Source organism: Blastococcus brunescens, from assembly GCF_035320885.1.
Lineage (GTDB): Bacteria > Actinomycetota > Actinomycetes > Mycobacteriales > Geodermatophilaceae > Blastococcus_B > Blastococcus_B brunescens.
This window is the reverse complement of sequence record NZ_CP141261.1, coordinates 107,834-546,457: the sequence shown is the minus strand read 5'-3', so window position 1 is coordinate 546,457 and position 438,624 is coordinate 107,834. Positions and strand designations below refer to the sequence as shown.

495 protein-coding genes, 7 tRNA genes, 111 pseudogenes and 2 riboswitches (2 of these 615 only partly in view) are annotated in these 438,624 nt (G+C 73.4%); of the genes and pseudogenes, 275 read left to right on the top strand and 338 right to left on the bottom strand.

Going from position 1 to position 438,624, the window contains the following annotated elements; genetic code table 11:
* Positions 1-779, top strand: partial view of a zinc ribbon domain-containing protein gene (locus U6N30_RS03885; protein ID WP_324276213.1) — the 3' portion only. The gene continues 724 nt to the left of window position 1, outside the view; 779 of the gene's 1,503 nt are visible here — the last part of the coding sequence; its start codon lies off the left edge, out of view; it ends in the stop codon at positions 777-779.
* Positions 780-959: 180 nt separating this feature from the next.
* Positions 960-1,328, top strand: a complete 369-nt coding sequence (locus U6N30_RS03880; protein WP_324276212.1) for a PaaI family thioesterase — start codon at positions 960-962, stop codon at positions 1,326-1,328.
* Between the two features lie 16 nt (positions 1,329-1,344).
* Here the strand turns inward: U6N30_RS03880 and U6N30_RS03875 are convergent, their stop codons facing one another.
* Together U6N30_RS03875 and U6N30_RS03870 are read right to left on the bottom strand one after the other, a co-directional pair.
* Positions 1,345-3,282: a putative bifunctional diguanylate cyclase/phosphodiesterase gene (locus U6N30_RS03875; RefSeq protein ID WP_324276211.1), complete on the bottom strand. Its 1,938-nt coding sequence runs from the start codon at positions 3,280-3,282 to the stop codon at positions 1,345-1,347.
* Positions 3,279-3,464, bottom strand: coding sequence for a hypothetical protein (locus tag U6N30_RS03870; protein ID WP_324276210.1), 186 nt, complete (start codon positions 3,462-3,464; stop codon positions 3,279-3,281). Before U6N30_RS03870 ends, U6N30_RS03875 begins: the two co-directional genes overlap by 4 nt.
* Positions 3,465-3,854: 390 nt before the next feature.
* On the opposite strand from U6N30_RS03870, the gene U6N30_RS03865 reads away from it, so the two are divergent.
* Positions 3,855-4,157 carry a hypothetical protein gene (locus U6N30_RS03865; RefSeq protein ID WP_324276209.1) on the top strand — a complete coding sequence of 101 codons (303 nt, stop codon included), beginning with the start codon at positions 3,855-3,857 and terminating at the stop codon, positions 4,155-4,157.
* Between the two features lies 1 nt (position 4,158).
* A complete protein-coding gene (locus U6N30_RS03860; protein ID WP_324276208.1) occupies positions 4,159-4,584 on the top strand; it encodes an MmcQ/YjbR family DNA-binding protein in 426 nt (141 codons plus the stop codon).
* On the opposite strand, the pseudogene U6N30_RS03855 reads toward U6N30_RS03860, so the two are convergent.
* Positions 4,559-5,409 (bottom strand): annotated as a pseudogene (locus tag U6N30_RS03855) (DUF1028 domain-containing protein). The gene U6N30_RS03860 and the pseudogene U6N30_RS03855 overlap by 26 nt on opposite strands.
* Before the next feature lie 241 nt (positions 5,410-5,650).
* On the opposite strand from U6N30_RS03855, the gene U6N30_RS03850 reads away from it, so the two are divergent.
* Entirely contained in the window at positions 5,651-6,469 is an 819-nt protein-coding gene (locus tag U6N30_RS03850; protein WP_324276207.1) for a helix-turn-helix domain-containing protein, read from the top strand.
* 3 nt (positions 6,470-6,472) lie between these two features.
* Here the strand turns inward: U6N30_RS03850 and U6N30_RS03845 are convergent, their stop codons facing one another.
* The 5 genes and pseudogenes from U6N30_RS03845 to U6N30_RS03825 form a co-directional block, all read right to left on the bottom strand.
* Positions 6,473-7,501, bottom strand: coding sequence for an LLM class flavin-dependent oxidoreductase (locus U6N30_RS03845; protein ID WP_324276206.1), 1,029 nt, complete (start codon positions 7,499-7,501; stop codon positions 6,473-6,475).
* A gap of 66 nt (positions 7,502-7,567) precedes the next feature.
* Positions 7,568-8,614, bottom strand: a complete 1,047-nt coding sequence (locus U6N30_RS03840; RefSeq protein ID WP_324276205.1) for a ribonucleotide-diphosphate reductase subunit beta — start codon at positions 8,612-8,614, stop codon at positions 7,568-7,570.
* Positions 8,611-10,595 (bottom strand): annotated as a pseudogene (locus U6N30_RS03835) (ribonucleoside-diphosphate reductase subunit alpha). Before U6N30_RS03835 ends, U6N30_RS03840 begins: the two are co-directional and overlap by 4 nt.
* Positions 10,596-10,618: 23 nt before the next feature.
* Complete coding sequence (locus U6N30_RS03830) at positions 10,619-11,020, bottom strand: ATP cone domain-containing protein (RefSeq protein WP_324276204.1); 402 nt, start codon at positions 11,018-11,020, stop codon at positions 10,619-10,621.
* Between the two features lie 115 nt (positions 11,021-11,135).
* A riboswitch (cobalamin riboswitch) is annotated at positions 11,136-11,354 on the bottom strand.
* Positions 11,355-11,411: 57 nt separating this feature from the next.
* Positions 11,412-12,032 (bottom strand): LURP-one-related family protein, encoded by a 621-nt coding sequence (locus U6N30_RS03825; RefSeq protein ID WP_324276203.1) that lies wholly within the window; start codon positions 12,030-12,032, stop codon positions 11,412-11,414.
* A gap of 567 nt (positions 12,033-12,599) precedes the next feature.
* Between U6N30_RS03825 and U6N30_RS03820 the strand changes: the two genes are divergently transcribed.
* The 7 genes and pseudogenes from U6N30_RS03820 to U6N30_RS03785 all read left to right on the top strand — a co-directional run bounded on the left by U6N30_RS03820 (position 12,600) and on the right by U6N30_RS03785 (position 18,465).
* Positions 12,600-13,313 carry a hypothetical protein gene (locus U6N30_RS03820; protein WP_324276202.1) on the top strand — a complete coding sequence of 238 codons (714 nt, stop codon included), beginning with the start codon at positions 12,600-12,602 and terminating at the stop codon, positions 13,311-13,313.
* Positions 13,314-13,327: 14 nt separating this feature from the next.
* Positions 13,328-14,301: pseudogene (locus tag U6N30_RS33185) on the top strand (FAD-binding protein).
* Positions 14,298-15,236: an FAD-binding protein gene (locus tag U6N30_RS03805; RefSeq protein WP_324276199.1), complete on the top strand. Its 939-nt coding sequence runs from the start codon at positions 14,298-14,300 to the stop codon at positions 15,234-15,236. The pseudogene U6N30_RS33185 and the gene U6N30_RS03805 overlap by 4 nt, the downstream one beginning before the upstream one ends.
* Positions 15,233-15,988 (top strand): succinate dehydrogenase/fumarate reductase iron-sulfur subunit, encoded by a 756-nt coding sequence (locus U6N30_RS03800; protein ID WP_324276198.1) that lies wholly within the window; start codon positions 15,233-15,235, stop codon positions 15,986-15,988. Before U6N30_RS03805 ends, U6N30_RS03800 begins: the two co-directional genes overlap by 4 nt.
* A gap of 51 nt (positions 15,989-16,039) precedes the next feature.
* Positions 16,040-16,882 carry an MFS transporter gene (locus tag U6N30_RS03795; protein WP_324276197.1) on the top strand — a complete coding sequence of 281 codons (843 nt, stop codon included), beginning with the start codon at positions 16,040-16,042 and terminating at the stop codon, positions 16,880-16,882.
* Positions 16,883-16,896: 14 nt separating this feature from the next.
* A complete protein-coding gene (locus U6N30_RS03790) occupies positions 16,897-17,235 on the top strand; it encodes an MFS transporter (protein ID WP_324276196.1) in 339 nt (112 codons plus the stop codon).
* A gap of 18 nt (positions 17,236-17,253) precedes the next feature.
* On the top strand, positions 17,254-18,465 hold the full coding sequence (locus U6N30_RS03785) for an IS110 family RNA-guided transposase (protein ID WP_324276018.1): 1,212 nt from the start codon (positions 17,254-17,256) through the stop codon (positions 18,463-18,465).
* Positions 18,466-18,923: 458 nt separating this feature from the next.
* Here the strand turns inward: U6N30_RS03785 and U6N30_RS03780 are convergent, their stop codons facing one another.
* From U6N30_RS03780 to U6N30_RS03760, 5 genes and pseudogenes are all read right to left on the bottom strand, one after another.
* Positions 18,924-19,148: a hypothetical protein gene (locus tag U6N30_RS03780; RefSeq protein WP_324278649.1), complete on the bottom strand. Its 225-nt coding sequence runs from the start codon at positions 19,146-19,148 to the stop codon at positions 18,924-18,926.
* 44 nt (positions 19,149-19,192) lie between these two features.
* A complete protein-coding gene (locus tag U6N30_RS03775) occupies positions 19,193-19,555 on the bottom strand; it encodes a maleylpyruvate isomerase mycothiol-dependent enzyme family protein (RefSeq protein ID WP_324278648.1) in 363 nt (120 codons plus the stop codon).
* Between the two features lie 59 nt (positions 19,556-19,614).
* Positions 19,615-19,899: pseudogene (locus U6N30_RS03770) on the bottom strand (maleylpyruvate isomerase N-terminal domain-containing protein); the annotation flags it as partial.
* A gap of 40 nt (positions 19,900-19,939) precedes the next feature.
* The gene (locus U6N30_RS03765) at positions 19,940-20,182 is read right to left on the bottom strand and encodes a PspC domain-containing protein (protein ID WP_324276195.1); all 243 of its coding nucleotides are present in this window, start codon (positions 20,180-20,182) and stop codon (positions 19,940-19,942) included.
* A gap of 259 nt (positions 20,183-20,441) precedes the next feature.
* Complete coding sequence (locus U6N30_RS03760) at positions 20,442-20,894, bottom strand: nuclear transport factor 2 family protein (RefSeq protein ID WP_324276194.1); 453 nt, start codon at positions 20,892-20,894, stop codon at positions 20,442-20,444.
* Positions 20,895-21,067: 173 nt separating this feature from the next.
* On the opposite strand from U6N30_RS03760, the gene U6N30_RS03755 reads away from it, so the two are divergent.
* The 14 genes and pseudogenes from U6N30_RS03755 (at position 21,068) to U6N30_RS03690 (ending at position 28,673) form a co-directional block, all read left to right on the top strand.
* Entirely contained in the window at positions 21,068-21,304 is a 237-nt protein-coding gene (locus U6N30_RS03755) for a hypothetical protein (RefSeq protein ID WP_324276193.1), read from the top strand.
* A 160-nt stretch (positions 21,305-21,464) separates the two neighbouring features.
* Positions 21,465-21,635, top strand: a pseudogene (locus U6N30_RS03750) (ATP-binding cassette domain-containing protein); the annotation flags it as partial.
* An 83-nt stretch (positions 21,636-21,718) separates the two neighbouring features.
* Positions 21,719-21,907, top strand: a complete 189-nt coding sequence (locus U6N30_RS03745; RefSeq protein WP_324276192.1) for a P-loop NTPase family protein — start codon at positions 21,719-21,721, stop codon at positions 21,905-21,907.
* Positions 21,892-22,407 (top strand): ATP-binding cassette domain-containing protein, encoded by a 516-nt coding sequence (locus U6N30_RS03740; RefSeq protein WP_324276191.1) that lies wholly within the window; start codon positions 21,892-21,894, stop codon positions 22,405-22,407. Before U6N30_RS03745 ends, U6N30_RS03740 begins: the two co-directional genes overlap by 16 nt.
* Entirely contained in the window at positions 22,397-23,302 is a 906-nt protein-coding gene (locus U6N30_RS03735) for an ABC transporter permease (RefSeq protein WP_324276190.1), read from the top strand. Before U6N30_RS03740 ends, U6N30_RS03735 begins: the two co-directional genes overlap by 11 nt.
* Positions 23,299-23,439 carry a hypothetical protein gene (locus U6N30_RS03730; protein WP_324276189.1) on the top strand — a complete coding sequence of 47 codons (141 nt, stop codon included), beginning with the start codon at positions 23,299-23,301 and terminating at the stop codon, positions 23,437-23,439. The genes U6N30_RS03735 and U6N30_RS03730 overlap by 4 nt, the downstream gene beginning before the upstream one ends.
* Positions 23,436-24,056 carry an ABC transporter ATP-binding protein gene (locus U6N30_RS03725; RefSeq protein WP_324276188.1) on the top strand — a complete coding sequence of 207 codons (621 nt, stop codon included), beginning with the start codon at positions 23,436-23,438 and terminating at the stop codon, positions 24,054-24,056. Before U6N30_RS03730 ends, U6N30_RS03725 begins: the two co-directional genes overlap by 4 nt.
* A gap of 5 nt (positions 24,057-24,061) precedes the next feature.
* Positions 24,062-24,241 carry a hypothetical protein gene (locus U6N30_RS03720; protein WP_324276187.1) on the top strand — a complete coding sequence of 60 codons (180 nt, stop codon included), beginning with the start codon at positions 24,062-24,064 and terminating at the stop codon, positions 24,239-24,241.
* The gene (locus U6N30_RS03715; protein ID WP_324276186.1) at positions 24,238-24,795 is read left to right on the top strand and encodes an ABC transporter permease; all 558 of its coding nucleotides are present in this window, start codon (positions 24,238-24,240) and stop codon (positions 24,793-24,795) included. Before U6N30_RS03720 ends, U6N30_RS03715 begins: the two co-directional genes overlap by 4 nt.
* On the top strand, positions 24,756-25,010 hold the full coding sequence (locus U6N30_RS03710) for a hypothetical protein (RefSeq protein WP_324276185.1): 255 nt from the start codon (positions 24,756-24,758) through the stop codon (positions 25,008-25,010). Before U6N30_RS03715 ends, U6N30_RS03710 begins: the two co-directional genes overlap by 40 nt.
* Positions 25,011-25,213: 203 nt before the next feature.
* The gene (locus tag U6N30_RS03705) at positions 25,214-25,900 is read left to right on the top strand and encodes a hypothetical protein (RefSeq protein WP_324276184.1); all 687 of its coding nucleotides are present in this window, start codon (positions 25,214-25,216) and stop codon (positions 25,898-25,900) included.
* Positions 25,901-25,962: 62 nt separating this feature from the next.
* Complete coding sequence (locus tag U6N30_RS03700) at positions 25,963-26,586, top strand: carboxymuconolactone decarboxylase family protein (RefSeq protein ID WP_324276183.1); 624 nt, start codon at positions 25,963-25,965, stop codon at positions 26,584-26,586.
* Positions 26,583-27,452 (top strand): RNA polymerase sigma-70 factor, encoded by an 870-nt coding sequence (locus tag U6N30_RS03695; protein ID WP_324276182.1) that lies wholly within the window; start codon positions 26,583-26,585, stop codon positions 27,450-27,452. Before U6N30_RS03700 ends, U6N30_RS03695 begins: the two co-directional genes overlap by 4 nt.
* A 141-nt stretch (positions 27,453-27,593) precedes the next feature.
* Positions 27,594-28,673 (top strand): NAD(P)/FAD-dependent oxidoreductase, encoded by a 1,080-nt coding sequence (locus tag U6N30_RS03690; protein ID WP_324276181.1) that lies wholly within the window; start codon positions 27,594-27,596, stop codon positions 28,671-28,673.
* A gap of 20 nt (positions 28,674-28,693) precedes the next feature.
* On the opposite strand, the gene U6N30_RS03685 is transcribed toward U6N30_RS03690, so the two are convergent.
* The 3 genes and pseudogenes from U6N30_RS03685 to U6N30_RS03675 form a co-directional block, all read right to left on the bottom strand.
* A complete protein-coding gene (locus tag U6N30_RS03685) occupies positions 28,694-29,449 on the bottom strand; it encodes a DUF8189 domain-containing protein (RefSeq protein ID WP_324276180.1) in 756 nt (251 codons plus the stop codon).
* Positions 29,389-29,991, bottom strand: a pseudogene (locus U6N30_RS03680) (hypothetical protein); the annotation flags it as partial. The pseudogene U6N30_RS03680 and the gene U6N30_RS03685, both read right to left, overlap by 61 nt.
* 73 nt (positions 29,992-30,064) lie before the next feature.
* Positions 30,065-30,736 carry a hypothetical protein gene (locus tag U6N30_RS03675; RefSeq protein ID WP_324276179.1) on the bottom strand — a complete coding sequence of 224 codons (672 nt, stop codon included), beginning with the start codon at positions 30,734-30,736 and terminating at the stop codon, positions 30,065-30,067.
* 294 nt (positions 30,737-31,030) lie between these two features.
* Between U6N30_RS03675 and U6N30_RS03670 the strand changes: the two genes are divergently transcribed.
* Positions 31,031-31,291: a hypothetical protein gene (locus tag U6N30_RS03670; protein WP_324276178.1), complete on the top strand. Its 261-nt coding sequence runs from the start codon at positions 31,031-31,033 to the stop codon at positions 31,289-31,291.
* Complete coding sequence (locus U6N30_RS03665; RefSeq protein ID WP_324276177.1) at positions 31,282-31,530, top strand: Ldh family oxidoreductase; 249 nt, start codon at positions 31,282-31,284, stop codon at positions 31,528-31,530. Before U6N30_RS03670 ends, U6N30_RS03665 begins: the two co-directional genes overlap by 10 nt.
* A 166-nt stretch (positions 31,531-31,696) precedes the next feature.
* Here the strand turns inward: U6N30_RS03665 and U6N30_RS03660 are convergent, their stop codons facing one another.
* Positions 31,697-33,079 carry an ATP-binding protein gene (locus U6N30_RS03660; RefSeq protein WP_324276176.1) on the bottom strand — a complete coding sequence of 461 codons (1,383 nt, stop codon included), beginning with the start codon at positions 33,077-33,079 and terminating at the stop codon, positions 31,697-31,699.
* 466 nt (positions 33,080-33,545) lie between these two features.
* Between U6N30_RS03660 and U6N30_RS03655 the strand changes: the two genes are divergently transcribed.
* Both U6N30_RS03655 and U6N30_RS03650 read left to right on the top strand, forming a co-directional pair.
* Entirely contained in the window at positions 33,546-33,806 is a 261-nt protein-coding gene (locus U6N30_RS03655) for a hypothetical protein (RefSeq protein WP_324276175.1), read from the top strand.
* A complete protein-coding gene (locus tag U6N30_RS03650; protein WP_324276174.1) occupies positions 33,803-34,024 on the top strand; it encodes a type II toxin-antitoxin system VapC family toxin in 222 nt (73 codons plus the stop codon). Before U6N30_RS03655 ends, U6N30_RS03650 begins: the two co-directional genes overlap by 4 nt.
* 722 nt (positions 34,025-34,746) lie before the next feature.
* On the opposite strand, the gene ychF is transcribed toward U6N30_RS03650, so the two are convergent.
* Positions 34,747-35,820: a redox-regulated ATPase YchF gene (gene ychF, locus U6N30_RS03645; protein WP_324276173.1), complete on the bottom strand. Its 1,074-nt coding sequence runs from the start codon at positions 35,818-35,820 to the stop codon at positions 34,747-34,749.
* A 120-nt stretch (positions 35,821-35,940) separates the two neighbouring features.
* Here ychF and U6N30_RS03640 point away from each other — a divergent pair, with 120 nt between their 5' ends.
* A complete protein-coding gene (locus tag U6N30_RS03640; protein ID WP_324276172.1) occupies positions 35,941-36,393 on the top strand; it encodes a hypothetical protein in 453 nt (150 codons plus the stop codon).
* 42 nt (positions 36,394-36,435) lie between these two features.
* Here the strand turns inward: U6N30_RS03640 and U6N30_RS03635 are convergent, their stop codons facing one another.
* The 13 genes and pseudogenes from U6N30_RS03635 to U6N30_RS03575 all read right to left on the bottom strand — a co-directional run bounded on the left by U6N30_RS03635 (position 36,436) and on the right by U6N30_RS03575 (position 44,367).
* Positions 36,436-37,071, bottom strand: coding sequence for a response regulator transcription factor (locus tag U6N30_RS03635; RefSeq protein ID WP_324276171.1), 636 nt, complete (start codon positions 37,069-37,071; stop codon positions 36,436-36,438).
* Positions 37,068-37,223, bottom strand: coding sequence for an ATP-binding protein (locus U6N30_RS03630; RefSeq protein WP_324276170.1), 156 nt, complete (start codon positions 37,221-37,223; stop codon positions 37,068-37,070). Before U6N30_RS03630 ends, U6N30_RS03635 begins: the two co-directional genes overlap by 4 nt.
* Before the next feature lie 314 nt (positions 37,224-37,537).
* A pseudogene (locus tag U6N30_RS03625) lies at positions 37,538-37,687 on the bottom strand (histidine kinase dimerization/phosphoacceptor domain-containing protein); the annotation flags it as partial.
* Between the two features lie 185 nt (positions 37,688-37,872).
* Positions 37,873-38,319, bottom strand: coding sequence for a hypothetical protein (locus tag U6N30_RS03620; protein WP_324276169.1), 447 nt, complete (start codon positions 38,317-38,319; stop codon positions 37,873-37,875).
* The gene (locus tag U6N30_RS03615; RefSeq protein WP_324278151.1) at positions 38,316-39,071 is read right to left on the bottom strand and encodes an ABC transporter permease; all 756 of its coding nucleotides are present in this window, start codon (positions 39,069-39,071) and stop codon (positions 38,316-38,318) included. The genes U6N30_RS03620 and U6N30_RS03615 overlap by 4 nt, the downstream gene beginning before the upstream one ends.
* A complete protein-coding gene (locus U6N30_RS03610; RefSeq protein WP_422678021.1) occupies positions 38,956-39,561 on the bottom strand; it encodes an ATP-binding cassette domain-containing protein in 606 nt (201 codons plus the stop codon). Before U6N30_RS03610 ends, U6N30_RS03615 begins: the two co-directional genes overlap by 116 nt.
* Positions 39,525-40,088: an ABC transporter ATP-binding protein gene (locus U6N30_RS03605; RefSeq protein WP_324276168.1), complete on the bottom strand. Its 564-nt coding sequence runs from the start codon at positions 40,086-40,088 to the stop codon at positions 39,525-39,527. Before U6N30_RS03605 ends, U6N30_RS03610 begins: the two co-directional genes overlap by 37 nt.
* 150 nt (positions 40,089-40,238) lie before the next feature.
* The gene (locus U6N30_RS03600; protein ID WP_324276167.1) at positions 40,239-40,748 is read right to left on the bottom strand and encodes an ATP-binding cassette domain-containing protein; all 510 of its coding nucleotides are present in this window, start codon (positions 40,746-40,748) and stop codon (positions 40,239-40,241) included.
* Positions 40,697-41,263 carry a hypothetical protein gene (locus U6N30_RS03595; RefSeq protein ID WP_324276166.1) on the bottom strand — a complete coding sequence of 189 codons (567 nt, stop codon included), beginning with the start codon at positions 41,261-41,263 and terminating at the stop codon, positions 40,697-40,699. The genes U6N30_RS03600 and U6N30_RS03595 overlap by 52 nt, the downstream gene beginning before the upstream one ends.
* Positions 41,264-41,338: 75 nt before the next feature.
* On the bottom strand, positions 41,339-42,511 hold the full coding sequence (locus U6N30_RS03590) for an excinuclease ABC subunit UvrA (RefSeq protein ID WP_324276165.1): 1,173 nt from the start codon (positions 42,509-42,511) through the stop codon (positions 41,339-41,341).
* A gap of 68 nt (positions 42,512-42,579) precedes the next feature.
* Positions 42,580-43,407: an ABC transporter permease gene (locus U6N30_RS03585; protein WP_324276164.1), complete on the bottom strand. Its 828-nt coding sequence runs from the start codon at positions 43,405-43,407 to the stop codon at positions 42,580-42,582.
* Positions 43,408-43,444: 37 nt separating this feature from the next.
* A complete protein-coding gene (locus tag U6N30_RS03580) occupies positions 43,445-43,825 on the bottom strand; it encodes an energy-coupling factor ABC transporter ATP-binding protein (RefSeq protein WP_324276163.1) in 381 nt (126 codons plus the stop codon).
* Positions 43,798-44,367 (bottom strand): ABC transporter ATP-binding protein, encoded by a 570-nt coding sequence (locus U6N30_RS03575; RefSeq protein ID WP_324276162.1) that lies wholly within the window; start codon positions 44,365-44,367, stop codon positions 43,798-43,800. Before U6N30_RS03575 ends, U6N30_RS03580 begins: the two co-directional genes overlap by 28 nt.
* Positions 44,368-44,469: 102 nt before the next feature.
* Here U6N30_RS03575 and U6N30_RS03570 point away from each other — a divergent pair, with 102 nt between their 5' ends.
* The 8 genes and pseudogenes from U6N30_RS03570 to U6N30_RS33180 all read left to right on the top strand — a co-directional run.
* The gene (locus tag U6N30_RS03570) at positions 44,470-45,243 is read left to right on the top strand and encodes a TetR/AcrR family transcriptional regulator (protein ID WP_324276161.1); all 774 of its coding nucleotides are present in this window, start codon (positions 44,470-44,472) and stop codon (positions 45,241-45,243) included.
* Positions 45,244-45,308: 65 nt separating this feature from the next.
* Complete coding sequence (locus U6N30_RS03565) at positions 45,309-45,707, top strand: hypothetical protein (RefSeq protein ID WP_324276160.1); 399 nt, start codon at positions 45,309-45,311, stop codon at positions 45,705-45,707.
* A 94-nt stretch (positions 45,708-45,801) separates the two neighbouring features.
* Positions 45,802-46,398 (top strand): bifunctional transcriptional activator/DNA repair enzyme AdaA, encoded by a 597-nt coding sequence (locus tag U6N30_RS03560; RefSeq protein ID WP_324276159.1) that lies wholly within the window; start codon positions 45,802-45,804, stop codon positions 46,396-46,398.
* 41 nt (positions 46,399-46,439) lie between these two features.
* Positions 46,440-46,502: pseudogene (locus U6N30_RS03555) on the top strand (hypothetical protein); the annotation flags it as partial.
* Positions 46,484-46,918: an AlkA N-terminal domain-containing protein gene (locus U6N30_RS03550; protein WP_324276158.1), complete on the top strand. Its 435-nt coding sequence runs from the start codon at positions 46,484-46,486 to the stop codon at positions 46,916-46,918. The pseudogene U6N30_RS03555 and the gene U6N30_RS03550, both read left to right, overlap by 19 nt.
* On the top strand, positions 46,861-47,286 hold the full coding sequence (locus U6N30_RS03545; RefSeq protein ID WP_324276157.1) for a DNA-3-methyladenine glycosylase family protein: 426 nt from the start codon (positions 46,861-46,863) through the stop codon (positions 47,284-47,286). The genes U6N30_RS03550 and U6N30_RS03545 overlap by 58 nt, the downstream gene beginning before the upstream one ends.
* Positions 47,286-47,705, top strand: a pseudogene (locus U6N30_RS03540) (MGMT family protein); the annotation flags it as partial. The gene U6N30_RS03545 and the pseudogene U6N30_RS03540, both read left to right, overlap by 1 nt.
* Positions 47,706-47,944: 239 nt before the next feature.
* A pseudogene (locus U6N30_RS33180) lies at positions 47,945-48,849 on the top strand (DNA recombination protein RmuC); the annotation flags it as partial.
* A 2-nt stretch (positions 48,850-48,851) separates the two neighbouring features.
* On the opposite strand, the gene U6N30_RS03525 reads toward U6N30_RS33180, so the two are convergent.
* Positions 48,852-50,009: a 4-hydroxy-3-methylbut-2-enyl diphosphate reductase gene (locus tag U6N30_RS03525; protein ID WP_324276155.1), complete on the bottom strand. Its 1,158-nt coding sequence runs from the start codon at positions 50,007-50,009 to the stop codon at positions 48,852-48,854.
* Between the two features lie 127 nt (positions 50,010-50,136).
* Between U6N30_RS03525 and U6N30_RS03520 the strand changes: the two genes are divergently transcribed.
* The 3 genes from U6N30_RS03520 to xseA all read left to right on the top strand — a co-directional run bounded on the left by U6N30_RS03520 (position 50,137) and on the right by xseA (position 53,591).
* The gene (locus tag U6N30_RS03520; RefSeq protein ID WP_324276154.1) at positions 50,137-50,388 is read left to right on the top strand and encodes a hypothetical protein; all 252 of its coding nucleotides are present in this window, start codon (positions 50,137-50,139) and stop codon (positions 50,386-50,388) included.
* Positions 50,385-51,344 carry a hypothetical protein gene (locus U6N30_RS03515; RefSeq protein WP_324276153.1) on the top strand — a complete coding sequence of 320 codons (960 nt, stop codon included), beginning with the start codon at positions 50,385-50,387 and terminating at the stop codon, positions 51,342-51,344. Before U6N30_RS03520 ends, U6N30_RS03515 begins: the two co-directional genes overlap by 4 nt.
* 189 nt (positions 51,345-51,533) lie before the next feature.
* Positions 51,534-53,591, top strand: a complete 2,058-nt coding sequence (xseA, locus tag U6N30_RS03510) for an exodeoxyribonuclease VII large subunit (protein ID WP_324276152.1) — start codon at positions 51,534-51,536, stop codon at positions 53,589-53,591.
* On the opposite strand, the gene U6N30_RS03505 is transcribed toward xseA, so the two are convergent.
* Both U6N30_RS03505 and U6N30_RS03500 read right to left on the bottom strand, forming a co-directional pair.
* A complete protein-coding gene (locus U6N30_RS03505; protein ID WP_324276151.1) occupies positions 53,512-53,967 on the bottom strand; it encodes a DUF4245 family protein in 456 nt (151 codons plus the stop codon). The genes xseA and U6N30_RS03505 overlap by 80 nt on opposite strands.
* A pseudogene (locus tag U6N30_RS03500) lies at positions 53,919-54,032 on the bottom strand (DUF4245 domain-containing protein); the annotation flags it as partial. The gene U6N30_RS03505 and the pseudogene U6N30_RS03500, both read right to left, overlap by 49 nt.
* Before the next feature lie 63 nt (positions 54,033-54,095).
* On the opposite strand from U6N30_RS03500, the pseudogene glpX reads away from it, so the two are divergent.
* Positions 54,096-55,171, top strand: a pseudogene (glpX, locus tag U6N30_RS33175) (class II fructose-bisphosphatase); the annotation flags it as partial.
* Between the two features lie 314 nt (positions 55,172-55,485).
* Here glpX and U6N30_RS03485 read toward each other — a convergent pair.
* The 3 genes from U6N30_RS03485 to U6N30_RS03475 form a co-directional block, all read right to left on the bottom strand.
* Entirely contained in the window at positions 55,486-55,875 is a 390-nt protein-coding gene (locus U6N30_RS03485) for a DUF1707 domain-containing protein (protein WP_324278149.1), read from the bottom strand.
* Positions 55,800-55,979, bottom strand: a complete 180-nt coding sequence (locus U6N30_RS03480; protein WP_324278647.1) for a DUF1707 domain-containing protein — start codon at positions 55,977-55,979, stop codon at positions 55,800-55,802. Before U6N30_RS03480 ends, U6N30_RS03485 begins: the two co-directional genes overlap by 76 nt.
* Before the next feature lie 95 nt (positions 55,980-56,074).
* Positions 56,075-56,887 (bottom strand): hypothetical protein, encoded by an 813-nt coding sequence (locus U6N30_RS03475; protein ID WP_324276150.1) that lies wholly within the window; start codon positions 56,885-56,887, stop codon positions 56,075-56,077.
* A gap of 252 nt (positions 56,888-57,139) precedes the next feature.
* Here U6N30_RS03475 and U6N30_RS03470 point away from each other — a divergent pair, with 252 nt between their 5' ends.
* From U6N30_RS03470 to U6N30_RS03455, 4 genes are all read left to right on the top strand, one after another.
* A complete protein-coding gene (locus U6N30_RS03470) occupies positions 57,140-57,283 on the top strand; it encodes a hypothetical protein (RefSeq protein ID WP_324276149.1) in 144 nt (47 codons plus the stop codon).
* The gene (locus U6N30_RS03465; RefSeq protein ID WP_324276148.1) at positions 57,280-58,326 is read left to right on the top strand and encodes a class II fumarate hydratase; all 1,047 of its coding nucleotides are present in this window, start codon (positions 57,280-57,282) and stop codon (positions 58,324-58,326) included. The genes U6N30_RS03470 and U6N30_RS03465 overlap by 4 nt, the downstream gene beginning before the upstream one ends.
* Complete coding sequence (locus U6N30_RS03460) at positions 58,323-58,481, top strand: hypothetical protein (protein ID WP_324276147.1); 159 nt, start codon at positions 58,323-58,325, stop codon at positions 58,479-58,481. Before U6N30_RS03465 ends, U6N30_RS03460 begins: the two co-directional genes overlap by 4 nt.
* A 426-nt stretch (positions 58,482-58,907) precedes the next feature.
* Positions 58,908-60,008: a DegT/DnrJ/EryC1/StrS family aminotransferase gene (locus tag U6N30_RS03455; RefSeq protein WP_324276146.1), complete on the top strand. Its 1,101-nt coding sequence runs from the start codon at positions 58,908-58,910 to the stop codon at positions 60,006-60,008.
* Between the two features lie 67 nt (positions 60,009-60,075).
* On the opposite strand, the gene U6N30_RS03450 is transcribed toward U6N30_RS03455, so the two are convergent.
* Together U6N30_RS03450 and U6N30_RS03445 are read right to left on the bottom strand one after the other, a co-directional pair.
* Entirely contained in the window at positions 60,076-60,303 is a 228-nt protein-coding gene (locus U6N30_RS03450; protein WP_324276145.1) for an LbetaH domain-containing protein, read from the bottom strand.
* On the bottom strand, positions 60,300-60,716 hold the full coding sequence (locus U6N30_RS03445; protein ID WP_324276144.1) for a PglD-related sugar-binding protein: 417 nt from the start codon (positions 60,714-60,716) through the stop codon (positions 60,300-60,302). Before U6N30_RS03445 ends, U6N30_RS03450 begins: the two co-directional genes overlap by 4 nt.
* Before the next feature lie 158 nt (positions 60,717-60,874).
* Between U6N30_RS03445 and U6N30_RS03440 the strand changes: the two genes are divergently transcribed.
* The 10 genes and pseudogenes from U6N30_RS03440 (at position 60,875) to U6N30_RS03395 (ending at position 68,990) form a co-directional block, all read left to right on the top strand.
* A complete protein-coding gene (locus tag U6N30_RS03440; RefSeq protein ID WP_324276143.1) occupies positions 60,875-61,807 on the top strand; it encodes a glycosyltransferase family 2 protein in 933 nt (310 codons plus the stop codon).
* A gap of 20 nt (positions 61,808-61,827) precedes the next feature.
* Positions 61,828-62,703 (top strand): glycosyltransferase family protein, encoded by an 876-nt coding sequence (locus U6N30_RS03435; RefSeq protein WP_324276142.1) that lies wholly within the window; start codon positions 61,828-61,830, stop codon positions 62,701-62,703.
* The gene (locus U6N30_RS03430) at positions 62,700-63,425 is read left to right on the top strand and encodes a glycosyltransferase family 2 protein (RefSeq protein WP_324276141.1); all 726 of its coding nucleotides are present in this window, start codon (positions 62,700-62,702) and stop codon (positions 63,423-63,425) included. The genes U6N30_RS03435 and U6N30_RS03430 overlap by 4 nt, the downstream gene beginning before the upstream one ends.
* Positions 63,426-63,735: 310 nt before the next feature.
* On the top strand, positions 63,736-64,044 hold the full coding sequence (locus U6N30_RS03425; RefSeq protein WP_324276140.1) for a hypothetical protein: 309 nt from the start codon (positions 63,736-63,738) through the stop codon (positions 64,042-64,044).
* Positions 63,993-64,499 (top strand): hypothetical protein, encoded by a 507-nt coding sequence (locus tag U6N30_RS03420; RefSeq protein WP_324276139.1) that lies wholly within the window; start codon positions 63,993-63,995, stop codon positions 64,497-64,499. Before U6N30_RS03425 ends, U6N30_RS03420 begins: the two co-directional genes overlap by 52 nt.
* Entirely contained in the window at positions 64,421-65,110 is a 690-nt protein-coding gene (locus tag U6N30_RS03415; protein WP_324276138.1) for an FkbM family methyltransferase, read from the top strand. The genes U6N30_RS03420 and U6N30_RS03415 overlap by 79 nt, the downstream gene beginning before the upstream one ends.
* 96 nt (positions 65,111-65,206) lie before the next feature.
* The gene (locus U6N30_RS03410) at positions 65,207-66,496 is read left to right on the top strand and encodes a citrate synthase (RefSeq protein ID WP_422678020.1); all 1,290 of its coding nucleotides are present in this window, start codon (positions 65,207-65,209) and stop codon (positions 66,494-66,496) included.
* Positions 66,497-66,637: 141 nt separating this feature from the next.
* Positions 66,638-66,832, top strand: a complete 195-nt coding sequence (locus U6N30_RS03405; protein WP_324276137.1) for a hypothetical protein — start codon at positions 66,638-66,640, stop codon at positions 66,830-66,832.
* Positions 66,820-68,424 (top strand): annotated as a pseudogene (locus tag U6N30_RS03400) (C40 family peptidase); the annotation flags it as partial. The gene U6N30_RS03405 and the pseudogene U6N30_RS03400, both read left to right, overlap by 13 nt.
* A 215-nt stretch (positions 68,425-68,639) precedes the next feature.
* Positions 68,640-68,990 carry a M15 family metallopeptidase gene (locus U6N30_RS03395; RefSeq protein ID WP_324276136.1) on the top strand — a complete coding sequence of 117 codons (351 nt, stop codon included), beginning with the start codon at positions 68,640-68,642 and terminating at the stop codon, positions 68,988-68,990.
* 46 nt (positions 68,991-69,036) lie between these two features.
* On the opposite strand, the gene U6N30_RS03390 is transcribed toward U6N30_RS03395, so the two are convergent.
* From U6N30_RS03390 to U6N30_RS03335, 12 genes and pseudogenes are all read right to left on the bottom strand, one after another.
* Entirely contained in the window at positions 69,037-69,798 is a 762-nt protein-coding gene (locus U6N30_RS03390) for a hypothetical protein (RefSeq protein ID WP_324276135.1), read from the bottom strand.
* A complete protein-coding gene (locus U6N30_RS03385) occupies positions 69,795-70,142 on the bottom strand; it encodes a hypothetical protein (RefSeq protein ID WP_324276134.1) in 348 nt (115 codons plus the stop codon). Before U6N30_RS03385 ends, U6N30_RS03390 begins: the two co-directional genes overlap by 4 nt.
* Before the next feature lie 279 nt (positions 70,143-70,421).
* Positions 70,422-70,667 (bottom strand): hypothetical protein, encoded by a 246-nt coding sequence (locus tag U6N30_RS03380; RefSeq protein ID WP_324276133.1) that lies wholly within the window; start codon positions 70,665-70,667, stop codon positions 70,422-70,424.
* A complete protein-coding gene (locus U6N30_RS03375; RefSeq protein WP_324276132.1) occupies positions 70,664-71,419 on the bottom strand; it encodes a hypothetical protein in 756 nt (251 codons plus the stop codon). Before U6N30_RS03375 ends, U6N30_RS03380 begins: the two co-directional genes overlap by 4 nt.
* Before the next feature lie 153 nt (positions 71,420-71,572).
* Positions 71,573-72,475 carry a sigma-70 family RNA polymerase sigma factor gene (locus U6N30_RS03370; RefSeq protein ID WP_324276131.1) on the bottom strand — a complete coding sequence of 301 codons (903 nt, stop codon included), beginning with the start codon at positions 72,473-72,475 and terminating at the stop codon, positions 71,573-71,575.
* Between the two features lie 291 nt (positions 72,476-72,766).
* Positions 72,767-73,258 (bottom strand): hypothetical protein, encoded by a 492-nt coding sequence (locus U6N30_RS03365; protein WP_324276130.1) that lies wholly within the window; start codon positions 73,256-73,258, stop codon positions 72,767-72,769.
* Positions 73,259-73,458: 200 nt separating this feature from the next.
* Positions 73,459-73,731 (bottom strand): carbon storage regulator CsrA, encoded by a 273-nt coding sequence (gene csrA / locus U6N30_RS03360; protein ID WP_324276129.1) that lies wholly within the window; start codon positions 73,729-73,731, stop codon positions 73,459-73,461.
* 96 nt (positions 73,732-73,827) lie between these two features.
* Positions 73,828-74,298 (bottom strand): flagellar assembly protein FliW, encoded by a 471-nt coding sequence (fliW, locus tag U6N30_RS03355; protein ID WP_324276128.1) that lies wholly within the window; start codon positions 74,296-74,298, stop codon positions 73,828-73,830.
* Between the two features lie 43 nt (positions 74,299-74,341).
* On the bottom strand, positions 74,342-75,235 hold the full coding sequence (flgL, locus tag U6N30_RS03350) for a flagellar hook-associated protein FlgL (RefSeq protein WP_324276127.1): 894 nt from the start codon (positions 75,233-75,235) through the stop codon (positions 74,342-74,344).
* A 5-nt stretch (positions 75,236-75,240) separates the two neighbouring features.
* Entirely contained in the window at positions 75,241-76,302 is a 1,062-nt protein-coding gene (gene flgK, locus U6N30_RS03345) for a flagellar hook-associated protein FlgK (RefSeq protein WP_324276126.1), read from the bottom strand.
* Positions 76,303-76,595: 293 nt separating this feature from the next.
* Positions 76,596-76,661, bottom strand: a pseudogene (locus tag U6N30_RS03340) (hypothetical protein); the annotation flags it as partial.
* A 73-nt stretch (positions 76,662-76,734) separates the two neighbouring features.
* On the bottom strand, positions 76,735-77,223 hold the full coding sequence (locus U6N30_RS03335) for a flagellar protein FlgN (RefSeq protein WP_324276125.1): 489 nt from the start codon (positions 77,221-77,223) through the stop codon (positions 76,735-76,737).
* A gap of 562 nt (positions 77,224-77,785) precedes the next feature.
* Here U6N30_RS03335 and U6N30_RS03325 point away from each other — a divergent pair.
* The 9 genes and pseudogenes from U6N30_RS03325 (at position 77,786) to fliE (ending at position 84,859) form a co-directional block, all read left to right on the top strand.
* Positions 77,786-78,493, top strand: a complete 708-nt coding sequence (locus U6N30_RS03325; RefSeq protein WP_324276124.1) for a sigma-70 family RNA polymerase sigma factor — start codon at positions 77,786-77,788, stop codon at positions 78,491-78,493.
* Positions 78,438-79,754, top strand: coding sequence for a flagellin N-terminal helical domain-containing protein (locus U6N30_RS03320; RefSeq protein WP_324276123.1), 1,317 nt, complete (start codon positions 78,438-78,440; stop codon positions 79,752-79,754). The genes U6N30_RS03325 and U6N30_RS03320 overlap by 56 nt, the downstream gene beginning before the upstream one ends.
* A gap of 137 nt (positions 79,755-79,891) precedes the next feature.
* Positions 79,892-81,294, top strand: a pseudogene (fliD, locus tag U6N30_RS03315) (flagellar filament capping protein FliD).
* Between the two features lie 61 nt (positions 81,295-81,355).
* Positions 81,356-81,613 (top strand): annotated as a pseudogene (locus U6N30_RS03310) (flagellar protein FliS); the annotation flags it as partial.
* Between the two features lie 124 nt (positions 81,614-81,737).
* Positions 81,738-82,169, top strand: a complete 432-nt coding sequence (locus U6N30_RS03305; protein ID WP_324276122.1) for a hypothetical protein — start codon at positions 81,738-81,740, stop codon at positions 82,167-82,169.
* Positions 82,170-82,319: 150 nt separating this feature from the next.
* Entirely contained in the window at positions 82,320-83,414 is a 1,095-nt protein-coding gene (locus U6N30_RS03300; protein WP_324276121.1) for a glycosyltransferase family protein, read from the top strand.
* 257 nt (positions 83,415-83,671) lie between these two features.
* Positions 83,672-84,145 (top strand): flagellar basal body rod protein FlgB, encoded by a 474-nt coding sequence (gene flgB / locus U6N30_RS03295; RefSeq protein ID WP_324276120.1) that lies wholly within the window; start codon positions 83,672-83,674, stop codon positions 84,143-84,145.
* Entirely contained in the window at positions 84,145-84,549 is a 405-nt protein-coding gene (gene flgC, locus U6N30_RS03290; protein ID WP_324276119.1) for a flagellar basal body rod protein FlgC, read from the top strand. The genes flgB and flgC overlap by 1 nt, the downstream gene beginning before the upstream one ends.
* Positions 84,550-84,655: 106 nt before the next feature.
* Positions 84,656-84,859 (top strand): flagellar hook-basal body complex protein FliE, encoded by a 204-nt coding sequence (fliE, locus tag U6N30_RS03285; protein ID WP_324276118.1) that lies wholly within the window; start codon positions 84,656-84,658, stop codon positions 84,857-84,859.
* Here the strand turns inward: fliE and U6N30_RS03280 are convergent.
* A complete protein-coding gene (locus tag U6N30_RS03280; RefSeq protein WP_324278646.1) occupies positions 84,840-85,037 on the bottom strand; it encodes a hypothetical protein in 198 nt (65 codons plus the stop codon). The genes fliE and U6N30_RS03280 overlap by 20 nt on opposite strands.
* Here U6N30_RS03280 and fliF point away from each other — a divergent pair.
* The 18 genes and pseudogenes from fliF to U6N30_RS03185 all read left to right on the top strand — a co-directional run.
* A pseudogene (fliF, locus tag U6N30_RS03270) lies at positions 84,946-86,387 on the top strand (flagellar basal-body MS-ring/collar protein FliF). The gene U6N30_RS03280 and the pseudogene fliF sit on opposite strands and share 92 nt — an antisense overlap.
* A gap of 58 nt (positions 86,388-86,445) precedes the next feature.
* Positions 86,446-86,631, top strand: coding sequence for a hypothetical protein (locus tag U6N30_RS03265; protein ID WP_324276117.1), 186 nt, complete (start codon positions 86,446-86,448; stop codon positions 86,629-86,631).
* On the top strand, positions 86,568-87,524 hold the full coding sequence (gene fliG, locus U6N30_RS03260; protein ID WP_324276116.1) for a flagellar motor switch protein FliG: 957 nt from the start codon (positions 86,568-86,570) through the stop codon (positions 87,522-87,524). The genes U6N30_RS03265 and fliG overlap by 64 nt, the downstream gene beginning before the upstream one ends.
* A 76-nt stretch (positions 87,525-87,600) precedes the next feature.
* Positions 87,601-88,356, top strand: a complete 756-nt coding sequence (locus U6N30_RS03255; RefSeq protein WP_324276115.1) for a FliH/SctL family protein — start codon at positions 87,601-87,603, stop codon at positions 88,354-88,356.
* A 28-nt stretch (positions 88,357-88,384) separates the two neighbouring features.
* Positions 88,385-88,789: a hypothetical protein gene (locus U6N30_RS03250; protein ID WP_324276114.1), complete on the top strand. Its 405-nt coding sequence runs from the start codon at positions 88,385-88,387 to the stop codon at positions 88,787-88,789.
* Positions 88,774-89,363: pseudogene (locus tag U6N30_RS03245) on the top strand (EscN/YscN/HrcN family type III secretion system ATPase); the annotation flags it as partial. The gene U6N30_RS03250 and the pseudogene U6N30_RS03245, both read left to right, overlap by 16 nt.
* 93 nt (positions 89,364-89,456) lie before the next feature.
* Positions 89,457-89,675, top strand: coding sequence for a hypothetical protein (locus U6N30_RS03240; RefSeq protein ID WP_422678084.1), 219 nt, complete (start codon positions 89,457-89,459; stop codon positions 89,673-89,675).
* Positions 89,676-89,699: 24 nt separating this feature from the next.
* On the top strand, positions 89,700-89,894 hold the full coding sequence (locus tag U6N30_RS03235) for a hypothetical protein (protein ID WP_324276111.1): 195 nt from the start codon (positions 89,700-89,702) through the stop codon (positions 89,892-89,894).
* Positions 89,891-90,208, top strand: coding sequence for a flagellar FliJ family protein (locus tag U6N30_RS03230; RefSeq protein ID WP_324276110.1), 318 nt, complete (start codon positions 89,891-89,893; stop codon positions 90,206-90,208). Before U6N30_RS03235 ends, U6N30_RS03230 begins: the two co-directional genes overlap by 4 nt.
* Positions 90,135-90,644 (top strand): annotated as a pseudogene (locus U6N30_RS03225) (C40 family peptidase); the annotation flags it as partial. The gene U6N30_RS03230 and the pseudogene U6N30_RS03225, both read left to right, overlap by 74 nt.
* Positions 90,645-90,747: 103 nt before the next feature.
* Positions 90,748-91,137, top strand: coding sequence for a lytic transglycosylase domain-containing protein (locus tag U6N30_RS03220; RefSeq protein WP_324276109.1), 390 nt, complete (start codon positions 90,748-90,750; stop codon positions 91,135-91,137).
* Positions 91,138-92,274: 1,137 nt separating this feature from the next.
* Positions 92,275-92,829, top strand: coding sequence for a flagellar hook-length control protein FliK (locus U6N30_RS03215; protein ID WP_324276108.1), 555 nt, complete (start codon positions 92,275-92,277; stop codon positions 92,827-92,829).
* A gap of 19 nt (positions 92,830-92,848) precedes the next feature.
* On the top strand, positions 92,849-93,274 hold the full coding sequence (locus tag U6N30_RS03210) for a flagellar hook assembly protein FlgD (RefSeq protein WP_324276107.1): 426 nt from the start codon (positions 92,849-92,851) through the stop codon (positions 93,272-93,274).
* A 65-nt stretch (positions 93,275-93,339) separates the two neighbouring features.
* Positions 93,340-94,239: a flagellar hook-basal body complex protein gene (locus tag U6N30_RS03205; protein ID WP_324276106.1), complete on the top strand. Its 900-nt coding sequence runs from the start codon at positions 93,340-93,342 to the stop codon at positions 94,237-94,239.
* Complete coding sequence (locus U6N30_RS03200) at positions 94,140-94,571, top strand: flagellar hook-basal body complex protein (RefSeq protein WP_324278146.1); 432 nt, start codon at positions 94,140-94,142, stop codon at positions 94,569-94,571. Before U6N30_RS03205 ends, U6N30_RS03200 begins: the two co-directional genes overlap by 100 nt.
* Positions 94,572-94,774: 203 nt before the next feature.
* Positions 94,775-95,056 (top strand): flagellar FlbD family protein, encoded by a 282-nt coding sequence (locus U6N30_RS03195; RefSeq protein WP_324276105.1) that lies wholly within the window; start codon positions 94,775-94,777, stop codon positions 95,054-95,056.
* 3 nt (positions 95,057-95,059) lie between these two features.
* Positions 95,060-95,830: a flagellar motor protein gene (locus tag U6N30_RS03190; RefSeq protein WP_324276104.1), complete on the top strand. Its 771-nt coding sequence runs from the start codon at positions 95,060-95,062 to the stop codon at positions 95,828-95,830.
* Positions 95,827-96,012, top strand: a pseudogene (locus tag U6N30_RS03185) (flagellar motor protein MotB); the annotation flags it as partial. The gene U6N30_RS03190 and the pseudogene U6N30_RS03185, both read left to right, overlap by 4 nt.
* 22 nt (positions 96,013-96,034) lie before the next feature.
* Here the strand turns inward: U6N30_RS03185 and U6N30_RS03180 are convergent.
* Positions 96,035-96,319: a hypothetical protein gene (locus U6N30_RS03180; RefSeq protein WP_324276103.1), complete on the bottom strand. Its 285-nt coding sequence runs from the start codon at positions 96,317-96,319 to the stop codon at positions 96,035-96,037.
* 3 nt (positions 96,320-96,322) lie between these two features.
* Between U6N30_RS03180 and U6N30_RS03175 the strand changes: the two are divergent.
* The 11 genes and pseudogenes from U6N30_RS03175 to U6N30_RS33170 all read left to right on the top strand — a co-directional run.
* A pseudogene (locus U6N30_RS03175) lies at positions 96,323-96,481 on the top strand (OmpA/MotB family protein); the annotation flags it as partial.
* Between the two features lie 65 nt (positions 96,482-96,546).
* Positions 96,547-96,738, top strand: coding sequence for a hypothetical protein (locus U6N30_RS03170; RefSeq protein WP_324278645.1), 192 nt, complete (start codon positions 96,547-96,549; stop codon positions 96,736-96,738).
* Positions 96,739-96,805: 67 nt separating this feature from the next.
* The gene (locus U6N30_RS03165; RefSeq protein WP_324278145.1) at positions 96,806-97,201 is read left to right on the top strand and encodes a flagellar basal body-associated FliL family protein; all 396 of its coding nucleotides are present in this window, start codon (positions 96,806-96,808) and stop codon (positions 97,199-97,201) included.
* A gap of 109 nt (positions 97,202-97,310) precedes the next feature.
* Positions 97,311-99,143, top strand: coding sequence for a flagellar motor switch protein FliN (gene fliN, locus U6N30_RS03160; RefSeq protein ID WP_324276102.1), 1,833 nt, complete (start codon positions 97,311-97,313; stop codon positions 99,141-99,143).
* Positions 99,140-99,574, top strand: coding sequence for a FliO/MopB family protein (locus U6N30_RS03155; RefSeq protein ID WP_324276101.1), 435 nt, complete (start codon positions 99,140-99,142; stop codon positions 99,572-99,574). The genes fliN and U6N30_RS03155 overlap by 4 nt, the downstream gene beginning before the upstream one ends.
* Positions 99,575-99,636: 62 nt before the next feature.
* The gene (gene fliP / locus U6N30_RS03150; RefSeq protein WP_324276100.1) at positions 99,637-100,425 is read left to right on the top strand and encodes a flagellar type III secretion system pore protein FliP; all 789 of its coding nucleotides are present in this window, start codon (positions 99,637-99,639) and stop codon (positions 100,423-100,425) included.
* A complete protein-coding gene (gene fliQ / locus U6N30_RS03145; protein WP_324276099.1) occupies positions 100,422-100,697 on the top strand; it encodes a flagellar biosynthesis protein FliQ in 276 nt (91 codons plus the stop codon). Before fliP ends, fliQ begins: the two co-directional genes overlap by 4 nt.
* A gap of 7 nt (positions 100,698-100,704) precedes the next feature.
* Positions 100,705-101,475, top strand: a complete 771-nt coding sequence (gene fliR / locus U6N30_RS03140; protein WP_324276098.1) for a flagellar biosynthetic protein FliR — start codon at positions 100,705-100,707, stop codon at positions 101,473-101,475.
* Between the two features lie 3 nt (positions 101,476-101,478).
* Positions 101,479-101,745 (top strand): EscU/YscU/HrcU family type III secretion system export apparatus switch protein, encoded by a 267-nt coding sequence (locus U6N30_RS03135; RefSeq protein ID WP_324276097.1) that lies wholly within the window; start codon positions 101,479-101,481, stop codon positions 101,743-101,745.
* Positions 101,742-102,620, top strand: coding sequence for an EscU/YscU/HrcU family type III secretion system export apparatus switch protein (locus U6N30_RS03130; protein WP_324276096.1), 879 nt, complete (start codon positions 101,742-101,744; stop codon positions 102,618-102,620). The genes U6N30_RS03135 and U6N30_RS03130 overlap by 4 nt, the downstream gene beginning before the upstream one ends.
* 231 nt (positions 102,621-102,851) lie before the next feature.
* A pseudogene (locus tag U6N30_RS33170) lies at positions 102,852-104,734 on the top strand (flagellar biosynthesis protein FlhA).
* A 227-nt stretch (positions 104,735-104,961) separates the two neighbouring features.
* Here U6N30_RS33170 and U6N30_RS03105 read toward each other — a convergent pair.
* Positions 104,962-105,255 (bottom strand): hypothetical protein, encoded by a 294-nt coding sequence (locus U6N30_RS03105; RefSeq protein ID WP_324276095.1) that lies wholly within the window; start codon positions 105,253-105,255, stop codon positions 104,962-104,964.
* A 1,137-nt stretch (positions 105,256-106,392) separates the two neighbouring features.
* Positions 106,393-106,866, bottom strand: coding sequence for a hypothetical protein (locus U6N30_RS03100; protein ID WP_324276094.1), 474 nt, complete (start codon positions 106,864-106,866; stop codon positions 106,393-106,395).
* A gap of 323 nt (positions 106,867-107,189) precedes the next feature.
* Here U6N30_RS03100 and U6N30_RS03095 point away from each other — a divergent pair, with 323 nt between their 5' ends.
* The 3 genes from U6N30_RS03095 to U6N30_RS03085 all read left to right on the top strand — a co-directional run bounded on the left by U6N30_RS03095 (position 107,190) and on the right by U6N30_RS03085 (position 109,313).
* On the top strand, positions 107,190-107,852 hold the full coding sequence (locus U6N30_RS03095) for a hypothetical protein (protein WP_324276093.1): 663 nt from the start codon (positions 107,190-107,192) through the stop codon (positions 107,850-107,852).
* Positions 107,849-108,103: a hypothetical protein gene (locus U6N30_RS03090; RefSeq protein ID WP_324276092.1), complete on the top strand. Its 255-nt coding sequence runs from the start codon at positions 107,849-107,851 to the stop codon at positions 108,101-108,103. Before U6N30_RS03095 ends, U6N30_RS03090 begins: the two co-directional genes overlap by 4 nt.
* Before the next feature lie 157 nt (positions 108,104-108,260).
* The gene (locus U6N30_RS03085; RefSeq protein ID WP_324276091.1) at positions 108,261-109,313 is read left to right on the top strand and encodes a type IV toxin-antitoxin system AbiEi family antitoxin domain-containing protein; all 1,053 of its coding nucleotides are present in this window, start codon (positions 108,261-108,263) and stop codon (positions 109,311-109,313) included.
* Between the two features lie 39 nt (positions 109,314-109,352).
* Here U6N30_RS03085 and U6N30_RS03080 read toward each other — a convergent pair whose 3' ends face one another.
* From U6N30_RS03080 to U6N30_RS03050, 7 genes and pseudogenes are all read right to left on the bottom strand, one after another.
* On the bottom strand, positions 109,353-109,541 hold the full coding sequence (locus U6N30_RS03080; protein ID WP_324276090.1) for a PhoH family protein: 189 nt from the start codon (positions 109,539-109,541) through the stop codon (positions 109,353-109,355).
* Positions 109,538-110,044, bottom strand: a complete 507-nt coding sequence (locus U6N30_RS03075) for a PhoH family protein (protein ID WP_324276089.1) — start codon at positions 110,042-110,044, stop codon at positions 109,538-109,540. Before U6N30_RS03075 ends, U6N30_RS03080 begins: the two co-directional genes overlap by 4 nt.
* Positions 109,966-110,166: a hypothetical protein gene (locus U6N30_RS03070; protein ID WP_324276088.1), complete on the bottom strand. Its 201-nt coding sequence runs from the start codon at positions 110,164-110,166 to the stop codon at positions 109,966-109,968. The genes U6N30_RS03075 and U6N30_RS03070 overlap by 79 nt, the downstream gene beginning before the upstream one ends.
* On the bottom strand, positions 110,136-110,573 hold the full coding sequence (locus U6N30_RS03065) for a PIN domain-containing protein (protein WP_324276087.1): 438 nt from the start codon (positions 110,571-110,573) through the stop codon (positions 110,136-110,138). Before U6N30_RS03065 ends, U6N30_RS03070 begins: the two co-directional genes overlap by 31 nt.
* A gap of 316 nt (positions 110,574-110,889) precedes the next feature.
* Positions 110,890-111,159, bottom strand: coding sequence for a hypothetical protein (locus U6N30_RS03060; protein ID WP_324276086.1), 270 nt, complete (start codon positions 111,157-111,159; stop codon positions 110,890-110,892).
* A gap of 3 nt (positions 111,160-111,162) precedes the next feature.
* Complete coding sequence (locus U6N30_RS03055; RefSeq protein WP_324276085.1) at positions 111,163-112,344, bottom strand: DUF2268 domain-containing putative Zn-dependent protease; 1,182 nt, start codon at positions 112,342-112,344, stop codon at positions 111,163-111,165.
* 81 nt (positions 112,345-112,425) lie between these two features.
* Positions 112,426-113,099, bottom strand: a pseudogene (locus U6N30_RS03050) (isoprenyl transferase).
* Between the two features lie 236 nt (positions 113,100-113,335).
* Between U6N30_RS03050 and trhA the strand changes: the two are divergent.
* The gene (gene trhA / locus U6N30_RS03045; protein ID WP_324276084.1) at positions 113,336-114,148 is read left to right on the top strand and encodes a PAQR family membrane homeostasis protein TrhA; all 813 of its coding nucleotides are present in this window, start codon (positions 113,336-113,338) and stop codon (positions 114,146-114,148) included.
* A gap of 238 nt (positions 114,149-114,386) precedes the next feature.
* Here trhA and U6N30_RS03040 read toward each other — a convergent pair whose 3' ends face one another.
* From U6N30_RS03040 to U6N30_RS03020, 5 genes and pseudogenes are all read right to left on the bottom strand, one after another.
* Positions 114,387-115,121 (bottom strand): geranylgeranyl reductase family protein, encoded by a 735-nt coding sequence (locus U6N30_RS03040; protein WP_324278644.1) that lies wholly within the window; start codon positions 115,119-115,121, stop codon positions 114,387-114,389.
* 65 nt (positions 115,122-115,186) lie between these two features.
* Positions 115,187-115,327, bottom strand: a pseudogene (locus U6N30_RS03035) (FAD-linked oxidoreductase); the annotation flags it as partial.
* A gap of 229 nt (positions 115,328-115,556) precedes the next feature.
* Positions 115,557-115,634 (bottom strand): annotated as a pseudogene (locus U6N30_RS03030) (hypothetical protein); the annotation flags it as partial.
* 344 nt (positions 115,635-115,978) lie between these two features.
* Positions 115,979-116,428: pseudogene (locus U6N30_RS03025) on the bottom strand (maleylpyruvate isomerase N-terminal domain-containing protein); the annotation flags it as partial.
* A gap of 18 nt (positions 116,429-116,446) precedes the next feature.
* Positions 116,447-116,746, bottom strand: coding sequence for a hypothetical protein (locus U6N30_RS03020; protein ID WP_324276083.1), 300 nt, complete (start codon positions 116,744-116,746; stop codon positions 116,447-116,449).
* Positions 116,747-117,532: 786 nt separating this feature from the next.
* On the opposite strand from U6N30_RS03020, the gene U6N30_RS03015 reads away from it, so the two are divergent.
* Both U6N30_RS03015 and U6N30_RS33165 read left to right on the top strand, forming a co-directional pair.
* On the top strand, positions 117,533-117,994 hold the full coding sequence (locus U6N30_RS03015) for an AMIN-like domain-containing (lipo)protein (protein WP_324276082.1): 462 nt from the start codon (positions 117,533-117,535) through the stop codon (positions 117,992-117,994).
* Between the two features lie 280 nt (positions 117,995-118,274).
* Positions 118,275-118,741: pseudogene (locus tag U6N30_RS33165) on the top strand (AMIN-like domain-containing (lipo)protein).
* A 38-nt stretch (positions 118,742-118,779) separates the two neighbouring features.
* Here the strand turns inward: U6N30_RS33165 and U6N30_RS03005 are convergent.
* On the bottom strand, positions 118,780-119,106 hold the full coding sequence (locus U6N30_RS03005; RefSeq protein ID WP_324276080.1) for a hypothetical protein: 327 nt from the start codon (positions 119,104-119,106) through the stop codon (positions 118,780-118,782).
* Entirely contained in the window at positions 119,103-119,990 is an 888-nt protein-coding gene (gene mca, locus U6N30_RS03000; RefSeq protein WP_324276079.1) for a mycothiol conjugate amidase Mca, read from the bottom strand. The genes U6N30_RS03005 and mca overlap by 4 nt, the downstream gene beginning before the upstream one ends.
* 252 nt (positions 119,991-120,242) lie before the next feature.
* Here mca and greA point away from each other — a divergent pair.
* Positions 120,243-120,728, top strand: a pseudogene (gene greA, locus U6N30_RS02995) (transcription elongation factor GreA); the annotation flags it as partial.
* A gap of 25 nt (positions 120,729-120,753) precedes the next feature.
* The gene (locus tag U6N30_RS02990) at positions 120,754-121,077 is read left to right on the top strand and encodes an RNHCP domain-containing protein (protein ID WP_254920469.1); all 324 of its coding nucleotides are present in this window, start codon (positions 120,754-120,756) and stop codon (positions 121,075-121,077) included.
* Positions 121,078-121,184: 107 nt separating this feature from the next.
* Here the strand turns inward: U6N30_RS02990 and U6N30_RS02985 are convergent, their stop codons facing one another.
* From U6N30_RS02985 to U6N30_RS02975, 3 genes and pseudogenes are all read right to left on the bottom strand, one after another.
* The gene (locus U6N30_RS02985; RefSeq protein WP_324278143.1) at positions 121,185-121,550 is read right to left on the bottom strand and encodes a M3 family metallopeptidase; all 366 of its coding nucleotides are present in this window, start codon (positions 121,548-121,550) and stop codon (positions 121,185-121,187) included.
* Between the two features lie 137 nt (positions 121,551-121,687).
* Positions 121,688-123,277: pseudogene (locus tag U6N30_RS02980) on the bottom strand (M3 family metallopeptidase); the annotation flags it as partial.
* Positions 123,278-123,525: 248 nt separating this feature from the next.
* Positions 123,526-124,332: an ABC transporter permease gene (locus U6N30_RS02975; protein WP_324276078.1), complete on the bottom strand. Its 807-nt coding sequence runs from the start codon at positions 124,330-124,332 to the stop codon at positions 123,526-123,528.
* Between the two features lie 64 nt (positions 124,333-124,396).
* Here U6N30_RS02975 and U6N30_RS02970 point away from each other — a divergent pair, with 64 nt between their 5' ends.
* Positions 124,397-124,576 carry a hypothetical protein gene (locus U6N30_RS02970; protein WP_324276077.1) on the top strand — a complete coding sequence of 60 codons (180 nt, stop codon included), beginning with the start codon at positions 124,397-124,399 and terminating at the stop codon, positions 124,574-124,576.
* A gap of 4 nt (positions 124,577-124,580) precedes the next feature.
* Here the strand turns inward: U6N30_RS02970 and U6N30_RS02965 are convergent, their stop codons facing one another.
* The 3 genes and pseudogenes from U6N30_RS02965 to U6N30_RS02955 form a co-directional block, all read right to left on the bottom strand.
* The gene (locus tag U6N30_RS02965; RefSeq protein ID WP_324276076.1) at positions 124,581-125,258 is read right to left on the bottom strand and encodes an ATP-binding cassette domain-containing protein; all 678 of its coding nucleotides are present in this window, start codon (positions 125,256-125,258) and stop codon (positions 124,581-124,583) included.
* A 192-nt stretch (positions 125,259-125,450) separates the two neighbouring features.
* Positions 125,451-125,702: an ACT domain-containing protein gene (locus U6N30_RS02960; protein ID WP_324278142.1), complete on the bottom strand. Its 252-nt coding sequence runs from the start codon at positions 125,700-125,702 to the stop codon at positions 125,451-125,453.
* 105 nt (positions 125,703-125,807) lie between these two features.
* A pseudogene (locus U6N30_RS02955) lies at positions 125,808-126,871 on the bottom strand (threonine ammonia-lyase); the annotation flags it as partial.
* Between the two features lie 132 nt (positions 126,872-127,003).
* Here U6N30_RS02955 and U6N30_RS02950 point away from each other — a divergent pair.
* From U6N30_RS02950 to U6N30_RS02930, 5 genes are read left to right on the top strand one after another with little or no spacing between them, the layout of a single operon-like run.
* On the top strand, positions 127,004-128,317 hold the full coding sequence (locus tag U6N30_RS02950; protein ID WP_324276075.1) for a sigma 54-interacting transcriptional regulator: 1,314 nt from the start codon (positions 127,004-127,006) through the stop codon (positions 128,315-128,317).
* Between the two features lies 1 nt (position 128,318).
* The gene (locus U6N30_RS02945; protein WP_324276074.1) at positions 128,319-129,083 is read left to right on the top strand and encodes a hypothetical protein; all 765 of its coding nucleotides are present in this window, start codon (positions 128,319-128,321) and stop codon (positions 129,081-129,083) included.
* On the top strand, positions 129,083-130,303 hold the full coding sequence (locus U6N30_RS02940; RefSeq protein ID WP_324276073.1) for a vWA domain-containing protein: 1,221 nt from the start codon (positions 129,083-129,085) through the stop codon (positions 130,301-130,303). The genes U6N30_RS02945 and U6N30_RS02940 overlap by 1 nt, the downstream gene beginning before the upstream one ends.
* A 6-nt stretch (positions 130,304-130,309) precedes the next feature.
* Positions 130,310-130,906 carry an AbrB family transcriptional regulator gene (locus U6N30_RS02935; RefSeq protein WP_324276072.1) on the top strand — a complete coding sequence of 199 codons (597 nt, stop codon included), beginning with the start codon at positions 130,310-130,312 and terminating at the stop codon, positions 130,904-130,906.
* The gene (locus U6N30_RS02930; protein WP_324276071.1) at positions 130,903-131,409 is read left to right on the top strand and encodes an AbrB family transcriptional regulator; all 507 of its coding nucleotides are present in this window, start codon (positions 130,903-130,905) and stop codon (positions 131,407-131,409) included. The genes U6N30_RS02935 and U6N30_RS02930 overlap by 4 nt, the downstream gene beginning before the upstream one ends.
* Positions 131,410-131,458: 49 nt before the next feature.
* Here the strand turns inward: U6N30_RS02930 and U6N30_RS02925 are convergent, their stop codons facing one another.
* Positions 131,459-132,640, bottom strand: a complete 1,182-nt coding sequence (locus tag U6N30_RS02925; protein WP_324276070.1) for a DUF2252 domain-containing protein — start codon at positions 132,638-132,640, stop codon at positions 131,459-131,461.
* Positions 132,641-133,150: 510 nt separating this feature from the next.
* Here U6N30_RS02925 and U6N30_RS02920 point away from each other — a divergent pair.
* Together U6N30_RS02920 and U6N30_RS02915 are read left to right on the top strand one after the other, a co-directional pair.
* Positions 133,151-133,963 (top strand): SGNH/GDSL hydrolase family protein, encoded by an 813-nt coding sequence (locus U6N30_RS02920; protein WP_324276069.1) that lies wholly within the window; start codon positions 133,151-133,153, stop codon positions 133,961-133,963.
* Positions 133,964-134,084: 121 nt separating this feature from the next.
* Positions 134,085-135,305 (top strand): acetyl-CoA C-acetyltransferase, encoded by a 1,221-nt coding sequence (locus tag U6N30_RS02915; protein ID WP_324276068.1) that lies wholly within the window; start codon positions 134,085-134,087, stop codon positions 135,303-135,305.
* Between the two features lie 151 nt (positions 135,306-135,456).
* Here the strand turns inward: U6N30_RS02915 and U6N30_RS02910 are convergent, their stop codons facing one another.
* Together U6N30_RS02910 and U6N30_RS02905 are read right to left on the bottom strand one after the other, a co-directional pair.
* Complete coding sequence (locus U6N30_RS02910) at positions 135,457-136,269, bottom strand: Bax inhibitor-1/YccA family protein (protein WP_324276067.1); 813 nt, start codon at positions 136,267-136,269, stop codon at positions 135,457-135,459.
* 154 nt (positions 136,270-136,423) lie between these two features.
* Positions 136,424-136,497, bottom strand: a tRNA-Leu gene (locus U6N30_RS02905).
* A gap of 164 nt (positions 136,498-136,661) precedes the next feature.
* Here U6N30_RS02905 and U6N30_RS02900 point away from each other — a divergent pair.
* Positions 136,662-137,477, top strand: coding sequence for an alpha/beta hydrolase (locus U6N30_RS02900; protein WP_324276066.1), 816 nt, complete (start codon positions 136,662-136,664; stop codon positions 137,475-137,477).
* Positions 137,478-137,481: 4 nt separating this feature from the next.
* Here U6N30_RS02900 and U6N30_RS02895 read toward each other — a convergent pair whose 3' ends face one another.
* The 21 genes and pseudogenes from U6N30_RS02895 to U6N30_RS02800 all read right to left on the bottom strand — a co-directional run bounded on the left by U6N30_RS02895 (position 137,482) and on the right by U6N30_RS02800 (position 158,004).
* Complete coding sequence (locus U6N30_RS02895; protein ID WP_324276065.1) at positions 137,482-138,108, bottom strand: NAD(P)/FAD-dependent oxidoreductase; 627 nt, start codon at positions 138,106-138,108, stop codon at positions 137,482-137,484.
* A 59-nt stretch (positions 138,109-138,167) separates the two neighbouring features.
* A pseudogene (locus U6N30_RS33160) lies at positions 138,168-138,380 on the bottom strand (NAD(P)/FAD-dependent oxidoreductase); the annotation flags it as partial.
* Between the two features lie 143 nt (positions 138,381-138,523).
* Positions 138,524-138,874, bottom strand: a pseudogene (locus tag U6N30_RS33155) (FAD-dependent oxidoreductase); the annotation flags it as partial.
* A gap of 43 nt (positions 138,875-138,917) precedes the next feature.
* Entirely contained in the window at positions 138,918-139,691 is a 774-nt protein-coding gene (locus tag U6N30_RS02885) for a uracil-DNA glycosylase (protein ID WP_324276063.1), read from the bottom strand.
* A gap of 47 nt (positions 139,692-139,738) precedes the next feature.
* Entirely contained in the window at positions 139,739-140,713 is a 975-nt protein-coding gene (locus tag U6N30_RS02880) for a Ppx/GppA phosphatase family protein (RefSeq protein ID WP_324276062.1), read from the bottom strand.
* Between the two features lie 118 nt (positions 140,714-140,831).
* A pseudogene (locus U6N30_RS02875) lies at positions 140,832-141,101 on the bottom strand (DUF501 domain-containing protein); the annotation flags it as partial.
* Positions 141,041-141,211 carry a hypothetical protein gene (locus tag U6N30_RS02870; RefSeq protein ID WP_324276061.1) on the bottom strand — a complete coding sequence of 57 codons (171 nt, stop codon included), beginning with the start codon at positions 141,209-141,211 and terminating at the stop codon, positions 141,041-141,043. The gene U6N30_RS02870 and the pseudogene U6N30_RS02875, both read right to left, overlap by 61 nt.
* Before the next feature lie 86 nt (positions 141,212-141,297).
* The gene (locus U6N30_RS02865) at positions 141,298-141,519 is read right to left on the bottom strand and encodes a hypothetical protein (protein WP_324276060.1); all 222 of its coding nucleotides are present in this window, start codon (positions 141,517-141,519) and stop codon (positions 141,298-141,300) included.
* 374 nt (positions 141,520-141,893) lie between these two features.
* A complete protein-coding gene (gene eno / locus U6N30_RS02860; protein WP_324276059.1) occupies positions 141,894-143,171 on the bottom strand; it encodes a phosphopyruvate hydratase in 1,278 nt (425 codons plus the stop codon).
* A 632-nt stretch (positions 143,172-143,803) separates the two neighbouring features.
* Positions 143,804-144,838: an HNH endonuclease signature motif containing protein gene (locus U6N30_RS02855; protein WP_324276058.1), complete on the bottom strand. Its 1,035-nt coding sequence runs from the start codon at positions 144,836-144,838 to the stop codon at positions 143,804-143,806.
* 1,018 nt (positions 144,839-145,856) lie between these two features.
* Positions 145,857-147,563 (bottom strand): MazG nucleotide pyrophosphohydrolase domain-containing protein, encoded by a 1,707-nt coding sequence (locus tag U6N30_RS02850; protein ID WP_324276057.1) that lies wholly within the window; start codon positions 147,561-147,563, stop codon positions 145,857-145,859.
* Between the two features lie 338 nt (positions 147,564-147,901).
* Positions 147,902-148,261, bottom strand: coding sequence for a TRCF domain-containing protein (locus U6N30_RS02845; RefSeq protein WP_324278141.1), 360 nt, complete (start codon positions 148,259-148,261; stop codon positions 147,902-147,904).
* Between the two features lie 407 nt (positions 148,262-148,668).
* Positions 148,669-149,190 (bottom strand): annotated as a pseudogene (locus tag U6N30_RS02840) (helicase-related protein); the annotation flags it as partial.
* Positions 149,103-149,855, bottom strand: coding sequence for a DEAD/DEAH box helicase (locus tag U6N30_RS32950; RefSeq protein ID WP_340371373.1), 753 nt, complete (start codon positions 149,853-149,855; stop codon positions 149,103-149,105). The pseudogene U6N30_RS02840 and the gene U6N30_RS32950, both read right to left, overlap by 88 nt.
* Positions 149,856-150,794: 939 nt before the next feature.
* Positions 150,795-151,357 (bottom strand): annotated as a pseudogene (locus U6N30_RS32945) (transcription-repair coupling factor); the annotation flags it as partial.
* A gap of 159 nt (positions 151,358-151,516) precedes the next feature.
* A complete protein-coding gene (locus U6N30_RS02825) occupies positions 151,517-152,206 on the bottom strand; it encodes a DUF4352 domain-containing protein (protein ID WP_324276056.1) in 690 nt (229 codons plus the stop codon).
* Positions 152,203-152,481, bottom strand: coding sequence for a hypothetical protein (locus U6N30_RS02820; protein WP_324276055.1), 279 nt, complete (start codon positions 152,479-152,481; stop codon positions 152,203-152,205). The genes U6N30_RS02825 and U6N30_RS02820 overlap by 4 nt, the downstream gene beginning before the upstream one ends.
* Positions 152,463-153,752 carry a PKD domain-containing protein gene (locus tag U6N30_RS02815; protein WP_324276054.1) on the bottom strand — a complete coding sequence of 430 codons (1,290 nt, stop codon included), beginning with the start codon at positions 153,750-153,752 and terminating at the stop codon, positions 152,463-152,465. The genes U6N30_RS02820 and U6N30_RS02815 overlap by 19 nt, the downstream gene beginning before the upstream one ends.
* On the bottom strand, positions 153,677-156,559 hold the full coding sequence (locus U6N30_RS02810) for a PKD domain-containing protein (protein ID WP_324276053.1): 2,883 nt from the start codon (positions 156,557-156,559) through the stop codon (positions 153,677-153,679). Before U6N30_RS02810 ends, U6N30_RS02815 begins: the two co-directional genes overlap by 76 nt.
* Positions 156,514-157,215, bottom strand: coding sequence for a hypothetical protein (locus U6N30_RS02805; protein WP_324276052.1), 702 nt, complete (start codon positions 157,213-157,215; stop codon positions 156,514-156,516). The genes U6N30_RS02810 and U6N30_RS02805 overlap by 46 nt, the downstream gene beginning before the upstream one ends.
* Before the next feature lie 441 nt (positions 157,216-157,656).
* Positions 157,657-158,004: an FAD synthase family protein gene (locus U6N30_RS02800; protein ID WP_324276051.1), complete on the bottom strand. Its 348-nt coding sequence runs from the start codon at positions 158,002-158,004 to the stop codon at positions 157,657-157,659.
* A gap of 342 nt (positions 158,005-158,346) precedes the next feature.
* Here U6N30_RS02800 and U6N30_RS02795 point away from each other — a divergent pair, with 342 nt between their 5' ends.
* Positions 158,347-159,927, top strand: coding sequence for a YveK family protein (locus U6N30_RS02795; RefSeq protein ID WP_324276050.1), 1,581 nt, complete (start codon positions 158,347-158,349; stop codon positions 159,925-159,927).
* Positions 159,928-160,445: 518 nt separating this feature from the next.
* Here U6N30_RS02795 and U6N30_RS02790 read toward each other — a convergent pair.
* The 27 genes and pseudogenes from U6N30_RS02790 to U6N30_RS02665 all read right to left on the bottom strand — a co-directional run bounded on the left by U6N30_RS02790 (position 160,446) and on the right by U6N30_RS02665 (position 178,117).
* Entirely contained in the window at positions 160,446-160,967 is a 522-nt protein-coding gene (locus U6N30_RS02790) for a hypothetical protein (protein ID WP_324276049.1), read from the bottom strand.
* Between the two features lie 255 nt (positions 160,968-161,222).
* Entirely contained in the window at positions 161,223-161,636 is a 414-nt protein-coding gene (locus tag U6N30_RS02785) for a hypothetical protein (protein WP_324276048.1), read from the bottom strand.
* Positions 161,570-162,373 (bottom strand): hypothetical protein, encoded by an 804-nt coding sequence (locus tag U6N30_RS02780; RefSeq protein WP_324276047.1) that lies wholly within the window; start codon positions 162,371-162,373, stop codon positions 161,570-161,572. The genes U6N30_RS02785 and U6N30_RS02780 overlap by 67 nt, the downstream gene beginning before the upstream one ends.
* 77 nt (positions 162,374-162,450) lie before the next feature.
* Entirely contained in the window at positions 162,451-163,089 is a 639-nt protein-coding gene (locus U6N30_RS02775; protein ID WP_324276046.1) for a hypothetical protein, read from the bottom strand.
* Complete coding sequence (locus tag U6N30_RS02770; protein WP_324278139.1) at positions 163,059-163,280, bottom strand: PKD domain-containing protein; 222 nt, start codon at positions 163,278-163,280, stop codon at positions 163,059-163,061. Before U6N30_RS02770 ends, U6N30_RS02775 begins: the two co-directional genes overlap by 31 nt.
* A 55-nt stretch (positions 163,281-163,335) precedes the next feature.
* A complete protein-coding gene (locus tag U6N30_RS02765; RefSeq protein ID WP_324276045.1) occupies positions 163,336-164,226 on the bottom strand; it encodes a PKD domain-containing protein in 891 nt (296 codons plus the stop codon).
* Positions 164,223-165,368: a LamG-like jellyroll fold domain-containing protein gene (locus U6N30_RS02760; RefSeq protein ID WP_324276044.1), complete on the bottom strand. Its 1,146-nt coding sequence runs from the start codon at positions 165,366-165,368 to the stop codon at positions 164,223-164,225. The genes U6N30_RS02765 and U6N30_RS02760 overlap by 4 nt, the downstream gene beginning before the upstream one ends.
* Positions 165,317-165,712, bottom strand: coding sequence for a hypothetical protein (locus U6N30_RS02755; protein ID WP_324276043.1), 396 nt, complete (start codon positions 165,710-165,712; stop codon positions 165,317-165,319). Before U6N30_RS02755 ends, U6N30_RS02760 begins: the two co-directional genes overlap by 52 nt.
* Positions 165,713-165,726: 14 nt before the next feature.
* Positions 165,727-166,431 (bottom strand): hypothetical protein, encoded by a 705-nt coding sequence (locus U6N30_RS02750; protein ID WP_324276042.1) that lies wholly within the window; start codon positions 166,429-166,431, stop codon positions 165,727-165,729.
* 14 nt (positions 166,432-166,445) lie between these two features.
* The gene (locus U6N30_RS02745) at positions 166,446-166,982 is read right to left on the bottom strand and encodes a hypothetical protein (RefSeq protein ID WP_324276041.1); all 537 of its coding nucleotides are present in this window, start codon (positions 166,980-166,982) and stop codon (positions 166,446-166,448) included.
* Positions 166,983-167,205: 223 nt separating this feature from the next.
* Positions 167,206-167,934, bottom strand: a complete 729-nt coding sequence (locus tag U6N30_RS02740; RefSeq protein ID WP_324276040.1) for a polysaccharide deacetylase family protein — start codon at positions 167,932-167,934, stop codon at positions 167,206-167,208.
* A 226-nt stretch (positions 167,935-168,160) separates the two neighbouring features.
* Positions 168,161-168,457, bottom strand: a pseudogene (locus U6N30_RS33150) (glycosyltransferase family 4 protein); the annotation flags it as partial.
* The gene (locus tag U6N30_RS02735) at positions 168,442-168,678 is read right to left on the bottom strand and encodes a hypothetical protein (protein WP_324276039.1); all 237 of its coding nucleotides are present in this window, start codon (positions 168,676-168,678) and stop codon (positions 168,442-168,444) included. The pseudogene U6N30_RS33150 and the gene U6N30_RS02735, both read right to left, overlap by 16 nt.
* 11 nt (positions 168,679-168,689) lie before the next feature.
* Positions 168,690-169,196, bottom strand: coding sequence for a hypothetical protein (locus tag U6N30_RS02730; protein ID WP_324276038.1), 507 nt, complete (start codon positions 169,194-169,196; stop codon positions 168,690-168,692).
* 6 nt (positions 169,197-169,202) lie between these two features.
* Positions 169,203-169,391 carry a hypothetical protein gene (locus U6N30_RS02725; RefSeq protein ID WP_324276037.1) on the bottom strand — a complete coding sequence of 63 codons (189 nt, stop codon included), beginning with the start codon at positions 169,389-169,391 and terminating at the stop codon, positions 169,203-169,205.
* A gap of 72 nt (positions 169,392-169,463) precedes the next feature.
* The gene (locus tag U6N30_RS02720; protein WP_324276036.1) at positions 169,464-169,910 is read right to left on the bottom strand and encodes a hypothetical protein; all 447 of its coding nucleotides are present in this window, start codon (positions 169,908-169,910) and stop codon (positions 169,464-169,466) included.
* Positions 169,907-170,671: a CDP-alcohol phosphatidyltransferase family protein gene (locus U6N30_RS02715; protein WP_324276035.1), complete on the bottom strand. Its 765-nt coding sequence runs from the start codon at positions 170,669-170,671 to the stop codon at positions 169,907-169,909. The genes U6N30_RS02720 and U6N30_RS02715 overlap by 4 nt, the downstream gene beginning before the upstream one ends.
* Positions 170,668-171,738 carry a DUF1972 domain-containing protein gene (locus U6N30_RS02710; RefSeq protein WP_324276034.1) on the bottom strand — a complete coding sequence of 357 codons (1,071 nt, stop codon included), beginning with the start codon at positions 171,736-171,738 and terminating at the stop codon, positions 170,668-170,670. Before U6N30_RS02710 ends, U6N30_RS02715 begins: the two co-directional genes overlap by 4 nt.
* 317 nt (positions 171,739-172,055) lie before the next feature.
* The gene (locus tag U6N30_RS02705) at positions 172,056-172,646 is read right to left on the bottom strand and encodes an exopolysaccharide biosynthesis polyprenyl glycosylphosphotransferase (protein ID WP_324276033.1); all 591 of its coding nucleotides are present in this window, start codon (positions 172,644-172,646) and stop codon (positions 172,056-172,058) included.
* A 29-nt stretch (positions 172,647-172,675) separates the two neighbouring features.
* Positions 172,676-173,323 carry a nucleoside-diphosphate sugar epimerase/dehydratase gene (locus U6N30_RS02700; protein WP_324276032.1) on the bottom strand — a complete coding sequence of 216 codons (648 nt, stop codon included), beginning with the start codon at positions 173,321-173,323 and terminating at the stop codon, positions 172,676-172,678.
* Positions 173,324-173,721: 398 nt separating this feature from the next.
* The gene (gene pth, locus U6N30_RS02695) at positions 173,722-174,411 is read right to left on the bottom strand and encodes an aminoacyl-tRNA hydrolase (RefSeq protein ID WP_324278138.1); all 690 of its coding nucleotides are present in this window, start codon (positions 174,409-174,411) and stop codon (positions 173,722-173,724) included.
* 8 nt (positions 174,412-174,419) lie between these two features.
* The gene (locus tag U6N30_RS02690; RefSeq protein WP_324276031.1) at positions 174,420-175,136 is read right to left on the bottom strand and encodes a 50S ribosomal protein L25/general stress protein Ctc; all 717 of its coding nucleotides are present in this window, start codon (positions 175,134-175,136) and stop codon (positions 174,420-174,422) included.
* Between the two features lie 377 nt (positions 175,137-175,513).
* Positions 175,514-176,457: pseudogene (locus U6N30_RS02685) on the bottom strand (ribose-phosphate diphosphokinase).
* Entirely contained in the window at positions 176,354-177,016 is a 663-nt protein-coding gene (locus U6N30_RS02680) for a DapH/DapD/GlmU-related protein (protein ID WP_324276030.1), read from the bottom strand. The pseudogene U6N30_RS02685 and the gene U6N30_RS02680 overlap by 104 nt, the downstream one beginning before the upstream one ends.
* Complete coding sequence (locus tag U6N30_RS02675) at positions 177,013-177,240, bottom strand: hypothetical protein (RefSeq protein ID WP_324276029.1); 228 nt, start codon at positions 177,238-177,240, stop codon at positions 177,013-177,015. Before U6N30_RS02675 ends, U6N30_RS02680 begins: the two co-directional genes overlap by 4 nt.
* The gene (locus U6N30_RS02670; RefSeq protein ID WP_324276028.1) at positions 177,225-178,013 is read right to left on the bottom strand and encodes an NTP transferase domain-containing protein; all 789 of its coding nucleotides are present in this window, start codon (positions 178,011-178,013) and stop codon (positions 177,225-177,227) included. Before U6N30_RS02670 ends, U6N30_RS02675 begins: the two co-directional genes overlap by 16 nt.
* A gap of 31 nt (positions 178,014-178,044) precedes the next feature.
* Positions 178,045-178,117 (bottom strand) — tRNA-Gln (locus tag U6N30_RS02665).
* A 204-nt stretch (positions 178,118-178,321) separates the two neighbouring features.
* Here U6N30_RS02665 and U6N30_RS02660 point away from each other — a divergent pair.
* From U6N30_RS02660 to U6N30_RS02640, 5 genes and pseudogenes are all read left to right on the top strand, one after another.
* Positions 178,322-178,903 carry an acyl-CoA desaturase gene (locus U6N30_RS02660; RefSeq protein WP_324276027.1) on the top strand — a complete coding sequence of 194 codons (582 nt, stop codon included), beginning with the start codon at positions 178,322-178,324 and terminating at the stop codon, positions 178,901-178,903.
* Positions 178,900-179,112 carry a hypothetical protein gene (locus U6N30_RS02655; protein ID WP_324276026.1) on the top strand — a complete coding sequence of 71 codons (213 nt, stop codon included), beginning with the start codon at positions 178,900-178,902 and terminating at the stop codon, positions 179,110-179,112. Before U6N30_RS02660 ends, U6N30_RS02655 begins: the two co-directional genes overlap by 4 nt.
* Before the next feature lie 58 nt (positions 179,113-179,170).
* A complete protein-coding gene (locus U6N30_RS02650) occupies positions 179,171-179,332 on the top strand; it encodes a hypothetical protein (protein ID WP_324276025.1) in 162 nt (53 codons plus the stop codon).
* Positions 179,333-179,369: 37 nt separating this feature from the next.
* Positions 179,370-179,519 (top strand): annotated as a pseudogene (locus U6N30_RS02645) (TetR family transcriptional regulator); the annotation flags it as partial.
* Positions 179,520-179,872: 353 nt separating this feature from the next.
* The gene (locus U6N30_RS02640; RefSeq protein ID WP_324276024.1) at positions 179,873-180,019 is read left to right on the top strand and encodes a hypothetical protein; all 147 of its coding nucleotides are present in this window, start codon (positions 179,873-179,875) and stop codon (positions 180,017-180,019) included.
* A 63-nt stretch (positions 180,020-180,082) separates the two neighbouring features.
* Here the strand turns inward: U6N30_RS02640 and U6N30_RS02635 are convergent, their stop codons facing one another.
* The 6 genes and pseudogenes from U6N30_RS02635 to metG form a co-directional block, all read right to left on the bottom strand.
* Positions 180,083-180,805: a 4-(cytidine 5'-diphospho)-2-C-methyl-D-erythritol kinase gene (locus U6N30_RS02635; protein ID WP_324276023.1), complete on the bottom strand. Its 723-nt coding sequence runs from the start codon at positions 180,803-180,805 to the stop codon at positions 180,083-180,085.
* Between the two features lie 196 nt (positions 180,806-181,001).
* Complete coding sequence (gene rsmA, locus U6N30_RS02630; protein ID WP_324276022.1) at positions 181,002-181,823, bottom strand: 16S rRNA (adenine(1518)-N(6)/adenine(1519)-N(6))-dimethyltransferase RsmA; 822 nt, start codon at positions 181,821-181,823, stop codon at positions 181,002-181,004.
* Between the two features lie 55 nt (positions 181,824-181,878).
* Positions 181,879-182,961 carry a ubiquitin-like domain-containing protein gene (locus U6N30_RS02625; protein WP_324276021.1) on the bottom strand — a complete coding sequence of 361 codons (1,083 nt, stop codon included), beginning with the start codon at positions 182,959-182,961 and terminating at the stop codon, positions 181,879-181,881.
* 318 nt (positions 182,962-183,279) lie between these two features.
* Positions 183,280-184,125 carry a hypothetical protein gene (locus tag U6N30_RS02620; protein ID WP_324276020.1) on the bottom strand — a complete coding sequence of 282 codons (846 nt, stop codon included), beginning with the start codon at positions 184,123-184,125 and terminating at the stop codon, positions 183,280-183,282.
* 172 nt (positions 184,126-184,297) lie between these two features.
* Positions 184,298-185,192, bottom strand: a pseudogene (locus U6N30_RS02615) (TatD family hydrolase).
* 73 nt (positions 185,193-185,265) lie between these two features.
* Positions 185,266-187,071 carry a methionine--tRNA ligase gene (metG, locus tag U6N30_RS02610; RefSeq protein ID WP_324276019.1) on the bottom strand — a complete coding sequence of 602 codons (1,806 nt, stop codon included), beginning with the start codon at positions 187,069-187,071 and terminating at the stop codon, positions 185,266-185,268.
* Between the two features lie 46 nt (positions 187,072-187,117).
* Here metG and U6N30_RS02605 point away from each other — a divergent pair, with 46 nt between their 5' ends.
* On the top strand, positions 187,118-188,329 hold the full coding sequence (locus U6N30_RS02605) for an IS110 family RNA-guided transposase (protein WP_324276018.1): 1,212 nt from the start codon (positions 187,118-187,120) through the stop codon (positions 188,327-188,329).
* A 465-nt stretch (positions 188,330-188,794) separates the two neighbouring features.
* On the opposite strand, the gene U6N30_RS02600 is transcribed toward U6N30_RS02605, so the two are convergent.
* The gene (locus U6N30_RS02600; protein WP_324276017.1) at positions 188,795-189,229 is read right to left on the bottom strand and encodes a hypothetical protein; all 435 of its coding nucleotides are present in this window, start codon (positions 189,227-189,229) and stop codon (positions 188,795-188,797) included.
* Between the two features lie 45 nt (positions 189,230-189,274).
* On the opposite strand from U6N30_RS02600, the gene U6N30_RS02595 reads away from it, so the two are divergent.
* The 3 genes from U6N30_RS02595 to U6N30_RS02585 all read left to right on the top strand — a co-directional run bounded on the left by U6N30_RS02595 (position 189,275) and on the right by U6N30_RS02585 (position 191,803).
* Positions 189,275-189,496, top strand: a complete 222-nt coding sequence (locus U6N30_RS02595) for a hypothetical protein (RefSeq protein ID WP_324276016.1) — start codon at positions 189,275-189,277, stop codon at positions 189,494-189,496.
* A gap of 249 nt (positions 189,497-189,745) precedes the next feature.
* Positions 189,746-190,714: a magnesium/cobalt transporter CorA gene (gene corA, locus U6N30_RS02590; RefSeq protein ID WP_324276015.1), complete on the top strand. Its 969-nt coding sequence runs from the start codon at positions 189,746-189,748 to the stop codon at positions 190,712-190,714.
* 180 nt (positions 190,715-190,894) lie between these two features.
* Complete coding sequence (locus U6N30_RS02585; RefSeq protein ID WP_324276014.1) at positions 190,895-191,803, top strand: DUF559 domain-containing protein; 909 nt, start codon at positions 190,895-190,897, stop codon at positions 191,801-191,803.
* Positions 191,804-191,864: 61 nt separating this feature from the next.
* Here U6N30_RS02585 and rsmI read toward each other — a convergent pair whose 3' ends face one another.
* Positions 191,865-192,659, bottom strand: a complete 795-nt coding sequence (gene rsmI, locus U6N30_RS02580; protein WP_324276013.1) for a 16S rRNA (cytidine(1402)-2'-O)-methyltransferase — start codon at positions 192,657-192,659, stop codon at positions 191,865-191,867.
* Between the two features lie 191 nt (positions 192,660-192,850).
* On the opposite strand from rsmI, the gene U6N30_RS02575 reads away from it, so the two are divergent.
* Both U6N30_RS02575 and U6N30_RS33145 read left to right on the top strand, forming a co-directional pair.
* The gene (locus U6N30_RS02575) at positions 192,851-194,272 is read left to right on the top strand and encodes a dolichyl-phosphate-mannose--protein mannosyltransferase (RefSeq protein ID WP_324276012.1); all 1,422 of its coding nucleotides are present in this window, start codon (positions 192,851-192,853) and stop codon (positions 194,270-194,272) included.
* A gap of 49 nt (positions 194,273-194,321) precedes the next feature.
* A pseudogene (locus U6N30_RS33145) lies at positions 194,322-195,109 on the top strand (enoyl-CoA hydratase/isomerase family protein).
* Positions 195,110-195,111: 2 nt separating this feature from the next.
* On the opposite strand, the gene U6N30_RS02560 reads toward U6N30_RS33145, so the two are convergent.
* From U6N30_RS02560 to U6N30_RS02535, 6 genes are all read right to left on the bottom strand, one after another.
* A complete protein-coding gene (locus U6N30_RS02560; RefSeq protein WP_324276010.1) occupies positions 195,112-195,345 on the bottom strand; it encodes a hypothetical protein in 234 nt (77 codons plus the stop codon).
* A 121-nt stretch (positions 195,346-195,466) separates the two neighbouring features.
* Positions 195,467-195,539, bottom strand: a tRNA-Ala gene (locus U6N30_RS02555).
* 13 nt (positions 195,540-195,552) lie between these two features.
* Positions 195,553-196,299, bottom strand: coding sequence for a hypothetical protein (locus U6N30_RS02550; protein ID WP_324276009.1), 747 nt, complete (start codon positions 196,297-196,299; stop codon positions 195,553-195,555).
* A 166-nt stretch (positions 196,300-196,465) separates the two neighbouring features.
* Entirely contained in the window at positions 196,466-197,032 is a 567-nt protein-coding gene (locus U6N30_RS02545) for a GNAT family N-acetyltransferase (RefSeq protein ID WP_324276008.1), read from the bottom strand.
* Positions 197,033-197,084: 52 nt separating this feature from the next.
* The gene (gene glp / locus U6N30_RS02540; RefSeq protein ID WP_324276007.1) at positions 197,085-199,157 is read right to left on the bottom strand and encodes a molybdotransferase-like divisome protein Glp; all 2,073 of its coding nucleotides are present in this window, start codon (positions 199,155-199,157) and stop codon (positions 197,085-197,087) included.
* Positions 199,094-199,510, bottom strand: a complete 417-nt coding sequence (locus tag U6N30_RS02535; protein ID WP_324276006.1) for a sugar phosphate nucleotidyltransferase — start codon at positions 199,508-199,510, stop codon at positions 199,094-199,096. The genes glp and U6N30_RS02535 overlap by 64 nt, the downstream gene beginning before the upstream one ends.
* 117 nt (positions 199,511-199,627) lie before the next feature.
* Between U6N30_RS02535 and U6N30_RS02530 the strand changes: the two genes are divergently transcribed.
* The 4 genes and pseudogenes from U6N30_RS02530 (at position 199,628) to U6N30_RS02510 (ending at position 205,281) form a co-directional block, all read left to right on the top strand.
* The gene (locus U6N30_RS02530) at positions 199,628-200,965 is read left to right on the top strand and encodes an SLC13 family permease (protein ID WP_324276005.1); all 1,338 of its coding nucleotides are present in this window, start codon (positions 199,628-199,630) and stop codon (positions 200,963-200,965) included.
* 16 nt (positions 200,966-200,981) lie between these two features.
* Positions 200,982-202,181 carry a CaiB/BaiF CoA transferase family protein gene (locus tag U6N30_RS02525; RefSeq protein WP_324276004.1) on the top strand — a complete coding sequence of 400 codons (1,200 nt, stop codon included), beginning with the start codon at positions 200,982-200,984 and terminating at the stop codon, positions 202,179-202,181.
* A pseudogene (locus U6N30_RS02515) lies at positions 202,178-203,706 on the top strand (carboxyl transferase domain-containing protein). The gene U6N30_RS02525 and the pseudogene U6N30_RS02515 overlap by 4 nt, the downstream one beginning before the upstream one ends.
* Positions 203,707-204,009: 303 nt before the next feature.
* The gene (locus tag U6N30_RS02510; RefSeq protein ID WP_324276002.1) at positions 204,010-205,281 is read left to right on the top strand and encodes an IS110 family RNA-guided transposase; all 1,272 of its coding nucleotides are present in this window, start codon (positions 204,010-204,012) and stop codon (positions 205,279-205,281) included.
* Positions 205,282-205,438: 157 nt separating this feature from the next.
* Here the strand turns inward: U6N30_RS02510 and U6N30_RS02505 are convergent, their stop codons facing one another.
* Both U6N30_RS02505 and U6N30_RS02500 read right to left on the bottom strand, forming a co-directional pair.
* Positions 205,439-205,933 carry a MarR family winged helix-turn-helix transcriptional regulator gene (locus tag U6N30_RS02505; protein WP_324276001.1) on the bottom strand — a complete coding sequence of 165 codons (495 nt, stop codon included), beginning with the start codon at positions 205,931-205,933 and terminating at the stop codon, positions 205,439-205,441.
* A 20-nt stretch (positions 205,934-205,953) separates the two neighbouring features.
* Complete coding sequence (locus U6N30_RS02500) at positions 205,954-206,121, bottom strand: hypothetical protein (protein WP_324276000.1); 168 nt, start codon at positions 206,119-206,121, stop codon at positions 205,954-205,956.
* A gap of 483 nt (positions 206,122-206,604) precedes the next feature.
* Between U6N30_RS02500 and U6N30_RS02495 the strand changes: the two genes are divergently transcribed.
* From U6N30_RS02495 to U6N30_RS33140, 4 genes are all read left to right on the top strand, one after another.
* The gene (locus U6N30_RS02495) at positions 206,605-206,946 is read left to right on the top strand and encodes an FmdB family zinc ribbon protein (RefSeq protein ID WP_324275999.1); all 342 of its coding nucleotides are present in this window, start codon (positions 206,605-206,607) and stop codon (positions 206,944-206,946) included.
* Between the two features lie 88 nt (positions 206,947-207,034).
* Positions 207,035-207,706, top strand: a complete 672-nt coding sequence (gene cpaB, locus U6N30_RS02490) for a Flp pilus assembly protein CpaB (protein ID WP_324275998.1) — start codon at positions 207,035-207,037, stop codon at positions 207,704-207,706.
* 4 nt (positions 207,707-207,710) lie between these two features.
* Positions 207,711-207,926, top strand: coding sequence for a large conductance mechanosensitive channel protein MscL (locus U6N30_RS02485; protein WP_324275997.1), 216 nt, complete (start codon positions 207,711-207,713; stop codon positions 207,924-207,926).
* Complete coding sequence (locus tag U6N30_RS33140) at positions 207,923-208,147, top strand: MscL family protein (protein WP_422678018.1); 225 nt, start codon at positions 207,923-207,925, stop codon at positions 208,145-208,147. Before U6N30_RS02485 ends, U6N30_RS33140 begins: the two co-directional genes overlap by 4 nt.
* 253 nt (positions 208,148-208,400) lie before the next feature.
* On the opposite strand, the pseudogene U6N30_RS33135 reads toward U6N30_RS33140, so the two are convergent.
* Positions 208,401-208,667: pseudogene (locus tag U6N30_RS33135) on the bottom strand (YbaK/EbsC family protein); the annotation flags it as partial.
* A gap of 365 nt (positions 208,668-209,032) precedes the next feature.
* On the opposite strand from U6N30_RS33135, the pseudogene U6N30_RS02475 reads away from it, so the two are divergent.
* From U6N30_RS02475 to U6N30_RS02465, 3 genes and pseudogenes are all read left to right on the top strand, one after another.
* Positions 209,033-209,224 (top strand): annotated as a pseudogene (locus U6N30_RS02475) (VOC family protein); the annotation flags it as partial.
* Positions 209,225-209,303: 79 nt separating this feature from the next.
* Positions 209,304-209,720, top strand: a complete 417-nt coding sequence (locus U6N30_RS02470; protein ID WP_324275995.1) for a PaaI family thioesterase — start codon at positions 209,304-209,306, stop codon at positions 209,718-209,720.
* Between the two features lie 225 nt (positions 209,721-209,945).
* Positions 209,946-210,068 (top strand): annotated as a pseudogene (locus U6N30_RS02465) (phosphotransferase); the annotation flags it as partial.
* Between the two features lie 198 nt (positions 210,069-210,266).
* Here U6N30_RS02465 and U6N30_RS02460 read toward each other — a convergent pair.
* The 5 genes from U6N30_RS02460 to U6N30_RS02440 are packed head-to-tail and all read right to left on the bottom strand — an operon-like array spanning position 210,267 to position 212,388.
* The gene (locus U6N30_RS02460) at positions 210,267-211,184 is read right to left on the bottom strand and encodes an MSMEG_6728 family protein (RefSeq protein ID WP_324275994.1); all 918 of its coding nucleotides are present in this window, start codon (positions 211,182-211,184) and stop codon (positions 210,267-210,269) included.
* A gap of 46 nt (positions 211,185-211,230) precedes the next feature.
* Positions 211,231-211,536: a biopolymer transporter Tol gene (locus tag U6N30_RS02455; RefSeq protein ID WP_324275993.1), complete on the bottom strand. Its 306-nt coding sequence runs from the start codon at positions 211,534-211,536 to the stop codon at positions 211,231-211,233.
* Positions 211,533-211,715, bottom strand: coding sequence for a hypothetical protein (locus U6N30_RS02450; protein ID WP_324275992.1), 183 nt, complete (start codon positions 211,713-211,715; stop codon positions 211,533-211,535). The genes U6N30_RS02455 and U6N30_RS02450 overlap by 4 nt, the downstream gene beginning before the upstream one ends.
* Positions 211,697-212,071, bottom strand: a complete 375-nt coding sequence (locus U6N30_RS02445) for a Sir2 family NAD-dependent protein deacetylase (protein WP_324275991.1) — start codon at positions 212,069-212,071, stop codon at positions 211,697-211,699. Before U6N30_RS02445 ends, U6N30_RS02450 begins: the two co-directional genes overlap by 19 nt.
* Positions 211,978-212,388, bottom strand: coding sequence for a Sir2 family NAD-dependent protein deacetylase (locus U6N30_RS02440; protein ID WP_324275990.1), 411 nt, complete (start codon positions 212,386-212,388; stop codon positions 211,978-211,980). The genes U6N30_RS02445 and U6N30_RS02440 overlap by 94 nt, the downstream gene beginning before the upstream one ends.
* Before the next feature lie 158 nt (positions 212,389-212,546).
* Between U6N30_RS02440 and U6N30_RS02435 the strand changes: the two genes are divergently transcribed.
* Positions 212,547-213,947: an FAD-binding oxidoreductase gene (locus U6N30_RS02435; protein ID WP_324275989.1), complete on the top strand. Its 1,401-nt coding sequence runs from the start codon at positions 212,547-212,549 to the stop codon at positions 213,945-213,947.
* A 39-nt stretch (positions 213,948-213,986) separates the two neighbouring features.
* Here the strand turns inward: U6N30_RS02435 and U6N30_RS02430 are convergent, their stop codons facing one another.
* The 3 genes from U6N30_RS02430 to U6N30_RS02420 form a co-directional block, all read right to left on the bottom strand.
* The gene (locus U6N30_RS02430; protein ID WP_324275988.1) at positions 213,987-214,433 is read right to left on the bottom strand and encodes an SRPBCC family protein; all 447 of its coding nucleotides are present in this window, start codon (positions 214,431-214,433) and stop codon (positions 213,987-213,989) included.
* A 43-nt stretch (positions 214,434-214,476) separates the two neighbouring features.
* Positions 214,477-215,265, bottom strand: a complete 789-nt coding sequence (locus U6N30_RS02425; protein ID WP_324275987.1) for a hypothetical protein — start codon at positions 215,263-215,265, stop codon at positions 214,477-214,479.
* A 94-nt stretch (positions 215,266-215,359) separates the two neighbouring features.
* Positions 215,360-215,432 (bottom strand) — tRNA-Arg (locus U6N30_RS02420).
* 181 nt (positions 215,433-215,613) lie between these two features.
* Between U6N30_RS02420 and U6N30_RS02415 the strand changes: the two genes are divergently transcribed.
* The 6 genes and pseudogenes from U6N30_RS02415 (at position 215,614) to U6N30_RS02385 (ending at position 219,072) form a co-directional block, all read left to right on the top strand.
* Positions 215,614-215,934 carry a GNAT family N-acetyltransferase gene (locus U6N30_RS02415; protein ID WP_324275986.1) on the top strand — a complete coding sequence of 107 codons (321 nt, stop codon included), beginning with the start codon at positions 215,614-215,616 and terminating at the stop codon, positions 215,932-215,934.
* A gap of 36 nt (positions 215,935-215,970) precedes the next feature.
* Positions 215,971-216,105 (top strand): annotated as a pseudogene (locus tag U6N30_RS02410) (deoxyribodipyrimidine photo-lyase); the annotation flags it as partial.
* A pseudogene (locus U6N30_RS02405) lies at positions 216,099-217,339 on the top strand (cryptochrome/photolyase family protein). The pseudogenes U6N30_RS02410 and U6N30_RS02405, both read left to right, overlap by 7 nt.
* Before the next feature lie 39 nt (positions 217,340-217,378).
* Positions 217,379-217,735 (top strand): DNA-formamidopyrimidine glycosylase family protein, encoded by a 357-nt coding sequence (locus tag U6N30_RS02395; protein WP_324275984.1) that lies wholly within the window; start codon positions 217,379-217,381, stop codon positions 217,733-217,735.
* Entirely contained in the window at positions 217,647-218,186 is a 540-nt protein-coding gene (locus U6N30_RS02390) for a zinc finger domain-containing protein (protein WP_324278136.1), read from the top strand. Before U6N30_RS02395 ends, U6N30_RS02390 begins: the two co-directional genes overlap by 89 nt.
* A gap of 118 nt (positions 218,187-218,304) precedes the next feature.
* Complete coding sequence (locus U6N30_RS02385) at positions 218,305-219,072, top strand: glycoside hydrolase family 25 domain-containing protein (RefSeq protein ID WP_324275983.1); 768 nt, start codon at positions 218,305-218,307, stop codon at positions 219,070-219,072.
* A 3-nt stretch (positions 219,073-219,075) separates the two neighbouring features.
* Here U6N30_RS02385 and U6N30_RS02380 read toward each other — a convergent pair whose 3' ends face one another.
* Positions 219,076-219,384, bottom strand: a complete 309-nt coding sequence (locus U6N30_RS02380) for a putative quinol monooxygenase (RefSeq protein WP_324275982.1) — start codon at positions 219,382-219,384, stop codon at positions 219,076-219,078.
* A gap of 70 nt (positions 219,385-219,454) precedes the next feature.
* On the opposite strand from U6N30_RS02380, the gene U6N30_RS02375 reads away from it, so the two are divergent.
* Positions 219,455-220,870 carry an FAD-dependent oxidoreductase gene (locus U6N30_RS02375; protein ID WP_324275981.1) on the top strand — a complete coding sequence of 472 codons (1,416 nt, stop codon included), beginning with the start codon at positions 219,455-219,457 and terminating at the stop codon, positions 220,868-220,870.
* 30 nt (positions 220,871-220,900) lie between these two features.
* Here U6N30_RS02375 and ppc read toward each other — a convergent pair.
* From ppc to U6N30_RS02335, 8 genes and pseudogenes are all read right to left on the bottom strand, one after another.
* A pseudogene (gene ppc / locus U6N30_RS02370) lies at positions 220,901-223,091 on the bottom strand (phosphoenolpyruvate carboxylase).
* Between the two features lie 104 nt (positions 223,092-223,195).
* Positions 223,196-223,579: pseudogene (locus U6N30_RS02365) on the bottom strand (phosphoenolpyruvate carboxylase); the annotation flags it as partial.
* 266 nt (positions 223,580-223,845) lie between these two features.
* Positions 223,846-224,307 (bottom strand): hypothetical protein, encoded by a 462-nt coding sequence (locus U6N30_RS02360; RefSeq protein WP_324275980.1) that lies wholly within the window; start codon positions 224,305-224,307, stop codon positions 223,846-223,848.
* A gap of 472 nt (positions 224,308-224,779) precedes the next feature.
* Positions 224,780-225,760: a TIGR03557 family F420-dependent LLM class oxidoreductase gene (locus U6N30_RS02355; RefSeq protein ID WP_324275979.1), complete on the bottom strand. Its 981-nt coding sequence runs from the start codon at positions 225,758-225,760 to the stop codon at positions 224,780-224,782.
* A 28-nt stretch (positions 225,761-225,788) separates the two neighbouring features.
* Positions 225,789-226,358: an ABC transporter permease gene (locus U6N30_RS02350; RefSeq protein ID WP_324275978.1), complete on the bottom strand. Its 570-nt coding sequence runs from the start codon at positions 226,356-226,358 to the stop codon at positions 225,789-225,791.
* Entirely contained in the window at positions 226,334-226,501 is a 168-nt protein-coding gene (locus U6N30_RS02345; RefSeq protein ID WP_324275977.1) for a hypothetical protein, read from the bottom strand. Before U6N30_RS02345 ends, U6N30_RS02350 begins: the two co-directional genes overlap by 25 nt.
* The gene (locus tag U6N30_RS02340; protein WP_324275976.1) at positions 226,498-226,986 is read right to left on the bottom strand and encodes an ABC transporter permease family protein; all 489 of its coding nucleotides are present in this window, start codon (positions 226,984-226,986) and stop codon (positions 226,498-226,500) included. The genes U6N30_RS02345 and U6N30_RS02340 overlap by 4 nt, the downstream gene beginning before the upstream one ends.
* Positions 226,983-227,897, bottom strand: coding sequence for an ABC transporter ATP-binding protein (locus tag U6N30_RS02335; protein ID WP_324275975.1), 915 nt, complete (start codon positions 227,895-227,897; stop codon positions 226,983-226,985). The genes U6N30_RS02340 and U6N30_RS02335 overlap by 4 nt, the downstream gene beginning before the upstream one ends.
* Before the next feature lie 88 nt (positions 227,898-227,985).
* Between U6N30_RS02335 and U6N30_RS02330 the strand changes: the two genes are divergently transcribed.
* Positions 227,986-228,681, top strand: a complete 696-nt coding sequence (locus U6N30_RS02330; protein ID WP_324275974.1) for a UdgX family uracil-DNA binding protein — start codon at positions 227,986-227,988, stop codon at positions 228,679-228,681.
* Between the two features lie 71 nt (positions 228,682-228,752).
* On the opposite strand, the gene U6N30_RS02325 is transcribed toward U6N30_RS02330, so the two are convergent.
* The 3 genes from U6N30_RS02325 to U6N30_RS02315 all read right to left on the bottom strand — a co-directional run bounded on the left by U6N30_RS02325 (position 228,753) and on the right by U6N30_RS02315 (position 230,839).
* On the bottom strand, positions 228,753-229,310 hold the full coding sequence (locus U6N30_RS02325) for an MFS transporter (protein WP_324278135.1): 558 nt from the start codon (positions 229,308-229,310) through the stop codon (positions 228,753-228,755).
* Positions 229,310-230,062, bottom strand: coding sequence for an MFS transporter (locus U6N30_RS02320; RefSeq protein ID WP_324275973.1), 753 nt, complete (start codon positions 230,060-230,062; stop codon positions 229,310-229,312). The genes U6N30_RS02325 and U6N30_RS02320 overlap by 1 nt, the downstream gene beginning before the upstream one ends.
* Positions 230,063-230,194: 132 nt before the next feature.
* Complete coding sequence (locus U6N30_RS02315; RefSeq protein ID WP_324275972.1) at positions 230,195-230,839, bottom strand: pyridoxine/pyridoxamine 5'-phosphate oxidase; 645 nt, start codon at positions 230,837-230,839, stop codon at positions 230,195-230,197.
* Between the two features lie 6 nt (positions 230,840-230,845).
* Here U6N30_RS02315 and U6N30_RS33130 point away from each other — a divergent pair.
* From U6N30_RS33130 to U6N30_RS02275, 7 genes and pseudogenes are all read left to right on the top strand, one after another.
* A pseudogene (locus tag U6N30_RS33130) lies at positions 230,846-232,134 on the top strand (citrate synthase 2).
* A gap of 116 nt (positions 232,135-232,250) precedes the next feature.
* Entirely contained in the window at positions 232,251-233,366 is a 1,116-nt protein-coding gene (gene serC / locus U6N30_RS02300; RefSeq protein ID WP_324275969.1) for a phosphoserine transaminase, read from the top strand.
* Positions 233,367-233,495: 129 nt separating this feature from the next.
* A complete protein-coding gene (locus tag U6N30_RS02295) occupies positions 233,496-234,515 on the top strand; it encodes a hypothetical protein (RefSeq protein ID WP_324275968.1) in 1,020 nt (339 codons plus the stop codon).
* Positions 234,431-235,099 (top strand): annotated as a pseudogene (locus tag U6N30_RS02290) (sensor histidine kinase); the annotation flags it as partial. The gene U6N30_RS02295 and the pseudogene U6N30_RS02290, both read left to right, overlap by 85 nt.
* 233 nt (positions 235,100-235,332) lie before the next feature.
* The gene (locus U6N30_RS02285) at positions 235,333-235,527 is read left to right on the top strand and encodes a response regulator (RefSeq protein WP_324275967.1); all 195 of its coding nucleotides are present in this window, start codon (positions 235,333-235,335) and stop codon (positions 235,525-235,527) included.
* Between the two features lie 2 nt (positions 235,528-235,529).
* Positions 235,530-235,580 (top strand): annotated as a pseudogene (locus tag U6N30_RS02280) (hypothetical protein); the annotation flags it as partial.
* Positions 235,581-235,833: 253 nt separating this feature from the next.
* The gene (locus U6N30_RS02275; RefSeq protein WP_324275966.1) at positions 235,834-236,217 is read left to right on the top strand and encodes an ATP-binding protein; all 384 of its coding nucleotides are present in this window, start codon (positions 235,834-235,836) and stop codon (positions 236,215-236,217) included.
* A gap of 86 nt (positions 236,218-236,303) precedes the next feature.
* Here the strand turns inward: U6N30_RS02275 and U6N30_RS02270 are convergent, their stop codons facing one another.
* The 4 genes and pseudogenes from U6N30_RS02270 to U6N30_RS02255 all read right to left on the bottom strand — a co-directional run bounded on the left by U6N30_RS02270 (position 236,304) and on the right by U6N30_RS02255 (position 239,213).
* Positions 236,304-236,699, bottom strand: a complete 396-nt coding sequence (locus tag U6N30_RS02270) for a type II toxin-antitoxin system VapC family toxin (protein WP_324275965.1) — start codon at positions 236,697-236,699, stop codon at positions 236,304-236,306.
* A 1-nt stretch (position 236,700) separates the two neighbouring features.
* Positions 236,701-236,949, bottom strand: a complete 249-nt coding sequence (locus tag U6N30_RS02265) for a type II toxin-antitoxin system Phd/YefM family antitoxin (protein ID WP_324275964.1) — start codon at positions 236,947-236,949, stop codon at positions 236,701-236,703.
* 72 nt (positions 236,950-237,021) lie between these two features.
* Positions 237,022-238,258: pseudogene (locus U6N30_RS02260) on the bottom strand (circularly permuted type 2 ATP-grasp protein).
* A gap of 244 nt (positions 238,259-238,502) precedes the next feature.
* A complete protein-coding gene (locus tag U6N30_RS02255; protein ID WP_324278134.1) occupies positions 238,503-239,213 on the bottom strand; it encodes an alpha/beta hydrolase family protein in 711 nt (236 codons plus the stop codon).
* A 32-nt stretch (positions 239,214-239,245) separates the two neighbouring features.
* Between U6N30_RS02255 and U6N30_RS02250 the strand changes: the two genes are divergently transcribed.
* Positions 239,246-239,542, top strand: a complete 297-nt coding sequence (locus U6N30_RS02250; RefSeq protein ID WP_324275963.1) for a hypothetical protein — start codon at positions 239,246-239,248, stop codon at positions 239,540-239,542.
* A gap of 199 nt (positions 239,543-239,741) precedes the next feature.
* On the opposite strand, the gene U6N30_RS02245 is transcribed toward U6N30_RS02250, so the two are convergent.
* Positions 239,742-240,398: a TolB family protein gene (locus tag U6N30_RS02245; protein WP_324275962.1), complete on the bottom strand. Its 657-nt coding sequence runs from the start codon at positions 240,396-240,398 to the stop codon at positions 239,742-239,744.
* 252 nt (positions 240,399-240,650) lie between these two features.
* On the opposite strand from U6N30_RS02245, the gene sepH reads away from it, so the two are divergent.
* Both sepH and U6N30_RS02235 read left to right on the top strand, forming a co-directional pair.
* Positions 240,651-241,589 (top strand): septation protein SepH, encoded by a 939-nt coding sequence (gene sepH / locus U6N30_RS02240; RefSeq protein ID WP_324275961.1) that lies wholly within the window; start codon positions 240,651-240,653, stop codon positions 241,587-241,589.
* A gap of 70 nt (positions 241,590-241,659) precedes the next feature.
* Positions 241,660-242,133 carry a YflT domain-containing protein gene (locus tag U6N30_RS02235; protein WP_324275960.1) on the top strand — a complete coding sequence of 158 codons (474 nt, stop codon included), beginning with the start codon at positions 241,660-241,662 and terminating at the stop codon, positions 242,131-242,133.
* 39 nt (positions 242,134-242,172) lie between these two features.
* Here U6N30_RS02235 and U6N30_RS02230 read toward each other — a convergent pair whose 3' ends face one another.
* Positions 242,173-242,847: a TrmH family RNA methyltransferase gene (locus U6N30_RS02230; RefSeq protein WP_324275959.1), complete on the bottom strand. Its 675-nt coding sequence runs from the start codon at positions 242,845-242,847 to the stop codon at positions 242,173-242,175.
* Between the two features lie 110 nt (positions 242,848-242,957).
* On the opposite strand from U6N30_RS02230, the pseudogene U6N30_RS02225 reads away from it, so the two are divergent.
* The 6 genes and pseudogenes from U6N30_RS02225 to U6N30_RS02200 all read left to right on the top strand — a co-directional run.
* Positions 242,958-244,273, top strand: a pseudogene (locus U6N30_RS02225) (diguanylate cyclase domain-containing protein); the annotation flags it as partial.
* Positions 244,271-245,161, top strand: a complete 891-nt coding sequence (locus tag U6N30_RS02220; protein WP_422678083.1) for a putative bifunctional diguanylate cyclase/phosphodiesterase — start codon at positions 244,271-244,273, stop codon at positions 245,159-245,161. The pseudogene U6N30_RS02225 and the gene U6N30_RS02220, both read left to right, overlap by 3 nt.
* An 88-nt stretch (positions 245,162-245,249) precedes the next feature.
* A complete protein-coding gene (locus U6N30_RS02215) occupies positions 245,250-245,960 on the top strand; it encodes an ABC transporter ATP-binding protein (protein ID WP_324275957.1) in 711 nt (236 codons plus the stop codon).
* Between the two features lie 85 nt (positions 245,961-246,045).
* A complete protein-coding gene (locus U6N30_RS02210) occupies positions 246,046-246,444 on the top strand; it encodes an ABC transporter permease (RefSeq protein WP_324275956.1) in 399 nt (132 codons plus the stop codon).
* Positions 246,432-246,629: pseudogene (locus U6N30_RS02205) on the top strand (ABC transporter permease); the annotation flags it as partial. The gene U6N30_RS02210 and the pseudogene U6N30_RS02205, both read left to right, overlap by 13 nt.
* A gap of 121 nt (positions 246,630-246,750) precedes the next feature.
* Positions 246,751-247,452 carry a TetR/AcrR family transcriptional regulator gene (locus U6N30_RS02200; RefSeq protein ID WP_324275955.1) on the top strand — a complete coding sequence of 234 codons (702 nt, stop codon included), beginning with the start codon at positions 246,751-246,753 and terminating at the stop codon, positions 247,450-247,452.
* Between the two features lie 4 nt (positions 247,453-247,456).
* Here U6N30_RS02200 and U6N30_RS02195 read toward each other — a convergent pair whose 3' ends face one another.
* The 5 genes from U6N30_RS02195 to U6N30_RS02175 all read right to left on the bottom strand — a co-directional run bounded on the left by U6N30_RS02195 (position 247,457) and on the right by U6N30_RS02175 (position 249,121).
* Complete coding sequence (locus U6N30_RS02195; RefSeq protein ID WP_324275954.1) at positions 247,457-247,852, bottom strand: hypothetical protein; 396 nt, start codon at positions 247,850-247,852, stop codon at positions 247,457-247,459.
* Positions 247,831-248,010 (bottom strand): hypothetical protein, encoded by a 180-nt coding sequence (locus tag U6N30_RS02190; RefSeq protein ID WP_324275953.1) that lies wholly within the window; start codon positions 248,008-248,010, stop codon positions 247,831-247,833. Before U6N30_RS02190 ends, U6N30_RS02195 begins: the two co-directional genes overlap by 22 nt.
* A complete protein-coding gene (locus tag U6N30_RS02185) occupies positions 248,007-248,330 on the bottom strand; it encodes an alpha/beta fold hydrolase (RefSeq protein ID WP_324275952.1) in 324 nt (107 codons plus the stop codon). The genes U6N30_RS02190 and U6N30_RS02185 overlap by 4 nt, the downstream gene beginning before the upstream one ends.
* A gap of 43 nt (positions 248,331-248,373) precedes the next feature.
* Complete coding sequence (locus tag U6N30_RS02180; RefSeq protein WP_324275951.1) at positions 248,374-248,823, bottom strand: thioesterase family protein; 450 nt, start codon at positions 248,821-248,823, stop codon at positions 248,374-248,376.
* Between the two features lie 88 nt (positions 248,824-248,911).
* Positions 248,912-249,121, bottom strand: coding sequence for an acyl-CoA thioesterase domain-containing protein (locus U6N30_RS02175; RefSeq protein WP_324275950.1), 210 nt, complete (start codon positions 249,119-249,121; stop codon positions 248,912-248,914).
* 114 nt (positions 249,122-249,235) lie between these two features.
* Here U6N30_RS02175 and U6N30_RS33125 point away from each other — a divergent pair.
* Together U6N30_RS33125 and U6N30_RS02160 are read left to right on the top strand one after the other, a co-directional pair.
* Positions 249,236-250,056, top strand: a pseudogene (locus U6N30_RS33125) (aldo/keto reductase).
* Positions 249,948-250,202: an aldo/keto reductase gene (locus tag U6N30_RS02160; RefSeq protein WP_422678017.1), complete on the top strand. Its 255-nt coding sequence runs from the start codon at positions 249,948-249,950 to the stop codon at positions 250,200-250,202. Before U6N30_RS33125 ends, U6N30_RS02160 begins: the two are co-directional and overlap by 109 nt.
* A gap of 70 nt (positions 250,203-250,272) precedes the next feature.
* Here the strand turns inward: U6N30_RS02160 and thpR are convergent, their stop codons facing one another.
* From thpR to U6N30_RS02120, 8 genes and pseudogenes are all read right to left on the bottom strand, one after another.
* Complete coding sequence (gene thpR, locus U6N30_RS02155; protein WP_324278132.1) at positions 250,273-250,698, bottom strand: RNA 2',3'-cyclic phosphodiesterase; 426 nt, start codon at positions 250,696-250,698, stop codon at positions 250,273-250,275.
* A 138-nt stretch (positions 250,699-250,836) separates the two neighbouring features.
* A complete protein-coding gene (locus tag U6N30_RS02150) occupies positions 250,837-251,010 on the bottom strand; it encodes a hypothetical protein (RefSeq protein ID WP_324275947.1) in 174 nt (57 codons plus the stop codon).
* A 254-nt stretch (positions 251,011-251,264) separates the two neighbouring features.
* A complete protein-coding gene (locus tag U6N30_RS02145) occupies positions 251,265-251,549 on the bottom strand; it encodes a hypothetical protein (protein WP_324275946.1) in 285 nt (94 codons plus the stop codon).
* Positions 251,519-252,355 carry an MFS transporter gene (locus U6N30_RS02140; RefSeq protein WP_324275945.1) on the bottom strand — a complete coding sequence of 279 codons (837 nt, stop codon included), beginning with the start codon at positions 252,353-252,355 and terminating at the stop codon, positions 251,519-251,521. The genes U6N30_RS02145 and U6N30_RS02140 overlap by 31 nt, the downstream gene beginning before the upstream one ends.
* Entirely contained in the window at positions 252,355-252,654 is a 300-nt protein-coding gene (locus tag U6N30_RS02135; protein WP_324275944.1) for a hypothetical protein, read from the bottom strand. Before U6N30_RS02135 ends, U6N30_RS02140 begins: the two co-directional genes overlap by 1 nt.
* Positions 252,651-253,085, bottom strand: a complete 435-nt coding sequence (locus U6N30_RS02130; RefSeq protein WP_324275943.1) for a MarR family winged helix-turn-helix transcriptional regulator — start codon at positions 253,083-253,085, stop codon at positions 252,651-252,653. Before U6N30_RS02130 ends, U6N30_RS02135 begins: the two co-directional genes overlap by 4 nt.
* Before the next feature lie 39 nt (positions 253,086-253,124).
* Positions 253,125-253,574: a solute carrier family 23 protein gene (locus U6N30_RS02125; protein ID WP_324278131.1), complete on the bottom strand. Its 450-nt coding sequence runs from the start codon at positions 253,572-253,574 to the stop codon at positions 253,125-253,127.
* Between the two features lie 128 nt (positions 253,575-253,702).
* Positions 253,703-254,464 (bottom strand): annotated as a pseudogene (locus tag U6N30_RS02120) (solute carrier family 23 protein); the annotation flags it as partial.
* 394 nt (positions 254,465-254,858) lie between these two features.
* On the opposite strand from U6N30_RS02120, the gene U6N30_RS02115 reads away from it, so the two are divergent.
* Complete coding sequence (locus tag U6N30_RS02115; protein ID WP_324275942.1) at positions 254,859-255,038, top strand: DUF2530 domain-containing protein; 180 nt, start codon at positions 254,859-254,861, stop codon at positions 255,036-255,038.
* A gap of 68 nt (positions 255,039-255,106) precedes the next feature.
* Here U6N30_RS02115 and U6N30_RS02110 read toward each other — a convergent pair whose 3' ends face one another.
* Entirely contained in the window at positions 255,107-255,907 is an 801-nt protein-coding gene (locus U6N30_RS02110) for a DUF3027 domain-containing protein (protein ID WP_324275941.1), read from the bottom strand.
* A gap of 72 nt (positions 255,908-255,979) precedes the next feature.
* On the opposite strand from U6N30_RS02110, the gene U6N30_RS02105 reads away from it, so the two are divergent.
* The gene (locus U6N30_RS02105; protein ID WP_324275940.1) at positions 255,980-257,485 is read left to right on the top strand and encodes an MFS transporter; all 1,506 of its coding nucleotides are present in this window, start codon (positions 255,980-255,982) and stop codon (positions 257,483-257,485) included.
* Positions 257,486-257,699: 214 nt separating this feature from the next.
* The gene (locus U6N30_RS02100; RefSeq protein ID WP_324275939.1) at positions 257,700-258,242 is read left to right on the top strand and encodes a hypothetical protein; all 543 of its coding nucleotides are present in this window, start codon (positions 257,700-257,702) and stop codon (positions 258,240-258,242) included.
* Here the strand turns inward: U6N30_RS02100 and U6N30_RS02095 are convergent.
* Positions 258,242-258,370: pseudogene (locus tag U6N30_RS02095) on the bottom strand (cold-shock protein); the annotation flags it as partial. The gene U6N30_RS02100 and the pseudogene U6N30_RS02095 overlap by 1 nt on opposite strands.
* Before the next feature lie 204 nt (positions 258,371-258,574).
* Here U6N30_RS02095 and U6N30_RS02090 point away from each other — a divergent pair.
* From U6N30_RS02090 to U6N30_RS02075, 4 genes and pseudogenes are all read left to right on the top strand, one after another.
* Positions 258,575-258,877, top strand: a pseudogene (locus U6N30_RS02090) (YidH family protein); the annotation flags it as partial.
* Positions 258,878-258,923: 46 nt separating this feature from the next.
* On the top strand, positions 258,924-259,202 hold the full coding sequence (locus U6N30_RS02085) for a hypothetical protein (protein WP_324275938.1): 279 nt from the start codon (positions 258,924-258,926) through the stop codon (positions 259,200-259,202).
* A 19-nt stretch (positions 259,203-259,221) separates the two neighbouring features.
* Positions 259,222-259,986 carry an endonuclease/exonuclease/phosphatase family protein gene (locus U6N30_RS02080; RefSeq protein WP_324275937.1) on the top strand — a complete coding sequence of 255 codons (765 nt, stop codon included), beginning with the start codon at positions 259,222-259,224 and terminating at the stop codon, positions 259,984-259,986.
* A gap of 50 nt (positions 259,987-260,036) precedes the next feature.
* Positions 260,037-260,357, top strand: a complete 321-nt coding sequence (locus tag U6N30_RS02075; RefSeq protein WP_324275936.1) for a hypothetical protein — start codon at positions 260,037-260,039, stop codon at positions 260,355-260,357.
* Positions 260,358-260,381: 24 nt separating this feature from the next.
* Here the strand turns inward: U6N30_RS02075 and U6N30_RS02070 are convergent, their stop codons facing one another.
* From U6N30_RS02070 to U6N30_RS02055, 4 genes are all read right to left on the bottom strand, one after another.
* Positions 260,382-260,855, bottom strand: a complete 474-nt coding sequence (locus U6N30_RS02070) for an AMP-binding enzyme (RefSeq protein ID WP_324278130.1) — start codon at positions 260,853-260,855, stop codon at positions 260,382-260,384.
* Entirely contained in the window at positions 260,855-261,937 is a 1,083-nt protein-coding gene (locus tag U6N30_RS02065; RefSeq protein ID WP_324275935.1) for an AMP-binding protein, read from the bottom strand. The genes U6N30_RS02070 and U6N30_RS02065 overlap by 1 nt, the downstream gene beginning before the upstream one ends.
* 154 nt (positions 261,938-262,091) lie before the next feature.
* On the bottom strand, positions 262,092-262,337 hold the full coding sequence (locus tag U6N30_RS02060; RefSeq protein WP_324275934.1) for a hypothetical protein: 246 nt from the start codon (positions 262,335-262,337) through the stop codon (positions 262,092-262,094).
* A gap of 104 nt (positions 262,338-262,441) precedes the next feature.
* Positions 262,442-262,963, bottom strand: a complete 522-nt coding sequence (locus U6N30_RS02055) for a hypothetical protein (RefSeq protein WP_324275933.1) — start codon at positions 262,961-262,963, stop codon at positions 262,442-262,444.
* 42 nt (positions 262,964-263,005) lie between these two features.
* Here U6N30_RS02055 and U6N30_RS02050 point away from each other — a divergent pair, with 42 nt between their 5' ends.
* The 8 genes from U6N30_RS02050 to U6N30_RS02015 all read left to right on the top strand — a co-directional run bounded on the left by U6N30_RS02050 (position 263,006) and on the right by U6N30_RS02015 (position 269,134).
* Positions 263,006-263,650, top strand: a complete 645-nt coding sequence (locus U6N30_RS02050; RefSeq protein WP_324275932.1) for a hypothetical protein — start codon at positions 263,006-263,008, stop codon at positions 263,648-263,650.
* Positions 263,610-264,104 (top strand): hypothetical protein, encoded by a 495-nt coding sequence (locus U6N30_RS02045; protein WP_324275931.1) that lies wholly within the window; start codon positions 263,610-263,612, stop codon positions 264,102-264,104. Before U6N30_RS02050 ends, U6N30_RS02045 begins: the two co-directional genes overlap by 41 nt.
* The gene (locus U6N30_RS02040; protein ID WP_324275930.1) at positions 264,005-264,325 is read left to right on the top strand and encodes a hypothetical protein; all 321 of its coding nucleotides are present in this window, start codon (positions 264,005-264,007) and stop codon (positions 264,323-264,325) included. The genes U6N30_RS02045 and U6N30_RS02040 overlap by 100 nt, the downstream gene beginning before the upstream one ends.
* Positions 264,253-265,032: a helicase-associated domain-containing protein gene (locus U6N30_RS02035; protein ID WP_324275929.1), complete on the top strand. Its 780-nt coding sequence runs from the start codon at positions 264,253-264,255 to the stop codon at positions 265,030-265,032. The genes U6N30_RS02040 and U6N30_RS02035 overlap by 73 nt, the downstream gene beginning before the upstream one ends.
* Complete coding sequence (locus U6N30_RS02030; RefSeq protein WP_324275928.1) at positions 265,029-265,271, top strand: WYL domain-containing protein; 243 nt, start codon at positions 265,029-265,031, stop codon at positions 265,269-265,271. The genes U6N30_RS02035 and U6N30_RS02030 overlap by 4 nt, the downstream gene beginning before the upstream one ends.
* Before the next feature lie 183 nt (positions 265,272-265,454).
* On the top strand, positions 265,455-266,456 hold the full coding sequence (locus U6N30_RS02025; protein WP_324275927.1) for a helicase-associated domain-containing protein: 1,002 nt from the start codon (positions 265,455-265,457) through the stop codon (positions 266,454-266,456).
* On the top strand, positions 266,423-267,013 hold the full coding sequence (locus tag U6N30_RS02020; protein WP_324275926.1) for a helicase-related protein: 591 nt from the start codon (positions 266,423-266,425) through the stop codon (positions 267,011-267,013). Before U6N30_RS02025 ends, U6N30_RS02020 begins: the two co-directional genes overlap by 34 nt.
* Positions 267,014-267,343: 330 nt before the next feature.
* On the top strand, positions 267,344-269,134 hold the full coding sequence (locus tag U6N30_RS02015) for a DEAD/DEAH box helicase (RefSeq protein ID WP_324275925.1): 1,791 nt from the start codon (positions 267,344-267,346) through the stop codon (positions 269,132-269,134).
* A 116-nt stretch (positions 269,135-269,250) separates the two neighbouring features.
* On the opposite strand, the gene U6N30_RS02010 is transcribed toward U6N30_RS02015, so the two are convergent.
* From U6N30_RS02010 to U6N30_RS01995, 4 genes are all read right to left on the bottom strand, one after another.
* On the bottom strand, positions 269,251-270,396 hold the full coding sequence (locus U6N30_RS02010; RefSeq protein WP_324275924.1) for a helix-turn-helix transcriptional regulator: 1,146 nt from the start codon (positions 270,394-270,396) through the stop codon (positions 269,251-269,253).
* Positions 270,339-270,611 carry a hypothetical protein gene (locus U6N30_RS02005; RefSeq protein WP_324275923.1) on the bottom strand — a complete coding sequence of 91 codons (273 nt, stop codon included), beginning with the start codon at positions 270,609-270,611 and terminating at the stop codon, positions 270,339-270,341. Before U6N30_RS02005 ends, U6N30_RS02010 begins: the two co-directional genes overlap by 58 nt.
* Positions 270,608-272,233 carry an ATP-binding protein gene (locus U6N30_RS02000; protein ID WP_324275922.1) on the bottom strand — a complete coding sequence of 542 codons (1,626 nt, stop codon included), beginning with the start codon at positions 272,231-272,233 and terminating at the stop codon, positions 270,608-270,610. Before U6N30_RS02000 ends, U6N30_RS02005 begins: the two co-directional genes overlap by 4 nt.
* Before the next feature lie 62 nt (positions 272,234-272,295).
* Positions 272,296-272,427, bottom strand: coding sequence for a hypothetical protein (locus U6N30_RS01995; RefSeq protein ID WP_324275921.1), 132 nt, complete (start codon positions 272,425-272,427; stop codon positions 272,296-272,298).
* 244 nt (positions 272,428-272,671) lie between these two features.
* On the opposite strand from U6N30_RS01995, the gene U6N30_RS01990 reads away from it, so the two are divergent.
* Positions 272,672-272,920, top strand: coding sequence for a DUF6458 family protein (locus tag U6N30_RS01990; RefSeq protein WP_324275920.1), 249 nt, complete (start codon positions 272,672-272,674; stop codon positions 272,918-272,920).
* A gap of 315 nt (positions 272,921-273,235) precedes the next feature.
* Here U6N30_RS01990 and U6N30_RS01985 read toward each other — a convergent pair whose 3' ends face one another.
* On the bottom strand, positions 273,236-273,997 hold the full coding sequence (locus tag U6N30_RS01985; RefSeq protein ID WP_324275919.1) for a phospholipid scramblase-related protein: 762 nt from the start codon (positions 273,995-273,997) through the stop codon (positions 273,236-273,238).
* Positions 273,998-274,070: 73 nt separating this feature from the next.
* On the opposite strand from U6N30_RS01985, the gene U6N30_RS01980 reads away from it, so the two are divergent.
* The 3 genes from U6N30_RS01980 to U6N30_RS01970 are packed head-to-tail and all read left to right on the top strand — an operon-like array spanning position 274,071 to position 275,978.
* The gene (locus tag U6N30_RS01980; protein ID WP_324275918.1) at positions 274,071-274,499 is read left to right on the top strand and encodes a hypothetical protein; all 429 of its coding nucleotides are present in this window, start codon (positions 274,071-274,073) and stop codon (positions 274,497-274,499) included.
* Complete coding sequence (locus tag U6N30_RS01975) at positions 274,496-275,353, top strand: M20/M25/M40 family metallo-hydrolase (protein ID WP_324275917.1); 858 nt, start codon at positions 274,496-274,498, stop codon at positions 275,351-275,353. Before U6N30_RS01980 ends, U6N30_RS01975 begins: the two co-directional genes overlap by 4 nt.
* A 22-nt stretch (positions 275,354-275,375) precedes the next feature.
* Positions 275,376-275,978, top strand: coding sequence for an HD domain-containing protein (locus U6N30_RS01970; protein WP_324275916.1), 603 nt, complete (start codon positions 275,376-275,378; stop codon positions 275,976-275,978).
* On the opposite strand, the gene U6N30_RS01965 is transcribed toward U6N30_RS01970, so the two are convergent.
* Positions 275,953-276,192 carry a DUF4031 domain-containing protein gene (locus U6N30_RS01965; RefSeq protein WP_324275915.1) on the bottom strand — a complete coding sequence of 80 codons (240 nt, stop codon included), beginning with the start codon at positions 276,190-276,192 and terminating at the stop codon, positions 275,953-275,955. The two genes, U6N30_RS01970 and U6N30_RS01965, sit on opposite strands and share 26 nt — an antisense overlap.
* 124 nt (positions 276,193-276,316) lie before the next feature.
* Between U6N30_RS01965 and U6N30_RS01960 the strand changes: the two genes are divergently transcribed.
* The 3 genes and pseudogenes from U6N30_RS01960 to U6N30_RS33115 all read left to right on the top strand — a co-directional run bounded on the left by U6N30_RS01960 (position 276,317) and on the right by U6N30_RS33115 (position 277,669).
* Positions 276,317-276,679, top strand: coding sequence for a bleomycin resistance protein (locus tag U6N30_RS01960; RefSeq protein ID WP_324278129.1), 363 nt, complete (start codon positions 276,317-276,319; stop codon positions 276,677-276,679).
* Between the two features lie 88 nt (positions 276,680-276,767).
* Positions 276,768-276,980 (top strand): annotated as a pseudogene (locus U6N30_RS33120) (Gfo/Idh/MocA family protein); the annotation flags it as partial.
* Positions 276,981-277,045: 65 nt separating this feature from the next.
* Complete coding sequence (locus U6N30_RS33115) at positions 277,046-277,669, top strand: Gfo/Idh/MocA family protein (protein ID WP_422678016.1); 624 nt, start codon at positions 277,046-277,048, stop codon at positions 277,667-277,669.
* A gap of 159 nt (positions 277,670-277,828) precedes the next feature.
* On the opposite strand, the pseudogene U6N30_RS01945 reads toward U6N30_RS33115, so the two are convergent.
* Both U6N30_RS01945 and U6N30_RS01940 read right to left on the bottom strand, forming a co-directional pair.
* Positions 277,829-277,930: pseudogene (locus U6N30_RS01945) on the bottom strand (DUF72 domain-containing protein); the annotation flags it as partial.
* A 92-nt stretch (positions 277,931-278,022) separates the two neighbouring features.
* Positions 278,023-278,495 (bottom strand): annotated as a pseudogene (locus tag U6N30_RS01940) (DUF72 domain-containing protein); the annotation flags it as partial.
* Here U6N30_RS01940 and U6N30_RS01935 point away from each other — a divergent pair.
* Positions 278,494-278,877, top strand: a complete 384-nt coding sequence (locus U6N30_RS01935) for a VOC family protein (protein ID WP_324275912.1) — start codon at positions 278,494-278,496, stop codon at positions 278,875-278,877. The pseudogene U6N30_RS01940 and the gene U6N30_RS01935 sit on opposite strands and share 2 nt — an antisense overlap.
* A gap of 166 nt (positions 278,878-279,043) precedes the next feature.
* On the opposite strand, the gene groL is transcribed toward U6N30_RS01935, so the two are convergent.
* The 3 genes from groL to thrC all read right to left on the bottom strand — a co-directional run bounded on the left by groL (position 279,044) and on the right by thrC (position 282,750).
* Positions 279,044-280,678: a chaperonin GroEL gene (gene groL / locus U6N30_RS01930; RefSeq protein ID WP_324275911.1), complete on the bottom strand. Its 1,635-nt coding sequence runs from the start codon at positions 280,676-280,678 to the stop codon at positions 279,044-279,046.
* A 384-nt stretch (positions 280,679-281,062) separates the two neighbouring features.
* Entirely contained in the window at positions 281,063-281,263 is a 201-nt protein-coding gene (locus U6N30_RS01925; protein WP_179706813.1) for a cold-shock protein, read from the bottom strand.
* 218 nt (positions 281,264-281,481) lie between these two features.
* Positions 281,482-282,750 carry a threonine synthase gene (gene thrC, locus U6N30_RS01920; protein WP_324275910.1) on the bottom strand — a complete coding sequence of 423 codons (1,269 nt, stop codon included), beginning with the start codon at positions 282,748-282,750 and terminating at the stop codon, positions 281,482-281,484.
* Between the two features lie 12 nt (positions 282,751-282,762).
* Positions 282,763-282,889, bottom strand: a riboswitch (SAM riboswitch).
* Positions 282,890-282,949: 60 nt separating this feature from the next.
* On the opposite strand from thrC, the gene U6N30_RS01915 reads away from it, so the two are divergent.
* Positions 282,950-283,681: an HAD family hydrolase gene (locus U6N30_RS01915; protein ID WP_324275909.1), complete on the top strand. Its 732-nt coding sequence runs from the start codon at positions 282,950-282,952 to the stop codon at positions 283,679-283,681.
* A 210-nt stretch (positions 283,682-283,891) separates the two neighbouring features.
* On the opposite strand, the gene U6N30_RS01910 is transcribed toward U6N30_RS01915, so the two are convergent.
* The 10 genes and pseudogenes from U6N30_RS01910 to U6N30_RS01860 form a co-directional block, all read right to left on the bottom strand.
* Positions 283,892-284,845: an ABC transporter permease gene (locus U6N30_RS01910; protein WP_324275908.1), complete on the bottom strand. Its 954-nt coding sequence runs from the start codon at positions 284,843-284,845 to the stop codon at positions 283,892-283,894.
* Positions 284,846-284,855: 10 nt separating this feature from the next.
* On the bottom strand, positions 284,856-285,530 hold the full coding sequence (locus tag U6N30_RS01905; RefSeq protein ID WP_422678082.1) for an ABC transporter ATP-binding protein: 675 nt from the start codon (positions 285,528-285,530) through the stop codon (positions 284,856-284,858).
* Positions 285,531-285,625: 95 nt separating this feature from the next.
* Positions 285,626-286,228 (bottom strand): annotated as a pseudogene (locus U6N30_RS01900) (CocE/NonD family hydrolase C-terminal non-catalytic domain-containing protein); the annotation flags it as partial.
* A 110-nt stretch (positions 286,229-286,338) separates the two neighbouring features.
* Positions 286,339-287,073 (bottom strand): hypothetical protein, encoded by a 735-nt coding sequence (locus U6N30_RS01895; protein ID WP_324275907.1) that lies wholly within the window; start codon positions 287,071-287,073, stop codon positions 286,339-286,341.
* A gap of 110 nt (positions 287,074-287,183) precedes the next feature.
* Positions 287,184-287,584 (bottom strand): annotated as a pseudogene (locus U6N30_RS01890) (alpha/beta hydrolase); the annotation flags it as partial.
* A gap of 248 nt (positions 287,585-287,832) precedes the next feature.
* Positions 287,833-289,092, bottom strand: coding sequence for a LytR C-terminal domain-containing protein (locus U6N30_RS01885; protein WP_324275906.1), 1,260 nt, complete (start codon positions 289,090-289,092; stop codon positions 287,833-287,835).
* Positions 289,093-289,284: 192 nt separating this feature from the next.
* Positions 289,285-289,608: a DUF3263 domain-containing protein gene (locus U6N30_RS01880; RefSeq protein WP_324275905.1), complete on the bottom strand. Its 324-nt coding sequence runs from the start codon at positions 289,606-289,608 to the stop codon at positions 289,285-289,287.
* Positions 289,609-289,736: 128 nt separating this feature from the next.
* The gene (gene rarD / locus U6N30_RS33110) at positions 289,737-290,630 is read right to left on the bottom strand and encodes an EamA family transporter RarD (protein ID WP_422678015.1); all 894 of its coding nucleotides are present in this window, start codon (positions 290,628-290,630) and stop codon (positions 289,737-289,739) included.
* A 90-nt stretch (positions 290,631-290,720) separates the two neighbouring features.
* Positions 290,721-290,939, bottom strand: a complete 219-nt coding sequence (locus U6N30_RS01865) for a CBS domain-containing protein (RefSeq protein ID WP_324275904.1) — start codon at positions 290,937-290,939, stop codon at positions 290,721-290,723.
* Complete coding sequence (locus tag U6N30_RS01860; protein WP_324275903.1) at positions 290,927-291,151, bottom strand: CBS domain-containing protein; 225 nt, start codon at positions 291,149-291,151, stop codon at positions 290,927-290,929. The genes U6N30_RS01865 and U6N30_RS01860 overlap by 13 nt, the downstream gene beginning before the upstream one ends.
* On the opposite strand from U6N30_RS01860, the pseudogene U6N30_RS01855 reads away from it, so the two are divergent.
* Positions 291,048-291,512, top strand: a pseudogene (locus tag U6N30_RS01855) (DUF5313 family protein); the annotation flags it as partial. The gene U6N30_RS01860 and the pseudogene U6N30_RS01855 sit on opposite strands and share 104 nt — an antisense overlap.
* Before the next feature lie 228 nt (positions 291,513-291,740).
* On the opposite strand, the gene U6N30_RS01850 reads toward U6N30_RS01855, so the two are convergent.
* Positions 291,741-291,947: a dodecin gene (locus tag U6N30_RS01850; RefSeq protein WP_324275902.1), complete on the bottom strand. Its 207-nt coding sequence runs from the start codon at positions 291,945-291,947 to the stop codon at positions 291,741-291,743.
* A gap of 168 nt (positions 291,948-292,115) precedes the next feature.
* On the opposite strand from U6N30_RS01850, the pseudogene U6N30_RS33105 reads away from it, so the two are divergent.
* The 3 genes and pseudogenes from U6N30_RS33105 to U6N30_RS01840 form a co-directional block, all read left to right on the top strand.
* Positions 292,116-292,361, top strand: a pseudogene (locus U6N30_RS33105) (hypothetical protein); the annotation flags it as partial.
* Between the two features lie 20 nt (positions 292,362-292,381).
* A complete protein-coding gene (locus tag U6N30_RS01845; RefSeq protein ID WP_324275901.1) occupies positions 292,382-292,516 on the top strand; it encodes a hypothetical protein in 135 nt (44 codons plus the stop codon).
* Between the two features lie 35 nt (positions 292,517-292,551).
* A complete protein-coding gene (locus U6N30_RS01840; protein ID WP_324275900.1) occupies positions 292,552-292,722 on the top strand; it encodes a sigma-70 RNA polymerase sigma factor region 4 domain-containing protein in 171 nt (56 codons plus the stop codon).
* A gap of 3 nt (positions 292,723-292,725) precedes the next feature.
* Here U6N30_RS01840 and U6N30_RS01835 read toward each other — a convergent pair whose 3' ends face one another.
* The 7 genes and pseudogenes from U6N30_RS01835 to U6N30_RS01805 all read right to left on the bottom strand — a co-directional run bounded on the left by U6N30_RS01835 (position 292,726) and on the right by U6N30_RS01805 (position 296,687).
* Positions 292,726-292,923 (bottom strand): hypothetical protein, encoded by a 198-nt coding sequence (locus U6N30_RS01835; protein ID WP_324275899.1) that lies wholly within the window; start codon positions 292,921-292,923, stop codon positions 292,726-292,728.
* A gap of 28 nt (positions 292,924-292,951) precedes the next feature.
* Positions 292,952-293,464, bottom strand: coding sequence for a helix-turn-helix transcriptional regulator (locus U6N30_RS01830; RefSeq protein WP_324278126.1), 513 nt, complete (start codon positions 293,462-293,464; stop codon positions 292,952-292,954).
* A gap of 496 nt (positions 293,465-293,960) precedes the next feature.
* Positions 293,961-294,128 (bottom strand): hypothetical protein, encoded by a 168-nt coding sequence (locus U6N30_RS01825; RefSeq protein WP_324275898.1) that lies wholly within the window; start codon positions 294,126-294,128, stop codon positions 293,961-293,963.
* A 1,021-nt stretch (positions 294,129-295,149) separates the two neighbouring features.
* Positions 295,150-295,695 (bottom strand): annotated as a pseudogene (locus U6N30_RS01820) (AAA family ATPase); the annotation flags it as partial.
* Positions 295,696-295,804: 109 nt separating this feature from the next.
* Positions 295,805-295,880 (bottom strand) — tRNA-Thr (locus U6N30_RS01815).
* Between the two features lie 86 nt (positions 295,881-295,966).
* Positions 295,967-296,293, bottom strand: coding sequence for a hypothetical protein (locus U6N30_RS01810; protein WP_324275897.1), 327 nt, complete (start codon positions 296,291-296,293; stop codon positions 295,967-295,969).
* 139 nt (positions 296,294-296,432) lie between these two features.
* Positions 296,433-296,687 (bottom strand): hypothetical protein, encoded by a 255-nt coding sequence (locus U6N30_RS01805; RefSeq protein ID WP_324275896.1) that lies wholly within the window; start codon positions 296,685-296,687, stop codon positions 296,433-296,435.
* 227 nt (positions 296,688-296,914) lie between these two features.
* On the opposite strand from U6N30_RS01805, the gene U6N30_RS01800 reads away from it, so the two are divergent.
* The 6 genes and pseudogenes from U6N30_RS01800 (at position 296,915) to U6N30_RS01775 (ending at position 300,830) form a co-directional block, all read left to right on the top strand.
* Positions 296,915-297,748, top strand: coding sequence for a universal stress protein (locus U6N30_RS01800; protein WP_324275895.1), 834 nt, complete (start codon positions 296,915-296,917; stop codon positions 297,746-297,748).
* Between the two features lie 57 nt (positions 297,749-297,805).
* Complete coding sequence (locus U6N30_RS01795; RefSeq protein ID WP_324275894.1) at positions 297,806-298,051, top strand: hypothetical protein; 246 nt, start codon at positions 297,806-297,808, stop codon at positions 298,049-298,051.
* 67 nt (positions 298,052-298,118) lie between these two features.
* The gene (locus U6N30_RS01790; RefSeq protein ID WP_324275893.1) at positions 298,119-298,805 is read left to right on the top strand and encodes a hypothetical protein; all 687 of its coding nucleotides are present in this window, start codon (positions 298,119-298,121) and stop codon (positions 298,803-298,805) included.
* Positions 298,706-299,470: a S1C family serine protease gene (locus tag U6N30_RS01785; protein ID WP_324275892.1), complete on the top strand. Its 765-nt coding sequence runs from the start codon at positions 298,706-298,708 to the stop codon at positions 299,468-299,470. The genes U6N30_RS01790 and U6N30_RS01785 overlap by 100 nt, the downstream gene beginning before the upstream one ends.
* 155 nt (positions 299,471-299,625) lie before the next feature.
* A pseudogene (locus tag U6N30_RS01780) lies at positions 299,626-300,147 on the top strand (DUF445 family protein); the annotation flags it as partial.
* A 98-nt stretch (positions 300,148-300,245) separates the two neighbouring features.
* On the top strand, positions 300,246-300,830 hold the full coding sequence (locus U6N30_RS01775; RefSeq protein ID WP_324275891.1) for a DUF445 domain-containing protein: 585 nt from the start codon (positions 300,246-300,248) through the stop codon (positions 300,828-300,830).
* 87 nt (positions 300,831-300,917) lie between these two features.
* Here the strand turns inward: U6N30_RS01775 and rlmB are convergent, their stop codons facing one another.
* The 7 genes from rlmB to U6N30_RS01740 form a co-directional block, all read right to left on the bottom strand.
* On the bottom strand, positions 300,918-301,478 hold the full coding sequence (gene rlmB / locus U6N30_RS01770) for a 23S rRNA (guanosine(2251)-2'-O)-methyltransferase RlmB (protein WP_324275890.1): 561 nt from the start codon (positions 301,476-301,478) through the stop codon (positions 300,918-300,920).
* A complete protein-coding gene (locus U6N30_RS01765; protein WP_324275889.1) occupies positions 301,367-301,897 on the bottom strand; it encodes a hypothetical protein in 531 nt (176 codons plus the stop codon). Before U6N30_RS01765 ends, rlmB begins: the two co-directional genes overlap by 112 nt.
* Positions 301,879-302,037 carry a CysS/YqeB C-terminal domain-containing protein gene (locus U6N30_RS01760; protein WP_324275888.1) on the bottom strand — a complete coding sequence of 53 codons (159 nt, stop codon included), beginning with the start codon at positions 302,035-302,037 and terminating at the stop codon, positions 301,879-301,881. Before U6N30_RS01760 ends, U6N30_RS01765 begins: the two co-directional genes overlap by 19 nt.
* Positions 302,034-303,278: a cysteine--tRNA ligase gene (gene cysS, locus U6N30_RS01755; protein WP_324275887.1), complete on the bottom strand. Its 1,245-nt coding sequence runs from the start codon at positions 303,276-303,278 to the stop codon at positions 302,034-302,036. The genes U6N30_RS01760 and cysS overlap by 4 nt, the downstream gene beginning before the upstream one ends.
* Positions 303,275-303,808 carry a 2-C-methyl-D-erythritol 2,4-cyclodiphosphate synthase gene (gene ispF / locus U6N30_RS01750; RefSeq protein ID WP_324275886.1) on the bottom strand — a complete coding sequence of 178 codons (534 nt, stop codon included), beginning with the start codon at positions 303,806-303,808 and terminating at the stop codon, positions 303,275-303,277. The genes cysS and ispF overlap by 4 nt, the downstream gene beginning before the upstream one ends.
* A complete protein-coding gene (ispD, locus tag U6N30_RS01745; RefSeq protein ID WP_324275885.1) occupies positions 303,805-304,410 on the bottom strand; it encodes a 2-C-methyl-D-erythritol 4-phosphate cytidylyltransferase in 606 nt (201 codons plus the stop codon). Before ispD ends, ispF begins: the two co-directional genes overlap by 4 nt.
* A gap of 120 nt (positions 304,411-304,530) precedes the next feature.
* Positions 304,531-305,013, bottom strand: a complete 483-nt coding sequence (locus U6N30_RS01740; RefSeq protein WP_092195384.1) for a CarD family transcriptional regulator — start codon at positions 305,011-305,013, stop codon at positions 304,531-304,533.
* 121 nt (positions 305,014-305,134) lie between these two features.
* Between U6N30_RS01740 and U6N30_RS01735 the strand changes: the two genes are divergently transcribed.
* Together U6N30_RS01735 and U6N30_RS01730 are read left to right on the top strand one after the other, a co-directional pair.
* Positions 305,135-305,536 carry a UbiA prenyltransferase family protein gene (locus tag U6N30_RS01735; RefSeq protein WP_324275884.1) on the top strand — a complete coding sequence of 134 codons (402 nt, stop codon included), beginning with the start codon at positions 305,135-305,137 and terminating at the stop codon, positions 305,534-305,536.
* Entirely contained in the window at positions 305,452-305,991 is a 540-nt protein-coding gene (locus tag U6N30_RS01730) for a UbiA family prenyltransferase (RefSeq protein WP_324275883.1), read from the top strand. Before U6N30_RS01735 ends, U6N30_RS01730 begins: the two co-directional genes overlap by 85 nt.
* A gap of 136 nt (positions 305,992-306,127) precedes the next feature.
* Here the strand turns inward: U6N30_RS01730 and U6N30_RS01725 are convergent, their stop codons facing one another.
* Positions 306,128-306,373 carry a hypothetical protein gene (locus tag U6N30_RS01725; RefSeq protein ID WP_324275882.1) on the bottom strand — a complete coding sequence of 82 codons (246 nt, stop codon included), beginning with the start codon at positions 306,371-306,373 and terminating at the stop codon, positions 306,128-306,130.
* Between the two features lie 716 nt (positions 306,374-307,089).
* The gene (locus U6N30_RS01720; RefSeq protein WP_324275881.1) at positions 307,090-307,680 is read right to left on the bottom strand and encodes an RNA polymerase sigma factor; all 591 of its coding nucleotides are present in this window, start codon (positions 307,678-307,680) and stop codon (positions 307,090-307,092) included.
* Between the two features lie 324 nt (positions 307,681-308,004).
* Here U6N30_RS01720 and U6N30_RS01715 point away from each other — a divergent pair, with 324 nt between their 5' ends.
* The 4 genes from U6N30_RS01715 (at position 308,005) to disA (ending at position 311,188) form a co-directional block, all read left to right on the top strand.
* Positions 308,005-308,475, top strand: a complete 471-nt coding sequence (locus U6N30_RS01715) for a copper chaperone PCu(A)C (protein WP_324275880.1) — start codon at positions 308,005-308,007, stop codon at positions 308,473-308,475.
* Between the two features lie 81 nt (positions 308,476-308,556).
* On the top strand, positions 308,557-309,540 hold the full coding sequence (locus tag U6N30_RS01710; RefSeq protein ID WP_324275879.1) for a DUF7125 family protein: 984 nt from the start codon (positions 308,557-308,559) through the stop codon (positions 309,538-309,540).
* A complete protein-coding gene (locus U6N30_RS01705; RefSeq protein WP_324275878.1) occupies positions 309,537-309,875 on the top strand; it encodes a magnesium chelatase domain-containing protein in 339 nt (112 codons plus the stop codon). The genes U6N30_RS01710 and U6N30_RS01705 overlap by 4 nt, the downstream gene beginning before the upstream one ends.
* A 164-nt stretch (positions 309,876-310,039) precedes the next feature.
* Positions 310,040-311,188, top strand: a complete 1,149-nt coding sequence (gene disA / locus U6N30_RS01700; protein WP_324275877.1) for a DNA integrity scanning diadenylate cyclase DisA — start codon at positions 310,040-310,042, stop codon at positions 311,186-311,188.
* Here disA and U6N30_RS01695 read toward each other — a convergent pair.
* The gene (locus tag U6N30_RS01695) at positions 311,125-311,796 is read right to left on the bottom strand and encodes a MucR family transcriptional regulator (RefSeq protein WP_324275876.1); all 672 of its coding nucleotides are present in this window, start codon (positions 311,794-311,796) and stop codon (positions 311,125-311,127) included. The genes disA and U6N30_RS01695 overlap by 64 nt on opposite strands.
* Positions 311,797-312,172: 376 nt before the next feature.
* Between U6N30_RS01695 and U6N30_RS01690 the strand changes: the two are divergent.
* Both U6N30_RS01690 and U6N30_RS01685 read left to right on the top strand, forming a co-directional pair.
* Positions 312,173-312,226, top strand: a pseudogene (locus U6N30_RS01690) (hypothetical protein); the annotation flags it as partial.
* Between the two features lie 329 nt (positions 312,227-312,555).
* Complete coding sequence (locus U6N30_RS01685) at positions 312,556-312,756, top strand: hypothetical protein (RefSeq protein ID WP_324278643.1); 201 nt, start codon at positions 312,556-312,558, stop codon at positions 312,754-312,756.
* A 164-nt stretch (positions 312,757-312,920) separates the two neighbouring features.
* Here U6N30_RS01685 and U6N30_RS01680 read toward each other — a convergent pair.
* The 8 genes and pseudogenes from U6N30_RS01680 to U6N30_RS32940 form a co-directional block, all read right to left on the bottom strand.
* Positions 312,921-315,457, bottom strand: a pseudogene (locus tag U6N30_RS01680) (ATP-dependent Clp protease ATP-binding subunit).
* A 485-nt stretch (positions 315,458-315,942) separates the two neighbouring features.
* Positions 315,943-316,287, bottom strand: coding sequence for a histone-like nucleoid-structuring protein Lsr2 (locus U6N30_RS01675; RefSeq protein WP_324275875.1), 345 nt, complete (start codon positions 316,285-316,287; stop codon positions 315,943-315,945).
* A 156-nt stretch (positions 316,288-316,443) separates the two neighbouring features.
* Positions 316,444-316,869, bottom strand: coding sequence for an amino acid--tRNA ligase-related protein (locus U6N30_RS01670; RefSeq protein ID WP_324275874.1), 426 nt, complete (start codon positions 316,867-316,869; stop codon positions 316,444-316,446).
* Positions 316,763-317,968, bottom strand: coding sequence for a lysine--tRNA ligase (locus tag U6N30_RS01665; RefSeq protein WP_324275873.1), 1,206 nt, complete (start codon positions 317,966-317,968; stop codon positions 316,763-316,765). Before U6N30_RS01665 ends, U6N30_RS01670 begins: the two co-directional genes overlap by 107 nt.
* 44 nt (positions 317,969-318,012) lie before the next feature.
* Positions 318,013-318,798, bottom strand: coding sequence for a type III pantothenate kinase (locus U6N30_RS01660; protein ID WP_324275872.1), 786 nt, complete (start codon positions 318,796-318,798; stop codon positions 318,013-318,015).
* A gap of 25 nt (positions 318,799-318,823) precedes the next feature.
* Positions 318,824-319,237 carry an aspartate 1-decarboxylase gene (gene panD / locus U6N30_RS01655; protein WP_324275871.1) on the bottom strand — a complete coding sequence of 138 codons (414 nt, stop codon included), beginning with the start codon at positions 319,235-319,237 and terminating at the stop codon, positions 318,824-318,826.
* A gap of 8 nt (positions 319,238-319,245) precedes the next feature.
* Positions 319,246-319,746, bottom strand: a complete 501-nt coding sequence (locus U6N30_RS01650; protein ID WP_324275870.1) for a pantoate--beta-alanine ligase — start codon at positions 319,744-319,746, stop codon at positions 319,246-319,248.
* A gap of 80 nt (positions 319,747-319,826) precedes the next feature.
* Positions 319,827-321,023 (bottom strand): annotated as a pseudogene (locus tag U6N30_RS32940) (Rossmann-like and DUF2520 domain-containing protein); the annotation flags it as partial.
* Between the two features lie 319 nt (positions 321,024-321,342).
* Here U6N30_RS32940 and U6N30_RS33100 point away from each other — a divergent pair.
* Positions 321,343-322,082 (top strand): annotated as a pseudogene (locus tag U6N30_RS33100) (SDR family oxidoreductase).
* On the opposite strand, the gene U6N30_RS01620 reads toward U6N30_RS33100, so the two are convergent.
* Complete coding sequence (locus tag U6N30_RS01620) at positions 322,001-323,653, bottom strand: DUF6779 domain-containing protein (RefSeq protein WP_324275867.1); 1,653 nt, start codon at positions 323,651-323,653, stop codon at positions 322,001-322,003. The pseudogene U6N30_RS33100 and the gene U6N30_RS01620 overlap by 82 nt on opposite strands.
* 74 nt (positions 323,654-323,727) lie before the next feature.
* On the opposite strand from U6N30_RS01620, the pseudogene U6N30_RS33095 reads away from it, so the two are divergent.
* Positions 323,728-324,138, top strand: a pseudogene (locus tag U6N30_RS33095) (hypothetical protein); the annotation flags it as partial.
* An 89-nt stretch (positions 324,139-324,227) separates the two neighbouring features.
* A pseudogene (locus tag U6N30_RS33090) lies at positions 324,228-324,284 on the top strand (hypothetical protein); the annotation flags it as partial.
* A 170-nt stretch (positions 324,285-324,454) separates the two neighbouring features.
* Here the strand turns inward: U6N30_RS33090 and U6N30_RS01610 are convergent.
* The 6 genes and pseudogenes from U6N30_RS01610 to U6N30_RS01585 form a co-directional block, all read right to left on the bottom strand.
* A complete protein-coding gene (locus tag U6N30_RS01610) occupies positions 324,455-324,769 on the bottom strand; it encodes a glycine betaine ABC transporter substrate-binding protein (protein WP_324275866.1) in 315 nt (104 codons plus the stop codon).
* A 151-nt stretch (positions 324,770-324,920) separates the two neighbouring features.
* Positions 324,921-325,238, bottom strand: a pseudogene (locus U6N30_RS01605) (glycine betaine ABC transporter substrate-binding protein); the annotation flags it as partial.
* A gap of 351 nt (positions 325,239-325,589) precedes the next feature.
* Positions 325,590-325,997, bottom strand: a complete 408-nt coding sequence (locus U6N30_RS01600; protein WP_324278123.1) for an ABC transporter permease subunit — start codon at positions 325,995-325,997, stop codon at positions 325,590-325,592.
* A complete protein-coding gene (locus U6N30_RS01595) occupies positions 325,988-326,374 on the bottom strand; it encodes a hypothetical protein (RefSeq protein ID WP_324278642.1) in 387 nt (128 codons plus the stop codon). Before U6N30_RS01595 ends, U6N30_RS01600 begins: the two co-directional genes overlap by 10 nt.
* 88 nt (positions 326,375-326,462) lie before the next feature.
* Positions 326,463-326,738 (bottom strand): annotated as a pseudogene (locus U6N30_RS01590) (ABC transporter permease); the annotation flags it as partial.
* Positions 326,735-327,067: a hypothetical protein gene (locus tag U6N30_RS01585; RefSeq protein ID WP_324275865.1), complete on the bottom strand. Its 333-nt coding sequence runs from the start codon at positions 327,065-327,067 to the stop codon at positions 326,735-326,737. The pseudogene U6N30_RS01590 and the gene U6N30_RS01585, both read right to left, overlap by 4 nt.
* Before the next feature lie 121 nt (positions 327,068-327,188).
* On the opposite strand from U6N30_RS01585, the gene U6N30_RS01580 reads away from it, so the two are divergent.
* Positions 327,189-328,280 carry an ABC transporter ATP-binding protein gene (locus U6N30_RS01580; RefSeq protein ID WP_324275864.1) on the top strand — a complete coding sequence of 364 codons (1,092 nt, stop codon included), beginning with the start codon at positions 327,189-327,191 and terminating at the stop codon, positions 328,278-328,280.
* Here U6N30_RS01580 and U6N30_RS01575 read toward each other — a convergent pair.
* From U6N30_RS01575 to U6N30_RS33075, 14 genes and pseudogenes are all read right to left on the bottom strand, one after another.
* A pseudogene (locus U6N30_RS01575) lies at positions 328,277-328,791 on the bottom strand (DUF3180 domain-containing protein). The gene U6N30_RS01580 and the pseudogene U6N30_RS01575 sit on opposite strands and share 4 nt — an antisense overlap.
* The gene (locus U6N30_RS01570) at positions 328,788-328,910 is read right to left on the bottom strand and encodes a hypothetical protein (RefSeq protein WP_324275863.1); all 123 of its coding nucleotides are present in this window, start codon (positions 328,908-328,910) and stop codon (positions 328,788-328,790) included. Before U6N30_RS01570 ends, U6N30_RS01575 begins: the two are co-directional and overlap by 4 nt.
* Entirely contained in the window at positions 328,898-329,044 is a 147-nt protein-coding gene (locus U6N30_RS01565; RefSeq protein WP_324275862.1) for a hypothetical protein, read from the bottom strand. Before U6N30_RS01565 ends, U6N30_RS01570 begins: the two co-directional genes overlap by 13 nt.
* Positions 329,045-329,078: 34 nt before the next feature.
* Positions 329,079-329,234: pseudogene (locus U6N30_RS01560) on the bottom strand (2-amino-4-hydroxy-6-hydroxymethyldihydropteridine diphosphokinase); the annotation flags it as partial.
* A 49-nt stretch (positions 329,235-329,283) separates the two neighbouring features.
* On the bottom strand, positions 329,284-329,769 hold the full coding sequence (folB, locus tag U6N30_RS01555) for a dihydroneopterin aldolase (RefSeq protein WP_422678081.1): 486 nt from the start codon (positions 329,767-329,769) through the stop codon (positions 329,284-329,286).
* 36 nt (positions 329,770-329,805) lie between these two features.
* A pseudogene (gene folP / locus U6N30_RS01550) lies at positions 329,806-330,467 on the bottom strand (dihydropteroate synthase); the annotation flags it as partial.
* 43 nt (positions 330,468-330,510) lie between these two features.
* Positions 330,511-330,753 (bottom strand): GTP cyclohydrolase I, encoded by a 243-nt coding sequence (locus U6N30_RS35245; RefSeq protein ID WP_479690571.1) that lies wholly within the window; start codon positions 330,751-330,753, stop codon positions 330,511-330,513.
* On the bottom strand, positions 330,711-332,012 hold the full coding sequence (locus U6N30_RS35240; RefSeq protein WP_479690610.1) for a GTP cyclohydrolase I: 1,302 nt from the start codon (positions 332,010-332,012) through the stop codon (positions 330,711-330,713). The genes U6N30_RS35245 and U6N30_RS35240 overlap by 43 nt, the downstream gene beginning before the upstream one ends.
* Positions 331,955-333,106, bottom strand: coding sequence for an ATP-dependent metallopeptidase FtsH/Yme1/Tma family protein (locus tag U6N30_RS35235; protein ID WP_324275861.1), 1,152 nt, complete (start codon positions 333,104-333,106; stop codon positions 331,955-331,957). The genes U6N30_RS35240 and U6N30_RS35235 overlap by 58 nt, the downstream gene beginning before the upstream one ends.
* 444 nt (positions 333,107-333,550) lie before the next feature.
* Positions 333,551-334,135: a hypoxanthine phosphoribosyltransferase gene (hpt, locus tag U6N30_RS01530; RefSeq protein WP_479690570.1), complete on the bottom strand. Its 585-nt coding sequence runs from the start codon at positions 334,133-334,135 to the stop codon at positions 333,551-333,553.
* Positions 334,132-335,124, bottom strand: a complete 993-nt coding sequence (tilS, locus tag U6N30_RS01525; protein ID WP_422678013.1) for a tRNA lysidine(34) synthetase TilS — start codon at positions 335,122-335,124, stop codon at positions 334,132-334,134. The genes hpt and tilS overlap by 4 nt, the downstream gene beginning before the upstream one ends.
* Before the next feature lie 37 nt (positions 335,125-335,161).
* Positions 335,162-336,181: pseudogene (locus tag U6N30_RS33080) on the bottom strand (zinc-dependent metalloprotease).
* A 109-nt stretch (positions 336,182-336,290) separates the two neighbouring features.
* A complete protein-coding gene (locus tag U6N30_RS01510; protein WP_324278120.1) occupies positions 336,291-336,542 on the bottom strand; it encodes a D-alanyl-D-alanine carboxypeptidase in 252 nt (83 codons plus the stop codon).
* 86 nt (positions 336,543-336,628) lie between these two features.
* Positions 336,629-337,464, bottom strand: a pseudogene (locus tag U6N30_RS33075) (D-alanyl-D-alanine carboxypeptidase); the annotation flags it as partial.
* Positions 337,465-337,754: 290 nt separating this feature from the next.
* Between U6N30_RS33075 and U6N30_RS01495 the strand changes: the two are divergent.
* The gene (locus U6N30_RS01495; RefSeq protein WP_324275856.1) at positions 337,755-338,255 is read left to right on the top strand and encodes an inorganic diphosphatase; all 501 of its coding nucleotides are present in this window, start codon (positions 337,755-337,757) and stop codon (positions 338,253-338,255) included.
* Between the two features lie 172 nt (positions 338,256-338,427).
* The gene (locus U6N30_RS01490) at positions 338,428-338,802 is read left to right on the top strand and encodes a VOC family protein (RefSeq protein WP_324275855.1); all 375 of its coding nucleotides are present in this window, start codon (positions 338,428-338,430) and stop codon (positions 338,800-338,802) included.
* A gap of 60 nt (positions 338,803-338,862) precedes the next feature.
* Here U6N30_RS01490 and U6N30_RS01485 read toward each other — a convergent pair.
* The 6 genes and pseudogenes from U6N30_RS01485 to U6N30_RS01460 form a co-directional block, all read right to left on the bottom strand.
* Positions 338,863-338,935, bottom strand: a tRNA-Thr gene (locus tag U6N30_RS01485).
* 57 nt (positions 338,936-338,992) lie between these two features.
* The gene (locus U6N30_RS01480) at positions 338,993-339,349 is read right to left on the bottom strand and encodes a hypothetical protein (protein WP_324275854.1); all 357 of its coding nucleotides are present in this window, start codon (positions 339,347-339,349) and stop codon (positions 338,993-338,995) included.
* A 148-nt stretch (positions 339,350-339,497) separates the two neighbouring features.
* Positions 339,498-340,175 (bottom strand): AAA family ATPase, encoded by a 678-nt coding sequence (locus U6N30_RS01475; protein WP_324275853.1) that lies wholly within the window; start codon positions 340,173-340,175, stop codon positions 339,498-339,500.
* Between the two features lie 226 nt (positions 340,176-340,401).
* Positions 340,402-340,875 (bottom strand): annotated as a pseudogene (gene tmk / locus U6N30_RS01470) (dTMP kinase); the annotation flags it as partial.
* 203 nt (positions 340,876-341,078) lie between these two features.
* Positions 341,079-341,543, bottom strand: a pseudogene (locus U6N30_RS01465) (MFS transporter); the annotation flags it as partial.
* Positions 341,492-342,373 carry an MFS transporter gene (locus tag U6N30_RS01460; protein WP_324275852.1) on the bottom strand — a complete coding sequence of 294 codons (882 nt, stop codon included), beginning with the start codon at positions 342,371-342,373 and terminating at the stop codon, positions 341,492-341,494. The pseudogene U6N30_RS01465 and the gene U6N30_RS01460, both read right to left, overlap by 52 nt.
* Before the next feature lie 292 nt (positions 342,374-342,665).
* Between U6N30_RS01460 and U6N30_RS01455 the strand changes: the two are divergent.
* A pseudogene (locus U6N30_RS01455) lies at positions 342,666-343,058 on the top strand (class I SAM-dependent methyltransferase); the annotation flags it as partial.
* A gap of 193 nt (positions 343,059-343,251) precedes the next feature.
* Positions 343,252-343,455 (top strand): class I SAM-dependent methyltransferase, encoded by a 204-nt coding sequence (locus tag U6N30_RS01450; RefSeq protein WP_324275851.1) that lies wholly within the window; start codon positions 343,252-343,254, stop codon positions 343,453-343,455.
* A 44-nt stretch (positions 343,456-343,499) separates the two neighbouring features.
* Here U6N30_RS01450 and U6N30_RS01445 read toward each other — a convergent pair whose 3' ends face one another.
* The 5 genes and pseudogenes from U6N30_RS01445 to U6N30_RS01425 form a co-directional block, all read right to left on the bottom strand.
* A complete protein-coding gene (locus U6N30_RS01445) occupies positions 343,500-343,973 on the bottom strand; it encodes a topoisomerase C-terminal repeat-containing protein (protein ID WP_324275850.1) in 474 nt (157 codons plus the stop codon).
* Positions 343,864-344,100: pseudogene (locus U6N30_RS01440) on the bottom strand (topoisomerase C-terminal repeat-containing protein); the annotation flags it as partial. The gene U6N30_RS01445 and the pseudogene U6N30_RS01440, both read right to left, overlap by 110 nt.
* The gene (gene topA / locus U6N30_RS01435) at positions 344,097-346,226 is read right to left on the bottom strand and encodes a type I DNA topoisomerase (RefSeq protein ID WP_324275849.1); all 2,130 of its coding nucleotides are present in this window, start codon (positions 346,224-346,226) and stop codon (positions 344,097-344,099) included. The gene topA and the pseudogene U6N30_RS01440, both read right to left, overlap by 4 nt.
* Positions 346,227-346,565: 339 nt before the next feature.
* Positions 346,566-348,287 carry an alpha/beta hydrolase gene (locus U6N30_RS01430; protein ID WP_324275848.1) on the bottom strand — a complete coding sequence of 574 codons (1,722 nt, stop codon included), beginning with the start codon at positions 348,285-348,287 and terminating at the stop codon, positions 346,566-346,568.
* A gap of 211 nt (positions 348,288-348,498) precedes the next feature.
* A pseudogene (locus U6N30_RS01425) lies at positions 348,499-350,761 on the bottom strand (sodium-translocating pyrophosphatase).
* A 443-nt stretch (positions 350,762-351,204) separates the two neighbouring features.
* On the opposite strand from U6N30_RS01425, the pseudogene U6N30_RS01420 reads away from it, so the two are divergent.
* The 3 genes and pseudogenes from U6N30_RS01420 to U6N30_RS01410 all read left to right on the top strand — a co-directional run.
* Positions 351,205-351,663, top strand: a pseudogene (locus U6N30_RS01420) (DEAD/DEAH box helicase); the annotation flags it as partial.
* Between the two features lie 241 nt (positions 351,664-351,904).
* The gene (locus U6N30_RS01415; RefSeq protein WP_324275847.1) at positions 351,905-352,396 is read left to right on the top strand and encodes a helicase-related protein; all 492 of its coding nucleotides are present in this window, start codon (positions 351,905-351,907) and stop codon (positions 352,394-352,396) included.
* Positions 352,397-352,720: 324 nt separating this feature from the next.
* A pseudogene (locus tag U6N30_RS01410) lies at positions 352,721-353,176 on the top strand (Zn-binding domain-containing protein); the annotation flags it as partial.
* 425 nt (positions 353,177-353,601) lie between these two features.
* Here U6N30_RS01410 and U6N30_RS01405 read toward each other — a convergent pair.
* The 9 genes and pseudogenes from U6N30_RS01405 to U6N30_RS01365 form a co-directional block, all read right to left on the bottom strand.
* On the bottom strand, positions 353,602-353,799 hold the full coding sequence (locus tag U6N30_RS01405; RefSeq protein WP_324275846.1) for a pilus assembly protein TadG-related protein: 198 nt from the start codon (positions 353,797-353,799) through the stop codon (positions 353,602-353,604).
* A gap of 37 nt (positions 353,800-353,836) precedes the next feature.
* A pseudogene (locus tag U6N30_RS01400) lies at positions 353,837-354,171 on the bottom strand (TadE family type IV pilus minor pilin).
* Positions 354,172-354,216: 45 nt separating this feature from the next.
* Positions 354,217-354,480, bottom strand: a complete 264-nt coding sequence (locus U6N30_RS01395) for a DUF4244 domain-containing protein (RefSeq protein ID WP_324278119.1) — start codon at positions 354,478-354,480, stop codon at positions 354,217-354,219.
* A gap of 148 nt (positions 354,481-354,628) precedes the next feature.
* A complete protein-coding gene (locus tag U6N30_RS01390; protein ID WP_324278641.1) occupies positions 354,629-354,886 on the bottom strand; it encodes a hypothetical protein in 258 nt (85 codons plus the stop codon).
* Positions 354,880-354,999, bottom strand: a pseudogene (locus tag U6N30_RS01385) (type II secretion system F family protein); the annotation flags it as partial. The pseudogene U6N30_RS01385 and the gene U6N30_RS01390, both read right to left, overlap by 7 nt.
* 345 nt (positions 355,000-355,344) lie before the next feature.
* Positions 355,345-356,022, bottom strand: coding sequence for a type II secretion system F family protein (locus U6N30_RS01380; RefSeq protein ID WP_324275845.1), 678 nt, complete (start codon positions 356,020-356,022; stop codon positions 355,345-355,347).
* 138 nt (positions 356,023-356,160) lie between these two features.
* Positions 356,161-357,282, bottom strand: coding sequence for an ATPase, T2SS/T4P/T4SS family (locus U6N30_RS01375; protein WP_324275844.1), 1,122 nt, complete (start codon positions 357,280-357,282; stop codon positions 356,161-356,163).
* Positions 357,279-357,893, bottom strand: coding sequence for a CpaE-like family protein (locus U6N30_RS01370; protein WP_324275843.1), 615 nt, complete (start codon positions 357,891-357,893; stop codon positions 357,279-357,281). The genes U6N30_RS01375 and U6N30_RS01370 overlap by 4 nt, the downstream gene beginning before the upstream one ends.
* Complete coding sequence (locus U6N30_RS01365; protein WP_324275842.1) at positions 357,890-358,360, bottom strand: CpaE-like family protein; 471 nt, start codon at positions 358,358-358,360, stop codon at positions 357,890-357,892. The genes U6N30_RS01370 and U6N30_RS01365 overlap by 4 nt, the downstream gene beginning before the upstream one ends.
* A 43-nt stretch (positions 358,361-358,403) precedes the next feature.
* Here U6N30_RS01365 and U6N30_RS01360 point away from each other — a divergent pair, with 43 nt between their 5' ends.
* A complete protein-coding gene (locus U6N30_RS01360; protein ID WP_324275841.1) occupies positions 358,404-359,291 on the top strand; it encodes an HAD family hydrolase in 888 nt (295 codons plus the stop codon).
* 80 nt (positions 359,292-359,371) lie between these two features.
* Positions 359,372-359,662, top strand: a complete 291-nt coding sequence (locus tag U6N30_RS01355) for a hypothetical protein (RefSeq protein WP_324275840.1) — start codon at positions 359,372-359,374, stop codon at positions 359,660-359,662.
* A gap of 31 nt (positions 359,663-359,693) precedes the next feature.
* On the opposite strand, the pseudogene U6N30_RS01350 reads toward U6N30_RS01355, so the two are convergent.
* Both U6N30_RS01350 and U6N30_RS01345 read right to left on the bottom strand, forming a co-directional pair.
* Positions 359,694-360,661, bottom strand: a pseudogene (locus U6N30_RS01350) (aldo/keto reductase).
* A gap of 36 nt (positions 360,662-360,697) precedes the next feature.
* On the bottom strand, positions 360,698-361,255 hold the full coding sequence (locus U6N30_RS01345; protein ID WP_324275839.1) for a Fic family protein: 558 nt from the start codon (positions 361,253-361,255) through the stop codon (positions 360,698-360,700).
* Positions 361,256-361,547: 292 nt separating this feature from the next.
* Between U6N30_RS01345 and U6N30_RS01340 the strand changes: the two genes are divergently transcribed.
* From U6N30_RS01340 to U6N30_RS33065, 4 genes and pseudogenes are all read left to right on the top strand, one after another.
* Positions 361,548-362,099, top strand: a complete 552-nt coding sequence (locus U6N30_RS01340) for a histidine phosphatase family protein (RefSeq protein ID WP_324275838.1) — start codon at positions 361,548-361,550, stop codon at positions 362,097-362,099.
* 191 nt (positions 362,100-362,290) lie between these two features.
* Positions 362,291-362,863, top strand: coding sequence for an adenosylcobinamide-GDP ribazoletransferase (locus U6N30_RS01335; protein ID WP_324275837.1), 573 nt, complete (start codon positions 362,291-362,293; stop codon positions 362,861-362,863).
* Positions 362,864-363,258: 395 nt separating this feature from the next.
* Positions 363,259-363,594: pseudogene (locus tag U6N30_RS33070) on the top strand (universal stress protein); the annotation flags it as partial.
* A gap of 106 nt (positions 363,595-363,700) precedes the next feature.
* Positions 363,701-365,204 (top strand): annotated as a pseudogene (locus U6N30_RS33065) (alanine/glycine:cation symporter family protein).
* A gap of 34 nt (positions 365,205-365,238) precedes the next feature.
* Here the strand turns inward: U6N30_RS33065 and U6N30_RS01310 are convergent.
* Positions 365,239-365,616 carry a tetratricopeptide repeat protein gene (locus tag U6N30_RS01310; RefSeq protein WP_324275833.1) on the bottom strand — a complete coding sequence of 126 codons (378 nt, stop codon included), beginning with the start codon at positions 365,614-365,616 and terminating at the stop codon, positions 365,239-365,241.
* 101 nt (positions 365,617-365,717) lie between these two features.
* Between U6N30_RS01310 and U6N30_RS01305 the strand changes: the two genes are divergently transcribed.
* Together U6N30_RS01305 and U6N30_RS01300 are read left to right on the top strand one after the other, a co-directional pair.
* Positions 365,718-365,936 (top strand): hypothetical protein, encoded by a 219-nt coding sequence (locus U6N30_RS01305; protein WP_324275832.1) that lies wholly within the window; start codon positions 365,718-365,720, stop codon positions 365,934-365,936.
* Positions 365,897-366,076, top strand: a pseudogene (locus U6N30_RS01300) (DUF4383 domain-containing protein); the annotation flags it as partial. The gene U6N30_RS01305 and the pseudogene U6N30_RS01300, both read left to right, overlap by 40 nt.
* Positions 366,077-366,888: 812 nt before the next feature.
* Here the strand turns inward: U6N30_RS01300 and U6N30_RS35230 are convergent.
* Together U6N30_RS35230 and U6N30_RS01290 are read right to left on the bottom strand one after the other, a co-directional pair.
* Positions 366,889-367,350, bottom strand: a pseudogene (locus U6N30_RS35230) (sugar phosphate nucleotidyltransferase); the annotation flags it as partial.
* A complete protein-coding gene (locus U6N30_RS01290) occupies positions 367,350-367,607 on the bottom strand; it encodes a sugar phosphate nucleotidyltransferase (protein ID WP_324275830.1) in 258 nt (85 codons plus the stop codon). The pseudogene U6N30_RS35230 and the gene U6N30_RS01290, both read right to left, overlap by 1 nt.
* A gap of 92 nt (positions 367,608-367,699) precedes the next feature.
* Here U6N30_RS01290 and U6N30_RS01285 point away from each other — a divergent pair, with 92 nt between their 5' ends.
* From U6N30_RS01285 to U6N30_RS01275, 3 genes and pseudogenes are all read left to right on the top strand, one after another.
* Entirely contained in the window at positions 367,700-367,843 is a 144-nt protein-coding gene (locus tag U6N30_RS01285; protein ID WP_324278640.1) for a hypothetical protein, read from the top strand.
* Positions 367,804-368,520 (top strand): annotated as a pseudogene (locus tag U6N30_RS01280) (MFS transporter); the annotation flags it as partial. The gene U6N30_RS01285 and the pseudogene U6N30_RS01280, both read left to right, overlap by 40 nt.
* 56 nt (positions 368,521-368,576) lie before the next feature.
* Positions 368,577-368,957, top strand: a complete 381-nt coding sequence (locus U6N30_RS01275; protein ID WP_324278639.1) for a hypothetical protein — start codon at positions 368,577-368,579, stop codon at positions 368,955-368,957.
* On the opposite strand, the gene U6N30_RS01270 is transcribed toward U6N30_RS01275, so the two are convergent.
* The 3 genes and pseudogenes from U6N30_RS01270 to def all read right to left on the bottom strand — a co-directional run bounded on the left by U6N30_RS01270 (position 368,942) and on the right by def (position 370,486).
* Positions 368,942-369,562, bottom strand: coding sequence for a flavodoxin family protein (locus tag U6N30_RS01270; RefSeq protein ID WP_324275829.1), 621 nt, complete (start codon positions 369,560-369,562; stop codon positions 368,942-368,944). The two genes, U6N30_RS01275 and U6N30_RS01270, sit on opposite strands and share 16 nt — an antisense overlap.
* A gap of 209 nt (positions 369,563-369,771) precedes the next feature.
* Positions 369,772-369,855: pseudogene (locus U6N30_RS33060) on the bottom strand (FBP domain-containing protein); the annotation flags it as partial.
* 74 nt (positions 369,856-369,929) lie between these two features.
* A pseudogene (gene def / locus U6N30_RS01265) lies at positions 369,930-370,486 on the bottom strand (peptide deformylase).
* A gap of 52 nt (positions 370,487-370,538) precedes the next feature.
* On the opposite strand from def, the gene U6N30_RS01260 reads away from it, so the two are divergent.
* The 6 genes and pseudogenes from U6N30_RS01260 (at position 370,539) to U6N30_RS01240 (ending at position 374,875) form a co-directional block, all read left to right on the top strand.
* On the top strand, positions 370,539-371,477 hold the full coding sequence (locus U6N30_RS01260) for a cobalamin biosynthesis protein (RefSeq protein WP_324275828.1): 939 nt from the start codon (positions 370,539-370,541) through the stop codon (positions 371,475-371,477).
* 245 nt (positions 371,478-371,722) lie between these two features.
* Positions 371,723-371,977, top strand: a pseudogene (locus U6N30_RS33055) (winged helix-turn-helix domain-containing protein); the annotation flags it as partial.
* A gap of 38 nt (positions 371,978-372,015) precedes the next feature.
* Positions 372,016-372,507 (top strand): annotated as a pseudogene (locus U6N30_RS33050) (aminotransferase class I/II-fold pyridoxal phosphate-dependent enzyme); the annotation flags it as partial.
* Between the two features lie 23 nt (positions 372,508-372,530).
* Positions 372,531-373,217, top strand: a complete 687-nt coding sequence (locus U6N30_RS01250; protein ID WP_324275826.1) for an aminotransferase class I/II-fold pyridoxal phosphate-dependent enzyme — start codon at positions 372,531-372,533, stop codon at positions 373,215-373,217.
* Positions 373,218-373,373: 156 nt separating this feature from the next.
* Entirely contained in the window at positions 373,374-374,123 is a 750-nt protein-coding gene (locus U6N30_RS01245; protein ID WP_324275825.1) for an ANTAR domain-containing protein, read from the top strand.
* A gap of 107 nt (positions 374,124-374,230) precedes the next feature.
* The gene (locus U6N30_RS01240; RefSeq protein WP_324275824.1) at positions 374,231-374,875 is read left to right on the top strand and encodes a lysophospholipid acyltransferase family protein; all 645 of its coding nucleotides are present in this window, start codon (positions 374,231-374,233) and stop codon (positions 374,873-374,875) included.
* Positions 374,876-374,885: 10 nt separating this feature from the next.
* Here U6N30_RS01240 and U6N30_RS01235 read toward each other — a convergent pair whose 3' ends face one another.
* Positions 374,886-375,284: an acyl-CoA thioesterase gene (locus U6N30_RS01235; protein WP_324275823.1), complete on the bottom strand. Its 399-nt coding sequence runs from the start codon at positions 375,282-375,284 to the stop codon at positions 374,886-374,888.
* Between the two features lie 40 nt (positions 375,285-375,324).
* Here U6N30_RS01235 and U6N30_RS01230 point away from each other — a divergent pair, with 40 nt between their 5' ends.
* From U6N30_RS01230 to U6N30_RS01220, 3 genes are read left to right on the top strand one after another with little or no spacing between them, the layout of a single operon-like run.
* Entirely contained in the window at positions 375,325-375,588 is a 264-nt protein-coding gene (locus U6N30_RS01230) for a hypothetical protein (RefSeq protein ID WP_324275822.1), read from the top strand.
* Positions 375,480-375,923 carry a pyridoxamine 5'-phosphate oxidase family protein gene (locus tag U6N30_RS01225; RefSeq protein ID WP_324278118.1) on the top strand — a complete coding sequence of 148 codons (444 nt, stop codon included), beginning with the start codon at positions 375,480-375,482 and terminating at the stop codon, positions 375,921-375,923. The genes U6N30_RS01230 and U6N30_RS01225 overlap by 109 nt, the downstream gene beginning before the upstream one ends.
* Before the next feature lie 33 nt (positions 375,924-375,956).
* Positions 375,957-376,382, top strand: coding sequence for a VOC family protein (locus U6N30_RS01220; protein WP_324275821.1), 426 nt, complete (start codon positions 375,957-375,959; stop codon positions 376,380-376,382).
* A 62-nt stretch (positions 376,383-376,444) separates the two neighbouring features.
* On the opposite strand, the gene U6N30_RS01215 is transcribed toward U6N30_RS01220, so the two are convergent.
* Positions 376,445-376,642, bottom strand: a complete 198-nt coding sequence (locus U6N30_RS01215; protein WP_324275820.1) for a hypothetical protein — start codon at positions 376,640-376,642, stop codon at positions 376,445-376,447.
* Positions 376,643-376,791: 149 nt separating this feature from the next.
* Between U6N30_RS01215 and U6N30_RS01210 the strand changes: the two are divergent.
* Positions 376,792-377,172: pseudogene (locus U6N30_RS01210) on the top strand (type II toxin-antitoxin system PemK/MazF family toxin); the annotation flags it as partial.
* Between the two features lie 138 nt (positions 377,173-377,310).
* On the opposite strand, the gene U6N30_RS01205 reads toward U6N30_RS01210, so the two are convergent.
* From U6N30_RS01205 to U6N30_RS01180, 6 genes are all read right to left on the bottom strand, one after another.
* The gene (locus tag U6N30_RS01205; protein ID WP_324278117.1) at positions 377,311-378,021 is read right to left on the bottom strand and encodes a maleylpyruvate isomerase family mycothiol-dependent enzyme; all 711 of its coding nucleotides are present in this window, start codon (positions 378,019-378,021) and stop codon (positions 377,311-377,313) included.
* 66 nt (positions 378,022-378,087) lie between these two features.
* Positions 378,088-378,738, bottom strand: a complete 651-nt coding sequence (locus U6N30_RS01200; protein ID WP_324275819.1) for a TetR/AcrR family transcriptional regulator — start codon at positions 378,736-378,738, stop codon at positions 378,088-378,090.
* Between the two features lie 68 nt (positions 378,739-378,806).
* Entirely contained in the window at positions 378,807-378,941 is a 135-nt protein-coding gene (locus tag U6N30_RS01195; protein WP_324275818.1) for a hypothetical protein, read from the bottom strand.
* Complete coding sequence (locus tag U6N30_RS01190) at positions 378,938-379,111, bottom strand: hypothetical protein (RefSeq protein WP_324275817.1); 174 nt, start codon at positions 379,109-379,111, stop codon at positions 378,938-378,940. Before U6N30_RS01190 ends, U6N30_RS01195 begins: the two co-directional genes overlap by 4 nt.
* Before the next feature lie 34 nt (positions 379,112-379,145).
* Positions 379,146-380,204 (bottom strand): AbrB family transcriptional regulator, encoded by a 1,059-nt coding sequence (locus U6N30_RS01185; protein ID WP_324275816.1) that lies wholly within the window; start codon positions 380,202-380,204, stop codon positions 379,146-379,148.
* Between the two features lie 18 nt (positions 380,205-380,222).
* Positions 380,223-380,462: a transcriptional regulator gene (locus tag U6N30_RS01180; RefSeq protein ID WP_324275815.1), complete on the bottom strand. Its 240-nt coding sequence runs from the start codon at positions 380,460-380,462 to the stop codon at positions 380,223-380,225.
* Between the two features lie 104 nt (positions 380,463-380,566).
* Between U6N30_RS01180 and cobT the strand changes: the two genes are divergently transcribed.
* The 6 genes and pseudogenes from cobT (at position 380,567) to U6N30_RS01150 (ending at position 385,090) form a co-directional block, all read left to right on the top strand.
* On the top strand, positions 380,567-381,658 hold the full coding sequence (gene cobT, locus U6N30_RS01175) for a nicotinate-nucleotide--dimethylbenzimidazole phosphoribosyltransferase (RefSeq protein WP_324278116.1): 1,092 nt from the start codon (positions 380,567-380,569) through the stop codon (positions 381,656-381,658).
* 33 nt (positions 381,659-381,691) lie between these two features.
* Positions 381,692-381,811, top strand: a pseudogene (locus U6N30_RS01170) (NAD(P)-dependent oxidoreductase); the annotation flags it as partial.
* A gap of 52 nt (positions 381,812-381,863) precedes the next feature.
* The gene (gene cobA, locus U6N30_RS01165) at positions 381,864-382,826 is read left to right on the top strand and encodes a uroporphyrinogen-III C-methyltransferase (protein WP_324275814.1); all 963 of its coding nucleotides are present in this window, start codon (positions 381,864-381,866) and stop codon (positions 382,824-382,826) included.
* Between the two features lie 188 nt (positions 382,827-383,014).
* A complete protein-coding gene (locus U6N30_RS01160; RefSeq protein ID WP_324278115.1) occupies positions 383,015-383,953 on the top strand; it encodes an ABC transporter ATP-binding protein in 939 nt (312 codons plus the stop codon).
* Positions 383,950-384,804, top strand: coding sequence for an ABC transporter permease (locus U6N30_RS01155; protein WP_324275813.1), 855 nt, complete (start codon positions 383,950-383,952; stop codon positions 384,802-384,804). Before U6N30_RS01160 ends, U6N30_RS01155 begins: the two co-directional genes overlap by 4 nt.
* 61 nt (positions 384,805-384,865) lie before the next feature.
* Positions 384,866-385,090: a helix-turn-helix transcriptional regulator gene (locus U6N30_RS01150; protein WP_324275812.1), complete on the top strand. Its 225-nt coding sequence runs from the start codon at positions 384,866-384,868 to the stop codon at positions 385,088-385,090.
* A gap of 123 nt (positions 385,091-385,213) precedes the next feature.
* Here the strand turns inward: U6N30_RS01150 and ygiD are convergent, their stop codons facing one another.
* Positions 385,214-386,065, bottom strand: a complete 852-nt coding sequence (ygiD, locus tag U6N30_RS01145; protein WP_324275811.1) for a 4,5-DOPA-extradiol-dioxygenase — start codon at positions 386,063-386,065, stop codon at positions 385,214-385,216.
* 84 nt (positions 386,066-386,149) lie between these two features.
* The gene (locus U6N30_RS01140; protein WP_324275810.1) at positions 386,150-386,791 is read right to left on the bottom strand and encodes a (2Fe-2S)-binding protein; all 642 of its coding nucleotides are present in this window, start codon (positions 386,789-386,791) and stop codon (positions 386,150-386,152) included.
* A 185-nt stretch (positions 386,792-386,976) separates the two neighbouring features.
* On the opposite strand from U6N30_RS01140, the gene acs reads away from it, so the two are divergent.
* The 5 genes and pseudogenes from acs to U6N30_RS01115 all read left to right on the top strand — a co-directional run bounded on the left by acs (position 386,977) and on the right by U6N30_RS01115 (position 390,749).
* Positions 386,977-389,001: an acetate--CoA ligase gene (acs, locus tag U6N30_RS01135; protein WP_324275809.1), complete on the top strand. Its 2,025-nt coding sequence runs from the start codon at positions 386,977-386,979 to the stop codon at positions 388,999-389,001.
* A 315-nt stretch (positions 389,002-389,316) separates the two neighbouring features.
* The gene (locus tag U6N30_RS01130; protein ID WP_324275808.1) at positions 389,317-389,817 is read left to right on the top strand and encodes a phage holin family protein; all 501 of its coding nucleotides are present in this window, start codon (positions 389,317-389,319) and stop codon (positions 389,815-389,817) included.
* A 7-nt stretch (positions 389,818-389,824) separates the two neighbouring features.
* The gene (locus tag U6N30_RS01125) at positions 389,825-390,004 is read left to right on the top strand and encodes an alpha/beta fold hydrolase (protein ID WP_324275807.1); all 180 of its coding nucleotides are present in this window, start codon (positions 389,825-389,827) and stop codon (positions 390,002-390,004) included.
* Positions 390,001-390,414, top strand: a pseudogene (locus U6N30_RS01120) (alpha/beta fold hydrolase); the annotation flags it as partial. The gene U6N30_RS01125 and the pseudogene U6N30_RS01120, both read left to right, overlap by 4 nt.
* A 20-nt stretch (positions 390,415-390,434) precedes the next feature.
* On the top strand, positions 390,435-390,749 hold the full coding sequence (locus U6N30_RS01115; RefSeq protein WP_324275806.1) for an alpha/beta fold hydrolase: 315 nt from the start codon (positions 390,435-390,437) through the stop codon (positions 390,747-390,749).
* A gap of 92 nt (positions 390,750-390,841) precedes the next feature.
* Here the strand turns inward: U6N30_RS01115 and U6N30_RS01110 are convergent, their stop codons facing one another.
* From U6N30_RS01110 to nth, 6 genes are all read right to left on the bottom strand, one after another.
* Positions 390,842-392,023 (bottom strand): MarP family serine protease, encoded by a 1,182-nt coding sequence (locus U6N30_RS01110; RefSeq protein WP_324275805.1) that lies wholly within the window; start codon positions 392,021-392,023, stop codon positions 390,842-390,844.
* Between the two features lie 83 nt (positions 392,024-392,106).
* A complete protein-coding gene (locus tag U6N30_RS01105) occupies positions 392,107-392,433 on the bottom strand; it encodes a hypothetical protein (protein ID WP_324275804.1) in 327 nt (108 codons plus the stop codon).
* A gap of 56 nt (positions 392,434-392,489) precedes the next feature.
* Complete coding sequence (locus U6N30_RS01100) at positions 392,490-393,260, bottom strand: NUDIX hydrolase (protein ID WP_324275803.1); 771 nt, start codon at positions 393,258-393,260, stop codon at positions 392,490-392,492.
* 73 nt (positions 393,261-393,333) lie between these two features.
* The gene (locus U6N30_RS01095) at positions 393,334-393,477 is read right to left on the bottom strand and encodes a hypothetical protein (RefSeq protein WP_324275802.1); all 144 of its coding nucleotides are present in this window, start codon (positions 393,475-393,477) and stop codon (positions 393,334-393,336) included.
* The gene (locus U6N30_RS01090) at positions 393,474-393,911 is read right to left on the bottom strand and encodes a TlpA family protein disulfide reductase (protein ID WP_324275801.1); all 438 of its coding nucleotides are present in this window, start codon (positions 393,909-393,911) and stop codon (positions 393,474-393,476) included. Before U6N30_RS01090 ends, U6N30_RS01095 begins: the two co-directional genes overlap by 4 nt.
* The gene (gene nth / locus U6N30_RS01085) at positions 393,911-394,723 is read right to left on the bottom strand and encodes an endonuclease III (protein ID WP_324275800.1); all 813 of its coding nucleotides are present in this window, start codon (positions 394,721-394,723) and stop codon (positions 393,911-393,913) included. The genes U6N30_RS01090 and nth overlap by 1 nt, the downstream gene beginning before the upstream one ends.
* Before the next feature lie 113 nt (positions 394,724-394,836).
* Between nth and U6N30_RS01080 the strand changes: the two genes are divergently transcribed.
* Both U6N30_RS01080 and U6N30_RS01075 read left to right on the top strand, forming a co-directional pair.
* On the top strand, positions 394,837-395,076 hold the full coding sequence (locus U6N30_RS01080) for a hypothetical protein (protein WP_324275799.1): 240 nt from the start codon (positions 394,837-394,839) through the stop codon (positions 395,074-395,076).
* A 181-nt stretch (positions 395,077-395,257) separates the two neighbouring features.
* Entirely contained in the window at positions 395,258-395,932 is a 675-nt protein-coding gene (locus U6N30_RS01075; protein ID WP_324275798.1) for a Crp/Fnr family transcriptional regulator, read from the top strand.
* A 65-nt stretch (positions 395,933-395,997) separates the two neighbouring features.
* Here U6N30_RS01075 and U6N30_RS01070 read toward each other — a convergent pair whose 3' ends face one another.
* The 4 genes from U6N30_RS01070 to U6N30_RS01055 form a co-directional block, all read right to left on the bottom strand.
* The gene (locus U6N30_RS01070) at positions 395,998-396,186 is read right to left on the bottom strand and encodes a hypothetical protein (protein WP_324275797.1); all 189 of its coding nucleotides are present in this window, start codon (positions 396,184-396,186) and stop codon (positions 395,998-396,000) included.
* Positions 396,187-396,230: 44 nt separating this feature from the next.
* Entirely contained in the window at positions 396,231-396,569 is a 339-nt protein-coding gene (locus U6N30_RS01065; protein ID WP_324275796.1) for an NUDIX hydrolase, read from the bottom strand.
* A gap of 214 nt (positions 396,570-396,783) precedes the next feature.
* Positions 396,784-397,038 (bottom strand): RidA family protein, encoded by a 255-nt coding sequence (locus U6N30_RS33045; RefSeq protein WP_422678012.1) that lies wholly within the window; start codon positions 397,036-397,038, stop codon positions 396,784-396,786.
* A 196-nt stretch (positions 397,039-397,234) separates the two neighbouring features.
* Entirely contained in the window at positions 397,235-397,405 is a 171-nt protein-coding gene (locus U6N30_RS01055) for a Sp36 family protein (RefSeq protein WP_324275795.1), read from the bottom strand.
* Between the two features lie 62 nt (positions 397,406-397,467).
* Here U6N30_RS01055 and bagA point away from each other — a divergent pair, with 62 nt between their 5' ends.
* From bagA to U6N30_RS01025, 5 genes and pseudogenes are all read left to right on the top strand, one after another.
* A complete protein-coding gene (gene bagA / locus U6N30_RS01050; RefSeq protein ID WP_324275794.1) occupies positions 397,468-398,439 on the top strand; it encodes an ATPase BagA in 972 nt (323 codons plus the stop codon).
* Positions 398,436-399,341, top strand: coding sequence for an ArsA family ATPase (locus tag U6N30_RS01045; RefSeq protein ID WP_324275793.1), 906 nt, complete (start codon positions 398,436-398,438; stop codon positions 399,339-399,341). Before bagA ends, U6N30_RS01045 begins: the two co-directional genes overlap by 4 nt.
* On the top strand, positions 399,317-399,679 hold the full coding sequence (locus U6N30_RS01040) for an ArsA family ATPase (protein ID WP_324275792.1): 363 nt from the start codon (positions 399,317-399,319) through the stop codon (positions 399,677-399,679). The genes U6N30_RS01045 and U6N30_RS01040 overlap by 25 nt, the downstream gene beginning before the upstream one ends.
* Before the next feature lie 41 nt (positions 399,680-399,720).
* A pseudogene (locus U6N30_RS33040) lies at positions 399,721-401,096 on the top strand (transglycosylase domain-containing protein); the annotation flags it as partial.
* Entirely contained in the window at positions 401,009-402,025 is a 1,017-nt protein-coding gene (locus tag U6N30_RS01025; protein ID WP_324278114.1) for a penicillin-binding transpeptidase domain-containing protein, read from the top strand. The pseudogene U6N30_RS33040 and the gene U6N30_RS01025, both read left to right, overlap by 88 nt.
* On the opposite strand, the gene U6N30_RS01020 is transcribed toward U6N30_RS01025, so the two are convergent.
* Positions 401,943-402,395 carry a GatB/YqeY domain-containing protein gene (locus U6N30_RS01020; protein ID WP_324275790.1) on the bottom strand — a complete coding sequence of 151 codons (453 nt, stop codon included), beginning with the start codon at positions 402,393-402,395 and terminating at the stop codon, positions 401,943-401,945. The genes U6N30_RS01025 and U6N30_RS01020 overlap by 83 nt on opposite strands.
* 53 nt (positions 402,396-402,448) lie before the next feature.
* Here U6N30_RS01020 and U6N30_RS01015 point away from each other — a divergent pair, with 53 nt between their 5' ends.
* The 5 genes and pseudogenes from U6N30_RS01015 (at position 402,449) to U6N30_RS00995 (ending at position 405,392) form a co-directional block, all read left to right on the top strand.
* A complete protein-coding gene (locus U6N30_RS01015) occupies positions 402,449-403,354 on the top strand; it encodes a metallophosphoesterase (RefSeq protein WP_324275789.1) in 906 nt (301 codons plus the stop codon).
* A 75-nt stretch (positions 403,355-403,429) separates the two neighbouring features.
* Positions 403,430-403,506 (top strand) — tRNA-Pro (locus tag U6N30_RS01010).
* A gap of 80 nt (positions 403,507-403,586) precedes the next feature.
* Entirely contained in the window at positions 403,587-404,570 is a 984-nt protein-coding gene (locus U6N30_RS01005) for a TolB-like translocation protein (protein WP_324275788.1), read from the top strand.
* Positions 404,531-404,818: a hypothetical protein gene (locus U6N30_RS01000; RefSeq protein ID WP_324275787.1), complete on the top strand. Its 288-nt coding sequence runs from the start codon at positions 404,531-404,533 to the stop codon at positions 404,816-404,818. Before U6N30_RS01005 ends, U6N30_RS01000 begins: the two co-directional genes overlap by 40 nt.
* Positions 404,728-405,392 (top strand): annotated as a pseudogene (locus U6N30_RS00995) (prolyl oligopeptidase family serine peptidase). Before U6N30_RS01000 ends, U6N30_RS00995 begins: the two are co-directional and overlap by 91 nt.
* Positions 405,393-405,464: 72 nt before the next feature.
* Here U6N30_RS00995 and U6N30_RS00990 read toward each other — a convergent pair.
* Positions 405,465-406,520: an aspartate-semialdehyde dehydrogenase gene (locus U6N30_RS00990; RefSeq protein WP_324275786.1), complete on the bottom strand. Its 1,056-nt coding sequence runs from the start codon at positions 406,518-406,520 to the stop codon at positions 405,465-405,467.
* Positions 406,517-407,782 (bottom strand): aspartate kinase, encoded by a 1,266-nt coding sequence (locus tag U6N30_RS00985; RefSeq protein WP_324275785.1) that lies wholly within the window; start codon positions 407,780-407,782, stop codon positions 406,517-406,519. The genes U6N30_RS00990 and U6N30_RS00985 overlap by 4 nt, the downstream gene beginning before the upstream one ends.
* 74 nt (positions 407,783-407,856) lie before the next feature.
* On the opposite strand from U6N30_RS00985, the gene U6N30_RS00980 reads away from it, so the two are divergent.
* Both U6N30_RS00980 and U6N30_RS00975 read left to right on the top strand, forming a co-directional pair.
* Entirely contained in the window at positions 407,857-408,279 is a 423-nt protein-coding gene (locus U6N30_RS00980) for a hypothetical protein (protein ID WP_324275784.1), read from the top strand.
* A gap of 600 nt (positions 408,280-408,879) precedes the next feature.
* Positions 408,880-409,449, top strand: a complete 570-nt coding sequence (locus U6N30_RS00975) for a phospholipase D-like domain-containing protein (protein WP_324275783.1) — start codon at positions 408,880-408,882, stop codon at positions 409,447-409,449.
* A 12-nt stretch (positions 409,450-409,461) separates the two neighbouring features.
* On the opposite strand, the gene U6N30_RS00970 is transcribed toward U6N30_RS00975, so the two are convergent.
* Positions 409,462-409,968 (bottom strand): hypothetical protein, encoded by a 507-nt coding sequence (locus U6N30_RS00970; RefSeq protein WP_324275782.1) that lies wholly within the window; start codon positions 409,966-409,968, stop codon positions 409,462-409,464.
* A gap of 199 nt (positions 409,969-410,167) precedes the next feature.
* On the opposite strand from U6N30_RS00970, the pseudogene U6N30_RS33035 reads away from it, so the two are divergent.
* From U6N30_RS33035 to U6N30_RS00945, 6 genes and pseudogenes are all read left to right on the top strand, one after another.
* Positions 410,168-410,350, top strand: a pseudogene (locus U6N30_RS33035) (helix-turn-helix domain-containing protein); the annotation flags it as partial.
* Between the two features lie 191 nt (positions 410,351-410,541).
* The gene (locus U6N30_RS00965; protein WP_324275781.1) at positions 410,542-410,799 is read left to right on the top strand and encodes a hypothetical protein; all 258 of its coding nucleotides are present in this window, start codon (positions 410,542-410,544) and stop codon (positions 410,797-410,799) included.
* Between the two features lie 376 nt (positions 410,800-411,175).
* A pseudogene (locus U6N30_RS00960) lies at positions 411,176-411,475 on the top strand (2-isopropylmalate synthase); the annotation flags it as partial.
* Between the two features lie 116 nt (positions 411,476-411,591).
* Positions 411,592-412,725, top strand: a complete 1,134-nt coding sequence (locus tag U6N30_RS00955) for a 2-isopropylmalate synthase (protein WP_324275780.1) — start codon at positions 411,592-411,594, stop codon at positions 412,723-412,725.
* 52 nt (positions 412,726-412,777) lie between these two features.
* Positions 412,778-413,164 carry an RNA polymerase sigma factor gene (locus U6N30_RS00950; protein ID WP_324275779.1) on the top strand — a complete coding sequence of 129 codons (387 nt, stop codon included), beginning with the start codon at positions 412,778-412,780 and terminating at the stop codon, positions 413,162-413,164.
* A gap of 83 nt (positions 413,165-413,247) precedes the next feature.
* Positions 413,248-414,186, top strand: a complete 939-nt coding sequence (locus tag U6N30_RS00945; RefSeq protein WP_324275778.1) for a VOC family protein — start codon at positions 413,248-413,250, stop codon at positions 414,184-414,186.
* On the opposite strand, the gene mnhG is transcribed toward U6N30_RS00945, so the two are convergent.
* The 13 genes and pseudogenes from mnhG to U6N30_RS00880 all read right to left on the bottom strand — a co-directional run bounded on the left by mnhG (position 414,183) and on the right by U6N30_RS00880 (position 421,278).
* Positions 414,183-414,638 (bottom strand): monovalent cation/H(+) antiporter subunit G, encoded by a 456-nt coding sequence (gene mnhG, locus U6N30_RS00940; protein WP_324275777.1) that lies wholly within the window; start codon positions 414,636-414,638, stop codon positions 414,183-414,185. The two genes, U6N30_RS00945 and mnhG, sit on opposite strands and share 4 nt — an antisense overlap.
* Entirely contained in the window at positions 414,635-414,976 is a 342-nt protein-coding gene (locus U6N30_RS00935; RefSeq protein WP_324275776.1) for a monovalent cation/H+ antiporter complex subunit F, read from the bottom strand. The genes mnhG and U6N30_RS00935 overlap by 4 nt, the downstream gene beginning before the upstream one ends.
* Positions 414,973-415,566, bottom strand: coding sequence for a Na+/H+ antiporter subunit E (locus U6N30_RS00930; protein ID WP_324275775.1), 594 nt, complete (start codon positions 415,564-415,566; stop codon positions 414,973-414,975). Before U6N30_RS00930 ends, U6N30_RS00935 begins: the two co-directional genes overlap by 4 nt.
* Entirely contained in the window at positions 415,556-415,798 is a 243-nt protein-coding gene (locus U6N30_RS00925) for a hypothetical protein (protein ID WP_324275774.1), read from the bottom strand. The genes U6N30_RS00930 and U6N30_RS00925 overlap by 11 nt, the downstream gene beginning before the upstream one ends.
* Positions 415,774-417,114 carry a Na+/H+ antiporter subunit D gene (locus U6N30_RS00920; protein ID WP_324275773.1) on the bottom strand — a complete coding sequence of 447 codons (1,341 nt, stop codon included), beginning with the start codon at positions 417,112-417,114 and terminating at the stop codon, positions 415,774-415,776. The genes U6N30_RS00925 and U6N30_RS00920 overlap by 25 nt, the downstream gene beginning before the upstream one ends.
* Positions 417,069-417,314, bottom strand: a complete 246-nt coding sequence (locus U6N30_RS00915; RefSeq protein ID WP_324275772.1) for a hypothetical protein — start codon at positions 417,312-417,314, stop codon at positions 417,069-417,071. Before U6N30_RS00915 ends, U6N30_RS00920 begins: the two co-directional genes overlap by 46 nt.
* Positions 417,311-417,838, bottom strand: a complete 528-nt coding sequence (locus U6N30_RS00910) for a Na(+)/H(+) antiporter subunit C (protein WP_324275771.1) — start codon at positions 417,836-417,838, stop codon at positions 417,311-417,313. The genes U6N30_RS00915 and U6N30_RS00910 overlap by 4 nt, the downstream gene beginning before the upstream one ends.
* Positions 417,835-418,098: an MnhB domain-containing protein gene (locus U6N30_RS00905; protein ID WP_324275770.1), complete on the bottom strand. Its 264-nt coding sequence runs from the start codon at positions 418,096-418,098 to the stop codon at positions 417,835-417,837. Before U6N30_RS00905 ends, U6N30_RS00910 begins: the two co-directional genes overlap by 4 nt.
* Positions 417,981-418,952, bottom strand: a complete 972-nt coding sequence (gene mbhE, locus U6N30_RS00900) for a hydrogen gas-evolving membrane-bound hydrogenase subunit E (RefSeq protein WP_324275769.1) — start codon at positions 418,950-418,952, stop codon at positions 417,981-417,983. The genes U6N30_RS00905 and mbhE overlap by 118 nt, the downstream gene beginning before the upstream one ends.
* Positions 418,889-419,344 (bottom strand): hypothetical protein, encoded by a 456-nt coding sequence (locus U6N30_RS00895; RefSeq protein ID WP_324278638.1) that lies wholly within the window; start codon positions 419,342-419,344, stop codon positions 418,889-418,891. The genes mbhE and U6N30_RS00895 overlap by 64 nt, the downstream gene beginning before the upstream one ends.
* A gap of 209 nt (positions 419,345-419,553) precedes the next feature.
* A pseudogene (locus U6N30_RS00890) lies at positions 419,554-420,063 on the bottom strand (proton-conducting transporter transmembrane domain-containing protein); the annotation flags it as partial.
* Between the two features lie 44 nt (positions 420,064-420,107).
* Positions 420,108-420,716, bottom strand: a complete 609-nt coding sequence (locus tag U6N30_RS00885; RefSeq protein WP_324275768.1) for a proton-conducting transporter transmembrane domain-containing protein — start codon at positions 420,714-420,716, stop codon at positions 420,108-420,110.
* Between the two features lie 82 nt (positions 420,717-420,798).
* Positions 420,799-421,278 carry a response regulator transcription factor gene (locus U6N30_RS00880; RefSeq protein WP_324275767.1) on the bottom strand — a complete coding sequence of 160 codons (480 nt, stop codon included), beginning with the start codon at positions 421,276-421,278 and terminating at the stop codon, positions 420,799-420,801.
* Positions 421,279-421,450: 172 nt separating this feature from the next.
* Between U6N30_RS00880 and U6N30_RS00875 the strand changes: the two genes are divergently transcribed.
* Positions 421,451-421,993 carry a hypothetical protein gene (locus U6N30_RS00875; RefSeq protein WP_324275766.1) on the top strand — a complete coding sequence of 181 codons (543 nt, stop codon included), beginning with the start codon at positions 421,451-421,453 and terminating at the stop codon, positions 421,991-421,993.
* Here U6N30_RS00875 and U6N30_RS00870 read toward each other — a convergent pair.
* From U6N30_RS00870 to U6N30_RS00855, 4 genes and pseudogenes are all read right to left on the bottom strand, one after another.
* Positions 421,959-423,899, bottom strand: a complete 1,941-nt coding sequence (locus tag U6N30_RS00870; protein ID WP_324275765.1) for an ABC-F family ATP-binding cassette domain-containing protein — start codon at positions 423,897-423,899, stop codon at positions 421,959-421,961. The genes U6N30_RS00875 and U6N30_RS00870 overlap by 35 nt on opposite strands.
* A gap of 25 nt (positions 423,900-423,924) precedes the next feature.
* Positions 423,925-424,818, bottom strand: coding sequence for a transglutaminase family protein (locus U6N30_RS00865; protein WP_324275764.1), 894 nt, complete (start codon positions 424,816-424,818; stop codon positions 423,925-423,927).
* Positions 424,815-425,765, bottom strand: coding sequence for an alpha-E domain-containing protein (locus tag U6N30_RS00860; RefSeq protein WP_324275763.1), 951 nt, complete (start codon positions 425,763-425,765; stop codon positions 424,815-424,817). Before U6N30_RS00860 ends, U6N30_RS00865 begins: the two co-directional genes overlap by 4 nt.
* A 135-nt stretch (positions 425,766-425,900) precedes the next feature.
* Positions 425,901-427,143: pseudogene (locus U6N30_RS00855) on the bottom strand (circularly permuted type 2 ATP-grasp protein).
* Between U6N30_RS00855 and U6N30_RS35225 the strand changes: the two are divergent.
* Positions 427,027-427,266, top strand: coding sequence for a hypothetical protein (locus tag U6N30_RS35225; RefSeq protein WP_324278637.1), 240 nt, complete (start codon positions 427,027-427,029; stop codon positions 427,264-427,266). The pseudogene U6N30_RS00855 and the gene U6N30_RS35225 sit on opposite strands and share 117 nt — an antisense overlap.
* On the opposite strand, the gene U6N30_RS35220 is transcribed toward U6N30_RS35225, so the two are convergent.
* The 3 genes from U6N30_RS35220 to U6N30_RS00835 form a co-directional block, all read right to left on the bottom strand.
* Positions 427,248-427,424 (bottom strand): hypothetical protein, encoded by a 177-nt coding sequence (locus U6N30_RS35220; RefSeq protein WP_324275762.1) that lies wholly within the window; start codon positions 427,422-427,424, stop codon positions 427,248-427,250. The genes U6N30_RS35225 and U6N30_RS35220 overlap by 19 nt on opposite strands.
* 10 nt (positions 427,425-427,434) lie before the next feature.
* The gene (locus U6N30_RS00840) at positions 427,435-428,007 is read right to left on the bottom strand and encodes a class I SAM-dependent methyltransferase (protein ID WP_324275761.1); all 573 of its coding nucleotides are present in this window, start codon (positions 428,005-428,007) and stop codon (positions 427,435-427,437) included.
* A 248-nt stretch (positions 428,008-428,255) separates the two neighbouring features.
* Positions 428,256-429,263 (bottom strand): methylenetetrahydrofolate reductase, encoded by a 1,008-nt coding sequence (locus U6N30_RS00835; RefSeq protein WP_324275760.1) that lies wholly within the window; start codon positions 429,261-429,263, stop codon positions 428,256-428,258.
* 121 nt (positions 429,264-429,384) lie between these two features.
* On the opposite strand from U6N30_RS00835, the pseudogene U6N30_RS33030 reads away from it, so the two are divergent.
* The 4 genes and pseudogenes from U6N30_RS33030 to U6N30_RS00820 form a co-directional block, all read left to right on the top strand.
* Positions 429,385-429,765, top strand: a pseudogene (locus tag U6N30_RS33030) (pirin family protein); the annotation flags it as partial.
* 254 nt (positions 429,766-430,019) lie between these two features.
* Positions 430,020-430,202 (top strand): hypothetical protein, encoded by a 183-nt coding sequence (locus U6N30_RS33025; RefSeq protein ID WP_422678079.1) that lies wholly within the window; start codon positions 430,020-430,022, stop codon positions 430,200-430,202.
* On the top strand, positions 430,199-430,411 hold the full coding sequence (locus tag U6N30_RS00825) for a pirin-like C-terminal cupin domain-containing protein (protein WP_324275758.1): 213 nt from the start codon (positions 430,199-430,201) through the stop codon (positions 430,409-430,411). The genes U6N30_RS33025 and U6N30_RS00825 overlap by 4 nt, the downstream gene beginning before the upstream one ends.
* 177 nt (positions 430,412-430,588) lie before the next feature.
* A pseudogene (locus U6N30_RS00820) lies at positions 430,589-431,707 on the top strand (TIGR03618 family F420-dependent PPOX class oxidoreductase); the annotation flags it as partial.
* A 197-nt stretch (positions 431,708-431,904) separates the two neighbouring features.
* Here U6N30_RS00820 and U6N30_RS00815 read toward each other — a convergent pair.
* The 3 genes from U6N30_RS00815 to U6N30_RS00805 all read right to left on the bottom strand — a co-directional run bounded on the left by U6N30_RS00815 (position 431,905) and on the right by U6N30_RS00805 (position 434,799).
* Positions 431,905-432,618: a VOC family protein gene (locus U6N30_RS00815; RefSeq protein WP_324275757.1), complete on the bottom strand. Its 714-nt coding sequence runs from the start codon at positions 432,616-432,618 to the stop codon at positions 431,905-431,907.
* Between the two features lie 139 nt (positions 432,619-432,757).
* Positions 432,758-434,209: a hypothetical protein gene (locus tag U6N30_RS00810; protein ID WP_324275756.1), complete on the bottom strand. Its 1,452-nt coding sequence runs from the start codon at positions 434,207-434,209 to the stop codon at positions 432,758-432,760.
* The gene (locus U6N30_RS00805) at positions 434,206-434,799 is read right to left on the bottom strand and encodes a TPM domain-containing protein (protein ID WP_324275755.1); all 594 of its coding nucleotides are present in this window, start codon (positions 434,797-434,799) and stop codon (positions 434,206-434,208) included. Before U6N30_RS00805 ends, U6N30_RS00810 begins: the two co-directional genes overlap by 4 nt.
* Before the next feature lie 112 nt (positions 434,800-434,911).
* Here U6N30_RS00805 and U6N30_RS00800 point away from each other — a divergent pair.
* Both U6N30_RS00800 and U6N30_RS00795 read left to right on the top strand, forming a co-directional pair.
* Positions 434,912-435,106 (top strand): annotated as a pseudogene (locus tag U6N30_RS00800) (Rieske (2Fe-2S) protein); the annotation flags it as partial.
* Complete coding sequence (locus U6N30_RS00795; protein WP_324275754.1) at positions 435,103-435,282, top strand: hypothetical protein; 180 nt, start codon at positions 435,103-435,105, stop codon at positions 435,280-435,282. The pseudogene U6N30_RS00800 and the gene U6N30_RS00795, both read left to right, overlap by 4 nt.
* 76 nt (positions 435,283-435,358) lie before the next feature.
* On the opposite strand, the gene U6N30_RS00790 is transcribed toward U6N30_RS00795, so the two are convergent.
* The 7 genes from U6N30_RS00790 to U6N30_RS00760 all read right to left on the bottom strand — a co-directional run.
* Entirely contained in the window at positions 435,359-436,396 is a 1,038-nt protein-coding gene (locus U6N30_RS00790; protein ID WP_324275753.1) for an ABC transporter ATP-binding protein, read from the bottom strand.
* Positions 436,397-436,511: 115 nt separating this feature from the next.
* Positions 436,512-437,264 carry an ABC transporter ATP-binding protein gene (locus U6N30_RS00785; protein ID WP_324275752.1) on the bottom strand — a complete coding sequence of 251 codons (753 nt, stop codon included), beginning with the start codon at positions 437,262-437,264 and terminating at the stop codon, positions 436,512-436,514.
* Positions 437,228-437,392 (bottom strand): hypothetical protein, encoded by a 165-nt coding sequence (locus tag U6N30_RS00780; RefSeq protein WP_324275751.1) that lies wholly within the window; start codon positions 437,390-437,392, stop codon positions 437,228-437,230. The genes U6N30_RS00785 and U6N30_RS00780 overlap by 37 nt, the downstream gene beginning before the upstream one ends.
* On the bottom strand, positions 437,389-437,565 hold the full coding sequence (locus tag U6N30_RS00775; RefSeq protein ID WP_324275750.1) for a hypothetical protein: 177 nt from the start codon (positions 437,563-437,565) through the stop codon (positions 437,389-437,391). The genes U6N30_RS00780 and U6N30_RS00775 overlap by 4 nt, the downstream gene beginning before the upstream one ends.
* A gap of 7 nt (positions 437,566-437,572) precedes the next feature.
* Complete coding sequence (locus tag U6N30_RS00770; RefSeq protein ID WP_324275749.1) at positions 437,573-438,172, bottom strand: ABC transporter permease; 600 nt, start codon at positions 438,170-438,172, stop codon at positions 437,573-437,575.
* A gap of 23 nt (positions 438,173-438,195) precedes the next feature.
* Positions 438,196-438,504, bottom strand: a complete 309-nt coding sequence (locus U6N30_RS00765; RefSeq protein WP_324275748.1) for a hypothetical protein — start codon at positions 438,502-438,504, stop codon at positions 438,196-438,198.
* A 39-nt stretch (positions 438,505-438,543) separates the two neighbouring features.
* Positions 438,544-438,624, bottom strand: the final stretch of a protein-coding gene (locus tag U6N30_RS00760) for an ABC transporter permease (RefSeq protein ID WP_324275747.1). 924 nt of this gene lie beyond the right edge of the window; the window shows 81 of its 1,005 coding nt (coding positions 925-1,005); its start codon lies off the right edge, out of view — the gene reads right to left on this strand; its stop codon occupies positions 438,544-438,546.

The following is a 438,624-nucleotide window of genomic DNA, read 5'->3' as shown; positions in this document are numbered from 1 at the left end:
CTCGCCCAGGCGCGGCACGAGGCCGCGACGACGGTGGTGGCCTGGGCGGTGCATCACCGGGTCGGCACCCTGGTCGTCGGCGACCCCGCGGCGTACTCGCGCGGGATGCCGGGCGGCGGCAGAACAAGGCCGTCCGCGACTGGGCCGTCGGCGACCTGATCCGCACCCTGGCCGACAAGGCCGAGCGAGCCGGAATCGCCGTCGAGCTGGTCGACGAACGCGGCACCTCCTCCACCTGCCCCGCCTGTTCCGCCCGGGTGGCCAAGCCGCGCGGGCGGGTCTTCAGCTGCCGGTCCTGCCGGTTCACCGGACACCGAGATCTGGTCGGTGCCGCCAACATCGCCGCCCGCGCCACCGCCCACCCGGGCAGCGGCGCGGCCGGCGGATCCGTGACCGGCGGCCCGATGCCGTCGGTGACCACGCACCGTCGAGCCGGCCGGCACCTACCCGGTGCCGGCCGGTCCCGGCGTGATCCGCGCCGCGGACTGATCAGCCGGCCCCCGGCCGGCCGACACCCACCCACCCGGCGGGCCGCCACGACGGATCCACCTGGCCCGCCGTGGCCCGCCCCGCAACCGATACCGGTTCCGGGAAGTCGCTCGCCGGCACCCGCCGCGAGGATCAGGCACCGCTCCACGGGGCGAACCATGCCTGACACGGCACTAGCAGCAGGACCCCGGGCCTCGTGCCGGGCACGCCTCCGACGGGCGGTGATCCCTCGGGGTTCCCGCCCGTTCAGCGTGCGGTCGGCGGCTTCCCTTGTTGGGTTCAGTATGTGAACCTAGACCCATGACTGCTGAGCTGACGACCGAGACCGCACCCGCCACCTGGGGCGAGCCCCGCACGCGGGAGATCACCTGGCACGACCCGATGATCACCGCCGCCGGCGCCCTCGAGCGCTCGGGGCTGGAGACCATGCAGGCCATCCGGGACGGCGTCCTGCCCCCTCCCCCATCGCCATGCTCGTGCAGATGGGCATCACGGCGATCGAGGCAGGCCGGGTCGAGTTCACCTGCACGCTCGACGAGTCGGTCTACAACCCGATCGGCGTCGTCCACGGCGGGCTCGTCTGCACGATGCTCGACACGGTCGCAGGGTGCGCCGTGCACACCACCCTGCCCGCCGGGGTGGGGTACACCTCGATCGAGCTGAAGGTGAGCTACCTGCGTGCGGTGCACGCGAGCAGCGGTCCGCTCACCGCCATCGGGCGGGTGGTGAAGCCCGGGCGGCGGGTGGCGTTCGCCGAGGGCGAGGTGCTCGACGCCGCCGGCCGGACCGTGGCCACGGCGTCCAGTTCGCTGCTCGTCTTCCCCGTCCCGTCGACCTGAGGGGCGGCGTGGCTGATCAGCTCGGGAACGGCACCTCGGACGGCTTCCGGTCCTGCAGCCACGACCACAGCTGGTCCGCAGGGAGCGGGCGGCTGAGGTGGTATCCCTGCACGATGTCGCAGCCCAGGGTGGCCAGCGCGTCCACCGTGGCCTGGTCCTCCGCACCCTCGGCGACGAGGGTGAGGTCGAGGGCATGGGCCAGCTGCAGCGTCGAGGTCACGATGGAGGCGGCGCGGGAGCTCCCGGTCATGGCGCCGACGAACACCCGGTCCAGCTTCAACTCGGTGACGGGCAGCGCGGCGAGGTAGGCCAGGCTGGAGTAGCCGGTGCCGTAGTCGTCGATGGAGACGCCGACACCCGTCTCCCGCAGCCGGGACAGCACCCGGACGGCGCGCTCCCGGTCCTCCATGAGGATGCTCTCGGTGACCTCGAGGACCAGCGCGGCGGCGGGCAACCCGTGCCGGTGCAGGGCTCCGGCCACCTCGTCCGGGAACTCCTCGTCGACCAGGTTGGACGGGCTGACGTTCACCGAGACGGTCAGGAGGGAGCCGTCGTCGGCCCACGCCCGGCATTGCGCGAGCGCCATGTCGACGACCGCGGTGGTGAGCCGGCTCATCAGCCCGGCCGACTCGGCCAGGTCGATGAACGCGTCCGGGAAGAGCAGCCCCCGGGTGGGGTGCTGCCAGCGCACGAGCGCCTCGACGCCGTCCACCTCGCCCGTCGCCAGCGCCAGCTTGGGCTGGTAGTGCAGGAGGAGCTGGCCGCCGGTGATGCCGGCGCGCAACTGCTCGACGGCTTCCAGGCGGTGCCGGCCCGAACCGTCGCGGGCGTCGTCGTAGACGGCGACACCACTGCGCCCGGCCTTCGCCGAGTACATGGCCAGGTCGGCGAGCTGCAGGAGCTCCTCCGCGGTGGTCGAGTGCTCGGGCCCGACGGCCACACCGACGCTGGCGTCGATCGTCAGGCTCATCCCACCGATGCGGAACGGCTGCTGCAGCTGGGCGCGCAGCCGGGTGGCCATGGTCACCGCGTCCGCGCCGTCGAGGTCCGCGCACAGGACGACGAACTCGTCGCCGCCCAGCCGGGCCAGGAAGTCCTCGGTGCGCAGCTCGCGGTGCAGCCGCGGCCCGACCTGACGGAGCAGCGCGTCGCCCACGGCGTGACCGAGGGAGTCGTTGATCTCCTTGAACCGGTCGAGATCGAGGACCAGGACGGTCACGGCCGCGCCGGCGGCGAGCCGCTCGTCGGCCGCCTCCAGCGCCTCGAAGACCGACCGCCGGTTCGGCAACCCGGTCAGCTCGTCGGTGCGGGCCTGGCGCCGGCTGTCGGCCAGGGCCCGCACGTCGCGGAAGGTGAACCCGGTGCGGGCGAGGGCTGCGAGCACCGCGGCGAGCGCGAGCCCGCCGGCCACCGGATCGCCGTCGCCCAGGTAGCCCCAGAAGAGCAGCCCCACCGCGGCCAGCGTGCATCCGGCCGGGACGAGGAGCGCCATCCGCCCCTCCACCCGGCTGGTCATGCCGCCGCGCGTCGGCTGGCAGGCGGCCAGGCCGAGGCAGACGAAGGCGCCGCTCCAGGCGACGTCGAGCGGGCCGCCGACGGTGTAGATGCCGTGGACGACCTGGTAGGCGTAGACGGTGTCGGTGACGACGAACAGGGCGACGCCCCCGGCCAGCCACCACCAGCCGGCCCCGGCGCCGCGCCCGATGACGACGAGCGCGCCGGAGAGCAGGCCGAGCAGGAACAGGTCGGCGACCGGGTAGGCGACGCTCGCGACCACCACGGCCACGCTCCCGTCGGCCGCGCGGACCAGGGCGCCGAGGGCGAGGACGGCGGCGAACGCCGCAGCGGTCAGACCCGTGATCAGGCAATCGAGCCAGGTGGTGGCGGTGAGCCGTCGCACGCGGCTGCGGAGCATCAGCAGGAGCGCGGCGAACGCCAGCGGGTAGAAGCTCATGTAGCCCAGGTCGGACCACGAGGGCCGGGGGCGACCGGCAGGAAGCGGTAGTAGAGCTCGAACGCCAGCGCGCCGGCGAAGTAGGAGCCGACGGCGCCGGCGAGCAGCCACCACGCGACGCGGTCCTCTCCCCCACCGAAGCCCCGGACGACGAGCATGGCGACGAGGCCGACGAAGAACACCAGTTTGCCGGAGGACGCCAGCAGCGCCCCGATACCGGTCGCTCCCAGGGCGCCGGCCGCGAGAGCCGCGGCCCACGTCCCCCGAAGACGACGGCCAGGACGCGCACGATCCGCAGCGGGCGGTCGACGGCGCGCGCCCGGGCATCCCTGCCCTGGGCGTCGACGGGTCGGTTCCTGCGCATGGGGGTCCATCGGCCGATCCGGGCCGGTCCTGCAGCACCCGGGGCGGGTGAATTCCCGCGCCCCCTAGGTCGGGGGAGCAACCCCCTGTGCCGCCGGCCGCCGTCCGTACCGTGCTCCCCGTGGCGACCTGGGACGACGTGTCGCGGGTGCCTGGCCCTGCCCGGGACCAGGGAGGCCGTCTCGGCCGGCGGCCGCCGGCACCGGCAGGTGCGCGGGAAGACGTTCCTGCGGGAACGCCCCTGCACCGCAAGGACCTCGACGAGCTCGGCGGACGGGCTCCTCCGGGCCGGTGCTCGTGGCCTCGGTACCGACGAAGGCGCCGAGGCGGCCCTGCTGGCGGCCGAGCCGGAGGTCCACGTCTCGACGTCGCACGTCGACGGCTGGCCGGCGGTGCTGTGCCGGCTCGACCGGCTGGACGAGGAGGCGCTGACCGAGCTCGTGGAGGAGGCATGGGCGGCCCACGCTCCCCGGGGGCTGGTGGCCGGGCACGTCCCGCGCGCACACTCCTGACATGGCCGACTGGGACGACGTGGCCCGCACCTGCCTCGCGCTGCCCGAGACCTCGGAGGGCACCACGCGCGGCTGGCGCCAGTGGCAGGTGCGGACCAAGGGCTTCGTCTGGGAGCGCCCGCTGGGCACGAAGGACGCCGCCGAACTGGGCGACGCAGCACCGACCGGACCGGTCGTGGCCGCCTACGTCCCCGACGACGGGGCGAAGGCGGCCCTGCTGGCCGCCGAGCCGGAGGTCTACTTCACGACGTCGCACTTCGACGGCTATCCGATCGTGCTGTGCCGCCTCGACGAGCTCGACCAGCAGTCGCTCACCGAGCTGGCGGCCGAGGCGTGGGCCTGCCGGGCACCGCGCCGGCTGGTGGCCGAGCACCCGTCCCCCGCTGATCGGACGGCGGCGGTCAGACAGGGACGATCCGGGCGATGACGTCGGCCGGCATGAGCCCGGCCTTGCCGAACCGCCGGGCCGCCTCCAGGAACTGCGGCGCCGTGGCGGCCAGCTCGCCCAGCATCTCGCGCGCGGCGTCCTCGCGGCCGGCCAGCGCGGCGACCACGGCCCGCCACATGAGCTGGTCGGGTTCGGTCGCCGGGTCCATCGGACGCAGCAGTTCGAGCTCGCGGTCGGCGGTGACCGGGTCCCCGTCGATCGCCTGCTGGAACGCCCGGACCACGTCCTGGTACCGGGCGCGGGTCACCAGGAGGTCCGCGAGCGCGGCCACCGGGTCGGCCGAGTCGTCCACCCGCAGGTCCACCACCGTGTCGTGCCAGGGGCGCCCGGTCGTCGTCGCCCGGATCACCATGATCGCGGCCGACCGCCGTCCCCGGAAGTCGCCACCGGCCTCCTCCGCGGCCTGCAGGGCGCTGAGCAAGCGCTGCGGGAGGGGCCGGCCGAGTTCTCGAAGCGCTCGACCATCGACTCCCAGACCACGGGCGAGGTGGCCATGTTGGCCAGCGCCACGCAGGTGTCCCCCACCAGGTGCCCTGCGGATTCGACGCAGCTGGACCCGGTGTAGGCCGCCAGGTCGCCGTTGACGCCGAGGACGGCGACCTGGCGGCGCTCCGGCTGGGGGTCGACGCTGCTCAGCGCGGTCAGCACCTCCTGCGCGGTGAACCCGCCCTGCAGGAGATCCAGGCCGACCGACCCGTACATCGGCTCGGCCATCGACTGGGTGGCGATGACGCCGTGGCCGGGCAGCGCGAACGGCACGCTGTTGCCGACCGCGAAGGCCTGCGACTGGGTGGCGACCCCCATCTCACCGGTGTCGGGGTCTCGGGCGACGATCGAGTAGGTCACCGGCGGGGGCTACCCCGGGCCGTCGGCGGCTACACCCGCGGGTGCGTGCGGGAGGCGCGGACCGGGCTCACGGGTCCGCGCCTCCCCCGTTCCTGTCTAGGCGGGCGCGAGTTGTCCCGAACCGGCCCGGGTTCCGGGACAATCAAGTCCGGACAACGGGGGCGGCCGCAGGACAGCGGCCAGGACGGCAGGAGGACCGGTGGGGCGACCGCAACGACCCATCCCGGACGACGACCACTCGCCCGAGGCGGAGTTCGCCCGGGCGCTGCGCCGGCTGCGAACGGAGGCAGGGAGCCCGACCTACGCACAGCTGCAGCGGCGCACCGGTTACAGCGACACGACCTTGTCCGCCGCGGCGAGCGGGCGCGGCCGGCCGTCGCGCGACGTGGTCCAGGCCCTGGTCGTGGCGCTGGGTGGGGACGCGGCCGAGTGGGACGCCCGGTGGCTCGCGCTGCCGGCACCCGACGCGGGTCACCTCCCGTCGTCGTCGGGAGCAGCTCCCGCGCCCGACGTCGTCCCGGGCGGCGGCGCCGCGTCCCCGCGGAGGCGCCGGACGGCGGTCCTCGCGGGGGCCGTCGCCCTGCTGGCCGTCGCCCTCGCGGGAACCGGCTTCCGGATGGCCGACGACGAAGGATCCGCGGCGGAGCCGCCACCGGCCTCCTCCGCCGTCACGGTGACCGTCCAGAACCAGGTGACGGCGGGGCCGGCGGCGATGCGGGAGGACAGCCCGGCCTACCTGTCCTCGAGGCCGGAGAACAGCTGCCGGGCACGGGGCTGCATGGCGCCCGGGGACGCCACCTTCGACACCGGGGACACCCTGGCAGTCGTCTGCCAGGTCACGGGCGAACGCACCACCAACGGCAACGACGGCGACCCCGCCGACGACCACAACCCGGAGCTGTTCACCTCGACGCGCTGGTACGGGTCACTGCTCCCGGACGACAGCCTGGGATACCTCGCCGAGACCTGGATCAGCCCGGCCGACCGCGGCGGGCTCGGCCTGCCGCGCTGCGGGTGACGGTCAGACCCGGACGTCCTCCAGCGCCTCCGCGAGGAGGGTGACCGACCGGAGCCGCGCCTCCGTCGTCGGCGCCTGGTGGGCGACGATCAGCTCGTCGGCGTCGGCGGTCCTCAGGAAGCCGTCGAGGTGGTCCCCCACCTCGGCGCGGGTGCCGACGGCGGTGTGGGTGAGCATCGAGTTCACGTGCGTGCCCGCGCCCTGCGCCAGCAGCTCGTCGGCCTGCTCGTCGCTGAGCTTCTGCCCGCGACCGAAGAGCCCGATGGCGAGGTTCCGCTTCACCGCTGCCAGGTTCGTCCGGGCCGCCTCGACGGTGTCGGCAGCGACCACGTTGACGCCCGCGATGACGTGGGGCTCGGCCAGCTGCGCCGAAGGCGTGAACTCCCGCCGGTAGGCCTCGACGGCGGGCGCCAGCATCTGCGGCGCGAAGTGCGAGGCGAAGGCGTAGGGCAGGCCCAGCGCGGCGGCGAGGGTCGCGCCGAACATGGAGGAGCCGAGGACGTACAGCGGGACGTTCGTGCCCTTTCCGGGGATCGCGTCGACGCCGGGCACGCGGGTCTCGCCGGCGAGGTAGGCCTGCAGCTCCAGCACGTCCTGCGGGAACCGGTCGGCGGAGTTCGGGTTCCGGCGCAGCGCGTACATCGTGTTCTGGTCCGACCCCGGTGCTCGGCCCAGACCGAGGTCGATCCGCCCCGGGTACATCGCCTCGAGCGTGCCGAACTGCTCGGCGATGGTGAGCGGCGCGTGATTGGGCAGCATCACCCCGCCGGCACCGAGCCGGATCGTCCTCGTGTGGGCGCCGACGTGGGAGATCAGCACGCTGGTCGCCGACGACGCGATCGAGGGCATGTTGTGGTGCTCGGCGTACCAGACCCGCCGGTAGCCGTGCTCCTCCGCGCGCTGGGCGAGGGCGACGCTGGCGGCGATGCTGCTGCCGGCGGTCTCACCGCGGGCGATGGGGGCCAGGTCGAGGATGGACACCGGGATGCGCATGGAGAAGCCCTTCACGTTGGTTGCCCGGTGCAACGCCATGGGGGCGGCGCGGCTTCCCGAGGGTCCGGGACGGCGACGCCGCCGTCCCGGACCTCCGGACTGGACCTAGAACTCCTCGTCGTCGAACGAGACCTGTCCGCTGACGCCCAGCTGGTAGGCCGAGACCCGGCGTTCGAAGAAGTTGGACAGCTCCTGCACGTCCTGCAGCTCCATGAAGGCGAACGGATTGGCCGAGCCGTACCGCGCCGGGATCCCCAGCAGCTCCAGCCTGCGGTCGGCGACGTGCTCCAGGTAGGCCCGCATGTCGGGCAGGCTCATCCCGGGCACGCCGCCACCGAGCAGGTCCTCGGCGAACTGGACCTCGCACTCGACGGCCTCGGCGAGCATCTCGCTGACCTGGGCCTCGAGGTCGTCGTCCCAGAGATCGGGCTCCTCCCGCCGCACGGTGTCGACGACGTCCAAGGCGAACGCCATGTGCATCGACTCGTCCCGGAACACCCAGTTGGTACCACTGGCCAGGCCGTTGAGCAGACCGCGCGAGCGGAGGAAGTAGACGTAGGCGAAGGCGCCGTAGAAGAACAGCCCCTCGATGCAGGCGGCGAAGCAGATGAGGTTGAGCAGGAACGCCCGCCGGTCCTCGCGGGTGCGCAGCTCCTCGACATCGCCGAGGGAGTCGATCCAGCGGAAGCAGAAGTCGGCCTTCCGCTTGATCGACGGGATGCTCTCGACCGCGGCGAACGCCTCGTGCCGCTCGGCCTCGTCGGGCACGTACGTGTCGAGCAGGGTCAGGTAGAACTGGACGTGCACCGCCTCCTCGAACAGCTGGCGGGAGAGGTACAGCCGGCCCTCGGGTGAGTTGACGTGCTGGTAGAGGTTCAGCACGAGGTTGTTGGCCACGATGGTGTCGCCGGTGGCGAAGAAGGCCACCAGCCGGCTGACCAGGTGCCGTTCGGCCGGGGTCATCCGGCGCAGGTCGGCGAGGTCGGAGTGCAGGTCGACCTCCTCCACGGTCCAGGTGTTCTTGATGGCGTCGCGGAAGCGGTCGTAGAAGTGCGGGTAGCGCATCGGCCGGAGCGTGAGCTCCATCCCGGGGTCGAGCAGCATGGGGGTCTCCGGGGAGTCGGTGGGAGTCGTGGACGCGGGCCCGGTCACTGGCAGGCCTCGCAGCTCTCCGGGTTCTCCAGCGAGCAGGCGACGGCGTCCTCGACGGGAGCCGCCGTCCGCACGCCGACGGTGGCCTGCTGGATGCGCGTCGCCGGCCGCGAGCGCAGGTAGTAGGTGCTCTTCAGGCGGCTTGCCCAGGCGTAGCGGTACATCGACGACAACTTGCCGATCGTCGGGTTGGCCAGGAACAGGTTCAGCGACTGGCTCTGGTCCACATACGGAGCACGCGCGGCGGCCAGGTCGATGAGCGCCTTCTGCGGCAGCTCCCACGCGGTGCGGAACAGCCGGCGGGTCTCCTCGGGCAGCCCGGGGATCCCCTGGACCGACCCCTCGGCACGCTTCAGCGCCTGCCGCGTCTCGTCGTCCCACCGGCCGAGCCGCTTGAGCTCGGCCACCAGCGCCCCGTTCACCTGGAGGAACTCACCCGACAGCGTCTCCCGCTTGAACAGGTTCGACACCTGCGGCTCGATGCACTCGTAGCAGCCGGCGATGGAGGCGATCGTCGCCGTCGGCGCGATGGCCACCAGCAGCGAGTTCCGCAGCCCGTGCTCGGCCACCGCGGCGCGCAGGCTCGCCCACCGCTCGGTCTGGGTCGGCTGGACGCCCCAGAGGTCGGGCTGCAGCGCGCCGTCGGCCGCCCGGGTCTGGCTGAACGCCGGGTGGGCGCCGAGCCTGGCGGCGAGAGCGGCGGAGGTCTCCAGCGCGGTCAGGTAGATCTCCTCCGAGATCCGGGTGGAGAGCTCGAGGGCCTCGGGGCCGTCGAACGGCAGCCCGAGGGCGAAGAAGACGTCCTGCAGCCCCATCAGCCCGAGCCCGACCGGGCGCCACCGCGGGTTGCTCGCCGCGGCCTGCTGGCTCGGGTAGTAGTTGATGTCGATCACCCGGTCGAGGAAGTCCACGGCGGTGCGGACGGTGCCCCGCAGCCGCTCCCAGTCCAGGCCCTCGGCCCGCCCGTCGGGTGCGACGAGCAGGTGCCGGGCGAGGTTGACCGAACCGAGGTTGCAGACGGCGGTCTCGCTGTCGCTGGACACCTCGATGATCTCGGTGCACAGGTTCGACAGGTGGACGACGGTGCCCGGCCGCGCGGTCTGGTTGCAGGTGCGGTTGGCGGCGTCCTTGAACGTCATCCAGCCGTTCCCGGTCTGGGCGAGGGTGCGCATCATCCGGCCGTACAGCTCGCGGGCCGGCACCTGGCGGACGATCCGCCCGGCCGCCTCCGCGGCGCGGTAGGCGGCGTCGAACTCCTCGCCCCACAGGTCGGGGAGCTCCGGCACCTCGTCGGGGTCGATCAGCGACCACGGCTCGTCGGCCTCGACGCGGCGCATGAACTCGTCGGGGATCCAGTTGGCCAGATTGAGGTCGTGGGTGCGGCGGGCGTCCTCCCCGGTGTTGTCCCGCAGTTCCAGGAACTCCTCGATGTCCGGGTGCCACGGCTCGAGGTAGACGCAGGCCGCACCCTTGCGCCGTCCGCCCTGGTTCACCGCCGCGACGGACGCGTTCAACGTCCGCAGCCACGGCACGATCCCGTTCGACTGCCCGTTGGTGCCGCGGATCAGCGCCCCCGGGAGCGCACCCGTGACCAGGCGATGCCGATCCCGCCGGCGTACTTCGACAGCGCCGCCACCTGCGCGTAGCGCTCGTAGATCGACCCGAGCTCGTCGCGCGGGGAGTCGACGAGGTAGCAGGAGCTCATCTGGGTGTGCCGGGTCCCGGAGTTGAACAGGGTCGGCGAGCTGGGCAGGTAGGCCAGCGAGCTCATCAGCCGGTAGAAGCCGACGGCCTCGGCCGGTGTCCGCGCGAGCCCGCAGGCCACGCGCAGCAGCCAGTACTGCGGCGTCTCGATCACCAGGCGGGTGGTCGGGTGCCGGAGGAGATACCGGTCGGCCACGGTGCGCAGCCCGAAGTACTCGAAGCGGCGGTCGGCGTCGGGGTCGATCGCGTCGTCGAGCTTGCGGGCGTGCCGGGCCACGAACTGCGCCGTCGCGTCGCCGATCAGCCCTGCCTCGTGGCCGAGCGCGATGCTCTGGCTGAACGAGGCGATGCCCTGGCCGGTGACCTCCTTGCGGACGAAATTCGCCAGCAGGCGGCCGGCGAGCCGGGAGTACTCGGGCTCCTCCCCGTCATCTCGGCTGCCGTCTGGATGGAGAGCCGGTCGAGCTCGGCGCTGGTGGCCCCGTCGTAGAGGCCGCTGATGGTGCGGGTGGCCACCCTCAGCGGGTCCACCCAGGTGAGGTCGTCGCACCAGCGGGCGACGGCGCGGACGATCTTGTTCACGTCGACCGGCTCGAGGTCGCCGCTGCGCTTGCGGACGTGCATCGTGCTGCGGGCCGGGGGCGTCGGCGGCGGTGGTTGGCTCGCCGCCACCGCCGTGGTGGGCTGCTCGGTCAGGGTCATCTGCTCGCTCCTCGGAGGCCAGATCCGAGTCCGGGCGAGGAGGAGCCGCCAGCCCCGGCCGTGCCGGAGCTGTCCGACGGACCCGATCCCCGAGGTCCCGGACGACCGCGCACGGGCGTGCGCGGTGCGGCTGGCAGGTCTTCGGACTCACGGGCGCGCCGACCTGCCGGTCGGCTCCTACTGGCCGTCGCTTCCCAGGTGCTCGCGCACCCAGTGCTCCTGACGGCGGTCGTTCCCATTCACCGCTGCGGGACAGTCCCGGATTTCCACCGGGTTCCCTCTTGCCCCGAACCGCTCGTGCAGAGCGCTCCGGACCAGCTGCGCGACCACCATATGTGGAGGTTCCGACAGAACCGGGGCACTACATGTTCCGGCGGCGTGTCGGGGTGGGTCAGCGGCTCTGCAGCGCGTCCAGGGCCACCGCCATCGCCGCTGCGACGCGGAAGTCCAGCCGCGGATCCGGCACGGTGACGGTGTAGTGGTCACGCAGGGCGACCCGCTTCTCGCTGCTCATCACCAGGGCACCGGTCGCGGTGTCGGTGAAGTCGAAGTGGAAGAGGAACGGCACCGGGATGTTGTTCAGGAACGGGATGAAGTTCCACACCCGGCGGAGCACGGCGATGAACTGGTTGCGCTCCTGCCCGACCGCCTCGAGGCCGGGGGCGGAGAGCTTCCAGGTGGAGCGCAGCAGGCTGGCGCCGAACTGCTTGCTGAAGTAGCCGATCGACCGGCCGTACTCGTCGAGGACGTCGTGCTCGGCACCGACGTCCAGCCGCTGCCGGGCCTTGAAGGAGAACACCCGTCGGCTCCTGGACTCGTCGGCGAAGAAGACGACCTCCTCGCGGAGCTTCATCCGCTTCTGCTCGGCGAGGGCCATCAGCTGCCCGTCGCCGCCGTCGGGCGTGGCCGCGCGGAGCTCGTACCGGTTCACCATCATGGTGACCCGCTGCTTGACGAAGAACGTCGGCACGATCATGGGGGCCGGCGGCTGGGATTCCGAGGGCACGGTCACGGGTGATGCTCCTGGTGGGCTCGGGATGCGGACGGGCTCATCCTGGCAGTGGTGACACCGCGGGCGGCGTGGAACGACTGCCGCGGACGGTCTGGTGCAGACGCTGCACGAGCCGCTCGAGCGGGCTGAGCGCCTCTCCGCACGCCGGGGAGCTCAGGGCACGATGTCCCACAGCACCGGGACCATCCGGGAATCCCCGGGGCCCGACCCGGTCTCCCCGTCCCGGGGTGGCCGGCGCCGGCGTCCCCGTCGACCTGCGACCACCGGCGACGGTCTCTTCCCGGCGCGCCGCACCGACGCGCCGCCAAACACCTTTCCCGCACCCGACGTCCGTGATCCACTGCGCTCCACCCGCCGTCGGGCTCAGCAGCGAAGCTGGAGGCAGGAATGCCGTTCGGGCAGCACGTGGCCGTCATCCGCGCGACCGGCGCCGACCCGCATCTCCTGGCGTCGTGACCACCACGGCCCCCGGGGGACGGGAGCGGTCACCCCGGGCCGGGGGACGGCGGGCCGGCCCCGCGCCGCGCCGCGATCGCGGAACGGACGCTGCGCACCGACCGCTGGTGGGTGCAGCCGCTGGTCACCGTCGTCGTGCTCGTGCTGTTCATCGCGTACTCGACGTTCAGGGCCTTCCAGAACGCGCACTACTACGCCTCGCCCTACATCTCGCCGTTCTACTCGCCCTGCATCACCACCCGGTGCGAGGGCGACAGCTTCCCGGAGTTCTTCACCGGCCCGTCGTGGATCTCCCCGGCGCTCTACATCCTGGTGCTGCCGCTGGGCATCCGGCTCACCTGCTACTACTACCGGAAGGCCTACTACCGCTCGTTCTGGCTCTCCCCGCCGGCGTGCGCGGTCGCCGAGCCGCACCGCCGGTACACCGGCGAGACGCGCCTCCCGCTGCTCGGGCAGAACATCCACCGGTACTTCCTGTACGCGGCGCTTCTGTTCAACGTCATCCTCTTCTACGAGGCCTTCCGCGGCTTCCGGGACGAGACCGGCGAGTGGGGGCACATGGGCCTCGGCACGCTGATCCTGCTGGCCAACGCCGTCCTGCTGTTCATGTACTCGATCTCCTGCCACTCCTGCCGCCACATCGTCGGAGGGCGGCTGAACCATTTCTCCAGGCACCCGCTGCGGTACAAGGCGTGGACCTGGGTCTCGAAGCAGAACGCCCGGCACATGCAGTACGCCTGGATCTCGCTCTTCGGCGTCGCCTTCGCCGACTTCTACGTCTTCCTGCTGGCCACCGGCACGATCACCGATCTCCGCTTCTTCTGAATGGGGCCTCATCGATGGAGCTCGAGCGGCACGAGTACGACGTCGTCGTCGTCGGGGCGGGAGGTGCAGGCCTGCGGGCCGCCATCGAAGCCCACGAGAACGGCGCGCGCACGGCCGTGGTGTGCAAGTCACTGCTCGGCAAGGCGCACACGGTCATGGCGGAGGGCGGGATCGCGGCGGCGATGGCCAACATGTGGCCCGAGGACAACTGGCGGGTGCACTTCCGGGACACCATGCGCGGCGGCAAGATGCTCAACCACTGGCGGATGGCGCAGCTGCACGCCCAGGAGGCGCCCGACCGCGTCCGCGAGCTCGAGGACTGGGGCGCCCTCTTCGACCGCACCCCCGACGGGCTGATCAGCCAGCGCGACTTCGGCGGGCACCGGTACGCCCGCCTCGCCCACGTCGGCGACCGCACCGGGCTCGAGCTGATCCGGACGCTCCAGCAGCGCACCGTGGCCCTCGGCATCGACGTCTACATGGAGTGCACGGTCACCCGGCTGCTCACCGGACCGGCCGGGGACGGCGGCGAGCAGGAGATCACCGGCGCGTTCGGCTACAGGCGCGAGTCCGGGCGCTTCGTCGCCTGGCGGGCCCCTCCGTGGTGCTCGCCACGGGCGGGATCGGCAAGTCCTACAAGGTGACGTCGAACTCCTGGGAGTACACCGGCGACGGGCACTCGCTGGCGCTGCAGGCCGGCGCGACGCTGGTCAACATGGAGTTCGTCCAGTTCCACCCGACCGGCATGGTCTGGCCGCCGTCGGTGCGCGGGATCCTGGTGACCGAGAGCGTGCGCGGCGACGGCGGGATCCTGAAGAACTCCGCCGGCAACCGCTTCATGTTCGACTACATCCCGGACTTCTTCCGCAAGGAGACCGCGGAGACCGAGGACGAGGCCGACCGCTGGTACGACGACAAGAAGAACAACCGGCGCCCACCGGAGCTCCTCCCCGCGACGAGGTCGCCCGCGCCATCAACAGCGAGGTGAAGGCCGGACGCGGTACCCCGCACGGCGGCGTCTACCTCGACATCGCCTCGCGCCGGTCGGCGGAGTACATCCGCAAGCGGCTGCCGTCGATGTACCACCAGTTCCGCGAGCTGGCCGAGGTCGACATCACGGCCGAGGCGATGGAGGTCGGGCCCACCTGCCACTACGTGATGGGCGGCGTGGAGGTCGACCCCGACACCGAGGCCGCCCGCGTCCCCGGGCTGTTCGCGGCCGGCGAGGTGGCCGGCGGCATGCACGGGTCCAATCGGCTCGGTGGCAACTCGCTGTCGGACCTGCTGGTCTTCGGCCGGCGCGCGGGGCTGGCCGCGGCCGAGCACGCGCTCACGCGGATCGGCCGGGTCGAGCTCCCCGACGAGGCGCTGGCCGACGCCGCCCGCGCCGCGCTCGCGCCGTTCGACCACGAGGGCGGCGAGAACCCCTACACCGTGCAGCACGATCTGCAGCAGACGATGCACGACCTGGTCGGGATCATCCGGACGGCGCCGGAGATGGAGCAGGCGCTCGAGCGGATCGCGGCGCTCAAGGAGCGGGTGGCGAACCTGTCGGTCGAGGGCCACCGCCAGTACAACCCCGGCTGGCACCTGGCGCTCGACCTGCCGCACATGCTGGTCGTCAGCGAGTGCATCGCCCGGGCCGCGCTGGAGCGGGAGGAGAGCCGCGGCGGGCACACCCGCGACGACTTCCCCGCGACCGACGACGAGTGGTCGCGGACCAACCTGATCTGCTCGCGAGCCCCCGACGGGAGCGTGGCGCTGACCCGCCAACCCCTCCCCGGATGCCGGCCGAGCTCGCCGAGGTCTTCGAGTCGTGAACGAGCTTGCGAGTTCAGAGGAGCAGAGCGGCGACGCGAACGACGAGCGCCAGCGAGGAGGAAGCGTGAGCGAGCTCGCGAGCTCAGGAGGGGCAGAGCGTGACGTACGACGCGACCTTCCGGGTCTGGCGCGGGGACGCCGAGGGCGGGGACCTGCAGACGTTCACGGTGGAGGTGAACGAGGGCGAGGTGGTGCTCGACGTGATCCACCGGCTCCAGTCGACCCAGGCCGGCGACCTCGCCGTCCGGTGGAACTGCAAGGCCGGCAAGTGCGGCTCGTGCAGCGCGGAGATCAACGGGCGCCCGCGGCTGATGTGCATGACGCGGATGAGCACGTTCGGCGAGGACGAGACGGTGACCGTGACACCGCTGCGCGCCTTCCCCGTGATCCGCGACCTCGTCACGGACGTCTCCTTCAACTACGAGCAGGCCGCACGGATCCCGGCGCTCGCGCCGAGGCCGCGCGAGGAGGACGGCAACCACCGGATGCAGCAGATCGACGTCGAGCGCTCGCAGGAGTTCCGCAAGTGCATCGAGTGCTGGCTCTGCCAGGACACCTGCCACGTCCTCCGCGACCACGAGGGCAACAAGGCGGCGTTCTCCGGGCCACGCTTCATGATCCGACTGGCCGAGCTGGACATGCACCCGCTGGACACGCTGGACCGCCACGACGCCGCCCAGGACGACTTCGGGCTCGGCTACTGCAACATCACCAAGTGCTGCAGCGAGGTGTGCCCCGAAGGCATCCACCTCACCGACAACGGCATCATCCCACTGAAGGAGCGGGTGGTGGACCGCAAGTTCGACCCGCTCACCTGGCTCGGCTCGAAGATCGGCCGGCGCCCGAAAGACTGAACGCCGGCCCGTGCGAGGATCCGTCCTCGTGCGGCTTCTCGGGCGGGGGACATGCCCCGCGAGGTCGGGGTGCTGGCCGTCATCGCGTTCGTGGTGGCCCTCGGCTTCGGCATCGTGGCGCCGGCCATCCCCATCTTCGCCCGCAATTTCGGGGTGGGGACGACGGCTGTCGGGCTGGCCGTCAGCGCGTTCGCCTTCTTCCGGTTCGTCTCCGCCTTCAGCGGCGGCACCATGGTCGAGCGGTTCGGTGAGCGGGTGGTGCTCACCACCGGTCTGGTGATCGTCGCCGTCACCACGGGCCTCGCCGGTCTCGCCGGCTCCTTCCCGGTGTTCCTCGCGCTGCGGGCCGCGGGCGGCGTGGGTAGCGCCATGTTCACCGTGGCGGCGCTCTCCCTGCTGCTCCGCGTGGCCCCGCCGACGCATCGGGGCCGGGCCGCGGCGACCTGGCAGGGCGGGTTCATCCTGGGCGGCATCGCCGGGCCGGCGGCGGGCGGGCTGCTGGCCACGCTGTCACCCCGGCTGCCGTTCTTCCTCTACGCCGGCTTCCTCCTCGTCGCCGGAGCGGTCGGCCTCCTGCTGCTCCGGACGGCCCCGTCGGCCACCGATCCGGGCGAGACCCCGGTGCAGTCGGGCCCCGATCTGGACGCCGGGCCGGTGTCGTTGCGCACAGCGCTGCGGTCGCGGGTCTACATCGCGGCGCTGATCGCCAACCTCGGTGTGGGCTGGGTGCTGTTCGGCGTCCGCAACTCCCTCGTGCCGCTGTACGTGACCGAGGAACTCGGTCGCACGGTCGCCTGGGCCGGCGCGGGGCTGCTGGCCGGGTCCCTCGCCCAGGCGGTCGCGCTGCTCGGGTCCGGCCGGCTGGTGGACGGCTGGGGGCGGCGCCCTCGCTGATCCTCGGCTCCGCGGTGGCGACGGGATCCATGCTGATCCTCGTGCTCCCGCCGGCGATCGGGGCGTTCCTCTTCTCCATGGCGCTGTTCGGGCTGGGCGCGTCGCTGCTCGCCAGCGCCCCGGCCGCGCTGGTCGCCGACGTCAGCCCCGCGAGGGGCGGTCGCGTGGTCGCGGTGTTCCAGATGTCGGCCGACCTCGGCGCCATCGCCGGTCCGTTGATCGCCGGCTGGCTCACCGACGTGGCGTCCTTCCAGGTCGCGTTCGCCGTCAGCGCCGCCGTACTGGGTGCGAGCCTGCTGAGCGCGCTGGCGATGCGGCCGGACAAGCGCGCCGCGACGCGACCGACGGCCTGACCACCGCGGTCAGACCGTATGACCCGACGGTTCCGTGAGGAGCGGTTGCGGGTCGGGGCCCCACTCACACAGATTCGTGGGTTGCCGGACAGAGAGCCCCTGCCCGGCCTATCCGACATGTGTGGGGAGGCCCCGATGGGTGCAGAGCGTACGAGCGTTGGGCTGGATGTGCATGCACGATCGGTTTCCGCGGCGGCGATTGACGGTGTCACCGGCGAGTTGATCAAGCAGCGGCTGGTGCCTGATCCGCGCGTGGTCCTAGATTGGGTGCACGATCTGCCGGCGCCGGCGGCGGTGACCTACGAGGCCGGGCCGACCGGCTTCGGGCTGGCCCGGGCACTGGCAGCTGCCGGGATCCGCTGCGAGGTGGCCGCGCCGTCGAAGATCAACCGCCCGCCCGGGGATCGGATCAAGACCGACGCCCGGGACGCGGTGCTGCTGGCCAGGCTGCTGCGCCTGGACGACATCGTCGCCGTCCGGGTGCCCACCGTGGCCCAGGAATCGGCCCGGGATCTGGTTCGGGCCCGCGAGGACGCCCGCGGTGACCTGATGAGGGTGCGGCATCGGCTCTCCAAGCTGCTACTGCGGCACGGCCACGTCTACTCCGGCGGCGCGGCCTGGACCGGCAAGCACGAGCAGTGGCTACGGCAGATCCGCTTCGACGGGCCGGGGCGGGCGGGCACCCAGGCCGCCTACGCCGCCGACCTGGAAGCACTGACGCTGACGGTGGCCCGCCGTGATCGGCTGGACGAGCAGATCACCGCGCTGGCCGCCGACAGCGAGTTCACCCCGGTGACCTGGCGGTTGTGCTGCCTGCGCGGCATCTCCACCCTGACCGGCTTCTCCCTGGCCGTGGAGATCGGCGACTGGTCGCGGTTCACCGGCGCCAGCATCGGCGCCTACCTCGGCCTGATCCCCTCCGAACATTCCTCGGGCAACTCCCGACGCCAGGGCGCGATCACCAAGACCGGCAACAGCCACGTCCGACGGCTGCTGGTCGAAGCCGCCTGGCACCACCAGCCCGCCTACCGGATCGGGCCGACCATGCGCGCCCGCTGGGACCAGGCAACTCCGGCTGCCCGGGTTCGCGGGCACGCCGGCAATCAGCGTCTGCACGATCGCTGGGTCCAGCTGAGCAGCCGCAATAAGAAGCACACCGTGGCCTGCGTCGCGATTGCCCGCGAACTGGCCGGCTGGTGCTGGTCGCTGGCCACTCTTCCCGACGCCTGACCGGCTCGCTCCCGCCCGGGCCACCCTGCTGGCGCCGTCCTCGCCGTGGTCAAGGCCATGCCCTCCGGGTGGCCTCCGGCCAGCCTTGACCCCGGCTGCGGGCGACACCGAACAGCAACCCGGGGCGCGAGCAAGCCGAGGGAGCCGCCACCCCATCACAGACCTGGCTCGAGCACCGGGCAGCAACGGAAGCAGCGCGAGGGGCCCGACCGGCGGAAGGACTGTGAGCCACCACGTCGACCCGACACAGGCACGACGTCGTGACGCTCGACCTCAGACACGCCGAGGCGCCCCAGCCGAACGCCGTACTGCGGTATCCAACCCGCGCATATCAGTCTCGACCGCGCGTCGCACGACACGCCAACTCCGTCGATGCCTCGCACGAGCCAGCACAGAAGAGGCGCCGCCAGAGCAGCCAGCCCTGGCGGCGCCTCGACCTGCCACTTGACAGACCGACCTCACATATCAGTCCTCGTCCGCCGCTGCCCTGCGTTCCGCCCCGGTCTCCCCGCGTAGCCGCCGTCCTGACCGGATGACCGGCCGACGAACGTCCCGGACTCGCCGGTCCCCGTGGTGGCTCCGGCGTCCGGCTGGTCGCTCTTCTCGCCGCCGGTGGCCCGCGACAGCGCCTGGGCGTCGTCCCGGTCGACGTCGTCCTCGCCCGGGCGGGGGTCGGTGCTCATGGCACGAGTGTCGCGGAGATCCCCGCGTTCGAGGAGGCGTCCGGCTACCGCGCCGGCACGAATCGACCCGAACCCGGCCCGTGCAGCCTCCCGGCCGGGACCCTGCGGCCGCAGACGAGCAGGAGCAGGTCCTGGGCCCGGCCGTGGACGGGTGCTCCGCTGCCGTAGGACCAGTCGATGTCCTCGGCGTGCAACTGCACCCCGTCCAGGTCGACGCCGAAGAACGCGACCTGCTTGGGGCGGAGGCCGCCGAGCACCATGCCGATCCGTTCCGGAGAGACGCCGTCCTCGCGCCCCAGGGGCGTGGACACGTCGAGGCCGTGGATGACGTCGTGCGACAGCGCGCCGAGGGGACCACCACCGGGCGGGGACCACGGGTGCCCGACGTTGTCGCGCAGCGACTCCACAGCTGCGCGCTGGAGAACTGGCGGGCGTCGATGCGGGCGCGGCGGTCGGCCATCCGGTCGAAGCTGCCGCGCGCCTTGCCCAGTTCCCAGACGACCCTCGGGAGTGAGTAGCGGAAGGGCATCGTGACGTGCGCCAGCACCTCCCGCACCCGCCAGCCGGCGCACAGGCTGGGGCTGCCCCACTCCTCCTCGGTGAGCGAGGCGTACAGCTCCACCTGCGCGCGCCGCTCGGCCACCACCGCGGCGCGGATGTCGGTCTCCGTCACGTCGTCCTCCTCGGGCGCCTCGACGGGCGCTGCGCACGGGCTTCCCGACGAAGGACTCTGCGACCACCGGTTGGTCATCGGTCCCGCTCCTGGTTCTCGGGTCGGCCGGTTGCGACGGTCAGCCGGCCGGAGGCGTCGTCCGGGCGCCGGAGAGCCGGGCGTGGAGACGGCCGACCAGGTGCTCGAGCGGGCTCGGCTGCTCACCGGGGGCCAGCGGTCCGGACGGCATCAGGACCCAGAGCAGCAGGTAGATGGCGATGCCGGCACCGCCGGCGAGCGTGAGTCCGACGAACCCGACCCGCCACAGCACGGGGTCGATGCCGCTGTACTCGGCGAGGCCGCCGGAGACGCCGCCGATCATGCGGTCGGTGCCGCTGCGGCGCAGCTGCGGTCGGACGGGGGTGGCTGCTCCCCGGCGGGCTGGGCGGGAGACGGGGTGGGCGGTACGGCGTTGGTCATGGCGCAAGCCTGCCGACCGGGCCGGGCCGCCGACCATCAGGTGACCCCGGATCCGACCCTGGTTCCCGGGTCAGGGTGTGAGCCCGTCGTCAGACAGCCGTGCTCTCATCTCCTCATGCCTCAGGCCGATCTCACCGAGGGACATCACGTCGAGCGGCACCTCACCGCAGCGGCAGCGGGGTCGTGTCGCCGTCCTCCCGGGGGCCGTGGATCGCGCGGTCGGCGGCCTCGATCCGCACGTCGTTGATGCTTGCCTCGCGCCGCCGCATCAGCCCGTCGGCGGAGAACTCCCAGTTCTCGTTGCCGTAGGAGCGCCACGTCCGGCCCTCGGTGTCGTGCCACTCGTACTGGAAGCGCACGGCGATGCGGTCGTCGGTGAACGCCCACAGCTCCTTGCGCAGCGCGTAGTCCAGTTCCCGCTCCCACTTGCGGGTCAGGAACGCGACCACGTCGTCGCGGCCTCGCAGGAACTCGTCCCGGTTCCGCCAGACGGTGTCCTCCGTGTAGGCCTGGGCGACCCGGACGGGATCGCGGGTGTTCCAGCCGTCCTCGGCCGCCTGCACCTTCTGCCGTGCGGTCTCGACGGTGAACGGCGGGAGCGGCGGTCGCGACACGGGGCCTCCTGGAGGGGCGGACCGACCATCGGGCGCCCGACCCCACCCTGCCCGGACGACAGGGACCGCGCAGCGCCGGCTTGTGGGAGGGATGGTGCCGAACTCCACATCCGACGGCCGAGTCTTCAAGGAGTCGTCACCTGCTGGACACCCCCGATGTCCATGCTGTCGACATGACGGCAAGCCTCTTCGTGACCGCCCTGAGCGTCGGGCCCTTCGGACGCGACATCCGCCCGGAGGACTGCGGCTCGGCCCGCGTGGGGAACGTGGTGCACGCCGTCGCCAAACCGGTGGTCGACGGGCTCGAGGCCTCGGTCTGCGGGCTGCTCGTCCGGGCCGCCGCGGCCGAGGACTGGCCGGCCACGCCCGACGTCGACCGGTGCGAGGAGTGCGCCCGCATCGCCGGGTGACCCTGGTCGGCCCGCCTCCCGGGCGGCACCCTGCCCTCCCCTGGAGGGGACCCGGACATCACGCCCTGGTACGACGACACGCGACCGCCGCGGCCCTAGCCTCGCTCCGGACAGCAGGACGACGAACGGCCGAGCCCAGGGAGATCCGTTGAGCGACCAGGTGGCGCCGCCGACGGGCGGATCCCTGATCACGACCGAGGGCCTGACGAAGCGGTTCGGAACCGTCACCGCCGTGGACGGTCTCAGCGTCGACGTCTCGCCGGGCGTCGTCGGCCTGGTCGGCGCGAACGGCGCGGGCAAGTCGACGCTGCTGAAGATGTTCCTGGGCCTGCTGACCCCTCGTCGGGCCGCGCGAGCGTCCTGGGTCTCGACGTCACGACCGACGGGGAGCGCATCCGCGAGCGGGTCGGCTACATGCCCGAGCACGACTGCCTCCCGCCGGACATGTCGGCGACCGAGTTCGTCGTGCAGATGGCCCGGCTGTCCGGGTTGCCTCGGACGGCGGCGCGGGAACGGACCGCCGACACGCTGCGGCACGTCGGCCTGTACGAGGAGCGGTACCGCCCCATGGGGGCTACTCCACCGGGATGCGCCAGCGGGTGAAGCTGGCGCAGGCCCTGGCCCACGACCCGAGGCTCGTGCTGCTGGACGAGCCGACCAACGGCCTGGACCCGGCCGGGCGGGACGAGATGCTCGGGCTCATCCGCCGCATCGGCACCGAGTTCGGCATCTCGGTGCTCGTCACCTCGCACCTGCTGGGCGAGCTGGAGCGCGTGTGCGACTCCGTCGTCGTCATCGACGGCGGACGGCTGCTGCGGTCGTCCTCGACGGCCGACATGACCGCCGTCAGCTCGGTGGTCGTGGTCGAGGTGGACGCCGCGGAGGACGACCTCGCCGTCCGGTTGCGCGCGGCCGGGCTGACCGTGGGCCGGGTGGGCCGGCTGCTCGAGGTCGAACTGCACGACGACGGCACGTACGACCTCGTCCGCGACGGGGCCGCCGACCTCGGGATCGGACTGGTGCGGATGGAGCGACGCCGGCACCGGATGGCCGAGCTGTTCGCCACCCGCACCGACGAGGAGGGCGATCTCCGTGTCGGTTGAGGGAGCCGCCGGGGGCCGCCCGGAGCACGGGGTCATCCACGACATCGGCTACCGGCACTACGACGGGCCGCGGCTGGGCCGCAGCTACGTCCAGCGTTCCCTCTTCGCCGAGAGCCTCAAGGGGTCCTACGGGCTCGGCCGGGCCGCGCGCACCAAGGTCATGCCGATGCTGCTGCTCGCCGCCATGTGCGTGCCCACGCTGATCATCGTCGTGGTCGCCTCGGTGACCGGAGGTGCCGAGCTGCCCGTGGGCTACACCGCCTACCTGACCCAGCTGCAGGTGGTGATCGCGGTCTACGTCGCCGCCCAGGCACCCGCGAGCGTGTCCCGCGACCTGCGCTTCGGCATAGTGCCGCTGTACTTCTCACGCCCGATGCGGCGGGTCGACTACGTGCGGGCGAAGTACGCCGCCTCGGCGACGGCGGTGTTCGTGCTGCTGGCCGCGCCGCTGACCATCCTGTTCGCCGGCGCGCTGCTCGCCGAGATGCCGCTGGGCGAGCACCTGCCCGACTACCTCCGCTCGCTGGTGGGTGCCGCGCTGCTGGCCGTGGTGCTCGCCGGCATCGGGCTGGTGATCGCCGCGTTCACCCCGCGCAGAGGTCTCGGGATCGCGGCCATCGTCTCGGTCCTGCTCGTGCTCGCCGGCGTCCAGACCGCGGCGCAGGCCATCGCCGTCGAGGAGGGCGCGGGCACCGTGGCCGGTTACCTCGGGCTACTGTCCCCCTTCTCCCTGGTGGACGGCGTCTCGACGGAGCTGTTCGGCACCGACACGGTGCTGTGGGCGGGCCCGCCGGGCACCGTCGGGACGGCGGTCTTCGTCGCCGTCACCGTGCTGCTCGTGGCCGCCTGCTACGGCCTCCTGCTCCGTCGCTACCGGCGGGTGACCGGCTCATGAGCACGCTGGAGATCAGCCAGGTGTCGCGCTGGTTCGCCAACGTGGTCGCGGTCAACGACGTCACGATGACGATCGGCCCGGGGTCACCGGGCTGCTCGGCCCCAACGGTGCCGGCAAGTCGACCCTCATCCACATGATGGGCGGCCTGCTGCCTCCGTCGACCGGTTCGGTGACGCTGGACGGCGAGGTCATCTGGCGCAACGAGCAGATCTACCGCCGCATCGGCCTGGTCCCCGAGCGGGAGGCCATGTACGACGTCGTCACCGGGTGGGAGTTCGTGCTCGCCAACGCCCGGCTGCACCGGCTGCCCGATCCGGAGGCCGCGGCGCACCGGGCGCTGGAGACGGTGGAGATGACGGGCGCGCAGGGCCGCGGCATCGCCACGTACTCCAAGGGCATGAAGCAGCGGATCAAGATGGCCACCGCCCTGGTGCACGACCCGCCGGTGCTCCTGCTCGACGAGCCGTTCAACGGCATGGACCCCCGGCAGCGGCTGCAGCTGATGGACCTCCTCGTGGAGATGGGCCGGCGGGGGCGGACGGTGCTGTTCAGCTCGCACATCCTCGAGGAGGTCGAGCAGATCGCCACCAACATCCAGGTGATGGTGGCGGGGCGGCACGCGGCGTCCGGGGACTTCCGGGAGATCCGGCGGCTCATGACCGAGCGGCCACACCAGTACACGATCCGGTCGGACGACGACCGGGCCCTGGCGGCGGCGATCATGGCGGAGGGAGCGTGTCCGGGGTGCGGTTGACGTCCATGGAACGCGGCACCGGGACGCACGACGGGTCCGGCGCGCTGCACGTCCAGGCCACGGACTTCGCGGCGTTCGTCCGGACCCTGCCGTCGCTAGCGCGGCGGAACGGGATCCGGCTCTACGAGGTGAGCCCGGCGGACGAGTCGCTGGAGAGCGTGTTCAGCTACCTGGTGTCGCGATGAACGGGGTCACGGGCAGCGGGGTCACGGGCAGCGGGGTCACGGGGAGCGGGGTGATCGCCCGGCTGACCGCCCGGAGCCTGCTCGGCCGCCGGCGGGCGCTGCTCCTGCTCCTCCTGCCGGCCGTGCTGCTCGCGTTCTCCGCCCTGGCCCGGGCGCTGGCCGGGTCGGACGAGCAGTTGGTCGTCTCGCTGCTCGGCGGGTTCGCGCTGGGCACGCTGGTGCCCCTGCTCGGGTTGATCGCCGGCACGGGCGCGATCGGACCGGAGATCGACGACGGCTCGATCGTCTACCTGCTGACCAAGCCGCTGAACCGGCATTCGATCGTGGTCACCAAGTTCGCCGTCGCGGTCGCCGTCTTGACGGCGCTGGGGGCGCTGCCGACCTTCCTCGCGGGACTGGTGCTGACCGGCACCACCAGCGACCTCGCCGTCGCCTACGCCGTCGGTGCGGGGTGGCGGGCATCGCGTACTGCGCGCTGTTCCTGCTGCTGGCGGTCGTCACCCGCAACGCCGTCGTGGTCGGGCTGCTGTACGCCCTGGTCTGGGAGGCGCTGATCGGGCAGTTCGTGCCCGGCGCGCAAGCGCTCAGCATCCAGCAGTGGTCCCTGGCGATCACCGAGCGGATCATCGGAGCGCCGGCGGAGCAGCTCGGCGCGACGTCGGCGGTCGGCCTCGGGGCCGCGGTGGCCCTGCTGCTGATCGTCACCGTCGGCGCCACCTGGTACGCCGGCCGGCGGCTGCGCACCATCCGGCTGACCAGCGAGATGTAGCGCGCCGGGCCGGGTGACGACCGCCGCCGGGTCCGCTCGGGGCAGCCCCTCCCCCACCGCCGGCGCATGACGGCTTCGTGGATCTGCACGTGCGCCGGCGTCCTCGTCCGTGGCGCCCCTCTAGCCTCGGAGGGATGCCCCCACGCCGGACGGACGCAGCCGCGGGGCAGCAGATCAGGCCGGCGGACGAGCCGTGGCGGGCGGTGACGGCCCGGGCGACGCTCATGCTGGCCATCGCCCTGTCGGTCGTCGACGTCCTGCTCATCATCGGCAACCTCGTCCACCTCCGGGTGAACGGGCCCCGGGAACCGGTCCACCAGGTGTTCTCGTCGTCGGTGTGGAACGGGTACCTGGACAACTCGTTCCCCGAGATGTTCGGCTTCGCGCAGCTCGTCGGCGCGGTCGTCGCGCTGGGCTTCGTCTGGAGCGACCGTCGCGCCGGCGTCTACCTGGCCTGGATGGTCGTCCTCCTCGTGGTGCTGGCCGACGACCTGCTGCAGCTGCACGAGCGAGGCGGAGCCACCCTGGTCGGCTCGCTGGATCTCCCCGCCATCGCGGGACTGCGCGCCCAGGATCTCGGCGAACTGGCCGTGTGGGCGTCCTTCGCGGTGGCGCTGGCTCCCGCGCTCCTCGTCACCCACGTCCGCGCATCGCCGGTGGACCGCCGGAACTCCTGGATCGTGTCGGGCGGCATCGCCGTGCTCGCCGTCGCCGGTGTCGTCGTCGACCTGCTGGACATCGCGCTGGTGCCCCTCGTACCAGCGGTGGTCTCGACGGGCGTGACCGTGCTCGAGACCACCGGCGAACTGGTGGCCACGACCGTGCTCGCGGTCTCCGCGTTCGCCATGGCGATGCGCTCGGCGGTCCCGGCACGTCCGCCCGCCGCCTGATGCGTGCCCCCGGGTGGTGGAGCCGACGGGGATGTCACACGGGATCGGCGGCCGGTGTCTCCATGTCGACGGTTCGACACCTTTGGAGGAGACATGACGAGCAGCACCCGAGTTCCCCGACCGAGATCACCGGCCTCTACGGGGCCCTGCTGAAGACGATGAGCCGCAAGATGCTGGGCCAGGTGCCGGACGCCGCCGGGGTGATGTGGCACTACCCGACCCTGCTCAAGGACATGATGAGGTTCGGCCGCAGGAGCGAGTCGTGGAACCGGCTGGACCCGAACCTGGCGACGTTGGCGACCATGGCCTCGGCCGCCACGGTCGGCTGCAGCTTCTGCCTGGACCTGCACTACTTCATGTCCCACGACCGCGGGCTCGACGAGGCCAAGGCGCGGGAGGTGCCGCGGTGGCGGCAGTCGACGGCGTTCACCCCGCTGGAGCGGCGGGTCATGGAGTACGCCGAGGCGATGTGCCAGACCCCGCTGACCGTGACCGACGAGATGTCGGCCGCCCTGCTCGATGCCCTGGGGGCACCCGCGCTGCTGGAGCTGACTGCCAGGATCGGCGCGATGAACCTGACCGCCCGGTCCAACGTCGCGCTCGGCATCCGCTCCCAGGAGTTCGCGGCGTCCTGCGGCCTGCCGCCGCTGGCGACCGCCACGGCCGACGGCGTCGCCTCGGCATGACCGACGACCCCTTCACGGCCCACCGCGGCCTGCTGTTCACCGTCGCCTACGAGATGCTCGGCTCGGCCGCCGACGCCGACGACGTGGTGCAGGAGACCTGGCTGCGGTGGGCCGAGGTGGACCGGGCGGCCGTGCGGGAGCCGCGGGCCTACCTGGTGCGGATCGTCACCCGCCAGGCGCTCAACCGGCTTCGTACCGTGTCCCGCCGTCGTGAGGACTACGTCGGTGAGTGGCTGCCCGAGCCGTTGCTCACCAGCCCGGACGTCGCCGAGGACGTGGAGCTCGCGGAGAGCGTCTCGATCGCCATGCTCACCGTGCTGGAGACGCTGGGGCCCACCGAGCGCGCGGTCCTGGTGCTGCACGAGGTGTTCGACGTGCCCTACGACGAGATCGCCGAGGCGGTGGGCAAGTCGTCCGCGGCGGTCCGGCAGATCGCGCACCGGGCGCGCGAGCACGTGGCCGCTCGACGCCCGCGGACGGCGGTGAGCCGCAGCGAGCAGCATGAGGTCGTGGACCGGTTCCTGGCCGCGGTCACCGGAGGCGACGTCCAGGGGCTGCTGGACGTGCTCGCCCCCGACGTCGTCGTGGTGGCCGACAGCGGCGGGCTGGCGCCGGCCGCCCGGCGCCCGGTGACGGGCCGGGAGCGGGTGGCCAACGCGCTCGCCCGGTTCGCAGAGTTCGCACCCCACGTCCAGATCACCACGCCGCTGATCAACGGCGCCGTCGCCGCCCGGATCGACGCGGGAGGCGAGTTCGAGACGGCGATCACCTTCGTCGTCGAGGACGGCCGGATCAGCCGCATGTACGCCATGCGGAACCCGCACAAACTCGGCAGGCTCGACACCGTGGCCGAGCTGCGGCGGTGACCGAGGTCCGCGGCCTTGAGTCGGGAGCGACGTGGAACGCAGCGAGATCCTTCTCATCGGTGGCGGCAACGCCGGCATCTCCCTCGGCGCGCGATTGATCCGCGACGGCTCCCGGGACGTGACGATCGTGGCCCCCAACCGGTGCACCGGTACAAGCCGCTGCTCAACTACGTCGGTGCCGGGGAGGCCACGATGGCCGACCTGGAGCGCCCGATGGCCGACGTCGTCCCCGACGGGTGCACCTGGGTACGGGACAGCGTCGAGGCGGTCGACCCCGCGACCATGACGGTGCGCACGCGCGGCGGACGGACGCTGTCCTGCGCGACGCTCGTCGTCTGCCCCGGGCTCGTGGAGGACTGGGAGGCGACGCCGGGACTGCTGCAGGCGTACGCCGACGGGTGGGCTGCCTCGACCTACGTGCCGGGCAGCGCGCCGCAGGTGTGGCCGCGGCTGTCGTCCCTGCGAGCTGGGTCGGTCGTGTTCACCGTGCCGCCGGAGCCGGCGTCGTGCGCGCCCACGGCGCTCAAGCCGCTCCTGATGGCGTGCGACTCCTGGCAGCGCTCCGGTGTCCTCGGGGATCTCCACGTCCGACTCGTCCTGCCGGGTGCGACCGCGACCGGCCTGTCGGAGGCCGACGAGGTCCTCGAGCGCACCTTCGCCGACTACGGCGTCGAGGTGCTGCGCGAGGCACGCATCGAGCGCGTGGACTGGGATCTGCACGCCCTGACGGTCGCGTCGCCCAGCGGCCGCCGCGTGCTCGAGGACGTCGCCTTCGCGCACGCCGTGCCGCACTACCGGGCTCCGGGCTGGATCGCCGACGCGGGCCTGGCCGCCGGCGGGACCGGGGTCTGGTCGACATCGACCCGCAGACGCTGCGCTCGCGCCGGTACGAGTCCATCTGGGCGATCGGCGACGCGGCCGACGCCGCCACCCGCCCGTCCGGCGGAGCGCTGCGCAAGCAGGTCGACGTCCTGGCCCGGAACATCCACGCCGCCGCGCGCGGAGGGAGCTGAAGCGCTACGACGGCTACACGGTCATGCCGATCACCGTGAGCCGCCGGAAGCTGATGCTCAACGAGGTCGACCGCGACGGCCGGCCGAGCCCGTCGGTGCCCTTTCTCGACCCCTTCACGCCCCGCCGCTGGCAGTGGTTCTTCGACCGCTACGGGCTGCCGCAGATCTACTGGCGCCGGATCCTCCGCGGCAAGGTGTGATCGGCTGATCTCCGGGAGCGGCCTCCGCTCACGCCACCACGCCGCCGATCTTTCGCCACGTCCCGCCGGTGCCGGTGAAGACGTTCACCCAGAGGGCGTTGTCCGTCCCGCGGGCGAAGGTCCAGGTCGTCGACGGCCCGAATTCCACGAGCCCAAGCGCGGAGGTGACGGCGCCGCCGAGCGGGACCAGCCGGCCGTCGGCCCAGCGCTGACGGACGCCGGAGCCCGTGGCGTACCCGACGGCCCGGATGTCACGGGCCCACCAGGCCGTCGCGCTCGTCGCAGGCGCCACGGTGGTCGCCTCGCCCAGCGCGCCCCATGCGCTGGTGGGCACGCCGGTCGCCGCCGCGACCTGCTGGCTCCACACGCCCCCGTCGGTGCCGACGACGAGCATGCGGTAGGTGTCCGCGCCCACGACGTCCACGGCGGGCGCCGAGACGCTGAGACCACCGGCCGATCGCCACTGCTGCCAGCCGCCGCCGTCCCAGGTCCGCGACCAGATCGCGCCGTCCGCCCCACGACCCGACACGATCAGCCGCCCCGAGGTGCTGCTCGCCGCCGCCGGGGAGCTGGTCAGCACGCCCCCGAGGCTCTGCCAGGGCGCGAACCCGGTGGGCCGGCCCGACCCGTCGACGGTGGTCACGGTGTGCCACAGCGCCCGGTCGGCGCCGACCACGAACAGGTCGATCCGGCTGCCGTTCCCCGTCACCGCGGCCGGCGCCTTCAGCATCCGGCCCGGGATGCGCTGGAAGGGGCCGAACGCCGTTCCCTGGGCCGTCGACACCCAGGGGCGCCGTCGGTGCCGCGCACGAAGACGAGCACGCCCGCGTCGGTGCGGACGGCGGACACCCCGACCGGTGCGAGGTCGTCGCGCAGCGGGTCCAGGACCGGCCGCACCGTGAACCAGTCCGAGCGCAGTCCGAGGGAGCCCCGGAAGGCCGCACCGGTGACCACCACCGATCCCGACTCGCCCACCACCCGCACGCTGAGGACGCGCCCACCGTCGGCACCCAGGCCGTTCCGGCTCAGGACGGTGACCGCCGTCAGCGTCCCGACACCGAAGGCCGCGGAGATCGTCGTCCTGGGCACTGCCGTGACCCAGTCGTGGTGCGGCGAGGCGACGTCGCCGTCGTCGCGGACCGCCGGGAAGGTCCCGCCCGCGGTCCAGCCGCCGCTGGACGAGTGGAACTCGGCGCGGGCCGGCGCGCCCCGCAGCGTCAGCACGTCGCCCGAGGTCTCCTGGACGGCGCGTGTGGTGCGGGCGTCCTCCACGGAGGCCCCGCCGAGGGCGGCGCCCTCGTACACCTGGCACGTCGTGGTGTCGCACGTCTTCGCGTAGGGGTGCGGTTCTCCGACTGCGCGTAGGACCGGGCGGCCACGGCCTGCGCCCGCAGCGCGTTCATGCCCGCACCCCCGGCTGCGTCCCCCAGGAAGCGGGCATCTCCCGCGGCAGGACCCCGCGCAGGTAGTCGTCCATTGCCAGGACGTTGACGGTGTGCAGCACGCCGTCCCAGACCACGGTGAGGGCTCCGCGGTAACCCCGCGCCTGGGGACCGCACAGGGTCAGGAGCTGGCCGTACGTGGCGGGCGGACCCGCGGTCGCGACGGTCGGTGTCGTGATCCGGGACGAGCCGGTGACCGCCCCGGTGCAGCCGGACAGCGTGGTCAGCTGCCAGCTGCCGTCGGCGTTGCGTCCGATCCGCGCGGCCGAGCCCGCGGGCAGCTGCCGGCCGTCCACGACGAAGGTCTGGCCAGAGGTGACCGTCGGGGCGGTGCCGTCCAGCCAGGTGAGCACGACCGAGATCTGCGGGTCGCCGATGTCGGACGGCGTCGTGCCGCCGTAGTAGTGACCCAGGATCTCCTGGTGCGACCAGCCGCTGCGGGTGGCGTAGCCGTAGGCGCCCCACTGCGACAGCCCCCGGCCGTGCCCGAAACCGTGGCCGATCAGCGTGATGTCCGGCGACGGGGCGGCCTGCGCCACGCCTCCGGTGACCCCGGCGAGGCCACTGAGCAGCAGTGTCAGGATCCCGACCAGAGCGGCGGGCGTTCTCCCGGCGGCGGACGTGAGCATGTCGGCACCTCGAGACAGGGAAGCAGGCGCAGCGGTGGTGTTCCCGAGGATGGACGTTCGCCGTCGTCGCCGCGACGTGCGAAGGTCCCGTCAACCGGTGGCCGCCGTCCTGTGGCGGGCGGGACGTCGCGGCGCGGGCGTGCTCGAGCGGTGAAGCAGAGCGACGAGCCATGCCGGAAGGCATCGACCGCCTTCCTGCAGTGGGGGACCGTCCCCGGCCATCGGACCAGGCCCGCCCGACGCGCGCCCGGCCGTTCTAGCGCGGGTCTCATCAACCGGAAGACTGTCTCTCCGGTGTGCGTGGTCCTGTGGATCGCCGTTCTGACGGGCCCGCAGGCGGCAGCCGCACCGAAGCCACCGGGAGCGGAACAGCAGCTGATCGCGCAGCAGAACCGGGAGCTCGATCCGCAGGCCAACGACGTCGACCCCGTGACCGGGCAGAGCCGCTGCACTCCCCTGCCCCCGCTCCCCCATCACGGCCATGACCGCACCGGCGCAGCGACCGCGAGCGACCCTGATGAGCACGACGACATCGGCCACTTCCCATGGCGGTGAACCCGGCCTTCTTCCGCGAGGACGACGGCTTCGACGACGACCTGGGCGCGATCGTCGATCACATGCACGAGGCACCCCCGACAGATCCCGACCTGCCCGTCCTGGTGCCCGGCGATCCGGAAGCCGCCAGCCGCAGCGAGCGGGCGGACCGAGGGATCCCGTTGCCCGAGCCCCTTCTCACACGCCTCCGCGAGGTCTGCGAGCTGTGTGGAGCACCCTTCCTGCTCACATCCGCGTGAGCTCACGAGAAGTTCGCAGGTCACCCAGACCGACGCGACAAGCACGGATCAGGCGAAGCAGCGGAGCGGACGGAGGACCGGCGCACACCGACCGGTACGCCATCGACCGACGGGACACGGTGCGAGTTGTCCGGCGACCGCGGGTCGCGCGCCGCGGCCGGGACAGTCAAGGGCGGTAGCGCCGACCGGGGCGTCCAGGGTGCGCCACCCACCCGGCACCGACCGGGGCCGGCTGTGGGCTGCCGACGGGCAGTGTGGCCGGGTCGACGCCGACACCGAGCAGGGTTCGGGTCACCGACTGGGTGGAGTCGAGCAGGTCATCCAGGGCGCGGAACAAGTGCTGGCGGGTGACCGCGGTGAGCGGGTGGTGATCGTGCAGGGCCTCGAGGACGGCACGGCGCAACAGCTCCTTGAGGAATGACGCGGTGACTCCGTCGCTACGCTCGACCGCCGCGTCGCGGTCGGCCTCGGTCAGCTGCAGCGGAACGCCGCGGCCGTAGAGCTCCAGCAGCCGCTGACGAGCGTCGGCGTCAGGCAGCCCGATCTCGACGGCGACATCGACCCGGCCGGGGCGGGCCGCGAGGGCGGGTTCGAGCAGATCGGCCCGATTGGTGGTGAGCACGAACAGCAGATCGGCGTCCGGGGCGGCGCCGTCCATCGCGTCGAGCAGGTCGAACAGCACCGGGCTGCCTCCGGGGCCGAACGAGCGGTCGGCAGCGACCAGGTCGACATCCTCCAGCACGACGACGGCCGGCTGCAGGTCGCGGGCCAGCTCGGTGACCGATCCGACCGCGGCCAGCGAGCGGCCGGTCAGCAGCAGCCGCGTGTAGCCGGTCATCTGGCCGAGCAGGTATCGGGCGGTGTGCGTCTTGCCCGTCCCCGGCGGGCCGAACAGCAGCAAGCCCCGCTTGAGGTGCTGCCCGGCGGCCGTCAGCGCAGCCCGGTGGGCCGCCACGCCGAGGGCGTGCCGCTCGATCCGGTCCAGCACCGGCTCGGGCAGCACCACCTGCTCACGGCTGGTGGCGGGCCGGTCCAGGAAGGTCAGGCTGACCGCGCCCATCGGCGTGATCCCCACTTCCAGCAGCTGGCCACGGTAGACGTTGAGCCGGCGGCGCAGTCGGTCCAGCTCGCCGAGCACCGACTGGGCCTGCCCCACCGGCAGCCCGGCGACCTCGACGGTCAGCTCCTGCTGGTGCTCACTCGGCCCCTGCACCAGCAGCACGTAGCGGCCCGCTGCGTCGGTGACCAGCAACAGCGCCAGCCGCAAGCAGGCCAGCGTCGACCCCGGCCCGTCGGGCAGGTCCACCACCCCGGGCGCGGACAGCCGCAGCGGCGGCAATCCCTCGCCGCTGACCAGCTGCTGCAGCATGATCCCGCCGTAGTGCGGCGGCAGCGCGACCCCGCGCACCTCCACCTGCCGCCCCTTCTCGGCGGACCAGGCGTTCAGCGCGCTCTGCAGGTTCACCTGCTCGAACGGCGGCAGGTGCCGGGTGACCACCGATTCGGCTGTACCCGCCTCACCCAGCACTCCCTGCACCAGGGCCGCCACCTCGTTGCGCGAACCCCCTCGGGGGCATGCACCCACTCCAGCAGCGAGCGGAACGCCGCCGCGAGCTGCCGCGCCTCGGCGTCCGACGCCCCGCCCGAAGCATCCACCGTCACACGACCACCCACCCGACTCGACGACCCGCGATCCCGCGTCGACGCAGCGTAGCCAGGCGCGACCCCCGATCACTGCGATTCGAACCGGGGAACCGGCCGGCTAACGGCATTGGGGTTGTCCGAAAGGGAATCCCAAGCGGGACTGCCGGAGTGCGACGGCTGGCCACTCCCTGACAGCTCCCCATGACCGCTTCCTGACCGGCTGGGGTGGGTCGGGGAAGGGTGGGCCGACGGCCCAACCCGGAGGGCCGCGCAGCGCCCTTCCGGCGATCAACACAGCCGGCATACTCACGCGGAGGGAGCGGCTCCAGCGATCAAGGCTTGTCGTCCGAGAATCCCGATACTCTGTGATCATGAGTTCCGTCGATGGCTGGGACCTGACGGTCCCCGAGGATGCAGCCGAGCTGCTCGCCGAGCTGCGCCGTCACGGCGTGCGGCCGGGCCAGCGCCTGCATGTGGTGCGCGCGGACGAAGAGCCGGAGCAACCAAGCGGCGAAGACGCTGCCCGGCCCACCCGTGCCAAGCTCGCCTTCATCGGCTCAGTGCACGGTGGTCCCACAGACCTGTCCACCCGAACTGACGAGTACCTGCCGCGAGGCTTCGGCCGCGAGTGATCCTCCTCGACACGAACGTCCTCGTCGCCGCTGACCGGACCGCAGACACGAACCACGACGTCGCGGCGCGGCTGCTCGAGACCCTCGACGAGCCGCTGCTGGTTCCACCCACCGTGCTGGCGGAGGTCTGTTACCTGCTCACGAGTGGGGTGGACCCGGCGTCGAGATCCGGTTCCTCCGCGACATCCGGCCCGGCGGGCTGCAACTGGCGGAGCTGACCAGTGCCGACGTCGCGCGCATGGCCGACCTGGTTGAGCGGTACGCGGACCGCCGTCTCGGCGGGACCGACGCCTCGCTCGTCGCCATCGCCGAGCGCCTGCGCATCGATCGGATCGCCACCTTCGACCGGCGCCCTTTCACGTCGTCCGCCCCGCCCACGTCGCGGCGTTCACGCTGCTTCCCCAGATCACCTCAAGCTGACCGGATGCCCGCCGGGCCGGGCGGGGCGCGCGGTCGAACTCCGCGGACGGCGTCGGGGCACGGGCTCGGCGCCGTGTCAGGCCCTCGGACTACGTTCGGCCGCGTCGGTTTCCGGTGAGGTCCATCGGGATTGAAGGGTGGAGCCATGGCGAGCATCCAGGACCGATGGCGTCGCAGGGACCCGGCCACCGGCCGCCTGGTGCCCACGGAGCTGGACGGCAAGGGGCTGCGCTACCGCCCGTAGTTCCGGGATCCGTCGGGCCGCCAGATCATGAAGGGGTTCGCACTCGAGCGCACTTCTACGCCTCCGGCCTGATCACGGCCGGCTGCGACGTCGTCACCGTGCAGCGGGCCCTCGGGCACGCCTCCGCCACCACGACGCTGAACACGTACAGCCACCTGTGGCCGAGCGCCGAGGACCGCACCCGGGCCGCCGCGCAGGCCTTGCTCGCAGATTCTTGTGGACTGAGTGTGAATTGCGAGGGATCGGCAAGCCGTTGACCTGCGGTTTTAGCCCGATCTACACGTTGAAGCGGAACTCCACGACGTCGCCGTCCTGCATGACGTACTCCTTGCCCTCCATGCGGACCCAGCCCTTGGACTTGGCCTCGGCCATGGAGCCGGCCTCGACCAGCTGGTCGAAGGAGACGATCTCGGCCTTGATGAAGCCGCGCTGGAAGTCGGTGTGGATGACACCGGCGGCCTGGGGCGCGGTGGCGCCGACCGGGATGGTCCAGGCGCGCGACTCCTTGGGTCCTGCGGTCAGGTAGGTCTGCAGCCCGAGGGTCCGGAAGCCCACCGAGGCCAGCTGGTCGAGGCCGGGCTCGCTCTGACCGATCGACTCGAGCAGCTCCGCGGCCTCGTCGGCGGGCAGTTCGACGAGCTCGGACTCGGTCTGCGCGTCCAGGAAGATCGCCTCGGCCGGGGCGACCAGCCCCCGGAGCTCGTCGAGCATCTCGGCGTTCGCCAGCTCGTCGGCGTCGACGTTGAAGACGTAGAGGAACGGCTTGGTGGTCATCAGGCCGAGCTCGCGCAGCGGCTCCGGGTCGATGCCGGCGGCGAAGAGTGTCCTGCCCTCGTTCAGGATCTTCTGCGCGTCGACGGCAGCGGCGTGCAGGGCGCCGCGCTCCTTGTCCTTGCGCATCTCCTTCTCCAGTCGCGGGATCGCCTTCTCCAGCGTCTGCAGATCGGCCAGGAGCAGCTCGGTGTTGATCGTCTCGATGTCGTCGGCCGGGCTCACCTTGCCGTCGACGTGCACGACGTCTGGGTCGGTGAACACGCGGATCACCTGGCAGATGGCGTCGCTCTCGCGGATGTTGGCGAGGAACTTGTTGCCCAGGCCGGCGCCCTCGGACGCGCCCCGGACGATGCCGGCGATGTCCACGAACGACACCGTCGCCGGGATGATCTTCTGCGAGCCGAAGATCTCCGCGAGCTTCGCCAGCCGCGGGTCGGGCACGCCCACCACGCCGACGTTGGGCTCGATCGTCGCGAACGGGTAGTTCGCCGCGAGGACGTCGTTCTTGGTCAGGGCATTGAAGAGGGTCGACTTGCCGACGTTGGGCAGGCCGACGATCCCGATGGTGAGACTCACGGGGAACCAGCGTACGGGTGCGAGGTGCGGGCGATCGCCCACGCGGACGGCGACGGGGTCCGGAGCGTCTCCCGGGGTCCCGCTGTTGTCGTCGCCGGAGCCATACGCCAAGGTCAGCGCATGATCGGCCGCATCGCCAGCATCGTCGCCGCTCTCATCCTCGTGGGTTGGCTGTACTGGCTCACCGCCCGCGTCCAGGTGCTGCTCACCCATGCCGAGGCCGCACTGGACCGCGCCGACCGGACCCTCGCCGCTGCCGTGGCCCTGGTCGGCGCAGCCCCGGTGACGCCCCCAGCCGCAGCTGTTCCCCTCGCCGCCGGTCCTCCCCGGCGGGCGGCCCGCCCACCGTGCCGGCCGGCATGGCTCTCGAAGCGCAGAAGCGGGTCCTCGTGGAGCGCGACTTCCCCGTGCACGGCGCACCGCGGCGGTTCACCTTCACGGCGTCGGGCGACGACAGCACCTGAGCTCCACGACCTACAGCGGAGCGGGAAGGACGATCTCGCTGCCGTCGGGACGCCAGGTGCGCCATCGGCCGTCGGGTCGTCGTTCCACCGGAAGCCGTGGTGGTTCTGACCAGGCCTTGACACCCGCCCACGAGTTCGTTGCCAGTGGAGGTCACGAGCCCGGCGACGGCAGCAGCCCCCGCTCCACCGCGACCATCACCGCGCGGGTGCGGTCGTCGACGCCGAGCTTGGCGAACACCCGCAGCAGGTGGGTCTTCACCGTCGCCTCCCCGATGAACAGCTCCCGCCCGATGTCGGCATTGGTCAGCCCGCGCGCCACCCCGGCGAGCACCTCCAGCTCCCGGGCCGTCGGCGCCTCCACCGCGGGCGCACGCATCCGCGACACCAACCGCGCCGCGACCGGCGGCGCCAGCACCGTCTCGCCACGGGCAGCCGCGCGCACGGCGTCGGCGAGCTGGGGCAGCGGGGTGTCCTTGAGCAGGTAGCCGGTCGCGCCGGCCTCGACGGCCCGCACGATGTCGGCGTCGGTGTCGTAGGTGGTCAGCACCAGCACCCGGACGGCGGGGTGCGCCGCCGCGAGACGCTCGGTCGCCGTCACGCCGTCCATGCGCGGCATGCGCAGGTCCATCAGGACGACGTCCGGCGCGTGCTCGGCCACGAGCGCGAGCGCCTCCAGCCCGTCACCCGCCTCCCCGACGACGTCGATGTCTGGCTGCGCCGCCAGCCACCCGACGACGCCGCCGCGCACCACCGGGTGGTCGTCGACGACGACGACGCGGATGGTCATCGGGCCGGCACCCGCACCGTCACGCGAGTTCCCTCCCCGGGCGCCGAGACGACGTCCACCGCACCGCCGACCTCCTCGGCCCGGTCGCGCAGCCCGGCGAGCCCCACCCCGGAGGCGGCCGCCGGGTCGAAGCCGACCCCGTCGTCCTCCACGTGCACCGACACCTGCGCCGACTCCCCGACCCGACCCGGCCGACCCGCAGCACCACCGCCGTCGCGGAAGCGTGCCGGCGCACGTTCGCCAGCGCCTCCTGCGCGCCGCGCAGCAGCACGATCTCCTCGCTGCGGCTCAGCTCCGCACCACCCTGGCCGAGGGCCGACGTGTCCAGCCGGGTGGCCAGTCCCGTCTCGCGGCCGAACCGCTCGACCAGCCGGTCGAGGGCCTCGACCAGCGTGGCCGAATCGAGCGCCACCGGCGCGAACGCGGCCACCATCGCCCGGGCCTCGGCGAGGTTCTCCCGCGCCACCTCCTCGATCAGCGCCAGGCGCTCGGCGACGCCCACGGTCCCCGGCGGAAGCCCCGCCGCGGCGGTCTGCGCCAGGACGACGATGCTCGTGTAGCCCTGCGCCAGGGTGTCGTGCACCTCGCGGGCCAGCCGCTCCCGCTCGGCGGCCATGCCCTGGGCACGGTTCAGCTCGGCGAGCTCGGCCCGGGTGCGCTCCAGCTCGGCGATGAGGGCGGCCCGTTCGGCGCTCTGGCGCAGGACATGGCTGATCCACAGCCCGAGCGCCAGGCTGAACACCAGGCTGATGACGGACTCGCGCAGGACCTCGAGCGAGGACCGTCCGGCTCCCGCATCGGTCAGCGGGCCGATCGCGCTGGCGACCGCGAGCAGCACCGTCCAGAACACTCCGGTCCGCGTCCCCTGGACGACGAACCACACCTGCGGATAGGCGAGGAAGAGCAGGAACAGCAGCCCGGGGCGAGCCCGCCGATCAGACCGAAGGAGACGACCACCACGACGAGGTGGACGAGCGCCCGCCAGCGGTGCCCGCCGTTGAGTGCCGGACCGCCGGCGAACGCGTAGGACAGCGCCAGCGCCCCGAGGACGGCCAGCACCGGACCGCGCTCGCCGACGTCCACCACCTCCGCGGACAGCACGCTGACCACGGCCAGCGCCCACAGCGCCGCCGAGATGACGTGCATCCCGACGACGGTGGTCCGCCACCTCCGCTCGGACAGCGGCTCGCCGCCGTCGTCCTCCGCGGGAGGGACGACGGCGGCGGCCAGCCGGTGCCGGAAGCTCACCCGTCGGCCCGGCGCCAGCGGAACGTTCGCACGCACACCACGGCACCGATGATCACCCATGCGGCAAGCACCAGGGCCGTCCTGCCGTGCTCCCACCCGCCGGCGATCTCGAACGCGGCCGCCTCCTCGGGCAGGAACGCCGACCGCATGCCCTGCGTCAGCCACTTCAGCGGGAAGAGGGCCGCCGCCTGCTGCATCCAGCTGGGCAGCTCCGTGAAGCCGAAGAAGACGCCGGAGAAGAACTGCAGCACGATCGCGAACGCGGAGATGCCGGTGGTGACCGACGCCGCGCTGCCCCGCAGCGCCGACACCGCGACGCCCAGGACGGTGCCGGCCAGCGCGCCCAGGACTGCCACCCACCCGAAGGTCAGCCAGTGCTGCAGGTCGGCCGGCATCGGGACGTCGTAGGCGTAGTGGGCCAGCGGCAGCAGCAGCGCCAGCTGCGCCGCCGTGGTGACCAGCACCTGCCCGGCCTTGCCCGCGAAGTAGGCGACCGGCGGTGTGCCCAGCAGCTGCAACCGTTCCAGCTGGCCGCTCTCCCGCTCGGTGGCGATCGAGGTCCCGATCGCCTGGAAGCTGGTCAACATGATGCCGGTCGCCGCGATCCCGGCCAGGAAGTAGTGCGTGAACGGGACGTCACCGGGCCGCTCGTCGCCACCCAGGACCGCCGCGAAGATGACCAGCATGATCACCGGGTAGGCGAAGGAGAACACCACCTGCTGGCGCTCCCGGAAGAACAGCCGCAGCTCCAGGCCCACTCGGCGGACGGCGATGCGCGCGGCCGACGGCGGAGCGGGGCGGGGCGCCGGCGTGGCCGGGGCGGGCGGAGGCAGGACGGCGGTCATCGGACGTCTCCCTCGGGAGCGGTGGGAACGGGGGAACGGTGGACGCGACGCCGACGAGCGAGAGGTAGACGTCCTCCAGGCTCGGGCGGGTGACGGTGAGTCCCGGGACGTCCCCGGGACGGGCGAGCAGGTCGCGCAGGACGGCGGCGGGCGACTCGGTGCGCACCTCGCGCGCCACGCCGTGCTCGGTCCAGCGGACCGTGGCCAGCCGCCGCAGCTCCGCGCCGAGCTCGTCGGGTGGGGCCACCTCGACCAGCCGGCCATCGGCGACGACACCGACCCGGTCGGCCAGCTCGGCCGCCTCGTCGAGGTAGTGGGTGGTCAGCAGCACGGTCGCCCCGTCGGCGCGCAGGCCGCGGATCAGCTCCCAGAACTGCCGGCGCGCGACCGGGTCCATGCCGGTCGTCGGCTCGTCGAGGAAGACGAGCTCCGGCCGGCCCTGGACGCCCAGTGCGACCGCGAGGCGGCGACGCTGCCCCCGGAGAGCCGGGAGACCCGCGTGCCGGCCTTGTCCTCCAGCCCGACGGCGGCGATCAGTTCCGTCGTCGGCCGAGGGGTCGCGTGGTAGCCGGAGAAGTGCTCGAGCATCTCGCGCACGCTGATCTCCTGCGCGGCGCCCTCGCCCTGGCTGACGACCCCGATGCGCGCCCGCCAGACGCGTCCGGCCCGGGCCGGGTCGACGCCGAGGACGCGCACCTCGCCGCCGTCCCGCTTCCGGACGCCCTCCAGGATCTCGATCGTCGTGGTCTTGCCGGCGCCGTTCGGCCCGAGCAGGGCGAACACCTCGCCGCGCGCGACGTCGAGGTCGAGGCCGTCGACGACGGCCCGGTCCCCGTACCGCTTGACCAGGCCGCGCATCCGCACGGCCGGTTCCTCCTGTGTCGCCGTCGCCTGCGTGCGGGGCGCGGCCTGTGTCGTGGTCATGGCACGACCCTGCTGCCGACGGGGTGCCGCGCGGGACCGTCGAACCGCTGGTCCGCCGTCCACCGGTCGGTGGACGGCGGACCTCAGCGGGTCAGGGCACGGCGGCCGCACCACGGACGGCGGCGAGCCGATCGGATGGTCGCCGACGCGTCAGACCACTGCCGTCTCCGCCGTCCGCACGTGGGCCCGCAAGTGCTGCGCGGTCAGCGTGTCGGCGCCCAGCAGGTCGCCCGGCGTCCCCTGGAAGACGATCCGGCCACCGTCGTGGCCCGCGCCCGGCCCCAGGTCGATCACCCAGTCGGCCCGGGCGATGACGTCGAGGTCGTGCTCGACCACGACCACGGTCCGGCCACCGTCGACGAGCCGGTGCAGCAGCCCGATCAACCGGTCGACGTCGTCCATGTGCAGGCCCGTCGTCGGCTCGTCCAGGACGTAGACCGAGCTGTCCCCCGTCATCTCGACCGCCAGCTTCAACCGCTGGCGCTCCCCACCCGACAGCGTCGACAGCGGCTGCCCGAGGGTGATGTAGGGCAGGCCGACGTCCACGAGCGCGGCCAGCACCGGCTGCAGCGGCTTCTCCGTCAGGAACCCGCGCGCCTCGTCGACGGTCAGCTCCAGGACCTCGCTGATGTCCTTGCCGCGCAGCCGGTAGCCGAGCACCTCCTCGGTGAACCGCTTCCCTCGCACGTCTCGCAGACGCTGACGGCGGTGTCGAGGTAGGCGAGCTCGGTGTAGATCAGCCCGAGGCCCTTGCACTCGGGGCAGGCACCCTCGGAGTTTGCGCTGAACAGCGCCGGCTTGACCCCGTTCTCCTTCGCGAAGGACTTGCGGATGGTGTCCAGCACCCCGGTCCACGTGGCCGTGTTCGAACGGGTCGAGCCGCGGGTGAGCTTCTGGTCGACGACGACGACGTCCGGGTGCTGCTGCGGCAGCACGCCCAGGACGAGGGACGACTTCCCGGAGCCGGCCACCCCGGTGACCACCGTGAGCACCCCGGCGGGCACGTCGACGGTCACGTCCTGCAGGTTGTGCAGCGTCGCGTGGTCGATCCGCAGCGCCCCCGTGGCCGACCGCGGGGCCGGGTTCGCCTCGTGCACCCGGTCGAGGTGCCGGCCGGTGAGCGTCCCGGACGCGCGCAGCCCGTCGACCGACCCTCGTAGACGACGTGCCCCCATGCGTGCCCGCGCCCGGGCCCATGTCGATCACGTGGTCGGCGACCGCCACCACTTCCGGCTCGTGCTCGACGACGATCACCGTGTTGCCCTTGTCGCGCAGCCGGAGCAGCAGCTCGTTGAGCCGCTGGACGTCGTGGGCGTGCAGCCCGACGGTCGGCTCGTCGAACACGTAGGTGATGTCGGTGAGGCTCGAGCCGAGGTGGCGCACCATGCGGACGCGCTGGGACTCCCTCCCGACAGTGTCGACGTCGACCGGTCGAGGGAGAGGTATCCCAGCCCGATGCGCACCAGGTCACCCAGCAGTGCCGCCAGACCGTCGAGCAGCCGCTTCAGCGGCACCGACTCGATCCGCTGGACGAACGCGAGCAGCTCGTCGACCTGCATCGCCGCGCAGTCGGCGATGGAGACGCCGTCGATGCGGCAGTTCCGCGCCGGCTCGCTCAGCCGCGTGCCGCCGCACGCCGGGCACGGGCCGGACGTCGTGATCCGCTCGATCGCCTTCCTGATGTGCGGCTGGAGGTCGGCCAGCTCCTTGCTGAGGTAGGAGCGCTGGAAGCTGGTGATGATGCCGCGGTAGGTGAGGTTCATCTTCCCGTACTTGAGCTTGACCTCCTCGCCGTGGAGCAGCCGCTGCCACTCCTCGTCGGTGTAGTCGCGCAGCTTCTTGGCCGTGTCGAAGAAGCCCGAGTGGGCGTAGATCGTCCAGGGCCACGAGTCGACCGCGTGACCGGGGAAACGGATCGGGTCCTCGTCGAGGCTGCGGTCGCGGTCGAGCAGGGCGTCGACGTCGATGCTGCTGGACCGCCCCAGCCCCTCGCACTCCGGGCACATGCCCTTCGGGTCGTTGAACCCCAGTGCCGACGCGGGATGCACCGCGGGTTCGCCGAGCCGCGAGTACAGGATCCGCAGCAGGGACGCGGCGTCGGTCGCCGTCCCGACCGTGGAGCGGGCGTTGCTGCCCATCCGCGCCTGGTCGACGACGATCGCCGCGGAGAGGTCGTCCACCGAGTCGACGTCGGGCCGGCCGTAGTGCGGCAGGAACGACTGCACGAACGCCGAGTACGTCTCGTTGATCAGCCGCTGCGACTCCGCCGCCACCGTGTCGAACACCAGCGACGACTTGCCCGAGCCCGACACCCCGGTGACCACCGTGAGCTGCCGCTTCGGGATGTCCAGCGACACGTCGCGCAGGTTGTTCTCCCGGGCGCCACGCACCTCGATCGCGCCGTACAGGGCTGACCCGTCCACGTGCATCTCCCTCTCTCGCTCTCCACCGCCACCATGGACGACGGGTACGACACCAGGAACTGAGCGGCTCATCGGGACAACCCCTGGAACCGTCCGACGCTGAGCACCGCGAAGACCGCCGTGAGCACGACCGGCCAGACGACGGCGAGCGGCATCGCGTGCTCCGTCGCCCAGCCGCCGCCGGCGCCGACCGGGGCCCCGAACAGCTCGCGGACGGCGGTCACCGTGCCGGCGACCGGGTTCCACTCGGCGATGGTGGCCAGCCACCCGGGCATCGACGACGCCGCGACGAAGGCGTTGGACAGGAAGGCGAACGGCCACACCAGGATCTGCACGGCCACGACCATCGAGGGGTCCCGGGCCAGCAGGCCGAGGTAGATCCCCATCCAGAGGAACGCCAGCCGCAGCAGGAGCAGCAGACCGACGGCCGCCAGCGCGGGGACCAGGCCGTCGGGGCGCCAGCCGATCGCGAGTGCAGCGACCACGAGCACCACCAGGCCGACGACGGAGGACAGCATGTCGGCGAGGCACCGTCCGGCGACCACCGCCGACGGCGCCATCGGCAGCGAGCGGAACCGGTCGGTGATGCCGCGCGCGGTGTCGGTGACGACGGCGGTCATGGTCGCCTCGACGCCGAAGACCATGGCCAGCGCGAGCATCCCGGGCACCAGGAAGTCGCGGTAGTCGCCCCCGCCCGGCACGACCATGCCGCCGCCCAGCAGGTAGGTGAACATCAGCAGCAGGAGGACCGGGAACAGCGCGCCGACGAGGACAGCGGCCGGCTGACGGCGCCAGTGCGCGACGTCCCGGGCGGCCACGGCGACGGCGTCGGCCACCGACCACCGCAGCCGCTCCAGCCCCGTCGGCTCCGCCGGCGTTGCGTGCAGGGTGGTCATGCCGTCACCTCCGTGCGCTCGTCGTCCCGTCCGGTGATCAACAGGTAGGCCTCGTCCAGCGTGGTCGGGCGCAGGACGACGTCGTCGACGGCGATCCCGGCCTCGTCCAGCGCGCGGACGACCGTGCCCACGACGCCGTGCCGCCGGGCGACCGGCACGACCACCCGCTCCCCGTGCCGAGCGGCGCGGTCGGCGGTGCCCCACCCGCGACCCGTTCGGCCAGCCGGGCCGCCTCCCGGGCGCGTCCGGGGTCGGAGACGACCATCTCCAGCCGGTCCCCACCGATCGCCGCCGTGAGCTCGGAGGGCGTCCCGCGGGCCACGACCCGTCCGTCGTCCAGGACGCACACGTCGTCGGCCAGCTCCTCGGCCTCCTCCAGGTACTGGGTGGTCAGCAGCACCGAGGTACCGCCGGCCACCAGCGCCCGGACGGCCGCCCAGACGTCGCGCCGTCCGGCCGGGTCCAGGCCGGTCGTCGGCTCGTCGAGGAACAGCACCTCCGGCGCCAGGACGAGGCCGGCGGCGATGTCCAGCCGGCGGCGCATCCCCCGGAGAACTGGCGGACCGGCTCGTCCCCCACGTCGGCCAACCCGACCTGCTCCAGGAGTTCCTCGGCGCGCAGCCCGGCGTCCCGCCGGCACAGGTGGTGCAGCCGGCCGAAGAGCACCAGGTTCTGCCGCGCCGCGAGGACGTCGTCGACGGCGGGCTGCTGCCCGATCAGGCCGATCCGCCGACGCACGGCCCGCGGGTGCCGGACGACGTCGATCCCGGCCACCTCCACCCGCCCGGCGTCCGGGCGCACGAGCGTGGTCATGATCCGCACCGCGGTGGTCTTGCCCGCACCGTTGGGACCCAGGAGCGCGCAGACCGTCCCACTCCCGACGTCGAGGTCGACGCCGTCCAGCACCACCGTCTCCCCATACCTCTTGGTGAGTCCTCCCAGTGAGATCGCGCTGGTCACGGGCTACCTCCGTACGCTGTACGACGTTGAACGAGACGACAACGTACGCCGTACGGAGTTATTCCGCCAGCGGCTCGAGAGGCATGCGGGAGAGTGAGGGACATGGCCACGGAGTTCACGGGGACCGGCGACCCGGCGCGCAGCATGGCCCTGCTCTGGCGCACGGCCGGGGACGGCGGCTCGAAGCCGGGTCCGAGGTCGGCGCTGGATGTCGACCGCATCGTCGCGGCGGCGGTCCGGCTCGCCGACGCGGAGGGGCTCGCCGCGTTATCGATGCGCCGCGTCGCCGCCGAGCTCGGGGTGGCGGCGATGACCCTGTACACCCACGTGCCGGGCAAGGGTGAGCTCGTCGACCTCATGCTCGACTCGGTCCTCGGCGAGCTCTACCCGGACGAGGACGTGGTGGCGTCGGGGGCCTGGCGCACCCGGCTCAGGACCCTCGCCCGGGCCAACTGGGACTTCTTCCTCCGGCACCCCTGGGCGCTGCACCTGTCGTCCGGACGTCCCCCGCTCGGCCCGGGCGTCATGCGCAAGTACGAGCTGGAACTCCGGGCCGTGGACGGACTCGGCCTCTCCGAGATCCAGATGGACCTGCTCGTGACGCTGGTCAACGGGTTCGTGCGGGGCACCGTCGGCGGGGTACAGGAGAAGGTCGACGCCGAGCGGGTGACCGGCATCAGCGAGGAGCAGTGGTGGGCGGCGACCGAGCCCTACGTCGCCCAGGTGTTCGACGCCCAGCGGTACCCGACCGCCGCCCGGGTGGGACCGGTCGCCGGTGAGGAGCTCGGCGCCTACGACCCGGACCGGTCCTTCGAGTTCGGGCTCGACCGACTGCTGGACGGCATCGGGGTTCTCATCCTCGACGCCTCGCGCTGAGCCTGATCGAGGCCCCGCGCCGGGACCCGTTGAGGAGGAGGCGCCCGCCGCCTAGCTTTCGGCGGATGACACCTCTGCGAATCGCCACCACCTGCGCCGTCGGCGCCGTCGTCGCGTGGGGGCTCAAGGCGGTCGCCATCGCCGTCGCGGGAGGCCTCGATCGGAGCCCCTCGAGGGACCGCTGTTCTTCCTCGGCCTGGCGCTGTTGCTCGCCGCCTTCGTCTGCGGGGGCTGGCGGCGACGGTCGGCCGGAGCACCCCGGTCCGGGTGGGCGGCGTCCTCGCGGGGTCCTCGTCGGCCTCGCGGTGTCCTTCCTGGTCGAGACCGGCGTGGGAGCGCTCGTCCCCGAGTCGTCGGGATGGGTCGGAGAGGAGGCCGGCCTGTGGGCGACCAGCACGCTCACCGCCGTGGCGTTCGGCTCCTGGTACGCGCGCAACCGACGCTCGGGGGTGCGCAGCGGCTGAGTGCCGCGTCGCCCGTCGCCGAGGGTGAGGGTGGTCGGCGGCGACGTCCGAAAACCGCCAGAGGACGTCGTCCGACGCTGGCATGCTCATCGGCGTGACCCCGCCACTGGACGCCGAGCGCTGCTACCGCGCCGTCGCCGGCCGCGACGCCCGGTTCGACGGCTGGTTCTTCACGGCAGTGCACACGACCGGCATCTACTGCCGCCCGTCGTGCCCCGCCCGCACTCCCCTGGCGCGCAACGTCACCTTCTTCACCACCGCGGCGGCCGCCGAGGGCGGCGGCTTCCGCGCCTGCCGTCGCTGCCGTCCCGACGCCGTCCCGGGGTCGCCGGAGTGGGACGTCCGGGCCGACGTCGTCGCGCGGGCCATGCGGCTGATCGCCGACGGCGAGGTCGAGCGCTCCGGAGTTCCGGGACTGTCCGCCCGGCTGGGCTACTCCGAGCGCCAGCTGCACCGCCTGCTCGTCGGTGAGCTCGGCGTCGGGCCGCTGGCGCTCGCCCGCGCCCAGCGCGCCCGGACGGCCCGGGTGCTGATCGAGACCACCGACCTGCCGATGGCCGACGTCGCTTTCGCCGCCGGGTTCGCGAGCATCCGGCAGTTCAACGACACCGTGCGCGAGGTGTTCGCCGGCACCCCACGGAGCTGCGCCGCACGCGACGGGCCGGCGACGGCGGGGCGCCCGGGTGGCTGACCCTCCGGCTGGCCGCCCGCGCGCCCTACGAGGCGGCCGAGGTGCTGCTCTTCCTCGGCGCCCACGCCGTCCCCGGCCTCGAGGAGTGGGACGGCACGACGTTCTCCCGCGTCCTCGACCTGCCGCACGGGCCGGCGATCGTGCGGCTCTCCCCACCTCCGACGGCGGTGCGGGCGTCACCGCCCGGCTGCGGCTGGCGGAGCTGCGCGACCTCGGTGCGGCCGTCAGCCGCTGCCGCCGGATGCTCGACCTGGACGCCGACCCGGCCGCCGTCGACGACGTCCTGGGCGCCGACCCCGCCCTCGCTCCGCTGGTCGCCGCCGCTCCGGGACGACGGGTGCCCGCCTCCCCGGACGCCGACGAGCTGGCGATCCGCGCCGTCCTCGGCCAGCAGGTCTCGGTGGCCGGGGCACGCACGCTCACCGCCCGGCTGCTGACTGCGGGCATCCCCTGGCCGAGCCGGTGGGCACCCTCACCCACGCCTTCCCTCGCGCCGCTGCGCTCGCCGGCGCCGACCTGAGCGCCGTCGGGCTCACCGGGGCCCGGCGGCGCACCGTCTCCTCGCTGGCCGCGACCCTCGCGTCCGGCGACATCGCCCTCGACCCGGGTGCCGACCGCGAGGAGGCCGGGCGGGCGCTGCTCGCCGTCCCGGGCATCGGGCCCTGGACCGCGGCCCTGGTCGGGCTGCGCGGCCTGGCCGACCCCGACGTCTGGCTGCCCGGCGACCTGGCGCTGCGGAGGTCGCTGGCGGCCCTCGGCAGCTCCGACGCCGACGCGGCGACGCGCTGGCGACCGTGGCGCTCCTACGCCGTCCTGCACCTGTGGGCGCTGGCCGTGCCCTCCCTCTTCACCCGAGCCCCTGCACCCACCCTCCCGAGGAGCGCCTGATGTCCCTCCCCACCCTCGCCCGGCACGCCACCGTCGCCACTCCGCCGGGCCCGTTCACCGTCGTCGTCGACACTGGACCCGACGGGCGGGACGTCGTTCTCGCCAGCGGCTGGACCGCCGACATCGCCGACCTCCTCCCGGTCGTGCACCGCTCGCTGCGCCCCGCCGGCAGCGAGATCGTCGACCGGCTGCCGGTCCTCGACGAGGTGGAGAAGTTCTTCGCCGGCGACCTCACCGCCATCGACGGCGTCGCCGTCCGCCAGCGATCGGGTCCGTTCCTGACCGAGGCGTGGGAGGTGCTCCGCACGGTGCCGGCGGGACGCCCCGACACCTACGCCGCCTTCGCCGCCCGCTGCGGCCGGCCCGCCGCCGTCCGGGCCGCGGCCAACGCCTGCGCCCGCAACGCGACCGCGCTGTTCGTGCCCTGCCACCGCGTCCTCGGTTCCGACGGCGGGCTCGGTGGCTTCCGCTGGGGACGCCGGTCAAGCGGTGGCTGCTGGACCACGAGGCGGAGCACGCGCCGGTGGCCGCCTGAGCGACACGCCCCCAGGCATAGGTACCTATACCTGCGTTCCAGCGCCCAGGACGCATGTATAGGTACCTATGCCGATGACCTGGCGGAGCGGATGTGTCGGTGGCGTGCGGCACCCTGCGACACATGGACGCCGCTTCCCTGCTCGCCGGTCTCCTCCTGGGCGCGCTGCTGGCCACCGCCGTCACCCTCGGCGTGGTCACGATGCTGTCCCGGCGCCGCCCGGACGGCGCCGGTCTCGAACCGGTGCACGAGTCCCTCGATCACCTGCACCGGCTGCTTGCCGGCATCGAGCGCGACCGCGCCACGGCGCACGGCGAGCTCCGCGAGCAGATGGGCACCGTCGGCCAGGCCTCCGCGCAGCTCAAGCACGAGACGGCGGCCCTGGTCACCGCGCTGCGGACGCCGCACGTGCGCGGCCGCTGGGGGAGGTCCAGCTGCGCCGCGTCGTGGAGGTGGCCGGGCTGGTCGAGCACTGCGACTTCGTCGAACAGCCGGGCGGCACGAACGACCAGGGCGCCGGAGTGCGGCCCGACCTGATCGTCACCCTCGCCGACGGCCGGCAGGTGATCGTCGACGCCAAGGTGCCGTTCACCGGGTACATCGAGGCGGTGCAGGCCACCGACCAGGGCGTGCGCGACCAGCGCGTCGCGATGCACGCACGTCAGCTGCGCGCCCACATCGACCAGCTGGCCGCCCGCCGCTACCCGACGGCCTTCCGGCCGGCCGCCCCGTTCACGGTGCTCTTCGTGCCGTCCGACGGCTTCCTCATGACGGCGCTGGAGGGCGAGCCGGGGCTGCTCGAGCACGGGTTCTCCCGCGACGTCGTGCTGGCCACCCCCAGCACGCTGCTGGCGCTGCTGCGCACGGTCGCGTACTCGTGGCGGCAGGAGCGGCTGGCCCGCGACGCCGATCAGGTGCTGGAGGTGGGCCGGCGGCTGCACGCCCGGCTGGGCACCCTGTCCGGCCACCTCACCCGCCTCGGCTCCGCCCTCGGCGCGACGATGACGCGCTTCAACGAGACGGTCGGCTCCTACGAGCGGTCGGTGCTCACGGCCGCCCGCCGGTTCGACGACCTGGGCATCGCCGAGACCCCCGTGCCGACGCCCGAGCCGCTGGAGGCCACCATCCGCACCCTGCGGCCGGCCGAGCCGGCCCTCGCCGACGACGACGCCGAGCGGAACGGGACCACCGGCTGAGGGTCGAGCGGTGAGAGGTCAGTCCCCGCGGTGGCCTGCGCGGCCTTCTCGGCGCGACGCAGCTCGTGCGGCAGTGCGAACACCAGTCGCTCCTCGGCGGCCTTCACCGTCTCGACGTCGGCGTACCCGCGTTCGGCCAGCCAGTCCAGGACCTCGCTCACCAGGATCTCGGGCACCGACGCGCCACTGGTGACCCCCACGGTGGCCACGCCCTCGAGCCAGGCCGGGTCGATCTCGGAGGCGAAGTCGACCAGGTGCGAGTCGCGGGCGCCGGCCTCCAGCGCCACCTCGACCAGCCGCACCGAGTTGGACGAGTTCGTGGAGCCGACCACCAGCACCAGGTCGCAGTCGACGGCCATCTGCTTCACGGCCTGCTGACGGTTCTGCGTCGCGTAGCAGATGTCGTCGCTGGGCGGGGACTGGAGGCCGGGGAACCGGTTCTTCAGCTGGTCCACCGTCGCCAGCGTCTCGTCGACCGACAGCGTCGTCTGGGACAGCCAGACGACCTTCTCCGGGTCCCGCACCTGGACGTTGGCCACGTCCTCGGGGCCGTCGACGAGCTGGACGTGGGCCGGCGCCTCACCGGCAGTGCCCTCGACCTCCTCGTGTCCGCGGTGACCGATCAGCAGGATGTCGAAGTCGTCGCGCGCGAAGCGCTTCGCCTCCTGGTGCACCTTCGTCACCAGCGGGCAGGTCGCGTCGATGGTGCGCAGCTGCCGGTCGGCCGCCTCCTCGTGCACCGCCGGGGACACCCCGTGCGCGCTGAAGACCACGACCGAGCCCTCGGGCACCTCGTCGGTCTCCTCGACGAAGACCGCTCCGCGCCGCTCCAGCGTCGCCACCACGTGCTTGTTGTGGACGATCTGCTTGCGGACGTAGACCGGGGCACCGTGGATCTCGAGGGCCCGCTCGACGGCCACGACCGCCCGATCGACGCCGGCGCAGTAGCCCCGGGGATCGGCCAGGAGGACGCGTCCGCGCTGATCAGCCATATGCCCACTGTAGGCGCGCAGGCGTGGACGCTCCGCCTCCAGCGGGTGGGACCGCTCACGGCCACGCCCCCGGGTGGATCTGCCCACATCTGGTGTCGTACCGCGGGTTGTGGGGCACGCTGTGCCCATGGCTCGAGAGATACCTGAGGTCGTCCGCGCTGCCGCGGGTCTGGCCGCCACCGTCCTGGACGAGGCGCGCAAGCTGCCGGAGACGCTGCCCGGCCTGCCGGTGCGGGTCATCGGCCTGGCGATGCAGCACGCGATGAAGGTGCAGCAGCAGTACGCCGAGCTCGTCGCTCGCGGCGACGAGCTGTTCACCGGGCTGCGGGGGAGAACGAGCCCGGGCTCGCGACCTTCGACGACGACGTCGAGCCGGTGAGCGTCACCCAGCCGTCCAACGGCTACCGCGAATCCGCGTTCGACCGCGCAGCCGACACCTTCGCCGCCGACGAGACGCTCTCCGCCGACGAGGTCGCCACGCTGCCCGCGGACCCGCAGGCCGACGCCGTCACCGCCGTCGTCGACGAGCTCGCCGACCAGGTCGAGACGGGCCAGCAGTCGATCGAGGAGCTCGTCGACGAGGCTCCGGCCATCGAGGAGATCCTCGACGAGATCGCCATCGACGAACTGGTCGACCAGGCGCCGGACCTCGACGAGACCGCCCCGGGCACCCCCGCGCTCTCCGTGGTCGAGGACGAACCCGCCACCGAGGACGCCCCCGCCACCGAGGACGCTCCCCCACCGAGGACGCTGCGGCCCTCGGGAGCGCCCTGCTGGAGTCCGACGACTCCCCGCGGCCACCTCCTCCGCGGCAGAAGAGTCGGCCGACGTGAGCACCACGGTCGACGTGATCACCCCGGACGGCGAGGTCGCCGCCGTCGAGGCGTCGGTCACCGACGAGGGCATCGCCGCCCCGGAGGCACCCGCCGCAGGAGAGCCCGCCCCGGAGGCCCCCGCTGCGCCGTCGGCCAAGCCCCGCAAGCCCGCCAAGTCGGCCCGGGCAAGGGTGGGAAGGCGAAGAAGGCGACCAAGGCGACGGACACCGCCGCCACGAACACCAACGCCGGGCCGACGACGACCGACGAGAGCGTCCCGGACGTGGCCGTGGGCGACACCGAGCCCGTGGGCGACACCGGGGCCGGCACCGCCGTGGAGAGCGCCGCCGTGGAGAGCGCGGCGGTCGACACGGTCGGGGGACGTCCGCCGCGCCGACCGACGACCCGCAGGAGGGCGGTGAGCTGTCCGGATCGCAGGCCGCCGGAGCGGCGCCGATCGACGGCTACGACAGCTTCTCCGTCGCCCAGCTGCGCGGGCGTCTGCGCGGCTACGCGCTGAGCACGGTGCAGGACCTCCTCGCCTACGAGGAGGCGACGCGGGCCCGCGAGCAGTACGTTCGGCTGCTGCGCAACCGCCTGGAGAAGCTCGAGCAGCAGGCCGTCGAGTCCAGCCCCTGGCACCGCGCGGCGTGTGAACGCCTGAGGGTGGGGGCGGCAGTCCGTCGCCCCCACCTGGCACGCTCGGGCCGTGACCGCACCCTCCTCCCCCGAGGCGCCCTGGCCGGTGCGCACGGTCGCACGCAAGATCGCCGACTGGATCGGCCGTCTCGGAGAGGTCTGGGTCGAGGGCCAGGTGGCGCAGCTGTCCCGGCGCGGAGGGGCGGCCACGGTCTTCCTCACCCTGCGCGATCCGGCCGCCGATCTGTCGATCCCGGTCACCTGCCACCGCGACGTGGCCGAGCGCCTCGGCCTGGAGCTGACCGAGGGTGCCCGCGTCATCGTCCGGGCGCGTCCTGACTACTACGTCGCCCGAGGATCCTTCTCCCTGCGGGCCACCGAGATCCGCGCCGTGGGCCTCGGCGAGCTGCTGGCGCGCATCGAGCGCATCCGCCGGCTGCTGGCCGCCGAGGGCCTCTTCGACGCCGCCCGCAAACGGCCGCTCCCCTTCGCGCCGGCCGTCGTCGGCGTCATCACCGGTCGGGACAGCGCCGCCGAGCGCGACGTCCTCGTGACCGCCCGCCGGCGCTGGCCGGCGATCCGCTTCGCGATGGTCAACTGCGCCGTCCAGGGTCCACAGGCGGCGCAGAACGTCATCGACGGGCTGCGCCGGCTCGACGCCGACCCGGCGGTCGAGGTCATCGTCATCGCCCGTGGCGGCGGTTCGGTGGAGGACCTCCTGCCCTTCTCCGACGAGGGGCTGGTGCGCGCCATCGCGGCCACCCGCACCCCCGTCGTCACCGCCGTCGGCCACGAGACCGACACGACGCTGGTCGACCACGTCGCCGACGTCCGCGCCGCCACACCCACCGACGCCGCGCATCGCGTCGTGCCGGAGATCGGTGAGCAGCGGCGGCTCGTCGACGGCTTGCGCGCCCGGGCCCGGCAGCTGCTCACCGGTCGCGTCGAGCAGCAGGAACGCTGGCTCGAGTCGATGCGGACCCGGCCGGTGCTGGCCTCGCCCGACCGGCTGCTGCACGGTCGGGAGGAGGACGTCGTCTCGCTCCGCACCCGCGCACGCCGGAGCCTGGTGCACCGGGTGGAGGAGCCGAGCGCGACCTCGAGCACGCCCGGGCCCGGGTGGCCGCCCTGTCGCCGGCGGCCACCTCGACCGCGGCTACGCCGTGCTCCAGAAGACCGACGGGACCCTGGTGCGCGACCCGGCGGAGGTGATCGCCGAGGAGCGGCTGCGCGTGCGCGTCGCCGGCGGCCGGCTGACCGTGCGGGTCGACTCCGGCACCGACGACCGCACCGACGAGGATGGGCAGTGATGAGCAGCGCCGAGAACGCAGCGACCAGCAGCGAGGCGGCCGAGCCGACGACGACCTACGAGCAGGCCCGCGAGGAGCTCGCCGACGTCGTCCGCCGGCTCGAGGCCGGCGGCCTGACGCTGGAGGATTCCTTGGCGCTCTGGGAGCGCGGCGAGGAGCTGGCGACGCTGTGCCGGCACTGGCTGGACCGGGCCAGGAGCGCCTGGCGGCGGCCGCGCCGACGGACGAGCCCGACCGGCCCTGACCGTCGCCGCCGGACCTCAGGCCGCCCGGACCAGGTCGCCGTCTGCGCTGACCACGAGGCCCGCGGCGGCCATCGCCGCGATCATCCGGTCGGCGCGACGCCGCAGGATCCCCGACATCCGCAGGTCGTCCGGCCGGTGGTCGGTGGCGTCGTGGGCCAGCGGGTCACCCGGACCGTCGTAGAGGCAGCGGGCGAGGGCGTCGCGCACGTCCGGCGACACGAGCGGGCGCGGTGGCGGCACAGGCACCCGCGTCGGCACCCGCGTCACCATTCCGCAGGCACACGAACCGCCGGTGGACGGGGGCCGGTGGTCACCGCCGGGGCAGTGGGCACGAGGGGGCATCGGTGCTCCTTCGAGGCGGGCGAGGGAACTCGCGTGGCTGGTGGTGCGGAAGCGTCCCGGACACCACCGCGAGTCGACACGCGGCGCACCCGAGAGATACCAGCTCGTGATGTACGACACAGGATCGTCATGAGCCGACCTCACCGGGTGGTCAGCCGCGGTAGGGCGCCACCGACTCCGCCACCGTCTGCAGCTCCTCGTCGGACGCCGAGCCACTCACCAGGACGGTGACGCCGTCGGCCTCCCGCCACAGCGCCGTCTCGCCGTCCACGGTCGTCGAACGGGTCCAGGTCCGGCCGTCCAGGTCGACCGTCCCGTCGTCGTCGGCGCCGTCGAGCGCCGCGGCCAGAGGATCGGCGGCGCGGTCGTCGCTCACGACGAAACCGGCGAACTCCTCCTCCGGGGTCAGGTAGCCGATCTCGAGGGTGACCGGATCCCCTCCCCTGCGTTGCCGGCGTCGGTGCGGGCGCTGGTCGGGCGGAAGTCCGCGTCCAGACCGGCCGGGACCTGCACCTCGTAGCCGGCCCGCGCCGAGGCGAGCTGGATCGTGGACGACGGGTCGACGGTGCGCACCCCGACGTCCGGGCTCGCGCGGAACGCCTGCCACCCCACGATGAGCAGGCAGATCACCACCAGCGGCAGCAGCGACCGGACCATGTTGGCCGCACTCATCCGGTTCGCCCGCTCGACGGCCGGCGACACCGGCGGTGCCGTCGCCCCTGCAGGGTCGGGTGCATGGTCGCTCGTCGGGCCGGCTCCGGTCATGCACCTAGGATCGCAGGCAAGTCCGCCCGCCTCGCCGCCCATGTCCCCGTCCCGGGCCCCGCCCTGAGCTCGCGAAGGGTGGGAAAGGACGGGGTCCCTCTCCAGGAGGTCCCCGTGTCGCTGCCCGTCCCCGAAGGCCCCGTCCCGACGAGCCGCGGCTTCAGCACCGACCGGCCCGCGCCCGACCGGAACCTCGCGCTCGAACTCGTCCGGGTCACCGAGGCCGCTGCCATGGCCGCCGGCCGGTGGGTGGGCCGCGGTGACAAGAACGGCGGAGACGGCGCCGCCGTGGACGCCATGCGCGCCCTCATCGGCACGGTGAGCATGAAGGGCGTCGTCGTGATCGGCGAGGGCGAGAAGGACGAGGCGCCGATGCTCTACAACGGCGAGCAGGTCGGTGACGGCCAGGGACCGGAGTGCGACGTCGCCGTCGACCCGATCGACGGCACCACCCTGATGGCCAAGGGCATGCCCAACGCCATCGCCGTCATGGCCGTGGCCGACCGCGGGGCGATGTACGACCCGTCGGCGGTCTTCTACATGCAGAAGCTGGCGACCGGCCCCGCCGCGGCCGACGTCGTCGACATCACCGCCCCGGTCGCCGAGAACATCCGCCGCATCGCGAAGGCGAAGAAGACCTCGCGCGCCGACGTCACGGTGTGCATCCTCGACCGCCCGCGCCACGAGCAGCTCGTCCACGAGGTCCGCGAGGCCGGCGCCCGCATCACGTTCATCACCGACGGCGACGTCGCCGGCGCCATCGCGGCCGCCCGCGAGGGCACCGGCGTGGACCTGCTGCTCGGTATCGGGGGACGCCGGAGGGGATCATCGCGGCCTGCGCGCTCAAGTGCATGGGCGGTTCGCTGCAGGGCAGGCTCTGGCCGAAGGACGACGACGAGCGGCAGAAGGCCATCGACGCCGGCCACGACCTCGACCGGGTGCTGCACATCGACGACCTCGTCCGTGGCGACGTGTTCTTCGTCGCCACCGGGATCACCGACGGCGAGCTGCTCCGTGGTGTCCGCTACAGCTCCGGCGGCTGCACCACGCAGTCGCTGGTGATGCGGTCGAGGTCGGGGACGATCCGCTCGATCGACAGCCTGCACTCGCTGGAGAAGCTGCGGGCCTACTCCGCCGTGCCCTTCGACCGCGACGACCAGCCGGAGTAGCCGCTCACAGCGGTGGCGGCGGGAAGGGCGGCGGCGCCCCGTCAGGGGAGGCCGCGGAGGCAGCTGCCTGCGCTGGGCCAGCTTCTCCATGAGGGCACCCCAGCGGCTGGGCGAGTCGCCGGGCGCCAGGCTGCGCAGCCGGAGGTCACCGAAGGTGGCCTTGGCATGGACGACGACCAGCGGCGTGCCCTTCAGACGCGGAACCGGCGCCAGGTCGACCTTGCGGTCCCCGAAGATCGTCCGGCCGTGCAGCTCGGCGTCCACCCCTCGGCCACGATGACGTCGATGTCCCCGAACATGGTGGCGAGCGTCAGATCGATCCGGTCGGCGTCGGTGCGCAGGCCGCGCAGGTCGATCCGGATGTCGCCGAACACCGTGCCCACCCGTCGCGGCGGCGACGTCGCGACGGTCAGCGTGACGTCGCCGAAGACGCTCGACACCTCCTCCGCGGCGCGCTGACCGACGATCTGGACCGGCGGCGGCCTGTCGGCCGGCAGGTCGGCAATCAGCTCGTCGAGCTCGACGCGGGTGAGCACCGCGTAGGCGGACTCCGCGCGCTGGCCGAACTCGTCGAGGTCCAGACGCCCTCGGCGAGGGCGGCCTGCAGCCGCGAGACCACCGCCTCCCGATCGGCGTCGGAGGCCCGGACGGCCGGCGGTCGCTCGCGGTTCTCGTCGTCGGTCACGGTGCCCGACGCTAGCCGACCGCCGGTGCCCCTGAGGCCGCCGAACGCGCGGGCGGCCCGGCACCTCGAGGTGCCGGGCCGCTCGTCGGTGGAGGTCAGTCGCCCGGGAAGGCCACCGTGCACAGCACGTCGGTGTCCAGCGGTTGCCGGCCGGCGCACGTGTCGCCGTACGCCTCGTAGGCCGAGTCGAAGTCCGACTGCAGGAACAGGTCGTCGCAGGCGGCCATGTCACCGTCGTAGCAGTCCTGGGCGAACGCATCGAGGAGCGGGTCGTCCCCGAGGCCGTCCGGCGTCACGGTCGCCGGCGGGATCTCGGCGGCGGGTTCGGACTCCGTGGGGGTGGGAGCGCTGGGCGAGCTCGACGAGCTGCTGCGCTCGGACGTCGAGGTCCTCGCCTCGCTGCTGCTCTCGCTCGACGCGGAGGTCGGGGCGGCGACCGGGGAGTCGTTCCCACCGTCGCCCAGCAGCAGCCAGAGGGCGACCCCGGCGGCCGCCAGGACGACGACCGCACCCACCACCAGGGCGATGAGCGTGTTCCGGTTCTTCGGCGGCGGCTGCCCACCGGGCGGCGCCCACTGCTGGCCCGGCTGACCGTAGGGCGGCTGCTGGCCATAGGGAGGCTGCCCGTACGGGGGCTGACCGTAGGGCTGCTGCCCATACCCGGGCTGCTGGCCGTAGGGCGGCTGCCCCGGCTGCTGGCCGTAGGGCGGCTGCCCCGGCTGCTGGCCGTAGGGGCTGGCCGTAGGCCGGCTGGCCGAACTGCTGGGTCTGGTCGCGCTGGCCCCCGCCCGGGGCGTCGAACTGCCGGGTGGGTTCGTCGTCGCTCCCCGGCGGGTTCCATCCCGGCCGGCCGGGCTCCTCACCCCGGGCTCGTTGCCGCCCTGCGGCGGATACGGCGGCTGAGACATGGGAGCACTCCTCGGAAGAGACACGGCAGTCGGCGGTGCGGATGCTAGGGGCCATCGCACCGACCTCCACATCCGCGGCAGCGGCGAGTTCCCGATCCCCGGACCGCGGACCGGGACCCCGCCCGCTGCGGCGGGTGTCTAGGGTCCCTCCCGGAGCACAGTCCCCATCCACACCACCCGGGAGCGCAGCGTGGCCCTCAGAACGATGCCGCCGAGCAGGACGGCGCGGACTTCCGCATCGAGCACGACTCCATGGGAGAGGTCCGCGTGCCGGCGTGGGCGAAGTGGCGCGCACAGACACAGCGCGCCGTCGAGAACTTCCCGATCTCCGGCACCCCGATCGAGCGCGAGCTCATCGGCGCCCTGGCTGCCATCAAGGGGCGGCCGCCACGGTGAACGCCGACCTGGGGGTCCTCGACGGCGAGATCGCCGAAGCCGTCACCGCCGCCGCTGCGCGGGTGGCCACGGGCGAGTTCGACGAGCACTTCCCGATCGACGTCTTCCAGACCGGATCCGGGACGTCGAGCAACATGAACACCAACGAGGTCATCGCCACCCTCGCCACCGAGGCGCTCGGCTCGCCGGTGCACCCGAACGACCACGTCAACGCCTCGCAGTCGTCCAACGACGTGTTCCCGTCGGCGATCCACGTCGCGGCCACGGGCGCGATCGTGCGCGACCTCATCCCGGCCCTGCAGCACCTCGAGCTGTCGCTGTCGCGCAAGGCCGACGAGTTCGCCGAGGTCGTGAAGAGCGGCCGTACCCACCTCATGGACGCCACGCCGGTCACCCTCGGCCAGGAGTTCGGTGGGTACGCGGCGGCGATCCGCTACGGCGTCGAGCGGCTGCGCGCCTCGCTGCCGCGCGTCGGCGAGCTGCCCCTGGGCGGCACGGCCGTCGGCACCGGCATCAACACCCCGCCCGGGTTCGCCGCCGCCATCATCGAGCGGCTGGCCGGCCAGCTGGACCTGCCGCTGACCGAGGCCCGCGACCACTTCGAGGCGCAGAGCTCCCGCGACGGCCTCGTCGAGGCCTCCGGGCAGCTGCGCACCATCGCGGTCGGCCTGGTGAAGATCGCCAACGACCTGCGCTGGATGGGCTCGGGCCCGCGGACCGGCCTCGGCGAGATCTTCCTGCCCGACCTCCAGCCGGGCAGCTCGATCATGCCGGGCAAGGTGAACCCGGTGATCCCGGAGGCGACCATCCAGGTCGCCGCCCAGGTGATCGGCAACGACGCGGCCGTCGCGTTCGCCGGCACGACCGGGAGCTTCGAGCTCAACGTGACGCTGCCCCTGATGGCCCGCAACGTGCTGGAGTCGATCCGGCTGCTGTCCAACGTGAGCCGGCTGCTGGCCGACCGCTGCGTCGACGGCATCACCGCGAACGTCGAGCGCTGCCGCGAGCTGGCCGAGTCCTCCCCTCGATCGTCACGCCGTTGAACAAGTACATCGGCTACGAAGAGGCCGCGATCGTTGCCAAGCAGTCGCTCAAGGAGCAGAAGACGATCCGTCAGGTCGTGGTGGAGCGCGGGTACGTCGAGCAGGGAAGCTCACCGAGGAGCAGCTGGACGCAGCCCTCGACGTCCTCTCGATGACCCACCCCTGAGGGACGGACCGCCCTTCCTCGTCCCGCCTCCGCGCCGTCCCGGCACCCGCGAACCCGGGTGCCGGGACGCGGTCTGCCGACGGCATGGTCCCGGCGGCCGGTCGATCTGCCGATGACAGGAGCAGTCGCCGGACCGGCGCACTGAGCCTGACCGAGGAGCATCCGGTGGAACTGCCCGCGACCGGGCTGCAGTCCCTGCAGTCCCATCGGTCAGCTGCCGAGACGGCTCCGGCGCCGGCTGCGGCCCCCACGTGTGGGAGCTGATCCGCTTCCAGGCGCCCTCCCTGCCGCCGCTGGGCGCCGTCGCGCCGTACTTCGCGGAGTCGGAGCGGAGCCGGTGGTTCTCCAACGGCGGGCCGTGCGCCTCCCGACTCGAGCGAGCCTGTGCCGACCGCCTGGGCCTCGACCACCCGGGGTGGCCGTCAACAACGCGACCTCCGGCCTGCTGGTGGCACTGCGCGCCTGCCTGGGCGCACCGGCCGGGAACCGCCGCCTCGTCGCCCTGCCGTCGTTCACGTTCGTCGCCAGCGTCAACGCGATCATCTGGGCGGGGTTCGAGCCGGTGTTCGTGGACATCGATCCCGAGGACTGGCAGATCGCGGAGTCCTCGCTCGAGCAGCTGGGACGGCTCCGCAGGTCGCTGGCCGGCGTCCTCCTCTGCTCCACCTTCGGCACGGCTCCGAGCGCGGCCCGGCGCGCATCGCTCGCCGCGGCCACCCGCGCGCTCGGCGTGCCCGTCGTGGTCGACTCCGCGGCCGGATTCGGTGCCGTCGACGAGGCGGGCCGGCAGCTCGGCGATCAGGGCGACGCCGAGGTCTTCAGCTTCCACGCGACCAAGCCCTTCGCGATCGGGGAAGGCGGCCTGGTGACCTCCCGGTCCGCCGCCGTGCTCGACCGGGTCGCGCGGCTGATCAACTTCGGCTTCGACCGGGACCGCGCGGTCACCGAGGTGGGGATCAACGGCAAGCTGCCCGAGCTGTCCGCAGCCGTGGGGCTGGCCGTGCTCGACCGGTTCGACGACGTGCTGACGCGGCGCCGCGCCGCTGCCGGGTGGCTCCGGAGCGAGCTCGAGCACGCCGGCGTCGCGTTCCAGGCCGGGGCGACCGGCTCCACGTTCCAGTTCGTGCCGGTGGCGCTGCCCACGGCCGCGGCGCGCACCCGGCTGCTCCAGGAGGCCGACGACACCCGCATCGAGGTCCGCGCGTACTTCGACCCGCCGATGCACCAGGTGCCGGCGTTCGCGTCCGTCCCGTGCTCGGGGAGCCTGCCGGTCACCGCGTCGCTGTCCCAGCGCATCGTCGGCCTGCCGATGGCCGACGACATCAGCGCGAGCTCTCTGGAGCGGATCCGGGACCTGGTCCTCCGCGTCGTCGCGGCGGCGCCGCACCGTCCGTGGTCCGTGCGCGGACCGGTCTCCTCACCGGCCGTTCCGGTCGGCATCCCCTCCCCACGGGAGGTGGTCGGCGGGAGCGCGACGGAGAGGCCCCGCGCCGTACCTCTGACGGCCTCCCCGTGACCGTTCCCCGCCCGGTCCAGTGAGCCCCGCGGCACTGGTCGTGGCCGGGCTCGACGCGGGACGGGGCTCAGCGCGGGGCGAGCGGACGGGCGGGGTTGCCCACGACCGTCGTCCCCCGGGGACGTCGTGGACCACCACCGCCCCCGCCCACCACGGCCCCGCGGCCGATCCGGCGGTCGGGGAGCACGACGGCGCCGATGCCGAGAACGGCGTCGTCGTCGACCACCACCCCGCCTGCCAGGAGCACCCCGGGGCCCAGGGTGACCCGGTCGCCGAGCCGGGCGTCGTGGCTCACCGAGCAGCCCGTGTTGAGGTGGCAGTGGTGGCCCACGGAGACGGCCGTGCTGATGTGGCACCGGGGAAGACCACCAGACCCGGCGCCTCCCGGACGACGTCCGGGACGGTGCTCAGCGGGCTCACCACCCGCGCCGGCTCCAGGCCGCGGGCCTCCGCGAGCGTCGCGAACCGTCGTCGCAGCGCCGGGTCGCCGACGGCCGGAAGGTAGTGGCCGGCGTCCGCAGGCAGGGCGTCGACGAACTCGTAGCCCCGGTCCCGGACGAGCGCCGCCGCCGCCGCGGTGGTCGACCCCGGCTCGGCGAAGACGGTCGTCCGCTCCCGCCCCGCCCGGTCGGAGAGGGACTCCAGGACGTCGAGGACCTCACGCGCGTGCCCACCCGCGCCCATCACGACCAGCCGTCGCACTGCCACCGCATGCTCCTCGGAGGTCGCCCGCCCCGCGCGAGGGACCGGGACCATCCTGGCCGATCCAGGCCCGGGTGCCCGCACCCCACGCCCGACCGGCGCCCCTCCCTCCTCCGACCCGACGCGAAAGGCGTGTGCCGCACATGTCAGCTCCCCGAGTAAGCGTGCTGCTGGTCACCAGTGACTCGGACGTGCAGCTCGCGAGCGCACTCGCGTCGATCGAGAGCCAGGCGCTCGAGGCGACGGTCGAGGTGGTCGTGGTCGACCGCGCCCCGGACGACGGGACACCGGCGGTCGTCGAGGCGTGGTCCCGGCGCGTGGGCGTCGAGGCCCGCGTGCTTCCCCGCGAGGTGGACCTCGCCCCAGGGCTGGAGCTCCACCGCGGGCTCGACGCGTGCCGCGGCCGCTACGTCGCCCTGCTCGACGGCGGCGACGAGTGGCTGTCGGTGGACAAGCTGCAGCGGCAGGTCCAGATGCTGGACGGGCACCCGGGCCTGTCCATGGCCGCCACCCGGACCCTCGTCGTCGACGACGCCACCGGCGGGTCACGGACCGTTCCGGCCATCGAGGCCGAGCTCCCCGAGGGCGGTGCCACCGCCGCGCACCTGGCGGACGGTCGCTGGCCGGCGACGGCGAGCTGCGTCGTCTACCGGTCCGAGACGCTCCACCGGCTCGACCCGGGCATCTTCGAGACGGCGGCCTGCCGTCAGCTGCTCGACCTCGCGATGACCGGGTACGGCCCCGTCGGGCTGGTGCCGGACGTCGCCACGCTGCACCGGGTCCGCTCCGGCCGTCCAGGACCCGATCAGGGCGGATCGCCCGTGGACGCCCGCTCGCTCCTGCCGGAGCACGGTCACCTGCTCGCGCCGGACGTCCTCCGGCAGCTGGGAGCCGGCACCGACCTCTCCGGGATCACCCCGGCGCCGACTCGCCTGGCACCTCCGTTGCGGCGTGGGACGCCGCGCCGGCGGGCCGTCCCGACGAGGCGGCAGAGGACGACGCAGCACCCGCGGCACGCCGGGGAGTCGTCGTCCTCGACGACTACTTCCCCACCAAGGGGACCGGCTTCCGGATCGCGGAGTTCGACTGGCTGCTGAGGCAGGGCGTCGTCGACGAGGTGATGACGACGGTGCCGGACCTCCGGTCCCTCGTCGCCGAGTACGCGAGCCTGCACCCCGAGACGCACCGGCAGATCTCGCCGTACGACGCCCGCCGGTTCGGGGAGTTCGAGTGCGCGTCGGTGATGTTCCTCAACAACGCCGCGCACTTCGTGGCGGACATGGAGCGCGACGGACTGCCGTTCGTGCTGACGCTGTACCCGGGTGGTGGATTGAACCTGGGCACGCCCCGCACGGAGCGGATGCTGACGCGGGTCCTCGCCTCTCCGCAGCTCAGGCACGTGATCACGACCCAGCCGGTGGTGACCGAGCTCGTCACCACGAGAACCGGAGGATCCGTCCCGGTCACCGAGATCCTGGGCGTGACCGTCGACCCCGGCTACCTCAGGCCCGGTCCGGGGCTGCGCACGAACTACTTCGGCAGCGGCAAGCCGGTCCTCGACGTGTGCTTCGTCGCGTTCCGCTACACCGCCGACGGCTCGGACAAGGGGTGGCCGGTCTTCCTGCAGACCCTGCGCCTGCTCACCGACGCGGGTCTGCCCGTCCAGGGGCACGTCGTCGGCGGGTTCGGGCCGGCCGACGTCGGCGCGGAGGACTCCGACCTGCCGCTGACCTTCGCGACCACGCTGAGCACGCCCGAGTTGCGCGCCTTCTACGAGGGCATGGACGTCATCGTCTCCCCGACGACGCCGGGGCGTCTCGCCCCCGGCGCCTTCGACGGCTTCCCCACCGGCTCCTGCGTCGAGGCGGCCCTCTGCGGCGTCGCCCTCGTGGCCACCGACCCGCTGGGGCAGAACCGGGTCTTCACCGACGGCCGCGACATCCACATGCCCCCGCGGACGCCGCCGAGGTCGCCCAGCGGATCCTGGACATGACGGCCGAGCCCGGCGGCCTCCGCCGGGTCGCGCAGGAAGGACTCCGCACGACACGGCGCGCCTACGGTGTCGATGCCCAGCTGTGGACGCGGCGCCGGATCCTGGAGGCCACCCGGGCTGCCGGGCGGGACCACGCGGTCCACGTCCGGACCGATCCCCTCGTGAGCATCCTCGTCCCCACCTACAACGGCGAGCGCTTCCTGCGGGCGGCGTTGCGGTCCGCGCTCGGGCAGAGCTACCGCAACATCGAGGTGCTCGTCGGTGACGACGGGTCGACCGACCGGACCCCGGAGATCCTCGCGGCGGTGGCAGCCGAGGACCCCAGGGTCCGGGTGCTCCGGTTCGACCCCAACATCGGCGCGCTGGAGAACCCGCGCCGGCTGCTGGCCGAGGCCCGCGGTGAGTACGTGAAGTACCTCATGCACGACGACGTGCTCGGCACCGAATGCGTGCGGGAGCTGGTCCGCGGCATGGAGCAGCACCCCGAGGCGACGATGGCCTTCTCCCACCGGGTGCTGATCGACGAGCAGGGCAAGGCGGTCCCGAACCACAACTTCGTGAAGGTGGACTCCCGGCCGGGGCTGATCGACGGTCGCACCCTCGGCAATCACGTCCTGGTCAACTGCTCCAACGTCATCGGGGAGCCCACCACCGTCCTGTTCCGCCGCGACGACGTCTCCCCGACGACCTCTGGACCGTCGACGGCCGCCCCGTCGACGTGAGCAACGACGTCCAGCTCTGGCTGTACCTGCTCGCCATGGGCCCGGCCTACTACACCCCCTGGCCCTGAGCCGGTTCCGCTCCCACGACGGGCAGAACTCGCACAACCCGCGCTACGTCGGCCGCGCGGAGCGCGACTGGTCGCGGCTGATCGACTGGGGCGCCCGGCACGGGTACCTGGCCGGTGAGGGGCAGGAACGGCGCGCTCACACCCGCGCCCTGGTCCTGGCGGCCGACCGGCTGCACAAGCTCATCGACACGCCGGACTACGGGGCCACGCTCGAGGCGGCCTTCCTGTCCACGGCGGCGCTGGTGGAGCTGCTCCGTCCGACGCCGGACACCCGCTCGGTCGGCCTGCCCGAGCGGGCGCACAGCCCTGCCGTCCGCGACCGGCTCGCCCAGGAACTGGACGTCTGGACCCGCGAGTACCCCGTCGCGCTCGCCGCCCCCGCCCTCGTCCCTGCCGAGGTCGATGCCACGGTGCAGGCCTTCCGCGACCTCCTCGCCGACGGGGTGTCCCCCGCGCCATGGTGGCCGTACCAGCCGCAGACCTGGACCGCGCCGTCCCCATGCTGGAGGCCGCCCTGGCCGGCGGACCCGACATCGACCTGGAGCTCGTGACCGCCGAGGACCCGGCGATGCTGCTGCCCGGGCCCTGGCTCGCCGTCGCTCCCCGGAACCGGTGGTGGCACGACGGACGCGCCCTGGCGACCTGGACGTTCGACGTCCCGGGCGGGGAGGACGCGGACCGGCCGGCGGTCACCCGTCTCCGTCTCCAGGACTGCCGCGCGGTGCTCGCCGGCGTGCAGGAACAGGTCGGGGACCACAGCGCCACCTGGGACGCGCTCGTGGAGGCCGAGTTCCAGCGGTCCGGTCGCCGCACCGACCTGGTCTCCCGGGTCGACGCCCACTTCGTCCGGGACTTCGAGCGCCGACGGACCGACGTCCGGCCGGACCGGCCGTACTTCACCGGCACCCTGGCCGGGGGCTCCGGTACATGGGCGACGCCCGGGACTGGCCGTCGGCCCTCCACGCCGTCGATCCGGGGTGCAACAGCACCCTCATCGATGCACTGAGGAGCGAGCTGTCGCAGCGACCCGGCGACTACGTCGACGTGGGCACCAACATCGGCGTGGTCGCGGCGACCATGGCCGCACACCTGGCGCCGACCGGTCACGTCTTCGCCTTCGAGCCCTCACCGGAGACGATGCGGCTGGCCGCGTCGACCATCGCGCTCAACGAGGCGGAGAACGTGACCCTCTTCAACGCCGCGGCCAGCGACGCCGACGGTTCCCTCGTCTTCCACGCGACGCCGGGCAACAGCGCCATCGCCTCCGCTCGACGGCACGCCTTCGGCCTGCTCAACGAGTGGCAGCAGGTCACCGTCCCGACGGTCCGGTTGGACACGCTGCACGCGGACGGCGAACTCGACGGCGTCTCACTGGTGAAGATCGACGTCGAGGGCCTCGAGCTGAGCGTGCTGCGAGGCGCCCTGGAGTTCATCGCCGCGGTCCGACCCACGGTCGTCTACGAGTACACGCCGCTCGCCGCCGGCGACCACGGCTGGACGCAGGAGGACTCGATCGCCCTGCTCGGTCGGGCCGGGGAGTTCGAGTTCACCGCGCTCGCCGAGGACGACGGTCAGGTGCTGCCCTTCCCCTCCCCGACGGGTATCTCGGCCAGGTGAACGTGTTCGCCCGCCCCGTCCCGCCCGCCTGACCGGCCCGGAGGAACCGCCGGGTCACTGGGCACCACGGGCCACGGCGCAGTAGCGTCCGAAGGCGTGACCGAGACAGACGTAGCCCTGCGCTACCCCGGTGGAGAACTGCCCCTGCCCGTCGTCAAGGCGAGCGAGGGGTCCGACGGATACGACACGAGCAAGCTCCTGTCGACGACCGGCAAGGTCGCCCTCGACATCGGCTTCGTGAACACGGCCTCCTGCACCTCCGAGATCACCTACATCGACGGCGACGCCGGGATCCTGCGCTACCGCGGCTACCCGATCGACCAGCTCGCGGAGCACTCGAGCTTCCTCGAGGTCACCTACCTGCTGATCTACGGAGAGCTGCCCACCGCCGACCAGCTCGGCGAGTTCGACCAGCGGATCCGCCGGCACACCCTGCTGCACGAGGACCTGAAGATGTTCTTCAACGGGTTCCCGCGCGACGCCCACCCGATGCCGGTGCTCTCCTCGGCGGTCAGCGCGCTGTCGACCTTCTACCAGGACTCGCTCGACCCCTTCGACGAGGAGCAGGTCGAGATCTCCACCTTGCGGCTCCTGGCGAAGCTGCCGACGATCGCGGCCTACGCGTACAAGAAGTCGGTCGGGCAGCCGTTCCTCTACCCCGACAACTCCTGCGGCCTGGTCGAGAACTTCCTGCGGATGACGTTCGGGTTCCCCGCCGAGCCCTACGAGCAGGATCCCGACCTGGTCAAGGCGCTCGACATGCTGTTCATCCTGCACGCCGACCACGAGCAGAACTGCTCGACGTCGACCGTGCGCCTGGTCGGCAGCTCGCACGCCAACCTGTTCGCGTCGGTCTCCGCGGGCATCAACGCGCTGTTCGGTCCCCTGCACGGGGGCGCCAACCAGTCGGTGCTGGAGATGCTCGAGTCGATCAAGGCAGACGGCGGGAACATCCCGCGCTTCGTCGAGCGGGTGAAGAACAAGGAGCCGGGCGTCAAGCTCATGGGCTTCGGCCACCGGGTCTACAAGAACTACGACCCGCGCGCGGCCATCGTGAAATCCACCGCCGACACCGTGCTCGACAAGCTGGGCGGCAACAACGAGCTGCTCGACCTGGCCCGCCAGCTCGAGGAGATCGCGCTGGAGGACGACTTCTTCGTCCAGCGCAAGCTCTACCCGAACGTCGACTTCTACACCGGTCTCATCTACCGGGCCATGGGCTTCCCGACGCGCATGTTCACCGTGCTGTTCGCCATCGGCCGACTGCCGGGCTGGATCGCGCAGTGGCGGGAGATGATCGCCGACCCGGCCACCAAGATCGGTCGTCCGCGCCAGCTCTACACCGGCGCGACCGAGCGGGACTTCGTCCCCCTGGACCGGCGCTGAGCCGACCGCCGTCCCTCGGCTGCAGCGGGCCGGGCAGCACTCCCACCAGGGAGGCTGTCCGGCCCGATCCCTGTCCGAGGTCCCCGCCCCTACGGTGGGAGCGCCGCTGCAGGGCGCCGCCACCACCCGAGGAGGACCGTCATGACCGAGCCGCCGTCCGGCGACGACGTCCTCGTCGTGCCCCCGATCCCGCTCGCCAGCGGCAGCATGCTGGAGCCGGAGGACGGCGGCCCGCCGGTGCGCATCACCACCGTGGAGGTCGTCGTCTCCACCGAGGACGGCGGTCAGCTGCGCATCCCGCTGAGCCACCGCCACGGCGCCTGGTGGGCGCCCTGACCTCTCCCCGCGCGGGTCACGAGCACCCTCCCGGCGGAAGGTTCACCCTCACCCGGAGGGGTGAGAAGCCCTCACCCCCGTTCAGCGACTCCCTCGGCACGTCGATACGAGGTCAGAACGCCTCGGCTGCACCTGCAGCCGGAGCAGGCCACGGAACGACGAGACCGCCGGGGGACGCTGCAGTGCCTGCATCGCGCACGTCCCCCGTCCCGGCACATCGGCCCGACCGGTCCTCAGCGCCCGCGAGGCGCAGGCGCTCCGCGAGGCCCTGGCCCTGCGATCGGCCCTCGCGGCCGGGCAGTCCCTCACCCCTGCCCAGACCACCGCCCTCCGCACCGCGACCGCCGCTGCCCTGCGCACGGCGCCCGGCACGTCGCGGCCCGCCGCGCGCCCCTCGGGCCGCCGGCCGACCACGAAGGGCCGACCCCCGCCCGTCGAACGCCGGCCGGTCGCACGACCCGCCGCACACCGGAGGGCGCCGCGACGCGGACCGGGACGTCGTGGTCGACCCGTCTCCGGGTGGTCGCCCTCAGCACCCTGCTGCTGCCCGCGGTGGCCGCCCTCGTGCTGCCCGGCACCGACGGACCCTCCGGCGGCGGCACGGCGGACACCACCGCGCTCGCGCTCGCCGCGCAGGGCTCGCTGCTCGAGGACGCGGGGCGGTACCGCCAGCTGGAGCAGGAGGTCGCCCAGCGCCGGACCGAGCTGCAGCAGGCCCGCGCCGCCGAGGAGGCGGCCCTGCTCCACCTGCAGGCCCAGCAGGAGACCGTCGGCGCAACAGCGGCGGCGCTCTACCGCGCCACCCCACGGGAGCGCTATCCCCTCCTCGGCCTCGACGTGCACGACGCCGACGCCACCTCCGGGGCCCTCCTCGGGGTGGCCGTGGCCGACGCCGCCGACCTCGCCCTCACCGGCGACATCGTCCGCGCCCAGCGCAGCACCGTGTCCCTCACCGCCGCCCGTGGCCAGGTGGCGCACGCCGAGGCCGAGGTCCAGGCGGCCGCAGCGCGCGCCGACGTCGTCCTCGCCGCGGTGCGGTCCCGGGTGGACGAGCTGACCCCCGAGGTCACCTCCGCGTTGGCCGGCCTGGGCGCGGCCCAGCCGGCCGGACCGCAGCAGGAGCGAGACCAGCGGGCCATGCAGCGCTGGCAGGGGTACCTCGCCCAGCTCGGCGCGGCCGGCATCGTGCCGCCGGCGGCCGCCGAGATCGCCGACCTGGAGGACCTGCCCGCGGGCTTCTCCCCGCGCTCGACGCGGCCGGGCAGCCGGTTCCCGGTGTGGTCTGGGCGATCGTCGGCAGCAGCCCGTTCACCGTGCTGCCCGCCGAGACCGTCGCCGCCGTCAGCAACGCGCTGTCGCAGCTGGGCAAGCCGTTCATCCCCGGCCGGACCGGCCCCGACGGGTACGACTGCGGTGGCTTCACCGCAGCGTCCTGGCTGCTCGCCGGCTACGCCGTCCCGGCGACCCCGCAGGACCAGTGGTCCTCCGGTGCGCCCGTCCCCCTGGCCGACGTCCAGATCGGTGACCTCGTCCACGCCCCTGGTGGGCAGGACGTCGGCATCTACCTCGGCGAGGGCGAGGTGCTCGGCGCCTCGGCCGCCACCTACCGGGTGTCGGTCCGGTCGCTGGCGGCCGGTTCCTCGGCCACCCGCGTGACCCTGCCCGGGCCGGCTGCCGCCAACGCGCCGCTGCCCATCGCCGAGGCCGATGCCTGTGGCGCCGCCCTCCCCCGGCGGACCAGCGCACGGCAGCCTGGGGCGGCTACAGCAACGGCCGGATCCCTGGCGACGCCCTGTGCCGCCTCGGTGTGTACCGGCACGCCCTGCGCTGCGACGCCGCGGCGTCCTACGGTCAGCTCGACGCCGCCTACACGGCCGAGTTCGGGACGCCGCTGTGCATCACCGACTCCTACCGTCCGTTCGCCGCGCAGGTCTCGGCCTTCGCCCGGAAGCCGAAGCTCGCCGCGGTGCCCGGCACCTCCAACCACGGGTGGGCCCTGGCGGTCGACCTCTGCGGCGGGATCAACGTCAGCGGATCGGTGCAGTGGGCCTGGATGACGGCCAACGCCGCCCGCTTCGGGTTCGTCCAGCCGGACTGGGCCGCTCCCGGCGGGGAGAAGCCGGAACCGTGGCACTGGGAGTACGGCTACATCAGCTGACCCTCACCGCACGGTGGCTCGCGGGGAGCCTGTGGACGGGGCCGTCCTACAGCCAGGGCAGGTCGGCCAGGTGCGTCCACGGCACGGTGACGCTGGCCTCCGTCGTCTCGCCCGCCAAGCGGGCAGCGATGGACGGGCCGGCGCAGGCGACCGGCCGCCGCGGTGTGACGACCACGTGCATGTCCGGCATCGACAGACCCGCCGCGGTGATCCGCCCGAGCATCCGCTCCGGCGCGACGAGGGCCGCGGTGGCGAGCACCGGCACCTCCGGGTGCGACCAGAGCGCGACCGGCCCCTCCACGCGCAGGTCGAGCGGCACGTCGTGCGCCCGGCCCGTGGCCGAGGACCGGGCCCGGTGCACCGTGGGAGCGCCCGCCGACCGCGACGGCGTCCACGGCAGGGCCAGGCCACCCCGGCGGACGACGACCCGCCAACCGATCGCGGTCTCGCTGCGGTCGGCCCAGTCGAGAACCGCGACCCCCGTCGCCATCGCTGCGGCGTCGGTGACGGGACGGTGCGCCACCCAGGTGGCCAGGGCCGCGGCCATGCCCTCCGGGGTCGGAGGCACCCCGGCCCGGGTCATGTCGTCGGCGAGCTCGACGAGCTGGGTGCGGACGGTCCGCTCGTCCTCCTCCAGGACGACGAGCGAGCCGGCGCCGGGGCGCTGGACGAGGTCGAGCCGCAGTGCGGCGGTGGACAGGGTCGGCAGCACCGTGTCGGCCACGTCGCGCAGGTCGTCCACGCCGATGCGGACCGGCCGCAACCGCTGCAACAGACCGGACGCGCCACCGAAGCGGGAGTCGATCACGACGATGCGCTCCCGCCGAGGATGTCGCGCACGGATCCGGGGAGCTCGGTCAGGTCCAGGAGGCTGGCCAGCTCGGCCGCGCTGAGCCGGACGGGCAGCACGTCGGGGTCCCAGCCGGTGGCCAGGCGCACCCGTGCCGCCGAGGCCGGCCAGACCGCGTCGCGCGCGGCGGCGACGTGCAGCTCGGTGAGGACGTCCTCGAGATGGACGACGGCGACGGGGTGCACCGGGCGCCGGCTCAGTGCCTGCCGCACCGCCGTCGCCAGCTGGGAGCGCTGCGTGGCGGCCAGCCAGTACGGGACCAGCACCGCGGGGCCGGAGGTCCCGGCGGGGAGCGCGCTCACGCGGGCCGCCCGATTGCGAGGCGTCGCCGCTGCGGCCGCCCGACGGCGCACGGCGGCGTGCCGGCGCAGGTCGGGGGCGGGGCGTCACGTGGTGGATATCGGCAGCGCCACGCCCCGATGGACCCCTTCCCGGCGGGATTTCCCGGACCACGCCAGAACTGTCCCCGTAACCCCACCACCACTTGATGATCAGGGTCCCTGATCGTTCTGGGTCCTCCCCGCAGTCGACCGCGAGGGAGGACCCAGGACGACGAGGGAGGACGGCGACGCCGGCCAGGATCACGCCGCGTTCGATGCGCCACCCGGCTCATCGGTGCGCAGGGCCCGGAAGCGCCGTGGGCCCACAAAGGGAGCTGCCAACAGCCCGCCGACGCGCGACGCCATCGCGGGCCACGGCGGACCGAGGTCCTCGTGCACGACGCGGACGACGCGTACCCCGACCGCACGCATCCGGTCCTCCCGGCGCTTCTCCTTCCACAGGACCTCACCAGGCGAGGATGCGTACCGGGGATCGGTGTACTTCACCTGCCCGTCGAACTCGAGGGCGACGGCGGCGTCCTCGTACCAGGCATCTGCGCGTCCGATGAGTCCTGCCGCGTCATGGATCTCGACCTGCAACTCAGGCCGCGGGAGTCCGGATGCGAGCAGGGCGAGACGTCCCCGCGTCTCCAGGGAGACTCCGCGCGTCCGTCGGAGAGGGCCAGTGCCCGAGCCGCGACGGCGATGCCGACCCGGTGACTGCCGCCGAGCACGGCCCGGACCAGCTCGTCTCGCGTGGTCTTGCGCTTCTGCAGCGCCGCGTCCATGGCGACGACGGCGTCGGTCAGCGACCACTCGCGAGCACAGTCCACCAGCGTGCGGGGCACCGTCGTCGCGCCGAAGGCCAGCCACGGCTGGATCTCGTCCGGGACCATCGCCGCCTGGGCCACCCGGTACCCGCGTCCTCGACGCCAGTCGTCGACAGCCGTGACGCGCACCTCCGACGACTGCCGCCACGGGAGGACCAGCTCGTGGAACCGCGCGGCCGAGGCGTGGCTCAGCACGGGTCCGGCACCGAGGCTCAGCAGCACCGCCACGCAGTCGATCAGGTGCCGCTCGCGATCATCCGCCGTCACCAGCCGTTCGGTGCCGATGTAGACGCCTTTCCGGAGCCGGGACCACCGCCGGGTGCGGAGCTCGACGCGGATGTCCTCCACCCGGTAGCCGACCCGCAACGCCTCCTGGCTGGTGAACAAGCCGAGACGACCGGCGGCGACAGCGCTGAGCTCGGGATGCACGCGGGAAGTCTCGCCGTCGGCACAGCGGTGTGGCGCGGCTCCCTGCCAGCTGTGGACAACCGGCGTCCTACCTCACCGTTCTGGGTCCTCCCCGCGGTCGACCGTGAGGGGGACCCAGAACGATCAGGAGACCTGATCATCCTGGGGGAGGGGTCAGTCGGCGAGCTCGGCCAGGCGGGTCTTCATGGCCTGCTCCACGCGGTCGGCGTAGACGTTCATGTTCCGCACCGAGGTGTTCAGGTCCTGGGAGAGCTGCGTCTTGGTCTGACCGCCCCAGGTGGTGAGGTACCAGGTGGCCCAGCCGAGCACGTTCGGCTGGCCGGCCCGCTGGTCACGCCGGGCCTCCGGGTCGGGGGCGCAGGCCGCGGTCAGGGCGTGCGAGAGCAGCGTCTGCTCCGCCTCCCCCATGATCTCGTCGGGCGCCTCCGAGGAGTCCGGCAGCAGGATCTCGGTGGCGTCGGGGCCGCCGTCCAGCGACTGCAGGTTGCGCAGCCCGTTGAGGGTCGCCACGGTCTGGGAGTTGCGGCGCAGCGTCGCCACGCTCTGGCCCATGTAGGCAGCCAGCTCCTTCTCGCTGGGTCGGCGCTGGTGCTCGGCGATGAAGGCCGCGATCGCCTTCTGCTGCTTGTGCTCGGTGTCGGCCGCCGTCCGCCCGTGGGCGTTGCGGCCCAGGTCGTGCACCCACTTGGACAGCTGGGTCGCGAGGAAGGCCCCGAACGGCACGCCCTTGGTCTCGTCGTACTGGGCCACGGCCTTGAGCACCCACTCGTAGACCTGCTGGCCGAGGTCGTCCGGGTCGGGCAGGTGCAACCGGATGGTGCTCATGTTCCGCTGCAGACGCTTGAGGCTGACCGGCCCGTAGTGCCGGCAGAGGTCGGCGAGGAAGGCGGGCGGGAGGTCGCGCGGGGCACGGCGCCGCACGTCGGTCTCGGCCCGCAGGCCGATGGTCGTCGACCCGTGCCGGGCGGCCCAGGCGCGGATCCAGTCGGCGAGCACCGCGGCGGAGCCGCACGCCCCGTCGACGCGGTAGAGGCCGTCGCCCTGGTCGTAGGTCACGGTGACGCCGTCGGGGAGCTCGCTGCGGAACTCGGCCAGGGGAGCTCGTGGTCGACGCGGAAGTGCACGCGGTCGCGGGGGTGATCGGCGCGAGGAGCCAGCCCTCCGCCTCGGGGATGCCGCCGAAGACGAGCGGCTCGCGGACGCGGTTGCGGGTGTCGGTGCCCGCGGACCCGGCGGACGTCGGCAGGGCGGTCGGCATGGGGGACATGGCGTTCGAGGTCACCGGGGCTCCTGTACTGCGGGGAAGAACGGGTCACGGGGAAGGTGACCCGGAAGTACCGGGGGCCGTCAGGCCGGAATGCGCTCGCTCGGCCCGGGCATGCGGGGCGAGGGAACCGGGGACGCCGTCGTCGAGGGCATCTCCTCGAGCACGTCGGCGGTCGGGACGCCGGCCGCGGCCTTCTCGAGCAGCGTCGCCGCGGCGGCCCGCTCGGCGCCGCTGGGCTCGGCGGTGTAGACGGGCATGTGGTCGTACAGCGAGGCGAAGATGGCGCTGACGAAGGCATAGGCCGCCTGGGCCTGGGGCGAGAACTTCGCCACGGAGGCCCGAGGACCGAGGTCCACGCCAACGGTCACCCGGACGACGCGGTCGTCCTTGCTGAGACCGGTGACCTCGAAGGAGACCTCGTCGTGCTCGGCGGCCAGGGCCGCGAGGGCGGCCAGGCACTTCCGGGTCGCGCCGCGGCGCGGGCGCAACTGGACGTGCACGACCACCGACTCCGGCTCGCCCTGCTCGTCGGCCTGGTGCAGGCCCTGTGCGTTGACTGCATTGCGTTGCATTCTGATCGCCCCCTGTCACTTGCTTGAGGGAAATCTGCCCTATGCCTTCGACAACCGAGGGCACAACACTCGCCGTGTCATACGCAGTTATGAGCCATTACTTCGGCAGAAGTTGCCCGTGTCGTGCACCGAGCGCCACGACCGGTCGACACATAGGCACAGATTGCCGAAACGCAGCGACCCGTTGCCGTCCAGATCTGTCAGGCGGAGTCGTCAGTCCGCTCGGTGGCCGCCTCGGAGACGGCCGCGGACGGTGCGAACGCGGCCAGCGCGCCGAGACTGTCGGCCGTCACCTGCGCCGCGAGCAGGTTCGCCTCGGCGATCTGCCGGTAGACCTCCTCGCGGTGGATCGCGACCTCGCGGGGAGCCTTGAAACCGAGTCGGACCGTGCCGCCCCGGACCTCGACGACGTGGACCTCGATGTCGTCACCGATGCGGATCGTCTCGCCGACGCTGCGGGTGAGTGTGAGCACAGGTACCCCTCCATGGGTGTTGTGTGGTGGCCGTCCTTGGCGGTGCCCGCAGCAGCGGGCGGTGCGGCTGCACCATCGCACAGCCGCACGGAACAGTTATCGGCGCAGGGGCGCCCTGATGGGATGCGAGCCGTCCAGCAGGACGACCTGGCGCGCCCGGTGGGTGGCCGGGTTCACCACCACGGGGGCGCGGAGGTTGGCCGTCGCCGCCGCGACGTCGCCGTCCGGCACCGTCACCAGGCAGTACAGGCTGGCGTCGGCCACGTCACCGAGCCCGAGCTCGTCGCACGCGGCCTCCGGCGGCCTCGGGCTGTAGTCGGGGAAGAACGCTCCCGCCGGCACCGCGAGGAACCGCGGACCGTCCGGAGCGACCGACTGCAGCCAGAAGAGCCGGCCGCCGTCCTCGGCGGGCACCAGGACGTAGTCCCGGTGGCCGGGGAACCCGGGCAACGGTTCGGCCAGGGACAGCCCCTGCACCTGCAGCGGTGCAGGACCGGGAACCCTGTGCTGCACCGGCGCGGGGGCACACGCGGGCGCGGACAGGGTGGCGATCGAGGGCGGCGTCATGCGGGCAGCCTCCTGGGCCGACGGGACGGATGACGGGGATCCATCAGCGCAGGTAGTCCAGGAGCGTCGGCGAGATGGCCTTCGCCGTCGCCGCGAGAGCTGCCTCGTAGCCGACCTGCTGCATCTGGAGCCGCATGATCGTCTCCGGCAGGTCCACGTTCTCGGTCTCGCCCAACCGGATGGTGAGCGAGAGCGAGCGGTCGAAGGTCAGCTGCTCCGCCCGATCGACACGGGACGCGCGCGAGCCGATGTCCGCCACCGCCGTGGACATGCGCTTCATGGCGACGTCGAGGTCGGCGAGGTCGGTCTCGAGCGCCGCCGTCGCGGTCGGATCGGTCGAGGTCAGGTTCGTGGCGATCCGTTCGACGATCGCGAAGAGGTTGCTCGCGTCCGGCCCGAACGCCTCACGGCCGGTCAGGTCGACCCGGACCGACTCGCTCTCCGACAGCCGCCGGGTGATGGGCGGACCCTCCTGGCCGGCCCACGAGCCGTCGGCGTCGTACGCCTTGGCGCCGGTCGTGACGCCACCGAACAGCGGACGACCTTGCACCTGCGTGTTGGCCAGGGCCAGCAGCCCCTCGCGCAGCGACACCACCTCGGTGGACAGCGCCTTCTGGCTGGCCTCCGACACCGCACCGGTGTTCAGGCCCTGGACGGTGAGGTCGCGGACGCGACGGCTGGTGTCGAGCATCTCCCGCAGGGTGGAGTCGCCCTGTTCCAGCCAGCCCTTGGCGTCGCTGATGTTGCGCGCCTGCTGTGCGACGGCGGCCTGCTCGGCGCGGGTCTGCATCGCCTTGTTCGTGCCGGTCGGCGAGTCCGACGGCGCACTGATCTTCTTGCCGGAGGTGAGCTGCTGCTGCAGCTTGCCGACGGCGTCGAGGTTGCGGTTGAGCCCCTGGAGACTGGTGAGCGCGACAGCGCGCTGGGTGATGCGCATTCAGCTCACCGCCCCACGAGGCCGGTGCGGTTGATCAGCGTGTCGAGCGTCTGGTCGATCGCGGTGATCATCCGGCTCGCCGCGGAGTAGGCGTGCTGGAAGGACAGCATGTTGGTCATCTCCTCGTCGATGTTCACACCGGCCACCGACTCCCGGGCAGCGTCGACCTGGGTCGAGATGACGGCCTGGATGTCCTGGTTGCGGATCGCCACGGCCGTCTGCACGCCGAGCTCCACGATCATCTTCCGGTAGCTCGCGTCGGTGCCGGTCGGCTGCTGCCGCAGCTGCGAGAGCTTGTCGGCGTTGCCTGCGTCCAGGGACGGCTCCGGCGCCAACGGCGGATCGGTGCCGATCGACGATGCCGCGATCGCCCTCGGGTCGCTGATGGCGACCGTGATGTTCGCGGCGGTGATCGGTCCGCCGTCCATCGACTCGAGCACGGCGCCGCCGCGGACACCGTTGCGGTCGAAACCGTCGGCGTGCGCGGCGTTGAGCGTGGCCGCCAGTCCGCCGGCCAGCGCATCGAGCTGGTCGCGGACGCCCGGGATGATCGTCGTGAGCGCGCTCAGCTGGCCGCCGGCGGTGCCGCCCGCGACCACCGTGTAGTTCCCGGCCTCGGTGACGATGCGGGGCTTGTCCGTGGCGGTGATCAGATCGGGGTCGGTCGGCCCGGCGACGGCGAGGCGGCTGGCGCTGCTCCCGGAGACCAGCGACATGCCGCCGACGACGACGTCGACAGTGCCGTACTGGCCGGGCCGCACCGTGGCGCCGATCTGGTCGGCGAGCTTCATGACCAGCACGTCGCGCTTGTCCGACAGGTCGTTGGCCGGCAGGCCCGCCTGCTTGGCCACCCGGATGGCCTTGTTGAGCTCCGCGACGGTCCCGGCGGCGGCGTTCACGTCCTTGACCAGGACGTCGAGGTTGTCCCGGGTCTGGTCCCACTGGCCCTCGAGGGAGGCGTTGCTGAACTGGATGCCGCCGACGAGCGTCTCCATCCGCTGGATGACCTGCGCACGGGCCGCGTCGGTGTCGGGCTGGTTGGCCACGTCCTCCCAGCCGTCCCACATCTCGCTGAGCAGGCTCTGGATGCCGGTCTCCCCGGCTCGCGGAAGGCTGTCTGCACCTGCTCGAGCGTGTCCGCCTCCACGAGCAGCCGGGCGCTGTTGGCGTGCTCGGTGTGCCCGCGGCCCTCCAGGAAGGCGTCCCGGATCCGCTGGACGTCGTCAGCGCTCACGCCGGCGCCGATCCCCGGGCTGGTCGAGTAGAACGCGGGGACGACGCTGCCGCCGATGGCCTGCAGGTCGACCCGCTGGCGGGAGTACCCCTCGGTGTTGACGTTGGCGATGTTCTGGCCGGTGACGTCGAGCGCGCGCCGCTGCGCCCAGAGCGCCGTCGTCGCCGCGTTCAGCGAGCTGAAGGTGCTCACTTGGACTCCTCGCCGGCGCTCGTCGTCTGCGCTCGCACAGCTCCGATGCCCATGTGTGAACTCGCGAGCTCGTTCACAGAGCACCGTCCAGGGTGACCGCACGGTGCGGGCCGCCGTCGGTGCTGCGACCGGTGGACCCGTAGGTCCCCGCCGTCGGCGTCTTCACGTTCAGCAGGGCGTCACCGATGGCCGACAGCCCACCCTCGATCAGCTCGCGGTTGGCGTCGGAGAGGCTGCGCAGATCGGTCACGAGCACCAGCAGCGCCTCGTGGTGCTTGGCGAAGAGGTCGTTCCACGGCGCGGGGGCGGCGTCGGCGACCTGGCGCAGCGACGGGTTGGCGCCGAGGCCCAGCGACACCGCGATGGCCTCGGTGGCAGCGGCCCGCTCGACCTCGAGGGTGCGCAGCTGGTCGAGGACGACCTCGATCTCGTGGGCGATGCGCGCCAGCCAGCGCGTCTTGCCGGTGAGGATCAGGTACTGCTTCTCCTCGGCCTTGAACAGCAGCAGGTCCAGGAGCTCCTGCTCCCGCCACAGCAACGTCGACAGGTGCTGGTAGTCCACGTGTCCACCGCCCTTCCGTCGTCTCGCTCGTCGTGTTCCGGGGGACCTCGCGACCGGGTCGTGCCTGGTCCCGGCGGGATTCCTCGTCGAGTGGCCATCGGCACCCCGCGGTGGGGCCTCAAGCCGAAGCGCCAAGTCGGCCCTCAAGTTCGGAAGCTTTTCTGCCGAGGGCGGTGCCGGGTGCGCCACCGGCAGCCGAGAAGAAGGACGTGAGCGCAGCCCGTGCCTTGGCGACCGAACGTCCGTCGCACCAGCGTCCCGCAGGGGACCGCCCGCGGCCCCTGCATGAGCGGTCGCACCCGGATCGACCACAGCCGGGACTCATCCCGCACCCCCGTCGGGCCCGCTCGCAGGCCGAGATCGACGCCCTCGTGACCGAGCACCTCCCGCTCGCCTCGTTCGCGGTGAACGCGGTCGCGGCACGCATCTCCCTGCCCGGGCACGTCAGCCGCGAAGACCTCCTCTCCTGCGCCCACGTGGCACTGGTCGAGGTGGCCAAGCGCTTCGACCCGGGCGCCGGGGCCTCCTTCGCCACCTACGCTCTCACCCGCCTCCAGGGGCGGTGCTGGACGAGTTGCGGTCGGGCGACTGGGCCAGCCGCTCCGTCCGCGCGGCAGCCAGGCGCAGCGACGCCGCGGCCGATGCCCTCACCATCTCCCTGGGGCGGCCCCCGACGCGCGAAGAACTCGCGGCCAGCCTCGGCGTGCCGCGCAGCGAGCTCGACAACCTCCAGGTGGACGTGCACCGGGCGGTCATGGTGAGCATCGACGCCGAATCCGGGGCGGACGGCACGTCGCTCGACCTGCCCGACACCGGCGAGTCACCTGAGCGCGCCGTCCTGCGCACCGAGCGCGCCCGCTACCTGCACGAGGCCATCCGGGCCCTGCCCGACCGGCTGGACGAGGTCGTGGAACGAAATTTCTTCGGTGACGAATCACTGACGGACATCGCGGAGGACCTCGGCGTCACCCTGTCGCGGGTCTCGCAGATGCGCGCCCGCGCCCTGACGCTCCTGCACGCCGCGATGAGCGAGGTCTGGGAGGGCACGACCGTGCCGGCGGACGGTGGCGTCCGGGCGAGGAACCAGCAGCGCAGCTACATCGAGCGGGTCGCCGGCCGCTCCCCATGCCGAGCCCGTCCCCCGGCAGCGCCCGAACTGGCAGCTCCCCGGCCGCGGGGTGACCGCCCAACCCGCATGAGGGAGCCACGACCGGGTGACGGGGAAAAAGAACGCCGGTTCGCCTCAAGTCACAGCGGCCCCACGCCGTAATCAGCAGTGCGACACCAGCACGGCCCGCAGCACGGATGCAGCGGGAATCCCAGTAAGACCCCTTCCAAGGAGGAACACAATGGGTCTCGTCGTCAACACCAACATCGCGGCACTCAACTCGTACCGCAACCTGTCCGTCACCGACGGCCAGATGAACAAGAGCCTGGAGAAGCTCTCCTCCGGGTTCCGCATCAACCGTGCCGCCGACGACGCGGCCGGTCTGGCCATCTCTGAGGGCCTGCGCTCGCAGATCGGTGGCCTCAAGGTCGCCGTCCGCAACACCCAGGACGGCATCTCGGTCGTGCAGACCGCTGAAGGTGCGCTCACCGAGACGCACAGCATCCTCCAGCGCATGCGCGACCTGTCGGTCCAGGCCTCCAACTCCGGTGGCCTGAACGACGAGGCCAAGGGCAACATCCAGTCGGAGGTCACCCAGCTCAAGTCCGAGCTGGACCGGATCGCCAACACCACCACCTTCAACGGCAAGAAGCTGCTCGACGGCAGCTTCACCGCCAACTTCCAGGTGGGCGCCAACGCCGGCGAGACCATCTCGGTCAGCGTCGGCACGTCCATGGGCGTGCAGGGTCTCGGTATCGAGGGCGTCGACGTGTCGGCCGCCAGCGGCACCGGCTCCCGGACCGCCGGCGCGGCGACCGCTGCGGCGGCCTCCACCGCCTCGGTCGCCACGGTCGACCCGATCACGGCGACCACCGCGTACACCGCGGCGGAGTTCGAGCAGCTCAACGGCACCGTCTCCTACAACGGCAAGAGCCTGGACCTCGGTTCGGTCTCCTACGCCACCGGTGACGACGCCACCGCCCGGCTCGGCAAGGTGCAGGCCGCGCTGGACGGCACGTTCGGCAGCGGTGCGGTCACCGCCGCCAACGGCAACACGGGGCTGACCTTCACCGGTACGGCTCCGGGCGCCACCCCGACGGCCCAGGAGCTGGCCGACGCGACGGTGACCTTCACCGTCGCCTCGGGTGCATCCGACGCCATCGGCAAGATCAACGACGCCATCAAGAAGGTGTCGACCACCCGCGCCGATCTGGGTGCCATCCAGAACCGGTTCGACCACACCATCAACAACCTCAACGTCGCGGTCGAGAACCTGACCGCTTCGGAGAGCCGCATCCGCGACGCCGACATGGCGCAGGAGATGGTCCAGTTCACCCGGAACCAGATCCTGTCCCAGGCCGGCACCGCGATGCTCGCGCAGGCCAACCAGGCCTCGCAGGGTGTCCTGTCGCTGCTCCGCTGATCCAGCTGAGCAACCAGGCATCTGAGAAGCACGGCGCCTGACAGCTAGACGACGCAGGACCCCGGGTGAGGGGAGGCCCTCGGGCCTCCCCCTCACTCGCACCCGGACGCACCCGACCACTCCCAGGAGGACACCAGATGACGATGAGCCTGAGCACCGGCCTCATCTCCGGGATGGACACGGGCAGTCTGGTCTCCCAGCTGGTCGCGGCGGAGGCCGCTCCGCAGTCCGCGCTCAAGACGCGACTGAAGACCGCCGAGCTCGCCGCGTCGGCCTATCGCACGGTCAACACCACCTTCCTCGCGGTCCGCGCAGCCGCTGAGACAGCCGTCAAGCCCGACGCCTGGACGCCGGTCAAGGCCACGAGCTCCTCCGGAGCCGTCTCGGTCACGGCCAGCGGCGGCGCCGTCCCCGGTTCGCTCACCTTCACGGTGCTCAGCACCGCCTCGGCGCACTCCGTGCTCGAGAAGAACGCCGTCTGGACCTCCGCCTCGGCGGCCTACGGCGCCTCCAGCATCACGGTCAACGACACGAACGGCACGGCCAAGACGCCGGCCATCACGCTGACCGACACCGACTCCGACGGCACGGTCTCGCTCACCGAGGCAGCGGCCGCCATCAACGCGAGCACCCACGGGCTGAGCGCCGCCGTCATCCAGGTGGGCACCGGCGAGTTCGCCCTGCAGGTCACCAGCAAGACGACCGGCATCGACAGCAGGTTCTCGATCGCCGGCAGCGGGACGGTCACCAACCCGACGCTGGGCGCGGATGCCCGCATCAAGATCGGTGACACCGCTCAGGCGTTCGAGGTCTCCTCCGCCACCAACACCTTCACCGCCGTCATGCCGGGTGCGACCTTCACGGTCAACAAGGTCGACGCCGCCACGCCCGTCACGCTCACGGTGGCCCCCGACCCGGACGCCGTGGCCAGCAAGATGCAGACGCTGGTGGACGCCGTCAACGCCTCCTCAACGAGGTCCGGCGGGCGACGAACAACTCGAAGGGCAGCACCGCGACGCTCAAGGGCGACTTCTCGGTGAGCCAGCTGTCCGGACAGCTGACCAACGCGCTCTCGTCGGCGGTCGCCGGTGCCGGCACGCCTCCGACGACCGACCTCTCGCCCGCGACGATCGGCTTCGAGCTGAGCAAGGACGGCAAGAACGTCGTCTTCAACCGGGAGAAGTTCCTCACCGCCCTGAAGGGCGACCCCGGACTGGCCCAGCGGATGGTGGCCGGGCGCGCGGCGGGCACCGACGCCGACGGGAACGCCGTGCCCGCGGTCACCGGATTCGCGCAGCGGCTGCTGGACGTGGCCGACTCCGCCTCCGACAGCGCGACGGGCTCCCTCGTCAAGCTGGCAGAGGGCAAGGAGTCCACCCTCAAAGGGATCCAGGAACGCATCGACGCCTGGGACCTGCGGCTGGCCAAGCGCAAGGAAACGCTCACCCGTCAGTTCACCGCCATGGAGACCGCGCTCAGCTCGCTGCGCAACCAGTCCACCTGGCTGGCCGGTCAGATCAACTCGCTGCCGTCCGGCTGATCCCGGTCCTGATCCTCGGTCCAGGCCCACGCACACCTCCCCTCGCTCCAGGAGTTCCCCGATGAGTGCCGCTTCCCTCCGCGCCCGATACCTCGGTGACGCCGTCGCGACGAGCTCGCCGCAGCAGATCCTGGTGATGCTGTACGACCGGCTCGCCCTGGACCTCGAGCGGGCCCAGAAGGCAGCCGCCGCCGGCGACCGCGAGGCCGCCAGCGAGCAGCTCCACCACGCGCAGTCCATCGTCATCGAGCTGCTGTCCAGCCTCCAGGTGGACGCCTGGGAAGGCGGGCCGCGGTTGGCCGCGCTGTACAGCTGGCTGATCGGCGAGCTCGTGCAGGCCAACGTCAAGCTGGACACCAACCGCATCCGTCCTGCCGTCAGGTGGTCGAGCCCCTGCGGGATGCCTGGCGGCAGGCGGCGGTCACGCTGGCCGGCACTCCGGCATGAGCGCGGTCCGCCCGGTGAGTGGCTCGGCCACCGCGGGCTTCGGTGCGACTCCCTTCGCGCCGCCGCAGTCCCGGAACCCGAGGTCGCGGAGCGGCGACGAGAAGGACCGCCGCCCGCGCAACTGGCACGAGGCCCTCGTCGAGCTCGAGGGCGAGGTGCTCGCCGCCGAGGAGACCATGGCCCGGGGCCGTGCCGAGGAGATCGCCGCCTGGGGCAGGCGCTCCACCGACTGGGTGCCGCCCACCGGCCTGGGCCCGGTGCCCGACGACCTGCGCGAGCGGGCGATGCACCTCCTGCAGCACCAGCTCGCCGTCGCCGAGGCGCTCGTCGAGCGCATCACGCAGTCGCAGAAGCAGCGCGACGTCGCGGCCCGGATGTCCTACGGCTCCTCCCGGCCGGTCGCCTCCTTCATCGACCGCGCCCTCTGAACCCTGCGGCGCCCGGGAAGCGCCCCGCGCAGCTGCCGTCCCGGCGCCCGTCCGTCGACACGTCCGGTCGGTGGACTGCCGATGACAGAAGCGACACCGCCACCCGGCGGCCGGCCCAGCGCCGGGTTTCTGGCACCGAAAGGCACCTCCATGCGCGTTCTCCTCGCCCGCTCCGAGTACGTCGGCTCGTCCTACTACCGCGTCGACGAGCCGGCCCGCGCGGTCGCCGAGGCGGACCGGGGCGCCGACGTGACCGTGCGGACGGGTCTGGCCACCATCATGCGCCGGGGAACCGACGACACCGAGGCGCAGGTCGTCGAGGTGGATGCCGAGGGCGCCGACGTGGTCGTCCTCCAGCTGCCCAAGACGACCGCGATGCTCCAGATCCTCCGCCTTCTCCAGGCTCAGGGAGTCGCCGTCGTCGTGGAGATCGACGACCTGCTCACCGGTGTGCCGTTCGGTCACATGGCCCACGGCAGCCTCGTCCGCAGCGGTCACGGCGACGTCGCGCGCCAGTGCGCCCGGGAGGCCGATCTCGTCACGGTCACCACACCGGCGTTGCTGGACGAGTACGCGCGGCACGGCCGGGGCGTCGTCGTGCCCAACGCGATCCCCCGGCGGATCGCCGAGCTGCCCCCGGCCTACGAGCGGGACCCGGAGGTCGTGACCATCGGCTGGACCGGCAACGTGCTCGGCCATCCATACGACCTGCAGGAGATGGGCTCCGGGCTCCAGCAGGCGCTGGACCGGACGCGGTCGAGGAGCCGGCTGCTCGTCATCGGGCAGAAGTGGGACCTCCGCGAGCGGCTCGGCCTCAGCACCGACCCCGACGAGCACTCCTGGCTCGACTCCGTGGACACCTACGCCGCCCGGGTGGGCGAGCTCCTCGACGTCGGCATCGCTCCCCTGCGGCTGGACAGGTTCAACGCCTGCAAGAGCTGGCTCAAGCCGCTGGAGTACTCGGCGAGAGGTGTGTACTGCGTCCGCGCCCGCAGCGCGGAGTACGAGCGACTCGGCCTGGGTGTGCCGGCACGGGCACCGAAGGACTGGGCGAAGTGGATCGCCGCCGGCGTCCAGGACGCCGACCGGCGCCGCGAGGTCGCGGCCGCCGCTCATCAGGAGGTGCTGGCCCGGCACCTGACCGAGCACACCGTCGAGCGATGGGTGGCCGCCTGGCGGACAGCCCTCGACAACAGCGCGCGGCGGTCGGGCGCCGGCCGCCGCGACGCCGTCCGCGCGTCCTAGACCGACGGGCTCCCCGCCCGCGCCGCCGCACCCCCGCCCCGCCGTCGTCCACCGATGGCGGGGCGTTCGGCTGTTGTGGGATGTCGCGGTGGATCGCGCCCGTGCGGCCGGCCCACGCACGGATGGTGCCAACTCCCTGCCCCAGTCGACGCGGGACACGGCCAGGTCACCGCTGATCACACGGGTCACCCGGACCCCGTCCGAACCGCCCCTCATCCGTCGCGCCGCGACGGTCAGTGCCCGAGGGGCGGGTGCCGATGAAGGATCTGCACGGACAGCACCACTTCGCCACGGATCGGCGGACCCCGCACTCGCTCGCGAGTGCCCTTCCGCGTACCCCGGAGGTCGAACGTGTCCTGCTGCACCCGTCGGCGACCCGCCCCATGATCGGCGAGATCACGCCCGCCGCGCTGCACGCCAGCCTCTCCGGGCTGGCCCAGCGCCAGCGGGTCACGGCCGACAACATCGCGAACATCAACACCCCCGGGTACCTCGCCGGCCGCGTCGACTTCGAGTCCTCGCTGCGCGGTGCGCTGCGCAACGGCGAGACGCCGGAGATCACCGGCGGCTCCGTCGCCCGGTCGCTGGAACCGACGAACACCAACGGCAACAACGTCAACCTCGATGCGGAGACCCTCATCGCCACCGAGACCGGGCTGCGCTACCAGCTGGCCCTGAACGCCCTCGACGGCAAGTACAACAGCCTCCGCACCGCCCTCAGGACGCAGTGATGGCCATCTTCGACACGCTCGGGATCTCCGGATCCGGCCTCATGACCCACCGCAAGTGGCTCGACGCCGTCTCGGACAACATCGCGAACATCAACACCGTCACACGCACGAACGAGGACGCCTTCCAGGAACGCCTCGTCGTGGCGCAGGCGGTCGACTACGGCTCCGGGGAGGGCGGCGTCCGCGTCGCGCGGGCGGAGTTCGGTGACCCCGAGGGCCGTCTGGTCTACGAGCCGAACCACCCGCTCGCCGACGAGGAGGGCTACGTCAAGTACCCCGACATCGACCTCGGCGGGCAGATGACCCAGATGATGATGGCGCAGCGCGGCTACCAGGCGAACCTGGCGATCGTCGAGCGGGCCACCAACATGTACCAGGCTGCCCTGCAGCTCGGGAAGGGCTGACCGTGAGCATGCCCATCAGCGGGATCGTGCCGGTCGGCATCGGCGCGGTCGGCGGCGTCACCGAGGCCGGCCCCAGGCCGCCGCGGGCGCCGACGGCTTCGCCTCGGTGCTCGCCTCGACGTTCGACAAGCTGCAGAGCACGCAGAACGCCGCGGACACCCTCGGCGCCCAGGCCGCCACCGGCGACCTCAAGGACGTGCACGACTACATCATCGCCAGGACCGAGGCGTCCCTGGCCACCGAGATGGTCGTGACCTTCAAGAACAAGGCCGTTGAGGCCTTCAACGAGATCATGAGGATGCCGGTCTGATGAATGCGGCACTCGCCGGGACGATGGAGCGCGCCCGCTCCACGTTCTCCACGATCAGCCTGGGGCAGAAGGTCGTCATCGGCCTCCTGCTCGTCGGGCTGCTTCTCGGCGGGTTCTTCTTCTTCCGCTGGATCACCGCCCCCACGCAGGCCCCGCTCTTCTCCAACCTGGCCTCCACGGACGCCTCGGCGATCGTCGACGAGCTCAACGCGGCCGGTGTCGCCTACGAGCTCACCGACGGCGGCCAGACGATCATGGTGGCCAAGGACGCGGTCTACGACCTGCGCCTGCAGATGAGCGGCCAGGGCTGCCCGCCGGCCAGGACACCGGCTACGCCCTCCTGGACGAGCAGGGCATCACCACCAGCGAGTTCCAGCAGCAGGTCACCTACCAGCGGGCGCTGGAGGGCGAGCTGTCCAAGACTCTCGAGTCCCTGGACGGCGTCCGCTCGGCCGTCGTCCACGTGGCGCTGCCCGAGGACGAGGTCTTCGTCACCGAGGAGGCCAAGCCCACCGCGTCGGTCCTCCTGGACCTCGCCCCGGGCACCGCGCTGTCGGGCGAGCAGATCCAGGCGGTCACGAACCTCGTCTCCTCCAGCGTCCAGGACATGGAGCCCGACCAGGTCACCGTCGCCGACTCCACCGGTCAGGTGCTCTCCGCGGCCGGTGAGGGTATGACCGCCGCCGCCGGCGACGCCCGCTCCCAGGTCGAGCAGGAGTACCAGAACCGGCTGGCCGCCAACGCCCAGCAGATCCTCGACCGGGTCGTCGGCCCCGGCCGCGCCGTCGTGTCGGTCCGCGCGGACGTCGACCTCTCCCAGCGGGACACCACCTCGAAGACCTACACCTACGACGAGGGCACGCCACCGATCTCGGAGAGCAACACCACCGAGGAGTACACCGGTGGCGGCACCCCGGTCGGCGGCGTCCTCGGCCCGGAGAACATGCCGGACGCCGCGGCGAACGCCGGTGGCGGCGAGTCGGCCTACAACAAGGAGTCGACGACGAGCAACAACGCCGTCGGCGAGACCACGGAGGTCATCCAGGGCGCGCCCGGCGGCCTGAACCGGCTGACCGTGTCGGTCGTCATGGACGACGCGATCGCCGGCAACCTGAACCAGCAGCAGATCCGCGACCTGGTCGGCAACGCGGTGGGGCTGGACGAGGCCCGCGGCGACGACATCACTGTCGCCTCGCTGCCCTTCGACACCACCGCGGCCGACGCTGCTGCGGCCGAGATGGAGGCCGCCCGCGAGGCCGAGGCCGGCGAGCAGATGTGGTCGATGATCCGCACCGGTGGCATCGCCGCCGGCATCGCGCTCGTCGTCCTCATCGTCTGGCTCCGCTCGCGCCGCCGCGGCGACGGCGAGGAGGACTACGAGCCCCTCGAGCTCAGCGACGACATGCTCGCCGAGCTGGACCGGCTGCGCGTCGCGAGCAGCCGCGAAGAGGTGCAGATCGACAACCGCCAGATGGAGCTCGAGGCCGCCGAACGGCAGAAGGTGCGGGGGAGATCTCGGCCATGGTGAGCGAGAAGCCGGACGAGGTCGCGGCCATGCTGCGCGGCTGGCTGACGGAGAACAAGGCATGACGCTGGCAGGTATGGAGCAGCTGGTCGGGCTCGGTGGTGGCAACCTGCCCGCCGTCGCGGCCGCTCCCCGCGTCCCGAGCTCCCCGGCCTGCGCAAGGCCGCGGTCTTCCTCGCCCAGATGTCCAAGGAGGAGGCCGGCGTCCTGCTGTCCAAGCTGCGGCCGCGAGAGGTCGAGTCACTGACCCGCGAGCTCATGCGCCTGGGCTCGGTGGAGTCCGAGGACGTCGACGGCGTCATGAACGAGTTCCACAGCCTCATGACCGCCCAGCACTTCATCGGCCGCGGCGGCGTCGACTTCGCCCGCGAGATCCTGGCCGCCGGCCTGGGCGAGGACAAGGCCGAGGGCATCCTGAGCCGGCTCAACGTCGTGTACACCGAGGTCCCCTTCGCCTCGCTGCGCAACGCCGACGTGCGACAGCTCGTCACGTTCCTCAAGGACGAGCACGCGCAGATCATCGCGCTCGTGCTGGCCCACCTCACCGCCGCGCAGTCGGCCGAGGTGCTTTCCGGCTTCGCGCCCGAACAGCAGGCCGAGGTGGCGCACCGCATCGCGACGATGGACCGGACGTCGCCGGAGATGGTGCGGCTCGTCGAGGAGGAGCTGGGCCGCCGGATGGGCTCGCTGCTCGCGCACCAGGACATGACCACCGTGGGCGGCGTCGAGACCCTCGTCGAGATCATCAACCGCTCGCCGCGGCCGACCGAGCGCTCCATCCTCGAATGGCTGGACACCACCGACCCCGAGCTGGCCGAGCAGGTCCGCTCGCAGATGTTCGTCTTCGAGGACATCGTCACCATCGACGACCGGTCACTGCAGCAGGTGCTCCGCGAGGTCGAGGCCAACGACCTCGCCACGGCTCTGAAGGGCGTGCGCCCCGACGTGCGGGACAAGATCCAGCGCAACCTCTCCGAGCGCGCCTCCGAGAACCTCGCCGAGGAGATCGAGCTGCTCGGGCCGGTGCGCACGCGCACGGTCGAGGAGGCGCAGGCCAAGGTCGTCGCGATCATCCGCACGCTCGAGGAGCAGGGCGTCCTGACGCTGACCCGTGGACAGGATGATGAGTTCGTTGCGTGATGACAGGGGCGGGAGCATCGCAGCGAGGAACGAGCGAGGAGCGGACCGGCCCGCGGAGTCTCGCCGATGACCGCGCGTGAGGGCGTCCTGCTGCGCGGCACCAGCGCGCAGCGGGCTACCCCTACCGGGACGCACCACGGCGGGACCCCCACCACCAGTCGACGGCGGTCCAGCGTCCGGAGCAGACCGTGGAGCGGAGATCGACCATCCGGCGCGCGGCCGACCTCCCCGTCGTCGACGGCGGCGGGACGTCGTTCCGGCTCGGCGACGTCTACGCCGAGGAGCTGGCCCGGCTGCGGCAGCACGCGCACGCGGAGGGCTTCACGGCCGGGCACGCCGAGGGCATGGCGGCCGCGGCGGAGGTGGTCGCCGAGACCGAGCGCGCCGCCGCCGCGCGGCTGGCCGACGTGCAGGCGCGGTGGGAGCGGCGCATGGCGTCGGCCACCGCCGCGCTGGCCGCGGCCGTCACGCGCTTCGAGGAGGCGTCCGTGCCGGCCGCCGACGAGATCCGCGAGACCGTGATCGGCACGGTGCTCACGCTGGTGGAGGACCTGCTGGGGCGCGAGCTGGCCCTGGCCGACTCCCCGTCCTGGACGCCGTCCGCCGCGCGCTCGCGCTCTGCCCGGCGGATGCACCGGCGGTCGTGCGGGTGCATCCCGACGACCTCGGGGAGATCCCGGCCGAGGCCCTCGCCGAGCTCCCGGACACGGTGCGGGTCGTCGCCGACCCGGCCATCGAGCGTGCCGGCGCGGTCGCCGAGACCGGCCCGCGGCGGATCGACGCCCAGCTCGGCGCGGCTCTCGAGCGGGTCCAGGCGGTGCTGACGGCGTGACCCCACCTGCCACCCCTTCCCGGCGAGCGTGCTGACCCGGGCCCGGACGGCCGCCCGGCCGCAGGTGACCGGCTCGGTCACCGGCGCCATGGGCCTCACCCTGAGCGTCGACGGCATCCGCGCCGCCGTCGGGGACCTCGTCGAGGTCGACCCCGGTCCGCGGCCCCTGCTGGCCGAGGTGGTCGCCGTCGGGCGCGACCGGCTGACCTGCATGCCCCTGGGCAACCTGTCCGGCGTGCACGCCGGCGCCCCTGTGCGCGCCACCGGGATGCCGCTGCAGGTGCCGGTCGGCGAGGCACTGCTGGGCCGGGTGCTCGACGGACTCGGCCGTCCCGTGGACGGCGGGCCCCGCTGGGTTCGCGCGTCTCCTTCGTCGACCTGTCGAGCGAGACACCGCACGCGCTCAGCCGGAGCCGCGTGCAGGAGCCGCTGACCTTCGGCGTCCGCGCGCTCGACACCCTCGTGCCCTGCGGCAAGGGGCAGCGCTTGGGCATCTTCGCCGGTTCCGGCGTCGGCAAGTCCAGCCTGCTGGCCCAGATCACCCGTGGGACCGACGCCGACGTCCGCGTCATCGGCCTCATCGGCGAGCGGGGCCGCGAGGTCCGCGAGTTCCTCGAGGAGAACCTCGGCGCCGAGGGGATGGCGCGCACGGTCGTCGTCGTCGCCACCTCCGACGAGCCGCCGCTGGTCCGCCTGAAGGCGGCCTTCGTCGCCACCCGCATCGCCGAGGCGTTCCGCGACGAGGGCCGCGACGTCCTGCTGCTCATGGACTCCATCACCAGGACGGCGATGGCCCAGCGCGAGGTGGGCCTGTCCGCCGGGGAGCCACCGGCCACCCGCGGCTACCCGCCGAGCGTCTTCGCGATGATGCCGCAGCTGCTGGAGAAGGCCGGGACCGGCGTCACCGGGTCGATCACCGGTCTGTACACGGTGCTGGTCGAGGGGACGACCACAACGAGCCGATCGCGGACACCGCCCGCTCGATCCTCGACGGGCACATCGTGCTGACCCGCACGCTCGCCACCGTCGGGCACTTCCCCGCGATCGACGTGCTGGAGTCCATCTCCCGGGTCGCCACCGCCGTCGTGCCCCCGCACCTGATGGCCGACGCCCGGGAGATCCGCCGGCTGATGGGTGCCCTGCGCGACGTCAAGGAGCTCGTCGAGATCGGCGCCTACCAGGCCGGCAGCGACCCGCTCGTCGACCGCGCCCGGGCGCTCGCGCCCACGATCGAGGCGTTCCTCCAGCAACCCATGGGCGAGTCGACGCCGGCCGAGGAGGCCTGGGGCTGGCTGCAGCGGATCGTGAGGTCGGCGTGACGCCCCCGCGCGCGGAGGTAGGGCGTGAAGCGCGCGCACTTCCGGCTGCAGCCGGTCCTCGAGCTGCGCCGGACCGAGGAACGTGCCGCCGCCGCGGCCGCGGCAGAGGCGGCGACCGCGGCGGCGGACGCCGACCGCCGGGCCACCGACTACGAGACGACGCTGGCGTCCGCGGTGCTCCCCGGTCGCTGCCGGCCGGTCAGTTCCTGGCCGCGATGACGATGCTGCGGACCGCGGCCACCGACGCCTCGGACGCGCGCGCACTGGCCACCGCGACGGCCGAGCAGGCCCAGCTCGTCCGGGGCCGGTGGACCGAGGCCGCCCAGCGCACCAAGGGCCTCGAACGGCTCCGGGAACGGCACCTTGCCGCGCTCCGCCACGCGGAGGACGCCGCCGAGGAACGGGCCGTCGACGACCTCGTCACCGGCCGGGCGGGCCGGATCGCCGCCCGGCCTGCCGATGACAGTGCCGAGGACGGTGCCGACGAGCCGGCCGGGGGACACGAGATCAGGGAGGTGCCGTGGACGGGGTGACCCAGGTGCAGGCCCGGATCAGCGAGATCCAGACCCGGTTCGTCCAGCGCACGCCGTCGACGACGGGCAACTGGGCGAGCGCCGCCGCCGCCGCCGGACTCACCGGGACGAGCGGTTCGACGTTCTCCGGCGCAGGGGCGACCGCCACCGAGGGGCGGCGGTCGCCGAGGCCGAGAAGTACCTCGGCGTCCCCTACCTCTGGGGCGGGACCGACCCCACGAAGGGTCTGGACTGCTCGGGCTTCACGCAACTGGTCTTCACGAACCTCGGTGTCGAGCTGCCCCGCACCTCCTCGCAGCAGGCCACCAGCGGCCGGCCGGTGGCCTCGCTGGCCGAGGCCCGCCCCGGCGACCTCGTCTTCTTCGACAACTCCTCCAGCCGGGCCGGCATCGACCACGTGGGCCTCTACATCGGCAACGGGAAGATGATCGCGGCTCCCCAGGCCGGCGAGGTCGTCAAGGTGCAGGACGTCGGCAACCCGACGGTGATCCGGCGCGTGCTCCCCGCGCAGACGCCGGCGCTGCCGACCGTGGCCGCCGGTGGCGCGCTCGCCGGGGTGCCCTACGCCGACCTGTTCACCCGCGCCGGCGCCCGGCACGGGTGGATCCTCGCTGCTCGCGGCGGTCGCGTCGCAGGAGTCCGGCTTCAACGCCTCCGCGGTCTCGTCGGCCGGCGCGCAGGGCCTCATGCAGTTCATGCCCGCGACGGCCAAGGGGCTCGGCGTCAACGCCCTCGACCCGACGTCGGCGATCGACGGCGCCGCCCGCTACCTCAGCAGCCTGACCAAGCAGTTCGGCACGACGCCGCTGGCCCTGGCCGCCTACAACGCCGGACCGGGGACGGTGTCCCGCCACGGCGGCATCCCGCCCTACCCCGAGACCCAGAACTACGTGCGTGCCGTGATGACGAAGGCGGAAACCTACCGATGACGACCCCTGGGGCCCTCCCCGTCCACCCGTCCGCGAGCGCGGCCCGGACGCGACCGACCGGCGCGGCCGACCAGCGCGGCTCCTCGGGCGGGGCACCGTTCGCCTCCGCGCTCGGGACCGCGCTGGCCGACCGAGCACCGGTCGGCCGGGAGAGGTCCGCCGAGCGTCGCAGCACCCCCGACGCCCGGACCGCCGACGCCGGCGCGCGGGCTGCCGCCGCGGACGCGCGTTCCGCCGCAGCCGACGCGCGGGCTGCCGCGGCCGATGCCCGGGCAGCCGAGCGCACCGACCGCTCCGCCGTCCGCACGGCGGATCGGGTCGCGCACCGGACCGCGCCCAGCACGCCGCGGGGCACGGACCCGTCGGCCGACGCCACGCACGCCACGGACGTCACGGTCGCCGAGACCGCACCCGGGACCGACGCCGACGCCGCCGCGGTGGCACCCACCGAGGTCCCGGCCGTCACCGGCGGCCCCGTCGAGCCCGACGTGGCGCCCGTGGATCTGCCGGCCCTCTGGGCCATGTCGCTCGGCGGCCCGCTCGCGACGGCCGTGCCGACCGTCCCCGCCGACGCGGCGGCCGACGGCCCCGTGCCGGTGGCTGTCACGACCCCGGCTCCGGGTGCCGCCGTCGTGCCCGCGACGACGGCACCCGGAGCAGCAGCAGAGGACGCGCCGGTGGTCCCGGCCGCCACGGCGGTGCCCGCCGCCGTGCCGGCTGCACCCACGTCGGCGGCCGGCGGTGTCCCCGTCGGTGTCCCCGTCGTGGCCGCGCCGACGCCGACCGGCACCGTGCCGCCGGTACCGGCCGGTGCCGTCCCGCCGGCCGCCGTGCCCGCCGGGCCCGCCGTGCCGACGACTCCGGACCCGGCGAGTCCCGCGGTACCCGGCGTCCTCGCCGCTGCTCCGGGGACCGCCGCCCCGCGGACACGACACCGACGGTCCCGGTCGTCGTGGCCCCCGCCCCGACCGGAGCCACCTCGTCGGCCGTGGCCGGCGACACGGTCCCGGCCGTCGCCGTCCCCGTCACCGGAGCCTCCGTCCCGACCGGCGCGGGCGGCTCGACGTCGTCGGGTGCCGGGCACCCCGGCAGCGGCTCCGGCCAGCCGGGCACCCCTCCGGGGACGGCGTCCCGGACGTGTCCCCGGTCGGCCTGGGGACGGCGTCCGCGCCGGCTGCGGTCCCGGCGACCGCGGCTCCCTCCGCGACCGGTACGGCGGCGACCCAGCCCGTCGGCTCCCAGGTCGCCCACCAGGTCGCCGTGCTGGGCCGGGGACCGGACGGCAGCCACACCATGACCCTCGTCCTCAACCCGGAGAACCTCGGCCCCGTCGAGGTCTCGGTGACCCTGAGCAAGGGCACCGTCGATCTCACCCTGCGCGGTGCCCACGAGCTCGGCCGGGCGGCGCTGCTGGACGGCCTCACCGATCTGCGACGGGACCTGGAGGCCGCGGGGCTCAACCCCGCGAAGCTGGAGGTCGATCGCGAGACCGGCGGCTCGTGGCTGTCGCGCCACGCGCAGCAGCAGGCCGAGCAGCAGGCGTCCGGCCAGCAGAACGGTCAGCGAGGTGAGCAGCAGGGCCGCGGCGAGGACCGGTCACGACCCTGGGGCCCGGCTGCCGATAGAGCAGTCAGCGGACCGACCCCGGCTTCCCAGCGATCCACGTCGTCCGGCGTGGACCTGCGCGTCTGAGCGAAGGAGTGACCGACCGATGACCACCCCAGGCGTGACCGGGACGACGGGGACCTACTACACCCCGGCCGCCTCCACGGTCGACCGTCCCGACCAGCTGGGCAAGGACGTCTTCATGAAGCTCCTGGTGGCCCAGATGCGCTACCAGGACCCGGGCAACCCGGTTGACAGCAGCCAGATGATGTCGCAGACGGCGACCTTCAGCCAGGTCGAGAAGCTGGAGCAGCTGGTCAACCAGAACGCCTCGATGCTCGTGCTCCAGGAGTCCGCGACGGCCGGTGCGCTGGTCGGGCGGACCGCCACCTACACCGACACGACCGGCGCGTCGAAGACCGGGCTCGTCACGTCGGTCCGGCTCGCCAGCAAGGAGAGCGAGGCCGTCGCCGTCATCGGCGGGGTGTCCGTCCCGGTCGGCCGGCTCACCGAGATCGCCGTCACCACGTGACGTCCTGACCCGCTCCGCTCTTCCGCCGTCCCCCTCCCTGAGGAGAACCTCCCGTGCTTCGTTCCATGTTCTCGGCCATCTCCGGCCTCCGCGCGCACCAGACCAAGATGGACGTCACCGGCAACAACATCGCCAACGTCAACACCGTCGGCTTCAAGGGCTCGCAGACCGTCTTCCAGGACACCCTGTCGCAGGTGATCCGCGCCGGCGGCGCCCCGGCAGCCGACCGCGGGGGCACAAACCCCGCGCAGGTGGGTCTGGGCGTCAAGGTCGCGGCGATCACCACGAACTGGACCCAGGGCGCGACCCAGTCCACCGGCCGGTCGACCGACTTCATGATCGAGGGCGACGGGTTCTTCGTGACCCGCGGCACCGGTGGCGAGCAGCTGTTCACCCGGGCCGGGTCCCTCGACTTCGACGCCTCCGGGAAGCTGGTCACCCCCGACGGCGCGGTCCTGCAGGGCTGGATGGCCGACGAGGACGGCCTCGTCAACCCCAACGGCCCGGTCGGTGACCTGTCGGTGCCCTACGGCCAGCTGGTGAACCCGGTCGCCAGCACCGGCGGCGTGGTCGACGGCAACCTGCCGTCGGACGCCGAGATCGGGGCGACGGTGCAGACCGGCATCACCATGTACGACAGCCAGGGCGTCGCCCAGAAGGTCTTCTACAACTTCCAGAAGACCGCCGCGAACACCTGGGACTTCACGGTGACGGACTCGGCGACCCCGCCGACCGAGCTGCTGCCCGCGGTGTCCGTGTCCTTCGACGCCGCCGGCGTGCTCGTGCCCCCGCCGCCGGCTCGACCACCTTCAACCCCGGCACCGACTTCGCCCCGGCGTTCCCCAGCTGGACCAACGACGTCGCGATCGACATCTCCACGCTCACCCAGTACGGCGGGTCGAACACCCTGGGCGCCCCCACGCAGGACGGTTACGCCCTGGGGTCGCTGCAGTCCTTCCAGCTAGGTGCCGACGGCACGATCATGGGCGTCTACTCCAACGAGCTTCGCCAGCCCATCGGCCGCCTCGCCCTGGCCTCGTTCAACAACCCCGGCGGGCTGGAGAAGGCCGGCAACAGCTCCTTCCGTGTCGGCGTCAACTCCGGCGTCGCGCAGATCGGCACCGCCGGTGTCGGCGGCCGCGGCGCCCTGATGTCCGGTGCCCTCGAGATGTCGAACGTCGACCTCGCCGAGGAGTTCACCGGTCTCATCGTCGCCCAGCGCGGATTCCAGGCCAACAGCCGCGTGATCACCAGCTCCGACGAGATCCTGCAGGACCTCGTCAACCTCAAGCGCTAGATCCAGCACGTGAACCAGGATGGCCCGGTCACTCCTCGGGGGTGGCCGGGCCGTCGACCTTCCGCGGCATCCCGGGGCTCCGCCGCCGTGCGCACCGCGCGTTCGGCTCAAGGAAAGGCCCAGCTCAGCCGATGAGAAGAGTGCTGCTGGGCGCCCCTTCCGCGCCTCGTCCGACCCACCCCACCGAGCAAGAGGACCGACCCGTGATCCGTGTGACGCGCCTGAACGGTGAGCAGTTCGCGCTCAACCCCGACCTGATCGAGCGGGTCGAGGCACACCCGGACACGGTCGCCTTCCTGGTCGACGGCACCAAGTACGTGGTGAAGGAGTCCGTCGACGAGATGCTCGCCGAGATCCGCGAGTACCGCGCCGGGATCCTCGCCACCTCCTACGAGATGGACCGCGGCGAGTACCGGGCCCTCCAGCGCCAGAGCGTGACGAGCGATTCCTCGGTCGTACCGTTCCCGAGCCGAGAGGAGCGCTGATCCGTGGATCCGGCCACCCTGATCGGGTTCGTCGTCTCGCTCGTCGCCCTGCTCGCCTTCATGGTGATGGAGGGCGCCGACCCGATGTCGCTGCTCTTCCTGCCGGCGATCATCCTCGTCATCCTCGCCACGTTCGGTGCGGCGATGGCCAGCCAGACCATGGACGACCTCAAGAAGCTGCCCGCCTGGTTCAAGATGGGTGCGATGCCGGCCAAGGTGCCGCGGGCCGGTGCGCAGATCCAGACGCTGGTCAGCCTCGCGGAGAAGGCCCGCAAGGAGGGGCTCCTCGCGCTCGAGGCCCAGGTCAAGGGCATCGACGACCCCTTCCTGCGGCGCGGGTTGCAGATGGGCATCGACGGCACCGACCCGGAGGAGCTGCGACAGGTCCTGGAAGGCGAGATCGCGGCGAAGAAGGCCGAGGACAAGGTCGCCGCCAAGTTCTTCAACACGATGGGCGGCTACGCCCCGACCATCGGCATCGTGGGCTGCATCGTCGGCCTGATCAACGTCATGGGCAACCTCAGCGACCCGGCGGCGCTGGGCCCGATGATCGCCGCGGCGTTCGTCGCCACGCTCTGGGGCGTCATGGCCGCCAACTTCTGGTTCCTGCCGATGGGCTCCAAGATCATGCGCGTCAGCGAACTCCAGGCCGCGCAGATGGAGCTCCTGGTCGAGGGCATCACCGAGATCCAGGCGGGCACCAGCCCGCGCGCGGTCCGCCAGAAGCTCAGCTCGCTCGTCCCGCCGAGCGAAGTCGAGCGGGAAGCGGCATGAGTTCGGCGCCGCACTCCGGCCGCCGTCGCGCCAAGAAGCACGAGGAGGAGGAGCACGAGAACCACGAGCGGTGGATGGTGTCCTACGCGGACATGATGACGCTGCTCCTGGTGCTGTTCATCGTGCTGTACGCCATGAGCCAGGTGGACAAGGCGAAGTTCGCCGCCCTGGCCAGCGGTCTGTCCGAGAGCTTCGGCGGACCCATCACGGCCCTCCCGGGCCGACGCCCGAGAGCTCGGTGCTCGACGGGCTGCCGGGCGCGATCGACATCGCCTCGGCCATCCCCCGGACCCCACCGTCCAGCAGGCCCAGGTCGACGCGGCCGCCGCCGCGGCCGCCGCCGAGCGGGCCAAGCGGGTCGCCGCCGAGGCCGCCCGGGCCTACGACGACCTGGCTGCAGCACGGGACAAGATCGCCGCCGCGCTCGCCGCCGCCGGGTACGCCGACGCGGCGCGCTTCGAGATCGACGAGCGGGGCCTGGTCGTCCACATCGTGGCGGACGCGGTGCTCTTCGACGCCGAGGAGGCCGTCCTGCGACCCGAGGGCCGGCAGATCCTGGACGCGGCGGCCCCGGCCCTGGTCGAGCTGCCGAACGTGCTGCGCGTCGAGGGCCACGCCAACCACCTCCCGGTCACCGCCGGTGGGCAGTGGCCGTCCAACTGGGAGCTCTCCGGCTACCGGGCCAGCACGGTGCTGCGCCACCTGGCCGCGGGGGCGTGCCCGAGCCCCGCATGTCGGCGACGGGCTACTCCTCCATGCGCCCGCTGGTGCCGGAGTCCGACCCGACCGCCCTGTCGGTCAACCGTCGCGTCGACCTCGTCGTCCTGTCCACCGCTTCGGCAGAGGCCAACGCGCTGCTGCCGGGCATCGATGCAAGTCAGGCCACCCAGCAGGAGGCAACACCATGAGCAAGGACAAGAGCGGCGAGACCGACGAGGCCGCGGCCCCCGGGGGAAGAAGAAGCTGCTCCTCATCGTGGGCGTCCTCTTCGTCGCGGCGGCCGGGGCGGCGTACTTCTTCCTCTTCGCCGGCTCCGGTGAGGCCGAGGCAGCGGCACCGGAGCACGGCGGCTACACCGCGCTGGAGCCGGTGGCGGTGAACCTCGCCGGCGGCGGCTATCTCAAGATCGGGGTCACCCTCGACTACACCGCGGCGGCCGCCGGTGGCGGCCACGGCGGCGGTGGCGTCGACGGCGCCAAGGCCTACGACCAGATCATCTCCTCCTTCTCCCAGGCGGCCCCCGCCGACGTGGTGGGCGCCCGCGATGCGCTGAAGGCGGCGCTGGAGCAGAAGATTATCGAGGCCTACACCGACGAGCACGGCGTCCAGATGGTGATGGGCATCTACTACACCGAGTACGTCACCCAGTAACGAGCTCCGCCGCACCGCACGACCTCGCTCCGGCCGGCCGCCTGGCCGGCCGGAGCGACGTCACGTGACGGGCACGCCACGCACCAGCCGTCACACCGCTCACAAGGCCGTGAGCGACCGGTTCCCGCCGGTCAGGGTCACCTCCCATTCCGCCGATGAGGTGGAACGTGACGTCACCCGAGACCGGACCGGCCCCCAGCGAGGCCGCTCCCCAGTCCCCGGAGGAGTCACCGGCCGAGGCGGCCACGCAGGACCGCCCCGCCACTCCTCCCCCGCCGCCGCGCCTCCGACCAGCGGGCCCACCGCCCGCAGCCGACGCGGCGAGCCGCGGACCTATGACTTCCGCCGGCCGACGAAGCTCTCCCGCGAGCACGTCCGCGTCCTGCAGATCGCGCAGGAGGCCTTCGCCCGCCAGGCGACCACGATCCTCACCACGTTCCTCCGCGCCGGTGCCCGCCTGGAGCTCGTCGGGATCGAGCAGTTCTCCTACGACGACTACCTGGCGACCCTGCCCAACCCGGTCTTCATCACCACGTTCACGCTCGAGCCGCTGAACGGCAAGGGCCTGCTCGCCTACCCCTTGGACATGGCGATGGCGATCGTGGACCACATGCTGGGCGGCTCCGGCCGGGCCGAGCAGCCCAACCGGCCGATGACGGCGATGGAGTCCTCCATCACCAACCACCTGCTCGGCCGGCTGCTCGACGAGTTCGCCGCCTCGTTCGCCTCGATCACCGAGATCCAGCCGGCCATGCGCGGGTTCGAGTACAACCCTCAGCTCGCGCAGGCGGCGTCGGGCTCCGACACCGTCATGGTCGCCAGCTTCTCCATGGCCGTGGGTGCCCGGGAAGGCGAGGCCACGCTGGTGCTGCCCTTCTCCTCCTTCGCCCAGGCGCTGAACAACGCGGCCTCCCCGCAGCTGTCGGAGACCGCGCTGGCCAAGCGCAAGCGGGCCGCCGAGGCGCTGACCGCCCGCCTCAACCTCGTGCCGGTCGACGTCAGCGTGCGGTTCGCGCCGCTCACCGTCTCGTCGGCCGACCTGCTCTCCCTCGCGGTCGGTGACGTCCTGCTCCTGCGCCACCCCCGGACGCACCGCTCGAGGTCACCACCAACGACGTCACGTTCGCCTACGCGATCGCCAGCAACCACCGGCGCCGACTGGCCGCCGCCATCGTCCCGACCCCGTACGCCGCCGCGAAGGACACCGCATGAGCACCGACACCTCCCAGGACTCCCAGACCGTCTCCGCGGTGGTCACGGCGGCCGCCCGCGCCGCCGCCGCCCTGGTGCCGGCCACGGTGGAGCTCGTCCCCGGCGCCCCCGTCAGCGACCCGGACAGCGTCCCGCTGCCCCCGGGCGCCGCGTCGGCGGTCTCGGCCGGCCTGTCCGGCGAGGTCAGCGGCGACATCGTCCTGATCGTCTCCGCCGAGGTCGTCGAGGCGCTCAACAACTCCCCGGTCGGCCGGATGGACGTCGCCGCCGCGCTCCGGCCCGCCCTCGAGGCGGCCGCGGCCACCTCGGCCGGGTCCGCATCGCCTCCGAGCGGGTCGAGGAGCCGGTGGCCGCGCTCGACGGCATGCGGGACAAGGGCATGTTCGTCGCCGTGCCCCTCATGGCCGGCACCGAGCACCAGGCCACCTTCGCGCTCCAGGTGACGCTGCCGACCACGAGCCCCCAGCGCGGCAGCCTCGATCTGCTCCGGCACGTGGCGATGGAGGTGACCGTCGAGATCGGCCGCACCCGGATGACGGTCCAGGAACTGCTCTCCCTGCACCCCGGCGAGGTGGTCGAGCTCGACCGCGCCGCCAGCGCGCCCGCCGACCTGCTCGTGAACGGCACCCTCATCGCCCGCGGCGAGGTCGTCGTCGTGGACGAGGACTTCGGCCTGCGGATCAGCGAGATCGTCACCGACGCGGCCGCCCAGGAACTGGGTGTCGCATGACGTGGATGATCATCCGGCTGATCCTCTCGCTGGCCTTCATCGCGGCGGTGCTGTTCTATGCCACCCGGATCGCGAAAAAGCGCGGTCTCGGCCAGGGCAACGGCCTGATCGAGGTCATCGCCCGCCAGCGCATGGGGCGGACGAGCACGGTCAACGTCGTCCGCATCGGTGACGTCGTCCTGGTCGTGGGGGCCACGGAGGAGCAGGTCACCCTGCTCGCCGAAGTGGACTCCGAGACGGTGGACGCCGCCCTGCGCGAACGCCGGGTGCCGGTGGCCGTGGGGGCCACCCGTGCCGACGCCGCCACGGGCGAGACCCATGCGCTCGCCGCCCGCGCCACCACCCCGGCGCTGGCCGGCTCCGTGTTCGACCGCAACGGCTGGGGCACGGTCGTCAACCAGCTGCGCGAGCGCACGGTCCGCAAGTCATGACCTCGTCGGTGCGCCCGCTCCAGGCACCCGGGGGTCCGTCGACGCGTCGTCGGGCAGCCCTCGTGCTGCTGCTCTCGGTGCTGTGCACGGTGGCGGCACTGCTGCTCGCCGGCCCCGCCTCCGCCGCCCCGACCGACCCGGTCGCGCCGACGGCGCCGGTCGCGCCGGTGGTGCCCGGTGACGGGAACGTGGACATCTCGATCGGCGACGGCTCACCGAGCAGCTCGATCACGCTCATCCTGGCCATCACGGTGCTGTCCGTCGCGCCGTCGGTGCTGCTCCTGGCCACGTCGTTCACCAAGATCATCGTCGTCCTGGGGCTCACCCGGAACGCCCTCGGTCTGCCGTCCTCGCCGCCCAACCAGGTGCTGACCGGCATCGCGCTGTTCCTGACCCTGTTCGTGATGGGCCCGGTGTTCTCCGACATCAACGAGGTCGCCCTGCAGCCCTACATGGACGGCACGATGACGGTCGCGGCGGCGTACGACGCAGGCGTCGTCCCGCTGCGGGAGTTCCTGCTGGGCAACACCCGCGAGGACGAGCTGAAGCTGATGATCGGGCTCTCGGGCGAGGAGGCCCCTGCCACACCGCAGGAGGTCAGCATGACCACGCTCATCCCGGCCTTCGTGCTCTCGGAGCTGAAGAGCGCGTTCATCATCGGGCTGGTCGTCTTCATCCCGTTCCTGGTGCTGGACATGCTGGTCAGCGCCTCGCTCATGGCGATGGGCATGATGATGGTGCCGCCCACCATCGTGTCGCTGCCCTTCAAGCTGTTGCTCTTCGTCGTCGTCGACGGATGGGCGCTGATCACCACCGCGCTGGTGGGTTCCTACGGGGGTGGGGGCGGATGAGCGACGCCGATGTCACGCAGATCGCCGCGCAGACGATGATGGTCGCGGCCAAGGTGGCGGCCCCGATCCTGCTGACCGCGCTCCTGGTCGGCTTCCTGATCTCGCTGTTCCAGGCGGCCACCCAGATCCAGGAGCAGACCCTCTCCTTCGTGCCCAAGATCATCTCCGTCGCGATCGCGCTGCTGGTGACCGGCAACTGGGTGCTCGCCGAGCTGGTCAGCTTCACCCAGAGCCTGTTCGCCCAGCTGCCGGCGCTGCTCGACCGGACCTGAGGCCGCGATGGACCTCTCGGTCCCGGCAGTCACGCTGGCGGCACTCCTCCTGGGCACGGCGCGGGCCACCGGCTTCGTGCTGCTCGCCCCGCCGTTCAACTCCCGGACCGTCCCGGGACCGGCCAAGGCCGCCTTCGCCCTCGCGCTCTCCCTGCTGCTCTCCACGCAGATCGCCCCGACCCTCCCCGAGCCGACCGCCGGGTTCCTCGTGGTCGCCGCGGTCACGGAGGTGATCATCGGGGCGGCGCTGGGCTTCGTCGTCCAGGTGCTGTTCCAGGCCGTCCAGATGGCCGGTGACCTCATCGACGTGACCGGTGGCTTCTCGCTGCAGCCGGCCTACGACCCGCTGTCGATGACGCAGAACTCGTCGGTCGGCCGGCTGCACTACCTGCTGGCGATCACGCTGCTGTTCACCAGCGGTGGCCACCTGCTGATCGTGAAGGGGTTCGCCACGTCCTACGTCGGTCTGCCCGTGGGCGGCGACGTGCCGACCGATCAGATCGCCGCGGTCCTGGTGACCGCCTTCTCGATGATGTTCCTGGCCGCGCTGCAGATCGCCGGGCCCATGGTGGCGGTGCTGCTGCTCGCCGACGTCGCGCTGGCCCTCCTCAGCCGCGCCGCGCCGGCGCTGAACATCTTCGCGTTCGGCTTCCCGCTGAAGATCCTCCTGACCCTGACGATGCTGGGGCTGACCTTCCCGCTGCTGCCCCCGCGCTGGACGGTCTGCTCGAGCAGGCCACACGCGCCATGGTCTCCTCCGGAGCGGATGAGGAGGTGACTCGTGGCTAAGGACGGTCCCGGTGGGGAGAAGACCGAGAAGCCCACTCCCCAGCGCCTGAAGAAGGCGCGCAAGGAAGGGCAGATCCCACGCACCCAGGAGCTGGGCACGTGGCTGGGCGTGGCGACCGCGAGCGTCCTGCTGCCCATGCTCGTGGGCAACGGTTTCGAGGCGGCGCAGCAGCTGTTCGTGCAGATCGGTTCGGTGGCCAGCGACCCCGGCCGGAGAAGATCTCGATCCTCCTGGGCGAGGCGCTCACGGTCTTCATGACCACGCTGCTGCCCATGGCCCTGGGCATGATGGTCGTCGGCACCGTGGCGGCGGCGTCCCAGGGCGGCGTCACCTTCGCGACCAAGTCGATGAAGCCGACGCTGAAGAAGTTCAACCCGTTCCCCGGCATCAAGAGGATGTTCGGCACCCAGGGCATCTGGGAGGCGGTCAAGGCACTGATCAAGACCTCCGCCCTCGCCACGGTCGTGATCATCACCAGCGACCGCGCGCAGGCACTGGTCTCCTCGGCCGGGGCGCTCCCGCTGTCTGCCGTGGCCGCCACGTTCACCGACTCGGCGATCCTCATGTTCCGCGTCGTCGCCGTCACCGGCCTGGTCATCGCGGTCGCCGACTACGTCGTCGTCCGCAAGAAGATGATGAAGCAGCTCAAGATGAGCCAGTACGAGATCAAGCAGGAGTACAAGCAGGCCGAGGGCGACCCGTACATGAAGGCACACCGCAAGGGAGTCGCCCTCGCCATGTCCCGCAACCGGATGATGAGCGAGGTCGCCGACGCCGACGTCCTGCTGGTCAACCCCACGCACGTCGCCGTCGCGCTGAAGTACGACCCGGCCAAGGGCGCGCCGCGCGTGGTCGCCAAGGGCGCCGGCGAGATCGCCGCGAAGCTGCGCGCCCTCGCCGAGGAGAACCGGGTGCCCATGGTGCAGGACATCCCGCTGGCCCGGGCACTGCACGCGTCGTGCGAGCTGGGCCAGGAGGTGCCCGCGCAGTTGTTCACCGCCGTCGCGCGGGTGCTCGCCTTCGTCATGCACCTGGGCGCTCGCGGCGTGACGGGCGGCTTCCACCGGCCCGGCTTCGAGGCGCCGGACACCTCGGACCTGCCCAAGGCCGGCCGCCGCCGGGTCGCCGCCTGAGAAACACCCTGATGATCAGGAGACCTGATCACCATGGGTCCCCCTCGCGGTCGACGGCGTGGGAGGACCCTGAACGGTGAGGTAGGACGGCGACCGCGCGCCGGTACCGCTGCCGCCGGGGCCTGCCGATGAGAAGGACGTGAGCCCGCGTCTGTCCTGCGTCCCCGGAGCGGGCGAGTGAAGGGCCTGGGCAAGGTCGCCGTGCCCGTGGGCGTCGTCGCGATCGTCCTCATGCTGGTCGTGCCGCTGCCGGCCGCCGCCATGGACCTGCTGATCGGGCTGAACCTCGCGGTCTCGTTGCTCATCCTGCTGGTCGCGATGCAGATCCGGAAGCCGCTGGACTTCGCGATCTTCCCCTCGCTGCTGCTCATCGCGACGCTGTTCCGGCTGGCCCTGAACGTCTCGTCGACCCGGCTGGTGCTCACCGACGGCTACGCCGGCAAGGGATCGAGGCCTTCGGCCACATCGTCATCGGTGGTTCGCTGGTCGTCGGTCTGGTGATCTTCGTGATCCTGACCGTCGTCCAGTTCGTGGTCATCACCAACGGCGCCGGCCGCGTCGCCGAGGTCGGCGCCCGCTTCACCCTCGACGCCATGCCCGGCAAGCAGATGGCCATCGACGCCGACCTCAACGCCGGCCTCATCAACGAGGTGCAGGCACGCAGGCGCCGGCACGAGGTCACCGCCGAGGCCGACTTCTACGGCTCGATGGACGGTGCGTCGAAATTCGTCAAGGGCGACGCCATCGCCGGCATCATCGTGACGCTGGTGAACCTCATCGGCGGCTTCGCCATCGGCGTCATGCAGAAGGGCATGACCCCGGCGAGGCCGGCACCACCTACTCGCTGCTGACCGTCGGCGACGGCCTGGTGTCGATGCTCCCCGCCCTGCTGATGTCGACCGCGACCGGCATCATCGTGACCCGGTCGGCCACCGAGGGCGACATGGGCACCGACCTGGTCGCCCAGCTCGGCCGGTTCAAGCAGCCCGTCCGCATCGCCGGCGGTGCCGCCCTCGCGCTGTGCCTGATCCCCGGGCTGCCCAAGCTGCCGTTCCTCATCGTCGGGGCCGGCTTCCTCATCGCCGCGTCCCGGATGACGGAGACGCCGGAGGTCGACGAGGACGCGGAGGCCGCCGCTGCTGCCGCCGCCGAGAACGAGCCCGCGCCGGACTCCCCGGAAGCGATCGCCGAGAAGATGCGGGTCGACCCGCTGGAGCTCGAGGTGGCCTTCGACCTGGTCGACCTCGTCGACCCTCGCGCGGCGGTGACCTCCTCGACCGGGTCAAGGCGCTGCGTCGCAAGGTGGCGATGGACACCGGCCTGGTCATCCCGCTGGTACGCACCCGCGACAACCTGGACCTGCCCGGCTCGCAGTACGTCATCTGGCTCAACGGCGTGCCCGCGGCGAAGGGCATCTCCCCGCCGGGACGATCCTCGCCATCGGCGACAACCTCGACGGCATCCCCGGCAAGAACACGCGCGAGCCGGTCTTCGGCCTGGCCGCCAAGTGGGTCCCGGTGGAACTGCAGCGACAGGCGGAGATGGCCGGCGCGACCGTCGTCGACCGTTCCTCGGTCATCACGACCCACCTCGCCGAGGTCGTGCGGCAGAACGCCGCCGACCTGCTCGGCCGCGAGGACGTCCGCCTCCTGGTCGAGATGGTGCGCCGCACGCACCCCGTCGTCGTGGAGGAACTGACCCCGTCCCTGCTCACCCTGGGAGAGGTGCAACGCGTGTTGCACGCGTTGCTCGCCGAGGGTGTGTCGATCCGGGACCTGGTCCGCATCTTCGAGGCACTCTCTGTACGTGCAAAGTCGTCCACCGAACTCGACCCTCTCGTCGAGGCGGCCCGGGCGGCACTCGGCGCGGCGATCAGCCACCCGTACGTGACGCCCGACGAGCGCCTGCACGTGCTCACCCTGGACCCCGGCTTCGAGCAGCGCCTGCTCGAGTCGATCCGGCAGAGCGACGCCGGCCTGGTGCTGGCGCTCGACGCCGCGGGCATCGACGCCCTGGTCAACGGCTGCAGCGGGGTGCTCGAGGAAGCCGAGCGCTCCGGCCTTTCCCCGTCCTGGTGTGCTCGCCCCAGGTCCGCGCGGCCCTCGCGCGCCTGATGCGCCAGGTCCTGCCCCGGCTTCCGGTGATCTCCTACGCCGAGGTCTCCCGGACAGCGCAGATCGAGTCGCTGGGAGTTGTGAGCGGTGCCGTTGCGATCCGTTGAGGCCGCCTCGCGCGACGACGCGATCGCCGCCGCGCGCGAGCAGTTCGGGCCACATGCCCGCGTCGTCGGTGTGCGCCGCGTCCGCTCCGGCGGCGTGCTCGGCTTCTTCGCGACCGAGCGCTACGTCGCAGAGGTGGCCGAGGCCGCTCCCGAGTCCGCCGTCCGCCCCGCCGTCCCGGCCCGCGGACGGGACGACGACGCCGCGCCCGCCGACTTCTCCTCCCCGCTGGCCTCGGCCGCACCCGCCCGGGCGCGCGCGGCCGTTCCCGCCCGGAACGGCGCGGCGGCCTGGGCCGACGCCGCCCGGTCGACCGACGACGTCCCTGAGGCCGTGCGGGTGGCCGCGGCTGCCGCCCGCGCCGCACGGACGACCGCACCGGCCCGGTCGACGACGGCGGCACCGGCCGGCCGCACCGCAGCTCCGGCGTGGACGGCACCGCAGGCTCCCAGCGTCCCCGCCCGGCCCGCGGACGACGTGCGGGTCAGCGAGCTCGCCGGCCTGCTCGCCGCGCAGCAGTCCGAGTCCGCCGCCCCGACCTACTCCCGGGCTGCCTTCCCGCGCGCCTCTTTCCCGCGCGCGGGAACCGTCGCCCGTCCCGCGGACGCCTTCCCCGACGTGGAGGAGGCGCCGGTCCGCGGTGGAGGCCAGAAGGTCATCCCGGCCGCGACCCCGGCCGCGCCCTCCCCTTCACGGCCGCGCTCGCGCGGATGGTCGCCGGGGACCAGGACGTGCGACAGGCGGTCCAGGACGCCCTGTCCCAGCCTCCGGGGAGCGTCCACGCGACGATGCCGAGCCCTGGCCGGTGCGCCCCGATCCGGTTCGACCAGCAGAGACATCGGTGCCGCCCGTGGCGCGCCAGGAGGAGGAAACGGTGGGAGATCAGGTCATCGCACCGCCCTCCACGACGGACCGGCCGGTCGAGGTGCCCACCTGGGCCGCCACGCCCGAGGTGACCGCCGCGTCGGTGTCCCCGCGCGAGGAGGCCATCGCCGACCTGCTGCGGGGAGCACTGGCCCAGGGCCACTCGGACGAGGCGCTGGCCGGAATCCTGCGCAAGGTGCTCGCGGGCGCGTCCCCCAGTCCGCCCTCGTCGAGCCGGCCGCACCCGTGGAGCCGGTGTTCGCTGTGCCGTCCCTGCCCACGCCGGCCGCCGGGGCGCCGGTCGGCGCTCCCGTCCTCGACCTGCCGATGCGCGACGAGACCGTGCTCGTCCAGCCGACCGTTGCGGAGCCGGCTCCGCCCGTCGTGCCCGCCGCGTCGGCCCCTGTGGCGCCGGTGTGCGAGAGCGCCGCCGTCCAGGCTCCGGCGTTCGAGGCCCCGGCGATCGAGGCCCCGGCGATCGAGGCCCCGGCGATCGAGGCCCCGGCGATCGAGGCCCCGGCGATCGAGGCCCCGGCGATCGAGGCCCCGGCGATCGAGGCCCCGGCGTTCGAGGCCCCGGCGTTCGCAGGCCCCGAGGTCGAGATGCCTGCGGCCGAGAGCTCCGTGGTCGAGAACTGCGCCGTCGAGGCTCCGGTCACCGAGGGCCCGCCCGTCCTCGCGACCGCGACTCACGTCTCCTCGTCCGCCGGCTCCATGTGGGGCATGCCGGCGTCGACCTCCCTGTGGGGCGACGTCGTCCCCGTGGCGACCAGCGGCACGACCATCGACGCCCCCATCTGGGCCGAGGTGGCCACGCACGAGCCCACCGCCGGGGCGCTGTTCCCCTCGGCGGCGGAGCCGACCGAGCCGACCGCCGAAGCGACCGTGCGCGAGCCGCTCGCCGCGGGGGCGGCCGAGCCGATCGAGGAGGACGCCGCCGTCCCGGAGCTCGAGGAGGCCCTGGACGGGGCGGCCGAGGCAGCCGAGGAGGTCGAGGAGGTCGAGCTGGCGCCCGTGCTGGCCCGGACCGCGAGCGACCCCGCCCCCATGATGTCGCTCGACGCGACCACCGTCATGCCACCGCTGTCGCTGCTGCCCCCGCTGCCGTCGTCGCGCGGCCGTGGTCGCGGACGCCCGCCGGTGCCGCCGGCGGCTCCGCGCACGGGTCCCTCCTCGTCGGCTCCGGCTCCGTCCGCACCGGCGACGGAGTCCACCGACGCCCCGACCTCCGACGACGCGGCCATGCCGGCCCGGCCCCCGGTCGTCGAGACCGTCCTGGACCGACCGGTGACCCGCTCCCTCGCGACCGTGACCCGGCTCCCCGTGGCACCGCTGATGGCCGGACCCGAGATGCCCGAACTGGCCGACGAGGTCGACGAGCACGAGGGGTCGAGGGGGTCGAGGGCCCGGGCCTCTTCGCCCCCTGACCGCTCCGCCCGCCGCCGAGCCGGTCGAGTCCCTGTTCGCCAGGCCGTCCTCGGACGACGTGGCCGACCGGCTCCAGCGGATGGGCCTCCCCGCCACGCTCCTCGGCGCCACCTTCGACGCGGACGTCGCCGACCGGGGCACCTACGCCGCGCTCACGAGGAGCCTCGCCCGGCACCTCCCCGCGGCACCGGAGCTGCCCCGTGGTGCGGGCGAGACGGTGTTCGTCGTCGGCCCCGGCGCCGACGCCCTGCGTGCCGCCCGCTCGCTCGCGGCGACCCTGCACCTGGACCCCGACTGCGTGCAGTGGGCGACGCGCGGAGACCTGGCCGGCCTCGCCCCGCGGGCCAGCCGCATCACCTCGGTCGACGCCGCCATCGATCGCCGCCAGGACTCCCTCGCGTCCGGCACGGTCACCATCGTCGCGGTGGACGCTCCGCTGCGCACCGACGCGTACTGGATGGCCCAGATGGCCAGCGTCTGGGCGCCCGTCGCGGTCTGGGCCGTCGTCGAGGCCACCCGCAAGCCCGAGGACCTCGAGCAGTGGATCGACGAGCTGCCCCGGGTGGACGCGCTGATCGTGCAGGACGTCGACCTCAGCGCCGACCCGGCCGCTGTCCTCCGCCGGCTCGACGCGCCCGTGGCCCTCCTCGACGGTGTCCGCGCCACTCCGCACCGCTGGGCCTCGCTGCTCTGCGAGCGGCTGGAGCGCACGACGACATGAACCCGTTGCGCTGGGACGTCCTCCTCGTCGGGTTCGTACTGGCCCTGCCCGTCCTCGCGCTCGGGCTCCGGGGAGACCTGTCGACCGAGGAGATGATGACGCGGGTTCTCTGGTGCCTCGGTGCGGGCTGGGTCGTCGTCGGTGTGCTGCGCTTCGCGACCACTCCGCCGCCGGCCGCGAAGACGTCGAAGACCGCGGCGCACCCGGCATCGGAGCCGCACGGGACCGGGGACGCCTTCCCCGCCGCCTGATCGTTCGAGCGCTTTTCGGCAGTTGCGGTGTTCCTGCCGCGATCGCGGTGGTGCCCGACCGCAAGGGTGGGGAACGACCGCATGAGCCTGCGATCGGTTGTCCACAGAATGGCCGACCCACTTCCAGACGGCGCTGCGATCACCTCACGCTCGGGGCGTGATCTCCGAGGAGCCCGCACAGCCCGTCTTCCTGCGTCGTGCAGACGCGCTGCTGGACGGCATCTCCGACGCTGAGCTCGCCCGCGCGGTGCGGCGCAGTGAACTGGTCCGGATCCAGCGGGGCACGTACGCGGAGACCCCGGCAACGACTTCGGACGACGCAGCCGTTCGCCATGCCCTGGTGGTCGCCGCCACGGTCGCCGGTCTCCGGGTCCCCGGCGTGGTGAGTCATGCGTCCGCTGCAGTCCTGCACAGGCTGCCCCTCTGCCGGGTGCCGCTCGGCCGCGTGCACGTCCTGCGACCGCCGCCGGCCGGCGGGAGCGGCAGCGCCCGCGTGCACCTGCATGTGGCCCGGGTGCCCGACGACCACGTCATCCTGGTGGACGGCCTCCTCGCGACGGACGTGACGAGGACGGTCGTCGACGTCGCCCGGACCGTCCCGTTCGAGTCCGCCGTCGTGTTGGCGGACCGGGCGGTGAGAACGGGCGGCACGTCCCGGGAGCGGCTGAGCCGATGCCTGGAGCGGATGGGCGCCGTTCCGGGCTCGCGGCAGGCCGCCCGCGTCATCGCATTCGCCGACCCGCTGAGCGAGAGCGTCGGGGAGAGTCGCAGCCGCGTCCTACTGCATCGGCTGGGTCTACCGGCGCCAGACCTGCAGGTCCGGGAGTTGCGCCGGGACAGTTCGGTCTTCGGTGGCTGCGACTTCGGCTGGGAGGACGACCGGACGCTGGCCGAATTCGACGGGCGGATCACATACGGGCGCCTGCTGAAGCCTGGGCAGGATGCCGGCGACGCCGTGTTCGAGGAGAAGCGCCGCGAGGACGAGCTGCGTGATCACCGTTGGGAGGTCGCCCGGTGGACATGGCAGGACATCGACCGGCCACGCGTGGTGGAGGGAGAGTCCGTCGAGCGTTCGCTCGCGGTCGCCGGTGACCGCAACTCTTGCGGTCTTCCCTTCACAGTCGCGGTGATGCAGCACCGCAGGAGCAGCAGGAAGACCGCAAGAGCGACGCGGGGAGTCAGCGCGGGAGGTCCTCCAGCATCTCGGTGACCAGCGCGGCGATCGGCGAGCGCTCGGACCGGGTCAGGGTCACGTGCGCGAACAGGGGTGGCCCTTGAGCTTGTCGATGACCGCGGTGATGCCGTCGTGCCGGCCGACACGGAGGTTGTCCCGCTGGGCGACGTCGTGGGTGAGCACCACCCGTGAGCCGGCACCGAGTCGCGACAGCACGGTGAGCAGCACCCCGCGCTCCAGGGACTGCGCCTCGTCGACGATCACGAACGAGTCGTGCAGGGAGCGCCCCGGATGTGGGTGAGCGGCAGCACCTCGATGAGACCGCGGGAGTCGATCTCGTCGATCACCGCCGGGGACACCAGGGCGCCGAGCGTGTCGTAGACCGCCTGGGCCCAGGGCGACATCTTCTCGTTCTCGCCGCCGGGCAGGTAGCCGAGCTCCTGCCCGCCCACGGCGTACAGCGGCCGGAAGATGACGACCTTCTTGTGCGCGCGCCGCTCCATCACCGACTCGAGGCCGGCGCACAGGGCGAGGGCCGACTTGCCGGTCCCGGCCCGGCCGCCGAGGGACACGATGCCGATCTCGGGGTCCAGCAGCAGGTCGAGCGCGATGCGCTGCTCCGCCGACCGTCCGTGCAGCCCGAACGCCTCGCGGTCGCCGCGCACCAGCCGCACCTGCTTGTCCGGCATCACCCGGCCGAGCGCGGAGCCGCGGGAGGACAGCAGCACCAGGCCGGTGTGCGGCGGCATCTCGGCGGCGGCGGGCACGAAGGTCTCCCCGCCTCGTAGAGCTCGTCGAGCTCGGCGTCCTCGAGGGACACCTCGGCCATGCCGGTCCAGCCCGCGTCGACGGCGTCCATCACGCGGTACTCGTCGGTGTCCAGGCCCACGGCCGCGGCCTTGACCCGGAGCGGGACGTCCTTGGTGATGAGGCAGACGTCGCGCCCTCGGACCGCAGGTTCAGCGCGACCACCATGATCCGGCTGTCGTTGCTGTCGTTGCGGAAACCGGCCGGCAGCGCCGACGGGTCGCTGTGGTTGAGCTCGACGTGCAGCGTGCCGCCGTGTTCGCCGATGGGGACCGGCGCGTCGAGCCGCCCGTGCGCGACACGGAGGTCGTCGAGCATGCGCAGCGCCTGCCGGGCGAACCAGCCGAGCTCCGGGTGGTTGCGCTTGTCCTCCAGCTCCCCGATCACGACGAGCGGGAGCACCACGTCGGAGTCGCCGAAGCGCATCAGCGCGCCCGGGTCGGACAGCAGGACGGAGGTGTCGAGGACGTACGTACGGCGAGTGGTCACGGTTCGACTCCCGTGGGGCGCGGGCACGCCCCTGACTCGTTGGTGGCCGGGCCCCGGCGCAGAGGCCGGGTGCCGGCCCCCTGGTCGACGAACTCGTCAGCACCAACCGGGCCTCCCGTGGACGGCGAGAGCAGCTCGTCGTCCACTGCGGACGGTATGCCCCGCCACCGACAGTCGCGCTGAACCAGGCCCCACCGAAACGCAACGTTCACCCGATGGAGGAACAACCACCTCTGTCGTCCCACCCGTGCTGGTGAGGTCCGTCAGCGCGATCCGTCCCGGGACGGGCGGCCCCGACCACCACCGGGGAGCTGGTTCAGTACCGCCCGTCGCGGTGGGGAGGGCGCAGCGCCGGGCGCTCGACCGTGTCGGTCCGGGTGGACGGCGGGACGGGGTCCCAGGAGTCCGGTGGTCGGGAGCCCCGCGGCCGGACCGCGACCAGCGCCCACACCACGGGGACGAGCAGCACCGGCCACTGGAGGGAGAGGTCACCGAGCCACAGGAGACCCCCGAGGAGGAACCCGCCCAGCCAGGCCGCGGTCCAGAGCCCGAGCGTCCGGGCCTCCCGCGGGTCGTGACGGGCCATGCCTCACGCCACCCTGAGCTCGTCGAGCACGGCACGGGGCGTCAGCGGCTCGTCGAGCAGGCGGAGGAAGCGGTCGGCCACCGACTGCTCCTCGGGCCGGGCCGCCAGCCACCGGGACAGCAGGTCGTAGCCCTCCACGTACGTGCAGATGTAGGCCCGCCACAACGGGTCGGTCAGGAACCGGATCTGCTGGGCGGCCCGCTCGGCGCTCACCAGCGACCAGCGCTGCAGGTACGCACTCACCTCGCCCGCGTCGGCGCCCCGGTCGTGCAGCAGGACGGCGGCGTCCTGGCGCACGCGGCTCAGCGGCGCGGCGGCGGCGGCGATGCGCTCGGCGAGATGCCCGTCGAAGCGCAGTCCCAGGTCACCGAGGATCTCCGCCGACCACGGACCCCACCCCTCCCCGACGGACGCCTGGACGCCGAGGTCGGCCAGCCCCTCGGCCATCAGGCACTCGGGGGTGTTCACGAGGAAGACGGTGTGCTCGGTCCGGTCGGCGCGCCCCACCAGGCCCTGCTCCTTGCGGCAGTGCTCGGTGTGGTGCCCGGGATAGGACTCGTGCGCCACCAGGTGCGGCAACTGGGAGAGCCGGTGCGGGAGGTCGGCGTTGATGGCCACCCGGGAGCGGAAGCCGCCCTCGTAGTAGTTGAACCCCGACCACGGCTTGTCGGTGACCACCTCGTACCGGACGGTCTCGACCTCCGGCAGGCCGTACCGGCCCCTGACCCGGTCCCGCAGCGCGCTCGACAGCGCATGCACCGCCGCCTCGAGCCGGGCCGACGGGCACTCCTCGCGGCGGCGGTGCGCCGCGTACCGCTCGGCCAGCGGACCGCTGCCCGGCAGGAGGGTGTCCAGCTCCGCGTGCGCCGCGGAGTACACCGCGGGGTCCCCGAGGACGACGTCGACCTGGAAGTACGCCATCACCTCGTCGACGAACCCCACCGGCTCACCGCTCATCTTCCTCGCAGTGCACTCCAGGCCGGTCAGCTGACCACGCAGGTAGTCGGCGCGGTCTCCCGGCAGGGCGGCGGAGTCGAGCTCGCGGAGCAGGGTCCGCGCCTGGTCCCGCAGGCCGGACGGCGTGGGCGCCGGCTCGTCGGCGACCTTGGCGCGCACCGCCGGGTTGCCGGTGTAGGCGTCCACGAAGCCGGGCTCCAGCCGGTCGAACCGCAGGCCCAGCCGCACGTACTCGAGGGGAGGTCGAGAGGGAGGGCCGACATGACCGCAGTTTCGCAGCCACGCCTGCCAGCCGTGGAACCGGCAGGGTCAGCTGCCGAAGCGCCGGTGCCGTGCGGAGTAGTCGCGGAGCGCACGGAGGAAGTCCACCCGTCGGAAGTCGGGCCAGTACACGTCGGTGAAGTGGAACTCGGTGTTCGCCGTCTGCCAGAGGAGGAACCCGGACAGCCGCTGCTCACCGCTGGTGCGGATGACCAGGTCGGGGTCGGGCTGGCCGCGGGTGTAGAGGTGCTCGGCGATGTGCTCGACCTCGAGCGCCTGCACCAGTTCCTCCAGCGACGTGCCGCGCTCGGCGTGCTCGGCCAGCAGCGAGCGCACGGCGTCGGCGATCTCCTGACGCCCCCGTAGCCGACGGCCAGGTTCACCGTTGCTCCGGACCGGTCGCAGGTGTCCTCCTCGGCCTGCTTGAGCACGGCGACCGTCTCCGGCGGCAGCACCTCGGGCGCTCCCATCGAACGCACCTGCCACGGCCGGCCGGGGCGGGAGAGGTCGACGGCGACGTCCTCGATGATCTGCAGCAGCGCGTGCAGCTCGGACTGCGGCCGGTTGAGGTTGTCGGTCGAGAGCATGAAGAGCGTGACCACGGAGACGCCGGCGTCGTCGCACCAGCCGAGGAGATCGACGATCTTGTCCGCTCCGCGGCGGTGGCCGTGGGCGACGTCCTCGAGGCCGATCGCCCGCGCCCAGCGCCGGTTGCCGTCCATGATCACGCCGACGTGCCGGGGGACGTCGGCGCCCTCGAGCGCGCGGGCCAGACGTCGTTCGTAGACCGCGACGATCGTGTCGCGAACCTTCTGGCGCGCCCCCACGCGGTCACCCTAGGCCTCTCGGGGACGGCGGGCCGGGCAAGCGCCAGGGGCACGCCGGGCGCCTCGAACGCCCAGCGAAGTCACAGGCCGCTCAGGATGACGACCAACCTACGGGTCCGTAACCTCGGGTCATGAGTTCCGCTCCCGACGATCACGACAACGTCCGGGTGCAGGCCGACGGCGCCGAGCTCGAGGCGCCCCGCGGACAGGCCATCGCCGCCGTCCTGGAGGAAGGCGAGCAGGTCGAGCAGGCCTGGACGGCGACCGACTTCGCCGACAGCGACTGGGAGCACCCCGACACCCGCCCGCGCATGCGCGGCTGGCTGCACCTGTTCGCGTTCTTCGGCGCGATCGTCGCCGGTGCCGTGCTCATCCCGCTGGCCTCGGTGCTCGGCGCCCGGTCCGGGTTCTCCGTCGCGGTCTACTGCCTCACGATCTGCGGGCTGTTCGGGATCAGCGCGCTCTACCACCGCCGCCGCTGGTCACCGCGCGGCTGGAAGGTGATGAAGCGGCTCGACCACTCGATGATCTTCCTCTTCATCGCCGGCACCTACACCCCGTTCGCCCTGCTCGCCATCGACCAGCCGACCGGCTTCTGGGTCCTCGTCGGCGTCTGGGCCGGAGCCCTGGCCGGCGTCACGCTCAAGCTGTCCTGGCCGACCGCACCCCGCTGGGTGGGCGTACCGCTCTACATCGGACTCGGCTGGGTGGCCGTGTTCGTGCTCACCGACATCCTCCAGTTCGCCGGCGTCGCCGCCATGGTCCTGCTGGCGGTGGGCGGGCTGCTCTACACCGTCGGCGGCGTCGCCTACGCGATCAAGAAGCCCAACCCGTGGCCGGGCACCTTCGGGTACCACGAGGTGTTCCACGCGATGACCATCGTGGCCGCGATCTGCCACTACATCGCCGTGTACTTCGCGATGTACAACAGTCCATTTCTCTGACGTCCTCCGGACGTCACCGCGGCCATGACATGGCGGTCCTCCGGACCGCACCGCGGCCAGGTGCCGTTCTCCGGTGGCGCTGAGCCGCTTCCCGTCCGGGCTCGGGAGACCCTCCGGGCCCCCGCTCCCCGGACCCGCGGCCCTGCCGCGGGTTCCCTCCTCGGCTCACGCCCCGTCCGCGCTCGGAGGACCCTCCGGGCCCTCGCTCCCGCGGACCGCGGCTTCGCCGCGCCGGTTGTCAGCTGAAAGGTGGCCGGTCGTCGACCTTGACCGATAGTCGGCCCGCTTGCCTCCAGGCTCGGGCGACGAGGTCGCGGTCGGCCTCGGTGACCAGGTTTCCCATGACCCGCAGTGCCACCGTCATCAGCGCCTGCGACCGCATGCCGACCGGACCGGCGGCCGGGAGGAAACGGGCAACGGTGAGCAGACCGGCCAGGCGCCGGGCGATGGAGAACGCCTCGCCGTAGTGGCGGCGCAGGGTGGCGGGCCAGGCCGTCGTCCAGTCGTCCTCGGTCAGCATCCCGGCGATGGTGCGGCCGGTCTCCAAGCCGTAGTCGATGCCCTCGCCGTTGAGCGGGTTCACGCAGCCGGCGGCGTCGCCGATCAGCGCCCAGTTCCGCCCGGCGACCCCCGACACGGCGCCGCCCATCGGCAGCAGGGCGGAGGCGACGTCGCGCACCGGCCCGTCGAGCTGCCACTCCTCGCGCCGCGCCTCGGCGTAGAACTCGAGCAGCGACTTCAGCTGCACCCCGGCCGGCCGTCGAGCGGTCGCCAGCGTGCCGACACCGAGGTTGACCTCGCCGGCCGCCGCCCCGAGCGGGAACACCCATCCGTAGCCCGAGAGCAGCTCGCCCTGGTCCCCGCGCAGCTCCAGGTGCGAGGAGATCCACTCGTCGTCGCTGCGCCCCGACCGCACGTAGCTGCGGGCGGCCACGCCGTAGGCGGTGTCGCGGTGCCATTCCCGGCCCAGCACCCGGCCCAAGGGGACCGGACGCCGTCCGCCACGACCAGCCGCCGGCAGCCGACGGTGACGCGGCTGTCGTCCTCCAGCTCGAACACCACACCGCTCACCCGGTCACCGTCGCGCTCGACGTCGACCGCGCGCGCCCCGTCCAGCGCCGTGGCGCCCGAGTCGAGGGCAACCTGGCGGATCCGGGCGTCGAGCTCGGTGCGCGGCACCGCGCTGCCGTGGTCGGGGAAGTCCCTCCCGGCCAGGGCAGCTCCCACTGCCGACCGAATCCCGCCGCCCGGAGGCCCCGGTTGCGTGCGTGCCCGCGCACCCAGTCGCCCAGACCCAGCCGGTCCAGCTCTGCGATGGCCCGGGGGTCAGCCCGTCGCCGCAGGTCTTGTCCCGAGGGAAGACCGCCGCATCGGCGAGGACGACGTCGCGCCCCGCCCGGGCCGCCCAGGCGGCTGCCGCGGCGCCAGCGGGTCCTGCGCCGACGACGAGGACGTCGGTGGCGGCAGGGACGGCATCGACGGGCACGGGGTCCAGTGTCCCTGGCCGGGAGCAGTGGGGGCCCGAAGGGTCGCCGACGAGCGTCCGCGCGGGCTCCGGGCACGTCGGGACGACGCGTGGACCCGGCGCGATCGGCGAGGACCGCCGCGCCTTCCCTCAGCCGAAGAGGGGAACGCCTGCGCGTCCTCCCCCAGCTCGGCCCGGTCCGCGTCCGCCAGCGGCTCCCGGCCGGTACCGCGGCGGGCGGCGGTGGCGTCGTCCCAGCCCGCCGGCAGGGGGCGGCCGAGGAGACCCTCCAGGACCCGGCGCACCTCGGCGAGCGGCCCGGTGCCCGGCCCCGGCCGCTCGAGCTGGGCCACCAGGTCGAGCTGGTGGACGGCGGCCTCGACGGTCAGCGTGGAGAGCAGGTCGGCGACCGTCAGGACGTGCCCCTGGGTGGCCACCAGGTCCCCCGCGCCGACCCGGCCGGCCGCGACGAGGACCGCGGCCGTCGTCTCGACGTAGCTCTCGGCCAGGTCCACGAAGGCGGGGCCGGCGGTCGCCGCCACACGGGTCCGCCGCAGGTCCTCCTCGTCGCCCGGCGCAGGTGGTCGCCACCCGCGCCAGTACGCCACCCGGTCGGTGTCGGCCGGCCGGGTGGCCGGGCTGCACAGCGCGACCACCGCCCGCCGGGCGTTGCCCAGCAGGTGGTGGCCGAGATCGACCGCCGTCCAGCCGCGGCAGCCGGTCGGCGTCCACTCCTCACCCGCTGCCGCGATGTCGCGCAGCACCGCGGACAGGTCTCCGTACGCGGTGCGCAGCAGGTCGATCGGCTCGGGCACGGAGGAGAGACTCGCAGATCAGCCGACCTGCGGCCCCCTGCCGCGGACCTCCTCCACCGAGGCCATGGCCTCGCGCAGCTCCGTCAGCCATTCCTCGGTGTGCTGACCGACCAGCCGCACCGCCCACACGAGTGCCTCGGAACGGGACCGCGCCACGCCGGCGTCGACCAGCGTGTCCAGGACGAGGCGCTCACGCTGGCGCAGCCGGGTCATCACCGGCATCGACAGGTTGGTGAAGACCTCCCGCGCGTCCCCGCAGGACGCACCCCAGGCGACCGAGCGGCCGTACCGCTCCTGCGCCGCGTCGGCGATCGCCATGCGCTGGTGACGGGTCTCCTCCCGGAACCGGGCGATCCGCCCGGCACGGGCCGCGGCGGCGTCCCCTCACCCGCCTCCGGCTGCGCCAGCCTGCCGACGACGGTGATCTCGTCCCGGTCGATGGTGAGCTCCACCGGCCCGGTGAACCAGTCGTCGGGCAGGCGGCCGGCGAACCAGCCGGCGACCTCGGCCCGGTCGACGGGCGGCGGGGAGTCCGCCCCCGACCACCCGGGCCACGTCCGCGACCCCGGCGGAAACCGGGCCCGAACGGAGCATCGGCGAAACGGTGAGCGTGCATGGCGACCTCCAGCGGTCCGGTTGATTACACGCTTACACACTACGACCGCGCAGCCGTGGTCGGACAGGGCCGGCGTTGCGCTGAGAGCGATACACCGCTCGACCACCGGCGCCCCTGACGTCGGAGGCCGCGCGACCCGTCGCGGCAGGCTCCTCCGGGCGGTCGGCGCCACCTCCGGTGACCGTCGGTGGCGCTGCGGGACAGTGCGGTGAACCTGCCATCGAAGAGGCCCTCTGCCGACCCCGATCGGCACAGAAATCGCCAACCGACACGCCGAGATTCGGAGATGCTGGACATGTCAGCGGTCTGGTGGTAACCGGCGTGTCGGCGGATTCTCGTCCTCGACGCCACTCCGGCGTCACCTCGCCAGGAGGCACCGCCATGAACCGAAAGCCCGCCCGTCTCCTCGTTCTCGCCGTCACCGCCGCGACCGCCGTCGGGGTCGCCACCATCCCCGCCTCGGCCGCAGATCCCTACTGCGGCATCGAGTGGGGCTCCTCGCGAAGGTCGCCGACGGGCCGGACACCGAGATGGTCAACGATGTCCGCGCCGGCCGGCACGCCTGCTTCGATCGCCTGGTCGTCGATCTCGGCGGCCAGGACACCACCTTCGGGTCCTACGACGTCCGCTACGTGCCCCTCGTCTCCGAGGACGGCTCGGGCCGTGCGGTTCCTGTCCGCGGTGCGGCGGACCTGCAGATCGTGGTGCGCGCGCCGGCCTACGACCCGCGCGGAGCCGCCACCTTCACACCGGCCGACCGCCGGGAGGTCGTGGACGTGGCCGGGTGGACCACGTTCCGGCAGGTGGCGTGGGCGGGGAGCTACGAGGGGCACACGACCCTCGCCCTCGGCGTCCGCGCGCGGCTGCCGTTCCGCGTCTTCGCCCTGGCCGGCACGCCGGCGTCCGACCACGGCCCGCGACTGGTCATCGACGTCGCACACCGCTGGTAGCCACGCCTCCTCCCGCCCGCCGTCCCCGATCACCCGGGGACGGCGGGCGGCTGCACGCCCGTGCCGTGACGAGCGCGTGACGATCCCGCGACCTCCGCGGGAGGGGCGGCTGCCCGGGGTACCGGTGGGACATCGGACATCCAGCCCACGGAGGCGATCATGAACCGACAGCACTCCCGGCTCCTCCCCTGCTCGCCGGGGCCGTCCTCGCCACCGGGGTGCTGGCCGGGCCGGCCCAGGCCTCCCCACGCGGCACGGTGACCAACCGTTCTGCGGGCAGGTGTGGGGGTCGCTCCCCGAGGCGCGCGAGCTGACGACGTCCACGGCCGTCGTCACCGACGTCCGTGCCGGCCGCCACGTCTGCTTCGACCGGCTGGTCGTCGACCTCGGCGGGACGGCGGACAGCGACCTCTCCTACGACGTCCGCTACGTCGCCGGACTGGCGGCACAGGGGTCCGGCGACGAGATCCGCTGCGCGGCGGCGCCACTCTGCAGATCGTCGTCGGTGCACCCGCGCACGACGACCGGTACCGACCGACGTATCTGCCGGACGACGCCGACGAGCTCGTCGACGTGGCGCCCTACGAGACCTTCCGGCAGGTGGCCTGGGCCGGTTCCTTCGAGGGGCAGTCCAGCCTGGGCATCGGGACGCGGGCGCGACTGCCGTTCCGCGTGTTCACGCTCGTCGGGGACCCGGGCAGCGACCAGGCGGTCCGCCTGGTCGTCGACGTCGGGCATCTCTGGTGACGTGCCGCCGGCTCGTCACCGGCCCCGCGAGGGTCGCGTCAGCCGCGCGGACCGGTCCCGTCCGGGCGGTCGTCGCGCGGGCCCTCGATGGCCCGCGGCTGCTTGCGCAACGAGTCCAGCACCTCCTGCCCGGGGTCCGGCCGGAAGAGCTCCTCCGGGGTGTCGGGCACCTGCGTGCCGCGCTCGGCGGGGTCGAAGCTCGCCGGGATCCGCTTGAGGTGCTTGCTCATCGACCGGACCAGCAGGAAGACGGCGATCAGCAGGACGACGGTGAGCAGCAGGCCCAGTGGGCCCGACTTCCCGACGTCCTCCGGCGCCTGCTCGGCCAGCACCTGCCCGGCCGAGACGAGGACGAGTCCGGTCATCGCACACCCACCTCACTGCGGATCCCGGTGAACAGGTCTCCTTCGGGCACGGGGACGTCGACCAGCGTGCGGGCCAGCTCGTAGTCCTCGGTCGGCCACACCTGCTGCTGCGTCTCCGGAGGGCAGGCGAACCAGCGCCCCTCCGGGTCGATCTGGGTGGCATGGGCGATGAGGGCGGCGTCGCGGACCGGGAAGTACTCCGCGCACGGGACACGGGTGGTGACCCGGTGGGAGATGTCGTGCGCGGGGTCCCAGTTGGCCAGCCACTCGGTGTAGGGCGACTCGACGCCGGTGGCGAGGATGGCCTCGTGCAGCGCCTTCGTCCGCGGCAGGGTGAAACTCATGTGGTAGTAGAGCTTGCTCGGCTGCCAGGGCTCGCCGAGCTCGGGGTAGCGGTCGGGGTCGCCTGCGGCGTCGAACGCGTGCACGGAGATCTCGTGTGTCTTGATGTGGTCGGGGTGCGGGTAGCCACCGCGCTCGTCGTAGGTGGTGATGACCTGCGGCTTGAACCGGCGGATCAGGGCCACCAGCGGAGCGGCGGCCTCCTCCACGGGGACGAGCGCGAAACAACCGTCCGGGAGCGGGGGCAGCGGGTCGCCCTCCGGGAGGCCGGAGTCGACGAAACCGAGGAACTCCTGCTCGACGCCGAGGATCTCGCGGGCCCGCGCCATCTCCTCCACCCGGATCTGCGGGAGCCGCTCCCACACCTCCGGGCGGTCCATCGCCGGGTTCAGCACGGAGCCGCGTTCACCACCGGTGCAGGTCGCCACCAGGACGCGCGCGCCCTCGGCCACGTACTTCGCCATGGTGGCGGCGCCCTTGCTCGACTCGTCGTCCGGATGGGCGTGCACCGCGAGCAGGCGCAACTGGTCGGGTTCGTTCACGCCCCCATTGTCACCCGCCCGACCGCCCGACCGGTGCCCCGAGGTGGCACCTCGCCGGAGAAGGGCCTGGTCGGTGCACCCGGTCGGGGGATGATGTGTCACAGCTCACCAGTCGATCCGATACGGTTCCGCATCTCCGGCTCCGATCCGCGGCGTCGTCTGCGGCGGTGGACCCGGTGTTAGCTTGGAGGATCGACGCAGCGACCGCCGCCAGCCCGGGGGCGGTCACCCGAGTCTCAGGAGTACCCCTACGTGTCCACCCCCACCGACGAGCAGGACCAGGGCGTCTGGCTGACGCAGGAGGCCCACGACCGGCTCAAGGCCGAGCTCGACCAATTGGTGGCCGGCCGGCCCGCGATGTCCGCGGAGATCAACGCCCGCCGCGAGGAGGGCGACCTGAAGGAGAACGGCGGCTACCACGCGGCGAAGGACGAGCAGGGCAAGCAGGAGGCCCGCATCCGGCAGCTGACCGATCTGCTGCGCAAGGCACGCGTCGGGGATGCCCCGAAGACGGCGACGAACGCGGCCCTGGGCACCGTCATCACCATCAAGTTCGCCGACGACGACGACACCGAGAAGTTCCTGCTCGGCTCCCGCGAGATCGCCGGCACGACGGACCTCACCGTCTACTCGCCGGAGTCCGCGCTCGGCTCGGCGATCATGGGCGCCGCACCCGGCACCACGGTGACCTACCAGGCGCCCAACGGCCGCGACATCAGCGTCGAGGTCGTCTCCGTCGAGCCGTTCACCCCTGAGTCCCGCGGTGGGGGCGCGCTCCCGTCAGGCGGAGAACACCGGCTTCGCGTGCGTGCACTGCACCGCACCCGTGCCGGCCAACACCGACGGCCACTACCGGAACCACTGCCCGTTCTGCCTGTGGTCGCTGCACGTCGACGAGCTCCCGGGAGACCGGGCGAGCGAGTGCCGCCAACCCATGGAGCCGATCGGGCTGGTGGAGAAGTCGGGCAAGGGCTGGCAGGTGGTGCACCGCTGCACGGCGTGCGGCCACCGCCAGCCCAACCGCCTCGTGCGCGACGGCGAGAGCCCCGATGATCTCGACCTGGTGCTGTCGCTCCCCTGGTTGTGAGTCGATGACACTGCGGTCCTCCGGACCGCACCGCGGCCAGGTGCCGTCCCGCTGCGCCGATGAGCCGTTGCGTCGTTCCTCGCGGAGACCCTCCGGGCCTCCACTCGTCACGACAAGGCAGTGGTCAGACCACGCCTCATGAGCAGCGGTCGGGGGTCGGCGTCGCGACCGCGGACGGCGCGGAACGCCGCGAGCGGGTCGACCGAGCCACCGACGGCGAGCAGCTTCGAGCGGAATGCCTCGCCGTTCTCCCGGCGCAGGCCGCCGTTCTCCTTGAACCACTCCACGGTGTCGGCGTCGAGGACCTCCGACCAGATGTAGGAGTAGTAGCCGGCCGCGTAGCCCCCGGCGAAGACGTGCTGGAAGTACGTCGTCCGGTACCGCGGCGGCACGAGCGCGGACGAGACGCCGGCAGCGGCCAGCGCCTGCTGCTCGAACGCGATCGGGTCACCGATCTCGGTCTCCGGGGTGATCCGGTGCCAGGCCTGGTCGAGCAGCGTCGCGCCGAGGTACTCGAGGGTCGCGAAGCCCTCCCCCAGAGCTGGGCAGCGTCGATCGCGTCGACGGTGGCCCGGGGCAGGGGCTCACCGGTCTGCACGTGCCGGGCGTAGTTCCCGAGGATCTCCGGCCAGAGCGCCCACATCTCGTTGACCTGGCTGGGGAACTCGACGAAGTCCCGAGGGACCGCCGTGCCGGAGAAGCGTGGGTAGGTGACCGCGGAGCTGAGTCCGTGCAGGGCGTGGCCGAACTCGTGGAAGAGGGTGTTGACCTCGTCGAGGGTGAGCAGCGTCGGCTGACCGTCGGGCGCCCGCGACACGTTCAGGTTGTTGACCACCACCGGCGAGGTCCCGAGCAGCCGCGACTGCCGGACGAACGAGCTCATCCACGCGCCGCCGCGCTTGCCTTCCCGGGCGAAGAAGTCGCCGAGGTAGAGCCCGACGGCGGCGCCGTCGGCGTCGGTCACCTCCCACACGCGGACGTCGGGGTGGTAGCCGACGAGGTCGGAGCGGGCCGCGAACCGGTAGCCGTAGAGCAGCTCGGCCGCGTGGAAGACGCCGTCGACGAGCACCCGGTCCAGCTCGAAGTACGGGCGCAGCGCCGCGGTGTCGACGGCGTAGCGCTCGGCGCGCACCTGCTCGCTGTAGAACGCCCAGTCCCAGGCCTCGAGCGCGACGCCGTCCCGCTCGGCCGCCTCCCGCAGCACCACCGCCTCGGCATCGGCGTTGGCCACGGATGCAGGCACCATCGTGGCGAGCATCGCGTCGACCGCCGCGGTGGTGCGGGCGGTCGAGTCGGCGAGCACCAGATCGGCGTGGGTGTCGAACCCGAGCAGCCGGGCCCGGTCGGCACGCAGGGCAGCGATCCGGAGGGCCACCGGCCGGTTGTCGTGCTCCCCGTCGACGCACGGCCCAGCGATGCTGCGAACACCCGGCGCCGCAGCTCCCGGTTCCGCAGCTTGGACAGGAGCGGCTGACCGGTCGGCAGCAGGAGCGCCAGCACGTAGCCGTCCAGACCACGATCCGCGGCCGCCGCCGCGGCGCCGGCGATCTCCTCGTCCGACAGCCCGTCCAGTTCGGTCCGGTCGCTCACCCGGACGGCGGCCGCCTCGGTGGCCAGCTGGAGGTTCTGGCCGAACGCGGTGGAGAGGGTGGACAGCTCCTGGTTCAGCTGGGTGAGCCGGGCCCGGCCGGCCTGGTCGAGCTGCGCACCCGCGAGGACGAGGTCGAGGTGGTAGCGCTCCACCAGCCGGACGGCCTCGGCGTCGAGCCCGCTGTCGTGCCTGGCGGCGTGCACGGCGTCGACGCGGGCGAACAGCGCCGGGTCCAGCCGGATGGCGTCGTCGTGCGCGGCCTCCAGGGGCGCGATCTCCCGCTCGATCTCCCGCAGCCGCGGCGTCGACACCGACGACGTCAGGTTGCCGAACACGTTCCACGCGCGGGTCAGCAGCGCACCCGACCGTTCCAGCGCCACGACCGTGTTGTCGAACGTGGGTTCCTCGTCCGAAGCGACGATCGCGGCGACCTCCGCCCGCTGCTCGGCCATCCCGGCCAGGAGCGCCTCCCGGCAGTGCTCGGCGGAGATGTCGGCGAAGGGCGGCAGCCGGAACGGCAGCTCCGACACGGTCAGCAGGGGTTGTCGGCGGACACGGGGGTGGTGGACAGGGGGTGGTGGACAGGGCGGCACTGCCTTGGGCGCTCATCGCCGCCCATCCTGCACCGTGGCCGGGGATCAGCCCCGCCCGGTGGCCGCCTGAGCCGGCGCTCCAGAGCCCGTGCCGCGCGCGGGAGCAGCGTCCCCATGACGGCGCCCAGTCCCCGCCCGGCGACGGTCATCGGGCCGGTGCCGTCCAACGCCACCGTCCACGCGGGCACGGTGCCGCCGTCGTCCTGGAGCAGGCGGCGGCCGGGCGGGAACCGGCGGGACGGACCGCCGGTTCCCGCCCGACGGTCAGCGACCGGCCGTCCGGCGGTAGGTGCGCACCGCGAGCGGCACGAAGACGGCCAGGAACAGCGCCACCCAGATGAACACGTAGAGCACCGGGTTCTGCAGCGCCCAGCCCTCCGGCTCCGGCGCACCCGGCACGACGTTGCCGAACAGCTCCCGGGCACCCTGGACCACCGCGGACACCGGGTTCCACTGCGCGAACGTCTTGAGGACGGTCGGGAAGTTGTCGATCGGCACGAACGTGTTCGCGATGAAGGTGATCGGGAAGATCACGATGAAGCTGGCGTTGTTGACGACCTCCGGGGTCCGGACGAGCAGTCCGACGAAGGCCATCACCCACGACATCGCGTAGGCGAAGGTCAGCAGCAGGAGCACGCCGAGGATCGCCTCGCCGATGGAGGTGTGGATCCGCCACCCGACCACGAAGCCGGTGATCATCATGACGGCGATGGTCAGGACGTTCAGCAGCAGATCGGCGACGGTGCGCCCGATCAGCACCGCGGACCTGGCCATGGGCAGTGAGCGGAAGCGGTCGATGAGGCCCTTCTGCAGGTCCTCGGCCAGGCTCGCGCCGGTGATCGTGCTGCCGAAGATCACCGTCTGGGCGAAGATGCCCGGCAGCAGGAACTCGGCGTAGTCGAGGCCGTCGGGGATGGGGATCGCGCTGCCGAAGACGTAGCGGAACAGCAGCACGAACATGATCGGCGACAGCGTCGCGAAGACGATCAGGTCGGGGACGCGCTTGACCTTGATCAGGTTGCGGCGGGTGATGGTCAGGCTGTCGGAGACAGCCATCGTCAGCGCGGTCATCGGGCTCCCCTCCGGCAGGCACCGGCTCGGCCTGGGTGTCGTCGGTCGGGGCGTCCTCGGCGGCATGCCCGGTCAGGGTGAGGAACACGTCGTCGAGGTCGGGACGGCGCAGCCCCACGTCGAGCACCTCGATCCCGGTGCCCTCCAGCAGGCGCAGAGCCTCGGCGAGCACCTCGGTGCCGCCGCGGACCGGCAGGCTCAGCCGCCGGGTCTGCTCGTCGGTGCGGGCGTCCTCGAAGGCTAGGGGCTCAGCCGCTGCGCGACGTCGGGCAGGTCCACCGCCCGGGCGAGGGTGAACTCCAGCCGCTGGCCACCGACCTGCGCCTTGAGGTCGTCCCCGTCCCTCGGGCGATGACCCGGCCGCGGTCGATGACGACCATGCGGTCGGCCAGCCGGTCGGCCTCCTCCAGGTACTGGGTGGTCAGCAGGATCGTCGTCCCGCCGTCGGCGAGCTCCGCGATGAACTCCCACATCGCCAGCCGGCTGCGCGGGTCCAGCCCGGTCGTCGGCTCGTCGAGGAACAGCACGCGAGGGCGGTTGATCAGCGAGGCCGCGATGTCGAGCCGGCGGCGCATGCCGCCGGAGTAGGTCTTGGCCGGCCGGTGCGCGGCGTCCACCAGGTCGAACCGCTCCAGGAGCTCGTCCGCCCGCGCACGGGCCTCCGCCTTGGGCAGGTGGTACAGCCGGCCGACCATCTCCAGGTTCTCGAAGCCGGTCAGGTACTCGTCCACGGCGGCGTACTGGCCGGTGAGACCGATCGACGCCCGCACGTCGTCCGCGTCGCGCACGACGTCGAGCCCCATCACCTCCGCGCGCCCCTCGTCGGCGAGGAGCAACGTGGTGAGGATCCGCACCACCGTCGTCTTCCCCGCGCCGTTCGGGCCGAGGAGCCCGAGCACCGAGCCCTCGGTCACGGTCAGGTCCACTCCGTCGAGGGCGGTGGTGGCGCCGTAGCGCTTGACCAGCCCTCGACCACGATCGCGTCGGTCATGGAGCCCACGCTAGGGCGGGACGGTGACAGTTCCCGACCGCGTTTCGCGGTCGGCGGACAGGCAGGGTCGAGTTCACGGACATCAGGACCCTGCCGGCCGCGCGAAGTCATCGGTCGCCGGCGGACGTCACTCCCGGGTGACCGCGTACCCGGCCTGCGTCAGCGAGGCGACGACGTCGGTCGCATGGTCGGGGCCGCGGGTCTCCAGGACGACGAACACCTCGACCTCGCCGATGTCGAGCCGGGTGGCGGTCCGTTCGTGCTCGACCTCGAGTACGTTGGCGCCGACGGCGGCGAGGGCCGCCAGCACCCCGGCCAGCGACCCCGGCCGATCGGGCACCCGCAGCCGCAGCGAGAGGTAGCGCCCGGCCGCGGCCATGCCGTGCTGCACCACCTTGAGCAGCAGGACCGGGTCCATGTTGCCGCCGGAGACGACGGCGACGACCGGCGGCGCGAACGCCTCGGGGTCGGCGAGGACCGCGGCCACGGCCGCGACGCCGGCCGGCTCGACGACGAGCTTGGCCCGCTCCAGGCAGAACAGCAGCGCCCGGGACAGGTCCTCCTCGGTCACGGTCCGGACCTCGTCGACCAGCCCCTGGACGTGGGCGAGCGTGAGGTCGGTCGGCGACGCGACAGCGATGCCGTCGGCCATGGTGGCCATGGCCGGCAGCGGCAGCGGCCGCCCTCGGCCAGCGACCCTGGGAACGCCGCGGCTCCTTCGGCCTGCACGGCGACCACCCGGACGTCGGGACGGCGCGACTTCACCGCTGCCGCCACGCCCGAGACCAGTCCCCCGCCCCCGGTGCAGACGATGACGGTGGCCACGTCGGGGCACTGGTCGAGGACCTCCAGGCCCACGGTGCCCTGGCCTGCGAGCACGTCGACGTGGTCGAACGGGTGGATCAGGACCGCGCCCGTGCGCTCGGCGTGCTCGGCGGCGGCGGCGAGCGCCTCGGTCAGCGTCGGTCCGCCCAGCCGGATCTCCGCGCCGTAGGCCCGGGTCGCGGCCACTTTCGGCAGCGGCGCGGTCTCGGGCATGAAGACCGTGGCCGAGCACCCGAGCAGGCGGGCGGCCAGCGCGACGCCCTGGGCGTGGTTGCCTGCGCTGGCGGCGACCACGCCGCGGGCGCGCTCGGCGTCGGTGAGCCGGGAGATCCGCGTGTAGGCGCCGCGGATCTTGAACGATCCCGTCCGCTGCAGGTTCTCGCACTTGAGCCACACCGGTCCTCCGACGCGGTCGGCCAGCCCGCGGGAGTGCCAGAGCGGGGTGTGCCGGACGACGTCGGCGAGCAGCGCGGCGGCGGACTCGATGTCCGCGCCGCTGACCAGGGGTACGTCGGAGGTGGCCACGCGGCGATCATCGCAGGCGGGAGCAGCCGTACGGCGCCGAACCACGGCTGTCGCGCCGAGTGGACCCTGGAGGGGTTCGCCCAGGTGCGACGCAACGGCTCGGCGGGAAAGGGGACGGAAATTGGTCGCGGTGTCGTCCGGAGGACGACAGATCACATAGTCGTCGTACCGTGGTCGAGGTGACGGAACCGGCCACATCAGCCCCCTTCCCCCGCCCCCACGACGCTCGGCGAGCTCCGCGGGACCGGCGCCCGTTTTCGCCCCGTCAAGGCCGAACTGCGGGCGAACCTGCTCGCCCGGCTGGGTGCCGGGCAGCCCAGCCTCCCCGGCATGGTCGGGTTCGAGGACACCGTGCTCCCCGAGGTCGAGCGCGCCCTCATCGCCGGCCACGACCTCGTCCTGCTCGGCGAGCGCGGGCAGGGCAAGACCCGCCTGATCCGCACCCTCGTCGGGCTGCTCGACGAGTGGACGCCCGTCCTCGTCGGCAGCGAGCTCAACGAGCACCCGCTGCACCCGATCTCGGTGTGGGCGCACCGGCAGATCGCCGAGCACGGCGACGACACCCCGGTGGGCTGGCTGCACCGCAGCGAGCGCTTCGGCGAGAAGCTGGCGACCCCCGACACCAGCGTCGGTGACCTGATCGGCGACGTCGACCCGATCAAGGTGGCCGAGGGCCGCACCCTGGGTGACCCCGAGACGGTGCACTACGGCCTGGTGCCGCGCACCAACCGGGGCATCTTCAGCGTCAACGAGCTGCCCGACCTGGCCGAGCGCATCCAGGTCGCGCTGCTCAACGTGCTGGAGGAGCGCGACATCCAGATCCGCGGCTACCGCGTCCGGCTGCCGCTGGACCTGCTGCTGGTCGCCAGCGCCAACCCCGAGGACTACACCAACCGGGGCCGGATCATCACCCCGCTCAAGGACCGGTTCGGCGCCGAGGTGCGCACCCACTACCCGATCGAGCTCGCCGACGAGATCCGGTTGCTGCACCAGGAGGCGCAGACCAGCTGGATGGGTCGCGCCGGGGGCAACGGCACCCTCGACGCCCCGATCGTCCCGGAGCACCTGGTCGAGATCGTCGCCCGGTTCACCCGCCTCGTCCGCGAGTCCAGCCACGTCGACCAGCGCTCCGGCGTCAGCGCCCGCTTCGCCATCGCGGGGCTGGAGACCCTCACCGCCTCCGCCGTCCGGCGGGCCGCGATCGCCGGTGAGACCCGGCCGGTCGCGCGGGTGGTCGACCTGCCCAGCGTCGTCCCGGCGAGCCGGGGCAAGGTCGAGTTCGCCGACGCCGGCTCCGATCCCGACGACGAGCGGGAGCTGGAGGTGCTGGAGCACCTGCTGCGGCAGGCCACCGCGCAGACCTTCCGCGCCCGGTGCGCGGGGCTGGACCTGACCGGGCTGCAGGAGCACTTCACCGGCGGGGAGACCGTCGAGTCGGGCGAACTCGTACCCGCACCGGCGCTGCTCGGCCAGCTGGGCACCATCCCGAGGCTGGCCGAGCTGCTGGGCCGACTGGGGGTGCCGGAGGGCGAGCAGTCGGCGGAGCAGGCCGCGGCCGCGGTCGAGTTCGCGCTCGAAGGGCTCTACCTCACCCGCCGGCTGGCCAAGGACACCGACGGCACCCGCACGGTCTACGGGGCCTGAGATGCCACGCCGGCCCGGGAAGGGCTACCGGTACGGCAAGTGGCACGGCGGGCCCGACCCGCTGGCCCCGCCCTACGACCTGGGCAACGCCGTCGACGAGATCGGTGACTCGGTGCTGGGCGGCAGCGGCGTGCGCGAGGCGCTGCGCGAGCTGCTGCGGCGCGGCACCGAGGGCCGGCGCGGCCTGGACGAGCTCCGCCGCTCGGTGCGCGAGCGGCTGCGCAAGGCCCGCACAGCCGGGCGGATGGACGGCACGCTGGAAGAGGTCCGCGAGCTGCTCGACCGCGCCCTGGACGCCGAGAAGCGCGAGCTGTTCCCCGACCCCGACGACGGGGCGCGCCTGGCCGAGGCCGAGCTCGACGCCCTGCCGGAGGACACCGCGGGCGCCGTGCGCGCGCTCAAGGAGTACCCGTGGCGCTCGGCGGAGGCCCGCCAGGCCTACGAGCAGATCCAGGACCTGCTCCGCCGCGAGGTGCTCGACAGCTCCTTCGCCTCGATGAAGCAGGCGCTGGAGAACGCCACCGAGCAGGACATGCAGGCGGTCAAGGACATGGTCGCCGACCTGTCGCAGCTCATCGACGCGCACAACCGCGGCGAGGACACCGACGAGCGCTTCGCCGACTTCATGGCCAAGCACGGCCAGTTCTTCCCCGACGACCCGCAGTCGATCGAGGAGCTCGTCGACTCCCTGGCCCGGCGGGCAGCGGCGCAGGAACGGATGATGGCCGGCCTCTCCCCGAGCAGCGGGCCGAGCTGTCGGACCTGATGGCCCAGACGATGTCCGACATGGGGCTGGCCAGTGAGATGTCGCACCTGCAGGACGCCCTCCGGCAGGCCCGCCCGGACCTCCCGTGGGGCCAGCGCGGCCAGGTCCCCGACGGCGAGCAGTCCCTCGGCATGGGCGACGCGACCAGCGCGGTCGCCGAGCTCGCCGACCTCGAGGCCCTGTCGAGCCAGCTCTCGCAGGGCTACGCCGGTGCGTCGCTGGCCGACATCGACGAGGAACTGCTCGAGCGCGCCCTCGGCCGGCCGGCGGTCGACGACCTCGCGGCCCTGCGGCAGCTCGAGCGCGAGCTCGAACGACAGGGCTTCCTCAACCGGTCCGACGGCAAGCTCGAGCTCTCGCCCAAGGCAGTGCGCCGGCTGGGCGCCACCGCCCTGCGCCGGGTGTTCGCCACGCTCGACGCCACCGGCCGCGGGGAGCACGACGTCGCCGACGCCGGAGCCGCCGGGGAGCTCACCGGCAGCTCACGGGAGTGGCGGTTCGGCGACGAGCAGCCGCTGGACGTCGTCCGCACGGTGAAGAACGCCGTTCTGCGGACGGCGGGCAGCCCGCGCAGCGACGGGCAGAAGAGGGTGCAGATCGCCGTCGAGGACTTCGAGGTGGTCGAGACCGAACGGCGCACCGGCGCGGCGGTCGCCCTGCTGGTCGACCTCTCCTACTCGATGGCGCTGCGCGGCACCTGGGGCGCGGCGAAGTCGACGGCGATGGCACTGCACTCGCTGGTGACCACCCGGTTCCCGCAGGACGCGATCCAGATCATCGGGTTCAGCTCCACCGCCCAGGTGCTGCGGCCCGAGACCCTCGCCGAGCTGTCCGTGGACACCCTGCAGGGCACCAACCTGCAGCACGGCCTGATGCTCGCCCGCCGGTTCCTCGCCCACCACCGGGACGCCGAGCCGGTGGTCCTCGTCGTCACCGACGGCGAGCCCACGGCCCATCTGGAGGACGACGGGACGCCGTTCTTCTGCTGGCCGCCGATGCCGGAGACCATCGCCCGCACGGTCGCCGAGATGGAGCGGGTGGCCCGCACCGGGGCCACCGTGAACGTGTTCGCCCTGGACCCCGACCCCGGCCTGATCCACTTCGTGCACGACCTCACCCAGCGCGCCGGTGGCCGGGTGTTCCAGCCCGACGCCGAGCGGCTCGGCGAGTACGTGGTGGCCGACTACCTCCGCACCCGCCGGGGTCGTCGGGCCCGCTGAGGGAACGTGCCGAGATCGCGTGGATCTCGACACGTCGCGACACCTGAGCGGCCGAGATCACGACCGTGCCCCCATATACGGTATAGGCCTTCCTCAGAAGCGGGGGCCTCCGTGCTGATGCTCGCGACGCTGGCGGCGGCCGTCGCAGGCGGTCTGCTCGCGCGGCGCCTGAGACTTCCCGGTGGCCTGCTGGTCGGCTCCGCGATCGGCGCCGCGGCCGTGACGCTGGCGTCGGAAAGCCGGCTACCCGTGCCGGCCGCGATGAACATCGCGATCCCGATCGCGGTCGGAACGCTGACCGGGTTGCTGCTGACGCGCAAGGCGGTACGCGAGCTCCGTTCCGTACTGCTGATGGCGGTGTGCTCGGGCGTGGCCATCATTGCGCTCGGGCTCGGTGTCGCCGCGGCACTCGAAGCGATCGGGTGGGCGCCACCCGCGGTCGCCCTCGCCACGTCGCCGGGGGCGCTCAGCGTGCTCGTCGGGACAGCGATCGAAGTGCAGACCGGCAGCATGGAGGTGGCGATGTTCCACATGGTCCGGCTGATGCTCGTCGTCCTGCTGTCGCCGCTGCTGGTGGCCCTCCTACGTCACCCCGACCCGTGAGGCGTCGCGCGCACGCCGCCGGACAGTTCCTCGCCCTCCTCGGGGCCGGCGCCGGCGCGGGGATGGTCGCCGGCGCGGCAGGCATACCGGGTGGGTTGATCTTCGGTTCGGTCGTCGGCGCGGCCGCTGCCGGTCTCGTCACCGGGTGGGAGATCACCGTCCCACCGTGGCTGGCCAACCTGGTGCTCATCTGTGTGGGTGCGCAGATCGGGATGCGCGTCACGCGGGACACCGTGCACCTGCTCGGCGGACAGCTGCTGCCTGCGACTGCGGCGGCGTTGGTTCTCATCGCGGGCGGTCTCGGCATCACCTGGATCCTGCGTCGCACCGGCCGCAGCCCCCGGGGTGACGTGCTGGCGACGTCGCCCGGCGCCCTCGAGGTGCTGATCGCCCTCGCGGTCGAGCGGAACTACGGGGCGGGGCAGGTGGCCGTGTTCCACCTCGTGCGCGTCCTGCTGGTGGTCGCGTCGGTACCTCTCCTGCTGTACCTGTTCCCGCCCTGATCAGGACGATGGCCGTCCGTCGGCCGGCCTGGCCGCCACGTCGGCATGGTCATCCACGTGCCGCGTCCGTCGGCAGCAACTGCTCGCTCGAGCTGATGCCGGGGATCTCGCCGGCGCGGAAGGCATCGACGAACAGCCGGAAGTCGTCCTGGGTCCGCCGCGCGTAGGAGTGCGCGAACTCGACGAGATCGTCGACGAACTCCTGCCGGCGCCCGGCCAGCATCGCCACGATCGCCTCTTCCGTCTGGAACGGCACCAGCGTGTGGTCGCTGTCGGCGTCGCCCACGCAGTGCAGCTTCGCGGTCGCCCGGCCGAGCTGCTCCAGGACCGGCCGGATGTCGGCGGGCTCGGTGAGGTCGTCCCACTCGAGGTCGAGCTCGTAGGGCGACAGCTCCGCGACGACGAATCCGGTTCCCCGGATGTCGGTGTAGCCGAGGAACTGGGAGGCGTGCGACTGCAGGGCCCGCCGGCTCACCGCCGTCCGGTGGCCCTCGTGCTCGAAGTACCCACGGATCTCCGGATCGTCGACGATCCGGCTGGGTGCGGGCACGTTGCCCTGCTTCACCGACAGGACGACGTCGTTCTCCAGCGCCTGGTCGTAGCCCTCCAGCAGCACGTTGTAGGCGGGGAGCCCGGCGCTGCCGATGCCGAAGCCGCCGGTGCCGATGACGTCCTTGACGTCGTAGGCCACCTCCCGCCGCCACGGACGCGGGGGCAGCGTCGCCTTGTACCGCTCCAGCGCCGCGAGGACCTCCTCCCGCTCGGCGTCGTCCAGCCGGCGGTTGCGTGGCGACTCGGCGAACTGGCGTTCGTAGTCCTCCACCTTGGTCATCCGCTGGAGCAGGCCCAGCCGGGTGCGGGTGGCCGTCCGGCGGATCAGCTCGTGCACCGCGCCGTGGGTGTTGTCGGCCAGCAGGGCGTACTCGCGGTCGGCGTCCGAGCGGGTGAAGGCCTCCACCTGGTCCAGCCACGCGTTCAGGTAGACGGCGAGCAGGTCGCCGATCACCTCGTCGGAGAACGCCTTCCGCCAGGCCATCAGCGCGAAGCTGGCCGCGAAGCGGCGCAGGTCCCAGCTGACGTGGCCCAGGTAGGCCTCGTCGAAGTCGTTGACGTCGAACACGATCCGGCCGTTGGCGTCCATGTAGGTGCCGAAGTTCTCCGCGTGCAGGTCGCCGTGGATCCACACGCGGGACGTCTGCTCGTCACACCAGCGGTCCTCGCTGGTCGCCATGTCGGCGTAGAACAGGCAGGCACTCCCCGGTAGAACGCGAAGGGATCAGCGGCCATCTTGCGGAACTTGGTGCGGAACGCGCTCGCGTCGGCAGCCATGAGGTCGGCGAACGCCTCGACCAGGACGTCGACGATCAGCTGACGGCGATCCTCCGGGTTTGTGGAATGGGTCACACCTGCGGGTGATAGGGCCACAGGAAGCACGGTAGAGGGCCGATAACCTCGGCAGCAGCACCGACGGCAGACCAGGACACCAGGCCAACGACGCAGAGCACCGGAGCGGAGGCACCGTGACGCGGACGGCAACGGCGCGACGGCTGGCCGCCGCCACCGCCTACGGAGGCGGCAGCGTGGCCCTCGGCAGCGCCGCCCTCGTCGCGCTCCTCCGCGAGGAGGCCCGCGCGGCCCGCCGCAACATCGAGGCCCGCACCGACAAGGCCGGCCCACCCTCGGGCGACGGCGTGTACGGCAGCGGTGCACGCAACGGCCGCGCCACGCCCTCGTGTTCACCGTGCTCGGCGACTCCAGCGCCGTGGGGCTGGGTGTCGAGCACTCGTCCCAGACGCCGGGCGTCCTCATCGCCGCCGCCCTCGCCGAGCTGGCCGAGCGCCCCGTGCGACTGCTCCGGCTGGCCGTCTCCGGCGCCCGTTCGGCACAGCTGGACGTGCAGGTCGACCAGGCGCTCGCCGAGGGTCCCGACGTCGCCCTGATCATGATCGGCGCCAACGACGTCACCAGCCGAACCCGCCCGGCTGACTCCGTCCGCCACCTCGCCGACGCCGTACGCCGGCTCACCGCGGCCGGCTGCGAGGTCGTGGTCGGCACCTGCCCCGACCTCGGCACGATCCGGCCGATCGCCCAGCCGCTGCGCACCCTGGCCCGGCGCTGGAGCCGGCAGATGGCCGCCGCCCAGACCGTCGCCGTCGTCGAGGCCGGCGGGCGCACGGTGTCGCTCGGGTCGGTCCTCGGGCCGGCCTTCGCCTCCGACCGCGACATGTTCAGCGTCGACGAGTTCCACCCGAGCGCGCACGGCTACGCGCAGGCGGCCGCGGTGCTGCTGCCGTCGGTCGCCGACGCCGTCGGCGTCTGGCCCGCCTCGGCCGACCGTGGCGTGCGCCCGATCCGTCGCGGCACCGTGCGGCCGATCGAGCAGGCCGCGGCGCGGGCCGCCAGTCGCACCGGTACCGAGGTCCAGCCCGCGGAGGTGCGCGGTTCGGACACCGGACCGTGGGGCGCGTGGGCGCTGCTGCGCCGTCGGCGGCCGACCGGGATCCCCACGCCCGAGGAGGCGCGGGAGTCGGCTGAGGCCTCGGTCACCGCCTGACCGGGACAGCTCCGCACGCGGCCGGGGCGGGGCACCGCCACGCCCGTTACCGCGGAGTAGTTTCGAGGCGACCCGTCGCCTGCGCACCCGTGCCCGGCGCCCACCTCATCGTGGAGGACCCATGCCCGAAGCAGTCATCGTCGCGACCGCCCGCTCCCCTATCGGCCGCGCGTTCAAGGGTTCCCTGAAGGACCTGCGACCCGACGACCTGACCGCCACCATCGTCCGTGCTGCGCTGGACAAGGTGCCTGCCCTCGACCCGCGCGACATCGACGACCTCATGCTCGGTTGCGGCCTGCCCGGCGGCGAGCAGGGCTACAACATGGGCCGCGTCGTCAGCGTGCTGCTCGGCATGGACCACCTGCCCGGCACGACGATCACCCGCTACTGCTCCTCCTCGCTGCAGACCACGCGCATGGCCATGCACGCGATCAAGGCCGGCGAGGGCGACGTGTTCATCTCCGCGGGCGTGGAGATGGTGTCGCGGTTCGTGAAGGGCAACAGCGACGGCCTGCCGGACACCAAGAACCCCGTGTTCGCCGACGCCGAGGCCCGTGGGGCCAAGGTCGCCGAGAGCGGCGCCGACTCGTGGACCGACCCGCGCGAGAACAGCGACGTCCCGGACATCTACATCGCCATGGGGCAGACGGCGGAGAACCTCGCGCTGATCAAGGACGTCTCCCGCCAGGAGATGGACGAGTTCGCCGCGCGCAGCCAGAACCTGGCCGAAGCCGCCATCGACAACGGCTTCTGGGACCGGGAGATCACCCCGGTCACCACCCCGGACGGCACCGTCGTCAGCAAGGACGACGGCCCGCGCGCCGGCACGACGGTCGAGGCCCTCGCGCAGCTCAAGCCGGTCTTCCGCCCCGACGGCCGGGCGACGGCGGGCAACGCCTGCCCGCTCAACGACGGCGCCGCCGCGGTGGTGGTCATGAGCGACACCAAGGCCGCCGAGCTGGGGCTGACCCCGCTGGCCCGGATCGTCTCCACCGCGGTCACCGGCCTCTCGCCGGAGATCATGGGCTACGGGCCGGTCGACGCCTCCAAGCTCGCCCTGCAGCGCGCGGGGATGACCATCGACGACATCGACCTCGTGGAGATCAACGAGGCCTTCGCCGCCCAGGTCATCCCGAGCTACCGCGACCTGGGCATCGACATCGACAAGCTGAACGTGCACGGCGGCGCCATCGCCGTCGGCCACCCGTTCGGCATGACCGGCGCCCGCATCACCGGGACGCTGATCAACGGCCTGCAGACCAAGGACACGACCTTCGGCCTGGAGACCATGTGCGTCGGTGGCGGCATGGGCATGGCGATGATCATCGAGCGCCTGAGCTGAACACCCGGTTGATCATCGTCTGCGCGCTCGGCGGGCCGGCGTGTCCGACCGTGTCGCGTGCACGGAGACGATGATCGACATCGAATAGCGCGCAGCGACGACGAAGGCCCGGCCCCTCGCGGGGACCGGGCCTTCGTTCCTGCGGTGCAGGTTACTCGCGGAAGTAGCTGAGCAGTCGCAGGATCTCGATGTAGAGCCAGATGACCGTCACGAGCAGGCCGAAGGCGATGTACCAGGCGAACTTCGCCGGGGCGCCCCGACGGATGGCCTCGTCGGCCAGGTCGAAGTCCAGCAGCAGGAAGAACGCCGCCACACCGATCACGAGCAGGCTGAAACCGATCGCCAGCGGGCCGCCGGAGCGCAGGCCCAGGCCGTCGCCGCCGCCGATCCACGCAGCCACCAGGTTCGCCACCATGAGCACCAGCACGCCGATACCGGCGGCCATGACCCAGCGGGTCAGCTTCGGGGTGACCCGGATGGCGCCGGTCTTGTAGACCACCAGCATGCCGGCGAAGACACCGAACGTGCCGATCAGCGCCTGCATGACGATGCCGGGGTAGATGTCGTTGAAGGCCTCGCTGATCGCTCCGAGCGCGACGCCGTACAGGGCGCCGTAGCTGAGCGTGGCGATCGGGTTGGCGATCTGCTTGAACGCGATCACCAGGCCGAGCACGAAGGCGATGAGCACGGCCGGGAGCGCGAAGCCCCAGGCCGCCTGACCGGGCAGCGCCCAGGTGGCGGCGGCCGTGGCCACGGTCACCAGGAACGTGATGCCGGTCTTCGCGACGACGTCGTCCATCGTCAGGTAGCGCGTGGTGGTCGCCGCGTACGGCGACGGAGCGGCATAGGGGTCGGCGGTGGCGGGCGCGCCGTACTGCGACTGGGGCTGGGCGCCCCAGCCTGCGTACTGCTGGCCGTTGCCGGCGCCGCCGAGACCCTTGAACGCCGGGTTACTGCTGGGCATCGTCATCTCCCTGAGGTGACTGGTCGGTCCGTGGAGCTCACGGTGCTGCACTCCACTCGGTCAGGTCAACGCCCGAGGCCCCCAGGACGTTCCGGCGTGTCGCGGGTTCCCCCGTCCGGGCGTCCGAGGCGGGCTGCCGATCGACTGCTGACCGTGCCCCCGGTCGGGATCGAACCGACACTGTGACCCTTTTAAGGGGCCTGCCTCTGCCGATTGGGCTACGGGGGCGTTGCCGGGCACGCTAGCGGTCCGGGCAGTCTCCGGAGGTCGACCCGTACGGTGACGTCCGTGAACCGCCGTCCCCAGATCCCGGTCCGGGTGATGCGCGCCGGAGTCCGTGGACTGGTCCGTCCGGTGCTCGGCCCGCGCATGCCGGTGGGCATCCAGCGCCGGTGGCTGGGCATGGTCACCCGGCCCACGCCAACGGCCGAGGGCGTCGAGATCCGCTCCGGCCGCCTGGGCCGCAGACCGGCCGAGACGCTGGTCCCGGCCGGCGGCGATCCCGGCACGGCGCTCCTCTACCTGCACGGCGGCGGCTTCACCACCGGCTCCCCGCCACGCATCGCGCGCTGGCCACCCACCTGGCCGCCGCCAGCGGAGCGACCGTGCACGTCCTGGACTACCGCCTGGCGCCCGAGCACCCCTACCCGGCAGCACTCGAGGACGTCCTCGCCGCCTACTGGGAGCTGCTCGACCGCGGGGCGACGCCGGGCCGCACCGCGGTCGCCGGCGACTCCGCGGGCGGGTGGCTGGCGCTCACGGCCGCGCTGTGGCTGCGCGACAGCGGCGATCCCGCGCCGGCCGCGCTGGGCCTGATCTCTCCCTGGCTGGACCTCACCGGCAGCGCCTGGCCCGACGACCGCACCGACGCGATGCTGCGGCCGGCGTGGCTGCGCCGGTGCGCCCGCGAGTTCGGCACGGGCACCGATCCCGCCGAGCTCGCCCCGCTGGAGGCCGACCTCGCCGGTCTGCCGCCGATCACGATGCACGTCGGGAGCGAGGAGATCCTGCTCGACGACGCCGTCCGCCTGGCCCACCGCGCCCGCGCCGCCGGGGTCCCGGTCGACCTGCGCCGGCTGGACGGGCTCTGGCACGTCGCGCACGCCTCGGCCGGACTGGTGACGGCGTCCACGGCGGCCGTGAGCGCGCTCGGGTCCTCGCTCCGCGCCCACCTCGCGGACGGCGAGCGCCGGCTGCCCGCCGGCTGAGCGATCAGGCGGCCCCGGCCCCGGACGGCGGTGTTGCCGGGGCCGGCGGCTGGGCGCTGCGGCCGGTGGCGGCGGCGGACACGAACTCGCGCCGGGGATCCTGCAGCTGCCCCAGGGAGACGACCTCCCGGCGGAACAGCGAGGCCAGCGTCCAGTCCGCGACCACCCGTGCCTTGCGGTTGAAGGTCGGCACCCGGCTCACGTGGTAGCTGCGGTGCATGAACCAGGCGGGCCAGCCCTTGAGCTTCACGCCGTAGACCTGGGCCACGCCCTTGTGCAGACCCAGGCTGGCCACCGACCCGGCGTACTTGTGCCGGTAGGGCACCGGCTCGCCACCGGCGAGGACCGCGACGATGTTGTCGGCCAGCCGCCTGGCCTGCCGGACGGCGTGCTGGGCGTTGGGCGCGGTGGTCACGTCCGGGCTGTCCGCGGTCAGGTCCGGGACGGCGGCCAGGTCGCCGGCCGCCCAGGCGTCGGGCATGCCACGCACCTGCAGCGTGGTCTCGCACTCGACCCGCCCGCGACCGTCGACCGGCAGATCGGTTGAGGCCAGCATCGGGTTCGGCTTCGTGCCCGCCGTCCACACCAGGGTGTCGCTGGCGAACTCCTCGCCGTCGCTGAGCCGCACCACCCCTCGGCCGACACCGACTCGAGCCGGGTGTTCAGCCGCACGTCCATGCCCCGGGCGCTGAGCTGCTTCACCGTCCAGGCGGCCATGTCGAGGTCGACCTCGGGCAGGATCCGGCCCATCGCCTCGACGAGCACCCAGCGCATGTCCGTCGGGGACAGCCGGGGGTAGTAGTGCGCGATGGCGTAGCGCGCCATGTCCTCCAGCTCGGCGAACGCCTCCACCCCCGCGTAGCCGCCACCGACGAAGGTGAAGGTGAGGGCCCGCTGCCGCACGACCGGGTCGTCGGTCGAGCTGGCGGCGTCGAGCCGGGCGAGGACGTGGTTGCGCAGGTAGATGGCCTCCCCACGTTCTTGAAGCCGATGCCGTGCTCCGCCAGACCGGGGATGGGGAGCGTCCGCGCAACCGAACCGGCCGCCATCACCAGCACGTCGTAGGAGACCTCGAAGCTCTTCCCCTCCACCGGGGCGACCCGGGCCCGCCTCTCCGCGTGGCTGAGCCCGGTCACCGCTCCGGTGATGACCCGGCAGTGCCGCAGGGTGCGGCGCAGCGGGACGACGACGTGGCGGGGTTCCACGGAACCGGCGGCGGCCTCGGGGAGGAAGGGCTGGTAGGTCATGTGCGGCTGCGGGTCGACCACGACGATCTCCGCACGCCCCCGGGACAGCTTCTTCTGCAGGCGCAGCGCGGTGTAGAGACCGACGTAGCCCCCACCGACCACGAGGATCACGGGGCGGTGGGTCAGCTCGCGAGCGGTCGCCTCGGCCATGCACCGAGCCTAGGCCCGGGACGGTGCGCCGACCTGCTGGGACCTACTGCCGCGGAGGGAAGCCGGCGAGCTCGGTCGCCCGGCTCAGCACGGCGTCCAGCATCGGCTCGGTCAACCGGCCGGTGAAGGTGTTCTGCTGGCTGACGTGGTAGCTGCCCAGCAGCGTCAGCGGTCCGCGAGCGCCTTCGAGCTGCACCTCGATCCCGTGCCCGAAGGCGGGCCGTGGTCGGGGGATCCGGTGGCCGGCGGCGGCCAGGACCGGCCACAGCGCCGTCCAGCCGAACCCACCCAGGACGACGATCACCCGCAGGTCCGGCAGGAGCGCGAGCTCGCGCGCCAGCCAGGGGTTGCAGGTGTCGCGCTCCTGCGGGGTCGGCGCGTTGTCCGGGGGCGCGCAGCGGACGGCGGCCGCCACCCGCACACCGGTCAGCTCCAGTCCGTCGCCGATGTGGGTCGACGTCGGCTGGTTGGCCAGCCCGGCGCGCCACAGTGCCGCGAAGATCCAGTCCCCGCTCCGGTCCCCGGTGAAGACGCGCCCGGTGCGGTTGCCGCCGTGCGCGGCCGGCGCCAGCCCGACGACGGCGATGCGCGCGTCGGCCGGGCCGAGACCCGGCACCGGGCGGCCCCAGTACTCCTCGTCGCGGAAGGAGGCGCGCTTGACCTTCGCGACCTCCTCGCGCCAGGCCACCAACCGGGGGCAGGCGTAGCAGCCGGAGATCCGGTCGTCGAGGACGGCGAGGTCGCGGGCCCCCGAAGCCGAGCGGACGACCCCGGCCGGGGTTCGCGTGACCGGGAACCCGTCAGCGTCTAGAGGCATAGGAACCTATACGTGCATCCGGGGCGCCAGAACACAGGTATAGGTTCCTATGCCCGGGGGCGGGCGAGTGCCTGAGGGCGGGCGAGGCGGAGGGCGATGCCGTCGAGGATGTCGTGCTCGCTGACGACGACCTCGGCCAGCCCGAACTCGTCCATGAGCACCCGCAGGATGAGCGCTCCGGCGCCGATGACGTCGACGCGGCCGGGGTGCATGACCGGCATGGCGGCGCGTCGGGCGCGCGTCGCGGCGAGCAGGTCGGCGGAGACGTCGCGGACGGCGCCGACCGGGATGCGGGAACCGTGGATGGCGTCCGGGTCGTACTCCGGCAGGCCGAGGGCGATCGCGGCGACGGTCGTCACCGACCCCGCGACGCCGACCAGGGTGGCCGTCTCGCCGACCGGCACCTCGGCCGCCACCTGGTGCAGGGCGGCCCGGATGTCGTCCTCGGCCCGGCGGATCTGCTCGCCGGTCGGCGGGTCGCCGTGCAGGTGCCGCTCCGTCAGCCGGACGCAGCCGATGTCGACCGACCGGGCCGCGCGCACGCCGGACGCGTCGCCGAGCACGAACTCCGTCGACCCGCCGCCGATGTCCACGACGAGGAAGGGAGGCCGGGGCGCCGCGGCCCCGTGGGCGCCGGCCGCGGCGTCGAGGGAGGCGGTGGCACCGAGGAAGGACAGCTCCGCCTCCTCGCGACCGGTGATCACGTCCGGCAGCCGGCCGAGCGTGGCCAGGACCATCTGCTCGAAGTCCGCCCGGTTGGCGGCGTCCCGGCTCGCGCTGGTGGCCGCCATCCGGACCCCGGTCGCACCCAGCTCGCGGGCGGCGTCGGCGTACCCGGCGAGGGCGATCCGGGTGCGCTCGATGGCCTCCGGGGCGAGCCGGCCGGTGGCGTCGACACCCTGGCCCAGGCGCACGACCTCCATGCGGCGGGTCAGGTCGGTGTGCGCGCCGCGCTCGGGCACGTCGGCGACCAGCAGCCGGATGGAGTTGGTGCCGCAGTCGATCGCGGCGACGCGGGTCACGGGGTCTCCTCGGCCGGGCGGGCGCACGGACCTGCCGCCCACCACTCCCCATCTCCTCGACGGCCCGGTCACCGATCGGGTTCACCCCTGGGCCGGCGGCGAGGGCGTGCCCGGCCAGCGCGTGCAGGCACTTCACGCGGTCCGGCATCCCTCCGGCGGTCATCCGGGTCGGCAGGACGTCGCGGGCGTCCCGGGTGGCGAGGTAGGCCTCGTGCGCCCGCTGGTACCCGGCGGCCAGTTCGGGGTCGGTGGCCAGCTCCTCCTGCCACTCCCGCATCCGGCCGGCCGACTCCAGCCGGCTGGCTGCGGCCGTGGCCCGGGGGCAGGTCAGGTAGTACAGCGTCGGGAACGGGGTGCCGTCCTCCAGCCGGGGCGAGGTCTCGACCACGTCGGGCTGACCGCACGGGCAACGGTGCGCCACCGCGACGAGGGCGCGCGGGGGCGGCCGAGCTGGCGGGCGATGATCTCCCGCTCGACGTCGGTGACGGGGGTGCTCACCCGATGAGTCTGCGGCAGCGGGTCAGCCGAGTGCCGCCCGGCCCCTGGTGACGTGCGGTTCGCGGGGGCGGCGGGGTCCTTCTGGTTCAGCCGTCGGCGTCGGCCAGCGACTGCATCAGGCCCTCGTACCAGGGCAGTTCCTCGTCCGGGCCGGCCGACGCCAGCGTGCCCGCGTCACCCTCCACGGTCTCGCCGTCCACGACGACGACAAGCCGGTCGCCGGGCAGGACGTAGGTGAGCCGCTCCCGGGCCTGCCGCTCGGCGTAGACCGGGTCGGACTGCCGCTCGAGCTCCTCGCGGAGCTCCACCGCCCGCTGGTCCAGCTCCCGCCCTCGGCGGCCAGCTGCTCGAGCTCGGCCTGCCCGGCCAGGTACTGCCGGATCGGGCCGGCCAGCGTGAGGGCGAGCAGGAGGACCAGCGCCCCGAGCAGGACCGCGCGACCGGTGAACAGCGGTCGCCGGCGGGCAGCGCCCACGGCCGTCGCCCGGACCGACCGGCGCACCGGACGGCGGGCACCGGGCCGGTTCGTGGCGCTGCTGCGGACGCCGGCCGGCACCGGTCGGCTCGGGTGCACACGGGGTGCCCGGCCGGTCCGCCGGCTGTCGCCCGGCGATCCGCTCCGCCGACCGCGGACGTTGCTCATCCGACTGTGCTCATCCGACTGCGCTCATCCGCCGGCGACTCAGCTGGCCAGGCGCGGGAAGGCGGCCGCCCCGGCGTACCGGGCGGCGTCGTCGAGCTCCTCCTCGATGCGCAGCAGCTGGTTGTACTTGGCGACGCGCTCGCTCCGGGCCGGAGCTCCGGTCTTGATCTGCCCGCAGTCGGTGGCGACGGCGAGGTCGGCGATCGTGGTGTCCTCGGTCTCGCCCGAGCGGTGGCTCATCATCGAGCGGTAGCCGCTGCGGTGGGCCAGGTTGACCGCGTCGAGGGTCTCGGTCAGCGTGCCGATCTGGTTGACCTTGACCAGCAGCGCATTCGCCGCGCCGCGGGCGATGCCGTCGGCCAGGCGGGTGGGGTTGGTGACGAACAGGTCGTCGCCGACGATCTGGACCTTGTCGCCGAGGGTGTCGGTGAGCGCGATCCAGCCCTCCCAGTCCTCCTCGGACAGCGGGTCCTCGATCGAGACGATCGGGTAGTTGGCCACGAGGTCGGCGTAGTAGTCGGTGAGGTCGCCGGCCGAGAGGGTCTTGCCCTCGAAGGCGTATCCGCCGTCGCTGTGGAACTCGGTGGCCGCGACGTCCAGAGCGAAGGCGATGTCGCTGCCGACGGAGTAGCCGGCCTGCTCGACCGCCCGGACGATCAGGTCCAGGGCCGCGCGGTTGCTCGACAGGTTCGGCGCGAAGCCGCCCTCGTCGCCCAGGCCCGTCGCGAGACCGTCCTTCTTCAGCACGGCCTTGAGCGCGTGGTAGGTCTCGGTGCCCATGGCCAGCGCCTCGGCGAAGGTGGCGGCACCGATCGGGGCGATCATGAATTCCTGGACGTCGACGTTGCTGTCGGCGTGCGCACCACCGTTGAGGATGTTCATCATCGGCACCGGCAGCAGGTGGGCCGAAGGGCCGCCGACGTAGCGGAACAGCGGCAGACCGGTGGAGTCCGCCGCGGCGCGGGCCACGGCGAGGCTGACCCCGAGGATCGCGTTGGCGCCCAGGCGCGACTTGTCCGGGGTGCCGTCGAGGTCGATGAGCCGCTGGTCGACCAGCCGCTGCTCCGTCGCCTCGTAGCCGACCAGCTCGGGGCCGATGACGTCGAGGACGCCGTCGACGGCCTTGGTCACGCCCTTGCCGCCGTAGCGCTCGCCGCCGTCGCGCAGCTCCACCGCCTCGAAGGCGCCCGTGGAGGCGCCGCTGGGCACGGCGGCCCGGGCGATGGTCCCGTCGTCGAGGGCGACCTCGACCTCGACGGTGGGGTTTCCGCGCGAGTCCAGGATCTCCCGCGCGCCTACTGCATCGATGCTCGGCACGGGGGCAGCCTAACCAGTTCGGTCGGCCCGGCTCGACAGCCGCGCGCCACTGACGTCTCCATACGGCCCGTGGAAGACCAGAACCGGCGGTCTCGCCCGCGGGGTCGCCTGCATGCGCCCCCACCCGTCGACCGTCAGGCTGTCCCTAATGGGGGTGCATCCGGCGCTGGAAGTCAACCCCGATTCCGCTTCGCTAGGAGCACAGCTGCGAACGTGCCCGCTCCTGCCGTGAGGGAGACGACCAGTCGAATCGGCAGTGTGCCGAAGCCCTGCAAGTGAGCGATGACCAAGGCGGTCACGAGCATGGTTAGTCCAAGTACGGCAGCCCAAGTCACCGCGCTGGCGTTCTGCCTGTTCACTTGCTTCTTAGGTGGATGTACAGCACGGCACTGAGGACTACCACGACGCCGATTACGACGAGCGCCGCGACCCAGTCACTCATTCGTCCTCCTAGTCCTAGCGCCATGGTCAGCGGACAGCATCGCAGTGCAGGGCGAGATACTCCGGGCGGCGGCAGAACTGCCCCTCCGGTGAGTGACGGCACGGCTGTCGCCAAGTGGGCCGCTATGGGACATCTGCTTCGCGGACGGCGTGCTGAAGGTCGGCTGGACGGACGGACCCGGACCAGGAAGCTAGAAGGGCGGGACGTCGAGGTCGCTGCCGAACCGCGGCGGGTGACTGACCAGCATGTCGCCGCTGGGCATGGTGATCGCCAGCCCTCCGTCGTCGGCCTCGTCGAAGCGCCAGCCCGGCGCCTGGTGCTTGAGCCGGTGATGGTGCTCGCACAGGCAGCAGAGGTTCTCGTGCGCGGTCGGGCCGTCGGGCCACTCCTGCCGATGGTCGAGGTCGCACGTGCGAGCGCGGGCCCGGCAGCCCGGGAAGCGGCAGCGCCGGTCGCGCAGCCTGACGAAGCGGTCCAGCTCGGCTCCGGGCGTGTATCCGTCGGTCTCCGGGGGCGGGCCGAGGCAGGCACCGCGGCGGATTCCCGCGGCGTCGGTCAGGGCGACCAGGCTGCCCCGCAGCTTGTCGACGACGGCGATGCGCGGACGATGCGCCAGCCCGGTGCCGTCGAGGTCGCGCACTCCGATCAGCGCCCCCACGTCGAGCAGCGCACGCAGCTCACCGTCGCTCCACGTGCCGTCGAGGATCGCCTGCTTCGCCCCGGTCAACCCCTCCCGGACCGCTGCCTCGTTCCGCGCCCGGGCCAACGCCAGCCACTCGCCCAGCGTGCGGTCCCCGACCGGGGTGGCCGGGTGTTCTGTCGCGCCCCGGGGCGACTCGGACTCTGGGCCGGGGGCGGGGTTGGGCCTTGGCTCGGGATCGGGATCGGGATCGGGGGCGGGGTCGGGTTCTGGGTCGGGCCCCGGCTCGGATCCTCGCTCTGCGTCAGCGCACGATGCGCCGGTCGCCGACGCGTCCCGGGTCTCCGGCGCGGGTGCAGCGTCGTCGGGCAGATCTGCCACGTCCGGCGCCGGTCGGGGCATCAGGCCGAACGCGTAGCCGAGCTCGCGCACCAGGTCGGCCGGCACCAGCATCCCCTCGACCTGCCCGGGCTCCGCGCCGCCGAGCATCGTCTCCAGGGTTGCGACGAGGGTGAGCGCGATGGTGACGGGCGGCATGCCGTGCTGCCCCGGCCGCAGGATCAGGTCCTGGACGCAGTCGGCCATGCGCTGCTGCTTGGTCCGCTCGTCGCCGTCGGTCCGGGCGTCCCCGCGTACTCCTCCAGCGCCCGGTAGATCGCCGCCGCGGCGGGCAGGGTGAGGTCGAGGAGACCGTGGCGGTGCCGTCGCGGCGGTCGTGCAGCCGCACGCCGCGCTCACGGACAGCGGCCACCAGCTTCCGGGCGGCGGCGTCGGCGTCCTTGCGGAGCACGATGCGCCGTGCGCAGTCGCCCAGCTGAGGCGGCGTCTTGCGGTCGAGCAGTCCCAGCACGTGCGCCTCGATGTCGGCGCGCAGCGCATCGTCCTCGACCGGGCCGACCACGTTCACCATCTGCCGCGCATGCGCCGGGCTCAGTTCGCCACGGGCCAGCAGGGCGAGCGTGCCGGGCAGCCGCTCGACGAGCACCAGCGACTCCACCAGCTGCGCTCCGGCAGCCGCCGCGGTGACGCCCAGCGAGGGAGCCACATCGTCGACCGCCCACTCGCTCACCTCCGACAACGCAGCGGGACGTGCCGCCCGGGTGGCGGCCGACATGGCCCCCGTTCCCCCGGCTGCCGGTCCAGCAGTGCGGATGGCCGGCAGCGGGCGAATGCAGCCAGCGACGTCGCCACCACGGCCGACAGCCGTGCGATCTCCCTGGACGCGGCGGCCGCCCGCTCCAGATGACCGATGCCGGCGTCGAGCGCGCGTCGCAGCTCCCCGCGTCGTCCGCACCGTCCGGTTCGTCCCCGGCGGGGCGCTCGGGAGCCGACGGACGTCCCGGACCGGGACCGCCATCGCGGAGCGCCCATTCCCTGCGGTTCCCGGCACAGGCCGGAACACTTCGATCACGGACTTCTGGCGGCGATCCAGGAGAGCCGTCGCCAGGACCCCTTCGAACGAGGACGGAAGGGCGGGATGAGCTCGGCGGCCTCCGCGCGCATCCTCGAACATGTGTTCGATGATATCGCTGATCTGGCCTGCTGACCAGTGCAGATCCCGCCTGTGGACGACGGCCGAGCGGGTGGAAGAGCCGCGTACGAGCTACGACGGGTGGCCGGTGGAGGAGGCGGCGGCCTCGGCGTCGAGCTCCCCGCGTACCGGCGGACCGCCTCGCGGAGCGCGTCCTCGACGTCCCAACCACGCTGCTCGGCGGCCGTGACGACGCCGAGCAGACGCTCCCCAACGCCTCGGGGCTGTCGTCGGCGAGGTCCGCGGGCTCCGGCGTGCGCAGCCCCGCACGCCCGGCCCGCCGCACGAGCGCCGCTCCCCACGCGGCCGCGGGCTGGGACCGCGAGACCCCTCGGTGGGTGACGTGCGCTGCTTCTCCGCCTTCTTGATCTCCTCCCACCCCGCCTCGACGGCCGCGACGTCCCGGGGGCCCGCGTCCCCGAAGACGTGCGGATGCCGCCGCACCAGCTTGGCCACGAGGTCGCCGGCGACGTCGTCGATGTCGAAGCGGCGCTCTGCGCCCGCCTCGGCGGCCACCCGGGCGTGGAACGCGACCTGCAGCAGGACGTCCCCGAGCTCCTCGCGCATGGCCGCCGGGTCGTCGTCGACGATCGCGTCGTAGGCCTCGTGCGCCTCCTCCAGCAGGTAGCCGCGCAGCGAGGAGTGGGTCTGCTCGGCGTCCCAGGGGCAGCCGCCGGGAGACCGCAGCCGGTCCATCACCGCCACGACGTCGAGCAGCCCCGCGCCCACCGGCCTCGCGACGGCCGGCGCACCCGGGAAGAGGTGCACCTCCTCCGGCGTGACGAGGCAGACCACGTCGTCGGGGCGGTCGCGCGCCGCCTCGGCGCCGACGTCGGCCACGTCGACGCCGTGTCGCCGGAGCTCGGCGGCGGACGCGCCGGCGCCGGGCAGCGCGACGACCGGTCGACCGCTGGTCACCGCACGCCAGCCGGCCGTTCCGAGCAGGCCGGGGAGATGGGGGCTGACCGGGACGACCGAGACGACGGGCACCCGGTCAGTCTCCGCGACCGGTCCCGACCGGCTACTCGGCGGGGGCGGGGTGAGGGCCGTGTCCTCGTCGCCGAGGATGTCGACGACGCCGCCGTCGAGGGGCCCGTAGCGCGGGTTCACCGTCACCCCCAGGTCCTCGCGGACAGCCTCGATGCGCTCGTTGCCCGCTGCCTCGACCACCTCGGCGGCCTCCTCCTCCAGCTGGGGCCGCACCTCCTCGAACGTCGGGTAGACGGTTCCCTCGACGAACGTGACGACCACCCCGCCGGCCTCGGGCACCGGCGTGGCGAACGCCGTGTTGGGCGCCGCCGCCGCGATCCCCTCCGCGAGGATGCCCGGCAGCTCCTCGGGCGCGCGTGACTCGAGCGCCGGGATCGTCGCCGCGCCGGCGTACTGCGCGGCGACGGCCGGGTAGGCGGCCGGGTCGGCGGTGAGCTGGGCGACCACGGTCTGCGCGGTCGCCTCGTCGGGCACGGTGATGTAGCCGAAGGACACCTGGGCGAGGCTCTCCCGGACCTCCTCGTACCGGGCCCGCAGCGCCTCCTCGCCCAGCGCGCCGGCCCCGCCCTCGGCCTCGGCGATCTCCCGTCGCACCAGCTGCTGGCGCACGTTCTCGATGACGTCCGCTCGGCCGATGCCCTGCTGGGCGAGCTGGGCGAACACCTCGTCGGGGTCGTCGTCGCCGAGCAGCTCGTCGATGCGGGCCCGCACGTCCCGGTCGCTGACCTGCACGTCGAAGCGCTCGGCCGCCGCGGCGTAGACCTCCTCCTGCACCAGGAGGTCGAGCACCCGGCGGGTGTACTCGTCGCCCCGGTCTCGGCGAAGGCCGCGACCTCCGGGTCCTCCAGCCGGTCCTCGACGGCGGACCGCAGCTCGCTGACCGAGATCTGGGCGTCGCCCACGTAGGCGGCCACGTTGGGCGAGGTCCGGCAGGCCGACAGACCCGAGACGGTGACGGCGAGGAGGAACCCGGACACCAGCAGCCGGGGAACGCGACGCTTCAGCACGCCCGGACCTTCCCACATCCCGTGTGACCGGTCTCGCACGCCGCCCCGATCAGGCCCCTGCAGGGCCCCGCCGCGAGCCTGCGAGTGGTGGGGGCGGGGGTCCTTCACCGAGGACGGCCCTCAGCACCGAGTGCAGGTTCTCCAGCAGGGCGACGTCGCGCAGCGGGTGCGGCGGTCCGGACCGACCGGCACCTTGAGCGAGATGGTCTCGACGGCGGCCTTGTAGGAGGCGCCGTCGGCGAGGCGGGCCAGCCGCATCTGCTTGGACTCCGGCAGCACCACCGGGCTGATCCGGATGGCCCGCCCCTGCAGCGACACCTCGGTGATGCCCAGCGCGCGCATCGCCGTCCGGAACCGGGCGACGGCGAGCAGGTTGAGCACCGGGGCCGGCGGGGCGCCGTAGCGGTCGGTGAGCTCGTCGAGCACGGCCTGTGCCTGCTCGTCGGTCTGCACCGAGGCGACCTTGCGGTAGGCCTCCATGCGCAGCCGCTCGCCCGGGACGTAGTCGTGCGGCAGGTGCGCGTCCACCGGCAGATCCACCCGGACCTCCAGCGGCTCGACCGGCGCGGACTCGCCGGTGACCTGGGACCGGTAGTCGGCCACCGCCTCCCGACCAGCCGGACGTAGAGGTCGAACCCGACGCCGGCGATGTGCCCGGACTGCTCCCCGCCGAGCAGGTTGCCCGACCCGCGGATCTCCAGGTCCTTCATCGCCACCGCCATGCCGGCACCGAGGTCGGTGTTGTGCGCGATCGTCGTCAGCCGGTCGACAGAGGTCTCGGTCAGCGGTCGCGTGGGGTCGTAGGTGAAGTAGGCGTAGGCGCGCTCGCGGCCACGGCCGACCCGGCCCCGGATCTGGTGCAGCTGGGAGAGGCCGAAGGTGTCGGCCCGGTCGACGATCAGGGTGTTGGCGTTGGGGATGTCCAGGCCGGACTCGACGATCGTCGTCGCGACCAGGACGTCGTACTCCTTCTCCCAGAAGCCGACCATGATCCGCTCGAGCTCGTGCTCCTTCATCTGCCCGTGCCCGACGGCGACGCGGGCCTCGGGCACCAGGTTGCGGATCTTGGCGGCCGCCTTGTCGATGGACTGCACCCGGTTGTGGATCACGAAGACCTGGCCGTCGCGGAGCAGCTCGCGCCGGATCGCCGCTGCCATCTGCTTGTCCTCCCACGCCCCGACGTAGGTCAGCACCGGGTGCCGCTCCTCGGGCGGGGTGAGGATCGTCGACATCTCGCGGATGCCGGTCAGCGACATCTCCAGCGTCCGCGGGATGGGCGTCGCCGACATCGACAGGACGTCGACCGCCGTCCGCACGCTCTTCAGGTACTCCTTGTGCTCGACGCCGAAGCGCTGCTCCTCGTCGACGATGACCAGGCCGAGCTCCTTGAAGCGGGTCGTCGGCTGCAGCAGCCGGTGGGTGCCGACCAGGACGTCGATCTCCCCGCGGCGAGCTTCCGGATGATCTCGTCGCTCTCGGTCTTCGACTGGAACCGGGACAGGACGGCGACCGTCACCGGGAACTGGGCGAACCGCTCCGAGAAGGTCTTGTAGTGCTGGTTGGCCAGCAGCGTCGTCGGCACCAGGACGGCGACCTGCTTGCCGTCCTGCACCGCCTTGAAGGCCGCCCGCACCGCGATCTCGGTCTTCCCGTAACCGACGTCGCCGCAGATGATCCGGTCCATCGGGACCGGCTGCATCATGTCGGCCTTGACCTCGTCGATGGCGCCGAGCTGGTCGGGCGTCTCCTGGAACGGGAAGGCGTCCTCGAGCTCGCGCTGCCACACCGTGTCGGGACCGAACGCGTGGCCCTTCGTCGCCATGCGCGCGGAGTACAGCCGGATGAGCTCGGCGGCGATCTGCTTGACCGCCTTGCGCGCCTTGCTCTTGGTGTTCTTCCAGTCGGCGCCACCGAGCTTGGACAGCGCGGGCGCCTCCCCGCCCACGTATCGGGTGAGCTGGTCGAGGGCGTCGGTGGGGACGAAGAGCCGGTCCGGCGGCTGGTTCCGCCGCGACGGCGCGTACTCGACGATCAAATAGTCGCGCTGACCGCCGTTGACCGTGCGGCTGATCATCTCGATGTAGCGGCCGATGCCGTGCTGCTCGTGGACGACGAGGTCGCCGGGCTGCAGCTGCACCAGGTCGACGGCGTTTCGTCGACGGGCCGGCATCTTCTGCGCGTCCCGCATGGAGGTGCCGCGCTGGCCGGTCAGGTCGTGCTCGGTGAGCAGCGCCAGGCCGACGTTGCGGAACGCGAACCCGGCCTCGAGGTTGCCCTGGGTGACCTGGGTGATGCCGGCCGCCGGCGGGCCGGTGATGTCCGGCACCAGCCGCACACCCAGGTCGGCCTCGGCGAACTGGTCGGCCGCGCGCTGGGCGGGGCCGGGACCGGCGAAGGTGACGACGACCCGCCAGCGGTCGCGGTGCCAGGCGCGCAGCTGCTGGGCGGCCTTGGTCTGGTCACCGTGGAAGCGTTCGACGGTCGTGGCGTCGAGGGTGACGTGGCTGTCGTCGTCGTCGGCCTGGAGGGTGAACGTGCCGGTGGTCCACCACGGAAGGCCGCGGATGCGGGCGGCCGTCTCGACCTCGGCGAGGTCGCGGAAGGACGACGCCCCGAGATCGATGGGCGCCTGACCCGCCTCGGCCGCGGTCGACCAGGAAGCCGCCAGGAACTCCTCCGCGGTGGTCACCAGGTCGGCCGAGCGGGTGCGCACGCGCTCGGGGTCGCAGACCAGCACGTGCGTTCCCCGCGGCACCAGGTCGGTGAGCAGCTGCATCTCGCCGGCCACCAACGCGGGGATGAGCGACTCCATCCCCTCCACCGCGATCCCCTCGGCGAGCTTGCCGAGGATCTCGGTCAGCTCCGGGTGCTCGACCGCGAGGGCGGCCGCGCGCTCGCGCACCTCCGGCGACAGCAGCAGCTCGCGGCACGGCGGCGCCCACAGCCGCTCGGGGCGCTCGTCGAGGGAACGCTGGTCGGCGGCGGAGAAGTAGCGCAGCTCGTCGACCTCGTCGCCCCAGAACTCCACGCGCACCGGGTGCGGCTCGGTCGGGGGAACACGTCGAGCAGGCCACCACGCAGCGCGAACTCGCCGCGCTTCTCGACCAGCTCCACCCGGGTGTAGGCGGCGTCGACCAGGGCGCGGGCCACCTCGTCGAGGTCTGCGGAGCTCCCGGGCGCGAGCTCGACCGGGACCAGGTCGCCCAGACCGGGCGCGAGCGGCTGGAGGACGCTGCGCACCGGGGCGACGAGCACGTCGATCGTGCCGTTCTCGCCGGGGTGGGTCAGGTCGCGCAGCACGGCCAGCCGGCGGCCGACCGTGTCCGCGCGCGGGCTGAGTCGCTCGTGCGGCAGCGTCTCCCAGGCGGGGAACGTCTCGATCCGCCGGCCGGGGAGGAAGCAGCGCAGCAGGTCGGCGGTCTGGTCGGCGTCCCGCTCGCCGGCGGTGACCACCAGGACGGGAACGCCCGCTCCGGGCCGCTGCGCGGCCAGCGCGGCGGCGACCAGAGGCTGCACCGGCGGGGGCGCGGTGACGGCCAGCGACGCGTGCCCGGCCGAGGCGACGACGCGCGCCATGCCGGGATCGGTGAGGACGACGTCGAGCACGCCGCGCAAGGTCACGCTGGTTCTCTCCCGGGGTCGGCCGGCCGCACCGTGCCGCCGAGTGCGGCAGGGGCCGGGCCCCAGGTTAGCCCCGCGCGTCGGCCGGCCGACGGGGCCGGCCGACGCGCCCGATCAGCGCGCGGGAACGGCGCCGGTGAACACGGCCGGGAAGCGGAACCCGTCGACGTCGACCGACAGGGTCACGTCCCCGAGCTGGTCCTCGGGCACGGCGAAGGAGTACACCGCGGTGGCGGTCGCACCGGGCTCCAGGCTGCCCCCGAAGTCCGTCGTCTCGTCGTCGTAGAGCGGTGCGGCCTGGGTCGCCGAGGAGCCGTAGGTCGCCTGCACCACGACGCCGTTGAGGTCCAGCGACGCGCCGGTGCCGTTGGTCAGCTCCAGGGTGAACACCGTCTGGGGCTGCCCGGCCAGTTCGCCGGGGCCGCGGCCCTCGGTCACCTGCTGGACGGCGTCGACGACCCGCACCGAGGCGCCGTCGGACCACTCGGACGGCACCGCGAAGTTGACCTGCGTGGCCGCTACCGTGCGCGCCGACTCCGGCACGCCCTCGCGGGCGACGACCTCCGCCGCCGACGCCTGCGTGATCGGCGCCGGTGATCCGGTCGGGGTCGCCTCGGGCTCGACCGTCCCCGGGTCGGACGACGGGGCAGCGGAGCTCTCCGGAGCCGCGGTGGACCCCGGATCGCCGTCGCCGTCCAGCGCCCACACCAGCAGCCCGGCCACCAGGGCGACGAGCAGCACCGGGAGGCCCCGGCGCAGCCACGTCGCGCGGCGGCCCCGCCCGGAGGCGGACGGGCCGGTCACCCGAGGCTCCGCACGGCGAGACCGGTGAACCGGACGGAGGTCGGCGCGGTGGCGCTGCCCGACAGGTAGGCGGCGAGGCCCACCCCACCCGGCACCTGCAGCTCCGCCGTGTCGTCGGTGGCGGTCAGCGTCGGGCTGGCCGGTTCCGTCGTCCCGGCCGGCCACACGGTGACCGCCAGGTTGGTCGGCGCGGTACCGGTCACCTGCAGCCGCACCTCCAGCTCTGTCCCCGGGGTGTAGGTGACCCCGGGCAGCGTCACGATCGATCCGAGCACAGTCTCGTTGCTCGTCCCGTTGAACCGCACCGCCGACACGCCGACGCTGCGGTCGGGCAGCACCCGCACCCGAGCCGCGTACTCCTGGTTGACGCCGACGTGGCGACCCACCACGTACACGTAGGTCCCCGACCCGCCGCTCGGCACCGCCGACAGCGACAGCGACGTCCGCACGTCGGCACTGGTCTGCGCGACGCCGGCCAGGTTGGAGCCGGTGTTGTTGCCCGGGCCAACGGTGAGCGTCGCGATGCCCGCGTCCACCGACTGCCGCGACCCACCGGCCCGCACCGTCCACGGGCCGCCAACGTCTGCCGTGCCCAGGCCACCGGACACCGTCCGGTCGAAGGCGTCACTGGCGATGGCGCCGTCGGCCGGCGGGGCTCCTCGGTGACGGCCTCGACCGTCACCTGCTGGTCGGCCGTGGCAGTCGCCCCGGCGTCGTCGGTCACCGTCAGCGTCACGGTGTAGGTACCCGCCGCCGCGTAGGTGTGCGACACCGTCGCACCGGTGCCCGTGGCCCCGTCGCCGAAGTCCCAGGCGAAGGAGTCCACCGTGCCGTCGGCGTCGGCCGAACCCGACCCGTCGACCGCCACGGTCAGCGCGTCCGAGGCCGCCGTGAAGGCGGCGGTCGGCGCCTGGTTCTCCGCCGGCGGCTCATCGCCGCCACCGTCGGGGACGACGGCCTCGACCCCGGTCACGAGCACGGAGGTGCCCGCCGTGGAGCTGCCGGTGAGGTAGCTGCTCAGCCCCACCGCTCCCGGTGCCTGGAGAGCGGCGGTGTCGTCGGTCCAGCTCATGGTCGGCGTGGCCGGCTCGGTCGTGCCCGCCTCCCACACCGTGAGCGAGATCTGCGTCGGCGAGGTGCCGGTCACCACGACCCGCGTGGCCAACGCCGTTCCCGCCGAGAACGTCACATCGGGCACGATCTGCTCGCCGCCGGGCCAGGACTCCCCGCCCGCGAGCCGCGACAGGGCCACCGCGACCTGGCCGTCCGGCGTCAGCCGCAGCCTCGGCCGGTAGTCCAGGTTCGCGGCCACGCGACGGCCGCTGAGGTACACGTACGTGCCCCCGCCGGTCGGCATCGAGCTCACGGACAGCGTGGCCGTCAGATCCACGTCGGTGGCCGACACGTCACCCAGGTAGGAACCCGTGTTGTTCCCCGGGTTCGGCAGGTTCAGGGTCGCGGTGCCCGCGCTCACCGACTGCCGGTTCGACCCGGCCGACGCCGTCCACGCACCGCCCACGTCGGCCGTGCCCAGGCCACCGGACACCGTCCGGTCGAAGGCGTCACTGGCGATGGCGCCGTCGGCCGGCGGGGCTCCTCGGTGACGGCCTCGACCGTCACCTGCTGGTCGGCCGTGGCAGTCGCCCCGGCGTCGTCGGTCACCGTCAGCGTCACGGTGTAGGTACCCGCCGCCGCGTAGGTGTGCGACACCGTCGCACCGGTGCCCGTGGCCCCGTCGCCGAAGTCCCAGGCGAAGGAGTCCACCGTGCCGTCGGCGTCGGCCGAACCCGACCCGTCGACCGCCACGGTCAGCGCGTCCGAGGCCGCCGCGAAGGCGGCGGTCGGCGCCTGGTTCTCCGCCGGCGGCTCGTCGCCGCCCGGAGCGGCTGCACGGAAGCTGCTCAGCCGCACCGCCGTCCCCGAGGTCGAACTGCCCGTCAGGTAGGCGCTCACCCCGACCGCACCGGGGACCTGCAGGCCCGCCGTGTCGTCGGTCCAGCTCATGGTCGGCGTGGCCGGCTCGGTCGTGCCCGCCTCCCACACCGTGAGCGAGATCTGCGTCGGCGAGGTGCCGGTCACCACGACCCGCGTGGCCAACGCCGTTCCCGCCGAGAACGTCACATCGGGCACGATCTGCTCGCCGCCGGGCCAGGACTCCCCGCCCGCGAGCCGCGACAGGGCCACCGCGACCTGGCCGTCCGGCGTCAGCCGCAGCCTCGGCCGGTAGTCCAGGTTCGCTGCCACGCGACGGCCGCTGAGGTACACGTACGTGCCCCCGCCGGTCGGCATCGAGCTCACGGACAGCGTGGCCGTCAGATCCACGTCGGTGGCCGACACGTCACCCAGGTAGGAACCCGTGTTGTTCCCCGGGTTCGGCAGGTTCAGGGTCGCGGTGCCCGCGCTCACCGACTGCCGGTTCGACCCGGCCGACGCCGTCCACGCACCGCCCACGTCGGCCGTGCCCAGCCCACCGGACACCGTCCGGTCGAAGCCGTCGTCGGCGAGCACGGTGCCCGTGGCCGGCGGCTCCTCGACCGTCACCTCGCGGGTGGCGGCCGCGGTCGCGCCGTCGTCGTCGGTCACCGTCAGCGTCACGGTGTAGGTACCCGCCGCCGCGTAGGTGTGGGACACCGTCGCACCGGTGCCGTTCGAACCGTCGCCGAAGTCCCAGGCGTGGGCATCGACCGTGCCGTCGACGTCGGCCGAGGCCGTGCCGTCCAGCTGCGCCTCGAGCCCGACGACGGTGGCCTGGAACGCCGCGGTGGGCGCCTCGTTGGGAACCGTGGCGTCGGCGGCGGTGAAGTGCTCACCCACCTGGGCAGCGCTCAGCGCCGTGGAGTAGATCGCGACCTCGTCGATCCCGCCGGCGAGAGAGGGACTGGACGGCTCGGCGGGAACACCCTGCAAGGTTCCGCTGCCCAGCATCCAGTAGCCGGGACCGACGCGGGTGTTCCCACGAGTCATCGCTGCGTCCGCGGCGACCTCTGCACCGTCGACGTAGAGCCTGGTGCCGTCGGCCGCCACCGTGGCGACCGCGTGGTGCCACTGCCCGTCGTCGACCTGCGCGCCGCTGCGAACGGTCGTGTACCTCGTCACCCGGTCCTGTCCACGCGCGGAGAGGCCGAACGAGAGGCGCCCGTCCGCATCCACGTAGAGGGCCCGGTCGGTGTTGCTGACGGACATCTCGGTGAGTGCTTCGCCGTACTGGGCGATGACGCCGCCGTCGCTCGAGCTGGTGCGGAACCAGGCCTCCACCGAGAACGTGTCCCCGGAGGTGCTCACCGTGTCGCTCATCGCGGCCCTGCCCACGTCGGTGCCCTCCGCGGTGATCGCGTCGTCCCCGCTGACCGCGCCGGAACTCCCGCGGCCGATGCCGGAGCCCGTGGTCAGGTGGGCGTTCCCCACGTAGTCGTAGGAGGTGCCGCCGGAGGGCTCGCCGAGCCGCCAGTACTGGTCAGGAGCGTCGCCGAGGACCTCGGTGGCGTACACGCTGGTGCTCGTCGCCACCGTGACCGTGTTGGAGGCCGCACCGGTGACCGAGTTGCCGGCCGGATCGGTGACGGTCACCCGGTAGGAGACCGTGGAGCCGGCCGGGGCGGTGTCGGTGAACCGCTGCATCGGCATGTTCCACCAGGCCGAGCTGCTGGTGACCTCGTGGACCGGAGTGCTCCCGCCGTTGCGGTAGAGCCGGTAGGTGAGGAACTCGTTGTCCATGTCGTACGAGGAGGGCCAGGTGACCGTCACGGTGCCGGCCGTGGTCGACGTCGCGGTCGGTGCCATCTGGGCGGCCGACAGCTCGGGGCCGCGGTCGTTGGGCGCGGCCGACGGCTTGGCGAACCGGGTGAGGCCCAGCTGCCGCTGGCCGTTCACGGAGGTGAACTCGCCGCCGAACGCGACGTAGTCGCCGGCACCGGTCACCGACCACGGGCCCTGGAACTGACCGGTCCAGGTGCCGGCGTTCAGGGTCGGCCAGAAGTGCAGGATCGTCGGGCTGGGGTTGGGATCCCAGCTGGTGTACCGCGGGAGGTCCGTCGTCGGCTTGAGGGTGCCCGTGGCCTCGACGGTCATGGCGGTGGCGCGCTGCCAGGTCCGGGGGCTCGGGTCGGGGAAGCTGCCGGCGGTCTCGCAGTCGTGCACGTGGTTGGCGTTGTAGACGACCGTGCCGTCGGACCAGGTGTCGTACGGGTCGCCGTGGCAGTCGTTCATCCACACCAGGTCGAAGTCGGTGGGGTCGAAGGCGACGACGCCCTCGACGTTGCCGATTTGGTAGGCGTACACCGACGCGTAGGCGATGCCGTCGTACATCTTCAGGGTCCAGGCACCGGCCGGGTCGCCGTGGTTGTTGATCCCCACGGCTGCGACCTGGCGTCGCCGCCGGCGGTGTCCACCGACGCGATGGAGTAGGCGGTGATGCCGTTGACCTGGTCGAACTGGCCGGCGAGCACGACGCGCGTGCCCGTCGGGTCGACGACGATGCCGCGCACGGTGTTGTTCGCCGTCGGTGCCCAGGAGGTGACGGCGCCGGTGGCCGAGGAGAAGGCCGCGAGCCGGGTGCGGGTCTGACCGCCGGCGACGGTGAAGTTGCCACCGACGTAGACCGTCGAGCCGGTGTCGGCGATCGAGTAGACCGGACGGTTGAGCGTCGGGGCGAAGCCGCTGAGCAAGGCACCGGTGGCGACGTCGAACGCCGCGACGTGCCCGCGCGCCACGCCGTCGACGGTGGTGAAGTCACCGCCGACGTAGATGCGGGAGCCGTCGGGCGAGGCCACGACGGTGCGCCCCTGACCGTTGAGCGTGTGGTCGAAGCCGGGGATGAGCTCCCCGGTACGGATGTCGAAGGCCAGGAGGTTGCCGCGCGGGGTGCCGGCGCCCCCGCCGGGCGGGGTGGCGGTGGCGAAGCTGCCCGTCGCGTACACCGTGTTCCCCACGGTGACCATCGACCAGACCACGCCGTCGGTCTGCACGGTCGGCAGGGCGTCCGCGGAGACGGTGGCCGGTGTGCCGGCCACGGGTGCGGTGTCGGCCGACGCTGTGCCGGGCACCACGAGCCCCAGAAGGACCAACCCGGATGCCAGGGCGCCGGCCACCGAGACCGACACCCCCGACGGAACGTGCCGGCCCGAGTGGCAACGCTGTGATGCATGACTGGTCTCCCCGTGAGGTTCGTGCGCCACTGGCTCACCGTCGATGAACGGAGCCCGACGCCTTCGTCGGCGCTCCCCGGTCGGTGGCCGGTGAGGAATGTTGACGGAACGTGATCAGTAGTCAAGACGCTCTGTAGTCGAACCAACCACTCACGGTGCAAAGTCACCCGTACGTGGTCGGCCGCTCGCGAGGCCTGTCAGGAGGAGCGGGCTGCAGTCGCCCGGCCGGCCTGGTCCCCGGCGTCGATCGCGGCGAGGGCCCTGCGCAGAATCGTGCTCGACGTGTGCATGGTGTAGGGAAGTACTTCACGGTGACGCCGACCTGGGCGAAGTCCCGCTCCAGCCGGTCCCCTTGGGCGTCCCCCGCCAGTCGTCGCCCTTGAAGATCACGTCGAAGCGCACCTGGCGCCAGGTGTCGATCTTGTCGGGGACGACTTCCGCGTGCACGTCGTCGACGAACCGCAGGCTGCGCACGATTTCCATGCGCTCGGCGAGCGGGATGACCGGCGCGCGGCCCTTGGTGAGCACGAGCATCTCGTCGGAGACGACCCCGGCGATGAGGTGGTCGCAGTGGTCCGCGGCGTGCTTGAGGATGTTGAGGTGTCCGACGTGGAAGAGGTCGTACGCCCCGGGCGCGTAACCGATGATCGTCATGCGATGTCCCCCTGCTGCCCCCAGCGACCCCCGGGATCGAGGGCCGTCGTACTCGACGCCACGGCCCGAGCTGTGACAGAACGTAGATGCTCATGGTCACCTAGAGTGACCCGTGCCGTGGACTTCACCCGAAAGGACGGCCGCCCGGGGCGGCCGCCCCGCCGCTGCCGGCGCCGCCCTCGAGCCGCTCGCGCGCGCCCGCCCGAAGGGGTGAGACGGGCACGCGCCGTCTGATCAGCGGCTCCGCACGGCCCTAACCTGCACAGAGGGCCCCGTTCGCGGGGCCACCGGGCGGCATGCGTCCGCACCGGTGACCGAGGCACGTGAGGGCAGGCGGGGACGATGGAACTGCGCGACTATCTGGCGGCTCTCGGCCGCTACTGGCGGACCTGGGTCGGACTGACCGCGATCGGCCTCCTGGTCGCCGTCGTAGCCATCCAGGTCTCGCCGCGGACCTACAGCGCCACCGCCGGGGTCTTCGTCGCCAGCTCCCTGGAGGGCACGAGCGGCTCGCAGTTCGTGAACCAGCGGGTGCGCAGCTATCCCGAGATCGCCCAGAGCCTGGCGGTGCTCTCCCCGGTCATCGAGGAACTCGGTCTGGAGATGCCCTTCCGGGACCTGCGCGCCACCGTCACGGCCAGCAACCCGGTCGAGACGTCCCAGATCGACATCTCGGTGACCTCCGCATCACCGCAGCTCGCCGCGGACATCGCGAACGCCGTGGCCGAGGAGTTCGGTCAGGTCGTGGAGAGCCTCGAGGCGCCGGCCGACGGCCGGTCACCTGTCAGCCTGACCGTGACCGACCCCGCGACCGTCCCGGCCAGCCCGGCGTCGCCCGACCCCGTGCTGCTGCTGGCGCTCGGCCTGGTCGTCGGACTCTCCCTCGGCCTGGCAGTCGCGATCACGCGGAGCCGGATGAGCCCCGCACTGCACACCGAGGACGACGTCCGCGGCGCCTGGGGCGGCGGCGCCGACGTCAGCGTGCACGCGCCCCGCGCCGGTCGCAGCCGCCACGAGCCCGACACACCCGCTGCGGCCCTCATCCGGCAGCTGGAGACCCTGGCCGAGCGGGGGACGGTGCGCCTGCTCGCCGTGTCGCCCACGTCCGGACAGGAGGCGGCGCTGGCCCGGTTGCTCGCCGACGTCGCCAACGAGCTGTCCGCCCGCGGGGTTCCTGCCGTCGTGGTCGGCGATCCGGCGGAGGCACCCGACGGTGCCGATCGCGACGCCCGGGTCAGGCTGACGGTGGCGGCACCCGTGGTGGCACTCCGGGACTGGCGCCGGATCGCGGGCGGTCAGGACGGCCTCCTCATCGTGGCCCAGGCCGGACGCGTCACGGCCGGCCAGCTCGGCGAGCTGCAGGCGATGACGTCCGCGGTGGACCTGAGTCCCGTCGCGCTGGTGCTCCTGCGGAGCTGGAGCCGGCAGGTGCGCCGGGCGGCGGCCCCGACGACACGCGCACGATCGACCCGACCCGGCTCCGGGTTCCCCGCCGGCGGGCACCGCGTCCGGCCCGACGACGGCGCCGGAGCGGCGCGGTCCGTCCAAGACGCCGGTCACCACCGGCACCGCGCCCGGCCGGGACCTGCGCAAGCGTCCCTGAGGGCTCCGCTCGGACCGCAGGGCTCGGCGGGGCCGGCGGCACGAATGGCTGCCGGCTCCAGCCCCGGCGTCCTCCAGCCCTGCAGCGGTCCGCGAGCAGGCGCCGCCCGTACTTGGGGCAGCGCGGTCAGACCCGGGTGCTCCCCGCCGCGAACGCTCGCCCAGTGGGCCGTGCGCCGCGCGTCGACCCGACGTCGCCGGCGTCGGGCCCGTCGGACAGCGCGGGTCGTGACCCGCCCTCGGCCAGCAGCGAGACCGCGAGCAGCAGGAGGAACTCCGGCGTCGCGTCGAAGAGCCCGCTCTCCAGCACGCTGCGGCTGAGCAGGAAGGTGAGCAGGCCCAGGAACAGCACGCGGTGCGGGCGAGGAACACGGAGGGACCCGGCCACCGACCACGCGACCCAGAGCCCGGAGACGAGCAGCCCGACCAGCCCCGTCTGCACCAGCGCGGACACCCAGCTGCTGTCCAGGAGCTGCTCGTTCCACCACTGGCCCCGGACAGGGATCAGCTTGACCGAGAGCCCGCCACCGAACGCCCACTGCCACCACGACTCGGCCCACGACCGGGCTGCTGTCCAGGCGACGAAACGGGATTCCAGCGTGCTCGTGCCGTCACCGTCGCGCTCCAGGAAGCGGGCGACGGCCCCGGTCGTCACCACCGCCACCGACCCGAGCGCCACCGTGACCAGCCCTCCGACCACGAGGCCGACGCGGGCGCGCCGCAGGTGCAGGGCCATGACGCCGATGGCGAGCAGGAGTGTGAGCAGGGCGGTCCGGGAGCCGGTCATCCACACGAGTGCGAGGAACCCGCCCCCGAGCAGCGCGTGGAGCCCCCGCGCCTCACCCAGCGCCGTCCGCCAGGCCGTCCACACGACGACGACGCCGGCGAGCAGGGCCAGACCGTTGGGATGCAGGGGCGGGATGCCGCCGAAGAACCGTCCGCTCAACATGCTCGGCAGGCCGGTCGCCGCGGACACCCCGGCCACCAGGCCGCAGGACACCACCACGGCACGCAGGACCTGGAAGGGGAGCGGCACGCAGGAGGAAGAACACCGTCGCGGCCAGGATGGCGACCCGGACCGCGATCACCGCGCTGGCGACCAGGGTCCCGTGCGCGAAGGCACCGAGCACCGACGACACGAGCACGGCTCCGACGAACCACAGCGTGCCGGTGCCCAACCGGGAACGTCGCGACCCGGCCGCCTGCGCCGCGAGGAAGGCGAACGCGAGCGCCAGGACGCTGCACAGAGCCTTGCCCAGGACCACGGGGTCCACCGAGCCCGAGAAGACCTCACCCCGGCGCCAGACGACGGTGCTGGCCACCATCAGGAACGCAGCCGCGCCCACGCGGACGGTCGCCATGGACACGGAGACGCCCCCTGCTCAGCCGGTCATCGGCGCGGTAGCGCGCCGGGGCGATGGTAGGGGCTGCGGTGGCGTTCTCGTGGTTGCCACGAGCAGCGTCCCCCGGAAGGGGAGCTCGTCGACCCGCGTCCGGGAGCGCCCCGCGGGCTCAGGCGCCGACCGGGACCGGCTGTGCGTCGTGCGGTTCGGCGCGCACGACCGGCAGCAGCACGGTCGTCCGGACGGCGACCGCGGCCAGGAGCGGCCCGATCGTCAACGCGAGCGGTGCCCAGACCGCTCCCCGTCCACCCCGAGCACCAGGACCGCGACGACCGCGAGCGAGACGAACTCGAGCGACCGGAGGGCCAGCACCCGGCGGTGCCGGTGGTGGACGGTGGCCAGGGCCGAGTACGGCAGCAGCACCGCACCGGCGATCGCGTAGGCGGACCAGCCGACGACCGAGCCCAGCGGGATCACGTAGGCACCGCCGGTCAGCAGCGGCCCGAGGACCGGGAGCACGGCGCAGGTGAGCGCACCGATGCACGCGACGGTGGCGGCGAGCCCCAGGGCGGCGCGGTCGGCGGTGCGCAGCAGGGCCGCCGCCGGCCGCGCCCGCATGGTCACGAAGTGCGGCAGCAGGAAGGAACCGAGGCCGGCCACCAGCACCAGCGTCGGGGCGGTGAGCACCCGGGCGGCCTCGACCGGCCCGTAGGCGGCGGCTCCTGCGGCGGCGACGACCAGGAGCCGCAGGACGGTGAGCAGGGCCGGCCGGATGGTCTGCGCGGCCGCCCGCCAGATCCCGAAGTCGAGCACCGTGCGCCACGCCGGGTTCCGCCACGGACCGCGCGGCCGCTCCCCGCAGGAAGGCGCCACCAGGCCACCAGGGCCGCACCCGTCTGACCGACCAGCAGCGCCACCACGAACGACGCGAGCGACAGCCCACCGGTGGCGCCCGCCACGACCAGGGTGCCGAGGGCGAGCAGCAGGCTCGCGCCGTCGACGGCCGGCAGGGACCAGAACCGTCCGGACGCCATGAGCAGGCGCCGCAGGGTGTCCTCGACGATGAAGGCCGCGGCCGCGGGACCCACGAGCAGGCCGGCCCACCACGGGAGCGCCCCCGACAGCAACGCGGCTCCCGCACCGAGCGCGCCCGCGAGCGCGGACACCGCCGCCGTCCAGCCGTGCAGACCGGCCCGGATGCGGGCGTCCATGCGGTCGAGGACGGTCAGGGAGTCGCCGACCAGGCCGCTGCAGACGGCCGTGGCCAGGACGAGCAGGCCGTAGCCCAGGGCGAAGGCGGCCAGTCCCGCCGCACCCAGGTACCGGGCGGCGGCCACCTGCAGCACGAGTCCGGCGAGGGCCTGCGTGCCCTGTCCCAGGACCGCCCCGGTCACCGGCCGACGCACCATCGACCGGATGCTCACGGATCCATTCTCCGGGCCACGGCGCCCGGACCGGCGTCGGCCGGCCCGGGCGTCACCCGATGTGGGGGTCGCCGCGATCAGCCGGCGACCCGCACCTCGAACGCGGTCAGCCGGACGGCGACCGGTGCCGTGGCGCTGCCCGAGAGGTAGCTGGAGACACCCACCCCGCCCGCCGCCTGGAGCGACGGCGTGCCGTCGGTTCGGGTCAGGGTCGGCGTCGTCGGCTCGTCGGTCCCCGCCGCCCACACCGTCGCGGCCAGCTCGGTGGTCCCGGTGCCGGAGATCTGCAGCCGCACGTTCAGCGGGGTCCCCGCGGTCGAGCTGACCCCCGGGACGACGACCTCGCCGCCGATGAGCACGTCGTTGGTGGAGCCACCCAGGCGGGTGACCGCGACCCGTACGGTGCCGTCGGCCAGGAACCGCAGCTGCGCGCGGTACTGCTCGGTGGCGCTGATCCGGCGACCGGCCACGTAGACGTACGCGCCCCCGCCGCTCGGGGTGCCCTCGAGGGCCAGTGTGGTGCGCAGGTCGATGTCGGTCTGCGCCACGCCGCCGAGGAACGAGCCCGTGCTGTTCGACGGCCCGTTCAGCTGCAGCGTCCCCACGCCAGGCGTCACCGACTGCCGGCTGCCGCCGAACTGCACCGTCCACGGCCCGCCCACGTCGGCCGCGCCCAGCCCGCCGGTCACCGACCGGGCGAAGGCGTCCGCCGCCACGACCTCCCTGCGGGATCACCCGGCTCCTCCGGCGCGGTCACCGTCACCGTCTCGACCGCGGTGGCCGTAGCGCCGTCGTCGTCGGTGACCGTCAGCGTCACCGGGTAGGTGCCGGCTGCGGCGTAGGTGTGGCTCGCCGTCGCCCCGGTGCCGGTCGAGCCGTCACCAAAGTCCCATGCGTACGAGGCGATGCTGCCGTCGGCGTCGGCCGCCCCGAGCCGTCCACGGTCACGACCAGGCCGGAGGTCACCGCCGACAGGACGGCGGTCGGCGCGGCGTTCTCCGCCGGCGCCGGAGCACCGTTCGGCACGGCGGTGAACGACGGGACGGTGAGTACCACGGGGCGGGCGCTGCCGGAGAGGTAGGCGAACAGCCCCACCGCACCCGGCGCCTGCAGCGACTCCGTGCTGTCGGTGCGCGAGACCGTCGGCGTCGCCGGCTCCTCGCTCCCGGCGGCCCACACCGTCGCGGCCAGCTCCGTGGTGCCGACCCCTCGGCCTGCGCGCGCACCTGGAGCACGGTGCCGGGCGTGTGGGTGAGCCCGGCGACCAGCTGCTCGCCACCGATGAGCGTCTCCGACCCGGGCCCCGACAGCCGCACGAAGGACACCCGCACGCTGCCGTCGGCCAGGACCCGCACCCGGGCGCGGTACTCCTGGTTGGCCTCGACCCGCCGGACCGGCAGGTAGAGGTAGGCGCCGCCCCCGGTGGGGGTCTCCGCCAGCGAGAACGACGTGCGGACGTCGACGCTGGTCTGCGCGACCCCGCCCAGGTAGGAGCCGGTGTTCGTGCCCGGCGCCAGAGCCAGCCGGGCCGCTCCGGGCGATACGGACTGGCGCATGGCGCCGGCCGTGACCGTCCACGGTCCACCGACGTCCGCGGTGCCGAGGCCCCCGTTCACCGACCGCCCGAAGGCGTCCGCGGCGAGGACGGTCGCCTCGACGACCGACACGGTCTCCTCGGCGGTGCCGGTCGCACCGTCGTCGTCGGTCACCGTCAGAGTCACCGGATAGGTGCCCGCGGCGGCGTAGGTGTGCGACGTCGCCGCACCCGCTCCGGTCGAGCCGTCTCCGAAGTCCCACGCGTAGGAGGCGACGGTGCCGTCGGTGTCGCCCGAGGCCGACCCGTCGACGGTCACCGACAGCCCTCGGCCGTGGCCGAGAACGCCGCGGTGGGCTCGGCGTTCGGCGGCGGGTCGGTGACCGCCACCGTGGCCGAGGTCTGGCTGGTTGCACCGTCGTCGTCGGTCACGGTGAGCGTCACGGAGTAGGTGCCCGCGGCGGCGTAGCTGTGCGACGTCGCCGCACCCGTCCCGGTCGAGCCGTCCCCGAAGTCCCAGGCGTACGAGGCGATGCTGCCGTCGTCGTCGCTGGACCCGGCGGCATCGAAGGACGCCGTGCGGTCGTCCACCATCGACGTGAAGCGGGCCGTCGGGGCCAGGTTGATGGCCTCACCGGTCGCGCCGAGGCTGTGGTGGTTGGCGATCCGGTCGGCCGAGAGCGCCGTCGGGTAGACGGCGACCTCGTCGACGTCCCCGTCGAAGTACGCGGCACCTGACCAGCTGGTGTCACCGCCCACGCGCCAGTAGCCGTTGTAGACCTGCGCCGCCGTCGTGTCGGAACGCGAGCCGACCAGGGCACCGTCGACGTACAGCGCCATGCCCGCCGGGCTCAGCGACGCCGCCACGTGGTGCCACTGTCCGTCGTTGTAGACGTCCGGGCCGGTGACGAATCGTCTGGCGCCGGGGTAGACCCCGAAGTTGATCCGTCCGGCGGTGTCCATGTAGACGCTTCGGTCGTGGCTGCTGCTGTTGGCGTCGGCCGCGTTGCCGAAGCCGACGATCTTGCCGCCCGCGGTCGAGGTGGTTCGGACCCAGGACTCGATGGTGAAGACCTGGGGTCCGGCGACGACGGACTGGGTGGACAAGAACCCCAGGTTCGAGCTGCCCGACATCCCGCGGAACCGGTAGGCGGTGTCGGCGTCGCCGGCGATCGCGCCGTCCACGCCCTGCTCCGGCGTGGCACCGTCCTGACCGGTTCGGACGGCCAGGTCAGCGGGGCCCGCGTAGTCGTACGCGGAGGCACCCGACGCCTCGCCCAGCGGCCAGTAGTGCGCAGCGCCGTCCGCCCGCACGGTGTCGGAGTAGTCGCGCTGGGCGACCGTGCCCTCGGCCACCTCGACCGTCATCCAGGCCGAGTTCGCCCGGTTGCCGAAGGCGTCGAAGGCGCTCACCCGGTAGGTGTGCGTGCCGGGAGACACCGCCGTGTCGACGAAGCCCATGCCTTGGGGGCCCACCAGATGGACGACCGGGTGACCTCGTGGATCGGAGTCGTGTTGTCGCCGTCCCGGTAGACCCGGTAGGTGAGGTGCTCGTTGTCCTGGTCGCTCGTGGTGGTCCAGCCGACCCGGGCCATCCCGCCGATCGGGGAGCTCGCCGTCGCGGCGAGGGCGGACGCCACCGGACCGACCCGGTTCGGGGCCGTGGACGGCGCCGCGTACCGGACGAGGCCCTGCTGGCCCGTGCCGTTCACCCGCGGGAACTCGCCGCCGTATACGACGTACTCACCGTTGCCCGCGACGCTCCAGCCGGCCTGCGCCTGCCCGGTGTAGGAGCCCGGGGTCATGATCGGGAACCAGTTCAGCAGCGAGGGGCCGGCTGGCCCTGCAGCAGCGTCCCGCTGGACGGGTACTGCCGCTCGCTGACGTGGACGATGGTGCCCTCCGGCTTCACCCGGCTGTTCGTCAGCGTGCCGGTACCCACGGTGCCGGTGGCCGCGATGGTCACTGCGGTGGCGTACCGGTGGACCCGCGGGCTGTGCTCGTGATACCCGCCGATGTTGCTGCAGACGTGCGGGTGGCCGGCCACGTAGAGCGCCCCGCTCATCGGGAAGCTCGAGTAGGTGTCGCCGTGGCACTCGTTGATCCACTGCACCGCACCGCCGTCGGCGAGCACGGCGAACCCGCCCTCCACGTTGCCGGGGCCGTAGTAGTCGTAGGCCGTGCCGTACACGTTCGTGCCGTCGGTGGAGAGGTGGTACACCCCACCGTTGATGCCCTGGTTGGTGATCAGCCGGTTGATCGCGAACGGGCGCGTCTCACCGGTGACCGCGTCGAGGGCGCCGACACCGGTCGCCTTGACCCCGTTGAGGGTGTCGAAGTGACCGCCGACGACGACCTGGGCGCCGCCGCCGGTCACCACGATGGAACGGACGACGTCACTGAGGCCGGTGTTGGTCGTGCCGTTCTGAGGGCGGTTCAGCATCGGCCCCGTACCCGGGACCGGGTTCCAGGGGAGCAGCGCCCCGTCGGCCGCGTTCAGCGCGGCCAGGCGGTGCCGGCTCACCGAGCCCACCGCGGTCAGGGTGCCCCCACGTAGACGGTGCTGCCGGAGACCGCGATCGCGTTGACGCGGCTGGAGACGTTCGGCCGGAAGTCGGGGATCAGCTGCCCCGTGGCGGTGCTGTAGGCGGCGATGCGGTTCCGGGTCTGCCCGTCTGCCTGGGTGAAGTCGCCGCCGACGTAGATCCGCGAGCCGTCCGGCGAGGCGGCGACCACCATCGCCTGGGCGTTGAGGTCAGGCGCGAAGGAGGTGATCAGCTCGCCGGTGCGGATGTCGTAGGCCAGCAGGTTGTTGCGCACCGTCTCCTGCGCGCCGGCAGCTGCGCCCGCGGGGCGGGCGCGGGTGAACTGCCCGGCGGCGTAGACGGTGTTCCCCACCACGACCTGCGACCAGACGACGCCGTCGATCTGCACGGTCGGGAGGGCGTCGGCCGTCACCGTCGTCGGGCTGGCCGGATCGGCTGGATCCATCGGCGCGGAGTCCGCCCGAGCGGTTCCGGCCATCAACCCGCCGAATGCGCCGGCGACCAGCAGCAGGCTGAGCAGCCCTGCCACGACCGCACGGAACCAAGCCACGCGTGCAGACATGTGTTCCCCGTGTGAGACGTCTGGTCCACTCGGACCAGAGGCCAAACACTAAGCGTGACGATCGCTCGCCTGATATCCCCCGAGGTGGTGACATAACGTCGATATCGACACATATCAGGACTGAGTCGTCACTCCGGGTAGCTGGACTGACGTCATGGCCTCACTGGCGCCGTCCACCTGCTGCCGCGGCCTACGCGCCGGCGCGGCTCCGCAGACGGAGGTGGTGGCGGGCCATCCGGGCGACGATGTGGGGGCGCCCGTCACGTGGGCTGACATAGCAGCGTGGCAGGGTGAACCGGTCACCCGGGTCGTAGTCACCGGTGACGCAGGCGTGGTCGTAACCGGCCGCCCGGACCGCGTCGGCGGCGGCCTGGTCGTAGCTGCCGTACGGGTAGCAGAAGCTGCGGACCTCCGTCTGGAGGACGTCCTCCAGCACGCGCCGGCTGTCCGAGATCTCCGCGGTCAGCGTGGCCGGATCGGCACCGGCCAGACGGGCGTGGCTCAGCGTGTGGCTGCCGACCTCCTGCCCGGCGGCGGCCACGGCGCGGACCTGGTCGGCAGCCATGAGCTGGAACCGCGGGCCGTCGTCCCACTCGTTCTCGCCGCCCAGGCGACCGGCCACGACGTACACGGTGCCGGTCATGCCGTGCCGCTGGAGCACGGGTACGGCGTGCTCCAGGAAATCGGTGTAGCCGTCGTCGAAGGTGAGACCGACCAGGCCACGGGCGGCGCCGCGCGCCTCGGCGAGCAGCAGCTCGCCCAGCGACACCCCGCGCAGGCCCAGCCGACGGAGCAGCCGCAGGTGCCGTTCCAGCCGCTCCGGGTGCACCCGGAGCCGATGCGGATCCGGCACGGTCGACGGGCTGATCGAGTGGTACATGAGGATCGGCGGGAGGTTCATCCGCGTCCGATCGGTCACCGGTGCTCGCACTGTGGCGTCTCCCTCGGCTGTAGCTGTCGATCCGTCGGCGCGGCCTCCCGGACGGCGAGGGACACCATCTCGGCCACGAGTTGGTCGCCGAACAGGGTGGGGTCGTGCCTCCGCCGGGCCTCCCCGCGTCATGCAGGGCTGCACTCCCGAAACCCGACCAGTCGGCGACCACGCGCTCGACGGCGTCCGCCCACTCGACCGGCCGGTCCGGGGCGACCGCCTGGGCGCCCGTGTACCCCGCGACCGCTTCCAGCAGGCCGCTGCTCGCGCTCACGACCAGCGGCCGGGCGGCGAGCACCGCTTCCACCGCGGCGTTCCCGAAGGACTCCTCGGCCACCGACGGCACCAGCACCACGTCGGCGGCGGCGAGGCAGGGCCACACGTCGGACCGGAAACCGGCGAAGCGCACGGAGTCCTCGAGCCCGGCCGCCGCCACCTGCTCGCGCAGCTCGGCCTCGAACCACTCGTACCCGGGGAACACCGAGCCCACGAGCGTCAGCTCGGCCGCCACACCTCGCGCCAGCAGCTCCCGGAGGGTCGCCACCGCGACCTGCGGGCCCTTGCGGGGGAGAGCCGGCCGACGTAGAGGAGCCGGAGCGGTCCGTGGAGCTCGGCGCGCAGCGGCTCGGCCTCCGCGGGGCCGCGCACGGCGTTGTGGATGACCGCGGTCCGCCGGCGCACGCCCGGCGCCACGTCGGCCAGTACGTCGAGGGTGAACCGGCTGTTCACCACGACACGGTGGCTCAGGACCGGCCCCAGGGCCATCCCCTGCGCACCGGCCGCGGGAGGGACTGCTCGGCCTCGTGCACGTGGCACAGGGAGCGGCGGCCGGCGATCCGGGCCAACAGCGGCCACGAGGGCAGCGTGAGGGTGTTGACGTAGACCCCGTCGGTTCCGTACCGGCGCAGCAGCCGGAGCGCCGGGACGACACCGCGCACGGCGTCGGCCACCAGTCGCACCGCACCCCGGGGACGCAGTGCCGCCGTGCGGAGCACCGGCATCGGGCAGACCACGACGCGCACGCCGAGTCCGTCGAGCTCCGCCAGCAGCGGCCCGGCGCCCGGCACGGCCACGGTCACGTCGAACCGGACCGCCAGCGCCGCCACAGCCTCCAGCAGCATCCGGTCGGCACCGTAGAGCTCCGCCCCGGGATGGGCGACCAGCACCGACGGCCGCGGACCCGGGCCGCCCGCGCTCGCCGCCGCGCGGGATCCGCGGCGGCCGGACCGGGGAGGGAGGAACCGTGTCACGACGGGTCAGACCACGGAACCGGCGAAGAGCACGCGCGGCGCGCCCGCCCGGTGACCGAGCTCCACCGTGACCGAGTCCCGGGCGTCGGCCGGGACGCCGAAGACGTAGACGCCCTCGGCCGACTCGCCGGAGGGCAGCTCGCCGACGAACGGCTGGCGCGAGGAGTCGTCCAGGGGAGGCAGGAGTCGCCGCACCGCCGTAGTACATGTTGACCGTGACGCCGTCGAGCGCGACCGGCGCCCCGGTCCGGTTCTCGATCCGGACCGTCACGCGGAGCGCCGGGCCGGAGACGTTCCCGGGTCCCTGGCCGACCCCGTCGACGGCCTCGATCCGGGGCAGCAGGACCACGACGTCGTCCTCCGGCTCGGCGGAGCCGTCGAGCGCCACCGCGGGCAGCGCAGGGGCAGCTCGGCGAGGTCCTGACCCGGCTCCGTGGCTCCCGGAGCGGTCGACTCCGCGGGCGCTCCGCCCGGGACGCCGGTCTCCGGGACCGGGGCGGTCGAGCCGGTCGCTGCGGCCGACGTCGACGACCCGGGCGCTGCGGCGGCGCGACGATCGGGATCTCCACCGCCCGTCACGACGACCACCGCCACCAGGACGGCGAGGACGGCCACGGCGGCGCCGGCCAGCAGCAGGCGTCCCCGGGTCAGCGGCGTTCGCACGCCGTCGTCGACCGAGGGATCCGCCGGTGTTCCGGTGTCCTTGCCGCTCATCGCGCCAGCCTGCCCATCTCGTGGAACCACTTGACCGCGGCGAGGGCCAGGAAGGCCGCCGCCGCCAGGAACAGCACCCCGTACACCGGGACGAACAGCGAGGGCGCGCCATAGAGGACGAACACGCACGCCAGCAACCCGTAGTCGGTCGGCAGCGTGAGCAGCGACCGGCCCACCCCGGCCGGCCGGGCCGTCGGCTGCGCGCGGGTGGGGGCGCCGTGCTGGGCACGCAACGCCTCGTTGAGCATGGTGGCGAAGTAGGTGACCGCGTCCACGAGGCAGTAGCCGATCGGCACGAGCAGCCACGCGCCGTGGTCGACCACCTCGAAGCGGTAGAACCCGACGAGGACCGCGAGGTGCAGGCCGGACGCCTTGACGGCGTCGACCATGTGGTCCAGCCACTCCCCGGCCGGCGAGCCCCCGCCGCGCAGCCGGGCGAGCTGCCCGTCCGCGGCGTCGAAGGCGTAGCCGAGCACCAGGCAGCCGGCGATCGCCAGCCCGGTTCCCCACGAGGGAGCGGCGAGCACGAGCAGAGCGAGGCCCGTGGCGGTGAAGGCGGCACTGATCCCCGTCACGGCGTTCGGGGTCAGACCCGCGTGGAAGGCCAGTGCGGCCAGGAGCCGGCCGAGCCGGCGGTTCACGAACCGGGAGTACGCCGGTGCCCCGGCCGAGCCCTTCTGGGCGCCACGGAGCCGCTCCAGCGTCGCGGCGAGCGTCTCGTCGGCGGAGCGGACGGTCCGTACGTCGGTGCCGCCGGTCATTGCTGGGCCCCGCGCAGCCGCGGCGCGTCGGTGCCCGGTGCCATCGACTCCCCGGCGGACGCCGCCCGCGGTGCGGGCACGATCGAGAGCGCGGCCCGGCCGCTGCCGATCCGGTGACCGGACGGGCGACGGGCCGGGAAGCGACGCCCGGCCAGTTGCAGTGCGAGCTTCTCGTAGCCGGCCGCCACGTCGTCCCAGTCGTAGGCCCCCGCCAGCTCGCGGGCGCGCCGTCCGTGCCGTGCCACGGCGGCCGGATCGGCCTCGGCCGCGTCGACCAGCGCAGCGACGTCGGCCGGACTGACGAAGTACTGCCCGGACTCGGCGACGACCTCGCGGTTGAAGTCGACGTCGTAGGCCAGCACCGCCGTGCCGGTGCCGATGGCCCGCAGCAGCGACGGGTTCGTGCCGCCGACCGAGTGGCCGTGCAGGTAGGTGTAGGAGTTCGCGTACAGCTGGTCGAGCTGCCCCTGGTCCCAGACCCCGCCGAGGAAGCGCACCCGATCGTCGGCGGCTGCGTGCACGCGGGCGGTGTAGGCGTCCGAGTAGGGCGCCGAGCCCACGATGACCAGAGGCTTGGCCGCGGCGCTTCGCACGTACCCCTCGACGATGACCTCGACGTGGTTCTCCGGCTCGAACCGGGCGACGACCAGGTGGTATCCGCCGGGCTCGAGCCCCAGCTCGGCCAGCCGGTCGCTGCCGGGCTCGATCAGGGGCGCTCCGTAGGTGAGCAGCGTGGTGGGGGCGCCGAACTCACCGCGGTAGTAGTCCGCGATGCCCTGCGCGTCGGCGATGAGGACGTCGGACCAGCGCACGGCCAGCGACTCGGCGAGGCGGTAGTAGCGCTGACCCACGGGCCCCCACTTCGCCCGCTTCCACTCCAGCCCGTCGACGTGCGTGGCGGTGGGGATGCGGGCGGCGCGCAGCGCCGGCAGCAGCGGCGCGTTCGCGGCGTTGAAGACGAGGGCCGCGTCGACCCGGTGCGCCATGAGGTGGGCCACCGAAAGCGCGGAGTGGCTGAGGGTCTCCAGCGCGCGCTTCCGCGCGGCGGGCAGGTGCACCAGCTCCATGCCGAGGTGTTGGCGGGGGCGCTCCTCCCCGCCGCGGTCCGGCAGTAGACGACGACCTTGTGGCCACGGTCGGCCAGGCGGCGTCCGACCTCCTCGACTGCGGTCTCGAAGCCGCCGTACCGGGCCGGCACTCCTCTCGTCCCGAGAAGGGCGATCCGCATCGTCGTCACGTCCATTCGCTGACCGGGCGGCAACAACAAAGCGCCACCAGTGCGTCGAGTCACGCACCGCTACTGAAGGATGGCCCGCCGTAGCCGGTTTGACGCATGCGGACGGGACGTCATGCCCCTCCGGGTGACCCTCGAAAGAGGAGGCGGTCAGTAGGCCCCGGACTTGCTGAGCACGGCCCGAGCGGTCTTGCCCATGATCAGCAGGTCGGTCGCCAGCGACCAGTTCTCGACGTACCGGAGGTCCAGCCGGACGGCTTCCTCCCACGGCAGGTCGCTGCGACCGGACACCTGCCAGAGACCGGTGAGGCCAGGCTTGACCAGAAGACGCCGGCTCACCGAAGAGTCGTAGCGGGCCACCTCGACCGGTAGCGGAGGCCGGGGGCCAACGAGGGACATCGACCCGCCGAGCACGTTGATCAGCTGCGGGAGCTCGTCGAGTGAGAGGCGGCGCAGCCAGCGGCCCACGGACGTGACCCTCGGGTCCTCCCGCATCTTGAACAGCGGCCCGTCCGAGATGTTGGCGTCCCGTAGTTCATCGACCTGACGGTCGGCGTCGACCACCATGCTGCGGAACTTCAGCATCGTGAAGGGCTGCCCATTGAGGCCCACCCGTTCCTGGCGATAGAGCACCGGACCGGCGCTGCCGAAGCGGACGGCCAAGGCGATGCCGGTCAGGACCGGCGACAGGACGAACAGGGCCGCGCCGGCCACCACACGGTCCATGCCGCTCTTGACCACGCGCCGCCAGCCCTGGAACCGCGGCTGCTCTACCGACAGAAGGGGCAGCCCTCGAACGGGCGGATGTGCAGGCGAGGCCCGGCGACCTCGATGAGGCCCGGCGCGACGAGCAGCTCCATGCCGGTGCCCTCGAGCTGCCAGGACAACTGTCGGAGGTACTGCGCCGCCGTCTCGCTCGCTGACGTGACCGCGATGGTGTCGGCCCCGAGCCGAGCGGCCATCCCGACCACGTCATCGAGCCCACCCACGGGGACCGTGGCGACGCCGGCCACGCGGTCCCGGTCGTCCGGGGTCACGCACAACCCGACGACGTCGAGGCCCGCGTAGTGCTCGCGCCGGACACGCGCCGCGAGTTCGAGCACCGCACCGCCACGGCCCACCACGACGACCCGACGGGCGCACCGGCCGCGGGCGCGCAGTCGACGGAGCTGGCACCGGGCCGCGTAACGCCCGAGCAGCGTCACCAGCATCACGCCGGGAACGGCGACCACCACGAGGGCGCGGCTGAGGTCGAGCGCCGCGGCGTAGGAGATGAACCCGGCGAAAGCCAGGAGCAGGAAGCCTGCCTTGCCGACGAGGCGGTACTCCTCGCTACCAGTGCCGAAGACCCGCTCGGAGTAGGCCCCGACAGAGAAAGGACCAGCGGCCAGGCCGGGACCAGTCCGATGGCGCCCCACAGCAGCGAGCTGGAGACCTGGACCTCGTCGACCCGCGTCAGCAGCACGGTCGCGCCGGCGATGGCGGCGACGAGCGTCTCGACCACCGCGAGGACGGCGGCATAACGCCGCACCCACCGGGCGGTACGTCGGGGCGGGGTCAGTGCAGGACTCGGCCGGCCGTCGTCGGTACGGGGTGAGCCCGCCGAGCCGACCCGCGGCGCAGGGACGTGATCCAGTGCACCACGCACGCCTGTCGAGTCCAGCAGCACATTGCCCCCGTTTACGCTGTGTGATCAAGCGCCAGGAGACGACGAGTACGCGACCGAACAAGCAGGTCTTTCGTCGTCCACAGAGCCCTGACGTCAAGATCACACTCACAGAGCGTCACGGAATCCGTCAACACGGGGCGGGCGGCTTCACCCTTTCGGGAGGGCACCCGCGCCGCTGTCCGCGACCGGGGGCTCAGCTGCGGGGTGGACCTCGTTCTGCGCGGCCTCGAGCCCCTTGACGAGCAGGGCTTCGGCGGCGTCGGCCGCCTCGGCGACGAGGAGGTCGAGTTCCTTGCGCTCCACCGAGGAGAAGTCCTTGAGGACGTAGTCGGCCGGGTCCTGCCGACCGGGCGGGCGACCGATGCCGACCCGCACCCGGAGGTAGTCCTTGGTGCCCGTGGCGCGCGTGATCGACCGCAGGCCGTTGTGCCCACCCTCCCCGCCGCCGCGCTTGAGGCGGACCGTGGCGAAGGGCAGGTCCAGCTCGTCGTGCACGACGACCAGGTCGTCGGCCGGCAGGTGGTGGTAGTCGAGCAGCCCGCGGACGGGACCGCCGGACTCGTTCATGTACGTCAGCGGCCGCGCGAGCACGACCCGGCGGCCGACCAGCCGGCCCTCCGCGGCGGCCGCGCGCGAGCGGGCACCCTTGCCGGGCGAGAGACGGACGCCGGCGCGGGCCGCCAGTTCGTCGAGGACCATCGCGCCGACGTTGTGCCGGTTGCCGGCGTACCCGGGCCCCGGGTTGCCGAGCCCGACGACGAGGAAGGGGCCCTCGGACGCGCGCGGACCGGGGGCGCCGGCAGTGCCGGCGCCCCCGGGGCTCGTGCTGTCGGTCAGGGGATCGCTCAGCCGTTGTCGGCGGACTTCTCCGCCGAGTCCATCGACTCGCCGCTGCCCTGGTCCTGCGGCTCGGGGACGACGTCGCCGGTGCCGGCGTCCGCCTCGGCGTCGCCGGACTCCTCGCGCTCGATGCCGACCTCGGCCTCGGCCTCGGCGAGCTCGGCCTCGAGGGCCTCGGCGGTGGGCGCACCCAGGAAGCCGATGACCAGCGCCTCGGCGTCGGTGATCAGCGTCGAGCCCTTCGGGAGGACCAGGTCGCCCGCGGTGATGTTCTGGCCGGCGGACCGGCCCTCGACGTCGACCTCGATGCTGTCGGGCAGCTTGGTGGCGTCGGCCTCGATGGACACGGTGTTCAGCTGCTGGTTCGGGATCGTGTCGGGCGCGACCTCGCCGACGATGATGATCGGCACCTCGACGGTGGTCTTCTCACCGCGGCGGACGACGAGCAGGTCGACGTGCTCGTGGGTGCGCTTGAGCGGGTCGCGCTGGACGGCCTTGGTCAGCGCCAGCTGCTCCTTGCCGTCGAGCACGATGGTCAGCAGGGCGTTCGAGCCGCCGTTGCGCAGGGCCGCGGCGAACTCGCGGGCCGGCAGCGACAGGTGCACGACGTCCTGGCCGTGCCCGTAGAGGACGGCGGGGATGCGGCCGACGCGGCGGGTGCGACGTGCGCTGCCCTTGCCGAACTCGCTGCGGGTCTCGGCGTCGAGGCGGTAGTCAGCCACGGTGATGTGCTCCTCAGAAGGTGGATCGGGTCTGCGGCCGGCGCACGCGCGCGGCACACCCCTGAGGGCAGACGCACGTCGATCACGGAGCAGCGGAACCGCTCCCTCGCCGGGCACAGAAAGAGTACGTGAAGAGCCGCGACAGCCGCGAAGCGGTCCTCCCGAGCGGGAGCCCGGAGGGTTCCCCGAGGGAGGACGGGACGGGAGACGAGGGCGCTGGGACCGGAGCCGCCCCGCGAGGCCGGTCCGCCGAGCGGGGGCCGGAGGCTCCCCGAGGTGGTCCGGGAAGCGGCTCAGCGCAAGTCGGGACGGCACTTGGCCGCGGTGTCGTCCGGAGGACGACAGTGTCATGGCGGTGTCGTCCGGAGGACGACAGATCAACTGGCCCCGTCGAAGAGGCTGGTGACCGAGCCGTCCTCGAAGACCTCCTTGATGGCCCGCGCGAGCAGCGGGGCGATCGAGAGGACGGTGAGCTTGTCGAAGTGACGCTCGGCCTCGATGGGCAGCGTGTTGGTCACGATGACCTCGCTGACCTTGCTGTTCTTCAGCCGGTCCACGGCAGGGCCGGAGAGGACGCCGTGGGTGGCGGTGACGATGACGTCGGCGGCGCCGGCCTCGAAGAGGGTCTCGGCGGCCTTCACGATCGTGCCGCCGGTGTCGATCATGTCGTCGACGAGGATGCAGACCCGGCCCTCGACCTCACCGACGACGCGGTTGGCCTTGACCTCGTTGGGCCGCAGCGGGTCGCGGGTCTTGTGGATGAAGGCCAGCGGCGTGCCGCCGAGCTTGTCGGTCCACCGCTCGGCGACCCGGACGCGACCGGAGTCCGGCGAGACGACGGTGATGTCGCGGTCGCCCCACCGCTCGCACACGTGCTGGACGAGCAGGTCGAGGGCGAAGAGGTGGTCGACCGGGCCGTCGAAAAACCCTGGATCTGGGCGGTGTGCAGGTCGACGGTCATCAAGCGGTCGGCGCCGGCGGTCTTGAACATGTCGGCGACCAGGCGGGCGGAGATCGGCTCGCGGCCGCGGTGCTTCTTGTCCTGCCGGGCGTAGGGGAAGAACGGCGCGACGACGGTGATCCGCTTGGCCGAGGCGCGCTTGAGCGCGTCGACCATGATCAGCTGCTCCACGAGCCAGGTGTTGATCGGCGCGGTGTGGCTCTGGACGACGAAGGCGTCGCAGCCGCGGACCGACTCCTCGAACCGGACGAACAGCTCACCGTTGGCGAACTCGTAGGCGGCGGTCGGGGTCGGGGTGACCCCCAGGTGCCCCGCGATCTCGTCGGCCAGTTCGGGGTAGGCCCGCCCGGAGAAGAGCATCAGGCTCTTGCTGTTCGCCTGCCGGATCGCGCTCATCGGCTCTGCTGTCCCTACTGCTCGGTGTCCGTCCGGGCGGCGTCGGAGCGGCCTCCCGAAGGTGCCTCCGCCCGGTTCTCGGCCGCTTCCGCGGCCTCGGCCGCAGGGGTTCCGGAGCGGCGGCGGCGAACCCAGCCTGCCACATTCCGCTGGGGCGCCCGTGCGACGGCCATGGCACCCGGGGGACGTCCGAGGTGATCACGGACCCCGCCGCCGTGTAGGCGCCGTCGCCCACCGTGACCGGCGCCACGAGCATGGTGTCCGACCCGATCCGCACCTGGTCACCGATCGTCGTGCGGTGCTTGGCCACGCCGTCGTAGTTGACGAACACCGTCGCCGCGCCGATGTTCGCGCCGCGGCCGATGGTCGCGTCGCCGACGTAGGAGAGGTGGGGCACCTTCGACCCCTCACCCACCTCGACGTTCTTCGTCTCCACGAAGGCGCCCACCTTGGCGTCGCGCTCCAGCCGGGTGCCCGGGCGCAGATAGCTGAACGGGCCGACCGTGGCGTCCGGGCCGATCACCGCGCCGAGGCAGTGCGAGCGGACGACGCTCGCCCCTCGTCGACCCGGCAGTCGACCAGGGTGCTGTCCGGCCCGACCACGGCGCCGGGGCCCACGGAGGTGGCGCCGCGCAGCTGGGTGCCCGGCTCCAGGACCGCGTCCGGTCCGACGGCGCAGGTGACGTCGACCCAGGTGGTCTGCGGGTCGACCACGGTGACCCCGCTGCGCATCAGGTTCCCGAGCACGCGGTCGTTGAGCGTGCGGCGGCGCGCGGCGAGCTCGACCCGGTCGTTGCAGCCGAGGACGTCGTCGGCGTCGTCGGCGCGGACGGCCGCGGTCGGGGCGCCGCCCCGACCAGCGGCGCCAGCGCGTCGGTCAGGTACTGCTCGCCCTGGGCGTTGCCGGTGCCCAGGCCGGCCAGGACCCGGCGGAGCGTGCCGGCGTTGGCGACGTACACCCCGGCGTTGACCTCGCGGATGGCGCGCTGCTCGTCGGTGGCGTCGCGCTCCTCGACGATGGCCTGCGGGGCGCCCCGCTCGTCCCGCACGATCCGGCCCAGGCCGGTCGGGTCGTCGACCTCGGCGGTCAGGACGGTGAACACGCTGCCGGCCGCGTCGTGCGCCGCGACGAGGGCGGTCAGGGTTGCGCTGGTGAGCAACGGGGAGTCGCCGTTGACGACGAGGACGGCGCCGTCGAGGTCGGGCACCGCCGCCAGCGCCACCTCGGCCGCGTGCCCGGATCCCAGCTGCTGCTCCTGGACGACGGCCAGTGCGGTGGGGGCGATCTGCGCGAGGTGCTGCTCGACCTGGTCACGACCGGAGCCGACGACGACGACGGTGGTGCCGGCACCCAGGGGTTCTGCGGCGGCGAGCACGTGGCCCAGCAGGCTGCGCCCGCCCAGGGTGTGCAGGACCTTGGGCACGGAGGACCGCATGCGGGTGCCCTGCCCGGCCGCGAGGACGACGACGGCGGCCACCACCGGCGAGGGGACTGCGGCGGACGGCTCCTGCGCGATCACGGATCTCCTCAGACTGACGGCACTCGTCGAGCTGGGGGACTCGGACTCGAACCGAGACTGCACGGCTCCAAAGGCCGGCGGGCTGCCGATTACCCCATCCCCCACCCGCGGGCGCTGCGGCCCGCGAGGGCACCGCGGACCGCCGGCACCCGGGACGAAGCCTAGGGCCGCCCGGCCGCCAGGGCACCCACCGGGCGCGGAGGCCGAGTCGCCGGGCTCCCTACGCTGCCGTAGGTTACGGGCACGTAGGCACGGCGCTGGATGGTCCTCGACCCCGCGCGAGGCCCAGACACCGCTCAGGAGTTCCCTTGTCCGCTCCCGCTCTCACCCGGCCCACGGCCCCTCCGCTCGCCGACCCCCACGCCGGGCTGCCCGCCAGCGCCATCGGCCGGCGCAAGAGCACGCTCGAGATCATCACGCTGTACGTGATCGTGCTCGTCCCGTTCCTCGCTCTCGGCGCCGTCGTCCCCGCCGTCTGGGGCTGGGGGCTGTCCTGGCTCGACGTCGGTCTCGCCGTCGGCTTCTACTACCTGACCCTCCTCGGCGTGACGGTCGGCTACCACCGGCACTTCACGCACGGCTCGTTCAAGGCCACGCGGCCGCTGCGGCTGGCGCTGGCGGCCGCCGGGTCGATGGCGATCCAGGGGCCGGTCATCCAGTGGGTGGCCGACCACCGCCGCCACCACGCCTTCTCCGACCGGGCCGGGGACCCGCACTCCCCGTGGCGGTACGGCACCGACCTGCGGTCGCTGCTCAAGGGCATGTTCCACGCCCACCTCGGCTGGCTGTTCGACCGGCGCAAGACCAACCAGGAGCGCTACGCCCCGACCTGCTCAAGGACGGCGCCCTGGTCACCACCAGCAAGCTGTTCGTGGTGTGGGCGTTCGTGAGCCTGGCAGCCCCCGCGCTCATCGGCGGCCTGGTGACCGGTTCTTGGGCCGGCGCGTGGTCGGCCTTCTTCTGGGCCGGCCTGGTCCGCGTCGCCCTGCTGCACCACGTCACGTGGTCGATCAACTCCGTCTGCCACGTGGTCGGCGACCGGCCGTTCGTCTCCCCGGCCGCGACCGCGCGACGAACTTCTGGCCGCTGGCGATCCTGAGCGCCGGCGAGTCCTGGCACAACCTGCACCACGCCGACCCGACGTGCGCCCGGCACGGGTGCTGCGCGGTCAGATCGACATCAGCGCGCGGACCATCTGGGTGTTCGAGAAGCTCGGCTGGGCGCGCGACGTCCGGTGGCCCGACCCGGTCCGGCTCGCGGCCAAGCGCCGCGTCGACACGACGGAGGCCGCGCCGGCACCCGTCCCGGCGTCGGCCTGAGGTCGACCGCCCTCCCCGGACAGGGGGACGGGCCACGATGTCGCGCGTGACCAGCGGCGGGGCGCGCGCCCGGGTCCGGATGACCGGCGAGCAACGCCGTCGGCAGCTGCTCGACATCGGGCGCGAGCTGTTCGCCGAGCGCGGCTTCGAGGCCACCTCGGTCGAGGAGCTGGCCGCCCACGCCGACGTGAGCAAGCCCGTCGTGTACGAGCACTTCGGTGGCAAGGAAGGCCTCTACCAGGCCGTGGTGGACCGGGAGATGCAGGCGCTCCTCGACCGCTTCTCGTCGTCCCTGGCAGCGCCCGGCCCGCTGCGCGAGATGCTGGAGAGCGCCGCGCTGGTCCTCCTGGACTACATCGAGGAGGAGACCGACGGCTTCCGGGTGCTGACCCGCGACGCTCCCGGAACCGGCGGCGGGACGTCCTTCTCCTCCCTCATCGGGGAGGTGGCGCGCAAGGTCGAGCACATCCTGGCCCGCGAGTTCGCCACCCGCGGGTACGACCCCGGCTGGCGCAGCTCTACAGCCAGGCCCTGGTCGGCATGGTCGCCCTCGTCGGCGAGTGGTGGCTGGACAACCGGGCGCTCGGCAAGGACGAGGTGGCCGCGCACCTGGTCAACCTGTCCTACAACGGCCTGGCGCACCTCGACCGGTCCCCGCGAGCAGTCGGCGCGCCGAGCAGCCCGTGAGGCCGGCCCTCCTGCAGGGGCCCGCTGCGAGCGTGCGAGCGGTGGGGGCAGGAGGGTCCTTTCTCAGGCGACGAGGCGCGCGCCGGGCACCGGACCGTGCACGGCCCGCACGGTCCGGAAGACACCGGCGCCGGCCAGCTCGGCGGCGAGCCGGTGCGCGTCCTGCTCGTTCCCGGTGAGCGCCGCCACCGTCGGCCCGGAGCCGCTGAGGATCGCCGCGACGGCGCCTGCCTCGGTGGCGGCACGCAGCGCCCGCCCGAGGGTGGGACGCAGCGCGAGGGCCGGCGCCTGCAGGTCGTTGGCCAGCGCGGGAGCCAACGCCGTCGTCGGCCCGCTGCGCAGTGCCGCCAGGACCGGTTCGACGTCCAGGGACCCGTCGTCCGGTGCCCGGCCGGCGGCCCGCATCCGGTCCAGCTCGCCGTAGACCGCGGGCGTCGACAACCCCTCCCCGGCGATGCCCAGGACCCAGTCCCAGCGGGTCCGCGACAGCACCGGCGTCACCTGCTCGCCGCGGCCCATGCCCAGGGCGACACCGCCGACCAGGCTGAACGGCACGTCACTGCCCAGCTGCGCGGCGAGGTCGAGGAGGTCCGCGCGGCTCGCGCGGGTGCTCCAGAGGGCATCCAGGGCGACGAGAGCGGCCGCGGCATCGGCGCTGCCACCTGCCAGTCCGGCCGCCGCCGGGATCGACTTGTCGATCTGGAGGGACGCGTCGGCCGGCACACCGGCGGCCGCCGCGAGAAGCTCGGCGGCGCGCCAGACGAGGTTGCGCCGGTCGGTCGGCACCAGGTCGGCACCGCGCGCCCCACCGGTCCCCTCCCCGTCACGGTCAGCGTGAGCCCGTCCCCGGGACGGGCCGTCACGGTGTCGAACAGGGAGACCGCGAGGTAGACGGTGCGCAGTTCGTGGAACCCGTCAGGGCGCAGAGGGCCGACCCCGAGGTGCACGTTGACCTTGGCCGGCGCCCGGGCTGCCACGACGCTCATGCGTCCACCGGATCGGTCGCGGCGAGCCGGGCGAAGTCGGTCACCGAGAGCTGCTCGCCCCGCGCAGCGGGGTCGATGCCGGCCGCCCGCAGCCGGGCCTCGGCCGCCGCGGGGCTCCCGGCCCACCGGGCGAGCGCGGCCCGCAGTCCCTTGCGGCGCATCGCGAACGCCGCGTCCACGACCGCGAAGGTGGCCCGGCGGTCGCCGGGCGGGGGCGGACGGCGGACCAGCGCCACGAGGCCGGAGTCGACGTTCGGCTCGGGCCAGAAGACCTTGCGGCCCACCGACCCGGCCCGGCGCACCTCGCCGTACCAGGCGGCCTTCACCGAGGGCACGCCGTAGGCGGAACCGCCCGGGGGCGCCGCGAGCCGCTCCGCGACCTCCGCCTGGACCAGGATGAGCGCCCGGTCGAGCGTGGGCAGCAGCTCGAGCAGCTCCAGCAGGACCGGCACCGCGACGTTGTACGGCAGGTTGGCGACCAGCGCGGTCGGCGGCGGCCCCGGCAGCTCCGGAAGCCGCAGGGCGTCGGCGGTCACGACCTCGAGGCGGTCGGCCAGGTCGGGACGCCGGTCGGCCACGGTGCGCGGCAGGAGACCGGCCAGGCGCGAGTCGATCTCGACGGCGACGACGCGGGCGGCGGCGGGCAGCAGTCCCAGGGTGAGCGAGCCGAGGCCCGGGCCGACCTCGAGGACGACGTCGTCCGGGCGCACCTCGGCGGTGCGCACGATCCGCCGGATCGTGTTGGCGTCGTGCAGGAAGTTCTGGCCGAGGGTCTTGGTCGGGCGCAGGTCGAGCTGCTGGGCCAGCTCGCGGATCACCGCGGGACCCAGCAGTCCGTCGGACTGCTCAGGTGGAGTGCTCAGCAGAAGCCGATCAGAGGTTCCTGCCGCAGTGCGGCCACTGGCCGGCACCGGCCTTGTTGTAGAGCAGCTGAGCCCGGTACGTCTGCTCGTCGGGCGAGGCCTGCGAGGGGAGCCCGGAGCCGCCCACCGAGCGCCATGTGCTGACGGAGAACTGGTACAGCCCGTGGTACAGCCCGTTGGAGCTCACGACACTGGCCCGTCCACCGGACTCGCACTGCGCCAGCGCAGCCCAGTTCAGACCGTCGGCGGCAGGGCTGTTCGCCGGGCGGGGCTTGGTGCCGACGGTGACGAGCTCGGGGACCTGCTCGCGGGTGACGGTCGTGGTGAGCGTCTCGCGGGCGGTCTCGACGCCGTCGACGACGGTGACGCGCAGCGTGGACACGTGCTCGCCGTCGGCGCCCTCCTGGGTCACGGTCTTCTCGCCCTCGAGCGCCTCGGCGTCCGGCGTCTCGACCCGCTCGTGCGGGATGGCGGTGGTCTCGGTGACCTCGGAGACCTGCACGCGGAACACCTGCAGACGCATGCGGTTCAGCAGGCCCTGGTTCAGGTAGAGGCTGGTGCGGTCGGTCTCGCTCAGCGCGATGCGCTGCTCGGCCAGCAGGTCACCGGCGGTGGCGGCCGTCGTGGTGACGACGCGCTCCTGGCCGTCGCTGACCAGGACGATGTCCTTGGGCGTGGCGATCGTGAGCTGCATGCCGTCGAGCGGCAGGCGCTCGCTGCGGCTGGCGGAGAGGACCAGGTCGCCGCGGTACCCGAGCTGGGCGAGGGCCTCGTCCACCGACAGCGCCGTCACGTAGACCTCGCGCGAGACGCCGTCGACGGTGAGCTCCAGCGGCCGGGCGCGGTTGACGACCACCGCGTCGCCGTCGGCGAGCGCCTGCTGGGCGGCCGGCAGGACGACGTCGTGGGCGGTCGGCTCCAGGCCCTCCTCGTCCAGCACCTCGCCGACCGTGCCGGCGTAGGTGCCGACGGTCCGGACCTGACCGTCGACGGTGAGCGTCACGGACTTCTGGGCGACGAAGTAGGCGAGCGTGCCGCCGAGCAGTCCGAGGAGGACCACGGCGAACAGGCTGAGCTGGAGGGAGCGGCGCACGAGTACTTCCACGGGGTCACGGAGTCCGGGCAGGAGTCCGGGCCGGCAGCCGGTCAGGAGCGCTGGGCGCCCGGCCGGTGATCGCCGCCCGGAGGGTTCCCCATCCCGGCTGTCGGTCACGACACGATAACGAACACGGTGCGTATGGCAATGCTGCACAGGAAGTACAGCAGAGGGATTCACGTGCGGTTCGTGGGCGCGCCGACACGGTGCGTGACAGAACGTGCAGAAGGTGCAGGTGAGACGACCGCGTGACTTCCCCGTGACCGGTGAGCTACTCCACAGGCCGATTTCGGCACCGCAGCCCGGCAGCCCTCGCTATCCGGCGAGGGCGCGAGCGCTGGAACGCACCGGTCGCAGCCAGGTGACCAGGAAAACCGCCACGGCGGTCCCCGCAGCCAGCGCCGAGAAACCGCCAGCCACCAGCGCGACGGGCAGGAAGTCGTACCCCTCGCTCACGCCGTCGGGATCGATGCCGGCACGCAGCAGCAGGGCGCCGAGCGGGAGCAGTGCGAGCACGGTCGTCGCGGCGGTGACCAGGTGGGCGGTCCAGGTGCGCAGCGCCTCGTCGACGGGCACGTCCGCACCGTCGGCCGGCAGCGGCCGCAGCAGCGCCCGGAGCAGAGCGATCTCGGCCAGGATCCACGCCGTCGCGGGCGCCGCCACGGCTGCCAGGGCCACCGGGTCACCCAGCTCGTCCTTCCGCCACAGCGAGACGGTGACGGCCAGCTGGACCAGGACGACGACGCGCGCCGTCCAGAGCAGCCAGGGCGAGATCTGCTCCGTCCGCCGGGGCCGGCGGGCGGGCACCGCCGTCTTCCACCGCGGTCGCGGCCGCGCCGCCTCGGCCAGGAGCACGCCGAGGAGCAGGCCGACCACCAGGATCGGCACCCACAGGAAGATCGACTCCTCCGCGAGCATCACCACGCTCGCGACGACGCCCGCGACACCGGCCAGCAACCCCAGCCGGCGGACCCGGCGACCGTGCAGGGCCTGGCGACGCAGCGTGCGCAAGCCCTCGGCCGTCGGCTCGACGAGCTCCACGGCGCCACCCGCGACCACCCGGCGTCCGGCAGCCAGGCCCCACGCGCGGGCCAGGAGGACGCCAGGAACCAGCACGGCGATGAACAGGAGTACGACGATGAGGCGGCCCACGGTGCCCATTGTCGTCCTCCCGGACGACACCGCCACCAATTGCCGTTCCCCTGTTGCTCGGAGCCCTTCCCGTCCTTCCTCCGGGGAGCCTCCGGCCCCCGTCGTCAGGACCCGCTTCGCGGGGTTGACCTGGTCATTCCTCGGGGGACCCTCCGGCCCCCGCTCCGAACGACCTTCCCGCCTACTTCTGCATGTCCCACGGGCCGAAGACGCGTTCGGCGGTGGCGGTCAGGTGGTCGCAGAGCTCGGCGAGGTCGGTGCCGATCACCTCCGCGAGCGCCCGAACCGTGTGCGGCACCAGCCGGGAGGCGTTCGGGCGACCACGGTGCGGCATCGGCGTGAGGAACGGCGCGTCGGTCTCCACCAGCAGCTGGTCGACCGGGGTGAGCGCGGCGGCCTCCCGCAGGTAGCCGGCGTTGCCGAACGTGAGGGTGCCGGCGAAGGACAGCACGTGACCGCGTGCCACGCAGGCCCGGGCGAACTCGGGGTCGCCGGAGAAGCAGTGGAAGACCGTGTGCTCGGGAGCCCCTCGTCGTCGAGCACCCGGAGGATCTCCTCGTGCGCGTCCCGGTCGTGGATGACCAGGGCCCGGCCGTGCCGCTTGGCGATGTCGATGTGCGCCCGGAACGAGGCCTCCTGCGCCGCCCACCCCTCGGGGCCGGTGCGGAACCGGTCCAGGCCGGTCTCCCCACCGCGCGCACGTGGGGCAGCGCGGCGAGCCGGTCGATCTCGGCCAGAGCCGACTCGTCCGCCGCACCCGCGCCGGCCTCGTTGGGGTGCAGCGCGACGGCGGCGAGCACGTTCGGGTGCCGCGCGGCCACCTGCGCCGACCAGCGGGACGACGGCACGTCGACCCCGACCTGCACGAGTCGCGTCACGCCGACCGCCTCCGCAGCGGCGATCTCGGCGTCGACGTCGTCGTCCGAGGCCCACTCCCCGTGCTCGTCCCTCGCCGGCCGCTCGCCCAGGACGATGTCCAGGTGCGTGTGGCTGTCCACGGCGGGTGCGGGCAGCGGCTCGGGCGACGGCGGCGGCTCGCCCCGCCGGTTCGCGCGGGACGAGGCCGACCGACTCATCGACGCTCCTCGCCAGCGCTCGTCACGCCGCTTCGCCCGACTGCTGCGTCTCTGGGTGAGCTCGCGAGCTCGCTCACGCAGGGTCCCCGTCTTCCTCCAGGCGCCGGAGCTCCTCGTCGACGATCGACGGGTCCAGCTTGGTGAAGATCGGCTTCGGCGGGGCCAGCGGCGTCCCGGGAGCCGGGAGCGGCGTGGACGCCCACACCGCCTGCCCCTGCTCGTAGCGGCCGGTGATGATCGGGTACGGCGACCCGTCGTCGAGGTCGGCGACCTCCTGGATCTCCGGCGCGACCGACCAGACCCCGGTCCCGCCCAGCAGCTCGTGCACCGTCTGGGAGGAGTGCGGGAGGAACGGCGTCAGCAGGGCGTTGCAGTCCTTGATCGCCTGGAGCGCGGTGTGCAAGACGGTGTCCCGCCGCGCCGGGTCCTCCTTGAGCTTCCACGGTGCCTGGTCGGACAGGTACTTGTTCGCCTCGCCGACGACCCGCATCGCCTCGTTGATCGCCGCCTTCTGCCGGTTGCGCGACAGGAGCTCACCCACGGGGGCGAACGCGCCGGAGGTGGTGGCCAGCAATGCGCGGTCGTCGTCGGTCAGCTCGCCGGGGGTCGGGACGGCGCCGACGTTCTTCGCCGCCATCGACACCGACCGGTTGATCAGGTTTCCCCAGCCCGCGACCAGCTCGTCGTTGTTGCGGCGAAGGAACTCCGCCCAGGTGAAGTCGGTGTCCTGGTTCTCCGGGCCGGCGACGGCGATGAAGTAGCGCAGCGCGTCGGCGTCGTAGCGGGCCAGGAAGTCGCGCACGTAGATGACCACGTTCCGTGAGGAGGAGAACTTACGGCCCTCCATGGTCAGGAACTCGCTCGAGACCACCTCGGTCGGCAGGTTCAGCCGGCCGTAGGGACCCGGTGTGCCGCCCTTGTCGCCCGCGCCGTTGTAGCCGAGCAGCTGGGCGGGCCAGATCTCGGAGTGGAAGACGATGTTGTCCTTGCCCATGAAGTAGTAGGCATCCGCGTCCGGCTCCTGCCACCACTGCCGCCAGGCGTCGGGGTTCCCGGAGCGGCGGGCCCACTCGATCGACGCCGACAGGTAACCCACGACGGCGTCGAACCACACGTAGATGCGCTTGTCGCTGCGGTCGCGCCAGCCGTCGAGCGGCACCGGGACGCCCCAGTCGATGTCCCGGGTGTAGCTGCGCGGCTTGAGGTCGGTGAGCAGGTTCACGCTGAAGTTCAGGACGTTGGGCCGCCAGCTCTTCCGGGTGCCCAGCCAGTCGCCGAGCGCCCGCGTGAAGGCCGGCAGGTCGAGGAAGTAGTGCTCCTCCTCCACGAACTTCGGCGCCTCGCCGTTGATCTTGCTGACCGGGTTGATCAGGTCGATCGGGTCCAGCTGGTTGCCGCAGTTGTCGCACTGGTCGCCACGCGCGCCGTCGTAGCCGCAGATCGGGCAGGTGCCCTCGATGTAGCGGTCGGGCAGGGTGCGGCCGGTCGACGGGCTGATCGCGCCCAGCGTCGTCTTCGGGAAGACGTACCCGTTCTTCAGCAGGCCCAGGAAGATCTCCTGGCTCACCGCCGCGTGGTTGGCCGTCGTCGTCCGCGTGAACAGGTCGTAGCTGAGCCCGAGGGACTGCAGGTCGCCGACGATGATCCGGTTGTTCCGGTCGGCGATCTCCCGGGGCGTGATGCCCTCGGCGTCGGCCGCGACCGTGATCGGGGTGCCGTGCTCGTCGGTGCCGCTGACCATGAGGACGTCGTCCCCGGCCATGCGGTGGTACCGGCTGAAGACGTCGGAGGGGACGCCGAACCCGGAGACGTGGCCGATGTGCCTCGGCCCGTTCGCATAGGGCCAGGCGACTGCGGTCAGGATGTGCCGATCTGTCACGGCCCGAGACTAGTGAGCGGCGTCCAGCCGGCTCGGGTCAGACCGTATGACCCGACGGTTCCGTGAGGAGCGGTTGCGGGTCGGGGCCCCACTCACACAGATTCGTGGGTTGCCGGACAGAGAGCCCCTGCCCGGCCTATCCGACATGTGTGGGGAGGCCCCGATGGGTGCAGAGCGTACGAGCGTTGGGCTGGATGTGCATGCACGATCGGTTTCCGCGGCGGCGATTGACGGTGTCACCGGCGAGTTGATCAAGCAGCGGCTGGTGCCTGATCCGCGCGTGGTCCTAGATTGGGTGCACGATCTGCCGGCGCCGGCGGCGGTGACCTACGAGGCCGGGCCGACCGGCTTCGGGCTGGCCCGGGCACTGGCAGCTGCCGGGATCCGCTGCGAGGTGGCCGCGCCGTCGAAGATCAACCGCCCGCCCGGGGATCGGATCAAGACCGACGCCCGGGACGCGGTGCTGCTGGCCAGGCTGCTGCGCCTGGACGACATCGTCGCCGTCCGGGTGCCCACCGTGGCCCAGGAATCGGCCCGGGATCTGGTTCGGGCCCGCGAGGACGCCCGCGGTGACCTGATGAGGGTGCGGCATCGGCTCTCCAAGCTGCTACTGCGGCACGGCCACGTCTACTCCGGCGGCGCGGCCTGGACCGGCAAGCACGAGCAGTGGCTACGGCAGATCCGCTTCGACGGGCCGGGGCGGGCGGGCACCCAGGCCGCCTACGCCGCCGACCTGGAAGCACTGACGCTGACGGTGGCCCGCCGTGATCGGCTGGACGAGCAGATCACCGCGCTGGCCGCCGACAGCGAGTTCACCCCGGTGACCTGGCGGTTGTGCTGCCTGCGCGGCATCTCCACCCTGACCGGCTTCTCCCTGGCCGTGGAGATCGGCGACTGGTCGCGGTTCACCGGCGCCAGCATCGGCGCCTACCTCGGCCTGATCCCCTCCGAACATTCCTCGGGCAACTCCCGACGCCAGGGCGCGATCACCAAGACCGGCAACAGCCACGTCCGACGGCTGCTGGTCGAAGCCGCCTGGCACCACCAGCCCGCCTACCGGATCGGGCCGACCATGCGCGCCCGCTGGGACCAGGCAACTCCGGCTGCCCGGGTTCGCGGGCACGCCGGCAATCAGCGTCTGCACGATCGCTGGGTCCAGCTGAGCAGCCGCAATAAGAAGCACACCGTGGCCTGCGTCGCGATTGCCCGCGAACTGGCCGGCTGGTGCTGGTCGCTGGCCACTCTTCCCGACGCCTGACCGGCTCGCTCCCGCCCGGGCCACCCTGCTGGCGCCGTCCTCGCCGTGGTCAAGGCCATGCCCTCCGGGTGGCCTCCGGCCAGCCTTGACCCCGGCTGCGGGCGACACCGAACAGCAACCCGGGGCGCGAGCAAGCCGAGGGAGCCGCCACCCCATCACAGACCTGGCTCGAGCACCGGGCAGCAACGGAAGCAGCGCGAGGGGCCCGACCGGCGGAAGGACTGTGAGCCACCACGTCGACCCGACACAGGCACGACGTCGTGACGCTCGACCTCAGACACGCCGAGGCGCCCCAGCCGAACGCCGTACTGCGGTATCCAACCCGCGCATATCAGTCTCGACCGCGCGTCGCACGACACGCCAACTCCGTCGATGCCTCGCACGAGCCAGCACAGAAGAGGCGCCGCCAGAGCAGCCAGCCCTGGCGGCGCCTCGACCTGCCACTTGACAGACCGACCTCACATATCAGTCCTGGGTGAAGACGGCCGAGGCCGGGTCGTGGACGTCCCCGGCGGGGACCGGCGCGAGGATCGTCACCGCGCACAGCGCGAGGCCGATGGCGCTCAGCGTGACCGTGGCGAGCAGGCGGTGCGCCTGCACCGGGTCGGGACGGCGCACGCGGGCGCGGGGGCCCTGGGCGATCCAGCGCTGCGCGGACGGCGCGCCGGCCAGGAGCAGCTTGGCCACCGGGACGGCCAGGGCCAGCAGGCCCAGCGCCGGCAGGGGCAGCGAGGTCGGGTTGGCGAACGGAGTCGCGGTCGCGACGACCAGGAGGGTGGCGACCAGGGCCATCTCGGCATAGGCGACGCCCGCCAGCAGCGCGCGGCCGGTGCCGTCCACCATCGCGGCGGCGCTCCCGGCGCAGAGCACGATCCAGGCGGCGAGCACGACGAGCGACACGGCGACGGCCCACCCGGCTCCCCCGTGAGCAGCCCGTCGAGACCGGTGAGGGAGACCGCCAGGAGAGCGATGGCCTCGGTGACGCCGATGAGCCCGGCACCGAGGACGGCCATCGGCACCCGGCGGGACACGACCGTGGCGGGCGTGGCGGCGGTCGCGGGACGCGACACCGCCGGCACGAGGACGTGCCGCGGCGCGAACGTGTCGCGGACCTCCAGCACGCTCATCGCCATAGGGGTCAGCTCGGCCCGTCACGGTCACGCCTGAAGAGGCTGCGCGCGGATCTCACCCGCGAGGGTGAGGAGGAGGCGCGCCCTCCCGGCACGGCCGGCATGCCTACGCTGCACCGGCCGGATCGATCTCAGGAGGGTGGACGATGGCCGACACCGACGCGCCCGCGGACCTGCCCGTCGGCCCTCCCCGCAGCACGCGCCGGCCCTGCGCCCACGGCCGGCCGGAGCCCCGAGGCCGCGCCCCGCGCGTCGCGAGGGTGAGGACGTCGTCGTCGACTGCGCCGTGTACGTGGACGGCCGGCGTCAAGCGCCCGTCCCGCCGCACGACGCGTTGACGACGGCGGTCGCCCAGGGCGGGTTCGTCTGGCTGGGTCTCTACGAGCCGACCGAGGAGGAGCTCACCTCGATCAGCGAGCGCTACGGCCTGCACCCGCTCGCGGTCGAGGATGCCGTCTACGCCCACCAGCGGCCCAAGCTCGAGCACTACGACGACGGGCTGTTCATGGTGCTCAAGACCGCGACCTACGTGGAGCACGAGGAGCTCACCGCGACCAGCGAGGTCGTCGACACCGGCGAGGTGATGGTCTTCCTCGGACCCTCGTACGTGATCACGGTGCGGCACGGGTCGCACTCGGGGCTCACGGATCTCCGTGCACGGCTGGAGGACCAGCGCGACCTGCTGTGCCTGGGACCGTCCGCCGTCCTCTACGCCGTGGCCGACCTCGTCGTCGACAGCTTCGTGGAGGTGGCGGTTGCGGTGACCGAGGACGTCGACGAGCTCGAGGCCTCCGTCTTCAGCCCCCAGCGCACCGACGACATCGGCCGGCTGTACCAGCTCAAGCGGGAGCTGATGAGCCTGCGCAAGGCGGTGTCACCGCTCGAGGTGCCGCTGCAGAAGCTCGCCGAGCGGCAGATCGACGTGGTCCCAGATCCGATGCGCTCCTACTTCCGGGACGTCCAGGACCACGCCATCCGGGTGCGCGACCAGGTCGGCGGCCTCGACGAGCTGCTGTCGTCGATCCTGCAGGCGTCGCTGGCCCGGACGACGCTGGCCGACAACGAGGACATGCGGAAGATCTCGGCCTACGCCGGCATCATCGCCGTCCCCACCGCGATCGCGGGGATCTACGGGATGAACTTCGAGTACATGCCCGAGCTCGAGTGGCGGTACGGCTATCCCATCGTGCTGCTGGTGATCGTGGCCGTCGTGGTGATGCTCTACCGAGGCTTCAAGCGCAACGGCTGGCTGTAGCCGATCGGCCACGTCCGGGCATGGGTACCTATACGTGCGTCTTGGGCGCCGCCACGCAGGTATAGGTACCTATGCCTCGGTCGCCGGCACGGAGTTCGCCGCAGTTGTCCACAGGCGAGGGGATCTGCGCCCACCAGCGACGCAGGCATCGGCACTCTCTGCAGCATGGATTGGCGAGCAGTGCTCCGCGAGACCGTCAAGGACAACGGTGGGCTGGCGACGCGGCGACAGCTGCTCGAGCGCATCCCTGCCGTCGTCCTGGACGGGCACATCGGCCGTCGGACACTCGTCCGGGTCTTCCCGCACGTCTACCGCCACCGCGACGCGACGTTCGACGACCACGCCCTCCTGCGCGCGGCCTTGCTGCACACAGGCCCCGTCGCGGCTCTGAGCCACACGACGGCGCTCGCGGTGTGGGAGCTGCGAACCCTCGAGCGGCCGCTGCACCTGACTGTCGACCAAGGGCTGAAACGGACTGGCGCACGCGACCTCGTGGTGCACCGGCGACTGCGCTTCGACCCGGGATCGGACCAGTGCGTCGAACGGCAGGGCCTGCGCGTGACACGGCTGCCCCGCACGATCGTCGACTCGTGGCCCCTGCTCCCAATGCAGGAACGGCGTCCCCTGCTCCTCGACGTCAACCGGCGGGGCCTCGTGACTCCCGCTCAGATCCGGGAAGCGTTGAGCGAGCGTTCCAACGTGGGCGGACGCCGAGGGCTGCTCCACGCGATCGATCTGATGGAGGACGGCGTGCAGAGCGAGCTGGAGGCCCACGGGGTCCTCACCGTGTTCAGGCACCGCTCCCTGCCGCGGAGCGTCGGGCAGCACTCGGTGGACCTGCCGACCGGGCGGATCCGACTCGACCGCTGCTGGCCAGAGGCGAAGCTCGCGGTCGAACTCGACGGTGCGGCTCACCACACCTCACCGGAGGACCGCCAGAGGGATCTCGCGCGCGACCGTGAGCTGGCGGCGTTGGGCTGGGTCGTTCTCCGGTTCACCTACGCCGACGTGCTGAGGGACCCGGCCGGCGTCCGGGCCAAGGTGCTCGCCGTCCACACCGCTCGCATGCGGCAGCTGCGCGTCGGCTGAGCACCCCAGGGCATAGGTACCTATACGTGCATCCGGGGCCCGAAAACGCACGTATAGGTACCTATGCCTGGGGGCTCTTGTGGGTGACGACGGCGTCGTAGACGGTGCGCCGCGGCAGCCCGGTGCGGACGACCACCGCGCGGATCGCGTCCTTGCGGGTCGCGCCCGCCGCCTCCTCGGCCGCCACCGCCGCCGCCAGGTCGACCGGTTCGAGGGCGACCGGGGCCGCGGTGGCACCGGCGACGACGAGGGTGATCTCGCCCTTCACGCCCTCGGCGGCCCAGTCCGCGAGCTCGGCCAGCGGCCCCCGGCGGATCTCCTCGTAGGTCTTGGTCAGCTCCCGGCACACCGCGGCCCCGCGGTCGGCCCCGAAGGCGGCGGCGGCGTCGGCCAGCGCGTCGGCCAGCCGGTGCGGCGACTCGAAGAAGACCATCGTGCGGCGCTCGTCGGCCAGCGCGGCCAGCGCCGAGCGCCGCTCGCCGCCCTTGCGAGGCAGGAAGCCCTCGAAGCAGAACCGGTCGACCGGCAGGCCGGAGACCGCGAGCGCCGTCGTCACCGCCGAGGGCCCGGGCACGGAAGTGACGTGCACGCCGGCCTCGATCGCCGCCCGCACCAGCGTGTAGCCGGGATCGGACACCGAGGGCATCCCGGCGTCGGTGAGCAGCAGAACCGTCGCGCCGTCGTCCAACGCCGACATCAGCCCGGGCAGCCGGGCCTTCTCCACCGACTCGTGGAAGGTCACCACCCGACCGGTGAAGGTGACCCCGAGGTCGGAGGCGAGCCGGCGCAGCCGGCGGGTGTCCTCGACCGCGAGGACGTCGGCGGTCGCCATCACCTCGCGCAGCCGAGGCCCCACGTCGCCCGGCTGCCCGAGGGTGCGCCACCGAGCACCAGCCGTCCGCTCACGGGGCGAGCCTGTCACGACGGTGCCGGCGGAGCGCCCACATACCCTGCAGGCATGGCGGTGCTGGCTCCCCGACGTGCGGAGGCAGCGCCGGAGTCCCGACCGGCCGCCTGCCGCCGGCCGCTCCCCGCCCCCGCCGCGACGTGTCCCCGCCGCTGCCCGACGACCGCCGGCTGTCCTGGGTCCTCACCGCGGTCCTGGGCGTGGCCGCCCTCGCCGTCCGGCTGTGGGGCATCACGTACCCGAAGGACCTGCTCTTCGACGAGGCCTACTACCCGCGGCACGCGGAGCAGCTGCTGACCTGGGGCTTCGAGTACAACCGCGGCTACTCGTTCATCGTCCACCCGCCGCTGGGCAAGTGGCTGATCGCGGCCGGAGAGCAGCTGTTCGGCTACAACTCCCTCGGCTGGCGGTTCCCGTCCGCGGTGGCCGGCGCGATCGCGGTCGTCGTCCTGGTGCGGCTGGCGAGGCGGCTCACCGGCTCCACCGTGCTGGGTCTGCTGGCCGGCCTGCTGCTCGCCCTCGACGCCTTCTCCTTCACGCTCGCACGGATCGGCCTGCTCGACGTCTTCCTGCAGGTCTTCGTCGTCTCCGCCGTCGCCTGCCTCGTGGTGGACCGCGACGTCGTGCGGGACCGGGTCCGCACGATGGGTGGCGTGCCGACCCGCCTGGGTCCGCGGGGCTGGCGGATCGCGGCCGGTGTCCTCTTCGGCTGCGCCTGCTCGGTGAAGTGGAGCGGCGTCTGGTTCCTCGCCTTCTTCGCGGTCCTGAGCCTGTTCTGGGACCGGGTGGCCTGGCGCGAGGCCCGGGTCCCGAGCCCCACCCGGACGGCGCTCCGCCGCGGACTGCCCGGCGCGGTGTGGGCCCTGGCCGTCGTCCCGGTGCTCACCTACCTGGCCTCGTTCACCGGCTGGTTCCTGGGCGAGACCTCGCAGGGCAAGGCCTGGGCGCAGCAGAACCCCGAGACCGCGTTCCCCTGGATCCCCGACGCGCTGCGCTCGCTGTGGCACGAGCACGCCCAGTGGCTGGAGTTCCACAACGGGCTGTCCTCCCCGCACCCCTGGGAGTCGGGACCGTGGTCCTGGCTGGTCGACGGCCGACCCATCCTGCTGTGGAACCCGCAGGGCCTGACCGACGACGCCGGCGACCAGGTGGTCCGCTACATCCTGATGGTCGGGACGCCGACCCTGTGGTTCGCCTTCGTCCCCGCGCTGCTCTGGCTGGGCTGGCGCATCGTCGCGCGCCGCGACCCGGCAGCGGTCCCGGTGGCCGTGGGGATCGCGGCCGGCTGGCTCACCTGGTTCCTCAACCTCGACCGGACCATGTTCATCTTCTACATGGCGCCGGCGCTGCCCTTCTTCGTCCTGGCTGTCGTGCTGGTCCTGCAGGACGTCCTGGGACGCCGGGACGCCGATCCGCTGCGGCGCCAGATCGGCCTGGGCGCGGTGTGCCTCTACGTCGCGCTGGTCGCGGCCACGTTCGTCTTCTTCTACCCGGTGCTGACCGGGCAGCCGCTGTCGCAGCCCGAGTGGCTGCTGCGGATGTGGTTCCCGTCGTGGTTCTGAGCGGGCAGCCCGTACGGTTCCGCCCACCGGCCAGGAGGAGGGGACGACGATGCCCGAGGACCGCCCCGCCGTGCTCACCGCCGCCGACGGAGACGTCTGGCGCATCACCCTCGACCGGCCGGAGACCGGCAACGCGCTGACCCCGCGGCTGGCCGCGGAGCTCGCAGCGGCGTTCGCCGCCCGGCCGGAGGACACCCGCGTCGTCCTGCTGCTGGCCAACGGACCGCGCTTCTGCGTCGGCGGCGACGTGCGCTCCTTCGCCGGCGCCGACGATCCGGGCGCTTTCGTCGGGCAGCTCGCGCACGACTGGCACGAGGTGATCCGGACGGTCCTCTCCTGCCCCGTCCCGGTGGTCGCCGGCGTGCAGGGCGCGGTGGCCGGGGCGGGCGTCGGGCTTGTGGGCGCCTGCGATCTGGTGATCTGCGCGCGGACGACGACGATCCGCCCCGCCTACGGGGCCATCGGCTTCTCCCCGACGGCGGTACGTCCTGGGCGCTGACCCGCGCGCTCGGGGCGCCCCGGGCGCTGGACCTGATGCTGACGAACGGCGCGCTCACCGCCGCCGAGGCGCACCTCACCGGGCTGGTGGCGCGCCTGGTCGAGGACGACGACCTGCGCGCGACGACCGAGCAGGTCGCCCGCGAGATGGCCGCCGGACCGATCCGGGCGATGGTGCGCACCCGGGCGCTGGTCCGGCGCGCCGCGACCCGCACGCTCGAGGAGCAGTTGGACGACGAGGCGCAGCTCATCGCCGAGTCCGCGGCCGACCCCGAGGGCCGCGAGGGTGTGCGGGCGTTCGTCGAGAAGCGGGCGCCCGACTTCCGCGACGCCCGGTGAGCTCAGCGCTCCCGGCTGCCACGGTCCAGGCGCAGGAGCACGAGGGCGACGACGGCAATGCCGAGCACGACGGCGCCGACGATGAGCACCTGGGCGAGGGGACCCACGTCGGACCACATCCCGCTGAGCCCGTCGGCGAGGAAGTAGAGCCCGATCGCGGCGACCACGCCCCGGGCGATCCAGCGGAACCGGACCGCGCGCTGGTCGTCGGGTTCCGGCTCACCCTGCGCGCTCACGTCGTCTCCTCGTCAACGGCGAACGCCGCCGGGGCGGTGGCCCCGACGGCGTCGGCTGGATCGTGCTGGTGTTCGACGTGCTGGTGTTCGACGTGCTGGTGTTCGACGTGCGGTGAAGGTGTGGAGCTGAGGGAGTTGAACCCCTGACCCCCTCGATGCGAACGAGGTGCGCTACCGGACTGCGCCACAGCCCCTTCGACCGGAAGTTTACCGTCCCGGCTCACCGGCGCCACCACCGGGGCGGCACCGGAGGCCGGGCCCTCGTTCAGCCGTTGGCGACGCGGCGCGGCTGGTACTCGTCGATGTCGGCGAACCCGATGTCGTCGTCGTCCAGGCCGACCACGGCGCTGTGCTGCCAGCCGGCCGGCGCCGGCGTGCGGGCGGCGACGACGCGGCCCATGGGGAACGCGTGCACCGGCGCCAGAGGCACGCTGGGGTGCGGCAGCTGCGGCCGGACGTCCTGTGCGACCGTCTCGTGGACCTCCGGCGCGCTGCGCTGCGCCGGGACGGGGCGAGCCGCGGGGTGCGCATCGCCGCACGTGCAGCGGCCCGGGCGGCACGGCGGGCGGCCAGCCGCTCGCGGCGGGCCACCTTGCGCAGCACGAGGACGTAGCCGACGACGGCGGCGTCGAGCAGACCCTGCGCCACCCACAGCCAGGGGCTGTAGACCAGTGCGCCGACCAGCGCCAGCGCGGTCAGGGCGACCAGGCCCCCCAGCGTGCGACGCCGCAGGGCGTGCACGTCCACCTGCAGCTCACCGCTGGTGCGCAGCAGGTCACGGTCGATCGACACCCGCTCGGTGTCGGCGTGGACCACCGGGTCCACCGCCCGCCGGCGCTGCAGCGTCCGACCGGAGTCAGCCAGCCCCAGCTGGCCGTTCTGCGCGTCGCCGCGGGTCACCACCATGGGCACCAGCACGACGAACCACAGCACGACCAGAGCGGCCAAGAGCACGCCCGATCCCATCAGAACACCACCTGTCACATGAGTCACTCGCAGAGGCGAGGTTATGCAGGTGAGGCCGCAGGAACCGGGAGGCGCGCGGTGTGTCGCGGATGGATTTCTGGGGCCGGTGTGACGACTGGGGCGTGTCGCCCGCGCCGTCCCCTGGAGCCGTCGCTCAGCCTGGTATGCGGTGCCGCCAGTGGGCCAGCACGCCGCCGGGCAGGTCCTCGGCCAGCAGCGCGTAGGAGTAGTGGTCGCGCCAGTCACCGTCGATGTCGAGGTAGCGGCGCAGCAGCCCCTCCCGCCGGAAGCCGAGGCGCTCGACGAGCTGCTGGCTGGGCCGGTTCTCCGGCCGGATGTCGGCCTCCACCCGGTGCAGGCCGACCTCGCCGAACGCGTGGTCGCAGACCAGCGCGACGGCCAGCGACGCCATCCCGCGGCCGGCCACCGAGCGGTCGATCCAGTAGCCCAGGTAGCCCGACCGCAGCGCGCCGCGCACGATGTTGTCCAGCGTCACCTGCCCGGCCAGCCGGCCCTCGACCCGGACGGCGAACGGCAGCGAGGCGCCCGACCGCGCCCGTCGGGCGACCACCCGGCGCATCGCCCGGTAGGCCGCCGGGGTGTGCCGGTCCGCCCACGGCACGCCGTTGGTGGGCTCCCAGGGGCTCAACCAGTCCTCGTTGGCCAGCCGCAGCCGGCTCCACTCCCCTGCGTCCCGCCGCCGGAGCGGCTGCAGCTCCACGGGTCCCCAGGCGAGCCGGGCCGGCCAGCCGGGGTGCAGGACGGGATCCAGCTCAGCCGCCGAGCAGCAGGGGCATCACGGTGACCAGGCCGCCCGCGGCGACCTCCGTGACGTCCTCGTCCACCACGATCAGGCAGTTCGCGCGGGCCATGCGCGCCAGCAGTGCCTCGGTGCCGTCGCCCACCGGCTCGACGACGTACCCGCCGTCGGGGTGCCGCATGACCGTGCCGTGGAGGTACTGCCGGTAGCCCAGCGGGGACACGAGCTGCTGGCCGGCGACCGCCTGCACGGTGCGGCGGAAGAGCTGGCGCTTGCCCAGCATCAGCCGGATGGCGGGACGCACGAACACCTCGAAGGCGACCAGCGCGGCGACGGGCTCACCCGGGATGCAGATCACCGGGATCTCGTCCCGGCCCAGCCGGCCGAACCCCTGCGCCGGCCCGGGATGCATCGTCACCTGCCGGAAGCGCATGTCCCCCAGCTCGGCGAGCGCTTCCTGCACCGGGTCGAACCCGCCGGCGGCGAACGTGCCGGCGACCAGCACGAGGTCGCTGCGCAGCAGCTGGCTCTCCAGCACCTCCCGCAGCCGCCGGGGGTCGGTGGGGAGGATCCCCGACCGGTAGGCCTCGGCGCCGGCGTCGCGGGCGGCCGCGGCGAGCGAGTAGCTGTTGACGTCCACGACCTGACCCGGCGACGGCGCGGTGCCGATGTCGACGAGCTCCGTGCCGGCGGAGAGGACGGCGATGCGGGGCCGCGGACGGACCAGCACCCGCTCGCGGCCGACGGCCGCCAGCAGGCTGATCTGGGCCGGGCCGATCGGCGTGCCGACCTGCACGGCCGGATCGCCGGGCGCGACGTCGTCCCCGGTGCGCCGGACGTAGCTGCCCGCCGGCGGCCCGGCGAGCACGGCGACCCGCACGGTCCCCTGGTCGGTCCAGACGGCGGGGACGACGACGTCGGCACCGGCGGGGAGCATCGCGCCGGCCGCCACCTTGAGCGCCAGGCCCGGGCCGATCGAGGACGGGGCGCTGGCGCCGGCGACGCTCTCCCCGACGACTGCGAGTTCGACCGGCACCTGCGGCAGCGCGGCCTCCACGTCCTCGGCCCGCGCGGCGTAGCCGTCCAGCGCTGCCTGGTCGAAGGCCGGCAGGGCCCGCTGGCTGGCGACCTCCTCGGCGCAGAGCAGTCCCTGCGCGTCGAGGACGGCCAGCTCGATGGGGTGCGGCTGGGGCACCGCGGCCAAGATCTCGTCGAGGTGGCGCTCGACCGTGCAGATCCGGTCCAGGGGCACCGACTCGGTGGCCGGGAGCGGGATCGGTCCTCGACCACGTCCCGGGGACCGGGCACGGGGCGGCTCGGTGAACTCGCCGGGTGCGTCGGCGTCACCACCCGGGCGCCGGGCATCGTCAGCGGGCCGCTCCGCCGGGGCACCGCCATCGGCATGTCGACCTGCGCCGTGTCCCGATAAGCCCTGGGCGCACCGCCCGCGCCGTCCTCGCCGTCCACCTGACCGCTCATCTCCCCGATGGTGCCCCTGTCGGAGCCGGTCAGGACGACGACGCGCCCTCGGCGGGCAGGTCGGCGACGAACTCGCGCAGCCACGAGCGCAGCGGGGGCCGAGGTCGTCGCGCTCGGAGGCCAGCCGGACGACGGCCTTGAGGTAGTCCAGGCGGTCGCCGGTGTCGTAGCGGCGGCCGCTGAACACGACGCCGTGGACGGGCTCCCCGCGCTCGACCAGAGTGGCCAGCGCGTCGGTCAGCTGGATCTCCCCGCCCCGGCCGGGCGCGGTCTCCCGGAGCACCTCGAACACCGTCGGCGAGAGCACGTAGCGGCCGATGATCGCCAGGCTGCTGGGCGCCTCGTCGACCGGCGGCTTCTCGACCAGCCCGGTCACGCGGACGACCTCGTCGCCGTCCATGACCGGGTGGGCGCCGGGCTCGATCGCCACGGCGCCGTACTTGTCGATGTTCTCCCGGCCCACGTCGAGCAGGGCGATCACCGACCCGCCGTGCTCGGCCTGCACGGCCAGCATGTGCTCGAGCAGGTGGTCGCGGGCGTCGATCAGGTCGTCACCGAGCAGCACCGCGAACGGCTCGTCCCCGACGAACGCCGCGGCCTGGAGCACCGCGTGGCCCAGCCCCTTGGCCTCCCCTGCCGGACGAAGTGGACCTGCGCGACGTCGGTGGACTCCTGCACGGAGGCCAGCCGGTCGGCGTCGCCCTTCTTCTCCAGCGCCGTCTCCAGCTCGGGGTGGCGGTCGAAGAAGTCCTCGATGGCCGCCTTGTTGCGGCCGGTGACCATCAGCACCTCGCGCAGCCCGGCGCGGGCGGCCTCCTCGACGATGTACTGCAGCGCCGGCCGGTCGACGACGGGCAGCAGTTCCTTGGGCACGGCCTTGGTGGCCGGGAGGAAGCGGGTGCCCATCCCCGCGACGGGGATGACGGCCTTGCGCGCGGGACGCGGGGAAGGGCTGGTCATGGCGGCAGCCTAGCCAGCCTGCGGGAGCGGCCCGGCGCCTCCGGCGTCTGGCAGGCGCTACCCGTCGGTCACTGGGACAGTGAACCCGCCTCGTCCCCCAGCGTCGTGGGAGCGCCCGTGTCCCCTGAGATCATCACCATCCTGGCGTTGGTCGTGATCTTCGCGATCGCGACCTTCCTGCCGATCAACATGGGGGCCCTGGCGTTCGTCGCCGCCTTCGTCGTCGGGACGCTCTCGGTGGGTCTCACCACCGACGAGATCATCGGCGGCTTCCCGGCCGGGCTGGTGCTGACCCTGATCGGCGTCACCTACCTGTTCGCGATCGCGCAGAACAACGGCACCGTCGACCTCCTGGTCCGCGGCGCGGTGAAGCTGGTCGGCGGCCACGTGGCGGCCATCCCCTGGATCATGTTCTTCGTCACCGCGGTGCTCACCGCCATCGGGGCCCTCTCCCCGGCCGCGGTGGCGATCATCGCGCCGATCGCGCTGACCTTCGCCGCGCGGCACGGGATCAGCCCGCTGCTCATGGGCATGATGGTCATCCACGGTGCCCAGGGCGGCGGCTTCTCGCCCATCAGCGTCTACGGCGTCACGGTGAACACGATCGTCGAGGACGAGGGCCTGCCGAGCAGCCCGCTGGCCGTCTTCCTCGGGGCGCTGTTCTTCAACATCGCCATCGCCGTCGTGCTCTTCTTCGTCCTGGGCGGCCGCAAGCTCATCGGCCGCAAGGTGGACGCCCGCGCGGAGGTGCCCGCCGAGGCTGCCCACGCGCCGCGCACGGAGGTGCAGGGGCACGGCGCCGCGCCCGGCCCGGCAGTCGGTGGCGACGACCCCGAGCACCCCGACCGGCCCCAGCCGGTCCGCTTCGAGCAGATCCTCACGCTCATCGGCCTCGTCGTGGTCGCCGTCCTCGCGCTGGCCTTCGACCTCGACATCGGCTTCGTCGCGATCACCGTCGCCGTCGTCCTCGCGCTGTTCTCGGCCAAGCAGCACAAGGGCGCGGTCAGCCAGATCAGCTGGTCGACCGTCCTGCTCATCGCCGGAGTCCTGACGTTCGTGTCCGTCCTGGAGGCGGCCGGCACGATCGACTACGTCGGAGATGCCGTCATCGGGCTCGGTGTGCCGCTCCTCATCGCCCTCCTCCTGGCCTACATCGGAGGGGTGGTGTCGGCCTTCGCGTCGTCGACAGCGATCATCGGTGTCGCCATCCTGCTCGCGGTGCCGTTCCTGGAAGCCGGGGAGATCAGCGCCGTGGGTGTGGTGGTCGCCCTGTCCGTGGCTTCGACCATCGTCGACGTGAGCCCGTTCTCCACGAACGGTGCGCTCGTCCTCGCCGCGGCGCAGGACGTCGACAAGGACCGCTTCTACAAGCAGATCCTCGGCTACGCCGCCATCGTCGTCGCCGCCGGGCCGTTCCTGGCCTGGTTGGTGTTCGTCGTCCCCGGCTGGCTGTGAGGGAACGGAGCACCAGATGCCTGGACCACTGGACGGCGTCCTCGTCGTCGACCTGACCCGGGCCCTCGCCGGGCCGCACGCAGCGATGATGCTCGGCGACCTCGGGGCCCGCGTGATCAAGGTGGAGAACCCCGGCAGCGGTGACGACACCCGCGGGTGGGGGCCGCCGTTCGTGCAGCCGGAGGGCCGCCCCGAGCCTGGTGACCGCGAGTCGACCTACTTCCTGTCGACGAACAAGAACAAGGAGTCGATCACCCTCGACCTCAAGGACGAGGCCGACAAGGCGACGCTGACCGAGCTGCTGCGCCGCGCGGACGTGCTGATGGAGAACTTCCGGCCGGGCACGCTGGCGCGGCTCGGGTTCGGGACCGACGTCCTGGCCGAGCTCAACCCGAGGCTGGTGACGCTGGCGATCAGCGGCTTCGGCCACGACGGCCCGGAGGGCGGCCGGGCCGGGTACGACCAGATCGCCCAGGGCGAGGCCGGCCTGATGTCCCTGACCGGCCCCGGCCCGGACGACCCGCAGCGGGTCGGCGTCCCGATCGGCGACCTGCTGGCCGGCATGTACGGCGCCTACGGCGTGCTGGCCGCGCTGATGGAGCGCGAGCGCACCGGCCGCGGGCAGGTCGTTCGCACGTCGCTGCTGGCCGCGATCGTCGGCGTGCACGCCTTCCAGGGGACGGCGTGGACGGTGGCCGGGAAGGTCGGGCGCGCGCAGGGCAACCACCACCCCTCTATCGCCCCGTACGGGCTGTTCCACTGCAAGGGCGGCAGCGTGCAGCTGTCCTGCGGCAGCGAGTCGCTGTGGCGGAAGCTGTGCGCCGAGTTCGGGCTCGACCCCGAGGCACCCGGGTTGGCGACCAACGGTGAGCGGGTCGACCGCCGCGAAGAGGTCATCGCCCTGCTCGAAGGCGCGTTCGCCGACACGGCCCCCGAGGACCTGCTGGCCCGTCTCGCCGCGGCCGGCATCCCGGCCGGCAAGGTGCGCACGATCGACGAGGTCTACGGCTGGGACCAGACGCAGTCCCAGGGCCTGCTGGTCGACGTCGACCACGCCACCCTCGGCCGGCTGCAGCTGCCCGGCCCGCCGCTGCGCTTCTTCGCCCCCGGTCCGGACGGCGAGACCGAGACGACCCGCCGCGAGCACGCCGCTCCGCCCGTGCTGGGTGCCGACGGCGACGCGATCCGCGCCTGGCTGGACGGATCGTCGTCGTGAACGAGAAGCCCGCCCGCCTGGACGCCCGCACGCTCCGGGATCTCGTCCTCGATCCCGGCTCGTGGCAGACCTGGGACTCGGCGGTCGTCCGCCCCGACGTGTCGGAGGGCTACGCCCGCGAACTCGCGGCGGCGCAGGAGAAGTCGCGGCAGGACGAGTCGATCATCACCGGCGAGGGGCAGCTGCGCGGCCGCCGCGTTGCCGTCGTCGCCGGTGAGTTCGGGTTCCTGGCCGGCTCGATCGGCGTCGCCGCCGCCGAGCGGCTGATCGACGCCGTGGAGCGGGCGACCGACGAGGGGCTACCCTCCTGGCCGCCCCGGTGTCCGGTGGCACCCGGATGCAGGAGGGCACCGTCGCCTTCCTGCAGATGGTGGGCATCACCGCGGCGATCGCGCGGCACAAGCAGGCCGGCCTGCCCTACCTGGTCTACCTGCGGAACCCGACGTTCGGCGGGGTGCTGGCGTCGTGGGGGTCGCTGGGGCACGTGACCATCGCGGAGCCCGGGGCGGCGATCGGCTTCCTCGGGGCGCGCGTGTACGAGGCGCTGTACGGCGAGCCGTTCCCCGAGGGCGTGCAGACCGCCGAGCACCTGGCCGAGCGCGGGCTCATCGACGCCGTCGTTCCCCATGAGGACGTGGCCGACGTCGCCGACCGGGCGCTGCGGGTGCTGGCCGCCCGCCAGACGTTGCACACCGACGTCCGCGGCGCGGAACGGCCGACGCCGGAGGACGGCACGGACGCCGACGACCCCGAGGACCACCGCACCGCCTGGGAGGTGGTGACCGCCTCGCGGCGCGAGGACCGTCCGGGCGTGCGGCGGCTGCTGCGGACGGCGGCCACCGACGTGGTCGGGCTGTCCGGCACAGGGGCCGGGGAGAAGGACCCGGGCCTGCTGCTGGCGCTGGCCCGCTTCGGCGGAGCCCCGTGCGTGGTGCTCGGTCAGGACCGGCGCGGCCAGAGCATGTCCGCTCCGCTCGGCCCGGCCGCCCTGCGCGAGGCCAGGCGCGGGATGCACCTGGCCGAGGAGCTGCGGCTGCCGCTGGTGACCCTCATCGACACCCCCGGGGCCGCGCTGTCCCGCGAGGCCGAGGAGGGCGGGCTGGCCGGCGAGATCGCCCGCTGCCTGCACGACCTGGTGATCCTGAAGGCCCCGACCCTGGCGGTCCTGCTGGGTCAGGGCACCGGCGGAGGCGCGCTGGCGCTGGTGCCCGCCGATCGGGTGCTGGCCACCGCGAACGGCTGGCTCGGCCCGCTGCCCCCGGAGGGCGCCAGCGCGATCGTCCACCGAGACACCACCCACGCCGGGGAGATGGCCGCGGCGCAGGGCGTCCGGGCCACCGACCTGTGGCGGGCCGGCATCGTCGACCGCGTGGTGCCCGAGCGGCCCGACGCCGCCGACGAACCCCAGGAGTTCTGCCTGCGTCTCGGGCGGGTGCTGGGTGAGGAGCTCGCCGGGCTGCTCGGCCGCGACGACACCGAGCGCCTCCGCAGCCGCCTGCACCGCTACCGCCGCCTCGGCCGCTGACGGGCGCGATGATGATCAGGTCTCCTGGTCATTCGGGGTCCTCCCGCACGGTCGACGCTGAGGTAGGACCCCGAACTGTGAGGGAGCATCGGTGGCCTTGGCGGCCGCGCGTTCCGCGCTGAAAATGTGTCGGTCACCCGCTGACGCCGGTTGTCCTTGATCGTGGGAGGTCGTGAGGGAGCAGGGTGCCGAGGGCCGCGTCGTGGGCGCTTCCTTGTCGCTTCGAGCACGCGGATCAGATTGCAGTTCTTGCCCAGCGGTCCTCGCGGGTGACGCCGTGACGGTGGCGCCGGTGAGGAGGCCGTGGTGCTGAACGAGGACGAACAGGTCGAGGAGATCGTCGCCCGGGTCGCGGCGCTCGATATCGGCAAGGCCGAGCTGGTGTGCTGCGTGCGAGTGCCGCATCCGCAACGCGCGGGCAGGCGGATGCAAGAGGTGGTCACCTACCGCACGATGACCCGCTCACTGCTGGTCATGGTCGACCGGCTGACCGAGCTGGGTGTCACCGAGGTGGTCATGGAGGCCACCAGCGACTACTGGAAGCCTCCGTTCTATCTGCTGGAGGCCCACGGGCTGAACCCTGAACTGGTCAACGCCCGCGACGTCAAGCACCTGCCCGGGCGGCCCAAGACCGACAAGCTGGACGCGGTGTGGCTGTGCAAGCTCGCCGAGCGCGGCATGCTGCGGCCCAGCTTCGTGCCGCCGCCGCCGATCCGCCGGCTGCGGGATGTCACCCGGTACCGGGCCGATCTCGTCGAGGTGCGTACCGCGGAGAAGCAGCGGGTGGAGAAGCTGCTCGAAGACGCCCAGATCAAGCTGTCGGTGGTGGTCAGCGACATCTTCGGCGTCTCCGGGCGAGACATGCTCGCCGCGCTGATCGGCGGGCAGCGGGACCCCAAGGTGCTGGCCCAGCTGGCCCGGGGGCGGATGCGGGGCAAGCTCACCGATCTGGAAGAGGCGTTCACCGGCTACTTCACCGATCACCACGCGCGGCTGCTGACCACGATGCTGGCTCGCATCGACGGTCTGACCGCCGATATTGCTGGGCTCGAGGCGATGATCGAGGAGATGGTCGCCCCTTTCGGCCACGCGGTGGCGAAGCTGGATGAGATTCCGGGCATCGGCCGCGCCGCCGCCAGCGCGATCGTGGCCGAGATCGGCTTGGACATGGGCAGGTTCCCCACCCCCGGACACCTGTGCGCCTGGGCCCGTTTCGCTCCGGCCACCAAGGAATCGGCCGGCAAGAAGAAGGGACCGGGCAGCACCGGCCACGGCAACCGCTATCTGGCCAAGGTCATCGGCGAGGCCGTCGCTGGCGCGGCGAAGACCGACACCTTCCTCGGTGAGCGATATCGCCGCCTGGCCCGCCGCCGAGGAGGGAAGAGGGCCGTCGTCGCCGTCGGCCGCTCCATGCTGGTGATCATCTGGCATCTGCTGTCCGATCCCGACGCACACTTCATCGACCTCGGCTCGGACTTCCACGCCAAACGCACCGACCCCGACCGCCGCCGCCGCGCCTACGTTCACCAACTCCAAGCGCTCGGCTACACCGTCACCCTCACCCCGGCCGCCTGACCCACAACCGTTCGCCCGTCCCCGACTCGGCGCAGCCCTACCCCGAGCCGACGGTCCCGTTCGCCCTACCCCAGTCATTTTCGGATCAGGACGTACGAGCTGGCAGCAGTTCGTGACCGACCCGCGGTCCTACCGGCGGCACCTCGCCTGACGGGGTTCAGTCGGCGAGGTCGGCACCGTCCCGCACCCGCAGGGTGCGATCGGGGTCGAGCCGGGCGGCGATCGTCTGCAGTGCCTCGCCGAGCACCCGGGTCTGCTCGGCGGTGAGCGGCCCGAAGACCGTCTCCCGGACGGCGTCGACGTGCCCCGGCGCCACGGCGACGACGACGTCGTACCCGGCGTCGGTGAGGACGGCGAGGTTGCCGCGTCCGTCGTCGGCGGCGCGCTCGCGGCGGACCCAGCCGCGCTCCTCCAGGCGGGCGACGGTGTGCGACAGCCGGCTCTGGGACTGGTTCGCGCGGCGGGCGAGGTCGCTCATGCGGCGGCTGCGGGTGGGCGACTCCGACAGCATCGCGAGCACGACGTAGGCGGCGTGGCTCAGGCCCGCATCCCGCTGCAAGTGTGCGTCCAGGGCGCGCGGGACCAGCTCGGACACGGTGAGCCAGGCACGCCAGGTCCGCTGCTGCTCGTCGTCGAGCCACCGATCCGCCACGCGCGAGACCGTAGCGGGCGTCAGGCTCCGGCGGTCAGGAGCCGGCCCATCTCCTCGTGCACGGCGTTGATGGCCTTGAGGGGACGCATCATGACCCGGAACTCGACGATCCGGCCGGCGTCGTCGCAGCGGACGATGTCGACACCGTTGACGTAGGTGCCGTTCATGGTCGTCTCGAACTCGAGCACCGCGGTGTCGCCGGCGAGGACCTGCTTCGTGTACCGGAAGGCCCCGCAGGACCACCGGCCGCGTCGTCGCCGGCTGCCGCGTCACCGGCCAGGCGGCGGCAGCCGCCTCGAGGTACCGCGTGGTGATGCCCTTGCCGCGCTGGGGCGCGTAGACCACCGGCGAGTAGAAGACGACCTCGTCGGCGAGCAGGTCCTCCAGGCCGCCCGGCAGATCTCCGCGCATGTACTGGTGCCACCGGGCCACCACCTCGTCGATCACGGGACGGACCTCCACCTCTCGGCGCAGGGGATGCGCACTCGGCCACGAGGCCGCGGCCCCTACCGGCGCGGCCCGGCCCACCCGGTACGCGGGATCGTGCGCCGGATTGCTCACACCGGGCGACGCGCGTGGACGCCCGCCGCCGAGATGACGCATCATTGGCAGTCGCCGGGTGCGAGTGCCAACCCGGAGCAGCCCTTCCGCAGCACCAGGGAGCCATCGCCGTGCCCACGTACCAGTACGCCTGCACCAACCCCGAGGGGAAGCACGAGTTCGAGGTCGTGCAGTCCTTCACCGACGCCCCGGTGAGCGAGTGCCCCGAGTGCGGCGCCGCGGTGCGCAAGGTCTACGGCTCGGTCGGCGTGGTCTTCAAGGGCTCGGGCTTCTACCGGACCGACAGCCGCAAGGCGGCCTCGGCGGCGGAGGGCTCCTCCTCGAACGGTTCGTCGTCGTCCAAGGAGGGCTCCTCGTCGAAGGAGAGCTCCACCTCGGCGCCGGCCGCGAGCACCTCCACGGGCACCTCCTCGCCGAAGGCGTCCTCGAGCACGGCGAAGGCCGCCGACTGACCGGGGGCGGTCGTCCACAGCCGACCGCTCCCTCCACAACCTGGCCCGGCGCCGGCCGTCCTGACGGTCGCCGCCGCAGGCTCGGTGGGTGCCGCGCTTCCGCCGTCCCCGTTCCCTCCTGCACACCGCCCGCCAGGTGGCTGCGGGGCTGCTGATCGTGCTGGCGCTGCTGCTCGCCCTGCGCCCCGACCGGCCGTCCGTCGCCGCGCAGGCGCCCGCCGGCATCCCGGTGGCGGTGGCTGCGGCCGATCTCCCGCCCGGCACCGTCCTCGCTCCCGCCGACCTGACGGTCGCGCGGTTCCCGGCCGAGCTGCTGCCGACCGGGGTGGCCGCCGATCCGTCGGAGCTGGCGGGCCGCATCCTGGCCGGCGCCGTCCGTGCCGGGGAGCCGGTGACCGACGTCCGTCTCGTGGGGCCGGCGCTGACCACCCTGCTGTCCCGGGGTCAGGTCGCCGCCCCGGTCCGGCTGGCCGATCTCGCCGTGGCCGCGCTGGTGTCCGCCGGCGACCGCGTGGACGTCCTGGCCACGTCCCCGACTCCGGCACCGCCGAGGTCGTCGTCGCGTCGGCGCTCGTGCTCGCGACCCCCGGCGGCACGGACGGTCAGGACCCCGCCGCCGGGCTGCTCCTCCTCGCGGTCGACCAGCCCACCGCCGCCCGCCTCGCCGCGCGGGCGACCGTCGCCACCCTCACGGTCAGCCTGCCGCCGCCGTGACACGCCGCCGCCCGCTGGTCACCGAGGCACCGGTGTGCCTGGATGAAGCCATGATCAAGGGCTTCAAGGACTTCCTGCTCCGCGGCAACGTCATCGACCTGGCGGTCGCCGTCGTCATCGGCGCCGCCTTCACCGCGCTGGTCGCCCAGTTCACCGCCTCGTTCCTCCAGCCCCTGATCGGCCTCGTCGGCGGCGGCGGTCTCGACGGGGGACGTTCGAGGTCGACGAGCAGGTCTTCGACTGGGCGGCCTTCGTCAATGCGGTGATCACCTTCGTGCTGACCGCAGCCGTCGTGTACTTCGTCGTCGTGCTGCCCATGAAGACGCTGGTGGAGCGGCGCAAGCGGGGCGAGGAGGCCGGGCCGGTGGTCCCCAGCCAGGTGGAACTGCTGGTCGAGATCCGCGACCTGCTGCGCGCGCAGCAGGGCATGGGCGCCGGCCACGACCCGTCGGGCCCCGGCGCGACGAGCCTCCCCGGGCAGCTCTAGTCGCTGCCCCAGTGCGGGGGCGGTCCTCCAGGTAGCGGCGGTCGCTGTCGGATCCGTCGGCCGGCCGCTCGCCCCAGCCGATGTCGCTGTCGTCCGGGGCGCGCAGGGGGCGGCCGGTCGCGGGCGCCGGTCCCGCCGGCTCCGGCGCGACCGACCGGCCGAGGCCCTCCAGGACCTGGACGGCGGGCAGCTCGGCCAGCACCTTCCCGGGCACGGCGAGCTTGCTTCCTCGGGTGCCGGAGCCGATGACGACGAGGTCGGCGGCGGTGACCGCCGGGTCCACGAGCACCGGCCAGCCGTCCGGCAGCCCGACCGGGGTGATCCCACCGAAGGCCATCCCGGACTCGGCCACCGCGACGTCCTGCGGGGCGAACGAGGCCTTGCGGGCGTCGAGGTGGCGCCGCACCAGGCCGTTGACGTCGGCGCGGGTGGTCGCGAGCACCAGGCAGGCGGCGAGAGTGGTCTGCCCCGCGCGGCGGGCCGCGACCACCACGCAGTTGGCCGAGGCCTCCAGCGGCACGTCGTAGGCCTCGCTGAACGCGGCCGTGTCGGCCAGGTCCTCGTCGATCTCCGCGACCCACACGGGTCCGGTCAACCGGCTCAGTGCCGACGCGACCGGTGGGGCGAGCAGGTCGGGCCGATCGGCGGCGGGGATCCAGGTCAGGGCGCCGAGCTGCGGAGAGGACACGACCCGATCCTCCGGTACGGCAGCCGGCCCGACCACACCGCCCGGCTGGCCGGAACGCGGCGGCCCTCGGCCGCATCCCGTCTGTCGCGCTGCCCCGCCGCCCACCAGGATGGACCCATGATCGGTCAGCTCCACTCCGTCGTCATCGACGCCCCGACGCCCATGCCCTCGCCCGCTTCTACGCCGACCTGCTGGGCATGGAGGTGCAGGGCTCGCCGGGCGACCGGTGGGTCGTCGTCACCGGGGCCGGATACCGGATCGCCTTCCAGCAGGCGCCCGACCTGCGACCTCCGGACTGGCCCGACCCCGAACGGCCACAGCAGTTCCACCTCGACATCCGGGTGGCCGACGTCGACGAGGCCGAGCCGAAGGTGCTGGCGCTCGGCGCGCGGCGGCTGCCCGGCGGCGGGGGCGACTTCCGCGTCTACGCCGACCCGGTCGGGCACCCTTCTGCCTGGTGTGGGACGCATGAGCGACGTCCCGGCGGTCGACCTCACCGCCGCGAGCGCGTTCGTGGCGGCGATGAGGTTCGACGTCGCCGACGCCGACGGGACCCGGGTCACCGGCTCCGTCGACCTCGGACCCGACCAACACACGCCGTGGGGCGTCGTCCACGGCGGCGTGTACTGCTCGGTGGTGGAGTCGGCCGCCTCGGTCGGGGCGAGCCTGGCGGTCCGGGAGCGCGGGCAGTTCGCGGTCGGTGTCAACAACAACACCGACTTCGTGCGACCCATGACGTCGGGACGGCTCGACGTGGTCGCCGAGCCGGTCCAGCAGGGACGGACGCTGCAGCTCTGGCAGGTGCTGCTCACCCGCGCTGACGACGGCAAGCTGGTGGCGCGGGGCCAGGTGCGGCTCCAGAACGTGCCACTGCCCGGCGCGTGAGTGCGGGCAGGGTTCCCGACGCGATCGCGACCGCCCGGGACGTCGTCGCCGAGTTCGGCCTGCGCACCGATCCGCAGCTGCTGCAGGACGGCATCAACGTCGTCCTGCACCTGCGGCCGGCGCCGGTCGTCGCCCGGGTGGCGACGCTGACCCGGCGGCGGCTGGGGTGTCGACGCCGCCGACCTCGACGCGCTGGCCGACCGGCTCGAGGGGCTGCGGCCCAGGTTGCACGACGAGGTCCGCCGGCTGCACGGGGACGCCCACCCCGGCAATCTCCTGGCCACTCCCGACGGGTGGCGCTGGACCGACCTGGAGGACACCTGCAGCGGCCCGCTCGCCTGGGACCTGGCCTGCCTGCGCACGACCGGCCGCCTCGACGGCCGGGCGGTCCTCGACGCTCTGGCCGGCGCCCCTCCGACGAGGTGCTGGCGTCGTGGATCGACCTGCGGCGGCTGCACGCGGCGGCCTGGTCGATCGTGCACGCCAGCGCCCATCCCGAGGCGGCCGGCGCAGCGCGGGACCGGCTCGCCGCCGCCCTGGACGTGGTCAGCCGCCGAGCGCCGCCGGGTCGAGGGGAACGCGGAAGAGCGCCCGCGGGTCCTGCAGCGAGGCCGGCGGCAGGGCCGCCGACCGCGGGACCACCCGCTCCCACCGGGCGGGCCGCCGGTGCGGCAGCAGCTCGCGGCCCTGGAACAGGTAGCCGCCCATGACCTCGCCGAGCAGCAGGCCGGCACCGTGCTCGGTCGGCAGCGCCACCCGGTCCCCGGGCGCCATCTCGTCGAGGAACGCCGACAGCTGGCGGAGGTCCTTGGCCGGGCGGCGGCCGGACAGCTCCTTGGACAGCGCGCGCAGCTCGGCCGGGCTCAGGCCGGTGGCGTCGACGTCGATACCGGACTGCGTGCCCAGACCGACCACCCCGGCGGCCAGGCATGCGCCGAGCTCGTTGTGCGATCGCGGGCGTACCACCCAGACGCCGACGCCGTGCGGTTCCGGCGCCGGCGGGACGTCGTCGGGCCCGGGCCACACGTAGGGCAGGTCGTCGGGCTCGGGACCGAAGAGCTCGGTGAACCGCGGCCGGTAGAAGGCGGGGTCCTTGGCGATCAGGTTGGACCGGTGCGACCGGTGCAGGTCCTCGTCGCCCAGCCACGACGGCAGCAGCCCAGCTGATGCCAGCTCCTCCTGCGGCAGGCCGGCGACGTCCGGCGCGAACTCCCCGATCTGCGCCTCGGTCGTGTCGGCGAAGCCGCGCTCCCGCCAGATCCGGGCCATCGCCAGGCCGTAGGCGACCAGCGCCGGCGTCCGGCCCTTCCACATGAGGACGGCGGGATGGCTGGCCCAGCCGTAGTCGGGCAGCTCGACCGCGCGCAGGATCTGCAGCGTCTCCACCCGTTGCTTGCCCAGCCGCGGAGAGTCCAGCAGCCGGGCGCTCTCGGCGAAGTCGGCGACGGGCAGGAAAGTCTGCATCGCCGGCTCTCCTGCCCGTGCAGGTGTTCGGTCAACCGCCGGTCGCTCAGGCCTCCAGCGCGCGCAGCGCGGACTCCCAGCGGTCCCGCCGGGCGTCGTCGTCCTGCTCCCACCACGCCGGCCCGCGCTCGCCCAGCCCCGTCTTGGCCAGCTGCACCCGGGCGCGGGCCGCGGCGACGGCGTCGTCGTCCCCGGCACGGCCCGCCGTCCGCACCCCCGACCGCGCCACCCCGAGGTGGTGCAGCAGCCGCTCCCGCACGTCGTCGGGGAGCGCCGGGTCCGCCGTCCGCCACCGCCGTCCGTCGACCACGACGTAGCGCCCGTCGTCGGTGCGCTCGACGTCGCGGCTCATCCGGTCAGGCGGGCGGCGAGCGCCGGCAGGACGACGCCCAGCGGCGCGTCGACGCGGACGTCGGCCTTGGCGTCCCCGCGGGTGGGCCCGACGTTCACGATCCCCACCGGGATCCCGAGCTTGGCCGCCCGCAGCACGAAGCGGTAGCCGCTCATCACGGTCAGGGACGACCCCAGCACCAGCAGGCTGCCCGCCGACTCGACCAGACCGAAGCACCGGTCCACCCGGTCGCGGGGCACGGTCTCCCGAAGAAGACGACGTCGGGCTTGAGCGGTCCTGCCCCGCAGACGACGCAGCCGACCATGACGAACCCGTCGAGAACCTCGTCGGGCAGCTCCGCATCGCCGTCGGGGTTGATCTCGTCGGTCCGCGGCCCGAAGTGCGGGTTGGCCTCCTGGAGCCGCACGTCGAGCCCCGCCCTGGACGCCACGTCGCCGCAGTTCAGGCAGACCGTCCGGTCGAGGCCGCCGTGCAACTCGACGACGTCGCTCGCCCCGCCGGCCTGGTGCAGCCCGTCGACGTTCTGCGTGACCACTCCCCGAGCAGCCCCGCGGCCTGCAGCTCGCCCACGGCCCGGTGCCCGTCGTTCGGCCGGGCCTCCCGGATCTGGCGCCAGCCCACGAAGCTGCGGGCCCAGTACCGGTGCCGGCCACTCGGGTCGCGGGTGAAGGTCTGGTAGGTCATCGGCGTGTGCCGGCGGAGGCTCCCACTGGCGCCCCGGTAGTCGGGGATGCCGGAGTCCGTGGACAGGCCCGCCCCGGAGAGGACGACGCACTCCCCGTCGGCCAGCAGGTCGGCGAGGGCGTCCAGCGCGACGTCCTGGCCGGGATCGGCGAGAGGCGCGGCGGTCACCGGGCCATCGTCCCCTCTGATCGCCGCCCGTGCCGCGCCGGACAGGGACCTCCGACCGTGTCGGGCTCCTCGGCCGTGCCCCTAGCGTCGATGCCGCTGTCCGTGCGCTCCCGGACCGCGGGTGCGCACGCATCGAGCAGTCGGACGCGGGAGCAGCCATGACGCAGGCACTGACGGCCCTTGCGGACCGGGTGACCGGCACGGTCATCCGACCGGGGCATCCGGAGTACGAGGAGGCACGCCGGGTCTACAACGGGATGATCGACGCACACCCCGCCGCGGTCGTCCGCTGTGCGACGGAGGAGGACGTGGTCGCCGTGGTGCGACTGGCCGCCGAGCAGCGCATGGACCTCGCCGTCCGTGGTGGCGCCCACAGCGTGCCCGGGTTCGGCACCGCCGACGGCGCGATCGTCGCCGACCTGTCCCCCATGCAGTCGGTGCAGGTCGACGATGCCCGACGGACGGCGAGCGCCGGCGGCGGCACCACCTGGGGTCGGTTCAACGACGTCACCGCGGCCCACGGCCTGGCCACCACCGGCGGGATCATCTCCACCACGGGGATCGCCGGGCTGACCCTCGGTGGCGGGGTCGGCTATCTCGGCCGCGCACACGGGCTGTCGTGCGACAACCTGCTGTCGGCGCGCGTGGTCACCGCCGACGGCAGCCGGCTGACCGCGAGCGAGACCGAGTACCCGGATCTGTTCTGGGCATTGCGCGGCGGCGGTGGCAACTTCGGCGTCGTCACCGACTTCACCTATCGGCTGCACCCCATCGGCGACGTCCTCGTCGGGCTCATGTTCTTCGAACTGGCCGACGGGCCGGCCGTCTTCCGGTTCTTCGACGACATGCTCGACGAGGCCCCGCGGGAGTACGGCGGCTACCCGGCGATGCACCTGGCGCCGCCGTTGCCGTTCATCCCCGAGGACCGGGTCGGGCAGCCGTTCGCCGTCGTCATCTCCTGCTGGACAGGTGACCCGGACTCCGGGCAGCGGTTCTACGACCGGTTCCGCCAGGTGGCCACCCCGGCCGCCGAGATGGTCGCGCCGATGCCCTATCCGGCACTGAACGCGCTGTTCGACCCGCTGCTGCCGCCCGGCCTGCAGCACTACTGGAAGAACGCCTTCGTCACCGAACTCTCCGACGACGCCATCGCGGCGCACATGGAGATGGGTGCCCGGATGCCGGCCGTCACCTGCGCCATGCACATGTACACCCTCGACGCGGCGGTGCAGGAGGTGCCCTCCGACGCGACGGCGTTCGGCCATCGCGACGCCCGCTACGTGGCCAACATCGCCGGCATGTGGCCCGATCCGGCCGAGAACGAGGACAACATCGCCTGGGTGCGGAGCTACTACGCGGCCATCGAGCCGCACTCCGAGACCGGCGGCTACGTCAACTTCGCCTCGTCGGACGACCAGCACAAAGCGCCGGACAACTACGGCGCCAACCACCAGCGGCTCACGGAGGTCAAACGGCGCTACGACCCCGGAAACCTGTTCCACCTGAACCAGAACATCGAGCCCTCGCCCGTGCCGTCGCCACGGGGCAACCGGGGCTGACCGGTCCGGCGCCGGGCCGGTGGACGCCTGCCGTCGGGGTCAGCGCGACACGAGCTCCGCCTCGAGCCGTTCGAGCAGCTGGTCGTACACGCGGCGCAAGCCCTTCGGGGCGAACGTCCGCTCGAAGAACCCGCCGATGCCGCCGGCGCCGTTCCAGGTGGTCCGCACCCGAACCGTCGACACACCGGCGTCCGCCGGCAGCACCGTCCAGGTGGTGACCATGGACGAGTTCTCGTCGGACTCCACGAGCGAGTCGGCGGTGGGCTCGGTGACCACCACGAGCTGGTCGCGCACCCGCTTGGAGGTGGCCGCGAACCGCCAGTGCACGCGGGTGCCGGCACCCTGCCCGCCGGCCTCGACGCGGTAGTCGCTGAACTGCTCGGGCAGCACGCGTCGGCGGGCACCCTCGTAGTCGGCGAGGGCGGCACGCACCTGCTCCGCGGGTGCTCCGACGACTCGTTCGGCAGTGGCGACGACCTGGCTCATGCGCCCCATCCTGCCGTCCGCGGCTTCCGGCTCTTCCGACCGGCTACCCCGCCTCCTCGGCGTTCAGGTAGGTGCAGCGGTAGCGCGCGGCCGCCATCGCCTCGGTGAACCGGGCCTCCCAGGCCGGGTCCTGCGCCGGGAACGTCTCCAGCACCCGCTCGTCGAGCACCTCGGGCCGGCCGTCGAGCCCGATGTAGGTCCGCCGGACCATCACCCGGGTCGCGCCGTCCAGCTCGTCGTGGGCGGGCAGCCATCGCGCCCGCTCGATGGCCGCGGCCAGCTCTGCCCGCTGCCGCGAGGGCAGCGCCGCCGTCGTGGCCGGTCGCTGCGCGTTCCGGAGCGCCCAGACGAGTGCGGCGACCAGGGCGAGGATCACCACCAGCTCGAGGACGACCAGCACCATGCCGCCGACGGTAGTTCGCCGGACGGGGTCAGGACGACGGTCGGCCGACGGGCCACGCCGCGCAGGGCAGCACGGCCTCGTCGACCGCCGGTACCGGGAGCTCGGCGGCGCCGCTCCCCAGCACGGGCCGCGGACGCCGTGGCTGCCGGCTGCCGGAACCGCCCCGCGGTGCGGGTATACCAGGACGCCGTTCACGGGGTCCGGGGCCGCGTCGAGGGCGGCGAGCAGGACCGGGACCTCGCGGAAGGCGTCGCGACGGCGGTCGTCGTCGAAGGTGAACTCCAGGACGACGCCCCACCGGTGCTCGTGCTCGTCCCAGAAGACGGCGCGGCTGGTCACCGCCGCCTCGATGAGCCGGTCGTGCCACACCCGGGCCCACCCGGCGGCGGACGTCGCGCCGTCGAAAACCTCGACCGTGATCCAGTGCACAGTGAGGAGGACGCTACGCCCGGGAGCCACCGGCCACCAGCCTGGACGGCGTCCGGTCGCCGGTCCCGAACGGAACCGGCGCCGGACACCCAGGTGCCCCCGGCAGGATTCGAACCTGCGACACACGGTTTAGGAAACCGATGCTCTATCCCCTGAGCTACGGGGGCGGCGGCGTGGCAGCAGGTGACCGCCGCGCCGATGCGAAGAGGCTATCCGGTGGTCCCGGGAACACTCGGCACACCCGACTCGTCACCAGTGGTGAGGCGAACCGACGCGTCTCGGGACTACCGTCCGGGTAGACGTCAGGCTCCGGCAACGGCGCCGGGGGAAGACGGAAGGACGAGCATCATGGACATGCAGGTGGTGGATGTCCCCGAGAGGGGACGCTTCGAGATCCAGCTCGACGGCCGGGTCGTGGGTCTGGCCAGTTACCACGTCGACGGCACCACGATGACCCTTCCGCACACCGAGGTCGACCCGGGCGTCGGCGGCCGCGGCGTCGGCACCACCCTGGTGGCCGGAGTCCTCGACGCCGCTCGTGAGCGCGGGCTCACCGTCCTCCCGTACTGCTCGTTCATCCGGCACTACATCCAGCAGCATCCCGAGCAGATGGACCTGGTGGCCGCCGACGACCGGCCGCACTTCGGCCTGGAGACCGCCGACCGCTGATCTGCGGCCGGCGCGGCACCTGCCTACGCTCCGCAGGTGCCGACGTCGCTGCTGTGGTTCCGCCGCGACCTCCGGCTGGGCGACCACCCCGCCCTGCTGGCCGCGCTCGACGACGCCGGACGGGACGGCGACGTGCTGCCCGTCTTCGTCGTCGACCCGGCGCTGTGGCGGCCGTCGGGTGCACCGCGCCGGCAGTTCCTGCGGAACTGCCTGGAGGCACTGTCGGAATCCTCGACGATGCACTGGTCGTGCGGGCGGGCGACCCGGCCGCGATCCTCCCGGCGCTGGTCCGGGACGTCGGGGCGACCGCGGTGCACGTGTCGGCGGACGCCGGTCCGTACGGCCGGCGCCGCGACACCGCCGTCGAGCAGGCCCTCGGCGAGGTCCCGCTGGTCCGCACCGGCTCCCCGTACGCGGTCACCCCGGGGCGGGTGACGAAGAGCGACGGCACTCCCTTCAAGGTCTTCTCCCCGTTCGCCCGGGCCTGGCGCGCGCACGGCTGGCGCGCGCCGGCACCGCGTCCCGACCGGAACCGCTGGACCCGTGGCGTGCCGTCGGAGGACCTGCCGCCCGGCCAGGACCTTGCCGGGACCCGCCTTCCTCCCGCCGGGGAGGCCGCCGCACTGGCGGCCTGGGAGCGGTTCCGCGACGAGCTGCTGCCCGGCTACCCGGGGACCCGCAACCGGCCGGCCACCGACGGCACCAGCCGGCTGTCGGCGTACCTGAAGTACGGCTGCATCCACCCCCGGACCCTGCTGGCCGACCTGGCGGGGGTCGCGGGCGACGACGAGGCGGTGCGCCGCTTCACCGACGAGCTCGCCTGGCGCGAGTTCTACGCCGATGTGGTGTGGCACCGGCCGGAGTCGGCGCGCGAGCCGCTCGACCCGCGGACCGGCTCGATCGAGTACGACAGCGGCCCGGACACCGAGGCGCTGTGGACCGCCTGGGCGGAGGGCCGCACCGGCTATCCGATCGTCGACGCCGGGATGCGCCAGCTCCACGGCGAGGCCTACGTGCACAACCGGGTGCGCATGATCGTGGCGTCGTTCCTGGTCAAGGACCTGCACCTGGACTGGCGGCGGGGGCGCACCACTTCCTCCAGCACCTGGTCGACGGCGACCTGGCCAGCAACAACCACGGCTGGCAGTGGGTCGCGGGTACGGGCACCGACGCCTCGCCCTACTACCGCGTGTTCAACCCGACCCGGCAGGGCAAGCAGTTCGACCCCGAGGGCGAGTACGTGCGGCGCTGGGTGCCCGAGCTCCGCGACGTGCCGACCGGCTTCGTGCACGAGCCGTGGCTGGCTCCCGGCGGTCTCCCGGCCGGCTATCCCGAGCCGGTGGTGGACCACGCGGCGGAGCGGCAGGTCGCGCTCGCCCGCTACCAGCAGGTGCGGTCGGGGTGACCCCGAGCCGCGACGTCGCGACCACCCGGAGGACCGACCGTGCCTGAGGGGCACACGCTCTACCGCCTCGCCCGCGACCACCAGCAGACCTTCGCCGGCCGCCCGGTGCACGTCACCAGCCCCCAGGGGCGGTTCGCGGCCGGCGCCGCGCTGCTCGACGGCCGCGTGCTCCGGAAGGTCTTCTCCTACGGCAAGCACCTCTTCGCCGACTTCGGCGGCGACGTCCTGCACGTCCACCTGGGGCTGTACGGCACGTTCGTCCGCGGCACCGGGGAGCCACCCCGGCCAGGGGCGCGCTGCGCATGCGGTGGACCGCCGACGGCCCCGACGGAGCCGGCGCGTGGGCCGACCTCCGCGGCCCCACCGCCTGCGAGGTGCTGGCAACCCCGGAGGTGACCGCGATCCTGGCGCGGCTCGGCCCGGACCCGCTGCGCCCCGCGCGGACGGCGGCATCGCGCACAGCCGCATCGCCCGCAGCCGGACCGCGATCGGTGCCCTGCTGATGGACCAGTCGGTGCTCGCCGGCGTGGGCAACGTCTACCGCGCCGAGCTGCTCTTCCGGCACGGGGTCTCCCCGTTCCGCCCGGGCCGCGCCGTCGAGGCGCCGCTCTGGCAGGAGATGTGGGTCGACCTCGTCATGCTGCTGCGCTCGGGGGTGCGGATGGGCCGCATCGTCACCACCCGCGCCGAGGACCGGAGCCGCCGCCGGAGCCCGGTGCAGCGCGACGACGCCCACTACGTCTACCGCCGCACCGGCCTGCCGTGCCGGATCTGCGGCACCGAGATCCGCACCGAGGTGATGGTGGGGCGCAATCTGTACTGGTGCCCGGTCTGCCAGGCCGTCTGAGACCCCACCAGGGGTTATGCGACCGGCCGATCTTGGTGTGCCTCCCGGCGTCGCGCGTGTAGGTTCGATAACGATGCCGTCGTCACCGTGGAGGGTCGCCGTCGTCGCCCTCGGGGCGATGGCGGCCCTGGCCGTGCCCGCTACCGCATCGGCCGCACCCACGACCGTCGGCTACGACGTCTCCTATCCGCAGTGCGACACCGACCTGCCGCGCGACCGCGCCTTCGCCGTCGTCGGGGTCAACGGCGGGCTGTCCACCCGGGCCAATCCCTGCCTGCAGGAGCAGCTGACCTGGGCCTGGGAGTCCTCCGGTGAGGTCGATGACCAGCCGCCCGCCCAGCTGTACCTGAACACCGCCAACCCCGGCCAGCTGCTCGACCGCGTGACGACGTGGCCGGACCAGGGTGCGACGCCCTACGGCAGCTGCGACGGCACCAACTCCACGGCCTGCTCGTGGCAGTACGGCTGGGAGCGGGCCCAGAACAGCGTGCTGTCCTTCTTCACCCCCGCGGCGCGCGCGGCGCGGCTCGACAGCCAGCCGGCCCGCTACGTCTGGTGGCTGGACGTCGAGACGATGAACACCTGGCAGTACGGCTCCGACGACGCCCGCGCCCGCAACCGGGCGACGCTCGAGGGCATGACGGAGTACCTGCTCTCCCGCGAGGCGGAGGTCGGGATCTACTCCACCGGCTACCAGTGGTCGCAGATCGTCGGCGAGGTCGACGACGACAGCGTGCTGGCCGACCTGGACAGCTGGCTGGCCGGCTCGCTGACCCTCGAGCAGGCGGAAGCCACCTGCGACGACGACCCGCTGGTGCCGGACGGTGACGTGGTCCTCAGCCAGTACGTCCGCGACGACCTGGACCACAACACCTCCTGCGACTGAGGGCTACAGCGCGCCCTTGTCGGCGTCGCCGGCGGGGACCGGCGCCAGCCGGCGCACGTCCAGCGGCGCGGCCAGCTTGTCGGCCAGCTCGCCACCGAGCGTGGTGAGCGCCTCCGCGCGGCCGTGCACCTTCAGCGCCTCCGGGCTCTCCCAGCGCTCGACCATGACGAACGTGCCGTCGCCCTCGTGCAGCGCGTACAGCTCGCAGCCCGGCTCGGCGTGCACCTTCGGGACGGCGGCCAGGATCGCCTCGCGCACCTCATCGGCCCGGTCGGGCTTGGGGGTGACGGTGGCGACGACGACGACGGACACGAGGGCCTCCTGAGGCGGGTTCGGGCGGACCGGACCATGGCCCGGGACCGGCGTCCGGGCCCCTGCACTGGTGCGAAGGGCCCGGAGGGGTCAGGATGCCAGTCGTGTCCGCCGACGGTTCCGTGCCTCCCCCGTCGGCCCCTCCCCGTCTCCGCGGCACCCGCTGCGCATCGCGGTCGTCGGCGCCGGGCCTGCGGGCATCTACGCGGCCGACGCCCTCACCCGGCAGGACGCCGTCCCGGTCGCGGTGGACCTGATCGACCGGCTGCCGACGCCGTTCGGCCTGGTGCGGCACGGGATCGCCCCCGACCACCCGAAGATGCGGGCCATCCGGGACACCCTGCACCGCAGCCTGGAGGATCCCCTGGTCCGCTTCGTGGGCAACGTCGACGTCGGCACCGACATCACGCTGGCGGAGCTGCGGCGGCACGTGGACGCGGTCGTCTACACCTACGGCGCCTCCCTGGACCGGCAGCTCGGCATCGAGGGCGAGCAGCTGCCGGGCAGCCTCGCCGCCACCGACCTGGTCGCCTGGTACACCGGCCATCCCGATGCCGACCGGGCGCGGGTGGAGGCGGCGCTGGCCGGCGTCCGGTCGGTCGTCGTCGTCGGGGTCGGGAACGTGGCCCTGGACGTCGCGCGGGTGCTGTCGCGGACGGCGGAGGAGCTCGAGCCGACCGACATGCCGCAGCACGTGCTCGACGTCCTCGCCGCCGCCCCGGTGGAGGAGGTGACGGTCCTGGGCCGCCGGGGTCCGGCGCAGGCCACGTTCACCACCCAGGAGCTGCGCGAGCTCGACGGGCTGGCCGATGCGACGGTGCTGGTCGACCCGGCGGACCTGGAGCTCGACCCCGGGAGCGAGGAGCGGGCCGCCACCGACCGGAACGTGAGCCGCAACCTCGCGGTGCTGCGCGGCTGGGCTGACCACACCGCCACGACCGGTCGTGTCCGCCTGCGGCTGCGGTTCTTCCGCCGGCCGGTGCGGCTGCTGGGCGAGGACCGGGTGACCGGCGTCGAGGTGGAGCGCACCGCGGTCGACGGCGACGGCCGGGCGATGGGCACCGGCGAGCTGGAGGCGCTCCCGGCCGACCTCGTCGTCCGCTCGGTCGGCTACCGCGGCCTCCGCTGCCCGGGCTGCCGGTGGACGAGCGGTCGGGCACCGTGCCGAACGAGTCCGGCCGGGTGCTGCGCGACGGGACGGTGGCCCCGGGCGAGTACGTCGCGGGGTGGATCAAGCGTGGGCCGAGCGGCGTCGTCGGGCACAACAAGCACGACGCCCGGGAGACCATCGCCGCCCTCCTGGCCGACGCGGCCGACGGCGTGCTGCGCGCCGCCGGCCCCGTTGACGACCTGGTGGACACGCTGGTCGCCCGGGGCGCGGAGCCGGTGCTGCTCGACGACTGGCGGGCGATCGACGCCGCCGAGACCGCGCTCGGCGCCAGCCGCGGGCGGGCCCGGACGACGCTGCACGAGCGGGAGACACTGATGGCCGCCGTCCGAGCCGCCACCCGGTAGCTCAGCCGCTGTTGCGCAGGGCCGTCGCGATCCCGTTGATCGTCAGGTGGATGTTGCGGCTGGTCAGCTCGTCGTCCTCGCCCGCGCGGCGCCGGCGCAGCATCTCCACCTGCAGGTGGTGCAGCGGCTCCAGGTAGGGGAAGCGGTTGCGGATCGACCGCGCCAGCGACGGGTTGTCGGCCAGGAGCTGGTCGTCGCCGGTGATCGCCAGGACCATCCGGCAGGTGCGCTCGTGCTCGGCGGTGATCTGGTCGAAGACCCGCGCCCGCAGCTCCTCGTCGGGCACCAGCTCCGCGTAGCGCGCCGCCAGGCCGAGATCGGTCTTGGCCAGCACCATGCCCATGTTGGAGAGGACGGTCCGGAAGAACGGCCAGGTGCGGTGCAGCTCGCGCAACCGGTCGAGCTTCTCCTCGTCCCCCTCGACCCAGGACTCCAGCGCCGAACCGGTGCCGTACCAGCCGGGCAGCATGATGCGGGCCTGCGACCAGCTGAACACCCACGGGATCGCGCGCAGGTCGGAGATCGAGTCCCCGGCCTTCCGCGAGGGCGGCCGGCTGCCGATGTTGAGCTCGCCGAGCTCCTTGATCGGGGTGGCCGCCCGGAACCACTCGACGAAGCCGGGCGTCTCGTGCACCAGCGCCCGGTAGGCCCGCTGCGCGCGGCCGGCCAGGTCGTCGAGCAGCGCGTAGGCCGGCTCCGCGTCGTCGCCGAGCCCCTCGATGTCGAGGAGGCTGGCCTCCAGCGTCGCGGCGACGAGGGCCTCGAGGTTGCGCCGGGCCAGGCCCGGGTCGGCGTACTTGGCCGCGATGACCTCACCCTGCTCGGTGATCCGCAGCGCGCCGGCGACCGCGCCCGGCGGCTGGGCGCGGATCGCCTCGTAGCTCGGCCCGCCACCGCGGCCCACCGTCCCGCCACGGCCGTGGAACAGCCGGAGCCGGATCCCTCGGCACGCGCGACCTCCACCAGGTCCAGCTCGGCCCGGTACAGCGCCCAGTTGGCGGCGAGGTAGCCGCCGTCCTTGTTGCTGTCGCTGTAGCCGAGCATGACCTCCTGCGCGTCGCCCCGGGAGGCGACCAGCGAGCGGTACAGCGGCTGGTCGAGCATGGCGGCCAGCGTCGTCCCCGCGGCCCTGAGGTCGTCGATCGTCTCGAACAGCGGCGAGATGCCGACCGACGACGTCGGGCCGGCATCGGCGGCCGGGTCCAGCAGGCCGACCTCCTTGAGCAGGACGGCGACCTCGAGGACGTCGCTGACCGATTCGCACATGCTGATGACGTAGTTGGGGATGGTGCGCGGGCCCAGCAGCGCGACCTGCTCGGCGGCCGCGATCAGCACGTCGAGCTCGCCGCGGGCGGTCTCGGAGAGCTCGGCATCCGGCCGCACCAGCGGACGGCGCAGGGTCAGCTCCCCGGCGAGCAGCTGCACGCGAGCCGCCTCGTCGAGCGAGGCGTAGTCGCCGCACACGCCGGCCCAGGCCAGCAGTTCGCCGACGACCTCCTCGTGGACGGCAGAGTTCTGCCGCATGTCCAGCCCGCACAGGTGGAAGCCGAACACCTCGACGGCCTCCCGCAGCCGCAGCAGCCGGTCGTCGGCGAGCGGGCCGGCGCCGTGGCTGCGCAGCGAGACGTCGACGACGTCGAGGTCGGCGCGCAGCTCGTCCGGCGACCCGTACGCCGACAGCGGGGTGCGCGCCGCGGGACCCGGGATGCGACCCAGCACGCCGTGCGCGGTGTGGGCCAGCCGGGCCGAGATCCCGTTGAGCGCCCTGCGGTAGGGCTCGTCGGCACGGAACGGGAGTCGTCCCGCGAGGCCTCGGCCAGGTGGTACAGCTCGGGTGTCGGCGTGACCAACCGGTCGGACATGGACAGCTCGGTGCGCAGCGCCTCCAGCTCGTCCAGGTAGTGGGCCAGCGCCGTCTCGGCCTGCCGGCTGGTGGCCCGCCGGAGCGCGTCGGCGGTGACGAACGGGTTGCCGTCACGGTCCCCGCCGATCCAGGAACCGGGCAGCAGCATCGGCCGGCGCAGCAGCCCGGCGTCCGGCCAGCGCTCGTCCAGGGCCCGTCGCAGCTCGGCGTTGATGGCGGGGACGACCTCGAACAGCGACAGGTCGTAGTAGCGCAGCGCCTCGTCGATCTCGTCCTGCAGCCGCAGCCGGGACAGCCGCAGCAGCGCCGTCTGCCAGAGCGTGAGCACCGAGCGCCACAGCTGCGCCCCCACTGCGCGTCGTCGAGCTCGCCCCCGGCGGCACGGTCGCGCTGCCGGATGAGTTCGGCGACCTGCTGCTGGACCTGCGAGATCGTCTTGCGCCGCACCTCGGTGGGGTGCGCGGTCACCACCGGGCAGACCAGTGCGCCGGCGAGCTCCCGGGCCACGACGTCAGCGCTCAGGTCGGCCGCGTCGATCAGCGCCATCGACGCGGCCAGGCTGCCGGCCTGCGGCGGTGAGCCTTCGCGGCGGTGATGCCGGCGGCGGCGCTCGTGGTGGATGTCCTCGGCCAGGTTGGCCAGCACCGAGAAGTGGCTGAACGCCCGGATCACGTGATTGGCCGACCGGACGTCCAGCTCCGACAGTCGCTCCGCCAGCTCGGCGCGGTCCACCTCGGAGCGACGGATCTTGAACGCCTCGACGCGGGTGGACTCGACCAGGTCCAGGACGTCCTGGCCGGCCTGCGAGCCGATCACCTCGCCGAGGACGCGACCCAGCAGACGGATGTCGTCCCGGAGGGGGCCTCGTCGGCCCGGCCGGCCCCTTCTGCGGAACCGGAGGAACGGAGGTCGGCGACGTCGACAGTGGCTTCGGACACGGGGGCAGTATCCGGCTCCCGTGTGACGGACTCATGTCGGAGCCGCGCGGGGCCGTCCCCGACCGCGCAGGCATAGGTACCTATACGTGCGTGCCGAGGTCGAGAACGCAGGTATAGGTACCTATGCCTCGGTCGGGGCGGCGGTCAGCCGTGCTCGAGCTCCCGCAGCGCGTCGGCGGCCAGCTGGTCACCGGCCGCGGCCCCCATGCGGAACTGCTCGACGGCGCCGTCGAAGTCACCCCGCTCGGCCAACAGAACGGCGAGGTTGTGGTGGCAGTACGCCTCGCCCGCGGCGATGCCCCCGCGGTAGGCCTCCTCTGCGGCCTCGTCGTCCTGAAGGACGTCGGCGTAGAAGTTGCCCAGGGGCAGCCAGGCCACGGCCTCGCCGCGCTTGGCGCCCTTCTCCAGCTGGAAGCGGGCCTCGTCGTGGCGCCCGGTCTCCCGGAGCAGGTGCGCGAGGTCGGCGCGCGCGGCCGGGAAGTGGTCGGCCCCGGCGCGCAGCTCGGGCTCGAGCGCGACATCCATGGTCGCGCACCACCGCCAGCAGGCGACGACGGCCGCCGCCTCCTGGTCGCCCATGGCCGCGATCTCCATCGCGACGTCCATGGCCTGGTGCCGCTCGCCCTGCTCGCGCAGCAGGAACGCCAGCTGGAGGCCCCCTCGAGATCGCCGGCCTCGACCGCACCGCGGTAGGCGCGCATCGCACCGGCCAGGTCGCCCAGGTCCTCGAGCACCTTGCCCAGGTTGCGCCAGGCGTCCGGCTCGCCGTGGGACAGCGCGACCTCGTAGGCCTCGACCGCCTCGGGAAGCGCTGCTGGGCGGCGAGGGCGTTGCCGAGGTTGAAGAACGCGACGGAGTCACCGAGGTCCGCGGCACGACGGAAGCACCACTCGGCATCGCTCTGCCTCCCGACGTCGGCCAGGTCGCAGCCGAGATCGATCAGCGCGTACACGTCGTCGGAGGCCTGCAGCCGCGAGAGGCGGTCGTCCAGGTCCTCGGTCATGCCGCCGATGATCGCGGCCGGAGGCGGTCCCCGCGCCCCCGGCGGGATGACCTCACCCCAAGGTGTGCGTGCAGTTCAGCTGCCGAACGCCTCGCGCCAGGCCGGCATCAGCGACGTCTCGCTCCACTGGAGGTACGGCACCTGCTGGTCGCCGCCGATCTGCACCAGCGCCAGGTGGGTGAAGCCGGCGTCGGCGTACTCCTTCGCGGCCTCGAGGACGGCGTCGACGTCGTCCCCGCAGGGGATGCTGCTCTCGACGTCCTCCTCGCGGACGAACGAGCTCGCCGCGTCGAAGGCCGACGGCCCGGGGAGCTCGGCGTTGACCTTCCAGCCGAGGCCGAACCAGCGGAACAGGGTGTGCGCCCGGGTGACCGCGGCGGCCTTGTCGGTGCCGAAGCTGATCGGCATCTGCGCGACCTTCGACTTTCCGGCGCCACCGGCGGACTCGAACTGCTCCACCAGCTCGCTCATCGGGTCGGTCGCGATGAGCACGTCCGCCAGCTCGCCGGCGATCGTCGCCGCCTGCTTGCCGCCCGCGGCGAAGCCGATCGGCACCCGCTTGTCCGGCAGGTCCCAGAGCTTGGCCGACTCGACGTCGAAGTGCTCACCGCGGAAGTTGGTGTATCCATCGCCGTCGAAGAGCTCGCGGATGATGTGCAGGGCCTCGACGATCCGCTCGTGGCGCACGTCGGCCGCGGGCCACCCGCCGCCGACCACGTGCTCGTTGAGGTTCTCTCCCGCGCCCAGGCCCAGGGTGAAGCGGCCGTCGGACAGGATCTGCAGCGTCGCCGCCTGCTGCGCGACCACCGCCGGGTGGTACCGGAAGCTCGGGCAGGTCACGTAGGTCATCAGCGGGATGCGGCTGGTGGCCTGCGCCGCCGCCCCGAGGGTCACCCACGCGTTCGGCGAATGGCCCATCTCGTCCAGCCAGGGGAAGAAGTGGTCGCTGCTCACCGCGAAGTCGAAGCCGGCCTCCTCGGCGCCCACCACGTGGCTGACCAGGTCCTTCGGCCCGGCCTGCTCGGTCATCATCGTGTAGCCCAGCTGCATGCCCATGCCGCGCGGCTACCCGGGCCCGACCGGGCTACACGCGCTCGGCCTTCAGCGCCTCCCGCATCTTCAGCTTGCCGCCGGTGCGCAGCAGCGCGCCGGCGTAGATCCGGCCGCCCAGCCGCACGATCAGCGCGATCGCGACGAGCATGACGACGACGGCCAGCCCGATCTCCCAGACCGCCACGTCTCCGGCCGCCTGCCGCACCGGCATGACCAGCGGGGAGAGGCCCGGTACGTAGGACGTGACCACGGCGAGGGTCCCGTCCGGCGCGGCCGCGGCCTGGATGCCGACGATGAACGCGACCACCAGCACCAGCGTCGTCGGCATGATGACCGCACCCAGGTCCTCTTGCCGGCTCACCAGGCTGGCGGCCACGGCGAAGATCGCCGCGTAGAACGCGTAGCCGAGGACGAACCACAGCACCACGGAGACGGCCGTGCCGATCAGGTCACCCGGGATGTCCACGATGTCGAAGGCCAGGGCGCCGGTGACGCCGACCACCGCGATCACCACGATCTGCGCCAGCCCGAGCAGGCCCAGCCCCAGGATCTTGCCGGCGAGCAGCTGCCACGGCTTCATCGTGGCGAGCAGCAGCTCCACCACACGGCTGGCCTTCTCCTCGACGACCCCTGGGCGACGAACTGACCGAACAGGATGAGCAGCCCGTAGAGGACGCCGATGCCGATGATGGCGACGACGACGCGCTGACCGTCCTCGTCCGCCCCGGGGTCCAGCGGGGTCACCGTGACCTCGGGGACGACCAGGCCGTCGAGCCCGGCGGCCTGGAGCTGCTCGGCGACGGCGAGCTCCGCGACCGCCCCTGGACGACGTTCTGCAGCGTTCCGCCTGCCGACTGCTGGACCAGCAGCTCGGCGTCGGCGCCACCGCTCACGAGCACCCCGTCGACGTCCTCGGCGTCCACCGCCTCCCGCGCGGCCGCCTCGTCGTCGAACCCGACCACCTCGACGCCGACGTCGAGCGCCTCGCCCTGGGCCACCAGGGCCGGCTCGAGCGCCGAGACGTCGCCCACCACGCCGATCCGGGTCGTCTCCTCACCGGAGTTCAAGGCGACCTGCAGGCCGAGCGTGCCGATGAGCAGCACCAGGATGACGACCGAGCTGATGATGAAGTTCTTGTCGCGCACCCGGGCGGAGATCTCGCGCAGGGCGACGAGCCGGACCATCGAGGTGCTGGTCAGCGTGCGGGGCTCACGCCCGTGTCCGCTCACGCCGCCACCTCCTGCGGGGTCGGAACCGCCACGGCCCCGCGGAAGAGCTCGACCAGCGTCGGCTGCTGCCAGCCGAAGTGGGTGACCCGCCCGGTGCGCAGGGCCGCCGCGAGCACAGCCTGGTCGTCGGCGCCGTCGGCCAGCTCGAGGATCGTGTCGCCGGCTTGCTCGGAGACGACGCGGACGCCGGGGACGGCGGCCGCCCACTGCGGCGCGGCGTCGGGGACGAGCACGCGCAGCAGCCGCCCGGCCTCCCGACTGCGCAGCTCGTCGACGGTGCCGGTGGCGACCATGCGGCCGCGGGCGAGGATGCCGACGGAGTCGCAGAGACGCTCGACGAGGTCGAGCTGGTGGCTGGAGAACACGACCGGGACGCCCTCGCGGGCCTGGCCCAGCAGCGCCTCGGCCAGCGAGTCGACGCCGATGGGGTCCAGCCCGGAGAACGGCTCGTCGAGGATCAGCACCTCGGGCCGGGTCACCAGCGCGGCGGCCAGCTGGACGCGCTGCTGGTTGCCCAGCGACAGCTTCTCGACGGCGTCAGCACGGCGGGCGCCGAGCCCGAGGCGCTCGACCCACTCGTCGGAGGCCTTCGTGGCGGCGGCCGAGTCCAGCCCGTGCAGCCGCGCGAAGTAGGTGACCTGCTCGCCGACCTTCATCTTCGGGTAGAGCCCGCGCTCCTCCGGCATGTAGCCGACGCGGCGCCGCGTGGCCTGGTCGAGGGGCTGCCCCTGCCAGCGGACCTCGCCCGCGTCCGGCCGGACCAGCCCCATGGCGATGCGCATGGTGGTCGTCTTGCCGGCCCCGTTGGAGCCGCAGAACCCGAACATCGAACCCGGGGCGACGGTGAAGCCGACCCCGTCGAGGACGCGGATGTCGCCGAAGCTCTTGTGGAGCCCGTCGAACTCGAGCACATCTCCCCAGCGGTAGGTGGGTTACCTGTTCCGCACCGTATCGGCCGCCCATGTCGCGAACGGTGCGCGACTGCGATGTCATCGGTGCATGAGCGAACCCAACGCGCCGGCCGAGCCGCCGGTCGGCGTCGGACTGGACGGGCTTCGGTCGGCCGCCTCCGGCTGCCGGGCGTGCGAGCTGTGGGAGCCGGCCACCCAGACCGTCTTCGGCGAGGGCCCGGAGACCGCGCGGATCGTGTTCGTCGGCGAGCAGCCCGGGGACCAGGAGGACCGGAGGGGCGAGCCGTTCGTCGGTCCGGCGGGACGGCTGCTCGACAAGGCCCTCGCCGACGCCGGCATCGACCGTCGGGACGCCTACATCACCAACGCGGTCAAGCACTTCCGGTTCACGGCGAAGGGCAAGCGCCGCATCCACCAGACCCCCGGTCCCGAGCACCTGCGGGCCTGCCGGCCCTGGCTGGAGGCGGAGTTCGCCGTCCTGCAGCCGGAGGTCGTGGTCTGCCTCGGGGCGACCGCGGCCAAGGCGCTCATCTCGCCGTCCTTCCGGATCACGAAGGACCGCGGGCAGCTCCTCCCGTGGACGCCGCCGGCCGTGACCGACGCGGTGGACGACGGGCACCAGGAGGCCGACGACGACGAGCCGGACGAGGGGGCGCCGGCCCAGACGTGGATGCTGGCGACCACGCATCCGTCCGCGATCCTGCGCACGCCGGACGAGGCCCGCGAGGCCGCCTACGACGCCCTGGTGGCGGACCTGACGGTGGTCGCCGGCGCGCTGGCCTGACGAAGGACCACCCTTCCCCCACGCCTCGCGCGCTCGGCGCGAGACCCCGAAGGATGCACCGTCTCGTCACGTCACCGGACGGTGCGCGAGGCGCGGAACAGCCAGAACGACGGGACCACCAGCGCGACGACGACCATCGCGACCACCACGACCACGCCGCCGGACACCATGGCCACGCTGACCGAGGCCGCACTGGCGAGCGCACCGGCCCGCAGGTCGCCCAGCCGCGGACCACCCGCGACGACGACGATGAACACGCCCTGCATCCGGCCGCGCATGTCGTCAGGAGCGGCCAGCTGGAGCATCGAGGACCGCAGCACCGCGCTGACCATGTCGCCGGCGCCGGCGACCGCGAGGCACAGCACCGCCAGCCACAGCGTCGGCGCGAAGCCGAAGCCGATGATCGCCACGCCCCACACCGCGATCGCGGCGAGCACCACCGCGCCCTGCCGGTCCACCCGCGACACCCACCCCGAGGTCAGCCCGGAAACCAGCGCCCCGATGGAGATGCCGGCGAAGAGCCAGCCGAGGCTGTTGGGCGACTCGGCGTAACGCGTCTGCGAGAGCTCCGGGAAGACGGCTTGGGGCCAGGCGAACATCATCGCGATGATGTCGACGACGAACGTCATCAGCAGCACCGGCTGGGTGCGCAGGAACGCGAAACCCTCCCCACGCCGCGCACCGCCGCGCGCAGGCGGAGCGGGCCGTCCACCCCGGCCGGCGGCAGCGGGGGCAGGCCGCGCAGCAGCACCGCGGCCGCGAGGAAACCCACCGCGTCCACGACGTAGGTGAGGAAGAGCTCGCCCATCCCGATGAGCAGCCCGGCCAGCAGCGGCCCGACGATCACGCCGACCTGCCGCACCGTCATCGCCAGGGCGTTGGCAGCGGGGACGCCGGCCGGTCCCACGATCGCCGGGATCACGGCGCTGCGGGCGGGCTGGTTGACGGCGGCGAAGCCGGACACGAACGCGGTCAGGATCCACAGCAGCGCCAGGTTGCCGCCGCCGGGCAGCAGCGCCTGGACGGCGAGCAGCGCGCTCGTCACCGCCGCCCCCACCGAGGTGATCAGCATCAGCCGGCGCCGGTCCATCGCGTCGGCGATGGCGCCGCCGAGGAGGCCGAAGACGACCAGCGGCACCAGCGCCACGAGGGAGGTGACGCCCACGAGCAGCGAGGAGCCGGTGAGGAGGTAGACCTGGAACGGGACGGCGACCAGCGTCATCTGCTGGCCCAGCATCGTGGCCGCGACGCCCCAGAAGAGGCGGCGGAAGTGCGGGTTGCGCAGCGGTGTCGTGTCGATGGCCCAGCCGCGCCTGCGGTCGATCGGCACCGGCTCCTCGACCGGCCCGCCGCCCTCGACCGGGTCGACCGGCGACGTCACGCTGTCACCGGTTGCTCCCGCGGCCCCGCTGCAGGGGCCCGCGCCGAGCCCCTACGGCCCCGTCCGGAGGCTCGCCCCGAGCCTGCGAGGGGTGAGGGGGACGGGGTCCTTCGGGGGCAGCGGGGTCCTTCTTCACGGGGCGAGGCGCTGAACCATCCAGCCGCCACCTTCCTCGTCGTCGCGCACGAACCGCAGCCGGTCGTGCAGCCGGTCCTTGCCGCCCTGCCAGAACTCCACGCGCTCGGGCAGCACCCGGTAGCCGCCCCAGATGTCCGGCCGCGGCACCGGACCCTCCGCCGTCTGTTCGTCGAGCAGCCGGAGCCGTGCCTCGAGCTCCTCCCGCGAGTCCACGACGGTCGACTGCACGGACGCCACGGCGGCCAGCTGCGCCCGCGCGGCCGCGGGTCCCACAGACCGTCGGACGCGGTGCCGCCGATCCGCTCCACCCGTCCGGTCATCCGCACCTGTCGCTGCAGCGCGTGCCGGGGAAGACCAGTGCGGCGCGCGGGTTGGCGGCCAACTGCGCCCCTTGGCCGAGGAGTAGCTGGTCCCGAAGATGACGCCGGCCTCGTCGTAGCCCTTCATCAGCACGACCCGGGCGTCCGGCGCCCCGTCGGCGTCGGCCGTCGCGACGACGACGGCGTTGGGCTCGGGCAGCTCCGCAGCGACGACGTCGCCGAACCAGCGGTCGAACTGCTCGACCCACGTGGGGGCCAGGTCCTCCTCGGACAACCGGCCGGCCGTGTAGTCGTTGCGCATGCGGGAGAGGTCGGGCACGCCGCCATGCTGGCACCGCGGGCGGAGGTCGGCGCGATGCGGGCCCCCGGCAGGCACGGAGCGGCCCCCGTGTGCCCGGCGTCGCCGCACCGCCTAGGGTCGGCCACGCAATCTGCGCGCCAGGTCCCCGGTGCGCAGGGGTCCGCGCGCAGAGGAGCTTGCGAGATGGCCGACGACTTCGTACCCGGCCTGGAAGGCATCATCGCCTTCGAGACCGAGATCGCCGAACCCGACAAGGACGGCGGTGCGCTCCGCTATCGCGGCGTCGACATCGAGGACCTCGTCGGCAAGGTCACCTTCGGCAACGTCTGGGCCCTGCTGGTCGACGGAAAGTTCGGCCCCGGTCTCCCGCCGGCCGAGCCTTTCCCGATCCCGGTGCACACCGGTGACGTCCGCGTCGACGTCCAGGCCGCGCTGGCGATGCTGACCCCCATCTGGGGCTACCGCCCGCTGCTGGACATCTCCGACGAGGAGGCGCGCGAGGAGCTGGCGCGGGCCGCCGTCATGGCGCTGTCCTACGTCGCCCAGTCCGCCCGCGGGATCGGCACCCCCGCCGTCCCCCAGCGTCGCATCGACGAGGCCTCGACGATCGTCGAGCGCTTCATGGTCCGCTGGCGCGGCGAGCCCGACCCGGCGCACGTCGCCGCCGTCGACGCCTACTGGACGTCGGCCGCCGAGCACGGCATGAACGCCTCCACCTTCACCGCCCGCGTCATCGCCTCCACCGGTGCCGACGTGGCCGCGTCGATGTCCGGCGCCATCGGCGCCATGTCCGGCCCGCTGCACGGCGGCGCCCCTCGCGGGTGCTGCACATGCTCGACGAGGTGGAGAGCACCGGCGACGCCGAGAAGTACGTGAAGGACCTGCTCGACCGCAAGGACCGGTTGATGGGCTTCGGCCACCGGGTCTACCGCGCCGAAGACCCCCGTGCCCGCGTCCTCCGCCGCTCGGCCGAGGAGCTCGGCGCCCCGCGCTTCGAGGCCGCCCTGGCGCTCGAGCAGGCCGCGCTCAAGGAGCTGCGCGAGCGTCGTCCCGACCGGCCGGTCGAGACCAACGTGGAGTTCTGGGCGGCGATCGTCCTCGACTTCGCCGAGGTCCCGAGCCACATGTTCACCTCGATGTTCACCTGCGCCCGCACGGCCGGCTGGTGCGCGCACATCCTCGAGCAGAAGCGGACCGGCCGCCTGGTGCGCCCGTCGGCGCGCTACGTCGGCCCCGACCCGCGCAAGCCCGAGTCGGTCGAGGGCTGGGACACCATCGAGACCAAGCAGACCACCGAGGTCGCGCCCGCCTAGGCCGGGGGCCGCACCGCCCCAGCACTCGGGTAAGGACCCCTGCACCCCACCACTCGCACGCTCGCGGCGGGACCCTGCAGGGGGCCAGAGCCGTTCCGTTGAGAGGCACCACCCGGATGAGCATCACCATCCCCTCCCACCTCCTGCCCGCCGACGGCCGGTTCGGCTGCGGACCGTCCAAGGTCCGTCCCGAGGCGCTGCGCGCCCTCGCGGGCGAGGGCGCCGCGATCATGGGCACCTCGCACCGCCAGGCACCGGTCAAGAACCTGGTCAAGGAGATCCGCGAGGGCCTCCGCCAGCTCTTCGACCTGCCCGACGGCTACGAGGTCGTGCTGGGCAACGGTGGGACGACGGCCTTCTGGGACGCGGCGGCCTTCGGCCTCATCCGGGACCGCGCCGCGTTCGGCACCTATGGGGAGTTCTCCGCCAAGTTCGCCTCCGGCGTGGCCGAGACGCCGTTCCTGGGTGACCCGGTGATCGCCAGGGCCGAACCCGGGTCGCTGGCGCTGCCCACGGGCCAGGACGGCGTCGACACCTACGGCTGGGCGCACAACGAGACCTCCACCGGCGTGATGGCGCCGGTGGAGCGCCCGCACGGTGCCGACCTCGACGCCCTCGTCCTGGTGGACGCGACCAGCGGCGCCGGCGGTCTCCCCGTCGACATCGACCAGACCGACGTGTACTACTTCGCCCCGCAGAAGTCCTTCGCGGCCGACGGTGGGCTCTGGGTCGCCCTCATGTCCGTCGACGCCCTGGCCCGGGTGGCCGAGATCAAGTCCTCCGGTCGCTGGATCCCCGGCTTCCTCGACCTGTCGATCGCCGTCGACAACTCGAGCAAGGACCAGACCTACAACACCCCGGCGGTCGCCACGCTGTTCCTGCTGGCCGACCAGATCCGGTGGCTGCTGTCCCTCGGCGGGCTGTCCGGCGCCGTCGCGCGCACCAGGGACTCCTCCAGCCGGCTGTACGGCTGGGCGGAGAAGTCCGGGTACGCCACCCCGTTCGTGGCCGACCCCGCGCACCGCTCGCTCGTCGTCGGCACCATCGACTTCACCGACTCGGTGGACGCGGCAGCGATCGCGAAGACGCTGCGCGCCAACGGGATCGTCGACGTCGAGCCCTACCGCAAGCTGGGTCGCAACCAGCTGCGCGTGGGCATGTTCCCGGCCGTCGACCCCGACGACGTGACCGCGCTGACCGCCTGCATCGACCACGTGGTCGAGCGCCTGTAGTCCCGTCCCGCCCAGGCGCCGTCCCAGGGACGACAGGTACGTTCCGGGACGCGCCGTCGTCGCCGTGCCGCCGTCGACCGGGCGCGACCGGCATCCGTTCCGCAGTAGTGGCCCGTCCTTCGGCTGGAGGTGAGCGTGCTTCCCGATACCCCGTCGGGACGCGATCGCGACGCCCTGTTCGCCGTCGGCGGTGAGGCCGGGCGGCTCATGGCCGCCTACGACTGGGCGAGCACGCCGGTCGGGCCGGTCGAGCAGTGGCCGGCCGCTCTGCGGTTCGCCGTGCGCACGGTGCTGGTGTCGAAGTTCCCCATGGTCCTGACCTGGGGCCCGGACTACCTGCAGTTCTACAACGACGCGTACGCCCCGCTCATCGGCGCGAAGCACCCGGCGATCGGGCAGGACATCCGGAACACCCTCGCGGAGGGCTGGGACGCACTCGGCCCGCCCATCGAGCACGCCATGGAGACGCTCGACGCCTCCTGGTTGCCGGGTCTGCTGCTGCTCCTGGAGCGGTCCGGCTACCGCGAGGAGACCTACTTCACCGTCTCCCACGCCCCCGCCTTCGACGACGCCGGACAGGTCGCCGGCATGCACGCGGTGTGCACCGAGGTGACCGGCCAGATCCTCGGCGAGCGGCGTCAGCGGCTGCTGCACGACCTGGCGACCGAGGGCGGTCACCTGGGTAACGAGCGGGAGACCGTGACGGCCATGTGCCGGGCGCTGGAGGGCAACCCCTCGACGTGCCGTTCTCGGCGGTCTACCTCTCCGACGGGGAGGACGGGAGCTACCGCCGGGTGGCGGCGATGGGATGCGAGCCCGACGCACTGCCCGACGCCGCCGCGGGGGCCGATGACCTGCCGTCCGACGTCGCCGGTCTGGGCATCGTGGGCGGCCCGTTCGGGGACGCCGTCACGCAGGCCGTCGTGCTGCCGATGGCGCCGTCGCACGACGCGGCGCCGCTCGGGCTGCTCCTCCTCGGCAAGAGTCCCAACCGGGCACTGGACGCCGAGTACCGGTCGTTCCACGAGCTGGTGGCCGGGCAGTTCGCCGGCGCCGTGGCCAACATGCGGGCCTTCGAGACGGAGCGTCTGCGGGCGGAGTCCCTGGCCGAGCTCGACCGCGCGAAGACCACGTTCTTCTCCGACGTGAGCCACGAGCTGCGCACTCCCCTGACGCTGCTGCTCGGCCCGATCGGCGACGTCCTCGAGGACACCACCCTGACGCTGCCGCCCGGCGTGCAGGAGCAGCTCGGGGTCGCGCTGCGCAACGGCCAGCGCCTGCAGCGGCTGGTCAACGACCTCCTCGACTTCGCCAGCATCGAGGCCGGGCGGGCCAGCCCGGTCCGGGTGGAGACCGACGTGGCGACCTTCACCGCGGAACTCGCCGGCATCTTCCGCGCCGCCACGGAGCGGGCCGGGCTGCGGCTGACCGTCGACTGCCCTCCGCTGGACCGGCCGGTGTACCTCGACCCCCGGATGTGGGAGAAGGTCGTCGTCAACCTGCTGGCGAACGCGGTCAAGTACACCTTCGTCGGACGGATCGACGTCGCCCTGCGGCCGGCCGCGGACGGGTTCGTGCTGACCGTCACCGACACCGGCGTCGGGATCGTCCCCGAGGAGCTGCCACACGTCTTCGAACGGTTCCACCGGGTGAGCGGGGCCACGGCCCGTACCCGCGAGGGCACCGGCATCGGCCTGGCGCTGGTGCACGAGCTCGTGGCGCTGCACCACGGCAGCGCCACGGTCACCAGCCAGCCCGGGGTCGGCAGCACGTTCACCGTCGCCCTCCCCTCCGGCGCCCCGGACGCGGTCGACGACGAGCCGCGGACCGCGGTGAGCCCGTCGGACGAGGCGCGCGGCGAGGCCGCCAGCTGGGAGGAGGACACCTCCCGGCCCGGGGAGCCCGCCCGTGCGGCAGCGACCACCGCGGCCGAGGGGAGGTCCTGGTCGTCGACGACAACGCGGACATGCGCGCCTACCTCGCCCGCCTGCTCGGGGCGCACTGGTCGGTGCGGACGACGGCGAACGGCGAGGAGGCGCTGGCGGCCGTGGCGCAGCGGCAGCCCGACGTCGTGCTGACCGACGTGATGATGCCCCGGGTGGACGGCTTCGAGCTGCTGCGCGCGCTGCGGGCCGACCCGCGACGCGGCACATCCCGGTGATCATGCTGACCGCGCGGGCCGGCCAGGAGGCATCGGTCGAGGGACTCCACGCGGGAGCCGACGACTACCTGGCCAAGCCCTTCCGATCCGAGGAGCTGATCGCCCGGGTGCGGGTCGCCCTCGAGCGCGCCGCAGGCAGGGCCGCCGTCCCCGCCGCGGCGCCGGTGCCCGCCACCCCAGAGGTCCGGCCCGTCACGGTCCCGGCACCCGCCCCGGCGGCCACCGTCCCGGCCACGGCCGTGGTGCCGCCCGGCCCGCCCGCTCCGCGCCGCCCGCAGCGATCCCCGCACCCGGGGACGACGCGGCGTGGCGGCTGCCCTCCTTCGCATCGTCGATCCCCGTGCTGCGCCGCCGGCTGCGCGGCTGGCTGGAGGGGCGGGCATCGGCGAGGACCAGACCTACGACCTGCTCCTGGCCGTGGGCGAGGCGGCCACCAACGCCATCGAGCACGCCCAGGAACCCACGCAGCCCTACATCGACGTCTCCGCCGCGATCGAGCACGGGCGGGTCCGAATCGCGGTCCGGGACTACGGGCAGTGGCGCGAGCGCGTGCCGAGCATGGACCGCGGCCGTGGTTCGACGCTGATGAGCGCGTTCGGCGAGATCACCGCCACGCCCAGCCCGGAGGGGACCACGGTCGTGATCCTCAACCGGGTGGCCGGCCAGCGTTCAGCAACCCCCACCGGCTGAGCCGAGCGCCGCGGAGGTCGCGCCGCGCGCCCACGAGGGGACAGGTCACCTCTGGCCTTACGACCGCGCCGCCCCAGCAGCGGGCATCAGATGGCTATGACGTGGACGAGGTCGTCGAGTCCCACGAAGTCATCACCGTTGCGCGTGTAGAGGTCGAGACCATTGGCGTGTGCGGTCGCTGCGATCAGCAGGTCGGCGAGTCGGCTGCGCGGCCTGCGCCCCTCCCGGACGACGGCTGCGACCACGAGTCCGTAGCTGCGCACAGCGGTGCCATCGAATGGAAGCGGCTCGAGCTTCGCCTCGATCTCTTGCAGCCGCGCCTGCCGTTTCGCCGCTTCGGTCGGAGTGGCGGCCAGGTGTGGCCCGGCCGCCAACTCGGCAGCAGTGATCGCTGAGACCGCCATCTCGTCCGGCAACGCCGCGACGACCATCGGATCGTGCCAGTCGACCACGACCGAGGTATCGAGCAATCCTGAACTCATGTCACAGGCCTTGGTCGATCGCCTGGTCGAGGTCGGCTCGGAATCGTTGCCTGTCGATCCGCACGCCGGCTGCCGCCAGTGCCGTGATCTCCTCGCGGGAGATGAAGGTGCGACGGCCGGCCCGGGCCGGGCGGAGCTCGGCAACCGGTTCGCCATTGCGCGTGATGAGGAAGGTTTCTCCAGCCGCTACCGCGTCGATGACCTTCGCGTTCTCGTTGCGCAGCTCACGTTGTGGAATGGTTCTTGCCATCCCGCAAATGTAGCAAGGTGTGCTACACCACGCGACGGTCCGTGCCCGCGGGTCGGGCCGACGACACCACGATCAGCCGACGATCCAGGTGTCCTTCACCCCGCCCGCCCACCAGCTCGCCGGCTCCGGGCCCTCGACCACCCGGGTCAACGGCGCCGGCAGCGCCGTCGCGGCCTCACCGGGACCGACGACGGACAGCACGCGCAGGTCGACGTGCCGGGGCCGGAGCACGCCGTCCACGAACGTGGGGTGCGTGGTCGACGTGACCGGTTCCCGGGCGACGAAGCGGTAGGGCGCCGCCGAGACCTCCGCCTGGAGGAAGGCGAGCTCCGCCGCCGAGCACGCGGGCCCCACCACCGCGCCGCGTCCGCCGTAGCCGGCGACCGGGGTGACGACCAGCTCGTGCAGCCGGTCGCGCACCGCTGCCCACTGGTCCTCGGAGGCGAGCACCCAGGTGGGCACCGAGGCCAGCAGCGGTTCCTCGCCGAGGTAGAAGCGGATCATCTGCGGCACCCAGGCGTAGCTGGCCGCGTCGTCGGCGAGCTCGTTGCCCGGCACGTTGACCAGGCCGAGCCGGCCGGCCCGCACCGCCTCGGTGAGCAGCACGTCCAGCGACTGGCCGATCGGGGTGCGGAAGGCGGCGAGGAGCCCGTCGTCGAAGCGCCGGTAGAGGACGTCGATCGGCAGCCGGTCACCGTCGACCGCGGCCTCCAGGCCGCCGTCCGTGCGCGGCCAGAGATCGCCGGCCCGGACGAGCGGCACACCGAGGGCGTCGGCGAGCAACCGGTGCTCGACCCAGGCGTTGTCGCTCTCCCCGCGGTCAGGACGGCGAGTTGCGGAGTACCCGCGCAGGCCGGCGGGGCGGCGGTCGCGAGCCCGGCGCGCAGCAGCGGCAGCGCGTCGTGCGGGTCCGCGACCGTCGCCGCGGCCGCGAGGACCTCGGGAGCGGCGCCCCGGAGGGCGTCCCGGCCGGCCAGCGCATACCCGAGGCCGGCCGGCGCCCGGAGGTGGTCCGCGGTCACCACCCACTCCCCGAGGCGGTGCGCTGCAGGTCGGCCCCGGCCACGGTGGCCCGTCGCTGACCGGGCCAGGCCTGCCCGACGGCGTCGGGATCGCGGACGGGACTGTGTGCCACCGCCCACTCCGGCAGCACGCCGGCCCGCACCACCTGCGGATCGCGATCGGTGTCCCCGCGCCGGCGCCCCGCGGCGCGGTAGGCGTCGGCGAGGAAGGCGTTGAGCGCACGGTGCCGCTGCTCGACCCCGGCCGCGATCCGGGCCCACTCGGCGGAGCGCAGGACGCGCGGCACCGGGTCCAGCGGGACGGAGCGGACCGTATGCCGGCCGTCGGACCACGTCCCCACGGCGATGCCCCTGGCCGCCCCTCCGCGGCGAGCGCCGCGGCGGCCGCCGTCAGGCCCGCCGTCCCCAGCCGGCGGAGGACCGACCCGAGGTCGGCGTACTCCTCGCGCAACCGGCCGTCCGCCGTGACCGCCTCGTCAGCGGCGGCTGCGGGATAGCCGGCGAAGGGATCTGCGTTCTCCGCGGGGCCGCTCACAGCCAGCGATCGAACCAGGCGGCGACGCGCTCGCTGAGCTCGACCAGGTGATCCCGGCCCACGATGGTGTGTCCCTCACCGGCGAGCAGCAGCAGGTCGCTGGGCGCACCGAGCGCCTGGAGCGCCTGGTGCGCCTGGACCGACTCCGCCGCCGGCACGTTGGTGTCGCGGTCACCGTGCACGAAGAGCACCGGGGAGGTCAGCCGCTCCAGCGCGGTGATCGGCGAGAGGGCGGTGAGCAGGTCGCGGTCGACGACCGGGTCGCCGTACTCGGTGACCGACGCCGCGGCCATCCAGGGCTCCGTGCCGGCGAAGAATGTGCGCAGGTCGCTCATGCCGGCGCCCGTGACACCGGCGGCGAACAGGTCGGGCCAGCGGGTCAGCGCGACCAGCGTCAGGTAGCCGCCGTAGGACCAGCCGTGCGCGCCGATCCGTGCGGGCTCGGCGATGCCGGCGGTCACGAGCTCGTCGACCGTCGTCCGGACGTCGTCGAAGGACGCCGCGCGGGCCGGCCCGTCGTCGGCGGTGAGGAAGGCCCGGCCGAAGCCGCCGGAGCCGCGCACGTTGGGCGCGAACACGGTGAAGCCCGCCGCGACCAGCGACTGGGCGAGGGGCGACCAGTCCGGCCGTTCCTGGCCCTCCGGACCACCGTGGAAGCTCACGACCGTCCGGTTGGGGCCCTGGGCCCCCGGGGCACGTAGAGCCAGCCCGACAGGGGCAGCCCGTCGGGAGCGACGTAGTGGTACCGCTCCGGAACCACCAGCGCCGCCGGGTCGGGACGGCGCGGCGCGGACGGCAGCAGCGCGGGAGCACCGTCGTCCAGCGCGATGCGGAACAGCCCCGGGGCGCGCGCGGCCCGGTCAGCTCAGCGATCATCGTGGCGCCGTCGGCCGACAGCGACCACCCGGGCATCACCGGCTCGGGCAGCGCGATCTCCCGCACGCAGGACCCGTCGGACAGCGCGTGCACCCGCAGCTCGGTCACCCCGCCGGCGTTCCAGACGGCCAGGACGGTGCCGTCCGTCCGCACCGCGTAGCCGTCCAGGTCGGCGTCGGGGCGGGCGAGCAGGATCCGCCCGTCGCCCGGGACGCCGTCCTCGGACAGCGGCACCTGCACCAGACCGGACCGGTCGGCGAACGGCTCCCCGGGCAGGGACGCCCGCAGGAACACCGAACGGCCGTCGGGCCCGAAGCGGCCGTCCTCCGAGGCGATGCCGCCGGGGGCGTCGAGGCCGATCACCCGGCGCTGCACCCCGGTGGCGACGTCGACGACGACGACATGGCGGTAGGCACGGGGCCCGCGCCGGGCCAGGACGAACCGCTGGTCGGCCGACACGGAGGTGACGGCGAGGAAGCCGCCGCGGGCCAGGGTGCGGTGCTCGCCGGTGGCGGCGTCGACCAGGACGACGTCGGCGTCGGGACCGTCGCCCGGGGCGATCGAGCAGGCGTAGTGGTCCGGTCCCGTCCAGCTGCCGGCGAAGACGGTGGCCCGGGGTCGTGGCCGGCGACGATGCGGGCATCGCTGCCGTCCGGCCGGACGACGTGCAGTTCGGCGCAGATGGAGCCGCCGGGGCTCACCAGGTACGCCAGCCAGCCGCCGTCCGGCGACCAGGCGGCCGAGACGACCTCCTCGGTGGGGCCGGACAGCACGACCGGGGGCGTTCCCGTGTCGAGGCCGGCGACCTCCAGGCGCGGGATCCCGGAGCGGTCGGTGACGTAGGCGACGCAGGAACCGTCCGGGGACAGCGCCGGGCACCAGGCACCGGGAGCGGCCGCGATCTCCGTGACGGCACGTCGCACCGCGACGGGCAGCAGCTCGGGCGACGCCTCGGCGGGGGCGGCCAGCAGTCCGGCGGGCGCGGACGACCGTCGGTCGGTCAGTGGGCTGACCATTGGACACCTCCTCGGATCCTGTCTCGGGCCGCACTCCGGGAACCATCGTGCGGACCGCGTGTTTCGTACACGTGACATGGCTCGTATCGGCGGGGATCGGGCCCTTCCGCACCCCCGTGGCGAGGGACCGTCCCACCGCTGCCGTGACGCGCCGCACCGGTGCGCCTGCGGGCGCTGCCACCGCCTCGCCGATAGCCTCGTGCTCCGGTCCGTCTCTTCCGACGGCCGCCCGCGCGGTGAGGAGGTCCGCCCATGCGCACGCTGCGTCTCGTGGCGCTCTCCGACGACGGGAAGAGTCTCGTCCTGGCCGCCGAGGGTGCCGACGGCGCCGAGGGTGAGCGCTTCGAGCTGCCCGTCGACGACCGGGTGCGGGCCGCAGCCCGCGGCGACGCCCGCCGGCTCACCCAGATCGACGTCGACGCCGGTGTGGAACTGCCGCCGCGCGTCATCCAGGCCCGCATCCGCGCCGGGGAGACCCCCGAGCAGGTGGCGGCGGCCTCCGGCACCCGCGTCGAGCGGATCATGCGCTTCGCCTCCCCGGTGCTGCAGGAGCGGCAGCGGGTGGCCGAGCAGGCCCGCGAGGCCCGCGTGCGGCTCACCGAAGGTGCGCCCGGCGGCGAGCTGCACCGCTTCATGGACGAGCGCCTCCGCCTCATCGACTCCGACATCGGTGACGTCGCCTGGGACGCCCACCGCACGCACGACGGGAGCTGGCAGGTCACCGGCGCGTGGCGGGCCGGTGACAAGTCCGGTCTGACCCGGTGGACCTTCGACCTGCCCACGCGCACCGTGACGCCCGCCGACGCGGCGACGATGGACTTCGCCGAGGGCACCCGCCTCGTGCGCGTCGTCCCCGATGTCCCCGCCGGTCTGGCCGCGCCGACCCCGCGCCCGCGCACGGTGAGCGTCGTCCGCGACGACGACGAGCCGGTCGTCCACGACACCGTCACCCCGGACGTGCTGCCGGCCGACCTGCTCGGCCACGACGACGGCGAGCTGGTGCGCGACGTGCACCCGGCCAGCGGCTCGCCCGCGGACGAGCGGTCCATCGATGCACTGCTCGACGAGGTGGCCGACCACGACACCGTCGTCCTGGGGCGCAGCGGTGCGGACGGCGACGACGGCGAGGATCCGCGGGCACGGATCCCGGCCTGGGAGGACATCGTCTTCGGGGTCCGCCGCCACCGCTGACGGACGCCGCCTGAGTCCCTGGCCGACGTGCCGCGGGAACACGCGCCTCGGCCGGGTAGTTGGACCAGGCATGACAGCCTCGGTCTCCATGCCCATGGGCGGCGTCCAGGTCGGCTCCTTCGACACCTACGAGCGGGCGCAGGAAGCCGTCGACTACCTGTCGGACCAGAAGTTCGCCGTCGAGAACGTGACGATCGTCGGTTCGGACCTGCGCAGCGTCGAGAAGGTGACCGGCCGGCTCACCATGGGACGGGCGGTCGCCGCCGGCGCCGCGGCCGGCGCGTGGTGGGGCCTGTTCGTCGGACTGCTGCTCGGCATCTTCTCCACCGACGGCAGCGGCTGGATCGGCTCGGTGCTCAGCGGCCTGCTGGTCGGCCTCGTCTTCGGGGCCGTCTTCGGCGCGATCGGCTACGCGGCCACCCAGGGCCGCCGGGACTTCGTCAGCACGCGCACGATCGTGGCCGGGCGCTACGACGTGCTCTGCAACCCGGCGCACGCCGAGGAGGCCCGCGCCCACCTGGCGCGACTGTCCCTGCGCGGCTGAACAAGAACTTCCCTGCCCCCGCCCTGCACGGGGCCACTTCTAGCGCAGCGTCGCGAAGGCGATCGCCGCGGCCGCGGCGACGCCGAGCGAGTCCACTCCTGCCCGCATCGGGATCCGCGCCCGCACCGTCGCCGCCTGCTGGGCCTCCGGGGTGAGCCCCGGGCCCTCCGCGCCGAGCAGCACCGCCGTGCGCGGGTGCGCCGCCGGGTCGAGGTCGCGCAGGTCGACGGCGTCCGGGGCCGGCGTGAGCGCCACGGTCGTGTAGCCGGCCGCGCGCACCCGCCCGAGATCGGCCGGCCAGTCGGGCAGGACGGCGAACGGCAGCGCCAGGATGTGCCCCATCGAGACCCGCACCGAGCGGCGGTAGAAGGGGTCGGCGCACCGCGGGTCCAGCAGCAGCCCGTCGATCCCCAGGGCGAGCGCCGACCGCGCGATCGACCCCAGGTTCTCCGCGTCGTTGAGCGCCTCGAGTACGGCCAGCCGCCGCGGCGCCGCGGGGTCGGGCCCGGCGAGCAGCGCGTCCAGGTCGGCCGGCGGCCGCCGGTCGGCCGAGGCGATGACCCCGCGGGTGAGCCGGAAGCCGATCACCTCCGACAGCAGCCACTTGTCCGCCTCGTACGCGGCGACGTCGTCCGGCAGGTCGAGGGCGGCCACCCGGCCGGGGACGCCGAGGACGGCGCGCACCCGGTAGGGCGACGCGAGCAACCGCGCCACGGCCGGCACCCTCCACGATCACCGGCCCGGACCACCGCGGGGCGCCCTCGGGGCGGTCGCCCGCCTTGAGGTCGCGGAAGTCCGCCACCCGCGGGTCCATCGGGTCGGTGATGACGACGGGAGAGGGCACGCCGTGGATTCTGCCGTGCCGGCACCGCACCCCCGCCGGGGAGACATCCTGCCGTCCGCTCAGGTTCGGGGGCCCGGCCGCCGATCCTGTCCGTGTGGCACTCACTCCGGCGGCACCGACCGCGGACGACGCGGAGCCCCGCACCCGGGTGGGTGTCTTCACCCGGCTGGCGCTGGGCATGGCGGCGCTCGGCATCGGCATCGGCGCGGTCTTCCCGTACTTCGCCGAGTTCCTCGCCGTGCCGACGCAGTACTCGCGGGCGTCGACGTTCCGATTGGCCTGCCTGGCCGCGGGGATCGGCCTGGGCGCGGCCAACTGGCTCCTGGCCCGCAGGGTCATCGGACGCCGGCTGCAGCTGCTGGCCACCCGGCTGACCGACGTCGCCGACACCGCCGGCAGCCCGCTGGGCTCGGCGGGCAGCCCGTGGGCCGCGCTGGCCCTCCCCGTGGGAGCCGACGACGACCTGGGCCGGACGGCGGCGGCGTTCAACGCGATGCTCGCTGCACTCGACCGGGAACGGCGGTTCCGCTCGGTCGTGCAGGCGACCAGCGACGTCATCCTGCTCATCGATCTCACCGGGCGGATCTCCTTCGTCTCCGACTCGGTCGTCGACCTGCTCGGCCGCCCACCGCAGGGACTCCTGGGCATGCGCCCGCACGACCTCCTCCACCCCGACGACCCCGCACGTCTGCGCCTGCCGACCGGCGCGGAGTTCCGATCCGGCGCCGCGGACCTGCCCGACGTCCTCGTCGTCCGCGTCCGCCACTGCGACGGGACCTGGCGCCACCTCGAGGTGACCTCCTCGGACCGCCGTACCGATCCGGTCATCGGCGCGCTGCTGCTCACCGCCCGGGACGTCACCGAGCGGATCGAGCTGCAGGAGCGGCTGGCCCACCAGGCGACCCACGACGAGCTGACCGCCCTGCCGAACCGGGCAGCGGTCCTGGCCCTCGGCAGCCAGTTGCTGGACGACCGTCGCGGCGGGCAGCACGTCGCGGTCGCCCTGCTCGACCTGGACCGCTTCAAGGAGGTCAACGACACCCTCGGCCACGGCTACGGCGACCGGCTCCTCGCCCAGATCGGGCCCAGGCTGCGACCGCACCTGCGCGACGTGGACGTCGTCGCGCGGTTGGGGGCGACGAGTTCCTCCTCCTGCTCCCGGACGTCCCGGCGGACCGCGCCCGCGCCGTCGCGGAGCGCGCGCGGGCCGCCCTGAACGAGCCCTTCCTGGTCGACGGTCTCGCCCTCGACGTCGACGTCAGCATCGGCGTGGCCGTCTCCGGTGGCGCGCCCATGGACATCGACTCCCTGCTGCGGCAGGCGGACATCGCGATGTACACGGCGAAGGAGCGCCAGAGCGGCGTCGAGGTGTACGACGCCGCCGCCGACGGTCACGACCGCGGCCGCCTCGTCCTCCTGTCGGAGTTCCGCCGCGGCATGGCCGAGGGCCATCTCGTCCTGCACTACCAGCCCAAGATGTCGCTCCACACCCCCACCGTCGAGGGTCTGGAGGCGCTGGTGCGTTGGGAGCACCCCACGCGAGGGCTGCTCCTGCCCGGGGACTTCCTCCCCGCCGTCGAGCAGACCGGTCTCATCGAGCCGCTCACCGACTGCGTCCTGGACCTTGCTCTGGCGCAGGTGCGGGAGTGGACCGAGCAGGGATGGGAGGTGCCCGTGGCGGTCAACCTGTCGGCCCGGTCGGTGCACCGCCCGGACCTGCCGGCCCGCGTGCTGTCCGCTCTCGCGACCCACGGCGTCCCGGCAGGGATGCTCCGCCTGGAGCTGACCGAGAGCGCGCTGGTCGCCGAGCCGGACCGCGCCCGCGATGTCCTCACCAGCCTGCACACCGCGGGGGTGAGCCTGTCGATCGACGACTTCGGCACCGGCTACTCCTCGATGGGGCGCGTCAAGCACCTGCCGGTCAGCGAGGTGAAGATCGACCGCAGCTTCATCGCCGAGATGGCGACGACGGCCGAGGACGCCGCTCTGGTCCGGTCGGTGGTCGACCTGGGCCACGAGCTGGGTCTGACCGTCGTGGCCGAGGGCGTCGAGGACCGGGCGACCGCCGCCGCCCTCGCGGACCTGGGGTGCGACGTCGGGCAGGGCTACCTCTTCGCCGCGCCCATGAGCGCCGCGGAGATGACCGGGTGGCTGGCCGACCGGTTCACCCGCCACCCCGGGTGAACCGGGGGACCAAGGTCTCCGTTGACGCCCTCGGCATAACTCATCTAGCGTTGAGTTCATCAGCCGTTGAGTTTCCCTGGAGGTCGGCATGGACGCCGTCACCGTCACCGATCTGGTCGTCGACCGGGGCCGCAAGCGCGTGCTGCCCGGCCTGTCGTTCACCGTCCCCGCCGGTCAGGTCACCGGACTGCTCGGGCCGAGCGGCAGCGGGAAGACGACCCTCATGCGCGCACTGGTCGGGGTCCAGCAGGTCCGGTCGGGCACCGTCACGGTGCTCGGGGAACCGGCCGGCTCACCGGGCCTGCGCAGCCGGGTCGGCTACGTCACCCAGGCGCCCAGCGTCTACGGCGACCTGACCGTCCGGGAGAACGCGCGGTACTTCGCGTCGCTGTACGGCATGGGCGCGCGGGAGGCGGACGCCGCGGTGGCCGACGTCGGTCTGACCGACGCCGCGGGCCAGCTCGTCGCCGACCTGTCCGGAGGGCAGCGCGGTCGCGCCTCGCTGGCCTGCGCGCTGGTCGGCGGTCCCGAGGTGCTCGTGCTCGACGAACCCACGGTCGGCCTGGACCCGGTCCTCCGCGTCGAGCTGTGGGCCAGGTTCCACGCGCTGGCCGCCGCGGGGACGACGCTGGTCGTCTCCAGTCACGTGATGGACGAGGCCGGCCGCTGCGACCGGCTGCTCCTGCTCCGCGACGGCGAGCTGATCGCCGACTCCACCCCGGCCCAGCTGCGCGCCGACGGCCGGTCCGAGGACCTCGAGGAGGCGTTCCTGAACGTCGTCCGCGCGCACGAGGGGTAGGGGTGAGCGGACAGGGACGTGAGCATCGCAGCGAGGAACGAGCGAGGAGCGGAGCGTCCCGCGGGAGCGAACAGGGGGCCACGGCGTGACCGCGACGCTGGACCGTCCCGCCCCCGGCCACCTGAGCCCGCGACTGACCGCCTCGACGGCCGGCCGGGTGCTGCGGCAACTGCGCCACGACCACCGGACCATCGCCATGATGCTGGTGCTGCCCAGCCTGCTGCTCGGCCTGCTCCACCTGCTGTGGAAGGACGTGCCGACCCTCCCAGGTCAGCCAGGCATCTTCGACCGGGTCGGGCTCACGATGCTCGGGATCCTCCCCTTCGTCGTGATGTTCCTGGTCACGAGCATCGCGATGCTCCGCGAGCGCACCTCCGGCACCCTCGAGCGGCTGCTCACCACCCCCTGGCCCGCCTGGACCTGCTGCTCGGGTACGGGCTGGCATTCGGGCTCGCCGCGGCCCTGCAGGCAGTGGTCACCGTGACCGTGGCGACGACGGTCTACGACCTGCAGGTCGTGGGCTCCGTCTGGTTCGTCGTGCTGATCGCCGTCGTCAACGCGGTGCTCGGCGTCGCTCTCGGGCTGCTGGCCAGCGCCTTCGCCCGCAGCGAGTTCCAGGCGGTGCAGTTCATGCCGGTGATCGTGCTGCCGCAGGTCTTCCTGTGCGGCCTGCTCGTACCCGTCGACCAGATGGCCGGCTGGCTGCAGGCCATCAGCGACGTCCTCCCCTCACCTACGCGGTCGAGGCCCTCCAGGAGGTCGGGCGGTCACCGGAGGCGACCGGCACGATGTGGGTGGACGTCGCGATCGTGGCCGGCGCCGCCCTGCTCGCCCTGGCGCTCGCGGCGGCGACGCTGCGGAGGAGGACCAGCTGAGCACACCGGAACCCGCACGACGGTCGGGACGGCGCCCCGGGAACCCCGACACCCGGGACGCCGTCCTGGCCGCTGCCCGTCAGGCCTTCGCCGAACGGGGTTTCGACGGCGCCACCATCCGGGGCATCGCGTCGGCGGCGGGCGTCGATCCGGCGCTGGTGCACCACTACTTCGGCAGCAAGGACAAGCTCTTCCTGGCTGCCATCGAGGCGCCGGCCAACCCTGCCGACCTGCTGCCCGAGGTGCTGGCCGGCGGCCGGGACGACCTCGGGCGCAACGTCGTCCGGCTGCTGCTCCGGGTCTGGGACGGGCCGATGCAGCCGGCGGCGCTCGCGCTGGTGCGATCGGCCATCACCAACGACTGGTCGGCGAAGCTCCTGCGCGAGTTCCTGGTCACCCAGGTGCTGCGTCGCGTCGTCGGCACGCTCGACATGCCGGCCGGGGAACGTGAGCTCCGTGGATCGCTGGCCGCTTCGCAGCTGATCGGCCTCGTGGTCGGCCGCTACGTGCTCAAGCTGGAGCCGCTGGTGTCGGCCACCCCGGACTGGCTGGCCGCGACCATCGGCCCGACCGTGCAGCGCTACCTGACCGGACCGATCGAGCTGCCGGGGCGCTGACCCGTCAGCTCCCGTCGAGAACCTCGCGCAGCCGCGCGGCGAACGCCTCCGGCTGCCCGTTCTGGCCGAACTCGCCGCCGAGGAACCCGCCGTGGTTGCTGGGGAAGACGGTGACCTCCTGGCCCAGCGCCTCCGCGGTCGACACGGACGTGCGCCAGGTGAGGGTGTCCTCGGACTCGATACCGGCGGCGATGACGATCCGGGTGGGTGCCAAGGTCAGGGCCGCGACGTCGGGCCGGAAGGCGGTGATCGCGTCGGAATCGTGCGACAGCAGCGGGTCGCCGCGCGAACCGTCGTCCTCGGCCGGGAAGCCGAACGCCGCCGGGTCCGGGGCGGTAGTGGCCGTGTAGTCGTCGGTGAACTCACCCTGCCAGGAGGTCATGCCGATGAACGCCGCCATGCCGTGGCCCCACCCCTGTCCTGGTAGACCGCCTGCACCGCGCGCGTGGCCGCGACCGCGCGGTCGACGTCCGGGAGGACCTGCACCAGCGGGGGCTCGTGCGCGACGAGCGTCGTCACGTCGTCCGGGTGGGCAGCGACGAGCGCCAGCGCCGTCACCGCTCCCCGCTGCTCGCGAACATCTCCACCGGACCGCCGATCGCCTCGATGATGCGATGGACGTCGTCGGCCTGCTGTTCCGGCGTGTGCGTGGTCCGCCCGTCGGTGCGCGTGCTGCGGCCGAGGCCGCGCGGGTCGTAGGTGACGACGGTGCGGTCGGCGAAGTATCCGGCGAGCGTGCCGAAGCCGCTGGCGTCCATCGGTGCACCGACGAGGAACAGCGGCGGCCGGCCGTCCGCGGTCGGCAGCGGGCCGCGGACGTCGTAGGCGAGCGAGGCCTCAGGCGTGTCCAGCGTGCGGGTGTCGGTCATGGTGGTCATGGTGGTGCAGACCGTGTCCGCGGACCGAACTCATCGCCCTGGGTCAGCGCGGTGCGCGGGCGAGCTGGCGGCTCTGCGCGACCAGCCGGCCGGTGGAGTCCCAGATCCGGTAGTCCTCGTCGACCCAGCCCCCGGCGATCTCGCTCGACCGGGCCTCCACCAGGCACCACCCCGGCGCCGGCAGCGCGCGGACCAGCACCTGCAGCTGCACCGTCGGCGCCCAGCCGAGGTTGCCCAGGGCGAAGCTGGTCGGCGGCAGGGCGTCGGCGAACGTGAGCAGCGCCAGTGGGTCCGGCTCGCGCCCGTCGGGAAAGCGCATCCACGCCCGCAGCACCGGTTCCCCCGACGGCTGCCCGAACGCCCATCCCGCGGTGGCGAGGTCCAGCCGGGTGTCGACCCGCAGCGACAGTCCCGGCACCTGCACACCGGGCGGCGCCAGGTCACGGTGCTCGGCGACGGAGAAGCACTCCTCGACCGGCGGGACGTCGGGCATCGGGTCGCTGAACTCCGAGGGGCCGAGGTGAGCGTCGCCGTCGTGGCCTGCACGGTCAGGGCCGGGCCGCCCGCGTCGGACAGCGTGATCAGGAGTGGGCCAGCGTGCGCCCGGACGGTCCGGACTCGACCGCGATCGTGGCCGGCCCCGCCGCCGGGGCGCGCAGGTAGCTGGCCGACAGCGCGACCGGGTGGGCGTGCGGGCTCTCGAGCACTGCCGCCCGTCCGACCACCGACAGCAGGTAGCCACCGTTGAGGATGCCGCCGCCGACGTCCCAGCCGGGGTCGAGGTCCGCCACCAGTCCCCGCCCTCGGTGCGCCGGACGGCGGTGGCCAGATCGAAGGCGGAGCGGTCGACGGCTGTCGTTGCATCGTCCTGCGGCACGACGGTCAGGGTGCCAGGGTGGCTACCCATGAAGTACACCCACCTCGGCCGCAGCGGCCTGACGGTCTCCCGCCTCTGCCTGGGCACCATGAACTTCGGCTGGAGGACCGAGGAAGCCGACGCCCACGCCATCATGGACCGTTCGCACGCCGAGGGGATCAACTTCTTCGACACCGCGAACGTCTACGGCTTCGAGGCCGGCAAGGGCCGCACGGAGGAAGTCCTCGGCACCTGGTTCGCCCAGGGCGGGGAGCGCCGCGAGAAGACCGTGCTGGCCACCAAGGTCTACGGCTCGATGACCGACTGGCCGAACGACACCTTCCTGTCCGCCCGCAACATCGTGCGCGCCTGCGAGGGTCGCTGCGGCGGATGGGGACCGACTGGATCGACCTCTACCAGTTCCACCACGTCGACCTGCGCACGCCGTGGGAGGAGATCTGGCAGGCGTGCGAGACGCTGGTGACCCAGGGCAAGGTGCTCTACGTCGGGTCCTCCAACCACGCCGCCTGGCAGATCGCCGCGGCGAACGAGGCTGCTGCGCGGCGCAGCTTCCAGGGCCTGGTCAGCGAGCAGTCGCACTACAACCTGCTCACCCGGCACGTGGAGCTGGAGGTGCTGCCCGCGGCGACGCACTACGGCGTGGGCGTCCTCCCGTGGAGCCCCTGGCCGGGGGCCTGCTCGCCGGCGTCCTCGAGAAGCAGGACGGCGGCCGCCGCTACGAGGAGCGCCAGCAGAAGCGGGTGGAGGAGCACCGCCCCGCCCTCGAGCAGTACGAGGCGTTCTGCCGCGAGCTGGGGCAGGCGCCCGCCGACGTCGGCCTGGCCTGGCTGCTGCACCAGCCCGCGGTGACCGCGCCGATCGTCGGCCCGCGCACGATGCAGCAGTTCGAGGGGTCCCTGGCCGCACTCGAGGTGACGCTGGAGGACGCAGCCCTGGACCGGCTCGACGAGATCTTCCCGGGCTACAAGGCCGCGCCCATGGAGTACGCGTGGTGAAGAACCCCGTCACCCCCGGGCATAGGTACCTATACGTGCGTCCTGGGCGCCGCAACACACGTATAGGTACCTATGCCTGCCCCACGGACCAGGTGGCGACGACGTCGTAGGTGGGCCTGGAACCGAGGTGGCTCTCCCACAGGCGCACCTCGGTGACCGGCCAGCTCGGCCCGCGGTAGCCGGCGAGGCGGTCGGTCAGCGTCCCGTCGGCGGGCTGCCCGGGACGCCACCGGCCGAGCGTGAGGTGCGGACGGAACGGCCGGTCCTCGACCGGCAGGCCGAGGCCCCGGGCGACGTCGGTCAGGCGACCTGCGAGCGCGACCAGGGGCGCGACGTCGCCGTCGAGCCCGGCCCACGCCACCTGCGGACGACGGGCCGAGCCGAAGCGTCCGCCGCCGGCCAGGCGCAGCGTCACCGCCGGAGTCGCCGCGACTGCGGGCGCGGCAGCCGCGACCAGCGCAGCCACCCGCTCCTCGGGGACCGTGCCCAGGAACAGCAGCGTGAGGTGCCAGCGGGCCGGCTCGCTCCACCGGGGGCGCCCGCCGCGTCCCGCATCGGCACGAGCGCCGCGGTCAGGTCGTCGCGCGCCCCTGCGGCGGGTCGACGGCGAAGAACACCCTCCGCCCGGCCGGCCTCAGCCCTGCACCGTCAGCCCGGCGCCCTCCAGCGCAGCGAGCAGCCGCAGCCGCTCGGCGTCCCGCGGCGGTCCCTCCGGCGTCGTCCGCAACTCGTGCGGGATCTCCAGCAGCACCGCGGCCTCGACCAGCACGTCGTCGTAGGCGGCGGCGAGGGCCCGGCGGCGGGCCATCGGCGCCCCGCGGGTACGAGGGCGATCGACCGGGCGAGGCGGCGGACGTCGGCGGCGACCACCTGCAGCGGCCGGCGCCCCGCCTTCGGGTGCCGGGCCGTCCGGCGCCGCTGCGCCCGCCGTCGCACCCAGCGGACGACGGGCCCGGTCCACGCGATGAGGGCCGCGACCACGGCGACCGTGCCGCCGATCTGCAGTAGTGGGACGTACATGTCGCCTCCCGGTCCCCAGGATGCCGGCGACGGTACGCCGGGTCAGCCGCCCAGGGGTTGCCGGCCCGGCCCCTGCTCGGCCGCCGCCTCGCCCGCGGCGCGCAGCCGCGCCGACGGGACCCGTGTGCCCGGAGCGCCCACGCGCATCCGGACGCGCAGCGGATTGGGTCCGCCCTCGAGCCGGACGCGCCGGCCCCGCGCCAGCCAGAGCGCCGCACCGATGCCGGCGACGACGCACACCGCGCCGCCGAGGATGAGCCCCCACGGCGCACCCAGGTGCTCGGAGATCCAGCCGATCAGCGGCGCCCCCACGGGCGTACCGCCCATGAAGCACATGAAGTACAGCGCCATGACGCGGCCGCGCATCCGGGGTCGACACCCAGCTGCACGAAGCTGTTGTTCGCCACGCTGAACACCAGCGCCGCGGCCCCGGTCGGCACCAGGAGCACGGCGAAGGAGACGTAGCCCGGCATCAGCCCCGCGAGCACGGTGCACAGGCCGAAGACGACGGCGGAGACGACGAGGAAGCGTTGCCGCGGCCGGGTGCTGCGCCGGGTGGAGAGCAACGCCCCGGTCAGCGAACCGACGGCGAAGGTGGTCGAGAGCAGTCCGAAGGCCTGCGCGCCCAGGTCGAACTGCTCGCGAGCCATCAGCGCGATGGTCACCTGGTAGTTGAAGCCGAACGTGCCGACGACGAAGGCGAGGCCCATCGCGAGGACGAGGTCGGGATGGGCCCAGGTGTATCTCAGGCCTTCCCGCAGCTGCCCCTTGCCCCGGGCGACCGGCGGGCTGGGCTGCAGCTCGGCCGCCCGCATGCCGGCGAGGGCGGCGATGGTGAACGCGAAACTGGCGGCGTTGACGAAGAAGGCCGGCGCGGTGTCGCCGCCCGACCAGCCGATCAGCAGGCCGGCCACCGCCGGTCCGATCAGGCGGGCGCCGTTGAAGATCGTGGAGTTCAGGCTCACCGCGTTCGCCAGCAGGGCCGGGCCCACCATCTCGGACACGAACGCCTGACGCACCGGCGCGTCGACCGCCGAGACCGACCCCAGGCCGCCGGCCAGCACGAAGACGTGCCAGAGCGCGACGGCGTCGGTGACCACCAGAACTGCCAGCAGCAGCGCGAGGACGCCCATCAGCGCCTGCGTGACCAGCAGGACCCGGCGCTTGTCGTAGCGGTCGGCGAGGACACCCCGTACATGCTCAGCAGCAGGCTGGGACCGAACTGCAGCGCGGTGATCAGTCCCAGCGCGATGCCGCTGTCGTCGGAGAGCTGAAGGACCAGCCAGTCCTGGCCGATGCGCTGCATCCAGGTGCCGGTGAGGCTGACCAGGTTGGCCGAGGCGTAGATGCGGAAGTTCCGGACGCGGAGCGCCCGGAAGGAGCCCCTGCCTGCGTCCGGCGGGGTCGGCTGGTCAGTGCTCGTGCGGGTCACCCACCGGCGAGCTTCTCCATGATCTCCGCGGCCTCGCGCAGCACGGTCCGTTCCTCGGGGGTGAGGCTCTGCAGCTGTCCGGACAGCCACGCCTCGCGGGCGCGCGCCTCCTCGGTGAGCAGATCCTCCGCCGTCTGCGTCAGGTCGATGATCACCTGCCGGCCGTCGGTGGGGTGCGGTGTGCGGGTGACCAGTCCCATGCCCTCCAGCGCGACGACGACGCGGGTCATCGACGGCGGCTGCACCCGCTCCTGCGCGGCCAGTTCCCCGGGGCTCATCGGCCCGTTGCGTTTCAGCGTCGACAGCGCCGCGAGATGGGTGAGGGTGACGGAGTGGTCGACGCGCTGGTTGCGCAGCCGCCGGGAGAAGCGCATCACGGCCAGCCGGAGGTCGTGAGCCAGCGCCGCGGTGTCCAGCGTCGTCCTGCTCACAGTGCTTAGCCTAACTCAGGACCAGCCGCCGGGCCTCCGTCAGAGGAGCTGCTGCAGCGGCTCCAGCGCGAAGTACACGACGAACATCACCGAGATCACCCACATGAGCGGGTGGACGTCCCGTGCCCGGCCCACGGCGAGCCGCAGCAGCACGAAGCTGATGACGCCGGCGCCGATCCCGTTGGTGATCGAGAAGGTGAACGGCATCAGCGCGATGGTGAGGAAGGCCGGGATGACCAGGGACATGTCGTCCCACGACAGGTACCGGATCTGGGTGACCATCAGCGCGCCGACGACGACCAGGGCCGGGGCGGCCGCCTCCGCCGGCACGACGGCCACCAGCGGGGTGAAGAACACCGCCACCAGGAAGAGCAGACCGGTGACGACGCTGGCCAGTCCGGTCCGCGCACCGTCGGCCACACCGGCCGTGCTCTCGATGTAGGTCGTGTTCGACGAGACGCTGCCCGCGCCGCCGGCAGCAGCGGCGATGGAGTCGACGAGCAGGACCGGCTGGGACTTCGGCAGGTTGCGCTTCTCGTCCAGCAGATCTCCTCGGCACCGACCGCGGTGACCGTGCCGACGGTGTCGAAGAAGTCGGCGATCATGATCGAGAACACGATGAGCAGGGCGGCGAGGATGCCGATGCGCTCGAAGCCCCCGAACAGCGAGAAGTTCCCCAGCAGCGAGAGGTCCGGGCTGCTCACCACCTCGTCGGGCAGCTCGGGCACCTGGAGCCACCAGCCGCGCGCGTTCTCGCCGTCGTCGCCGAACCGCGGGCCGATGTCGGCGATCGCCTCCACGATGATCGCCAGCACCGTGGTGATCACGATGCCGATCAGCAGCGCGCCCTTGACCCTGCGGACGACCAGCACGGCCATGAGCAGCAGGCCGACGACGAACACCAGCGTCGGCCAGCCGGCCAGCTGCCCGCCCACGCCGAAGCTGATGAGCGGGATGCCCGGCCGGATGATCCCGGCGTCGGCCAGGCCGATGATCGTGAGGAAGAACCCGATGCCCACCGCGATCGCGGTCTTCAGCTGCGGCGGGATCGCCTCGAAGACGGCCCGCCGGAAGCCGGTGAGCACCAGCACCGTGATGAGCAGGCCCTCGAGCACGACGAGGCCCATGATCTCGGGCCAGGACAGCTGGGTCGCGGCGAAGACCGCGACGATCGCGTTGATGCCCAGCCCGGTGGCCAGCGCGAACGGGTAGCGGCCGACGACGCCCATGAGGATCGTCAGCGCACCGGCCAGCAGGGCGGTGACGGCCGCGATCGAGCCGAACGGGAGCACCGTGCCCTCGACGTCGGCACCGAGCGTGCCGTCGGGTCCGGCGATGCTGGTCAGGATGATCGGGTTGAGCACCACGATGTAGGCCATCGTGAAGAAGGTGGTGAGACCACCCCGCAGCTCGCGGCCCATCGTCGAGCGCCGGGCACTGATCTCGAAGTACCGGTCGAGGCCGTTCTTCGGCCGCACCTTCGGCCCGTCGCTGCGGCGCGGCGTGCCCGGCGCGTCGGCCACCACGTCCGCCGGGGTGCCCTGGTCGGGACTGGCGCTGGTGGATCCCGTGGTGGAACGGGACTTCTCGGGCATGCGGACTCCCCGGAAACGACGGCTGCTGGCGACGAGCGGCGACAGCGTGCCACACGATCGTCGCGGTGGGATCACGCGCCGCCCCACCCGTCCCGAGGGGTTCGGCGATGGGAACCCGCGGCGCGGCCTAAGGTCGCACCGTGCCCAGACCCACCAAGCAGGCCCCGCCCCGCTGCGCGTGGACACCGCCCGCGTCGTCCTCGCGGGCCTCGGGCTGTGGGCGGTCGCGCTCGTCGTCCTGCTCGTGCTGGGCGACCGGGTCGACCGGATGTGGACCTGGACCTGCGTCGCCGCGATCGCCCTCGGCACCCTGGGCCTCTGGATCATGAAGCTCCAGGGCCAGCTACCTCGCAGGTGAGGTGATCGAACGGCCATCCTTCAGGGACCCGCGCCGAGCGTGCGAGGCGTGGGGGAAGGGTGGCCCTTCTACAGTACGTCGTAGGTCCCCGTGTCGTAGCGCGCGGTGCGGACCACCTCGGTGGCCTCGTCGACGACCAGGGTCGCCTGGCTGTGCGCCCCGCAGCCGTAGTCGGCGGTGACCACGCGACCGTCGGCGGGGGCGTAGGCGTTGCCGCAGGCACCGACCATCTGACGCATCGAGCCGGCCAGCGGCAGGTAGAAGCCGCAGGTCGCGCAAGGGCCCGGGGCCTGCCGCGCCATCGAGGACGACGGGCCGAACTCGCCGGCCGCCCAGCGCGCCACCGCCGCACCGCGGCCCTCGGCGGACATGACCCGCTCGCGCCCCAGGCCCAGCTCCCCTGCGACCACGCGGCCCTCGGGGTCCTCGGCGGAGTCGTCGTCCACCAGGTACGCCGGCACCAGGCGCGGGTCGTCCTCGGTGGAGGGCAGCACGTCGCCGACGGAGAGGTCACCGGGGCGCAGCCGCTCCTGCCACGGCACCCAGGCGGGGGCGAGCAGCGCGGAGTCGCCGGGGAGCAGGACGACCTCGTCGACGGTCACCTCGTCGTCGCCCGGGATGCAGGCGACGGTGACGGCCCAGTGCCAGCCGACGTAACCGGGCAGCCGACTGGCGAAGGTGTGGGTCAGCACCTCCCCGATGGCCTCGCGCGGGACCTCGTCGGTCGCGGGGCCGACCGGTTCGGGCGTGGCCCCCAGGTGGTCGCCGACGAGAGCGGCGTCGCCGGCGGTCTCGACGGCGGCGGCGCGGGCGAGATCGACCGCGGCGGCCAGCACGTCGGCGGGGACATCGGCAGGGGACTCGGTCACCGGCCCAGTGTCCCTGACGCGTCCACCTCCGCGGGCGACCACCCGGCGCGCCGGGTGCGGCACCATGGGGACGTGCCCGCCTCCCGTCGTCCGCCCGGTGCCGGCCGGCGGCTGCGCACGGGCGGCCGCAGCATCCCCGCACCCCTGGAGCGGGCCGACACGACCCCGCTCGAGGTGCCGGAGCTCCCGACCCCGCCGGTGCCGCCGGTGTCGCCGGCCGGCCCGGCCAAGCTGACCGTGACGCGCGTGGCGGCTGCCCGGTCACGCGAGCTCACCGCCGCGGCCGCGCGCCGCGTCCGGGCCGCGAGCCGGGCCGACGGCGCCGGGGAGAGCGGCCTGACCCAGCTGCTCTGGGTCAACGCCCTGCACATGGCCGGCGACGCGATGATCGCCGTCTCCCTCGCCGGGACGCTGTTCTTCGCCGCGACGACCGACGCGCAACGCGGCAACGTGGCCCTGTACCTGCTGGTCACGATGGCGCCGTTCGCCGTCCTCGCGCCGGTCATCGGGCCGCTGCTGGACCGGTTGCAGCGGGGCCGGCGGTGGGCCATGGCGGGCAGCCATGTCGGCCGCGCCGTGCTCGCGCTGGTGATGATGCAGCACTTCGACGACTTCTGGCTCTACCCGGCGGCCCTCGGCGTCCTGGTGCTCTCGAAGGCCCACAACGTCCTGCGCGCCGCCGTCGTCCCCCGGATGATGCCCGCGGCCATGTCGCTGACCTCGGCCAACGCCCGCCTCTCGGTGTTCGGACTGGCGACGGCGGCTGTCGCCGGAGCGATCGCCGCGGGGATCGCCTCCGTGCTCGGGTTCGACTGGGAGCTGGGGGCGACGGCGATCGTCTTCGGCGCCGCCGGCGTGCTGGCCATCCGGCTCCCACGGCATGTCGACGTCCCCACCGGGGAGCAGACCGCCGACGTCCTCACCACCGCCGAGATCCCGGTCGGCAGCGGGCGCCGGCGGGTCAGCCCGCACGTGGTGCTGGCGCTGCGGGCGAACGCGGCACTGCGTGGGCTCGGTGGGTTCCTCACCATCTTCAGCGCCTTCCTGGTGCAGGCCACCTTCGACGGCGGGTGGTCGGCCACCCTCGCCCTCGGGGCGATCGCGGCCGCGGCCGGGCTGGGCAGCTTCGCCGGGACGGCGATCGGCTCGCGCATGCACGCCGCCGCCCCGGACCGTCTCGTGCTGGTCTCGGCCGCGTCCGCCGCCGCGGTCACCGTGCTCGCCGCCATCTTCTACAGCTTCCCCATGGCGGTGGCCGTCGCCGGTGTCGCCGCGGTGACCAACGCGCTGGGCAAGGTGTCCCTCGACGCGATCATCCAGCGCGAGGTGCCCGACAGCCTGCGCGCCTCGGCGTTCGCCCGCTCGGAGACGTGGCTGCAGATGTCCTGGGTGGTCGGCGGCGCGCTGGGGATCGCGCTGCCCCCGACCGGTTGGCTCGGGTTCACGGTGGCCGCCGCGCTGCTGGTGCTGGCCGTCGGGCTCGTCGTGTGGAGCCTCTACGGCAGGCGCCGGCCGGCCCGACCGCCGGAGGTCTCCCCGGATGCGCCGACGACGCCCGTGGGACGCTCGTGGCCGTGAGCAGGGCCGCGAACCGTTCCCTGTCCGTCCTGCTCCTGCTCGGGCTGGCCGGTTGCGCGTCGGAGCCCGGGGCGCCGCCCGATGTCGAGGTCGAGGTCGGCGCGCAGCAGCTGACCGTCCGTCCGGTGCAGTACTGCCTGGACGGCGAGGGGCAGCGCTACGACACCGCGGCGCCGATCCTCGAGGTCTCCCCGGCGCCACGATCAGCCTCACCGTGCCCGAGCCGGTCGCCGACCGGGGCTGGAGCGTGCAGGTCTTCGACGAGCAGCTCGAGGACCTCCTCGGCGAGGTCGACGTCCCCGCCGGCGAGCGCGTGCTCGAGGAGATCACCACCGACGACGTCGTCCCCCGGCCTTCTACCTCGTCATCGTCGAGGACAAGGGCGGGGAGTGCGGCGAGTTCTCCGGCGCCTGGCCGATCGGCTTCCTGCGCGCCGGCGGCGACCTGGGCGGGACGCCGTCGAGCAGTGCCCCGCCGGCCGGATGAGCCGCTAGCCCTCGAGGTCGGTCGCGACCGCGCGCAGCACCGAGCCGATCTTGCGGGACTCCGCCCGGTCCGGGTGACGGCCGTGACGCAGCCCTCGCCGACGTCGTCGAGCAGCTTGATCAGGTCCTCGATGATCGGCACCAGCTCGTCGGGCTTCTTCCGGCTCTTCGCGGCGACGGTGGCGGCCACGGACGGCAGCGGGTCGAGGATCCGCACCTGCAGCGCCTGGTCGCCCCGCTTACCGGCCACGATGCCGAACTCCACCCGCTGACCCGGCTTGAGCTCCGACGTGCCGGCCGGGAGGGCGTCCTTGTGCACGAAGACGTCCGGGCCGTCCTCGCGCGCGAGGAAGCCGAAACCCTTCTCCGGGTTGAACCACTTGACCTTGCCGGTGGGCACGTTGGATCCCTCGTCTTGCTCGGAGCCGGGTCCGGCGCAGAGGCCGGGAGGACGACGACGGCACGGAGCCGCCCTCCCGACAGGTTAGCCGCCCGCTGCCCCGCCCCGGACCTGCCTTTCCGTGCCGGCGGCGACTCGGTCCTAGCCTGACCGCGTGGACGCCTCCCCGGCCCCGGCACGCACCCGGACTACCGGTTCACCCTCGCCAACGAACGCACCCTGCTCGCGTGGCTGCGCACCGGGCTGGCGCTGGTCGCCGGCGGGGTGGCCGTGGCGACCTACGCGCCCGACCTGGGGGTCTCGTGGGGCAGCGCGGCGATCGCCCTCGCGCTCGTCTTCATCGGGCTGGGCACCGCCCTGGCCGGATATCGGCGCTGGCGCTCCAACGAGGCCGCCATCCGCGCGGGCCGGCCACTGCCGGAGGGGTGGGTGGTGCCCGCCCTGACCGCGGCGGTGGCCGCCGTCGTGGTGGTCGTCGGGGTCCTCGTGGGGCTGGAGGTGCTGTGACGCGGGGCGAGCCGCCCGGTGTACCGACCGAACGCACCGACCTCGCGTGGCAGCGGACCGGGCTGGGCATCCTGGCGGTCGCCGGGCTCCTGGGGCACCGCGCCCTGGCTTCCGAGCGGGCGGCCCTGCTCGTCGTCGCGGGGTCGCCGCGCTGCTCGGTCTCGGCGTCCTCGGCGCGCTGGCCCCGGCTCGCTCCCGGTTCGTCCGCCGCCGTCGGGCCCAGGACGGGGACGTCTCGGCACGGCGCTCGGTCGCCGCCGTCACGGTGGCGGTGATCGCGATCTGCCTGGCCGCTGCCGTCGCCGTCGCGATTCCCGCCGACTGACCCGGGCACAGGACCGCCCGTGCGCATCGCGACGTTCAACCTGCTCCACGGGCGCTCCGTGACCGACGGCCGGGTCGATCCCGGGCGGCTCTCCGACGCCGTGGTGGCGCTCGACACCGACGTCCTCGCGCTGCAGGAGGTCGACCGCAACCAGCCCCGGTCGCACGGGGCGGACCTCACCGCGATGGCGGCCGAGGCGATGCGAGCCGTGGACGCGCGCTTCGTCGCCGCCCTGACCGGAACTCCTGGTGGCGCGTGGACGGTGGCCACGGGCGGGGAACCGGCGGACTCACCCGGGTACGGCGTCGCGCTGGTGTCCCGGCATCCGGTGGTGTCGTGGGACGTCGTCCGGCTCGGTGCGGCACGCGCCGGCCTGCCGATGTGGTTGCCGGGCACCCACCGGCCGATCCTCGTCCGGGACGAGCCGCGGGTGGCGCTGACGGCGGTGGTCGACGGCCCGGCCGGGCCGTTCACCGTGTGCACCACGCACCTGTCCTTCGTGCCCGGCTGGAACCGCCGGCAGCTGCGCCAGGTCATGGCCACCCTGTCCGGCAGACCTGGGCCGCTCGTGCTGCTCGGCGACCTGAACATGACGCCCCGACCGGCGGCCCGGGTCAGCGGCCTCCTGCCCCTCGCCGCGGCACCGACCTTCCCGGTGCACCGCCCGACGCGCCAACTCGACCACGTGCTGGTCAGGGGGCTGCGGGCGACCGGCCCGACCGAAGCGGTCCAGCTGCCGCTGTCGGACCATCGGGCGCTCGTCGTCACCTGCGGACCGGTCTGACTGTTACCCGACGACTCGCGCACCCGGCCCTGCTGCGCCACGATGCGATCATGGCCAGCACCGGTGCAGCTCGGATCTTCTCGCTCGTCGCCACGATCGTGCGGGTCGTGTGCTCGGTGATCGCCGCGATCATCGTCATCCACGCGGTGTTCGTGCTCTTCGAGGCCAACCCGGCCAACGCGCTCGTGGAGTTCACCGCCGGCTGGCGGGACACCTTCGGCTGGTTCACCAAGGACCTGTTCACCCCGTCGGACCCGAAGATCGCAGAAGCCATCAACGACGGCCTGGCCGCGCTGATCTGGGTGGTCGCGGGCAGCCTGCTGTCGAAGCTGATCGTGCGCCTGACCCCTGCCTCGAAGGCCAAGGCCTGAGCCAGGCGGGACCCGGGACGGGGCCTACGCGTTCCTGGTCGCCGCCGCGGACTGCAGGCCGAGTTCCTCGACCGAGACCTGCCGCATCTCCACCTTGCGGACCTTGCCGGTGACCGTCATCGGGAACGCGTCGACCACCTTGACGTAGCGCGGCACCTTGAAGTGCGCCAGCCTGCCGGCGCAGAACTCCCGCAGCGCCTCGGCGGTCAGCGGCTCGGCGCCCTCGCGCAGCCGCACCCAGGCCATCAGTTCCTCGCCGAACCGCTCGTCCGGGACGCCGATCACCTGGGCGTCGACCACGTCGGGGTGGCTGTAGAGGAACTCCTCGATCTCCCGCGGGTACACGTTCTCCCCGCCGCGGATCACCATGTCCTTGATCCGGCCGACGATGTTCAGGTAGTCCTCGTCGTCCATGACGGCCAGGTCGCCGGTGTGCATCCAGCGGGCGCGGTCGATGACCTCGGCGGTCTTCTCGGGCTCGTCCCAGTAGCCGAGCATCACCGAGTAGCCGCGGGTGCAGAACTCCCCGGCTCGCCGCGCGGCACGGTCAGCCCGGTGGCCGGGTCGACGACCTTGACCTCGAGGTGCGGGTGCACCCGCCCGACGGTGGAGGTGCGCCGGTCGAGGTCGTCGTCGGCGCCGGTCTGCGTCGAGACCGGCGAGGTCTCGGTCATGCCGTAGCAGATGGTCACCTCGGTCATGCCCATCTCGCTGACCACCCGCTTCATGACCTCCACCGGGCACGGCGAGCCGGCCATGATGCCGGTGCGCAGGCTGGAGAGGTCGTAGTCGGCGAAGTCCGGCAGCCCGAGCTCGGCGATGAACATCGTGGGGACGCCGTACAGCGACGTGCAGCGCTCGTCCTGGACGGCCTGCAGCGTGAGCGCGGGGTCGAACCCGGGTGCCGGGATGACCATGGTCGCGCCGTGCGAGGTGGCGCCGAGGTTGCCCATGCCCATGCCGAAGCAGTGGTAGTAGGGCACCGGGATGCAGACGCGGTCGGCCTCGGTGTAGCCGCAGCCCTCGCCCACGAAGAACCCGTTGTTGAGCAGGTTGTGGTGGGTGAGCGTGGCGCCCTTCGGAAACCCCGTCGTCCCCGACGTGTACTGGATGTTGATCGGGTCGTCGGCAGAGAGGTCGGTCTCCCGGCGGACCAGCAGGTCGGGGTCGGCGGCGCGGCCGGTGGCGAGCAGCTGCTCCCACTCGGGATCGCCGAGGAAGAGCACCTCGCGCAGGTCGGGGCAGTCGTCGCGCACCTCGGCGACCATAGCCCGGTAGTCGCTGGTCTTGAACTCCGGTGCCGACACCAGCACGGAGATGCCGGCCTGCTTCAGCACGTAGGACAGCTCGTGCGTGCGGTAGGCCGGGTTGATGTTGACCAGGATGGCGCCGAGCTTCGCCGTCCCGTACTGGACGAACACCCACTCGGCGCAGTTGGGCGCCCAGATACCGACCCGGTCACCCTTGCCGACCCCGAGGGCGTCCAGCCCGAGCGCGCAGGCGTCGACCTCGGCGACCAGCTCGGGATAGCTGAACCGGCGCCCCGTGGCGCACTCGACGAGCGCCTCGGAGTCGCCCACCCGCGCCGCCGTCCGATCCAGGTTGGCCCCGATCGTGTCGCCCAGCAGGGGACCGTGGAGGTCCCGCTGCTGTAGGACGGCAGCGCGGGGATGTCACTGCTCCGCTCCGCCTTCGTTCCGCTCCTCGGTCGCTGGCGCTCCCTGCGATGCTCGCTCAGGCGTCGCCATCGCGGTCACCGCCTGCGGCCCTCGACCGTCTGGACCCCGGCCCGGTTCGGCTTGTCCGTGGGGTGGGCGTACCGGATGGCCTCCACCGGCAGGGGAAGCTGTGGTCCTGGCCGAACGGTGACAGCGGCCCGGCCACCGACGCGGAGAGCTCGGTCAGCGGCGGCCCGCCGTCGTCGGACTGCCCCCAGGTGGGCTCCACCAGGTGCGCGTGCTTCTCGTTGCGCTTGGCCATGTCGCCTCCGTGTCCAGGTGCACCCGCGGTGCACGTCTGCGGCCATCATCCCGCGACGGCTCTGCGCGCGCACGCACGCTCTCCCCGCGGCCGGTCGCGTCGGCTCAGCGCCGGGTGGTGCGCGCGCCGTACAGGGTCGGCAGCCCGTCCGCCCCGAGCACCCACTGGCCCCCGCCCACCGGAGCGGCCCGCACCTCGCCCCCGTCGAGACCCTGCACCGCGCGGGTGCGCCACACCGCGGTGCTCAGCAGCCGGAGCCGGACCGGTTCCGCGGTCGGGTCCAGCTCGTCGTAGCCCTCCGGCTCGAAGGCGATCACCGCCGGGCCGGCGATGCGCAGCCGCCCGATCTGCCACGGCGTGACGGCCAGGGCGCGCCGCCAGCGGATCGTGCGCAGCAGGGCGCCGGTCCCCGCGCCGACGCCGACCAGGCCGACGAGCACCAGCACGATGACGGCCAGACCGAGGCCGGGCACGGTCCGGCCGTCGTCGACGAGCGGTCCCGCCGCGGCCCCGAGCAGCACCCCGAGGACGACGGCGATCGCTCCGCCGCCCAGCCAGCGGAGCGCGCCTGCCTGGTGGGCGGCGAGGGCGGTCCGGGTGGCGGGGTCGTCGGCGGCAGGGGGCACCCGGTCATGCTGTCAGGAGCCGCCTTGCGCAGACGTCGTAGCGTGGACCGGATGCCTCCGGAACCTCCTGCGACGCTGGCCGGCTGGCTGCGCACCCGCAGCGACGAGCAGCTGAGCGCGCTGCTGGCGGCCCGTCCCGACGTCGCGCGCCCCGCGCCGTCGGACCTGGTCGCCCTCGCCAGCCGCCTCGCCGTGCCGGTCTCGGTCGACCGGGCGCTCGACGAGCTGGACGCCGCGACCCTCCAGGTGCTCGACGTCGTGCTCCTCGCCCCCACCGACGGCATGGCGCCCGACGCGCTGTTCGCAGCGCTGCCCGACGTGCCCGACGACGTCCTGGCCGCCGGCCTCGAACGGCTCACCACCCGCGCGCTGCTGTGGGGGACGACGTCCTGCACGCGCCGGACCCCGTGCGGCGGGCCGTCCGCCACCCGGCAGGTCTCGGCCGCCGGGCCGCCGAACTGCGGGTGCAGCTGCCCGCCGACCTGGCCGCCGCGATCGCCGGGCTGGTCCCCGAGGAGCGCGAGGTCCTGGATCGGCTCGCCGCCGAGCGGCCGGTGGGCCACCTGCCCGACTCCCCGGGGACGCGACGACCCCGGCCCGCCGGCTCCTGCAGCGCGGTCTGCTGGCCCGCATCGACGCCCTGAACGTGGAACTGCCCCGGGAGATCGGGCTGCACCTGCGCGGTGACCGGCCCCACGGCCCCGCGCGGCTGCGGCCCGATCCTGCGGTGGCCACCCACGAGCAGGCCTCGGTCGACCGGCGGGCCGCCGGTGCCGCGCTGGAGAGCGTCGGGAAGACCGGCGAGCTGCTCACCCTGCTCGAGGAGGAGCCGGCCGGCCTCCTGCGCAGCGGCGGGGTGGGGGTCCGCGACCAGAAGCGCCTGGCCCGCGTGCTGCACGTGGGGAGCCGGAGGCCGCCTGGCTGCTGGAGCTCGCCTACGCCGCCGGACTGCTCGACGTCGGCGGCCCGCACCGGGACGAGTGGCTGCCCACCCGCGCCTACGACATCTGGCGGGAGCAGGACCTCGCCGACCGCTGGGCCGTGCTGGCCGCCGGCTGGCTGGGCGGCGTCCGGCTGCCCTCGCTGGTCGGCCAGCGGGACGTCGCCGGCAAGGCGGTCAACCCGCTCTCGCCCGACCTGACCCGGCACACCGCCCCGGCGATCCGGCGTTCGGCGCTCGGCGTGCTGGCGGAGTACCCGACGGGCTCGGGCGTGGCGGCTCCCGACCTGGTCGCGCTGCTGCGCTGGCGCACCCCCGCCGGGCCGACCGGCTGGCGCCCGTCCCCGGGATGCTCGAGGAGGCCGCTCGGCTCGGCGTCCTGGTCGGCGGCGTGCTCTCGACCGCCGGCCGCGGACTGCTGACCCGGGGCGAGGACGGCGCCGCCGACGGGATGCGCGGGCTGCTCCCGGAGCCGGTCGACCACGTCCTCGCCCAGCCGGACCTCTCGCTGATCGCGCCGGGCCCGCTGGTCGCGGAGCTGGCCGACACCCTCGCCGTCGTGGCGGACGTGGAGTCCTCCGGCGGGGCGACGGTCTTCCGGGTCTCGGAGTCGAGCATCCGCCGGGCGCTGGATTCCGGCTGGTCGGCCTCGCATCTGCACGACTTCTTCACCCGCGCCTCGCGCACGCCGGTGCCCCAGGCGCTGGACTACCTGATCGACGACGTCGCGCGGCAGCACGGCCGGCTGCGAGTGGGGTCGATCGAGTCCTACGTGCGGTCGGACGACCATGGGCTGCTCTCCCAGGTGCTCAACGACCGGCGGACCGCCCCGGCCGAGCTGCGGCGGCTCGCGCCCGGCGTCCTGGTCAGCGGGCTGGGGGCCGACGAGGTGCTGACCGTCCTCCGCGACGCCGGGTACGCACCGGCCGGCGAGCAGGCCGGTGGCGCCGTCCTGACCCGGCCCCCGGCTCGTCCGCGGTCGATGGGCCGGCGGACCGGCACCGACTCCTCCCCGCGCCCCGGCCGCTGTCGGCCGACGAGGTCGTCGCCACCGTGCGGCAGATGCGGGCCGGCGACGCGGCCCTCTCCGCGCGACGCGGCGAGTCCGTGCGCCAGGTCCCGGGCGTGACCACCGCCACGACGCTGGAACTGCTCTCCCGGGCGGTCCGCGAGGGGTCGGCGGTATGGCTGGGCTACGTCGACGCCCAGGGCAGCGGGAGCCAGCGCGTGGTGCGCCCGGTGTCCCTCGTCGGTGGCTTCCTCCAGGGGTACGACGAGCGCCGCGGGGAGAACGGCACCTTCGCCGTGCACCGCATCACCTCGGTCGCGCTGGTCGAGGAGGAAGCTCCGGCCGCCGACGGCGGTTGAACCAAGCAATCCCTGCACCCGGCATCCGCCGGCTGCCGTTCTGCGGAAGGTAGTGCCCGTTGAGTGACGGCCCCTGATCGTCCAGTCGGACAAGACCCTGCTCCTCGAGGTCGACCACCCGCTGGCTCGTGACTGCCGCGCGGCCATCGCGCCGTTCGCGGAGCTGGAGCGCTCCCCGAGCACGTGCACACCTACCGGGTGACGCCGCTCGCGCTGTGGAACGCCCGCGCCGCCGGTCACGACGCCGAGCAGGTCGTGGACGCCCTCGTGCGGTTCTCCCGCTACCCGGTGCCGCACGCGCTGCTGGTGGACGTCGCCGACACCATGGACCGCTTCGGCCGGCTCACCCTGGCCAACCACCCCGTGCACGGCCTGACGCTGACGTCCTCGGACCGCGCGGTGCTGGAGGAGGTCGTCCGCTCGAAGCGGGTGGCGCCCATGCTCGGTGCCCGCATCGACCAGGACTCCGTCGTCGTCCACCCGTCGGAGCGCGGGCGGCTGAAGCAGGCGCTGCTGAAGATCGGCTGGCCGGCCGAGGACCTGGCCGGCTACGTCGACGGGCAGGCGCACCCGATCGAGCTCGACCAGGCCGACTGGCACCTGCGCGACTACCAGCAGGAGGCCGTCGAGGGCTTCTGGGCCGGCGGCTCGGGCGTCGTCGTCCTGCCCTGTGGCGCCGGGAAGACGCTCGTCGGCGCGGCTGCCATGGCCGAGGCGAAGGCGACCACGCTGATCCTGGTGACCAACACCGTCGCCGGCCGGCAGTGGAAGCGCGAGCTCATCGCCCGCACCTCGCTGACCGAGGAGGAGATCGGCGAGTACTCGGGCGAGCGCAAGGAGATCCGCCCGGTCACCATCGCCACCTACCAGGTGATCACCACCCGCCGGAAGGGCGAGTACCGGCACCTGGACCTGTTCGACGCCCAGGACTGGGGCCTGATCGTCTACGACGAGGTGCACCTGCTGCCGGCGCCGATCTTCCGGCTCACCGCCGACCTGCAGTCCCGCCGCCGGCTGGGCCTCACCGCCACGTTGGTGCGCGAGGACGGGCGCGAGGACGACGTCTTCTCCTCATCGGGCCCAAGCGCTACGACGCCCCGTGGCGGGACATCGAGGCGCAGGGCTACATCGCGCCGGCCGAGTGCATCGAGGTGCGGGTCTCGCTCGACGACGAGGAGCGGATGACCTACGCCGTCGCCGAGCCCGAGGAGCGGTACCGGATCGCCGCGACCGCGCAGTCGAAGCTGCCGGTGATCCGCCGGGTGCTGGAGCGGCACCCCGACGAGCCGTCGCTGGTCATCGGCGCCTACCTCGACCAGCTCGAGGAGCTCGGCGCCGCGCTCGACGCCCCGGTCATCCAGGGCTCGACGACGAACAAGGAGCGGGAGCGGCTGTTCGACCTGTTCCGCACCGGGGAGATCCGGGTGCTGGTCGTGTCGAAGGTCGCGAACTTCTCGATCGACCTGCCGGAGGCTGCCGTCGCCGTCCAGGTGTCGGGGACGTTCGGGTCGCGGCAGGAGGAGGCGCAGCGGCTCGGGCGGGTGCTGCGGCCCAAGGCCGACGGCCGGCAGGCGCACTTCTACACGGTGGTCAGCCGCGACACCCTCGACAGCGAGTACGCGGCCCACCGGCAGCGGTTCCTCGCCGAGCAGGGCTACGCGTACACGATCGTCGACGCCGCCGACCTCGCCGGCCCGGGCGAGGTCAACGGCCCCGGCTGGGTGGACGAGCCCGCCGACTGACCCCGGCGGGCCGATGTTGATCAGGTCTCCTGATCGAACCGGGTCCCCCTCGTGGTCGACCGCGAGGGTGGACCCGGAACGGCGAGGTAGGACGGCCCGAGGTCGGCGGAACCGGTCCGTCGGGACTGCGGGGACCTCTGGGATCGCCGTGACGGCCGGGAGTGACGATCTGGTCCCTCACGGCATGAGGATCCCCACAGGCTCACCCCTTGACGTCTCAAAACCGCAGGTCAGCGGCGTGCTGGGCGCGCCTATACGTGGTCGCCGACGGGGCGCGCGGGAGGTATCCGGTTGGGCGTGTTGGCCCCCGGCGGACAAGATGGACCGGTCATGGGGAGTGCATTGCGAGCGGAGGCCTCGAGCCCGCAGACGAACAGCCGGCCGCTCCGAGCGTGGCAGCAGGCCGCCCTCACGCAGTACGAGGAGCAGTCGCCCAAGGACTACCTGGTCACCGCTACCCCGGGCGCCGGCAAGACCACCTTCGCCCTGACGCTGGCCGCCCGGCTGCTCGCCCGCCGCGAGGTCGCCCGCGTCGTGGTCGTCTGCCCGACCGACCACCTGCGCATGCAGTGGGCCGACGCCGCCGACGCCATGGGCATCGTCCTGGACCCCGGTCTCACCAACGCCGTCGGGCCGGTGCGCGCCGGCACCCAGGGCTACGTCACCACCTACGCGCAGGTCGCCGGCAAGCCGATGCTGCACGCCGCCCGCTCCACCGCCGTCAAGAGCCTGGTCATCCTCGACGAGGTGCACCACGCCGGCGACGGCCTCTCCTGGGGTGAGGCGGTCGAGGAGGCCTACTCCTTCGCCGCGCGCCGGCTCTGCCTGACCGGCACGCCGTTCCGCACCAAGCCCGACGAGCGCATCCCCTTCGTCCGCTACGAGGAGGACACCTTCGAGGGCGACGACGGCGAGCGCGGCGTCGGCCTCGTCAGCCGCGCCGACTACACCTACGGCTACAAGGAGGCGCTGGCCGACAGCGTCGTCCGGCCCGTCGTCTTCGCCGCCTACACCGGGACGTCGCGCTGGCGGAACTCCGCGGGCGAGGTCGTGGCGGCATCACTGTCCGACGCCGGCACCAAGTCCGTCGAGATGCAGGCCTGGCGGACCGCGCTCGATCCCAAGGGCCAGTGGGTGCCGCACGTCATCGCGGCCATGGACGACCGGATCACGCACCTGCGCGAGGAGGGCGGCATGCCCGACGCCGCCGGCCTGATCCTCGCCAGCGACCAGGACGACGCCCGGGCCTACGCCAAGATCGTCCGCCGGGTGACCGGCAAGGCCGCCGAGCTGATCCTCTCCGACGACCCCAAGGCGTCGAAGAAGATCGAGCGCTTCGCCACCGGCTCCGCCCGGATCGCGGTCTGCGTGCGGATGATCTCCGAGGGCGTCGACGTCCCGCGGGCCGCCGTCCTGGCGTGGATGACCTCCTACCGGACGCCGTTGTTCTTCGCCCAGGCCGTCGGACGCGTGGTCCGCTCCCGGGCCACCCACGAGTCGGCGACGGTGTTCCTGCCCGCTGTCCGCCCGTTGCTGACCCTCGCCGCCTCGATGGAGGAGGAGCGCAACCACGTCATGCCCCCGCCGAAGACGGTGCAGGGCGACGAACTGGACCTCGAGCCGCTGCCGCCGAAGGAGAAGGACGCCGACGGGCTCACCCAGTGGGAGGCCCTGGAGGCCGACGCCCGCTTCGCCCACGTGCTGCACAGCGGGACGGCGCACACCGGCGAGGGCTCGGGACCGACCGTGGTCGTGGCCGCCGAGGACGAGGAGTTCCTCGGCATCCCCGGCCTGCTCACCCCGGCGCAGACCGCCGAGCTGCTGTCGAAGCGGGACGACGAGCTGCGGCTGCGGATCGCGGCCAGTCACCGGGCCGACGACGGCGACTTCATGCTCGTCGAGGACCACCCGGACGAGGACGACGCCGGCCGCTCGTGGCGCGACGCCGCCGAGCTGCGCCGGGAGATCAACCGCCTGGTGAACCGGGTGGCGGCGAAGACCTCGTCACCCCAGGCCGTGGTGCACACCCAGCTGCGCCAGTCGGTGCCCGGCCCGCCGTCGGCATCCGCGTCGGTCGACGTGCTCCGCGCCCGCCGGGAACGCCTCCGCACGATGCTCTGACACCGTCGTCCTACCGGACGACACCGCGGCCAGGAGCCGTCCCCGACCCGCGCTGAGCCGCTGCATCGCGCCTGCGCGGGACCCTCCGGGCCCCACTCGGCGCGATCGTGCCAGAGCTAAGCCAACAGGCCGCGCTGGGCGGCGATGGCCACCGCCTCGGTGCGGCCGTTCGCGCCGAGCTTCCCCAGGATGTTGCTGACGTGCACGCTCGCGGTCTTCTCGCTGATGTAGAGCTCCGCGCCGATCTGCCGGTTGGTGCGGCCCTGCGCCAGCAGCCGCAGCACCTCGGCCTCGCGCGGGGTCATGACGGCGGAGACGTCGACCGTGCGCACGCCCGCGACGTCGAGCCGGCCCCGCCGGATCAGCCCCTCGAGCGCGGTCCGCAGCGGCGCCGCACCCAGCCGGACGGCGACCTCGTGCGCCGCCTTCGCCTGCTCCCCGGCGCCCGCCCGGTCGCCGGTCTCCAGCAGGGCCTCGGCCAGCCGCCAGCGCGACCGGGCCTGCTCGTACACGTGCCCGAACCCGAACGCCTCGACCGCGGCCCGCCACGGCTCCGGCGCCGCCGTCCCGTCGACCCGCGCTGCCTCGGCCTCCACCCGGGCCTGCCAGGCCCGCGCCTCGACGCCCATGGTGTCGCCGTAGTTGCGCCGGTACACCTCGACGGCCGAGCGGGCGATCGCGACGAGCTCCGCACCGGCCGCCACCCAGCGATCGGTCGTGCCGCTGTTCCCGTCGCGGCGGGCCGCGGCCGCGGCATCGGCCACCGGCGCGAGCGCCGTCCCGGCCAGTCGGAGAACGCCGAGGTGGTCGTCGTCCCACTCCTGCTGCAACCGGCGGCAGGCCGCGAGCGCGACGTCCAGGGCGGTCTGCGCGTCGCCGTTCCAGGCCGCGAGGTCGATCTCCGAGCCGGCCGTGACCAGGTCGAGCAAGATGTGGGCGCGCAGCCGCGGGATCAACCCGCGGGCCCAGTCGACCCGCTCCCGGGCGGCCGGGTCGCCTCGCCCGACCAGGACGAGCAGCCCGTCGGCCCGCACGTGCGCGGCCATCTCCGGCACACGGGCCAGGAGGTCGGCCTCCGCGAGGCTGCCGTCCCAGTCGCCGGTCATGTAGAGCGCCGTCACCTGCAGGTGCCGCAGCTCCGCCGCGTAGTAGGACCAGTCGCCGCCGAGGTCGCGCGCCCGCCGCGTGCCCCGCCGCGTCCAGGTCAGCGCCTCGTCGACCCGGCCGGCCTCGAAGGCGACCGTGGCGTGGTTGAACAGCACCCGCATCTCCACGTCGAGGTCACCGGACCGGCGCGCTCGCACCAGTGCCTCGTCGAGGCGGGCCCGTACCCACCCGGGGTCAACCCCGGCCGGGCGCGCAGCTGGGTGACCGCGATGTCGGACCAGGCGCCGTCGAGCCCGAGCGCGTCCGCGGCGGCGAGCGCCTCGTCGGCCGCCGCCTCCGCCTCCTCGGCCCGGCCGACCGCGTAGCTCATCCGGGCGTGCGTCGCCGCCGCCCACGTGCGCACCTCCGACGGTGGCTGCGCGGGCACCAGCGCCATCGCGGCAGCGCTCTCGCGGTGGGCACCTGACTCGTCCTCGACCCGCACCATGGCCTGGGCCAGCGTGTAGTGGACCCGTGCCCGCGTTCCCGCGTCGGCGTCCGGGCCGAGGACCTGGAGCGCCGAACGCAGCAGCGCGACGGCACGGTGCAGCGCCCCCACGGTCCGTGCCGCCCCCGCCGTCTCCAACAGCAGGGCGGCCTGGTCACGGCCCGCGACGCCGCTGGCGTCGGGCACCGCCGACCACAGGGCCAAGGCCGATTCCAGGTGCTGCAGCTGCTCGGCCGGGGCGCCGACGCAGCAGGCGGCGGCCGCCGCCTCCAGAGAGGCGCTGAACGCACCGGCCAGGTCGTTGCTCTCCCGCGCGTGATGGGCGCGTTCGGCGGCCGTGCCCGCGCCAGGCTCGCGCGCCAGGTAGCCCGCGATGGCGGCGTGCAGGCGCACCCGCTCCCCGGCAGCAGGTCCGCCAGCACCGCCTCGCGCAGCAGGGCGTGCCGGAACCGGTAGCGGCCGTCGTCGGAGACCACCAGCAGGTGGTGGTGCACCGCCTCCGACAGCGCCTCCTCCAGCTCGCCACCGGCCAGTTCGCCCACAGCGGCCACCAGCTCGTGCCGCACCCGGCGGCCGGCGACCGCCGCGATGCGCAGCACCTGCTGGGCAGCCGGGGAGCGTTGCTCCACCCGGGCCAGCAGGACGTCGGTCAGCCCGAGCGGCAGCGCCTCCCCGTGCAGACCGGCCGCCAGCAGCTCCTCGGCGTAGAAGGCGTTGCCCTCCGCCCGGGCCACCACGTCCTCGACCGCGGACTCCGGCAGCGACCCGGCGGCGGCCAGCCGGCGGACCAGCGTGCCCACCTCGGCGTCGGGCAGCGGCGCGAGCTCGAGGCGTTCCACACCGGGCAGCCGCACCAGCTCGGCGAGGAGGGGACGCAGCGGATGACGGCGGTGCAGGTCGTCGGCGCGGTAGGAGGCCACCACCGACACCGGGACGTCGACCAGGCGGGCCAGCAGGTAGCGCAGCAGGTCCCGGCTGGACCGATCGGCCCAGTGCACGTCCTCGAGGACCATCAGGAGCGGGGTGTCCGACGCCAGCTCGCAGATCAGCCCGGCCACGGACTCGAACAGCTGGAGCCGGCCGTCGTCGACCGGCCGGGGTGCCGCCCGGTGCGGGAGGGGCTGGCCCAGGTCGCGCCCCTCCGCGACGGGCTGCACCGGCGGGGACGACACGGGGCGCCCGGCCAGCAGCGCGGCGAGCACCGGGTTCGACGCCGCGGTGGGAGCCAGCCCCGGATCGGCCGCCACCGGGCGGAGGAGGTCGACGAACGGCAGGTACGGCAGCCCGACGTCGCCGAGGTCGACGCAGTGGCCGACCAGCACCCGGACGCCACGTCCGGCCGCGGACGCGGTGAGCTCGTCGAGCAGCCGGGTCTTGCCCACACCCGCGTCGCCGGACAGCAGGACGCTGCTCGTCCGCCCCGAGGCGGCCCGGTCCAGGCATGCCAGCAGGTGGGCGAGCTCGGAGGCCCGTCCCACCATCGGCGCGTCGTCCCAGCGGGGCACGGCGTCGATCGTGGCACGGGCCTCCGACAGGACCGAGCCGGTTTCTCTCCCGGCGGAAGCGGTCAGCGCGGGCGCCGGCGGTTGCGCAGCCACGAGCCGCGCGGGGCACGGGTCCTGTGCCCGGCTGCCATGAGCACCTCGCGCCGGTAGGCGAGCTCGGCGTCGAGCGCCGGGTTGCTGTAGTGGAGAGTCATCGTCGTGCCTTCCGTCGTCCCTGTGGATGACGACGACATTCGTGCTGAGGGGTGGCGCCGGCATCGGGCGACCGCGCCGTCCTGGCGCCCGACCGGCACCTAAGGGGCCTCAGACACCCCGTTCGGGGGACAGCGGCCGCCCTGAGTGGTTCGGAATCGATCTTGAGGGGCACACCCCGCCTGCGGCGACCGCCGCCGGTCCCGCGCGCCCGCACGGCCGCGACCGTGAGGAAGGGAGTTCGCCATGCGACTCGGAACCGCCATCGTCCTGCTCGCGCTGGGCGCGATCCTGACCTTCGCCCTGCGGGTGGACGTCAGCGGCGTGGACCTCCAGGTGGTCGGCTGGATCCTGATGATCGTCGGCGCCCTCGGCATCGTCCTGGAGCTCGCCGTCTGGGGTCCCCGCCAGCGACGCGTCACCCGGACCGACGCCTACGGCGACCTGGCGTCCGGTGCTCCGGCCCGCCGGAGCACCACGGAGGAGACCTACTGAGCCAGGTCCCCGAACACGGACGAGCCCCTCCAGCTGGAGGGGGCTCGTCGGTGTTCAGGGTCCGGACCGGGTGACGGCCGCCTCGCGGCGAGATGCACAACGCGGCTCCAGCCCCGACCGAGGTCGGGGCGGTAGTCCGTGAAGGCGTAACCAAATGGCACCCGGGGGCACGTGGCACCCGGCCCGGACGGTGACCAGGCTACGCGCAGCAACCCGCTCCCTGTCGACCCCAGCGGAGACCCAGGGGATGTGCGGCAGCGGCGGATTCTGCCCGCGGAATGCGCCACAGCTGCACATCGCCACAGCCGCGACATCTCAGTTGAAGCCGCGGTCGTCCTGCTTCAGGGCGGTGTCCACCGTCAACGCGGAGGCGATCACCATGCTGGCCAGCGGTTCCGGCAGCCGGTAGTGCACCAGGACGACGTAGCGGTCGGCGGTGGTGAACATGGTCCGCGCCAGGCCCTCCCACTTCTTCGTGATGCGCGCCACCTCGACTCCGGCGGCGTCGGTGACCGCGAAGTCCCAGGCGCGCCAGTTCTCGGCCTGGATCGCGCCGACCACGGCACCGTTGGCGACCAGGTCGAAGCGGATCTTCCCGAACACGTTGGCCTGGACGATCTCGCCGATCGGGGCGCCGCCCGGCCGCTGGACGATGACCCGTGACTTCATCAGCTTCGCCGGCCGGGTGAGCACCAGGACCGGTCCGCGAGCGTCGCGGACCTCCAGCGTGTGGGTGAGGAACTGGTCGACGTTGGAGAGGAAACGGACAGCCTTCTTGAGGCCGCTCTGCCCGACCTGGACGACGGCGCCGATCTGCCGGCCCTCCCCGTCGAGCACGGCGTACTCGTTGGTCAGCTCGATCAGTTTGGTCTTCTGGCTGACCAGCAGCACCGGCTGCTCGTAGAGCGACGGGCCACCGCCGAGCCCGGTCGCCGGCGGGGGCGACGGCGCGGGTGGCGGGGGCGGTGGCGGTGCCTGCTGCAGGTGCTCGGTCCAACCCTGGCCGTCCCACCATCGGGTCCCGCCTCCACCGGCGGGGTCGGGGTACCAGCCGGGCGGCGGAGGAGGCTGCGTCACGGCGGTCAAGCTAGCCCCCGGACCGGGCGGAGGCCCGGACGGTGGCCGCGGCGGCGCGTGCCAGACTCCGGCCATGACTCTGGCCGGGTCGCAGCTGACCGACGTCGAGGCCCGCGTCGTCGACGCCGTGGACGAGCGCTGGGTGCTCGACCGCCTCGCCACGATGGTCGCGGTCCCCTCCGTCGGCGGGACGCCCGCCGAGTGCGAGGTGCAGCACCTGCTCGCCGGCTGGCTCGACGAGCAGGGCTGCGCCGTCGACGCCTGGGAGATCGACCTCGCCGAGGCCGCCACCGACGCCGACGCCCCCGGCCAGGAGGTCGAGCGCACGGAGGCGTGGGGCGTCGTCGGCACGCTGCCGGCCGTGGAGGCCGGCCCGCCGGCGCTGATCCTGTCCGGGCACACCGACGTCGTCCCACCCGGTGACCTGTCGCTGTGGGACGGCGATCCGTTCGTCCCCGCATCGTCGGCGGCGACCTCCACGGCCGCGGCGCCTGCGACATGAAGGCCGGCGTCGTATCCGCCCTCGCCGCGCTCGCCGCCCTCCGGACGGCCGGGGTGCGCCTGGTGCGGCCGGTCGCCCTGCACGGCGTCATCGGCGAGGAGGACGGCGGCCTGGGCGCCTGGGCGGCGATCCGCCGGGGCCACCTCGGCGACCTCTGCGTCATCCCGGAGCCGACGGCCGGGGCCGTGGTCACCGCGAACGCCGGGGCGCTGACGTTCCGGCTCGAGGTCGAGGGGCACGCCGCGCACGCCGCGATGCGTGACCGGGGTGTGAGCGCCGTGGAGAAGTTCGCTCAGCTGCACGCCGGACTGCAGGAGTTCGAGGCGGAGCGGCAGCGGGACGCCGATCCGCGCTTCACGAGCACGCGGTACCCCTACGGCATCTCGATCGGACGCATCCAGGCCGGCGACTGGGCCAGTTCGGTGCCCGACCGGCTGGTGGCCGAGGGCCGCTACGGGGTCCGGCTGGGCGAGCCGGTGGCGGTGGCCCGGCAGGTGTTCGAGGACAGGCTGGCGGCCCTCTGCGCCGCGGACCCGTGGCTCGCCGAGCACCCGGTGCGCCTGACCTGGACCGGCGGCGCCTTCGCCAGCGGGCAGCTGCCGGCGGGGCACCTGCTGCTGCCGGCCGTCCGGGCGGCGGTGGCCGATGCCGGCGGCGGGACGACGGAGGAGCGGGCCATCGCCGCCGGCAGCGACCTGCGGCAGTACGTCGCCGCCGGCATCCCGACGCTGCACTACGGCCCGGGTGACCTGAACCTCGCGCACGGCCCGCTGGAGAGGGTGCCGGTGGCCGAGGTGGTCACCGCGGCCCGCGCCTTCGCGCTGCTGGCCCTGCGCACCTGCGGCGTCCGGTGAGCGGGCCCGTCGGGTTCGAGGCGTGGGCCGAGCTGGCCGGCGACTCCCCACGTCCCGGACCGAGTGGGCAGCGCTGGTCGCCGCGTGGAGCGAGCCGCACCGCCGCTACCACGACCTCGCGCACCTGGCCGCCGTCCTCGGGCTGGTCGGAGAGCTCGGCGGCGCCGCCGACCCCGACGCCGTCCGGCTGGCCGCCTGGTACCACGACGTGGTCTACGTCCCCGAGCGCGACGACAACGAGGCGATCAGCGCGCAGCGGGCGCGAGCCGGGCTGCGCGGTTTGGTCGGCGACGAGCGCGTGGCCGAGGTCGAGCGGCTGGTGCTGCTCACCGCCGGGCACGAGCCCGCACCGGACGACGTCGACGGCGCGGTGCTCTGCGACGCCGACCTCGCCGTCCTGGCCGGACCGCCCGGCGCCTACGCGACCTACGCCTCGGCCATCCGCGCGGAGTACGCGCACCTCTCCGACGAGGAGTTCACCGCCGGACGGATCGCCGTCCTCGAGCACCTCCTCGGGCTGGAGACGCTGTACCGCACGCCGGCGGCACGGCCCTGGACGGAGACGGCCCGCGCCAACATGACCGCCGAACTCGTCCTGCTCAGGCGCCGCGCCGGGTCTTCCTGACCCGCAGCCCGGCCCCCATCAACCGGGCCAGCAGCTCCCGGCACTCGACCGGCTGCGCGCCGGCCGCGACGGCGACGTCGTAGAGGTCGACGGGGACGTCGTAGTGGTCGCCCTGGAACGCCCGCCGCGGGATGCCGAGCTCCTGCTCCACGAACGCGTGCAGCTCGTCGTAGGAGACGTCGCTGACCAGGTGCGACCAGAGCCTCCCCGCCACGGCCACACCGGGGTGTCGATCAGCACAGCCACGGCACCCCTCGCTTCGCTCGTCGGCACCGTGACCGACGGCGCTGTGCTCATGCTCGACCTCGCAAGCTCGGTCGAGTGGCAGTGTGCCCGGCATGTCCCACGACCACCCGGCGGTCCGGGTCTCGCCGATCTTCCCCGTGACGGACCTGCAGCGGGCGCTCGACCACTACGCGGCCCTCGGGTGCGCGGTCAGCGCTCACGACGACGGTTACGGGTTCGCAGCGATGGCCGGCGTGGAGTTGCACCTGGTGGTGACGCCAGGGCACGACCCGCTCCGGACGGCGGCCGCCGCCTACCTGCACGTGCCCGACGCCGACGCACTCGCGGCCCGGTGGGCCGACGTCCCGCGCACCGGTCCACCCGTGGACACCGACTACGGCCTCCGCGAGGGCGCGCACATCGACCCGGACGGCAACCTGCTGCGATTCGGCTCCCCGCTAGCGTCTGAGGGGTGAACGAAGAGATCCGCTGGGGAATCGTCGGGCCGGGCCGCATCGCCGACAAGGTGGTGCAGGACTTCGCCGTCGTGGAGGGGCGCGGCCGGTGGCCGTCGCCTCCCGCTCACTGGACCGGGCGCAGGCGTTCGCCGACCGGCACGGCATCGACCGGGCGCACGGCTCCTACGCCGACATCGTCGCCGACCCCGACGTCGACGTCCTCTACGTCGCGACGCCTCATCCGCAGCACCACGCGCTGTCGATCGCCGCGCTGCGTGCCGGCAAGGCCCTGCTCGTGGAGAAGGCGTTCACCGCCACGACCGCGGGCGCGCAGGAGGTCGTCGACCTCGCCCGCGAGACCGGCGTCTTCGTGATGGAGGCGATGTGGACCCGGTTCCAGCCCGCGATCGTCGCCGTCCGCGAGCTGATCGCCGACGGCGCCATCGGCGAGGTCCGGTCCGTGCAGGCCGACCTCGGCGTGGCCCGCGAGTACGACCCGGTCGACCGGCTGTTCGACCTGGCGCTGGGCGGGGCGCGCTGCTCGACCTCGGCGTCTACGTCGTCAACTTCGCCCAGATGCTCCTGGGGACGCCGGATCGCGTGGTCGCCGCCGGCTCGCTGTTCCCCTCGGGCGCGGACGCCGAGGCATCGCTGCTCCTCGACCACGGCGACGGCCGCTCGGCGACCCTCATGACGTCGCTCCGGAACGCGCTGCCCGGCCAGGCTCGCGTCTTCGGGACGACGGGGTGGATCGACGTCCCGCCCCGGTTCCACCACCCCTCCACGATCGTCCTGCACCGCGGGGACGCCGAACCCGAGACGGTCACCCGGCCTCCGATCGGCGCCGGCTACGCGCACGAGCTGATCGAGGTCACCGAGTGCGTGCGGGCAGGACGGACCGAGAGCTCGGTGATGCCACTGGCCGACACCCTCGCCGTCCAGGCCCTCCTCGGCGAGGCGGCCGAGCAGCTCGGCGTGCGGCACGCCGAGGCCCCCGAACTGGGTTAGACGGGGACGCCCGGGGTCTTCTGCCCTCGGCCCAGGCCCGGCCGAGCGCCTGCTCGGCGGTGGGCACGCGGGTCGGCGTCCCCCGGCCCGGCGGACGGCGTCGGCGAAGCGGACGGCGTCGATGACCGCCGCGCAGCCGGGGTCGTTGTTGAAGTAGACGAGCACGTCCTCCTCGCCGAAGGTCGCGGCGATCCGGTCGGCCCACAGCTGCAGGGTCTGCGGCCGGTACCCCCACGCCTCGTAGCCGTGGTGGAAGCGCAGGTACCCCCAGTCCGCGGTGCGCCAGAGGGGGCCACTGGCTGCTCGTCACGGTCGGCCCAGCAGAGCGCGGCGCCGTAGCGCTCGAGGAGAGCCCGGACGTCGTCGGTCCACCAGCTGTCGTGCCGCGGCTCGACGGCGACCCGGGTGCCGCCGGGGAAGTGCGCCAGGCAGTCGCGGAGCAGCTCGGTGTCGGCCTTCAGCGTCGGCGGCAGCTGCAGCAGGATCGTGTCGAGACGGTGCTCGAGCCCTCCACGCGGCCCATCAGCCGGGCAACCGGCTCCTCGGGCTCGCGCAGCCGCTTGATGTGGGTGAGGAACCGGCTGGCTTTGACCGCCCACCGGAAGTCCGGCGGCGTGCGCTCGCGCCACCTCACGAACGTCTCGCGCTCGGGCAGCCGGTAGAACGCGTTGTTGCTCTCGACCGTCGCGAAGAACTCGGCGTGGTGCTCCAGCCAGAGCCGCTGGGGCAGCTTGGCCGGGTAGAACAGCCCGCGCCAGTCGCGGTACTGCCACCCCGAGGTCCCGATGATCACGCTCACGGGGAGCCGCCTACCCTGCGCACTCATGGCTGACGCACCCGCCCGGTTCAAGGACCTCTGCCTCGACGCCCGCGACCACCACGCGCTCGCCGACTGGTGGTGCGCCGCGATCGGCTACGTGCGCCGCGACCAGCTCGAGGACGCCCAGACGCCCGAGGAGGACGAGCCCCGTCCGCACGACTGGCCGATCCCGATCGTCGACCCGACCGGGGAGGGGCCGCTGATGTGGATCGTCCCGGTGCCCGAGCCGAAGATCGTCAAGAACCGCATGCACTTCGATGTCGTCGGCGAGACCTGGCCGCTGCTGTCGGCCGGCGCCACGATGGTGCGCGAGGCGGACGACGAGATCGAGTGGAGCGTCCTCGCCGACCCCGAGGGCAACGAGTTCTGCGTCTTCGCCCCGGAGTGACCCGAGTACGCAGCGGCGAGTGCGACGAAGTGGTGGTCATGAGCGACCGATGGCCACCACTTCGTCGCACTCGACAGCAGGCCAGGAGCCGCGAACGCCGACAGGGGCGGCCCGCCGAAGCGGACCGCCCCTGCCGGGCAGTGCTGGTGTTACCAGGGAGCTGGACTCAGAAGTCCATGCCGCCCATGCCACCCATGTCGCCACCGCCGCCGGCGGCCGGAGCGTGCTTCTCCGGCTTGTCGGCGATGACGGCCTCGGTGGTGAGGAAGAGCGCCGCGATGGAGGCGGCGTTCTGCAGCGCGGAGCGGGTCACCTTGGCGGGGTCGATGATCCCGGCGGCGACGAGGTCCACGTACTCGCCGGTGGCGGCGTTGAGGCCCCAGCCGGTGTCGGAGTTGCGGACCTTCTCCGCGACGACGCCACCCTCGAGGCCGGCGTTGATGGCGATCTGCTTCAGCGGCGCCTCGAGCGCGACGCGCACGATGTTGGCACCGGTCGCCTCGTCACCCTCGAGCTCGAGCTTGTCGAACGCGACGGCCGTGGCCTGCGCGAGAGCGACGCCACCACCGGCGACGATGCCCTCCTCGACGGCGGCCTTGGCGTTGCGCACCGCGTCCTCGATGCGGTGCTTGCGCTCCTTGAGCTCGACCTCGGTCGCGGCACCGGCCTTGATGACGGCGACGCCACCGGCGAGCTTGGCCAGACGCTCCTGGAGCTTCTCGCGGTCGTAGTCGGAGTCCGACTTCTCGATCTCGGCGCGGATCTGGTTGACGCGACCCTGGATCTGGTCGGCGTCACCCGCACCCTCGATGATCGTCGTCTCGTCCTTGGTGGTGACGAACTTGCGCGCGCGGCCCAGCAGGGACATGTCGGCGTTGTCGAGCTTGAGGCCGACCTCCTCGCTGATGACCTGGCCACCGGTGAGGATGGCGATGTCGGCCAGCATGGCCTTGCGGCGGTCACCGAAGCCGGGCGCCTTGACGGCGACGGACTTGAAGGTGCCACGGATCTTGTTGACCACCAGGGTCGCGAGGGCCTCGCCCTCGACGTCCTCGGCGATGATGGCCAGCGGCTTGCCCGACTGCATGACCTTCTCCAGCAGCGGCAGCAGGTCCTTGACCGTGCTGATCTTGCCGTTGACGACCAGGATGTACGGGTCGTCGAGCACGGTCTCCATGCGCTCGGAGTCGGTGACGAAGTACGCCGACAGGTGACCCTTGTCGAAGCGCATGCCCTCGGTGAGCTCGAGCTCGAGGCCGAAGGTGTTGCTCTCCTCGACGGTGATGACACCTTCCTTGCCGACCTTGTCCATCGCCTCGGCGATGAGCTCGCCGATGGCGGGGTCAGCGGCGGAGATCGAGGCGGTGGCGGCGATCTGCTCCTTGGTCTCGACGTCCTTGGCGGTCGAGAGGAGGTACTCGCTGACGGCCTCGACGGCCTTCTCGATGCCCTTCTTGAGGGCCATCGGGTTCGCGCCGGCGGCGACGTTGCGCAGACCCTCGCGCACGAGCGCCTGGGCCAGCACGGTGGCGGTGGTGGTGCCGTCACCCGCGACGTCATCGGTCTTCTTCGCGACCTCCTTGACGAGCTCGGCCCCGATCTTCTCGTACGGGTCCTCGAGCTCGATCTCCTTGGCGATGCTCACACCATCGTTGGTGATGGTGGGGGCGCCCCACTTCTTCTCGAGTACGACGTTGCGGCCCTTGGGGCCGAGCGTCACCTTCACGGCGTCGGCGAGGGTGTTCATGCCCCGCTCGAGGCCACGGCGCGCCTCTTCGTCGAACGCGATCATCTTGGCCATGTGGTGATGTCCTCCATGCATTGATCGCTGCACGGCCGGGTTGGTGCCCGCGACGGACGACACCGGGTGACGCGGACTCCCTTGCGTCCACGCGCCGGCGCCTCACCGTTCCGACCTGATTGGCACTCAGGAGCCCCGAGTGCCAGAAACGAGTCTGGCACTCGACCCCTGCGAGTGCAAGAACGGGGTTCCCCGGCTGCTGTTCCCCGGCCGACCACCGCCGTCCCGGCACCCGAGGCATAGGTACCTATACGTGCGTCTCACGACCCAGAACGCACGCATAGGTACCTATGCCTCGGGTTTCCGCGGGGCGGCGCCGGCTACGTGCCCAGAACGCACCGAGGCCCGGCCCCAGAGGGGACCGGGCCTCGGCGAGGTGCAGGCTCAGGCCGCGGTGACCTGGTCGGCCTGCGGGCCCTTGGCGCCCTGGACGACCTCGAAGTTGACCCGCTGGCCCTCTTCGAGGCTCTTGTACCCGTCCATCTGGATGGCCGAGTAGTGGACGAAGACGTCCTGGCCGCCGTCGACGGCGATGAAGCCGAAACCCTTCTCGGCGTTGAACCACTTCACGGTGCCCTGTGCCACGTGTGCTCCCACGTTCGTGCGTGCGGACGGCCCCTCTGGATCGGGGGACCGGGTCTAGCTCTTCCGCCCGCTGGTCACGAACATGGAACTGGAACCGCGCGAGAAGCTACATCAGGTAATGCCTGGTAGCGGTACATCGACGCACCACCGTTACCCGGATCGGGCGACGTGCCGGCCCGCCCACCGTCAGCCGATGAGACCGGCCGCCCGCAGCGACTTCAGCGACGGCTCGACGCGGTGGGTGGGGCCGACGACCGGCTCGAGCGGGTCGAGGGTCTTGAGGCCCTCCCCGTGTTGAGCACGACCGTCTCCTTGGCCGGGTCCAGCCGTCCGTCCTCCACGAGCTGGCGCAGCACCGCCACCGTGACGCCGCCGGCCGTCTCGGCGAAGACGCCGGTGGTACGGGCGAGGTCACGGATGCCCTGCACGATCGCGTCGTCCCCCACCCGGCCGACCGAGCCGCCGGTCCGGCGGATGGCGTCGAGCGCGTAGGGACCGTCTGCGGGGTTGCCGATGTTCAGCGACTTGGCGATGCCGGTCGGCTTCACCGGCTTGACGACGTCCCAGCCGTTGTCGAAGGCGGTGGCGATCGGGTCGCAGCCGGCCGACTGGGCCCCGAAGATCGTCCACTCGGTCGCCTCGACGATGCCCGCCGCGGTGAGCTCGCGGAACGCCTTGTCCACCTTGGTCAGCAGCGAGCCCGACGCCATGGGGATGACCACCTGGGCCGGGATCCGCCAGCCGAGCTGCTCGGCGATCTCGTAGCCCATCGTCTTGGAGCCCTCGGCGTAGTACGGCCGCACGTTCTGGTTGACGAACGCGGTGTCCTCGAACTCGTCGGTCTCGGCGAGCTCGCTGGTCAGCCGGTTGACGTCGTCGTAGGAGCCGTCGACGGCGACCAGCGTCTGGCCGTAGACCGCCGACTGCACGACCTTGCCCGGCTCCAGGTCGCTCGGGATGAACACGAAGGACGGGATGCCGACCCGGGCGGCGTGCGCGGCGACCGAGTTGGCCAGGTTGCCGGTGGAAGCAGCGGCGATCTTCCGGTAGCCCAGGCCCTTGGCGGCGGTGGCCGCGAGGCTCACCACGCGGTCCTTGAAGGAGTGCGTCGGGTTGGCGGAGTCGTCCTTGACCCACAGGCCACCGGTGATGCCGAGCTCGGCGGCGAGCCGGTCGGCGCGCACCAGCGGGGTCAGCCCCGGGTCGAGCGAGACGCGGTCGGCCGGGTCCTGGCCGACGGGCAGCAGGCCGGCGTAGCGCCAGATGTTCTGCGGGCCGGCCTCGATCTGCTCGCGGGTGACCGCCTTCATGAGCTCGGGGTCGTAGTCGACCTCCAGCGGGCCGAAGCACTCCGCGCAGGCGTGCTCGGCGATCAGCCCGAAGGTGGCCCCGCAGTTGCGGCACACCAGGCCGCGGGCGGGACAGGGCGGGACCGGGCCGCGAGCGTGGACATCGGCCTGGACCGAACCGGGAGCGGTCAGAGTCATGCGACGACTACCTCCTCATCTTCCCCGCACCGGGCCGTCGAGCCGTGCGGGACGGAATTGGCACCTTCCGCTGCGCATGCGCAGGCGGCGGTTGCCGGGGCTTCGTCGGGCCGTGTCCCTCTGCCCCTCTGGATGAGTGGAACGCCGAGAACTGTACCCAGTCCGGCAGGCGATCCGGTGCACGGTCAGGATGTGAGATGTGACCGCCCGCATCGTCTACACCGATCTCGACGGCACGATGGTCGGCCCGCGGGGGTCGTTCTGGCACACCGCCGGCCGCGAGCTCACCGCCGAGCCTGCGACCGCGCTGCTGGAGCTGCACCGCGCCGGCGTCCCATTGGTGCTGGTCAGCGGCCGGACGTTCGAGCAGGTCATCGAGGCGGCGCGGATCTTCGCCGCCGACGGCGCCATCGCCGAACTGGGCGCGACGATCGCCTGGGACGCCGGCCGGGGCACCCACCAGCTGACCGGGGAGCTCCCCGCCGAGCACGCCGGCCGCACCCCCATGGACGTGATGGCCGAGCTGGGCGTCGTGGAGAAGCTGATCGCCGAGAACCCGGGCCGGCTGGAGTGGCACGCGCCCTGGCACGCGACGCACTCCACCGACGCCCTGCTCCGAGGGCGGGTCGACCCTCTCGCGGTCGACGCCTGGCTGGCCGAGCAGGGCGCTGGCTGGCTGACGCTCAAGGACAACGGCGCGATCCCGGCGACGTCGCGGTTCGGCCTGGACGACGACCCGCTGCCGCCGCGGGTCTTCCACCTCATGCCGCGCGGCATCTCCAAGGGTGCGGCCATCGCCTGGGACCTCGAGCGGCGTGGCATCTCCCCGCCGACGCCGTCGCGATCGGCGACAGCGTCAGCGACCTGGACATGGCACCAGCGGTCGGCCGGCTGTTCATCACCGCGAACGGCGCGGCCGTCGACGGCATGACCGGCCTCCTCGAGACCGTCCCGAACGCCACCGTGACCGACGCCGCGATGGGCGAGGGCTGGGCCCAGGCCGTGCTCGCCGGCCTGTAGCTATGACATTGCGACCCTCCGGGCCGCACCGCGTCCAGGTGCCGTCCCCAGTCGCGTTGAGCCGTTGCGTCACGCCTGCGCGGACCCCTCCGGGGCCCACTCGCCGTGACAAAGCCTCTCGCTACGAGGTCACGTCCCGTCTCGAGAAGTGGCGGAAGGCCAGCGCGGTGAAGATCGCCGCGTAGACCAGCGACTGGATCACCCCGCGGAACATGTCGCCCGAGTCGACCGGCGTCTGCAGCAGGTCGGTCCAGGCGAACTCCTCCGCCGTCGGGAACCAGTCGCGGATCGCGCCCAGCTGCTCGACCTGGTCGAGGATCGCGAACACGAACATCGTGAACACCGCACCGCCGACCGCCGCCAGCGGTGCGTCGGTGATCGTGGAGAACCAGAAGGCCAGCGACCCGACGACGAGCAGGTGGACGGCGAGGTACCCGAGCATCCCGGCCAGCCGGAGCATCCCCTCGCCCTGGCCGAGGGTGACGCCGACCGGCGTCCGGATGTCGTCGAAGCCGAAGGCGATGCCGCCGGCGACCACAGCCACCACGGCCAGCACGAGCAGCGCCCCGACCGACTGCACCAGCGCCGCGTAGAACTTCTGCCGGAGCAGCCGCGCGCGGGGAACCGGCGTCGCCAGGGCGTAGCGCAGCGACCCCCACTGGGCCTCGCTGGCCACCGTGTCGCCGAAGCACAGCGCGTACACGACCACCAGGAAGAAGCCGGTGGTCGCGAACAGCACGAACAGCGTGAAGTTCAGGCCGCTGGACGTCGCGACGTCGACCAGGTTGATGCGGTTGTTCTCTGCCGCCTCCTCGCTGGCGCCCAGCTGCAGCGCCGCGATGAGGATCAGCGGGAGCGCGACCATCAGCGCGAAGATGCCGAGGGTGCGGCGGCGCTTGAACTGACGGCGCAGCTCGACCGAGAGCCGCAGCGTCCGCTCGGGCCGGTAGCCGGCGACGGCGCCCGTCGGCTGCACGTGGTCGGTGTCCGTTCCTCGACTCCGGCCTCGTTCCGCTCCTCGATCGCCGGCGCTCGGTGCGAGGCTCGCTCGGCCGTCGTTCTCGGTCGTGGTCATCAGTTCTCCCCTACCAGGGCCAGGAAGGCGTCCTCGAGGCGACGGCGCGGCGTGAACTCGTCGACCTCGATGCCGGCCCCCACCAGCGCCTGCAGCGCAGCGGCCCGGCTGTAGCCGTCCAGGTCGGCGACCAGCCCTCGTCGGTGCGCCCGGCGGTGACCCCGGGCAGGCTCTCCAGGACGGTGATCGCCCGGTCGGTGTCGGCGTCGTCGACCAGTCCGACGGAGACGGCGCCGCCGGTGCCGACGATCTCCTCGACGGTGCCCTGCGCGATCTTCTGCCCCTTGGCCATGACGACCACGTGGCTGCAGGTCTGCTCGATCTCGCTGAGCAGGTGGCTGGACACGATCACCGTCCGGCCCGTCGCGGCGTAGGACCGCAGGACCTCGCGCATGGCGTGGATCTGCGGCGGGTCCAGCCCGTTGGTCGGCTCGTCGAGGACCAGCAGATCGGGCAGGCCGAGCATCGCCTGGGCGATCGCCACCCGCTGCCGCATGCCCTGGCTGTAGCGGCGCACCGGCCGGTCGAGGGCGGCGCCCAGGCCGGCCACCTCGACCGCCTCCTCCATGTGCGCGTCCTCCGCCGGGCGTCCGGTCGCCGCCCAGTAGAGCCGCAGGTTGTCCCGGCCCGACAGGTGCGGCTGCAGGCCGGTGCCCTCGACGAACGAACCCAGCCGGGAGAGCACCGGGGCGCCGGGGCCGGCCGCGTGCCCGAAGATGCTGATCCGCCCTCCGTGGGCCGGATCAGCCCCATGAGCATCCGCAGCGACGTGGTCTTGCCGGCTCCGTTCGGGCCGAGCAGGCCCAGCACCTGCCCGCGACGGACCTCGAAGGAGAGGTCCCGCACAGCGACGAAGCCGTCCTTGTAGGCCTTCGTCACGCCCTCGAAGCGCAGCGGCACCTCCTCGCCGTCCGGTTCGACGTGCGAGACCTGGCGCCGCCGGTGGCGGCCCCACAGCATCGCGGCGGCCCAGCCGAGGACGCCGAGGCCGGCCAGCACCGCCAGCAGCACCCACCAGCGCGACGTGCCGCCCTCGGCCAGCGTCCGACCGTCCACCTGCGGGACGGCGAGGGTCGTGCCGTCGGCGAGAGCGACGGAGTAGACGGCGGACTCGGCCGGGAGCGCGAACGCCTGGTCGGTGGACGAGACCACCAGCCGCATGGTGTGGCCGGCCTCGAAGCGGTGCACGATCCCCGGCAGCGTCACCTGCACCGGTGTCGGGCTGGTGGGGTCGGCGGACAGGCCGGTCAGCGCCAGCGGGGCCACCAGTCCGGCCGGCAGGACCGTGGACCCGCCGGGGCCGACGTCGTAGAGCTTGGCGAAGAGGGTCGCCGTACCGCCCGGCGCGGCCACGGCGAGCTCCACGGTCGGTGCGCCGACCACCTCCACGGCCGCGTCGAGCGGCTCGCTCTCGAAGGCGGCGAACTGCCCGGGGATCTCCAGCGTGGTGCCGCCCAGGGCCGAGGTCAGGGCGCCGAGCCCCGGAACGGTGGTCAGGGCCGCAGGGGTGCCCCCGGGCGGGGTGACGACGGGCTGGGTCGAGCCACGGAGCGCGACGTCCCGGCGCTCGGCGTCGTCGGCTCCGTCCAGGCCCGGATAGGCGTCGGCGACGACCACCTGGTTGCCGCCCTGCACCCGACCGAGGCCGGTGCCGCCCAGGCCGGTCGGCGCGGGGTATTCGAACCCGGTGCCCGGATCGGGGCCCTGTCCGCGCAGGTGGAAGTCGAACCAGCCGGCGACCTGCTCGCGGAGGTCGGCGGTGACCCGGTCCGACGCCGACGAGTCGTGCCCGCCCGCGAACCAGACGACCTTGACCGGGGTGTCGTTGGCGGCGATCCCCGGGCATTGGCATCGGCCTGGCCGAGCCCGAAGAGGGAGTCCTGGGTGCCCTGGAGGAGCAGGGTGGGCGCCTCGATGCGGTCCAGGACGCCGGCCGGGCTGCTGCGGTCGAGGACCGCGGCGATCTCCGGCGTGAGCGTCCCGGTGGCCGCAGCCGTCTGGTACGCCGCGCAGATGTCAGCGCGGAAGCGACCACAGGTGAGGGCCCGCTCCGCGGCCGCGGGGTCCAGCGACGACAGGTCGGGCAGCTGCGGTCGGGCGGCGGCCGGTCCCCCGTCGCCGTTCTCCGCGGCCGCGCCGTTCTCCGCGTCCCCGCCGACCGCGCCGCCCAGGGCGTCGAGGAGCCCCCGGTGGGCACCGAGCCCACGCCGAAGAACAGACCCGACCACAACCGCTTGTAGACGCCGGCGTCGTCGGCCTGGGGCGTGGCGGCGACGGTCGTGCCGTCCGCCGCACCGGTCTGTGAGGGGAAGAGCGCCGCGGTCAGGGAGTGCCAGGTGATCTGCGGCGCGATCGCGTCGATCCGGTCGTCGTACGCGGCGCCGAGCAGTGCCGCGCCCCCGCCGTACGAGCCGCCGGCGACCCCCACACGCGGGTCGCCGTCGGCGTCGAGCTCGACCTCGTCCCGCTCGGCGAGCAGGTCGACCAGCGTGGACAGGTCGGCGATCTCGTACCGCGGGTCGTTGAGCCCGATCTGCCCGGTGCTGTCGCCGAACCCCGCGCCGAGTAGGTGAGGACGACGTACCCGCGCTCGGCGAGGTCCTGCGCGTCGTCGGCCACCGACCGCTTGCTGCCCCCGAAGCCGTGCGCGAGCACGACGGCGGGCGCCGGCTCCCCGCCTGCGGGGAGGTAGAGCGTGGTGTCCAGCTCGACGGCGTCCTGGCCGCTGCCCGAGGGCACCCGGCTCTCCTCGGTGCGCACCTCCTCCGCGGCGGCGGCGGCGGCGGGAGGGGCCAGCAGGAGCAGACCGCTGGAGAGCAGCAGGGAAGCCAGGACTGCGGACGTTCCACGGGCGCCGGAGCGCGGGCGGGGACGCACGAGCCCGCGGAGGGGCGCACGAAGCGGCCAACGGTCGGCGAACGGTTCGTGTTCCGGTCCGTGCCGATCCGTTGCCAGGAGCGGCGGTCAGCCCCTCCCGGGACGACCGATCAGGGCTGCCAGTCGCCCGTCGTGACGACGACGAGACCCGGGGCCTGGACGTCGGCCGGGAGCTCGAAGAAGCGCACCGTCGGGCCCTGGAGCTGCGGGAACATCTCGATCAGCTGGGTCGCGGCGACCCGCTGGTTCTCGTCCCCCTCGGTGAAGAACACCGTGCTGGCGGCCACGTCGTCGGCCAGGTAGGCACCGACGGCCGGGGTCTCCCAGCCGCCACCCGCGATCGCACCGGAGACCTTGGCGGCGAGACCGTTGATGTCGGTGGAGTTGAGCACCGTGACCGGGACGCGCACCGGGGCGGCAGCGACCGGCGCGACCTCGATGGGGTCGGCCGGCAGCTCGGGCAGCGCGTCGACGTCCGGCACGACCGGCGCCGAGGCGCTGGGGTTCGCGGGCGACTGCGTCGCCGCCTCCTCGGTCCGCGGAGAAAGGAAGGTGTAGACACCGAGCACGGCCAGGGCCACCACGGTCATGGCCAGCAGGGCCGTGAGCACCCGGCGGGGCCTGCGCGGCTCGTCCTCCTCGAGGACGGCGACGGCGGAACCCTTGCGGCCTTCGGCCTTGCGCCGGACGGCGTCGGCCGCCTGGCGCTCGGCCCGCATCGCGGCGCGGCCACCGACCGGGCCGGTACCCGGGCCACGGACGGGAGCGGGCCCGCCGTCGAGGTCGAGGTCGTCCGCTGCGTCGACGGGTCCGCGCGCCGAGCGGCGCCGGCGGACCGACCGCTCCGGGATCGCGGTGGTGCCGGGCGCGGAAGGCGCCTCGGCCAGCAGCTCCGGATCGGCGGCGAACACGCTGTCACCGCTGCGAGAGGGCTTGGTCCAGTCACCGTAGGCCGGAGCCGAGGAGCCGGACGGCGTCGTCTGGCTCGGCACGCGCGGAGCCGGTTCCGAGATCCGCGGTCCGGAGCGGCCCGTGGAGCTCAGGGAGGGCTCGTCGGCGGGCCAGGCACGGCTGGGCCGGGCGGGCGCCGGGGCGGGCTGCAGGCGGGCGGGGCGCTCGAGGAGATCGCCCCGCGCCCCGGCCGCGGGGGCCGCGGTGAGGTAGGGATCCTGGTCCGCGAGCGGCTCCGGCGCGGGAACCGCCTGGAACGGTGCGACGGAGGTGAGCGGCGCCGCCGGACGGGCCGCTGCCGGGCGCGCACCGCCGCGGGGCGGGGCGGCGGGAACGGGAGGCAGCGGCAGCCGGGACCGCGACATCTGGCGCGGCGCCTCGGGCGTGCGGGCAGCGGCACCGGGCACCGGGCGCGACACGGGCCGCCGGGCGCCGTCGCGACCGGGCCCGGTCGGATGATCGCTCAGTCCCGCAGCGGGACCTCGCCACAACCCGTCGGGTGCGTCCGTACGCCGACGACCGGGTGCCACAGGGGCACGCCCCTGGTCCCGTCCGTCACTGCCTGATTCGGCGTGCCTGCCCACGGTGAGCAAATCTAACCGTTGTCACTCTCATTGCACAGGACCTCGAGCCGAACGTGTTCGTTGCCGCGCGAGTCGCAGCCGGCGGAGACGGCGGACGAGCAACGGGTCCGCGGCCAGGGCGTCGGGCCGGTCGACGAGGGCGTTGAGCACCTGGTAGTAGCGCGTCGGCGTCACCCCGAACCGGTCTCGGATCGCCGTCTCCTTGGCGCCCGGTCGACGCCACCAGTGGCGCTCGAAGGTGAGCATCTCGTGCTCCCTGCGCGACAGTTCCCCGCCCGGGACCTGCGCGGAGACCGCCGTGGGGACCTCGAGCCGTGGTGGGCAGACCACTGCCGACGGGTCGTCGCTCATCGCTGATCATCTCCTGCGTCCTCGGCCCCACCGGTGCCCGACGGGGCCGGCGACTGCGACGGTAGCGGCGCCCTCCGACAGTTCCGGGGAGCCCGGGCGGTGTCCCGCCCGGGGCCCGCGACCGGACGTCAGAGGCGGGCGGGGATCACCTCGACCGCCCCCGGCGGCTGCCCGCCCGGGCGTGTCGCAGGAGGTCGACGGTGAAGACCGCCAGCGCCACCCACACGATCGCGAAACCGACCAGGCGCGCGGCCGGCATGGGCTCTCCGTAGACGAACACGCCGATCGCCAGCTGCATCGAGGGCGTGAGGTACTGCAGCAGCCCGACGGTGGACAACGGGATGCGACGGGCGGCGGCCGCGAACAGCAGCAGCGGGATCGCGGTGGCCACGCCCGAGCTCATCAGGAGCAGGGCGTGCCCGGTGCCCGCGTTGGCGAACGTCCCCTCCCCCGGAGTGGGCCACCGCGAGCACGGCGGCCGCCGGAGCGGCGACCAGCGCGGTCTCGACGAACAGCCCGGGCGCCGCCTCGGTCCGGACGAGCTTCTTCATCAGCCCGTAGAGGCCGAAGGTGAACGCCAGCGCCAGCGCGATCCACGGCGGCCGGCCGTAGTCGACGGTCAGGACGACGACGGCGACGGCGGCGATCGCCACGGCGGCCCACTGCAGCGGTCTGAGCCGCTCGCTGAAGACGACGACGCCAAGCAGCACGCTCACCAACGGGTTGATGAAGTAACCGAGCGAGGTCTCGACCACGTGGCCGGAGTTCACCCCGTAGACGAAGACCAGCCAGTTGCCCGCGATGAGGACGGCCGCGCCCAGCAGGACCAGGAGGCGGCGCCGGTCGGTGACCAGCGCCCGCACCTGCGCCCAGCGCCGCAGCGCGGTCAGCAGCAGCCCGATGAACACCAGCGACCACAGGACCCGGTGGGCGACGATCTCCAGCCCTCCGGCGGGCTCCAGTAGAGGGAAGTAGAGCGGGAACAGTCCCCACAGCGAGTACGCGGCCAGCCCGGAGACCACCCCAGGCGACGCTCGTCCACGGCCGCACCGTACGCCGGTGGCCCGGCACTCCCGTCGCCGGTCATGAGCCCGGCTCACGACCGGGTGGCGCTACGGGGTCTGGATGTAGTCCACCAGTTGCTGACGCTCCTCCTCCAGCTCGTCGAGCCGTGCCTTGACGACGTCGCCGATCGAGACGATGCCGACCAGCGCGCCGTCGGCCACGACGGGGACGTGCCGCACACGCTTGTCGGTCATGGTCTGCGCCAGGTCGTGCACGCTCGCCGTCGGCGCGCACGTGTGCACGTGCGCGGTCATCACGCTGGCCACGGGCTCGGCCAGGAGCCCGCTCCGCGGTCGTTCAGCCCGCGGGCGACGTCGCGCTCGGACACGATGCCGTCGATCCGACGGCCGTCGGAGGACACGATCAGTGCCCCGATGCCCTTCTCCGCGAGCAGGGCGAGCGCGGACCGGACGCTCTCCGCGCCGTCGATGGTGGCGACCTCGGGTCCCTTGTGCCGGAGCAGCTGGCTGATCTGCACGGAGCCTCCTCGGAGTTCGGTGCGGGAGTGTGCACCCGGCGCCGCCCAGGAGCAACGGCACGCGGGAGCGGCCTACCGTCATGGCATGACCCGGCAGCGTCCCAACCCGGCGCAGTGGGTCTGGTACGCGCTCGGCGGCGGGCTCCCGCGAGACCTCTCGCCCTGGGTGCTGGCCGATACCACCGCGCCCACCTGGATCTGGCGGCACCTGGCCCGCGCCGTGGTCCAGATGCTGCCGCTGGTCGTCCTCTGCCTGGCCGTCGTCCCCGTGCCGCTCGCCTACCGGTTGTCCGCCGCCGCGGGCGGCCTGCTCCTGGGTCTGCTGTTCTCGATCGCGTTCATGACGGAGACGATCGAGCACCGCGTGGCCAAGGCGGGGTACCCGCCGGGCACGGCGGGGCGGCTGCGGGCCGAACGGGCGGAACGCTCCCGCGTCGAGCGCTCCTCCCCTACCGCCGGGACGGCGCGGGCAGCTTCGACTGACGAAGGACCCCTCTGCCCCCGCCGGCCCCTGCAGGATCCCGCCGCGAGCGCGCGAGCGTTGGGGGCAGGGGTGTTTCGACCTGCAGAGGGGCCGTTCCAGCACGGGTCAGTCGACGCGGAAGCCGATCTTCACGCTGACCTGGAAGTAGGCGACGCTGCCGTCGACCACCTGGCCGCGGATCTCCTGCGCCTGGAACCACTCGATGTTGCGCACGGTCTCCGCGGCCTTGGTGATCGCGTTCCGGATCGCCTCGTCGACGCTGACCGGGCTGCTGCCCACGATCTCGCTCAGCCTGTACACGTGGTCGCTCACGGTGCCTCCTGACGTAGGGCGGACGGTCCCCGCACCTTGGCACGTCGCCGCCCGGCGCGCCTACGTACGTAGTTCCCGCAGCCGCATATACGTCGTCCTACGGATCCGGCGCCCGCCTGTCTTCACGAGTCTTCGAGTCGTTCCCGGACGACCTCGAAGGAGCCCCCGATGACCGCTCTCGCCTACGCCGAAGCCCCCGCCATCCCCGCCCCGCGGCGGGCCGATCGGGCCGACGTCCCGGTCGTGGACCGCGGGCACCTCCTGGCCCTGGCGGCCGGCGACGACGCCGCATGGCAGACCACCGTGCGGCGGTACGAGGGCCTGCTGCGGTCGGCGGCCCGGGTGGTCCTGCGCAGCGACTCCGACGTCGACGAGGCGGTGCAGCGCACCTGGGTGCTGCTGCTCCGCAACGCCGCACGCATCAACGACCCGCAGTGCCTGCCGGGCTGGCTGTCCACGACCGCCCGGAGGAGGCCCTGGCCATCCTGCGGGCGCAGCAGCGGGCCGTCCCGAGCGAGGACGTCGAGGACCACGTCGCCCCCACGATCCCGACCTGGCGGCAGCACTGATCGACGAGGAGCTGCGGCGGGCACTGGACCGGGCGGTGGAGACGCTGCCGGAGACCCAGCGCCGCATCGTGCGCGCGCTGCTGCGGGAGCCGGAGTCCTACGACGCGCTCAGCCAGGAGCTGGGCATCCCGCGGGGCAGCCTCGGCCCGCTGCGCGGCCGGGCGGTCAAGGCCCTGCGGGCGCAGCTCGAGCCGAGCCTGCGCTGAGGGCTACTGCTGGCCGCCGCCCTGCTTTCCCTTCCGCTTCGCGACGACGTGCTGCAGACCCTCGCGCAGCGCGCTCTCGAGCGTGAGGTCCGGGGTGTCGGCGACCACCTGGCGCAGGTCGTCCGCGAGCTGGTCGTCGATCTCGACCGTCTCCTCGGAGTCGTCGTCGCGGTTGAAGAGCGAGAACTTGACGGGCGACATCAGGGTCCTTCCGCGAGGGTTCCGGGTGCTACCGCGACACTCTGGCGGCCAGCGCCGCTGCTTGTCCACGGTTGCTGACCTGCAGTTTGTGCAGGACCCGGGACACGTGGACGCCGACCGTGCGCTCGCTGATGAACAGGCTGCGGGCGATCTGCCGGTTGGTCGCACCGGTGCCGAGCAGCTCCAGGACCTCGTGCTCCCGTTCCGTGAGGCCGTAGGGCCGGTCCTCCGCCGGCGCGCGCGGTGGAGGGGCGGGAGACAGTCGCGACCGGGCGAGCAGCGCGTCGATCTCGCCCAGCAGCGGCGCCGCCCCGAGGCGTCCTGCGATCTCCCGGGCAGCCGACGCCGCGACGGAGGCGCGGTCCCGCCGCTTCTCCGCCACGTGGCACTCGGCCTGACGGAACAGGCAGTACGCCTCCTCCAGGGGACGGTCCGCCGCGCGCCACAGGTCCACCGCCGCCGCCCAGCCCTGGGCCGTCGCCGTGCCGCGCGCGCGGTCGAGCTCGTTCCGGGCCGTCCCGTGGTCGGCCGCGTGCCCCATGTCGTCGTCGGTCGTGGGCGTGAGGCGGTCGAGTTCGGCGGCCAACCGCTCGAGCCGGGCCAGGGCGGCGGGGTCGCTGCGTCCGGGTACGGGGCCCCGCCGGTCGGCCTCGTTGCGCAGCCCGATGACCAGCAGTTCGGTGCGGAAGGCCTTGTCCTGGGTGTGCGCGAGTCGCTCGAGCGCCTCGACCACGGTCCGGTGGCAGCCTGCCCGGTCGCCCTCCTGGGCGAGCAGTGCCGCGGTGACGGTGCCGATGGCCGCGATGACTGTCGGTTCGTCGACGTCGCGCAGCAGGTCCGCGGCGGCCAGGCTGGCCCGGGCGCCCGCGAGATCCCCGTGGCCAGCCGCAGCTCGGCACGCTCGAGGTGCAGGTGCAACCCCTGCCCCTGGGTCACCCGTCCGTCGAGCAGCTCGGCCAGGACCTCCGCGCAGCGCGCGTACTGGCCCCGGCGGCGGAGCATGTTGGTCGCGTTGCAGGCGAGGGCGGAGCCCACCGCTAGTTCGAGGCCGTACTCCGGGAGGATGCGGAGCCCTCGAGCGCTGCGGCGCACGCCTCCGCCGGCATGCCCGAGTACTCGTAGGCGATCATCAGGTTCGCGTAGCTCCGGCAGAGGACGGCACGGTCCTCGACGTCCCGCGCCAGCCGGGCCCCTTCCCGGAGCACGTCCAGACCAGTGGCGTCCCCTGGAAGGCCGCGGCCGCGCCGCGCGTCGTGAGTGCGTCGGCGAGGACCGCGGTCGTGCCGTGCTCCCGTGCGGCACGGACGGCCCGCTCCGCGAGCCCGATCGCGTCATCGAACTCGGCCATGATGAAGGCCGCGCGCGCCTGAGCCCCCAGACCTGGGCGTGGCACGCCGTCACCTCCGGGCCGAGGGCCGTGGCCGCCTGGGCATAGGCGTCCCGGCTCCGGCCCGTCTGACCTGCCTCCCAGAGGAAGCAGCCCAGCCGCTCCAGGGCGCTCGCCCGGTCGGCCGCCGCGATGGCGCGGTCCTGCAGGGCCTCCTCGAGCAGCATCACGGCGGCGGCATGGTCGCCCGCGAGCCGCGCGACGCCGGCCGCCTCGAGGATCAGATCCAGCTCGCCCGCAGCTGCGCCGTCCTGGTGTCTGAACCGCAGCGTCCGCCGGTAGTGCGCCCAGGACTCGGCGTACGCGTTGAGCCGCTGCGTCGCGCGGGCCGCACGGAGGCTCCACTCGGCGGCCATGCCGCCGGCACCGGCAGCTTCCCAGTGGACGCTGACCGCCGCCGCCCGTACGACGTCGTCGGGCCGGTCCTCGGCCAGCGCTCGGGCCGCGCGTCCGTGCAGGTCGCGCCGCTCGAACGGGAGCAGCTGGCCGAGCACCGCCTCGCACATGAGGCTGTGCCGGAACGCGTAGTCCGGTCCCTGGACGACGAGCACGCCGGCGTCGACCGCCTCGCGCACGGCGGCCCCGTAGCGCTCGGGGGCCAGGCCCGACGCCCGGAACAGGTGCTCGTCGGACACCCACAGGCCGAAGACCGCCGCCACGCGCACCATGACGGCGGCATCGGGACCGAGCCGGCGCACGCGCGCGAGCAGCATGTCGGTGACGCGCCGGGAGCCGGGGTCCTTCACCAGCTCGCCGAGCAGGTACGGATGCCCCTGGGTCTGCTCGAACCAGGTGTCGGCGTCGACCGTCTCGTCGCCGGTGAGGGCGGCGACCAGCTGCCGGGTCTCCTCCCGGTCCAGGCGCTGCAGCTCCATGCAGGTCGCGCCGGGCAGCCGGGTCAGCTCGGCCACCGCCTCCTGCACCCGCGGCACGTGGGGGTTCTCGTCGTCGCGCAGGGTGACCACCAGGCTCAGCCCGCGCCGTCGGGCGGTGCACGCCAGGTAGACGAGGAAATCGCAGGTGGTCTCGTCCGCCCACTGCAGGTCGTCGATCACCAGCGTGGTCGGCGACGGTGATCCGCCGGGCGCCAGCGCATCCGCCCAGCGCCGGATGGCCCGCAACCGCTCCTCGGCCGACTGCTCCACGTCGTCGGGGGTGCCGGGCCAGCCGCCGCGCGCGTCGAAGATCTGCTCCAGGGCGGCCAGCGGCAGCGGGTGCCCGGCCAGCTGGAGGCAGGCGCCCTCGATGACCTCGGTGACGGCTCCGGCACGCTCCGCGGCCACGAGCGAGGACTTCCCGACGCCGGCCTCGCCGCAGATGACGACGATGTGACCGGGCTCGGCGAACGCTACGGCGACGGTCGCCCGATGGTGCGCCCGCCCGATGTAGGGGACCCCACCCCGATCACCGGGTCATCCTGCCTGCACCGATCGGCGGCGTCCAGGCTCTTCCGGCCCTTCCCGGGCGCGGTGCCCCGGGGTAGGGAGGCGATGCTGGAGCCGACGAGGGGACTTGAACCCCTAACCGCCCGATTACAAGTCGGGTGCGCTACCAATTGCGCCACGTCGGCGGCGGTCATCGCGATGACCGCACCGATCGTAGGTGTCCTCTGTCGGTCGGGGCCGGTCGGTGGAGGGCCACGGGCCGGCGAAGGCGTCAGGCCGCGTCGCTGCCGGCCGCGGCGTCGCCCTGGGTCGACCTGCCGCGCACGTAGGCGGCCGGATCGCTGCCCGGCGCCGGCCCCTCCGCGAGCCAGCGTGCGAAACCGGCCGGGTCCCGCCGCTCCAGTTCATCGAGGGTCTCCGCCCGCCGCCGCACCAGCGCCTGGCGCTCGACGGGTCCGAGCCGGCCGGTCAGCGCAGCGGAGGTGCGCAGCCACTCGCGGCCCAGCGCCGGCGTCGGCAGCGCCGCCACGGACGACGTCCGCTCGGCCGCGGAGGACGACCGGCCGGCCGCCGGCGGCGACACGGGCAGCCGGAGCACCTCGATTCCGGGCGAGCTCCGGGGCTCGGTAGCGGTCGGTCTGGGCGTCCGGGCCCAGGCTCGTGCCGCACGGTGGCCGAGCCAGGCGACAGCGGCGGCCACGCCGACCAGCACCGCCACCCTCCACCGGTCAGCGTCGTCAGCCCGGCGAGCGCCAGCAGGATCGCCACCGTCCACGACCCCGACTGGACTGCGGCCTCCGCCATCGAGGGGTGGGTCTTCCCGGCGTGTCCCGGGCCAGCCCCACCGCGATGCTGGCCGCGAGCAACCCGGCCACGCCGACGGCCACCAGCCCCGGTCCGCGCAGCCCGAGCCCGCCGATGACGGCGAGGACGGCCAGGCACGGCACCCCGATCCACCACAGCAGCCGGGTCAGGGAACGGCGGACGGGCACGGTCGACCTCCAGGGCGACGCCGGAACAGTGGCTCCTCCCTACCCGCGACCGAACCCTGATGCACGCGGCGGCGCCGGGTCTTCCCTCCGGCCACGGGGGCGAGGAGGCTCGGAGGACGGACGGAACCACCTGACTCCGCGGAGGCACACCGTGACGACGTCGACCCCTTCGCCCCGCTCGACCGGCCCGCCTCCGCGACGGCGGACGAGGTGCGCGCCGCGACGTCGTGGTCGGCGTCGACGGCTCCGAGTGCGGGCTCGGTGCCGTCCGCTGGGCCGTCCGGGAGGCCGCGCGACGCGGAGCCCCGCTGCGCATCCTGCACGCCGCTCCCTACCTCGGGCGCTCGGCTGCCGACGGCACCCCGCCACCCGAGCTCCACCGCGCGCGCCGGATCACCGCCCAGGCCTACACGGTGGCCAGGCACACCGACGCCGGTGTCCCGGCGACCACCGAGGTGGTCCCCGGCGATCCGACCAGCTCCCTGCTCCGTGCGGCGGCGAGCGCGCGGCTCGTCGTGCTGGGCAGTTCCGCGACCGGTGCGGCGGACGAGTTCGTGCGCGCCCCCGTCGCCGTGCACGTGGCCGCCCGCTCCCCGCAGCCGGTGGTCGTGGTGCCACGCAGGCGGACCGGCGACGTGGTGGACCGTCCCGTCGCCGCGGTCCTCGGCGTGGGCGACCGGGACGACGACGAGGCCGTGGCCACCATCGCTGCGGAGGCCGCCGGACGCTCCGGCGTGGGCCTCGTGGTGCTGCAGACGCGACCGCCCAAGCGCGCCGTCGCGGGCGGCTGGGTCGACAGCGACGAGGAGTGGCAGCGGCGGTACCCCGAGCTGCGCGTGTCCCGCACCGACCTCCCCGCTCCTCGCGGCGACCAGCTCCTCGGCGCCACCTGTCCGGCGCCGCTGCTGGTGATCAGCGCGGGCAGCGGCAGCCTGCTGCACCGGGACCTCGACGGTCCGCACCGCTGGCTGCTGCGGCATTGCACGTCGCCGATGGTGCTGGTCCCGCCGTCCCATCGGCGCGACGAGGAGCCACGCGAGGAGATCATCGCCATCGGCTGATGCCGCTCCCCGGGTCAGCGCACCGGCCCGGCGCGACTCCCCGACGCCAGTTCCTCCGTGGCGGACCTCGGCTCCCGGGTGGCCGTCGTCCTGGTCGCGGGCACAGCGCTCGACCCGTCGGCGGACGGTTCTCCGGGCTGCGACAGGACCGCCCGTGCCGCCCAGCTGCTGGTGCTCGTGGGCCTGCTCGCCGCAGAGCTCCTCGCCGTCGGGTCCATCACCGATCTGATCGCACCGGGCGCCGCGACCGACTCCACACCGAGTCGGGTCGTCCAGGAATCTCACAGGGGCCCACAGCGCTGAACCAGAGCGCGCGCCCACAGTGGAGCCAACGGCAGCCGAACGGGCTGCTCGCGAGGAGGACACCGACGTGACTGAGCACGGACAGCCCACCGTCCCGGGGGCCGGCAGCGTTCCCGGGGCCGCGCCCCGCCCGGGCGAGCCGCAGGACCGCACCGCGACGACGCAGTTCCCGTCCTACGGGTACGGCGCTGGCTCGCCGTGGGCGCCACCGCACGCCGCCACGACGCCCCAGCCGCCGTCCTACCCCGGCCACGGCGGCTACCCGACTCCGTCGCCCGCCACCGAGACGGCCACCGTGGCCACCGCGGCCGCTCCCGCGTCCCCGCGCACCGGGCGGCTCCGGATCGGGCTGGCCGGTCTGGTGGCCGGCGCCCTCATCGGCGGCGGCGCCGGAGCGGGCGTCGCCGTCCTGGCCGACGACCCGGCCGCCACGTCCGGCACGGGCGCCGCCGCGCAGACCGTCGTCATCGAGAACCCCGAGAGCGCCACGACCGCCACCGCCGCGGCCGCGAAGGCGGCGGCGAGCGTGGTCACGGTGTACGTGACGGGGAGCTCCGGCTCCGGCAGCGGCTCCGGTGTCGTCCTCACCGGTGACGGCTACGTCCTCACGAACAACCACGTCGTCGCCGGAGGGGTGGCGCCAGCGCGGTGCAGGTGCGGACCTCCGACGGCACGCTCTACGACGCCGAGGTCGTCGGCACCGACCCGGCATCCGACCTCGCCGTCCTGCGGCTCGACGGCGCCGACGACCTGAGCCCGGCGACCTTCGCCGACTCCGACGACGTGCAGGTGGGCGACGTCGCCGTCGCCATCGGCGCGCCACTCGGTCTGGCGAACACCGTGACCGACGGCATCATCAGCGCGACCGACCGCGCTGTGGCCACCGGCTCGACCCAGGACGACGCCACGGTGCTCGACGCCCTGCAGACCGATGCCGCGATCAACCCCGGCAACTCCGGCGGGGCGCTGGTGAACGCCGCCGGCGAGGTGATCGGCATCAACACCGCGATCGCGACCGTCGCCTCCGGCGTGCCGGGATCGCAGTCGCAGAGCGGCAACATCGGCGTCGGCTTCGCCATCCCCAGCAACACCGCGGAGCGCATCGCCCGGGAGATCATCGAGACCGGGTCGGCGACCCAGGCATTCCTCGGGGTCCGGGCGCAGACCGCTGCCGACGACCAGAACGGCGAGGTGGGCACCGGCGCGGAGATCGTGACGGTGGACCCGGGCACCGCCGCTGCCGACGCCGGCCTCGAGGCGGGCGACGTCGTGACGGCCGTCGGCGACCGGCCGGTGACCACCTCGACCGAGCTCACCGCCGCGATCCGCAGCCACGCACCGGGCGAGACCGTCGAGCTGACCGTCCGGCGCGGCGACCAGGAGCGGAGCGCCGACGTCACGCTCGGCTCGACCAGCTGAGCCGGACGGTCTCCCTGCAGGGCCCGCGCCGCGAGCGTGCCAGCGGTGCGGGGGCAGGGGGCCGCTTCTCTACGCTCCTACGGGTGCCGGACTCCGTGACCGCTTCCCTCGCCGGGTCGCTCGACGACCTCGAGCGCGCCCGCGACCTCGCGCGGATGAAGCGGCTGGCGACCGGGTTGTTCCTGCTCGCCGCCGTCGTCTTCCTCGTCTGCGTGCTGGTGGGCGAGGACACCGGAGCCTGGGTGGGCTACGTCCGCGCCACGGCCGAGGCCTCGATGGTGGGCGCGCTGGCCGACTGGTTCGCCGTCACCGCACTGTTCCGGCACCCGCTGCGGCTGCCGATCCCGCACACCGCGATCATCCCGCGCAAGAAGGACCAGATCGGCGAGAGCCTGGGCACCTTCGTCCAGGAGAACTTCCTGACCCGGGCGGTCGTCGAGGAGAAGCTCACGACCGTCGACGTCCCCGGCCGCCTCGGCGGCTTCCTCGCCGCGCCCGGCCGCGCAGAGCGCCTCGCCGGTGACGCCTCCGCCGTCCTCACGTCGCTGACCTCGCTCCTGCGCGACGAGGACCTGGAGCCCGCGGTCGCGGGACTCGTCGACCGCAAGCTGCACGAGACGCCCGCCGCCCCGGTGCTGGCCCGCGTCCTGGAACTCGTCGTGGAGGGTGACCGGCATCAGGAAGTGCTGTCGGCGGCGCTGCGGCTGCTGGCCCGGTTCCTGCAGGAGAACCGCCTGGTCTTCCGGGCGCAGCTCGGGGACGCCTCCCCGCGTGGGTGCCCGACTGGGTGGACGACCGCGTCTTCGACAAGGTCTTCGCCGGCCTGCAGGGCTTCCTCGACGAGGTGGGCGACGATCCCCGGCACGAGCTCCGGCGCTCCTACGACGCCCGGCTGCGGGTCTACGTCCACGCGCTCCGGACCGACCCGGACACCGCCGCACGCGTCGAGGACCTGAAGAAGGAACTGCTCGAGCACCCCGCGGTGCGGGCCTGGTCGGGCTCGCTGTGGCGGAACGCGAAGAACGCCGTCCTCACCGCCGCCGCCGACCCGGACTCGGAGCTGCGGGCCCGGATCGCCGGCCTCATCGCCGACGGCGCCCGTCTGCTGCAGACCGACCCCACGGTCCGCGAGCTCGTGCAGCGGCACACGCACCGGATCGCCGGGGCCCTGGTCGAGCGGTTCTCCGGCGACCTGGCGGAGCTGGTCAGCAGCACCGTCGCCCGCTGGGACACCGAGGAGACCAGCCGCCGGATCGAGCTCCAGGTCGGCCGCGATCTCCAGTGGATCCGCGTCAACGGGACCGTCGTCGGCGGCCTCGCCGGCCTGGTCATCTACACGGTCGCCCAGCTCCTGGGCTGAGCCCGGCGTGATCAGGTCTCCTGATCGTTCTGTGTCCTACCTCAGCACCGGTGGCGAGGTAGGACCCTGAACGATCAGGTCCCCTGATCATCCGCGGCGGGCTGCGGCGGCGGCGTAGAGGGCGATGCCCGCCGCGACGCTGACGTTGAGGGACTCGGTGTCGCGGTCGATGGGGATGCGGACGACGACGTCGCACCGCTCCCGGACCAGTCGCGACAGGCCCGTGCCCTCGGCGCCGACGACCAGCGCGACCGGGTCGGCGAAGCCGTCGAACTCGTGCAGGTCCACGTCGCCGTCGCCCGCCAGACCAACGGTCATCAGCCCCGCGTCCTGGTAGGCGCCGAGCGTGCGCGCCAGGTTGACCGCACGGGCCACCGGGATCCGGGCTGCGGCGCCGGCGCTGGTACGCCACGCCGACGCCGTCATGCCCACCGCCCGACGCTGCGGGACGACGACGCCGTGCGCGTCGAAGGCGGCCGCGGACCGGACCACGGCACCGAGGTTGCGCGGGTCGGTGACCCCGTCCAGCGCGACGATCAGCGGCGGCCGGCCGGAGTTGGCGGCCAGGTCGACCAGGTCGTCGGGGTGGGCGTAGTCGTAGGGCGGCACCTGCAGGCCGATGCCCTGGTGCAGCGCGCCCTGCGACATCCGGTCGAACTCGGCCTTGCCCACCTCCAGCAGCGGCAGCCCCGGTCGGCGGCCAGCGCCAGCGCCTCGGCGATCCGCTCGTCGGTGCCGCGCTGGTTGTCGCCGGTGACGACGTACAGCGCGTTCGCGGGGATCCTGGCGCGCAGCGCCTCGACCACCGGGTTGCGGCCGAGCAGGAGCTCCGGCTGCTCCTCGGACTTCGCCCGGGCGCGGGCCCGGTCGGCCCGCTGCCGCTGCTCGGCCGCCGCCCGCCGCTGGGCGGGGTGACCGGGGCGCGCCTCGGCGGGTGGGGTGGCACCGCGCCCGGCGAGGGATCGGCGGTTCTTGCCCCCGGTCCCGGCGGTCGCCCGCTTCTTGCCTGCGCCGTCGCTCCGGCCTCGGCGCTGGCTGTTGCCCGCCATCAGCGGCTCAGCTCCCATCGTGGTCCATCAGGGGTGTCCTCGACAGAGACGCCGAGGGTGGTGAGCTGGTCGCGGATCGCGTCGGCGGCGGCGAAGTCCTTGCGTGCCCGCGCGGCCTGCCGCTGCTCCAGCGCCAGCGAGATGAGTCCGTCGGTCACTTGGGTGAGTCGCTCGTCGCCGCCGGCGGTCGACCACCGCGGGTCGAGGGGTCGAGTCCGAGCACCCCGAGCATGGCCCGCACCGACCCGAGGGCCGCCGCGACAGCCGCGTCGTCCCCGTCGGCCAGGGCGGTGTTGCCTTCGCGGACCGTCTCGTGGATCACGGCGACGGCCGCCGGGGTGCCCAGGTCGTCGTCGAGGGCCGCGCTGAATTCGTCGGGTAACCGGTGCTCGCCTGCGTCGTCCACCCGCTCGGCGGCCCGCTTCACGAACGACTCGATCCGCCGGTAGGCGACGCCGGCCTCGGCGAGCGCCTCGTCGGTGAACTCGATCGTCGACCGGTAGTGCGGGGCGATCAGGTAGTAGCGCAGCTCGACCGGACGCACGCGCTGCACCACCTCGTCGACCAGCGCGGTGTTCCCCAGCGACTTGCTCATCTTCTCGCCGCCGAGGGTCACCCAGCCGTTGTGCAGCCAGTACTGGGCGAAGCCGTCACCGGCCGCCCGCGACTGGGCCTGCTCGTTCTCGTGGTGGGGGAACCGCAGGTCCAGGCCGCCGCCGTGGATGTCGAACTCGGGCCCCAGGTAGCGCTCGGCCATGGCGGAGCACTCCAGGTGCCAGCCGGGCCGGCCGCGCCCCCACGGAGTCGGCCACGACGCGGTCTCCGGCTCTTCGTCCTTCGCCGCCTTCCAGAGTGCGAAGTCGCGGGGGTCCCGCTTGCGTTCGTCGGTGTCGGTGTCGGCCGCGGGCTCGAGGCTGTCCAGCTTCTGGCCGGTCAACGCGCCGTACTCGGGGAACGACCGCACGTCGAAGTACACGTCGCCGTCGACGGCGTAGGCGTGACCGCCGGCGATGAGCCGGTCGATCAGGGCGACCATGTCGGGGACGTGCCCGGTCGCCCGGGGCTCGTAGGTGGGCGGCAGGACGCCGAGGACGTCGTAGGCGCGCGTGCAGGCGAGCTCGTTCCCGTACGCCCAGGCCCACCAGGGAACGCCGTGCGCGGCCGCCTTCGCCAGGATCTTGTCGTCGATGTCGGTGACGTTGCGGACGAAGGTGACGTCGAACCCGCCGGCGACCAACCAGCGGCGCAGCACGTCGAAGGCGAGCGCCGCGCGGACGTGGCCGACGTGCGGAGGGCCCTGCACTGTGAGGCCGCAGACGTAGAGCGACGCCTGACCGGCACGCAGGGGCGTGAAGTCGCGGACCGCGCGGGCGGCCGTGTCGTACAGGCGGAGGCTCACTGCCGGGAGTCTACGGAGTACCGGCGGCCGCTCATGCCTGCGGAGAGATGCCCTCCCCGTCCGGACCACCAGGGCGGTGGCGACGGCGGCCCGGCCTTCCCCCGGCCGGTGAGCCCCAGGCCGTCGGTCGTGGTGGCCGCCACGCTCACCGGGGCGCCGAGGGCGGCCGACAGCGCGGCCTCGGCCTCGGCCCGGCGGGGGCCGAGCTTCGGGGTGTTCGCGACCAGCTGGACCGACGCGTTGCCGATCTCCCAGCCGAGCGCGGTGACCACCTCGCGCACGTGCTCGAGGACGGCGATGCCCGCGGCCCCGGCCCATCGGGGGTCGTCGGTGCCCAGCAGACCGCCGATGTCGCCCAGACCCGCGGCCGACAGCACGGCGTCGGTCAGGGCGTGGGCCACCACGTCGCCGTCGGAGTGGCCGGCGCAGCCGTAGGCGTCGGGCCAGTCGAGACCGGCGAGCCGGCAGGGCCGTCCGGCCACGACGGGGTGGACGTCGGTGCCGATGCCGACCCGGGGCAGCTGGGTCACCGGCGCACCTGCGCTTCCGCCGTCCGGAGGTCGTGCGCCACGGTGACCTTGGCGGCCCGCTCGTCGCCGTCGACGGTGAGCACCGGGATGCCGGCCGCGCGCACCACCGCCGCGTCGTCGGTGAGATCGGCGTCCGGGGAGAGGTCGGCGTAGGCGGAGGCGAGGACCGCTCGATCGAAGCCCTGAGGCGTCTGCACGCGGCGCAGCTGTGCCCGGGGCGGGGCGTCGGTGATCAGGCCGTCGCCATCGACCACCACGGTGGTGTCGGCGACCGGCAGGGCCGGCACGACGGCCGGGTGGCCGGCCCGTAGCGCGTCGAGGACCCGGCGGACGAGGTCGGGTGGCGTGAGGGGGCGGGCGGCGTCGTGGACGAGGACCAGCTCGGCGTCGGGACCTGCCGCGGCCAGTCCGGCCCGGACCGACGCGGTGCGGGTGGCTCCGCCGTCGGTCAGCCGGACGTCGGCAGGGAGCGCGGCCGCGAAGGCGTCGCGCTGGCCCGCCGGCGCGGTGACGACGATCTCCGCCACCCCGCCGGCCCGGAGCGCCTCCACCGACCAGGCGACCAGCGGCCGACCGGCGAGCGGGACGAGCGCCTTGGGCACATCGGCCCCAGACGCAGACCACCCCGGCCGCTGCGACGATGCCGACAGCGTGCACGGGAGTGGTCCGGGTGTCTCTGTGGAGCTGGATGCTCGTGATGCCTGCGCGCAGCGAGCCGGGGCTCAGCTGGCGAGGACCTCGTCGAGCAGGACCTCCGCCTTGTCCTCGTTGGTGCCCTCGGCGAGCGCGAGCTCGCTGACCAGGATCTGGCGGGCCTTCGAGAGCATGCGCTTCTCGCCGGCCGAGAGGCCGCGGTCCTTGTCGCGCCGCCAGAGGTCGCGCACGACCTCGGCCACCTTGTTCACGTCGCCGGAGGCCAGCTTCTCGAGGTTGGCCTTGTAACGGCGCGACCAGTTGGTCGGCTCCTCGGTGTGCGGCGCCCGCAGCACCTCGAAGACCTTGTCGAGGCCTTCCTGGCCCACGACGTCGCGGACACCGACGATCTCTGCATTGTCGGCCGGAACGCGCACGGTCAGGTCGCCCTGAGCGACCTTCAGCACGAGGTAGGCCTTCTCGACGCCCTTGATGGTCCGCTGCTCGATCGCCTCGATGAGCGCGGCGCCGTGGTGCGGGTAGACGACGGTCTCGCCAACAGTGAAGCCCATGTGGATGTGACCCCTTTCGCTGCACCCAGGTTACCACGGCAGACTGACCAACGGATCGGGATCGGGCAGTAAATATGCAGGTCAGCGGCCTGGTGACGTGGTCGAGAGGGGTTGACAGAGCGTGACGGATGTGCCTCCGCGGCACCAGCCGACGGCGGCGACGGTGCGCGCGATGGTGCTCGCCACGCACCTGGGACCGACGCTCGCGGTGACCACCGTGGCCACCCTCCTGGCGGTCTCGACCGGCATGCCGGCGGGACGGGTGGTGCTGCTCTTCGCGGCCGTCCTCGCAGGTCAGGCGTCCATCGGGTGGAGCAACGACTGGCTCGACGCCGACCGCGACCGCGCCGTCGCGAGGGCAGACAAGCCGGTCGTCCAGGGGCGGTGGCGCCCGCCGTGCTGCGCTCGTCGGCGCTCGGCGCCGTCGTCCTGGCGACCGTGCTGTCGCTGCTCCTGGGGATCGTGCCCGGAGTGCTGCTGCTGGTCCTCGTGGCCAGCGGATGGGCCTACAACGCCGGGCTGAAGCGCACGGCGGCGTCCGTGGTGCCGTACGTGACCGGTTTCGGCGCTCTCCCGGCCGGGGTCGTCGCGGCGGCGCCGGGCACGCCGACCGCTCCCTGGTGGCTGGTGGCGGCCGGCGGCGCGCTCGGGGCCGCTGCGCACCTCGCGAACGTCGCGCCCGATCTGGAGGACGACCTCGCCACGGGGGTGCGCGGGCTGCCCCACCGGCTCGGCGCGCAGGTCTCGGCGGTCACCGGCGCCCTGCTCCTGGGCGGCGCGACGCTCGTGCTCGTCCTGGGCCCGGACGGACCACCGGCGGCCGCCGGCTGGATCTGCCTCGTCCTGGCGGTGCCCGCGGTGGTCGTCGCCGGGCTCGCAGGCACCCCGCGGTTCCGCAGGTCTGCCTTCCCGGCGGTGATGCTGCTGACCGTGCTCGACGTGGCGCTGCTCCTGATCGGCGGCGCCGGGGTCACCTGACTACGGCGGTTCCGCGCCCCGGAGCCGTTCCTGCCCGACCACCGCGGGGAGGTTCGCCAGCCGGTCGAGGCAGCCGCCCCGGTAGTCGCTCATCCGGGCGCGGTGGCCGGCCGTCGACCGGCCACCGCCCGCCTCGTCAGTCGCGGCCGTTGCCCCTGGCTGCGTTCCCGTTGCCGTTGCTGTTGCCGCCGTTGCCGTTGGCCGCACCGCCCCCGGTCGCGCCGCCGTTGCTGTTGCTCCTGCCGTTCCCGCGGTCCGTCGTGGCCGTCTGAGTTCCGACGTCCGTCGTCGGTTCCGCGATGGGCTCGGAGATCGGCACCTCGGTCGACTCGTCGAGCACGTCGAGGTCGACGCCGTCCTCGGCCAGCTCCTCCTCGCTCACGCCCTTCCGCCCCGCCCACTGGCGGACGACGGAGCCGAAGTTGCGCCCCGTGGCCCGGAGCTCGTCCTTCAGGTCGGGGTCGTGGGCGCCTGCGGTGACCCATGCGCTGAATGACCCGTAGCCGTCCGGCCCTCGGCGGCCCAGCTCTCGACGTCGAGGGCGTCGGCGGGGACGACGTGCTCCTCGACGAGCGGCGCCTCGGGCAGGGTCTCCTCCTCGGTCGGCTCCGCGGTCGACTCCTCGGTCGACTCCTCGGTCGACTCCTCGGCCGTCTCCTCGTCGCCGGCGACGACCCCTCCTCGGACGTGATGCCGACGACGCTGGTGACGGTGTCCTGGACGTCCGCTCCGAGGACACCGGTGGCACCAGCGCCGGTCGCGACGACGACCACGACGGCCGCGCCGGTGGCGGCCTGGGCGACTGCGCCTGCAGAGAGGAGTTTGGCGAGAAGGGCGGTGAAGATCATGGGAAGGCGTCTCCGTGTCCGGGTGCGGGCCGTCCGGGAGGACGGGCTCGGCTGGTCGGTGAGAAGACCGGTGGCCAGCAGTTCGGCGAGAGCCGCGTTCGGGCGGCCCGGCCGGGTCGCCGTCGCCCGGACCGCTCCCGCGAAGGACGCCAGACCGGCGCCCTCTTCGGGAACGGGCCGGCCGGCGAGGTACGCCTCGAAGGCGTCCTCGACGTCGCGGTCGTCGGCTGCTGTGGTCATCTCACCTCTGTCATCGCCGGGCGGCCGCAGAAGGGTTCGCGGTCGCCCCCACCCGTTCGGAGGAGTTCTCGAGTTCCTCGCGCAGCGCCCGCAGTCCGCGGCGCTGCAGGGCCTTCACGGAGGCCACCGAGCGACCCATGACCGAGGCGACCTGCTCCACGGTCAGGTCGGCCAGCACGCGCAGCAGCACCACGGCGCGCTGGTCGTCCGGCAGCAACGCGCAGAGCCGGTGGACGTCCTGGGCGCCGAACTGCGCGAAGGCGTCGTCCTCGACGTCGCCGCCCAGGTGCCGGAGGAGCTCCGTGTCGTCGTCCGCGACCCGGGGGCGGCGGCTGCGCCGGCGCCAGTCGTCCACCAGCCGCCGGTGGGCGATGGTGAACACCCAGCCGCGCAGCGCCGCCTCGTCCCCGCGGAAGCCGGCCAGCCCGGTGAACGCCCCCAGGAAGGTCTCGCTGGCGAGATCGTCCGGTTCCGCTGCGCCGTGCAGTCGGAGGTACCCCGTGACCGCCGGTGACAGGTCCCGGTACAGCGTCTCGAAGGCCCAGGGCGCGCCGGCCTGCGCCGCGGCCAGGACGTCGTCGAAGGGCGGGCCGGTCGCCATCGGTCCCCTTTCGATCGACTGTTCGTCCCACTCCTGATCGGCAGCCGGGCGACCGGGCTGGACCAGGGCTCCCCGATGGACGACGCGCAGCCGTCGCGCCTTCCCTCCGGGCGGAGCAGTGGGGGCGCCCGTTAGGCTCCGGTCGACTCCGCGTCACCGATCCCGCGGTGACCGGCTGGGTGTTTGCTGGAGGTCGACGGCTGTGAACCGCTCGCTGCGCGCCGCCACTGTGGGCGTGCTGCTTCTCTCCCCGTCGCGCTCTCCGCGTGCAGCGCGGGACAGGTCACCCAGACCGCCACGCAGGAACGCGACAAGGTCGGCGCCATGGCGCAGGTCGGCGACCTCACCGTGCGCGCCGCCGAGCTCGAGAGCCCCCGCGGCGGCAGCTACGAGGCGGGCGACGACGCCGAGCTGATGCTGGCGATCGTGAACGGCAGCCAGGAGGACGACGCCCTGGTCGGCGTGGACGGCGAGGGGTTCGGCGACGTCGAGATCGAGAGCTCGGGGACCGCCACGACCGTGGGCTCGGAGTCCGGCGGCGCTGCCGACTCCGGGGAGATCGAGGTCCCGGCCGACGGCGCCGTGTTCATCGACGGCGACGACGCCTCCATCACCCTCTCCGACCTCGACGAGCCGCTGACGGTCGGGCAGTACCTCGAGCTGACGCTGACCTTCGAGAACGCCGGCGACGTGACGCTCCAGGTGACCGTGGCAACGCCCGACGACGTCCAGGACCGGGGCGAGGCGTTCGACTTCCACCACGAGGAAGAGGGCGCGGAGGAAGGCGCCGAGTAAGCGGCGCGGGAGCGCGAGTCCGCCGACAGCGAGTAGCCGCTCCTCCCCGGAACTGTCGTACCTCGGGGTTAGCGTCGCGGCGTGCCGCCCGCTGGAGTGAAGTCCGCCCGTCCCGCCCACCGCTGCACCGAGTGCGGCTACGCCTCGGCCAAGTGGGTGGGCCGCTGCCCCGAGTGCCAGGCCTGGGGCAGCATCCAGGAGTTCGGCACGCCCGCCGCTCCTCTCCGGTCGGTCGTGGCGGGCCCGGTCACCGCACCGGCCCGGCCCATCGCGCAGGTCGAGCTGGCCGGTGCGCGCGCGGTCCCCACCGGCATCGCGGAGTTCGACCGCGTCCTGGGTGGCGGCCTGGTCCCCGGCGCCGTCCTGCTGGTGGCGGGCGAGCCCGGGGTCGGCAAGTCCACCCTGCTGCTCGAGGTCGCCCACCGGGTCGCCGAGCGGAACGGGCCGGCACTGGTGGTCTCCGGCGAGGAGTCGGCCGGCCAGGTGCGGCTGCGCGCCGAACGGATCGGCGCCCTGCACGAGCGGCTCTACCTGGCGGCCGAGACGGAGCTCTCGGCCGTCCTGGCGCACATCGAGCAGGTCAACCCCACGCTGCTGATCCTCGACAGCGTCCAGACGGTGCGCTCGCCCGGCGACGGCACCGACGGCGGAGCGACCCAGGTCCGGGCCGTGGCGAGCGCCCTCACCGCCGTGTCCAAGAGCCGCGGGATGACGACGATCCTCGTCGGTCACGTCACCAAGGACGGCGCCATCGCGGGCCCGCGGACGCTCGAGCACCTGGTCGACGTCGTCATCTCCTTCGACGGGGAACGGCACTCCACGCTGCGCCTGGTGCGCGCGGTCAAGAACCGCTTCGGCCCGGCCGACGAGATCGGCTGCTTCGAGATCGGTGACGCCGGCGTCGTCGGCGTGCCCGACCCGTCGGCCCTGTTCGTCTCCCGCCGGACGGCGCCGGTTCCCGGCAGCTGCGTCACGGTGACCATGGAGGGCAGCCGGCCCCTGCTGGCCGAGGTCCAGGCGCTCGTCGCGGGCACCGGCGGCGGGGCTCGCCGCGCCGCGCCGTGAGCGGGCTCGACGCCCAGCGGGTGGCCATGGTCAACGCCGTCGTGGAGCGCCGGGGCGGGGTCAAGCTCGCCGAGGCCGACGTCTTCGCCGCCTCCGTGGGCGGGGTGCGGATCGCGGAGCCGGCGGCCGACCTCGCGCTGGCCCTGGCGATCGCCTCGGCCGCGAAGGACCGCGCGCTGCCCGAGGGCATGGTCGCGCTCGGGGAGGTCGGCCTGTCCGGGGAGATCCGCCGGGTCGGCGGCGCCGGCCGTCGGCTCGCCGAGGCCGCGCGCCAGGGGTACACGACGGCCCTGGTCCCGGTCGACGCCGGCGCGGCGCCCCCGGGATGCGGCTGATCGAGGTGCCGGACCTGGGCGCGGCCTTCCACCGTCTGTTCTAGCTCTCTAGAGTCTCGTTAGGGCGCGTCCCCGCGTCCCCGCGCGGAGACCCCGAGCGGGGCCGTCGGTCGCCCCCGACACGTAGACTCAGCCGCCGCACCACTCGACCGTCAGGAGCGTTCGTGCCCACCGAGGTGGACCCCGAGGTCGCGTTGCGCGAGCTCCTCGGCCGCATCGCCCCGGGGACCGCGCTCCGCGACGGCCTGGAGCGCATCCTGGCGGGCCGAACCGGCGCCCTGATCGTGCTCGGGTACGACCGCGTGGTCGAGTCGCTCTGCACGGGCGGCTTCGCTCTCGACGTCGCGCTGTCGGCGACCCGCCTGCGCGAGCTGGCCAAGATGGACGGCGCGGTGATCGTCTCCTACGACGGCACCCGGATCGTGCGGGCCGGCGTGCACCTGATGCCCGACCCGACCATCCCCACCGAGGAGTCGGGCACCCGGCACCGGACCGCCGAGCGGGTCGCCCTGCAGACCGGCTTCCCGGTCATCTCGGTCAGCCAGTCGATGCACATCATCAGCGTGTACGTCGCCGCCCGCCGGTACACCCTCGAGCACCCGACGACCATCCTCGCGCGGGCCAACCAGGCCCTGGCCGCCCTCGAGCGCTACAAGCTCCGCCTCGACGAGGTGGCGAGCACGCTGTCCGCGCTCGAGATCGAGGATCTCGTGACCGTGCGCGACGCCATGAGCGTGAGCCAGCGCCTGGAGATGGTCCGCCGGATCGCCGACGAGATCGAGGGCTTCGTCGTGGAGCTGGGCACCGACGGCCGCCTGCTGGCCCTCCAGCTCGACGAGATGCTCGCCGGCGTCGAGGAGGACCGCGGCCTCCTGGTGCGCGACTACCTGCCCAACGGTGGACGCCGGCCGCGGACGATCGACCAGGTCCTCACCGACCTGCGCGCCCTCACGGCCACCGAGCTGCTCGACCTGTCCGCGGTCGCCCGCTGCTACGGGCTGCCCACCTCCCCCGACGCCCTCGACTCCCCGTCAGCCCGCGCGGCTACCGCCTGCTCAACCGGGTGCCTCGGCTGCCGTCGGGGATCATCGACCGGTTGGTCGATCACTTCGGCGGGCTGCAGAAGCTGCTGGCCGCCACCATCGAGGACCTGCTGGCCGTCGAGGGGTCGGCGAGGCGCGGGCCCGAGGGATCCGCGAGGGCCTCTCGCGGCTCGCCGAGACCTCGATCCTCGACCGCTACAGCTAGGTCAGACGAGGGTGAGCGTGGCGTCCGGCGAGACCTTGGTGTCCAGGCGGGCGCGCAGGAGGTAGCTGCCCGGCGGCGGGTTCACCCGCGGCGCGCTGCAGGTCGGCTCACTGGTCAGGCCACCCCAGACGAGCGGAACGGTGACGACCTCCCCGGGCGCCAGGGTGCGGGGGTCGCTGCTCGCCTCGGGGAAGCAGTCGTTGCTGCCCCACACCCGATTGCCGGCGGAGTCGAGCATCACGATCTCCTGCAGCCCCTTGTCCAGGGCGCGGACGCAGGGCACGGCAGCGACGTTCGCGACCGCCAGCTCGAAGGTGGGCTTGCTGCCGACGGGGACGCTGCCGGGCGTCCGCACTTCCAGCGTGATCATGTCGTCGGTGCAGGGCCCGCCGGGCACTGGGTCAGGGGCGGCCACCGGCGGTTCCGCGACGGTCTCCGCGACCGGCGGCGGGTCGGGGGTGGCGACGGCGGTCAGCGACGGCACCACCCGTTCCAGCGCCGGCTCCGGCACCGCCTCGGCCCCGTCCGACGCCGAGGCGCCTCCGTCGCGGGCGGAGAGCAGCGAGAACGCCAGCCATCCCACGCCGCCCAGCAGCGCCAGCACGACGGCCAGCACCACGACCCGCCGGCGCCAGTAGACGCGCGCGGGCAGCTCGCCGACCGGGTGCCACACGCGGGGAACGGTAGTGGGCGCCGTCGGAGCGGGTCGGGTCGGCACGCCGCTCCCCGGGACGGCAGACTGGTTCCCCGTGAGCAGCCGCCCTCGACGCCCCGCGCGGCCGGTGAGGCGATCGTGGACTGGTACGCCACCGCCGCCCGTGACCTGCCCTGGCGCCGTCCCGGCGTCGACGCGTGGGCGGTCCTGGTGAGCGAGGTGATGCTGCAGCAGACACCCGTCGCACGAGTCGAGCCGGTCTGGCGGGAGTGGATGGCGCGGTGGCCGACGGCGGGGACCTCGCAGCCGTCCCGGCCGCGGACGTCATCCGCGCCTGGGGAAGCTCGGCTACCCGCGTAGGGCCCTCCGGCTGCGCGAGGCCGCTCTCGCCGTCGTGGAGCGGCACGGTGGCGTCGTCCCGGGCGACGTGGCGGCCCTGGAGGCCCTGCCGGGCGTCGGGACGTACACCGCCCGGGCGGTGGCGTGCTTCGGCTACGGGCAGCCGCAGCCGGTGGTCGACACGAACGTCCGGCGGGTTCTGGCGCGGTTGCTCCACGGGCGGGCCGAGGCCGGCAACGCCCGCGCCTCCGATCTGACCGACGTCGCGTCGCTGACGCCGGTCGACGTCCAGCGCGCGACGCGGTTCTCCGTCGCCGTCATGGAGCTGGGAGCGCTGGTCTGCGTCGCCCGCACCCCCGCTGCGGGGCGTGTCCGGTCCGCGACCGCTGCGCCTGGCGGTTGGCGGGCTCCCCGGCACACGAGGGGCCGGCCCGGCGGGTGCAGAAGTTCGCCGGCACCGACCGGCAGGTGCGGGGGCGACTGCTCGACGTCCTGCGGGCCGCGCACGGACCGGTGGACGGGGCCGCGCTGGAGGCCGCCTGGGACGACGCCGTCCAGCGCGGCCGCTGCCTGGACTCCCTACTCACCGACGGCCTGGTCGAGCAGACCGCCGACGGCCACTTCCGCCTCCCTACCTGACCACCGCCCTCCAGGCATAGGTACCTATACGTGCGTTCTGGCCGCAAGAACGCACGTATAGGTACCTATGCCCGGGCGCTGCAGGGCGGGTGGCAGCGAGGTGGACGAACGAAGGGCCGCCCCACCTGTCGGTGGGAGCGGCCCCTGTCGTCGGTGCTAGCGGGTCACTCGGCCTGGGCCGCGGGACCCTCCTCGTCACCCTCGGCGCCCGAGAGGGCCACCGGCGGGGTGTCGGGGACGGCGATCGGCTTCGGCTCGCCGCGGAAGGTGAACTTCTGCGCCGCGCCCTCGGCCTCGTCGACGTCCACCACGATGATCTGTCCCGCGGACAGCTCGCCGTAGAGGATCTTCTCGCTCAATGCGTCCTCGATCTCGCGCTGGATGGTCCGGCGCAGCGGCCGGGCACCGAGCACGGGGTCGAAGCCACGGTGCGCGAGGAGCTTCTTCGCCGCCGGGGTGATCTCCAGAGCCATGTCCTTGTTCGCCAGCTGGGTCTCGACCCGGGCGATCAGGAGATCGACGATCCGGGTGATCTCCTCCTCGGTCAGCTGGTGGAACACGACGATGTCGTCGATGCGGTTGAGGAACTCCGGCCGGAAGTGCTGCTTGAGCTCTTCGTTGACCTTCAGCTTCATCCGCTCGTAGTTGCTCTGCGTGTCATTCCCGACCTGGAATCCGAGACCCACGGCCTTCGAGATGTCCCGCGTACCGAGGTTGGTCGTGAGGATCAGGATCGTGTTCTTGAAGTCCACGATCCGGCCCTGACCATCGGTCAGCCGACCGTCTTCCAGCACCTGCAGCAGCGTGTTGAACACGTCCGCGTGCGCCTTCTCGATCTCGTCGAAGAGGACCACCGAGAACGGCTTGCGCCGCACCTTCTCGGTCAGCTGGCCACCCTCGTCGTAACCGACGTAACCGGGAGGGGCACCGACGAGTCGCGACACCGTGAAGCGGTCGTGGAACTCACCCATGTCGATCTGGATGAGTGCGTCGTCCTCGCCGAACAGGAACTGCGCCAGAGCCTTTGCCAGCTCCGTCTTACCGACACCCGAGGGGCCGGCGAAGATGAAGGAACCACCGGGACGGCGCGGGTCCTTGAGGCCCGCCCGCGTGCGCCGGATGGCCTGGCTGACGCTCTTGATGGCCTCTTCCTGGCCGATGATCCGCTTGTGGAGCTCGTCCTCCATGCGGAGCAGACGGGTCGTCTCCTCCTCGGTGAGCTTGAAGACGGGGATGCCGGTCCAGTTGGCCAGCACCTCGGCGATCTGCTCGTCGTCGACCTCGGCGACGACGTCCATGTCGCCGGCCTTCCACTGCTTCTCGCGCTCGGCCTTCTCCGAGAGCAGCGTCTTCTCCTTGTCGCGCAGCGACGCGGCCTTCTCGAAGTCCTGCGCGTCGATGGCCGACTCCTTCTCGCGGCGGATGCCGGCGATCCGGTCGTCGAACTCGCGCAGGTCCGGCGGGGCGGTCATCCGCTTGATCCGCATCCGGGCACCGGCCTCGTCGATCAGGTCGATCGCCTTGTCCGGCAGGAAGCGGTCGGAGATGTACCGGTCGGCCAGCGTCGCCGCCGCCACCAGGGCGGCGTCGGTGATGCTGATCCGATGGTGCGCCTCGTAGCGGTCGCGCAGCCCCTTGAGGATCTCGATGGTGTGCTGCAGCGTCGGCTCGCCCACCTGGATGGGCTGGAAGCGGCGCTCGAGCGCGGCATCCTTCTCCAGGTGCTTGCGGTACTCGTCGAGCGTGGTGGCACCGATGGTCTGCAGCTCACCGCGGGCGAGCATCGGCTTCAGGATGCTGGCGGCGTCGATCGCGCCCTCGGCGGCACCGGCACCGACGAGGGTGTGGATCTCGTCGATGAACAGGATGATGTCGCCGCGGGTGCGGATCTCCTTGAGCACCTTCTTGAGGCGCTCCTCGAAGTCACCGCGGTAGCGGGAACCGGCGACGAGCGCGCCGAGGTCCAGCGTGTAGAGCTGCTTGTCCTTCAGCGTCTCGGGCACCTCGCCCTTGACGATGGCCTGCGCCAGGCCCTCGACCACGGCGGTCTTGCCGACGCCGGGCTCGCCGATGAGGACGGGGTTGTTCTTGGTCCGCCGCGACAGGACCTGCATGACCCGCTCGATCTCCTTGGCCCGCCCGATGACCGGGTCGAGCTTGGAGTCGCGCGCGGCCTGGGTGAGGTTGCGACCGAACTGGTCGAGGACCAGGGAGGTCGACGGCGTGCCCTCGGCGGGGCCCCGGCCGCGGCCGGCTCCTTGCCCTGGTAGCCCGAGAGCAGCTGGATGACCTGCTGGCGGACGCGGTTGAGGTCGGCGCCGAGCTTCACGAGGACCTGGGCGGCGACGCCCTCGCCCTCGCGGATCAGGCCGAGCAGGATGTGCTCGGTGCCGATGTAGTTGTGGCCGAGCTGCAGGGCCTCGCGCAGCGAGAGCTCCAGCACCTTCTTCGCCCGCGGGGTGAAGGGGATGTGACCGGACGGGGCCTGCTGGCCCTGGCCGATGATCTCCTCGACCTGCTGGCGGACGCCCTCGAGCGAGATGCCCAGGGACTCCAGCGCCTTGGCAGCGACGCCTTCACCCTCGTGGATCAGGCCCAGGAGGATGTGCTCGGTGCCGATGTAGTTGTGGTTGAGCATCCGGGCCTCTTCCTGGGCCAGGACAACAACGCGGCGGGCTCGGTCGGTGAACCGTTCGGACATCTGCTGCTTCTCCTTCGACCGGCTGGTCCGGCACTGCCCTTCCCTGGTCTGGGGAAGGAGCACCCGACATCCGTCGGCGCTGGGTGGCACCGGTCTTTCCACTGTAGTCGCGGACCACGACGTCCCGTCGCGAGCGGAGCGGGACGGTGGGTGGCTGCCCGTTCCAACTGATGGCGGCCGAGCACTGTTCCGGTCCGGTTACGCCGTGAGCGGACGACAGTCGGACGGCGGCGTCACTGCAGGTGGAGTGGCTACAGCGTGGGCCGGGCGCGGTCCGGGCGGCCGGGGACGACGATGGCCCGGCCCCCGAAGCGGGGAACCGGGCCGGTCGGCGTGCGGACACGCGCGGACGTCACAGGAGAACGGCCTCGTCCCTCTCGCCCCGTCGAAGGACCCCCTGGGCGTGCGACGGGTGAGGAGGACGGGCAGGAGGACCTCGTGCCGCTCAGCCCTCGCAGGCTCGGGCCGAGTCTCCGCACGAGGTCTTAGTGAGCGGCCTCGTAGGCGTCGACGACGCTCGCCGGGATGCGGCCGCGGTCGCTGACGGCGTGACCGTTCTTGCGGGCCCAGTCCCGGATGGCGCCGGCCTGCTCGCGGTCCATGCGGCCACCGGTGGAACGACCACGGCCCCCACCGGAACCGCGGGTGCCGCGGCCCACCTTGCGGGCGGCCGAGACATAACGCGAGAAGACGTCGCGCATCTCCTTGGCGTTCTTCTCCGCCAGGTCGATCTCGTACGAGGTGCCGTCGAGGGAAAAGCTGACCGTCTCGTCGGCCGACAGGTTCTCGTCGAGGTCGTCGCTCAGGATGACCTGAACTTTGCGCGCCATTATGTTCCTCACTTTTCACAGCGACCCAGGGGTCGAACCTCTTTTGTCGTCAGGGGCGACGACGAGCGCCATTACATCACAGTTCTGCACCATTAAGTGCAACTCGGTCGCGATGTGGTCCCACGGAGGGGTAACGGGACAGACCCGTTCCACTCTTTACTGCGAAGAAATGGGCCGCACCAGCGGGAAGAGGATGGTCTCGCGGATTCCGAGGCCGGTGAGCGTCATCATCAGCCGGTCCATGCCCATACCCATGCCGCCGGTGGGTGGCATGCCGTACTCCAATGCCTCGAGGAAGTCCTCGTCGAGGGCCATCGCCTCGGGATCGCCGGCGGCGGCGAGCGCCGCCTGAGCGGTGAACCGTTCCCGCTGCACGACCGGGTCCACGAGTTCGGAGTAGGCCGTCGCCCGCTCGATCCCACCGATGTAGAGGTCCCATTTCTCGGCGACCCCGGCTGGGCGCGGTGCGCGCGGGTCAGCGGCGAGGTGTCCAGCGGATAGTCCATGACGAACGTCGGCGCCTGGAGCGTGTGCTGCACGAGGGCCTCGAAGAGCTCCTCCACGACCTTGCCCGGCAGCCACGCGGGGTCCACGCCGACGTCGTGCTTCTCGGCGATCGCCCGCAGCTGCTCCACCGGGGTCGCGGGGGTGACGGTCTCGCCGACGGCGTCGGACACCACGGAGTAGAGCGGCACCTGCGGCCACTCCCCGACAGGTCGACCTCGGTGCCGTCGTGGTGGCGGGCGACGTGGTCGCCGAACAGCGCCAGGCAGCACTCCTGGATCAGCTCCCGGGTCAGGGTCGCCATCACCTGGTAGTCCGCGTAGGCCTGATAGGTCTCCAGCATCGCGAACTCCGGGGAGTGCGAGCTGTCGGCGCCCTCGTTGCGGAAGTTCCGGTTGATCTCGAAGACCCGGTCCAGCCCGCCCACGATGCACCGCTTGAGGAACAGCTCGGGGGCGATCCGCAGGTACAGGTCGAGGTCGAAGGCGTTCATGTGCGTGCGGAACGGCCGGGCGGCGGCGCCACCGTGAACCGTCTGCAGCATGGGCGTCTCGACCTCGAGGAACCCGCGGCTGCCCAGCCCGGCACGCAACGTGGACATCACCGTGGCCCGCTGGCGCACCGTGCGCCTCGCCTCGTCCCGGACGATGAGGTCGACGTAGCGACGACGGACGCGCAACTCCTCGCTCATCGGCTTGTGCGCCACGGGCAGCGGCCGCAGCGACTTCGACGTGAGCTGCCAGGAGTCGGCGAAGACCGACAGCTCCCCGCGGCGCGACGTCCCGATCTCACCGGTGACCAGGACGTGGTCGCCGAGGTCGACGTCGGCCTTCCAGGCCGCGAGCGGGTCCTCGCCCACCCGGTCCCGGGAGAGCATCACCTGCAGCTCGGCGTCGCCCTCGCGCAGGGTGGCGAAGCACAGCTTGCCGGTGTTGCGGAAGAAGATGACCCGGCCGGTGACGCCCGCGGTCTGGCCCGTCATCGTGTCGGGCTCGAGATCAGGGTGCGCGGCACGCACGGCGGCGAGCGTGGTCGTCCGCGCGACCGTCACCGGGTAGGGGTCGATGCCGCTCTCGCGCAGGCGGTCGAGCTTCGCCCGCCGGACCCTCATCTGCTCGGGAAGCTCTTCAGGAGCCGATTCGTCGTCGGTGTCGGGTACGGCGGGGCCTTCGCTCACGGATGCAGAGCCTACGGGCAGCTCCAGCGGCGTCCGGCGGCGAACTACCGGGACTGCTGCCGCTCGAAGGCCAGCCGGAGTCCGTGGACGGTCAGGTCGGGTTCCCGCTCGCCGATCGACCGGCAGCTGTCGACCACGAGCGGGGCCAGCCCGCCGGTGGCGACGACGATCGGGGCGGCGCCGAACTGCGCGACGATTTCCGCCGCGATCCGGGCGACCAGGCCGTCGACCAGCCCGGCGAAGCCCAGCACGAGGCCCGACTGCAGCGCCGCGACGGTGTTCTTCCCGATCGCCTGCGGCGGCACGGTCAGCTCGACCGACCGCAGCTGCGCGGCCCGGTTGGCCAGCGCGTCGAGGCTGACCTCCACGCCGGGGGCAAGCGCGCCGCCCAGGAACTGCCCGTCGGGGCCGATGGCGTCGACGTTGGTCGAGGTCCCGAAGTCCACGACGACCACCGGTCGGCCGCGGCCGTCGGGCCAGCGGCCGAACAGCTCGTGCGCGGCCAGGGCCGTCACGACCCGGTCCGAACCGACCTCGCGCGGGTTGTCCACGTGCAGCGGGACGCCGGTCCGGACCCCCGGGCCGATGAGGACGACGGGGACCTCGAGGGAGTCCAGCAGCTGGCGCAGCGCCGGCAGCAGGGCGGGCACCGTGGAGCAGGCGGCCACGCCGGTGACCTCGGTGTCGCGCAGCAGCCCGCGCCAGAGCATCCGCAGCTCGTCGGCGGTGGCGCGCGGCGAGGTGGTCACCCGCCAGCAACCCACCCGCTGCTCGCCGTCGAACGTGGCGAGGACGGTCTGGCTGTTGCCGACGTCGACGGTCAGCAGCACGGGCGCGCTCCGGCCGGCCGGCCGGTCACCGGACGGGGACGCCGAGGTCGCTGCGCCGCTGGTCGTCGGCGCCGGGCACCGGAGCCGACGGGTCGCCGCCCAGCTCGACGACGCGGTTGGCGGCGTCCACGTGCACGACCTTGGGGATGTAGCTCTTGGCCTCGGTCTCGTCCATGACGCCGTAGCTGATCAGGATGACCAGATCGCTGGGGTGCACGAGGTGGGCCGCCGCACCGTTGATGCCGATCACCCCGCTGCCGCGCTCGCCGGGGATCACGTAGGTCTCCAGCCGCGCGCCGTTGGTGATGTCGACGATCGCGACCTGCTCTCCGGGCAGCAGGTCGGCGGCGTCCAGGAGGTCCTCGTCGACGGTCACCGAGCCCACGTAGTGCAGGTCGGCCTGGGTGACCGTCGCACGGTGGATCTTGGACTTGAGCATCGTGCGCATCATCGGAGGTCTCCCAGTTCCACGGCGGTGTTGTCGAGCAGTCGGGTGCTGCCGGCGCGGACCGCGACCAGCAGGCGGGCGGGGCCGACGGCGGGCGCCGGTCCCAGATCCGTATCGGTGAGTTCGAGGTAGTCCTGGAGGAGCGACGGCTCGGCGTCGAGCACGGCACGGGTGGCGGCCAGGACGGCCGCGGCGCCGTCGGGTCCGGCGGCGGCGCCCGCGCGGAGCGCGGCGGAGATCGCGCGCGCCACCGAACGCTGCGCCGGGTCGAGGTAGCGGTTGCGGCTGGACAGCGCCAGCCCGTCGTCCTCGCGGACCGTCGGAACGCCCACCACCTCGACCGGGAGGGCGAGCTCGCGGGCCATCGCCCGGAGCAGCGTGAGCTGCTGGTAGTCCTTCTCGCCGAAGAGGGCGACGTCCGGCCGGACGAGGCCGAACAGCTTGGCGACGACCGTGAGCACGCCGGCGAAGTGACCGGGCCGGACGGCACCCTCGAGCACCGAGCCCAGGGGCCGGGATCGACGGTCACGCCCACGGCCTTCGGCGGGTAGACCTCCTCGACCGGCGGGTGGAAGACGAGGTCGGTGGCCTCCTCGGCCAGCGCCGCCAGGTCGGCGTCCCACGTGCGCGGGTAGCGGTCGAAGTCCTCGCCGGGGCCGAACTGGGTCGGGTTGACGAAGACCGAGACGACGACGGTCGCGGCGCGCTCACGGGCCGCCCGGACCAGCGTCCGGTGGCCCTCGTGCAGGGCGCCCATCGTGGGGACCAGCGCGACGGACCCGGGCAGGTCCGCCAGCGCCCTGCGGAGGTCTGCCCCGGTCTCCGCGACGGTGACACCGGTGCGCACGGCCGTCACCGGAGGGGGTCTCGCGGGGAGTGCCGTCGAGCAGGTCGAGCAGCGGGGCGCCCTCGTGCCGCTTGAGCCGGCCCGCGGCCAGTGCCCGCTCGGTGGTGCGCCGCGCCATGGCGACGTAGGACGCGACCGAGTCGGGGGCGCGGTCGGCGAGGGTCTCGAGGTGGTCGCGCACGGTGCCGACGTCCCCCGGCTGACCGGGCCGGTCAGCCCGCGATCACCCCGGCGCAGGCCGTTGTCCAGGGCGGCGGTGAGCAGCGGCGCCAGCACCTGGGCCGGGTCGCCCACGCCGGCCGCGCGCAGCAGGTCGGCGGCCTCGGCGACGAGCGTGACCAGGTGGTTGGCACCGGTGACCAGGGCCGCGTGGTAGAGCCGACGGTCGGCCTCGGCGACGAAGAACGGCTCGCCGCCCATCTCGAGGACGAGCGTCTCGGCGACCGCGCGGTACTCGGAGCGGCTGGTGACGCCGAACGGGGAACCGCTCAGCCGGGCGGCGTCCTCGGGGGCGCCGGAGAAGGTCATGGCCGGGTGCAGCGCCAGTGGGAGCACGCCGGCCTGCTCTGCCGGTGCGAGCACGGCGAGGCCGTGGGCGCCGGAGGTGTGGAAGGTGAGCTGGCCGGGCCGCCAGGCGCCGGTCTCGGCGAGGCCTGCGACCAGGCCGGGCAGCGTGTCGTCCGGGACGGCGAGGACGACGAGGTCGGCGGCGGCGACCACCTCGTCCGCGGGCACGAGCGGCACGCCGGGCAGCAGGCGGGCGGCGCGTTCGGCGGAGGCGGCGGAGAGACCGGAGGCGGCGACCACGTCGTGGCCGGCGGCGGCGAGCGCCGCTCCGAGGACGGCGCCGACCCGGCCGGCGCCGATGACACCCACGCGGAGGCGGGCGGGCGCGGGTACCGCGCGATGGTTCCTGCGAGCAGCAGGCATCGTGCACCCTCTCGTTCCAGTCCCTGCCGGGTACCGGACGTCGGTGGCCTCCACCGTTGGAGGCCGCTCGGGGTCGTGCGGGTGGTGCGTCCGTGCTGGTGTTGCGGTCGTGCTGGTGGCGCCCGCCCGCTGCAACCGGATGTGTCGCGCAGGTCGACCGCCGAAGGCGAGTGTGTGACCGCTCCGCGCCCCTCGCAACGTCTGAGGACTGTGTCCTGCCTCACCTGCCCGCTCCGTGGTACCCGAACGGGTGGCGCGGACGGGCCCCTAGCCTGGGCTCTCTCGGCGGACCGGACGACAGGAGAACGGCGTGGGCACGATGGATGGGCGGACGGCTCTGGTCACCGGCGGCAGCCGGGGAATCGGGCTGGCGATCGCACAGAGCCTGGTCGACCGGGGAGCCCGTGTCGTGATCACCGCACGCAAGCCCGAGGCGCTCGCCGAGGCCGTCGAGTCCCTGGGCGGGCGGGGGTCCGCCGTCGCGGTCGCCGGCCACACCGGGGATGCCGAGCACCGGGCTGAGGCGGTCCGCACGGCCGTCGACACCTTCGGCAGCCTGGACATGCTGGTCGGCAACGTCGGCGTGAACCCGGTCTACGGCCCCATGGTCGACCTGGACCTCGACGCCTTCCGCAAGATCCTCGACACCAACGTGGTGTCCTCGCTCGGGCTGGTGCAGGAGGCCTGGAAGGCGTGGATGGCCGAGCACGGGGTTCGGTCCTCTTCGTCGCGTCGGTGGCCGGACTGCGGTCGTCGGAGAACATCGGCGCCTACGGGGTCAGCAAGGCCGCGGTGATCAACCTGACCACCCAGCTGGCCGTCGAGCTCGGGCCGGCGGTTCGGGTGAACGCGGTGGCACCGGCCGTCGTGAAGACCCGCTTCGCCGGCGCGCTGTACGAGGGCCGCGAGGAGGAGGTGGCGGCCGAGTACCCCGCGGGCCGGCTCGGGGTGCCCGCGGACGTCGGCGAGGCCGCGGCCTACCTCCTGGGCGACGGCGCCGGGTGGGTCACCGGGCAGACGCTCGTGCTCGACGGCGGACGGCTGTCGCGCGGGCGGTGAGAAGCACCCTCTGCATGCGGGCCGTCAGTTGCTGCGCAGCACCCGGGCGAGCACGTCGTCCGGCTCGTCCTCGTCGCGGTAGCGGCGCCGGCGCCGGCCGCCGGTCGACGGGGCGACCCCGTTCTCGGCCAGGATGTCGGCCAGCCGCTTCTCCTGCGAGGGCGGCCCCGAGAGAGCGGGCTCGACCCGGATCCCCGGGTTCGGGGGCACGGCCGGGCGCTGCGTCGTGACGGACACGGCGGGGTCCGCCAGCGGCTCGTCACCCCGGCGACGGCGCGGCGGCACGTCCGGGCGGAACGACGTCGGCTCGGCGTCGATGCGCGAGCGCGCCGCGAGCCACTCCAGCGGGGACGGCAGCGGCTCGGGCGCCGGTGACACGGGGCTCGCCATCGGGAAGGCGGAGGTCGGGGGCGCAGGCTCCGAGCCGTGCCGCGCGTGCCCGGCGGTGTCGGCCCGCGCGGCCGACCACAACGGGGTGTCCTCGTCGGGGCCGGCCTGCCCGGACACCGCCCAGCGGTCGTCCGGCGCCCACCGGTCGTCGGCGGCGGGTGAGGAGACCGTCGGTGGGGAGAAGGCCGGGGGCGTCTCCCAGGAGGGGCCGACGGCGTCTCCCACGAAGGTGCGGACGGCGTCTCCCAGGAGGCCGTCCGCGGCGTCTCCGACGACCGGGGTGCGTCCGTCCCGACCTCCCAGCTCGGCCGCCAGGACGGCGAGGGCACGGGGCGGGACAGGGGTTGCGGGGACGGCAGCGGCGGCAGCGGTGGACGCGTCGGCGCCCGCTCGACACGCACCTGCTCGAACTGCCGGGTCTCCCGGGACTCGCCGAGGCGGACAGCCGGCCAGCCGCCGGTCAGCTCCCGCGGGGGCTGTCCTCGGCCCAGTGCGCGGCGGTCTCGACCGCTCGCGGAGGGGTCGTGCACGTCGGAGCTGAGCCGGCTCGCCTGGGTCCGCATGACGATGCGCTCGATGAGCATCTCGCTGGACAGCTGCTCGGTGAGCTCCTGGCGCAGCCGGCCCATGTCGTCGCGCAGCTCGGCCAGCTGACCCAGTTCCTGCCGCAGCGCGGTCAGCGACGCGACGTCGTCCCGGAGAGCGGCGACCCTGGCCACCTCGTCGCGCAGGGACGAGAGAGCCGTGATGTCGGTGCGCAGCTCGGCCACCCGGGCCACCTCGTCGCGCAGCTCGGCCAGACCGGCGAGGTCGCCGCGCAGCGCGTCCAGCTCCGCCCGCATGGACTCCTCGGCCTCGCGGCGGAGCTCGGCCTCGAGCCCCAGCTCGTACTCCCGGCGGGCCGCCACCTCGCGGTCGAGCTCGCTCTCGTAGGCGTGGCGGAGCTCGGCCTCCCGGGCGCGGGCCGCCACGCGCTCGGTGGATCGTGACGCCGCGGTGAACGTGGCCAGCACGAACGCCCAGGCCACGCCGACGACCGCCAGCTTGAGCACCTGCGGGTTGTCGGTGAGGAAGACCGCGAGGGTCGCCGCGACGGCGAGCACGAAGCCGCCCGCCTGGATCAGGATCCGGCGGTCGGGGACGCCGCTGCGCGGAGCGACGTCGTCCTCGCGCAGCGGCATGCTGCCAGCGTAGCGGCGCAGGGCACGCTCCTCCGGACAGGAATCTCCGGTCGTGACCGAGCTGTCGCCGACGGCTGCTGCGAGAGTGGCGCGGTGACCCTCACCCTGCTCGGCTGGCGCCGCCAGGTGGCCGCGCTGTACGCCGCCGCGCGCTCGTCCACCGATCCGGAGGCCGGCTGGCGGACCTGGCGGGACGGCCGCGACGAGCTGTTCGCGACCCATCCGGACTCACCGCTGGACGAGGCCGCCCGGACGTCGTTCACCGGGCTCCCTACGCCGGCTACGACCCGGCGCTGCGCTTCGAGCCGGTCCTGGAGCCGGCTCCCGCCGTCCGGCTGGAGGTGCCGACGGCGGCCGACGGCACCGTGCTCTTCGACCGGATCGGCACCGTCGCGCTCGGCGATGTGGCGCTCGGGGAGATCGGCCGCCTCGACGTGTGGTGGCTCGGCGGCTACGGCGGCGGGGTCTTCCTTCCGCTGCGTGACGGAACGGCCGGGAGCACCACGTACGGCGGCGGCCGCTACCTGCTGGACACCGTGAAGGGGCCGACCTGGGTGGCGACGGCACCTGCCTGGTGGTCGACCTCAACTTCGCCTACCACCCGTCGTGCACCTACGACCCGCGCTGGTCGTGTCCGCTCGCGCCGGAGGACAACCGGACGCCGGCGCCGGTCACCGCCGGGGAGCAGTTGCCCCCGGCGGCTGGTACTGACCGGATGATGATCAGGTTCCCTGATCATCAGGGGTCCTCCCCACGGTCGACGCTGAGGGAGGGCCCTGAATGGTGCGGTAGGACGCGCGTTCAGCCCTGGGCGAGCGCGCCGTCGGAGCTGAAGACCAGGCCGATCGAGACCTCGCCCTGCTGGATGGCGGTCTTGGTGAGCGGGCCACCGGCGTCCAGCTCGCTGAAGCTGGCGAACTCCAGGCCGTAGGTCTCCTCGAGACCGGGCTGGCAGAAGGGCCGCTCCGGACACTCGCCCGGGCCGCCGAGCACCAGGGAGCCGTCGGCACAGGCCTCGGCCAGCTCCGACAGCGTGCTGACACCCAGTTCGTCGGCGAAGGCCTGGGTGACGGCGAAGGCGTTCTGGTCGGCGGCCTCCGACGGCTCGCCGAACACCAGCCCGGCCCCTCGGCCAGGGGCGTGAGCGCCTCGACCGTCGCCTCGACGTCGCCGGAGGCGACCTGGTTGGCGTCGTCCCCTCGATGAACTCGGTGACCGTCGAGAGGTACTCCGGGAAGACCTGGATCTCGCCGCGCTGCAGTGCCGGCAGGTAGAGCTCGCGGTTGCCGACCTCCTGGACGGTGGCATCGAAGCCGGCGGCGGTGAGCACGTCGGCGTAGATGTTGGCCAGGATCGTCGACTCGGGGAAGTTCGCCCCGCCGACGACGATCGTGCCGCTGCCCTGCTCGAGGGCGGCCGTGTCGATGTTCTCCGCCACCCAGGCGGCGGCGACGTCCGCGTCGCTCTGCCGCTCGACGGCCACCGCGGCGTTCATCTCGATCAGCTCGTCGGTGGTGAGCTCCGCCGACACGGCGTCGAGGTTCGGCAGCAGCGCCGGATTGGCCTGGGCGGCCGCCGCGTTCACCGCGGGGATGATGTTGTCGGCGTTCTGCAGACCCTGGTCGTCCTCCAGCACCACCAGCTGGTCACCGGCGATGGGGGCGCAGGCGTTCCCCGACGCCGCGGCGTCCTCGTCACCACCGCCGGTGCCCGACGATCCGGACTCGCCGCAGGCGCTGGTCGCCAGCAGCGCCGCCGCGAGGGGATGAACAACCGGGCACGTGCACGCATCAGCGCTCTCGCCTTCTGTGTCCCGCGCCGGCCATGGACGGCCGCCGCGCGTGTCTGGCGGGAGGTGTCCCGCGGTGCACAACTGAACTCGGCGACCGGCCCTGCCGCAACCGAACCGGACGAGTGTTGCTGTTCCGTTATCGGCTCAGGGACGCGATGCCGAGCCGGACGGCGCGCCCACGGCCACCGGGCCGGCGTCCCCCTCGGCGATCGGAGCGGCGACGGTGTCGCCCGGTGGACGGTCGTCCCCTCCGGATCGGAGAAAGGGCAACCGCTTCTGGCCGGGGGTGACCGCCCAGGACACGGCGGCGAGCACGACCTCGGTCCCGATGGCCAGGACCGCGACGAGCACGGCGCCGGCGAGCACCACCCCGTACTCCTGCTGGGCGAAACCGAGGGTGATGATGCGTCCGAGCCCGCCACCGGCGACCAGCGCCGCGAGCGTGGCAGTGGCGACGACCTGCACGGCCGCCGTGCGGACGCCGGCCATCAGCAGCGGGGTGGCCAGCGGCAGTTCGGCGCGCAGCATCACCTGGCGGCCGGTCATGCCCATGGCCCGCGAGGCCTCGACGACGTCCCGGTCGACCCCCGGAAGCCGACGTAGGTGTTGGTGAGGATCGGCGGAAAGGCGAACACCGCAAGGGCGATCGTGGTGGCGGTGGGTCCGAATCCGATCGGGGTGACGGCGAAGACGGTCAACAGGGCCAGCGTCGGGATGGCGCGAGACACGTTGGACAGCGCCACGGTGAAGGCACCCCCGCGCCCGGTGTGCCCGAGCACCATCCCGACCGGGACGGCCAGGACCAGTGCGACCAGCACCGCGACCGCCGAGATCCTCAGGTGCTCCGCGAGCAGATCCAGGATGCCGTCGCGCCGGGTCCAGTTGAACGGGTCGTTGAGGTAGGTCAGCGCCTCCTGGAGCAGGTTCACGCCCGGGCCCGCCGCGCCCAGGGGTCAGCGCCCGCTCCGCGCCGGCCAGCAGCAGGTCGGCCAGCAACGCCAGCAGGACGCAGCCCACGGCGCCGGTGACGATCTCGGCCCGGTAGAAGTTCGAGTTGAAGCCGCCCACGATCAGCTGGCCGAGACCGCCGTGGCCGACGATGACACCGACGGTCACCAGGGCCACCGTGGAGACGGTGGCGATCCGCAGCCCGGCCATGAAGGCCGGCAGCGCCAGGGGCAGCTCGACCTGCCAGAGCAGCCGCGCCGGCCCGTAGCCCATGCCCCGGGCCGCCTCTTGGACGTCCGCGGGCACGGACTGCAGGCCGGCCAGGAAGTTGCGGACCAGGATCACCAGTGAGTACAGGACCAGCCCGATGAGCACCGTCGTCGCCGACAGGCCGTGATCGGCGCGACGAAGGCGAACATCGCCAGCGACGGGATGGTGTAGATCAGGGTCGACAGGCCCAGGACCGGCCCCGCGAGCCAGCGGCTGCGACGGGCCAGCACGGCCAGCGGCAGCGCGATGACCGCCCCGATCAGCACGGCGGCCACCGTCAGCCGGACGTGCTCGCCGACGTAGCCCATGATGGAGTTCCAGTTGTCCGTCACATAGGACGGGTCGAACCACGGGTTCGGCGCCGCATCGACCGCGAGCGCGTCCCTGCTCGCTGCGCTCAGCACTGGGCGCCTCGAAGGAAGGCCACCTCGTGGACGGTACTGCCCCACCCCTGCGCCCCGCATCGTCGGCAGGAGCTGAGGAGATCCGCCTGGAGGGGTCAGCAAGGTCTACCCGGACGGCACCGTGGGGGTCCAGGAGCTGGACCTGACCTTCGCGGCCGGCGAGCTCACCGTGCTGGTAGGGCCCTCGGGCTGCGGCAAGACGACGACGATGAAGATGATCAACCGGATCATCGAACCGACGACCGGGCGGATCCTGCTGGGCGCGGACGACGTCACCGGCGTCGATCCGGTGAAGCTGCGCCGCCGGATCGGCTACGTCATCCAGAACGTAGGGCTCTTCCCCCACCAGACGATCCGCGCCAACGTGGGCACCGTGCCCCGGCTGCTGGGTTGGGACAAGCGGCGGACCCGCGACCGGGTGGAGGAACTGCTCGTGCTCGTCGGCCTCGAACCTGCGCTGCACGGCGACCGCTACCCCCACCAGCTCTCCGGCGGGCAGCGCCAGCGGGCCGGCGTCGCCCGGGCACTGGCGGCCGATCCGTCGGTGCTGCTGATGGACGAGCCGTTCTCCGCCGTCGACCCGATCGTGCGCGAGCGCCTCCAGACGGAGTTCCTCCGGCTGCAGGCCGCCGTCGGCAAGACCATCGTGTTCGTCACGCACGACATCGAGGAGGCCGTGCGACTCGGCGACCGGATCGCCATCATGAGCGAGGGTGGCCGCGTCGAGCAGTACGCCACCCCCGCCGACCTGCTCGGACGCCCGGCCAACGCGTTCGTCGCCGACTTCGTCGGGGCCGACCGTGGCCTCAAGCGGCTGGCCGTGACCGGCATCGACGCCGCCGATCTCGAGCAGCCCCCGGTTGTGCACGTCGCCGACGGACTGGCCGACGCCCGCTCCGCGCTGGAGCAGGCCGGGGCGCGCTGGGCCGTCGTCCTGGACGACTCGGGACAGCTGCACGGCTGGCTGTCGCTGGAGCGGGCGGGCGGCGCGGGCAGGGTCGGATCCGCAGCGCGTCGCATGGAGGCCTGGGTCCCCGAGGACGCCTCGCTCAAGACGGCGTTCGCCACGATGCTCCAGCACGAGGCGGGCTGGGTGGCGGTGCTCGACGGCGACCGCTTCCTGGGTGTGCTCACCCCCGAGTCGCTGCACGCCGCGCTGCGCCGCTCGGTCGAGGGCACCGTCCCGGAGATCGCCGGCGCCACCCGCGGCTAGGCGGAGACGCCCTCGGTCGGGCCGTCCTCCTCGGGAGGGACGCGGCACACCGACTCCAGCCACAGCGCGGCGGCCACCAGGGCCGAAGAGGAGACGACGCCGATGACCGCGGTCAGGGTGTCGCCCCGGCCGCCTGGATGCGGTCCACCGCCGGGCCCACGTGGGCCAGCACACCCGCCCAGATCCCGGCGAAGACGGCGCCGACGTACGCGCTGGCCTGCGCCAGCACCGCCAGACGCGCGACCAGCATCGGCTCCACCGGCCGGACGGGGGCGCGGGGCGAGGTCGCGGTCGGCTGCCCCGGACGGATCCGCGCCGCGCGCAGCGCCGCGAGGCGCACCCTCAGCGTGCGCGCGCCCAGTGCCTCGGCCAGCGCGAGCACCGCGAGCGGGACCGGCAGCCACCAGTCCAGTGCCGGCAGCTCGCCGTACAGGGCGCGGACCAGCAGCCACGCGGCGACGGCGAGTCCCCCGGCCAGGACGGCGAGGTCGCGCCGGCGGACGGGGTTCATCGCAGGTGGTCCCAGCGGACGACGGCGGCGACGTCGTCGGGCGGCAGCGCGGCCACCAGATCGGCCACTCGCCCGCGACCCGGGACCACCGCCCCGGGGTCCAGGGTCAGCCACGGCACCAGCACGAACGCCCGCTGGTGGGCCCGGGGTGGGGCAGGGTCAGGTCGAGGTCCTCGGAGAGCACCGGTGTCCCGTCGTCCTCGGTCACCGTGACGACGTCGACGTCGAGTGCGCGGGCCCCAGCGCTCCTCACGCACGCGGCCGGCCGCCTGCTCCAGCTCGTGGGCCCGCGCCAGCCAGCCGGAGGCGTCCCGAGGGCCACGCACCACGACGACGGCGTTCAGGTACGGCGGCTGCTCGACCGGTCCCCAGGGCGGGGTCTCGTAGAGGGTGGAGCGGGCGAGCAGCCCGTCGTCCTTCAGCGCGGTGACGGCCGAGCGGATCGCGCCGGCCCGGTCCCCCAGGTTGGCGCCGAGCGAGAGGACCGCCTCGTCATCGACGCCCGCGTCGGATGGTGACGGTGACGTCGTCGAAGGGGACGCCCAGTTCGGCCTGGGGCTTGTGCACGGTGATCTCCACCGCGTCGACCAGGGAGTCCGCCAGGCAGACGTCGGCGAGGCGCTGCGCGAGGGTCTCGATCAGGTTCACCGGCTCACCGGTGACGACGGCGTAGAGCGCGTGCGCCAGCTCGGCGTAGTTCACGGTGCGTCCGAGGTCGTCACCCGCGGCAGCAGCGGAGGTGTCGAGCTCCAGGACCGCGTCGACGAGGAACACCTGCCCGCGCTCCCGCTCGAAGTCGTAGACCCCGTGGTTGCCGTGCGCGCGCAGACCGCGGATCGTGATCCGGTCCTGTGTCACCGGGGACTCAGCCACGGTCGGCACCCCGTGCCGCGCGAACCGCCTCGACGGTGCGGACGGCGTCGACGGAGGCGGCCGCGTCGTGCACCCGGACCCCCACACCCCGGCCTCGGCGGCCATCACGGTGGTGGCCAGCGTGGCGTCGTCGCGGAGCTCGGCGGGACGCGGGCTGCCGTCGGGGCCCGCCAGGAGCCTGCCGAGGAAGGTCTTGCGGGAGGCGCCGACGAGGACGGGCAGGCCCAGGGCGACGAGTCGGTCGAGGCCGGCCAGGAGCGCCCAGTTGTGCTCGGCGTTCTTGGCGAAGCCGAGGCCCGGGTCGAGCACGAGCTGCTCGGGAGCCACCCCCGCGGCGACGACGTCCTCGACGCGGGCGGTGAGCTCGGCGCAGACCTCGGTGACGACGTCGCCGTACTGCGCCGCCGCGTACATCTCGCGGCTGTGCCCGCGCCAGTGCATGAGCACCCACGGGACGCCGGCCTCCGCCACCAGGTCGGCCATGTTCTTGTCGGCGAGCCCCCGCTGACGTCGTTGACCAGGGTCGCGCCCGCAGCGATCGCGGCCTCGGCGACCTCGGCCCGGGTGGTGTCCACGCTGGTGCGTACGCCGGCGGCGGTCAGCGCGCGGATCACCGGGAGGACCCGGGCGCTCTCCTCGGCGATGTCCACCCGGTCGGCGCCGGGACGGGTGGATTCACCCCCGACGTCGACGAAGTCCGCGCCCGACGCGTGCATCTCCAGCCCGCGGGCGACGGCCGACGCCGCATCGGCGAAGCACCCGCCGTCGGAGAAGGAGTCCGGGGTGACGTTCAGGACGCCCATGACCACGCACCGGCCCGGGCGCGGGAGGGCGATCACGCGCCCGTCACCTCCCGAGCACGAGGCTCATCGCCTCGCTCCTGGTCGCCGGGTTGTCGCGGAAGATGCCGCGGACCGCCGAGGTGACGGTGGACGAGCCGGGCTTGCGGACGCCGCGCATGGCCATGCACAGGTGCTCGGCCTGGATGATCACCAGGACCCCGCGGGGCTTGAGCACGTCGGCGAGCGCGTCGGCGATCTGGCTGGTCATCCGCTCCTGCACCTGCGGCCGTCGCGCGTAGACCTCCACCAGGCGCGCGAGCTTGGACAGCCCGGTGACCCGTCCGTCCTCCCCGGGATGTAGCCGATGTGCGCGACTCCGTGGAAGGGCACCAGGTGGTGCTCGCAGGTCGAGTACATCGGGATGTCCTTGACCAGCACCAGCTCGTCGTGGTCCTCGTCGAAGGTCGTCGAGAGGACGTCGTAGGGGTCCTGGCCCAGCCCGGCGAAGGTCTCGGCGTAGGCGCGGGCCACCCGCTGGGGCGTGTCCTGGAGGCCCGGCCGGTCGGGGTCCTCCCCACGGCGATCAGCAGTTCGCGGACCGCGGCGGCCGCGCGCTCCTGGTCGACGCCGCGCGGCGCCGTCAGCAGCTGGTCTGTGGCCTCCCCGCCCTCCCCGGCCGGCACCGCGCTCATCGCTGGACGGGTGCCCCGACGTCGCCCACCGGGGAGGGCGTCTCCCCGACGGCGTGGCCGTTGGGCGAGCCGCCGTTCTGCGCGGCAAGCTCGGCGGGGGTGAGCACCGGCGGCTGGTCGGACGGCGTCCGCTTGCCGAACCCGTTGTAGGGCGCGAGCGAGGGCGCTTGTGGACCGGCGCGCAGATGCGCGCCATGTCCTCCTTGGAGAGGGTCTCCTTCTCCATCAGCTCCAGGACGAGCTGGTCGAGGACGTGCCGGTACTCGACCAGGATCTCCCAGGCCTCGTCGTGCGCGGCCTCGATCAGGGCGCGGATCTCCGCGTCGATGTCGGCGGCCACGGCCTCGGAGTAGTCCGGCCGGGAGCCCATGTCGCGGCCCATGAACGGCTCGGCTGCATCGCTGCCGTACTTGACCGCGCCCAGCTTCGCGCTCATGCCGTACTGGGTGACCATGGCCCGCGCCATGGCGGTGGCCTTCTCGATGTCGTTGCCCGCGCCGGTGGTCGGCTCGTGGAAGACCAGCTCCTCGGCCGCGCGCCCACCGAGGGCGTAGGCCAGGGTGTCGATCATCTCCGACCGGGTCTGGGTGTACTTGTCCTCGGTCGGCAGCACCAGCGTGTGCCCGAGCGAGCGCCCGCGCGGCAGGATCGTGACCTTGTGCACGGGGTCCAGGTTCGGCAGCGCGTGCGCGACGAGGGCGTGGCCGCCCTCGTGGTAGGCGGTCACCTTCTTCTCCTTCTCGCTCATCGCCCGCGTCTTGCGCTCGGGGCCGGCGATGACCCGGTCGATCGCCTCCTCGAGGGTCTCGTCGGTGATCAGCGACCCGTTGTTGCGGGCGGTGAGCAGCGCGGCCTCGTTGAGCACGTTGGCCAGGTCGGCGCCGGTGAACCCGGGGCTGCGGCGGGCGACGGTCTCCAGGTCGACGTCGGGCGCCAGGGGCTTGCCCTTGGCGTGGACCTCGAGGATCTTCTTGCGGCCCAGCAGGTCGGGCCGGTCGACGGCGATCTGCCGGTCGAAACGCCCCGGCGCAGCAGCGCCGGGTCCAGGATGTCCGGCCGGTTGGTGGCGGCGATCATGATGACGCCGCCCTTCACGTCGAAGCCGTCCATCTCGACGAGCATCTGGTTGAGCGTCTGCTCGCGCTCGTCGTGCCCGCCGCCCATGCCGGCGCCGCGGTGCCGGCCGACGGCGTCGATCTCGTCGACGAAGATGATCGCCGGGGCGTTCTCCTTGGCCTGGGTGAACAGGTCGCGGACGCGGCTGGCGCCGACGCCGACGAACATCTCGACGAAGTCCGAGCCGGAGATCGAGAAGAACGGCACGCCTGCCTCGCCGGCCACGGCGCGGGCCAGCAGGGTCTTGCCGGTTCCGGGCGGGCCGAACAGCAGCACGCCCTTGGGGATCTTCGCGCCCACGGCCTGGAACTTGACCGGGTTCTGCAGGAAGTCCTTGATCTCGTGGAGTTCCTCGATGGCCTCGTCGGCACCGGCCACGTCGGAGAACGTCGTCTTCGGCGTGTCCTTGGTGACCTGCTTGGCCTTGGACTTGCCGAAGGCCATGACGCCGCGGCCGCCGCCCTGCATGGAGTTGAACAGCCAGAACAGCAGGAGCAGGAGGATCAGGAACGGCAGGAAGCTGACCAGCAGGCTGACCAGCAGGCTCTGCTGGGTGACGTTGGTGTCGAACTGGACGGCGTCGGCGTCGGCCTCACCGGTGACCAGGTCGTAGACGTCGTCGGCGGCACCGAGCGGGTACGACGCGGTGATCTGGTTGCTGTCCTCGACCTCGTCCCGGACGTCGATGTCGAGGGTCTGCTCCTTGTCGTTGATCGTGACGGACTCGACGTTGCCCTCGCGGAACTGCTCGAGCGCCACGGAGGTGCGGACCTCGTGGTAGCCGTCGTTGCCGCTGAAGACGGACGAGAACGTGAGGGCCACCAGGACGACGAGGACGACCCAGAACCACACGGAGCGGAAGATCTTCTTACGTTCCATACACCGATGCCGGGCGCCGGAAGACCGGTCGGCCCGTCGACCCTCCTGATCGTCCGGGGACGCCGCCTGCGATCCGGGCGAGGACCCCGGCGCTGGGAGCAGCGTCGTCGGAATCGACGGTACACCGGGGAACCTGTGGATCCCCTGGCCGCGACGCGAAAGCCCCCGGTAGGGGTGGCCCGGTCGCGGGGCCCGGAGGGTCCCGACCGGAACGCCCCGGGGCCGCCGTGGAGAGGTGGCGAGCCGCGGAACGGAAGACGAGCCGCCCCGCGAGGGAGTGCTGCGAGGCGGGGCCGAAGGCTCCCCGAGCAGCGCGACGAAGGGGCTCAGCGCAACCGGGGGACGGCACCTGGCCGCGTTCGTCGTCCGAAGGACGACCGTGTCATGGCAGCGGTGCGGTCCGGCAGGACCGCAATGTCAGGCGTAGATCTCAGGCTTGAGCGTGGCGATGTAGGGCAGGTCGCGGTAGCGCTCGGCGTAGTCCAGGCCGTAGCCCACGACGAACTCGTTGGCGATGTCGAAGCCGACGTACTTCACCGGCACCTCGACCTTCACCGCGTCGGGCTTGCGCAGCAGCGCGCACACCTCCAGCGAGGCCGGCGCCCGGCCGCCCAGGTTCTTCAGCAGCCAGGAGAGGGTGAGCCCGGAGTCGATGATGTCCTCGAGCACCAGCACGTGCTTGTCGGTGATGTCGCGGTCGAGGTCCTTGAGGATGCGGACCACGCCGGAGGAGCTGGTGGCCGAGCCGTAGGACGAGACGGCCATGAACTCCATCTGCGTGGGCAGCTGCAGGGCGCGGGCGAAGTCGCTCATGAACAGCACAGCGCCCTTGAGGACGCCGACCAGCAGGACCTCCTTGCCGGCGTAGTCGGCGGCCACCTGCGCGGCGAGCTCGCCGATCTTCTCCTGGATCTGCGCCTCGCTCAGCATGACGTGGTCGATGTCCGGGCCGTACCCGTGGTCGGGGCCCAGCGCCCCGGGAGTGGTCGCAGACTCGCTCACGCTGAGGGCTCCTCGGAGTGCGGGGGTGGGGCGGCCCGGTCCTCCGGGCGGTGCAGGACCAGCCTGCCAGACGTCCGGACGACGCCTGCGCCGCCGGGTAGGTCGACCCGCCCCTGCCCGCGCCAGCGGACCAGCAGCGCGTCGACGGCGACGAGGTGCACGGCCTGCAGGTCCGGGACACCGCCCGCCCGCAGCCACCCGCGCAGTACCCGCCGCCGCAGCGCGGTCGGCAGGCCGGCGACCTCCTCGACGGCCGGCCCGTCGGTGCTGGTCAGAAGCGCCAGGTGGGCGGCGGCCAGTTCGTCGAGCGCGTCCAGGTCGTCCCGGAGCAGCTCGGCGGTGCGGGCGAGCGCCGGAGCCACGCCACCACCGAGGACGTGCTCGAGCAGGGGCAGCACCTCGGCGCGCAGCCGCGCCCGGGTGTAGGCCGGATCGGCGTTCCAGGGGTCGTCCCACACCGGGAGTCCCTGGTCGGTGCAGGCCGCACGGGCGGTGGCGCGGCGGACGGTCAGCAGCGGCCGCCACCAGCAGACGCCGTCGGCCTGGCGGATCCTGACCATGCCCGCCACCGACCGCGGTCCCGATCCCCGGCCGAGCCCCAGGAGGACGGTCTCGGCCTGGTCGTCGAGGGTGTGCCCGAGGGCGATCCTGGCGCCGTGCTCGCGGGCTGCGCGGGCCAGGGCGACGTACCGGGCGGCGCGGGCCGCGCCCTCCGGCCCACCGTCCGCACCGACGTGGGCGGCGACCACGAGGACCGGGTCCAGGCCCAGCCCGCGGAGCAGGGCGGCGGTCCGGTCGGCGCGCTCGGCGGACCCGGCCTGGAGGCCGTGGTCGACGGTGACGCCGCCGACGCGCACACCGGCGTCCCGTGCCTCGAACGCGAGAGCCGCGGCGAGCGCGAGGGAGTCGGCGCCACCGCTGCACGCGGCCAGGACCGGCTCCCGGGTGTCGCGCAGACCGGGACGGACGGCGGAGCGGAGCTCCGCCACCGCCCGGGGAGGGCCGGCCACGTCGTGCGGTGCCGGGTCAGGCGGGGATGGCCGGGCGGCCGTGCACCCGCTCGACCCAGCGCTCGGGGGCGGTGAGCTCCTCGATCCTGGGCAGGTTCTCGGGCCCCTCCCAGACGCGGTTGAAGCCCTCCATGCCGACCAGGTCGATGACACCCCGACGAAGACGCGCCCCTCGGCGTACTGCTTCATCTTCTGCTCGAGGCCCAGCAGCCGGCGCAGGACGCGGTCCAGCGGCCCCCGGCCCTTCCGGCGCTGGGCGAAGCGCTTGCGCAGCGTCGTCACCGACGGGACGACGTCCGGGCCGACGCCGTCCATGACGTACTCGGCGTGCCCTCGACCAGGCTCATCACGGCCGTGACCCGGTCCAGGACGGCGCGCTGCTCGGGGTCCTGCACCAGCGCCATCAGCCCCTCGGACTCGCCGTCCGTGCCGCGGACGGCGTCGGTGACGCTGCGCAGCACGTCCTGGAGGCGCTCGCGCAGGACGTCGGCGCTGAGGTCGGTGGCCTCGACGAACCGGGCGATCTCCGCCTCCAGGTGTTCCTGGAGCCACGGCACGGCCGTGAACTGCAACTGGTGGGTGACCTCGTGGAGGCAGACCCACAGCCGGAAGTCGGCGGGGTCGACGCCGAGCTTCCGCTCGGTGGCGACGATGTTGGGGGCGACGAGCAGGAGCCGGCCCCGGTGCCGAAGACCTCGTACTGGCCGAGCACGCGGGAGGAGAGGAACGCCAGGAGGCCGCCGGCCTGGATCCCCGTCGCCCGTGAGCCGATGGCGGTCGCGATCGGGCCGGGGCGGCTGTCCTGCCTGGCGGTGAGCGCCTCCACCAGCGGGTCCAGCAGCGCGGCCATCCCGTGGGTGTTCGCGTCGACCCAGCCCGGCCGGTCCACGACGACGACCTCCGGCGCGGGGCCGCCGTCCACCGCGCGCAGACCGGTCAGCTGCTCGACGTGCGAGACGGCCACCGCCGCGGCCTCGTGCAGGTCGCGCACCACACCCGCGGCCTCGTCCCGCGTGGTGGCCGGGCCGGCGCTCATCAGCCGTCGCGCGGTGCGTCCGGCGAGGTTCCAGTCGACCAGGGAGGAAGCGCTGCTCATCGCCTCACGGTACGCGGCGGACGATGCCCGGTCGGGCGATCAGGGGGCGCTAGCGGCAGCCGCAGCCGGCCAGTGCGGCGGCGACGTCGTCCAGGGCGCTCTCGGCGGCGAGTTCGTCGGCCGAGCCGTCGGCGAGGACCGCGAAGGACAGCAGCCGTCCGTCGGTGGTCACGACCGTCCCGGCGAGGGCGTGCACCCCGAGCAGCGTGCCGGTCTTGGCCCGGACCGTGCCCGGGGCGGCGCCGGCGTCCCCGCGGTCGAGGAGGGTTCCGTCGTAGCCGGCGACCGGGAGACCGGACAGCAGCGACGAGGCGCCGTCGAGGCCCCGTCGGCTGCGCCGGTCACGACGTCGGTGAGCACGCCGGCGGGTACCCGGTCCTGCTGCGACAGGCCGCTGCCGTCGGACAACTCGACCCCCGTGACGTCGATCCCGGCCCGGGAGAGCACCTCGACGGTCGCCCGGGCCGCGCCCTCGAAGGTGGCCGGGAGGTCGTTGGCGATCGCGACCTGACGGGCCAGCGCCTCGGCCAGCATGTTGTCCGACAGCGACAGCATCTGCTCGACGAGCCGGGCGATCGGCGCGGACTCGACGCTCGCGAGGGTCTCCGCGCCCGCCGGGGCCTCCCCGAGGACGACCGTGGCGCGGGGGACGCCGAGAGCGTCGGCCAGCGCGGAGCCGGCATCGATCCCCGGCTGCCCGCTGCGTGCCAGGGACCCGGGGCTCACACGGGCGCCGTCGACGGCGGTGGCCGTGACCGGGGCGGCGTAGGTCGAGGGTGCGTCCCCGCTGCCCCAGCCGGGCGCGGTGAGAGTGCCGCTGAACAGCGAGTTGTCGACGACGATCCGGCTGACCGGGGTTCCGGCCGGCATCGCCGCGGTGACCTGGGTTGCGAGGTCGGCCATCGTCGCCGCGCCGGGATAGGACTGCGAGGGCGCGGTGCGGGACAGCGTGATGTCGCCACCTCCGACCAGGACCACCTCCCCGGCGTGGCTCCGGCGACGACGGTCGTCGTGAGCGTGTCCGCGGGGTCCAGCGAGGACAGCACGGCCGCGGCGGTGAGCAGCTTGACCGTCGATGCCGGCACGGCGGGGTCGTCGGCGTCCAGGTCCAGCAGCACCTCGCCGGTGGCCACGTCGACGACCTCGGCGGAGACGCCGGTGCCCAGGCCCGCCGCCGTGAGCAACGGGGTCAGCTCGCTGCTCAGCACGCCGGGATCCGGCATGGGCGCCTCGCTGCCGAGGGCGGCGAGGACCGGTGCCGCCTCACCGAGGTCGGGCAGCTGGGCATCGGGGACGGCGACCGACCCGTCGTCCCCTCCCCCGCCGGTGAGTAGCAGACCGACGCCGACACCACCGCCGATGAGGAGCAGGACGAGCCCGACGACCCCCATGGCGATACGCCGGCGGAAGCGTCCGGTCTTCGCCGTGACGATCGTCGAACCACTCGACGCGATGGTGCCCACCCCCAAAAGGTGACCTCCGCGGAACGCGCGGGGCCACCGTGGGCCAGACTATGCGCGTGCAGTTCGACGTGACGGTAGAAATCCCGAAGGGCCAGCGGAACAAGTACGAGCTGGACCACGCCACCGGACGCATCCGCTTGGACCGGATGCTGTTCACCTCCACCCGCTACCCGGCGGACTACGGCTACATCGAGAACACCCTGGGCCAGGACGGCGACCCGCTCGACGCCCTGGTGCTGCTCGAGGAGCCGACCTTCCCCGGGTGCCTGATCACCTGCCGGGCCATCGGCATGTTCCGCATGACCGACGAGGCGGGCGGGGACGACAAGGTCCTCACCGTGCCGGCCACCGACCCCCGGATGTCCCACCTCAGGGACATCACGGACGTGTCGGAGTTCGACCGCCTGGAGATCCAGCACTTCTTCGAGACCTACAAGGACCTGGAGCCGGGCAAGTCGGTCGAGGGCGCCGAGTGGGTCGGTCGCGAAGCGGCCGAGGCGGAGATCCTCGCCTCGCTCGAGCGCGCGAAGACCGACGCGCCCCACCACTGAGTAAGGACCCCCTGCCCCCACCACTCGCACGCTCGCGGTGGGACCCTGCAGCGGGGCCTTGCCCAGCTCGAACGCATCGACGGTGGCGCACCTCCTGGGAGGTGCGCCACCGTCTGCCGTTCTGGCCATCACCCGCGTGCCGCACGGGAGCGTGGTCGCTAGCCTCGCGCGGATGATGCCCCGGCACGTGACCGTCGACTGCGCCGACCCCTTCGAGCTGGCCCGCTTCTGGAGCGAGGCGACCGGCTGGCCGGTCTCCGACGAGGACCAGCCCGGCGACGACGAGGTGCTGGTCGAGGCGCCGGCGCCCCTTCCCGGCCTGCTCTTCATCCGGGTGCCGGAGCCGAAGGCGGTCAAGAACCGCGTGCACCTGGACTGGGCGCCGACCGAGCGGACGCGCGACGACGAGGTGGCGCGGTTGCTCGGTCTCGGCGCCACCCTGCACGAGGACCACCGCACCCCCGAGGGACCGGGCTGGGTCACCCTGCTCGACCCGGAGGGCAACGAGTTCTGCATCGAGCGCGGCGCGGCCGAGCGCGCCGGGTGACCGGCCCGGGGAACGATTCAGCGGCTCCGCCCGTAGGGGCGAAGCCGCTGGTCCGAGGAGAGCCGCCTGTCGGAATCGAACCGACGACCTTCTCATTACGAGTGAGATGCTCTACCGACTGAGCTAAGGCGGCGGACTGCCCGGACAGCCTACGGCACCGCCGCGGCCGTTCCACGCAGGCCCACCCGCGTCAGCCGGGCAGGCGCAGGGCCACGGTGAGCGCTTCCAGGGCGATCCGCGGCTTCACGTTCTGCTCGAGAGCGAGCCGGCAGTCCAGGACGGCGTCGATGCGTCGCAGCGCCCCCTCGGCGCCGATCCGGCGGCCCAGTTCGGCGGCGTCGGCGCGACGGTCGGGGTGCAGCAGCTGCGGCGGGTCCTCGGCCGGCTGGGTCGACGAGAGTGCGTCGAGCACCAGGGCGTCGCGGTACAGACCTGCGAGGTCGACCAGCGCCCGGTCCAGGGAGTCGCGGCCGAGGCGGGTCGCCCGCGACTTCTGCCGCTTCTCCAGCTCCTTGAGCTGCCCCGTACCGCGGCTGGCGGCGGCCACCCCGGGCCGCGCGCGCCCACGCCCAGGCTGGCCTTGACCGCTTCGGTCTCCGCGCCGTCCAGCGCGGCCGAGGCCTCGTCGGCTTCCTCCTGCGCGGCGCCGACGAGGTCGTCGGCGGCGTCGAGGCAGGCGGCGAGCGAGACGAGCTTCAGCGGGACGTCGAGGACGGCCTTGCGCGCCATCCGGGCGGCCTCGTCGCGGGCCAGCCGCCGGGCGCGTCCCACGTGCCCGGCCGCAGCCGCCGCGGACCACGCCGCCAGCGCCGGGTCGACGCCGTCCCGCTGGACGAGGACCTCGGCGACCGCCTCCACCGGCGGGGTCCGCAGACCCACGACCCGGCACCGCGAGCGGATGGTGACCGGCACGTCGTCGGGGTGCAGGCTCGGGGCGCACAGCAGGAACACCGTGCGCGCCGGGGCTCCTCGAGCATCTTCAGCACGGTGTTCGACGCCTGCTCGGTCATCCGGTCGGCATCCTCGACGAGGACCACCTGCCACCTGCCCTGCGAGGGCGCACGCCCGGCGATCCGGACGATCTCGCGGACCTCGGCGACCCCGATCGACAACCCCTCCGGCACGACGGTCTGCACGTCGGCGTGCGTGCCGGCCAGCACCGTCCGGCACGCGTGGCAGCTGCCGTCACCGCCGTCGGGGCACTGGAGGGCGGCCGCGAACGCCCGCGCAGCCACCGAGCGGCCGGATCCCGGCGGGCCGGTGAACAGCCAGGCGTGGGTCATCGCCGCGGGATCGGCCACGGCCGCGCGCAGCTCGGCGACGACCGCCTCCTGGCCGATCACCTGCGACCAGACGCCCTCGGCAGCGGTCACGGGTGCAACTGGGGGTCGCCCCGGTCTGGGCGTGCGGGCGGTGCGCTCCCGGCTCAGCGATCTCCGCGCCAGGGGCGGTGGAGCCGGTGGTCGGCATCCCCGGCCGCTCGCCGTGGGCGAGTTGCTGCAGCGGCAGACCGGAGAGGATCTCGGCGACCTGGACCCGGATCGCAGCGGCGATCTGGTCCGGCGACTGGCGCGCGTCGAGCACGAGGTAGCGGTCGGGGCTCGCCTCCGCGAGAGCGCGGAACGTCTGGCGGACGCGCTGGTGGAACTCCAGCGACTCCGACTCCAGCCGGTCGGCGACGGCCCGGCCCCGGGCGCGGGCCAGGCCGACCTCCGGCGGGAGGTCCAGCAGGATCGTCAGATCGGGCTCGAGGTCCTCGGTGGCCCAGCGCGAGAGCATCCGGACGTCGTCCAGCGGGATCGTCCGGCCCGCGCCCTGGTAGGCCAGCGAGCTGTCGACGAACCGGTCGGTGATGACCACCTCCCCGGCGTCGAGACCCGGCCGGAGGACGTCGTGCACGTGCTGGGCGCGGTCGGCGGCGTAGAGCAGGGCTTCCGACCGGGAGGAGATCCCGACGTTGGCCTTGTCGAGCACGATGGAGCGGATGCCGGCGCCCGAGGGCGTCGCCCCCGGCTCGAAGGTCGCGCGCGCGACCAGCCCCTCGTTGGTGAGCCACTCCTGCAGGCGGCGCACCTGGGTGGACTTCCCGGCTCCCTCCCGCCCTCGAAGGCGATGAGGACACCGCCTCCGGCCAGCCGCCGCCGCGCGGTGGTGTCGCGTCGGAGCGCGGTGACCACGTCGGCGAGCAGCGGCACGGGCCGCCCGTCGTCCATCTGCCGGTAGGCCAGCACCCCGACGCCCAGAGCGAGCAGCCCCGCGACGAACAGCGCCAGCCGCTCGCCGGTGACGACCAGCTCGCTGAAGCCGAGATCGACCGTGCGCCGGCCGAAGGCGCCCACCAGGAACGGGGTGACCGCGAGGCTGAGGATGAGTGCAGTCCGCACCAGCGAGTTGACCAGGGCGAACGTCCGCCCCCGCACCGCGTCCTCGACCTCGCTTCCCAGCAGGGTGAACCCGGCCAGGTAGGCGATCCCGGCGAAGAACCCCATGAGGACGACCAGCAGCAGTGCGATCCAGAGCGCGATGCTCCAGGCCAGCAGCGCCACGGCCGCACCGGCCCCGACGATGGCGACCCCGAACATCCGCTGGCGCGAGAGGTCGCGCGCCACGCTCGGACCCACCGCGATGCCGATACCGAGCCCCACGAACACCGCGCCGAACAACATGCCGTAGGCGGCCGACCCGGCGCTCAGCGAGCGGGCGAAGGCCTGGGCCGTGGCGATGACGACCCCGGCGGCCATGAAGGCGCCGGTGATGCCGATGACCAGCCCCGGACCAGCGGGGTGTGGCCGGCGAAGGAGAACCCGGTGCGCAACGAGCCGAAGAAGGTCTCCCCGTCGACGGTCCGCCCCGACCGGCGACCGCTGATCGAGGAGAGGTTCCAGATGATGACCGCGGCAACCAGGTAGGTCAGCGCGTTGAGGTAGAGAGCCAGATCGATCTCGTCGAGCCCGGGCACCGCCCGGCTCAGCGGACCGCCGACGGCGGCGAGCACGGCGAACACGACCCCCGCCAGCACCGGCGTGAGCCCGTACGTGGTGACCAGCGACAGCTGGTTGGCCGACTCCAGCTGGTCCTTGCGCACCATGTTCGGGACCGCGGCGTCCTTGGCCGGGATGAAGAAGAGGCTGACCGCCTCGATGACGAACTGGGCGATGAACAGCCAGACCAGCTCGTTCACCACGGGGATCGACGCGAACAGCAGGAATCGGACGACGTGCGTGACCACCATCGTCTTGCGCCGGTCGAACCGGTCGGCGAAGGCCCCCGCCAGCGGACCGAGCACGATCGCGGGCAGCAACCGGAACAGCAGCACCCCGCCCAGCGCGAAGTTCTTCGCCGCGGCGTCGTCGAACAGCGAGGTGGCGGTGGCGGTGATGGCCAGCAGCCCCAGCCAGTCACCGAAGCTGGACAGCGACGTCGAGTACCACAGCCGGCGGAATTCGCGGATCCGGAGCACGGCGCGCAGCTTGGCGCCGAGACCGACCGCGCCGAGGTTGTCGCCGGCGGCGTCCGCACCGTCGTGCCCGCCCCCGGCGCTCCCGCCAGGAGCGAGGTCGGTCAGCGGCATCGGGGCGTCCGGAGGCACCGGCGTGCCCGCCGGCGGCAGGCCGTCGGCCGGCGGGGTCGTCGCTTCGGCCGGAGGTGCCTCGTCGGGTGGCGGTGCCGAGGACGTCGGGTCGGACGGAATCGGTGCTCCCGGGTCGGAGGTGGGGTGCGCGAGGGTCCCTGGGCGGCCTCACGTTACCGGTGTAGGCAGACGTTTCCGGCCAATCAGCGCCCGGAGGGATGACGGAACTGCCGCGCCGTGGCCGTCGGATGACTAGGGTCGGAACCGGTGGCAGAGCTGGGGTGCACGGCGGATGACGGGACGCCGACCCCGCATGGGATCCCGTCGGCTACCTCCGCTTCGCCGGGGAGCGGGCCCGGCCGTTCGCCGAGCTGGTGGCCCGGGTCCGCGCCGAGAACCCCGGGAGGTCGTCGATCTCGGCTGCGGCGAGGGCAGCCTGACGGCATCGCTCGCCCGGCACTGGCCTGGCGCGCACGTCACCGGCGTCGACTCCTCCCCGGAGATGCTGGCCGCCGCGGCGGCCGTCCCGGAGCACGTCGAGTTCGTGCTCGGGGATGTACGCGACTGGACGCCGCAGGCCCCGGTGGACGTCCTGGTCAGCAACGCCGTCCTGCACTGGGTGCCCGGCCACGACGAACTGCTCGCGCGATGGGCCGGATGGCTGTCACCCGGCGGCTGGCTCGCCGTCCAGGTGCCCGGGAACTTCCGCGCACCCACGCACGCGCTGCTGGCGCAGCTGTGCCGCTCGCCCCGGTGGGCCGACCGGCTGGCGGGGGCCGCACCCCGACCCGACGCCGTCCTGGAGCCCCTGGGCTACCTCGACGCCCCTGACCGGGGCCGGGCTGACGGCCGATGCGTGGGAGACCACCTACCTGCACGTGCTGAGCGGACCGGACCCGGTGCTCGGCTGGGTGGGCGGCACGGTGCTGCGGCCGGTGCTCGCCCTTCTCCGCGACGACGACGCCGCCCGCTTCACCGCGGAGTACGCCGCAGCCCTCCGCGCCGCCTATCCCCCGCGCCCGGACGGCACGACCGTGCTGCCCTTCCGGAGGGTGTTCGCCGTCGGCACCCGCCCCTCCTGACCCTCGGACCCTCGCCCCGAGCGTGCGGGGGACGGCGTCCTCCGTCAGCCCGCGGTGACCGGGTCCGCGGCCTTCTTCGCCGCGGCCTTCTTGGCGGGCGCCTTCTTCGCCGCAGCCTTCTTGGCCGTCGTCTTCTTCGCGGCCTTCTTCTTCGTCACCGGCCCCCGTGCGCGACGATCGGCCAGCAGCTCGGCCGCGCGCTCGATGGTGATCGTCTCGACGTCGTCGCCCTTGCGCAGGCTGGCGTTGGTCTCCCCGTCGGTGACGTAGGGCCCGAACCGGCCCTCGCGGACGGTGACCTGCCCTCCGTGACCGGGTCGGGACCCAGCTCCTTGAGGGGGCCTTCGCGGCGGCGCGTCCGCGCTGCTTGGGCTGGGCGAAGATCGCCAGCGCCTCGTCGAGGGTGACGGTGAACAGCTTCTCCTCGCTGTCGAGCGAGCGGGAGTCGGTGCCCTTCTTGATGTAGGGGCCGTACCGGCCGTTGAGCGCCTGGATCTCCTCGCCGTCGGGCGCGGCACCGACCGTGCGCGGCAGCGTCAGGAGCTCCAGCGCCTGCTCGATGGTCAGTGTCTCCGGCGACATCGAGGCGAAGAGACTCGCCGTCCGGGGGCTGTCCTTGCTGCCCTCCGGGACGACGGTCGTCACGTACGGGCCGTAGCGGCCGGCCTTGACCACGACCGGGTGCCCGGACGCGGGGTCGATGCCGAGCTCGCGGTCGCCCGAGGGGCCTCCAGCAGCTCCTTGACCTTCTCGGCGGTCAGCTCGTCGGGCGCGAGGTCCTCGGGGATGCTGACCCGCGCGCCGTCCTCGCCACCGGCCTGCAGATACGGCCCGTACCGGCCGACCCGTGCCACGACCGGCTCGCCGTCGGGGCTGGTCGCCCGCAGCGGGATGGAGTTGACACCGCGGGCGTCGATCTCCTCGAGCCGCTGGCCGACGATCTGCTTGAGGCCACCGGACTCGGCGATGCCGCCGTCACCGCGGCCCCCGCCACCGAAGTAGAACTCGGTCAGCCAGTCGACCCGCTGCAGGTTGCCGTCGGCGATCTGGTCGAGCTCCTCCTCCAGCGAGGCGGTGAACTGGTAGTCGACCAGCTGCGCGAAGTGCTGCTCCAGCAGGTTCACCACGGCGAACGCGATGAAGGAGGGCACCAGGGAGTTGCCCTTCTTCCACACGTACCCGCGGTCCTGGATGGTCTGCATGATCGACGCGAAGGTCGACGGGCGGCCGATGCCCAGCTCCTCGAGCCGGGCGACCAGGCTGGGCTCGGTGTAGCGGGCCGGCGGGCTCGTCGTGTGCCCCTTGGCATCGAGCGCCTCGGTGTCCAGCCGCTGACCGCGCTCGAGGCGGGGCAGCCGGCGCTCGGCGTCGTCGCTGCCGGCCTCGTCGTCACCCGTCGCCGGGGTCTCCTCGCGGGACTCGACGTAGGCCTTGAGGAAACCGGGGAACGTGATCGTGCGGCCGCTCGCGGTGAACTCCACGGCCTCGTCGGTGGCGCTGCGGCCGGCCAGGCGGATGCTGACGGTCTGCCCGACGGCATCGGCCATCTGCGACGCGACGGTGCGCTGCCAGATCAGCTCGTAGAGCCGGAACTCGTCGCGGGCGAGCTGCGGCGCCAGCTGGCCCGGCGTCCGGAAGTTGTCGCCGGCCGGGCGGATCGCCTCGTGCGCCTCCTGCGCGCCCTTCGCCTTGCTCTTGTACCGCCGCGCCTCGGCCGGCACGTAGGCGTCGCCGTACAGCTCCCGCGCCTGCTGGCGGGCGGCGTTGATCGCCTCCTGCGAGAGGTTCGTGGAGTCGGTGCGCATGTAGGTGATGTGGCCGTTCTCGTACAGCCGCTGCGCCACCCGCATCGTCTGCGCCGACGACCAGCCGAGCTTGCGGCCGGCGTCCATCTGCAGCGTGGAGGTGGTGAACGGGGCGTACGGACGACGGCGGTACGGCTTTTCGTCGACCCGGCCGACCGTGACCTGACGGCCCTCGAGACGGGCCGCGAGGCCACGGGCACCGGCCTCGTCGAGGTGGACGACGTCGCCGGTGACCCGGCCGGTGGCGGGGTCGAAGTCCCTGCCGGTGGCGACCCGGCTGTCGTCGACGCTGACCAGCTTGGCCCGGACCGTCGTCGGCTCGCCCTCGTCGGTGGCCGACCCGGTGCGCGGCACGGCGAACGTGCCCTCGAGCGACCAGTAGTCGGCGGCGTGGAAGGCCATCCGCTCGCGCTCGCGCTCGACCACGATCCGGGTCGCGACCGACTGCACCCGGCCGGCCGACAGCTTGGGCAGCACCTTCTTCCAGAGCACCGGGGAGACCTCGTAGCCGTAGAGGCGGTCGAGGATCCGGCGGGTCTCCTGGGCGTCGACCAGCGCGGTGTCCAGCTCCCGAGGGTTGGCCACGGCACGGGCGATCGCCTCGGGGGTGATCTCGTGGAAGACCATCCGGTGGACCGGCACCCGTGGTTTCAGGGTGTCGACCAGGTGCCAGGCGATGGCCTCGCCCTCGCGGTCCTCGTCTGTCGCGAGATAGACCTCGCTGGCCTCCTTCACCAGCTGCTTGAGCCGGCTGACCTGCTGCTTGCGATCGGGGCTGACCACGTAGAGCGGCTCGAAGGAGTTGTCGACGTCGACCCCGAGCCGCGCCCACGCGGCGCCCTTGTGCTCGGCGGGGACGTCCGCGGCGTTGCGGGGCAGGTCGCGGATGTGCCCGACGCTGGCCTCCACGACGTAGCCGCTGCCCAGGTAGCCGGCGATCTTGTTCGCCTTCGTGGGCGACTCCACGATGACCAGCGGCTTGCCCCGGACGCGGCCGTCCGACGGCGTGCGGGCGCCTTCGTACCGCCGGCGGTCGCCTCGGTGCTCTCGCTTCCGGTCTGGCTGGTCTTCGTGGGCACGGTGCTCCTGTCAGTGGTGCTGCGGTGGTGCTGCGGTGGCGCAGGGGCGTCGAGCGCTCCCCGACTCCGGCCTGCGCCGCCACGGAAAGGCCCCTCGGCGGGCCACGGTAAGCCACGCACCGGACAAGGCGCCGGGGGCGACCCACCGTGGGCGTGCCGTCACCCGGACCAACGTCGGCCGCGCACGGGTGTTCCCCGGCACACCGTCCGGGCCGGTCGTGCGGGATCACCGGGGGTCCGGCACCCCCGCCACCACCCGGCCCATCGCGGCCAGGGTGGGGCGGTCCTCGTCGTAGTACCCGGAGTGCCCCGTGCCGGGGCCGACCGGCAGCTCGGCGGAACCGAAGGAATCGGCGGTGGTCGGCCCGCCGAACCACCGGAGGGCAGCGACGAGGTCGTCCGGGGCGGCGGCGTCGTGCACCTCGGGTGCCTCGAGGCTCGCCGCGTCCTCCTCCATGCCGGGGCTGCCCAGGAGGACGACGGCGTCGGCCGCCAGCATCCCGGGCTCGTCCGCCGCCTCGTCGACCACCACGGTTCCGTAGCTGTGCGCCAGCACGGTCGCCCTCGCCTCCGTGGAGGCCACCGCGTCCCGGCCGGCGCGCAGACCGGCCAGCGAATCGGCCAGCGCGGCACCGCCGGCCACCGCGTTCCTCCGTCCCAGGATCTGCGCGGCGCCGCTCGGACTGTCGTAGCCCAGCCACACCGCCGCCGCGACGCTCGTGCCGGGGGCCGCCCGCCGAGCCGCTCCGGCGACGGCCCGCGCCGTCCCGACGAGCCCGCCGAGGTCGTCGCCCGGCGTGTTGTGGATGCCCGGCACCACCAGCGCCACTGCATCGGCCGTGTCGAGGTCGCCCAGCCCGAGCACCACGCGGTCGCCGGCGAGATCGAGCAGGTGGAGCTGCACCCGGCGGCCGGCGGCCTCCTCGAGCTCGATCCGCCGGGCCACGACGCCGGCGGTGAAGGCCGCGTACGGGGTGGTCCCCGGATCAGCCAGCGCGGCGGTCAGGAGCTGTCGGTTCGCGCGGTCGCGGGCCCAGGCGGGCACCCCGTCGAGGCCGCCCAGGCCGCGAGGGTTCGTGCGCAGGGCGGTGAGCTGGGCGGTCAGCGGGAGAGCCGCCCACCAGGCCGCCACCGCGCGGGGCGGACCGGCCGGCGCCGACGGCGCGCACACCGGCTGCGCGGGCGACACCCGGGCACCGAGGTCGGTGACATCGGCCGGCGCGACACCGTCGCGCCGGCCGATGGCGGCCAGGGCCGCACCGGCGTCGTCCGCGGCCGCCGACGCCGCCCGGGCGTGCCGCAGGGCGGCCTCGCCCCCATCGGCCCGCTCGGGGCGCACGAGCGCCTCGCGCGCCTGCTCCTGGGCCGCGGCTGCCTCGGTACCGAGCCGGCCGAGAGCCGACAGCGAGCCGTCGAGCGCCTGCTCGACCACCCAGGTGACGGACGAGAGGTCCCGGACCGCCAGCGCCGCGCTGCGCGAGGCCGGCCCGGACCAGCCCTCCCCGTGTCCAGGGCGCGCGCGACGCACTCCACCCGGGCCCGCCAGACCCCGAGCCGCTCGGCCACCGCCCCGAGCGTGCCGAGCGCGCGGTGCAGCAGCCCGACGTCCCAGGCCGCGAGGACGCGCAGCCCCGCGGCCGTCCCGTGCTCGGGCATGGTCGACGGCGCCGTCATCGGGGCAGCTGCCGGGGATCACCGATGCCGCGCGCGATCCGACCGTCTTCGGCCAGGTAGGCCTGCACAGCGGCGTCCAGGGTGCGGGCCAGCGCGCTCGCCTGCTCTGCCAGCACCTCCGCCAGCCCGGCCCAGGCGGTGGCGGCCGCGCCCGCGCTCCACCCCTGCTCCCCTCGATCGCCGTCGTCATCGAGCGGGCCGCCCCGCGGCAGGTGTCGGCGTCGTCCAGCAGTTCGGCGGCCAGCCCGGCGAGGTCACCCGCCAGTGCGCTCACCGCGGCCGGCCGGACGAGGACGGGATCGGGGGACTCGGCGAGGTCATGGGAACTCCTGGATGGAGCGGTGCCCTGGGCGGGCGGGGAGTTCCGGACGCTAGGACGCGGGGAGCCGACCGCGGGCGTCGTCGTCCACAGGGACCGACCCGGTCCACATGCCGCGCGCCGATCCTCCGGCCGGCGGTTGCCGGCCGGAGGATCGCCGACGGGCTCAGGGAGCGGTGGTGGTGAGCGTGCCGCCGTCGGCGGTGGCATTCGGCGCGCCACCGACGACGACCGACCGGCGCTTGGAGATCACGACGGAGACGACGATGACGAGCACCGCGACCAGCGCGATGAGGACGCGCAGGGTGGTGTTGGCGTCCTCTCCGACGGACAGCCCGACGACGGCGGGGGCGATGATCAGGGCCACGAGGTTCATCACCTTGATCAGCGGGTTGATGGCCGGGCCGGCGGTGTCCTTGAACGGGTCGCCCACCGTGTCGCCGATGACGGTCGCGGCGTGCGCCTCGCTGCCCTTCCCGCCGTAGGCGCCGTCCTCCACCATCTTCTTGGCGTTGTCCCAGGCGCCACCGGAGTTGGAGAGGAAGACCGCCATCAGGGTGCCGGCCGCGATGGCTCCGACCAGGTAGGCGGCCAGCGGTCCGAAGCCCAGCCCGAAGCCGACCGCCACGGGCGCGAGGACGGCGAGCAGGCCGGGGTGGCCAGCTCGCGCAGTGAGTCCTTGGTGCAGATGTCGACGACGGCGCTGTAGTCCGGCCGCTCGGTGTAGTTCATGATCCCGGGCTTGGTGCGGAACTGCTCGCGGACCTCGAACACGACCCGCCCGGCGGCACGGGAGACCGCGCTGATCGCCAGGCCGGAGAAGAAGAACACCACCGCGGCGCCGAGCACCGCGCCGACGACGTTGTTCGGGTTCACCAGGCTGAACGCGTCACCGAGGGTGTCGCCGGCCTCGTCGAGAGCCACCGCGATCTGCGCGTTGTAGGAGCCGAAGAGGGCGGTGGCGGCGAGGACGGCGGTCGCGATCGCGATCCCCTTCGTGATGGCCTTCGTGGTGTTGCCGACGGCGTCGAGGTCGGTGAGGACCCGCGCACCGTCGTCGTCGATGTCGCCGGACATCTCCGCGATGCCCTGGGCGTTGTCGCTGACCGGCCCGAAGGTGTCCATCGCGACGATGACGCCGGCGGTCGTGAGCAGGCCGCAGCCGGCCAGCGCGACGGCGTAGAGGGCCGCCCCGCCGCCGATCAGGAAGGCGCCGTAGACCGCGCCGCCGATGAGCACCGCGGCGTAGACCGCGGACTCCAGCCCGAGCGAGATCCCGGACAGGATCACCGTGGCCGGGCCGGTCAGGGAGCTCCGGCCGATGTCCTTCACCGGCTTGCGGCTGGTCTCGGTGAAGTAGCCGGTGAGCTGCTGGATCGTCGCGGCGAGGACGACGCCGATCAGCACCGAGACGAACCCGAGGACCTGCGGGCTGACGGCCGTGTCGCCGTCGGAGACGCTCGGGAGGTAGGTGAAGGAGGCCGCGGCGACCAGCACGAGGGAGACGGCGGCGGAGGTGAAGAAGCCGCGGTTGATCGGGGCCATCCCGCTGGAGTCGGTCTTGCTGGGCCGGGTGGCGAGAACCCCCACCACCGAGGCGACGATGCCGATGCCGGCGACCAGCAGTGGGAAGACCATGCCGACGTTGCCGAAGAACACCTGCCCGAGGATCAGTGCGGCGACCAGCGTGACCGCGTAGGACTCGAAGAGGTCGGCCGCCATCCCGGCGCAGTCGCCGACGTTGTCGCCCACGTTGTCGGCGATGGTCGCCGCGTTGCGGGGTCGTCCTCGGGGATGCCCGCCTCGACCTTGCCCACCAGGTCCGCGCCCACGTCCGCGGCCTTGGTGAAGATGCCGCCGCCGACGCGCATGAACATGGCGAGCAGGGCGCCGCCGAAGCCGAAGCCCTCGAGGACGATCGGGGCGGTCTGGTCGAAGAGCAGCAGTGCCAGCGCGGCGCCGAACAGGCCCAGGCCGACGGTGATCATGCCGACGACGCCGCCGGTGCGGTAGGCGATGCGGAAGGACGGCAGGTAGCCCCCGGCGTTGGCCGCCGCGGCGACGCGGACGTTGCCGCGCGTGGCCAGCGTCATGCCGATGAACCCGACCGAGGCGGAGAACAGCGCGCCGACGAGGAAGAAGATCGCCCGTCCGATGCGGGTCTCCCAACCTCCGTCGGCCACGGGGAGGACCAGCAGCAGCAGGAACACGATGACGGCGAAGACGCCGAGCGTGCGGAACTGCCGTCTCAGGTAGGCCGCCGCGCCTTCCTGGACCGCCTGCGCGATCTCGCGCATCTTCACCGTTCCCTGATCGGCGGCCAGGACCGCCCGGACCAGGTAGGCGGCGAACCCGAGGGCGGCCAGGGAGACGACGAGGACGAGCGCGACCAGCGCCAGGTCCCCGCCGGACAGCGAACTGTCGGGCATGTGTTCCTCCAAAGCGGTCGGCGGCCGCCGGGAGGCGTCGGTGCTCCCCGGGTCGGCGGAGGTTCCGCCCGGCACATCGGGAGCCCCGCGCACCGAACGCTGCCGGAGTGTAAGGGAGCTCACACTCGGTGCAGGAGGCCCGTACGACTTGTTACCTGCATCACATCGATGCGATTCACCTCCGCCCCTGTCGCCGGAAGGTGTGACAGTGGTGGGGTGACGACGCTCCACCCGGTTCTGCCGGCTCCCGCCGGTCCCGGCACCGGGGACGCCTCCCCGGGCGTCCTCCCGGGAGCCGACCTGCTGGCGTCCGTCCTCGCCGGCACGGCCGACGACGAGCAGCCGGTCACGCACGTGCACTCCGTGCCGGTGCGCGAGAGCAGCACCCTCCCTGGCCACGGTGGGTCCCGGCCGACCTCCGGTCCCGGCTCGAGGAGCGCGGCGTGCCGGCTCCCTGGCGGCATCAGGTGGAGGCGGCGCAGCTGGCCCACGACGGGCGGCACGTGGTCGTGGCGACCGGGACGGCGTCCGGCAAGTCGCTGGCCTACCAGCTGCCCGCGCTCACCCGGCTGGCCGAGGACCCGCGCGCCTGCGTGCTCTACCTCGCCCCCACCAAGGCACTGGCCCGCGACCAGCTGGCCTCGGTGGCGGCGCTCGCCGATCCCTCGGTGCGCCCTGCGGCCTACGACGGCGACACGCCGGGCGAGGAACGGGACTGGGTCCGGCGCCACTCCCGCTGGATCGTGACCAACCCCGACATGCTCCACCGCGGCATCCTCCCCGCGCACCAGAAGTGGTCGAGCACGCTCCGGCGGGTCACCTACGTGGTCATCGACGAGTGCCACGCCTACCGGGGCGTCTTCGGTTCGCACGTGGGGCACGTCCTGCGCCGGCTGCGGCGGATCTGCCGCCGCTACGGCGCCGAGCCGGTGTTCGTGCTCGCGTCGGCCACCGTGGCCGACCCGGCCGCCGCGGCGACCCGGCTGGTCGGCGCCCCGTCGAGGCCGTCACCACCGACGGCTCGCCCCGACCGGGCGCGACGTTCGCCCTCTGGGAACCGCCACTCACCGAGCGCCTCGGTGAGCACGGCGCCCGCTGCGCCGGTCGGCCGCCGCGGATGCCGCCGGCCTCCTCGCCGACCTGGTGGAGCGGGGCGCCCGCACCCTGGCGTTCGTCCGGTCGCGGCGCAGTGCCGAGTCGGTCGCCGAGCAGGCCCGCCGGCTGCTGCACGACCGGGGCCGCGACGACCTCGTCCGGCGGGTGGACTCCTACCGCGGCGGCTACCTGCCCGAGGAGCGGCGCGAGCTGGAGCGGGCACTGTCGGCCGGGGACCTGCTGGGCGTGGCGACGACGAACGCCCTCGAGCTCGGCATCGACATCGCCGGGCTGGACGCCGTCGTGCTGGCCGGCTACCCGGGCACGCTGGCCTCCCTGTGGCAGCAGGCCGGCCGGGCGGGACGGGCGCAGAAGGAGTCCCTGGTGGTGTTCGTCGCCCGCGACGACCCGCTGGACCACTACCTCGCCCACCACCCGCGGGCGGTGTTCGGCCGGCCGATCGAGGCGACGGTCACCGACCCGGCCAACCCCTACGTGCTCGGCCCGCAGCTGTGCTGCGCCGCCGCCGAGCTCCCCTGACACCCGAGGACCTGCCCGACTTCGGCGGACCGGTCGCCGAGGCCCGGCTCCAGGAGCTCGTGGCGGACGGCTCGCTGCGGCGTCGTCCGGCCGGCTGGTACTGGGCCGGGCGGGGCCGGCCCGACGTCGACATCCGGGGCAGCGGGGGCGAGCCGGTGTCGATCATCGAGACCGGCACGGGGCGTCTGCTGGGCACCGTCGACGGCGGGGCCGCGCACGCGACCGTGCACGAGGGGCGCTCTACGTGCACCGGGGCGAGACGTTCGTCGTCGACGGGTTCGACGTGGACGACGCCTGCGCCGTGGTGCACGCCGACAGCCCCGAGTGGACGACGGTGGCCCGCGACGTCACCGACCTCTCGATCGTGTCGGTGGAGCGGACCCGCCCGCTGGGCACCGTCACCGCGTACACCGGCGTCGTCGACGTGACCAACCAGGTCGTGGCCTACCAGCGCCGGCGGCTGGGCAGCGGCGAGGTGCTCGCGGAGTTCCCGCTCGACCTGCCCCCGCGTCAGCTGCGCACCCGGGCCGTCTGGTGGACCCTCGGCGACCGGGCGATCGAGCGCGCCGAGGTGGACGAGGTCGAGCTGCCGGGCGCGCTGCACGCGGCCGAGCACGCCGCGATCGGCATCCTCCCCTGCTCGCCACCTGCGACCGCTGGGACCTGGGCGGCCTCTCCACGGCCCTGCATCCCGACACCGGCGCGGCGACGATCTTCGTCTACGACGGGCATCCCGGCGGTGCCGGCTTCAGCGAGCGCGGGTTCGCCGTGCTGCGCCGCTGGCTGCAGGCGACCCGCGCGACCGTGGCCAGCTGCGAGTGCGAGAGCGGCTGCCCTCGTGCGTGCAGTCGCCCAAGTGCGGCAACGGCAACGACCCCTCGACAAGGCGGGCGCGGTCCGCGTCCTCGACGTCGTGCTCGACGAACTGGCCGCGCTCGAGGGCATGCCGGGGCGCGAGCGGGACCTCGGGGCGGGGTCCGTTGCCACCGAGGCCGACGCCGGGGGCCCGGGTCCATCCGAGACGGAGGCCGGGGACGACGAGGACGAGCTCGTCTTCTGAGTAGCTCCGGATCACGGGAACGGCCCGACCGGAACAGGACCGGCCCGGGCGCGGGCCGTGGCCGAGAAGGCACCGAGCCGGCCGAGTCGCACCGGCACGCTGACCGCCACGTCCACCACAGCGTCGGGCGACACGGTGCACGCGGTCAGCTCTGCGGCGTTCGCCGCGGCGAACCGCGCCGCGGTGCCGCAGGCATCGCCCCCTCGACTGCGCGCACCGCCGCCGCGAGGGCGGCGAGATCGGCCGCGGCGGTCGCGCGGTGCCGTGCGACGACCGCGGAACCGACGAGGACGGCGCCCATCCCGACGACGGCCACGACCGCGCCGGCCATCAGCACCCACACCGTCGCCGACCCCCTTCCCCGTCGCGCACCGGCCGTGTCACGGCAGGCTCCCCACTGGCTCGCGGAGCGCCACCGCCTCGGCGGACACCGTGATCCGCAGCGGCACCGGGCCCAGTGGGGCGATCGACGCCGTCACCGACACCCGGACCTCGTCCCCGCCGCTCCCGACCGTGGTGACGGCCCCGTCCGGGGCGGCCCGGCCGGCCAGCGCGACCACGGCTGCGGCGTCCTCGCCGCGCGCCGCAGCTCTGACCCCTCACGGGCGGCGTCGACGCAGCGCAGCTGCGCGCCGACCACGGTCACCGCGGCCACGACACCGGCCAGGACGAGGAGCAGCACCGGCAGCACGACCGCCGTCTCGGCGGTGACCATCCCGGCCTCCGCATGCCGTCGCAGAGCCGCGCGAGGTCGCATCGGTCAGGAGAGCGTGGCGAGGGCGGACTCGACGAGGTCGGTCAGGCCCGTGACGATCGAGCCGCCGGTGACCACCCGGTAGAGGACGGCGGCGAAGGCGCACGCCGCCACCGTGCCGACGGCGTACTCCGCCGTGCTCATCCCGTCCTCGCCGGTGGCACGCACAGCGGCCCACCGGCGGGCCAGGCGGCCGCGTGGTGGCACGGGCGTGGTTCCGGGGGACTCGACATCGGTCCGGTCCTCGACGGGGTGGGGGCTGCTCGTCACGGGGATCTCCTCGGCTCGGGGGCCCGTCGTCGGGCCATGCCCCGAGCCTTCCGGCGGTGGGGGCGTCATCCCAGGGCCGGCGCTGATCTGTGGATGGGCGCCCCGCCTGTGCACGGACGTCCTCGCCGCCCAGGGCCGAAGAGGGCTCTCAGCCCAGGAGGTCGCCCGCGAGGCCCAGCACCAGCGGCACCACGCCGAGGCACACGAACGCCGGGAGGAAGCAGAGGCCGAGGGGAGCGAGTACCCAGACTCCCGCCCGTCGGACGGCGGCCTCGGTGGCCGACCGGGCGGCCGAGCGCCCGTCGGCTGCCAGTGCCCGCAGGGCGGGCGCCGCGGCCGCCCCCGACTCCCCGCGCGGACCAGGACACGTCCGAGCGCCGCGAGCTCCGGCGGCGCATCCGCCCACGCCCGCCGCGGTTCGGCACCGAGGCGGCTGAGCGCGGCCACCGTTCCCAGGTGCCCGGCCAGTGGCTGCGGCACCGCAGCACCGACCGCGGCCAGGGCGGCACCGACCGGCACGCCGGCGGACAAGCAGACGCCCAGCAGGTCGCAGGCACCCGGGAGCTCGCGGGACAGGGCGAGCCGTTCGTCGGCCCGGGCGTCGGCAGCACGCAGGCACCGCTCCGCCACCACGCCCACGCCCAGGGCGATCCCGGCCCCAGGAGCCCGCCGACCAGCAGCCCCGCCGCGAGTCCCGCCCTCCGGCGAGAGCCCATCGCCGACGCGCCGACGGCGCCGCGGCGACGACGCCTGCCGCCTCCGGAGGCGTCCGGAGCGCCCGCGCCCGGACGGCCGCCAGCCTGGCCGAGGGAGACCACGCCAGCAGTGCCGCCGCGAGCGCCAGGAGCGCCGGCCCGTCCGCCGTCACCGGAGGACCCGCCGCACGAGCCGCCCGGACCAGGTGAGCCCGGTCAGCTCCAGCGCCACCCCGATCACCAGCAGCAGCTGCCCGGTGCCCGTCGTCGTCAGCACCCGCCAGGGATCGGCACCGACGCCGTTGCCCATGGCCAGGCCCAGCGCGGGGAGGGCGGCGAGCAGCGCCGCGCTCGCCCGCGGCCCTGCGGTGGCCGTCCTCAGCTCCTGCCCCATCCGCTGCCGCGCCCGGAGGTCGTCCTCCACCGCGGCCACGACGGCGGCGAGCGAGCACCCCGTCCGGGCGCTGAGCGTGACCGCAGCCGAGATCCGGTCGAATGCGTCGGCGAGCTCCCGGTCGGCTCCGGTCGGAGCGGGCACGCCGGGGGCCCGCAGCGCGCCGGCGAGGGCCGCGCCGCACTCCTCGTCGGCACAGGCGGCCACCGCAGCGTCGGTCGCGGCATCGAAGGAACGTCCGCTGCGCAGCTCTGCGCCGAGGGCACCCAGTCCTTCCGTCAGCGTGCGCAGCTGCTCCTCCGCCCGGCGGGCCCGCCGGCGGGCGTCCCAGGACCGGGCCGCCACGGCTCCGACCAGGCCCGAGAGACCGGCCACCAGGGGCGTGCTGATCAGGGCGGCGACCGCGGCCGCGGCGACACCTCCCGTGACCGGGAGAGGGAGCCGTGCGGGCACGACGCGGGCCGGCCCCCGGCGCGGCCGGTTCCCGGACCCGGCGTGCGCATCCGTGCGACGCGCACCGTCCGGGCGTCCGGCCAGAGGAGGACCGCGAGCGCGGCGGACAGCAGCGCCCCGGTCACGGTGCGCCCGCGGTCAGGAGGGTCCGCAACTGCCCGGCCGCGGGGACGTCGCCCCCGTCGTGCCGCCACCCCGGCTCGACCACGACGGCGCCCCGGACCGGCGCACCACGCCCACCTCGGTCACCCGGCGACCGGCCGGGGTCCGCCGCAGGTGCACCACGACGGCGAGTGCCGCGGCGGCCTGGCTGTGCACGGCGGCGCGGTCCAGCCCCGCGGCGACGCCCAGCGCCTCGAGCCGGGCGGGCACCTCGCGCGGGCGGTTGGCGTGCAGGGTGCCGCAGCCGCCGTCGTGGCCGGTGTTCAGCGCCGCGAGCAGGTCGGTCACCTCGGCGCCCCGGACCTCTCCCACGACCAGGCGGTCGGGGCGCATGCGCAGCGCCTGCCGCACCAGGTCGCGCAGCGTCACCGACCCGACCCCTCGACGTTGGGCGGGCGGGTGACCAGGCGGATGACGTGGGGATGCGCGGGGCGAGCTCGGCTGCGTCCTCGCACACCACGATCCGGTCGGCCGGCTCGGCGGCCCCGAGCAGCGCCGACAGCAGCGTCGTCTTCCCCGACCCCGTCCCCCGGTCACGAGGAAGGCCAGCCGTTGCGCCACGACCGCCCGCAGCAGCTCCAGGCTGTTCCCGGGCAGCGTCCCGAGAGCTGCGAGCTCGGCCAGCGAGTGGGTGGTGCGGCGCAGGACCCGCAGCGACAGGCAGGTGCCGCTGCCCGACACGGGCGGGAGGACGGCGTGCAGCCGGGTGCCGTCCCCGAGGCCCACGTCCACCCACGGCGAGGCGTCGTCCAGCCGGCGCCCGACCGTTGCCGCGAGCCGGACGGCGAGCCGGCGCACGGCGTCGTCGTCGGCGAACCGGACCGGGGTCAGCTCCAGGCCGTCCCCACGATCGAGCCAGACCTGATCGGGACCGTTGACGAGGACGTCGGTGACACCCGGGGTCCGCAGCAGCCCTTCCAGCGGGCCCGCCCCGGCCAGCTCGTCCACGGCCTCCCGCACGGCGTGCAGGACGTCGTCGTCGCCGAGCAGCCCACCCGCCTCCTCCCGGACGAGCGCGGCGACCCCGGCCCGGGAGGGCGGGCCGGGCACCAGCGCCAGCCGGGCGCGGACCCGGTCCAGCAGCACCGGGGCGCTCACCGCCGCACCAGCGGGGGTGGCAGGGCGCTGAGGATGCGCCGCGCCACCACCCCCAGCGGGGAACGGGCGGTCACCAGGGGTGGCTCGCCCCGCTCGCCGCGCGGCACGGCGCTGCGGTCGTGGACCAGCTCCGCGAGGACGGGCCGCCCGACCACGTCGGCCACCTCCGCACCGGACAACCCGCCGGGCACCTGACGGGTGACCACCTGGGCGCCGGACCACACCGAGTCGGGCGCCTCGACGAGCAGCCGGGCGGCCGTGGCCGCGCGGAGCCGGGACGGGACCACCAGCACCGCCAGATCGGCGTCGGCGGCGAGCGACAGCGTGGCCTCCCCGGCAGCCCGTGGTACGTCGACCACCACCGCGCAGCCGACGGCCCGGGCGGCGTCGACCACGGCCGCGAGGGCGTCGGCCGGGACGAGCTGCGGTGCCGACCGGGAAGCGGCGACCACCGAGACCCCGCCGACGTCGGGCAGGGCGGCCAGCAGGGCGTCGCCGGCCACGCGACCGCGCAGACCGGCCAGCTCGGGCCAACGCAGTCCGTCGGCCCGCTCGGCGCCCAGGAGCAGGTCCAGCCCCGCGCCCCAGGGATCGGCGTCCACCAGGGTCACCCCGGGGCGGCCACCAGCGCCACGGCCGTCGCGACCGTGCTCGCGCCGGCGCCACCGCAGGACCCACCGACGACGACCAGCCGGCCCCGCTCGACCGGGGCCTGCACCGCGGCCGCGCACCGGGCGAGCAGCCACGACTCGTCGTCGGGGAACACCGCCACCCGCTCCGCGCCGATCTCCACCGCCGCTGCCCAGCCGGCCGCCGTCAGCTCTCCGCCCGGGGCCACCACGACGACCCCGGGGCGGCGCGGGAGGGCGCGGAGCGCGCCGGCGGGGAGTGCGTCGGCGCCGACGAGCACCAGCGGCGCCTGCCGGTGGGCCCGCCGCAGCGCCGGCCCGCCCGTGGCCAGCTCGGGCTCGGCCCCGCGGTGGCCAGCAGCCGCAGCAGGTCGTCGAGGAGGGCGTCGTCGGTGCTGACGACGAGCGGTCTGGCCGGCGGGCGGGTAGTGGACACCTCCCGACCTCACGCCGGAATGGGCAGACAGTGCCAGATCGGGACGGGAACTGTGGATGACCCGAACGGGTGTGGACGGCGCGCGGGGTCCGCCGCTGTCACCCGGTCCACTTAGAGTCGTGCCTTGTGACCCGCGCAGCGGCGTTCTTCGACCTGGACAAGACGGTCATCGCCAAGTCCAGCACCCTGGCGTTCGGCCGGCCGTTCTTCAACGGTGGGCTGATCAACCGCCGCGCCGTGCTGAAGACCGCCTACGCGCAGCTGGTCTTCTCCTCGCCGGCGCCGACGCCCAGCAGATGGAGCGCCTGCGCGCGCAGCTCACGGCCATGGTGACCGGCTGGGACGCCGCCACCGTGCACGACATCGTCCGGGAGACCCTGCACGAGATCGTCGACCCGCTCGTCTACGCCGAGGCCGCCGACCTGATCGAGGAACACCGGGCCGCGGGTCGCGAGATCGTGATCGTCTCGAGCAGCGGCGCGGAGATGGTCGAACCGATCGGCGAGATGCTCGGCGTCGACCAGGTGGTCGCCACCCGGATGGTCACCGAGGACGGCCGCTACACCGGGGAGATCTCGTTCTACGCCTACGGCGAGAACAAGGCGGCCGCGATGCGCGAGGTGGCCGCCGCGGGCGGCTACGACCTCGCCGACTGCTATGCCTACAGCGACTCCATCACCGACCTGCCGATGTTGTCGGCCGTCGGGCACCCCACGGCGGTCAACCCCGACCGCGGGCTCCGCAAGGCGGCCCTGGAGCGCGGTTGGCCGGTCCTGCAGTTCACGCGTCCGGTCAGCATGAAGGCGCGGTTCTCCGCTCCCCGGCGCCGGTGGTCACCGGTGCGGCGGTGGGCGTCGGCGCGGCCGTCGTGGGGCTGGCCTGGTACGCGCGGCACCGGGCGCTGCGGGCCGGTCTGCTCGCCGTCGACGAGCCCGGTCCGCTGACCGGCCGCCGGCGCCGCCGCGGGGCCTGAGGACCGGGCGCCGCACCGTTCCCGGCGGGGCGCCTGTTCCGTCTCCGCGCGGTGGGCCATCCTGCCGACGTGCTCACCGTGGTCCTCGCCTGGCTGGCCGTCCTGGCCGTCTCCGTGGCTGCGGTGGTGTTCGGCCAGGCCACCCGTGCCGCACCCCGGCGCTCCCGCCGGTCACCGGTCGGCCGGATCGGATTGTTCCTCTCGCTGTCCGGGCCGTGGCTGTCGGTCCTGGGTGCCGCGATCGCCGGCGTCGTCACCGGCGCCTGGCTGGCTGCTGCAGCGGCCGGAGCCGGTGGTGTGGCGCTCACCGCCCTCGTCGGGTACGCCCTCTCCGCCCGCTGACCGCCGTCCCCGGCCGACCGGCGAGGTCCGCTCAGCGGCCGACCCGTTCCCGCACCCGGTCGACGAGGGTCCGGGCGGCCGAGACCGGCGCGAAGGCGCGCGCCGCGGCAGTGAGGGCGGCCTGCTCGTCGGGACGCAGCGAGATGCCCGCGGCAGCCGCGTTCGACTCGAGCTGCGCCACGCTGGAGGCCCCCGGGATCACCACGACCCGCGGCAGCCCGATCAGCCAGGCGAGCGCGATCTGCGCGGGCGTCGCGGCATGGGCGTCGGCCACCTCGCGCACCAGCTCCAGCAGCGGCGCCACCCGGCGCAGGTTCTCGGTGCCGAACAGCGGGTTGACCGCCCGCACGCCCCCGGGACGGTGGTCCACGGAGTACCGGCCGCCGAGCAGCCCCTGGGCGAGCGGGCTGTAGGCGATGACCAGCCGGCCCTCCCGCCCGGCGAAGGGCACCTGGTCGTCGAGCGGCCCGGCGTGGGCGAGGGAGAACTGGACCTGGTTGCTGATCACCGGCGCACCGAGCGCCGCGTCCGCTGCCTGCCAGCGGTCCAGCGAGTAGTTCGAGACGCCCGCGGCACCGATCCCGCCCTCGGCCAGGAGCCGCTGGAACGCGGGCATGATGACCGAGTCCGGGACGACCGGGTTGGGTTGGTGGACCTGGTACAGCGGGATGCGGCTGAGCCCCAGCCTCCGGGCGCTGCCGGACCAGCGCTGCCGCACCAGCGGGGGAACGGCGCGACCGGGAACACCTTGCTGGCGACGACGACCTCGTCCCGCTCGTGCCCCAGCGCCGCGCCGAGGATCCGCTCGCTGCGCCCGAAGCCGTAGATCTCGGCGGTGTCGAACAGGGTGATGCCCAGCTCCCGGGCCCGCCGGACGATCTCCAGAGCGGCGCGGTCGGCGTAGCTGTCGCCGTAGCCCCACTCGCGGGAACCGAACTGCCACGTGCCCAGGCCGATGCGGCTGACCGGTCCGAGCCCGTCGACCTCGAGGTAGTCCATGCCGACAGTCTTCGGGTCCGCCCCGGCTCCCGCAGGTCAGCCGCGGAGCAGGCTCTCGCAGATCGCCAGGCCTTCGAGCGCGCCGTGCTCGGTGGCCCGGCAGCAGTGCACGAGCCAGCCGGCCACACCGGCCTCCGTCCCCGACGCGTACCCGGCGAGGGCCCGGTCGTAGGCCGCCCGGCCCAGCTCGGCGAACCCGACCTCGGGCACCGACACCGCCTTCGGGTCGAGCCCGCGGGCGATGCCGGTGAGCCGTCCTGCGCCCCGCGCCACGATCCCGTCGGAGACGCCGAACGGCGCGAGCGCGGCCAACTCGCCGTGCACCAGGGCGGCGACGAGAACGGCCGGAGCGGTCGTCGCGCCGGTGATGAGGGCGAACAGGCCGGACAGGCGGGGCCCGGCGTGCGGGGCCGGCCGACCGAGAGCGGCGTCGTCCGCGAGATCGGCCGCGGCGAGGACGTGCAGGCGGGCGAGCACCTGCCCGGGCGCCCGCGGCCACGTCTCCACCATGGAGCCGAGGCCGGCGGAGACCCGGAGCGCCCCGAGCACCACCGGATCGGTGACCTCGCCGGACCGCAGGTCGGCCAGCGGCACGTCGGCCCCTCCAGCGCAGCCGAGGCCCGCGCTCCGCGGAGCGCGGACTCGGTGCTGACCCCGGCGGATTCGCGCCGCAGCACCTTGTGGCGGAGCAACCGGTCGATGCCGGCGCGGGCGCCGTCCGACGCCTCGCGCACCCCCGGCAGCTCGAGCAGCGGGGCCAGCGGGTCGGGTGCGGACGGGCGGGGTGCGGCGGGCGCGGCGCCGGGGCGGACAGGGATGCTCACGGGGACAACGGTACGAGGCGGCGGTGCGCCACCGGCACGGCCCTCGCCTACTCTCCCCTGCCATGTCCCGACCTCTCACGCTGCTGCTCGTCCGTCACGGACAGAGCGAGTGGAACGCCGCGGGGCTGATGCAGGGCCAGACGCCGCACGTCCCGCTCACCCCGACCGGGCACGCCCAGGCCGACGCCGCGGCCGTCGAGCTGGCCCGCCTGTCCCCCGGCGCCCTCCTCTCCAGCGACCTGCTGCGTGCCGTGCAGACGGCCGAGCGCTGCGCCGCGGCGACCGGCCTGCCGATCACGACCACCCCGGCCCTGCGCGAGCAGGGCTACGGCGAGCTGGAGGGCCGGCCCTCCCGCGAGCTGTGGGACGTCGTCGACTGGACCGATCCGCACTGGTCGGCACCCGGCGGCGAGAGCCTGGCCGAGCTGCACGGGCGGGTGGCGGCGTTCCTCAAGGACCTTGCCGCCGAACCGCCCGCCGACGTCATCGCGCTCGTCACGCACGGCGACACCATCCGGGCGGCCCAGGCGGTGGTGGCCGGCCTCGGACCCGACGCCATGCCGGTGGTGACACCGCACAACGGCACGATCACGCGGCTGGAGCTCATCGCGTGAACGCGGCCCGATGAGGTTCACCGGTCCGCTGGAGTCCGCCGCGCTGCTCACCGTCCTCCCGGTCCCCGCGCGCGCCGCGTCCGCCACGCGGGGCGTGCTGCCCTGGGCGCCGCTGGTCGGGCTGGTGCTCGGCGGCGTCGCGACGGCGGTGGCGGTCCTGGGCGACCGGTACGTCTCCCCTGGCCGGGGCGGTGCTCGCGGTCGCCGTGCTGGCGGTGCTCACGCGCGGTCTGCACCTGGACGGACTGGCCGACACCGCGGACGGTCTGGGGCCGCTGCGCGGCCGGGAGCGTGCGCTCCAGGTGATGCACCAGAGCGACATCGGGCCCTTCGGCGTGATCACGCTGGTGCTGATCATGCTGCTGCAGGTCGCCTCCCTGGCGGCTCTCCTCGAGAAGCCGCAGGGCTGGCTCGCGCTCTGGACGGCGGTCGTCGTCGCGCGGGTGGCTATGGCGCGGGCGGGCCTGCCCGGCGTAGCCACGGCGGAGGGATCGGCGCTGGGTGCCCTGGTGGCGGGCACCGTCTCGCGGTCGTGGTTCGGGGGTTGGATCGTCGTCGTGCTCGCCCTCGTGGCGACCGCTACGGCTCCCGACCTGGGACCGGCCGCACGCCTGGCGGTCAGCGCTCTGGGCGGGCTGCTCGCCGCGGAGCTGCTGTACCGCCGGGCCCGGCGGCGGATCGGGGGCGTGACCGGCGACGTGATGGGCGCGATGGGAGAGGTCGCGGCCGCGGCCACCCTGCTGGTGGCCGCGACCGCGCTCTAGGTCAGCGCCGGCGGAGGACCCCTGGACCAGACGCCCGATGCCACCGGCCGAGGCGGGTGCCCCGGCGCGCCCCTGCCGGTTCCACGGCCGAGCCCGCGGCCGGCGGCGGGGCGGCCCATGCCGCGCGCCGGGCGCGCCGTCCCACGGCCGCCACGAGCGGCCCCACGGGCGGCGCTCTCTGCAGTTCCCATCAATCGTCCGAGGATGCTCATGCAGCCAGTGGTTCCCGGAACGGCGCCGGACGATTCGGGTTGAACCGTCCGGCACCCGGCAGGCGCGGCGTGGCGTCACTCGCTGCCGCGCCGACCTGGACGGTGTGGCAGATCGGGCCGCCCGAGTCGCCGCGGCGGCGTGACGTGGATAGCTTTCGCCCAACATCCACGGCTCCCCGGGAGATGCCCGTGTCCTCATCCATCCTCGTGGGGCTCGACGGCAGCGAGGCGAGCGCGCGCGCCGCGGACGCCGGTGCCGAAGCCGCCCGCCGGCACGACCTGACGCTCGTCCTGGCGTGCGTGGTGCCATGGTCGCCCTACGCCGTCACCACGAACGAGGACAACGAGCGCCGTTCGATCGACAAGGCCCGGGAGGTGGCGGCGGCGCACGAACGGGTGCTGGATCCCGTCCTCGCCCGGCTCTCGGCCACCGGGGACATCACCGTCGAGGGCGTCGTGCGGCACGGCCATCCCGCCGAGACGCTGGTCGGCCTCGCCCGCGAGCACGACGCCGCCTGGATCACCGTCGGCCGGGTGGGACAGAGCCGGGTGCGCACCCTGCTGTTCGGGTCCACCCCGGCAGCCTCATCCAGCTGTCCCCGGTGCCCGTCCTCGTGGTGCCGTGATGGCCGCGGCACCGGACACCGTGCTCGCCGCCACCTTCGACGAGCAGGTCGACAGCTTCTTCGCCCCCGTCTCCGAGGTCATCGTCTCGATCGTCTTCTTCGCGGTGCCGCTGGACTTCATCGACGAGGGCGTCGAGCTCCCGTTGATCGTCGTCTGGCTGGTCATCGCCGGTTTCTTCTTCACGATCTACCTGCGCGGCTTCCAGTTCCGGGCGTTCACGCACGCGATCCAGCTGATCCGGGGCCGCTACGACAACCCCAAGGACGCCGGCGAGGTCACTCACTTCCAGGCGCTGGCCACCGCGGTCTCCGGGACCGTCGGCCTCGGCAACATCGCCGGCGTCGCCGTGGCCATCTCCTGGGCGGGCCCGGCGCGACGCTCTGGATGATCATCGCCGGGCTGGTCGGCATGTGCACCAAGGGCGTGGAGTGCACGCTCGGCGTCAAGTACCGCAACGTCTACCCCGACGGCCGGGTCTCCGGCGGGCCGATGTGGTACCTCAGCCGCGGCCTGGCGGAGAAGGGCATGGGCACGCTCGGCAAGGTCCTCGCCGTCCTGTTCTGCATCTTCACCCTCGGCGGGGCCGTCGGCGGCGGCAACATGTTCCAGGCCAACCAGGCCTTCAGCCAGGCCCAGTCGGTGACCGGCGGGGACGACGGCCCGCTCGGTGGCGGCGCCGCCGGCGCCATCTTCGGCCTGGTGCTGGCGATCCTCGTCGGCGCGGTCATCATCGGCGGCATCCGCAGCATCGCCCGGGTGACCGACAAGCTGGTCCCGTTCATGGCGGTCTTCTACGTGATCGCCTGCCTCGCGGTGCTCTTCGCCAACTTCTCCGAGATCCCCGACGCGCTGTGGGCGATCGTCTCCCAGGCCTTCTCCCCGAAGCCGGGTTCGGCGGCATCGTCGGCGTCCTCATCCAGGGCTTCCGCCGGGCCGCCTTCAGCAACGAGGCCGGCCTCGGCTCGGCGGCGATCGCGCACTCGGCGGTCAAGACCAACGAGCCGGCGACGGAGGGCCACGTCGCCGTCCTCGAGCCCTTCGTCGACACGGTGGTCATCTGCACCATGACCGCGCTGGCCATCGTCATCACCGGCACGTGGGCCGACGACACCAGCGCGCCGGGCGTGCAGACGACGTCCGCCGCGTTCGAGACGGTCGTCGGCTGGTTCCCGATCGTGCTGGCCGTGGCGGTGATCCTCTTCGCCTACTCCACGATGCTGGCCTGGAGCTACTACGGGCTGAAGGCGGCGACCTACCTCTTCGGCGAGTCCATGCTGGTCGACCGCACCTGGAAGTTCGTCTTCTGCGTGTTCGTCGTCATCGGCGCCTCCTCGGCGCTGGACGCGGTCATCGGCTTCTCCGACAGCATGATCTTCCTGATGGCGCTGCCCAACATCCTCGGGCTCTACCTCATGGCCGGGGTGGTCAAGCGGGAGATCAACGGCTACCGGAGCCGGCTCGAGAGCGGGGAGATCCTGCCCGTGGCCGAGCGAGAGGGCTGAACCCGCCGCCCGGCACGGCTCGCTCCGCTCCGGTTCACTCCGCGCCGAGCGCGTCGGCCACGCGGTGGTGGGGCACGGCTTCGACCCCGCGGCTCTGCCGCTCCAGCGTCCGCGCCAGCGCCCGCCGCGCCCACCCGTTGGCCGGGGCCAGGTGGACCAGCCGGGTGAGGGCGTCCTCGGACCTCGCCAGCTGGGCCGAGCCGAAGTAGGCGCGCGCGAGCAGCTCGAGGGCGGCCTCGTTGGTGGGCTCGGCTACGACGACGCGCTCGAGGATGCGGGCCGCCTCGGCGGGCCGGCCCATCGCGAGGAACAGGTCCGCGCGCAGGAACTCGGAGTGCAGGTCAACAGAGTTCAGGTCAACAGAGTTCAGGTCAACAGAGTGCAGGTCGATCTCGTCCGGCTGGTGCGTCACGCCCCGGACAACCACCGGACGCACCGCGCCCTTCCCGCCTGCATCCGGACGCCCTCCCGAGGCTGAAGACCGGGTACCACCCGCTCTGCCGAGGAGTTCCGATGCAGCTGCGCCACTCGCCCCGCTCCCGCCCTGCCGACGGCGCGTCGCCCGACCCCTGGGTCTACCGGGTCCAGCGGGTCGGGGCCCTCGCCGTCGCAGCGGTGATCGGCGTGTTCGGCGTGCTCGGTTTCGCTGGCGGGCTCGACTTCTTCTCGACCGACGGCTCCCCGTCCTCGGCATGTCCTCGAACGGCCTGCTGTCGACCATCTCGGTGCTGACGGCGCTGGTGCTCGTCGGCACCGCGCTGCGGGGGCCGCGGGTCGCCTCGACCGCGATGATCGTCGTCGGCGCGCTGTTCCTGCTCTCCGCCCTCGCGAACCTCGCGGCACTGCGGACCTCGTTCAACGTGCTGGCCTTCGAGATGGAGAACGTGGCCTTCTCCGTCGGAGCGGGCCTGATCCTCCTGCTGCTGGGCGCGTACGGGCGGGTGAGCGGCAACCTCCCCGCCGACAGCCCCTACGCCCGCCCCACCACCGACGACGTCGACCCGCCCGAGTCGTTCCCGTCCACCCCGGCCGAGGTCGCGGCCGAGCGGGCGATGCGCGAGGCCGAGATCGCCGTCGTCAACCACGTGGCGACGCCGGAGCAGCGTCGCCGGGTGGCCGCCATGGCCGAGGTGCGCAGCCGGGGAGACCGGCGCCGGGTCTGGATGGAGCTCGACGCGCTCCCTCCTGACCGGGCTCGGTCCTCCTCGGGCTCGGTCCTCCTCGGGTTCAGTCCTCCTCGCGCTCGGGCAGCCGCGCTCCGGGGCCAGCTCGCTGCCGGCGTCCACCCGCGAACGCCGCCCGACCAGGGTGACCTCGCCGTCACCGCCCACGACCGCGCGCTCCCCGACCTCGACCGCGTCGTCGAGGACGGCGCGCACCACGCGGGCGCCGGCCCGCACCCGCACGCCGGGCAGCAGCACCGAGTCGACGACGGTGGCCCCTTCTCGACCTCGACCCCGGGCGACAGCACCGAACCCCGGACCTCGCCCGCGACGCGGGTCCCGCCGGAGACCAGGCTCTCCTCGACCACGGCGCCCGGCAGGACGCGGGCGGCGCTGCGCCGGCCGCCCCGGGTGTGCAGCGGCCAGGCCGGGTCGTCCAGGTCGATCGGGGGCTCCGCGTCGAGGAAGTCGCGGTGGGCCTGCCAGTAGGCCGGCACGGTGCCCACGTCGCGCCAGTACCCCTGGAGCGGGTGGGCGCGGGCGAGGCCGTCCCGCGTCTGGGCCGGGAGCAGGTGGCTGCCGAGGTCCTCGAGCTCGTCCTCCCCCAGCTCGTCGTTCAGCGCGTCCAGCCGGTCGAGCGTGGCGCCCGGGGTGAACACGAAGACCTCGTTGGTGGCGGTGGTCGTGGCCGGCTGGTCGGGCTTGTACGCGTAGTCCGTCACCCGCTCGCCGTCGACCTGCACGATCCCGTAGCGCGCGGCGTCGTCGGCCTCGACCTCGGTGGTCACCATCGTCACCTCCGCGCCGGACCCGAGGTGGGACTCGACCACGTCCCGGTAGTCCAGCTTGTAGACCGCGTCGGAGCTGACGACGACGAGCGCGTCAGCGGCGTGCTCGCGGATCAGGTCCGCCTGGCGCCAGAGCAGGTTGGCCGTGCCGCTGACCCAGCCGCCCCGGTCGGTGCCCTGGAACGGCGGCAGCATCAGCAGCCCCCGGTGTTCCGGTCCAGGTCCCACGGCCGGCCGTTGGCGAGGTGGTGCGACAGCGACGTCGGGTGGTACTGGACCGAGACCCAGACGTCGTCGATCGTCGAGTGCTGGCAGTTGCTGAGCGGGAAGTCGATCAGCCGGTAGACCCCGGCGAAGGGAACGGCCGGCTTCGCGCGCTGCTCGGTGAGCAGCTCCAGGCGGCCGCCCGCGCCGCCGGCCAGCACGAGGACCAGGATGCGCGGGAGGGCCATGGCCGCCCCGTACCCCGCAGCGGGCCCGCCACGCCCGGCCCCGACACGCGGAGGCGGGAATCGTCGGCCCGGCGCGTGGCTTGCTGCGTGTCGTGCCCGACTCCCGCCGTCTGCCGCGGACCGCCGCCTTCTGGTCGGTCGCCGTCCTGCTGGTGCTCATGCTCGCCGCGTCGGGGGTGCCTTCCCGCTCTACCGCGTGTACCAGGAGCAGTTCGGCTTCGGCTCCGGCGTGCTGACGGCGGTCTTCGGTATCTACGCCTTCGCGCTGCTCGCCTCGCTGCTGGTCGTGGGCGGCCTGTCCGACCACCTGGGGCGGCGGCCGGTGCTCGTCGTCGCGTTCCTGCTCGAGGCCGCCGCCATGGCGCTGTTCCTGTTCGCCGACGGGGTCGGCTGGCTGCTGGCCGCGCGCGTGGTCCAGGGCCTGGCGACCGGGGCGCTCACCAGCACGCTGGGGGCGTCGCTGCTGGACCTGCAGCGCCCGGACCGGCCGCTCGGGGCGTTCCTCAACAGCGCTTCACCCGGCCTGGGGCTGTCCATCGGGGCGGTGGGTGCCGGTCTCCTGCTCCAGTTCGTCCCGTCGCCGACGGACTGGGTGTTCGGCGCCCTGACCCTCGTGTTCCTGCTCGCCTCCCTGGGCACCCACCTGCTGCCGGAGAGCTCGCCGCGAACGCCCGGCGCCCTCGCGTCGCTGCGTCCCCAGGTGCACGTGCCCCCGGCGCACCGCCGCGCGTTCGTCGTCGCCCTGCCGCTCCTGGTCGCGTTCTGGGCGGTCGGCGGGTTGTACCTGTCCCTCGGCCCGTCACTGCTCGCCGACGTGTTCGGCGTCGACAACCACCTGGCCGGTGGCCTGCTGATCCTGGCGATGCAGGGCAACGGCGTCGTGGGCTCGCTGGCCCTACGGACCTCGCCGCCCGAGCGCGCGATGCTGATCGGCGCCCTGACCTTCACGGCCGGCGTAGCGGCCACTCCGTGGCGCTGTTCACCACCTCGGTGGTGCTGCTGTTCGTCGCGTCCGTCGCCAGCGGGTTCGGCTTCGGAGCCGGTTTTCTCGGAGCGGTCGCCACCATCACCGCCGGCGTGGCGCCGGGGTACCGGGCCGGCCTGCTCTCCAGCATCTTCGTCGTCGGCTACCTGGCGTTCAGCATCCCGGCGATCGCGGCCGGGGTCGCCGAGGAGGCGTTCGGGCTCGTGCGGACGACCGAGGTCTACGGCGCCGTCGTCGTCCTGCTCGCCCTGCTGGCCGTGGCCGGCCTGCTGCGCGCCCGGCGCACCGCCGGGTCGCTCGCCCCTGCCGACCGGCCCGAGCGCGAGCGACCGGACCGGCCGGCCCCGGCTCACCTGCCCGGGTAGGGGCTCGCCTTCAGCGCGCGGGCCAGGTGCGCGGCGTTCTCCGCCAGCGTGGCCGTGGTCGAGGCGACGGCCTCCGGCGTCTCGTCGAGGTCCTTGTAGTCGCGGCCGCCCATCGCCTCGTCGTTCCAGTAGGTGCCGCCCTGCGACGGGATCGTGAACCCGATGTCGTCGAGCCCCTGGAAGAGGTCGGCGGTGATCTTGTGCGCGCCGTCCTCGTTGCCGACGACGGCGGTCACCGCCACCTTTCCGGCGACCAGGGGCCGGCCCGAGTCGTCGGTCTCCGAGAGCTCACCGTCCAGCCGCTCCAGGACGCGCTGCGCGACGCTGCTCATGTGCCCGACCCAGGTGGGCGTCGAGACGATCAGGATGTCGGCAGCCATCAGCTGCTCGCGGATGGCCGGCCAGGCGTCACCGTCGCCCATGTCGACCTCCACGCCGGGCTTCACGTCGTGGTCGACGACGCGGACGACGTCGCCGGTCGTGCCGTGCTTCGCGAGCTCGTCGAGGATCTGGCGGGCCATGAGGTCACTGCTCGAGGGCGCCGGCGAGGCCTTGAGGCTGCAGACGAGGGCGAGTGCGCGGAGGGAGTCGATTCGGTCATGCACCGTCCGATGCCCCGCGACCGACCCCGCTCACACATCAGCGCCGGACGGACCCGATGAACGCGGCCACCCGTCCCCGCAGGTCCGCGGCCCGCTCCGCGACCACCTCGGCCGGATCCCGGTCCAGCAGCCACGGCGGGATCTCGGTCCGGACGCGGTCGGCGCACCGCGATGCCCACCGGCCCGTCGTCGGTGCCGACCTCGGCGACGAGGTAGCCCCGCAGCGGCGCCTTCGGGTCGCGCCAGCCGAGCAGCTCCAGCGCCGCCCGGTCCAGGTCGGCGACGTCCTTCGGCAGCGTCAGCGCCGTGGTCTCGCCCTGCGAGCAGTTGACGAGCGAGCGGCGGACCTGCTGCTCGGTGAGCGCGCATGTCAGGCCGGCAGCTCTCCGCCGGGACCGGCCGCCTCGGCGAGCAGGCGCTCCCGGTGGTCCTCGGGCAGGCGGTCGACGTAGACGGTGCCGTCGAGGTGGTCCACCTCGTGCTGGAGGCAGCGCGCAGCCATGCCGGTCGCCTCGATCGACAGCGGCTCCCCTTCACGTCCACGCCGTCCACGCGGGCCCGGAAGGCGCGCGGCAGGTCGGCGTAGGGGCCGGGCACCGAGAGGCAGCCCTCCTCGGTGACCTCCTCGGCCGGCTCGTCGCCCACCGGCTCGAGGATCGTCAGCGTGGGGTTGACGACATAACCGACGACGTCCTCGCCGTGGGCGTCCGGGCAGTCGATGACGAAGACCCGGGCATCGACGCCGATCTGGTTGGCCGCCAGCCCCACGCCGTCGGCCGCCTCCATGCTGGCGAACATGTCCAGGAGCAGGTGTCGGAGGCCGCGGTCGAACTCGGTCACCGGGGCGCACCGGCGGTGCAGGACCGGGTTGCTGCCGTAGGTGACGATCGGCCGGGCGACGCCGTCGTAACGGCCGGGCAGGCGCATGCCGACCGATCCTAGGGAGGGCCCGTCCCGGCCGGTTGGCACGATGGCCGTCGTGACCGTCCCGACCGCTCTCGGGCTGGGCCTCGGCGCCGCCGCGGACCTGCTCCTGGCCGACCCGCGGCGCGGTCATCCCGTCGCCGGCTTCGGCACGGCGGCGCTCGCGCTGGAGCGGCGGACCTGGCGCGACTCCCGATCAGCGGGTGCGGTGCACGTCCTGCTGCTCTCCGGTTCCGTGACCGCCCTCGGGACGGCACTGGACCGCGCCACCCGACGGCACCCTGGGCGCCGCATCCTCCTGACCGCCGGAGCCACCTGGGCGGTCCTCGGCGGCACCTCGCTCGGCCGGGCCGCCACGGCGATGCACGACGCGCTGGCGTCGGCGGACCTCGCCGCCGCACGGGCCGCGCTGCCGGCACTGGCCGGCCGGGACCCCTCCGGCCTCGGCGCGGAGGAGCTGACCCGTGCCACCGTCGAGTCGGTCGCGGAGAACACCTCCGACGCGGCGGTCGCGCCGCTGTTCTGGGGCGCGGTGGCCGGCGTGCCGGGACTGCTCGCCTACCGGGCGGTCAACACCCTCGACGCAATGGTCGGCCACCGCTCGACGCGCTATGCCCGGTTCGGCTGGGCCGCCGCCCGGCTGGACGACGTCGCGAACTGGCTGCCGGCGCGGGCCACCGCGGCGCTGACGGTGGCCTGCGCCCCACTGGTGGGCTGCTCGGCCCGCGGTGCGCTACGCGTGTGGTGGCGCGACGGCGCGGCCCATCCCAGCCCGAACTCAGGCCGCTGCGAGGCGGCGGCCGCGGGCGCGCTCGGACTGCGGCTGGGTGGTCGCAACGTCTACGGCGCTCGGGTGGAGCTGCGACCTCAGCTCGGCGACGGGCGGCCCGCGGTCGCGGACGACATCCGCCGGGCCGTGCGGCTCTCGCGGGCGGTGTGGACGGCCGCGGCGATCCTGGCCGGCGCCGGACGCCTCGCCCGCGTCCGCCGCTGAGCCGGCCCGATCACCCCGCGCGGGCGGGCGAGGACCGGGAACCCGTTCGGATCGACGTGCGGCCGGCTCGCCGGAGGGTCGCCGGGCCCCCGGCCGCCCCTGAGCGTCACGACCAGCGTGGCCGCCGACAGCGAGCCGAGGCCCAGCAGCACGAGCACCAATGCGATGACTCCACCTGTGTTCATGACTGCACGGTGGCACTATCGGCGCTTGCCTGAAGCAGTCCACTCGGGCATGGTGGTCGCATGCCAGTCGACACCGACCAGTCCACCGCGCGGGGGCTGGCGGGTCTCATCGGGCCGGTGACGGGGCTACCCGTCCCGCTGTACGCCGGATTGGCCCGGCGCATCCGCGAGCTCGTGACCGCCGGTTCGCTGCCGGCAGGTCACCGGCTGCCCGCCGAGCGGGAGCTGGCCGCTGCGCTCGACGTGAGCCGGGTGACCGTGGCGTCGGCCTACCGCGTCCTCCGGGACGAGGGGTTCGCCAGCACGCGGCACGGCTCGGGCACGGTCACCGAGCTCCCGCAGATTGGGCCGCTCTGGGGCCCGCCGACGAACTCCCCGGCGTCCTCGACCTCGCCCACGCGGCGCCGGAGGCGGCGCCCCAGCTGGCCGCCGCCTACGCCGAGGCGCTCAGTGCCCTCCCCGCGCACCTGTCGGAGCACGGTTACGCCCCGAACGGGCTCCCGCAGCTGCGCGCGGCGATCGCCGGCCGCTTCACCACCCGGGGACTGCCCACCGAGCCCGACCAGGTGGTGGTCACCGCGGGCGTGGGCGACGCGACCGCGACCGTTCTCGAGACGCTGCTCCAGCCGGGCGACCGGGTCCTCGTCGAGCACCCGACCTATCCGGGCGTCCTCGCCATGGTGGCCGCCGCCGGCGGACGGTGCACGCCCGTGCCGGTGGACGCCGCCGATCCCGACGGCCTGGTCCGCGCGGCGCACGTCGCCGTGCGGCAGAGCAGCCCGCGGCTGGCCTTCGTGATCCCGGACTTCTCCAACCCCAGCGGCGCCCGGCTGTCGGCGACCGGGCGCCGTCGGCTGGCGGCCACCCTGTGGCAGCAGGGCGTGCTCTCCGTCGTCGACGAGGTCGCCGCCGAACTGCACCTGGACGGCGCCGGGCTGCCCCGTTCGCCGCGAGCCTGCCGGACGCCGCGACGATCACCCTCGGCGGCCTGTCGAAGGCGGTCTGGGGCGGGCTGCGGGTCGGGTGGCTGCGTACCGACGCGGCGCTGGCCGCCCAGCTCGGCGCGACCCTCGCCCGCCGGCAGCTGTCGGTCGGGCTGCTCGACCAGCTGGCCGCCGCGGTCCTCATCGGGCAGCTCGACGCGGTGCTCGACCAGCGTCGCGCGCAGCTCCGCGAACGCCGGGACGCGCTGCTCGGGGCGATCGGCACCCTCCTGCCCGACTGGGCGGTGTCCTCCCCGGCCGGCGGGCTCTCCTCTGGTGCCGGCTCCCCGCCGGGATCAGCTCGGCCGCGCTGGTCGCGGGGACGGCGCCGCTGGGCCTGCTGCTGGCGGAGGGGCGCGCCTTCGGGACCGGCCACGCATTCGACGACCACCTGCGACTGCCCTTCACCCGTCCACCCGAGGACCTGCGACGCGCGGTCGGGATGCTCGCGCGGGTGCAGTCGGACCTGCGCACCGGGGCGGGGACCGGCGCCCCTCCCGGCCGCTCGCGGTCGTCTGATCCATCGGGACGCCGATGGCAGCACCACGTCGTCCCTCCACCACGAACAGTGACGGCGCGGCGAATCGCCCGCATTCCGACCTGCGCCGTTCCGTTCCGCTCGGTCCTCCGACTCCTGCGAGGACCGCCCTCCGTCGTACCGTCCTCGCAGCGGAGCGGCCGACCTCCTGACCGAGGGCGGGGGAGCCGGCTCTGACTAGGGGAAAGTCATGGCGTCACCGGCGACGTCCCGTCCACGGGTGCCCGTCCGACCGCCGCGGGGCGCCCGGCCGGACACCGCGGTCACCGTCCCGCGTCCGGAGCCCGGACCGACGGCCGGGCCCGGTCGTCCAGCCGAGCGCGTCGCCGGCCGCTACCGGTACGACCGCCGCAGCTGCACCTGGTGGTGGTCGCGGGAGATGTTCACCCTGCACGGCCTGCCCGTCACCCCCGAGCCGCCGTCCACGGACGAGTACCTGCGCTACCAACGTCCAGAGGACCGCGCCCGGGCCCGCGAGGCCCTCACCCGGGCATGGGCCGACGGGCGGGCCTTCGCGCTGGAGACGCACATCGTCCGGGCCGACGGTCGGGAGCGCACGATCGTGCTGGTGGGCGAACCCCGCCGGGACGCGTCGGGTGAGGTGACCGCCGTCGACGGCATCTGCGTGGACATCACCGAGGGTCGTCCGGCCACCGACCGGGACCGCACCAGCGCGCTGGAGGCCGAGGTCGAGCAGATGCGTGCGGCCATGGCCAGCCGCGCTGCCATCGAGCAGGCCAAGGGCATCCTGATGCTGCTGACCAACTGCGGTGACCAGGTCGCCTTCGACCTGCTGGCGCACATCTCCAGCCACACCCACCGGAAGGTCCGCGACGTCGCGGAGGTCATCACCCGCTCCGCGGCCGGCCAGACCCGGCTCCCCGACGACGTCCGCGCGATCATCCGGGACGCCTGCCCACCGAGCCAGCCCCTGCGGTGACCCGGGCCTGAGTGCCCCGCCCTCCGGTCCGTTCGGGAGAATGCCGGAACCACGTGCCGACATCCGTCGGCGGCGTGCACCCGACGGCCCGAGGAGGCGAGCGCGGCGTGGTCTACCTCATCTCGCGGCTGATCCTGCGACCCCTGTTCCTGCTCGTCTTCCGGCCGCACGTGGTCGGCCGGGAGAACGTGCCGGCCACCGGCCCCTTCATCATCGCGAGCAACCACCTGTCCTTCATCGACAGCATGGCCATCCCGCTCATGTCGCCCCGGCGGGTGGGCTACCTGGCGAAGGCCGAGTACTTCACCGGCTCCGGGATCAGAGGCTGGTTCACCAGGACCTGGTTCACGGCACTCGGCGCCCTGCCGGTCGAGCGGGACACCCACCGGGCCGCCCAGGCGGCGCTCGACACCGCGATGACCGTGCTGAACGCCGGCGGTGGCTTCGGCATCTACCCCGAGGGGACCCGCTCGCGGGACGGCCGGCTGGCGCGGGGCAAGACGGGCGTGGCCTGGCTGGCGCTCACCGCCGACTGCCCCGTCGTCCCGGTGGGGATCACCGGCACCGACCGCATCCAGCCCATCGGTGCCAACTGGCCCCGGCCGCACCGCTTCACCGTCGTCTTCGGCGAGCCGCTGACCTTCCCCGAGCACCGCGGCCAGGCCGGCCGCAACCGGTCCCGCCGGGAGGTGACCGACACGATCATGGCGGCGATCGCCGAGCTCTCCGGGCAGGAGAAGGCCGGCTGGTGAGCCGCTCGGGTCAGTCCGCGGGGAGGTCTGCCTCGATGGCCGCCCGGATGTCGTCGGGCCACGGCGTCGACCGGCCGCCGTCGGTGGCCACGTAGGTGTTGCGGACGACGCAGCACACCCGCTCGTCCACGCGGATCGTGAACCGGACCGTGACGCTGGTCCGGCCCAGCTTCTCGGTGCCCGCGTCGACGCTCACGGTGTCGCCCCAGCGCGCGGACGACGCCCAGTCCAGCGTGCTCGCCTTCACGACGGGGTTCACCCGCGCGGCCACGGCGTCCCAGGGGATGCCGTGCGCGGCCCACCAGGAGTTGGACGCCTCGTCGGCCCAGGTGAGGTAGTGGGCGTTGAAGACGACGCCCTGCTGGTCGCACTCGACGAACCGGACGGGGGCGCTCCAGACCTGTGGCACGGGGTGCCACGCTAGCGGGCGCACCGGCTACCGTCTGGGCGTGGACACCGTCGACGAGGTGCTGGCCGGCTACCGGACCCCGGGCGGGCTGGTGCTGGACAAGGTCATCGACCGCCTCGACGTGCACTGCCGGGAGTTCATCGCCCACTCCCCTTCGCCACGCTGGCCACCGCGGACGCCGAGGGCTGGCCGGACATCTCCCCGCGCGGCGGCGACCCCGGCTTCGTGCACGTCCTCGACGAGCACCGGCTGCTGCTGCCCGACCGTCCCGGCAACAACCGGGTGGACAGCCTGCGCAACGTGACCGTCAACCCGCGGGCCGCGGTGATGTTCCTCGTCCCCGGTGTCGAGCAGACGCTGCGCGTGTACGGGACGACGACGCTGCTCCGGCCGGAGGACCTCGACGTCGACCTCACGGAGTTCGGCCGGGCACCGCTGTCGGTCCTGCAACTGCACGTGCAGCGGGCCTACTTCCAGTGCCCGAAGTCGGTGATGCGCTCGGGGCTCTGGGACCCCGCACGGCAGGTCGAGCGCGGCACGCTGACGCCCTTCGGCCGGGTGCTCAAGGACCACTGCGCGCTCGAGACCGACCTGCCGGACGACGCGACGATCCGCGCCGACCTCGCCCAGGAGCTGTAGCAGAAGGTCGGTGGCCTGCCCTAGCGTCCGGCCATGGCCCTCGACTTCCAGGTGACGATCGACTGCGCCGGCCCGCATGAGCTGGCCGACTGGTGGGCCGAGGCCCTGGGCTGGCAGGTCGAGCCGCAGGACGAGTCCTTCATCCTGCGGATGATCCAGTCCGGTGCGGCGTCGGAGGCGGACACGACGCGGCACCGCGGTGCGCTGGTCTGGAAGGTCGGCGCCGCGATCGCCTCCCCGGACCCGCACCGGCCGCGGGTGCTCTTCCAGCATTCGCGCGAGCCCAAGCAGGGCAAGAACCGGGTGCACCTCGACGTGCGCGTGGGGCCGGAGCGGCAGGAGGCGGAGGTGGCCCGGCTGCTGGCGCTCGGTGCGACGGAGCTCTGGCGCGCCTCGCAGGGGCCCTACGCCTGGGTCACGATGGCCGACCCCGAGGGGAACGAGTTCTGCGTGGCCTGAACGGCCCCGTCCAGAGGCTCAGCCCCGAGCGTGCGAGGGATGAGGAGGACGGGGTCCTTCCGCTAACCGGCGCGCAGATCCCGGAGCAGCTTGCGGTCGGCGACGGCGCGCTCGGCCATCACCCGCGAGCGCAGGCGCCGGGGAGGACGCCGCCTGCCGAGGTAGCGGGCGTCCTCGACGAGCTGGAAGGCGGCGAGCACGCTCGCCTGCACCTCCCGAGCACGAGGGACAGCCGGGCGCACCGGTTCGAACGTCGTCATCGCGGGGACCCCCGTCTCCCGGGGCGCCGCCGAGTGCCCCCGTGCGTCCATGGTGCCCCGCGATCGGCCGATCCAACCCCTCCGTGACCAATTGGTGCCGATGTGTCACACGTGACAGATGGGGGACGGCGGCCACGTACGGTGCCGGGATGGCGCGCGATGCAGGCATCCTCCGGCTGGTGGGCCGGGTCGCCGGCCTGGTGCGCGGCGCGGCCGGCACGGCCATCGGACCCCGTCCGCCGTCCCGGCGACGCACCGGCGGCACCCCGGCCCCGTCGCAGGTGCCCGACGTGGCGTACCGGCCCCGTGCCGACGGCCGGCCGGACCCGGGCGAGATCGTGTGGACCTGGGTGCCCTACGACGAGGGTGACGGCCGCGGCAAGGACCGGCCCGTCCTGGTCATCGGCCGACGCGGCACCGACCTGCTGGGGCTGATGCTCACCAGCAAGGACCACGACCGCGACGCCGCGGACGAGGCCCGGCACGGACGCATCTGGACCGACATCGGCACCGGGTCCTGGGACTCCCGCGGCCGGCCGAGCGAGGTGCGCCTGGACCGGCTGCTGGAGCTGGACCCGGACGCCGTCCGCCGCGAGGGGCCGCACTCGACAAGCTGCGCTTCGACCGGGTCGTGGCGCAGGCCCGGCAGGTGCAGGGCTGGTGACGACTCAGAACGGGACCTGCTGAGCCAGCAGACCCTCGGCCCGGCCCCGGCCGGAGAGCAGTCGGCAGAACTCCACCGCATCCAGGTCGATCTCCTCGCCGCCCGGGCCGGCCGACCAGCTGCCCCCGGCCGGCCCGGTGAGCCGCAACCGGTGGGGACGGCCGTGCCGCTCCGCCCATTCGGCCACGACGTCCGCGACGAGCACGCCGTCGTGGCCCGGCGTCAGGTCCAGCTCCCTGCCCGTGGCCCGGGAGACGTCCGCCCGGTGCATCCAGGTGTCCCGGGTCAGGACGACGTCGAACAGGAAGCCGAACCGCCAGCGCTCCACGTGGCCGCCGACGTCCTGGTCCTCGGGCAACGTCAGCCGGCCGATGACCGCCGAGAGCCGACGCCGCCCCCGCACCGCCCGCGGCGCGAAGGCGGCGAAGCGCTCGACGAGCTCGTCCGCGGACAGCGCCGCCGTTCTCCGCACCTGCACGGCGGTGAGGGCGTCGATCCCTCCGCCCGCCTGGGAGGCCGCCGCGTTCTGGGCGACGGTCGCGCGGACCGACGCCGCCATCTCCGCCATGCCGAGCACGTGCCCGGCAAGTGCCCGCACGTCCCACGCCGGGCAGTCGGTCGGCCGGACCCAGTCGTCGGGCCCGAGCGACCTGAGGAGCTCCTCGAAGCGGCGGTACTCCGTGGCCGCGAGGCGGGTCGCCGTCGCGCGGTCCAGGACGCCCCGCGGACGGCGGGGCGGTGGTTCGTGCTCGTCGCGGTCATGGCGTTGCCTCTCCGGGAGTCAGTCCGACGGTCGGTTCCGGGCCCCGGCGTGGTGCGCCAGCCACATGGCGACCACGTCGGGCAGCGTCGAGGTGAAGGCACCGGTCTCGAACGGCTCCTCCGGCGCGTTGGCGAGCTGCTGGCTGATGACGCCGCTGATGACGGCGGTCTGGGTGCGGTGAACGAGGTCGAGGTCGACGTCGGGCGCCAGCAGCCCACCGTCGCGCAACTCGGCCAGGAAGGCCCGACTCAGCCGCTCGAGCTCCACGGCCGGCGCATACGCAGCCGGCGACGGCGCGAAGCCCGGGACCGGGCGCCAGAACATCAGCGGCGCGAACGCGGGGTGCTCGACGGCCCAGCGCACGAAGACGGTCTCGAGCGCGAGCAGGTCGGCCGCGAGGTCCGTTCCGGCGCAGGCGGCCCGCGCCGCCTGCATGACGGCGAGCAACTCCCGCCAGCCGCGCTCGAAGAGGGCGTCGTAGAGGGCGTTCTTGCCGTCGAAGTAGCCGTAGAGCGAGGGCGGCCGGATGCCCATGCGGCGGGCGACCTCGCCGAGGGTCAGACCGGCGACGCCCTGGTCGGCCATCACCTCGGCAGCGACGTCGAGGACCTCCTCGATGGTCTCCTGACGCCGTCGCCTCCGGCGGTCCAGCGGTGCCGCCTCCGTCATGCCGGAGAGCATTCTCCTACGACCGTTAGGATGTCAACGGGGCTGTAGGAGATTCGGTGCGGACTTCGTCAGTCCGGGACCTGACCCCGTGCGGCCCTCCGCGCGGGCGGGCGCAGGTTGTAGACGCCCACGCCCTCGATCAGCGGTTCCAGGTCGTAGCGGTGCACGACCTTCGGGCCGTCGTGCAGGTGGACGTGCGTCACCGTCGGCAGCGGGTCGCCGTGCCGCGCCGCGCGGATCTCGACCCGCCCGTCGAGGGGCCGCCGACGAAGAGGAGCACGGCGTCGTCATCCGTGCTCGTGTCCGTCGCGGCCTGGGCCGTCGCGTCCTGGGCCATCGCGTCCTCGGACAGTTCCGCCTCCCTGTGGTCCACCGGCCAGCCAGGGTAGGCGCGATGGCGCCTGCGGTCAGCCCTGTGCCGATCTCCGCAACCACCGGGCCACCAGCGGGGCGCTCAGGAGCATCACGAACAGGCGCAGCACCTGGACCGCCAGCACGAAGGTGACGTCGGCACCGATGTCGCTGGCCGTGGCGAGGACGGCGTAGAGCCCGCCGGGGGTCGTGGCCAGGTACCCGTCCAGTGCGCTGACGCCGGTCGCGGCCGACAGCACCAGACCGAGCCCGGCCGAGGCCAGGATCAGACCCAGGATGACGCCGAGCGCCAGAGGCAGGGCCCGCCCGATGGTCCGCAGGCTCTCCCGCGTGAAGCTCACGCCGACCTGGAGGCCGATCACGAGGAAGGCGGCGCTGCCGAGGAGAGCGGGCACCTCGGCGCCCCGCCCGAGACCGGAGAGGTCGACGGCGGCCGCGGCCACCATCGGACCGAGCAGGGCCGCCACGGGCAACCGCACCAGCCGCCCGACGACGAGGCCGGACACCGCGCACCCGACCGTGAACAGCAGTCCGGCCGGCCAGCCGGGCCCGTCGTCCACCACGTCCGCCGGCCCGCCACCCGACGAGCCGTGGACCACGGTGGCCACCACCGGCATGAGCACGACGATGAGCAGGACCCGCAGGTACTGCAGGACGGCGACCATGCGCGCATCGGCCCCGAGGCCGCGGGCCATCACGATGATCCCCGACGCACCACCGGCGATCATGGCGAAGGCGCCCGTGACCGGGCTGATGCCGCGCTGCAGCCGCAGGAGCAGTCCCGCGCCGAGGCTCAGGGCGAGCGTCCCGAGGGTCACCAGCAGGACGGGCAGCCAGTTCGCCGCCACGGCGCGCAGGGTCTCGAGGTCGATCAGCGAGCCCATCGCGACGCCGATCGTGGCCTGGCCGGCGGTCGCGGCGACGCCGGGGACGGCGGCCCGACCCCGGAACGCCAGCGCCCGCACCAGGCCGGCGAGCAGTCCGCCGAAGAGCGCGGGCGAGGGCAGCCCCAGCGCGGCGAACCCGGCGGTCGCGACGACCGCGGCGGCGACGACCGCGGCGAGACCGAGCAGCTCGCGTCCCCGGTTGCCCACGGGCGTCACTCTGCCCTGTCAGCCACCCGTGATCCGCCGGAGCTCGGCGACGTGGGCGTCGGAGGCCGCCCGTCCCGCCGCCGTGAGCGCCGGGCTGGTGCGCACCCGCGAGGCGCGGATGGACGTGCGGACCGTCACACAGCCCGCCTCCTCCAGCTGCTCGACGTGCTCGGAATGCACCGAGTCGCTGCCGCCGACCTGCTCGCGGACGGTGGCGAGATCCATGGTGTCGACGACGGCGAGCAGACCGCACTCCACGTTCGTTGCACGGCCGTGCTCTGATGCCCCTCGGAGACCTCCCGCGCGTTCGCCGGCGGCCTCGCTGAGATCCTGTCCGGAGTACCTGCTGCTGAGGAGACCCGCTGAGCACCGACCCGAACCCGTTCGCCGGCACCCTGCTGGGCGACACGATCGACGCCGTCGTCCCCCGCGACGCCGCCGCCGAGCAGGCCGCCCGCGAGCGCCTGGACCGGATGACCAAGCCGCCGGGCTCGCTGGGCGTGCTCGAGGACGTCGCCGCGCAGCTGGCCGGGATCGCGGGCAGCTGCCCCGCTCCCCTGCCGGTCCCCGCCGTGGTCGCCGTCTTCGCAGGGGACCACGGGGTGCACGCCCAGGGCGTGACGCCGTGGCCGCAGGAGGTCACGGCGCAGATGGTGGCGAACTTCCTGGCCGGTGGCGCCGTCGTCAACGCCTTCGCCGCCGAACTGGGCGCCGAGGTGGTGGTCGTCGACGTCGGGGTGGCCGCGACCCTGGACGCCGCGGACGGGCTGCTGGACCGCAGGGTCCGCCCGGGCACCGCCGACCTCGCCGAGGGGCCGGCCATGACCCTCGACGAGGCCCGGCGCGCGGTGGAGGCGGGCATCGAGGTCGCCACCCGGCTGGCCACCGCGTCGCCGTGCCTGATCACCGGCGACATGGGGATCGCCAACACCACGGCGTCGGCCGCGCTGGTGTGCGCCTTCACCGGCGCGGACCCGGCTGCGGCCACCGGCCGCGGGACCGGCGTCGACGACCCGACGCTGGCGCGCAAGGTGGAGGTCGTCGCCCGGGGCGTCGCGCGGGTGCCCTCCCGCCCCACGACGCCGACCGCGGCCCTGGCCGCCCTCGCGGAGGTCGGTGGGCTCGAGCACGCGGCACTGGCCGGATTCGTCCTGGGCGCCGCGGCCGCGCGTGTGCCCGTGCTGCTGGACGGCGCGATCGCCGGTTCCGCGGCCCTCGTCGCCGCCGCCCTGTGCCCGACGGCCATCGAGTACGCGCTGGCCGGGCACACCTCCGTGGAGCCCGGTCACGCCATCGCGCTGGACTCCCTGGGGCTGCGGCCGCTGCTGGGTCTCGACCTCCGGCTCGGCGAGGGCACCGGCGCCCTCCTGGCCCTGCCCCTCGTCGCGAGCGCGGCCCGCGCGCTGCGCGACGTCGCCACCTTCGACTCCGCCGGCGTGACAGAGAAGGGCTGATGACCGCCACCCCGTCCCCCGCAGAGCGGGGTCGTGTACCCGGTCGGCCTGCGGCTGCACGACCGCCGGGTCGTCGTGGTGGGCGGCGGGCAGGTGGCGCACCGGCGGGTGGCCGGCCTGCTGGCTGCGCGCGCCCGGGTCACGGTCGTGTCCCCGCGGTCACGCCGGCGCTGGAGGCGCTCGTCGAGCCGGGCTCCTCACCTGGGTGCGGCGCAGGTACGAGCCCGGCGACCTCGACGGCGCCTGGTACGCGGTGGCCGCCACCGACGACCCGGCGGTGAACGCCGCCGTGGCCGAGGAGGCCGAGGCCGCGCACATCTTCTGCGCGCGGGCCGACGACCGGGCGGCATCCAGCGTCTGGACGCCCGCGGTCGCCCGGCACGGGGAGCTGGTCATCGGCGTGCACGGGGGCGGCGACCCCCAGCGGGCGATCGGCGTGCGCGACGCCGTGGTGGCCGGCCTCACCGACGGCAGCATCGCCGACCGCGCCGGGCGCACGCCGTCGGTGGCGCGCGCCGGCAGGGTGGTTCTCGTGGGCGGCGGGCCGGGCGACCCCGGGCTGATCACCGTGCGCGGGCGGCAGGCGGTCGCCCAGGCCGACGTCGTCGTGGCCGACCACCTGGCACCCCTGACCCTGCTCGAGACGCTGCCGACGTCCGTGGAGGTCGTCGACGCCTCGAAGCTGCCCCGGGGGCGATCGATGGCCCAGGAGCAGATCAACGCCCTGCTGGTCGAACGGGCACTCGCCGGCAAGCGGGTGGTGCGCCTCAAGGGCGGCGACCCATTCGTGTTCGGGCGGGGCATGGAGGAGGTCGAGGCCTGCGCGGCGGCCGGCGTGCCGGTCGAGGTCGTCCCCGGCGTCACCAGCGCCATCGCGGTTCCCGGGCTCGCCGGGATCCCGGTCACGCACCGCGGGCTCACCCACGAGTTCGTCGTGGTGTCCGGGCACCTGCCGCCCGGGCACCCGGCGTCGCTCGTCGACTGGCCGGCGATCGCCCGGCTGCGCGGCACCGTCGTCGTCCTCATGGGCGTGGACACCGCACCCGCCATCGCCGCCACCCTCCTGGAGCACGGGCGGGCACCGGACACCCCGGTCGCGGTCGTCGCCGACGGCTCGATGCCCACCGAGCGGACCGTCCGGACGACGCTGGTGGACCTCCCCGCGTGATCGCGGAGGAAGGCGTGCGCCCGCCGGCCGTCTGGGTGGTCGGCGCGGTCGTGGGGCTCGCGGGCCCGCACGACCCGACCCCGGCGAGGACGACGACGCCGACCTGGACTGAGCGGCCGAGCGGGCCGGGATCGCGGCGCGCGGAAAGCACTTGTACTGCGGATGTAGCACTCCTACTATCGCCGGCCATGAGCAACCCGCTCGGATCCCGAGCAGCGAAACCGGTCGTCCAGGTCTCCGGCCTGCAGATGACCTACGGCGACCACGACGTCCTCACCGGCGTCGACTTCGAGGTCCACCCCGGCGAGGTGGTGTGCCTCCTGGGCCCCAACGGGGCCGGCAAGACGACGACGATCGAGATCCTGGAGGGCTTCCGGATGCGCTCCGGAGGTGCCGTCCGGGTGCTGGGCGAGGACCCGGCGCAGGCCGGGGACGCCTGGCGGGCGCGGGTGGGGGTGGTGCTCCAGTCATGGCGGGACCACGCGCGATGGACACCCCGCCGGCTCCTGGAGCAGCTCGGCGGCTACTTCGCCCCGTACTCGACAGCCGACCATCCCCGGCCCTACGAGCTGGACCGGCTGCTGGACACGGTCGGGCTCACGGAGAACGCCGACCGCAAGATCGGCACCCTCTCCGGCGGCCAGCGGCGGCGGCTCGACGTGGCGATGGGCATCATCGGTCGTCCAGAACTGCTGTTCCTGGACGAGCCCACGGCCGGCTTCGACCCGCAGGCGCGCCGCGACTTCCACGACCTGGTCCACCGGCTCTCCGATCTGGAGGGCACGAGCATCCTGCTGACCACGCACGACCTCGCCGAGGCCGAGCGGCTGGCCGACCGGATCCTCATCCTGGCCGCGGGCCGGATCGTGGCCGACGGCAGCGCGGAGGCGCTCACCCGCCAGGTGGCCGGGACCGCCGAGGTGCGCTGGACCCGGGACGGCGAACGCTTCGTGCACGCCACGCAGGACGCCACCCCGTTCGTCCGCCGGCTGTTCGAGCAGCACGGCGAGGACATCGCCGACCTCGAGGTCCGCCGGGCCAGCCTCGAGGACACCTACATCGCCATGGTGCAGCGGTTCGAGGCCGGCGACCACACCACGCCCGCCCTCGCGGAGGTCTCCCGGTGAACCCGACCCGCCACGCGATCGGCCTCGGTCTGCGCCGCGGCTGGACCGAGTTCGTCCTGAGCCTGCGGAGCTCCCAGGACCAGGGCTTCTACCTGTTCATGGGCCTGGCCGCGCTGGCCTACCTGTGGTTCAACCGGAACTCCGAGGTCGAGGGCACCGACCTGCTGCTGCCGACGTTCGCGCTACCCAGCATCCTCGGCGCCCTGCTCGCGTTCGGGGTGGTGATCGGCCCCGCCTACGCCCTGGCGATGGAGCGCGAGGACGGCACGCTGCTGCGGCACAAGGCCCTGCCGCACGGGATGCAGGGCTACGTCACCGGGCAGCTGCTCTTCCACTCCCTCGGGTTGCTCCCGCTGCTGCTCGTCATCCTCGTGCCGAGCTTCCTGCTGTTCGACGACGTCATGAGCAACGGCCTCGCGGGCTGGGCGACGGTCGCCTGGGTCACCGTCCTGGGTCTGCTGGCCACGCTGCCGATCGGCATGATCCTGGGCTCGGTCGTCCCGAGCGTCCAGAAGGTCGGCACCTGGGGGATGCTGCCGATCATCGTGCTCACCTCGATCTCGGGCATCTTCTACCCGATCCAGGCGCTGTGGGGCTGGGTCCAGGTCGTGGCGCAGGTCTTCCCCACGTACTGGATCGGCCTGGGCATGCGGTCGGCGTTCCTGCCCGACGCCGCGGCGTCGATCGAGGTCGGCGACTCCTGGCGCACCGGCATGACGGTGCTGGTGCTGGGCGCCTGGGCGGTGTTCGGGCTGCTGATCACCCCGCGCGTCCTGCGCCGGATGGCGCGGCGGACGTCCGGGTCCCAGGTGCTGGAGGCCAAGGAGGCCGCGCTCCAGTGGGTCAAGTGACCGCGGACCGCTCCGGGGACGCCGTCCACAACCGGATCGCGTTGCTGCGGGCCGAGCAGGGGTGACCCGGCGGGAGCTGGCGGACGCGCTCGGCGTCCACTACCAGACCGTCGGGTACCTCGAGCGCGGCGAGTACAACCCGAGCCTGCACCTCGCCCTGCGGATCGCGGAGTTCTTCGGCCTGCCGGTGGAGACGATCTTCTCGACCGAACCCTTCCCGAGGATCACCGACCTGCACGCACCCCGCCCGGGCGACGACGGGCGGCCGTCCGGACGGACCGCCTGACCTGGCTGATCGACCGCCGCGATCGCCCAGTGATGCCCTGACGGGCGGCTCAACCCTGCCCGGCTGACCTCGAGCCGCGCCGCTGCGCGGCTGGACGTCAGCCGAAGCGGTCCAGGCCGCCGCTCAGATGTTGGCGCCGTCGGCCGGCGGGCCCTCCGGCAACGGCGCGGCGAACCCCGATCCGGACACCGCCGGCGGCTCCATGCCCACCGTGTACGCAGTCATCGAGAGCGAGCCGTACGCGTACCCGTCGACGAGCACGTCCGCCGTGGCGCCGGTCTCTCCCGCGAGACCGGCGACGTAGAGCAACGGCAGGAAGTGGTCCGGGGTGGGGACGGCGAGGTCGTAGTCGCGGTGCCCGTCCAGCCGGCCGACGTCCGCAGGGTCGCTCAGCATCAGCTGCTTGGCGGCCTGGTCGAACCGCTGAGCCCAGTCGAAACCCGCGTCGGGCAGCGCGCGGCTCACTCCGCCGAGGTTGTGCACGACGTTGCCGCTGCCGATCACCAGGACGCCGTTCTCCCGCAACGGGGCCAGCGACGCCCCCAGCTGCAGGTGGTAGTCGAACGACTTGAGCGCGTTGATCGACAGCTGGACGACGGGGATGTTGGCGTCGGGGAAGGCATGCGTGAGCACCGACCAGGCCCCGTGGTCGATCCCCCAGCTGTCCACGTCGGCGCCGACCCAGGTCGGGTGGACGACGTCGGCCACCTCCTCGTAGAGCTCGGGCAGTCCCGGCGGCTGGTAGTCGACCTCGAAGAGCTCGCGCGGGAAACCGAAGAAGTCGTGGATGGTGCGTGGCCGCGGCATCGCCGTGACCGCGGTGGCCTGGACGTACCAGTGGGCCGAGACGACCAGGATCGCCCGGGGGCGCGGCACCGCCTGACCGAATGCCCGCCAGGCCTCGGTGTACCGGTTCTTCTCGAGAGCGTTCATCGGGTTGCCGTGCCCGAAGAATGCGGCGGGCATGACGGGCATGCGGCTCTCCCCTGTCGCCTCGGCGGCCGTGCTCAGCCGATCATCGCCCCACGGACGGCGGAGTGCGAGGGGTCGGCGACGCCCTCAACCCGGCTCCGGCGCTCCCCGGACCGGGCCGGCCACCCGCTCGAGCAATCGCCGCCGCTCGCCCGCAGGACGGCTGGGGCAGGAGACGCAGGTCGGCCCACCCGGCGTCCGGTCCAGCAGGCAGCACGAGGCCCGCCGAACGAAGCGCTGCCCGGCGACGTCCACGTAGCGCGGCACCGGCAGCGGCGGCCCGATCCGGACGGCCAGTGGAGCCGCCAGACCGGCGACCCGGGCGGGGTCCCCGATCGCCTGCCCGAGCGCCAGCAGCCGGTTGGCCAGCGAGTCGGTGGTGATGGCCCACAGCGGTCGCTCGCGCATGCGGCCCGCCTCGGCGACGGCAGCGGTCACGGCCGGCAGGGATCCACGCAGGTCCGCCGCGACGTTCCCCGAGCCCGGACCGCCCGCCTCCGCTGCGACCGGCTGGAGACCCGGCAGCAACGCCAGCGACAGGTCGGCGAGCCGGGCCGAGAGCGGGATGCCGACGACGAGGCCGGCCAGCGCCGGGGTGAGCAGCACCGACGACGCCGAGTACCACCACAGCGTGGCCAGCACCCGGCGGTCCGTCGTCCCCAGCGCGCGGGCGCGACGGGCGAGGACCTCCGCCGTCCAACCGGGATCCGCGAGCGCGGCCGCCGGCACGGACGCGGCCCCCGCGGGGGCAGCAGGCCGAGGGCCGCCGCGCCGGGGAGCCGGGCGGCCACGACGGCCTGGGGTCCGACAGCGCTCATGCTCCGCAGTGTTCCCCGCTCGTGCCGCTGACCAGCGGATCGCCCCTCGGCTACCCGCGGGTAGGGAAGACGCGAACCTCGCCGAACCCATACGGTGTGGGGCGAGCCACGTCGCGTCGCCGGTCCTCCTGCGACGCCGGACAGCGGAGGTACGCGCATGAGCGAGACGGGCACAGGGGCCAGCGCCGGGACCGAGGACCGAGCATTCCCCCGCCTGACCGACTCGCGGCCCACGCCAACGTCGGACCGGATGTCTACGACGAGGCATCCGCCGACCGGCTCGCGTTCTGGGCCACGCAGGCCCGCCGGCTCACCTGGACACAGGAGTGGGACGAGGTCCTCGACTGGAGCAACCCGCCGTTCGCCCAGTGGTTCGTCGGCGGCAAGCTCAACGTGGCCTACAACTGCGTCGACCGGCACGTCGAGGACGGGCACGGCGACCAGGTCGCCTACCACTGGGAGGGCGAGCCGGGCGACACCCGCACGATCACCTACGCCCAGCTCAAGGACGAGGTCTGCAAGGCCGCGAACGCGCTGACCGAACTGGACGTCAACGCCGGCGACCGGGTCGCCATCTACCTGCCGATGATCCCCGAGACGATCATCGCGATGCTCGCCTGTGCCCGCATCGGCGCCGTCCACATGGTCGTCTTCGGCGGCTTCTCCGCCGACGCACTGGCCAGCCGGCTCGACGACGCCGGCGCCGTCCTGGTGATCACCTCCGACGGCGGTTACCGTCGCGGCGCTCCCAGCGCCCTGAAGCCGGCCGTCGACGACGCCGTCGGCCGCAGCCCCGGCGTCCGGAACGTGCTGGTGGTCAAGCGGACCGGGCAGGACGTGGAATGGACCGAGGGCCGCGACCTCTGGTGGGACGACGTCGTCGGGCGGCAGTCGACCGAGCACGAGCCCGAGTCATTCGACGCCGAGCACCCGCTCTACATCATGTACACGTCGGGGACGACGGCGAAGCCCAAGGGCATCCTGCACACCAGCGGCGGCTACCTGACCCAGGTCGCCTACACCCACTGGGCGACGTTCGACCTCAAGCCCGACGACGACGTCTTCTGGACGGCGGCCGACGTCGGCTGGGTCACCGGCCACAGCTACATCGTCTACGGCCCGCTGGCCAACCGGGCCACGAGCGTCATGTACGAGGGGACGCCGGAGACGCCGCACCGCGGCCGCTGGTTCGAGCTGATCCAGAAGTACGGCGTGACGATCCTCTACACCGCGCCGACGGTGATCCGGACGTTCATGAAGTGGGGCGAGGACATCCCCGCCGGGTTCGACCTCTCCAGCCTGCGCCTGCTGGGCTCGGTCGGTGAGCCGATCAACCCCGAGGCCTGGCTCTGGTACCACGAGCACGTCGGCGGCGGCCGCTGCCCGATCATGGACACCTGGTGGCAGACGGAGACGGGTGCACACATGCTCACCCCGCTGCCGGGCGTCACCAGCCTGGTGCCGGGATCCGCGCAGCACCCGTTCCCCGGCATCTCCGCCAAGGTCGTCGACGACGAGGGCAAGGAGCTGTCCGACGACTCGACCGGTCTGCTGGTGCTGACCGAGCCGTGGCCGGCGATGCTGCGCACGATCTGGGGCGACGACGACCGCTACGTCGACACCTACTGGTCGCGGTTCGGGAAGAACGTCTACTTCGCCGGGGACGGCGCCAAGAAGGACGCCGACGGCAACATCTGGTTGCTCGGCCGGGTGGACGACGTCATGAACGTCTCCGGCCACCGCATCTCGACCACCGAGGTCGAGTCGTCGCTGGTCGGCCACCCGGCGGTGGCCGAGGCCGCGGTCGTGGGAGCCAGCGACCCGACCACCGGCCAGGGCATCGTCGCGTTCGTCATCCTCCGCGGAAACGCCGAGGACTCCGGTGACGAGCTGGTGCAGGAGCTGCGCACCCACGTCGGCAAGGACATCGGCCCGATCGCCAAGCCGCGCCAGATCATGGTCGTGCAGGAGCTGCCCAAGACGCGCTCCGGCAAGATCATGCGCCGGCTGCTGCGCGACATCGCCGAGAACCGCGAGCTGGGCGACGTCACCACGCTGACGGACTCGTCCGTGATGAACATGATCAAGGACAAGCTCCCCGCCGCGCCCTCGGAAGACTGAGAAAGACCCTCGCCCCCTCCGCTCGCACGCTCGCGGCGGGGCCCTGCGAGGGGCCTCCCTCTCACCCCTCGCGGGCTCGGGGCGAGCCTCCGGACGAGGCCGCTCCAGCACGTCGCCGGCTCGCCGCGGGTCCCTGAAGGGTGGCCGTTCCATCACCTCACCGGGCTCGGGGCGAGCCTCCGGACGAGGCCGCTCCAGCACGTCGCCGGGCTCGGGCGAGCCTCCGGACGGCGCCGAAGGGGGCCGGGGCGCGCGCGGAACGGAGTCGTGCGGCACGATTCCCCTGACCAGCCGTATCGATGAAGGAGGAGCCCCGTGGCCCACAGTGTGTCGCCGGCCCACCGCGACGCGGCGACCCGTGCCGAGGAACCCTCCGTCGGCGCGCTCGTCCAGAGCGCCATGGCCGACATGTCCACGCTGGTCCGAGCCGAGATCGAGCTGGCCAAGGCCGAGGTCGGGCGGTCGGCGAAGAAGGCCGGGATCAGCGCCGGACTGTTCGGGGCGGCCGGGGTGCTCGCCGCGTTCGCCGGCATCTACCTGTTCGTCACCATTGCCGAGGCGCTGACCGCGCTCGGCCTGCCCCGCTGGGTGTCCTACGGCATCGTCACGCTGTTCCTGCTGGTCCTCGCCGGGATCTGCGCGCTCATCGGGAAGCGCATGATCTCCAAGATCGAGAAGCCCGAGCGCACCATGGAGACGCTGTCGGACCTGCCCGAGGTGCTGCACCGCGAGGCCCCGGGTCAGCGCCGGCGTGCCGTACCCGAGGTGAGCAACGGCCGGGTCGCCCTCCGCGGCAACGAGTCGTACAAGGTCTGAGCGGCCGGTGACCGTCCCGCCGGACGGCCCGCCGGACGCGACCAGCGTCCTCCTGCCCGGGCCCTGGACCCACCGGGACATCTCCGCCAACGGGATCCGGCTGCACGCGGCCGAGGCCGGTTCCGGTCCGCTCGTCCTGCTGCTGCACGGCTTCCCCAGTTCTGGTGGACCTGGCGCACGCAGCTGACCGACCTGGCCGCCGCCGGCTTCCACGTCGTCGCCCCGGACCTGCGGGGGTACGGCGCCAGCGACAAGCCGCCGCGCGGCTACGACCTGCCCACGCTGTCGGCTGACGTCGCGGCGCTGGTGCGGGCGCTCGGCGAGCAGGACGCGGTGGTCGTGGGACACGACTGGGGCGGGCTGCTGGGCTGGACGATGGCGGCGCTGCACCCGCGGACGGTGCGCCGGCTCGTCGTGCTCTCCATGGCCCACCCGCGGTGTCTGCGCGCCGGCATGACCGACCGCGCCCAGCGGCGGGCATCGCGGTACGCGCTGGGCTTCCAGGTGCCCCGGCTGCCCGAGCGCCGGCTGACACGGGCCGACGACGACCCGGTGGCCGACCTGATGCAGCGCTGGTCGGGGCCGGCCTGGACCCGGACCCCGACTTCGCGGCCGCGGTGGACCGCTACCGCGCGGCGGCCCGCATCCCCCAGGCGGCGTACGGCGCCATGGAGTACCACCGCTGGGCCGCCCGATCGCAGTTGCGGCCCGACGGCCTGCGGTACGCCCGGCGCATGTCCGCCCCGGTCACCGCGCCCACCCTGCAACTGCACGGCACCCTGGACTCCTGCGTGCTCGTGGACACCGCCCGGGGGTCGGGGCGCTACGTCGCCGGGGCGTACGAGTTCCGCGAGCTCCCCGGCATCGGCCACTTCCCCCAGGAGGAGGCCCCCGCCGATGTCACCCACGCGATCGCCGACTGGGCCGCGTAGCGCAGCGGAGCGGCCCGTGGTGAGGCGATGGAACGGCCCCTGTTCAGGGGCCCGCCGCGAGCGGAGCGAGTGGTGGGGGAACAGGGGTCCTTCTACTCGCAGGGGCCGGTGCCGATCTCGGCCGTCGCGCTGCTGCCGACGGTGGCGGCCTGCGCCACCTGCGGTCCGGTGAGCGCGTAGCCGGTCTCGGGGTCGTCGATGGCGGAGGCGAACACGACGCCGAGGACGCTGCCGTCCGGGGCGAACAGCGGGCCGCCGGAGTTCCCGGCTCGGACGGTCCCGAACAGCGCGTACACGTCGCGGACCACGGTCTGCGTGTTCCGGAAGTCCGGTCCGCTGATCTCACCGCGGTCACGCACCCGCGCCGGGCCCACGTAGAACGGCCCTCCACCGGGGTAGCCCATGATGATCGCGTCGTCACCCGCGTCGGCCGGCGTCCGCGTGAACGACAGCGGCACTGTCTCCAGGCCCGGCACCGCGAGCACCGCGACGTCGATCTCCTCGTCCACGTACACGGGGGTGGCGTCGTACTCGTCGCCCTCGGCCAGCACGACCGGGTCGGTGACACCGGCCAGCACGTGCGCGTTGGTCATCACCCGCTCCGGGGCGTAGACGAAGCCGGAGCCGTCGATCTGCCGCGAGCAGGACGGCGCCACGCCGCTGATCTTCACGACCGAGCCCTGCACCGAGGCCACCACGGGGCTGTTCAGCAGCGCCGGGTCCGGCGCCTCGACCTCCCGCACCTGCGTGGGCGTGAGCGGGTCGAGGACGTCGGGGAGCCCGCGACGGTCGATCGCGTCCCGGAGGTTGTCGTAGACGGTGCGGACGCCGTCGGGCACCGCCTGGTCGACGGCCTGCACGAGCGCGGACTGCCGCACCTGGCTGGCCACCTGCGGGAACGGCGAGCTCGCCAGGGGCGAGGCCACCATCCAGGCCACCAGCAGGACCGCCGTGGCTGAGACGACCGCCCCGGCGACGGAGTCGACCATCTTCGCCGGCTCCCACGTGACCCGGCCGCGGACCGCCCGGCCGATCGCGCCGGCGATGATCTGCCCGAGCAGCGCGGCCGCGAGCACGACCACCAGCGCGGCGAACACCCGGGTGATGCTGGAGCCGTCGATCCGTTCGGCGACCGGCCCGGACAGCTGCGCGCCCAGGACGGCGCCACCGAGGAAGCCGAAGAGCGAGGCCGACGAGACGAGCAGTCCCTGCCGGAAGCCCGACAGCGCGAACACCAGGGCCAGGACGATCAGCACCACGTCGACGAGGGACACCGGCTACCCACGCACCGTCATCGTGCCGACCTGCCCCAGCTGGGTGTGGAACGTGCAGGTGAAGGGATGGTCCCCGGGCACGGTCACCGTGAACTCGATCGTCTTCTCCTCACCCGGCGCGAGCAACGAGATGCCCTCGTCGATGGGTTCCGGCCCCTCCCCTCGTCGAACTCGAGGTTGTGCGTCATCTCCTCGGCCACGTTGGTCACCGTCAGCCGCACCGTGCCCGGGTCGACCGTGAAGGTGGCGGGCAGGAAGACGTAGTCGTCCTGGGTCTGCAGGGTGATCTCCTGGACGCCGTCGGGAGCGGTCGTCACCTCGCCGACGCCGGGTGCGGTGGACGGCGCCGCTCCGGACCCGGAGGCGGGCGCGTCCTCCGCGCCGCAGCCGGCGAGGACCCCCGTCAGCACGACCAGGCCGACCAGTGCTCCGCTGCCCCGCCGCGCAGCCGTCCGCCGTCCCCTGCTCATCGGGGCGGAACCGTACGCGTCGGAGGGCCGTCGGGGGCGGGATCGGCCACCATCGGCGCGGCGGCAGCGTCGCCGTCGTCGTCGTCACCGGAGCCCGGCAGCGTGTACGGCCGCAGCAGGGAATCGGGGAGCGGGCGCACGTCGCGTTCGTCCCACGGCCGAGCGAGACCGGCCGCCTCGAGGATCGCCTCGAGCAGCCCGGCGGTGAAGCCCCACACGAGCATGTCGGCCACGGCGAACGCCGGCCCGACGTAGCCCACGGGGTGGCGGACCCGGAAGCGGTTGGCCGGGTCGGTCAGCTCGGCCAGCGGCACCCGCGCCACCCTGGCGACCTCGTGCGGATCGCCGACACTCACCTCCCGCGGGTCGTCCCACCACGCCACGACCGGGACGACCAGCCGGTCCGACGGCGGGAGGTAGAGCTCCTGGAGCGTGGCGAGCACCCGGACGCCGTCCGGGTCGATGCCTGCCTCCTCGTGCGCCTCGCGCAGCGCCGTCCCCACCGGGAAGTCGTCGCCCTCGTCGACACCACCACCGGGGAAGGCCGGCTGGCCGGCATGGCTGCGCAGGTGCGCCGACTTCTCGATGAGCAGCACGTCGGGCCCGGCGGCGCTCTCGCCGAAGAGGATGAGGACGGCGGAGCGGCGAGCCGTCGCCGTCGCCTGGGGCATGCGGTGGCGCAGGGGCAGGTCGGCGGCCGCGTCGAGCAGCCGCCGCAGGTAGTCGGGCAGGCCGTCGGTCCGGCCGCCCACGGGCGCGGCGCTCACACCCTCTCCTCGCTGGCGCTCGTCGCCCGCGTTCGCGGCGCTGCTGTGCTCATGGGTGAACTCGCGAGCTCGCTCACACCTGCACCCCCAGGTGCTCGACGGCCAGGGCACGGAGCTCATCGACCGAGGCGACCTCGCCGACCTCGGTGTGCACCAGTGCGCCGGCGGCGTCCACGAAGTAGGTGAACGGCAGCGCGTTGATGCCGAGCTCGTTCATGAGCTCCCCTCCCCGTCGAAGGCGCCGGGAAACGTGACCCCGGCGTCGGCGGCGAAGGAGTCGGCCTGCGGGGCGCCGTCCTTGCTGATGACGCCGACGACCCGTACCTGGTCACCGGCCGCCGTGGCGAACTGCTGGAGCAGCGGGAGTTCCGCGCGGCACGGCCCGCACCAGCTCCCCCACAGGTTGACCAGGGTGGGCACGCCGGGCGCGCGGGCCAGGTCCAGCTCACCGCCGCCCAGGCACTCGAACGTCAGCGGCGGCAACGTCTCCGCACCCGCCGCCTCCTGGTCCGGCTGCTCGGGGCAGGGCTCCAGGGTGTCGTACGCGTCGAGGGCGAGTGCCGGCGGTGGCCCGTCCGGGTCCGTGGTGCCGGCGGAGCAACCGGCGACCAGGAGCAGCACCGTCAGCCCCAGCAAGGCCCGGAACCGCATCACTCGGTGTCCGAGGCGGCCGGCGTCTTGACCAGCTTCAGGGCCACCTCGGGGTCGACCGGGCCGATGCCGAACGAGGGGCACCACGAGGCCAGCCCACAGGCCCCGCAGGCGGCCTTCTTGGCGTGGCAGACCCGGCGGCCGTGGAAGATCACGCGGTGGCTGAAGTCCGTCCACTCCTTCTTCGGGATCAGCCCGCCGATCTCCGCCTCGACCTTCACCGGGTCCTCCTCCGCCGTCCAGCCGAACCGGCGCACCAGCCGGCCGACGTGGGTGTCGACGGTGAGACCGGGCACCGCGAAGGCGTTGCCGAGGACGACGTTGGCGGTCTTGCGCCCGACGCCGGGCAGGGTGACGAGGTCGGCCATGCGCGCCGGCACCTCGCCGTCGAACCGCTCGACGAGCGCCTGGCTGAGGCCGAGCACCGACGTCGCCTTGGCCCGGAAGAAGCCGGTCGGCTTGAGGATCGCCTCGAGCTCCTCGCGGTCGGCACCGGCGAGAGCGACCGCGTCGGGGTAGCGGCCGAACAGCGTCGGCGTCACCTTGTTGACCATCTTGTCCGTCGTCTGCGCCGACAGGACCGTCGCGACGAGCAGCTCGAAGGCGGTGGTGAAGTCGAGCTCGCAGTGCGCGTCGGGGTGGATGAGCGCGAGCTCCCGGGCCATCCGCCGGGCACGGCGGGTGCGGGAGAGCGGCGACTCCTCCGGGTCGAACGGGGAGGACCCGGTGCGGACCGCACGGGCGGGACGGCGGGGAGGTGCGGGGCGGGCATAGGCCGGCTCGGTCGCGAGCTCCGACTCGGGCGGGGACACGCGGTCGAGCGTAGGCGGCCGGGCTGACGACTTCCGGCCGTGTCATCCTTGAGGACGGCTCCCCCGGCGCCGCAGCGGCCCGGGATCTGGTGGACGAGGCGAAGGAGACGGACGTGGTCGCGCTCAGCGTCATCCTCTTCCCGCCCCTGCTGATCGCCTTCCTGCTGGTGATGGAGCGGGTCGAAGAGCCCCTGCGCCGACCGGCCGGGCCGCGTGAGGTCAGCGAGTTCCTCGACACCGCGACCCCCGGCGAGGTCGACACCCTCGCCACCTCGGGCCTCCGGCGGGCGCTCTCGCGCTGGCGGCGCCGCCGTGGCTCCGGCCGCCGCTCGGCCAATCCCCCGATGGTCTGAAGAAGGACCTCCCTGCCCCCACCACTCGCAGGCTCGCGGTGGGCCCCTGCAGGGAGGCCGAACTCGCTCGGAGGAGGGACGCGTCCACCCACCGAACGGGTGACGGACTGCACAGCCGCCTAGACTCGCCCCGGACACGGACGCCTCTGCGTCCGCATGAACGGCAGTGAGAGGACGTGCAGTGGACGAGGTGCTGGCCCAGTCCGGGATCTTCCAGGGGCTCTCGGAAGACGCGGTGGACCCGGTCGCCAGTCGGTTGGAGATGATCACGCTGCCCCGCGGCCGGGTCGTGTTCAACGAGGGCGAGGCCGGCGACAGCCTCTACATCGTCGTCACGGGCAAGATCAAGCTGTCCCGCCGGTCGCCCGACGGCCGGGAGAACGTGCTGGCCGTCATGGGCCCCTCCGACCAGTTCGGCGAGCTCTCGGTCTTCGACCCGGGCCCGCGGACGGCGACGGCGACCGCCGTGACCGACGTGAAGCTGGCCCGCATGCCGCAGTCGGTGCTGCGCCCCTGGATCGAGGCACACCCCGAGATCGGCGAGCAGCTGCTCCGGGTACTGGCCCGCCGGCTGCGCCGCACCAACGACTCCGTCGCCGACCTGATCTTCACCGACGTCCCCGGCCGCGTGGCCAAGGCGCTGCTGCAGATGGCCGACCGCTTCGGCAGCCGCGAGAGCGACGGCCTGCGCGTCAAGCACGACCTCACCCAGGAGGAGCTGGCCCAGCTCGTCGGCGCCTCCCGCGAGACGGTCAACAAGGCGCTGGCCGACTTCGTGCACCGGGGCTGGATCCAGCTGCAGGGCAAGTCGGTCGTCGTCCTCGACGAGGAGCGCCTCCGCCGCCGCGCCCGCTGACGTCTCAGGCATAGGAACCTTTACCTGCGTCCCGGAGCTCAGAACGCAGGTAAAGGAACCTATGCCTAGGACGGGAGTGGCGCGACCAGGCGGACGCGGGTGCCGTCGGGGAGGACGGCCCACGTGCCGTCCGAGGTCTTCTCGAACGTGGGGCTGATCGGGTGCAGCGGCTCCGGCGGAGAACCGGCGAGCGCCGCTGCGAGATCGGCGAACGGCTCGAGCTGCCCGAGCGTGTGCGTCGTCGGCGGCAGCATCGGCCGGGCGCCCGCGAACGCCTCGGCCAGCGCGGCCGACGGCGTCAGCCACGAGGCCTCGTCCGCCTCCCCGAGACGTCCCGGGCCTCCTGGCCGACCGGCAGGGCGGCGACGAAGAACTTGGTGTCGTATCGGCGGGGCTCGACCGGCGGGGTGATCCAGTGCGCGAACGGCCGCAGCAGGTCCGACCGGAGCGCGAGACCGCGACCGGCCAGCAGCTCGGACAGCGACAGCTCCCGCGTGAGCAGCGCCTGGCGCTGCTCCTCCCAGTCGTCGCCGGACACGTCCGGGACGACGCTGCCGCCCTCCGGGTCGCCTGCCAGCAGGACGCCGGCCTCCTCGAACGTCTCCCGGATCGCGGCGCAGACCAGCTCGCGGGCCATCCGTTCGTCGCAGCCGAACGCGGCGGCCCACTGCGCGGGCGGCGGGCCGAGCCAGGCGACCTCGACGTCGCCGTCCCGGGGTCGACCCCGCCGCCGGGGTAGGCGGTCATCCCGCCGGCGAAGGGCATTCCCCTCGTGCGGCGCAGCAGGTACACCTCCAGCCCGGGGGCCCCGTCGCGCAGGAGCATGACGGTGGCTGCCTGCCGCGGTTCGCTCACGCGAGTTCGACGGTGAGCTCGACCTCGACGGGGGCGCCCAGCGGGAGCTCGGCCACCCCGACGGCGCTGCGGGCGTGCTGCCCGGCCTCGCCGAAGATCTTGCCCAGCAGCTCGCTCGCGCCGTTCACGACCCGCGGCTGGCCGCTGAAGCCCTCGGCGCTGGCCACGTAGCCGACGACCCGCACGATGCGCGCCACGGAGTCCAGGCCGACCAGCTCGTCGATGGCCGCGAGCGCGTTGAGGGCGCACACCTTCGCGTCGGCCGCGGCCGCCTCGACGTCGACGGAACCCCGACCTTGCCGGTGCGGCGCAGCCCGCCGTCGACGAACGGCAGCTGCCCGGAGGTGAACACCAGCGAGCCGGTGCGGACGGCCGGCACGTACGCGGCGACCGGGGCGGCCACCGACGGCAGCCGGATGCCGAGCTCGGCCAGCCGGGCGTGCCAGCTCATGCCGGGCGCTTGAGGTAGGCGACGAGCTGGTCGGAGCCGCCGGGCCCGGGCAGGACGGTGACGAGCTCCCACCCGTCGACGCCCCAGGAGTCGAGGATCGCCTTGGTGTTGTGGATCAGCAGCGGGATGGTGGCGTATTCCCACTTCTGGCGGGCAGTGTCGCTCATGTGCCCGACGCTAGCGCCCGCAGTGCTCCTAGTCTTGGGCGGGTGAGCCCCGAACCGTCCCCGTGCGTCTGCACGTCGTCACCGGCAAGGGCGGCACCGGGAAGACGACGGTCGCGGCCGCCCTCGCGCTGGCCCTGGCCGCCGACGGGCGGCACGTCCTGCTGGTGGAGACCGAGGAGCGGCAGGGCATCGCGCAGCTCTTCGACACCCCGCCGCTGCCGTACGAGGAGCGCCGGGTCGCCGTCACCCGCGGGGGCGGCGAGGTGAAGGCGCTGGCGATCGACGTCGAGGAGGCCCTCCTCGACTACCTCGACATGTTCTACAACCTGCGGCGGGCCGGGCGGGCGCTGCGGAAGATGGGGGCCATCGACTTCGCCACGGCGATCGCGCCCGGCCTCCGGGACGTGCTGATCACCGGAAAGGTCAAGGAAGCGGTCACCCGCCGGCACGACGGCCGGCCGGTCTACGACGCCGTGGTCGTCGACGCCCCGCCGACCGGGCGCATCACCCGCTTCCTCGGGGTCACCGGCGAGATGGCGCAGCTGGCCCGCTCCGGCCCGATCAAGACCCAGAGCGACGGCGTCATGGCCGTGCTGCGCTCCCCGCAGACGGCGGTGCACCTGGTGACGATCCTCGAGGACATGCCGGTGCAGGAGACCGCCGACGCCATCGCCGAGCTGACCAAGGCCGGGCTCCCGATCGGATCGGTGTTCGTGAACATGGCCGCCGAGCCGGTGCTGCCGGCGGACGGGCTGTCCCGCGCCGCCGAGGGCCTCCTCACCGGCGACGAGCTGGCCCCGGCGCTCGCCGCGGCACACCTGCCCGGCGGCGCCGACCTCGCCGGGGCGCTGGCCGCCGAGGTGACCGAGCACGCTCGGCGGTGGGCCGGCCAGGACGCGCTGCGCGACGAGGTCGAGGCGCTGGGCCGGCCGACCGTGGAGCTGCCCCTGATGACCGGACCGATGGACGTGGGGTCGCTGTTCGAGCTGTCCGCCCGGCTGGAGGACCACCTGAGCGCGGAGGTCGCCGCATGAGCGCAGCCCCGCAGGCCGAGCCGGAGGAGCGCCCCTCCCGCGCCACCCGTCCGTCCCGCCCGGGCCCCGTCGCCGGCCCGATGGACCTCGGCGCGCTCATCACCGATCCCGGGACGCGGATCATCGTCTGCTGCGGCGCGGGCGGGGTGGGCAAGACGACGACGTCCGCGGCCCTGGCCCTGGCCGCCGCGGAGGCCGGCCGGACGGTCGTCGTCCTCACCATCGACCCCGCCCGGCGGCTGGCGCAGTCGCTCGGGCTGGTGGAGCTGGACAACGAGCCGCGGCGGGTCGACGTACCGGGGGCCGACGGCGAGCTGCACGCGATGATGCTGGACATGAAGCGCACGTTCGACGATGTCGTCGTCGCGCACTCCACGCCGGAGCGGGCCGAGCAGATCCTGGCCAACCCCTTCTACCAGTCGCTGAGCTCCTCCTTCGCCGGGACGCAGGAGTACATGGCGATGGAGAAGCTGGGCCAGCTGCGGGCCAGCGACCGGTGGGACCTGATCATCGTCGACACCCCGCCGTCCCGGTCGGCGCTGGACTTCCTCGACGCACCGAACCGGATGAGCCGGTTCCTCGACGGCACGATGATCCGGCTGCTCACCGCCCCCAGCCGGACCGGCTTCAAGATCGCCAGCGCCGGCTTCATGTTCTTCAGCCGGATCATCAGCAAGATCCTCGGCGGACAGTTGCTGCGCGACATCTCCGCCTTCGTGGCGGCCCTGGACACCATGTTCGGCGGCTTCCGCGAGCGCGCGACCGCGACCTACGAGCGCTGCGCAAGCCCGGCACCTGGTTCGTCGTCGTCGCCACGCCGGAGCCCGATGCGCTGCGCGAGGCCTCCTACTTCGTCGACCGGCTGTCGGCCGAGCAGATGCCGCTGGCCGGCCTGGTCGTGAACCGGACCCACCCACCGGCGACCGCGACGCTGTCGGCGACGCGGGCCGAGGGCGCGGCCGAGGAGGTCGCCGAGGCGGGCGGGCCGGGCGCCGAGCTCGCCGCCGCGGCGCTGCGCGTGCACGCCGAGCGGATGCTGCTGGCCACCCGCGAGCAGCACCTCGCCGACCGGTTCACCAGCGCCCACCCCGAGGTCGCCGTCCGCACGGTGCCGGCCGCCGCCGGGGACGTGCACGACCTCGACGGGCTGCGTGGCATGGCCGCGGAGCTCACCGGCCCGGACGCGGACACGCCGACCGGCACGCCGCGCACGCGGGTCCTGCCCGCGCGCCGCGGCTGACCCGCGGCTCCGGCGCATCCGGCCACGTACATTCGTCGGCGATGTCGGAGAACGCTCAGCTCAGGTCCAGAACCCTCGCGAAGCTCGCCGCGACGATCGTCGTCGCCGGGGCGCTGCTCGCCGGACTCCTCTTCCCGTGGGTCGGCGGCAGCGGGCTCGTGGCGCGCAACTCCGCGTCGCTGCTGGACGCGCTCCCCGTGGAGCTGACCGACCGGACACCGGCCGGCAACAGCCGGGTGCTGGCCGCCGACGGATCGCTGATCACCAACCTCTACACGAACAACCGCACCCCGGTGACGCCCGACCAGATCGCGCCGATCATGAAGCAGGCGCTGGTCGACATCGAGGACTCCCGCTTCTACGACCACAACGGCCTGGACGTGCAGGGCACCGTGCGCGCCCTGGTGACCAACGTGGCGGCCGGTTCGGTCCAGGAGGGCGGTTCGACGCTCACCCAGCAGCTGGTCAAGCAGACGCTGCTGCAGACGGCGAAGACGCCCGAGGAACGGCAGGCAGCCACGGAGCAGAACGTGGGCCGCAAGCTGCGCGAGGCCCGGCTGGCCATGGCCCTGGAGGAGACCTACTCAAGGACGAGATCCTCACCCGGTACCTGAACATCGTGTACTTCGGCCAGGGCGCCTACGGCATCCAGGCCGCCGCCCAGAAGTACTTCAGCGTCAATGCCATCGACCTGACGCTCCCGCAGGCCGCGATGCTGGCCGGTCTGGTGCAGAGCCCGGCCAACGACGACCCGATCACCAACCCAGAGAACGCCGTCGTCCGCCGCAACCAGGTGCTGCAGCGGATGTTCGACCTCGGGCACATCTCCGAGCAGGAGCTGGTGGAGATCTCGGCCCAGCCCGTGGCCGTCGCGCCGGGCGAGAACCCGCAGAACGGCTGCATCGACGCCGCGGTCGGCGGGTTCTTCTGCGCCTACGCGATGCAGTACGTCACCGGCACGCTGGGCCTGTCCCAGCGGGAGATCGACAGCGGCGGCTACACGATCCAGACCACGCTGCGCCCCGACCTGCAGGCCTACGGCGACCAGGCCGTGCTGCAGACGCTGCCGATGGGTGGCGAGCTCGCCGGGATGTTCACCGCGATCGAGCCGGGCACCGGCCACGTCCTCGCGATGAGCGTCAACCGCCGGTACGGGTGCTCCGATCCCGACTGCGAGTCCGTCGTCCTCAACACGGTGGCCAGCAAGGGCGCGGGGTCGACCTACAAGACGTTCACCGCCGCCGCCGCGCTCGAGGCCGGCATCGGCGCCGGCACCACGATCAGCACCCCCGGCAACCAGTACACCTCCCGGGTGTACCGGGGCCCCTCCTGCAGCGACAGGGAACGCAGCGACGAGAGCCGCGGCATGTACTGCGTCAGGAACGCCGGCAACTACCCCGACACCCTCGACATGGTCGGCGCGCTGGTCCGCTCGTCCAACACCTACTTCCTGGCGCTGGAGGACCGGCTGGGCAGCGTGGAGGGCCCGGTCCGCATGTCCGAGCGGATGGGCATGACCTACGACCAGCCGACCCAGAACTCGGCGGACGAGATCGTCGAGGGAACTTCGGCTCCTTCACGCTCGGCGCCGAGGCCACCAGCCCGCTGGACCTGGCGAACGCCTACGCGACCCTCGGCGCCCAGGGCACCCGCTGCACCCCCACGCCGGTGGTGCAGGTGCTCGACCGCTCCGGCGAGCCGCTCACCCGCGACGACGGCCAGCCGGTGGTCACCGGGGACAACTGCGCCCCGGAGGCCGTTCCGGTGGCGGTCGCCAACACGCTGAGCCAGATCCTGGTCGGCGACGTCGCCACACCGGCGGGCACCGGCACCCGGGCCGCGATCGCCGGCCACGAGATCGCCGGCAAGACCGGAACCTCGCAGGGCCGGGACTCGGTCGCCTTCGTGGGCTTCATGCCCGAGTACGCGGCCAGCGTGATGGTCTTCAACCCGAAGGCGAAGCAGGACGTCGGCGGCTTCGGCGGCAACATGCCGGCCACGATCTGGCGCAACGCGATGGCGCCCTTCCTCGCCGACAAGCCGACGTCGCCGTTCCCGCCGGCCGACCAGGCACTGCTGAACGGTGGCCGGCCGGCGCCACGGCCGGCCCCGGCCCCGGATCGCTCCCCGCACCGGCACCGGCTCCGGCGCCAGCACCCGAACCGGCTCCCGCGCCCGCCGAGGGCGGAGGGGCCGCCCCGGACGACGGCGGCGGTGGGGGCGGGGAAGACGGCGGCGACGACTGAGTCCCGGCGGGGGCGGCTCAGCCAAGTTGGCGGCGGACCTCCGCAGCGACCCGGCCGCCCTCGGCCCGCCCCGCGACGGCGCCCTGCACCGCGCCCATGACCCTGCCCATGTCCTTCATGCCGGCGGCGCCGGTGCCGGTGATCGCGTCGGCGACGAGCGCCGCGAGATCGGCGTCCTCGAGCTGAGCCGGCAGGTAGTCGGCGAGCACGCCGCCCTCGGCCTCCTCGCGCGCCGCCTGCTCGGACCGGCCGGCGCCGGCGAACGCCTCGGCGGCCTCCCGGCGCTTCTTCGCCTCGCGGCGCAGCACGCCCATGACCTCGTCGTCGGAGAGCTCCCGGGCCTCCTTGCCCGACACCTCCTCGGCGCTGACGGCGGAGAGCACCATGCGGAGCGTCGCCGTCCGCAGCTCGTCGCGGGCCTTCATGGCGGTGGTCAGGTCATCACGCAGGCGGTTCTTCAGGTCGGACACGGTCCCAGCCTGGCACGGTGCGCGGGCGCGCCGCGCACGTAGGCTCTGCGACCGTGCGCTGGTACACCGCCCTCCCCGCCGCCGCCGCCTCCGGTGCGTCGGCGGTGGCCTACGCGAGCCTGTACGAACGCACCCGGTGGACGCTGCGCCGGTTCGAGGTCCCCGTGCTGGCGCCCGGGTCGACGCCGCTGGCGGTGCTGCAGATCTCCGACCTGCACATGACCGCCGGTCAGCGCTCGAAGCAGGACTGGGTCGCCGGGCTGGCCGCGCTGGAGCCGGACCTGGTGATCAACACCGGTGACAACCTGGCCGGCCACGACGCCGTCCCCGGCACGCTGCGCGCCCTCGACCCGCTGATGGACCGCCCCGGCGCCTTCGTGCTGGCCAGCAACGACTACTACGCCCCGCGCCCGAAGAACCCGCTGAAGTACTTCTGGCCCGACCACAAGCGGGTGCACGGGGACGAGCTGCCGTGGCGGGACCTCCGGGACGGCATGCGCGACCGCGGCTGGCTCGACCTCACCAACGCGGCCGGCGAGCTGACCGTCGGCGGGCGGCGGATCACCCTCGCCGGCGTCGACGACTCCCACCTCAGGCGCGACCGCTACGACGACGTCGCCGGACCGGCGGACCCCACCGCCGACGTGCGGATCGGGCTGGCGCACTCCCCGAGCCCCGCGTGCTCGACCGGTTCGCCGCCGACGGCTACGACCTGCTCCTCTGCGGCCACACGCACGGCGGTCAGCTGCGGGTGCCGTTCTACGGCGCCCTGGTCACCAACTGCGGCATCGACCGTGACCGCGTGCGCTGGCTGCACCGCTGGACCGAGCCGACCGCCGCCCATCCCTCGGGCACCTGGCTGCACGTCTCGGCCGGTCTGGGCACCAGCCCGTATGCGCCGGCACGGTTCGCCTGCCCCCGGAGGCGACCCTGCTCACCCTGACCCCCGCGGCTCCTGAACGCGGGCACCTCCTCCTGGGGATCTCCCCGCCGCCGGGAGCCGCGCGGGCGAGCGCTAGACTCCTGCAGGACCTCGGGGTGTGGCGCAGCTTGGTAGCGCGCGTCGTTCGGGACGACGAGGCCGCAGGTTCAAATCCTGTCACCCCGACCACCAGCTCAGGGGCCGCCGCATGGCGGCCCCTGAGTCATGTAGTGGAGTGTCATGGCACGGGGTCCTGCGAGGATGGCTCCGTGACCGCCGAACCCGCCGCTCCCATCCTCTCCCCCGAGGTCACCGCCCGCTGGCAGGCCCGCTTCCGGGCGCCGCGGGTCTCCCTCCCGGACTGGGCGCAGGACGCCCCGCAGCGGAACGTCTACTCCTCCGACCTCAGCGGCGTCGTGGAGCAGTACGCCTGGGACCGGGAGACCGGCGAGCACCGCCAGGTCACCGACCGACCCAACGGCACGCTGATCGCCACGGTCAGCCCCGACGGCGAGACGATCTGGTGGTTCGCCGACACCGACGGCGACGAGTTCGGCAGCTGGATGACCCAGCCCTTCGCCGGAGGCGAGGACAGCGTCGCGGTCGCCGCGGTCGAGGCGGCCTACCCCGCCGGTCTCGAGGTGGGCCGCACCATGGTCGCGATCGGCCGGTCGACCGACGACGGCAGCGAGCTGTGGCTGGCGCCGTCCGGTGGAACGCCCCGGGTGATCTACCGGCACAGCGACCCCGCGTCGGTCGACGCGCTCAGCCAGGACGACGCGCTGCTGGTCGTCTCCCACTCCGAGCACGGTGACCCCCGCTACCCGGCCCTGCGGGTGCTGCGGACCGGCGACACGACCCTCGAGTCACCCGCTGTCGTGACCGAGAAGTGGGACGGCGAGGGCCGCGGGCTGCACGCGCTGGAGTTCGGGCCGCTCCCGGACGACCGGCGGCTGCTGGTCGGCCACGAGCGGCGCGGCCGCGACGAGCTGCTGATCTGGGACGTCGCCGCCGACACCGAGACCGAGATCGCGCTGGACCTCCCCGGTGACGTCACCGCGGGCTTCTACCCCGACGGTTCCGCGCTGCTGGTCGGGCACGACCACGCCGCCCGCAGCGAGATCTACCGCTACGACCTGGCCAGCGGCGCCTGGAGAAGCTGGACACCCCGCCGGGCGTCGTCCGCGGCGCCACGGCCCGCCCCGACGGCACGGTGGAGCTGGCCTGGTCCTCGGCGGCGCTGCCGCCGGTGATCCGCCGCGCCGACGGCCCCGTCGTCCTGTCGATCGCCGACGAGGAGCCGCCGGCCGCCTACCCGGTCGAGGACCGCTGGGTGCCCGGCCCGGGCGGGGACATCCACGCGCTCCTGGTGCGCCCGGAGGGTCCGCCCCGTACGCGACGGCGTTCCTGGTGCACGGCGGGCCCGAGGCGGCGGACGACGACTCCTACCGTGCCCGCCGGGCCGCCTACGTGGACGCCGGCTATGCCGTCGTGCACGTGAACTACCGCGGCTCCACCGGCTACGGGTCGGTCTGGCGGGACGCGCTCACCGGGCGGCCGGGGCTCACCGAGCTCGAGGACGTCGCCGCCGTCTCGACGCCCTGCTGGCCGAGGGCTTCCTCGACCGGGAGCGGGCGCTGCTGACCGGCGGTTCGTGGGGCGGGTTCCTCACGCTGCTCGGCCTGGGCACCCAGCCGGAGCGGTGGGCCGCCGGCATCGCCGAGGTGCCGGTCGCGGACTACCTGGCGGCCTACGAGGACGAGATGGAGGGCCTGCGGGCCTACGACCGCGCGCTGTTCGGCGGGTCACCTGAGGAGGTGCGCGACGTGTACGTGCGGTCCTCGCCGATCACCTACGTGGACGCCGTCGCCGCGCCGGTGCTGGTGGTGGCGGGCGCCAACGACCCGCGCTGCCCGATCCGGCAGATCGACAACTACCTCGGCCGGCTCGAGGAGCTCGGCAAGGAGCACGAGGTGTACCGGTTCGATGCCGGCCACGGCTCGCTGGTCATCGAGGAGACCATCCGCCAGGTCGAGGTGGCCCTGGCCTTCGCGTTGACGCACGTGAAGCCCTGACCCGTGTTGATCATCGTCTGCGTGCACGCGACACGGCGGGACACGCCGGCGAACCGAGCACCCAGACGATGATCAACTGCGGGAGGCGGCGATCAATTCGGCGATCTGGACGGTGTTGAGCGCGGCGCCCTTGCGGAGGTTGTCGTTGCTGACGAACAGCGCGAGGCCGCGGCCGCCGTCGACGCCCGGGTCCTGGCGGATCCGGCCGACGTAGGACGGGTCGCGGCCGGCCGCCTGCAGCGGGGTCGGGACGTCGGACAGCTCGACACCAGGCGCGGCCGCCAGCAGCTCGATGGCCCGCTCCGGCCGGATCTCACGCTCAAATTCGAGGTTCAGCGACAGCGAGTGCCCCGTGAAGACCGGCACGCGGACGCAGGTGCCGGACACCCGCAGATCGGGGATGCCGAGGATCTTGCGGCTCTCGTTGCGGAGCTTCTGCTCCTCGTCGGTCTCCAACGTTCCGTCGTCGACGACCGAGCCGGCCATCGGCAGCACGTTGAACGCGATGGGCGCGACGTACTTCACCGGGTCGGGGAAGGTGACCGCGGTGCCGTCGTAGGCCAGCTCGTCGGCCTTGTCGACGACGGCCCTGGCCTGCGAGTGCAGCTCCTGGACGCCGGCGATGCCCGAGCCCGAGACGGCCTGGTAGGTGCTGGCGACGATGCGGACGAGGCCGGCCTCGTCGTGCAGCGGCTTGAGCACCGGCATCGCGGCCATGGTGGTGCAGTTCGGGTTGGCGATGATCCGGCCGGCGGCCTTCGCGATGTCACCGGGGTTGACCTCGCTGCAGACCAGCGGGATCTCCGGGTCGCGGCGGAACGCCGAGCTATTGTCGATCACGATGACGCCGGCCTCGGCGAAGCGGGGCGCCTGCGCGCGCGACGTGGTCGCGCCGGCGGAGAACAGCGCCACGTCCAGGCCGGTGGGGTCGGCGGTGGCGGCGTCCTCGACGGCGATCTCGCCGTCACCCCACGGCAGGGTGCTGCCGGCAGATCGGGCCGAGGCGAAGAACCGCAGCTCGCTGAGCGGGAAGCCCCGCTCGGCGAGGATCGAGCGCATCGCCGCGCCGACCTGGCCGGTCGCGCCGACGATGCCGACCCGCAGGCCGCTGGTGGAGAAGGTGGTCATCGTCCGGTCCCTCCGTAGACCACGGCCTCGACGTCGGCGCCGAGGTCGAACGCGTCGTGCACCGCGCGGACGGCGATGTCGACGTCGGTGTCGCGGCAGACCACGGAGATGCGGATCTCCGAGGTGCTGATCAGCTCGAGGTTGACGCCGGCATCGGCCAGCGCGCCGAAGAACTTGGCGGAGACGCCGGGATGGGAGCGCATGCCGGCACCGACGAGCGACACCTTGCCGATGTGCTGGTCGAACTCCACGTCGGTGTAGCCGACGGTGTGCTTGACCTTCTCCAGCGCCGCGATGGCGGTGGGGCCGTCGCTCTTGGGCAGCGTGAAGGAGATGTCGGCGAGCTTGCTGGCCCCGGCCGACACGTTCTGCACGATCATGTCGATGTTGATCTCGGCGTCGGCGAGGACCCGGAAGAGCTGAGCCGCCTCACCCGGCCGGTCGGGCACCCCGTAGACGGTGATCTTGCCTTCGGAGCGGTCGTGCGCGACGCCCGTGATGATCGCCTGTTCCACCGGGAGGTCCTCCATCGAGCCGGACACGATCGTGCCGGGAAGGTGTGAGTAGGAGCTGCGGACGTGCACGGGGATGCCGTAGCGGCGGGCGTACTCGACGCAGCGGAGCATGAGCACCTTCGCCCCCGAGGCCGCCAGCTCGAGCATCTCCTCGTAGGTGATGGTGTCGAGGCGCTTGGCGTTGGGGACGATCCGCGGGTCGGCGGTGAACACGCCGTCCACGTCGGTGTAGATCTCGCAGACGTCGGCGCGCAGGGCCGCGGCGACGGCGACGGCGGTGGTGTCGGAGCCGCCGCGTCCCAGCGTGGTGATGTCCTTGGTGTCCTGGCTGACGCCCTGGAACCCGGCGACGATCACGATCGATCCGTCGTCCAGCGCCGACCGGAGCCGGCCCGGGGTGACGTCGATGATCCGGGCCTTGCCATGGCTGCCGGTGGTGATGACGCCGGCCTGCGACCCGGTGAACGACCGCGCCTCGTAGCCGTGGGTGGAGATGGCGATGGCCAGCAGCGCCATCGAGATCCGCTCGCCCGCGGTGAGCAGCATGTCGAGCTCGCGACCGGGTGGGTCGTCGGTGATCTGACCTGCCAGGTCGAGCAGTTCATCCGTGCTGTCGCCCATCGCGGAGACGACCACGACGACGTCGTCGCCGTTCTTCTTCGCACTGACGATCCGCTCGGCGACACGCTTCATGTGCGCTGCGGAGGCGACGGAGGAACCGCCGTACTTCTGGACGACGAGGGCCACGGGTCCACAGGCTACCGACGTACCGCGGAGCACCGGTGGTTGCATCCCCGCGACGCACACGTTGTGATCATGGGATGGACGCCCCGGAGCAGTGGCTGCTCACCGCAGAGGAGCGCGGCAACCCCGGCACCCCGCTCCCCGCGTGGACCGAGGGCAACCTCGTCCGGTCCCTCGTGCACGGCGTGGCCTACTTCGACCGGCTCGTGGAGGTGGTCGAGCAGCTCGGCGAGGGTGATCGTCTCTGGTTCACCGACTGGCGGGGGACCCGGACCAGCGGCTGCGACCCGACGGGCCCACGGTGGACGAACTGTTCAGCGCCGCGGCGCACCGCGGTGTGGATGTGCGGGGCCTGGTGTGGCGCTCGCACACCGACGCCATCTCCTACAGCAAGGAGGAGAACCGGGCACTGGACCGCGAGATCGAGGAGGACGGTGGCCGGGTGGTCCTCGACCAGCGCGTGCGCCGGGTGGGCAGCCACCACCAGAAGATCGTGGTGATCCGCTGCCCCGCCGACCCGTCCCGCGACGTCGCCTTCGCGGGCGGGATCGACCTGTGCCACAGCCGCCGTGACGACGCCGAGCACGGCGGCGACCCGCAGGCGGTGAACATGTCGTCGGCGTACGGGCCGACACCGCCCTGGCACGACGTGCAGGCCGAGATCCGCGGGCCCGCCGTCGCCGTCCTGGACACCGCGTTCCGGGAGCGCTGGGACGACCCGACCAGCCCGGTGCAGGGAAATCCGATCGCCCACGTCATCGACCGGTTCCGCCGGGCTCGCCTCGACCCTCGCCCCTGCCGCCGGAGCTGCCCCCGCCCCCACCCTGCGGGCCCCACCTGGTGCAGACCCTGCGCACCTACCCCAAGATCCGGCCGCGCTACGACTTCGCCCCCGAGGGCGAGCGCTCGATCGCGCGCGGGTACACCAAGGCGGTCAAGAAGGCCCGGCGGCTGGTCTACCTCGAGGACCAGTACCTCTGGTCGTCGGAGGTGGCACAGCTGTTCGCCGACGCGCTCACCGAGAACCCCGATCTGCACCTGGTCGTGGTCGTGCCGCGCATCCCCGACCAGGAGGGGCGTTCAACGCGACGCCGCAGTACGTGGGGCGCCGACGGGCGATCGACCTGTGCCTCCGGGCGGGAGGGCAGGACCGGGTCCACGTCTTCGACGTCGAGAACCGCGCCGGGACGCCGGTCTACGTGCACTCGAAGGTCTGCGTGGTGGACGACGTGTGGGCCAGCATCGGCAGCGACAACTTCAACCGGCGCTCCTGGACGCACGACAGCGAGCTGTCCACCGCGGTCCTCGACGCGACCCACGACCCCCGGGAGCCGCGCGACCCGGCCGGCACGGGCGACTGCGCCCGCACGTTCGCGCGCGACCTGCGGCTGGAGCTGGCCCGCGAGCACCTCGACCTGGCGCAGGACGGCAGCGACGACGAGCTGCTGATCGATCCCGAGCGCTTCGTCGCGACGCTCGAGGCGCGGGCGGCCTCGCTCGCCGAGTGGCACGAGAACGGACGGCGCGGAGCCAGGCCGCCGGGACGGTTGCAGCGGCACCGGCCGGAGAAGCTCGGCCGCCTCACCCGGCTGTGGGCGACCCCCGTGTACCGGCTCCTGGTCGACCCGGACGGCCGCCCGCTGAAGCTGCGCCTGCAGAAGTCGTTCTGACGGGCCCGGCGGTCAGACGCAGTCGCGGGTGATCCGCAGCATGTCGACGAACACGAACTGCTCCGGCTGGGCGCCAGGTGGCTTCAGCAGCGTGAGGAAGTCACCCGCGTCGGCGCGCCACTCGAAGTAGACAGCGACCGCCCGCTCGGTGTTGCTGCCGAGGAACGTCTCCGGCGCACCGCCGTCGCACGCCAGCAGGTGGTTCTCGTCCGCGCTGTAGCCGTGGGCCCGGAGGAACTCGGCTGCCTCGGTCAACGCAGGGTCACCCTCGGGCCCCACGGCGAGGTACACCGCCCACTGCTCCGCGCCTGGCTCTGCCGGCGCCTCGGCGGGCCAGTCGGTGACCACCGCGTCAGGGCCCGACAGCGGCGTCGTCGCAGGTGCCTGGCTGGTCGACGCCGCCGCTGCAGACGAGTCGGCTGCCGGCGAGCCCTCCGCGGGCGACCCACCGTCGCCGGAGCACCCGGAGAGGAGCAGCAGCGCCGCACAGGTCATCGTCGAGGAGATCGCCGCTCGCACGCCGGAACCGTACGGTCTCGGTCGGCAGTTGCCACGGCGACACGACGCGCGTCACCCGGTCGGGGATCCGGATCGGCGGGAGCGGCACACCTCCCTCCAGCATGCTTGTGCTCTGCCCCGCTCCGCGGGGCAGAGCACAACTGTCCACAGATCGAGTTCGAGCCGACCGGAGGAGCCTGCGACCCCCGACTCTGGCCGGGTGTCCACCTTCGACGTGCCGGCTGCTCTGCGGCGGATCCGTCGACGCGCCGACCTGTCGCAACGCGAACTCGCGCTACGGGTCGGCTGCTCGAAGACAGCAATCGCGCGCATCGAGAGCGGGCACGGCGGCCTGGACGTCGGACTCCTGGCGCGGGCAGCGGCTCTGGCAGGGCTGCGCCTCGCTCTGCTCGACGACGACGACGCAGAGGTGCCGGGCATGAGTTCCGAGGCGGTGCGGGACAGGGGCGGACGACGCTTCCCGGCGCACCTGGACACCCGGTACGGCGACCAGGACTGGTGGCACGGCGAGGACCGGTACGCGCGCGAGCAGCCCTGGTACACCTACGACCGCCTCCGGCACACACGAGACCGGTGGCGCGGGCGCACGGGCACCCGGACGACCACCAGGCGCCCCGGCCCGGAGACTCTCCCGCGGAACGCCGTGCAGCACGGCAGCACGCTGCCCGCCTGCGGCGCGCGGAGGAGCACCGGCAGCGGCGGGAGTCGGGCGCCGCGCAGCCGATCGAGGACTTCACCTGCAGCTGTCCACCCCGGTGCGAGGAGCTCGACGACTGGAGCGGCCGGCCCGTCCACGCCGAGGACTGCCCGTGTTCCTGCGACGTCGGCTGACGCGCTGCTACCGTGGGCACGTGCGCGGCAGCCTCCTGCTTATGAGCCGCGGCGAGGCCCTCTCCTAGGTCGGCCCCTCGCCGCGGTGATCTGCCGTGATCGCGTGCGTTCCCGGCGCCTGCTGACCGCCCCACCGGAGCTGAGTCCAGCCCGCGCCAGAGGAGCCCGAGACCGTGAGCACGAACCCGCAGCACACCCGCGCCGCCCATCCGCACGCCCGCAATCCGCAGCAGCCCTCGCGGATGCCGATCCACCGCTACGCCCCTTCACCCCCGTGGTGCTGGGCGACCGCACCTGGCCGGAGAAGGTCACGACCGTCGCGCCCCGCTGGTGCGCCGTCGACCTCCGGGACGGCAACCAGGCGCTGATCGACCCGATGACCCCCGACCGCAAGCGGCGCATGTTCGAGCTGCTGGTCCGCATGGGCTACAAGGAGATCGAGGTCGGCTTCCCGGCCGCCAGCCAGACCGACTTCGACTTCGTCCGCCAGCTGATCGAGGACGACCTGGTCCCCGACGACGTCACGATCCAGGTGCTGACCCAGGCCCGCGACGAGCTGATCGAGCGCACGTACGAGTCGCTGCGCGGCGCCCGGCAGGCGATCGTGCACCTCTACAACTCGACCAGCACCCTGCAGCGCCGCGTCGTCTTCGGCTCCGACCGGGCCGGCATCGTCGACATCGCCGTCCACGGCGCGGAGATGGTGCGCAAGCTGGCCGAGCAGATGGACGACACGGAGATCCTCTTCGAGTACTCCCCGAGTCCTTCACCGGCACCGAGCTCGACTTCGCCGTGGAGATCTGCAACGCCGTCACCGACGTCTGGGAGCCCACCCCCGACCGGCCGACGATCCTCAACCTGCCGGCGACCGTCGAGATGGCCGAGCCGACCGTCTACGCCGACCAGATCGAGTGGATGCACCGCAACCTCGGCCGCCGTGACTCCGTCGTCCTGTCCCTGCACCCGCACAACGACCGGGGCACCGCCGTCGCCGCCGCCGAGCTGGGCTACCGCGCCGGGGCCGACCGGATCGAGGGCTGCCTGTTCGGCAACGGCGAGCGCACCGGCAACGTCGACCTGGTCACCCTCGGCCTGAACCTGTTCAGCCAGGGCATCGACCCGCAGATCGACTTCTCCGACATCGACGAGATCCGCCGCACCGTCGAGTACTGCAACCAGCTCGGCGTGCACGAGCGGCACCCCTACGGCGGCGACCTCGTCTACACCGCCTTCTCCGGCTCCCACCAGGATGCGATCAACAAGGGCTTCAAGGCGCTCGAGGCCGACGCGCAGGCGGCCGGGACGACCGTCGCCGAGATGCCGTGGGCCGTTCCCTACCTGCCGATCGACCCCAAGGACGTCGGCCGCAGCTACGAGGCCGTCATCCGGGTGAACAGCCAGTCCGGCAAGGGCGGCGTCGCCTACATCATGAAGACCGAGAACCAGCTGGACCTGCCGCGCCGGCTGCAGATCGAGTTCAGCGCCGTGGTCCAGCAGCACACCGACGACGAGGGCGGCGAGGTCACCGCCGCGCAGATGTGGGCGGCGTTCAGCAGCGAGTACCTGCCCGACCCCGACGCCCCGTGGGGCCGGTTCTCCCTCGCTGGGCACCGGCACACCGCGCACGGCGACCAGGTCGACGAGATGGTCGTCGAGCTCGTCGACAACGGTGTCCCGGTGACGATCGAGGGCCGCGGCAACGGGCCGATCGCCGCGTTCGTCGACGCCTTGAAGAGCCTCGACGTCGACGTCCGGGTCCTGGACTACGCCGAGCACGCGCTGTCGGCCGGCGGCGACGCCAAGGCGGCCGCCTACGTCGAGTGCGCCGTCGGCGACCGCGTCCTCTGGGGTGTGGGCATCGACCCCAACATCGTCAGCGCCTCGCTGCGCGCGGTGGTCTCGGCGGTGAACCGGGCCCAGCGGTAGAAAGGGCGTCGTCGGGGCGTCGGAGAACACCGCGCCCGGACGACGGAGGGACATGAGCAGCCCGGGATCGCGCGCGGTGGGACCACCGCCCGACCCCGGGCTGCTGTCGCTCTACGACCGTGCCCTGCCGGAGGTCTACGGCTACCTGCTCGCCCGCTGCGGCCGGCGCGCGCTGGCCGAGGACCTCACTGCCGAGACCTTCCTCGCCGCCGTGCGGGCCGAGGTCGACGGCGGCGGGCCCGTCACGGTGGCCTGGCTGATCGGCACGGCCCGGCACAAGCTCGTCGACCACTGGCGCCGGCTGGAGCGCGAGGAACGCGGGCTCCGGCTCCTCGACGGTGGCACCGCCCACGCCGAGGACCCCTGGGACGACGAGATCGACGCGCTGCGCGCCCAGCAGGTGCTCGAGGGGCTCTCCCCGCGCACCGTGCCGCGCTGACCCTCCGCTACCTCGACGACCTGCCCGTCCCCCGCGTCGCCGCCCTCCTCGGCCGCACGCTGCACGCCACCGAGGCGCTGCTCGTGCGCGCCCGCGCCGCCTTCCGCCGTCAGTACGAATCCACCGAGCAGCCGGGGGTGCCCCGTGACCGATCCCGAACGGCCCTTCCGGTCGCTGACCCGCCCGGCCGCGCCGGTCGACCCCGACCCGACCTTCACCGCGGCCCTCCGCGACCGGCTGCGCCGGGCCCTCCTGCAGTCCCGTCCGACCCCGACCCCCGAACCGAGGAGCACCGCCGTGTCCGCACTGGTCCCCTACCTCGTCGTCCGCGACGCCCGCGCCGCGATCAACTGGTACGCCGACGCGTTCGGCGCCCGTCCCGTCGGCGACCCCTACGCCGACGGCGACCGCATCGGTCACGCCGAGCTGGAGCTGGCCGGCGCCACCCTGTACCTGGCCGACGAGTACCCGGAGTACGGCCTGGAGGGCCCCGGGGACGGCAAGCCCCGGTCTCCCTGCATCTCTCCGTGCCCGACGTCGACGCCGCCATGGCCCGCGCCGAGGCCGCCGGCGCCACCGTCGAACGGCCGGCGACCGACGAGCCCTACGGCCGCGGCGGACGGCTGATCGACCCCTACGGCCACCGCTGGATGCTGCAGAGCGCACCGGCCGCCGCCGGACCCGCCCCCAGGCCGGGCGATCCGGTGTACCTGACGCTGAACGTCCCCGACGGTCGGCGTGCCCTGGACTTCTACGGGGCCGTGCTGGGCTGGACAGCGGTGCCCGGCCGGGTGCCCGACGGCTGGCAGGTCGAGGGCCCGACGCCCATGGTCGGGATCGGCGGGGGCAGCAGCGAGCCGGGCACCGTGCCGATGTACGCCGTCGACGACATCGAGGTCGCCGTCGCCGCCGTCCGGACCGCCGGCGGTGAGGCCGGCGAGATCGAGCGGCAGTCCTACGGCCTCGGCACCCTGTGCCGCGACGACCAGGGCCTGCCGTTCTGGCTGGGCCAGCTCGGCTAGGAGTCCCCGGTGGCCTCGCGGTCCTCGCGCCGGCTCTCGGCCAGTGCGCGGGCCGGCTGTTCCGGCGGCGCGTCGGCCGGCTCGTCACCGCGGTAGACGCTGTCCCGCACCTCACCGCCGGTGTGCAGCTCGTCGACCATCAACCGGTCGCGACGGACGTGCCGCCGCCGGTACGCCACCCGGCTGATCATGTGGGCGCTCACCGGAGCCGTGAGCATCTGGAAGGCCGCGACGAGCAGCAGCATCCAGGTCGCCGACCAGCCCTGCAGCCGGATGGCGGCTCCCACCATGATCAGCAGGACGCCCAGCACCTGCGGCTTCGTGCCCGCGTGCATCCGGGCGAGGACGTCGGGGAAGCGCACCAGGCCCAGCCCCGCCGTCAGGCAGAGGAACGCGCCGAGGAGCAGCAGGACGACCGCGAGCACGTCGCCCAGCGTCTGCACGTCGTTCATCGCTGCCCCTCTGCGGCTCGGGCGGCCTGCTCCTCGGCCGCCTCGGGCAGGCCGACGTCCTGGCCGTCGTCGGCGGACCGGAGCAGCATGCCGCCGATGTAGCGGGCGACCGACACCGAGCCGACGAAGGCCAGCAGCGAGACGACGACGAGCACCGGCACCACCGTCGGGTCCCGCTGGAGGCCGGCGTGCACCGCGAGTCCGGCCGCGATGATCACCAGGAGGGTGTCGGTGGCCACCACCCGGTCGAGCAGGGACGGACCGATCCCGAGGCGGACGAGGGTGAGCAACGCTCCCATCCCGAGCATCCCGTAGGCGAGCAAGAAGACGACGGTCACGGGGTCCTCCGTCCGGTGCCCTGGCTGCGCTCGCCCGGCGCGAGGTCGAGGGCGGCGATCTCGTCCGGGGACCCGAAGGCGCGGACCACCCGCTCCTCCTCGGCCAGCACCGAGGCGCGCTGCCGCTCGACGTCGCTCCCGTCCGCCACGTGCAGGATGTGCAGCGCGATCGTGCGACGCTCGCGGTCGAGGTCGATCACCATCGAGCCGGGCACGAGCGTCAGCGACTCGGTCAGGATGGTCAGCAGGAGATCGGAGTCGGTGCGCAGCTGCACCGTGATGATGGCGCTCTGGTCGATGCCCTGGGGCCGGACGGTCTGCCAGGCCACCAGCGCACCGGACCAGATCAGGTCGAAGACGAAGTGCCCCAGGAAGCGGACCAGCGCGAGCGGGCGCACCCGGGCGCCGCCGACGACGGGCGGCAGCGGGAGCAGCACCGTGACGGCCAGGGCCACGAGGATGCCGCTGAGCAGGTTGGCCCAGGACCAGGTGCCCCACAGCAGGTTCCAGACCAGCACGAGCCAGACCAGCAGCGGCAACTGGTGCCGCAGCTGGTGGCCGGAGCCCGGGGTGGGCGCCTCATCGGTCACGGCACGTCCTCCCCGAGGAAGACCGAGGAGATGTAGGGGTGCGGTCACGGAGGTCCCCTGCCGCCCGCTCGGCGATGCCGTACAGCGGCCCGGCCAGAGCCGTCAGCGCGACGGTCACCACCACCATCGCGGCGGCGGACCCGACCATGACCCGGGGCAGTGGCCGCAGCGGCCGCTCCCGCGCGGCGTCACCACCCAGCCCGTCGGTCACCGGGGACGTGGCCGTGGCCACCGCGGTGTGCCGCTCCCACGCTGCCCGCCGGGCCTCGGCGCGGCCGCCGGTCGTGCTCGCACCCGGATCGGCGCCGGCGGGCTCCTTCTCCCCGCCGGCTCCTGCTGCTGTGCGGGGCCGGGCGCACTTTCGGGCGAGAGGTCGGGCCCGGCGTCGGCGGCGGCCGCCTCGAACGTGTCCTCCGCCGGCGCCTGCGCCGGGAGCCGCCAGAACGCCCGGCTCCAGACCCGGGAGATCGCCAGCAGGGTGAGCAGGCTGGTCGCGGCGCCGCCGGCGACCAGGACGATCGGCAGCCACCCGCCGTCGGCGATGCCCGCCTCGAGCAGTCCCAGCTTCCCGATGAACCCGGAGAACGGCGGGATCCCCGCGAGGTTCATCGCCGGGACGAAGAAGAGGATCGCCAGCAGCGGGGACGCCGTCGCCAGCCCGCCGAGCCGGTCGACGGAGGTGGACCCACCCTGCCGCTCGACCAGGCCGGCGACGAGGAAGAGCGTCGTCTGGATGGCGATGTGGTGCACCACGTAGAAGATTGCCCCGGCCAGGCCGGCCTGCGACGCCAGCGAGATGCCGAACACCATGTAGCCGATGTGGCTGACCAGCGTGAAGGACAGGATCCGGCGGATGTCGGTCTGCGCGACCGCGCCCAGGATGCCGATCAGCATGGTCGCCAGCGCCGCCCACATCAGCACCTCGTCCAGGGCGCCTCCCGGGAACAGCAGGGTCTGGGTGCGGATGATCGCGTAGACGCCGACCTTGGTCAGCAGGCCGGCGAACACCGCGGTGACCGGTGCCGGCGCCGTCGGGTAGCTGTCGGGCAGCCAGGCCGACAGCGGGAAGACCGCGGCCTTGATGGAGAAGGCGATCAGCAGCATCGACTGCAGCAGCAGCTGGGTGCCCTCGGGCAGCTCGGCCAGCCGCACGGCCAGCTGGGCCATGTTCACCGTGCCGGTCGCGCCGTACACCAGCGCGATCGCGGCCAGGAACAGCAGCGAGCTGAGCAGGCTCACGATGATGTAGGTGATGCCGGCCCGGATGCGCGCCGCCGATCCGCCGAGGGTCAGCAGGACGTAGCTGGCGGTCAGCAGGATCTCGAAGCCCACGTAGAGGTTGAACAGGTCACCGGCCAGGAAGGCGTTGGCCACGCCCGCGATCAGCACCAGGAACGTCGGGTGGAAGATCGAGATCGGCGTCTCCTCGTCGCCGTCGGCCGCACCCTGGCCGACCGCGAAGACCAGCACCCCGAGCGCCACGGTCGCGGCGACGACCAGCATCAGCGCCGACAACCGGTCGACGACCAGCACGATGCCCAGCGGCACCGGCCACCCCCGACGGAGATGGCGTCCGCGCCGTCGGCGTCGGCGAGCAGCAGGAGCGCGACCGCCACGGCGAGCACCGCGGCCAGCACCACGACGCTGAGCGTCCGCTGCACCCGCGGGTGCCGGCCGCCGACCAGCAGCGCCGCCGCCGCGCCGAGCAGCGGCAGCAGCACCGGCAGCGGCGTGAGGACCCGGATCACCGGCTCCTCCGGCGGGTCGGCGGGAGGTCGACGTCGTCGGACGCGATGCCGGAGTACCGGCGCGCCAGCCCGGCCTCGGCCTCGTTGTCGGCCGCGAAGGTGTCGGCGTGCATGGGTGCCCGGTCCTCCGGCGCCAGGTCGTCGGGATCGATGTCGTCGGCGTCGGTGTCCGACCGGCGGGCGATCCGGCGGTCCTCCTCGTCCACCTCGATCACCTCCTGCCGCACCAGGCGCCAGGACCGGTAGATGATCGCCAGCACGAACGCGGCGATGCCGAAGGTGATGACGATCGCGGTGAGGATCAGGGCCTGCGGCAGGGGATCACTCATCTCCTCGGGCTCGGCGTACCCCAGGATCGGCGCCAGGCCGGCCGGCCCGCCGGCGGACAGCAGCAGCAGGTTGGTCGCGTTGCCCAGCAGCAGGAAACCCAGCAGGACGCGGGTCAGGCTGCGGTCGAGCAGCAGGAAGACGCCGGCGGCGTAGAGCCCGCCGATGACCACCGGCAGGACGACGGTGGGGGTCATCGGGCGATCACCTCTCCGGGCGTGGCCTCGATCGGGTCGTCCTCGTCGGCCTCGCGGTCCAGCTCCGCGCCGAGGCTGCGCAGGATGTCGAGCACCAGCCCGACGACGATCAGGTAGACGCCGATGTCGAAGAACAGCGAGGTCACCAGCTTGACGTCGCCGAGCACCGGCAGCGTGGTCTCGAGGATCGCCGTCTGGAGCACCTCGGCGCCCAGCACCAGCCCCACGACGCCGGTGCCGCCGGAGAACAGCAGCCCCACCCCGAGGAGCAGGCCGGGGTCGACCGGGGCGGCCTCCCCAGCTCGTAGCGGCCGCCGGCCAGATAGCGCAGCACGAGGGCCAGACCGGCGACGAGACCTCCGGCGAACCCGCCGCCGGGCTCGTTGTGGCCGCTGAACAGCAGGAAGATCGAGAAGACCAGGATGGTGTGGAACAGGATCCTGGTGACCACCTCGAGGATCACCGAGCGGCGCTCGGGGGACAGCGCCGCCGAGGCAGCCAGCCACTGCCCCCGGGGCGCCCGGCGGGAGGTGGGCTCCTGCCGGGCCAGCTGCACCGGGTCGAGGCGGTCGACGGCACCGGTCCGCCTGCGCAGGAACACGAGGCTGGCGACCCCGGTGGCGGCCACGACCAGCAGCGAGATCTCGCCGAGGGTGTCCCAGGCGCGGATGTCGACCAGCGTCACGTTCACGACGTTCTGCCCGCCGCCGACCTCGTAGGCGGCCTCCGGGTAGTCGACCGACACCGGGGTCGCGGTGCGCGCGCTCATCGCGACCGCCCCCGCCGCGGCCATCAGCGCCCCGACGGCCACGGCGATGACGCCCCGTCCGGCGCGCTCACGCGGCCGGTGCCGCTCGGTGATGTCCTTGGGCAGCTTGCGCAGCACCAGGACGAAGACGACGAGGGTCAGGGTCTCGACCAGGAACTGGGTGAGGGCCAGGTCGGGGGCGCCCTGCAGCGCGAACAGCACCGCCAGCGCGTACCCGGTGACGCCCACGACCAGGACCGCCGACAGCCGCTGCCGGATCCGCAGCGCCAGCACCGCGGAGATCAGCGCGACCGCGCCGACCAGCGCCTGGATCGGGCTGTCCCAGGCCCGCCACTCCCCGGCCACGGCGCCCGGAACAGCAGCACCGACCCCGGGAGGGCCAGCACGACGACGAGGATGGTGCCCAGATAGGCCGGCAGCGAGCCGCGCTGCGTCGTCCCGGTGACCAGGACGGCGAGGCGGTCGAGGGTCTGCAGGGTGTTCCAGTAGCCCTCGTCCGCCGAGGCGCCGACGGCGAACCGCCGCTGGGTGCGGAACACCGCCGTCCGGGCGAGGAAGAGGAGCGCGCCACCGACGACGGTGAGCGCGGACAGCAGCAGCGCCGGCTGCAGCCCGTGCCACAGCGCCAGCTTCTCGGCCTCCGGCGACAGCAGCGGCAGGGTGTCGGCGTAGCCGGCGACCAGCGGCTCCAGCAGCGGGCTGAACGGCCCGGCGAGCAGGCCGGCGAGCGCCAGCACCGCGGGAGCCGCGAGGAACAGCCCCGCGGCGGGTGGACCAGCTCGGCCGGCTCGGTCGGCTCCAGGCCCGGCTTGCGGGCGAAGGCGCCCCACAGGAAGCGCGCCGTGTAGCCGGCGGTGAGCACCGAGCCCAGCACCAGACCGGCGAGCACGACCACGGCGGCGGTGCGGTCGGGCAGACCGCCGTCCCACAAGGCGGTGAAGGCCGCTTCCTTGCCGACGAAGCCGAGCAGCGGCGGCAGACCGGCCATCGAGGCCGCGGCCAGGGTGCCGATGACGGCCAGCGCAGGCAGCCGGCGCCCCAGGCCGGACAGGCTCCGCAGGTCTCGGACGCCCGTGGCGTGGTCGATCACGCCCACGGTCAGGAACAGGGTGGACTTGAAGAGGGCGTGGGCGAGCGTCATCGCCAGCCCGGCGGCCGCCAGCTCCCGGCTGCCGCCGCCCACCAGCACCATGAGGAAGCCGAGCTGGCTGACCGTGCCGAAGGCGAGCAGCAGCTTGAGGTCGTTCTGCCGGAGCGCGCGGTAGCCGCCGACCAGCATCGTGGCCAGGCCCAGCCCGAGGACGACCGGCCGCCACCCGGGGACCTCGGCGAACCCGGGGGCCAGCCGCGCCACCAGGTAGATGCCGGCCTTCACCATGGCCGCGGCGTGCAGGTAGGCGCTGACCGGGGTCGGCGCCTCCATCGCGGCGGGCAGCCAGAAGTGGAAGGGGATCATCGCCGACTTCGTCACCGCCCCGGCGAGGACGAGCAGCGTGCCGGCTACCAGGAGCGGGCCGCTGCCGGGGTCGGCGACGACCTCCGACAGCAGGTAGCTGCCGCTGGTCTCCCCAGCATGATCAGGCCGATCAGCATGGCCAGGCCGCCGGCGGTGGTGAGGATCAGCGCCTGGCTCGCGGCGCGCCGGGCGGCCAGCTTCGTCCCCGCACCGCCGATGAGCAGGTAGGAGAAGACGGTGGTGAGCTCCCAGAACACGTAGAGCATCAGCAGGTCGTCGGCCAGGACGAGGCCCAGCATGGAGCCGGCGAACGCGGTGAGGTTGCCGGCGAACCGGGCGGAGCCCTCGTCGTCGGGCTCGAAGTAGCGCGCGCAGTAGAGCAGCACCAGGGCACCCACGCCGGTGACGAGCAGCGCGAAGGTCAGCGACAGGGCATCCAGCCGCAATGCCACGTCCAGGTCGAGCGCCGGCACCCAGGGCACGCTCTCGGTGACCTCGCCGCCCTCGGCCACCGTCCGCAGGCGGGTCAGCACCCACGCGAAACCGGTGGCGGGCACCACGGCCAGCGCGAGAAAGGCGTTGCGCCCCCACCCCCGCACGAGGACGGGCGCCACCACGGCGGCCACCAGGTGGAGGAGCAGAACGGCGAGCACGGGTCTCCGGGAGTCAAAGGGCTCGGGGACGACCACAGACGTCGGAGGACACCGGCGGTGCCGTCAGGTTACCGTCCCGGCGTCAGCGCCCGCCCGGCGTGACCAGCCCGCTCTCGTACGCGAACGCGACCGCCTGCACGCGGTCCCGCAGGCCGAGCTTGAGCAGGATCCGGCTGACGTGCGTCTTCACCGTGGCCTCGCCCAGGTACAGCCGCGCCGCGATCTCCGCGTCGGAGAGCCCCGCCGCGACCAGGGCGAGGACGTCGGTCTCGCGGTCGGTGAGCCCCGCGAGCGCGGCAGCCCGGGCGGGGTCCGACGCCGGGGCGGCGGCGTAGGTCTCGATCACCCGGAGCGTGACCGCGGGGTCCAGGAGCCCGTGCCCGGCGGCGACCGTGCGCACCGCCGTCACGAGGTCCTCGGGCGGGGCGACCTTGAGCAGGAAGCCGCTCACCCCGGCCCGGAGGGCGGCGGTGACGACGACGCGGGTGGGCAGCGCGGCGGCGAGGATCCGCCGGGCCGCCTCCAGCCCGTCCATGCCCGGCATGCGGACGTCGAGCAGCACCGCACCATGGCCTGGTCGTCGACGAGCACGACGCGGATCGTCATGCGGTCACCGCCGGGGACGCGTTCGTGGCCGGCGTCGGAGCCGGCTCGGTGGCCGGCACCGGGAAGCCGGGTCCCGGCGGACGCCCGGACCCCCGGCCGTTCCTGGCACCTCGCCGTCGGCCGCCTCCATGGCACCGGCCGACTACATCGCCTCGCTCGCCCGGGATCCCGGGCAGACGGCGCTCTCGGCGCCGCTGCTGCACTACGGCAACCTGGCGCTCGGGCTGGCCTGGCTCGCGGCACCCGCGCTCGTCCGTGGCGTGAAGGGCCGGATCCCGACGGTGGTGGGGGCGCTCAGGTCGGCCCTCGGCCTGGTGACCGTCGCGGGCTTCGTGCTCTACGACTTCTGGACCGGGGGCATCGGCCGCGAACTGGACGCCGGCACCGCGGAGTCGCTCTTCGAGTCCGTGAACGGCTCTCCGGGGCTGGCCGTCATCGGCATCGTCACCGTGCTCGGCCTGGTCGGCCCGCTGGTCGATTACCTCGGGCTGGCACGGGCCGGGGTCACCAGCTGGTGGCTGCTGGTTCCGGCGGTCGCGGCCCTCGCGGCGTCCGCGTCGATGGACTTCTCCCCGCTGCCCTTCGCGGCCTTCGCGCTCGTCGGCGCCATCCCAGCGGTCGTGGTCGGGACGCGCCTCATCCAGCGCAACCGCGCCGAGGCCACCGCCTGACCTGCCACCCCGGAAGCTTGTGCTCTGCCCCGCTCAGCGGGGCAGAGCACAAGCTTCGTCGGACGTACGTGCGTGAGGCGCCGTGATCAGCTGTCGGCGAGCTCCGTCGCGGCCAGCCAGTCGTTCTCGACCTGCTCCTTCTCCGCGTGCACGGCCCGGAGCTCCGCGTCGAGCGCGGCCGCCGTGGAGTAGTCGGCGGCGGCCGCGGCGAGCTGCTCGTGCAGCTTCTTCTCGTCGGCGTCCAGCTTGAGCATCCGCCGCTCCAGCCGGCTGGCCTCCTTCTTCGCCGCCCGCGCCTCGGCCGCCGACACCGCGGCACCGGCCGTCGAGGGGCACCGACCGCACGGGTTCCGCCGTCACCGGCGGCCGTGGTCAGCGGCGCGCCGCCCGCCGCCCGGCGCCGGAGGTACTCGTCGACCCCGCCGGGCAGCTCGGCCAGGGAACCGTCGCCGAGCAGGGCGACCACCTTGTCGCAGACCCGGTCGACGAAGTACCGGTCGTGGCTGACCACCAGCACCGTGCCCGGGAAGCTGTCGAGCAGGTCCTCGAGCGCGGTCAGGGTGTCGATGTCGAGGTCGTTGGTCGGCTCGTCGAGCACCAGCACGTTCGGCTCGGCCATGAGCAGCCGCAGCAGCTGCAGCCGGCGTCGCTCCCCGCCCGAGAGGTCGCCGACCGGCGTCCACTGCCGGTTCGCCGCGAAGCCGAACCGCTCGGCCAGGGTGGACGCGGAGATCTCCTGGTTGCCGATCCGCGCGATGCGGGCGACGTCCTGCACGGCCTCCAGCACCCGGGCCCGCGGCGGCAGCTCGGTGACGTGCTGGGACAAGTAGGCCGGCGCCACCGTCTGGCCGACGACGATCGTCCCGGCGTCCGGCCTCGTCTCGCCCACGAGCAGCTTCAGCAGCGACGTCTTGCCCGCACCGTTGACCCCGACGATGCCGATCCGGTCGCCCGGACCGACGTTCCAGTCCAGGTCCTCGAACAGCGTGCGCGGACCGTCGTCGGTCGGGACGGCGTAGTCGACGTGCTCCACGTCGTACACGGTCTTGCCGAGCCGGCGGGCGGCGAAGCCCTTGAGCGCCATCGAGTCGCGGGCCGGCGGCTCGTCGGCGATCAGCGCCTGCGCGGCGTCGATGCGGAACTTCGGCTTGCTGGTCCGGGCCGGCGGGCCGCGCCGCAGCCACGCCAACTCCTTGCGGACCAGGTTCATCCGGCGCTCCTCGGTGACCGCCGAGATCCGCGCCCGCTCCGCCCGTGCCAGCGTGTAGGCCGAGTAGCCGCCGTCGTAGGCGTGCACGTTCCCGTCGGCGACCTCCCACGTGGTCGTGCACACCTCGTCGAGGAACCACCGGTCGTGGGTGACGACGACGAGGCCTCCGGCGCGCTGGTTGACGTACTCGGCCAGCCAGGCCACGCCCTCGACGTCCAGGTGGTTGGTGGGCTCGTCGAGCACGAGCAGGTCCAGCGGGCGGATCAGCTGAGCGGCCAGCGCCACCCGGCGTCGCTCACCGCCGGACATCGGCGCGACCGGGGCGTCGAGGCCGAGGCGGTCGAGCTCGAGGCCGGTCAGCACGGAGCGGACGGCCGGGTCGCCGGCCCACTCGTGCTCCGCGGCGAACATCGAGGAGGGGAGGACGACGTCGCGCACGGTCGTCCCGGCGGGCAGCGTGCCGGACTGGTCCAGCACACCCATGGCGAGGTCGCCGCGGCGGGTGACCCGCCCGGAGTCCGGCTCGTCGGTGCCGGTCAGCAGCGACAGCAGGGTGCTCTTGCCGCCGCCGTTGCGGCCGACGACGCCGATCCGCTCGCCGGCGGCGACGCCCAGGGAGACGTCGTCGAGGATCACGGTCGTGCCGTGTGCCTTGTGCACCCGCTCGAGGTTGACCAGGTTCAGGGGTGCGCTCATCGCCCCCAGTATCCGCGCTGCGGATTCAGGCGAGCCGGGTGACCTCCACCGTGACCGTGTGGCCCTCGCTCTTCGGGCCCGAGAAGAGCCCCTTGAACGGCGGGACGTCGCCGTAGTCGCGGCCCCGGCCGAGGGTGACGTGCCGGGTGCCGATCTCGACGGAGTTGGTGGGGTCGAAGGCGTTCCAGCCCCCGTCCCACCACTCCACCCAGGCATGGCTCTCGCCGGTGACCGGGACGCCGATCTCCGCGGCGGGCGTGGGATGGAGGTACCCCGAGACGTAGCGCGCGGGCAGGCCGAGGGCCCGCAGCAGGCCGACGGTGACGTGCGAGATGTCCTGGCAGACGCCCTGCCCCTTGGTCCAGGCCTGCATGGCATTGGTCTTCACGTTCGTGGACCCGGAGAGGTAGTCGATGTGGTCGCGCACGAACCGGCAGATCAGCGGGCCGGCCTCGTGCGGGTGGGCCTCACCGACCGTCGCGCGCGCCGCTGCCACCACCTCGTCGTCCATGGCGGTGAGCGACGTCGCGCTGAGCAGCTCGCCGAACTGCGTCTGCACCTCGCGGGCGCGCAGCCCGCTCCAGCCCACCCGGTCGTGACCGCCGAGGTCCGGCCCGGCCTCCACGATCGACGTCCCGGTGACCACCAGCTCCGCGTGCGGGCTGTGCAGATCGAACGCCGTGACCGTCGACCCCCAGTAGTCGCGGTAGGCGTAGGCGGTGGCGGCCGGCTCGATCTCGACCTTGGAGCGCAGCGTCGTCTGCCGGTTGCTGTTCTCCGGCGTGAGCCGCGCCTCGTTGTAGCTCGAGCGCACCGGGCCGGAGTAGTGGAACCGGGTCCGGTGCACCACCTGCAGCCGCCACCGGTGCGCGGCCGGCCGCGCGGGCGTCGTCGTCTCGAACGTCTGCGCCTGGCTCATCCGGCCTCCTCCGGCACCCACACCTGCGGCGCCTGCTCGGTGAAGAAGCGGTGGGTGACCGCGGCGCTGGCCGCCGAGCAGGTGCGCTGCAGCTCCTCCAGCCGCGTGGGCAGCTGGGCCAGCAGTTCGGGCGGGCTCATGAACTCCAGCATGGTGCGGGCCCGCCCGACGATCCGGTGTGCCTCGCCCGCGACGCCGATCCGGGCGGCGTCGCGGACGGTCGACCGCTCCAGCTCGGCCAGGCACGCCTCCGCCTGCTCGAGCGCGGCGAACACCGAGCGCGGGAACAGCCGGTCCAGCAGCAGGAACTCCGCCGCCCGGCTCGAGTTGACCATCCCCCGGTAGGTGCGCAGGTAGGGCTCGTAGGCACCGGTCGAGCGCAGCACCAGCGTCCAGGACGGCGCGGCGTCGCCGGCGAGGATGCGGGTGGAGATGATCCGCGAGGTCATGTCCACCCGCTCCAGCGAGCGGCCGAGGATGAGGAACAGCCAGCTCTCGTCGCGGCTCATCGTGGCGTCGGCCAGTCCGAAGACCATCGCCGACCGCTCGCGGACGAACCGGAACAGCGAGTGCGGGCCGTAGCGCCGGGCCATCGTCCGCTGCTGCGGCAGGGCGTTGTGGGTGACGTTGAGCGACTCCCAGATCTCCGCGCTGAGCACCTCGCGGGCGCCGCGGGCGTTCTCCCGCGCCGCCGAGAGGGCCCCGACGATCGAGCTGGGGCTGGTCCGGTCGAAGGCCAGGGTCCCCAGCACGCGCTCGGTGTCGGCCTCGGCCTCCGGCGTCGGGGCGCCCATCAGCGCCAGCAGGTTGGCGCTGGCCCGGCGCTCGTCGATCCACGGGTCCTCGACCAGCCGCTGGGTGTGCACGTCGAGGATGCGGGCGGTGTCGTCGGCGCGCTCCACGTACCGGCCGATCCAGAACAGCGACTCCGCGATCCGGCTCAACATGCCGGCCCCCGGGGGCAACGGGCACGTCCGGCCCCGTCCGGAGGCTCGGCCCGAGCCTGCGAGGGCTCTGAGGGCTGAGAGGGACGGGGTCGGTCGATTGTTGCTGTTGCTGGCCCTGGCCGACGACCGTGTCGTTCAGCGGGCCGGGGTCCTGGGCGGGCGGCTCGTCGGGCAGGTCCGCGGCGGTGAACTCGATGGTGGTGAGCTCGGGTTCGGGCTCGGCGGCCTGCCGTGGCGGGCTGAGCACCCAGGTGTCCTTGGAGCCGCCGCCCTGGCTGGAGTTGACCACCAGCTCCCCTCGGGCAGCGCCACGCGGGTGAGCCCGCCCGGCAGCACCCAGACCTTGTCGCCGTCGTGGATCGCGAACGGCCGCAGGTCGACGTGCCGGGGCGCGATGCGGCCACCGATCAGCGTCGGGCACGTCGAGAGGCCGATCGGCTTCTGGGCGATCCAGTCCCGCGGGTTCGCCCGCACCTTGACGGCGAGGTCGGCGAGCGTCTTCTCGTCCGCGCGGGGGCCGATGACGATGCCCTTGCCGCCCGACCCGTCGACCGGCTTGAGCACCAGCTGGTCGAGGGACTCCAGCACCCAGTGGACGGTGTCCCGCTCGTCGAGCCGGTAGGTGTCGGCGTTGGCCAGCACGGGCTCCTCGCCGAGGTAGTAGCGGATCAGGTCGGGCACCCAGGTGTAGAGCAGCTTGTCGTCGGCGACGCCGTTGCCCACGGCGTTGGCGATCGTGACCCGGCCGGCGCGGGCGGCGTTGAGCACCCCGGCGCAGCCGATCACCGAGTCGGGCCGGAAGTGCACCGGGTCGAGGAACTCGTCGTCGATCCGGCGGTAGATGACGTCGACCCGCTGCTGGCCGTCCGTCGTCCGCATGCTGACCTGGTTGCCGGCGCAGACGAGGTCGCGCCCTCCACCAGCTCGACCCCCATCTGGCGGGCCAGCAGCGCGTGCTCGAAGTAGGCGGAGTTGTAGACGCCCGGGGTGAGGACGACGACCGTCGGGTCGGCGACGTTCGAGGAGCGGACGCCTTGAGCGCGGCGAGCAGCCGGCTCGGGTAGTCCGCGACCGGCTGGATGCGGTGGTCGGCGAACAGCTCCGGCAGCACCTGGCTCATCGCCGCCCGGTTGGTGATGACGTAGCTGACGCCCGACGGCGAGCGCAGGTTGTCCTCGAGCACCCGGAAGTCGCCGGCCTCGTCGCGCACGAGGTCGATGCCGCTGGCGTGCACCCGGACGCCGTTGGGCGGCACCAGCCCGTGGGCCTGCCGGTGGAAGTGCGCGCTGGTGGTGACCACGCTGCGCGGGACGACCCGGTCGGCGAACACCTGGCCGGCGCCGTAGACGTCGGCGAGGAAGGCCTCCAGCGCGTGCACCCGCTGGGCCACGCCGCGCTCGACGGCCGCCCACTCCTCGGCCCCGATGACCCGCGGCACGATGTCGAGCGGGAAGGGCTGCTCCTCGCCGGCGTGGGCGAAGGTCACCCCGCGTCCCGGTAGGTCTGGGAGAGCACGTCGGCGCGGGCGGCCAGCTCCTCGCCGGCCATGGGCTGCAGTGACGCGTACAGGCCGGCGTACGCGGCTCGCGGCTCGGACACCCCGCCGAACATCTCGTCCCACTGCTCCCCGAGGGAGTAGCCGTCGAAGAGGTCCGCCATGGCGTCGAACCTAACGACGACGTGTGTCCCGCGCGTTTCGAGGCGACGGATCGGCCGGTTCAGCGGGCGACGGCGACCCCGAGCCACGGGCGCAGGTGGTCCCCGGAGATGAGCCGGCCCACCCGCTCGGCGTTCTCGCGGGCCTGCCGGAACTCCGGCGCCTCCCGTGCCGGCGCCCCACCTCCGCGTCGACGGCGTCCGCCCGCTCCAGCCACTCGGCCGGGCTGTCGGCGAGATCGGCGGTGCCGGACTCCCGCAGCCCGAATCCCGCGCCGCTCAGCAGGTCGAGCAGCTCGGGCTCGCCCGGGAACTCGTTCCCCTCCGGTAGGGGCGGCGGCAACGGACCGGCGGCCACGAACACCAGCAGCCCGAGCCGGGCGCCCGGGACGAGCACCCGGCGCAGCTCGGCCAGCGATCCGGCCTTGTCCGACGTCGTGCACAGCACGCCGAGGCACCAGGCGGCGTCGAACGCGCCGTCGGCGAAGGGCAACTGCTGGGCCGTCGCCACCACCGAGGGCAGCCCGAACAGCCGCCGGGACGCGCGGACCGCCGCCGCCATCGGCTCCGCGCACACCGGTCGCACCCCGCACTCGGCCGCCAGCCATCCCGCCGGCCCGCCGACTCCGGCGCCGTCGTCGAGCAGGCGGCTGCCCGGGCGCGGCTCGAGGCGGTCGGCCAGCCAGCGCAGCGCCCCTCGCTGCCGCTGCCCCGGCAGCCGGCAGGGATCGCGTGCTCAGGACCGAGCGCCCGCACGGCCTCCGCGGTCCACCCGGCGACGGTGTCGAACTCCGCCTCCATCGCCTCGCTCTCGAGCTCGCTCACGAAGTCCCCTCAGTCGCTCGGCCACCGCGGCCTTGATCCGTGCGCCGTCGTCCTCGCCCCGGTCGGAGGCCATGCCCGACAGGTTGACCCCGACGACGCCGGGGACGGCGAGCAGCGCTCGGGCCTCCTCGACCGCGGCGGCGATGCCGGCCTCCCGCGGGTCGGGCGCGGCGAGGACCCGCTCGACGACGTCGTCGTCGAGGTGCAGGCCGGGAAAGCGCTGCAGCACGCGGGCGGAGCGCTCGTCGGTGTAGACGGCGACCCCGCGACGAACGGCAGCGTCGCCCCGGCGTCCCGGGCCGCGGCGACGAACGACGCCACCCGGGCCGGGCTGCTGACGTGGTTCAGCACGCACAGCTGCGCGCCGGCCCGCTGCTTCTCGGCCACGCGGGCGGGCCGCAGGGCCCGCGGCGGCGCCTCCGGCGACTCGGGGACGGCGACCTGCAGACCGCGCCCGGCGGCGAGGGCGGCGAGCCGCACGCCGTCGAGGTCGAACACCTGGCTGGCCCCGGGACGCACGCCCGGGCCGCGGCCGTCACCGGTGACGCACAGGACGCCGTCCACGCCGAGGGCCGCCAGGCCCGCGAGCTCCTGCTCCAGGACGACGCGGTTGCGGTCTCGGCAGGCCAGCGTCGTCCAGAGGCGGGCACCTGCGGCCAGCGCCTCGGCGGCGAGCATCGTGGGCGGGAAGTCCGGCCGGTTGGCGTGCTCGCCCAGGAGCAGTCCGTCGGACACCGGCCCCAGCACCCCCACCACCCTGCGCACCGCCGCGGTGTCGAAGGCGGGCACCGAGAGGTCGGTGAGCACGACGGGCGCCTCCGCCGCGCGGGCGAGGAGCCCGGAGCGGACCGGCGGGTCGGGAGCCGCGCCCGGCCAGCGGACCAGCGGCGCGTCGAGGAAGACGCAGCGGTGCTCGGCGAGCTCGCACCGCTCGTCCTCCCGGACACCGCCGCACGGGCCGAACACCATCCGCTTGGGGCAGCCGAGCCGGCCGGCGGCGGACGACTCGGGCTCCATCGCCGGTGGTCCTGCCCCCGCGCCATGGTCGGCGAAACCCGGCGCATCGGCGAGAGGGAAGACAACCGGCCCTGCAGCGGTTACGGTGCCACTAGTTGAACACTCAACCGAGGAGGCCGGCATGCCCGCCGTGACCGTCGAGGACACCACCACCCTGGCCCGCGTCCCGGTGCCCGCTCCCGGGACCGTCCGCCGCCGCAGCCGCTCGGTCACCACGGCGCCCTCGGGCTTCGAGGGCGAGGGGTTCCCGGTCCGCCGGGCCTTCGCCGGCGTCGACCTGCGCGACCTGGACCCGTTCATCCACATGGACCAGATGGGCGAGGTCGAGTACGCGCCGGGCGAGCCCAAGGGCACGTCGTGGCACCCGCACCGGGGCTTCGAGACCGTCACCTACATCATCGACGGCACCTTCGAGCACGCCGACTCCCACGGGGGCGGCGGCACGATCAGCAACGGCGACACGCAGTGGATGACCGCCGGCGGCGGCGTCCTGCACATCGAGCGGCCGCCGGAGCACCTCGTCGTCAGCGGCGGCCTGTTCCACGGCCTGCAGCTGTGGGTGAACCTGCCGCGGGCGCAGAAGTGGGTCGAGCCGCGCTACCAGGACCTCCGCGCGGACGAGTCGGTGCTGTTGGCCAGCCCGGACGCCGGCGCGTTCCTCCGGGTCATCGCCGGTGACGCCGCGGGCCACACCGGCCCCGGCTCGACCTACACGCCGATGGCGATGGTGCACGCCACCGTCTCCCCGGCGCCACCCTGGACCTGCCGTGGCGCCCGGACTTCAACGCGCTCGTCTACGTCCTCTCCGGCGCCGGTTCCGTCGGCATCGACGGCGCGCCGGTCCGCACCGGGCAGCTCGCCGTCCTCGGCCCCGGCGACACGGTGACCATCAACGGCGCCGTCCACCAGGAGTCGCGCACCCCGCACTGGACGTCGTGATCCTCGGTGGCGCCCCGATCCGCGAGCCCATCGCCATGTACGGGCCGTTCGTCATGAACTCCCGCCAGGAGGTCATGGACGCGTTCACCGACTTCCAGGCCGGCCGCCTCGGCTCGATCCCGGCCGCCTACGGGCGCCGGGAGCCGGTTCCGCACGGGGACGTCCGGGGCGAGACTGGGCAGACGACGCCGCCGATCCCCCGCGCCTGACGTCGATCCGCACCGGAGGACCGCGATGAGCAACCTCGACCGCCGCCCGTCCGCCCGGAAGATGGGCGGCGTCGAGGCGACCCCACCGGCCCGGCGCTGGACCTCCTGCCGGGGAGGGAGGTGCTGCTGGGCGAGAGCACGCGGGTCCGGCGGCTGCTGCCCACGCTGGGACGGCGCATGGTCGGGGCCTGGGCGTTCGTCGACCACTACGGCCCCGACGACGTCACCACCACGTCCGGCATGCAGGTCGCCCCGCATCCGCACACCGGGCTGCAGACGGTCTCCTGGTTGCTGGAGGGCGAGGTGCACCACCGCGACTCGGTGGGCAGCGACGTGGTCTTCGGCCCCGGCCAGCTGGCCCTGATGACGGCCGGGCACGGCATCGCACACTCGGAGCAGTCCCCGGTGGTGCACCCGCGCTACCTGCACGGCGCCCAGCTCTGGGTGGCGCTGCCCGACGAGCACCGCGAGGTGGCACCGCACTTCGAGCACCACGCCGCCCTGCCGGGGTTCACCTCCGACGGGCTGACGACGACGGTGCTCATGGGCTCGGTCGGCGACGCCACCTCACCCGGCACCGCCTACAGCCCGCTGGTCGGCGCCGACCTGAAGCTGACCGCCGATGCCGACGTCGAGCTGCCGCTGGAGCCGGACTTCGAGTACGCGGTGCTGGCCGCCGGGGGTTCGGCGAGCGTCGAGGGCGTTCCCGTGGCGCACGGCTCGATGCTCTACCTCGGTACCGGCCGGCGCACCCTGCGCCTGCGGGCCGAGGAGGCCGCGAGCCTGCTGCTGCTCGGCGGTGAACCCTTCGAGGAGCACATGGTCATGTGGTGGAACTTCGTCGGCCGGTCGGGCGAGGAGATCGCCGAGTACGCGGAGCGCTGGAACGCCGAGGACGAGCGCTTCGGCGTCGTCGTGGGGTACGACGGCGACCGGCTGCCCGCCCCTCGCTCCCCGCCATGCCGCTCAAGGCCCGCGGGAGGGTGCGATGAAGGACCCGCTGCCATTCGAGGAGGCCCTCCCGTGACCGTCGACCCGCACATGCTGGCGTTCGTCGCCGAGAACCGCTGGGGCGTGCTGACCACGATCAAGCGGGACGGCCGGCCGCAGCTGTCCAACGTCGGCTACGCCTACGACGCGGACGCAGGGCTGGTGCGGGTGTCCGTGACCGCCGACCGCGCCAAGACCCGCAACCTGGAGCGGGACCCGCGAGTGACCCTGCACGTCGCCTCGCGTGACTTCTGGACCTGGGTCGCCGTCGAGGGCACCGCCGACCTCACCCCGGTTGCCGCCGACCCGCACGACGCCACGGTCGAGGAGCTGATCACCTACTACCGGGGCGTCTCGGGGAGCACGACGAGTGGGACGAGTACCGGGCGGCGATGGTGGCCGACCGACGGCTCGTCGTCCGGTTCCGCCCCGAGCACGCCTACGGGCAGATCCGCGATTGACGAGCGGCCGGCGCCAGCTTCGCTCGCGCCGGCCGGCAACGCTCAGGCGGCGGGGTCCTCCATGACCTCGAAGGGCGCACCCCACGGGTCCTCGACGATCGCGAAGCGCCCGAACGGGGTGTCCTCCGCCGGCGTGACCACCTTTCCGCCCCGCGCCTCGACAGCGGCCACGGTGTCGTCGGTGGACGCCACCGCGAAGCAGGTCAGCCAGCCCTTCGGCATGCTCGGGTCCGATGCGGCGAGCCCGCCCAGCGGGTTGCCGCCGGTGCCGAAGGTCGCGTAGTCGTCGCCGGCGCCGTCCTCGGGCGCCATCTGGTCGAAGGTGAACCCGAAGACGGCGGTGTAGAACTCCTTGGCCGCCGCCGTGTCGTCGACCATCGCCTCGTTCCACGCCAGCGCGCCCGGCTCGTTGTGGATCTGGTAGCCGGTGTGCTCGCCCGCCTGCCAGAGCCCGAACGGGTTGCCCTGGGGGTCCAGCGCGACCACGAACGTCCCCATCGGACCGACCTCCATGGGCTCGACGAGCACCGTGCCGCCGGCCGCCCGGATGCGGTCGCAGGCGGCGGCCGCGTCCGCAGCCGCGAAGTAGGTCGTCCACCGCGGCGGGTCGTCCGGGTCCTGCTGGGGCCCCATGCCCGCGACCGTCCGGCCCCGCAGGGTGGCGTTCAGGTAGCCGCCGAACGCCGGGTCGCCGCCGCTGAACTCCCAGCCGAACAGGGCCGAGTAGAACCGCTTCGCCGCCTCGGTGTCGGGCACACCGACGTCGATCCAGCACGGCGTGCCGTCGGGCCAGGGGTGTCTCGGGTGGGCATCGCTCCTCCTCCGGTCGTGAGGAGGACACGGTGCCACCGGCATCCGACAGTTCCCAGGCCTCGGGGCGCCGTCCCGGAGAGGTTCAGAAGCGGCCGCCGCCGCTCCGGCCGCCACCACCGAAACTGGCGCCGCCCGAGCGCCCACCTCCGCCGCCGAAACCGCCGCCGAAGCCGCCGCCGCCGCCGCCGCCGAAGCCACCGCCGAAGCCACCGCCCCGGCCGCCGCCGAGCAGGATCCCGCCCAGCACCAGGCTGCCGAGGTCGACCCCACCGCGCCGGTACCCGCCGCCGTACCCGCCCCCGAACCCGCCGGGGCCGCCGCCGTACCCGCCCGACCACGTGGAGACGTCGTCCTGGGCCCGGTCGAGCGCCGACTGCGCCAGGGTGGTGGCCTGGTGCGCCTCGCGCAGCGCGGTGACCGGGTCGTCGCGGCCCATGTCGACGGCGACGTCGAGGTGCCGCTGCGCCTCGGCCAGCCGCGTGCGCGCCTCGGGTCCCACCGCCCCGCGGCGGGTGCTGATGAAGTCCGCGGCGGCCGCGATCGTCGAGCGCGCGGTGGACAGCGCCTGGTCGAGGGCCGCGGCCGCGCGACGCATCTGGGTCTGGGCGTCACGGGCGACCGAGAGCGCCTGCTCCAGCGCGATGTCGGCCTCCTCCAGCTGCCGGAGTGCGGCCAGCGGGTCAGGCTGCGGACCGCCGAGCGCCTCGTCGGCGGAGGCGAGCGCGGCCTCCGCGCGGGCGATCTGCGGAGCCAGCCCGCTGCCCGCGCGGGAGGCGGTCAGCGACCGCGCCTCGGCCAGGTCCTTCTCGGTCTCCGTCCGCACCGCTGCCACCCGGCCACCGGCGGCGTCGAGGTCGCCCGCCAGCCGGCCGACCGCGTCGAGCAGCGTGGTGGTCTGCGCGACCGCGTCCTCGGCCGCCCGGATGTCACCCACCGCGGTGCCCGGCTCGGGCGAGGCCAGTGCGGTGCGCGCCTCCTGCACCTCCTGCTCGGCGGCGGCCAGTCGGGCCCGCGCCTCGGTGACGTTGTCGGCCACCGGCGCGACCGCCGAGGCGGCGAACCGCTGCCCGAGATCCGCCAGGCGCTGCTCCTCCTGCGGGATGCGGGCGTGCAGCTCGGCGATCCGTGGCTCGAGCGCGTCGAGCACCTGCGGTGCCGTGTGCTCGAGGTCGCGCAGCTGCGCGAAGGCGTCGGCCTGCTCGTCCAGTCGCGCCCCGGCCGAGTCGGTGAGCGCAAGCATCTCCGCGAGCATCCGCCGGGTGGTGGGCTCGTCCGTGCCGGTCTCCCGCCCACCCATGTCGTCGTCCAGCTGCTGGCGGATGGTGAACGCCCGCGACAGCTCGTCCCGGGAGGCCGCCAGCGCCGCACCGAAGCCGGTCACCGCCTCCTCGCCGTACTGCGAGCGGGCGAAGTCCAGGTCGAGCTGCGAGGTCTTCATCGCCTCGTCCAGCTCCAGCAGCGCGTTGCTGGCGCGGAACTGGACCTGCTCGGTGGACTCCCCGGGGAACGGGTCGGCCTGCTCGATGCGGGTCACCGGAGGGGCTGCCCTCCCGTGCGCGGCGGCGCGAGCGGCTCACCAGGTAGACGCCGCCCCGACGACGGCGATGCCGCCCACGACGAGGAGGGCGCCGCCGCCGCCGGACCCGCTCTCCTCCGCCGCACCGCCGGACGTGCCCCCGGTGCGCAGGATGTCGGCGAAGGCGGCCACCCCGCCGGCGAAGTCACCTCGCCGAACGCCGGCTCGACGTCCTGGGCCGCCTGCGACTCGATCTCCGACCGCGACAGCTCGGAGTTCTGCGGCCGGTAGAAGCCGTACGCGCCGTCGACCACCGCGACGGCGATGAGCGCGTCGCTGCCGCCGAGCTGGGACAACTCGGCGGTCGACTGCGCCCACTCGCTGCCCTGTGCGCCGTCGAAGCTGTTGACGAAGACGACGAACAGCTGCGTGCCGTCCTCCGCGCGGAGCTCCTCCAGCGCCTCCTCGACCTGCGCCTCACCGCCGCTCAGGGCGCCGACCTGGTCCACCACCTGCTCGTCGAGCCGCAACGGCGGGACGGCGAGCGCGGTCCCGCCGCTCAGCAGGAGCAGGGCGGCCACACCCAGGACGACCAACAGCCGGCGCACGGCACCTCCTGGGAACGTCTCGGTACGGACCCAGGACCCTACCGACGGCCCGCGGGTCCGGCGCCGCCGCACGGGGTAGGGCGGGAGTCCGCCCTACCGAGGAGGACCTCCCGTGCCAGAGCCCGACCGCGTCCGTGCCTCCGACCTGCCACCCGGGACGGTCCGCCGCGCCGGCGGCTGGGCGGTGGGCAACCGGGGATCGGCCGGGGACGACCGCTACTTCGCCGTGTCCCGTCGCTGCCGGCACCAGCTGGCCGACCTGTCCGAGGGCAGCGTCGACGCCGACGGCTGCCTGGTCTGCCCGTGGCACCAGAGCCGCTACGACGTCCGCACCGGCGAGATGGTGGAAGGGCCGAGGGCTTCCTCGGCTACCACGGCCCGACGCCGCTCTACACCCAGCTCGTGGCCGCCGTGGGAAGGCTGGCCCGGCTCCGCGTCCGCCGGGCGGTGCGGCGCGGCGACGACGTCGTCGTCCGGGAGTAACGCCCCAGGCATAGGTACCAATACATGCGTTCCGGGCACCAGAACGCAGGTAAAGGTACCTATGCCTGGGGTGGGGTCAGCGGCGCTCGATCGGCTGGTCGACGCCCTGCACCAGCGCGTCGGTCTCGATCGGCCCCACCCCGGTGGCCCGCACGGACACTCCCTGGGACGCCGCGACCTCCTCGGCCGACTTGGGCTGCAGGACGCCGTCCCGGATCTCCTCGGCCCAGTGGCAGCTGACCAGCCGACCGGGCGCCAGCTCACGGAGCACCGGCACCTCGTCGTCGCAGCGCGTCTCCTGGCGCCACGGGCAGCGGGTGTGGAACCGGCAGCCGCTGGGCGGGTTCGCCGGCGACGGCAGGTCACCGGCGAGCAGGATCCGCTCCCGCGTCTCCTCCAGGACCGGGTCCGGCACGGGGACGGCGCTCGTGAGCGCCCGCGTGTAGGGGTGCAGCGGCTGCTCGTACAGGTTGTCGGCGGGGGCCTGCTCGACCAGGGAGCCGAGGTACATGACGCCGACGACGTCGCTGATGTGCCGCACCACCGCGAGGTCGTGCGCGATGACGAGGTAGGTGAGGCCGAGCCGTTCCTGCAGCTCCTCCAGCAGGTTGAGCACCTGGGCCTGCACCGACACGTCGAGCGCCGAGACCGGCTCGTCGGCGATCAGCAGGTCCGGCTCGAGCGCGATCGCCCGCGCGATGCCGATGCGCTGGCGCTGCCCGCCGGAGAACTCGTGCGGGTACCGGCGCAGCGCGGCCGACGGCAGCCCCACGGCGTCCAGCAGTCCGCGGATCTTCTCCGCGATGCCCTTCGTGCCGCCGCCCAGGCCGTGCGCCCGCAGCGGCTCGGACAGCAGCGACTCCACGTTCTGCCGCGGGTCCAGGCTGCCCAGCGGGTCCTGGAAGACCATCTGCATGCGCTGGCGCATGGTGCGCAGCGGCTCGCCCTTGAGCGAGGCGACGTCGGTGCCGTCGAAGATCACCTCGCCGGCGGTGGGCTCCTCCAGCCGCAGGATGGCCCGGCCCAGCGTCGACTTGCCGCACCCGGACTCGCCCACGAGTCCGTACGTCGACCCGCGGGGGATGGAGAGGTCGACGCCGTCGACGGCCCGCACGTGACCGACCGTCCGGTCGAAGACGACCCCCGCTTGATCGGGAAGTGCACCTTCAGGCCGCGGACCCGCAGCAGCGGCTCGTCCCCCGGCGTGCTCGTCCCGGGTGCAGCGGCGGTCATCGGGTGGCTCCCAGTGCAGTGGCACCGGACGGCGCCGGCGGGTACTCCAGCGGGTGCCGGCAGCGCAGCTGCCGACCGGGGCCGTCGTACTCCAGCGGCACGGTGCTCCCGGAGACCTCGGTCAGGCAGTCGTCCTGCGCGTTGTCGCAGCGCGGCGCGAAGGCGCAGCCCTCGGCCCACGGGATGGCGTCACGGGCGGAGCCGCGGATGGGCGTCAGCGGCGTCCCCCGGCCGGCGTCGAGCCGGGGCACCGACGCCAGCAGGCCGCCGGTGTAGGGCTGGCGGGGCCGGGCGAACAGCTCGTGCCGGTCGGCGGTCTCGATGATCTTCCCCGAGTACATGACGTGGACGCGGTCGCACAGGCCGGCGACGACGCCGAGGTCGTGGGTAATCATCACCAGCGCCGTCCCCGTCTCGACGACGAGCTCCTTGAGCAGGTCCAGGATCTGCGCCTGGATGGTGACGTCGAGGGCGGTGGTCGGCTCGTCCGCGATCAGCAGCCGGGGCGAGCAGGCCAGCGCCATGGCGATCAGCGCCCGCTGGCGCATGCCACCCGACAGCTGGTGGGGGTACTCCTTGAGGCGGCGCCGCGGATCGGGGATGCCCACGCGGTCCAGCAGGACGACGGCCTCCGCGGCGGCCTCCGCCCTGGACATGTCGCGGTGCTCGAGCAGCACCTCGGTGACCTGCGTGCCGATCTGCACCGTCGGGTTCAGCGAGGAGAGCGGGTCCTGGAACACCATCGCCATGTGCGGCCCGCGCAGCAGCGCAGCTTCTTGTCGGCGGCCCCGATCAGCTCCTGCCCCTCGAGCCGGACCGAGCCGCCTACCGTGACCCCGCGGCTGGGCAGCAGGCCCATGATCGCCAGCGACGTCACGGACTTGCCGCAGCCGGACTCCCCGACCAGGCCGACCGTCTCCCCGCGGCGACGGAGAAGCTGACGCCGTCGACGGCCCGGGTCGCCTTCTCGCCCTTGCGCTCGAAGGTGACGGCGAGGTCGTCCACCTCGAGGACGGGGGTGCCCACGGGCCCGCCCAGCACGGAGCTCATGCGGAGCTCACCTCCGGAACTTCGGGTCGAGGGCCTCGCGCAGCGACTCGCCCAGCAGCGTGAAGCCCAGCGCCACCACGATGATGCACGCCGCCGGGTAGAAGGCCAGCTCCGGCTGGATGGACAGGAAGCGCTGCGCGTTGGCCAGCATCGCGCCCCACTCCGGACGGGCCAGGTCGGGGTCGCCGAGGCCCAGGAAGGACAGCGCCGCCGCCTCGATGATCGCGGTGGCCAGGGACAGCGTCGCCTGCACGATCACCGGGCTGAGCGAGTTGGGCAGCACGTGGCCGAACACGATCCGGCTCCTGCGGATGCCGAGCGCCCGCGCGGCGAGGGCATAGTCGCTGCCGCGCTGCACCAGCATCGACCCGCGCAGCAGTCGGGCGAAGATCGGTACTTGCACGACCGCGATGGCGATCATCAGCGCGTACTGGTTCTGGCCCAGGAGCACCGAGACGCTGATCGCCATCAGCAGGCCGGGAATGGACAGGACGATGTCGACGAACCGCATCACCAGGGTGTCCACCCAGCCGCCGAAGGCGCCGGCGAGCACCCCGAGTGCCATGCCGACGGCCACGCCGAGCACGGTCGAGACGACGCCGATCATCAGCGACTGGCGCGATCCCCAGATCAGCCGGGAGAGCAGGTCCCGGCCCAGGTTGTCGACGCCGAGCGGAAAACCTCGCGCGGGCCCGGGATGAAGCCCGGCCGGATCTCCGACAGCAGGGTCTGCGCCAACGGGTCGCGAGGCGCGAGGAACGGCGCGAAGGCGGCGACCAGGAGGAAGATCACCACGATGATCGCGCCGGCGATCGCCACCGGGTCGCGGCGCAACCGCCGGAAGGCGCTCTTGGTCAGGGATACGCCGCCCTCGCCCTCGGGCACCTGACCGGCCCGGGCCGCCAGCTCGTCGATCCGGCGTCGCTTGAGGTCGCCCATCGCGGTCACTGCTCTGCCCCTGGTCCGATTCCGCACGCGTCATCGGACTCTCACTCTCGGGTCGAGCAGACCGTAGGAGATGTCGACCAGCAGGTTCACCAGCACGTAGACGATCGCCAG

Excerpts from the sequence above, each read along its gene's own strand:
- U6N30_RS03520 (WP_324276154.1), top strand. The coding sequence starts at position 50,137 with ATGGCTCGAGAGATACCTGAGGTCGTCCGCGCTGCCGCGGGTCTGGCC.
- U6N30_RS01980 (WP_324275918.1), top strand. The coding sequence starts at position 274,071 with ATGACTCTGGCCGGGTCGCAGCTGACCGACGTCGAGGCCCGCGTCGTC.
- U6N30_RS03715 (WP_324276186.1), top strand. The coding sequence starts at position 24,238 with ATGAACGGGGTCACGGGCAGCGGGGTCACGGGCAGCGGGGTCACGGGG.
- U6N30_RS03695 (WP_324276182.1), top strand. The coding sequence starts at position 26,583 with ATGACCGACGACCCCTTCACGGCCCACCGCGGCCTGCTGTTCACCGTC.
- U6N30_RS02760 (WP_324276044.1), bottom strand. The coding sequence starts at position 165,368 with ATGGGCTTCGTCGACACGGCGGTGTCTCCCGGCACGCACACCTACCGG.
- U6N30_RS02435 (WP_324275989.1), top strand. The coding sequence starts at position 212,547 with ATGACGCAGGCACTGACGGCCCTTGCGGACCGGGTGACCGGCACGGTC.
- U6N30_RS01835 (WP_324275899.1), bottom strand. The coding sequence starts at position 292,923 with ATGTCGCCCGTCAAGTTCTCGCTCTTCAACCGCGACGACGACTCCGAG.
- U6N30_RS02075 (WP_324275936.1), top strand. The coding sequence starts at position 260,037 with ATGGCCAGCACCGGTGCAGCTCGGATCTTCTCGCTCGTCGCCACGATC.
- U6N30_RS02945 (WP_324276074.1), top strand. The coding sequence starts at position 128,319 with ATGCCACGCCGGCCCGGGAAGGGCTACCGGTACGGCAAGTGGCACGGC.
- U6N30_RS32950 (WP_340371373.1), bottom strand. The coding sequence starts at position 149,855 with ATGATCAGCCGCACGGTCAACGGCGGTCAGCGCGACTATTTGATCGTC.
- U6N30_RS02270 (WP_324275965.1), bottom strand. The coding sequence starts at position 236,699 with ATGAGTTCAGGATTGCTCGATACCTCGGTCGTGGTCGACTGGCACGAT.
- flgL (WP_324276127.1), bottom strand. The coding sequence starts at position 75,235 with ATGCGCATCACCCAGCGCGCTGTCGCGCTCACCAGTCTCCAGGGGCTC.
- ygiD (WP_324275811.1), bottom strand. The coding sequence starts at position 386,065 with ATGCCCGTCATGCCCGCCGCATTCTTCGGGCACGGCAACCCGATGAAC.
- U6N30_RS02970 (WP_324276077.1), top strand. The coding sequence starts at position 124,397 with ATGCCCGGTCAGGGTGAGGAACACGTCGTCGAGGTCGGGACGGCGCAG.
- U6N30_RS03585 (WP_324276164.1), bottom strand. The coding sequence starts at position 43,407 with ATGACCACCCTGCACGCAACGCCGGCGGAGCCGACGGGGCTGGAGCGG.
- U6N30_RS03405 (WP_324276137.1), top strand. The coding sequence starts at position 66,638 with ATGACCGAGCCGCCGTCCGGCGACGACGTCCTCGTCGTGCCCCCGATC.
- U6N30_RS02460 (WP_324275994.1), bottom strand. The coding sequence starts at position 211,184 with ATGCAGACTTTCCTGCCCGTCGCCGACTTCGCCGAGAGCGCCCGGCTG.
- U6N30_RS00835 (WP_324275760.1), bottom strand. The coding sequence starts at position 429,263 with ATGGAGCCCGAGTCGTCCGCCGCCGGCCGGCTCGGCTGCCCCAAGCGG.
- U6N30_RS02855 (WP_324276058.1), bottom strand. The coding sequence starts at position 144,838 with ATGGCCGACTGCGTCCAGGACCTGATCCTGCGGCCGGGGCAGCACGGC.
- U6N30_RS02035 (WP_324275929.1), top strand. The coding sequence starts at position 264,253 with ATGCTCGAGGAGGCCGCTCGGCTCGGCGTCCTGGTCGGCGGCGTGCTC.
- U6N30_RS02910 (WP_324276067.1), bottom strand. The coding sequence starts at position 136,269 with ATGCCCAGCAGTAACCCGGCGTTCAAGGGTCTCGGCGGCGCCGGCAAC.
- U6N30_RS00775 (WP_324275750.1), bottom strand. The coding sequence starts at position 437,565 with ATGAGCTCCGTGCTGGGCGGGCCCGTGGGCACCCCCGTCCTCGAGGTG.
- U6N30_RS00785 (WP_324275752.1), bottom strand. The coding sequence starts at position 437,264 with ATGGCGATGGTGTTCCAGGACCCGCTCTCCTCGCTGAACCCGACGGTG.
- U6N30_RS01600 (WP_324278123.1), bottom strand. The coding sequence starts at position 325,997 with ATGGGCATGACCGGCCGCCAGGTGATGCTGCGCGCCGAACTGCCGCTG.
- U6N30_RS02950 (WP_324276075.1), top strand. The coding sequence starts at position 127,004 with ATGGTCGGGTTCGAGGACACCGTGCTCCCCGAGGTCGAGCGCGCCCTC.
- U6N30_RS02470 (WP_324275995.1), top strand. The coding sequence starts at position 209,304 with ATGAGCGACGTCCCGGCGGTCGACCTCACCGCCGCGAGCGCGTTCGTG.
- U6N30_RS01055 (WP_324275795.1), bottom strand. The coding sequence starts at position 397,405 with ATGAGCGACACTGCCCGCCAGAAGTGGGAATACGCCACCATCCCGCTG.
- U6N30_RS03475 (WP_324276150.1), bottom strand. The coding sequence starts at position 56,887 with ATGTCTCAGCCGCCGTATCCGCCGCAGGGCGGCAACGAGCCCGGGGTG.
- U6N30_RS03595 (WP_324276166.1), bottom strand. The coding sequence starts at position 41,263 with ATGGGGGCACGTCGTCTACGAGGGTCGGTCGACGGGCTGCGCGCGTCC.
- U6N30_RS00950 (WP_324275779.1), top strand. The coding sequence starts at position 412,778 with ATGAGCAGCCCGGGATCGCGCGCGGTGGGACCACCGCCCGACCCCGGG.
- U6N30_RS02245 (WP_324275962.1), bottom strand. The coding sequence starts at position 240,398 with ATGGTCAGCCCACTGACCGACCGACGGTCGTCCGCGCCCGCCGGACTG.
- U6N30_RS00860 (WP_324275763.1), bottom strand. The coding sequence starts at position 425,765 with ATGTTGAGCCGGATCGCGGAGTCGCTGTTCTGGATCGGCCGGTACGTG.
- U6N30_RS01720 (WP_324275881.1), bottom strand. The coding sequence starts at position 307,680 with ATGGCGACCGGCCCGCCCTTCGACGACGTCCTGGCCGCGGCGCAGGCC.
- U6N30_RS01090 (WP_324275801.1), bottom strand. The coding sequence starts at position 393,911 with ATGCGGTTCCGGGCCTTGCTGGGGCTGACGGTGCTGCTCCTGGTCGCC.
- U6N30_RS01220 (WP_324275821.1), top strand. The coding sequence starts at position 375,957 with ATGGCCCTCGACTTCCAGGTGACGATCGACTGCGCCGGCCCGCATGAG.
- flgC (WP_324276119.1), top strand. The coding sequence starts at position 84,145 with ATGGCCATCTTCGACACGCTCGGGATCTCCGGATCCGGCCTCATGACC.
- U6N30_RS03205 (WP_324276106.1), top strand. The coding sequence starts at position 93,340 with ATGTTCTCGGCCATCTCCGGCCTCCGCGCGCACCAGACCAAGATGGAC.
- U6N30_RS00865 (WP_324275764.1), bottom strand. The coding sequence starts at position 424,818 with ATGAGCCAGGCGCAGACGTTCGAGACGACGACGCCCGCGCGGCCGGCC.
- U6N30_RS01935 (WP_324275912.1), top strand. The coding sequence starts at position 278,494 with ATGGCTGACGCACCCGCCCGGTTCAAGGACCTCTGCCTCGACGCCCGC.
- U6N30_RS02800 (WP_324276051.1), bottom strand. The coding sequence starts at position 158,004 with ATGACGATCATCGGTTACGCGCCCGGGGCGTACGACCTCTTCCACGTC.
- U6N30_RS02005 (WP_324275923.1), bottom strand. The coding sequence starts at position 270,611 with ATGAGCTACGCGGTCGGCCGGGCCGAGGAGGCGGAGGCGGCGGCCGAC.
- U6N30_RS01765 (WP_324275889.1), bottom strand. The coding sequence starts at position 301,897 with ATGGGAGCTGAGCCGCTGATGGCGGGCAACAGCCAGCGCCGAGGCCGG.
- U6N30_RS02795 (WP_324276050.1), top strand. The coding sequence starts at position 158,347 with ATGGAACTGCGCGACTATCTGGCGGCTCTCGGCCGCTACTGGCGGACC.
- U6N30_RS01880 (WP_324275905.1), bottom strand. The coding sequence starts at position 289,608 with ATGAGCGACGACCCGTCGGCAGTGGTCTGCCCACCACGGCTCGAGGTC.
- mnhG (WP_324275777.1), bottom strand. The coding sequence starts at position 414,638 with ATGAACGACGTGCAGACGCTGGGCGACGTGCTCGCGGTCGTCCTGCTG.
- U6N30_RS03415 (WP_324276138.1), top strand. The coding sequence starts at position 64,421 with ATGGGCGACGCCCGGGACTGGCCGTCGGCCCTCCACGCCGTCGATCCG.
- sepH (WP_324275961.1), top strand. The coding sequence starts at position 240,651 with ATGCGCACGCTGCGTCTCGTGGCGCTCTCCGACGACGGGAAGAGTCTC.
- U6N30_RS03720 (WP_324276187.1), top strand. The coding sequence starts at position 24,062 with ATGGAACGCGGCACCGGGACGCACGACGGGTCCGGCGCGCTGCACGTC.
- fliG (WP_324276116.1), top strand. The coding sequence starts at position 86,568 with ATGTCCAAGGAGGAGGCCGGCGTCCTGCTGTCCAAGCTGCGGCCGCGA.
- U6N30_RS03300 (WP_324276121.1), top strand. The coding sequence starts at position 82,320 with ATGCGCGTTCTCCTCGCCCGCTCCGAGTACGTCGGCTCGTCCTACTAC.
- U6N30_RS02215 (WP_324275957.1), top strand. The coding sequence starts at position 245,250 with ATGGACGCCGTCACCGTCACCGATCTGGTCGTCGACCGGGGCCGCAAG.
- U6N30_RS02185 (WP_324275952.1), bottom strand. The coding sequence starts at position 248,330 with ATGACCACCATGACCGACACCCGCACGCTGGACACGCCTGAGGCCTCG.
- U6N30_RS02975 (WP_324276078.1), bottom strand. The coding sequence starts at position 124,332 with ATGACCGCGCTGACGATGGCTGTCTCCGACAGCCTGACCATCACCCGC.
- U6N30_RS01065 (WP_324275796.1), bottom strand. The coding sequence starts at position 396,569 with ATGGCCCGCGAGCTGGTCTGCGCCGCGATCCGGGAGACGTTCGAGGAG.
- U6N30_RS03470 (WP_324276149.1), top strand. The coding sequence starts at position 57,140 with ATGGGAGAGGTCCGCGTGCCGGCGTGGGCGAAGTGGCGCGCACAGACA.
- U6N30_RS03005 (WP_324276080.1), bottom strand. The coding sequence starts at position 119,106 with ATGACCGGACTCGTCCTCGTCTCGGCCGGGCAGGTGCTGGCCGAGCAG.
- U6N30_RS00870 (WP_324275765.1), bottom strand. The coding sequence starts at position 423,899 with ATGAGCGCACCCCTGAACCTGGTCAACCTCGAGCGGGTGCACAAGGCA.
- folB (WP_422678081.1), bottom strand. The coding sequence starts at position 329,769 with ATGGCCGCCGAGGCCGGGGTGTGGGGGTCCGGGTGCACGACGCGGCCG.
- U6N30_RS02535 (WP_324276006.1), bottom strand. The coding sequence starts at position 199,510 with ATGACCAGCCCTTCCCCGCGTCCCGCGCGCAAGGCCGTCATCCCCGTC.
- U6N30_RS02720 (WP_324276036.1), bottom strand. The coding sequence starts at position 169,910 with ATGAGCGGCAAGGACACCGGAACACCGGCGGATCCCTCGGTCGACGAC.
- U6N30_RS02195 (WP_324275954.1), bottom strand. The coding sequence starts at position 247,852 with ATGGCGGCGTTCATCGGCATGACCTCCTGGCAGGGTGAGTTCACCGAC.
- U6N30_RS01045 (WP_324275793.1), top strand. The coding sequence starts at position 398,436 with ATGAGCGCAGCCCCGCAGGCCGAGCCGGAGGAGCGCCCCTCCCGCGCC.
- U6N30_RS01305 (WP_324275832.1), top strand. The coding sequence starts at position 365,718 with ATGCAGCTGCGCCACTCGCCCCGCTCCCGCCCTGCCGACGGCGCGTCG.
- U6N30_RS01200 (WP_324275819.1), bottom strand. The coding sequence starts at position 378,738 with ATGACGGAGGCGGCACCGCTGGACCGCCGGAGGCGACGGCGTCAGGAG.
- serC (WP_324275969.1), top strand. The coding sequence starts at position 232,251 with ATGAGCATCACCATCCCCTCCCACCTCCTGCCCGCCGACGGCCGGTTC.
- U6N30_RS03430 (WP_324276141.1), top strand. The coding sequence starts at position 62,700 with ATGACGGCCGAGCCCGGCGGCCTCCGCCGGGTCGCGCAGGAAGGACTC.
- U6N30_RS03830 (WP_324276204.1), bottom strand. The coding sequence starts at position 11,020 with ATGACCCTGACCGAGCAGCCCACCACGGCGGTGGCGGCGAGCCAACCA.
- U6N30_RS02145 (WP_324275946.1), bottom strand. The coding sequence starts at position 251,549 with ATGGGCGGTACGCCCGTGGGGGCGCCGCTGATCGGCTGGATCTCCGAG.
- trhA (WP_324276084.1), top strand. The coding sequence starts at position 113,336 with ATGAGTTCCGCTCCCGACGATCACGACAACGTCCGGGTGCAGGCCGAC.
- U6N30_RS02015 (WP_324275925.1), top strand. The coding sequence starts at position 267,344 with ATGGGGAGTGCATTGCGAGCGGAGGCCTCGAGCCCGCAGACGAACAGC.
- U6N30_RS02265 (WP_324275964.1), bottom strand. The coding sequence starts at position 236,949 with ATGGCAAGAACCATTCCACAACGTGAGCTGCGCAACGAGAACGCGAAG.
- U6N30_RS01290 (WP_324275830.1), bottom strand. The coding sequence starts at position 367,607 with ATGGCCCTCCCGCGCATCCTGGTCCTCGTGCTGGCCGGCGGCGCGGGC.
- U6N30_RS02235 (WP_324275960.1), top strand. The coding sequence starts at position 241,660 with ATGACAGCCTCGGTCTCCATGCCCATGGGCGGCGTCCAGGTCGGCTCC.
- U6N30_RS02485 (WP_324275997.1), top strand. The coding sequence starts at position 207,711 with ATGATCAAGGGCTTCAAGGACTTCCTGCTCCGCGGCAACGTCATCGAC.
- U6N30_RS03020 (WP_324276083.1), bottom strand. The coding sequence starts at position 116,746 with ATGGCGATCGCCGACGCGGCGCAGGAGCGGTACGGCCGCTCGGTCGCC.
- U6N30_RS01215 (WP_324275820.1), bottom strand. The coding sequence starts at position 376,642 with ATGACGACGTTCGAACCGGTGCGCCCGGCTGTCCCTCGTGCTCGGGAG.
- U6N30_RS03740 (WP_324276191.1), top strand. The coding sequence starts at position 21,892 with ATGCGCCAGCGGGTGAAGCTGGCGCAGGCCCTGGCCCACGACCCGAGG.
- U6N30_RS02330 (WP_324275974.1), top strand. The coding sequence starts at position 227,986 with ATGAGCGAACCCAACGCGCCGGCCGAGCCGCCGGTCGGCGTCGGACTG.
- U6N30_RS03765 (WP_324276195.1), bottom strand. The coding sequence starts at position 20,182 with ATGATCGGCGGCGTCTCCGGCGGCCTCGCCGAGTACAGCGGCATCGAC.
- U6N30_RS03785 (WP_324276018.1), top strand. The coding sequence starts at position 17,254 with ATGACCCGACGGTTCCGTGAGGAGCGGTTGCGGGTCGGGGCCCCACTC.
- U6N30_RS03795 (WP_324276197.1), top strand. The coding sequence starts at position 16,040 with ATGCCCCGCGAGGTCGGGGTGCTGGCCGTCATCGCGTTCGTGGTGGCC.
- U6N30_RS02710 (WP_324276034.1), bottom strand. The coding sequence starts at position 171,738 with ATGGAGCTGGTGCACCTGCCCGCCGCGCGGAAGCGCGCGCTGGAGACC.
- U6N30_RS01910 (WP_324275908.1), bottom strand. The coding sequence starts at position 284,845 with ATGACCACGACCGAGAACGACGGCCGAGCGAGCCTCGCACCGAGCGCC.
- U6N30_RS03730 (WP_324276189.1), top strand. The coding sequence starts at position 23,299 with ATGAGCACGCTGGAGATCAGCCAGGTGTCGCGCTGGTTCGCCAACGTG.
- U6N30_RS02885 (WP_324276063.1), bottom strand. The coding sequence starts at position 139,691 with ATGCCTCTAGACGCTGACGGGTTCCCGGTCACGCGAACCCCGGCCGGG.
- U6N30_RS02915 (WP_324276068.1), top strand. The coding sequence starts at position 134,085 with ATGCCCGAAGCAGTCATCGTCGCGACCGCCCGCTCCCCTATCGGCCGC.
- U6N30_RS01070 (WP_324275797.1), bottom strand. The coding sequence starts at position 396,186 with ATGCTGCCGCCGACGACGCACACGCTCGGGCAGCTCGAGCCGTTCGCC.
- flgK (WP_324276126.1), bottom strand. The coding sequence starts at position 76,302 with ATGTGGGACGGCTGGGAGGACGTGGCCAACCAGCCCGACACCGACGCG.
- U6N30_RS03230 (WP_324276110.1), top strand. The coding sequence starts at position 89,891 with ATGACGATGCTGCGGACCGCGGCCACCGACGCCTCGGACGCGCGCGCA.
- U6N30_RS01830 (WP_324278126.1), bottom strand. The coding sequence starts at position 293,464 with ATGGGGCACGCGGCCGACCACGGGACGGCCCGGAACGAGCTCGACCGC.
- U6N30_RS03240 (WP_422678084.1), top strand. The coding sequence starts at position 89,457 with ATGGCCGACGCCCGGGAGATCCGCCGGCTGATGGGTGCCCTGCGCGAC.
- U6N30_RS03725 (WP_324276188.1), top strand. The coding sequence starts at position 23,436 with ATGATGGGCGGCCTGCTGCCTCCGTCGACCGGTTCGGTGACGCTGGAC.
- U6N30_RS01095 (WP_324275802.1), bottom strand. The coding sequence starts at position 393,477 with ATGAACGAGCTCGGCATCAACGCGCTGCCGTTCACCTACTTCGTGGAC.
- U6N30_RS03130 (WP_324276096.1), top strand. The coding sequence starts at position 101,742 with ATGACCACGCTGCTGCCCATGGCCCTGGGCATGATGGTCGTCGGCACC.
- U6N30_RS00910 (WP_324275771.1), bottom strand. The coding sequence starts at position 417,838 with ATGACCCCCACCGTCGTCCTGCCGGTGGTCATCGGCGGGCTCTACGCC.
- U6N30_RS02525 (WP_324276004.1), top strand. The coding sequence starts at position 200,982 with ATGCCTGGACCACTGGACGGCGTCCTCGTCGTCGACCTGACCCGGGCC.
- U6N30_RS01460 (WP_324275852.1), bottom strand. The coding sequence starts at position 342,373 with ATGCCGCTGACCGACCTCGCTCCTGGCGGGAGCGCCGGGGGCGGGCAC.
- U6N30_RS02355 (WP_324275979.1), bottom strand. The coding sequence starts at position 225,760 with ATGGGCATGCAGCTGGGCTACACGATGATGACCGAGCAGGCCGGGCCG.
- U6N30_RS02845 (WP_324278141.1), bottom strand. The coding sequence starts at position 148,261 with ATGGAGGCCTACCGCAAGGTCGCCTCGGTGCAGACCGACGAGCAGGCA.
- flgB (WP_324276120.1), top strand. The coding sequence starts at position 83,672 with ATGAAGGATCTGCACGGACAGCACCACTTCGCCACGGATCGGCGGACC.
- U6N30_RS01495 (WP_324275856.1), top strand. The coding sequence starts at position 337,755 with ATGCGCGTGCAGTTCGACGTGACGGTAGAAATCCCGAAGGGCCAGCGG.
- panD (WP_324275871.1), bottom strand. The coding sequence starts at position 319,237 with ATGCTCAAGTCCAAGATCCACCGTGCGACGGTCACCCAGGCCGACCTG.
- U6N30_RS03665 (WP_324276177.1), top strand. The coding sequence starts at position 31,282 with ATGGCGGTGAACCCGGCCTTCTTCCGCGAGGACGACGGCTTCGACGAC.
- U6N30_RS01715 (WP_324275880.1), top strand. The coding sequence starts at position 308,005 with ATGGCGCAGGTCGGCGACCTCACCGTGCGCGCCGCCGAGCTCGAGAGC.
- U6N30_RS00875 (WP_324275766.1), top strand. The coding sequence starts at position 421,451 with ATGGCACCGGCCGACTACATCGCCTCGCTCGCCCGGGATCCCGGGCAG.
- fliQ (WP_324276099.1), top strand. The coding sequence starts at position 100,422 with ATGAGCGACGCCGATGTCACGCAGATCGCCGCGCAGACGATGATGGTC.
- U6N30_RS02605 (WP_324276018.1), top strand. The coding sequence starts at position 187,118 with ATGACCCGACGGTTCCGTGAGGAGCGGTTGCGGGTCGGGGCCCCACTC.
- U6N30_RS01990 (WP_324275920.1), top strand. The coding sequence starts at position 272,672 with ATGCGACTCGGAACCGCCATCGTCCTGCTCGCGCTGGGCGCGATCCTG.
- U6N30_RS02960 (WP_324278142.1), bottom strand. The coding sequence starts at position 125,702 with ATGGCCGCGGCCGGGCGCTACCTCTCGCTGCGGCTGCGGGTGCCCGAT.
- U6N30_RS02140 (WP_324275945.1), bottom strand. The coding sequence starts at position 252,355 with ATGGGCGTCCTCGCGCTGCTGCTGGCAGTTCTGGTGGTCACCGACGCC.
- U6N30_RS03155 (WP_324276101.1), top strand. The coding sequence starts at position 99,140 with ATGACGTGGATGATCATCCGGCTGATCCTCTCGCTGGCCTTCATCGCG.
- U6N30_RS01245 (WP_324275825.1), top strand. The coding sequence starts at position 373,374 with ATGGCGTCACCGGCGACGTCCCGTCCACGGGTGCCCGTCCGACCGCCG.
- U6N30_RS02940 (WP_324276073.1), top strand. The coding sequence starts at position 129,083 with ATGGCCCAGACGATGTCCGACATGGGGCTGGCCAGTGAGATGTCGCAC.
- U6N30_RS03655 (WP_324276175.1), top strand. The coding sequence starts at position 33,546 with ATGAGTTCCGTCGATGGCTGGGACCTGACGGTCCCCGAGGATGCAGCC.
- U6N30_RS03675 (WP_324276179.1), bottom strand. The coding sequence starts at position 30,736 with ATGCTCACGTCCGCCGCCGGGAGAACGCCCGCCGCTCTGGTCGGGATC.
- fliW (WP_324276128.1), bottom strand. The coding sequence starts at position 74,298 with ATGACGCCGCCCTCGATCGCCACCCTGTCCGCGCCCGCGTGTGCCCCC.
- groL (WP_324275911.1), bottom strand. The coding sequence starts at position 280,678 with ATGGCCAAGATGATCGCGTTCGACGAAGAGGCGCGCCGTGGCCTCGAG.
- U6N30_RS03845 (WP_324276206.1), bottom strand. The coding sequence starts at position 7,501 with ATGGCGTTGCACCGGGCAACCAACGTGAAGGGCTTCTCCATGCGCATC.
- U6N30_RS00980 (WP_324275784.1), top strand. The coding sequence starts at position 407,857 with ATGGACGCCCCGGAGCAGTGGCTGCTCACCGCAGAGGAGCGCGGCAAC.
- U6N30_RS02325 (WP_324278135.1), bottom strand. The coding sequence starts at position 229,310 with ATGACGTTCGTCGTCGACATCATCGCGATGATGTTCGCCTGGCCCCAA.
- U6N30_RS00990 (WP_324275786.1), bottom strand. The coding sequence starts at position 406,520 with ATGACCACCTTCTCCACCAGCGGCCTGCGGGTCGGCATCGTCGGCGCG.
- U6N30_RS03265 (WP_324276117.1), top strand. The coding sequence starts at position 86,446 with ATGACGCTGGCAGGTATGGAGCAGCTGGTCGGGCTCGGTGGTGGCAAC.
- U6N30_RS02060 (WP_324275934.1), bottom strand. The coding sequence starts at position 262,337 with ATGGCCAAGCGCAACGAGAAGCACGCGCACCTGGTGGAGCCCACCTGG.
- U6N30_RS02640 (WP_324276024.1), top strand. The coding sequence starts at position 179,873 with ATGGTCGCCCTCGTCGGCGAGTGGTGGCTGGACAACCGGGCGCTCGGC.
- U6N30_RS01975 (WP_324275917.1), top strand. The coding sequence starts at position 274,496 with ATGAAGGCCGGCGTCGTATCCGCCCTCGCCGCGCTCGCCGCCCTCCGG.
- U6N30_RS01620 (WP_324275867.1), bottom strand. The coding sequence starts at position 323,653 with ATGCCGCTGCGCGAGGACGACGTCGCTCCGCGCAGCGGCGTCCCCGAC.
- U6N30_RS01340 (WP_324275838.1), top strand. The coding sequence starts at position 361,548 with ATGTCCCGACCTCTCACGCTGCTGCTCGTCCGTCACGGACAGAGCGAG.
- U6N30_RS03420 (WP_324276139.1), top strand. The coding sequence starts at position 63,993 with ATGCTGGAGGCCGCCCTGGCCGGCGGACCCGACATCGACCTGGAGCTC.
- U6N30_RS03565 (WP_324276160.1), top strand. The coding sequence starts at position 45,309 with ATGACACCTCTGCGAATCGCCACCACCTGCGCCGTCGGCGCCGTCGTC.
- U6N30_RS01040 (WP_324275792.1), top strand. The coding sequence starts at position 399,317 with ATGCCGCTGGCCGGCCTGGTCGTGAACCGGACCCACCCACCGGCGACC.
- U6N30_RS35220 (WP_324275762.1), bottom strand. The coding sequence starts at position 427,424 with ATGGCGGACCTCTTCGACGGCTACTCCCTCGGGGAGCAGTGGGACGAG.
- U6N30_RS01740 (WP_092195384.1), bottom strand. The coding sequence starts at position 305,013 with ATGGGCTTCACTGTTGGCGAGACCGTCGTCTACCCGCACCACGGCGCC.
- rlmB (WP_324275890.1), bottom strand. The coding sequence starts at position 301,478 with ATGTCGCAGGGCGCGCTGCACCAGGGCATCGGCCTGCAGGTGCCGCCC.
- U6N30_RS03605 (WP_324276168.1), bottom strand. The coding sequence starts at position 40,088 with ATGACCACGACACAGGCCGCGCCCCGCACGCAGGCGACGGCGACACAG.
- U6N30_RS02180 (WP_324275951.1), bottom strand. The coding sequence starts at position 248,823 with ATGCCCGACGTCCCGCCGGTCGAGGAGTGCTTCTCCGTCGCCGAGCAC.
- U6N30_RS02620 (WP_324276020.1), bottom strand. The coding sequence starts at position 184,125 with ATGGGCACCGTGGGCCGCCTCATCGTCGTACTCCTGTTCATCGCCGTG.
- U6N30_RS02755 (WP_324276043.1), bottom strand. The coding sequence starts at position 165,712 with ATGACCCCGGGCTCCTACACCGGGCAGGCGCAGGCCGGCTGGAGCGTC.
- U6N30_RS03210 (WP_324276107.1), top strand. The coding sequence starts at position 92,849 with ATGACCACCCCAGGCGTGACCGGGACGACGGGGACCTACTACACCCCG.
- U6N30_RS02220 (WP_422678083.1), top strand. The coding sequence starts at position 244,271 with ATGGACATCGACTCCCTGCTGCGGCAGGCGGACATCGCGATGTACACG.
- U6N30_RS03305 (WP_324276122.1), top strand. The coding sequence starts at position 81,738 with ATGAGCGCGGTCCGCCCGGTGAGTGGCTCGGCCACCGCGGGCTTCGGT.
- U6N30_RS03755 (WP_324276193.1), top strand. The coding sequence starts at position 21,068 with ATGACGGCAAGCCTCTTCGTGACCGCCCTGAGCGTCGGGCCCTTCGGA.
- U6N30_RS00770 (WP_324275749.1), bottom strand. The coding sequence starts at position 438,172 with ATGATCGGCGTCGTCTCGACCGTGCTCGGCGTGGCCGTCGGCATGGCA.
- U6N30_RS03365 (WP_324276130.1), bottom strand. The coding sequence starts at position 73,258 with ATGCAACGCAATGCAGTCAACGCACAGGGCCTGCACCAGGCCGACGAG.
- U6N30_RS02385 (WP_324275983.1), top strand. The coding sequence starts at position 218,305 with ATGGCGGCCCTGGCCGTGCCCGCTACCGCATCGGCCGCACCCACGACC.
- U6N30_RS01960 (WP_324278129.1), top strand. The coding sequence starts at position 276,317 with ATGTCCCACGACCACCCGGCGGTCCGGGTCTCGCCGATCTTCCCCGTG.
- U6N30_RS03610 (WP_422678021.1), bottom strand. The coding sequence starts at position 39,561 with ATGGACCCGGTCGCGCGCCGGCAGTTCTGGGAGCTGATCCGCGGCCTG.
- U6N30_RS03880 (WP_324276212.1), top strand. The coding sequence starts at position 960 with ATGCTCGTGCAGATGGGCATCACGGCGATCGAGGCAGGCCGGGTCGAG.
- U6N30_RS03060 (WP_324276086.1), bottom strand. The coding sequence starts at position 111,159 with ATGGCCCGTCACGACCCGCGGGAGGCCCGGACGCTCGGGCTCTGGACC.
- U6N30_RS03875 (WP_324276211.1), bottom strand. The coding sequence starts at position 3,282 with ATGAGCTTCTACCCGCTGGCGTTCGCCGCGCTCCTGCTGATGCTCCGC.
- U6N30_RS01675 (WP_324275875.1), bottom strand. The coding sequence starts at position 316,287 with ATGGCGCGCAAAGTTCAGGTCATCCTGAGCGACGACCTCGACGAGAAC.
- U6N30_RS02715 (WP_324276035.1), bottom strand. The coding sequence starts at position 170,671 with ATGACCGGCGGCACCGACGTACGGACCGTCCGCTCCGCCGACGAGACG.
- U6N30_RS02070 (WP_324278130.1), bottom strand. The coding sequence starts at position 260,855 with ATGCTCGGCTACTGGGACGAGCCCGAGAAGACCGCCGAGGTCATCGAC.
- U6N30_RS02285 (WP_324275967.1), top strand. The coding sequence starts at position 235,333 with ATGCGCGCCTACCTCGCCCGCCTGCTCGGGGCGCACTGGTCGGTGCGG.
- U6N30_RS02360 (WP_324275980.1), bottom strand. The coding sequence starts at position 224,307 with ATGGACGTCGCGATGGAGATCGCGGCCATGGGCGACCAGGAGGCGGCG.
- U6N30_RS02455 (WP_324275993.1), bottom strand. The coding sequence starts at position 211,536 with ATGAGCCGCGACGTCGAGCGCACCGACGACGGGCGCTACGTCGTGGTC.
- fliR (WP_324276098.1), top strand. The coding sequence starts at position 100,705 with ATGGACCTCTCGGTCCCGGCAGTCACGCTGGCGGCACTCCTCCTGGGC.
- U6N30_RS03700 (WP_324276183.1), top strand. The coding sequence starts at position 25,963 with ATGTCGACGGTTCGACACCTTTGGAGGAGACATGACGAGCAGCACCCG.
- U6N30_RS03745 (WP_324276192.1), top strand. The coding sequence starts at position 21,719 with ATGCCCGAGCACGACTGCCTCCCGCCGGACATGTCGGCGACCGAGTTC.
- U6N30_RS01490 (WP_324275855.1), top strand. The coding sequence starts at position 338,428 with ATGATGCCCCGGCACGTGACCGTCGACTGCGCCGACCCCTTCGAGCTG.
- U6N30_RS01360 (WP_324275841.1), top strand. The coding sequence starts at position 358,404 with ATGACCCGAACGGGTGTGGACGGCGCGCGGGGTCCGCCGCTGTCACCC.
- U6N30_RS02925 (WP_324276070.1), bottom strand. The coding sequence starts at position 132,640 with ATGGCGACCAGCGAGGACCGCTGGTGTGACGAGCAGACGTCCCGCGTG.
- U6N30_RS03780 (WP_324278649.1), bottom strand. The coding sequence starts at position 19,148 with ATGAGCACCGACCCCCGCCCGGGCGAGGACGACGTCGACCGGGACGAC.
- U6N30_RS01995 (WP_324275921.1), bottom strand. The coding sequence starts at position 272,427 with ATGACTCTCCACTACAGCAACCCGGCGCTCGACGCCGAGCTCGCCTAC.
- U6N30_RS03860 (WP_324276208.1), top strand. The coding sequence starts at position 4,159 with ATGGCCGACTGGGACGACGTGGCCCGCACCTGCCTCGCGCTGCCCGAG.
- U6N30_RS01160 (WP_324278115.1), top strand. The coding sequence starts at position 383,015 with ATGAGCAACCCGCTCGGATCCCGAGCAGCGAAACCGGTCGTCCAGGTC.
- U6N30_RS02430 (WP_324275988.1), bottom strand. The coding sequence starts at position 214,433 with ATGAGCCAGGTCGTCGCCACTGCCGAACGAGTCGTCGGAGCACCCGCG.
- U6N30_RS03090 (WP_324276092.1), top strand. The coding sequence starts at position 107,849 with ATGAACCCGTTGCGCTGGGACGTCCTCCTCGTCGGGTTCGTACTGGCC.
- U6N30_RS02415 (WP_324275986.1), top strand. The coding sequence starts at position 215,614 with ATGGACATGCAGGTGGTGGATGTCCCCGAGAGGGGACGCTTCGAGATC.
- U6N30_RS02150 (WP_324275947.1), bottom strand. The coding sequence starts at position 251,010 with ATGGCCCGCCGCCGGGCCCTCGCCGCCGCCTACGACGACGTGCTGGTC.
- U6N30_RS03525 (WP_324276155.1), bottom strand. The coding sequence starts at position 50,009 with ATGGCTGATCAGCGCGGACGCGTCCTCCTGGCCGATCCCCGGGGCTAC.
- U6N30_RS00765 (WP_324275748.1), bottom strand. The coding sequence starts at position 438,504 with ATGGGCGACCTCAAGCGACGCCGGATCGACGAGCTGGCGGCCCGGGCC.
- thrC (WP_324275910.1), bottom strand. The coding sequence starts at position 282,750 with ATGACTCTGACCGCTCCCGGTTCGGTCCAGGCCGATGTCCACGCTCGC.
- U6N30_RS03570 (WP_324276161.1), top strand. The coding sequence starts at position 44,470 with ATGGCCACGGAGTTCACGGGGACCGGCGACCCGGCGCGCAGCATGGCC.
- U6N30_RS03640 (WP_324276172.1), top strand. The coding sequence starts at position 35,941 with ATGATCGGCCGCATCGCCAGCATCGTCGCCGCTCTCATCCTCGTGGGT.
- U6N30_RS02790 (WP_324276049.1), bottom strand. The coding sequence starts at position 160,967 with ATGGCGACCGTCCGCGTGGGCGCGGCTGCGTTCCTGATGGTGGCCAGC.
- U6N30_RS03635 (WP_324276171.1), bottom strand. The coding sequence starts at position 37,071 with ATGACCATCCGCGTCGTCGTCGTCGACGACCACCCGGTGGTGCGCGGC.